The 461,373-nt window shown below is 57.5% G+C and carries 433 protein-coding genes, 3 tRNA genes, 5 pseudogenes, 2 riboswitches and 1 other annotated feature (1 of these 444 only partly in view); of the genes and pseudogenes, 177 read left to right on the forward strand and 264 right to left on the reverse strand.

The annotated features are described in order from the left end of the window. Positions 1-136: 136 nt before the first annotated feature. Positions 137-964, reverse strand: a complete 828-nt coding sequence (locus tag B30_RS00005) for a DUF6473 family protein (RefSeq protein WP_009569898.1) — start codon at positions 962-964, stop codon at positions 137-139. 187 nt (positions 965-1,151) lie between these two features. On the opposite strand from B30_RS00005, the gene B30_RS00010 reads away from it, so the two are divergent. Next, on the forward strand, positions 1,152-2,027 hold the full coding sequence (locus B30_RS00010) for a 3-hydroxybutyryl-CoA dehydrogenase (protein ID WP_009569899.1): 876 nt from the start codon (positions 1,152-1,154) through the stop codon (positions 2,025-2,027). Positions 2,028-2,093: 66 nt separating this feature from the next. Here B30_RS00010 and B30_RS00015 read toward each other — a convergent pair whose 3' ends face one another. The 7 genes from B30_RS00015 to B30_RS00045 form a co-directional block, all read right to left on the reverse strand. Further along, positions 2,094-2,999: a lysophospholipid acyltransferase family protein gene (locus tag B30_RS00015; RefSeq protein WP_009569900.1), complete on the reverse strand. Its 906-nt coding sequence runs from the start codon at positions 2,997-2,999 to the stop codon at positions 2,094-2,096. Continuing rightward, on the reverse strand, positions 3,000-3,275 hold the full coding sequence (locus B30_RS00020; protein WP_009569901.1) for an HPr family phosphocarrier protein: 276 nt from the start codon (positions 3,273-3,275) through the stop codon (positions 3,000-3,002). Between the two features lie 30 nt (positions 3,276-3,305). After that, positions 3,306-3,695: a PTS sugar transporter subunit IIA gene (locus tag B30_RS00025; RefSeq protein ID WP_009569902.1), complete on the reverse strand. Its 390-nt coding sequence runs from the start codon at positions 3,693-3,695 to the stop codon at positions 3,306-3,308. Between the two features lie 14 nt (positions 3,696-3,709). Then, positions 3,710-4,621 carry an RNase adapter RapZ gene (gene rapZ / locus B30_RS00030; protein WP_009569903.1) on the reverse strand — a complete coding sequence of 304 codons (912 nt, stop codon included), beginning with the start codon at positions 4,619-4,621 and terminating at the stop codon, positions 3,710-3,712. Then, positions 4,612-5,004 carry an HPr kinase/phosphorylase gene (locus B30_RS00035; protein WP_303704807.1) on the reverse strand — a complete coding sequence of 131 codons (393 nt, stop codon included), beginning with the start codon at positions 5,002-5,004 and terminating at the stop codon, positions 4,612-4,614. Before B30_RS00035 ends, rapZ begins: the two co-directional genes overlap by 10 nt. Before the next feature lie 101 nt (positions 5,005-5,105). Then, positions 5,106-6,836 (reverse strand): sensor histidine kinase, encoded by a 1,731-nt coding sequence (locus B30_RS00040; protein ID WP_009569905.1) that lies wholly within the window; start codon positions 6,834-6,836, stop codon positions 5,106-5,108. After that, the gene (locus tag B30_RS00045) at positions 6,836-7,537 is read right to left on the reverse strand and encodes a response regulator transcription factor (protein ID WP_009569906.1); all 702 of its coding nucleotides are present in this window, start codon (positions 7,535-7,537) and stop codon (positions 6,836-6,838) included. The genes B30_RS00040 and B30_RS00045 overlap by 1 nt, the downstream gene beginning before the upstream one ends. 378 nt (positions 7,538-7,915) lie before the next feature. Between B30_RS00045 and B30_RS00050 the strand changes: the two genes are divergently transcribed. After that, complete coding sequence (locus tag B30_RS00050) at positions 7,916-9,514, forward strand: phosphoenolpyruvate carboxykinase (protein ID WP_009569907.1); 1,599 nt, start codon at positions 7,916-7,918, stop codon at positions 9,512-9,514. 108 nt (positions 9,515-9,622) lie between these two features. Next, positions 9,623-9,937 (forward strand): c-type cytochrome, encoded by a 315-nt coding sequence (locus B30_RS00055; protein ID WP_157789766.1) that lies wholly within the window; start codon positions 9,623-9,625, stop codon positions 9,935-9,937. A 9-nt stretch (positions 9,938-9,946) separates the two neighbouring features. Here the strand turns inward: B30_RS00055 and B30_RS00060 are convergent, their stop codons facing one another. Then, positions 9,947-10,720: a sulfite exporter TauE/SafE family protein gene (locus tag B30_RS00060; protein ID WP_009569909.1), complete on the reverse strand. Its 774-nt coding sequence runs from the start codon at positions 10,718-10,720 to the stop codon at positions 9,947-9,949. A gap of 207 nt (positions 10,721-10,927) precedes the next feature. On the opposite strand from B30_RS00060, the gene B30_RS00065 reads away from it, so the two are divergent. Beyond that, the gene (locus B30_RS00065) at positions 10,928-12,601 is read left to right on the forward strand and encodes an acyl-CoA dehydrogenase family protein (protein ID WP_009569910.1); all 1,674 of its coding nucleotides are present in this window, start codon (positions 10,928-10,930) and stop codon (positions 12,599-12,601) included. A gap of 18 nt (positions 12,602-12,619) precedes the next feature. On the opposite strand, the gene recO is transcribed toward B30_RS00065, so the two are convergent. The 13 genes from recO to folK all read right to left on the reverse strand — a co-directional run bounded on the left by recO (position 12,620) and on the right by folK (position 22,511). Beyond that, positions 12,620-13,366 (reverse strand): DNA repair protein RecO, encoded by a 747-nt coding sequence (gene recO, locus B30_RS00070; RefSeq protein WP_009569911.1) that lies wholly within the window; start codon positions 13,364-13,366, stop codon positions 12,620-12,622. Positions 13,367-13,458: 92 nt separating this feature from the next. Continuing rightward, a complete protein-coding gene (locus B30_RS00075; RefSeq protein WP_009569912.1) occupies positions 13,459-13,791 on the reverse strand; it encodes a DUF1491 family protein in 333 nt (110 codons plus the stop codon). Continuing rightward, positions 13,791-14,714, reverse strand: coding sequence for a GTPase Era (gene era / locus B30_RS00080; protein WP_009569913.1), 924 nt, complete (start codon positions 14,712-14,714; stop codon positions 13,791-13,793). Before era ends, B30_RS00075 begins: the two co-directional genes overlap by 1 nt. 1 nt (position 14,715) lies before the next feature. Continuing rightward, positions 14,716-15,399 carry a ribonuclease III gene (rnc, locus tag B30_RS00085; protein ID WP_009569914.1) on the reverse strand — a complete coding sequence of 228 codons (684 nt, stop codon included), beginning with the start codon at positions 15,397-15,399 and terminating at the stop codon, positions 14,716-14,718. Then, positions 15,396-16,172 carry a signal peptidase I gene (gene lepB / locus B30_RS00090; protein WP_009569915.1) on the reverse strand — a complete coding sequence of 259 codons (777 nt, stop codon included), beginning with the start codon at positions 16,170-16,172 and terminating at the stop codon, positions 15,396-15,398. Before lepB ends, rnc begins: the two co-directional genes overlap by 4 nt. A 138-nt stretch (positions 16,173-16,310) precedes the next feature. Continuing rightward, positions 16,311-16,715, reverse strand: a complete 405-nt coding sequence (acpS, locus tag B30_RS00095) for a holo-ACP synthase (protein ID WP_009569916.1) — start codon at positions 16,713-16,715, stop codon at positions 16,311-16,313. Further along, complete coding sequence (locus B30_RS00100; protein ID WP_009569917.1) at positions 16,712-17,176, reverse strand: hypothetical protein; 465 nt, start codon at positions 17,174-17,176, stop codon at positions 16,712-16,714. The genes acpS and B30_RS00100 overlap by 4 nt, the downstream gene beginning before the upstream one ends. A 1-nt stretch (position 17,177) precedes the next feature. Then, positions 17,178-17,801, reverse strand: a complete 624-nt coding sequence (locus B30_RS00105) for a LysE family translocator (protein ID WP_009569918.1) — start codon at positions 17,799-17,801, stop codon at positions 17,178-17,180. Further along, positions 17,798-18,559: a pyridoxine 5'-phosphate synthase gene (locus tag B30_RS00110; RefSeq protein ID WP_009569919.1), complete on the reverse strand. Its 762-nt coding sequence runs from the start codon at positions 18,557-18,559 to the stop codon at positions 17,798-17,800. Before B30_RS00110 ends, B30_RS00105 begins: the two co-directional genes overlap by 4 nt. 99 nt (positions 18,560-18,658) lie before the next feature. After that, entirely contained in the window at positions 18,659-19,315 is a 657-nt protein-coding gene (locus B30_RS00115) for a DUF2062 domain-containing protein (RefSeq protein WP_009569920.1), read from the reverse strand. 24 nt (positions 19,316-19,339) lie between these two features. Next, on the reverse strand, positions 19,340-21,457 hold the full coding sequence (locus tag B30_RS00120; RefSeq protein ID WP_009569922.1) for a RelA/SpoT family protein: 2,118 nt from the start codon (positions 21,455-21,457) through the stop codon (positions 19,340-19,342). 39 nt (positions 21,458-21,496) lie between these two features. Continuing rightward, on the reverse strand, positions 21,497-21,850 hold the full coding sequence (rpoZ, locus tag B30_RS00125; protein ID WP_009569925.1) for a DNA-directed RNA polymerase subunit omega: 354 nt from the start codon (positions 21,848-21,850) through the stop codon (positions 21,497-21,499). Between the two features lie 82 nt (positions 21,851-21,932). Next, positions 21,933-22,511, reverse strand: coding sequence for a 2-amino-4-hydroxy-6-hydroxymethyldihydropteridine diphosphokinase (gene folK / locus B30_RS00130; protein WP_040401756.1), 579 nt, complete (start codon positions 22,509-22,511; stop codon positions 21,933-21,935). A 168-nt stretch (positions 22,512-22,679) separates the two neighbouring features. On the opposite strand from folK, the gene B30_RS00135 reads away from it, so the two are divergent. The 5 genes from B30_RS00135 to B30_RS00155 all read left to right on the forward strand — a co-directional run bounded on the left by B30_RS00135 (position 22,680) and on the right by B30_RS00155 (position 26,098). After that, complete coding sequence (locus B30_RS00135) at positions 22,680-23,240, forward strand: LabA-like NYN domain-containing protein (RefSeq protein WP_009569928.1); 561 nt, start codon at positions 22,680-22,682, stop codon at positions 23,238-23,240. Between the two features lie 142 nt (positions 23,241-23,382). Next, positions 23,383-24,333 (forward strand): 4-hydroxy-3-methylbut-2-enyl diphosphate reductase, encoded by a 951-nt coding sequence (ispH, locus tag B30_RS00140; RefSeq protein ID WP_009569929.1) that lies wholly within the window; start codon positions 23,383-23,385, stop codon positions 24,331-24,333. Continuing rightward, positions 24,330-24,941, forward strand: coding sequence for a LysE family translocator (locus B30_RS00145; RefSeq protein ID WP_009569930.1), 612 nt, complete (start codon positions 24,330-24,332; stop codon positions 24,939-24,941). Before ispH ends, B30_RS00145 begins: the two co-directional genes overlap by 4 nt. Positions 24,942-25,016: 75 nt before the next feature. After that, complete coding sequence (gene rnhA / locus B30_RS00150; RefSeq protein ID WP_009569931.1) at positions 25,017-25,478, forward strand: ribonuclease HI; 462 nt, start codon at positions 25,017-25,019, stop codon at positions 25,476-25,478. Continuing rightward, entirely contained in the window at positions 25,475-26,098 is a 624-nt protein-coding gene (locus tag B30_RS00155) for a trimeric intracellular cation channel family protein (RefSeq protein ID WP_009569932.1), read from the forward strand. The genes rnhA and B30_RS00155 overlap by 4 nt, the downstream gene beginning before the upstream one ends. On the opposite strand, the gene B30_RS22075 is transcribed toward B30_RS00155, so the two are convergent. The 6 genes from B30_RS22075 to def (B30_RS00180) are packed head-to-tail and all read right to left on the reverse strand — an operon-like array spanning position 26,095 to position 28,908. Beyond that, positions 26,095-26,232 carry a hypothetical protein gene (locus B30_RS22075; protein WP_157789767.1) on the reverse strand — a complete coding sequence of 46 codons (138 nt, stop codon included), beginning with the start codon at positions 26,230-26,232 and terminating at the stop codon, positions 26,095-26,097. The two genes, B30_RS00155 and B30_RS22075, sit on opposite strands and share 4 nt — an antisense overlap. 9 nt (positions 26,233-26,241) lie before the next feature. Further along, positions 26,242-26,484 carry a hypothetical protein gene (locus B30_RS00160; protein ID WP_009569933.1) on the reverse strand — a complete coding sequence of 81 codons (243 nt, stop codon included), beginning with the start codon at positions 26,482-26,484 and terminating at the stop codon, positions 26,242-26,244. A 9-nt stretch (positions 26,485-26,493) separates the two neighbouring features. After that, positions 26,494-27,399, reverse strand: a complete 906-nt coding sequence (gene fmt, locus B30_RS00165) for a methionyl-tRNA formyltransferase (RefSeq protein ID WP_009569934.1) — start codon at positions 27,397-27,399, stop codon at positions 26,494-26,496. Next, a complete protein-coding gene (gene def, locus B30_RS00170; protein WP_009569935.1) occupies positions 27,396-27,899 on the reverse strand; it encodes a peptide deformylase in 504 nt (167 codons plus the stop codon). The genes fmt and def (B30_RS00170) overlap by 4 nt, the downstream gene beginning before the upstream one ends. Continuing rightward, on the reverse strand, positions 27,896-28,387 hold the full coding sequence (def, locus tag B30_RS00175) for a peptide deformylase (RefSeq protein WP_009569936.1): 492 nt from the start codon (positions 28,385-28,387) through the stop codon (positions 27,896-27,898). The genes def (B30_RS00170) and def (B30_RS00175) overlap by 4 nt, the downstream gene beginning before the upstream one ends. Then, a complete protein-coding gene (gene def / locus B30_RS00180) occupies positions 28,387-28,908 on the reverse strand; it encodes a peptide deformylase (protein WP_040401757.1) in 522 nt (173 codons plus the stop codon). Before def (B30_RS00180) ends, def (B30_RS00175) begins: the two co-directional genes overlap by 1 nt. 135 nt (positions 28,909-29,043) lie before the next feature. On the opposite strand from def (B30_RS00180), the gene B30_RS00185 reads away from it, so the two are divergent. Continuing rightward, positions 29,044-30,222 (forward strand): MalY/PatB family protein, encoded by a 1,179-nt coding sequence (locus B30_RS00185; RefSeq protein WP_009569938.1) that lies wholly within the window; start codon positions 29,044-29,046, stop codon positions 30,220-30,222. Here B30_RS00185 and B30_RS00190 read toward each other — a convergent pair. The 8 genes from B30_RS00190 to B30_RS00225 all read right to left on the reverse strand — a co-directional run bounded on the left by B30_RS00190 (position 30,216) and on the right by B30_RS00225 (position 37,361). Beyond that, a complete protein-coding gene (locus tag B30_RS00190) occupies positions 30,216-30,569 on the reverse strand; it encodes a hypothetical protein (protein ID WP_009569939.1) in 354 nt (117 codons plus the stop codon). The genes B30_RS00185 and B30_RS00190 overlap by 7 nt on opposite strands. Positions 30,570-30,694: 125 nt before the next feature. Continuing rightward, on the reverse strand, positions 30,695-31,462 hold the full coding sequence (gene cobM, locus B30_RS00195) for a precorrin-4 C(11)-methyltransferase (protein ID WP_009569940.1): 768 nt from the start codon (positions 31,460-31,462) through the stop codon (positions 30,695-30,697). Continuing rightward, positions 31,459-33,273, reverse strand: a complete 1,815-nt coding sequence (cobJ, locus tag B30_RS00200) for a precorrin-3B C(17)-methyltransferase (RefSeq protein ID WP_009569941.1) — start codon at positions 33,271-33,273, stop codon at positions 31,459-31,461. The genes cobM and cobJ overlap by 4 nt, the downstream gene beginning before the upstream one ends. Next, positions 33,264-33,980: a precorrin-2 C(20)-methyltransferase gene (gene cobI, locus B30_RS00205; RefSeq protein ID WP_009569942.1), complete on the reverse strand. Its 717-nt coding sequence runs from the start codon at positions 33,978-33,980 to the stop codon at positions 33,264-33,266. Before cobI ends, cobJ begins: the two co-directional genes overlap by 10 nt. Further along, positions 33,977-35,191, reverse strand: a complete 1,215-nt coding sequence (locus B30_RS00210) for a bifunctional cobalt-precorrin-7 (C(5))-methyltransferase/cobalt-precorrin-6B (C(15))-methyltransferase (protein WP_009569943.1) — start codon at positions 35,189-35,191, stop codon at positions 33,977-33,979. The genes cobI and B30_RS00210 overlap by 4 nt, the downstream gene beginning before the upstream one ends. After that, the gene (locus tag B30_RS00215) at positions 35,188-35,826 is read right to left on the reverse strand and encodes a precorrin-8X methylmutase (protein ID WP_009569944.1); all 639 of its coding nucleotides are present in this window, start codon (positions 35,824-35,826) and stop codon (positions 35,188-35,190) included. The genes B30_RS00210 and B30_RS00215 overlap by 4 nt, the downstream gene beginning before the upstream one ends. A gap of 5 nt (positions 35,827-35,831) precedes the next feature. Beyond that, positions 35,832-37,139 (reverse strand): sirohydrochlorin chelatase, encoded by a 1,308-nt coding sequence (locus tag B30_RS00220; protein ID WP_009569945.1) that lies wholly within the window; start codon positions 37,137-37,139, stop codon positions 35,832-35,834. A gap of 6 nt (positions 37,140-37,145) precedes the next feature. Then, positions 37,146-37,361, reverse strand: a complete 216-nt coding sequence (locus B30_RS00225; protein WP_009569946.1) for a DUF6732 family protein — start codon at positions 37,359-37,361, stop codon at positions 37,146-37,148. A gap of 297 nt (positions 37,362-37,658) precedes the next feature. Here B30_RS00225 and B30_RS00230 point away from each other — a divergent pair, with 297 nt between their 5' ends. After that, positions 37,659-38,633, forward strand: coding sequence for a glutathione S-transferase family protein (locus B30_RS00230; protein WP_009569947.1), 975 nt, complete (start codon positions 37,659-37,661; stop codon positions 38,631-38,633). 21 nt (positions 38,634-38,654) lie between these two features. On the opposite strand, the gene B30_RS00235 is transcribed toward B30_RS00230, so the two are convergent. After that, positions 38,655-39,020, reverse strand: coding sequence for a response regulator transcription factor (locus tag B30_RS00235; protein ID WP_009569948.1), 366 nt, complete (start codon positions 39,018-39,020; stop codon positions 38,655-38,657). A gap of 184 nt (positions 39,021-39,204) precedes the next feature. On the opposite strand from B30_RS00235, the gene B30_RS00240 reads away from it, so the two are divergent. The 4 genes from B30_RS00240 to B30_RS00255 all read left to right on the forward strand — a co-directional run bounded on the left by B30_RS00240 (position 39,205) and on the right by B30_RS00255 (position 42,689). Further along, a complete protein-coding gene (locus B30_RS00240; protein WP_009569949.1) occupies positions 39,205-39,600 on the forward strand; it encodes a DUF1636 family protein in 396 nt (131 codons plus the stop codon). Next, positions 39,597-40,532 carry a threonine-phosphate decarboxylase gene (locus B30_RS00245; protein WP_009569950.1) on the forward strand — a complete coding sequence of 312 codons (936 nt, stop codon included), beginning with the start codon at positions 39,597-39,599 and terminating at the stop codon, positions 40,530-40,532. Before B30_RS00240 ends, B30_RS00245 begins: the two co-directional genes overlap by 4 nt. After that, positions 40,529-41,434, forward strand: coding sequence for an adenosylcobinamide-phosphate synthase CbiB (cbiB, locus tag B30_RS00250; protein ID WP_009569951.1), 906 nt, complete (start codon positions 40,529-40,531; stop codon positions 41,432-41,434). Before B30_RS00245 ends, cbiB begins: the two co-directional genes overlap by 4 nt. Positions 41,435-41,525: 91 nt before the next feature. After that, the gene (locus B30_RS00255) at positions 41,526-42,689 is read left to right on the forward strand and encodes a lytic murein transglycosylase (RefSeq protein WP_051130575.1); all 1,164 of its coding nucleotides are present in this window, start codon (positions 41,526-41,528) and stop codon (positions 42,687-42,689) included. A gap of 41 nt (positions 42,690-42,730) precedes the next feature. Here the strand turns inward: B30_RS00255 and smc are convergent, their stop codons facing one another. Continuing rightward, a complete protein-coding gene (smc, locus tag B30_RS00260) occupies positions 42,731-46,186 on the reverse strand; it encodes a chromosome segregation protein SMC (protein ID WP_009569953.1) in 3,456 nt (1,151 codons plus the stop codon). Between the two features lie 199 nt (positions 46,187-46,385). Then, positions 46,386-46,608, forward strand: a riboswitch (cobalamin riboswitch). A gap of 35 nt (positions 46,609-46,643) precedes the next feature. On the opposite strand from smc, the gene B30_RS00265 reads away from it, so the two are divergent. Together B30_RS00265 and cobW are read left to right on the forward strand one after the other, a co-directional pair. Further along, complete coding sequence (locus B30_RS00265) at positions 46,644-47,318, forward strand: energy-coupling factor ABC transporter permease (RefSeq protein ID WP_009569954.1); 675 nt, start codon at positions 46,644-46,646, stop codon at positions 47,316-47,318. 77 nt (positions 47,319-47,395) lie between these two features. Beyond that, the gene (gene cobW, locus B30_RS00270) at positions 47,396-48,445 is read left to right on the forward strand and encodes a cobalamin biosynthesis protein CobW (protein ID WP_009569955.1); all 1,050 of its coding nucleotides are present in this window, start codon (positions 47,396-47,398) and stop codon (positions 48,443-48,445) included. 19 nt (positions 48,446-48,464) lie between these two features. Here cobW and B30_RS22290 read toward each other — a convergent pair whose 3' ends face one another. Beyond that, the gene (locus tag B30_RS22290) at positions 48,465-48,632 is read right to left on the reverse strand and encodes a hypothetical protein (protein WP_009569956.1); all 168 of its coding nucleotides are present in this window, start codon (positions 48,630-48,632) and stop codon (positions 48,465-48,467) included. A gap of 69 nt (positions 48,633-48,701) precedes the next feature. Here B30_RS22290 and cobN point away from each other — a divergent pair, with 69 nt between their 5' ends. Together cobN and B30_RS00285 are read left to right on the forward strand one after the other, a co-directional pair. Beyond that, positions 48,702-52,379, forward strand: a complete 3,678-nt coding sequence (cobN, locus tag B30_RS00280; RefSeq protein ID WP_009569957.1) for a cobaltochelatase subunit CobN — start codon at positions 48,702-48,704, stop codon at positions 52,377-52,379. Further along, positions 52,376-52,855 carry a GNAT family N-acetyltransferase gene (locus tag B30_RS00285; RefSeq protein ID WP_009569958.1) on the forward strand — a complete coding sequence of 160 codons (480 nt, stop codon included), beginning with the start codon at positions 52,376-52,378 and terminating at the stop codon, positions 52,853-52,855. Before cobN ends, B30_RS00285 begins: the two co-directional genes overlap by 4 nt. Here the strand turns inward: B30_RS00285 and B30_RS00290 are convergent. Further along, on the reverse strand, positions 52,833-53,228 hold the full coding sequence (locus tag B30_RS00290) for a hypothetical protein (protein WP_009569959.1): 396 nt from the start codon (positions 53,226-53,228) through the stop codon (positions 52,833-52,835). The two genes, B30_RS00285 and B30_RS00290, sit on opposite strands and share 23 nt — an antisense overlap. A gap of 53 nt (positions 53,229-53,281) precedes the next feature. Continuing rightward, positions 53,282-54,130, reverse strand: coding sequence for an MOSC domain-containing protein (locus B30_RS00295; RefSeq protein WP_009569960.1), 849 nt, complete (start codon positions 54,128-54,130; stop codon positions 53,282-53,284). A gap of 345 nt (positions 54,131-54,475) precedes the next feature. On the opposite strand from B30_RS00295, the gene B30_RS00300 reads away from it, so the two are divergent. Genes B30_RS00300 through cobO form a run of 3 tightly spaced genes read left to right on the forward strand, consistent with a single transcriptional unit; the run spans position 54,476 to position 56,178 of the window. Then, positions 54,476-54,838, forward strand: a complete 363-nt coding sequence (locus B30_RS00300; protein ID WP_009569961.1) for a CidA/LrgA family protein — start codon at positions 54,476-54,478, stop codon at positions 54,836-54,838. After that, complete coding sequence (locus B30_RS00305; protein WP_009569962.1) at positions 54,835-55,551, forward strand: LrgB family protein; 717 nt, start codon at positions 54,835-54,837, stop codon at positions 55,549-55,551. The genes B30_RS00300 and B30_RS00305 overlap by 4 nt, the downstream gene beginning before the upstream one ends. Positions 55,552-55,563: 12 nt before the next feature. Further along, the gene (gene cobO, locus B30_RS00310) at positions 55,564-56,178 is read left to right on the forward strand and encodes a cob(I)yrinic acid a,c-diamide adenosyltransferase (RefSeq protein WP_009569963.1); all 615 of its coding nucleotides are present in this window, start codon (positions 55,564-55,566) and stop codon (positions 56,176-56,178) included. 55 nt (positions 56,179-56,233) lie between these two features. Here cobO and B30_RS00315 read toward each other — a convergent pair whose 3' ends face one another. After that, entirely contained in the window at positions 56,234-57,274 is a 1,041-nt protein-coding gene (locus B30_RS00315) for an NAD(P)/FAD-dependent oxidoreductase (protein ID WP_040401719.1), read from the reverse strand. Between the two features lie 76 nt (positions 57,275-57,350). On the opposite strand from B30_RS00315, the gene mnmD reads away from it, so the two are divergent. Next, on the forward strand, positions 57,351-58,016 hold the full coding sequence (mnmD, locus tag B30_RS00320) for a tRNA (5-methylaminomethyl-2-thiouridine)(34)-methyltransferase MnmD (RefSeq protein ID WP_009569965.1): 666 nt from the start codon (positions 57,351-57,353) through the stop codon (positions 58,014-58,016). After that, the gene (locus tag B30_RS00325; protein ID WP_009569966.1) at positions 58,013-58,903 is read left to right on the forward strand and encodes a DMT family transporter; all 891 of its coding nucleotides are present in this window, start codon (positions 58,013-58,015) and stop codon (positions 58,901-58,903) included. The genes mnmD and B30_RS00325 overlap by 4 nt, the downstream gene beginning before the upstream one ends. A 6-nt stretch (positions 58,904-58,909) precedes the next feature. On the opposite strand, the gene B30_RS00330 is transcribed toward B30_RS00325, so the two are convergent. Continuing rightward, on the reverse strand, positions 58,910-60,850 hold the full coding sequence (locus B30_RS00330; protein WP_009569967.1) for a lytic transglycosylase domain-containing protein: 1,941 nt from the start codon (positions 60,848-60,850) through the stop codon (positions 58,910-58,912). A gap of 170 nt (positions 60,851-61,020) precedes the next feature. Between B30_RS00330 and dapA (B30_RS00335) the strand changes: the two genes are divergently transcribed. Then, positions 61,021-61,893: a 4-hydroxy-tetrahydrodipicolinate synthase gene (dapA, locus tag B30_RS00335; protein WP_009569968.1), complete on the forward strand. Its 873-nt coding sequence runs from the start codon at positions 61,021-61,023 to the stop codon at positions 61,891-61,893. Between the two features lie 51 nt (positions 61,894-61,944). Here the strand turns inward: dapA (B30_RS00335) and B30_RS00340 are convergent, their stop codons facing one another. Continuing rightward, positions 61,945-62,385, reverse strand: coding sequence for an ion channel (locus tag B30_RS00340; RefSeq protein WP_009569969.1), 441 nt, complete (start codon positions 62,383-62,385; stop codon positions 61,945-61,947). Between the two features lie 105 nt (positions 62,386-62,490). Here B30_RS00340 and smpB point away from each other — a divergent pair, with 105 nt between their 5' ends. From smpB to B30_RS00365, 5 genes are all read left to right on the forward strand, one after another. Beyond that, positions 62,491-62,973 (forward strand): SsrA-binding protein SmpB, encoded by a 483-nt coding sequence (smpB, locus tag B30_RS00345; protein ID WP_009569970.1) that lies wholly within the window; start codon positions 62,491-62,493, stop codon positions 62,971-62,973. 150 nt (positions 62,974-63,123) lie between these two features. Further along, the gene (locus B30_RS00350) at positions 63,124-63,414 is read left to right on the forward strand and encodes a hypothetical protein (RefSeq protein ID WP_009569971.1); all 291 of its coding nucleotides are present in this window, start codon (positions 63,124-63,126) and stop codon (positions 63,412-63,414) included. A gap of 223 nt (positions 63,415-63,637) precedes the next feature. Next, positions 63,638-64,492: a 3-mercaptopyruvate sulfurtransferase gene (gene sseA, locus B30_RS00355; RefSeq protein WP_009569972.1), complete on the forward strand. Its 855-nt coding sequence runs from the start codon at positions 63,638-63,640 to the stop codon at positions 64,490-64,492. Next, entirely contained in the window at positions 64,492-65,676 is a 1,185-nt protein-coding gene (locus B30_RS00360) for an amino acid aminotransferase (protein ID WP_009569973.1), read from the forward strand. The genes sseA and B30_RS00360 overlap by 1 nt, the downstream gene beginning before the upstream one ends. A 177-nt stretch (positions 65,677-65,853) precedes the next feature. Next, on the forward strand, positions 65,854-66,234 hold the full coding sequence (locus B30_RS00365) for a rhodanese-like domain-containing protein (protein ID WP_009569974.1): 381 nt from the start codon (positions 65,854-65,856) through the stop codon (positions 66,232-66,234). Positions 66,235-66,285: 51 nt separating this feature from the next. Here the strand turns inward: B30_RS00365 and B30_RS00370 are convergent, their stop codons facing one another. The 3 genes from B30_RS00370 to B30_RS00380 form a co-directional block, all read right to left on the reverse strand. Then, positions 66,286-66,993, reverse strand: a complete 708-nt coding sequence (locus B30_RS00370; RefSeq protein ID WP_157789768.1) for a hypothetical protein — start codon at positions 66,991-66,993, stop codon at positions 66,286-66,288. A gap of 210 nt (positions 66,994-67,203) precedes the next feature. After that, on the reverse strand, positions 67,204-68,532 hold the full coding sequence (gene amt, locus B30_RS00375) for an ammonium transporter (RefSeq protein ID WP_009569976.1): 1,329 nt from the start codon (positions 68,530-68,532) through the stop codon (positions 67,204-67,206). 35 nt (positions 68,533-68,567) lie between these two features. Further along, positions 68,568-68,906 (reverse strand): P-II family nitrogen regulator, encoded by a 339-nt coding sequence (locus B30_RS00380; protein ID WP_009569977.1) that lies wholly within the window; start codon positions 68,904-68,906, stop codon positions 68,568-68,570. 272 nt (positions 68,907-69,178) lie between these two features. Between B30_RS00380 and B30_RS00385 the strand changes: the two genes are divergently transcribed. Beyond that, positions 69,179-71,392, forward strand: a complete 2,214-nt coding sequence (locus tag B30_RS00385) for a transglycosylase domain-containing protein (RefSeq protein ID WP_009569978.1) — start codon at positions 69,179-69,181, stop codon at positions 71,390-71,392. Between the two features lie 63 nt (positions 71,393-71,455). On the opposite strand, the gene B30_RS00390 is transcribed toward B30_RS00385, so the two are convergent. Together B30_RS00390 and B30_RS00395 are read right to left on the reverse strand one after the other, a co-directional pair. Beyond that, on the reverse strand, positions 71,456-72,052 hold the full coding sequence (locus B30_RS00390; protein WP_009569979.1) for an MlaC/ttg2D family ABC transporter substrate-binding protein: 597 nt from the start codon (positions 72,050-72,052) through the stop codon (positions 71,456-71,458). Continuing rightward, complete coding sequence (locus tag B30_RS00395) at positions 72,045-72,806, reverse strand: MlaA family lipoprotein (RefSeq protein ID WP_009569980.1); 762 nt, start codon at positions 72,804-72,806, stop codon at positions 72,045-72,047. Before B30_RS00395 ends, B30_RS00390 begins: the two co-directional genes overlap by 8 nt. A gap of 189 nt (positions 72,807-72,995) precedes the next feature. Here B30_RS00395 and B30_RS00400 point away from each other — a divergent pair, with 189 nt between their 5' ends. The 7 genes from B30_RS00400 (at position 72,996) to B30_RS00430 (ending at position 79,711) form a co-directional block, all read left to right on the forward strand. Then, a complete protein-coding gene (locus B30_RS00400) occupies positions 72,996-74,735 on the forward strand; it encodes a type I secretion system permease/ATPase (RefSeq protein WP_009569981.1) in 1,740 nt (579 codons plus the stop codon). Continuing rightward, positions 74,732-76,039: an HlyD family type I secretion periplasmic adaptor subunit gene (locus B30_RS00405; RefSeq protein WP_009569982.1), complete on the forward strand. Its 1,308-nt coding sequence runs from the start codon at positions 74,732-74,734 to the stop codon at positions 76,037-76,039. Before B30_RS00400 ends, B30_RS00405 begins: the two co-directional genes overlap by 4 nt. Positions 76,040-76,125: 86 nt before the next feature. After that, positions 76,126-76,590 carry a RidA family protein gene (locus B30_RS00410; protein ID WP_009569983.1) on the forward strand — a complete coding sequence of 155 codons (465 nt, stop codon included), beginning with the start codon at positions 76,126-76,128 and terminating at the stop codon, positions 76,588-76,590. Next, a complete protein-coding gene (locus B30_RS00415) occupies positions 76,590-77,348 on the forward strand; it encodes a glycerophosphodiester phosphodiesterase family protein (RefSeq protein ID WP_009569984.1) in 759 nt (252 codons plus the stop codon). Before B30_RS00410 ends, B30_RS00415 begins: the two co-directional genes overlap by 1 nt. 48 nt (positions 77,349-77,396) lie before the next feature. Beyond that, entirely contained in the window at positions 77,397-78,575 is a 1,179-nt protein-coding gene (locus tag B30_RS00420) for a GNAT family N-acetyltransferase (RefSeq protein ID WP_009569985.1), read from the forward strand. Further along, a complete protein-coding gene (locus B30_RS00425) occupies positions 78,568-78,870 on the forward strand; it encodes a 4a-hydroxytetrahydrobiopterin dehydratase (RefSeq protein ID WP_009569986.1) in 303 nt (100 codons plus the stop codon). The genes B30_RS00420 and B30_RS00425 overlap by 8 nt, the downstream gene beginning before the upstream one ends. Then, a complete protein-coding gene (locus B30_RS00430; protein ID WP_009569987.1) occupies positions 78,863-79,711 on the forward strand; it encodes a mechanosensitive ion channel family protein in 849 nt (282 codons plus the stop codon). The genes B30_RS00425 and B30_RS00430 overlap by 8 nt, the downstream gene beginning before the upstream one ends. A gap of 39 nt (positions 79,712-79,750) precedes the next feature. Here the strand turns inward: B30_RS00430 and B30_RS00435 are convergent, their stop codons facing one another. Next, on the reverse strand, positions 79,751-80,239 hold the full coding sequence (locus B30_RS00435; protein WP_009569988.1) for a peroxiredoxin: 489 nt from the start codon (positions 80,237-80,239) through the stop codon (positions 79,751-79,753). Positions 80,240-80,328: 89 nt separating this feature from the next. On the opposite strand from B30_RS00435, the gene B30_RS00440 reads away from it, so the two are divergent. The 3 genes from B30_RS00440 to B30_RS00450 are packed head-to-tail and all read left to right on the forward strand — an operon-like array spanning position 80,329 to position 82,738. After that, a complete protein-coding gene (locus B30_RS00440) occupies positions 80,329-81,534 on the forward strand; it encodes an NAD(P)/FAD-dependent oxidoreductase (protein ID WP_009569989.1) in 1,206 nt (401 codons plus the stop codon). Next, positions 81,534-82,094 (forward strand): 16S rRNA (guanine(966)-N(2))-methyltransferase RsmD, encoded by a 561-nt coding sequence (gene rsmD, locus B30_RS00445; protein WP_009569990.1) that lies wholly within the window; start codon positions 81,534-81,536, stop codon positions 82,092-82,094. The genes B30_RS00440 and rsmD overlap by 1 nt, the downstream gene beginning before the upstream one ends. Next, positions 82,091-82,738, forward strand: coding sequence for an HAD family hydrolase (locus tag B30_RS00450; RefSeq protein WP_009569991.1), 648 nt, complete (start codon positions 82,091-82,093; stop codon positions 82,736-82,738). Before rsmD ends, B30_RS00450 begins: the two co-directional genes overlap by 4 nt. 66 nt (positions 82,739-82,804) lie before the next feature. Here the strand turns inward: B30_RS00450 and B30_RS00455 are convergent, their stop codons facing one another. From B30_RS00455 to sfsA, 3 genes are all read right to left on the reverse strand, one after another. Further along, the gene (locus B30_RS00455) at positions 82,805-83,890 is read right to left on the reverse strand and encodes a TRAP transporter substrate-binding protein (protein ID WP_009569992.1); all 1,086 of its coding nucleotides are present in this window, start codon (positions 83,888-83,890) and stop codon (positions 82,805-82,807) included. Positions 83,891-84,069: 179 nt separating this feature from the next. Further along, positions 84,070-84,918 carry a type I methionyl aminopeptidase gene (map, locus tag B30_RS00460; RefSeq protein WP_009569993.1) on the reverse strand — a complete coding sequence of 283 codons (849 nt, stop codon included), beginning with the start codon at positions 84,916-84,918 and terminating at the stop codon, positions 84,070-84,072. A gap of 74 nt (positions 84,919-84,992) precedes the next feature. Further along, on the reverse strand, positions 84,993-85,679 hold the full coding sequence (gene sfsA, locus B30_RS00465) for a DNA/RNA nuclease SfsA (RefSeq protein ID WP_009569994.1): 687 nt from the start codon (positions 85,677-85,679) through the stop codon (positions 84,993-84,995). A 46-nt stretch (positions 85,680-85,725) separates the two neighbouring features. On the opposite strand from sfsA, the gene B30_RS00470 reads away from it, so the two are divergent. From B30_RS00470 to B30_RS00480, 3 genes are read left to right on the forward strand one after another with little or no spacing between them, the layout of a single operon-like run. Continuing rightward, positions 85,726-86,460: a competence/damage-inducible protein A gene (locus B30_RS00470; protein ID WP_009569995.1), complete on the forward strand. Its 735-nt coding sequence runs from the start codon at positions 85,726-85,728 to the stop codon at positions 86,458-86,460. After that, complete coding sequence (locus B30_RS00475; protein WP_009569996.1) at positions 86,453-87,184, forward strand: GNAT family N-acetyltransferase; 732 nt, start codon at positions 86,453-86,455, stop codon at positions 87,182-87,184. The genes B30_RS00470 and B30_RS00475 overlap by 8 nt, the downstream gene beginning before the upstream one ends. Beyond that, positions 87,184-88,137 (forward strand): OmpA family protein, encoded by a 954-nt coding sequence (locus B30_RS00480; RefSeq protein WP_009569997.1) that lies wholly within the window; start codon positions 87,184-87,186, stop codon positions 88,135-88,137. The genes B30_RS00475 and B30_RS00480 overlap by 1 nt, the downstream gene beginning before the upstream one ends. 43 nt (positions 88,138-88,180) lie before the next feature. Here the strand turns inward: B30_RS00480 and B30_RS00485 are convergent, their stop codons facing one another. The 5 genes from B30_RS00485 to B30_RS00505 all read right to left on the reverse strand — a co-directional run bounded on the left by B30_RS00485 (position 88,181) and on the right by B30_RS00505 (position 93,368). Next, on the reverse strand, positions 88,181-89,086 hold the full coding sequence (locus B30_RS00485; RefSeq protein ID WP_009569998.1) for a LysR family transcriptional regulator: 906 nt from the start codon (positions 89,084-89,086) through the stop codon (positions 88,181-88,183). Positions 89,087-89,288: 202 nt separating this feature from the next. Beyond that, positions 89,289-91,313: an NADPH-dependent 2,4-dienoyl-CoA reductase gene (locus B30_RS00490; protein WP_009569999.1), complete on the reverse strand. Its 2,025-nt coding sequence runs from the start codon at positions 91,311-91,313 to the stop codon at positions 89,289-89,291. Positions 91,314-91,401: 88 nt separating this feature from the next. Continuing rightward, a complete protein-coding gene (locus B30_RS00495; RefSeq protein ID WP_009570000.1) occupies positions 91,402-91,788 on the reverse strand; it encodes a hypothetical protein in 387 nt (128 codons plus the stop codon). Positions 91,789-91,799: 11 nt separating this feature from the next. After that, entirely contained in the window at positions 91,800-92,573 is a 774-nt protein-coding gene (locus B30_RS00500; RefSeq protein WP_009570001.1) for a DUF6478 family protein, read from the reverse strand. 153 nt (positions 92,574-92,726) lie between these two features. Next, positions 92,727-93,368 (reverse strand): hypothetical protein, encoded by a 642-nt coding sequence (locus tag B30_RS00505; RefSeq protein WP_009570002.1) that lies wholly within the window; start codon positions 93,366-93,368, stop codon positions 92,727-92,729. 198 nt (positions 93,369-93,566) lie between these two features. Between B30_RS00505 and B30_RS21215 the strand changes: the two genes are divergently transcribed. The 4 genes from B30_RS21215 (at position 93,567) to B30_RS00525 (ending at position 97,883) form a co-directional block, all read left to right on the forward strand. Continuing rightward, positions 93,567-94,469 (forward strand): CPBP family intramembrane glutamic endopeptidase, encoded by a 903-nt coding sequence (locus tag B30_RS21215; RefSeq protein WP_157789769.1) that lies wholly within the window; start codon positions 93,567-93,569, stop codon positions 94,467-94,469. Positions 94,470-94,532: 63 nt separating this feature from the next. Then, positions 94,533-95,498: an acetyl-CoA carboxylase, carboxyltransferase subunit beta gene (gene accD / locus B30_RS00515; protein WP_009570004.1), complete on the forward strand. Its 966-nt coding sequence runs from the start codon at positions 94,533-94,535 to the stop codon at positions 95,496-95,498. Positions 95,499-95,533: 35 nt separating this feature from the next. Continuing rightward, entirely contained in the window at positions 95,534-96,769 is a 1,236-nt protein-coding gene (locus B30_RS00520; RefSeq protein WP_051130576.1) for a bifunctional folylpolyglutamate synthase/dihydrofolate synthase, read from the forward strand. Between the two features lie 82 nt (positions 96,770-96,851). Beyond that, complete coding sequence (locus B30_RS00525) at positions 96,852-97,883, forward strand: LLM class flavin-dependent oxidoreductase (protein ID WP_009570006.1); 1,032 nt, start codon at positions 96,852-96,854, stop codon at positions 97,881-97,883. A gap of 1 nt (position 97,884) precedes the next feature. Here B30_RS00525 and zapE read toward each other — a convergent pair whose 3' ends face one another. Then, positions 97,885-98,976 (reverse strand): cell division protein ZapE, encoded by a 1,092-nt coding sequence (gene zapE / locus B30_RS00530; protein ID WP_040401720.1) that lies wholly within the window; start codon positions 98,974-98,976, stop codon positions 97,885-97,887. 112 nt (positions 98,977-99,088) lie between these two features. Here zapE and B30_RS00535 point away from each other — a divergent pair, with 112 nt between their 5' ends. Beyond that, positions 99,089-100,342, forward strand: coding sequence for an MFS transporter (locus tag B30_RS00535; protein WP_009570010.1), 1,254 nt, complete (start codon positions 99,089-99,091; stop codon positions 100,340-100,342). On the opposite strand, the gene B30_RS00540 is transcribed toward B30_RS00535, so the two are convergent. The 3 genes from B30_RS00540 to mbfA are packed head-to-tail and all read right to left on the reverse strand — an operon-like array spanning position 100,339 to position 102,443. After that, a complete protein-coding gene (locus tag B30_RS00540; protein ID WP_009570012.1) occupies positions 100,339-100,971 on the reverse strand; it encodes an HAD family hydrolase in 633 nt (210 codons plus the stop codon). The genes B30_RS00535 and B30_RS00540 overlap by 4 nt on opposite strands. After that, on the reverse strand, positions 100,968-101,426 hold the full coding sequence (locus B30_RS00545) for a YaiI/YqxD family protein (protein WP_009570013.1): 459 nt from the start codon (positions 101,424-101,426) through the stop codon (positions 100,968-100,970). Before B30_RS00545 ends, B30_RS00540 begins: the two co-directional genes overlap by 4 nt. 39 nt (positions 101,427-101,465) lie before the next feature. After that, positions 101,466-102,443 carry an iron exporter MbfA gene (gene mbfA / locus B30_RS00550; RefSeq protein ID WP_009570014.1) on the reverse strand — a complete coding sequence of 326 codons (978 nt, stop codon included), beginning with the start codon at positions 102,441-102,443 and terminating at the stop codon, positions 101,466-101,468. Between the two features lie 354 nt (positions 102,444-102,797). On the opposite strand from mbfA, the gene B30_RS00555 reads away from it, so the two are divergent. The 3 genes from B30_RS00555 to B30_RS00565 all read left to right on the forward strand — a co-directional run bounded on the left by B30_RS00555 (position 102,798) and on the right by B30_RS00565 (position 104,361). Beyond that, positions 102,798-103,421, forward strand: coding sequence for a TetR/AcrR family transcriptional regulator (locus B30_RS00555; protein WP_009570015.1), 624 nt, complete (start codon positions 102,798-102,800; stop codon positions 103,419-103,421). A gap of 92 nt (positions 103,422-103,513) precedes the next feature. Next, positions 103,514-103,711: an I78 family peptidase inhibitor gene (locus tag B30_RS00560; protein ID WP_081583657.1), complete on the forward strand. Its 198-nt coding sequence runs from the start codon at positions 103,514-103,516 to the stop codon at positions 103,709-103,711. Between the two features lie 308 nt (positions 103,712-104,019). Beyond that, positions 104,020-104,361 carry a DUF2794 domain-containing protein gene (locus tag B30_RS00565; RefSeq protein WP_009570017.1) on the forward strand — a complete coding sequence of 114 codons (342 nt, stop codon included), beginning with the start codon at positions 104,020-104,022 and terminating at the stop codon, positions 104,359-104,361. Between the two features lie 7 nt (positions 104,362-104,368). On the opposite strand, the gene B30_RS00570 is transcribed toward B30_RS00565, so the two are convergent. From B30_RS00570 to B30_RS00580, 3 genes are all read right to left on the reverse strand, one after another. Then, the gene (locus B30_RS00570) at positions 104,369-105,181 is read right to left on the reverse strand and encodes a C40 family peptidase (RefSeq protein WP_009570018.1); all 813 of its coding nucleotides are present in this window, start codon (positions 105,179-105,181) and stop codon (positions 104,369-104,371) included. Further along, a complete protein-coding gene (locus tag B30_RS00575) occupies positions 105,178-106,560 on the reverse strand; it encodes a leucyl aminopeptidase family protein (RefSeq protein WP_009570019.1) in 1,383 nt (460 codons plus the stop codon). The genes B30_RS00570 and B30_RS00575 overlap by 4 nt, the downstream gene beginning before the upstream one ends. A 134-nt stretch (positions 106,561-106,694) precedes the next feature. Further along, entirely contained in the window at positions 106,695-107,087 is a 393-nt protein-coding gene (locus tag B30_RS00580) for a hypothetical protein (protein ID WP_009570020.1), read from the reverse strand. A gap of 152 nt (positions 107,088-107,239) precedes the next feature. On the opposite strand from B30_RS00580, the gene B30_RS00585 reads away from it, so the two are divergent. Next, entirely contained in the window at positions 107,240-107,887 is a 648-nt protein-coding gene (locus tag B30_RS00585) for a carbonic anhydrase (RefSeq protein ID WP_009570021.1), read from the forward strand. Between the two features lie 5 nt (positions 107,888-107,892). Here the strand turns inward: B30_RS00585 and B30_RS00590 are convergent, their stop codons facing one another. The 7 genes from B30_RS00590 to B30_RS00620 form a co-directional block, all read right to left on the reverse strand. Next, the gene (locus B30_RS00590; RefSeq protein ID WP_009570022.1) at positions 107,893-108,195 is read right to left on the reverse strand and encodes a hypothetical protein; all 303 of its coding nucleotides are present in this window, start codon (positions 108,193-108,195) and stop codon (positions 107,893-107,895) included. 35 nt (positions 108,196-108,230) lie between these two features. After that, positions 108,231-108,446, reverse strand: a complete 216-nt coding sequence (locus tag B30_RS00595) for a hypothetical protein (protein ID WP_009570023.1) — start codon at positions 108,444-108,446, stop codon at positions 108,231-108,233. Positions 108,447-108,830: 384 nt separating this feature from the next. Further along, positions 108,831-110,495 carry a DUF4139 domain-containing protein gene (locus tag B30_RS00600; RefSeq protein WP_009570024.1) on the reverse strand — a complete coding sequence of 555 codons (1,665 nt, stop codon included), beginning with the start codon at positions 110,493-110,495 and terminating at the stop codon, positions 108,831-108,833. Positions 110,496-110,618: 123 nt separating this feature from the next. Then, positions 110,619-110,819 (reverse strand): hypothetical protein, encoded by a 201-nt coding sequence (locus B30_RS00605; protein ID WP_009570025.1) that lies wholly within the window; start codon positions 110,817-110,819, stop codon positions 110,619-110,621. Between the two features lie 357 nt (positions 110,820-111,176). Next, on the reverse strand, positions 111,177-112,199 hold the full coding sequence (locus B30_RS00610; RefSeq protein ID WP_009570026.1) for an aspartate-semialdehyde dehydrogenase: 1,023 nt from the start codon (positions 112,197-112,199) through the stop codon (positions 111,177-111,179). Between the two features lie 72 nt (positions 112,200-112,271). Continuing rightward, positions 112,272-113,408, reverse strand: coding sequence for a capsular polysaccharide export protein, LipB/KpsS family (locus B30_RS00615; RefSeq protein ID WP_009570027.1), 1,137 nt, complete (start codon positions 113,406-113,408; stop codon positions 112,272-112,274). An 86-nt stretch (positions 113,409-113,494) separates the two neighbouring features. Then, entirely contained in the window at positions 113,495-114,685 is a 1,191-nt protein-coding gene (locus B30_RS00620; protein WP_009570028.1) for an MFS transporter, read from the reverse strand. Between the two features lie 357 nt (positions 114,686-115,042). Between B30_RS00620 and B30_RS00625 the strand changes: the two genes are divergently transcribed. Next, positions 115,043-115,240 carry a hypothetical protein gene (locus B30_RS00625; RefSeq protein WP_009570029.1) on the forward strand — a complete coding sequence of 66 codons (198 nt, stop codon included), beginning with the start codon at positions 115,043-115,045 and terminating at the stop codon, positions 115,238-115,240. 89 nt (positions 115,241-115,329) lie between these two features. Here B30_RS00625 and B30_RS00630 read toward each other — a convergent pair whose 3' ends face one another. From B30_RS00630 to B30_RS00670, 9 genes are all read right to left on the reverse strand, one after another. Then, positions 115,330-116,022, reverse strand: a complete 693-nt coding sequence (locus tag B30_RS00630) for a YjbF family lipoprotein (RefSeq protein ID WP_198430586.1) — start codon at positions 116,020-116,022, stop codon at positions 115,330-115,332. Between the two features lie 11 nt (positions 116,023-116,033). Further along, the gene (locus B30_RS00635) at positions 116,034-118,121 is read right to left on the reverse strand and encodes a YjbH domain-containing protein (protein ID WP_040401769.1); all 2,088 of its coding nucleotides are present in this window, start codon (positions 118,119-118,121) and stop codon (positions 116,034-116,036) included. 186 nt (positions 118,122-118,307) lie between these two features. After that, positions 118,308-120,164, reverse strand: a complete 1,857-nt coding sequence (locus B30_RS00640; protein WP_009570032.1) for a polysaccharide biosynthesis protein — start codon at positions 120,162-120,164, stop codon at positions 118,308-118,310. Between the two features lie 172 nt (positions 120,165-120,336). After that, positions 120,337-120,948, reverse strand: coding sequence for a sugar transferase (locus B30_RS00645; RefSeq protein WP_009570033.1), 612 nt, complete (start codon positions 120,946-120,948; stop codon positions 120,337-120,339). Further along, positions 120,945-121,841, reverse strand: a complete 897-nt coding sequence (locus tag B30_RS00650; protein ID WP_009570034.1) for an NAD-dependent epimerase/dehydratase family protein — start codon at positions 121,839-121,841, stop codon at positions 120,945-120,947. Before B30_RS00650 ends, B30_RS00645 begins: the two co-directional genes overlap by 4 nt. Before the next feature lie 82 nt (positions 121,842-121,923). Beyond that, positions 121,924-123,891: a MacB family efflux pump subunit gene (locus B30_RS00655; RefSeq protein WP_009570035.1), complete on the reverse strand. Its 1,968-nt coding sequence runs from the start codon at positions 123,889-123,891 to the stop codon at positions 121,924-121,926. A 1-nt stretch (position 123,892) separates the two neighbouring features. Further along, positions 123,893-125,059, reverse strand: coding sequence for an efflux RND transporter periplasmic adaptor subunit (locus B30_RS00660; protein WP_009570036.1), 1,167 nt, complete (start codon positions 125,057-125,059; stop codon positions 123,893-123,895). 161 nt (positions 125,060-125,220) lie between these two features. Further along, on the reverse strand, positions 125,221-127,137 hold the full coding sequence (locus B30_RS00665; RefSeq protein WP_009570037.1) for an elongation factor G: 1,917 nt from the start codon (positions 127,135-127,137) through the stop codon (positions 125,221-125,223). 132 nt (positions 127,138-127,269) lie between these two features. Then, positions 127,270-128,166: a LysR family transcriptional regulator gene (locus B30_RS00670; protein ID WP_009570038.1), complete on the reverse strand. Its 897-nt coding sequence runs from the start codon at positions 128,164-128,166 to the stop codon at positions 127,270-127,272. Positions 128,167-128,306: 140 nt separating this feature from the next. Here B30_RS00670 and ygiD point away from each other — a divergent pair, with 140 nt between their 5' ends. After that, complete coding sequence (gene ygiD / locus B30_RS00675; RefSeq protein ID WP_009570039.1) at positions 128,307-129,125, forward strand: 4,5-DOPA dioxygenase extradiol; 819 nt, start codon at positions 128,307-128,309, stop codon at positions 129,123-129,125. A gap of 6 nt (positions 129,126-129,131) precedes the next feature. On the opposite strand, the gene B30_RS00680 is transcribed toward ygiD, so the two are convergent. The 4 genes from B30_RS00680 to B30_RS00695 form a co-directional block, all read right to left on the reverse strand. Further along, complete coding sequence (locus B30_RS00680) at positions 129,132-130,019, reverse strand: transglutaminase family protein (RefSeq protein ID WP_009570040.1); 888 nt, start codon at positions 130,017-130,019, stop codon at positions 129,132-129,134. A 3-nt stretch (positions 130,020-130,022) separates the two neighbouring features. After that, the gene (locus B30_RS00685) at positions 130,023-132,446 is read right to left on the reverse strand and encodes a circularly permuted type 2 ATP-grasp protein (protein WP_009570041.1); all 2,424 of its coding nucleotides are present in this window, start codon (positions 132,444-132,446) and stop codon (positions 130,023-130,025) included. Positions 132,447-132,530: 84 nt separating this feature from the next. Then, on the reverse strand, positions 132,531-135,974 hold the full coding sequence (locus B30_RS00690) for a transglutaminase family protein (RefSeq protein WP_009570042.1): 3,444 nt from the start codon (positions 135,972-135,974) through the stop codon (positions 132,531-132,533). A gap of 147 nt (positions 135,975-136,121) precedes the next feature. Next, positions 136,122-137,411, reverse strand: a complete 1,290-nt coding sequence (locus B30_RS00695; protein WP_009570043.1) for an Nramp family divalent metal transporter — start codon at positions 137,409-137,411, stop codon at positions 136,122-136,124. Between the two features lie 187 nt (positions 137,412-137,598). Between B30_RS00695 and mntR the strand changes: the two genes are divergently transcribed. Next, the gene (gene mntR / locus B30_RS00700; protein WP_009570044.1) at positions 137,599-138,057 is read left to right on the forward strand and encodes a manganese-binding transcriptional regulator MntR; all 459 of its coding nucleotides are present in this window, start codon (positions 137,599-137,601) and stop codon (positions 138,055-138,057) included. A gap of 76 nt (positions 138,058-138,133) precedes the next feature. On the opposite strand, the gene B30_RS00705 is transcribed toward mntR, so the two are convergent. The 5 genes from B30_RS00705 to B30_RS00725 form a co-directional block, all read right to left on the reverse strand. Beyond that, positions 138,134-139,051 (reverse strand): LysR family transcriptional regulator, encoded by a 918-nt coding sequence (locus tag B30_RS00705; protein WP_009570045.1) that lies wholly within the window; start codon positions 139,049-139,051, stop codon positions 138,134-138,136. Positions 139,052-139,081: 30 nt separating this feature from the next. Next, on the reverse strand, positions 139,082-140,179 hold the full coding sequence (locus tag B30_RS00710) for a saccharopine dehydrogenase family protein (RefSeq protein ID WP_081583640.1): 1,098 nt from the start codon (positions 140,177-140,179) through the stop codon (positions 139,082-139,084). Then, on the reverse strand, positions 140,176-140,934 hold the full coding sequence (locus tag B30_RS00715) for an amino acid ABC transporter ATP-binding protein (protein ID WP_009570047.1): 759 nt from the start codon (positions 140,932-140,934) through the stop codon (positions 140,176-140,178). Before B30_RS00715 ends, B30_RS00710 begins: the two co-directional genes overlap by 4 nt. Before the next feature lie 20 nt (positions 140,935-140,954). Further along, positions 140,955-141,617, reverse strand: a complete 663-nt coding sequence (locus B30_RS00720; protein WP_009570048.1) for an amino acid ABC transporter permease — start codon at positions 141,615-141,617, stop codon at positions 140,955-140,957. 69 nt (positions 141,618-141,686) lie between these two features. Continuing rightward, positions 141,687-142,520, reverse strand: a complete 834-nt coding sequence (locus B30_RS00725; protein WP_009570049.1) for a transporter substrate-binding domain-containing protein — start codon at positions 142,518-142,520, stop codon at positions 141,687-141,689. A 276-nt stretch (positions 142,521-142,796) separates the two neighbouring features. Between B30_RS00725 and B30_RS00730 the strand changes: the two genes are divergently transcribed. Genes B30_RS00730 through dapA (B30_RS00755) form a run of 6 tightly spaced genes read left to right on the forward strand, consistent with a single transcriptional unit; the run spans position 142,797 to position 148,538 of the window. Beyond that, positions 142,797-143,957, forward strand: a complete 1,161-nt coding sequence (locus B30_RS00730) for an NAD(P)/FAD-dependent oxidoreductase (protein WP_009570050.1) — start codon at positions 142,797-142,799, stop codon at positions 143,955-143,957. After that, positions 143,954-144,229 (forward strand): 2Fe-2S iron-sulfur cluster-binding protein, encoded by a 276-nt coding sequence (locus B30_RS00735; protein ID WP_009570051.1) that lies wholly within the window; start codon positions 143,954-143,956, stop codon positions 144,227-144,229. The genes B30_RS00730 and B30_RS00735 overlap by 4 nt, the downstream gene beginning before the upstream one ends. Beyond that, entirely contained in the window at positions 144,222-145,529 is a 1,308-nt protein-coding gene (locus B30_RS00740; RefSeq protein WP_009570052.1) for an FAD-dependent oxidoreductase, read from the forward strand. The genes B30_RS00735 and B30_RS00740 overlap by 8 nt, the downstream gene beginning before the upstream one ends. Further along, the gene (locus B30_RS00745; protein ID WP_009570053.1) at positions 145,529-146,923 is read left to right on the forward strand and encodes an aldehyde dehydrogenase family protein; all 1,395 of its coding nucleotides are present in this window, start codon (positions 145,529-145,531) and stop codon (positions 146,921-146,923) included. Before B30_RS00740 ends, B30_RS00745 begins: the two co-directional genes overlap by 1 nt. A gap of 8 nt (positions 146,924-146,931) precedes the next feature. Further along, positions 146,932-147,618: a dihydrodipicolinate reductase C-terminal domain-containing protein gene (locus tag B30_RS00750; RefSeq protein ID WP_009570054.1), complete on the forward strand. Its 687-nt coding sequence runs from the start codon at positions 146,932-146,934 to the stop codon at positions 147,616-147,618. 11 nt (positions 147,619-147,629) lie between these two features. After that, on the forward strand, positions 147,630-148,538 hold the full coding sequence (dapA, locus tag B30_RS00755; RefSeq protein WP_040401777.1) for a 4-hydroxy-tetrahydrodipicolinate synthase: 909 nt from the start codon (positions 147,630-147,632) through the stop codon (positions 148,536-148,538). Between the two features lie 182 nt (positions 148,539-148,720). On the opposite strand, the gene B30_RS00760 is transcribed toward dapA (B30_RS00755), so the two are convergent. From B30_RS00760 to B30_RS00770, 3 genes are all read right to left on the reverse strand, one after another. Further along, a complete protein-coding gene (locus B30_RS00760; RefSeq protein ID WP_009570056.1) occupies positions 148,721-150,262 on the reverse strand; it encodes a tripartite tricarboxylate transporter permease in 1,542 nt (513 codons plus the stop codon). 12 nt (positions 150,263-150,274) lie between these two features. After that, positions 150,275-150,706 carry a tripartite tricarboxylate transporter TctB family protein gene (locus B30_RS00765; protein ID WP_009570057.1) on the reverse strand — a complete coding sequence of 144 codons (432 nt, stop codon included), beginning with the start codon at positions 150,704-150,706 and terminating at the stop codon, positions 150,275-150,277. 99 nt (positions 150,707-150,805) lie between these two features. Continuing rightward, a complete protein-coding gene (locus B30_RS00770) occupies positions 150,806-151,795 on the reverse strand; it encodes a Bug family tripartite tricarboxylate transporter substrate binding protein (protein WP_009570058.1) in 990 nt (329 codons plus the stop codon). Positions 151,796-151,976: 181 nt separating this feature from the next. Here B30_RS00770 and B30_RS00775 point away from each other — a divergent pair, with 181 nt between their 5' ends. The 3 genes from B30_RS00775 to B30_RS00785 are packed head-to-tail and all read left to right on the forward strand — an operon-like array spanning position 151,977 to position 155,105. Continuing rightward, positions 151,977-152,648, forward strand: a complete 672-nt coding sequence (locus B30_RS00775) for a response regulator transcription factor (protein WP_009570059.1) — start codon at positions 151,977-151,979, stop codon at positions 152,646-152,648. Next, positions 152,641-154,044: a sensor histidine kinase gene (locus B30_RS00780; protein ID WP_232616880.1), complete on the forward strand. Its 1,404-nt coding sequence runs from the start codon at positions 152,641-152,643 to the stop codon at positions 154,042-154,044. The genes B30_RS00775 and B30_RS00780 overlap by 8 nt, the downstream gene beginning before the upstream one ends. Beyond that, positions 154,041-155,105 carry an ABC transporter substrate-binding protein gene (locus tag B30_RS00785; RefSeq protein WP_232616881.1) on the forward strand — a complete coding sequence of 355 codons (1,065 nt, stop codon included), beginning with the start codon at positions 154,041-154,043 and terminating at the stop codon, positions 155,103-155,105. Before B30_RS00780 ends, B30_RS00785 begins: the two co-directional genes overlap by 4 nt. A 28-nt stretch (positions 155,106-155,133) precedes the next feature. Here B30_RS00785 and B30_RS00790 read toward each other — a convergent pair whose 3' ends face one another. Beyond that, a complete protein-coding gene (locus B30_RS00790) occupies positions 155,134-156,030 on the reverse strand; it encodes a LysR family transcriptional regulator (RefSeq protein WP_009570062.1) in 897 nt (298 codons plus the stop codon). 94 nt (positions 156,031-156,124) lie between these two features. On the opposite strand from B30_RS00790, the gene B30_RS00795 reads away from it, so the two are divergent. Together B30_RS00795 and B30_RS00800 are read left to right on the forward strand one after the other, a co-directional pair. Further along, the gene (locus B30_RS00795; protein ID WP_009570063.1) at positions 156,125-156,862 is read left to right on the forward strand and encodes an SDR family oxidoreductase; all 738 of its coding nucleotides are present in this window, start codon (positions 156,125-156,127) and stop codon (positions 156,860-156,862) included. A gap of 26 nt (positions 156,863-156,888) precedes the next feature. Then, a complete protein-coding gene (locus B30_RS00800; RefSeq protein WP_009570064.1) occupies positions 156,889-157,101 on the forward strand; it encodes a tautomerase family protein in 213 nt (70 codons plus the stop codon). A 110-nt stretch (positions 157,102-157,211) separates the two neighbouring features. On the opposite strand, the gene B30_RS00805 is transcribed toward B30_RS00800, so the two are convergent. The 8 genes from B30_RS00805 to B30_RS00840 are packed head-to-tail and all read right to left on the reverse strand — an operon-like array spanning position 157,212 to position 164,038. Next, on the reverse strand, positions 157,212-157,877 hold the full coding sequence (locus tag B30_RS00805; RefSeq protein WP_009570065.1) for an NnrU family protein: 666 nt from the start codon (positions 157,875-157,877) through the stop codon (positions 157,212-157,214). 13 nt (positions 157,878-157,890) lie between these two features. After that, the gene (locus B30_RS00810) at positions 157,891-159,087 is read right to left on the reverse strand and encodes an NnrS family protein (RefSeq protein WP_009570066.1); all 1,197 of its coding nucleotides are present in this window, start codon (positions 159,085-159,087) and stop codon (positions 157,891-157,893) included. 13 nt (positions 159,088-159,100) lie between these two features. Next, entirely contained in the window at positions 159,101-159,337 is a 237-nt protein-coding gene (locus tag B30_RS00815; RefSeq protein WP_009570067.1) for a hypothetical protein, read from the reverse strand. Beyond that, the gene (locus B30_RS00820; protein ID WP_009570068.1) at positions 159,334-159,507 is read right to left on the reverse strand and encodes a hypothetical protein; all 174 of its coding nucleotides are present in this window, start codon (positions 159,505-159,507) and stop codon (positions 159,334-159,336) included. Before B30_RS00820 ends, B30_RS00815 begins: the two co-directional genes overlap by 4 nt. A 1-nt stretch (position 159,508) precedes the next feature. Beyond that, positions 159,509-161,404 carry a nitric oxide reductase activation protein NorD gene (locus B30_RS00825; protein WP_009570069.1) on the reverse strand — a complete coding sequence of 632 codons (1,896 nt, stop codon included), beginning with the start codon at positions 161,402-161,404 and terminating at the stop codon, positions 159,509-159,511. 10 nt (positions 161,405-161,414) lie between these two features. Continuing rightward, positions 161,415-162,227 (reverse strand): CbbQ/NirQ/NorQ/GpvN family protein, encoded by an 813-nt coding sequence (locus B30_RS00830; RefSeq protein ID WP_009570070.1) that lies wholly within the window; start codon positions 162,225-162,227, stop codon positions 161,415-161,417. Then, positions 162,224-163,573, reverse strand: a complete 1,350-nt coding sequence (locus B30_RS00835; RefSeq protein ID WP_009570071.1) for a cbb3-type cytochrome c oxidase subunit I — start codon at positions 163,571-163,573, stop codon at positions 162,224-162,226. The genes B30_RS00830 and B30_RS00835 overlap by 4 nt, the downstream gene beginning before the upstream one ends. Positions 163,574-163,585: 12 nt before the next feature. Beyond that, positions 163,586-164,038: a c-type cytochrome gene (locus B30_RS00840; RefSeq protein ID WP_009570072.1), complete on the reverse strand. Its 453-nt coding sequence runs from the start codon at positions 164,036-164,038 to the stop codon at positions 163,586-163,588. Positions 164,039-164,162: 124 nt separating this feature from the next. Here B30_RS00840 and B30_RS21610 point away from each other — a divergent pair, with 124 nt between their 5' ends. After that, on the forward strand, positions 164,163-164,420 hold the full coding sequence (locus tag B30_RS21610; RefSeq protein ID WP_081583642.1) for a DUF1858 domain-containing protein: 258 nt from the start codon (positions 164,163-164,165) through the stop codon (positions 164,418-164,420). On the opposite strand, the gene B30_RS00845 is transcribed toward B30_RS21610, so the two are convergent. Beyond that, complete coding sequence (locus B30_RS00845; protein WP_009570073.1) at positions 164,362-165,084, reverse strand: Crp/Fnr family transcriptional regulator; 723 nt, start codon at positions 165,082-165,084, stop codon at positions 164,362-164,364. The two genes, B30_RS21610 and B30_RS00845, sit on opposite strands and share 59 nt — an antisense overlap. A gap of 145 nt (positions 165,085-165,229) precedes the next feature. Here B30_RS00845 and B30_RS00850 point away from each other — a divergent pair, with 145 nt between their 5' ends. The 5 genes from B30_RS00850 to B30_RS00870 all read left to right on the forward strand — a co-directional run bounded on the left by B30_RS00850 (position 165,230) and on the right by B30_RS00870 (position 169,548). Beyond that, the gene (locus B30_RS00850) at positions 165,230-165,658 is read left to right on the forward strand and encodes a pseudoazurin (protein ID WP_009570074.1); all 429 of its coding nucleotides are present in this window, start codon (positions 165,230-165,232) and stop codon (positions 165,656-165,658) included. Positions 165,659-165,728: 70 nt separating this feature from the next. Continuing rightward, positions 165,729-166,949 carry a copper-containing nitrite reductase gene (gene nirK, locus B30_RS00855; RefSeq protein ID WP_009570075.1) on the forward strand — a complete coding sequence of 407 codons (1,221 nt, stop codon included), beginning with the start codon at positions 165,729-165,731 and terminating at the stop codon, positions 166,947-166,949. A gap of 14 nt (positions 166,950-166,963) precedes the next feature. After that, positions 166,964-167,725, forward strand: coding sequence for a formylglycine-generating enzyme family protein (locus tag B30_RS00860; protein WP_009570076.1), 762 nt, complete (start codon positions 166,964-166,966; stop codon positions 167,723-167,725). A 549-nt stretch (positions 167,726-168,274) separates the two neighbouring features. Beyond that, a complete protein-coding gene (locus B30_RS00865; protein WP_009570077.1) occupies positions 168,275-169,222 on the forward strand; it encodes a DnaJ C-terminal domain-containing protein in 948 nt (315 codons plus the stop codon). Then, positions 169,219-169,548: a hypothetical protein gene (locus B30_RS00870; RefSeq protein ID WP_009570078.1), complete on the forward strand. Its 330-nt coding sequence runs from the start codon at positions 169,219-169,221 to the stop codon at positions 169,546-169,548. Before B30_RS00865 ends, B30_RS00870 begins: the two co-directional genes overlap by 4 nt. A gap of 5 nt (positions 169,549-169,553) precedes the next feature. On the opposite strand, the gene B30_RS00875 is transcribed toward B30_RS00870, so the two are convergent. The 10 genes from B30_RS00875 to chvE all read right to left on the reverse strand — a co-directional run bounded on the left by B30_RS00875 (position 169,554) and on the right by chvE (position 181,027). Next, a complete protein-coding gene (locus B30_RS00875; RefSeq protein ID WP_009570079.1) occupies positions 169,554-170,402 on the reverse strand; it encodes an SMP-30/gluconolactonase/LRE family protein in 849 nt (282 codons plus the stop codon). Next, a complete protein-coding gene (locus B30_RS00880; protein WP_009570080.1) occupies positions 170,399-171,007 on the reverse strand; it encodes a 2-dehydro-3-deoxy-6-phosphogalactonate aldolase in 609 nt (202 codons plus the stop codon). The genes B30_RS00875 and B30_RS00880 overlap by 4 nt, the downstream gene beginning before the upstream one ends. 9 nt (positions 171,008-171,016) lie before the next feature. Further along, positions 171,017-171,940 carry a 2-dehydro-3-deoxygalactonokinase gene (locus B30_RS00885; protein WP_009570081.1) on the reverse strand — a complete coding sequence of 308 codons (924 nt, stop codon included), beginning with the start codon at positions 171,938-171,940 and terminating at the stop codon, positions 171,017-171,019. Next, complete coding sequence (locus B30_RS00890) at positions 171,937-173,454, reverse strand: aldehyde dehydrogenase (NADP(+)) (protein ID WP_009570082.1); 1,518 nt, start codon at positions 173,452-173,454, stop codon at positions 171,937-171,939. Before B30_RS00890 ends, B30_RS00885 begins: the two co-directional genes overlap by 4 nt. A gap of 16 nt (positions 173,455-173,470) precedes the next feature. After that, entirely contained in the window at positions 173,471-174,388 is a 918-nt protein-coding gene (locus B30_RS00895; RefSeq protein WP_009570083.1) for a dihydrodipicolinate synthase family protein, read from the reverse strand. Positions 174,389-174,406: 18 nt separating this feature from the next. Next, the gene (locus B30_RS00900; RefSeq protein ID WP_009570084.1) at positions 174,407-175,336 is read right to left on the reverse strand and encodes a Gfo/Idh/MocA family protein; all 930 of its coding nucleotides are present in this window, start codon (positions 175,334-175,336) and stop codon (positions 174,407-174,409) included. Next, positions 175,336-177,081, reverse strand: a complete 1,746-nt coding sequence (gene araD / locus B30_RS00905) for an L-arabinonate dehydratase (protein ID WP_009570085.1) — start codon at positions 177,079-177,081, stop codon at positions 175,336-175,338. The genes B30_RS00900 and araD overlap by 1 nt, the downstream gene beginning before the upstream one ends. 24 nt (positions 177,082-177,105) lie before the next feature. After that, on the reverse strand, positions 177,106-178,317 hold the full coding sequence (gene mmsB / locus B30_RS00910; RefSeq protein WP_009570086.1) for a multiple monosaccharide ABC transporter permease: 1,212 nt from the start codon (positions 178,315-178,317) through the stop codon (positions 177,106-177,108). Positions 178,318-178,329: 12 nt separating this feature from the next. Beyond that, positions 178,330-179,847: a multiple monosaccharide ABC transporter ATP-binding protein gene (mmsA, locus tag B30_RS00915; protein WP_009570087.1), complete on the reverse strand. Its 1,518-nt coding sequence runs from the start codon at positions 179,845-179,847 to the stop codon at positions 178,330-178,332. Positions 179,848-179,974: 127 nt separating this feature from the next. Next, positions 179,975-181,027: a multiple monosaccharide ABC transporter substrate-binding protein gene (chvE, locus tag B30_RS00920; protein ID WP_009570088.1), complete on the reverse strand. Its 1,053-nt coding sequence runs from the start codon at positions 181,025-181,027 to the stop codon at positions 179,975-179,977. Positions 181,028-181,188: 161 nt separating this feature from the next. On the opposite strand from chvE, the gene B30_RS00925 reads away from it, so the two are divergent. Further along, the gene (locus tag B30_RS00925) at positions 181,189-182,106 is read left to right on the forward strand and encodes a LysR family transcriptional regulator (protein ID WP_009570089.1); all 918 of its coding nucleotides are present in this window, start codon (positions 181,189-181,191) and stop codon (positions 182,104-182,106) included. Between the two features lie 256 nt (positions 182,107-182,362). Here the strand turns inward: B30_RS00925 and B30_RS00930 are convergent, their stop codons facing one another. From B30_RS00930 to B30_RS00950, 5 genes are all read right to left on the reverse strand, one after another. Next, positions 182,363-183,004, reverse strand: a complete 642-nt coding sequence (locus B30_RS00930) for a queuosine precursor transporter (protein ID WP_009570090.1) — start codon at positions 183,002-183,004, stop codon at positions 182,363-182,365. Between the two features lie 95 nt (positions 183,005-183,099). After that, a complete protein-coding gene (locus tag B30_RS00935) occupies positions 183,100-183,981 on the reverse strand; it encodes an esterase-like activity of phytase family protein (RefSeq protein WP_009570091.1) in 882 nt (293 codons plus the stop codon). Further along, complete coding sequence (gene mepA / locus B30_RS00940) at positions 183,954-184,862, reverse strand: penicillin-insensitive murein endopeptidase (RefSeq protein ID WP_009570092.1); 909 nt, start codon at positions 184,860-184,862, stop codon at positions 183,954-183,956. The genes B30_RS00935 and mepA overlap by 28 nt, the downstream gene beginning before the upstream one ends. Beyond that, positions 184,859-186,247: an MFS transporter gene (locus B30_RS00945; protein WP_009570093.1), complete on the reverse strand. Its 1,389-nt coding sequence runs from the start codon at positions 186,245-186,247 to the stop codon at positions 184,859-184,861. Before B30_RS00945 ends, mepA begins: the two co-directional genes overlap by 4 nt. A gap of 69 nt (positions 186,248-186,316) precedes the next feature. Continuing rightward, positions 186,317-186,919 (reverse strand): acyl-CoA thioesterase, encoded by a 603-nt coding sequence (locus B30_RS00950; RefSeq protein ID WP_009570094.1) that lies wholly within the window; start codon positions 186,917-186,919, stop codon positions 186,317-186,319. Positions 186,920-186,988: 69 nt separating this feature from the next. On the opposite strand from B30_RS00950, the gene B30_RS00955 reads away from it, so the two are divergent. Next, positions 186,989-187,276 carry a YggT family protein gene (locus tag B30_RS00955; RefSeq protein WP_009570095.1) on the forward strand — a complete coding sequence of 96 codons (288 nt, stop codon included), beginning with the start codon at positions 186,989-186,991 and terminating at the stop codon, positions 187,274-187,276. 106 nt (positions 187,277-187,382) lie between these two features. Next, on the forward strand, positions 187,383-189,449 hold the full coding sequence (recQ, locus tag B30_RS00960) for a DNA helicase RecQ (protein ID WP_009570096.1): 2,067 nt from the start codon (positions 187,383-187,385) through the stop codon (positions 189,447-189,449). A 4-nt stretch (positions 189,450-189,453) separates the two neighbouring features. Here the strand turns inward: recQ and B30_RS00965 are convergent, their stop codons facing one another. The 4 genes from B30_RS00965 to B30_RS00980 form a co-directional block, all read right to left on the reverse strand. After that, positions 189,454-191,637 carry an ATP-binding protein gene (locus B30_RS00965; protein WP_009570097.1) on the reverse strand — a complete coding sequence of 728 codons (2,184 nt, stop codon included), beginning with the start codon at positions 191,635-191,637 and terminating at the stop codon, positions 189,454-189,456. A gap of 205 nt (positions 191,638-191,842) precedes the next feature. After that, positions 191,843-192,586 (reverse strand): metallophosphoesterase family protein, encoded by a 744-nt coding sequence (locus B30_RS00970; protein WP_009570098.1) that lies wholly within the window; start codon positions 192,584-192,586, stop codon positions 191,843-191,845. An 87-nt stretch (positions 192,587-192,673) separates the two neighbouring features. Then, the gene (gene serA / locus B30_RS00975) at positions 192,674-194,266 is read right to left on the reverse strand and encodes a phosphoglycerate dehydrogenase (protein ID WP_009570099.1); all 1,593 of its coding nucleotides are present in this window, start codon (positions 194,264-194,266) and stop codon (positions 192,674-192,676) included. 74 nt (positions 194,267-194,340) lie between these two features. Then, the gene (locus tag B30_RS00980) at positions 194,341-195,483 is read right to left on the reverse strand and encodes a phosphoserine transaminase (protein WP_009570100.1); all 1,143 of its coding nucleotides are present in this window, start codon (positions 195,481-195,483) and stop codon (positions 194,341-194,343) included. A 255-nt stretch (positions 195,484-195,738) separates the two neighbouring features. Here B30_RS00980 and serB point away from each other — a divergent pair, with 255 nt between their 5' ends. Together serB and B30_RS00990 are read left to right on the forward strand one after the other, a co-directional pair. After that, entirely contained in the window at positions 195,739-196,632 is an 894-nt protein-coding gene (gene serB / locus B30_RS00985; RefSeq protein ID WP_009570101.1) for a phosphoserine phosphatase SerB, read from the forward strand. Continuing rightward, on the forward strand, positions 196,625-197,383 hold the full coding sequence (locus B30_RS00990; protein WP_009570102.1) for a TSUP family transporter: 759 nt from the start codon (positions 196,625-196,627) through the stop codon (positions 197,381-197,383). Before serB ends, B30_RS00990 begins: the two co-directional genes overlap by 8 nt. On the opposite strand, the gene B30_RS00995 is transcribed toward B30_RS00990, so the two are convergent. Beyond that, complete coding sequence (locus B30_RS00995) at positions 197,380-198,390, reverse strand: asparaginase (RefSeq protein WP_009570103.1); 1,011 nt, start codon at positions 198,388-198,390, stop codon at positions 197,380-197,382. The genes B30_RS00990 and B30_RS00995 overlap by 4 nt on opposite strands. A 179-nt stretch (positions 198,391-198,569) precedes the next feature. On the opposite strand from B30_RS00995, the gene B30_RS01000 reads away from it, so the two are divergent. The 4 genes from B30_RS01000 (at position 198,570) to B30_RS01015 (ending at position 201,172) form a co-directional block, all read left to right on the forward strand. Next, on the forward strand, positions 198,570-199,109 hold the full coding sequence (locus tag B30_RS01000) for an invasion associated locus B family protein (protein WP_009570104.1): 540 nt from the start codon (positions 198,570-198,572) through the stop codon (positions 199,107-199,109). A 121-nt stretch (positions 199,110-199,230) separates the two neighbouring features. After that, positions 199,231-200,409 (forward strand): 23S rRNA (adenine(2503)-C(2))-methyltransferase RlmN, encoded by a 1,179-nt coding sequence (gene rlmN, locus B30_RS01005; protein ID WP_009570105.1) that lies wholly within the window; start codon positions 199,231-199,233, stop codon positions 200,407-200,409. Between the two features lie 86 nt (positions 200,410-200,495). Continuing rightward, on the forward strand, positions 200,496-200,927 hold the full coding sequence (locus tag B30_RS01010) for a hypothetical protein (protein WP_009570106.1): 432 nt from the start codon (positions 200,496-200,498) through the stop codon (positions 200,925-200,927). A 26-nt stretch (positions 200,928-200,953) separates the two neighbouring features. Then, complete coding sequence (locus B30_RS01015; RefSeq protein WP_009570107.1) at positions 200,954-201,172, forward strand: hypothetical protein; 219 nt, start codon at positions 200,954-200,956, stop codon at positions 201,170-201,172. Between the two features lie 2 nt (positions 201,173-201,174). Here the strand turns inward: B30_RS01015 and B30_RS01020 are convergent, their stop codons facing one another. Then, entirely contained in the window at positions 201,175-202,035 is an 861-nt protein-coding gene (locus B30_RS01020) for a TIGR00730 family Rossman fold protein (protein WP_009570109.1), read from the reverse strand. A 123-nt stretch (positions 202,036-202,158) separates the two neighbouring features. Between B30_RS01020 and dapD the strand changes: the two genes are divergently transcribed. From dapD to B30_RS01040, 4 genes are all read left to right on the forward strand, one after another. Further along, positions 202,159-202,986 (forward strand): 2,3,4,5-tetrahydropyridine-2,6-dicarboxylate N-succinyltransferase, encoded by an 828-nt coding sequence (gene dapD / locus B30_RS01025; RefSeq protein WP_009570111.1) that lies wholly within the window; start codon positions 202,159-202,161, stop codon positions 202,984-202,986. A gap of 90 nt (positions 202,987-203,076) precedes the next feature. Next, on the forward strand, positions 203,077-203,319 hold the full coding sequence (locus tag B30_RS01030; RefSeq protein WP_009570113.1) for a GlsB/YeaQ/YmgE family stress response membrane protein: 243 nt from the start codon (positions 203,077-203,079) through the stop codon (positions 203,317-203,319). A 95-nt stretch (positions 203,320-203,414) separates the two neighbouring features. Continuing rightward, a complete protein-coding gene (locus B30_RS01035) occupies positions 203,415-203,765 on the forward strand; it encodes a hypothetical protein (RefSeq protein ID WP_009570114.1) in 351 nt (116 codons plus the stop codon). A gap of 3 nt (positions 203,766-203,768) precedes the next feature. Then, the gene (locus B30_RS01040; RefSeq protein ID WP_009570115.1) at positions 203,769-204,776 is read left to right on the forward strand and encodes a TIGR00341 family protein; all 1,008 of its coding nucleotides are present in this window, start codon (positions 203,769-203,771) and stop codon (positions 204,774-204,776) included. Positions 204,777-204,788: 12 nt separating this feature from the next. Here the strand turns inward: B30_RS01040 and B30_RS01045 are convergent, their stop codons facing one another. Beyond that, positions 204,789-205,841, reverse strand: a complete 1,053-nt coding sequence (locus B30_RS01045) for a transporter substrate-binding domain-containing protein (protein WP_009570116.1) — start codon at positions 205,839-205,841, stop codon at positions 204,789-204,791. A gap of 59 nt (positions 205,842-205,900) precedes the next feature. Next, positions 205,901-206,899, reverse strand: a complete 999-nt coding sequence (locus tag B30_RS01050) for a Hint domain-containing protein (protein ID WP_152002603.1) — start codon at positions 206,897-206,899, stop codon at positions 205,901-205,903. A 427-nt stretch (positions 206,900-207,326) separates the two neighbouring features. On the opposite strand from B30_RS01050, the gene dapE reads away from it, so the two are divergent. The 5 genes from dapE to B30_RS01075 all read left to right on the forward strand — a co-directional run bounded on the left by dapE (position 207,327) and on the right by B30_RS01075 (position 213,185). After that, positions 207,327-208,484: a succinyl-diaminopimelate desuccinylase gene (gene dapE / locus B30_RS01055; protein WP_009570118.1), complete on the forward strand. Its 1,158-nt coding sequence runs from the start codon at positions 207,327-207,329 to the stop codon at positions 208,482-208,484. Then, the gene (locus B30_RS01060; RefSeq protein WP_009570119.1) at positions 208,481-208,906 is read left to right on the forward strand and encodes a GNAT family N-acetyltransferase; all 426 of its coding nucleotides are present in this window, start codon (positions 208,481-208,483) and stop codon (positions 208,904-208,906) included. The genes dapE and B30_RS01060 overlap by 4 nt, the downstream gene beginning before the upstream one ends. A 17-nt stretch (positions 208,907-208,923) precedes the next feature. After that, positions 208,924-209,493 (forward strand): TIGR04282 family arsenosugar biosynthesis glycosyltransferase, encoded by a 570-nt coding sequence (locus B30_RS01065; RefSeq protein ID WP_009570120.1) that lies wholly within the window; start codon positions 208,924-208,926, stop codon positions 209,491-209,493. Positions 209,494-209,567: 74 nt separating this feature from the next. After that, the gene (rnr, locus tag B30_RS01070; protein ID WP_009570121.1) at positions 209,568-211,823 is read left to right on the forward strand and encodes a ribonuclease R; all 2,256 of its coding nucleotides are present in this window, start codon (positions 209,568-209,570) and stop codon (positions 211,821-211,823) included. A 99-nt stretch (positions 211,824-211,922) separates the two neighbouring features. Further along, entirely contained in the window at positions 211,923-213,185 is a 1,263-nt protein-coding gene (locus tag B30_RS01075; RefSeq protein WP_009570122.1) for a lytic murein transglycosylase, read from the forward strand. Positions 213,186-213,192: 7 nt separating this feature from the next. On the opposite strand, the gene B30_RS01080 is transcribed toward B30_RS01075, so the two are convergent. From B30_RS01080 to B30_RS01110, 7 genes are all read right to left on the reverse strand, one after another. Next, positions 213,193-213,672: an RNA pyrophosphohydrolase gene (locus tag B30_RS01080; protein WP_009570123.1), complete on the reverse strand. Its 480-nt coding sequence runs from the start codon at positions 213,670-213,672 to the stop codon at positions 213,193-213,195. A gap of 49 nt (positions 213,673-213,721) precedes the next feature. Next, positions 213,722-215,047: a S41 family peptidase gene (locus B30_RS01085; RefSeq protein ID WP_009570124.1), complete on the reverse strand. Its 1,326-nt coding sequence runs from the start codon at positions 215,045-215,047 to the stop codon at positions 213,722-213,724. A gap of 42 nt (positions 215,048-215,089) precedes the next feature. After that, entirely contained in the window at positions 215,090-216,223 is a 1,134-nt protein-coding gene (locus tag B30_RS01090; RefSeq protein ID WP_009570125.1) for a murein hydrolase activator EnvC family protein, read from the reverse strand. Next, positions 216,220-217,746, reverse strand: a complete 1,527-nt coding sequence (gpmI, locus tag B30_RS01095; RefSeq protein ID WP_009570126.1) for a 2,3-bisphosphoglycerate-independent phosphoglycerate mutase — start codon at positions 217,744-217,746, stop codon at positions 216,220-216,222. Before gpmI ends, B30_RS01090 begins: the two co-directional genes overlap by 4 nt. 103 nt (positions 217,747-217,849) lie before the next feature. After that, a complete protein-coding gene (gene rlmH / locus B30_RS01100; RefSeq protein WP_009570127.1) occupies positions 217,850-218,320 on the reverse strand; it encodes a 23S rRNA (pseudouridine(1915)-N(3))-methyltransferase RlmH in 471 nt (156 codons plus the stop codon). After that, positions 218,320-218,709, reverse strand: coding sequence for a ribosome silencing factor (rsfS, locus tag B30_RS01105; RefSeq protein WP_009570128.1), 390 nt, complete (start codon positions 218,707-218,709; stop codon positions 218,320-218,322). Before rsfS ends, rlmH begins: the two co-directional genes overlap by 1 nt. Positions 218,710-218,861: 152 nt before the next feature. Next, complete coding sequence (locus tag B30_RS01110) at positions 218,862-220,178, reverse strand: mechanosensitive ion channel family protein (RefSeq protein WP_009570129.1); 1,317 nt, start codon at positions 220,176-220,178, stop codon at positions 218,862-218,864. Between the two features lie 279 nt (positions 220,179-220,457). Here B30_RS01110 and leuC point away from each other — a divergent pair, with 279 nt between their 5' ends. The 4 genes from leuC (at position 220,458) to B30_RS01130 (ending at position 224,679) form a co-directional block, all read left to right on the forward strand. Beyond that, positions 220,458-221,867: a 3-isopropylmalate dehydratase large subunit gene (gene leuC / locus B30_RS01115; protein ID WP_009570130.1), complete on the forward strand. Its 1,410-nt coding sequence runs from the start codon at positions 220,458-220,460 to the stop codon at positions 221,865-221,867. Between the two features lie 18 nt (positions 221,868-221,885). Next, a complete protein-coding gene (locus tag B30_RS21220) occupies positions 221,886-223,424 on the forward strand; it encodes a sialate O-acetylesterase (protein ID WP_009570131.1) in 1,539 nt (512 codons plus the stop codon). 14 nt (positions 223,425-223,438) lie between these two features. Next, complete coding sequence (gene leuD, locus B30_RS01125; protein ID WP_009570132.1) at positions 223,439-224,044, forward strand: 3-isopropylmalate dehydratase small subunit; 606 nt, start codon at positions 223,439-223,441, stop codon at positions 224,042-224,044. Between the two features lie 116 nt (positions 224,045-224,160). Then, the gene (locus tag B30_RS01130) at positions 224,161-224,679 is read left to right on the forward strand and encodes an HdeD family acid-resistance protein (RefSeq protein ID WP_009570133.1); all 519 of its coding nucleotides are present in this window, start codon (positions 224,161-224,163) and stop codon (positions 224,677-224,679) included. Between the two features lie 40 nt (positions 224,680-224,719). Here B30_RS01130 and B30_RS01135 read toward each other — a convergent pair whose 3' ends face one another. From B30_RS01135 to B30_RS01145, 3 genes are all read right to left on the reverse strand, one after another. After that, complete coding sequence (locus tag B30_RS01135) at positions 224,720-224,959, reverse strand: calcium-binding EF-hand (RefSeq protein WP_009570134.1); 240 nt, start codon at positions 224,957-224,959, stop codon at positions 224,720-224,722. 289 nt (positions 224,960-225,248) lie between these two features. Then, positions 225,249-225,905, reverse strand: coding sequence for a 3-oxoacid CoA-transferase subunit B (locus B30_RS01140; protein WP_009570135.1), 657 nt, complete (start codon positions 225,903-225,905; stop codon positions 225,249-225,251). A gap of 11 nt (positions 225,906-225,916) precedes the next feature. Beyond that, the gene (locus tag B30_RS01145) at positions 225,917-226,570 is read right to left on the reverse strand and encodes a CoA transferase subunit A (RefSeq protein ID WP_009570136.1); all 654 of its coding nucleotides are present in this window, start codon (positions 226,568-226,570) and stop codon (positions 225,917-225,919) included. A 363-nt stretch (positions 226,571-226,933) separates the two neighbouring features. Here B30_RS01145 and B30_RS01150 point away from each other — a divergent pair, with 363 nt between their 5' ends. The 4 genes from B30_RS01150 (at position 226,934) to B30_RS01165 (ending at position 231,026) form a co-directional block, all read left to right on the forward strand. Then, on the forward strand, positions 226,934-227,770 hold the full coding sequence (locus B30_RS01150; protein WP_040401788.1) for a hypothetical protein: 837 nt from the start codon (positions 226,934-226,936) through the stop codon (positions 227,768-227,770). Beyond that, positions 227,767-228,819 (forward strand): endonuclease/exonuclease/phosphatase family protein, encoded by a 1,053-nt coding sequence (locus tag B30_RS01155; RefSeq protein WP_009570138.1) that lies wholly within the window; start codon positions 227,767-227,769, stop codon positions 228,817-228,819. Before B30_RS01150 ends, B30_RS01155 begins: the two co-directional genes overlap by 4 nt. 58 nt (positions 228,820-228,877) lie before the next feature. Beyond that, on the forward strand, positions 228,878-229,981 hold the full coding sequence (gene leuB / locus B30_RS01160; RefSeq protein ID WP_009570139.1) for a 3-isopropylmalate dehydrogenase: 1,104 nt from the start codon (positions 228,878-228,880) through the stop codon (positions 229,979-229,981). A gap of 223 nt (positions 229,982-230,204) precedes the next feature. Continuing rightward, a complete protein-coding gene (locus B30_RS01165) occupies positions 230,205-231,026 on the forward strand; it encodes a DUF2167 domain-containing protein (protein ID WP_157789771.1) in 822 nt (273 codons plus the stop codon). A 32-nt stretch (positions 231,027-231,058) separates the two neighbouring features. On the opposite strand, the gene B30_RS01170 is transcribed toward B30_RS01165, so the two are convergent. Beyond that, positions 231,059-231,343 carry a hypothetical protein gene (locus B30_RS01170; protein ID WP_009570141.1) on the reverse strand — a complete coding sequence of 95 codons (285 nt, stop codon included), beginning with the start codon at positions 231,341-231,343 and terminating at the stop codon, positions 231,059-231,061. 102 nt (positions 231,344-231,445) lie between these two features. Here B30_RS01170 and B30_RS01175 point away from each other — a divergent pair, with 102 nt between their 5' ends. The 3 genes from B30_RS01175 (at position 231,446) to arfB (ending at position 233,293) form a co-directional block, all read left to right on the forward strand. Further along, a complete protein-coding gene (locus B30_RS01175) occupies positions 231,446-232,390 on the forward strand; it encodes a DMT family transporter (protein WP_040401790.1) in 945 nt (314 codons plus the stop codon). Between the two features lie 48 nt (positions 232,391-232,438). Further along, positions 232,439-232,515, forward strand: a tRNA-Pro gene (locus tag B30_RS01180). Positions 232,516-232,876: 361 nt separating this feature from the next. Further along, the gene (arfB, locus tag B30_RS01185; RefSeq protein WP_009570143.1) at positions 232,877-233,293 is read left to right on the forward strand and encodes an alternative ribosome rescue aminoacyl-tRNA hydrolase ArfB; all 417 of its coding nucleotides are present in this window, start codon (positions 232,877-232,879) and stop codon (positions 233,291-233,293) included. 1 nt (position 233,294) lies between these two features. Here arfB and B30_RS01190 read toward each other — a convergent pair whose 3' ends face one another. Beyond that, a complete protein-coding gene (locus B30_RS01190; protein WP_009570144.1) occupies positions 233,295-234,170 on the reverse strand; it encodes an alpha/beta hydrolase in 876 nt (291 codons plus the stop codon). 140 nt (positions 234,171-234,310) lie between these two features. After that, complete coding sequence (pncB, locus tag B30_RS01195) at positions 234,311-235,603, reverse strand: nicotinate phosphoribosyltransferase (protein ID WP_009570145.1); 1,293 nt, start codon at positions 235,601-235,603, stop codon at positions 234,311-234,313. A gap of 135 nt (positions 235,604-235,738) precedes the next feature. Between pncB and B30_RS21225 the strand changes: the two genes are divergently transcribed. Then, a complete protein-coding gene (locus tag B30_RS21225) occupies positions 235,739-236,296 on the forward strand; it encodes a hypothetical protein (protein WP_009570146.1) in 558 nt (185 codons plus the stop codon). Here B30_RS21225 and B30_RS01205 read toward each other — a convergent pair whose 3' ends face one another. Together B30_RS01205 and pncA are read right to left on the reverse strand one after the other, a co-directional pair. Beyond that, positions 236,297-237,568 (reverse strand): SulP family inorganic anion transporter, encoded by a 1,272-nt coding sequence (locus tag B30_RS01205; protein ID WP_009570147.1) that lies wholly within the window; start codon positions 237,566-237,568, stop codon positions 236,297-236,299. 3 nt (positions 237,569-237,571) lie between these two features. Next, the gene (pncA, locus tag B30_RS01210; protein WP_009570148.1) at positions 237,572-238,171 is read right to left on the reverse strand and encodes a bifunctional nicotinamidase/pyrazinamidase; all 600 of its coding nucleotides are present in this window, start codon (positions 238,169-238,171) and stop codon (positions 237,572-237,574) included. Positions 238,172-238,588: 417 nt separating this feature from the next. Here pncA and trhO point away from each other — a divergent pair, with 417 nt between their 5' ends. Next, positions 238,589-239,500 (forward strand): oxygen-dependent tRNA uridine(34) hydroxylase TrhO, encoded by a 912-nt coding sequence (gene trhO, locus B30_RS01215; protein ID WP_009570149.1) that lies wholly within the window; start codon positions 238,589-238,591, stop codon positions 239,498-239,500. Between the two features lie 16 nt (positions 239,501-239,516). On the opposite strand, the gene B30_RS01220 is transcribed toward trhO, so the two are convergent. Both B30_RS01220 and B30_RS01225 read right to left on the reverse strand, forming a co-directional pair. Beyond that, a complete protein-coding gene (locus B30_RS01220) occupies positions 239,517-240,170 on the reverse strand; it encodes an ABC transporter ATP-binding protein (protein WP_009570150.1) in 654 nt (217 codons plus the stop codon). 2 nt (positions 240,171-240,172) lie between these two features. Beyond that, positions 240,173-241,222, reverse strand: a complete 1,050-nt coding sequence (locus B30_RS01225) for a sugar transporter (protein WP_152002579.1) — start codon at positions 241,220-241,222, stop codon at positions 240,173-240,175. Positions 241,223-241,541: 319 nt separating this feature from the next. Between B30_RS01225 and B30_RS01230 the strand changes: the two genes are divergently transcribed. The 6 genes from B30_RS01230 (at position 241,542) to B30_RS01255 (ending at position 252,234) form a co-directional block, all read left to right on the forward strand. Then, positions 241,542-242,369: an ABC transporter permease gene (locus B30_RS01230; RefSeq protein ID WP_009570152.1), complete on the forward strand. Its 828-nt coding sequence runs from the start codon at positions 241,542-241,544 to the stop codon at positions 242,367-242,369. Positions 242,370-242,436: 67 nt separating this feature from the next. Continuing rightward, positions 242,437-244,662, forward strand: coding sequence for a glycoside hydrolase family 99-like domain-containing protein (locus B30_RS01235; protein ID WP_040401725.1), 2,226 nt, complete (start codon positions 242,437-242,439; stop codon positions 244,660-244,662). Positions 244,663-244,665: 3 nt separating this feature from the next. Then, positions 244,666-245,676: a hypothetical protein gene (locus B30_RS01240; RefSeq protein WP_009570154.1), complete on the forward strand. Its 1,011-nt coding sequence runs from the start codon at positions 244,666-244,668 to the stop codon at positions 245,674-245,676. Next, a complete protein-coding gene (locus B30_RS01245; RefSeq protein WP_009570155.1) occupies positions 245,676-246,674 on the forward strand; it encodes a hypothetical protein in 999 nt (332 codons plus the stop codon). Before B30_RS01240 ends, B30_RS01245 begins: the two co-directional genes overlap by 1 nt. Before the next feature lie 131 nt (positions 246,675-246,805). Then, the gene (locus B30_RS01250; protein ID WP_009570156.1) at positions 246,806-249,508 is read left to right on the forward strand and encodes a calcium-binding protein; all 2,703 of its coding nucleotides are present in this window, start codon (positions 246,806-246,808) and stop codon (positions 249,506-249,508) included. A 92-nt stretch (positions 249,509-249,600) separates the two neighbouring features. Further along, positions 249,601-252,234, forward strand: coding sequence for a S8 family serine peptidase (locus tag B30_RS01255; RefSeq protein WP_009570157.1), 2,634 nt, complete (start codon positions 249,601-249,603; stop codon positions 252,232-252,234). On the opposite strand, the gene B30_RS01260 is transcribed toward B30_RS01255, so the two are convergent. The 17 genes from B30_RS01260 to B30_RS01340 form a co-directional block, all read right to left on the reverse strand. Beyond that, complete coding sequence (locus tag B30_RS01260) at positions 252,227-253,369, reverse strand: glycosyltransferase (RefSeq protein ID WP_009570158.1); 1,143 nt, start codon at positions 253,367-253,369, stop codon at positions 252,227-252,229. The two genes, B30_RS01255 and B30_RS01260, sit on opposite strands and share 8 nt — an antisense overlap. Next, complete coding sequence (locus B30_RS01265; RefSeq protein ID WP_009570159.1) at positions 253,362-254,273, reverse strand: glycosyltransferase; 912 nt, start codon at positions 254,271-254,273, stop codon at positions 253,362-253,364. The genes B30_RS01260 and B30_RS01265 overlap by 8 nt, the downstream gene beginning before the upstream one ends. 69 nt (positions 254,274-254,342) lie before the next feature. Next, positions 254,343-256,781, reverse strand: a complete 2,439-nt coding sequence (gene gyrB, locus B30_RS01270) for a DNA topoisomerase (ATP-hydrolyzing) subunit B (RefSeq protein ID WP_009570160.1) — start codon at positions 256,779-256,781, stop codon at positions 254,343-254,345. An 89-nt stretch (positions 256,782-256,870) separates the two neighbouring features. Then, positions 256,871-257,491 (reverse strand): LysE family translocator, encoded by a 621-nt coding sequence (locus B30_RS01275; protein ID WP_009570161.1) that lies wholly within the window; start codon positions 257,489-257,491, stop codon positions 256,871-256,873. Further along, on the reverse strand, positions 257,488-258,597 hold the full coding sequence (gene recF / locus B30_RS01280; protein ID WP_009570162.1) for a DNA replication/repair protein RecF: 1,110 nt from the start codon (positions 258,595-258,597) through the stop codon (positions 257,488-257,490). Before recF ends, B30_RS01275 begins: the two co-directional genes overlap by 4 nt. A 34-nt stretch (positions 258,598-258,631) precedes the next feature. After that, positions 258,632-259,750, reverse strand: coding sequence for a DNA polymerase III subunit beta (dnaN, locus tag B30_RS01285; protein ID WP_009570163.1), 1,119 nt, complete (start codon positions 259,748-259,750; stop codon positions 258,632-258,634). 195 nt (positions 259,751-259,945) lie between these two features. Beyond that, entirely contained in the window at positions 259,946-261,301 is a 1,356-nt protein-coding gene (gene dnaA, locus B30_RS01290) for a chromosomal replication initiator protein DnaA (protein WP_009570164.1), read from the reverse strand. A gap of 854 nt (positions 261,302-262,155) precedes the next feature. Beyond that, positions 262,156-263,928, reverse strand: coding sequence for a thiamine pyrophosphate-binding protein (locus B30_RS01295; protein ID WP_009570165.1), 1,773 nt, complete (start codon positions 263,926-263,928; stop codon positions 262,156-262,158). An 84-nt stretch (positions 263,929-264,012) separates the two neighbouring features. Then, on the reverse strand, positions 264,013-265,563 hold the full coding sequence (locus B30_RS01300; protein WP_081583645.1) for an FGGY-family carbohydrate kinase: 1,551 nt from the start codon (positions 265,561-265,563) through the stop codon (positions 264,013-264,015). A gap of 1 nt (position 265,564) precedes the next feature. Beyond that, entirely contained in the window at positions 265,565-266,572 is a 1,008-nt protein-coding gene (locus tag B30_RS01305; RefSeq protein WP_009570167.1) for an ABC transporter permease, read from the reverse strand. After that, positions 266,569-267,585 (reverse strand): ABC transporter permease, encoded by a 1,017-nt coding sequence (locus tag B30_RS01310; protein ID WP_081583646.1) that lies wholly within the window; start codon positions 267,583-267,585, stop codon positions 266,569-266,571. Before B30_RS01310 ends, B30_RS01305 begins: the two co-directional genes overlap by 4 nt. Next, positions 267,582-269,099, reverse strand: a complete 1,518-nt coding sequence (locus B30_RS01315) for a sugar ABC transporter ATP-binding protein (protein WP_009570169.1) — start codon at positions 269,097-269,099, stop codon at positions 267,582-267,584. Before B30_RS01315 ends, B30_RS01310 begins: the two co-directional genes overlap by 4 nt. A gap of 75 nt (positions 269,100-269,174) precedes the next feature. Continuing rightward, positions 269,175-270,185, reverse strand: a complete 1,011-nt coding sequence (locus tag B30_RS01320; RefSeq protein WP_009570170.1) for a sugar ABC transporter substrate-binding protein — start codon at positions 270,183-270,185, stop codon at positions 269,175-269,177. Positions 270,186-270,271: 86 nt separating this feature from the next. Continuing rightward, a complete protein-coding gene (gene xylB, locus B30_RS01325; RefSeq protein WP_040401726.1) occupies positions 270,272-271,717 on the reverse strand; it encodes a xylulokinase in 1,446 nt (481 codons plus the stop codon). Positions 271,718-271,807: 90 nt separating this feature from the next. After that, positions 271,808-273,355 carry a glycerol-3-phosphate dehydrogenase gene (gene glpD / locus B30_RS01330; RefSeq protein ID WP_009570172.1) on the reverse strand — a complete coding sequence of 516 codons (1,548 nt, stop codon included), beginning with the start codon at positions 273,353-273,355 and terminating at the stop codon, positions 271,808-271,810. Continuing rightward, positions 273,348-274,172 (reverse strand): HAD-IIB family hydrolase, encoded by an 825-nt coding sequence (locus B30_RS01335; protein ID WP_009570173.1) that lies wholly within the window; start codon positions 274,170-274,172, stop codon positions 273,348-273,350. The genes glpD and B30_RS01335 overlap by 8 nt, the downstream gene beginning before the upstream one ends. Beyond that, entirely contained in the window at positions 274,172-275,512 is a 1,341-nt protein-coding gene (locus tag B30_RS01340) for a sn-glycerol-1-phosphate dehydrogenase (RefSeq protein WP_009570174.1), read from the reverse strand. The genes B30_RS01335 and B30_RS01340 overlap by 1 nt, the downstream gene beginning before the upstream one ends. A 172-nt stretch (positions 275,513-275,684) precedes the next feature. Here B30_RS01340 and B30_RS01345 point away from each other — a divergent pair, with 172 nt between their 5' ends. Continuing rightward, positions 275,685-276,695 (forward strand): sugar-binding transcriptional regulator, encoded by a 1,011-nt coding sequence (locus B30_RS01345; RefSeq protein ID WP_009570175.1) that lies wholly within the window; start codon positions 275,685-275,687, stop codon positions 276,693-276,695. 18 nt (positions 276,696-276,713) lie between these two features. On the opposite strand, the gene B30_RS01350 is transcribed toward B30_RS01345, so the two are convergent. The 13 genes from B30_RS01350 to B30_RS01395 form a co-directional block, all read right to left on the reverse strand. Then, positions 276,714-277,373, reverse strand: a complete 660-nt coding sequence (locus tag B30_RS01350; protein ID WP_009570176.1) for a YjbF family lipoprotein — start codon at positions 277,371-277,373, stop codon at positions 276,714-276,716. Then, positions 277,370-279,490, reverse strand: a complete 2,121-nt coding sequence (locus B30_RS01355; protein WP_232616882.1) for a YjbH domain-containing protein — start codon at positions 279,488-279,490, stop codon at positions 277,370-277,372. Before B30_RS01355 ends, B30_RS01350 begins: the two co-directional genes overlap by 4 nt. Before the next feature lie 166 nt (positions 279,491-279,656). Next, the gene (locus B30_RS01360; protein ID WP_157789772.1) at positions 279,657-280,850 is read right to left on the reverse strand and encodes a glycosyltransferase; all 1,194 of its coding nucleotides are present in this window, start codon (positions 280,848-280,850) and stop codon (positions 279,657-279,659) included. A 2-nt stretch (positions 280,851-280,852) separates the two neighbouring features. Further along, on the reverse strand, positions 280,853-281,989 hold the full coding sequence (locus tag B30_RS21230; RefSeq protein WP_157789773.1) for a glycosyltransferase: 1,137 nt from the start codon (positions 281,987-281,989) through the stop codon (positions 280,853-280,855). Then, positions 281,986-283,254, reverse strand: a complete 1,269-nt coding sequence (locus B30_RS01370; RefSeq protein WP_009570181.1) for a hypothetical protein — start codon at positions 283,252-283,254, stop codon at positions 281,986-281,988. The genes B30_RS21230 and B30_RS01370 overlap by 4 nt, the downstream gene beginning before the upstream one ends. 46 nt (positions 283,255-283,300) lie before the next feature. Further along, entirely contained in the window at positions 283,301-284,293 is a 993-nt protein-coding gene (locus B30_RS21615; protein ID WP_081583648.1) for a sulfotransferase, read from the reverse strand. Then, entirely contained in the window at positions 284,290-285,591 is a 1,302-nt protein-coding gene (locus tag B30_RS01380; RefSeq protein ID WP_009570183.1) for an oligosaccharide flippase family protein, read from the reverse strand. Before B30_RS01380 ends, B30_RS21615 begins: the two co-directional genes overlap by 4 nt. Before the next feature lie 158 nt (positions 285,592-285,749). Next, positions 285,750-286,409, reverse strand: coding sequence for a hypothetical protein (locus B30_RS01385; RefSeq protein WP_009570184.1), 660 nt, complete (start codon positions 286,407-286,409; stop codon positions 285,750-285,752). Between the two features lie 32 nt (positions 286,410-286,441). Beyond that, the gene (locus B30_RS22080; protein ID WP_157789774.1) at positions 286,442-287,395 is read right to left on the reverse strand and encodes a hypothetical protein; all 954 of its coding nucleotides are present in this window, start codon (positions 287,393-287,395) and stop codon (positions 286,442-286,444) included. Further along, positions 287,395-287,664, reverse strand: coding sequence for a spike base protein, RCAP_Rcc01079 family (locus B30_RS22700; protein ID WP_420042211.1), 270 nt, complete (start codon positions 287,662-287,664; stop codon positions 287,395-287,397). The genes B30_RS22080 and B30_RS22700 overlap by 1 nt, the downstream gene beginning before the upstream one ends. 157 nt (positions 287,665-287,821) lie before the next feature. Then, positions 287,822-288,364 (reverse strand): acyltransferase, encoded by a 543-nt coding sequence (locus tag B30_RS21620; protein WP_081583649.1) that lies wholly within the window; start codon positions 288,362-288,364, stop codon positions 287,822-287,824. 3 nt (positions 288,365-288,367) lie between these two features. Then, the gene (gene gmd / locus B30_RS01390; protein WP_009570187.1) at positions 288,368-289,486 is read right to left on the reverse strand and encodes a GDP-mannose 4,6-dehydratase; all 1,119 of its coding nucleotides are present in this window, start codon (positions 289,484-289,486) and stop codon (positions 288,368-288,370) included. Positions 289,487-289,490: 4 nt separating this feature from the next. Next, entirely contained in the window at positions 289,491-290,774 is a 1,284-nt protein-coding gene (locus tag B30_RS01395; protein ID WP_009570188.1) for a WcaI family glycosyltransferase, read from the reverse strand. Between the two features lie 263 nt (positions 290,775-291,037). Here B30_RS01395 and fcl point away from each other — a divergent pair, with 263 nt between their 5' ends. Further along, positions 291,038-292,018: a GDP-L-fucose synthase gene (gene fcl, locus B30_RS01400; protein WP_009570189.1), complete on the forward strand. Its 981-nt coding sequence runs from the start codon at positions 291,038-291,040 to the stop codon at positions 292,016-292,018. Between the two features lie 51 nt (positions 292,019-292,069). Here the strand turns inward: fcl and B30_RS01405 are convergent, their stop codons facing one another. Next, complete coding sequence (locus B30_RS01405; protein ID WP_009570190.1) at positions 292,070-293,527, reverse strand: mannose-1-phosphate guanylyltransferase/mannose-6-phosphate isomerase; 1,458 nt, start codon at positions 293,525-293,527, stop codon at positions 292,070-292,072. Between the two features lie 394 nt (positions 293,528-293,921). Between B30_RS01405 and B30_RS01410 the strand changes: the two genes are divergently transcribed. From B30_RS01410 to B30_RS01450, 10 genes are all read left to right on the forward strand, one after another. Beyond that, complete coding sequence (locus B30_RS01410) at positions 293,922-295,310, forward strand: phosphomannomutase (RefSeq protein WP_009570191.1); 1,389 nt, start codon at positions 293,922-293,924, stop codon at positions 295,308-295,310. 125 nt (positions 295,311-295,435) lie between these two features. Continuing rightward, positions 295,436-297,526, forward strand: a complete 2,091-nt coding sequence (locus tag B30_RS01415) for a GumC family protein (RefSeq protein WP_009570192.1) — start codon at positions 295,436-295,438, stop codon at positions 297,524-297,526. 351 nt (positions 297,527-297,877) lie between these two features. Then, entirely contained in the window at positions 297,878-299,032 is a 1,155-nt protein-coding gene (locus B30_RS01420; RefSeq protein ID WP_009570193.1) for a polysaccharide biosynthesis/export family protein, read from the forward strand. Positions 299,033-299,236: 204 nt separating this feature from the next. Further along, positions 299,237-299,509, forward strand: a complete 273-nt coding sequence (locus B30_RS01425; protein WP_009570194.1) for a hypothetical protein — start codon at positions 299,237-299,239, stop codon at positions 299,507-299,509. 196 nt (positions 299,510-299,705) lie between these two features. Continuing rightward, positions 299,706-300,221 (forward strand): hypothetical protein, encoded by a 516-nt coding sequence (locus B30_RS22085; RefSeq protein ID WP_009570195.1) that lies wholly within the window; start codon positions 299,706-299,708, stop codon positions 300,219-300,221. 350 nt (positions 300,222-300,571) lie between these two features. Next, complete coding sequence (rfbC, locus tag B30_RS01430; protein WP_009570196.1) at positions 300,572-301,135, forward strand: dTDP-4-dehydrorhamnose 3,5-epimerase; 564 nt, start codon at positions 300,572-300,574, stop codon at positions 301,133-301,135. After that, on the forward strand, positions 301,132-302,181 hold the full coding sequence (rfbB, locus tag B30_RS01435) for a dTDP-glucose 4,6-dehydratase (RefSeq protein WP_009570197.1): 1,050 nt from the start codon (positions 301,132-301,134) through the stop codon (positions 302,179-302,181). Before rfbC ends, rfbB begins: the two co-directional genes overlap by 4 nt. Further along, positions 302,178-303,032, forward strand: coding sequence for a dTDP-4-dehydrorhamnose reductase (rfbD, locus tag B30_RS01440; protein WP_009570198.1), 855 nt, complete (start codon positions 302,178-302,180; stop codon positions 303,030-303,032). Before rfbB ends, rfbD begins: the two co-directional genes overlap by 4 nt. Next, a complete protein-coding gene (gene rfbA / locus B30_RS01445) occupies positions 303,025-303,930 on the forward strand; it encodes a glucose-1-phosphate thymidylyltransferase RfbA (protein WP_009570199.1) in 906 nt (301 codons plus the stop codon). The genes rfbD and rfbA overlap by 8 nt, the downstream gene beginning before the upstream one ends. A 130-nt stretch (positions 303,931-304,060) precedes the next feature. Next, positions 304,061-304,615: a carboxymuconolactone decarboxylase family protein gene (locus B30_RS01450; protein WP_009570200.1), complete on the forward strand. Its 555-nt coding sequence runs from the start codon at positions 304,061-304,063 to the stop codon at positions 304,613-304,615. A gap of 10 nt (positions 304,616-304,625) precedes the next feature. On the opposite strand, the gene B30_RS01455 is transcribed toward B30_RS01450, so the two are convergent. From B30_RS01455 to B30_RS01485, 7 genes are all read right to left on the reverse strand, one after another. Next, positions 304,626-305,423 carry a DNA-binding transcriptional regulator gene (locus B30_RS01455; protein ID WP_009570201.1) on the reverse strand — a complete coding sequence of 266 codons (798 nt, stop codon included), beginning with the start codon at positions 305,421-305,423 and terminating at the stop codon, positions 304,626-304,628. 38 nt (positions 305,424-305,461) lie between these two features. After that, positions 305,462-306,304 carry a fumarylacetoacetate hydrolase family protein gene (locus B30_RS01460; RefSeq protein WP_009570202.1) on the reverse strand — a complete coding sequence of 281 codons (843 nt, stop codon included), beginning with the start codon at positions 306,302-306,304 and terminating at the stop codon, positions 305,462-305,464. A gap of 4 nt (positions 306,305-306,308) precedes the next feature. Continuing rightward, positions 306,309-307,802 (reverse strand): bifunctional 3-(3-hydroxy-phenyl)propionate/3-hydroxycinnamic acid hydroxylase MhpA, encoded by a 1,494-nt coding sequence (gene mhpA / locus B30_RS01465; RefSeq protein WP_009570203.1) that lies wholly within the window; start codon positions 307,800-307,802, stop codon positions 306,309-306,311. A 2-nt stretch (positions 307,803-307,804) separates the two neighbouring features. Next, on the reverse strand, positions 307,805-308,785 hold the full coding sequence (locus B30_RS01470; protein WP_040401809.1) for a VOC family protein: 981 nt from the start codon (positions 308,783-308,785) through the stop codon (positions 307,805-307,807). A 106-nt stretch (positions 308,786-308,891) separates the two neighbouring features. Then, on the reverse strand, positions 308,892-309,902 hold the full coding sequence (locus tag B30_RS01475; RefSeq protein WP_009570205.1) for a TRAP transporter substrate-binding protein: 1,011 nt from the start codon (positions 309,900-309,902) through the stop codon (positions 308,892-308,894). A 21-nt stretch (positions 309,903-309,923) separates the two neighbouring features. Further along, the gene (locus B30_RS01480) at positions 309,924-311,225 is read right to left on the reverse strand and encodes a TRAP transporter large permease (protein WP_009570206.1); all 1,302 of its coding nucleotides are present in this window, start codon (positions 311,223-311,225) and stop codon (positions 309,924-309,926) included. After that, the gene (locus B30_RS01485) at positions 311,225-311,710 is read right to left on the reverse strand and encodes a TRAP transporter small permease (RefSeq protein ID WP_009570207.1); all 486 of its coding nucleotides are present in this window, start codon (positions 311,708-311,710) and stop codon (positions 311,225-311,227) included. Before B30_RS01485 ends, B30_RS01480 begins: the two co-directional genes overlap by 1 nt. A gap of 291 nt (positions 311,711-312,001) precedes the next feature. Here B30_RS01485 and B30_RS01490 point away from each other — a divergent pair, with 291 nt between their 5' ends. Beyond that, positions 312,002-313,279 (forward strand): ABC transporter substrate-binding protein, encoded by a 1,278-nt coding sequence (locus B30_RS01490; RefSeq protein ID WP_009570208.1) that lies wholly within the window; start codon positions 312,002-312,004, stop codon positions 313,277-313,279. 59 nt (positions 313,280-313,338) lie between these two features. Here the strand turns inward: B30_RS01490 and B30_RS01495 are convergent, their stop codons facing one another. From B30_RS01495 to B30_RS01515, 5 genes are all read right to left on the reverse strand, one after another. After that, positions 313,339-314,277 (reverse strand): LysR family transcriptional regulator, encoded by a 939-nt coding sequence (locus B30_RS01495; protein ID WP_009570209.1) that lies wholly within the window; start codon positions 314,275-314,277, stop codon positions 313,339-313,341. Continuing rightward, the gene (locus B30_RS01500; RefSeq protein WP_009570210.1) at positions 314,278-315,114 is read right to left on the reverse strand and encodes an alpha/beta fold hydrolase; all 837 of its coding nucleotides are present in this window, start codon (positions 315,112-315,114) and stop codon (positions 314,278-314,280) included. Further along, a complete protein-coding gene (locus B30_RS01505) occupies positions 315,114-315,503 on the reverse strand; it encodes a hypothetical protein (protein WP_009570211.1) in 390 nt (129 codons plus the stop codon). The genes B30_RS01500 and B30_RS01505 overlap by 1 nt, the downstream gene beginning before the upstream one ends. A gap of 11 nt (positions 315,504-315,514) precedes the next feature. Continuing rightward, positions 315,515-316,669: a muconate/chloromuconate family cycloisomerase gene (locus B30_RS01510; protein ID WP_009570212.1), complete on the reverse strand. Its 1,155-nt coding sequence runs from the start codon at positions 316,667-316,669 to the stop codon at positions 315,515-315,517. A gap of 106 nt (positions 316,670-316,775) precedes the next feature. Next, positions 316,776-317,645, reverse strand: a complete 870-nt coding sequence (locus B30_RS01515) for a dioxygenase family protein (RefSeq protein WP_009570213.1) — start codon at positions 317,643-317,645, stop codon at positions 316,776-316,778. 203 nt (positions 317,646-317,848) lie between these two features. On the opposite strand from B30_RS01515, the gene B30_RS01520 reads away from it, so the two are divergent. Genes B30_RS01520 through B30_RS01535 form a run of 4 tightly spaced genes read left to right on the forward strand, consistent with a single transcriptional unit; the run spans position 317,849 to position 321,185 of the window. Beyond that, positions 317,849-318,577, forward strand: a complete 729-nt coding sequence (locus B30_RS01520; protein WP_009570215.1) for an ABC transporter ATP-binding protein — start codon at positions 317,849-317,851, stop codon at positions 318,575-318,577. After that, positions 318,564-319,319, forward strand: coding sequence for an ABC transporter ATP-binding protein (locus B30_RS01525; protein WP_009570217.1), 756 nt, complete (start codon positions 318,564-318,566; stop codon positions 319,317-319,319). Before B30_RS01520 ends, B30_RS01525 begins: the two co-directional genes overlap by 14 nt. Then, entirely contained in the window at positions 319,319-320,185 is an 867-nt protein-coding gene (locus B30_RS01530) for a branched-chain amino acid ABC transporter permease (RefSeq protein WP_009570218.1), read from the forward strand. Before B30_RS01525 ends, B30_RS01530 begins: the two co-directional genes overlap by 1 nt. Positions 320,186-320,189: 4 nt before the next feature. Further along, the gene (locus B30_RS01535) at positions 320,190-321,185 is read left to right on the forward strand and encodes a branched-chain amino acid ABC transporter permease (protein WP_009570219.1); all 996 of its coding nucleotides are present in this window, start codon (positions 320,190-320,192) and stop codon (positions 321,183-321,185) included. A 37-nt stretch (positions 321,186-321,222) separates the two neighbouring features. On the opposite strand, the gene B30_RS01540 is transcribed toward B30_RS01535, so the two are convergent. The 4 genes from B30_RS01540 to B30_RS01555 form a co-directional block, all read right to left on the reverse strand. After that, complete coding sequence (locus tag B30_RS01540; protein ID WP_009570220.1) at positions 321,223-322,281, reverse strand: ABC transporter ATP-binding protein; 1,059 nt, start codon at positions 322,279-322,281, stop codon at positions 321,223-321,225. Continuing rightward, on the reverse strand, positions 322,278-323,105 hold the full coding sequence (locus tag B30_RS01545) for an ABC transporter permease (RefSeq protein ID WP_009570221.1): 828 nt from the start codon (positions 323,103-323,105) through the stop codon (positions 322,278-322,280). Before B30_RS01545 ends, B30_RS01540 begins: the two co-directional genes overlap by 4 nt. Beyond that, positions 323,102-324,028 carry an ABC transporter permease gene (locus tag B30_RS01550; RefSeq protein WP_009570222.1) on the reverse strand — a complete coding sequence of 309 codons (927 nt, stop codon included), beginning with the start codon at positions 324,026-324,028 and terminating at the stop codon, positions 323,102-323,104. The genes B30_RS01545 and B30_RS01550 overlap by 4 nt, the downstream gene beginning before the upstream one ends. Positions 324,029-324,097: 69 nt before the next feature. Then, complete coding sequence (locus tag B30_RS01555) at positions 324,098-325,195, reverse strand: ABC transporter substrate-binding protein (RefSeq protein ID WP_009570223.1); 1,098 nt, start codon at positions 325,193-325,195, stop codon at positions 324,098-324,100. A gap of 237 nt (positions 325,196-325,432) precedes the next feature. Here B30_RS01555 and B30_RS01560 point away from each other — a divergent pair, with 237 nt between their 5' ends. The 4 genes from B30_RS01560 to B30_RS01575 all read left to right on the forward strand — a co-directional run bounded on the left by B30_RS01560 (position 325,433) and on the right by B30_RS01575 (position 331,062). Next, on the forward strand, positions 325,433-327,154 hold the full coding sequence (locus B30_RS01560) for a sigma-54-dependent Fis family transcriptional regulator (protein WP_040401815.1): 1,722 nt from the start codon (positions 325,433-325,435) through the stop codon (positions 327,152-327,154). Between the two features lie 141 nt (positions 327,155-327,295). Then, on the forward strand, positions 327,296-329,095 hold the full coding sequence (locus B30_RS01565) for an NAD(P)/FAD-dependent oxidoreductase (RefSeq protein WP_009570225.1): 1,800 nt from the start codon (positions 327,296-327,298) through the stop codon (positions 329,093-329,095). A 104-nt stretch (positions 329,096-329,199) separates the two neighbouring features. Further along, positions 329,200-329,979 carry an acetoin reductase gene (locus tag B30_RS01570; RefSeq protein WP_009570226.1) on the forward strand — a complete coding sequence of 260 codons (780 nt, stop codon included), beginning with the start codon at positions 329,200-329,202 and terminating at the stop codon, positions 329,977-329,979. 30 nt (positions 329,980-330,009) lie between these two features. Next, a complete protein-coding gene (locus B30_RS01575; protein WP_009570227.1) occupies positions 330,010-331,062 on the forward strand; it encodes a 2,3-butanediol dehydrogenase in 1,053 nt (350 codons plus the stop codon). Positions 331,063-331,099: 37 nt separating this feature from the next. Here the strand turns inward: B30_RS01575 and B30_RS01580 are convergent, their stop codons facing one another. From B30_RS01580 to B30_RS01660, 17 genes are all read right to left on the reverse strand, one after another. Continuing rightward, the gene (locus B30_RS01580) at positions 331,100-332,053 is read right to left on the reverse strand and encodes a sugar-binding transcriptional regulator (protein WP_009570228.1); all 954 of its coding nucleotides are present in this window, start codon (positions 332,051-332,053) and stop codon (positions 331,100-331,102) included. 38 nt (positions 332,054-332,091) lie between these two features. Continuing rightward, entirely contained in the window at positions 332,092-333,096 is a 1,005-nt protein-coding gene (locus B30_RS01585; protein ID WP_009570229.1) for a hypothetical protein, read from the reverse strand. Between the two features lie 4 nt (positions 333,097-333,100). Continuing rightward, on the reverse strand, positions 333,101-334,180 hold the full coding sequence (locus B30_RS01590) for an ABC transporter ATP-binding protein (protein WP_009570230.1): 1,080 nt from the start codon (positions 334,178-334,180) through the stop codon (positions 333,101-333,103). 9 nt (positions 334,181-334,189) lie between these two features. After that, complete coding sequence (locus B30_RS01595; RefSeq protein WP_009570231.1) at positions 334,190-335,005, reverse strand: carbohydrate ABC transporter permease; 816 nt, start codon at positions 335,003-335,005, stop codon at positions 334,190-334,192. After that, positions 334,993-335,865 carry a carbohydrate ABC transporter permease gene (locus B30_RS01600; RefSeq protein WP_009570232.1) on the reverse strand — a complete coding sequence of 291 codons (873 nt, stop codon included), beginning with the start codon at positions 335,863-335,865 and terminating at the stop codon, positions 334,993-334,995. Before B30_RS01600 ends, B30_RS01595 begins: the two co-directional genes overlap by 13 nt. 123 nt (positions 335,866-335,988) lie before the next feature. Next, positions 335,989-337,266 carry an ABC transporter substrate-binding protein gene (locus B30_RS01605; protein ID WP_009570233.1) on the reverse strand — a complete coding sequence of 426 codons (1,278 nt, stop codon included), beginning with the start codon at positions 337,264-337,266 and terminating at the stop codon, positions 335,989-335,991. Between the two features lie 42 nt (positions 337,267-337,308). After that, positions 337,309-338,793 carry an FGGY-family carbohydrate kinase gene (locus B30_RS01610; RefSeq protein ID WP_009570234.1) on the reverse strand — a complete coding sequence of 495 codons (1,485 nt, stop codon included), beginning with the start codon at positions 338,791-338,793 and terminating at the stop codon, positions 337,309-337,311. Next, positions 338,790-340,409, reverse strand: a complete 1,620-nt coding sequence (locus B30_RS01615) for a glycerol-3-phosphate dehydrogenase/oxidase (RefSeq protein ID WP_009570235.1) — start codon at positions 340,407-340,409, stop codon at positions 338,790-338,792. Before B30_RS01615 ends, B30_RS01610 begins: the two co-directional genes overlap by 4 nt. A gap of 404 nt (positions 340,410-340,813) precedes the next feature. Then, complete coding sequence (locus B30_RS01620) at positions 340,814-341,587, reverse strand: metallophosphoesterase family protein (RefSeq protein ID WP_009570236.1); 774 nt, start codon at positions 341,585-341,587, stop codon at positions 340,814-340,816. 233 nt (positions 341,588-341,820) lie between these two features. After that, the gene (locus B30_RS01625; RefSeq protein ID WP_009570237.1) at positions 341,821-343,614 is read right to left on the reverse strand and encodes a thiamine pyrophosphate-binding protein; all 1,794 of its coding nucleotides are present in this window, start codon (positions 343,612-343,614) and stop codon (positions 341,821-341,823) included. A 92-nt stretch (positions 343,615-343,706) separates the two neighbouring features. Continuing rightward, on the reverse strand, positions 343,707-345,431 hold the full coding sequence (locus B30_RS01630) for an ABC transporter substrate-binding protein (protein ID WP_009570238.1): 1,725 nt from the start codon (positions 345,429-345,431) through the stop codon (positions 343,707-343,709). A gap of 73 nt (positions 345,432-345,504) precedes the next feature. Then, complete coding sequence (locus B30_RS01635; RefSeq protein WP_040401816.1) at positions 345,505-345,786, reverse strand: DUF2160 domain-containing protein; 282 nt, start codon at positions 345,784-345,786, stop codon at positions 345,505-345,507. Positions 345,787-345,905: 119 nt separating this feature from the next. After that, positions 345,906-346,685 carry a carbohydrate ABC transporter permease gene (locus B30_RS01640; RefSeq protein WP_085952010.1) on the reverse strand — a complete coding sequence of 260 codons (780 nt, stop codon included), beginning with the start codon at positions 346,683-346,685 and terminating at the stop codon, positions 345,906-345,908. A gap of 86 nt (positions 346,686-346,771) precedes the next feature. Beyond that, positions 346,772-347,653: a carbohydrate ABC transporter permease gene (locus B30_RS01645; RefSeq protein WP_009570241.1), complete on the reverse strand. Its 882-nt coding sequence runs from the start codon at positions 347,651-347,653 to the stop codon at positions 346,772-346,774. Continuing rightward, positions 347,653-348,747 carry an ABC transporter ATP-binding protein gene (locus tag B30_RS01650; protein ID WP_009570242.1) on the reverse strand — a complete coding sequence of 365 codons (1,095 nt, stop codon included), beginning with the start codon at positions 348,745-348,747 and terminating at the stop codon, positions 347,653-347,655. Before B30_RS01650 ends, B30_RS01645 begins: the two co-directional genes overlap by 1 nt. Positions 348,748-348,759: 12 nt before the next feature. Then, positions 348,760-349,845 carry an ABC transporter ATP-binding protein gene (locus B30_RS01655; RefSeq protein WP_009570243.1) on the reverse strand — a complete coding sequence of 362 codons (1,086 nt, stop codon included), beginning with the start codon at positions 349,843-349,845 and terminating at the stop codon, positions 348,760-348,762. Next, a complete protein-coding gene (locus B30_RS01660) occupies positions 349,838-351,376 on the reverse strand; it encodes an FGGY-family carbohydrate kinase (RefSeq protein ID WP_009570244.1) in 1,539 nt (512 codons plus the stop codon). Before B30_RS01660 ends, B30_RS01655 begins: the two co-directional genes overlap by 8 nt. 254 nt (positions 351,377-351,630) lie before the next feature. On the opposite strand from B30_RS01660, the gene B30_RS01665 reads away from it, so the two are divergent. Together B30_RS01665 and B30_RS01670 are read left to right on the forward strand one after the other, a co-directional pair. Beyond that, a complete protein-coding gene (locus B30_RS01665) occupies positions 351,631-353,334 on the forward strand; it encodes a glycerol-3-phosphate dehydrogenase/oxidase (protein WP_009570245.1) in 1,704 nt (567 codons plus the stop codon). A 21-nt stretch (positions 353,335-353,355) separates the two neighbouring features. Further along, complete coding sequence (locus B30_RS01670; RefSeq protein ID WP_420042212.1) at positions 353,356-354,138, forward strand: GntR family transcriptional regulator; 783 nt, start codon at positions 353,356-353,358, stop codon at positions 354,136-354,138. A 322-nt stretch (positions 354,139-354,460) separates the two neighbouring features. Here the strand turns inward: B30_RS01670 and B30_RS22450 are convergent. From B30_RS22450 to B30_RS01680, 3 genes and pseudogenes are all read right to left on the reverse strand, one after another. Further along, a pseudogene (locus B30_RS22450) lies at positions 354,461-354,577 on the reverse strand (IS481 family transposase); the annotation flags it as partial. Between the two features lie 130 nt (positions 354,578-354,707). Beyond that, on the reverse strand, positions 354,708-354,962 hold the full coding sequence (locus tag B30_RS22705; protein ID WP_420042213.1) for a hypothetical protein: 255 nt from the start codon (positions 354,960-354,962) through the stop codon (positions 354,708-354,710). Between the two features lie 752 nt (positions 354,963-355,714). Beyond that, on the reverse strand, positions 355,715-356,653 hold the full coding sequence (locus B30_RS01680; RefSeq protein ID WP_009570248.1) for a helix-turn-helix domain-containing protein: 939 nt from the start codon (positions 356,651-356,653) through the stop codon (positions 355,715-355,717). Between the two features lie 204 nt (positions 356,654-356,857). On the opposite strand from B30_RS01680, the gene B30_RS01685 reads away from it, so the two are divergent. From B30_RS01685 to B30_RS01710, 6 genes are read left to right on the forward strand one after another with little or no spacing between them, the layout of a single operon-like run. Continuing rightward, positions 356,858-358,024: an amine dehydrogenase large subunit gene (locus B30_RS01685; protein ID WP_157789775.1), complete on the forward strand. Its 1,167-nt coding sequence runs from the start codon at positions 356,858-356,860 to the stop codon at positions 358,022-358,024. A gap of 5 nt (positions 358,025-358,029) precedes the next feature. Beyond that, positions 358,030-358,557, forward strand: a complete 528-nt coding sequence (locus B30_RS01690; protein WP_009570250.1) for a MauE/DoxX family redox-associated membrane protein — start codon at positions 358,030-358,032, stop codon at positions 358,555-358,557. A gap of 28 nt (positions 358,558-358,585) precedes the next feature. Beyond that, on the forward strand, positions 358,586-359,191 hold the full coding sequence (locus B30_RS01695) for a methylamine utilization protein MauD (protein ID WP_009570251.1): 606 nt from the start codon (positions 358,586-358,588) through the stop codon (positions 359,189-359,191). 26 nt (positions 359,192-359,217) lie between these two features. After that, positions 359,218-359,757, forward strand: coding sequence for a methylamine dehydrogenase light chain (locus B30_RS01700; protein WP_009570252.1), 540 nt, complete (start codon positions 359,218-359,220; stop codon positions 359,755-359,757). Next, a complete protein-coding gene (locus B30_RS01705) occupies positions 359,754-360,209 on the forward strand; it encodes a cytochrome c (RefSeq protein ID WP_009570253.1) in 456 nt (151 codons plus the stop codon). The genes B30_RS01700 and B30_RS01705 overlap by 4 nt, the downstream gene beginning before the upstream one ends. Then, positions 360,206-360,679, forward strand: coding sequence for a c-type cytochrome (locus B30_RS01710; RefSeq protein ID WP_009570254.1), 474 nt, complete (start codon positions 360,206-360,208; stop codon positions 360,677-360,679). Before B30_RS01705 ends, B30_RS01710 begins: the two co-directional genes overlap by 4 nt. A gap of 160 nt (positions 360,680-360,839) precedes the next feature. Here the strand turns inward: B30_RS01710 and B30_RS22295 are convergent, their stop codons facing one another. Beyond that, positions 360,840-361,022 (reverse strand): hypothetical protein, encoded by a 183-nt coding sequence (locus B30_RS22295; protein WP_009570255.1) that lies wholly within the window; start codon positions 361,020-361,022, stop codon positions 360,840-360,842. Positions 361,023-361,184: 162 nt separating this feature from the next. Here B30_RS22295 and B30_RS22710 point away from each other — a divergent pair. Then, positions 361,185-361,290, forward strand: a pseudogene (locus tag B30_RS22710) (IS3 family transposase); the annotation flags it as partial. Positions 361,291-361,331: 41 nt separating this feature from the next. Here the strand turns inward: B30_RS22710 and B30_RS01720 are convergent. Then, positions 361,332-361,664 carry a hypothetical protein gene (locus B30_RS01720; RefSeq protein ID WP_009570256.1) on the reverse strand — a complete coding sequence of 111 codons (333 nt, stop codon included), beginning with the start codon at positions 361,662-361,664 and terminating at the stop codon, positions 361,332-361,334. Between the two features lie 226 nt (positions 361,665-361,890). Here B30_RS01720 and B30_RS01725 point away from each other — a divergent pair, with 226 nt between their 5' ends. After that, on the forward strand, positions 361,891-363,042 hold the full coding sequence (locus B30_RS01725) for a polysaccharide deacetylase family protein (protein ID WP_009570257.1): 1,152 nt from the start codon (positions 361,891-361,893) through the stop codon (positions 363,040-363,042). Between the two features lie 45 nt (positions 363,043-363,087). Here B30_RS01725 and ftsH read toward each other — a convergent pair whose 3' ends face one another. The 3 genes from ftsH to B30_RS22460 are packed head-to-tail and all read right to left on the reverse strand — an operon-like array spanning position 363,088 to position 366,874. Continuing rightward, positions 363,088-365,025 (reverse strand): ATP-dependent zinc metalloprotease FtsH, encoded by a 1,938-nt coding sequence (gene ftsH / locus B30_RS01730; protein ID WP_232616883.1) that lies wholly within the window; start codon positions 365,023-365,025, stop codon positions 363,088-363,090. Beyond that, positions 365,022-366,077 (reverse strand): hypothetical protein, encoded by a 1,056-nt coding sequence (locus B30_RS01735; RefSeq protein ID WP_009570259.1) that lies wholly within the window; start codon positions 366,075-366,077, stop codon positions 365,022-365,024. The genes ftsH and B30_RS01735 overlap by 4 nt, the downstream gene beginning before the upstream one ends. Positions 366,078-366,088: 11 nt before the next feature. Next, a complete protein-coding gene (locus B30_RS22460) occupies positions 366,089-366,874 on the reverse strand; it encodes a DUF2267 domain-containing protein (RefSeq protein WP_009570260.1) in 786 nt (261 codons plus the stop codon). Between the two features lie 148 nt (positions 366,875-367,022). On the opposite strand from B30_RS22460, the gene B30_RS01745 reads away from it, so the two are divergent. From B30_RS01745 to B30_RS01755, 3 genes are all read left to right on the forward strand, one after another. Further along, a complete protein-coding gene (locus B30_RS01745; RefSeq protein ID WP_009570261.1) occupies positions 367,023-367,442 on the forward strand; it encodes a CBS domain-containing protein in 420 nt (139 codons plus the stop codon). A 62-nt stretch (positions 367,443-367,504) separates the two neighbouring features. Continuing rightward, positions 367,505-367,783 carry a glycine zipper 2TM domain-containing protein gene (locus B30_RS01750; RefSeq protein ID WP_009570262.1) on the forward strand — a complete coding sequence of 93 codons (279 nt, stop codon included), beginning with the start codon at positions 367,505-367,507 and terminating at the stop codon, positions 367,781-367,783. Positions 367,784-367,806: 23 nt separating this feature from the next. After that, entirely contained in the window at positions 367,807-368,229 is a 423-nt protein-coding gene (locus tag B30_RS01755) for an HPF/RaiA family ribosome-associated protein (protein WP_009570263.1), read from the forward strand. 196 nt (positions 368,230-368,425) lie between these two features. On the opposite strand, the gene B30_RS01760 is transcribed toward B30_RS01755, so the two are convergent. Beyond that, a complete protein-coding gene (locus tag B30_RS01760) occupies positions 368,426-369,196 on the reverse strand; it encodes a Crp/Fnr family transcriptional regulator (RefSeq protein WP_009570264.1) in 771 nt (256 codons plus the stop codon). A gap of 212 nt (positions 369,197-369,408) precedes the next feature. Here B30_RS01760 and B30_RS01765 point away from each other — a divergent pair, with 212 nt between their 5' ends. The 3 genes from B30_RS01765 to B30_RS01775 are packed head-to-tail and all read left to right on the forward strand — an operon-like array spanning position 369,409 to position 371,325. Continuing rightward, the gene (locus B30_RS01765; RefSeq protein ID WP_009570265.1) at positions 369,409-369,861 is read left to right on the forward strand and encodes a host attachment protein; all 453 of its coding nucleotides are present in this window, start codon (positions 369,409-369,411) and stop codon (positions 369,859-369,861) included. Positions 369,862-369,863: 2 nt separating this feature from the next. Continuing rightward, on the forward strand, positions 369,864-370,826 hold the full coding sequence (locus B30_RS01770) for a Crp/Fnr family transcriptional regulator (RefSeq protein ID WP_009570266.1): 963 nt from the start codon (positions 369,864-369,866) through the stop codon (positions 370,824-370,826). A gap of 46 nt (positions 370,827-370,872) precedes the next feature. Beyond that, positions 370,873-371,325 carry an Hsp20/alpha crystallin family protein gene (locus B30_RS01775; RefSeq protein ID WP_009570267.1) on the forward strand — a complete coding sequence of 151 codons (453 nt, stop codon included), beginning with the start codon at positions 370,873-370,875 and terminating at the stop codon, positions 371,323-371,325. A 545-nt stretch (positions 371,326-371,870) separates the two neighbouring features. On the opposite strand, the gene B30_RS01780 is transcribed toward B30_RS01775, so the two are convergent. The 7 genes from B30_RS01780 to B30_RS01810 all read right to left on the reverse strand — a co-directional run bounded on the left by B30_RS01780 (position 371,871) and on the right by B30_RS01810 (position 386,390). Further along, positions 371,871-372,386, reverse strand: a complete 516-nt coding sequence (locus B30_RS01780) for a hydrolase (protein ID WP_009570268.1) — start codon at positions 372,384-372,386, stop codon at positions 371,871-371,873. 79 nt (positions 372,387-372,465) lie between these two features. Continuing rightward, positions 372,466-380,736 carry a GH36-type glycosyl hydrolase domain-containing protein gene (locus B30_RS01785; protein ID WP_009570269.1) on the reverse strand — a complete coding sequence of 2,757 codons (8,271 nt, stop codon included), beginning with the start codon at positions 380,734-380,736 and terminating at the stop codon, positions 372,466-372,468. 119 nt (positions 380,737-380,855) lie between these two features. Next, positions 380,856-381,872, reverse strand: a complete 1,017-nt coding sequence (locus B30_RS01790) for a universal stress protein (RefSeq protein WP_009570270.1) — start codon at positions 381,870-381,872, stop codon at positions 380,856-380,858. A 582-nt stretch (positions 381,873-382,454) separates the two neighbouring features. After that, positions 382,455-384,458, reverse strand: coding sequence for a protein-L-isoaspartate(D-aspartate) O-methyltransferase (locus B30_RS01795; RefSeq protein ID WP_009570271.1), 2,004 nt, complete (start codon positions 384,456-384,458; stop codon positions 382,455-382,457). Positions 384,459-384,995: 537 nt separating this feature from the next. Then, positions 384,996-385,643 (reverse strand): BON domain-containing protein, encoded by a 648-nt coding sequence (locus B30_RS01800; RefSeq protein ID WP_009570272.1) that lies wholly within the window; start codon positions 385,641-385,643, stop codon positions 384,996-384,998. A gap of 177 nt (positions 385,644-385,820) precedes the next feature. Continuing rightward, positions 385,821-386,057 (reverse strand): hypothetical protein, encoded by a 237-nt coding sequence (locus B30_RS22300; RefSeq protein WP_009570273.1) that lies wholly within the window; start codon positions 386,055-386,057, stop codon positions 385,821-385,823. Between the two features lie 69 nt (positions 386,058-386,126). Next, the gene (locus B30_RS01810; protein WP_009570274.1) at positions 386,127-386,390 is read right to left on the reverse strand and encodes a hypothetical protein; all 264 of its coding nucleotides are present in this window, start codon (positions 386,388-386,390) and stop codon (positions 386,127-386,129) included. Positions 386,391-386,596: 206 nt separating this feature from the next. Between B30_RS01810 and B30_RS01815 the strand changes: the two genes are divergently transcribed. Next, on the forward strand, positions 386,597-386,839 hold the full coding sequence (locus B30_RS01815; RefSeq protein WP_009570275.1) for a transketolase-like TK C-terminal-containing protein: 243 nt from the start codon (positions 386,597-386,599) through the stop codon (positions 386,837-386,839). 184 nt (positions 386,840-387,023) lie between these two features. Here B30_RS01815 and B30_RS01820 read toward each other — a convergent pair whose 3' ends face one another. The 3 genes from B30_RS01820 to B30_RS01830 are packed head-to-tail and all read right to left on the reverse strand — an operon-like array spanning position 387,024 to position 388,601. After that, on the reverse strand, positions 387,024-387,824 hold the full coding sequence (locus B30_RS01820; protein ID WP_009570276.1) for a serine/threonine protein kinase: 801 nt from the start codon (positions 387,822-387,824) through the stop codon (positions 387,024-387,026). Continuing rightward, a complete protein-coding gene (locus B30_RS01825) occupies positions 387,821-388,237 on the reverse strand; it encodes a carboxymuconolactone decarboxylase family protein (RefSeq protein ID WP_040401728.1) in 417 nt (138 codons plus the stop codon). Before B30_RS01825 ends, B30_RS01820 begins: the two co-directional genes overlap by 4 nt. Beyond that, complete coding sequence (locus B30_RS01830) at positions 388,179-388,601, reverse strand: MerR family transcriptional regulator (protein ID WP_009570278.1); 423 nt, start codon at positions 388,599-388,601, stop codon at positions 388,179-388,181. Before B30_RS01830 ends, B30_RS01825 begins: the two co-directional genes overlap by 59 nt. A 703-nt stretch (positions 388,602-389,304) precedes the next feature. Here B30_RS01830 and B30_RS01840 point away from each other — a divergent pair. Beyond that, a pseudogene (locus B30_RS01840) lies at positions 389,305-390,592 on the forward strand (IS3 family transposase). After that, positions 389,569-389,685: a sequence feature (AL1L pseudoknot), on the forward strand. It overlaps the preceding pseudogene by 117 nt. A gap of 298 nt (positions 390,593-390,890) precedes the next feature. Here B30_RS01840 and B30_RS01845 read toward each other — a convergent pair. Further along, positions 390,891-391,166 (reverse strand): annotated as a pseudogene (locus tag B30_RS01845) (Tn3 family transposase); the annotation flags it as partial. Positions 391,167-391,296: 130 nt separating this feature from the next. Beyond that, a complete protein-coding gene (locus B30_RS01850; RefSeq protein WP_009570281.1) occupies positions 391,297-392,265 on the reverse strand; it encodes a LytTR family DNA-binding domain-containing protein in 969 nt (322 codons plus the stop codon). 524 nt (positions 392,266-392,789) lie between these two features. Between B30_RS01850 and B30_RS01855 the strand changes: the two genes are divergently transcribed. Next, on the forward strand, positions 392,790-395,660 hold the full coding sequence (locus tag B30_RS01855; protein WP_009570282.1) for a Hint domain-containing protein: 2,871 nt from the start codon (positions 392,790-392,792) through the stop codon (positions 395,658-395,660). Between the two features lie 204 nt (positions 395,661-395,864). On the opposite strand, the pseudogene B30_RS22715 reads toward B30_RS01855, so the two are convergent. Both B30_RS22715 and B30_RS01860 read right to left on the reverse strand, forming a co-directional pair. Next, positions 395,865-395,939, reverse strand: a pseudogene (locus B30_RS22715) (IS6 family transposase); the annotation flags it as partial. Between the two features lie 126 nt (positions 395,940-396,065). After that, a tRNA-Lys gene (locus B30_RS01860) sits at positions 396,066-396,141 on the reverse strand. Between the two features lie 113 nt (positions 396,142-396,254). Between B30_RS01860 and dapF the strand changes: the two genes are divergently transcribed. The 6 genes from dapF (at position 396,255) to B30_RS01890 (ending at position 401,935) form a co-directional block, all read left to right on the forward strand. Next, complete coding sequence (dapF, locus tag B30_RS01865) at positions 396,255-397,088, forward strand: diaminopimelate epimerase (RefSeq protein WP_009570283.1); 834 nt, start codon at positions 396,255-396,257, stop codon at positions 397,086-397,088. Further along, a complete protein-coding gene (mtaB, locus tag B30_RS01870; protein WP_009570284.1) occupies positions 397,088-398,350 on the forward strand; it encodes a tRNA (N(6)-L-threonylcarbamoyladenosine(37)-C(2))-methylthiotransferase MtaB in 1,263 nt (420 codons plus the stop codon). Before dapF ends, mtaB begins: the two co-directional genes overlap by 1 nt. A gap of 12 nt (positions 398,351-398,362) precedes the next feature. Then, positions 398,363-398,989 (forward strand): glutathione S-transferase, encoded by a 627-nt coding sequence (locus B30_RS01875; RefSeq protein WP_009570285.1) that lies wholly within the window; start codon positions 398,363-398,365, stop codon positions 398,987-398,989. 221 nt (positions 398,990-399,210) lie between these two features. Then, positions 399,211-399,774 carry a ubiquinol-cytochrome c reductase iron-sulfur subunit gene (gene petA / locus B30_RS01880; protein WP_009570286.1) on the forward strand — a complete coding sequence of 188 codons (564 nt, stop codon included), beginning with the start codon at positions 399,211-399,213 and terminating at the stop codon, positions 399,772-399,774. An 11-nt stretch (positions 399,775-399,785) separates the two neighbouring features. After that, positions 399,786-401,099, forward strand: coding sequence for a cytochrome b (gene petB, locus B30_RS01885; RefSeq protein WP_009570287.1), 1,314 nt, complete (start codon positions 399,786-399,788; stop codon positions 401,097-401,099). A gap of 17 nt (positions 401,100-401,116) precedes the next feature. After that, entirely contained in the window at positions 401,117-401,935 is an 819-nt protein-coding gene (locus tag B30_RS01890) for a cytochrome c1 (protein WP_009570288.1), read from the forward strand. 50 nt (positions 401,936-401,985) lie between these two features. On the opposite strand, the gene B30_RS01895 is transcribed toward B30_RS01890, so the two are convergent. From B30_RS01895 to thiB, 3 genes are read right to left on the reverse strand one after another with little or no spacing between them, the layout of a single operon-like run. Next, entirely contained in the window at positions 401,986-402,681 is a 696-nt protein-coding gene (locus B30_RS01895; protein ID WP_009570289.1) for a thiamine ABC transporter ATP-binding protein, read from the reverse strand. Beyond that, on the reverse strand, positions 402,674-404,218 hold the full coding sequence (locus tag B30_RS01900) for a thiamine/thiamine pyrophosphate ABC transporter permease ThiP (protein ID WP_009570290.1): 1,545 nt from the start codon (positions 404,216-404,218) through the stop codon (positions 402,674-402,676). The genes B30_RS01895 and B30_RS01900 overlap by 8 nt, the downstream gene beginning before the upstream one ends. Continuing rightward, entirely contained in the window at positions 404,194-405,168 is a 975-nt protein-coding gene (gene thiB, locus B30_RS01905; protein WP_009570291.1) for a thiamine ABC transporter substrate binding subunit, read from the reverse strand. Before thiB ends, B30_RS01900 begins: the two co-directional genes overlap by 25 nt. Before the next feature lie 43 nt (positions 405,169-405,211). After that, a riboswitch (TPP riboswitch) is annotated at positions 405,212-405,316 on the reverse strand. Positions 405,317-405,473: 157 nt separating this feature from the next. On the opposite strand from thiB, the gene aroC reads away from it, so the two are divergent. After that, on the forward strand, positions 405,474-406,580 hold the full coding sequence (aroC, locus tag B30_RS01910) for a chorismate synthase (protein WP_009570292.1): 1,107 nt from the start codon (positions 405,474-405,476) through the stop codon (positions 406,578-406,580). A gap of 8 nt (positions 406,581-406,588) precedes the next feature. Here aroC and B30_RS01915 read toward each other — a convergent pair whose 3' ends face one another. The 3 genes from B30_RS01915 to B30_RS01925 all read right to left on the reverse strand — a co-directional run bounded on the left by B30_RS01915 (position 406,589) and on the right by B30_RS01925 (position 409,423). Further along, positions 406,589-407,449, reverse strand: a complete 861-nt coding sequence (locus B30_RS01915) for a DMT family transporter (protein ID WP_040401729.1) — start codon at positions 407,447-407,449, stop codon at positions 406,589-406,591. A gap of 69 nt (positions 407,450-407,518) precedes the next feature. After that, the gene (locus B30_RS01920; protein ID WP_009570294.1) at positions 407,519-407,806 is read right to left on the reverse strand and encodes an HU family DNA-binding protein; all 288 of its coding nucleotides are present in this window, start codon (positions 407,804-407,806) and stop codon (positions 407,519-407,521) included. Positions 407,807-407,938: 132 nt separating this feature from the next. Next, the gene (locus B30_RS01925) at positions 407,939-409,423 is read right to left on the reverse strand and encodes an AMP nucleosidase (RefSeq protein ID WP_009570295.1); all 1,485 of its coding nucleotides are present in this window, start codon (positions 409,421-409,423) and stop codon (positions 407,939-407,941) included. A gap of 155 nt (positions 409,424-409,578) precedes the next feature. On the opposite strand from B30_RS01925, the gene B30_RS01930 reads away from it, so the two are divergent. Continuing rightward, a complete protein-coding gene (locus B30_RS01930; RefSeq protein ID WP_009570296.1) occupies positions 409,579-410,445 on the forward strand; it encodes an SDR family oxidoreductase in 867 nt (288 codons plus the stop codon). Here B30_RS01930 and B30_RS01935 read toward each other — a convergent pair. The 6 genes from B30_RS01935 to B30_RS01960 all read right to left on the reverse strand — a co-directional run bounded on the left by B30_RS01935 (position 410,439) and on the right by B30_RS01960 (position 416,093). Then, positions 410,439-411,632, reverse strand: coding sequence for an MFS transporter (locus B30_RS01935; RefSeq protein WP_009570297.1), 1,194 nt, complete (start codon positions 411,630-411,632; stop codon positions 410,439-410,441). The genes B30_RS01930 and B30_RS01935 overlap by 7 nt on opposite strands. Positions 411,633-411,748: 116 nt before the next feature. Further along, positions 411,749-413,677 carry a 1-deoxy-D-xylulose-5-phosphate synthase gene (gene dxs / locus B30_RS01940; protein ID WP_009570298.1) on the reverse strand — a complete coding sequence of 643 codons (1,929 nt, stop codon included), beginning with the start codon at positions 413,675-413,677 and terminating at the stop codon, positions 411,749-411,751. A 14-nt stretch (positions 413,678-413,691) separates the two neighbouring features. Beyond that, complete coding sequence (locus B30_RS01945) at positions 413,692-414,558, reverse strand: polyprenyl synthetase family protein (protein ID WP_009570299.1); 867 nt, start codon at positions 414,556-414,558, stop codon at positions 413,692-413,694. After that, a complete protein-coding gene (locus B30_RS01950) occupies positions 414,558-414,800 on the reverse strand; it encodes an exodeoxyribonuclease VII small subunit (RefSeq protein ID WP_040401827.1) in 243 nt (80 codons plus the stop codon). Before B30_RS01950 ends, B30_RS01945 begins: the two co-directional genes overlap by 1 nt. A gap of 79 nt (positions 414,801-414,879) precedes the next feature. Then, on the reverse strand, positions 414,880-415,578 hold the full coding sequence (locus B30_RS01955; RefSeq protein WP_009570301.1) for a response regulator: 699 nt from the start codon (positions 415,576-415,578) through the stop codon (positions 414,880-414,882). Beyond that, positions 415,575-416,093 (reverse strand): MarR family winged helix-turn-helix transcriptional regulator, encoded by a 519-nt coding sequence (locus B30_RS01960; protein ID WP_009570302.1) that lies wholly within the window; start codon positions 416,091-416,093, stop codon positions 415,575-415,577. Before B30_RS01960 ends, B30_RS01955 begins: the two co-directional genes overlap by 4 nt. Positions 416,094-416,265: 172 nt before the next feature. On the opposite strand from B30_RS01960, the gene B30_RS01965 reads away from it, so the two are divergent. Beyond that, positions 416,266-417,135, forward strand: a complete 870-nt coding sequence (locus B30_RS01965; protein ID WP_009570303.1) for a branched-chain amino acid aminotransferase — start codon at positions 416,266-416,268, stop codon at positions 417,133-417,135. A gap of 63 nt (positions 417,136-417,198) precedes the next feature. Further along, on the forward strand, positions 417,199-417,696 hold the full coding sequence (locus tag B30_RS01970; protein WP_009570304.1) for a hypothetical protein: 498 nt from the start codon (positions 417,199-417,201) through the stop codon (positions 417,694-417,696). On the opposite strand, the gene B30_RS01975 is transcribed toward B30_RS01970, so the two are convergent. The 6 genes from B30_RS01975 to B30_RS02000 form a co-directional block, all read right to left on the reverse strand. Then, on the reverse strand, positions 417,693-418,610 hold the full coding sequence (locus tag B30_RS01975) for a DMT family transporter (protein ID WP_009570305.1): 918 nt from the start codon (positions 418,608-418,610) through the stop codon (positions 417,693-417,695). The genes B30_RS01970 and B30_RS01975 overlap by 4 nt on opposite strands. Before the next feature lie 39 nt (positions 418,611-418,649). Then, a complete protein-coding gene (gene queG, locus B30_RS01980; RefSeq protein ID WP_009570306.1) occupies positions 418,650-419,690 on the reverse strand; it encodes a tRNA epoxyqueuosine(34) reductase QueG in 1,041 nt (346 codons plus the stop codon). 39 nt (positions 419,691-419,729) lie between these two features. After that, entirely contained in the window at positions 419,730-420,395 is a 666-nt protein-coding gene (fzlA, locus tag B30_RS01985) for an FtsZ-binding protein FzlA (protein ID WP_009570307.1), read from the reverse strand. A gap of 48 nt (positions 420,396-420,443) precedes the next feature. Beyond that, a complete protein-coding gene (gene mtgA / locus B30_RS01990) occupies positions 420,444-421,172 on the reverse strand; it encodes a monofunctional biosynthetic peptidoglycan transglycosylase (RefSeq protein WP_009570308.1) in 729 nt (242 codons plus the stop codon). A 103-nt stretch (positions 421,173-421,275) separates the two neighbouring features. Continuing rightward, positions 421,276-425,811: a glutamate synthase large subunit gene (gltB, locus tag B30_RS01995; RefSeq protein WP_009570309.1), complete on the reverse strand. Its 4,536-nt coding sequence runs from the start codon at positions 425,809-425,811 to the stop codon at positions 421,276-421,278. Positions 425,812-425,866: 55 nt separating this feature from the next. Next, positions 425,867-427,300: an NAD(P)-dependent oxidoreductase gene (locus B30_RS02000; RefSeq protein ID WP_009570310.1), complete on the reverse strand. Its 1,434-nt coding sequence runs from the start codon at positions 427,298-427,300 to the stop codon at positions 425,867-425,869. A 229-nt stretch (positions 427,301-427,529) separates the two neighbouring features. On the opposite strand from B30_RS02000, the gene B30_RS02005 reads away from it, so the two are divergent. Further along, complete coding sequence (locus B30_RS02005) at positions 427,530-428,336, forward strand: undecaprenyl-diphosphate phosphatase (RefSeq protein WP_009570311.1); 807 nt, start codon at positions 427,530-427,532, stop codon at positions 428,334-428,336. A gap of 50 nt (positions 428,337-428,386) precedes the next feature. On the opposite strand, the gene B30_RS02010 is transcribed toward B30_RS02005, so the two are convergent. Continuing rightward, complete coding sequence (locus tag B30_RS02010; RefSeq protein WP_009570312.1) at positions 428,387-429,370, reverse strand: complex I NDUFA9 subunit family protein; 984 nt, start codon at positions 429,368-429,370, stop codon at positions 428,387-428,389. Positions 429,371-429,511: 141 nt separating this feature from the next. On the opposite strand from B30_RS02010, the gene B30_RS02015 reads away from it, so the two are divergent. The 8 genes from B30_RS02015 (at position 429,512) to B30_RS02050 (ending at position 434,581) form a co-directional block, all read left to right on the forward strand. Beyond that, positions 429,512-429,598: transfer RNA gene (locus B30_RS02015), tRNA-Leu, on the forward strand. A gap of 182 nt (positions 429,599-429,780) precedes the next feature. Beyond that, positions 429,781-430,392, forward strand: a complete 612-nt coding sequence (locus B30_RS02020; protein WP_009570313.1) for a ribonuclease D — start codon at positions 429,781-429,783, stop codon at positions 430,390-430,392. 35 nt (positions 430,393-430,427) lie between these two features. Beyond that, positions 430,428-431,390: a KpsF/GutQ family sugar-phosphate isomerase gene (locus tag B30_RS02025; RefSeq protein ID WP_009570314.1), complete on the forward strand. Its 963-nt coding sequence runs from the start codon at positions 430,428-430,430 to the stop codon at positions 431,388-431,390. A gap of 9 nt (positions 431,391-431,399) precedes the next feature. Continuing rightward, complete coding sequence (gene lptC, locus B30_RS02030; RefSeq protein ID WP_009570315.1) at positions 431,400-431,999, forward strand: LPS export ABC transporter periplasmic protein LptC; 600 nt, start codon at positions 431,400-431,402, stop codon at positions 431,997-431,999. Positions 432,000-432,016: 17 nt separating this feature from the next. Further along, entirely contained in the window at positions 432,017-432,520 is a 504-nt protein-coding gene (gene lptA / locus B30_RS02035; protein ID WP_009570316.1) for a lipopolysaccharide transport periplasmic protein LptA, read from the forward strand. Beyond that, complete coding sequence (lptB, locus tag B30_RS02040) at positions 432,520-433,251, forward strand: LPS export ABC transporter ATP-binding protein (RefSeq protein ID WP_009570317.1); 732 nt, start codon at positions 432,520-432,522, stop codon at positions 433,249-433,251. The genes lptA and lptB overlap by 1 nt, the downstream gene beginning before the upstream one ends. Before the next feature lie 246 nt (positions 433,252-433,497). Continuing rightward, positions 433,498-434,073, forward strand: a complete 576-nt coding sequence (gene hpf / locus B30_RS02045) for a ribosome hibernation-promoting factor, HPF/YfiA family (RefSeq protein WP_009570318.1) — start codon at positions 433,498-433,500, stop codon at positions 434,071-434,073. A gap of 43 nt (positions 434,074-434,116) precedes the next feature. Beyond that, positions 434,117-434,581 (forward strand): PTS sugar transporter subunit IIA, encoded by a 465-nt coding sequence (locus B30_RS02050; RefSeq protein WP_009570319.1) that lies wholly within the window; start codon positions 434,117-434,119, stop codon positions 434,579-434,581. A gap of 138 nt (positions 434,582-434,719) precedes the next feature. Here the strand turns inward: B30_RS02050 and B30_RS02055 are convergent, their stop codons facing one another. The 8 genes from B30_RS02055 to cysQ form a co-directional block, all read right to left on the reverse strand. After that, entirely contained in the window at positions 434,720-436,150 is a 1,431-nt protein-coding gene (locus B30_RS02055; protein WP_009570320.1) for a hypothetical protein, read from the reverse strand. A gap of 3 nt (positions 436,151-436,153) precedes the next feature. After that, positions 436,154-437,851, reverse strand: a complete 1,698-nt coding sequence (locus B30_RS02060; RefSeq protein ID WP_009570321.1) for a DUF5927 domain-containing protein — start codon at positions 437,849-437,851, stop codon at positions 436,154-436,156. Next, positions 437,848-438,834 carry a glycosyltransferase family 2 protein gene (locus tag B30_RS02065; protein WP_040401829.1) on the reverse strand — a complete coding sequence of 329 codons (987 nt, stop codon included), beginning with the start codon at positions 438,832-438,834 and terminating at the stop codon, positions 437,848-437,850. The genes B30_RS02060 and B30_RS02065 overlap by 4 nt, the downstream gene beginning before the upstream one ends. A 238-nt stretch (positions 438,835-439,072) precedes the next feature. Further along, positions 439,073-440,089: a glycosyltransferase family 2 protein gene (locus tag B30_RS02070; protein WP_009570323.1), complete on the reverse strand. Its 1,017-nt coding sequence runs from the start codon at positions 440,087-440,089 to the stop codon at positions 439,073-439,075. Between the two features lie 33 nt (positions 440,090-440,122). After that, positions 440,123-441,109, reverse strand: a complete 987-nt coding sequence (gene galE, locus B30_RS02075; protein ID WP_009570324.1) for a UDP-glucose 4-epimerase GalE — start codon at positions 441,107-441,109, stop codon at positions 440,123-440,125. Between the two features lie 9 nt (positions 441,110-441,118). Next, positions 441,119-442,015 carry a UTP--glucose-1-phosphate uridylyltransferase gene (locus B30_RS02080; protein WP_009570325.1) on the reverse strand — a complete coding sequence of 299 codons (897 nt, stop codon included), beginning with the start codon at positions 442,013-442,015 and terminating at the stop codon, positions 441,119-441,121. Between the two features lie 187 nt (positions 442,016-442,202). After that, complete coding sequence (locus B30_RS02085) at positions 442,203-443,003, reverse strand: 3-deoxy-manno-octulosonate cytidylyltransferase (protein ID WP_009570326.1); 801 nt, start codon at positions 443,001-443,003, stop codon at positions 442,203-442,205. Further along, positions 443,003-443,800, reverse strand: a complete 798-nt coding sequence (gene cysQ / locus B30_RS02090; protein ID WP_009570327.1) for a 3'(2'),5'-bisphosphate nucleotidase CysQ — start codon at positions 443,798-443,800, stop codon at positions 443,003-443,005. The genes B30_RS02085 and cysQ overlap by 1 nt, the downstream gene beginning before the upstream one ends. A 132-nt stretch (positions 443,801-443,932) precedes the next feature. Here cysQ and B30_RS02095 point away from each other — a divergent pair, with 132 nt between their 5' ends. Further along, positions 443,933-444,751, forward strand: a complete 819-nt coding sequence (locus B30_RS02095; protein ID WP_009570328.1) for an ABC transporter permease — start codon at positions 443,933-443,935, stop codon at positions 444,749-444,751. Positions 444,752-444,757: 6 nt separating this feature from the next. Here B30_RS02095 and B30_RS02100 read toward each other — a convergent pair whose 3' ends face one another. Then, on the reverse strand, positions 444,758-445,369 hold the full coding sequence (locus B30_RS02100) for an alpha-ketoglutarate-dependent dioxygenase AlkB family protein (protein WP_009570329.1): 612 nt from the start codon (positions 445,367-445,369) through the stop codon (positions 444,758-444,760). A 212-nt stretch (positions 445,370-445,581) separates the two neighbouring features. Between B30_RS02100 and dnaK the strand changes: the two genes are divergently transcribed. The 3 genes from dnaK to radC all read left to right on the forward strand — a co-directional run bounded on the left by dnaK (position 445,582) and on the right by radC (position 449,596). Further along, the gene (dnaK, locus tag B30_RS02105) at positions 445,582-447,501 is read left to right on the forward strand and encodes a molecular chaperone DnaK (RefSeq protein ID WP_009570331.1); all 1,920 of its coding nucleotides are present in this window, start codon (positions 445,582-445,584) and stop codon (positions 447,499-447,501) included. Between the two features lie 82 nt (positions 447,502-447,583). Then, positions 447,584-448,741, forward strand: a complete 1,158-nt coding sequence (gene dnaJ / locus B30_RS02110) for a molecular chaperone DnaJ (RefSeq protein WP_009570332.1) — start codon at positions 447,584-447,586, stop codon at positions 448,739-448,741. A gap of 87 nt (positions 448,742-448,828) precedes the next feature. Beyond that, the gene (gene radC / locus B30_RS02115; protein WP_009570333.1) at positions 448,829-449,596 is read left to right on the forward strand and encodes a RadC family protein; all 768 of its coding nucleotides are present in this window, start codon (positions 448,829-448,831) and stop codon (positions 449,594-449,596) included. Positions 449,597-449,600: 4 nt separating this feature from the next. On the opposite strand, the gene B30_RS02120 is transcribed toward radC, so the two are convergent. From B30_RS02120 to secA, 3 genes are all read right to left on the reverse strand, one after another. Continuing rightward, positions 449,601-451,169 carry a phosphate ABC transporter substrate-binding/OmpA family protein gene (locus tag B30_RS02120; protein ID WP_009570334.1) on the reverse strand — a complete coding sequence of 523 codons (1,569 nt, stop codon included), beginning with the start codon at positions 451,167-451,169 and terminating at the stop codon, positions 449,601-449,603. A 33-nt stretch (positions 451,170-451,202) separates the two neighbouring features. After that, entirely contained in the window at positions 451,203-452,171 is a 969-nt protein-coding gene (locus B30_RS02125) for a hypothetical protein (protein ID WP_009570336.1), read from the reverse strand. 134 nt (positions 452,172-452,305) lie between these two features. After that, positions 452,306-455,008 (reverse strand): preprotein translocase subunit SecA, encoded by a 2,703-nt coding sequence (gene secA / locus B30_RS02130; RefSeq protein WP_009570338.1) that lies wholly within the window; start codon positions 455,006-455,008, stop codon positions 452,306-452,308. Between the two features lie 179 nt (positions 455,009-455,187). On the opposite strand from secA, the gene B30_RS02135 reads away from it, so the two are divergent. The 4 genes from B30_RS02135 to B30_RS22305 all read left to right on the forward strand — a co-directional run bounded on the left by B30_RS02135 (position 455,188) and on the right by B30_RS22305 (position 457,997). Next, positions 455,188-456,030, forward strand: a complete 843-nt coding sequence (locus tag B30_RS02135; RefSeq protein ID WP_009570340.1) for a peptidylprolyl isomerase — start codon at positions 455,188-455,190, stop codon at positions 456,028-456,030. Positions 456,031-456,057: 27 nt separating this feature from the next. Beyond that, positions 456,058-457,305: a bifunctional glutamate N-acetyltransferase/amino-acid acetyltransferase ArgJ gene (gene argJ, locus B30_RS02140; protein ID WP_009570342.1), complete on the forward strand. Its 1,248-nt coding sequence runs from the start codon at positions 456,058-456,060 to the stop codon at positions 457,303-457,305. Next, the gene (mutT, locus tag B30_RS02145; protein WP_009570344.1) at positions 457,302-457,700 is read left to right on the forward strand and encodes an 8-oxo-dGTP diphosphatase MutT; all 399 of its coding nucleotides are present in this window, start codon (positions 457,302-457,304) and stop codon (positions 457,698-457,700) included. The genes argJ and mutT overlap by 4 nt, the downstream gene beginning before the upstream one ends. Positions 457,701-457,856: 156 nt before the next feature. Further along, positions 457,857-457,997, forward strand: a complete 141-nt coding sequence (locus tag B30_RS22305) for a hypothetical protein (RefSeq protein WP_009570345.1) — start codon at positions 457,857-457,859, stop codon at positions 457,995-457,997. A gap of 75 nt (positions 457,998-458,072) precedes the next feature. On the opposite strand, the gene infB is transcribed toward B30_RS22305, so the two are convergent. The 3 genes in view from infB to nusA are tightly spaced (at most 26 nt apart) and all read right to left on the reverse strand, a layout consistent with a single transcriptional unit that may run on beyond the window. Continuing rightward, a complete protein-coding gene (infB, locus tag B30_RS02155; protein WP_009570347.1) occupies positions 458,073-460,595 on the reverse strand; it encodes a translation initiation factor IF-2 in 2,523 nt (840 codons plus the stop codon). Next, on the reverse strand, positions 460,592-461,224 hold the full coding sequence (locus tag B30_RS02160; protein ID WP_040401731.1) for an RNA-binding protein: 633 nt from the start codon (positions 461,222-461,224) through the stop codon (positions 460,592-460,594). Before B30_RS02160 ends, infB begins: the two co-directional genes overlap by 4 nt. 26 nt (positions 461,225-461,250) lie before the next feature. Beyond that, positions 461,251-461,373, reverse strand: the final stretch of a protein-coding gene (gene nusA / locus B30_RS02165; protein WP_009570351.1) for a transcription termination factor NusA. The gene runs 1,485 nt beyond the window's last position; only the last 123 of its 1,608 coding nucleotides appear in the window; its start codon lies beyond the right edge, outside the window — the gene reads right to left on this strand; the stop codon is at positions 461,251-461,253.

Consider the following 461,373-nt stretch of genomic DNA (forward strand, 5'->3'; position numbering starts at 1 on the left):
CCGACTTCGGCCTCGTCGCCGATTTGTTCACAGCCGTGCCCGAATTGACCGGGAAACTCTGAGCTCACGCTCTCAAGGACAAAAGGCCCGCCAACCGGTGGGCCTTTTTATGGGTATCAAACGCATTTTCGATGCTTCAAAGATAACGCGCAATCGCTTCCTGAACGGCAGTCGCGGCTTTGGAATGGGCAACCGGGCCCAGCATTTCGCGGGCAGCGGGAGCATCAAGGTCGGAATAGGCCATCAAGTCGTAGCCCTGCTCAACCTCTGCACGGGTCGCCACCACCTCAACAATATCTTTGACCAGAGGACGAATATCCTCAAGCATATCTCGATTAACGAAAAGCGGATCGCCACTGATTTTGGCGCAGGCCTCCTCATCATCGGGAGAATGATCCGACAGCCACAACAGCACCAAATCGCCCCGAAGTTTCTGCGCCATCGTCCGCATCCGCGCCAACCACGCGTCGCGCAACTCCTGTCGCACCATATCAAACTTCTGCTCAGACACCGCTTCCAGAGTCTGAAGCAGATGGCGGGTAAAGTTGAAATCGGTGAAATCAATTTCGCGATAGATCGTTTTCAACAGGGTCGAGGCGCGCAAAAAACGATCATTGCGGCGTGCATGAACCGCATAGAATCGGTTCGACATATTTTGTGCGCCCGCGATTTGAACCACTGTGGCTTTCGCATGATGGCACAGGTCCAGAACCGTCTCATCATTCAGGAACACATCGACGCCAGCGTTAACGCAGCCCAGATTGACAGTTTCGACCCCAAGCCCGGATTCAACAAGATCCGGGAAGGGAAACTCAACATATTTGCCATAGGTTTCGGTTCCGCCTAGGAAGGCAACATAGGCCTCCTCAAGGTCCTTTGGCGGGCCGCGGAACAGAAGTTTCGATTTGCCATAGCGGCACGGATAGTAATTGAGGGAGCCTTCGCCCCTATTTTGGTAAGCCATGTGTCCACCCACTGGTTTGTTATTTCACCCACAGAGCAGAGTCGCAGATACAAGTTGCGAAATCGCTAAACCGCCAATTCAACGCAAATTTTATGGGAAGGCGCCGTCACCTTGCCCCTTGAACCAGCGCGCTGCGCATGCGTAAACTTTGGCACACAGACTGGCGACACATCCTAAAGGTAACAAAATGGACATCCAAAACATAGGCATCGTCGGTGCGGGACAAATGGGCAATGGCATCGCACATGTGTTCTCGCTGGCGGGCTATGACGTGTTGCTCAACGACATTTCTCAGGACGCTCTGAATCAGGCGATTGTCACCATCTCGCACAATCTTGAGAGGCAAGTGTCACGCGGCAAAATTGAGCAATCTGAAATGGATGCTGCGCTGTCTCGAATCTCTACGACGCTCAAACTTGAAGATCTTGGGGTCAGTGACTTGGTGATTGAAGCGGCGACTGAGCGCGAAGATGTGAAGAATGCAATTTTCGAACGACTTTTGCCCCATCTCAAACCCGAAACCATTCTGACCTCGAATACCTCTTCCATTTCGATCACCCGCTTGGCCTCACGCACGGATCGACCGGAAAAATTCATGGGCTTCCATTTCATGAATCCGGTGCCTGTGATGAAACTGGTCGAACTGATCCGCGGCATCGCGACGGATGAGCCCACCTATCATGCGCTATTGAAAGTGGTCGAATCGCTTGGGAAAACCGCCGCCAGTGCCGAAGATTTTCCCGCGTTTATCGTCAATCGCATCCTGATGCCGATGATCAACGAGGCGGTTTATACGCTCTATGAAGGCGTTGGATCGGTCAAATCCATTGATGAGTCGATGAAACTCGGGGCAAACCATCCGATGGGGCCCTTGGAATTGGCTGACTTTATCGGACTGGACACCTGCCTCGCGATCATGAACGTGCTGCATGATGGTCTGGCCGATACGAAATACCGCCCCTGCCCGCTTTTGACAAAATATGTCGAAGCCGGATGGCTGGGCCGCAAAACCCAGCGCGGGTTTTATGATTATCGTGGCGAGACGCCGGTTCCGACCCGATAAACATCACATAACGACATAGAAAAGGGGCCGCGATGGCCCCTTCTTCATATGTGTTCCGGGTTTGGTTCAGTCCGTGCGACCGCCAAGCGCAAGAGTATGTGTGCGCATCCACGCCATGAATTCGCGGGTCTTTTTCTGCCAATCGTTCAAATCATCCGGGCTTAATGGATCGCCGATAATGGGCGATTGCGGTTTGTTGAGTGCATGGACGATTTCATGCAGCAAAAGCCCCTGACGGATGGTCGCAGAAATTTTATCGGCAATTTGATACAACCGCGTGTTCCGCCCAGGAAAATAGATTGGCAACACCGTCGCCCCCGATTTCAACACCATCTTGGCGGTGAACGGGTTCCATTCTTTTTCCTTCACCGGGCCAAACCATGTTTCAGACGACGCCACGGCCCCCGCCGGAAACAGGATGATCACCCCGCCCGCCTTCAATGTATCCATCGCCTCATTGCGCATGAGGATGGATTTACGGTGACTGTCCTCTTCATGCGGAAACGGCACCGGCAACATGAACGGATCAATCTCGCGAATGCCGGTCAAAAGTGAGCGCGTCAGGATTTTGTAATCCGTACGTACCTTGCCGATCAACTCCGCCATCACCAAACCATCGACCAAACCATGCGGATGATTTGCCACCACCACAAGCGGACCCGTGGCGGGTATTTTGGATATCTGCTCCTCGGGGGTGGTGACGTCAATTCCCATCACCTCAAGGGCTTGACTAAAGAATGGCTGCCCCATGGGTGTGCCCATACGTTCGAACCGACGGATGCGACGCAACAAGGGCAGCTTGCCGGTGATCCATTCAATGGAGCGGATGACCACCACCTTTGAGGGATCCGAATAGGTTCCCGCATATGACAGACGCCGACCGTCATACTTGATGAAATCCGCGTCGCCGGGCTTTGGCACATGGGGCTCGGTCACCTGGGTCTCGGTCGCTTGGTCTTGCGGGTGAGCCACTTACATATCCTCGCCAAATCGGTCCTTGATCAGGGCCTCCAACGCATCTGCCAAGGCATCAGCATCGGGTCCCCTCGTTGACACGTCAATAGTGGTTCCTTTGGAGGCTGCCAACATCAAAAGCCCCATGATACTATCACCCGAGGTGCTCATCCCGTCTTTGAACACCTCTGCACTGGCGTCAAATTCTTCTACCGTCTCGACAAATTTCGCCGAAGCACGCGCATGAAGACCCTTCACATTGATGATCTCATGCGTTCTCGTCGTCGATGTCATGCCGTTTTCCTGTCGTTTTTCTTATCGTTATCAGCCAAGCACGTCGAAACTGTCGATGTACTTTCGGCCCGCCTCTAAGGCATTTTTAACCGCTTCGCTGACCGTTTTGTGACGAGATTTTGCCAGCTTGATCAACATGGGCAGGTTCGCGCCGTAAATGATTTTACGATTGTCATGATGGCACGCCATCAACGACAGGTTGGACGGACTGCCGCCAAACATATCTGTTACGACCACCACACCATCTCCGGTGTCGACATCATCAGCCGCGCCGCAGATTTCCTTTTGCTTGGCCGATCGGTCATGATCCGGCTCAATGGAAATTGCCTCAACGCCCGTTTGCTTGCCCACCACATGTTCGACGGCTGCAAGGTATTCCTTGGCCAATCCACCATGCGCGACAATGACGATTCCGATCACGCGAGATTCCCCGATCACAGGCCGCTATGGCGGCGTTCCAATTCCCGATGCCTAATTGACACCTGCCAATCATGTTCTGCAAGGGCTTTGGATAGAATTTCAGCAAGCGTCACCGATCTGTGCTGTCCTCCGGTACAGCCAAACGCGATGGAGAGGTGTTTTTTGCCCTCTTCGCGGTAGGCCGGCAACAAAAGTAAGGTCAATTCCAACACTTTCTCGAAAAATGCCGCAAATCGCGGGTCTCGCTGCACATAGTCTTGGACCTTTGCGTCCATGCCATTCAGCGCGCGCAGCTCTGGCTCCCAATAAGGATTGGCCAAAAAGCGCACATCAAACACCATATCGACGCCCCGCGGCATCCCGCGCTTGTAGGAAAAACTCTGCACCGTCAGGGCCATATCGGCCTGATGCCCCTCCGCGAACCAGCGTTCAATCTCGTCGCGCAACTGATGCGGCGTCATCTCAGACGTATCAATCAGAATATCCGCCCGCGCGCGGATCGGGGCCAAAAGATCAATTTCGCGCGCCACGCCGTCCTGCACTGTTTCTGCCGGGGCAAGCGGGTGACGACGACGAGTCTCGGAATAACGCCGGATCAGCACCTCAGGCGAACTGTCGAGATAAAGCACCTCAGCGTCATGATCCGGGTTGCGGGTCAATTCGTCGATCACCTCGATGAGCGCATTCACCGAAAAGTCGCGATTACGCACATCCAAGCCAAGCGCCAAGGGCCGCGTCAGCCCATGCGTTTGCAACAGCCGGGGCAGGATCGACATCGGCAGGTTGTCAATGACCTCATAGCCAAGGTCCTCAAGCGCATTGATCGCGGTTGAGCGCCCAGCCCCCGAAGGCCCCGTGATCAAGACCACGCGGCGTTGGGATTTCGACTGTGACAAAGGGCTGTCGTCAGAACTCGTCACGCGCATCGGCCTCCTTTGAGCCATTGGACCAAAGCCGGGGCAAAGTGGCGGCCTTCGACCTTGAAAAGCAGGGGAATCGGGACCCCGATTAAGACCCGTTCTCGTGGTAGGGGCAAGCGCTCCATTTCGACCTGTGACAGATCGGCAATGCCACAAATGCGCGCGGCGGGAATCGTCTGAGCCGCAAGCAAGCCCACCCCTCGTGCTTCGATCATCCCACGGATCGGCGCCGGGGACGTCGCGATCAGGCCCCCGTCCGATTTGGTCAAGATGGTGCGATCGTCAGACACAAGAGTGGCGCCATAAGCCATGATCTCTAGGGCCAATGTGGACTTGCCACTGCCAGAAGGGCCCAGGATCAACAGGCCTCTGGTGTCCCCATAAGCCACGCAACTGGCATGCAGGTTCAGGGGCGCGACCTCTGAGGCGGCGCAAAAAAGGCCGGTGCTGTCCTGCGCCGGCCTTTGATCTTTGTCTGTCTGGTGGCCGCTCACACCGGCAAGCCCACAACAAAGCGGGCACCCAGCGGATCGGATGTGATATCAGCATCGGTTGGGCGAATGTTTTCGGCCCAGATCACACCGCCATGAGCCTCGACGATCTGTTTTGAAATGGCAAGACCAAGCCCGGAGTTGTTGCCAAACTGACCTGCGGGGCGCTCTGAGTAAAAGCGTTTGAACACTTTGGACAGCGCCTGATCGGGAATGCCGGGACCGGTGTCTTCGACCACAATCAAAACGCGGCTGTCACGTTTACGCACCCAAACACGGATCGCATCGCCATCTTCACAGAATGACACAGCGTTGGTGATCAGATTGACAAAGACCTGTGCCAAACGCGCCTCAAGACCGGAAATGACAATCGGTTTGTCGGGCATATCGGCGATGAATTCGATGCCTTTGTCCTGCGCCTCTTGCGACAGGTACTCAATCAAATTGGTAAGCATTTTAATGAGGTTGAATTCCTCTTCTTCCTCTTTCACCAACTCACTGTCGAGGCGGGACGCATTGGAAATATCAGAGACAAGACGGTCCAGACGGCGCACATCATGTTCGATCACATCGAGCAATTTGATCCGATGCTCTTCTTTCTTGATCATCCGCAGTGACCCAACGGCAGAGCGCAGACTGGCCAGCGGGTTCTTGATTTCATGCGCCACGTCAGCCGCGAATTGTTCGTTGGCATCAATCCGGTCATAAAGCGCCGACACCATCCCGCGCAGAGCAGACGACAGACGCCCGATCTCATCAGGGCGACCGGAGAGATCGGGGATGCGTACACGACCCGGAGCCACTTTGCGACTGTTTTTGTCGCGTCCGATTTCAGCGGCAGCGGCCAGATCGGCCAAAGGATTGGCGATGGTCGAGGCCAAAACAAGGCTCAGGCCGATGGACACAAGGATCGCGATGACAAAAACTTGAAGGATTTGTTCGCGCTCAACCCGGACAAGTTCATCAATTTCGCCTTCGCCCGAGGCAAGCCCAACCACGCCCAGCGTACGCGTCTGCCCCTCCAGGTCGATGGTGATCGGCGCGGCGACAACAAAGAGGGCCGAGCCATTTGCATCATTGCCGGTTTTAACGTGGATTTCATTTTGCAAAGCGCCAGACACAAGCGGCGAGACATGCGCGGCGGCATCCTTGGGATCGCCGGTCTCTTTGGATTTTGTGAGAGTGATCATCGACCACACCCCGGTCAAAAAATCCGAAATCATTGTCGAACGCCCATCCCGGCGCAACCCGGCCACATTGGCGGGGCGCACACGCGGCATCCCTTCGGTAGAGGCAATCAGAGCCCCTTCGGCGTCGTAGATAAAGACATTTTCGCGCAGCGGGATTTCAAGCACATTCAGTACGGATTGTGCATCAGAGGTTCCGTCGGTCGCATCCAACACACCATCAACACCTGCCGTCACTTCCAACATGTCAGCGATCAGGACCGCCTCTGTCACCATGGCCATTTCACGTTGGGTCACAAGACTGTCGCGAAACGGATTGAGATAGAGAATACCCGCCACCATCAAAATGATGGCCACGAGGTTGAAGGTTATGATCTTTTGCGCCAGAGGAGAGCGATTGATCGCGATAAAGCGGCGGCGCTCCCGTTTGGCGCGCAAATCCGCATCCGAAATGCGCGGCGCAATCCAGTCATCCCCGAGAACGACGTCTGCGTCATCAGACGGGCGCTTTCCCGAGAGGTCCATGCGCGAAGAAAGGGCCATTATTCCTCGTTGTACCTATAACCGATACCGTAAAGCGTTTCGATGGCGGAAAATTCATTGTCAACGGTACGCATTTTCTTACGCAGGCGTTTGATGTGGCTGTCAATGGTGCGGTCATCGACGTAGACCTGATCATCATAGGCCACATCCATCAACTGATCGCGCGATTTCACAAAACCGGGACGTTGAGCAAGCGCTTGCAACAACAAGAATTCCGTCACCGTCAGCGTGACATCGCGGCCTTTCCAAGACACGGAATGGCGCAGCGGATCCATTTCCAATTCACCGCGCACAATCACCTTGGTCTCCTCGGCGTCACCGACTTCACCGCCTTCAATCACTTCCTGACGACGCAAAAGCGCGCGGATGCGTTCAACCAAAAGGCGCTGGGAAAACGGTTTTTTGACGTAATCGTCCGCGCCCATGCGAAGGCCCAGCACCTCGTCAATCTCATCATCTTTCGAGGTGAGGAAAATCACCGGCATATTGGTTTTTTGCCGCACACGCTGCAACAGGTCCATCCCATCCATACGCGGCATCTTGATGTCAAAAACAGCCATATCGGGGAGACGTTTGTTGAACGCGTCCAAGGCCGATTGCCCGTCATTATATGTTTCCACCTCAAACCCTTCTGCCTCAAGGGTCATGGAGACGGAAGTGAGGATATTCCGGTCGTCGTCAACCAATGCGATGCGGGACATGTTCCGTTTCCTTCAACTGCTCAACTGGTTCATTTTTTTTAGCATAATCCGCGTTTCGCCAGGCCAAATCAAGCGAAACCGCGAATCACATGCATCAGCTATGACAATCCAAAACGAAAAGATTCAAGGAATGGCTAATTTGTCTCACCTTCTTGCGACAACGCCTTAAGTCTGGCCGTTTCACATTCTGCACTTCGGCTTGTTTACGCTAACTCCAACATGGTTGCGCTAACTCTTGATCTGGGTCCTGTTTACGGACGCGACGAGCATGCTATAGCACGGTCGTCGGACGAGAGGGACTGTCCGGCCGCGAATGGCCCTTTCGCGAGAATTTATGTTTCAGAGACGCCGTCAAGGACACGGCAGGGAGTTTGCACTATGACAACCGGACGCGTGAACCCGGCTTTCACACTTGACGACCAAGGCATCACAGGGCTTGGCCATGTCTATTACAACCTTCTTGAGCCTGCGCTCATCGAAGAAGCCCTGAAACGCGAAGAAGGTACGCTTGGCAAAGGCGGGACGTTCCTTGTGACCACAGGCAAACACACTGGCCGGTCCCCAAAAGACAAATTCGTTGTGCGCACCCCCTCCGTGGAAGACACGATCTGGTGGGAAAACAACCAGCCGATGGACCCGGCCAAATTTGATGTTCTTTACGCCGATATGCTTGAGCATATGAAAGGCAAAGATTTTTTCGTTGAAGACCTTTATGGCGGTGCCGACGCGGCCCACCGTCTTGACGTGCGCATGGTCACCGAGTTGGCATGGCACGGTTTGTTTATCCGCACCATGTTGCGCCGTCCTGAGTTGAAAGAACTCGACGATTTCACCGCAGATTTCACCATCATCAACTGCCCGAGCTTCAAAGCCGACCCAGAGCGTCACGGCTGTCGTTCGGAAACCGTTGTCGCCCTGAACTTTGACAAAAAGATCATCCTGATCGGCAACACCGAATATGCGGGCGAGAACAAAAAAGGCGTGTTCACGCTTTTGAACTACATTTTGCCGGGCAAAGGCGTGATGGCGATGCATTGCTCCGCCAACCACGCGCCGAACAATCCGGTCGACACCGCGATCTTCTTTGGTCTGTCGGGCACCGGCAAAACCACGCTTTCCGCCGATCCGTCGCGCGTCCTTATTGGCGATGACGAACATGGCTGGTCCGAGCGCGGCACCTTTAACTTTGAAGGCGGGTGTTACGCGAAAACGATCAATCTCTCGGCCGAAGCCGAGCCGGAGATCTACGCGACCACGACCAAATTCGGCACCGTCATCGAAAACATGGTCTATGACGCGCACACCAAAGAGCTTGATTTCGAAGACAACAGCCTGACCGACAACATGCGCTGTGCTTACCCGTTGGAATATATCTCCAACGCATCGCCGACCTCGCTCGGTGGTCATCCGAAAAACATCATCATGCTGACCTGTGACGCCTATGGCATCTTGCCGCCAATCGCGCGCCTCACCCCGGCACAGGCGATGTATCACTTCCTCTCCGGCTTCACCTCGAAGACACCGGGCACCGAAGTGGGCGTGACCGAACCGCTCCCGACCTTCTCCACCTGTTTCGGTGCACCGTTCATGCCGCGTCGCCCGGAAGCCTATGGCAACCTGTTGCGCGAAAAAATCGCGAAACATGGCGCGACCTGTTGGTTGGTCAACACCGGCTGGACCGGCGGCGCCTTTGGCACTGGCTCGCGTATGCCAATCAAAGCCACGCGCAACCTGTTGCACTCCGCGCTGGAAGGCACGTTGGCCGAGGTCGAATTCCGCAAGGACGAGAACTTTGGCTTTGAGGTTCCGGTCTCTGTTCCGGGTGTGCCGGACGTTCTTTTGGACCCGCGCCGCACTTGGGCCGACAAAGACGCCTTTGATGCACAGGCTGAGAAACTGGTCAAAATGTTCTCCGCGAACTTTGAACAGTACCTACCCTACATTGACGAAGATGTGAAAGCGGCCGCCATCGGCTAAGCCCCTTCTCTTTATCTTTGAGCACAGCGCGCCCCAAGCCTTATGGTTTGGGGCGTTTTCTTTTCGTTGTTGTCACTCGGGTTTTACGCGGAGCTGAGACAAGGGATCATGCGCCTTTTATCCCATCTTGCCCTGTGTGTGGCCACCTTACTCGCTCTGCCCTGTTGGGCCGATGATCAGGGCCAGGCGCAATTTGTCGATCATTGCGCCGCCTGTCATGGCCTACATGCGCTTGGGGGCAACGGACCGGACATTCAGGGGACGACTCTGAACGATGTCGTGATCTCCACCCGCGGGATGGATCAAATGCCAGCGATTGACCTGAGCGATGCGGAGCGCCAGGCCATTGCCGCCTACCTCATGTCACTTGCGCCCGAGATCGCCGCGCAAAAACTACGGTTTGAAGCCCAGATCACCCGTTAAAACGGAGTGTTAAAAAAGCCCGCGCCGTACCAAATTGGCTCCGGCGACGAGCAAGACAAACAGGGTGGCGCGTTTGAATTTCTTTTGATCCAAACGGTCCTGAACCTGTTGGCCGATCACCATCCCCAACAGTGCCGGGATTAAGAGCGCCAAAGATAGCGGCAGCGTTTGCGCATTGAGCACACCAGAGCGCAGATGGGCCGCAAACAACATCAAAGCCCCCGCGCCAAAGATCACGCCGGTGATTTTGATCTGCATTTTTTTCGGCGTATCGACGGCGGTGAGATAGGCCACCGTCAGCGGCCCCCAAATCCCCGCAACCCCGCCGATCATCCCCGAAAGCGCACCAAGGCCGAGATCGTAAAAGGCCCGGTGATGGTCCGGAATATGCAGCGCCCGCCCAATCAAAAGGTAGCTCGCCAAGACGATCACAATGATCCCAAGCGTCAAAAATACCACCGATTGCGGCAAGATCACCACAAGCTGCGCCGACAAAAGGATCATCACCAAAAGCGCTGCGATATAGAGTTTATAGACCTTCGCCGCCTGCACCGCCTCGGACACGCCGCCACGCAGCGATTGCCAGATGTTCGACACCACGGTCGACAGAATCAGTCCCGCCAGCGCCAGTTCAGGCGAAAGGAATGACCCCAGCCCCGAAACCATGATCATCGGCATGGCAAAGCCGGTTGCACCTTTGACGAAACCCGCAAGCAGGGCAATGGCAAGGGAAACCGCCATTTGCGGCAAGGTAAGCAGAGAGAGAAGCGCGTTGAAATCCATGGGTTTGTCATAGGGCCTGTGATCCCCGTGAGACCAGAGAATTCGCGCCTATCCGATGCGGCCAGTCTAAAACTTTCTCAGGGCCACGGGGGCATTCGGCTTGCCTGCGACACTTTTGATCCTAAATGACATCTAATGCAAAATAATATTGCGCTGCAACTGCGAAGGGATTAGACAGTCCCATGACCCTGAGAAGGAGAGATTCCCATGGCCCTTGATCAACAGGAGATGACCATGTCGAACCCCATTTTGCCCGATCTTCTGGCTTTGACCGGTGCCGCAGTGGCCCCTGCTGAGGCCCTTTTGGATCGCGCCCGCGCATCCTTGCGCACCGAATTTTTGGACGGAGATCGCATCTCTGGCACCAAACTTGAGGCCAATCAAACGGCGGCTCATGGCCTTGCTTGGCTTGCGACCTATGTCGAGGCGCTGCGTCAAATGCAAAAATGGGCCTTGGCTCTGACGGATGACGGTAAATTTGGCGAGATGGAACAACTGATCCATCAGATCGCCTTTGGCGAATACCTCAACCAAATCTACGGCGGCATCCCGATGAACCAAGGCGAGGTCTGCCGCTTGGCCGATCTGGGTCTTGGCCTCGCGCAGCCGAGCCACAAAGATGTCGTCAAACTCATGCTGGAGGGCAACACCGTTGCCGCGCGTTCCCGTCTTGTCGCTTTGATGCGCGACAATTATGGTCACGCCACTTTTGGCGCCTCTGGCCTTGATGACGAGCTGGAAATGGTGCGCGAACAGTTCCGCCGCTTTGCCGACGAAAAAGTCGTGCCCTTTGCCCATGAATGGCACCTCAAAGACGAATTGATCCCGATGGAGATCATCGAAGAGCTGGCCGAACTTGGCGTCTTTGGCCTGACCATCCCCGAGGAATACGGCGGCTTTGGCTTTCCGAAAGCGGCGATGGTGGTGGTCTCCGAGGAGCTGTCGCGTGGCTATATCGGCGTCGGCTCTTTGGGCACACGCTCCGAGATCGCGGCTGAATTGATCCTCAGCGGCGGCACCGAAGAGCAAAAACAAAATTGGTTGCCAAAACTCTCCTCCGCCGAAATCCTGCCGACCGCCGTGTTCACCGAACCGAACACCGGCTCGGACCTTGGCTCCCTGCGCACCCGTGCGGTGAAAGAGGGCGAAACCTATACGGTCACTGGCAACAAGACCTGGATCACCCACGCCGCGCGCACCCATGTGATGACGCTTTTGGCGCGCACCGATCCGAACACCACGGATTACAAAGGCCTGTCGATGTTCCTGGCGGAGAAAACGCCGGGCACGGATGAGGCCCCCTTCCCGACCCCCGGCATGACCGGCGGCGAGATCGAAGTCTTGGGCTATCGCGGCATGAAGGAATACGAGCTGGCCTTTGACGGGTTCAAAGTGAAGGCCGAAAACCTTTTGGGCGGCGAAGAAGGCAAAGGCTTTAAACAGCTGATGGAGACCTTTGAGTCTGCCCGCATCCAAACCGCCGCGCGTGCCATTGGTGTGGCGCAAAATGCGCTCGAAGTTGGGATGCAATACGCCGAGGACCGCAAGCAATTCGGCAAGTCCCTGATCGAATTCCCCCGCGTCTCCGGCAAGTTGGCGATGATGGCGGTCGAGATCATGGTCGCGCGTCAGCTCACCTATTTCTCCGCCTGGGAAAAAGATCACGGCCATCGTTGCGATGTTGAGGCTGGCATGGCGAAACTCTTGGGCGCGCGTGTCGCCTGGGCCGCCGCCGACAATGCCTTGCAAATCCACGGCGGCAACGGCTTTGCGCTTGAGTATCAAATTTCCCGCATCTTGTGCGACGCGCGCATTCTCAACATCTTTGAGGGTGCCGGGGAAATCCAAGCGCAGGTGATTGCACGCCGCATTTTGGGCTAAGCCCAGCGTGAAACAGCTTTAAAAAGGCGGTGCCTCCTGCGCCGCCTTTTTTGCAATCCGATCCAAAAACCGATCCCGCGCGGCGGGCATCGGTCGATCGGACAGCTCCGCCGCGATCCGGTTCAGAAAATGTCCGGTCGTGGTCAACCCTTGCGAAATTTCCGTGAAATTCAACGAGGATTGCCCCAACAAACATTGCGGCAACGGCAACATCCGGTCCGCCCACTCCCCCGCCCCCAAACGTGACACAGCGCGGCCAGATTTGGGTGAGACATAAATCAGATCCTCATGCGATCCCGTCACCGCACAGGCCGAGAGATCAAGGCCAAACCCTAGCTCTTCCAACAGTGACACCTCCCAATGCAGATAGGCCAAAGGCCACATCGGGTCCGTGCCGAGACGGTCCAAAAGCCGCATACTGTCGATGTAAAGATAGCCATGCGCCTCGCGTTCCGGCAAAACAAACGCCAACATCGCGGTGACCGCGTTGAGGGCTGCAAGCGCCAAAGGATCGTCCATCACGGCGGCGGCACGTCCCTTGACGGGTTCAAAGGTGAACGCACCCAGATGGTCCTCAAGCCGCGCTTTCCACGTCACGCTGACCTGCCCGCCGGGCTGCAGATGCGGCGTCATTTTGCGCGAAATGCCACCGCGCACGACCCCCGCTTGGCGACCGTGGTTCTCAGTGAACACCTCGACGATCACGGAGGTCTCGCCATGCTTGCGCACCGCCAAAACCGCCCCTTCATCGCGCCATTCAATCATGCGCGCGCCCCTGCTTCTTCTTGGTAAAAATACTCATGAAACCCTGCCCCGCAACATAGGCCGCGTCAATCAGACAGGCTCATCCTTGAGGCTCAATCGCTCAAACCGGGCTCGTCCAAAAGTGTGCGTCCCAGACGGTCCTCGACCTCGATGATCCAAAGGTCGGGGTCAAAACTGCGTTGTTTCATCAACGCCGCATCGACATCGCGTTCGTCGCCCTCGGACAGGACCGCCCAATCGCGGCGGTCCTCCATCAGGTTAAACTCGCGCTGAAACGCTTTGGCTTTGCCATCCAGCGTATTGAGCTTGATCATCACGGCCCCTGCGGTCAGGTCGCCCTTTTTCACCACAAACACCGGAATGTCGGCCAGGCGCAACCGCGTCAAATAGGCCGAAACCCAGACATCTGCGGTCAGTCGCGCCATCAGTTTCCGTCTTTGAAATCAAGACCCATCTCGCCGTAGCGTTCGGCCTCTTCCAACCAGTTCGGTCGCACTTTGACCTGCAAAAACAGGTGCACAGGCCGACCCAAAAACTCGGCCAACTCTTCCCGTGACGCGCGTGAAATCCGTTTGATCGTCTCACCCCGGTGGCCCAAAATAATGCCCTTGTGACCATCGCGGGACACATAGACGATCTGATCGACGCGCGCCGATCCGTCTTTGCGCTCTTCCCAAGCTTCGGTCTCGACCGTGAGCTGGTAGGGCAATTCCTGATGCAGATTCAACGTCAGTTTTTCGCGGGTGATTTCCGCCGCGATCATCCGCATCGGCAGATCGGCAATCTGATCTTCGGGGTAAAGCCATGGGCCGACGGGCAATTCTTTGGCCAACCATTTGCGCAGATCGTCAACACCCCGGCCCTTTTCGGCAGAGATCATAAAGGTCTCTACAAAATTGCGGCGTTCGTTCAAAACCTTGGTCATATCCAACAGCTTTTCGACCGGCACCATGTCGATCTTATTGATCGCCAAAGCGATCTTGCGCGGCGGGCCTTTGTATTGAGCGTCTTGTTCGTCAAGTGCGGCAAGGATAGCCTCGACGCCCTCGGTCAGGCCACGATGGGCCTCAACCAGCAACACAACCACATCGGCGTCCGCAGCCCCACCCCATGCGGCGGTGACCATGGCGCGGTCCAGACGGCGCTTGGGTTTAAAAATACCCGGCGTGTCGACGAAAACAATTTGCGCATCCCCCTCAATCGCCACGCCGCGAATGCGGGCACGAGTGGTTTGCACTTTGTGGGTGACGATGGACACTTTGGCCCCAACCATGCGGTTGAGAAGGGTCGATTTTCCGGCGTTCGGTTCGCCGATCAGAGCCACAAAGCCAGAACGTGTCTCAGCCATGTTATTTGGCCTCCAGTTTGGTCAAAAGCGCCTTGGCGACCGCTTGTTCGGCCTGACGTTTGGACGTTGCCTCGGATTGCGCCGTCTCACCGCTTTCCAGTGTCACTTCGATGGTGAACACGGGTGCATGATCAGGGCCTTTGCGAGAAATTTCGGTATATTTTGGCGGCTTCTGACCCCGCGCCTGGGCCCATTCCTGCAGCGCGGTCTTGGCGTCGCGCGCATCATGTTCAACCATATCGATCCGCGTGCTCCACAGCCGTCGCACAAGCGTCTTGGCCGCGGCAAAGCCACCATCACGATAGACGGCGGCAATCACTGCTTCCATCGCATCGGCCAAAAGTGCCTCTTTGCGGCGTCCGCCAGACATCATCTCGGACCGGCCCAGTTTGAGCACAGCCCCAAGATCAATCTCGCGCGCGACGTCGGCACAGGTTTCTTTGCGCACCAGTGCGTTGAAACGCGGTGCAAGTTGACCTTCGGACGCTTTGCGGTCGACCTCAAACAGTGCCTCCGCCATCACCAGCCCAAGCACCCGGTCGCCCAAAAATTCAAGCCGTTGGTTGTCGGGGCGGGTGACGGAAGAAATCGAACTGTGGGTCACGGCACGCATCAAAAGCTCGGGCTGAGAAAACTCATAGCCGAGGCGCTGTTGAAACGCTTGGAGTTCGGTCGAAATCTTCACTGAAGCCCCTTAAAGAAACGATCTTTGCGCCATGTCCAAAAATACACAAGGTGCTTGCCAGCCGAGGAAAAGATCACCCGATCCACCCGACCGAGCAGATATTCCGCAGGTACAAAACCCACACCCGATGGCTGTGCAATCCGGCTGTCGACGGAGTTGTCGCGGTTGTCACCCATAAAGAAATACTGACCTTCTGGAACCGTGTAGACCTTGGTGTTGTCCACGCCCGTGACGGCGGCATTGAGCACCGAATGCTGACGCCCGCCGGGCAGAGTTTCGATGAATTTCTCTTTGACGCAGTCGCCGCCAAGCCCCGGCGCCGGGTTGGCACAGCGCGGCGGGTTGCCTGCGGCACCTTGCGGCTCAAAGGTCTCGACAAACACACCATCGGGCGTTTGTACGGCCTCTTCGCCATTGATAAAGACCACACCGTCTTTCAGTTGAACCTGATCGCCGGGCAGGCCGATCAGACGTTTGACATAGGTGACATGTTTGGTCGGGTGTTCAAACACCACAATATCCCCGCGCTCCGGTTCGGTGAACAGGATGCGCCCGGACACCGGGCACATAAAAGCCATCGGACAGGACCATTTCGAATACCCATAGCTCATCTTATTGACGAACAAGAAATCGCCGATCAGCAACGTGTCTTTCATCGAACTGGAGGGGATGAAAAACGGCTGAAAAAAGAAAGTCCGAAAAATCCCCGCGATCAAAAGGGCGTAGACGATGGTTTTGATGGTTTCGACCACACTGTCTTTGGTGCTGCTCATCTGAATTCAGGTCCTTTGGGGGCGTTGGCGGGGATTTGGATACCGGTCCCCGGCTACATGGAAGGCGGCGCGATTGGAGTCAAGGCAAAGCCCCGTGAAACCCCCGCAATGAGTGGGATTTCGCGGCTTTTGAGACGCTCACAGCGCGGTCGGGCGCGCCTCGATCACCACAAAGGCCTGCGCCCAGGGGTGATCGTCGGTCAGCGTGACATGGATGATCGCCTCATGCCCTGGCGGGGTCATTGCCTCCAACCGCTCTTTGGCCCATCCGGTGACCTCCATCACCGGCTGGCCGGAGGCGAGGTTTTTGACCGCCATGTCTTTCCACGAAATTCCCATGGCAAGCCCCGTCCCCAAGGCTTTGGAACAGGCTTCTTTGGCGGCCCAGCGTTTGGCATAGGTGCCCGCAACGTCGCGACGACGTTCGGCTTTGTGTTGCTCCGCCTCCGTAAACACACGCTGTTTGAAACGATCTCCAAAGCGCGCCAAAGTGCCGGAAATACGATCAATATTGGCAAGGTCCGTACCGATGCCAAGGATCATTTGGGAGCCTCAAACAATGTCGCGATCTCGCCCGTGGCCTGATTCAGCGCAAAACTCAGGCGACCCATTTTGGCCGGGCCGTCCTTGGGATCATACAGGCGCGCGGGCATCATGAACAACAGCCCCGTTGAAGGCTCATAATCGGCCTCAAGGGCCGCAAAATCTAATGCTTCAAACCCGGAGCCTGCCGCATCTGCGGAAATGATCCGGCACTGCCGCCCGCCGACCTCGTCAAAGGGCGGCGACAGGACCAAAACGTGAAAGGCCGCAGCGGCGGGTTCAATCGTATCCAAAAGCGCCAGCCGCACCACACCATTGGCAAAGGTCCGGGTGTTTTCATCCCATGGCTCGACCACAGACGCCGCCGAGGCACGCCAGTCACAGGGCGTGACCTCCTGTGCCTGAGCCGTGAGCGGTAAGGTGGCGATGAAAAGCGCGAAGACCCCTCGAAGACCCATCATATCATACCACTTTCGCTGTCAAAACTTTGAGGGCGGCAAAGCCGAAAAGAGCCGCAAACGCCCCCTCAAACACACGATGAAGGCGCAAATAGCCCCGCGCGATGAAGCGGGTCGAAAACGCAAAGGCCATCGTGGACATGACCGTGAACGACACCGCCAGACAGGATGCGCCGACTTGCAAAAGCGCGATGGGTTCTGCGCCTTCGGGGATCACCACCGCGAACAACGCGCCCCAAAACAGGATCGCTTTCGGGTTCATGACGTGGATGGTCAGGCCTTTGAGAAAGGACACGCGCAGTGGCTCGTTGACGGCGCGCACCTTGGCTTCTCCCTTTGCCATCGCGGCCCGCGCCGATTTGATGGCAAGCACCAAAAGATATCCGGCTCCAATATAGCGCAGCGCGTCGAGCACCCAGGCATGGGCCATCATCGCGGCGCCAAGGCCAAAGCCCGCAAGCAGGGCCCAAAACACCGATCCGCACCACACGCCGGTGGACACGGCAAACCCATTGGCGCGCCCACCACCCATGGCGGCCCCGACGATGGCCAAGATCGCCGGACCCGGAGAGCCAACGGCAATCGCCCAGCCCAGCAAAATCGGCCAGAGGTCAGAAAACGGGATCACGCAGATGCCTCAGCACGCGCCGCATCCATCAGCCGCCGCATCTCGGCAATCGCCGGTTTGATACCGCGAAAAATCGCCTCGCCGATAAGGAAATGACCGATGTTCAGTTCAACAATCTGTGGCAAAGCGGCAATCGGAGCAACGGTGTCATAAGTCAAACCGTGGCCCGCATGGACTTCCAGACCCAAATCCGTCGCAAACGCGGCCATCTCGGTGAGGCGTTTCAGTTCCTCGTCACGCGCCGCAAAATCGCCCTCGGCGTGGAAATCGCAATAGGCCCCGGTGTGCAGTTCGACCACGGCGGCCCCGATCCGATGCGCAGCTTCGATTTGGCGTTTGTCCGCCGCGATAAAGATCGACACACGACAGCCCGCCTCCCGCAAAGGCGCAATGAAATGCGCCAGTTTGTTCTCTTCGCGCGCGACTTCAAGCCCGCCTTCGGTGGTCCGTTCTTCACGCTTTTCGGGCACGATACAGACCGCATGTGGTTTATGGCGCAGTGCAATGGATTGCATCTCATCGGTCGCGGCCATTTCGAAATTCAGTGGCACAGAGAGCGCGGCAACAAGGCGTTCGATGTCATCGTCTGTGATATGACGGCGGTCTTCGCGCAGATGCGCCGTGATCCCGTCGGCGCCCGCCTCTTCGGCCAATTTAGCCGCTCGGATCGGGTCCGGGTAAGCCGAGCCACGCGCATTGCGCACGGTGGCAACGTGGTCGATGTTCATCCCAAGACGCAGCACGCTTGTCGCAGTCATATTCAGTGTCCTTGACGCTTTATTCGGTTTGCGGCCGACAATACCGCGCCTGCGTCGAAAGAAAACCGCGAATTCTTGATCCGACCGATCACATCCTGTTCACACCTGATTGGGCGGAACCTTTTTGGCGGCGGCTTTTTTGCGACGGAGTTCCTCAAGCTTGGCTTTCAAGCGCCCGCGGCGGCTTTTCTGATACGCGGCAATCATTGGCAAAGTGACGTAATAGGCCGCCAAGCCCGCGACGATCCCCGGCAAAATCCCCCCGACCAGATAGGGCAGGAAAATCTCGTGAAAAAACCGGATGAGCGCATCCCAATTGGTGTCACGCTCTGTGAACAATGCCAAAAAGTTTTGCCAGAAATCATCAGCAGCATCAAAGAACTTGCCCACCAATGAGCGCTCTGCCTCATGATTAAACCGCGTGCCCAAAATGAAATGCCCCATCTTCATCGAGATCACGCCAATCGGAACATAGGTCAACGGATTGCCGACAAAAGTGGCAAGCAAGGCAGCAATCACATTGCCACGGGTGAGTTTGGCAATGGCGTAGGCAATGAAAAAGTGAAATCCAAACAAAGGGGTGAACACGGTAAACACCCCCGCAAACACGCCACGCGCGATTTTATGCGGCGTGTCTGGCAGGCGGTGCAGACGATGTTGAAGATAGCGCGCCGCGCGCGACCAACCACCTTTCGGCCAGATCACCTGCGACAGCCATTTCAATGGCGTCAGTTTTTCCCGGCGCTTGAAGACCACATCATCCCCCGTGGATCTCGTGTTTTAGGGCTTTCTGGTCAAATCCCTGTACCGCCGAACGCGCGCGACGTCGCTTTCGGCCTCAAGTGCAAGCATAACAGCATGAAGATGTTCTACATCTCGCAGATCGACATCTACAATCAAACGGTAAAAGTCCGGTTTGCGATCAACAAATTGCAAATCAGAGATATTGGCCTTTTGTTCGGCGATTAAGGTACAAATTCTGCCCAAAACGCCCGTGTCATTCGAAATCGTGATGTCGAGCGACACTGTATGTTCGGCGGCGTGAGGGCCAGCGTGCCATTGCAAATCCACCCAACGCCCGGTTTCCGCCTCAAGCTCCTCAAGAGCCGGACAATCAATCGCGTGAATCACCACGCCCTTGCCGCGATAGGTGATGCCAACAATGCGCTCACCGGGCACCGGTTGGCAGCATCGCGCACGATTGTAGCTTTCGCCCTCGGACAAGCCCAGAACCGCGCGTTTGGAATCAATCGCGCCGCTGGTGCGCACCAATTCCGGATAAACAGCGCGAACCACATCGGAGGCGGCCAATTCGGCCGAGCCCAGCCGCGCCAATAGTTCTTGGGCGCTCACCAGAGACATTTGTTTGGCCGCCGTCGCCAATGCCTTTTCCGAGGATTTTTTGCCGACATGATCGAAAGCGACGCGCGCCAATTCCCGGCCCAGTTTGATAAACCGCTCGCGATCCTCTTCGCGCAGGGATTTGCGGATCGCGGCCTTGGCGCGTCCGGTCACAACGATGTCGATCCACGTCGCTTGTGGGCGCTGCCCTTCGGCAGTGAGAATTTCGACCGACTGGCCGTTTTTCAACCGGGTCCAAAGCGGCACACGGATGCCGTCCACTTTAGCGCCAACGCAGCTGTTCCCGATCCGGGTGTGGATCGCATAGGCATAATCCAAAGGCGTTGCGCCTTTCGGCAAGGACACAACCTCGCCTTTGGGCGTAAAGGTGAACACCTTGTCCGAGTACATTTCGAGTTTGACGTGTTCGAGAAACTCGGAATGATCCTCAGCGTTTTCAAACCGTTCGGTGAGCTGCGCCAGCCATTTGGCCGGATCAACCGCAAACGGGTTCTTGGCGCGCACACCGTCGCGATATGACCAATGCGCCGCCACGCCAGACTCAGCCACTTCGTGCATTTGCCGGGTGCGAATTTGCACCTCGACCCGCTTGCCATCGCGGCCCGACACGGTGGTGTGGATCGACCGATAACCGTTGGATTTCGGCTGCGAGATATAGTCTTTGAATCGGGTCGGCACGGCGCGCCAGCGTTGGTGGATCACCCCCAAAACGCGGTAGCAATCGCCCTCGGAGCGGGTGATGACACGAAAGCCGTAAATGTCTGACAGACGGGAGAAACTTTGTTGTTTCTCCTCCATTTTACGCCAGATCGAATAGGGTTTTTTGGCGCGACCAAACACATCCGCCTCAATGCCCTCTTTTTCAAGTTCGGCGCGAATGTCGTTGGTGATCTTATGGATCACATCACCGGTCTCGCGTTGCAACGTGATAAAGCGACGGATGATCGAATTGCGCGCCTCGGGATTGATCACCCGAAAACTGAGATCTTCCAATTCTTCGCGCATCCATTGCATGCCCATCCGACCGGCAAGCGGCGCAAAGATGTCCATGGTTTCGCGCGCTTTTTGCAGCTGCTTTTCCGGGCGCATGGACTTGATCGTACGCATGTTGTGCAGACGGTCGGCGAGTTTGACCAAAATGACGCGCAAGTCTTTCGACATCGCCATAAACAGTTTACGAAAGTTTTCCGCCTGTTTGGTCTCGGAACTCGACAGTTGCAGATTGGTGAGCTTCGTCACCCCATCGACCAGCTCGGCCACATCGGTGCCGAATTTGCGCTCGACCTCGCTATAGGTCGATTTCGTGTCCTCGATCGTGTCATGCAACAGGGCGGTGATGATAGTGGCATCATCAAGCGCCTGTTCGGTCAGGATCGCGGCAACGGCAACGGGATGAGTGAAATACGGCTCGCCCGAGCGGCGAAACTGCCCCTCGTGCATCTCCCGCCCGTAGGCATAAGCCTCGCGGATGAGATTGGCGTTTGTCTTTGGGTTGTAGTTGCGGACCAGGGCGATCAGGTCTTCGACGTCGATCATTTCGGTCCGCAAACTCCTTTGAGGGGCGCCATGGCGCCCTTAGTTTTGGCCCTGAGCTTCCATCAAGGCGCGCAGGAGTTTCTCTTCGGACATGTCGTCTTCGACCGGCTTGTCCTGTTCCTGGCCCATGAGCAGAGCCATTTGATCGTCTTCCGGCTCGTCGACCTCGATCTGGGTCTGTTGGCTTTCGATCATCCGCTCGCGCAGCGCGTCGGCGGACTGAGTTTCCTCAGCAATCTCACGCAAAGCCACAACCGGATTCTTGTCGTTGTCACGATCCACGGTCAGTGCAGAGCCCGCCGCAACCTCACGCGCACGGTGAGCCGCAAGCATCACAAGCTCGAAACGGTTCGGGACTTTGTCGACGCAATCTTCAACTGTGACGCGGGCCATGTGGATCTCCAATCGTTGGACGGATGGGGTACAAAGGCCCTATTTAGGCGCAAGGCGTCCCATTGACAAGCGCCCTCTCCCCTTAATTCACGGGGATTTCAAGACCCGATTGCGCTTTTATCTCGGATTTATCCACATCAGGCAGGGCGTCGACCATCTCTTGTACGGTTTTGCCAAGCAACGGATGAACCCAATCAGGTGCCAGATCGGCAAAGGGAATCAGCATAAATGCCCGATCTTGGATACGCGGGTGCGGCAGGATCAATGTCTCAGGCGCTTGTGTGGTCTGCGCGCTCATCGGCAAATCCATCCAGGCCTGGACAGTTTTTGCATTGGGGCGCACTTCGCCCTCCATCGCCATCAGATCAAGATCAATCGACCGCCCCGCCCAGCGCGTTTTGCGCACCCGGCCATGCCGGGCCTCGATATCATGCAACAGGCTCAATACCGCTTCGGGGGTTAGCTCAGTCTCGACTTCAACCGCGAAATTGATATAGGCTGGACCAGCACCAACAGGAAAACACGGCGTTTCAAAAACACGACTCGCCCTCCTGACAGTCACCCCCATGTCGCGCAGGTCCTGCACCGCCGCGAACAGCGTTTCGACCGGTTCGCCCGTTTCCGTGGGCAAATTGGCCCCAAATGCAACCCATGCGCGCATTTTCGCGCATTTTTCATCAACGCCTCGCGACACGATCGCCTCCACCCTATATTTTTAGACAAGTTCATATTTGATGCGTTTCGTACTACTGACAGCTCCAGAAAGCCACGAACACTTGGTCACCCATTCGGGAAGGCCCAACAAAAAACAACCCAAAAGGACCTTTTGATGTTTTACAAAGATGAACGGCTTGCCTTGTTCATCGATGGATCGAACCTCTATGCGGCCGCCAAGTCGCTGGGTTTCGATATCGATTACAAACTTCTCCGACAGGAATTCATGCGCCGCGGCAAACTTTTGCGTGCGTTTTATTACACCGCCCTGCTCGAAAACGATGAATATTCTCCGATCCGCCCGCTGGTTGATTGGCTGAATTACAACGGCTTCACGATGGTGACCAAACCCGCCAAGGAATTCACCGATTCCATGGGTCGCCGCAAGATCAAGGGCAATATGGACATCGAATTGACCGTTGATGCCATGGAACTTGCGCCCCGGATTGATCACATTGTGATTTTCTCCGGCGATGGCGATTTCCGCCCGCTGGTCGAAAGCCTGCAACGTCAAGGCGTGCGCGTCTCCGTGGTCTCGACCATTCGCTCGCAACCACCGATGATTGCCGACGAACTGCGCCGTCAGGCCGATAATTTCATCGAACTTGAAGAGCTGCGCAATGTGATCGGTCGCCCCGCACGCGAGCCGCGCGAAGACGATGCCTTCGACGAATAAGCCTGCTGATTACAGCATCACACGGATCATGGCCCGGACAGATGTTCGGGCCATTTTTGTTGAGACAATCGGCAACTGAGCGCCCCGAAACATTGCACCCGCACCCATTTCGCCCTACCTCTTGTGACAACAGGAGCGCGCCATGACCAAACCCTCTTTGACCCTTTACCTTGCAGCCCCCCGCGGCTTTTGCGCCGGTGTAGATCGCGCCATCAAGATCGTTGAACTGGCGATTGAAAAATGGGGCGCGCCCGTCTATGTGCGCCACGAGATCGTTCACAACAAATTCGTCGTGGATAGCCTGCGCGACAAAGGAGCCGTGTTTGTCGAAGAGTTGGACGATTGCCCCGATGATCGCCCGGTGATTTTTTCGGCCCATGGTGTGCCGAAAGCCGTGCCCGCCGAGGCCGCCAAACGCGAGATGGTCTATGTCGATGCCACCTGTCCGCTGGTGTCCAAAGTGCATATCGAGGCCGAGCGTCATTTCGAGGCCGGACTTCAGATGGTGATGATTGGCCACGCGGGTCATCCGGAAACCATCGGCACCATGGGGCAATTGCCCGTGGGCGAGGTGCTTTTGGTCGAAACGCCGGGGGATGTCGCCGGGCTTTCTGTGCGTGATCCTGAAAAACTGGCCTTTATCACCCAGACCACATTGTCGGTCGATGACACTGTGGATGTGATCGCCGCCCTGCGCGCGCGGTTTCCGAACATCATCGGCCCGCACAAAGAAGACATCTGCTACGCCACAACCAACCGGCAAGCGGCGGTCAAAGCCATCTCATCACATATAGACGCTCTTTTGGTCATTGGTGCGCCTAATAGTTCAAATAGCAAACGTTTGGTCGAAGTCGGATCGGCCAATGGCTGTGCCTATTCTCAGCTTGTCCAACGTGCCACCGAGATTGATTGGCGCGCCTTGGCAGGTATCCAATCCGTCGGCATCACCGCCGGTGCCTCCGCGCCTGAGCTATTGGTCAATGAGGTGATCGACGCCTTCAAAGCCCGCTATGATGTCACCGTCGAATTGGTCGAAACCGCGCAGGAAAACGTCGAATTCAAAGTGCCGCGTATTTTAAGGGAACCCGCATGAGCCTCGAATTTCTTCTGACCGCATGTATCGTCTGTCTGGCTCCGGGGATTGGGGTCATCTTTACCCTGTCCACCACATTGGGGCGCGGTCTCATCGCTGGGCTTTGGGCCATTGTCGGGTGCACCCTTGCCACCGTGTTACATCTTGGCTTTGCAATGGCCGGACTCGCGGCGGTGTTGCAAACTTCCGCTGTGTTGTTTGCGGCGATCAAATACGCTGGTGTGGCCTATCTGCTCTACATGGCTTGGGGCACATTGAAAGGCAGTGGCTCCCTTGCTATCTCGCCCGAACACCGGGTCCAATCGCCTTTTGCCCTGATCAAACGTGGGATTTTTCTGAACCTGCTCAACCCGAAACTGCCGATGTTTTTCGTCGCCTTTCTGCCGCAGTTTATTCCGGCAAACGCCGCTCATCCGACGGCGCTTTTGGTCCAACTGGGTCTCGGCTTTGTCGCGATGACATTTTCCGTATTCGTTTTATACGCACTCGCCGCAGGCTGGCTGCGTGCGCGCGTGGTTGAAAGCGAACCCGCCATGACATGGATGCGCCGAGCCTTTGCCGCCTCTTTCGCAGGGCTTGGGCTTAAACTGGCGCTTGAGCGAGCATGATCCCACCTCGCTGCGCGTGTGGTGTCGAACAAAAGCTTGACGCCAGCCCCTTACTCTTTATCAGGCGCTCCTATCATGGCTAGATTTTATGCATATACTGACGGGGCCTGCTCCGGAAATCCCGGTCCAGGCGGCTGGGGTGCTTTGCTTTTGGCGAAAGAGGGCGACACCGTTCTCAAGGAGCGCGCATTGTGCGGCGGCGAAGCGGATACAACCAACAACCGGATGGAGCTTTTGGCCGCCATCACCGCTTTGGAAACACTCGAACGCCCTTCCGAGATCACCGTCATCACCGATTCTGCCTATGTCAAAAATGGCGTAACGGGTTGGATTCATGGCTGGAAGCGCAACGGTTGGAAAACCGCAAACAAAAAGCCGGTGAAAAACGTCGATCTGTGGCAGCGCATTGATGAGGCGCAAAAGCGGCACAACGTGATCTGGGAATGGGTCAAAGGCCACGCGGGCCATCCCGAAAATGAACGCGCGGACGAATTGGCCCGCACCGGGATGGCCCCGTTTAAGAAAGCCGCGACATGAGCGTGCTCTCGGCGCTCGATTATACTGCTGTGATCGTTTTTGCGATTTCTGGCGCTTTGGCCGCCTCTCGCGCCCAGCTCGACATCGTCGGCTTTGCCTTTGTCGCCTGTTTGACGGCGGTCGGCGGCGGCACAATCCGCGATGTGCTGCTCAATCGCGATGCGGTCTTTTGGATCTCCGATCCAACCTACATCCTGATCGCGACATTGATCGCCACCATTGTGTTTTTCACCGCGCATCTGTTTGAAAGCCGTCTCAAAGCCCTGATGTGGGCGGATGCGATTGCCCTTGGCGTCGCCGTCGCGGCGGGGGCGGGTGTGGCGCTCAAACTGGGCCAACCGCCGGTGATCATTGCGCTGATGGGCGTGGCAACCGGGTGTTTTGGCGGTTTGATGCGCGATGTGGTCTGTAACGAAGTGCCGTTGATTTTGACCCAAGGCGAACTTTACGCCTCAGCGGCTTTGGCTGGGGCGATCGCGATGATCACCGCATCTTATTTGGATTTTACGCCAATTTATTCCTATATTTCATGTGCCGTTTTGACGTTCGGCCTGCGCGCCGGGAGTCTGATCTTTGGCTGGTCTCTGCCCGTTTACAAGTCGCGCCCGCCGCGTTTCTAAACCTTGATGTACCACGTTGCCGCAATGCCGATGCAGCAGACGACAAACCACCCGCCGGGGCGGAACATCAGCCAAAGACAGAGGCCAAACAACAGCCGAACCACCATTCCCGGAAGTGCCAAAAGCCCAAACATGCAACCCTCCTAACGTCGCTTGCGCCAATGGGTCGGCACAATGATCAGCGCGCCGAGTGAGGAGACGATGGCATTCACACCAGGCGGGTTCAACCCGATGCCGAACATCAGTTTGAGGAAATAGGCCAAAAACGCGCCACCAATGCAGATGATGATCGAAGGCAAATAGCCATTACTGGTAAATCCTGTTTTTTCAACGGCATAACCAACGATACCGGCGATAAACACTGTGCCGATCAGAACTGGAAACATCGGGTGACCTCACGCAAAACGGCTGCCTTTGGGGACATCCATCCCCTTTAGAATTTCGCTGACAGCCATAGCACGTTTTCCCTCGCGCTGCGCGGTGAGAATTTCGACGCTGCCGTCACCACAGGCAATGGTAAACGTGCCCATCACCTCACCGGGTTGACCCGCCCCATCGACCAGACGCGAGGAAAGAAATTTGATCCGCTCGCCTTGGTAGTCCGCCCAAGCGCCGGGAAAGGGCGACAGCCCGCGAATTTGGCGGTCAATCTCGGTGGCCGAACGAGTCCAGTCTATTTTAGCCTCGGATTTGTCGATCTTTTTGGCGTAGGTCACGCCCTCTTCTGGCTGCGGCACTGCGGTCAAATCGGCCAGCGTTGACAGCGCCTCAACAATCGCAGCCGCGCCCATTTTCGAGAGACGATCATGCAAACTCGCCGTGGTATCCTCCGCCGAGATCAAAGTTTCACGGCGCAAGAGCACGGGGCCGGTGTCGAGTCCTGCCTCCATCTGCATGATGCACACGCCAGTCTCGGCATCGCCTTCCAAAATTGCGCGGTGGATCGGCGCGGCCCCGCGCCACCGCGGCAGGAGCGAGGCGTGGATATTCAGGCAGCCCAGTTTCGGCGCGTCCAAAATGCTCTGCGGCAGCAACAGCCCATAAGCCACGACCACGGCAACCTCGGCATTGAGCGCGACAAATTCGGCGACGTCTTCGGGGTTTTTGAAATTAACCGGATGACGGACCGGCAGGCCCATCGCTTCGGCGCGGGCCTGAACCGGGGTTGGCCGATCCTTCTTGCCCCGCCCCGCCGGACGCGGAGGCTGGCAATAGACGCACGCAATCTCATGACCTGCGTCCACAAGCGCCTCAAGCACTGGCACCGAAAACTCCGGCGACCCCATAAAGATCACCCTCATTTCATCGCCCCCGCTTTTTTCGCCTTTTTCAAAAACATCTGACGTTTCACCGGTTTGAGATGATCGAAATACATTTTGCCGTTCAGGTGGTCGATCTGATGCTGCACCGAGGTGGCCCAAAGATGCACAAAATCGCGCTCCTCGATCTCTCCCGCCTCATTAAGAAACTGCACTGTAACCGCCCGCGGGCGAGTGATGACAGCAGACATGCCCGGCAGGTTGGGCGAGGCTTCTTCGTGATCACGCGGCTGTACCGAGGCATGGAGCACCTTGGGGTTGGCCATGCGCACAGCCTTGCCGCGCTCATCCGAACAATCGACCACAGCGAGTTGCATCATCACACCGATTTGCGGTCCGGCAAGCCCGTATCCCGGCATCGCATCCATGGTCTCAATCATGTCGTCCCAGATCGCGCGGATCTCGTCGGTGATTTCGGTCACAGACGGCACCACGGTTTTCAGGCGCTTGTCGGGATAGGGGATAAACGGGCGCTGAGTCATTGATATGCGGCCTCCAAATGGGCGCGGGCTTTGGCATCGAGGCGGTCAAAATGCACGCGGCCATTGAGGTGATCGAATTCGTGTTGGGCGATGCGGGCCTCTGCCCCGTCCATCTCGCGGACATGTGTCTCGCCGTCCAAATCCACCCAACGGATCGTGATTCGAGTGGGTCGGGTCACGGGCGCTTCCACACCGGGAATGGACAGGCAGACCTCATCCATTTCGACGCGCTCATCAGAGTGAGACAGGATTTCGGGATTGATCATCACGAGGGGCGATTTGACCCCCTCTTTCCACGTCGCATCCATGACAAACAACCGCAGCATCGCGCCGACTTGCGGCCCCGCCAAACCGCGTCCCGGAGCGGCATACATGGTGTCAAACATATCCGCGACCAGCTTGCGAATCGTGTCCGTGATCTGATCCACCGGGGCACAGAGCGTACTCAGCCGTGCATCCGGCCAAAGCAAAATCTCCAAAACGGCCATCAGGCCCGCGTCCGATCACGTTTGAGTTTTTGCATTTTGCGGGTGATCATCTGGCGCTTGAGCGGCTTGAGATAATCAATGAACAAAATACCGTCGAGGTGGTCGATTTCATGCTGCACACAGGTGGCCCACAGCGCATCGAATTCCTCTTCATGCGCTTTGCCTTCGACATCAAGCCAACTCACCCGCACCATTTTGGGCCGTTCCACATCGGCATATTGACCGGGGATCGACAGGCAGCCCTCTTCATAGACGTTCTTCTCGTCGCTCGACCAGGTCACCGCCGGATTCACCATAACCATCGGTTCCGGTGTGCCACTGGCCTCTTTGACGCAATCCATCACCAACATGCGCTTGGTCAAACCAACCTGTGGCGCGGCAAGGCCAATACCCGGCGCCTCATACATGGTCTGTAACATATCGTCGGCAAACCGAGCCAAGTCGCGGTCGAACTCGGTCACAGGGTCACAAACCTTTTTCAGGCGCGGGTCGGGGTGGATGAGGATCGGTTTCAGGGTCATGAATATGCATTTAGTCAAACCGCGCCCCCCGCGCAACTCCCCGCCATCAAAGAGCGCAACGCCCTTGATCAAGAATTGTGGTTTCCCTTCCCCACTCGTGCTGATTACCCTGACCGCAACAAATGAGGAGCCCCCATGACCCAGCCATTTTTTGATGACGTGATCCCCCGTTTTGGCACCCATTGTTCGAAATGGGACATGATGGAGCCGCTCTACGGTGTGCCGAAAGAAGACGGGATTGCGATGTGGGTGGCCGACATGGATTTCCGCCCGCCCGCCTGTGTACAAAAGGCGGTGGAAAAAATGGCCGCCCATGGCATTTACGGCTATTTCGGTGATGACAGCGACTACCGCGCTGCCATTGGGTGGTGGATGAAAAACCGCCATGGCTGGGACATTGAGCCCAATTGGATTTTTACCACCCATGGTTTGGTCAATGGCACCGGGCTTTGCGTTGATACCTTCACCCAACCCGGCGATGGTGTGGTCTTGATGACGCCCGTGTATCACGCCTTTGCCCGCGTGATCAAAGCCGCCGGACGCGAGGTTGTTGAATGTGAATTGGCGCTGAATGAGGGCCGCTATACCCTCGATTTCGACGCTTGGGATGCGCAGATGACGGGTCGCGAGACCATGTTGGTGTTGTGCTCACCGCACAATCCGGGCGGTCGTGTTTGGACCCGCGCCGAGTTGGAAGGAGTCGCAGAGTTTTGCAAACGCCATGATTTGATCCTTGTCTCAGACGAGATTCACCACGATCTGGTCATGCCCGGCCAGACGCATACGCCGATGGCGTTGATCAACGGGATTTCGGATCGTTTGGTGATGATGACGGCGACGACCAAGACGTTTAACATCGCGGGCACGCATTCGGGCAATGTGATCATCCCCGATCCCACCTTGCGCGCGCGCTTTGCGGCCCGCATGACCGGGCTTGGCATTTCACCCAACTCTTTTGGCTTGGAAATGGCCACCGCCGCCTATTCGCCCGAAGGGGCGGCGTGGGTTGACGCGCTGGTGGATTATTTGGACGGCAACCGTGCGATCTTCGATGCAGCTCTCGCCACGATCCCCGGTCTGGCCTCGATGCCACTCGAAGCAACCTATCTGGCTTGGGTGGATTTTTCCGGCACCGGCATGAGCCGCGAAGAGTTCACCGCGCGGGTCGAAAAATCCGCCCGCATTGCGCCCAACCATGGCCCAACCTTTGGCAAAGGCGGTGAAACCTTTCTACGCTTCAATTTGGCCACGCCGCGCAGCATTGTCGAAACCGCCTGTGCCCGTTTGACCGAGGCCTTCAGCGATCTTCAGTGAAAATTCGGCAAAAGCGCGACCGGGGCGTCATCGGCCCGGTCGTAATCCAAAGGCGGCTTGTCGGTCGCAGGTGTCGCGCGTTTAAAATCAAAACTCATCTCTTGACCGTCTTCCTGTGCGGCCACGATCAGTGCCTGATAGAGGTGCTTTGTACCGTCATACACGTCCACAAGCCCCCGCAAATGCGTGGAATTTTCACGATCTAGCGCAAACCCCGTTTCCCAAGAGCGCAGGATCGGATAACTCGCGTCCCCCACACGCACGCGCAAACGAGAGCGGCGTTTCAGCTTGGCCTTGCGCGCCTGCTCTAAGCCTTCAAGGACTTCTTTGGGCAGAAAATCAGACATCTCGGGCCTCCCAGGCATTTCACCGATTGAGTGATATGCCAATGATGGCCCAAGTTTGGTTTCGGTCAAGTTAACCGTAACGACAGGTTTCACCCCGTCCCCAAGAGTCACCCGATTGCCGCAGTTTACCCCGTCACCTTCGGGCGCAGCACATGCGGCATTTTCGGATCATAGAGCGCACTGTCTTTGAAATCCGCGACCTCGCCCAAGGCGGGCCCAACAAGGATCAAGGCGGTTCGGGTGATTTTCGCGTCGCGCGCTTTTTCTCGAATGTCGCTCAACGTGCCACGGATCAACATCTGATCCGGCCAGCCGACACGATACGCTACGGCAACGGGGCAATCCGCGCCGTAATAGGGCACCAATTGCCGTTCGATTTCACGCAGGTTGCGAATGCCCAGATGGATCGCCAAGGTTGCCCCGGTTTTGGCGAAATTCTCAAGCGTTTCACCCTTAGGCATTGACGTGGATTTCATCGACACGCGGGTCAGGATGATGCTTTGCGCGATCTCCGGTATGGTCAATTCCTGCCCCAAAGCGGCGGCGGCGGCGGCATAGGCGGGCACGCCGGGGATGATCTCATAGTCAATCCCATCGGCGCGCAGACGTCGAATTTGCTCGGCAATCGCGCCGTACAAAGAAGGATCTCCACTGTGCACACGGGCAACATTAAATCCATTTTCATGTGCCATTTTGATTTCCGCATGGGTGTCATCCAGCGTCATCGGTGCCGTATCCAAAATCCGCGCCCCCTCGGGGGCGCAGGCTACGACCTCCGCCGGAACCAAAGAGCCCGCATACAAACAAACCGGACATTCACCGATGATCCGCTCGGCCTTTTTGGTCAAAAGCTCTGGGTCACCCGGCCCCGCGCCAATAAAGAAAACAGTCATGCGAGGTCTCCATCAATTTTGCGCGCATAGCCACGCGGCGTATACATCCGCGGGCCTTCGCCAAGCTGGGCAAGGCGGGAATTGGACGAGCCAATGAGTACGACGGTCAGCATATCGACCTCATCCACCTTCAAGTCCTCCAAACGACGATAACGGACATATTCCGTCGGCCGCCCAAGGTTCGACGCCAACATCACCGGCGTGTCTGCCGGGCGATGCTGGAGCAAAATATCCCGCGCCTCGGCCAAAAGCGTGCGGCGTTTTTTCGATACCGGATTGTAGAAGGCGATGACAAAATCGCCCTCTGCCGCCGCCTTGAGGCGGCGAACAATATCCGCCCGTGGGGTCAAAAGATCCGACAGAGAGATGGCGCAGAAATCATGCCCCAAAGGTGCCCCCGCACGCGCAGCGGCCCCTTGCAGCGCCGAAACACCCGGCGAACAAATCACCTCAACGCGGTGAGCGGCGTCCGATACGCCATGGTCTTGCGGGTCGCGATCCAACAGCTCAAACACCAGTGCGCCCATGGCATAAATGCCCGCATCTCCCGAACACACCAGCGCAACATTTTTGCCCTTGGCGGCCTGTTCCAACGCATAGCGACACCGATCCTCTTCGCCACCCAGCGGGAAATCGGAACGGATCTTGCCAACCGCCAACGGCCCCAAAAGATCAATATAGAGGCCATATCCAACAAGTTCTTCGGCCTCTGCGACAAGTTTGGACACTTCCGGCGTGCGCCATGCCGCCTGCCCCGGACCGATCCCAACCACGGACAAACGTCCACGCGGACGGCCATTGAGCGCGGTGATCACGTCCGTCGAGACCGCCAAGGACGCAGTGGCCATCGCGCTTTTGATCTTCGGCTCGGCCAAACTAACTTTCGCGCCACCACAGGCCAGAGCGGCGTTTTCGGCCACGCCATGGGTGCCAATTTCCGCAAACACCACCTCAGAACTGGTGGCGCATCGCGGCGTCTCGGCCTCAAGCTCAAGCGCCGTGAACAGGCGCAGCGGAACATCATAGGATGCAGCCAAGGCCAAGATCGCCGGTTCGTCCGCCTTCAAATCCACGGTCGCAATCGCCGCCAATGCCTTCGGCGAGATATTGGCCTTTTGCAACAGCGCGCCAACCAGATCGGCAAGCTCCTCAGGTGGGCAATTGCGCGAACAACCAACGCCCAAAACGTAGCGCTGCGGGTGATACACAAGCGTTGTATTGCCGGGCGCAGATACATCCTGCACGGTACAGATCAACTCGGCCCCCTCAGCCTGCGAAACATCCGCCAGCCATATAGCTGTCTCCGCCTCATCGCCCGTCACCGTCGCCCCCCCATGGGCCAACATTGCGGCCATGGTCGATTTGGCATTTTCTGGATTGCCCAAGCGCCACCCAAGCGGCGGTTCGTCCAAAGCGATGCCCATCGACACGTCGCCCGCCGTCGTGATCGCCGCTTTGGCACCCAGCACCTGCGCGATCTCCAAGGCCAGCCGATTGGCCCCGCGATGCCCACCCAAAAGCGGCACAACGACTGATCCGTCATCGGAGACCGAAATCACCGGTGGTTCGGTCTTTTTATTTGAGAGCAGGGGGGCCACGGCGCGGATCAGGATGCCCGAGGCACACACACCAATCACCGGAACGCCTGCCGCAAACAAGGTGCGCACATGGTCTAACGCATTGGCAAATCTGATCTTTGCCTCTGTGCGCCCCTCGCGTCCGTGGAGTTCAAAACCAAAGGCAACGGCAATGCGGGCGGCGGTCTTTTCGCCGGATGCGTTGAGTGCGATGACAACCGGGCTCACAGCCATGGATCGGCCCCTTTCACGATGAGGATCATAGAAAAATACGGCGCCTTTTCAGGCGCTTGTGACAGTGGCAGAACCACCTCATGAGGCGTTGAGGCCCGTTCGATATAGACAGCTTCCTCAGTCAGGCCCGCCGTCTCAATCGCCGCGCGCACGCGGGCAAAATGGCGGCCGAGTTTCATCACCACAAGAGTGTCAGCGCCGTGCAGCACATCCATCGGATGTCCGCCCTCCATGCGTGCGACAAGTTCCGGCGCAGGCAGGATGGTGACCACCTCATTGCGCGCCGCCATCGGCACTCCCGCCACTGCGGCACAGGTGGTCACAGAGGTCACGCCAGGCACCACCTCAACCGCATAGTCGCGTTTGAGGCGGGCGAAAAGATACATGAACGAACCGTAGAAAAACGGATCCCCCTCACACAAAACAACCACATCCTCGCCCGCATCCAATGCAGATCGGATCGCATTCGCGCCGATGTCATAAGCGGCCTGTGCGGGGGCGCGGTCCACCGTCATCGGCACATCCATGACAATCTCGCGTGTGCCCTTGGGAATATATGCCGCCGCAATCGAGCGGGCAAAAGACTCACCACCTGCTAGGGTCGGATAGGCGATCACTTTGGCCTCGCCAATCAGGCGGGCGGCTTTGAGCGTCATCAACTCCGGGTCGCCGGGGCCAAGGCCGATGCCATAAACTGTCCCGCTCATGGGGCGCATCCTCCTTTGGTCAGGCTCCATTGGGTCACCGGCATGAACGGCTTCCAGCCCGAAAGAGAACCCACAGGTTTAGCGCGCGCCACCGCCATGCGGCTCAGATCGCCACCAAATTCGCTGCGCAGCGCAATCAACAGGGCCTCACCTTCCAGCGTCACCGCATTGGCAACCAGTCGTCCAAATGGGGCGAGGGCCTTCCATGCGGCCTCAAACACCTCACGCGTCAAGCCGCCGCCGATGAACACCGCATCGGGCGGTGGCAGATCGGCAAGGCCTTCGGGCGCTGTGGCGTCAATCAGTTTGAGACCCGGCGTGCCTAGGGCCAGCGCGTTTTGCACCGCCAAGGCGCGGCGATCGGCGCGGCATTCGATCCCGATGGCACGGGCATCCCGCGCCGCGCGCATCCACTCAATCGCGACCGAGCCAGAGCCACATCCGATGTCCCATAGCAACGCACCGCGTCTTGGCGCGAGTTTGGCCAGAGTGACGACACGGACCTCTTGCTTGGTCATATTTCCGTCAGAGACAAAGGCGCTGTCAGGCAAGCCGAAGCGCGGCAAAGGCGCTGCAGTCTCCTCGGCGATGCACTCGACCGCAAGTGTGTGAAAGTCAGGCACATCATGGGGCCAGCTTGAGGCCATGCCATCAAAGCGGACCTCGTCTGTGCCTCCCATATGCGCCAAAACACTCAAACGCGAAGGGCCAAATCCACGATCCCTCAAAATAGAAGATATTTCTCGCGGTGAATCGTGGCCTTGTGTCAAAATAAGCATTTTTTGACCGGGCCTTAGAAAGGGGATGATTTGCTCTGCCGGGCGTCCGTGCACGGTCAATGTTTCCACATTCGCAAGCGACCAGCCCATACGCGCCGCAGCGAGTTGAAAGGCCGAAAGTTGTGGGTGGTACAAGATTTCAGCCGGGTCAATGTCTCGCCCGATGCGCGCACCGACCGAATACCAAAGCGGATCGCCCGTCGCGAACACCACCACGCGACGCCCCCGTAGATCGCGCAACTCGTCAATCAGGGCGTTGAACGGTGAAGGCCACGCCCGGCGTTCACCTTTGAGTGAAGGGGTGAGCGCATGGTGACGCGCCGCGCCAAAAATCACCTCGGCATCCGCAAGTACGCTACGCGTGGCGGCGCTCAGGCTCTCCAATCCATCGTCGCCGATACCGATGATGTGAAGCCATTTCGACATGCTCATTCGCCGATCTCCGGCAATCCCACAGCCAGTGCATTCACCGCCGCCGAAGCGATAGCCGAACCACCGCGACGCCCCCGCAACGCGACAAAATCGCACCCCCTCGGGTTACCCGCCAATTCGGCTTTAGATTCCGCCGCACCGACAAACCCCACCGGAAATCCAAGGATGACGGCGGGTTTGGGCGCGCCTTGGTCGATCAACTCCAACAAGTGAAACAGCGCGGTCGGGGCATTGCCAATGGCAACAACGGCCCCGTCCAAATACGGTTCCCACAGCTCAACAGCAGCGGCAGAGCGGGTGTTGCCGATCTCTTTGGCACGTTCTGGCGTGCGTGGATCATTGAGGGTGACGATCACCTGATTTTCGGCGGGAAGGTAGCGACGGATGATGCCCGCGCCGACCATTTCGCAATCGCACAGGATCGGCGCACCCGCTTTCAGTGCCGCATGGCCAACCGCATAGGCATCGGGTGAAAAAGCCAAGCGATCCGCCACCTCAACCATGCCGCAGGCGTGGATCAGGCGGATCGCAAGGCGTTCCATTCCGGCGTCAAACCGATCCAACCGTGCTTCTTTGCGCACGGTGGCAAAGCTTTGCGCATAGATCGACTGCGGGTCTTTGTCATAGGGGCGCACCGGGATCAGACCTTAGACTTGCGCGCGGATTCGGGTCCGTGCGGGTGCTTGGCATGAGGGTATTCCGGGTGGACGTGATCATGGGAGTGGCCATGGTCATGATGGTCATGATGATGATCGTGGTCATGGCCGTGGATATGGCTGTGTGCATGACCGTGGCTATGGTCATGATCATGGGTGTGGCCATGAGTGTGATTGTGATGATGGTGCACATGCGCGGTTTTTTCCAACCGACAAAGCCCCGTACAGAACGTATCGCAAAGCGCACAATCGGCCACGTTTGAACCGGGGGCAGAGGCGCCTTGGCCTTCGACATGGTGGTGGTGGCTTTCTTGCACCGCACCGACCTCGGCCTCAAACCCAAGCACCTGTGTGCGGTATTTGCACAGCACACAAGTCGGCGGCGGCACATCGCCAAAAGCCGGATGGCCCTTGCCGTTTTCACGCGCCGCGGCGCGCTCTTTTGGGGTGATTTGACGGGCCTGTTGACCTTCGATCGCAAGCACTTGGGTGCGATAGGCACAGATGCCACAGTTCGGGATCGGCACGTCGCCGTCCTGTTCCAATACCCGTTCCGCAAAGGTTTGCAGCACTTTCGGGTGATCATTCAGATAGCCGGCTTTAACGAATTGAATGTCGGCATGCTCAGCCGCAACTTGGTCGGTGAAACCGTAAATCCGGTCGATCAGGATACCGGTGAAGAGGAAATACGGAAACACGATGACGCGTTTGTAGCCGAGTTTCGACACATGTTGCAGGCAGGGTTCGACAAGCGGAAACGTAACACCGGAATAGCCGACCTCGCACCAGCCAAAACCCATGCCCTCCCACAACATCCGCGCGATTTTCGAGACGTTGCCATTGGCGTCTGGATCAGACGCGCCGCGCCCGATGACGACCAAGGCGGTCTCATGCAGCGGCAATTCACCCAACTCTGCATTGGCCCGGTCCACTGCTTCGCGTACCCGCGCACCGGCGGCGGCGATCATCTTGGGATCAACGCCCAATTCGCGACCATAGCTGACGGTCATGCCATGTTTGGCGGCATAGGTGTTGAGCACGGTCGGGATGTCATTTTTCGCATGCATCGCGGCAAACAACATGCCCGGAACGGCCAAAATACGCTCGCAGCCAGCCTCACGCAGACGGTCCAAACCATCACGGATCACCGGATTGGCGAACTCAAGATAGCCGTAATCCACCATCCAATCCGCGGGCAACAGGGCGGGAAGTTTCTCTGCCAAAACGGCAAATTCGTCCACGGCGGCCTGGCTGCGCGAGCCATGGCCACAAATCATCACACCAGTTTTCATCTTAAATTATGCCTCCTGCGGCTCAGCCTCATGGTCGGGGTCTGCCGCCTCTGGCTCTTGTTTTTTGCCTTTGATAGCCCCCCAAATGGCGGTCGCAATCGCGCCGCCAATCAAAACACCCGCAAGCCAATGGTTGTGACCTGCGGCCTCGGCGATATGGCCTGGATGGGCCAGCGCAGGGGCGGCAAAAAATGTAAGCGTGAGCGTCATAGCGCGAAACATGTCATATCCTTGTCGTTATGCCCGAATGGGGCGGTCGTGGTTCAAGGAGGCTGGGACACTTGACGATGCTGCGCGCAATCCCCGGTTTGGGTCGATCCGCCACTGCCAACCTCTCTGGCCCCGTATCGGGGCGTCGTCATAGGTCTCATCTATAGGCCGAGGGCACAGAGCGCGCAAATGCTTTAGCGCCAACGGGTTGGGACAAATGTGCACAATCGCACCATTCCTGCGCTCTCACACCTGTTTGCGCGCGAACCTGGAGTGTTTAGGGTGCACAGGGAACATGAGGAGGCCCCTATGGGACATTTAAAAGACGGTATCTGGCATGACGAATGGTACGACACATCGAAGTCAGGCGGCCGGTTTGAACGCAGCTCAGCGGGCTTTCGCAACTGGATCACGCCCGATGGCGCGGCGGGACCCTCCGGCAAGGGTGGGTTTGAGGCCGAGGCCGGGCGCTATCACCTCTATGTCTCTTATGCTTGTCCGTGGGCCCATCGCACTCTGATTTTTCGGGCGTTAAAAGGCCTCGAAGAGCTGATTTCCGTCTCCGTTGTTCACCCCGATATGCTGAGCGATGGCTGGACCTTTGCGCAGGATTTCCCCGGCACCACGGGGGACGCCCTCTTTGGCAAGCCTTTCCTGCGCGATATTTATACCGAAGCCGACCCCGGCCTGTCGGGGCGCGTTACTGTGCCGATTCTCTGGGACAAAAAACGGGACACGATTGTCTCAAACGAATCCTCTGAAATCATCCGCATGTTCAATTCGGCCTTTGATGCGATCACTGGAAACACCCATGATTTCTGGCCCCTCGCCCTGCGTGACGAGATCGAAACGGTAAATGCCCGCATCTATGACACGATCAACAATGGCGTCTATAAGGCCGGGTTTGCCACCACGCAAAAGGCCTATGACGCCGCCATTGCGCCGCTGTTCGACAGTCTCGATTGGCTCGAAACCCATCTCTCGGAGAATCGCTATCTCATGGGAGAGCAGGTGACCGAAGCGGATTGGCGATTGTTCACCACCCTCATCCGGTTTGACAAGGTCTACCACGGCCACTTCAAATGCAACAAACGCATGGTAAAAGACTACCCCGCCGTTTGGGCCTACACACGCGCGCTTTATCAATGGCCGGGGGTGCGCGAGACGGTGAATTTCGATCATATCGTGCGTCACTATTACTATAGCCACGATACGATCAACCCGCATCGGATTGTGCCGGTCACACCGGATTTGGATTTTGATGCGCCGCATGGGCGGGGCTGAGACGTCGTTGAAAACCGCGCCTTACGAGGCCGCTTTGCCGTAATGCTCGACCATGGCCGACAGATCCTCTGGGTCCACCTGTTTGGTGACAAAGGCACAAGCGTTGGCCGCGTGTTGAAAGATGGAACCGTCCGAGAAAAAACTGGCGTTGGTGGTAAATATCACCCGCGCGCTGGGGCAACGATAATTGGCATAATCTGCGATGGCAAAAGCGGAGCCATTCTCCAGAACCAAATCCAGAACAATCAGATCCGGGGCCTCTTGTTGCATGTGCGCAATCGCTGCGTCCTGCCCCGACACCAAAACCACCTTCATGCCCTGACGCTCAAGATGGCGCATCCAGATCCGCCCTAGGTCCGGGTTACTTTCAACAATCAATACCCGCATACTCTTCCTAAATCGTGACCACCAACTGAGCGCGTTTCGCACTGGCTACCCGACGTTAAACCTTGTGTAAGACACCCTTACGAACCCTTAAGATCAGGGTCAATCAAAGCCGCCGAAATAAGGGCGTGGGAAAAAGCTAAGATTTTAACTTGCACTCCGCCCGCGCTAAGGCAAAACAGAGCACATGACACATAAAGCCCCCACCTGGATCACCATCTGCGAAACCTGCAAATTGCCCGATTGGGCAGAGCGTGGGATGGATAAGACCGATGGCGAAATTCTGGCCGAAGCGATTGAACAGCGCGCCGCGGCCACCGGGATCAAAACCCGCCGCGTGGCCTGTACGATGGGCTGTGAACGCGCCTGTAACATCATCGTTCAGGGCGCGGGAAAAATCGGCTATTCCCTTGGAAAGTTTGACGGAAATGACGCGGACGCGGAGGCTATCGTAAGCTACGCCACACAACATGCCGCCTCTCCGTCTGGGCAGGTCCCGTTCCGCGACTGGCCGCAAGGCGTCAAGGGTCATTTCGTCTCCCGCCACTTGCCACCCCCCACCGATCCCGCCGAGGGCGCATGAGCCGGCACCGGGATCATGGTGGCGGTCTAGATGCCGCCGTGGCGCGGTTCGGCGGCGAGAAATCCGACTGGATCGACCTCTCCACCGGCATCAACCCAACTGCCTATTTGATAGGCGAAATGCCACCCAGTGCTTGGGAAACCTTGCCCGATGCCGCAGCCCAGGATTCGTTGATCCAAGCGGCGCGTGCCTATTGGAACGTCCCGCGCGGGGCCTCCATTTTGGCCGCACCCGGCGCCTCCGCCCTCATCGCCCGCTTGCCTGCGCTCTGGCCCAAAGCCCGCGTCGAGATCAGAACGCCAACCTATAACGAACATGCCGCCGCCTTTGAGGCACATGGCTGGACGTTGGACGGCACTGACCCGTCTGTTCAGGTCGCCGTTCATCCCAACAACCCGGACGGGCGGCTTTGGCGTGCGGATGAATTGACCGCGCCAATCACGATCATCGACGAAAGTTTTTGCGATGTGATGCCAGAGAAGAGCCATATTGAGCGCGTCACCGATGGGCGCACGATTGTACTCAAAAGTTTTGGCAAATTCTGGGGGCTGGCCGGTCTGCGGCTTGGCTTTGCCATTGGTGCGCCGGAGTGGATCAATCGCCTTTCGACCCTCACCGGCCCTTGGGCGGTTTCCGGCCCGGCGCTTGCGATTGGCACAAGGGCACTGAATGACCCGGATTGGGCGTTGCAGACACGGATCAATTTGGCACAGTCTTCGGCAAGAATGGACGATCTCATGCAAAATAAAGGCGCTAAATTGATTGGTGGGACAGATCTATTCCGTCTCTATGAGGTCGACAATGCCCGTGCCTTTCAGGATCATTTGGCCAAAGGTCGGGTTTGGTCGCGCATCTTTCCCTATTCCGACACTTGGGTCCGCCTCGGTCTGCCCGCCCCGGACCGTTGGGATCAATTTGAGGCCGCACTGTGACCACGGCTTTTGCGCTGTCTCTGGCTATGATCCTTGATGCGCTTATGGGCGAACCGAAATGGCTTTGGGACCGCCTGCCCCATCCTGCGGTGTTGATTGGCCGCCTCATTGGTTGGGCAGATCGGCGGATGAACCATGGGGATCGACGCAAGGCCAAAGGCGTGGCTTTGCTTCTTTCTTTGGTGGTGGGCAGTGGGGTTCTTGGTCTCATTCTGGACCAAATCCCCTTTGTAGACATCCTCTTGGGCGCAATTCTTTTGGCCCATAAATCATTAATCCAACATGTCAAAGCGGTGGCGCGCGCGCTTGACACCTCACTTGAGGCTGGTCGCGCGTCTGTGGCGATGATCGTTGGGCGCGACACAACCGACATGGACACACCCGCCGTGTCCCGCGCCGCCATCGAATCCGCCGCTGAAAATTTCTCAGACGGTGTGATCGCCCCCGCGTTTTGGTTTTTACTGCTCGGCCTACCCGGCATCCTGATCTACAAAGCCGTCAACACCGCCGACAGCATGATCGGCTATCGCACCGATCGGCATCGCGATTTCGGCTGGGCCTCGGCCCGGTGTGACGATCTTCTAAACCTGATCCCAGCGCGGCTCACCGCTGTGTTGCTGTTCCCATGGGGCAAGCCTTTGTCGCTTTGGCGGAGCATTACCACGGAGGCGCGTCGCCATCGCTCGCCCAATGCCGGTTGGCCCGAAGCCGCCCTGTCGCGCAGTCTGGGCGTGGCGCTTTCCGGTCCGCGCGCCTATCACGGCGAGATGCGTGACTACCCGTGGGTCAATCCAGACGGGCGCCCCAACGCCACTCCGCGCGACATCGACATGGCCTGCGCCCGTCTTTGGACCGCTTGGGCCTTTACTCTCGTCTGCGTCATCACGCTGTCATTTGCGTAACTTGCGCCTGATCGCTATCGTGGCGCACAACTCAATGTAAAAGGTAAACCCATGCGTTTTCTGAGCCTTGCTCTTGCCCTGGTGTTGCGCTGTGCATAGAAGTTCTCTTCGGCCTCTGCCGGCGGGATGTTTCCGATGGGTCCCCTGCGGCGGGTCATTTCCCTCCTTTGTCGGTAAAATAAAATCCGAAGCCCTGTCCAAAGGCTATGACAAAGCCACGGTGGATCGGTTTTTCGCCTCCGCCCAGCAGACCCAATCGGTGCTCAAAGCCGACCGTGCACAGGGGTTTTTCCAAAAGCCGTTCATCGACTTTTCCCGCGCCGTGATCAGCCAAAACCGCATCGACAATGGCCGCAAATATTCGCAGCAATACAATGCCACCTTTGACCGCATCGCCCGCGACTACGGCGTCTCACGCGGCGTACTTTTGGCATTTTGGGCGCTGGAAACCGACTTTGGCCAGGTGCAGGGCGATTTTAACACGCTGAATGCGCTGATGACTTTGGGGCACGATTGTCGTCGTCCCGAATTGTTCCAACCGCAAATTCTGGCCGCACTTGAGCTTTACAAACATGGCGATTTCGACCCGACCACGACCAAAGGTGCCTGGGCCGGCGAAATCGGCATGGTGCAAATGTTGCCGAAAGACATCCTGCAAAACGGTGTAGATGGCGATGGCGATGGCCATGTCCGCCTGAAAACCTCGGCTCCTGATGCGTTGATGTCGGGTGCGAAAATGCTCAAACATTTGGGCTGGCGGGCGAATGAGCCGTGGCTGCAAGAGATTATTGTACCTGCCGATCTCGATTGGTCCAAAACCGGGCTCAACCACAAAATGACCGTGGCGCAATGGGCAAAGCTCGGCGTCAAGCCACGCGCTGGATCGCTCGGGCCCTCATCGCTTCAGGCCTCCGTGCTTTTGCCAATGGGTCGTAAAGGTCCGGCGTTTCTCGCCTATCCGAATTTCGAGGTCTATTTTGAGTGGAACAAGAGCTTTGTCTATGTGACCACTGCGGCCTATTTTGCCGCCCGCCTCGAAGGCGCACCAGTCTACAATGCGGGATCGCCTGAGACCGGATTATCCGATGGGCAAATGAAGCAGCTGCAACAAAAACTGCAAAGCCGGGGCCATGACGTGGGCGGCGTCGATGGCATTTTGGGTGAAAAGACCCGCGAGGCCGTACAGAAGGAGCAAGTGCGCCTTGGGATGCCCGCCGATGCTTGGCCGACGCCCGCGCTGCTGGGCAAGCTCTGATCATATAAACATCGAAAAATTGGCTTTGGTCGCCATAAATATCAAGCGACCAAAGCTTCTGCCTTTTTCAAATCCACCGACACAAGCTGGCTCACACCCTGTTCTTGCATGGTCACACCAAACAGACGATCCATCCGCGCCATTGTGACGGCGTGGTGGGTGATGACCAAAAACCGCGTGTCGGTGCGTTGGGTCATCTCGTCCAACATATCGCAAAACCGCGTGACGTTCGCATCGTCCAAAGGCGCATCGACCTCGTCCAACACACAGATCGGGGCCGGGTTGGCCATGAACACCGCAAAGATCAGCGCGAGGGCCGTAAGCGTCTGTTCCCCACCTGACAGAAGCGACAAGGTCGACAATTTCTTACCCGGCGGCTGGCACATGATCTCCAGCCCGGCCTCCAGCGGATCGTCGCTTTCCACCATCATCAACTTGGCTTCCCCACCGCCAAACAGATGGGTGAACAACATCGAAAAATTCTCGTTCACCTGTTCAAACGCGGTCAAAAGACGTTCGCGGCCTTCGCGGTTCAGCGAGGCAATCCCCGCGCGCAGGGTCTTGATCGCCTCTTCTAAATCTTGCTTTTCACTCACCAAACTGTCGTGCTCTTCGCGCACCTCCAAAGCGTCCTCTTCGGCCCGCAGGTTCACCGCCCCAAGGCTTTCGCGCAGACGTTTGAGACGGTTCACATCGACCTCGATTGCCTCATGCGGCGGGATCGTGTCGGGATCGACGTCCAGCTCCTCAAGCAGCGCAACGGGTGTGCTGTCCAACTCCTCGCGGATGCGTTCGACCGCCGCATCAACCATCTCGCGCGCGGCATCCCGACGCGCCTCGGAGGCCGCGCGGATTTCTCGCGCTTCCGAGGCCACGCGTTCCGCATCGCGTTCGGTTGTCACCGCATCGCGCAGCGCGGTTTCGCCGGACGCCAGAGCATCAGAAGCCTGCTGCCGACGGCTCTCGGCCTCGGCAATTTGTTCCAAAAGCGCCTCGCGTTTCTCAGCGATGTCCTCGGGTTGCGCCGATGCCTCAAACAGTTCCTCCTCAGAGGTCTCCTTGCGCGCCTGAAGCTCCGCCACCCGTTTCCCCGCGGTTTCAAGACGGTGCCGCCAACCAGACAACTCCTTGGTCACCTCTTGCGAGCGCCGGGTGCGCGCCTCGCCTTCTCGGCGAATCTCGTCATGTGACGAGCGTTTCGTCATCATGGTGATCCGCGCCGCTTCAACCGCGAGTTTGACCTCTTCGATATCTGAGCGCGCCGCACTCAGGTCCGGCAATTCCGACACGGTCTTTTCCGCCTCGCGCAACCGGACCTCTGCGCCGCGCGCATCCTCTTCGTGGCGGGACACGGCCAGCCCGAGGTTCTCGACCTTGCCCTCGGCCAAGGTGCGGTCATTTTCGGCACGAGACAGCGCGCGTGCGGCTTCTGACAGGGCGCGATCAGCGGCCCGGCGGGCTTCACGGGCGGCGTGGTCGGCCTCGCTCAACCGTGTCAATTCCGCCTTCAAATGCTCATGCGCCTGCCGCGCACCTGCCGCCTTGGCTTCGGCCGCCACGAGGTCCTGTTTGAACCCTTCCAATCGGTTGAGCTGTTGCAGGCGCAGAGCCGCCGTTGAGGGTGCATCCTCGGCCCCGGCACGATAGCCGTCCCAACGCCACATATCGCCCTCGACCGACACCAACCGTTGCCCCGGCTCCAAATCGGCCTGAAGACGCGGACCATCTTCGGCGCGCACAAGCCCGATCTGCGACAAGCGCCGCGCCAAAACCGCAGGGGCGGTGACATAGTCACTCAGCGGCTCCACGCCGTAGGGCAGGTCTTGTTCGTCCGCATAGTCTGGCAAAGTGACCCAACCGGAGGCTTGATAGGCCTCAATCGCGGGTTGGCGCAAATCATCCGACAGGGCGGCACCCAGCGCCTTTTCATAGCCAGAAGTCACGCGAATCAGATCAAGCACCTGCGTCCCCGCAGTCTGATCACGATCGAGCATCCGCCCCAAAGCCAGAACTTCGGCCTTGAGGGCACCCACCTCGCCTTCCGCCTCGGACCGCGCCGCACGCGCCGAGGATTCACGGGTCTGCGCTTCGGTCCGCGCCTCATCCGCCTCAATCAACGCCGCCTCGGTGTATTCCGCCCGCTCGCTGGCCTCGGCTTGTGCCTCCTCAGCCGTAGCCAACGCATCCGCTGAACGAAACAGCGTCGATTTCGCGTCTTCAACAGCCGCTTTGGCCCGGTCCGCATCGCCACGCGCCCGTTCCAAGGTCTTGCGATTGTCCTCGACCAAACGGTTTGCGGATTGATGACGCGCGGCCAGCCGGGCGACATCTTCGGTCATTTCGGTCAGCGTGGTTTCACGATCCGCCAGGATTTGACTGGCCTCGGACGCCTCCGCACTCGATTGTGTCAGACGAGGACCATGCCCCTCGGAGGCCTTGATCAGTTCCTTTTGCTCCCATTCAAGCCGCGCAATGGTTTCAACCGCATCGCGGTTGAGTTGCTCTTCGCGGGCCATGTCGGCGACCAATTGATCAATCCGGCGGGCCAGAGTTTCGATCATATCGCGGGCGCGTTTTTCCTCATCGGCCAGTTGATCGCGCGACACGGTGAGCCGCTGCAATACGGCACTGGCGATAGCCTCTTCTTCGCGAAGCGGCGGCAGGGCCAACTCTCTGGATTCGCGCTGTTTTCCGGCATCACGCGCGAGGCGTTCGGCCTCAGACGCCTGTTTGAGACGGATGCGCAACACATCCTCGGCCTCAACGCGGGCGTGGTCGGCATCGCGCCACCGGCGATAGTACAAAAGCCCCTCGGCCTGACGCAACTCAATACCGATCTCACGATAGCGCGCCGCCTGTCGCGCCTGACGCGCCAGTGAGGCCAATTGCGCCGCAAGCTGTTCAATCACATCATCGACGCGGGCCAAATTGGTTTCCGCGCCTTTGAGCTTCAACTCGGCCTCATGGCGCCGCTGATAGAGGCCGGAAATCCCCGCCGCTTCCTCAAGGATGCGCCGTCGCGAGGTTGGTTTGGCGTTGATCAATTCGGAAATCTGACCCTGACGCACCAGCGCCGGAGAATGCGCGCCGGTGGAGGCATCGGCGAACAACATCGACACATCGCGCGCCCGCACGTCCTTGGTGTTGACCTTATAGGCGGACCCTGCGTCGCGGGTGATCCGGCGAATGATTTCAACCGTGTCGCTCTCATTAAATCCAGAGGGGGCGAGGCGATCCGAGTTGTCGATCATCAACATGACTTCGGCGAAATTGCGCGCCGGGCGAGAGGCCGCGCCGGCAAAAATCACGTCTTCCATCCCCGCCCCGCGCATCGCCTTGGGACGGGTTTCCCCCATGACCCAGCGCAGCGCCTCAAGCAGATTGGATTTGCCACAACCATTCGGCCCGACAACCCCCGTCAGCCCATCCGCGATCACAAGATCGGTGGGGTCAACAAAACTTTTAAAGCCGTTGAGACGCAGGCGGGTGAAACGCAAATGGGGCCTCGGAGTTGATTCCTTTGTGGATAAAACTGTTTGGGACTGCGACGGATGTGTCAACCGGGTGACACCGACATCTGGGCGAAACACCCAAGTTATCCACAAAATATTGCGGTTTGGTGCTCACCTTCTCTGCGCATAGCCATAGAAAGTCTATGCAGAAGGTTAAAGCACTTGACCCAACACAAGCCAATGCGCCAAATAGGGGCGTTATGGTTCCCCATCACGACGCCAAGCGTTTAGGGGAGAAATGGGAATGTGGTGCGCGAGACCCAAATCGGGGCGCAAAACCACAGCCGCCCCCGCGACTGTAAGCGGTGAGTGCCCGTCGACATGCCACTGGAACACCCTGTTCTGGGAAGGTGACGAAGGCGCTTTGACCCGCGAGCCAGGAAACCTGCCGTGACCTCATACCAACCCGCCGTCGGGGATGACGGCCTAGGAGGACTTGTCGATGCATATCGAACCCGGAATCGTCACTGGCGCAAAAATTGCGCTGTCTTATGCCACTGCCGCTGGTGCTGGCCTCTACACTCTCAAACAATCCATCACCGCATTGAGCGAAAAAGGCGTGGCCTCTTTTGCGGCCCGCGCAGCGCTCTCAACAGCGGCTGTATTTACCTTTTTCCAAGTGCTGCCGCATCACGCGGTTGGCGTGTCTGAGGTCCATTTGATCCTCGGCTCCACGCTGTTCTTGCTGTTCGGTGCGGCCCCTGCCGCGCTTGGTTTGGCCCTTGGCCTTTTGGCGCAGGGCCTGTTCTTTGCCCCCTTCGATCTGCCGCAATACGGCATGAATGTCACCACCCTGCTCGTACCGCTCTTTGGCATCAAAGCCGTCGCAGAGCGCATTATCGCACCGGGCACCGCCTATGCCGATATCAGCTACAAGCAAGCCCTCGCACTCTCAACCACCTATCAAGCCGGGATCGTGGCATGGGTTGGTTTCTGGGCATTTTACGGCCAAGGGGTCTCCGCCACCACACTGGCCTCCGTCGGCACATTCGGTGCGGCTTACATGACCGTCATCTTGATCGAACCGTTGGTGGATTTGGCCGTTTTGGCCGGGGCAAAAACGATCAAAGGTCTGGGTAACTCCGGCCTCGTGTCGCCGCGCACCTTGGCCGCCTGAGACCGCTCATTTCAATGATTTCGCGCCGGGGCTCGGGACATCCTGTGGCCCCGGCGTTTTCATAAAGGACATCTAAAATGGCTGCGAAAATTCCAGCAACGGTTGTGACCGGCTTTCTTGGCGCGGGCAAAACCACTCTCATTCGTCACATGTTGGCCAACGCGGGTGGCAAACGCATCGCTTTGATTATCAACGAATTTGGTGATCTGGGCGTCGACGGTGACATCCTCAAAGGCTGTGGCGACGAGACCTGCACCGAGGACGACATCATGGAGCTTTCGAATGGCTGCATCTGCTGCACGGTCGCGGAGGATTTCATCCCGACGATGCAAAAACTATTGGAACGGGACAATAAACCCGACCATATCGTGATTGAAACATCCGGCCTCGCCCTGCCGCAACCTTTGGTGCGCGCGTTCAATTGGCCGGAGATTTCGACCAAAGTCACCGTCGATGGTGTGATCACCGTGGTGGATGGCAAGGCGGTTGATGAGGGCCGGTTCGCCCATAATGTCGCCGCCGTTGATGCCCAGCGCAAACTCGACGAAAACCTAGATCACGAAACCCCGCTCTCTGAGCTGTTCGAAGATCAAATCGCCTGTGCCGATATGATCGTAGTGAACAAAGCCGACCTTTTGGGCGAAGATCACGCCGACGCTTTGGTTGCCAAACTCAAAGGCGAGGCACGCGGCGGTGTTCAGGTTGTGCGCGCAAGCATGGGCGTGTTGCCGATTGATGTTTTGCTGGGTCAGGGAATCGGATCAGAGGGCGATATGGACGCACGCGGCGAGGTGCATCATCATCACCACGATGATGAGGACGACGATCACCACCATCATGATCATGACGAGTTTGAAAGCTTTGTCGTCACGCGCGGCGAGATCAAAGACCCCAAGGCCTTTGCCCGTCAAATCGCCGAGGTGATCCGCGCCCATGACATCCTGCGCCTCAAGGGATTCGTGGCGGTCGAGGGCAAACCGATGCGCCTCACCGTTCAGGCCGTTGGCCCCCGCGTCGATCACTATTTCGACCAACCCTTTGGCACCGCGCCGCGGGATACGCGGCTGGTCGTCATTGGCGAAGCGGGCCTTGATCGCCTGTCAATCGAGACCGCGCTGAGTGCCTAAATGATAAGAGAAAAGCGGCTTACTTGTCGCTTTTCTTTGCCTCAGCCGCCGCTTTCATCCGGGCCAAAAGCTCCGCCTTGGGCGTCTTTGTCCCATAGGGGTTTTTCGATGTCCCCTTGGCGTTATGTTCATCATGCTTCGGTGCGTTCTTGCCACGTTTTGGGGCGCCCATTTTACCATAATCCATTGAGGGGTCTCCTGAGAGTTTCCCCGCTCATGACGCAAGACGCGCGGTAAGACAAGGAAAGAGAAAGCGATGCACCTGCTCGCGGCCACCCCCGGCTCCATTGATGATGGCAAAGACGCGGTCGATCTGGGGCAAACCCCCGCCGATCTGGTGGTGATTTCCGCCGCAGATACCGAGCTTGCCCTGCTCTCAGAGGCACGCAGTACAATGGCTGCGCCCCCCGCGATGCGCTTGGCTTCGATGTTACATCTGCGTCACCCGATGTCGGTCGACATGCATCTGGATGACTGCGCCACCAAATCCAAACTGGTGATTGCACGGGTGCTCGGCGGATCGGGTTATTGGAAATACGGCTTGGAGCAATATGCCGCGCGGCTCTATGAGGCGGGCGTGCCTTTCGTCGCCCTGCCCGGTGATGACAAACCGGATGCGGAATTGGCCGCCTTGTCGACGATCCCGACAGAGGATTACCACCAACTTTGGGCCTATCTGACCGAAGGTGGCGCGGAAAATGCGGTGGCGTTCTTGACCTACGCGCGTGCCTTGGTCGACGGTGGCGACAGGCCCGGCCCCGCCAGACCGCTGTTGCGGGCAGGACTCTATTGGCCTGGCAATGGGATAGCTGACCTAGATCAGATAAAATCGCAGTGGCAAGAGGGTGCGCCCGTGGTACCGCTGATCTTTTATCGTGCTCTGGTACAGGGAGCGGGGCTTGCGCCGATAAACCGCTTGGTGAAGTCGCTGTTGCGCCAGGGGTTGAACCCGATGCCGATCTTTGTCGCCTCACTGAAAGATCCAATTTCTGCCGCCACATTAGAAGCGCTGTTTTTAGATGCGCCACCGGATGTCATTCTCAATTGCACCGCGTTTGCCGTCGGCACTCCCGAGGGCGGCGGCCCGGACAATCCCCTCGCCGCCCCCTTTGCCAATCAGGCCCCGGTGTTCCAAGTCGTGCTTGCGGGCTCATCGCATGAGGCATGGGACGAGGGCACAACCGGTTTGTCGGCCCGCGACATTGCGATGAACGTCGCCCTGCCCGAAATTGATGGTCGCATTCTGTCGCGCGCCATCTCATTCAAAGGGGAGGCCTATTTTGACGCCGCCACCGAATGCACCATCGCCACCTATCATGCGGACGGATCGCGCATTGCTTTTGTTGCGGAACTGGCCGCCCGCTGGGCCCATCTGCGCCGCGCCGACAAGGCAGACCGCAAACTGGCGCTGATCCTCGCCAACTATCCAAATAAGGATGGGCGTTTGGCCAATGGTGTTGGCCTCGACACACCCGCCGCCACGGTGAACACCCTCAAAGCGCTCTCCAGTCAGGGCTACTCAGTCGAGGGCGTACCGGATGACAGCGATGCCTTGATGCAGGCGATTTTGTCAGGTCCAACCAATTGGCTGACAGATCGCTCCATACGTGAGGGCGGTGTGCGCTTGTCACTCGATGCGTATAAAAGCGCATATAATTCTATCCCTTACGAGGCCCGGCAAGAGATTGAAGCGCGTTGGGGTCCCCCCGAAGACGATCCGTTTGTGGGGCAAGATGGCTTTGCGCTTTCTGTGCTACGTTATGGCAACGCGGTCGTCGGAATCCAGCCCGCGCGCGGGTATAACATTGACCCGACCGAGACCTATCACGCCCCTGACCTTGTGCCGCCACACAATTATCTGGCCTTCTACTTTTGGCTCCGTTTTGAATTTGGCGCCGACGCGTTGGTCCATATGGGCAAACATGGCAATCTCGAATGGCTGCCCGGCAAGGCGCTTGCGCTCTCGGAGACCTGTTATCCCGAGGTCATCATGGGACCGATGCCGCATCTTTATCCGTTTATCGTCAACGATCCGGGCGAGGGCACACAGGCCAAACGCCGCGCCCAAGCGGTGATCTTGGATCACCTCACCCCGCCTTTGACCCGTGCCGAAACCTACGGCCCACTGCGTGATCTTGAGGCTCTGGTGGACGAGTATTTCGAAGCCGCGGGCGTCGATCCGCGCCGCATCGCCAGCCTACGAAAAGAAATTTTGAGCCTCTCCTCCGTAACCGGACTGGACCACGACGTCGGCATGACCGGACGCGATGAGGACGGCGATCTGGCGAAACTTGATGCCTACCTGTGTGAACTGAAAGAAGCGCAAATCCGCGATGGGTTGCACATCTTTGGCACCGCTCCCGAAGGCCGTTTGGCGCGGGATTTGGGTCTGGCTTTGGTGCGTGTGCCTCGGGGCAACGGCACGGGGGCTGATGCCTCCTTTGTGCGGGCTTTGGCTCTGGATTTGGGCCTTAACTTTGATCCGCTCGACTGTGACATGGCCGCACCATGGGAGGGGCCGAAACCCAATTGCCTGACTAAAGTCAGCAATTCAAATTGGCGCAGTCATGGCGACACCGTTGAGCGATTGGAGCTGTTGTGTGCAACCCTTTTAGATGAGCAAGCTGACGCCCCCGGCCCTGCCTCAGCTTTGGTGTTGGCGCATCTGCGCGATACCGTTTTGCCCACGGTGACGGCCTGTGGCCCCGCCGAGATGTCCGCGCTTTTAACCGGTCTTGACGGTCGGTTTATTCCCCCCGGCCCCTCAGGTGCCCCCACACGCGGGCGGTTGGATGTTCTGCCCACCGGGCGCAACTTTTTCTCTGTCGATGCCCGCGCCGTGCCAACACAGACCGCATGGCAACTCGGGTGGAAATCGGCCAATCTTTTGATTGAACGGCATTTGCAGGACCAAGGCGACTGGCCGCGCGCGATGTTGGTCACTGCTTGGGGCACCGCCAATATGCGCACGGGCGGAGACGACATTGCGCAGGCTTTGGCGCTGATGGGGGTCAAGCCGACATGGGATGCGATGTCGCGCCGCGTCACCGGGTTTGAAATCCTACCGGCTTCGGTTTTGGGCCGTCCGCGCGTGGATGTGACGCTCAGGGTTTCCGGCTTTTTCCGCGATGCCTTTCCGCAACTGATCGCGCTGGTCGATAGTGCTGCGCGCGCGGTTCAGGCCTTGGACGAATCTGATGCGGACAATCCCGCCGCAGCGCGGGCGCGCAGGGGCGCAAGCACGGCGCGGGTGTTTGGATCAAAACCCGGTGCTTACGGCGCAGGACTTCAGGCAATGATCGACGAGAGGATTTGGGACAACCGATCCGATCTGGCCGATGCCTATTTGGAATGGGGCGGCTATACCTATGGCGCGGGACAAGAGGGCGTGAAGGATCGCGCCGGATTTGCCGCACGCCTGTCCGAAGTCGAAGCCATCGTGCAAAACCAAGACAACCGCGAGCACGACCTGTTGGACAGTGACGATTACTACCAATTTGAGGGTGGTGCAGCGGCAGCGGTCGCGACATTACAGGGGCAAGATCGACCGATCTATCACAACGACCATTCCCGCCCCGAACGCCCGGTGATCCGCACATTGGACGAAGAAATCGGCCGGGTGATCCGCTCGCGCGTGGTCAATCCGAAATGGATCGACGGGGTCAAACGCCATGGCTACAAGGGCGCCTTTGAAATCGCCGCCACGGTCGATTACCTCTTTGCCTTTTCGGCCACGACCCATGCGGTCAAGGACCACCATTTCGATCACGTATACGGCGCCTTCATTGAGGATAACGTGACCCGCACATTTATTGCGGATCACAACGCGCCTGCGCTCAAAGAGATCGCAGAGCGGCTTTTGGAGGCCATAGAACGTGGGCTTTGGCAGCCTCGATCCAATTCAGCCCGCGCACTGTTGGAGGGACTCGCATGATCCCGGAACGGATTTTGGCACATGATCCCCGACTTCCGGAGGTTTTGCGGCTGATCCAAACGGAATTTGCCGATATGGATGGGCGGGTTGATCCCCCGTCCTCGATGCATCGCCTCACGTTGGGCTCGATTGCGCAAGAGGCCGAGATGCATGAAATCTGGGCCATGGGCTCGCCGCCCGTTGCCTGTGTGATCCTGACGCCAAAGCCCGGGCGGCTGTATATCGGCAAGCTTGCGGTGGCAAAGTCTCAGCGTGGACAGGGGCTTGCCCGTGATCTCATGCATCATGCCGAAGTGCGGGCTTTGGACTTGGGGTTTGCGGTTTTGGAGCTTCAGACGCGGGTGGAATTGGTCGAAAACCACGCCACCTTCCGCGCCTTGGGCTTTGAGGAGTGTGGGCGTACGGCACATGTCGGATATGATCGACCCACCTCGATCACGTTCCAAAAACGCCTCAGCGCCACCGCCAAGGTTTGATGTTACAGGTCCCCGCGACCCACTCTTTGGCCGCAGTCCCTGTGCTACACTCCAACTGCCCCTTGGACATGGCCTGATCCCCCACAAACGTTCCCTTTTTGAGGGCACAGCCCGTCACCAGAACCGCAGCTTCTTCCATTTCCAACAGAATTTGCAGGCGTGAAGGCGGCGGGAACACCATGTTCACCCGATGTACCTCGACACAATTTCGGGTCTCTTCGGTGTAGACGCGGTAGGTATTTCCGCCCAGTTCGACGGAGGAAAACCCTGCGCGGGAGTAGCCCAAGGCTGGGCTGTCGGCGACACATGCGGGGAAGATCAAAAACGGCAGAAGGGTGAGGACGTGTTTCATCCGCCCAGATTGGCCGGACATGGTTAACAGAGCGTTAAACGTCCCTATCAAACGCAATCACACAGCATAGAGAGCTAAAACGACTGCGTGTCGCCTCGTTTGGGGTCCAAAAGGTTCGAGGGGCCAGATTCCAGCACTTCAACCTCATCCCCAAGCACAATGCTGCCCGGCTCTTCGACCACAAGATTTTGACCAAAGATAATTTTTCCGGTCACTGCCCGGTGAATACGGCGCAGCGTTGCCAACGGTTCGTTGCGATGGGTCTGCTCGCCGGTGCTTGGGTCCTGCGTGACCATGACACACCGCTCACAGGGCTTGACCACACGGAAAATCGTCGACCCGATGCGGATCACTTTCCATGTGTCTTCGGACCACGGTTCAATATCGCCACCGACAACAACATTTGGGCGAAAACGGCGCATTTCGACGGGGGTTTCAAGCTCCGCATTGAGTTCGGCCAGCGAGGCTTGCGTGGTCAAAAGCACGGGAAACCCGTCAGACAGTGCCGTGAAATGATCACCCGGCGCATAGGCGCGATCCACGACACGCTGTGCCGTGTCAGGAAAATAGACCAGCCTCACTTCGCGTTCGAGCGCGGAGGAGAGGAAATGCGAAGCGTAGTTGCCAGCATCCTCAACCCCATCAATCCCGGTCGAAAACACTTTGACCTTACAGGGCGCGCCGGACGGAATCGGAATATCAAAACGGTCACTTTCAAAGGAGATCGAAATTCCATGTGGCGTGGTCACCGCGCTCAAATGCGCCAACCGTGGCAACTCCCGGCGGGTCGCAACCACGCCATTGGCATAAACCACAGCCCAGCGCCGGTCGCCTTCAACCCCCAAACCACGCACCTCAGCCGCGGCCATATCTGTGCCGCTGACGCTTTTGACAGGGTAGGTTGTGATGCGTGCAAGTTTCATTGGCTCCTCGGTCGCCGGTTCAAGATTGGCCCACTCATAAGTGATTCGTCCACGAAAGAGCAGTTGGCTCAAAAGACAGGCGCGCGCATGCTATTTGGCTGCGCCATGCGCCCCCGACTCAACTGTAAATCGCTCCCCTTAACCCTACGCCAATTTGGCTGCGCACAAAACGCTCCGCGACCAAAACCTGCGCAATTCGTATTCTCCGCCCTCCTAAAGTACACGTTCTTAGGGAGCGGCCTTTTTCTTGCGTCCGGCGTCTTGCATCCGGCCATCCCCGCTTGCAGCCCTTAGCCCGCGCTGCGATGATGCCCTTTGACGCGAAAGCAAAACAAAGGGCGCGACATGATCCTACATTTCGGACTGTTTTTGGGCTTTCAGCTTGTCGGAGAAACAATCGCACGGATTTTTGCATTGCGCTTACCCGGCCCAGTGATTGGCATGATCCTTTTGGCGGTTCTGCTTTTGACGCGCCCCAAAATCGGCACAGCCATTGAGAAAACCGCGACCGGATTTTTATCGCATCTGTCCTTGCTTTATGTGCCTGCGGGCGTCGGCATCGTGCAATATCTTGATCAAGTGTCTGAAATCGGCCTGCCTTTGGCCGTGGCTCTTGTCGGCTCGACTGTTCTGGCCATTGCTGCGGGTGCTCTGACATTCAAATACGTCAACCGCCTGCTGGGTGTCGCCGATGAGACGCCGCTATGACCGACATTCTCGACATTTGGAGCTATCTGGCCGAGGGGCAATTGCTTTGGCTCACGCTGACGCTTATGGCCTATTTGGTGGGTGATGGCTGTTTTCGCCTTGCCGGGCGCAAACCCTTTGTGAACCCGGTGTTGATCGCGATGATCCTGTTAACCGTGCTGTTGAAGGTCACCGGCACCTCGTATGCGATCTATTTTGAAGGCGCGCAATTCGTCCATTTCATGCTCGGCCCGGCCACCGTCGCCCTTGCCGTGCCGCTGTGGTCCAATTGGCAAAAGGTCAAAAACGCTGCCGTGCCGATGATCGCAGCCCTTCTCGTGGGAGCCTTTGTCGCCATGGGGTCGGCTGTGGCAATCGGCGCCGCCTGTGGGCTACGCGGCGATGTGCTTTTGTCGCTGGTGCCCAAATCCGCCACCTCCCCGGTCGCCATTGGCGTGGCCGAGGCCATCGGCGGCTTGCCAACCCTCACCGTCGCCTTGGTGCTGATCACTGGGGTGATCGGCGCGGTGGTGACAACACCTTTGCTCAACACCATCGGCGTACGCGACTACCGCGCGCGCGGGTTTGCCACAGGGGTAGCCGCCCATGGCATCGGCACCGCGCGGGCCTTTCAGGTCCACGGCACCGCAGGGGCGTTTGCCGGGATCGGCATGGTCCTAAACGCCATTCTCACAGCGCTTCTTGCGCCGCTTTTTGTCCAACTCTTTATGTAAATGGAGGTCCCTATGGTTGACCAATCCGACAGTGAACGCCACGCCAGCAAAATGGCCAAGAAAAAGGCCGCGCGCGATAAAATCATGGCCACCAAGACCGATCAAAAGGGCCTGATCATCATCCATACGGGCAAGGGCAAAGGCAAATCCTCAGCCGCCTTCGGGATGATTTTCCGCTGTATCGCCCATGACATGAAATCCGCCGTGGTACAGTTCATCAAAGGGGGGATGGACTGCGGCGAACGCGATCTGATCACCGCCAAATTCGCCGATCTGTGCGAGTTTTATACGATGGGCGAGGGCTTTACCTGGGAAACCCAAAACAAAGAGCGCGACATCGAAATGGCGCAGGCCGCTTGGGAAAAGGCCAAAGAATTGATCCGCAATCCCGAGAATAAAATGGTGCTTTTGGATGAGATCAACATCGCGCTGCGCTATGATTATATCGACGTCAACGATGTGGTGGCATTTCTGAGCACCGAAAAACCGCCGCTCACCCATGTCGTTCTGACAGGACGAAATGCCAAAGACGAACTCATCGAAATAGCCGATCTGGTGACTGAAATGGAGCTGGTGAAACACCCGTTCCGCTCTGGCATCAAAGCCCAAATTGGCGTGGAATATTAAACTCGATGGCCCTCACGTTTCTCGGCATCTGATGCACGACCAGAGGGCCGTGGCGTCAAAGTGAGGCTTCGACCTTAAACTCATCTGGGATCGTATCGCGCCCCTCCAGCACAAGATCCATCAGCACTTTGGCCGCCATTGGCGCCATGCCAAAGCCGATTTTAAAGCCGCCATTGGCGATGAAATGGCCGGGGCGATCGGGCCAGGCCCCCAACATCGGCGCGCGCGATTTGGCACGGGGCCGCACCCCGGCCCACCGTCGGAGTTCACGCCCCTCGCGCAGGGCCGGGATCAACGCTCGCGCCCGCTCTAACAATGCATCTGCCTGTTCATCGGTCTGGTCAGAACTGTCAAAAATCCGCTCCGAGGTCGATCCAATCGCCGTCGTGCCGTCTGCGTGCGGGATCACATGCAGGCTTTCCCCATAAAGCTGCGGCGCATCGTTCAGAGCCAAATCCAGCAGGATCGCCTGTCCTTTGACCCCATTGCCAACCTCACGCCCAAAGGCCGCGTTCAAATCCTTCAGCCCCCACCAGCCGCTGGCATGGACTACAGCGCCCTCAACCGTACCCTCGCGCACAACCTCTCCGCCCAGCGCCGTGATCGCCGCCGCCAGCGCCGCGCAAGCGCGCCACGGGTTCAGCCGCGCGGAGAGGGTGTCGTGGATCAGATAGCCAGTGGGGCTGATCGGGGCCCAATATCCGGTCTCGCCTTGGCTGATGACCTGCCACAGGGCCTTGCCTTGCCACAGCGTTTTTGCCTGTTCCGCGCGCTCATGGGCGAGGCTCAATTGACGTGCATCCGCGATGGCCTGAACCCGCCCCATCGAACCATACCCCGACGAGACACCGCCAATGTCTTCGACCTCCGTCCAATGGGTCCGCGCCATGATCAGGCTTTGAAATTGAAACTCTTTTTTCGCATTCCAGCGCTCCGGCGTATGCGGGGCCAACGCGCCGACAACACCACCGGAGGAGCCAAACCCAACGCCGTTGGGATCAATCACCCGCACCTTTGCACCACGCTTCGCCGCTTCATAGGCGCAGGACAGGCCAAAGGCCCCGGCCCCGTAAATGGTGATCTCTGCTGTGCCCATGTGCGCAATTATCCATTGTACTCGCGCGCGCCGATCTTCATGGTCGCGCGTAATCAATCCTTTCATAAGCCATCCCATGACTGACCACCAGACAGCCCAAATCGAATGGCGCGACGGAACCATTCCCGTCTCGACCCGCTTTGACGATCCGTATTTCTCGCTCGCTTCCGGGCTTGAGGAAACGCGGCATGTGTTCCTGGCGGGCAATGACTTGCCAGCACGACTGTGCGATGGGTTTCATGTGGCGGAGTTGGGCTTTGGCACCGGATTGAATATGCTCGCCTTAGCGCTGATTTGGAACGGGCCGGGCGTGGTGCGGTTTACCTCCTTTGAGGCCTTTCCGATGGACAGCGCCGACATTGCCACGGCACTCAATGCCTTTCCCGAAGCCCGCGCCATCGCCGATCCGTTCCTGATGGCATGGGGCACAGGCGCGCGGCAGTTTCGGTTGGGCCAGATCGAGGTAGACGTCAAAATCGGCGATGCCCGCGACACGCTGCGCGCATGGGACGGATGGGCCGACGCGTGGTTTTTGGACGGGTTTTCACCCGCGAAAAACCCCGAACTTTGGGGCGAAGACATCATGACCGACGTCGGTCGTCACACCGCGCCAAACGGCACATTCGCGACCTATACGGCGGCCGGGCATGTGCGGCAAAAACTCACCGATGCCGGGTTCACCGTATCGCGTGTTCCCGGCCATGGCCGCAAACGTCATATGAGCATCGGGGTAAAATCATGAGCATCACCAAATCAGAGACCAACCCCCGCCTTGGCGTCTTGCTCATGGTGCTCACCATGTTCATTTTCGCCATGCAGGACGGTATTTCCCGTCACCTCGCTGGCGAATACAATGTCTATATGGTCCTGATGATCCGCTACTGGGTCTTCGCGGGCTTTGTGATCTTGTGGTCGATGCGTGCGCAGGGCGGCTTGCGCCGGGCCATGCGCAGCGCCCAGCCCAAATTGCAATTCTTTCGCGGCGCGATCTTGGCCGTTGAGGTCATCATCATGGTGATCGGCTTTGTCAAACTTGGCCTGGTGGAAAGCCATGCAATGTTTGCCTCTTACCCGCTGATCATCACCGCCCTGTCTGCTCCGATCCTGGGCGAAAAGGTCGGTTGGCGGCGTTGGCTTTTGGTGCTGATCGGCTTTGTCGGCGTGTTGATCATCCTCAATCCCGGCGGCGGCGTCATGTCCCCCGCTGCAATCTTCCCACTTGCCTCTGCGGTCTTGTTTGCGCTCTACGGCCTGCTCAACCGCTATGTCGCGCGCAAAGACCCCTCGTCGGTGACCTTCTTTTACACCGGGATCGCAGGGGCGGTGGTCACGACCTTGATCGGCATGTGGCATTGGGAGGCGATGACCTTGACCGATTGGGCGTGGATGGGATTGCTCTGCGCGACCTCGACCACGGGGCATTATTTGTTGATCCGCGCCTATGAGCTGTCCGAGGCCTCAGCGATCCAACCGCTGGCCTATTTCCAACTGGCGTTTGCGTCCATTTTGGGAGTGGTGGTGTTTGGCGACGCGGTGCGGATCAATGTCGCGGTGGGGGCCAGCCTTGTGGTCGCCGCCGGGATATTCACCTTTTTGCGCAGTCAAATGAAGAGCCGCAACCGCGCTTGAGTCGCTTTACCTTGACGCCAAATCTTTGGACAGGGTGATTGGCCCGGTCTCACCATGCAAACGCGCCCGGTAAACAGGCAGGCTTTCCGCCACCCGCATCACGTAATTCTGCGTCTCTCGAAAGGGGAGATGTTCGATCCAATCCACCGGATCGACCTTGCCCCCACGCGGATCACCAAACCGCGTGATCCAATCGCGCGCGCGCGACGGACCGGCGTTATATCCAACCGCGATGAGTGGAATGTTATGGCCGAATTCCTCTTCGAGCTGTGCCAGATAGGCCGAGCCAAGCCGCGCATTGAGGATCGGATCATCAAGCTGGGCTTCTTCAAAGCCCGTAATGCCCAATTTCTCCGCCATAGCCGCCCCGGTACGCGGCATCAATTGCATCAGCCCACGCGCGCCCACACCGGAGCGCGCTTTCGGATAAAATTCGCTTTCACGCCGGGCAATTGCCATGGCCAGCTCCGGCTCCACCGGTAAATCTGCCTGTGCCATGGCATGAAGCGGATAATAGGCCCGGTTCAACACAATGCCCTGATCGGCGGCAAATTTCGCCACCAACACCGCCAAGTAAGGATCAAGATCCAGCGCCATGTCGCCCAGCTGGCCCAATTCCTGCGGAGAAAGGCTTTCGCCCAAATGGCGCAGGAATCGCGCGGCCAAGGGCGCATCCCCGGCCTCATCCAACAACACGGCGGCTTTGAGCACCGAAGAGCCCATAAACGCCGCCTGTTTGTAATCGGCAAAACGCAGCTCCCCGGTCAGGGCCGGATCAAGGCTTCGGCCAATTTTCTCCGCCGACAACAGGCCGTAAAACGCGGTCTGAAACTGCGCACCAAAGGCATAGGCAGCGGCGGCATCATCTGCGGCCCCCATCGCCTCCAAGGCGCGGCCTTCCCAATAGCCCGCCCGCCCCAAAGAGATCGGCGTGCTCACAGACACCCGGAAACGGTTGAAATGATCGAGCGCCAGCGCCGGGTCATCCAGATAGCGCAGAGCGATATAGCCCGACAGCCATTCGAGATCGGCGTAATGGTCCTCCTCTGCGCTCAGCCCATGGCGGGAGGCGGCAGCATAGGCGATTTGCGCCTTGCCGTCGCGCATCATTTGCCGCGCCAAAGTGCGGCGACGATTGCCCCAGTCTTCGGGATTGCCCAAACCTTCGCGCCCGGTGGAACGTTGTAGCAAAAGCGTCATCGCATCCTCATTACGACCACGCCGCACGCGCCATTCAAACCGCGCATGGGCCAAAACCGGATGGTCGGCCAGCGCACCGGGCACCTCGGCCAGCGCTGCATCCACGCCCGCCTCATCACGCATCAATTTGCGTGTGGCGGCGATCAATTTGTCCCATCCGGTCGGCAAACGCGGGATCATCCGGGCGGCATCGTCAAACCGCTCGGCCCATAACAACATCTCGGTGCGTGCAACATGGTGCGGTGCCAAAATTGAGGCATAGCGCGCCGCCAACCCCTCTTCGGATTTGGCATCCATCGGCAATGTGTTCCACACCAGAACCGTTTGCGCCTGTGCATCGGCATTCATGCCACGGGCCTCATAGGCCGAAATCATCCGCACCGCGCCCACGCCTGTTTGCGGCGGATAAGCATTAAGATAATCTAAAACCGCACTTGGCTCGGCATCTGCCGGGATCGTCGCCTCGCCTTTTTCGGCCAAAAGCGGCAGACCCGGCCAATCGGGGTTGCGCTTTAAAAAGCTCTGATACTCGGCGAAACTCCCCCGCCCTGCGCGCAACCGGTTCCATTCAATGATGTCTACCCCAACGCCCTGCGCCTCGCTTTTGGCCAGATTCCAATCGCCGGACCACTGCGCCTCATAGGCGCGCACCAACGCGTCCGATTGCGGTGAGGCATCGGAGGGGAGGGCAAAAAATAAAGATATTCCAAAGGCGTAAACAGCCTTTGCCGGGAGGAAACGGTGCATGATATGGTCTAAGTCTTTTGAGGCTGCTCGGGCTTTTGCCTATAGCTTAACAACCGCACAATCCGCAGCAATACTGATTCTTGGCATTGGCTGCGAACACGGCTAGTTTCCGCCGGACAATTCACGGGCGACTCACGCCCAATTTATCCAAAGACGAAAAGGAGCGTTCGATGTTCAAAGGATCCATTCCTGCACTGGTGACGCCGTTTAAAGACGGCAAACTGGATGTCGAGACGCTCAAGACCCTCGTTGAGTGGCATATCGAACAGGGGTCAAACGGGCTTGTTCCAGTGGGCACCACGGGCGAATCCCCGACGCTGAGCCATGACGAACACAAACGCGTGATCGAGATCGTGGTGGAAACCGCTGCGGGCCGCATTCCGGTGATTGCGGGCGCGGGGTCGAACAACACAGTCGAGGGCATCGGTTTTATCGAACATGCCGCCAAAGTGGGGGCCGACGCCGCCCTCGTGGTCACGCCCTATTATAACAAACCGACGCAAAGAGGCCTGATCGCGCATTTCACCGCCATGCACGATGCCGCCGATCTGCCCATCGTGATTTACAATATTCCGGGCCGCTCGGTGATCGACATGACGCCTGCGACCATGGGCGAATTGGCAAAATTGCCGCGTATCATCGGCGTCAAGGATGCCACCGGCGATCTGTCACGCGTGCCAAAAACCCGCCTGGCCTGTGGCACCGATTTTGTTCAGCTCTCCGGCGAAGATGCCACCGCGCTTGGCTTTAACGCCCATGGCGGCGTCGGCTGTATTTCCGTGACCGCCAACGTTGCGCCGAAACTTTGCGCCCAGATGCAGGCGGCCACTTTGGCCGGCGATTACGCCACGGCTTTGGAGATCACCGACACGTTGATGCCATTGCATATCGCGATCTTTGCCGAACCCGGCGTGGTCGGCGCAAAATATGCCCTGTCACTTTTGGGCCTGTGCTCAGACGAGGTGCGTTTGCCGCTGACCCCGCTTTATGAGGACACAAAAGACCTGATCAAAGAGGCGATGGAACACGCTGGTTTGCTCTAACCATCCTCACATTCTCACAACAAAAGGGGCCTTTCGAGGCCCCTTTTTGCATCAAATTCGATGGCGGCTTTCCAATTGGTTGCGCCGCACATGGCGCAGCACCTCCATCAACAGCGCCGTCATCATCCCGATGTTCAACAACCCGTTGGTCGCCGCCATTCCGGACAAAAGCCGCCATTCCTCCGGCAACAAAAGATCGCCAAAGCCCAGCGTGGTGAAGGCCACGAGCGAGAAATACAGCGCCTCTTCGAAATGGGCAAACAGGCCGATCATGCGAAAGGCAATCGCCCAAATCCACACGCCCGCCGTGATCATCCACAACACCGCGACCACCGCCGCCATCAGCACCAGCGCCAATTTCGGTCCATGCGGTTCGCGGGTCAGCCAATTATGCGCCCGTTGTAGTACCAGTTCGAGCAGCAAGAACCCCAAGGCGGCAACAAAAACCGACAGGACGATCAGGCCCGTGCCTACGAAAATCTGAAGAAACATCTGTGCTCCAAGCCGAATTCATACCGAATTTCGGCGAACTTGGCAGAATTGAGCCACGCAGGCCAGTGGACAGATCGCCTCTGAGTGCTTATCTGACGCTCTACCATGGCCAATAAAAAACAAACACCCGAAGAAAAGAACTACAAGGTCATCGCCGAAAATCGGCGGGCCCGCTATGACTATGCCATCGAGAATGACATAGAATGCGGCATTGTATTGACTGGTTCCGAGGTCAAATCCATGCGGACCGGCCAAACCAACATCGCCGAAAGCTACGCCTCGGTCGATGATGGCGAGCTTTGGCTGACCAATTCCTACATCGCGCCCTATCAACAGGCGATGTTCCCGCATGAAGAACGCCGCAAGCGCAAACTTTTGGTTTCGAAACGCGAATTGGCACGCCTTTGGCAGGCCACAGGGCGGCAGGGCATGACGCTTGTCCCTTTGGTGATGTATTTCAACCATAAGGGCCGTGTTAAAATCAAACTCGGCATCGCCAAGGGCAAAAAGAACCACGACAAACGCGCCACCGAAGCGGAGCGCGATTGGGGTCGGCAAAAACAGCGGTTGCTGCGTCACGGCGATTGATCCACCGACCTGCCTGCGCGCGCTGACGTAGCGTTCTGGCGGGAAAATCTCCAAAAATCTCCCCTGAAAGGCCCCGCCTCGGCCTGCCATATTATCGTCCACAACGAACAGATTTGCGCGGTGCCGGTCTGACAAAAGGACGTTTTGAATATGGAACAGCTCATTATGTCGCTCGTGGCAGGGGCCGTTGGCGGCAACGTCGGGGGCGCTGCTCTTAAAAACCTGAGCTTGGGCACTTTGGGCAATTCCTTGGCTGGGATCGTCGGCGGTGGCCTTGGCGGTCAACTCCTTGCCATGCTTGGCGCAGGTGGCATGGGGGACGTGGTTGCAGGGGCTTCCGGCCTTGATATCGGCGCGCTGGTGCAACAAGCCGCAGGCGGTGGTGTCGGTGGCGTCATCGTGATGGCCATCGTGGGGCTGATCAAAAACAAGATGGCCTAAAACGAGGTCGCGTTGGCACGAGTCATCCAGTGTTACGGGTTTTCTATCGGTACGAGTGTCTCTGGTTTCAAGTGTCGTGCAGTTATGAGTATCAGGTCAAACTGACCTTGGGGGCCTTGTGCCCCCTTTTTTTATGTCCACATGCGGACCAGCCGGGTACATCGCTTGCATGGTCCCAACTGGGCCTGTATGGCAGAAGACGTCACCCCAAAAAGGTCGCACCATGCCCGACAGTGATCCAAAAACCCTAGTTTCCACAGAGTGGCTTGCCGAGCATCTTAAGGCGCCCGAACTTCGTCTTATTGACGCAAGCTGGTACATGCCCGCCGATAATCGCGATTGCCGGTCCGAATATGAGGCCGAGCACATCCCCGGCGCCCGGTTTGTCGATGTCGATGAGGTCGCGGACCTGCGCTCTGATCTGCCGCATATGCTACCGCCCGTTGAAAAATTCATGTCCCGGATGCGCGAGCTTGGCATCGGTGATGGTCATCAGGTTGTGGTTTATGACACCGCAGGCGTGTTTTCCGCGCCGCGCGTGTGGTGGATGTTCAAATATTTCGGCCAAGACAATGTGGCCGTGCTTGATGGCGGGTTGCCGAAATGGAAGGCCGAGGGCCATCCCGTGACGGCCGAGCCGCCGACCATCCGCGACCGCCATATGATCACCGAGATTCGACCCGAACTGCTGCGCGACGTGACACAGGTCGCGGCCTCCTCGAAGCTGGGCGATTACACGATCATTGATGCGCGCTCTGCCGCACGGTTCAAAGGCGAGGCCCCTGAGCCCCGGCCCGGTCTGCGCTCCGGCCATATTCCGAATTCCCGCAACGTGCCCTTTCAGGAGCTTTTGACCCCGCAGGGCACGTTGAAATCCACGGACGATCTTCGTGCGGTGTTCATGGGCGCGGGGGTCGATCTTGCTAAACCGGCGATCACCACCTGTGGGTCGGGGATAACCGCCGCCATTTTGGGCCTCGCGCTCACCCGTCTTGGGGCGACTTTCTCGCTTTATGACGGCTCTTGGGCAGAATGGGGCATGTACGGCGACCTGCGTGTCGCAACTGGAGAAGCGTAATGCTGAGCACTCTGAAACCGCAACCTGCGGATAAAATCCTCGAACTGATGGCGCTGTATCGCGACGATCCGCGCGACACTAAAATCGACCTTGGCGTTGGCATTTATAAAAACGCCGATGGCGAAACCCCGGTGATGCGGGCGATCAAAGCCGCCGAAAAGCAGCTTTGGGACGTCGAGACCACCAAAAAATACACCGCCCTGTCTGGCGATCCGGCCTTTGGTGCGGCGATGAAAACGCTGGTTTTGGCGGACAGCGTCGATCACGCCCGCGTCGGCGCGATTGCGACGCCGGGCGGCACCGGCGCGATCCGCCAAGCGTTTGAATTGGCGAAACTGGTGAACCCGGATGTGACCATCTGGACCTCGAACCCGACCTGGCCGAACCATGTGTCGATCATCAAATTCATGGGGCTGACCAACAAGTCCTACGCCTATTTCGACGAGGCCAATTGCACCGTCGATTTCGACGCGATGATGGAGAGCCTCAAAGAGGTGAAATCCGGCGACGTGGTGTTGTTGCATGGCTGCTGTCACAACCCAACCGGCGCCAATTTGACGCTCGAACAATTCGATCTGGTGGCCGACTTGATCCTTGAGAAAGGCGCGATGGCGCTGGTCGATATTGCTTACCAAGGCTTTGGCGACGGTCTTGAAGAAGACGCCGCAGCGACCCGTCTTTTGGCCGCAAAACTGCCGGAAATGCTGATCGCGTCGAGCTGTTCGAAAAACTTCGGGATTTACCGCGAGCGCACCGGCTGTCTCATGGCAATCTCCGAGAAGGCCGAACAGACCGCCGTGACCCAAGGCACGTTGAACTTTCTCAACCGTCAAAACTATTCCTTCCCGCCCGATCACGGCGCGCGGTTGGTGACGATGATCTTGGGTGATGCGGCGTTGAAAGCCGATTGGATGGCGGAACTTGAAGAGGTCCGTTTGGGCATGTTGGGGCTGCGCACGCAACTCGCCGATGAACTGCGCCGTCTGACCAATTCGGATCGGTTCGACTTCATCGCCAAACACCGCGGCATGTTCTCCCGCATCGGGGCGACACCCGAAGAGGTTTTGAAACTGCGCGAAGACTACGGCATCTACATGGTCGGGGATTCGCGTTTGAACATCGCCGGGTTGAACGCCGAAACGGTGCCGATTCTGGCGGCGGCTGTGGCGAAGATCTGCAAATAATCCGCGGGCCTGATCGCGATACGACATCCAAGAGCGCGCCTGCGGGGGCGCTCTTTTTTTCGTGGGTCGGCCCCGCAGAGCCGATTGCGAACTGTCACACTGGACACACTTTCAAAGATCATAATCACACCTATCTATATACCAGACTGTTCAATTCTCCCTTCCAAAGGACTCAGCATGAAAACCGAAACTGTAGACGGCGTGGCTTTTGAAACTTGGACCGTGGAGGAGGTGCAAAAGGCCTTTGACGCCAATGACATCGTCCTGATCGACGTGCGCACACCGCAAGAATATATGTTTGAGCATATCGAAGGCGCGCTGTTGTTTCCGATGTCGTTTTTCGCCGCCGACAAACTCCCGAGCCAAGACGGCAAACGGATCGTGTTCCATTGTGGCTCCGGCGTGCGCTCGGCGCGTGTCGCTACGGCCTGCGCCAAGGCGGGGATCACGCCGATCGCACATATGGAAGGTGGCTTTGGCGGCTGGAAGGCTGCGGGCAAGGCCTATATGGGCACCGACATGGCCTCTGGCGCACCAATGAGAGTTGCGGCGAAGTAACTGCACCTTTGAACGAGTGCATGGGGCATCCTGCGGGGTGCCCTTTTGTGTTTAACCGGCGAAAATGCGCGCCATTTCGCGGTCAAATTCGGCCCAGCTCATTGTCGCCTTATTGCCCGCATAGCCATGGTAATGAGATTTTCCCGTCGAGGTCGGCAGCCCGGCCCAGATTTTGGCCAGATTGTTCATAAATTCGCGTCGTGGGATTTGCCCCCGCCTCGCCTCATAAAGCCCCGCCTCCCTCAACAACATGTCGGACAAACGATCCTGAACGGCGGGGGTAAAGACCACCTCCGGCCCCAAATCCAATTCGGTGACGAGGCGGGCCAGTGTTTTTGGAATAAATTGATAGCGACCAATGGCATGGGGCTGACCCGGCGTGGCATCAATCCATGCGAAAATCTCGCCGAGAGTCATCTGGGTTGGGCGTTTGCGCGGCAGGACCTTGGCCGCATGTTGGATCGCGTCATAGCCATCCCGCCGCGATTCGGCGCGGCCAATCACATTGCGGATCACCGCAAGATATCCGGATTCATCGTTGGGCACAGAGATCGACGGCGTGGCGGGCAGGCGTGGCGGGGCGGGATCAAACAGGCTCCCGGACACACGCCCGACAAAGAGGCTTGGCCCGAAGGCGGGGTCTTGGCCAAGAGAGACGGGCAGCAGCGACTGTGGAGTCACTCCGATCAAAGGCGCGCGATCCGCAAACAGAGATTGAGGCTCCGCATGGCCACCCGCCCCAAAGGGCGCAAGCATCATCACAGACATCACAAAACGGGGCACAAAACGCCAAACGCAATTCTTGCGAAACATATCATCCTCATCGGCTGGCCTCCTTTGAGAAGGCCCGACAAGGGATAGGGAAAACTGGTTTAGATTCGGTTTAGACGCACCAAAGCGGGCACCAAAACAAGAAAAGGCCCCGGCACTTTCGCGCCGGGGCCAATCTGTTTGATCTGTTAAAGGCGATTAGCCTTTGTAGAACTCGGGGTAGGCTTCCATGCCAAGCTCAGCTTTGTCGAGGCCAGTGATCTCGGCTTCTTCGGAGACGCGGATGCCGCCGAAAGCTTTGAGCACGAGCCAGAGCACCAGGGAGACCACGAAGGTGAAGGCGCCGATGGACACGATACCGACAAGCTGAGTGCCAAAGGAGGTGTCAGCGTTGGTCAACGGAACCGCGATGGTGCCCCAGATACCGCAGAGCAGGTGAACCGGGATGGCGCCAACAACGTCATCGATTTTCAGCTTGTCGAGGAACGGCACAGCGAAGACCACGATGATACCGCCGATGCCACCGATGATCAGGGACATGAAAAGCGACGGAGCAAGCGGTTCAGCGGTGATGGACACAAGGCCAGCCAGCGCACCGTTGAGCACCATGGTGAGGTCGATTTTGCCGTAGATGATTTGCGTCAAGATCAGTGCCGCGATGGAACCCGCAGCAGCGGCCATGTTGGTGTTCACAAAGATACGGCCAACGTCGGTGATGTCGCCAACAGTACCAGCAGCAAGCTGCGAGCCACCGTTAAAGCCGAACCAACCGAGCCACAGGATGAACGTCCCCAAGGTGGCGAGTGCCAGATTGGACCCCGGGAACGCAGTGACTTTGCCGTCTTTGTATTTGCCGATACGCGGGCCAAGGACCAACGCGCCAGCCAAAGCAGCCCAGCCACCAGCAGAGTGTACCAAGGTGGACCCAGCGAAGTCGGAGAAACCCATTTCGGAGAGGAACCCGCCGCCCCACTGCCAGGAAGCTTCGATCGGGTAGAAGAAACCGGTCAGAACGACAACAAAGATAAAGAACGGCCAGATTTTGATGCGCTCAGCCAAAGTACCGGACACGATGGACGCGGTGGTCGCACAGAACATCAACTGAAAGAAAAAGTCAGATGCGACAGAGGCATAGCCCAAATCGGCATCTGCCACAGCCAAGCCAACCGGCTCCATTGTGGCGCTGCCAACAGCACCGAGGAAACCCGGAATGATCCAGGCGTCGCCCGGATACATCAGCGAATAGCCGATGAGCCAGTACATGACGGCCGCGATGGAAAACAACACAACGTTTTTCAACAACTGCGTGGTCACGTTTTTGGAGCGCACGAGGCCCGCCTCCAACATCGCAAAACCCGCAGCCATCCACATGACGAGGAAACCGCCAATGAGGAACAGCAGCGTGGTCATGATGTACGGGCCGATTTCGTCAAAGCCAGGTACCGCCACTTCGGCATCCTGCGCAAAAGCCACAAGCGGAAGCAAAGTCGCCACCGCAGAGGCCGGAATGAGTTTGGTGAGTTTCATGTGTTTCAAGTCCCTTTCGTCTCGGGTAGCGCGACTTAGATCGCGTCGTCGTTGGTTTCGCCGGTACGGACGCGTGTTGCGCCTTCCACGTCGAGAACAAAAATCTTGCCATCGCCGATCTTGTCGGTTTTGGCAGTGGATGCGATGGTTTCGACAACCTGCTCGGCCATGGCATCACCCACGACGATCTCAAGTTTCACCTTCGGCACAAAATTCACGGCATATTCTGCGCCGCGATAGATTTCGGTGTGACCAGACTGCGAGCCGAAGCCTTTGATCTCGGTCACCATCATGCCCCGAACGCCAATACCCGTCAGCGCTTCACGGACTTCTTCAAGCTTAAACGGCTTGATTGCAGCAATAATGAGTTTCACGTTTTTCCCCTTCCGTTTGAGCGGGTGGCCTCCTCTGCAGGGAGGGCCACGCATGAAGCAAAACGACGTTAGGAGGCCCTTCACAAGGAAAGGCATCGTTGGCACTGCGTGTTTTCAGGGCACCTCTGCACAAAAATTATACATTTTGTGCGACGAGACCATTTTTTAGGCAGAAAATAAAGCCATCGCAGCGACTCGTTTCCCCTCAACATTCCGGCAAGCTCTCTGTAAGCTGATCCCTAATCAAAAACGGCAATGATCGAGCAAAGCCCATGACCGAACCCAGACGGGGCAAGAGTAAACTTGTCGCGGAGCGCCGCTATCCTGCGAAAAAGCAGGCCCCAAAGGCACAGGCAAAAAAGACTGCGCCTCAAAAGGCCAAAGCGTCTAAATCCGCAAGATCGCGCAGACCGGCCCGAACCCCCTCCTCCTCTTTGTTCATGCGGCTGTTTGGATGGGTGTTCCGTCTGATTTGGATCGTGACATCGCGGGTGGCGCTGATCGGCGCGCTCGTGCTTGGGATCGCGGTGTTTTACATCTACACAACCCTGCCGCCATTTTCTGATCTCTTGGACGGGCGCGCGCGCGGCTCGGTCACGCTTTTGGACCGCAATGGCTCGGTCTTTGCCTGGCGCGGCGAACAATTCGGCGGCCAGATCACCACCGACACGGTGTCGCCCGCTCTCAAAAACGCCATTAAGGTGTCGCCCCATCTCAAAAACGCCATTATCGCCACTGAGGACCGCAGATTTTACAAGCATTTCGGCGTCTCCCCGCGCGGGATTGCCTCGGCGATCAAGATCAACCTGTCCGAAAACCGTAGCGCCTTGTCCGGCCACGGCGGCTCAACGCTGACGCAACAGACAGCCAAACTGCTCTGCCTCGGCGTGCCGTTCGATCCGGCGAAATGGAAAAACCAAACCGAATACGAAGCGGATTGTCGTCAGGGGTCTTTAACGCGCAAGATCAAAGAGGCTGTCTATGCACTTGCGATGGAAGTGCGCTATTCCAAAGATGACATCCTCTCTATCTACATGAACCGTGCCTATTTGGGCGCGGGAGCCAACGGGTTCGAAGCCGCAGCACAACGGTATTTTGGCAAATCCGCAGCCGAGGTGAACATTGCAGAATCCGCCATGCTGGCAGGGCTTTTGACGGCACCGTCCCGCTATGCACCCACCAGCAATTTAGAACGGTCTCAGGATCGCGCGGGCATCGTGTTGTTGCTGATGAACCAACAGGGCTACATCACCGATGACGAACGCGCCTATGCCAAGGCCCATCCTGCCGAGCTGTCTGACACCGCCGAAAAACGCGCGGGCGGATATTTTGCCGATTGGGTGATGGGGGCGGGCCCGGACTTTTTGACCCGCGACACCACAGAAGACGTGGTGATCGACACCACGCTCGACCAACGCATCCAAACAGCGGCGGAAGACGCGCTGACTTGGGTGTTTGAAAACAAGGTGCGCGAAGGCTCCAAAGCCCAAGCCGCGATTGTCGTCATGTCCGCAGACGGAGCCGTGCGCGCCATGGTGGGCGGACGCAAACTCAAGGTCTCGGGCGCGTTTAACCGCGCGACACAGGCCAAACGCCAACCCGGCTCCTCGTTCAAACCCTTCGTCTATGCCACGGCGCTGGACATGGGATGGTCCTACGACAGCCCAATCGTCGACGAGCCTCTCACACTCAACATCCCCGGTTCCGGGCCTTGGTCGCCGCAGAACTATGACCGCAAATTCCACGGCACCGTGACGCTGACCGACGCGCTGCGCCACAGCTACAACATCCCGGCGGTGAAACTCGCGATGGATGCGGGATTGGAAAACGTGCGCACCGTGGCCGAAATGTTCGGCATCGAAAGCGATCTGGCGCAAGGCCCCGCCTTGGCGCTTGGCGTGTCGGAAACCACGCTTTTGGAAATGACGGGGGCCTATGCCGGGATCCTCAACGGCGGCTCGTCTGTGTCGCCCTATGGCCTCAAATCCCTGCGCCTGAAAGGCGACAACACGCCATTGATGGGACAGGATGGCGGTCTTGGCGAGCGGGTGATCACCCCCGAATCGGCACAGGAGCTGATCTACATGATGTATAACGCGGTCCAATCCGGCACTGGCGCACGCGCACAAATTCCGGGTGTCGAAGTGGCGGGCAAAACCGGCACGACACAGGCGGCGCGCGATGCATGGTTTATGGGCTTTACTGCCGATTATGTCGCGGGGGTCTGGATGGGCTATGATGACAACGCGCCTTTGACCGGGGTCACAGGCGGCGGTCTTCCGGCCGAAATCTGGCAAAAGACGATGGAAAAGGTGCAGGAAGGGCTTGAACCGAAACCCCTGCCGATGATCCGCCCCGCCGCCCCGCCCAGGGTCAATCCGCAGTTTCCGGGCAACACGACGTCGTCCAACAGCCGCTCTGGCGACAAGGCCGACAATGTGTTGCTTGATCTGCTGGGGGCGATCTTTGGGGGCGGGAATAACTAAAGCGTTTCGAAATAAGCAAAGCGCGCCAAACAGGGCGCGCTTTTCAGAGTGAGTTGAGGCGCTTTAGGCCAAAGAGGCCGTCAGCTTGTCAATATTGCCACCGACCTTATCAAGCATCGCCCCAATTTCCGCGCGTTCAGATTTCAACAAAGAAATCCCTTCGATGGTCAGATCGATGAATTTGCCGGATTTATCGGCCACAATAAAGGAAATCGCAAAGGGCGGCTCGCCTTTCAAAATCGCGGTGCAGCGCACGTCATAGATCGAATTGATCTTTTGCGTGGTGTTGACCTCGATCTTGCCACCAATGAATTCACGGAAGCGCGAGCCATATTTGCGGGCGATATAGGTTTGAAACGCTTTGGTGAACGCCGCCATTTGCGCCGCAGATGCCGAGCGCGCCGGCGGGCCGACCACCGAGCGCGAGATGTTTGGCATATCGGCATAGCGCACCAAAGTGCGTTCGAAATCAACATACATCGCCGCCTCGGATTTGCCCGAGTTGATAATGGCGTTGATGTCGCTCACGACCTTGTCGATCAGCGCCTCTGCCTGACTTTCTGAGAAGGCAAACCCGGCCGTTGGAAAAGCGGCAACGGCCGCCATAGAGGTTATAAGCGCCCGGCGGGACAGCCCAAAGTTACGCGCGAAGTTACTCATAGAAATCCTCATAAATGTCGTAGGGTGTGGCCTGACCTTCGGCGCTATCGCTTGCTCCGATCGGAGTCCCAAGCGCGTAGTGGCGATTGTCGAGATAGGTCAGGCGCATCTGTGCATAGCCATCGGCGCTGTCATACACGAGGGACTCGTAAAGGTCCGAATAACGATAGCGTGTATCGGCCAGTTTCGCGACTTTCAGCCCGGTTTTATAGCTGCTTTCAGGTGTGCCAAACACATGCCCAATCGGGTCCAGCGCGATATCGACAACCAAACCCAAAGCGTCGCGTTCGGTCGACGGACCATAGACCGGGAGCACAACATAAGCCCCCTCGCCCACACCCCAGCGATGCAGGGTTTCGCCAAAATCACTGTCGCGCGGTTCAAGCCCCATACTGGTCGCCGGATCAAACAGACCCGCGATCCCTACGGTTGCGTTGACCAAAAAGCGCGCCGTATTGTGAACGGCATCGCCCAATTGCACCTGCAACACGTCGTTGACCACCGTGCCCGGAATTGACAGCGTGTCAGACACATTCGCCAAGCCTTTGCGCAACGGGTCTGGCACCACTGTGCCATAGGCCGTTGAAACCGGTTTGATCACCGCACGGTCCAACGCCACGTTGGTGTCATGCCAACTGCGGTTGGTTTCCTCATAGGGATCATTGATCCCGCCCGTGCTGTTTGGGGCGGAACACCCGGCCAAAAAGGCAACAATCAAAACGGGTGACAGACGGAATAAGTTGAATTTTATCATGGATTGATCTGGTGACAGCCCCAAATGAGAACGCTATACCCGCCACATAATCGTCTTGCGGCGAAAGCCCAATGTTAACACTGTTTGTGTTATCGAGATGTGACAAAGATTCAACAGGTGGTGGCGCCAGACCGGCGATAAAGCACTCAAAATCGGCAGATTGACGTAAATTGAGCAAATGACTCCCCTATGACGCAAGACCAAACCCGCCAAGGCCAACATGAACTCGCCTCGGTCCGCCGCCGCTCCCGGGGTCTCTTTTGGGCCACAGGGGTGTTTTCCGTCTGCGTCAACCTGTTGATGCTCACCGGCCCGTTGTTCATGCTCCAAGTCTATGACCGCGTTTTGGGCTCGGGCTCTGAGGCCACGTTGGTCGCGCTTTTCGTCATTGTCGCCTTTCTCTATCTGATGATGGGCCTGCTTGATGGCATTCGCGGCCGCGTCCTGTCGCGGATTGCCGCGCGGTTCCAATCTGATCTCGAAACCCGAGTGTTTCATGCCGCGATGTCGCGCACCGCTCGCAAGCCGCGTGACAAAAGCCAATCGCGCGCCATGGACAATCTCGCGGCCCTGCGCCGCTTTTTCGGCTCGCCCGCGTTTTCTGCCCTCTACGATCTGCCATTCACCCCGGTGTTTCTTTTTGGCATCGGGTTGTTTCACCCCTACCTCGGCATGTTGGCCGTCGGCGGCGGCGCGGTTTTGGTCGCTCTCGCCTTACTGCATCGCGCCATTGCCAAACCGGCACAGGGCGCTGCCCTTCAGTCCGAAACAGAGGCCGCACAAATGGCCAGCCGGATGACCACCGCCGCCGAAGCCCTTCAGGCACTGGGGATGCAAGAGGCCGCCTATCGCCGCTGGATGCGGGCGCGTGGTGCCGCTCTGGCCCGCTCTGTGACCAGCGAAGATACCACCCATGGGTTTACCGCCGCCTCCCGCGCGCTACGGCTGTTTTTACAATCGGCCATGCTGGCGCTTGGCGCGTGGCTTGTGCTGCAAAAAGACGTGTCTTCGGGCGCGATGATCGCCAGTTCGATCTTGTTGGGACGCGCGTTGCAACCGATCGACATTTTGATCGGCCAATGGAATCTCGTGCAACATGCCCAACGTGCTTGGGCTGATCTCTCTGAACTGTTGGGCGCCTACCCGCCCCTGCCCGAGCGCACAGAATTGCCCCGCCCCATGGCCGCGTTGACGGTGCAAAACCTCACCATCGTACCGCCGGGCCAAACCCAAGCCTCGCTGCGGAGCATCAGTTTTGGCCTTTTGCCCGGCGAAGCCCTTGGCGTGATTGGGCCTTCGGGGGCAGGCAAATCGACCCTTGCGCGCGCGTTGACGGGGGTCTGGCCCCCCAACACCGGATCGCTGCGTCTGGATGGCGCGAAACTGTCGCATTATGCGCCTGAGGTTCTCGGCTCCTACATCGGCTACTTGCCGCAACAGGTGCAATTGTTCGACGGCACCATCGCGGAAAACATCGCCAAACTCGCCCTCAGCCCGGATGCGGAGGCCGTGGTGCTCGCCGCCCAAAAAGCCGACGCGCATAATTTGATCCTATCGCTGCCTGAGGGTTATGACACGCAAGTCGCCTCTGCTGGCGGGCTGTTGTCGGGTGGCCAGTTGCAACGCATCGGCTTGGCACGGGCCTTTTACGGCAATCCGGTGATCGTGATCCTGGATGAACCCAACTCGAACCTCGACAATGATGGCTCTTTGGCGCTCAACGCAGCAATCCGCCGCCACAAGGCCGAAGGCGGAGCCGTGTTGATCATGGCCCACCGCCCCTCGGCCATTCAGGAATGTGAAAAGCTTTTGGTGCTCGATGGCGGGTTGCGCCGCGCCTTTGGACCGCGTGACGCGGTGCTCACCGAAATGGTCAAAAACTCCAAAGACATCCTGCGCAAAAACGCTGGCCAAGGGGGCATTCAATGACACCGCCCGATCAAAAATGGTCTGCCCGCCGCGCGGTCTGGATCGGTCTGTTTTTTGTTGCCCTGCTGATCGGCGGCTTTGGCGGGTGGACGTTTCTGGCGCGGATTGATGGGGCGGTGGTCGCCGCCGGTCAGGTTCAGGTCGAACAAAACCGTCAAGCTGTGGCGCACCGCGATGGCGGCGAAGTGGCCGCCGTGCATGTTACAGAAGGCACGCAAGTAGCGGCGGGCGATCTATTGCTCGAACTGTCCTCCGATGAATATGTCAACGAAATCGCCGTGCTCGAAACCCAACTTTTTGAATTGTTGACCCGCAACGCCCGCCTCGAAGCGGAGCGCGACGGGGCCACTGAGATCGCCCTCTCTAAGGCGCTCATCGCCCGTATGGAAACCGACCCACAGGTCGCGCGCGCCGTGGAAGGTCAACGGGATTTGTTCGCCGCGCGCCAACTCACGGCGCGGGCCGAGGTCAGTCAGCTTGACAAAAAGCGCAGCCTGATCGAGGTCCAAATCCGCGGCTTGGAGGCGCAAAAATCGGCCCTCTCCGAAGAGGCCGCGTTGCTGCAAGAGGACCTGACCGCACAGGCCGATTTGCTCACCCGCGGTCTGACCCAACAAAGCCGGGTGATCGCCCTGCGCCGCGACACGGTGCAATTGGCCGCCGACATCGGCGAACTGGAAACCGCACAGGCGCAAGCGCAGGTCCAAATCACCGAAATTGACCTGCAAATTCTCAAGGCGGGTTCCGATCGGCGGGAGGCCGCCATCACCGAGTTGCGCGACATTCAGGCCTCTGTTGGGCGGTTGCGCGAACAGGTGCGCGGCCTGACGTCCAAGCTTGACCGGCTTGACCTGCGCGCGCCCGTCTCTGGTGTGGTCTATGGGCTCAAAGTCTTTGGTCCCGGCGCCGTGGTGTCGCCCGCGACCCCCGTGCTTTATATCGTGCCGCAAGACCGCCCACTCATCATCACCGCCAAAATCAGCCCGATGCATGTGGATCGGGTCTATCCCGGCCAACCCGTGCGCCTGCGGTTTTCAACCTTTGATCGCCGTACCACGCCCGAACTACTGGGCACGGTCACACGCGTGTCACCCGATGCCTTTATCGACGAGGCGACCCGCGCCAGCTACTACAGCGTCGACATCAATATCACGGAGGAGGAGCGCGCCCGACTGCCGAAAGGCTCGGTCCTTATTCCCGGCATGCCGGTGGAAGCCTATATGTCCACTGGCGAACGGTCGCCTTTGGCCTATCTGACCAAACCACTGGCCGATTATTTCATCCGTGCGTTCCGCGAAGATTGAGCGTACCAAGACCAAAATTCGACCTCCCCAAGTCGACCCAAACATGTCGCCTCTAAAATGCGACACTGACACAAAGGAAGCCTTCTATGTCCATCGACCTCATGGCCAAACTTGCCGACCTCGACCTGACTCTGCCCGATGCCCCTGCACCTGCTGCCAACTACGTGCCCTATGTGCAAAGCGGTGCACAGTTGTTTATCTCCGGCCAGATTTCCAATGGGCCGGACGGGTTGATCCTTGGAAAATTGGGCGCGGACATGACCACGGCGGAGGGCGCGGCCGCGGCTCAGACCTGTGCTTTGGCGCTTTTGGCCCAAGCCAATGCCGCCGTCGGCGGGGATTTTTCCAAAATCAAACGGCTGGTGAAACTCGTGGGCTTCGTCAATTCGACACCTGAGTTCACCGAGCAACCTAAAGTCGTCAACGGTGCCTCCGATCTTATGGTCGCTGTCTTGGGCGAGGCGGGTCGCCATGCCCGCTCCGCCGTCTCCGCCGCCAGTCTGCCTTTGGGCGTCGCGGTTGAGATCGAGGCCATTTTCGAGCTGAATTGATGCCAGACCTGCCAGCCGCCTTTTTGGGCGCTCCGATCGCTCACCGCGCCCTGCATGATGGCAACATCACCCGCGCCGAAAACAATTTTGCCGCGATTGACGCCGCCATCGCGGGCGGGTTTGCCATAGAGATTGACCTGCAACTGTCCGCCGACGGGGTGGCCATGGTGTTTCACGACTATGCCTTGAGCCGGTTGACGCTGGACGCGGGGGCTTTTGCGCTACGCAAGGCGGATGACCTGGCGAATGTGCGGTTCAAGACCGGGGAAATTGGCATTCCGCCTCTGGCCCGCGTTTTGGAACATGTCGCCGGGCGGGTGCCGCTTTTGATTGAGGTAAAGGATCAGGACGGGGCGATGGGGCCGAACGTTGGCGCGCTTGAACGCGCCGCCACCGCCGCCCTATCCACCTATGACGGCCCGGTCGCCTTGATGTCCTTTAACCCGCATTCCGTGGCCGCATTGGCCGAAGTCTGCCCGCATCTGCCGCGCGGCCTGACCACCTGTGACTGGACCAATGGTGAAGCCGGTATGATCCCATCGGCGTTGCGTCCAGCCCTGCGCGGAATTGTTGATTTTGACCGGGTGGGGGCGTCTTTCATATCGCATCAATGGTCCGACCTGACCGCACCGCGCGTACGTGAACTGAAAACAGCGGGCGCGCATATCCTGTGCTGGACGATCAAATCGCCCGAAGAAGAGGCGCAAGCCCGGCAGATCGCAGATAATATCACCTTTGAAGGCTATGTTCCGACTTGACGCATCGCGGCTAAGCCCCAGTTCTATAGCGATGTTGGAGAGCCGGGCGTGACAGATCAGATCGAGATCAACGTGAGCACGACGATCACTGAGATCGCACGTGAAGATTGGGATGCCTGTGCCAATCCATCGGACGAGCGACCCGATGATCCTTTTGTCACCCATCGGTTTCTTTTGGCCCTGGAACGCTCCGGCTCTGTTGGTCCGGGCACGGGGTGGTTTCCGCGTTATCTGATTGCCAAAGCGGCAGGTGACGTGATCGCCGTGGCACCGATCTATGCCAAGACTCACAGTCAGGGCGAATATGTGTTTGATCACGCCTGGGCGCAGGCCTATGAGCGCGCCGGTGGCGACTATTATCCCAAACTGCAAATCGCGGTGCCCTTTACCCCGGTCACTGGCCGGCGGCTTTTGACCCGTCCGGGGTTTGAGGAGATCGGCCAAGCGGCGCTGGTCCAAGGCGCTGTCGAAGTCGCGGCGCAAAACCAACTCTCGTCAGTGCACATCACCTTTTGTACCGAAGGCGAGGTTGAAGCGGGCAAAGCCATGGGCCTGATGCATCGCACCGGGCAACAGTTTCATTGGGACAATGCCGGATATACCGATTTTGACGCCTTCTTGGACGCGCTGTCCTCGCGCAAGCGCAAAAACATCCGCAAGGAACGGGCGCAGGCGCAGGGCTTTGGCGGCGAGATTGTGCAACTGACCGGCGACCAGATTGAGCCACACCATTGGGACGCGTTTTGGACCTTTTATCAGGACACGGGCGCGCGCAAATGGGGCTCACCCTATCTGACCCGCGCCTTTTTTGACCATATACACACCACCATGCGTGACGATGTTTTGATGGTTTTGGCTCTGGCTCAGGGGCGGCCCATCGCAGGCGCGCTGAATTTCATTGGCAAAGATCGCCTCTATGGTCGCTACTGGGGCTGCACAGAACATCACCCCTGCCTGCATTTCGAGATTTGCTATTATCAGGCCATCGACTACGCCATCGCCCATGGCCTGTCGCGGGTCGAGGCGGGGGCGCAGGGCGAACATAAGCTGGCGCGCGGGTATCTCCCCAACACCACCCATTCGCTGCATTGGATAGCTGATCCGGGCTTTGCCCGCGCGGTTGACGATTACCTTGTAGCCGAACGAGCCGCGGTAGACGAGGAAACCGAATTTCTCACCTCATACGGTCCATTTAAACGCACAGACAGAGAGGACGATCATGACTGAACTGCTCTCAGACGCATCCCGCACCGAGGCCCTTGCGCCGCTTTTGGCCACAGGATGGGCCGAGACCGAAGGCGGCACTGCGATTTCAAAACGCTTCACCTTCGTCAATTTCATCGAAGCGTTCGGTTTTATGACCCGCGTCGCGTTGATTGCGGAAAAAATGGATCACCACCCGGAATGGACCAATGTCTATCGCTCGGTCGAGGTGATCCTGTCCACCCATGACGCAGGTGGATTGACCGAGAAAGACATCAAACTCGCAAGAAAAATGGACAAGGTGGCCGCAGATGATTGAACAGATTTTGAACTATCCAATTTATAATGGACAGACGGTCGGGGACTATCTGTCGCTTGAGTTTCTGCTTGGGGTTGGCGGGTCCATCCTTGGTGCGTTGTTTCTTTTGGCCATTGGTATGCTCATTGCCGGATGGGTCGCGCGGCGCATTCGCGGTATCGGGTCCAAGTATCAGAAACTCGACAACACTCTGTTCAATTTCCTCGGAAATATCGCCCGCTACGTCATTCTGGCCTTTACCGCGCTGATCGTTCTCAACACCTTTGGCGTCCAAACCACCTCCATCGTCGCCGTCATCGGTGCCGCGGGTCTGGCCATTGGTTTGGCGTTGCAGGGCACCCTGTCGAATGTTGCCGCCGGTGTGATGATCATCCTGTTTCGCCCGTTTAAAATCGGCGATTTTGTTGATGTTGCGGGCAAAATGGGCACTGTCAAAGACATCTCGCTGAACTTTACTGAACTGGCCGATCTGTCCAACGTTCAGGTCATCGTCCCCAACTCTCAGGTCTGGGGCAACATCATCACCAACTTTTCCACCAACCAAACCCGGCGCGCCGAATGGACGTTTGGGGTGGGTTACGGCGCCAATCTCAAAACCGCCGAAGAGGTCATTCGCAAAGTGATCATGTCCGATCCGCGCTCAATGCCCGAGCCTGAGCCGTTTATTCAGGTCAACAATCTGGGCGATTTCTCGGTCGATTTTCTGGTCCGTGTGTGGGTGAAATCCAGTGATTTCTTTCAATATCAGGCCGACATGAAACGTCAGGTGAAAGAAGCGCTGGATGAGGCGGGCGTGGACATTCCTTTCCCGACGCGCACTTTGGTCAACGCCGCCGAATAAATAAAACGCCCGGGGAAATGCATCCCCGGGCGTCTTTTGTTAGATCGCTTCCAAAAGCGATTCACCGGCCGAAATCGTGCAATTCCCCGGGCTTTCCTCGACTTGCAGCACTTTCACCACACCGTCTTCTGCATACAGCGCAAAGCGTTTCGAACGTCCGAACAGGCCCGCAGGCGGAGCGGTGAAATCAAGACCCAATGCCTTGATAAACGTACCCTCTGCATCCCCCAACATTGACAACCCGGCCTCATCCGCGCCGGTGTCCTTGGCCCATGCGCCCATCACAAACGGGTCGTTCACGGACACACAGATCACCTCATCCACACCCTTGGCCGCGAAGGCGTCTTTGGTGCGGATGAAACTTGGGACATGAGCGGTGGTGCACACACCCGTATAAGCGCCCGGCAGGCCGAAAAGCACCACGTTGCGGCCTTTGAATTTGGCGGCCAGATCGACGGAGGCCGGTCCTTCTGCCCCCAACTCAAGCACGGTTCCGTCTGGAAGCGTGTCTCCAACAGAAATTGTCATTCTTGATCCTCTTCGCGTTGTCATTTGATCTCTTCACGATATAGGGTCAGGGCGTTTTCAGACCAGTCGAAAGCGCAAAAGGAGCACGCATGAGCCATTTTATCGTCGTCGGCGCCGGACAGGCCGGGCAAAGCATCGTCACCACCCTACGCGGTCAGGGATTTGACGGTAAAATTACGTTGATCGGCGACGAACCCGTGCCCCCCTATCAGCGTCCGCCGCTGTCAAAGGCCTACCTCTTGGGCGATATGGATTTGGATCGTTTGTATCTGCGCCCGCTGAGTTACTATGCCGATGAGACCATTGATTTGCGCATGGGTGCGTCCGTCACCGCCCTCGATCCGGCGGCGAAAACCATCACTGTCGATGGCGAACACCTCTCCTATGACAAGCTCGCACTGGCCACCGGCTCCGCACCGCGGGTTTTGCCCGCCTCCATCGGCGGGACATTGCAAGGCGTCTACACCATGCGCACGCTGGCCGATGCCGATGCGATTGAACCCGAGTTCAAAGAGGGCGCGTCGGTGTTGATCGTGGGCGGTGGGTACATCGGGCTTGAGGCCGCAGCCGTCGCGGCGAAAAAGGGGCTGAAGGTCACACTCGTGGAAATGTCCGACCGGATTTTGCAACGCGTTGCCTCGAAAGAGACCTCCGATTATTTCCGCGCTCTACATCAAAGCCATGGCGTTGACCTACGCGAAGGTGTGGGCCTCGAAACCCTTGTCGGTGACACCCGCGTGAACGCCGCGAAATTGACCGATGGCACCACGCTGGACGTGGATTTTGTCATTGTCGGCGTCGGCATCACCCCCAATACGCAACTGGCGGAGCTGGCTGGGCTGGTGCTGGACAACGGCATCATGACGGACCGCCATAGCTGCACCTCCAACCCGGATATTTTCGCCGCGGGCGATTGCGCCTCCTTTCCACATATGGGCCATCAGATGCGGCTTGAAAGCGTGGGCAACGCGATTGATCAAGGCGCTGTTGTGGCCAAAAACATGTTGGGCCAAGCGGTGGACTACACGCCGAAACCGTGGTTCTGGTCGGATCAATTTGATGTCAAACTGCAAATCGCCGGGCTGTCCACCGGCCATGATCAGGTGGTGATCCGCGAAACAGAAACCACGCGCTCGCATTGGTACTACAAAGAGGGTGCGTTGATTGCGATTGATGCGATGAACGATCCGCGCGGCTATATGGTGGCCAAGCGGCTGATCGAGGCGGGCAAATCTGCCGATCCGGCTTTGGTGGCTGATCCTGCAACTGACCTCAAAGCGCTGATGCGCAGCTGATGCGGATCATCGCAGGAGAGTTTCGTGGGCTGACATTGGCCGCCGTTGGCAAAGGCGATGTGGGTGCGCATTTGCGACCCACAACGGACCGGGTGCGCGAAAGTCTTTTTAACGTGCTGATGGGCGGAAAATACGATGATCCCATTGTGGAAGCGCGGGTGCTTGATCTGTTTGCGGGCACCGGGGCTTTGGGACTTGAGGCGCTGTCACGCGGGGCGGACCATGTGACTTTTGTCGATGACGGACGCAAAGCGCAGAGCCTTGTGATGCAAAACATCACCCTGTGCAAAGCCACAGATCGCACCACGCTGATGCGGGTGGACGCCACACGTTTGCCCGCCAATCCAGATGCGCCCTATGATCTGATCTTTCTCGATCCGCCCTATGGCAAGGCTCTGGGCGAAAAGGCCATGGCCGCCGCGATCACCGGAGGCTGGCTCACGCCACGCGCCTTGATTGTGTGGGAAGACAGTGCGGACATCATCATCCCAGAGGCGCTGACCCTTTTGGATCAGCGCAAATATGGCGAGACCAAAATCAACATCCTGGAGCCAAAATGATCCCGAACCTTGTAATTTTCGACTGTGACGGTGTGATCGTTGACAGCGAGCCGCCGCTTTTGGACTTTTTGCGCGATGAGTTCGCCCGCTATGGGCTCGACATCACCTTGCATGAGTTGGAAACCAAATATGTTGGCGGTACGATGAAAACCGTGGCCGAACGCGCCCGCGCCGCAGGGGCCACGCTGCCCCCGCATTGGGAAACCGAGGTCTATCCCCGAATTTATGACATGTTGTCCACTGGCGTGCCACTCATCCCCGGCATCGAAGCCGCCTTTGACGCGCTTGATCAGGCGGCCATCCCCTATTGCGTCGGCTCCAACGGTCCGATGGAAAAGATGGACGTCACTTTGGGCGCGCATCCGGCGGTGTTTGCCCGCCTCAAGGGGCGCATTCATTCGGCTCACACTCATGGTGTCGCCAAACCCGAGCCAGGCCTGTTTTTGATCGCCGCAGAGACTATGGGTGTTGCGCCGGAGGCCTGTGTGGTTGTGGACGATAGCCCGTCGGGCTGCATTGCCGCACGTCGGGCAGGAATGCGGTGTTTCGGCTTTGATCCGCACCGCGATGGCGCGCGGTTGGTCTCTGAGGGGGCCGAACACCTTTCAGATATGCACGATCTGCCACGCCGCCTCGGCTTGTGACCCATGCAAACATGAAAGGGCCGCCCCAAAAGGCAGCCCAGTTTATTCTAATCCCGAAGGGTCAGATCATTTCTCAATGACGTGATAGGAGGCCCCAAAAGTGTCAATCCATGGGTGTTGGGTCGAAGCTGCGGCCATATCGGCGCGCGCATCTTCTACCAGTTTTGCCCCATCGTAGCCTTTGCCATCCATTTCGGTGATCCACTCGGCAATCACCTCATCCCCCAAGACTTTGATCTTGTCGGTCTCATCCTTGCTCATCACCTCGATCGAATTGCCTGACGCGACCATGACGTTGACGCCATCTTCATCGCCCTGATCATAGGCAGCACCCGCCCATTCTGAGGCCATCAGACCCGAATTGTTGTCGATCACGGCCTTCAGATCATCGGGCAGGCTGTCGTATTTCGCCTTGTTCATCGCCCAGATGAAATAAAGATTGTAAAATGACTGATGCCCGTCGACGTCGGTGTGACTGTCGGTCAACTCATCAAGCTTGAGCGAAGGCGCCATTTCATAGGTGATCACACCGCCGTCCAAAACGCCTTTGGCCAAGGCTTCGGGAAAAGCCGGAACCGGCATACCTACGGGTGTTGCGCCCAGTTTTTCCAGCAAAAGCGTTGAGGTCCGTGTCGGCGCGCGCAGTTTGAGGCCTTTGAAATCCTCAACCGTTGCAACCGACCCGCCCTTTTTGTGAATCAAGCCTTCGCCATGCATATGTGCCGCGAGGACATGCACGTCTTTGAAATCATCCATCAGGTGCTGTTGCGTGAAATTCCACGCCGCAATCGACGCCAATTCACCGGATTTCTCGGTCATGAACGGCAATTCCAACGCCTCGGCTTCCGGGAAACGCCCAGGTTGATAGCCCGGAATCACCCAGCCGCCATCAATCGCGCCATCGCGGATCAGGTCATATTGGTCCGGTGCTTTACCGCCCAATTGCATCAACGGATAGATCTCGATCTTGATGCGGCCTTCGGATTCTGTTTCGATTTTCTTGGCCCAAGGTTCCATGAAATACATCGGTGACCCGGAGTTTGGTGACACGAAATGCTGAAAGCGGAGCGTCACCTCCTGCGCAAGGGCAGATGTGGTGCTTACGGCTGTCACAAGAGCCGCGGCGGCGGCGGTTTTAAACAGGTGTTTCACGGGCAGTCCTCCTTATGGGCTGTCTCATGCGGACCTTTCGCGGTCCGCGCCCAGTTGACGTAGGGTCTTGCTAGTACTGCTGCAAGTCATTCGCAACAGGAGGATGCGAAGATTTCTCTGACTCTTTGGTCAGGCGATTGAAGTCAAACACTATTCTTGAAAAACAGCTCTTTGCCGCCTTAGCCGCCAAAGCTCGGATAAAACAAACCCGCCGGGGAAAGCGTGAAAATCTCACATCCGGTTGCCGTCACCCCGATGGAGTGTTCGAACTGCGCAGAGAGTTTCTTATCCTTGGTGATGGCTGTCCAATCATCCGCAAGGACCTTGGTTTCCGGACGACCGAGATTGATCATCGGCTCAATGGTAAAGAACATGCCCTCTTCGAGCACCGGGGCGCTGTCGCCCGGACGACGCACAGGGACATAGTGCAGCACATTTGGCGGCGCATGAAACACCCGTCCCAAGCCATGCCCGCAAAAATCGCGCACCACCGACATGCGGTTCTTATGGGCGTGCTCCTGAATGGCACCTGCAATGTCGTCAAACGTGTTGCCCGGCTTCACTTGTTCGATCCCAAACATCAGACAGTCATGGGTGACCTGCACCAAACGCTCGGCAAATTTCTTGGGCTGACCGGCGAAATACATCCGGCTTGAATCGCCAAACCAACCGTCTTTGATCACCGTCACATCAATATTGACGATGTCCCCATCGACCAGCTTGTCGTCCTTATGGCCGGGAATTTTCGCCCCCGGAATCCCGTGACACACCACATAGTTCACCGAAATACAGGAGGCGTGTTTATAGCCTTTATAGTCGATGGTCGCGGACACGGTGCCAAGCTCGACCACCCGGCGGGTGATAAACGCGTCGATCTCCTCGGTGGTTGCACCGGGCACGACAAGTGGGCCGACCTCATCAAGGATTTGCGCGGCAATTTTGCCCGCCGCGTGCATGCCAGCAAAATCGGCATCCTCATAAATCCGAATTCCGTCTTTGGTGATGCGGCCGCGATGCGTCTCGTCCAAGGGTCTACTCCATCTCTTTGCCGCACTGATATAAGGGGTTCAGCCGCGAAGGGCCAGTGCTTCGAACGGAGTTCTTATGCAAAGCGGCCCGCGTCAAAACGCACCTGTTCGGGCGTGATGGTGACCGAATGGACGCGAATATAGACGCCCGCTGCGCGCGCCTCTGCCTCGGCTTTGGCATAGGTCGGGTCGATATCGCCTGCGGGAGCGAAGCGATTGCAATCATCGCGCGACACCAGATAAAGCATCACCGCCCGGTCGCCCTCGGCCACACGAGCCGCCAATTCACCAAGATGCTTGGCCCCGCGCGCAGTTTTCGCATCCGGAAACTCGGCCAAGCCGGTATCGCGCGATAAGGTGACGGATTTAACCTCGATCCAAATCCTATTCTGATTTTGTACAACCATGAAATCAGCGCGCGAATTGACACCGTATTTGACCTCCGCGTGGACCTCACCGATCAAATCCGGGATCAACCCCGCGCGCAAAGTCTCGCCTACGACCTTATTGGCAACGCCCGTGTCGACCACCACCATCGCTCCCGCAAGCTCGACAATCCGCAGGCCGTATTTGAGCTTTTTCTTCGGGTCGTCATTGGGTTCGACCCAAACCCGTGTACCCGGATCAGACAGGCCCATCATCGAGCCTGGATTGGGGCAATGCGCCGTCACCTCGCGCCCGTCGGGCAGACGAATATCCGCCAGGAAGCGTTTATACCGACGTAAAAGTGTCGCGGGGATCAGTTCGGTTTGAAAGCGCATGAACACAGGACTATACCCTTAGCAACAGCCGCTCAAGGAGGTCCTGATGCCCAACCCAACCGCCGCGATTCTGATCATCGGGGATGAAATCCTGTCGGGGCGCACCCGCGACGCCAATATGTACCTGCTTGCGGGCGAATTGACCCGCATCGGCATTGATTTGAAGGAAGTGCGGGTGATTTCCGATGATCGCAATGCGATTGTAACCACGGTGCGGGCGCTCTCAGACGCTTACGATCATGTCTTTACCTCAGGCGGCATCGGCCCGACCCATGATGACATCACCGCCGATTGTGTCGCCGAGGCCTTTGGTCGTTCGATCGGTGTGCGCGACGATGCCCGTGCGCTTTTGGGCGCGCATTACGAGGCGCGTGGGGTTGAGTTCAACGAAGCGCGGATGCGGATGGCGCGGATTCCAGAGGGCGCGACTTTGATCGAAAACCCGGTCTCCATTGCGCCGGGATTCAGTCTTGAGAACACCCATGTCATGGCCGGAGTGCCCAACGTGTTTGCCGCCATGGTCGCCTCGATCCTGCCGACGCTCACGGGTGGCAAGCCGTTGCTGTCGCAGACCTATCGCATCAATCGCCCGGAAAGCACCGTGGCCGAACCTTTGGGGATATTGGCACAAAAATACCCCGCTCTGTCGATGGGCTCTTATCCGTTTGCCAATAATGGCGCTTTTGGCACCAATATCGTCATTCGCGGCCAAGACGGGGCAAAGGTTGATGCCGCCATTCTGGAACTTGCGGCCCTGTTTCCTGCGCATGAAAATGGCTGAGCCTGCCTGTCCCGACGACTATATCACGGCGTTCGAGGCAACATGGCCCGCGCTCAGGCGCGACCCCGTCGGCCCGTTCATCTATCGCGACGGCGCGGGGGGTGGCAGCCGTACCTCGGCGGCCACGCTTGCCGGGGATGTTTCCGCGGACGCGCTGGATCAGATCGAAGCCCGCTTTGCCGCGGATGCCCGCCCCGCGTTGTTTCAAATCCGCACGGGTGAGGCCGCGTTTGACGCGCTGCTCGCAGAGCGCGGCTACACAATGTTTGATCCAACCCTCTGCCTCGCCGCTCCGATTGAGACCTTTGCGCCCTCTGATCCCAAATGCAGCTATGTGTCCTGGCCGCCGGTCTCGATTCAGCGCGAAATTTGGGCCGAGGGCGGCATTGGTCCGGCGCGGCTTGCGGTCATGGATCGGGCCTGCGCGCCAAAAACCTCCCTGCTAGGCCGCATCAAAGATCGCCCTGCCGGGGTAGGATTTGTCGCGTTGTCTGGGTCCATCGCCGTGCTTCACGCGCTTGAAATCACACCGGCCGAGCGCCGCAAAGGCATGGCCCGCATCTTGGTGAGACTGGCCGCCGCTTGGGCCCGCACCCAAGGTGCCACCGCGCTTGCCCTGCAAGTTACGCGCGCCAACACCGCCGCTCTTGCGCTTTATTCTTCGCTTGGACTGCGTGAAATCGGCCAGTACCACTATAGAACCAAACCGATGACCGAGGCCTGATGATCTTACCTTTCCCACGCATGCTTTTGCTGTCTTTGAGCGTCGTACTTTCTGTCGAGGCCAATGGCGCGTGCGCACTTGATCTCGACTTGCCGGGGGCTTCGGTTGAAACCGCCTCACGCGACGATTCCCTATCGGCCCAGCCGTTTCCGTCCAGCGCCTATCAAGGTGACGCCACACAGATGGTCATGGCCGAAGGCGCAGTGATACACCATGCCTACCGTCTGCCCGGCACAAGTTTGACGGCGTTTCAATTGATCCAACCTCTGCGCAAACAATTGGAAGCCGCCGGATTTCACATCGCTTTTGCCTGTGCCGATAGCCTGTGTGGTGGCTTTGATTTTCGCTACCTGCTGGATCTTTTGCCGGAACCGGCCATGCATGTGGATCTGGGAAATTTCCAATATCTCCTGGCCCAACACCCAGACGGGCGCACCATCGCCATTGTCACAAGCCGCGCGACCAGCGCCGGGTTTGTGCATATCAGCACGGTGACGCCAAGCGATACACCAGACGTCGAGTTGATTGCCCCCTCGTCCGGCCCCGAGACCCCCGCAGGCACTCTGCCGCCCAACCGCAATGTGATTGCCACACTTGAGGCGCGGGGTCGGGTGGTTTTGGATGATCTGTCGTTTGAAACCGGAGCGACCGAGCTTGGGGCGGGGCCTTTTGCCTCTCTCACACAGATCGCAGCCTATTTGACCACCCATCCTTTGACGAAAATCGTTTTGGTCGGCCACACTGACACCGTTGGCGGATTGGCCAACAACACTGCCCTGTCGCGCAAGCGCGCGGAGGCAGTGCGGGCGCGGCTGATATCGGCCCATGGCGTGTCTCCGGATCAGGTCAGCGCCGAAGGCATCGGCTATCTCGCGCCACGGGTATCAAACGCGACCGCCGAGGGCCGCGAGACAAACAGAAGGGTCGAAGCGGTGATCGCCTCGACCCAGTAATGGCTTTCGCCTTCTCTCCACGAGAATTCGTTTGGGTGTCACATCACCACTTGTCAGGTCCTTTGTCGGCAAAGGAATGCACAAGGAAATCAATGAATGCGCGTACTTTCGGCTGGGTAAAGCGGCCCGGCGGATAGACCGCATAGATGCCTTGAGTCTCTGACGGAAGGTCCGGGATCGCCTCTTCGATCAGGCCCGCTTCCATTGCATCCGCGTAAAGGAAGGACGGCAGATAGGCGATGCCAAGGCCCGAAATACAAGCGTTGAGCAGCGACTGACCATCATTCACCGTCAACCAGCCAGCGGTGCGGATTTGCCGCTTTTCACCAGAGGGCGCGGTCAGTTTCCACACCGCCCCGTTGGATTGGTTGGAATAATGCAAAAGCTTGTGATCATTCAGATCGTCGATCTTTTCGGGCCGACCGTATTTTTCAAAATAGGCCGGGGCGCCGACCATGCGTTTGGTGGTCTCGGTCAATTTACGGGCGCGCAGGGTGCTGTCTTCCAACTCGCCAATGCGCACGGCCATGTCAAAGCCTTCGGAAATCAACTCCACATAGCGATTGTTCAGCACCATATTGACGGTGATGTCAGGGAATTCGGACAAAAACTCGCCCAACACAGGCGAGAGATGATTGACGCCAAAATCGGTTGCCACCGAGATGCGCAACAGCCCGGAAGGCGCGCTTTGCATGGAGGTGACCAGCGCGTCCGCCTCGCCCGCATCGTTCAAAACCCGGCGGGCGCGGTCATAATAGGCCAATCCGATCTCTGTCGGACTGACCCGGCGGGTTGTGCGGTTGAGCAACCGTGCGCCCAAACGCGCCTCAAGGGCAGATACATGTTTGGAAACGGCGGATTTGGAAATCCCCATCTTCTTTGCTGCATCCGTGAAACCGCCCTGGTCCACAACGGTGGCAAAGGCTTCCATTTCCGTCAGTCGATCCATGTCTGTCTTACCTACAATCTTGACCCTACAAGCCACATCAATGACGGTCAATTCGGGCAAGAATGGGGAAGATGGGAGACAATAGCGTGGTGTTTCAAGGATCGTTCTGCGTCAGGAAACTCAGAAACAATCCCAAAACGGCATTTTTACCCCACCGAAAGCGCGCCTCCGGCGGGAGTGTTTGGGCGAGGAAGACACCGCGTCAGAGCGTGGCGGCAAGCCGCGCGCCCTGATCAATCGCGCGTTTGGCATCAAGCTCCGCAGCCACATCTGCGCCGCCGATGACATGACAGGCCACGCCTTGTGCCGCCAGCGCATCGGCCAAGCTGCGCTCGGACAGTTGCCCGGCACACAAAACAATGGTGTCCGCCTCGATCAATTGCCGCTCATCGGCCTTGGTGACCCAAAGCCCCTCGGGCGTGATTTCGTCATAAGACACGCCGCCGATCATCTTCACACCCTTCATCGCCAGAGTGGCGCGGTGAATCCAGCCGGTGGTTTTACCCAGCCGCTTGCCGGGTTTCTCGGCCTTGCGTTGCAACAAAGTGACCTGGCGCAGCGGCGCTTCGGGCTTTGGTCCCTCGGATGAAAGACCGCCGCGATCAAGGGTGGGATCGGTAATGCCCCATTCTTCTTTCCACTCTTTGAGGTTCAAGGTAGGGCTATCGCCTGTGGTCAGGAATTCAGCCACATCAAAGCCAATGCCCCCAGCGCCAATCACGGCCACACGCGGGCCGACCGCGACTCTGCCCCGCAGCACGTCGATATAAGAGACCACCGAATTATGTTCCTTTTGACAGGGGATCTCGGGATCACGCGGGCGCACGCCGGTGGCGATGATGACCTCGTCAAAACCCGCGAGCGTCTCAACCGTGGCTTCCGTGTTCAGACGCGTGGTGATGGTGGAGCGGGCGACCATGGTTGTGAACCACTCGACCAGCCCGTGAAATTCCTCTTTGCCCGGCACCTGACGTGCCATGTTGAGTTGACCGCCCAGCGCATCGGCTTTGTCAAACAGCGTGACCGCATGACCGCGCTCGGAGGCGACCATGGCCGCCATCAGACCAGCAGGCCCAGCGCCCACGACGGCCACGGTTTTGGGCCTCTCGGCGGGGAGATAGGTCAGTTCGGTCTCATGACAGGCGCGCGGGTTGACCAAACAAGAGGTGAGCTTTCCAGCGAAAGTATGATCCAAACAGGCTTGATTACAGGCGATACAGGGCGCGATCTCATCCGCTTTGCCCATTGCCGCTTTATTGACAAACTCAGCATCGGCGAGGAAAGGCCGGGCCATCGACACCATATCGGCGCAGCCCTCGGCCAAAACATCCTCGGCCACTTGTGGATGGTTGATGCGGTTGGAGGTGATCACCGGGATCGACACCTCACCCATCATCCGTTTTGTCACCGAGGCAAAGGCCGCGCGCGGCACAGAGGTTGCAATCGTCGGCACACGCGCCTCGTGCCAGCCGATGCCGGTGTTGAGGATCGTCGCCCCCGCCGCCTCGACCGCTTTCGCCAACAGGACGACCTCATCCCAAGTCGAACCGTTCGGCACCAGATCAATCATCGAGATGCGATAGATCACGATGAACTCCGGCCCAACAGCGGCGCGCACACGTTTCACCACCTCGATGGCAAAGCGCATCCGGTTTTCATAGGAGCCGCCCCACGCGTCTTCGCGTTTGTTGGTATGGGTGACCAAAAATTGATTGATCAGGTAGCCTTCGGACCCCATCACCTCGACACCATCATAGCCGGCCTCTTTGGCGCGCAGGGCAGCGGTGGCATAATCCGCGATTTGTTTTTCGATGCCCGCCGCGTCCAATTCGGTCGGTTTGAACGGCGAAATCGGGGATTTGATCGCGGAGGGGGCGACGCAGTTTGGCCCGTAGGCATAGCGCCCGGCGTTCAAAATCTGCATCGCGATCTTGCCGCCCTCAGCATGAACGCGGTCGGTGACGCGACGGTGATTGGCAATATCTTGATCGGAGAACAGCCCAGCAGCCCCAGGGAACACCCCGCCTTCGGCATTCGGCGCCATGCCGCCGGTGACAATGATCCCGGCACCGCCCTTGGCGCGCGCCGCGTAAAATTCGGACACAGCCGCCCAATCGCCGCGCTCTTCCAACCCGGTGTGCATCGACCCCATCAGGGTCCGATTGCGCAGGCTGGTAAAGCCGAGGTCAAGCGGTTCAAGCAGATGCGGATACAGTTCATGCGTCATATGAGGGCCTCCCTTGCCCGCGCCAAAATGCGCTGAGCCGTGAGAGATGTCACTCGAAACGCGGCGTCAGGGCCACAAATGCGCGGCCTCAGTTTGCACCGACCTCAAGACAATGCCGCCGAAATGCCCGTTTGAGCATGTCCAATTCCTGACGCAGCAAGTCCATTTCGGCACGGATATCATCGGCCAGGCCATCGCCCGCGATCAGGGCAAAAGAGCCAAGCACCTGTCCGCTGTCCCGATCTGTGAAGACAAAGGTCTGCACCCCGTCACTGATCACTTCGGAGGGCACAGCAAAGCGGAAAAACCAAACCCCGGCACGGTCCGGGTCCTCGGACAGGGTGTGCCCCGGCAATGGTTGATCGAGATAGCTCACCTCAATCTCCGGCAGCCGTTCAATCGCATCGGGCACACGCAATTCGCCCTCCCAAATCCCCGCCTGAAGCCGCGTTTTGACCAATGTCACCTTGTCCATCTTGCTCTCCGTCAAAGTTCCGCGCGCGGACGGCGCGACAGAGTCAGGTCCCGCAGGACGATTTGGTTCATTTCGGGGCCTTCAAAGATCAAGTCGATCCAGAGTTTTTCAACCCGTTTTTCGTTCAGCTTGGTGTAAGCCAGATCAAAATCGACAAAGCCTTCGTCGGAATGCAACGGCAATTCGCGCACCAATTGTTCGAGGTTCGGACCGTGTTTCACATTCAGCCGGGCGAAAATTTCAATTGGCTTTTCAAGGTCCACCGCGAAATCCAGCCGCAACACGTGGCGCAAGCTCAACCCATGACAGACCTCATCCGGGATATTGACCGACAAGGACAAAAAAGAGCCGTCAAAGCGAAACACATCGAGGCGCAGACCAAAGGGAGCCAGGTCTGCTTCTGAACTGTTACGGACCTGGCGGTAGGTCAGTTCAGAGATTTGGCAATCGTGAAACAAGGTCGCCTCGGACCCGATGGATGTTTTCGAAGGCACCGCAGAGGCCCCTTGTGGCGCAATTGGACCGCGCCATAATTCGGGTCGATACGACCATTCGGTGTAAAGCGGCAATTGCATCGCATTCGATCCGATCAGCGGCAATGCCAAACGGCCTTCTGCAATGAAAAGGAATTGGTCCAACTCCCATCGCAGACTACGGGCCTGAGCACGCAACCACCGCAGTGTCGCAAGATCAAGCCCTTCGGCTGTGCGGACACGGCGCGCCCAACGCGCTATCGACGCTTTGTTGAGACGTTTTTCAAACAGTTTCCTGACCCGACCGCTCATACTCTTAAGAAACCTTTCTGTGCACCTGCCTTAGCCCATGACGTTCTTTGACGTGCCTTTGACTTTGGCCAATTATGACCGACACAGGTTTCATCTCAACAAACGCCCAATAAATCCAGTGTTTGGTTCCATTTTGGCAATAATTTTCGCCCATTACGTCGGGTTTTTACGCGCCAAAACCCCCGCGAACTGTTTCAAGGCGGTTTTTAATCCGCCAGACGACATTGGAGCCTGAGAGAACGGCGTTGCCGTCGCGGTCATCAACCGCCCCCCTGAGACAAAGAAGGCCCGCCAATATTCATCATCAAGCCCATTGATCATAGGCGCAGAGCTATCACGGGCATGGACAAAGACGGTGCCGCCTTCGATCGCACTGCCCAAAAGTGTGACCGTTGCCATGTTCCCAGACCGCGACAGGGCGGTGCGGCCAGCGTCGGAGGCAAAAAAGGCCTGAACGCCCGCTGCATCAAAGGCCGCCACGTCTGTCAACGGGCCAGAAACAGACAGAGTTAAAACCGCCGTGCTGGCTGTGCGCCCAAGATTGGAGCCGCCGCTCAGACCGGTGCAACTGCTCAAAAGCACGAAACTTCCGCCTTGCTCGTCTTTCACCGAGCCGGGGTCGATGCAAAATCCTGTTGGTCCGGCCACGGTCAGACCGCTACTGGACAGGCGGATCTCTTTCGGCGCGGCCTGTGTGGGTGTCACGGGTGTCGGCACCGCCATCTGACAGGCCGACAGGGCCAAAACCAGACTGAGGATAAAGCCGCTCCAAAGCCCCTGTTTGTATCGGCTCATATGATGCCTTACCTTTACCAAAATCCCGAAAATCCAATTGACTGTCGCGTCGCAACCGCACTTGGCATACAAGGGATGTCGCCCTGCCTGCAAGCCATCCTTACACGGCTTGGCGGCACTACGCCGAGCGGCTTTCGGACCACCACAGGCCGTGCTATCGGTTTGGTCAAGCAACGCGCCGAACTCAGAAAGAACACCATGATCCCGCCCCGCCCTCATCCCTATGATGCGATCCTGCGGTCTGCGGCGCGCCGCCCCGAGCTTTGGCGCATCGCGGTTCAGATCTTGGCCGCTTTGGCGCTTGGAGCCTTGGTCACACCTGTGCTCTACGGGCTGATCGGGCGGATGGCGCCCGCGTTGATGCCCGTTCATTTTGGTCCGAGCGGGATCGTCATTGGGGCGACGCCCGGCGGGATGTTTGTGTTGCTGGCGGGCTATGCGGTGCTTTTGGTCGGCAGTGTTGTTTTGGCCCGCCGCTTGCACAACCGGAGCCTGCGCGAGATCACCGGACCGGCGAACGTGATGCGCAGGCAATTTTTCGCAACCCTCAAATGGGTCGCGCTCCTGAGCTTTGTCGCCATGCTCCTGCCGTGGGACAGCACCGATTCCGCGCTGTCAGAAAACCTCAATCTTGGGATGTGGCTGTTTTGGATGCCCTTCGCGCTTTTGGGCCTGATGATCCAAATCACCGCCGAAGAGGTGTTTTTTCGCGGCTATCTGCAAAGCCAACTGATCGCCTCGACCAAATCCTACACGCTGGGGGTATTGGCCGCCTCCGTTTTGTTCGGACTGGGCCATCTCAGCGGCGCGGTCGAAGGAACGGCGGCGATATTCCCGGTTGTCTGGGCGATGTTGTTTGGGCTTTTGGCGGGCGATCTGACCGCGCGTTCGGGCACAATTGGTCCGGCTTGCGCATTACACCTGATGAACAATGCCACCGCCATGGTGATCGCCCCGCAGCAAGACATCATGTCTGGCTTTGGTCGCATGGTCCAAACGCTTGATCTCACCGACGCCTATAGCGACCCAAAAGTGATTGCCTTTCAAACGCTGCTTTTGTTGGCAACATGGCTGACCGCAAGGCTTGCGATCAGGCGTTGATTGCAATTCTTCTCCCATGGCCTTATCTGAGGGCCAGTAATGTTACGTCCAAAGGCTCCCCGTATGAACTGGATTTCCAACTACGTCCGTCCAAAGATCAATTCGCTGTTTTCCAAACACGATACCCCGGACAACCTTTGGACCAAATGTCCAGAATGCAACACCATGCTGTTCCATCGCGAATTGGCAGACAATCTCAATGTCTGCACCAATTGCGATCACCACATGCATATCACGCCGCGCGCGCGCTTTTCGGCGCTGTTTGATGGCGGGGTGTTTTCTGAGATCAAGGTTCCCGAACCGATTGAAGATCCTTTGAAATTCCGCGACCAAAAACGCTATCCCGAGCGGATGAAAGCGGCACAGCGCTCCACCGGCGAAAAAGAAGCCATGTTGGTGGCTGAGGGCGAGATGGGGCGCACACCGATCGTGGCCGCCGCACAGGATTTTTCGTTCATGGCGGGTTCCATGGGCATGTATGTCGGCAATGCTTTCATCGCCGGCGTTGAACGCGCCATCGCACTCAAACGCCCGTTCGTGATGTTTTCCGCCGCCGGCGGCGCCCGGATGCAAGAGGGGATTCTCTCCCTCATGCAAATGCCGCGCACCACCGTGGCGGTCGAGATGCTCAAAGAGGCTGGCCTGCCCTATATCGTTGTGCTCACCCATCCGACCACCGGCGGCGTCACCGCCTCCTACGCCATGCTGGGCGACGTGCAAATCGCCGAACCCAATGCATTGATTTGTTTCGCGGGTCCGCGTGTGATCGAACAGACGATTCGTGAAAAACTGCCCGAAGGCTTTCAGCGCGCCGAATACCTGTTGGATCACGGCATGTTGGACCGGGTGACCCACCGGAGTCAGATGAAATCCGAATTGGTCACGATCCTGCGCATGTTGGGACAAATGACCCCGGCCGTTGCGGGTGATCTTCCGGCACCCACACCCGAGGTCAAACCTCTTGAGGCCGCAAAAGCCCCCGAGGGTGCAAAGCCCAAAACGACCCCTGCCAAGGACGCGCAAAAGTGACATCCTCCTCGTCGGACATCATCCTTGATCGGTTGATGTCGCTTCACCCCAAGATCATTGATCTTGTGCTGGACCGTGTCTGGCGTTTGCTGGACGCCTTGGATCACCCCGAACGCGATCTGCCCCCGGTGATTCACATCGCGGGCACCAACGGCAAAGGCTCGACCCAGGCGATGATCCGTGCCGGGCTTGAGGCCGCCGACAAATCGGTTCACGCCTATACTTCGCCGCATCTGGCACGGTTTCACGAGCGCATTCGTTTGGCGGGCACGTTTATTTCCGAACCCGCGCTGATGCAGGTGTTGGAAGAATGCGAGATTGCCAACGGCGGCGCGCCGATCACCTATTTCGAAATCACCACCGTTGCGGGCATCCTCGCCATGGCGCGCACCCCTGCGGATTATACTTTGCTTGAGGTGGGCCTTGGCGGGCGGTTGGATGCGACCAATGTGGTCGAGTCCCCGGCCTTGACCATCATCACCCCGATCTCGATTGATCACACTCAATATCTGGGCGAAACTCTGGCCGAGATTGCGACGGAAAAAGCCGGGATCATCAAACGCGGTGTGCCCTGTATCGTTGGCCCGCAACCCGACGAGGCGATGGAGGTCATCGAAGCCCGCGCCGCCCGTCTTGGCGCGCCGCTTTTGGCCTATGGTCAACACTGGCATGTTTGGGAAGAACGCGGTCGCCTGATTTATCAGGACGAACACGGGTTGCGTGACCTGCCGCTGCCGCGTCTGATCGGCCATCACCAAGTCATCAACGCGGGCGCTGCCATTGCCGCGCTGCGCCATCTTGGCTTTGACGATGCCGCCTTTGAGGCCGCTTTAACGGACGCCTATTGGCCCGCCCGGATGCAACGCCTTGCCACCGGACCGCTGAATGATGCCGCCCCGAAAGCCGAGCTTTGGCTTGATGGCGGCCATAATCCGGCTGCGGGGATCGCCTTGGCCGAGGCTCTGGACCGTTTGCCAAACCGTCCAACCTATATGGTCTGCGGCATGCTGAACACCAAAGACGTGGGAGGCTATCTCGAACCGCTCGCGCGCCATGCCGAACGGCTTTATGCGGTGTCGATTCCCGACGCCCAAGCCACCCTGCCCGCCTCCGCCACCGCCGAAACGGCGCGCGAAGTTGGGATGGAGGCCCTCGAAGCCCAAAGTGTTTTGGCCGCAGTGCAAGAGATCGTCAGCACCGCCCCCGAAGCGCGTATATTGATCTGTGGCTCGCTCTATCTGGCCGGGCATATCCTGCAAGACAACGCGTGATCTGAACAGTCTCTGTGCGCTCGCGCATGTAGGCGCACGGCGGATTTGGCAGTATCTCTAGGCCAAGCACAGGAGATGCATCATGTCTTTGGAATTCGGAATCGACACGTTTGGTGATGTCACATGGGACGATCAGGGCCGCGATCTGTCGCACGGCCAAGTGATCCGCAACGTCATTGAAGAGGCCAAACTGGCCGATGCGGTTGGCCTCGATATTTTCGGTCTGGGCGAACATCACCGCGACGATTTTGCGGTCTCCGCCCCGGACACGATCTTGGCCGCCATCGCCGCCGTGACCTCAAAGATCAAACTCACCTCTGCAGTTACCGTGTTGTCCTCGGACGATCCGATCCGGGTGTTTCAACGGTTTTCCACGATCCAAGCCATTTCAAATGGCCGCGCCGAAGTCACGCTTGGACGCGGCTCATTTACCGAATCTTTCCCGCTCTTTGGCTTTGATCTCTCCGATTATGAGATGTTGTTTGAGGAAAAATTTGAGATTTTTTCCAAACTGACCAGTGAGGAGAAAATCAGTTGGTCGGGCCGTCATCGCACCCCGCTCAAATCGCAAACGGTCTATCCGCGCCCTGAAAAGCCGATCCCGGTCTGGGTCGGTGTTGGCGGCACCCCCGAATCCGTAGTGCGTGCGGCCACCAATAACATGTCGATGTCTTTGGCCATCATCGGCGGCCCACCCGCCCGTTTTGCCCCCTACGCCGGGTTGTACCGCGAAGTGCGCGAAAAAATGGATGCGGCACCCTTGCCCATTGGCTGTCATTCGCCGGGCCATATTGCCGCCACCGACCAAGAGGCACGGGATCGGTTTTTCGACGGCTACCGCGTGATGCATCAACGCATCGGGCGCACACGCGGCTGGCCGCCGCTGACCCGTGACGCATTTGAACACGAGGTTGAAAACGGCGCGCTGTACGTTGGCTCGCCCGACACGGTGGCGCGCAAAATTGCCGCCACGGTTCAGGCGCTCGATGTCCAGCGGTTTGATCTCAAATATTCCGCTGGCCCGGTCAGCCATGAGGTGTTGATGGACAATATTCGGCTCTATGGCGAAGAGGTTGTGCCGCGGGTGCGCGCGCTTTTGGGCCTCACAGCCTAAGTCACGCGCCGTCTTCGGCCTCGCCCCAGCTCGCGTCCTGCATCTCGCGCAGGCGCGACGCGGTGCGTTCAAATTCAAACGCCCCAGCGCCTTCGACATACAGGCTCTCGGGCTCATCCACCGCACTACACACCAGCCGCACCTTAGCCTCATAAAGCGCGTCAATTAGGGTCACGAACCGTTTGGCCTCGTTGAAGTTGCTCCGGGTCAGGCGCGGAATGTCTTCCAAGATCAGCAGCTTAACAGCGCCCGCGATGACAAGATAATCGCCGGGGCCAAACATCTGACCACAGAGATCCCAAAAGCTCGCCCGCGCAATGCCGTTGTGAAACCTGGGCAAGACGACATCGCGGCCTTTGACCTTGAGCGTCAGCGACTCGGTCGCACCGCCGGTCAAATCCGTCCAAATATCCTCAATCGCTGCCCGTGCCTCTGCGTCCACCGGCTGAAAATACACCGGCGTTCCGGTCAAACGGCCTTGGCGATAATCCACCGGAGAATGCAGATGATGCACCTCCAGCCGTTCTTTCAAAATGGCGATGAAGGGCAAAAACAGCTGGCGGTTGAGCCCGTCTTTGTAGAGATCATCTGGCACCCGGTTCGAGGTGGTCACGACGGTGACGCCCTTGGCAAACAGCCCCTCAAACAACCGCCCCACGATCATCGCGTCGGCGATGTCGGTGATTTGCATCTCATCAAAGCACAAGAGTTTGATTTCGCTGGCGATCTCTTCGATCACGGGGGCTATGGCATCCGGTGTTCCGGCCTTGCGCGCCGTGTTGATGCCGTCTTGGACCTCTTGCATGAAAGCATGAAAATGCACGCGGCGCGCCGGCACCGGGGCATGGTCATAAAACAGATCCATCAACATGGATTTGCCGCGCCCCACACCGCCCCAAAGGTAGAGCCCCGTGATGGGTTCGGGTTTCTTGCGCCCGCCGATCAGGGACAAAAGCCCTTTTTTCCCGGTCGGTTGGCTGGCCAGTTGCGCCCGCACCCGTTCCAGCATCGGCAGCACAGATTCCTGCGCCGCATCCGCGCGCAGCGTGCCCTCGGCCACGCGGGCCGCATAAATATTCATAAGCGTATCCATGCCCTCCCCATACTGCGTCCCGGATCATAAGAAAAGATGATGCGTTTCATGCCAATCATTCAATTGACCTGTGCCCGGATTTTGCCGAAAGCTGACGCAAAGGAGACCAAAGATGTCCACCGCACGCACACCACTTCTCACCCCCGTCCTTTTGGCTGGGTGTATCGTCATCATCGTCAGCTTCGCGATCCGAGCCTCCTTTGGTGTGTTTCAGATCCCGATTGCCACCGAGTTCAACTGGCCCCGGTCGGAATTTTCCTTGGCCATTGCGTTGCAAAACCTGTTTTGGGGCATCGGACAGCCAATTTTCGGCGCTTTGGCCGAACGAATTGGCGATCGAAAAGCCATCATCCTTGGCGCCTTGACCTATGCTGCGGGGCTTGTGCTGTCGTCATTCGCGGTCACACCTGAGGCACATCAGCTCTACGAAGTGCTTGTCGGGTTTGGCATCGCGGGCACAGGGTTTGGCGTGATCCTGGCGGTCGTGGGCCGGGCGTCTTCGGATGAAAACCGGTCGATGTCCTTGGCCATTGCCACGGCGGCGGGGTCCGCCGGACAGGTGTTTGGCGCGCCTTTGGCGGAATGGCTTTTGGGCATGATGGCATGGCAGAACGTATTCATCCTCTTCGCCGCTGCAATCTTACTCACGCTCTTGGCGCTGCCCCTGATGCGCTCGCCACACATGGCAAGCAAAGCCGAATTGGAAGAGAGCCTTGGCGCGATCCTTGGCAAAGCCTTTCGCGACCCAAGCTACACGTTGATCTTTTTGGGCTTCTTCTCCTGTGGCTATCAGCTTGCCTTTATCACCGCGCATTTCCCTGCGCTGGTGACCGAGATGTGCGGCGCGATTGACCCGTCAGGCACGCTCGCATCTCTGGGCGTAACCTCTACCTCGGCTTTGGGCGCTGTGTCGATCTCGCTCATCGGCTTGGCCAATATCTGTGGCACACTGTTCGCTGGATACCTCGGCAAACGCTATTCAAAAAAGTATTTGCTGACCGGGATTTACATTGGCCGGACCTTGGCCGCTGCCGCCTTTATTGCCTTCCCGATCACGCCAACATCCGTGTTGGTCTTCTCTGTCGTCATGGGCGCGCTGTGGTTGGCCACGGTACCTCTGACCTCCGGCCTTGTCGCCCATATTTACGGGCTGCGTTACATGGGAACGCTCTACGGCATCGTGTTCTTTTCTCACCAACTCGGCGCGTTTCTTGGTGTTTGGCTGGGCGGACGGCTTTATGACGTCTACGGCAATTACACCGCCGTCTGGTGGGTTGGCGTTGGTATCGGGGCGTTTTCCGCCATCGTGCATTTGCCGATCAAAGAGGTGCCTCTGGGCAAACGCGTGGCAAACGCTTTGGCTTAAAACCCTGCGGCGCTGAGGTCTTTCGCCGTCAAAAGCCCCTCAGACACAACACGATCGGCCCAGCCCCTTGGCCCGTCAAACAGATGCGTCTGCCAGCCTCGGCTGGCGGCCATATCAAGGTTTTCAAGGCGGTCGTCGGTGAACAAAAGCGCCTTTGGTGCGATGTGGCAGTCCGCTTCGACCATCTCGAAGATCAAAGAATGCGGTTTGACACAGCCCATGCGGCCAGAGACGTAACGGCGGTCAAACTCCATCAAAAACGGGTATTTCGTTTCGGCAAATTCGAAACTTTCAATGCCAAAATTGGTCAGAGCAAAAACCGGAATGCCCTTGGCCCGCAAAGCGCGTAAAATCGCGACAGAGCCGGGAATGGCGGGAGCGGCCATCTTGATCCAGTCGAAATACCACATCAGGATTTCGTCTTTGAATTCAGGGTAGTGATCCGCCGTTGCCGCAATCGTTTCGCGAAAATTTGCGCCCTGATCGACACGATCGTTCATCGCGTGCAAATCAACGGTTTCAAACATCTCGCGACGGCGCGCTTCGCCGATCACCGCGTCGTAATGGCGCTCCGGCTGCCATTCGATCAACACGTTGCCAATGTCAAAAATCACCGCGTCTATGGTCATAGGGCATCCCTTTTTGCGCCTTGCACCGCGCGTTCCAAAGCATCCAAAAACCGCGAACGATCCGCCTTTGAAAATGGTTTTCCGCCGCCTTGGCGGAACGGGTCCGCCGCGCGCAAATCATACATCAAATCGCGGGTCGCCAACGCGTTGCCTATGTTCGCGGGCGTAAACGCCTCGCCGTCATGTTTGATCACCCGCGCACCCGCTTCGACCGCTTTGGCCGCCAAGGGAATGTCACCCGTGACCACCACATCACCGACACGCGCACGCTCCGCAATCCACATGTCAGCCACATCCGGGCCATCGGGAACGATGACCAACTCGACATAGGGATTGGGCGAGGGCCGCAGCCCGCCGTTGCAGACAAAGAGACAGGGAATTTGGTGCCGGGTGGCGACTTTTTCGGCCTCGGCTTTGACTGGACAGGCATCGGCATCAATGTAGATTTTGGTCACAGATGCCTCCGAGGCGCTGGCTTACAGGTCAAATCTGCATCAACCGCCGCCGATCAATGCCCCCGCAGCGAACACCAGCGCGCCGCCAAGCACAACCTGAAAAGCCGCCCGCAAGAAGGGTGTTTCCATGAATTTGTTTTGAATCCACGCAATGGCCCACAGCTCGATAAAGACCACGATGAAGGCGATGATCGTTGCAGTCCAGAAGTCGGTGATCAGATAGGGCAGCGCGTGCCCCAAACCGCCGACCATCGTCATGATGCCCGAGGCAAAGCCGCGTTTGATCGGAGAGCCACGTCCCGAGATCACGCCATCGTCATGCGCGGCCTCGGTGAAGCCCATGGAAATCCCTGCGCCCACAGAGGCGGCAAGGCCGACAAGAAAGGTGGTGTGGGTGTTTTGGGTGGCAAAGGCGGTGGCGAAAATCGGCGCAAGGGTCGAGACCGAGCCATCCATGAGGCCCGCGAGGCCGGGTTGCACCCATGTCAGCACGAATTGACGATGCGCGGCCTTGTCTTCGGCCTCGCGCTCGTCTCCATCGAGGAACTCTTTCTCCAATTCCCCGGCTTTTTTGTCGTGCCCGGCCTCCGCGGCGGCCAGATGTCCCAAAAGTGCGCGGGTGTCGGCATCTGTGGTGCGCGCGGCGGCTTTGAGGTAAAATTCTTCGGCGCCACGTTCCATCGCCTGCGCTTCGGACCGCATCCGCTCAAGCCCGAGATTTTCGATCAACCACACCGGATTGCGCGCATAATAGCCCGAAACATGCTCGCGCCGGATCAACGGAATAACAGTCCCGAACCGTCTTTTATGCAGTTCAATCAAAGAGGTGCGGTGGCCGTCTTCCTCTTTTGCCATCGCCTCGAACACAGCCGCACTGCTGGGGAATTCTTCGCGTAAACGTTCGGCATACATGCGATAAATCTGCGCATCATCTTCCTCGGAAGAGATCGCAAGTGCGAGGATTTCCTGTTCCGTCAGATCAGAAAAGCGGCGGCGATTGGCAAAACCGGGGATCATTTGGGCCTCTCTTTTAGAATGGTTCTAAATTATGAAATTCACCGATGGTTCGCAAGCATCAATTTACTCTAGAGCGTTCGGCCATAAACCCGTGATTCAGGTTTATGGCGGAACCTGTTAAACTAAACTGTTGAGTTCAGAAATGCTTGCTCAACTGCACCGATCCGTTTAAATATTGATGTGGTCCGTGTGTTGTACGGCCTTCGATCGACATCCCTGTCGAGCACTGGGCAGGCCATAGGGCCTGCCTTTTTTCTGTATCACTCCAGAACACGAAAGGGCAGTTTGTTTTCTTATTTCGTGATTCAGAAAACCCAAAAACCGCTCTACTATAACCAGACACGGAGGGGACCCATGAGCGATACACATCCCGCGATAAAAAAGGGACGCAAATTCGATCAGGTTGTCGAAGGCGCGCGCATTGTGTTTCTACGCGACGGATTCGAGGGCGCATCAGTTGATGACATCGCCCGCGAGGCTGGCGTGTCCAAAGCCACGCTCTATAGTTATTTCCCTGACAAACGCGTGTTGTTTTTAGAAATCGCAGCCCAAGAAACCAGACGGCAGGCCGACGCGTTTGAAGAGCGCATGGACGAAAACCTTTCGCCTGACGCGCTTTTACCAAATGTCGGCCGCAAAATCCTTGATTTCATCCTCTCGGATTTTGGTCAGGCGGTGTTTCGCATTGCGGTGTCGGAAAGTGACCGCTTCCCCGAATTGGGTCGCAAATATTATGAAAGCGGCCCGGCCTTGGTGACCAAGCGCTTGTCGCAATATCTTGCAAGCTGCACCGCACGCGGCGAATTGGCGATTGACGACATCGAACTGGCCGCCGAGCAATTTGCCGAATTGTGCAAGGTCCGCGTCCAATCCATGCGTCTGTTTCAGGCCTGTTGCGACATCGACGATTCTGAAAAGCAAAAGGTCATCGACGGCGCAGTTCACATGTTTTTATGTTGCTATGGAGTACGCAAATGATCCGCCCCACAGTTGTTGCCCTCATCCTCGGTGCCTGCGCCCTGATCGGATGCAAAGAAGAGACACAAGAGCCCAATGGAGGTCCGGAACCTATGACTGCGACAGAATGCGCTTTAGAGCTACTTACCCCCTTGATCGGACAGGACAAATCCGCGCTTGACGCGTTTGATCTTCCCGAAGGCACCCGCATCATCCCTCCAGGGCGCATGGTGACAATGGATTTCCGCCCGGAGCGCACGAATATTGATTTGGATGCGACGGGCCAGATCATCCGCATTTGGTGCGGCTAAACGCAACACATCAGCCAACACAACGCCCCCTAAAGGAAAAGCCGAGACAGCAAGCTGCCTCGGCCTTACAAGTTGGTTTTGAGCGAGATCCCCGGAGTCACGAACTGGGTGGGGGCTGTTAAACCGTAACACCGGGGCAAAGCGTTCTCGCTCTGCCTAACGTTTTGCCCCAACACCTTGGCCAAAAAAGGGGTGAAACAAGAAAAGTCGCAGACCATTTCATGGCCGCAATAAGGCGACCGGGGGTGGCAGTCGATTGTGAAATGAGTTTCCTTGATTTCTGACAGATTTATGACCAAGCTTAGAACATGAATGCACCAACTCCCTTTCCCGGCCCCGCACCTCAACACGACAGGGTCGCCTTTGATCGCCAGGAACTTGGCACGATCCTGGGACTGTATGGCCGGATGGTGGCCGCGGGCGAATGGCGCGATTATGGCATGTCGTTTCTCAAAGATGTCGCCGTATTTTCCGTGTTTCGACGCACCGCCGAACATCCGATCTACCGGATTGAGAAACGTCCAAAACTGCGCGGCAAACAAGGGATGTATTCGGTCATCGGCATGGATGGCCAGATTCTCAAACGTGGCGGCGATCTGCGCGCCGTGCTGCGGATTTTGGACCGCAAACTGATCCGCGCGGTCGAATAGGCCCGCCTTACATCCGCCGATGCGCAGTGACCGGCCCATCGCCCTGCGCCTCGATCCGTGCAATTGCCCGCAAGATCGGCTCATAGGCCACAGCCATGTGATGGGCGTTGGCGTGAATCAGAACCTCGTCATCGACGCAAAGCGCCACATGGCCCTTCCAAAACAAAAGGTCGCCGCGCCTGTAGGGCGCTGAGGCGGGGGCGCCCATACTCATTTGCATATCGCTGTCACCCGGGCAGTCCAGGCCACAGGCCAAAAACGCCGCCTGAACGAGGCCCGAACAATCAATGCCAAAGGCGGAATTGCCGCCCCAAAGGTAAGGCGTGCCAAAGAACAGTTGCGCGACTGTGATCGGATCGGAAAACGGCCGCTCAATCGGACGAATGTGCGGTTTCGGAACAAAAAACCCGCCCTCGATCTCCATAAATTTGCGCCGCTCATCCACCACCCGGATACGTGCGCCGAAAGACAGGCTTGCCACCACTTCGGATTTGAAATCATCGGTGGGATAAAGATGGGTAGCGCGCACGGAAATCAGGTGGGTTGGCGTCATATTCGGCCCAAGATCGGCCTCAGCCACATAGCCCACATAGCCATCGCGCCGCGCGACGCCAAAGGCCCATCCGTCTCGGCGCTCCAGCACGTCAAACCCGTCGCCCCACAACACTTGTCGATCCCGCACACCGTCGGGTGCGGCGCGCAAATCGGCAACAGGGACGCGGACGCTGGCGGGCTTTGCAAGCACTTCGCTCTGGCCTTGGCGGGCATATCCCGCAAGCGCCACTCGGGTATTGGCCGGAGTCAGGCGGCGATCCGTCATAGCGACAAAAGCTCCGGCAAAGCGGCCAAAAGCGCGCGTGCCCCTTGGCCAACGCCGCCTTTGGGACGCGCTGGCGCAGCCGTCGGGTTCCACCCATAGATGTCAAAATGCATATACCGCGGAGACTCGGTCACGAAACGCCGCAAAAACAGCGCAGCAGTGATCGACCCCGCCATGCCACCCGAGGGGGCGTTGTCGAGATCGGCAATCCCCGGCTCGATCATGCTCTCGTAAGGCTCCCAATAGGGCAGTTGCCAGACCGGATCGGCCACCTTGGCCGCCGCGGCTGACAGCACCAAGGCATCCTTCGGATCAGTGGCAAAAAACGGCGCGAGATCCGGCCCAACGGCCACGCGCGCCGCTCCCGTGAGGGTCGCCATCGAGATCAACAAATCCGGCGGGGTTTCATCCGCAAGCGCCAGAGCATCGGCCAAAACCAAACGCCCCTCGGCATCGGTATTGTTGATTTCAACCGTCAATCCTTTGCGCGAGGTCAACACGTCTTGTGGCCGGAAGGCGTTGCCCGACACCGCGTTTTCCACCGCCGGGATCAACACCCGCAGTCGCAGCGGCACATCCAGCGCCATGATCATTTTAGCCAGCCCCAAAACGGTCGCCGCCCCACCCATGTCCTTTTTCATCAAGCCCATGGAAGCGCCGGGTTTGAGGTTCAACCCGCCAGTGTCAAAACACACGCCTTTGCCCACCAGTGTCAACGTCGGCCCTGCCTTGCCCCAGCGCATGTCGATCAAGGCAGGGGCGCGCGGCGAGGCACGGCCCACGGCGTGAATCATCGGGAAGTTTTGCTCCAACAAAGCCTCACCTGACGTTATAGAAATCTCTGCACCATGCGCATGCGCCAAGCTGCGCGCCGCCTGTTCCAACTCGGCCGGGCCCATGTCATTTGAGGGCGTGTTGATCAGATCACGGGTCAGCGCCTCGCCCGCAGCAATGGCTTCGATCCGACCGACATCGATGCTCTCAGGAGCCACAAGATGGACGGAGGATTTTGACTTTTTAACATATGTATCAAAAACATATCCGGACAGAAGCCACGCCAAAAGCTGCTCCTCCAATGCCTCGCCCGTCAGCGTCGTGTGCAAGGCATAGGTGCCGTCCGGCAATTTCGCACGCACCGCGCCAAAGCCAAACCGGTCCCGCGCCCGCGTTTTTTCGGTGCCAAACCCGGCGACAACCGCCGCAATTTTCCCGTCTGCCGGAATCACGCAGACAGTGCCCAATGCGGCGGAAAACCCATTGGCTTTGAGCCAGAGCTTATCGTCGTCGGATCGGGTGGCGAGGAAACCGTCCAGATCGTCAGCGCCGATCAGGAACAAAGGAACAGCGGACTCTGTGGGTGAGACAAAAGAAAGTGGCATCGGACGGGCCTTTCATTGGCGTTGCGCCAAGACTAACCGATCCGATGCCACCTGCAAGCTGGTTCGCGGGACGGCTGTCCGGCGCACCAAAGTCTTTTCTGTCGCCTCTTTTGATCCGCGATTGTCGGAACGGGTCAGAGCGATGCGCCCTGAAGGTCCCATACCGCCAAAAGGGAATTTTCCCCGATCCGCATCAACCGCTCCACACAAGCGGCCAAGGCCGTTCCGTCATCGGACAGCGCCAATTCATTCACGTCACTTGCGACGCGTGCGAAACTGACCATCCCGATCTGTTCGGAAATTGCGACCATCGAGCGTGCTGCTCGCTGTAAGTCTTCGAACTGGCTCTTTCTATAGCTGCTCTCGACTTTGGCCAATCTGACCGCCAGTTCTTCCATGGCGCGCGACACGACACCATCGGCCCCTGACGCGCCAAGTTGACCATAAAGTTGATCCAAACGGTCTCGATCAACGTGCACAGCCCCATCGGGCCGTAGCTTTACCACCACCATTTTAGTACCCCACATATTTGAGCGCCCCCACGCGCCGTGATCTGACTTTGGCTCAAGACCCTCAAGAAAAGGTTTAGTCCCAAGCTGATTTTCCCTCGAATTCCTCGAAAACTCTCATTACATTCGCGCAAACTGGCTATCGACATCCCCAAGAGAGCTTCTCCGCGATGAAATATGCAAAACCCCTCCCAAGCTATATGGTTCAACGGTATCAAGGATGGAAAGCGACCACGTTTGCCGAGAACAAATCCTGGTATCGCCGTCTGGCCGAAGACGGTCAGCGTCCGCGCGCGTTCATCATTTCCTGCTGTGATTCGCGGGTTCATGTGACATCCATTTTTGGCGCGGATCAGGGCGAATTTTTCATCCACCGCAACATCGCCAATCTTGTCCCACCCTTTGCCGACGATGGCGACCATCACGGCACATCGGCGGCGGTTGAATATGCCGTCACCGCGCTCAAAGTGGCGCATATCGTGGTTTTGGGCCATTCCAATTGCGGTGGCGTTCAGGGCTGTTACGACATGTGTTCGGGCGATGCGCCTGAGCTTGAAGAAAAGTCTTCGTTTATCGGCCGCTGGATGGACATCTTGCGTCCCGGATATGAGCGCGTCCTCGACAAACCGGAAGGCGAACGCAAGCGGGCATTGGAAAAAGAATCCATCCTTGTGTCGCTTGAAAACCTGATGACGTTCCCCTTTGTCCAAGCCGCCGTCGAAGCCGGTGATCTGACACTTCATGGGCTTTGGACCGACATTGGTGAGGGCGATTTGCATCAGTACGACCCCGAGACCAACAGCTTCTCGCCAATCTGATCCGCTTAAGCCACCAACCGCAGAACGGTTTCAATCGTATCGTCGTTGAGCGCAAGCGCATTGGTCAAAAGATAGGGCGCATCGCCACTGTTTCCGGCCTGCGCTGTCCCAATTACTGCGCCGGTTTCAACAGAACTGGAGCGTACGAACATGGGTTTGCTCATTTGTGTGAGCGTCTGACGGATGACCGGACGCTTACTCAGGTCCAGTGCCTCAATCTCTTCGGGAAAGAACATAACGGCCCCGCTTTGATGCAAGTTCAGAGCGATGGTGCGACCTTGGCGGGCTTTGTCGAAATAACTGGTCATGGCGTTTCCTTTTTCACAGTGGCAGTCGGTTTGGATCAGGCGACAAGCGCAATACGCGCGCCTTGGTCCGGGCGAAAATCGGGGGTTTCGTGACATCCGCCCAAAAGCACAACATTGGAACGGCGTGCATCACGGGTCAGATTATGGTTCGCCGGGCGGCATGTCGCCTCAAACTCCTGCACATCCCAGCTGAAAGACATCGCGCCGTATACGGTGCCAGATTGGCCGGTTGTTTTCATCAGCATGATCATCGTTCCATCCTTTCGGTCCGTGCCCCCGGCCCCCTTGAGATAAAGGGACCACAGAGCGCGGTTTGACGGTAGGAAAGCATGGAAACAATTTGAGATATTTGCTGATTTTCGGCGAAGCAGAAAAACAATAGCCCTGTGTTATCAAACACCTAAACCAGAGTTAAAGCTCTGTTTGAAAAGTTAAAATTTGGTGCAACCCCCAAAAGAGGGTTAATTTCGCCAAAGGTCCATGACGCGCGTCGGGCGAAGGTCGGGCAAGCCCGCGGCAGCTTCATGGCGGCTTTGTGACGTCCTCTGTTTCTCTCCACTTTCGAACGAATCGCCGGCCCAGCGCGGACGGCGCGCAACAGTGCGCCGCCCGCATAGTATGCGTTCAGCCCTGAATCATTCCAGTGCCATCCCCTCGGGCCAGCGCAGGCTTTCCCGCAAAGTGATGTCTTGGGTCTTGCCCGCATCCAGATCGAAATGCCACGCCATCACACCGCGCTTGTCGTCCAGATTGGTCATATCCGGCATCGGCGTGGCCGACCAATCGACCTTAAGGTCTTCTTGCTCCGACACGGACACCCGGTCGATCACCTCTATCGGCCAGGTCTTCGCCGTCAGGTTTTCCACGGAAATCCGCACCTCAGACGACATTTCATTCGATTTCGAAATCACGCCCCGATCGCCTTCGTTTTTCGCCAGCACCGTTCGGGTCACGCGGATGCCATCGACCACACCAAAGGCCAGATCGACCTCGGCCCCGTCCACAACCGTGTCCAAACGGGTCTCGCCAAGGCTCACCCCGTCGCGGATCAGCCGCACAGAGCCGGGCACCAACATTTCGCTCGTGTCATTGGTGAAATGTGCCATGAGATAACCAGTGTCTTCAAAAAGCGGCACAGCCCGCACCATGATCTCCGGCGACAGGGCCACTTCGGAGAGGGCGAATTCGCTCATTCCCTCATCGGAATAGAGCGTTGTCGGCGTCGGATAGCTATAGGTCAGGCTCAACCCGGTAAGAGTGGCGGTGGCCATTTGTTTGTCCATCGCCATGGGCGCCGCCATCACCGATTCGGCATAGCCCGCCATGCCTGCGTCCGCGCTGCGCATCAATTCCTGAACCGGCTGTGGCTCATAAATGCGGCGCACCCAGGGGTAGACCTCATTTGGATCGCTGCGTCGCGCCGGATTGTCGGTGGCAAAGCGCAACATCACGTTCTGCCAGTTCTCGCCCGTCTCCTGAGTCGCCTGCACCGCGCGGGTAAGGTCCAACGTGCCTGTTTCTGTGTTCAGCCGCGCCGTATACATCGGCCGCCAATAGGCATCGTCCACACTATAGCTGAAATCCACCGTCACATCGCCCGCCTCGGCGACATCCAGCGCGAGGGTGATCGACAGGCGGTCACCCCCAGACGGGGCAAGACGGTCCAAGGCGGCTTTGGCGCGGGTGATATTGTCCTTGAGGGCCTCAAGGTCTCGGTCTGCGGCCTCGGCGCGGGCGGTCGCATCAGCCATGGCAAGACGGGCGGACAAGGAGTGTTCGCGGATCATGTCAGCCGTGGCGGCCATCGTGTCGACAGACGTGGCCTCCCCTGCCGACAGGCGACCCAAATAGGCCAATGTGTCCTCGGCGGCGGCGACCTCTAGGCGTACTGCGGCGGCTTTACGGGTCTCGTCGCGCAGCTGCGCCTCAAGCGCGTCCAATGCGGCTTTCGCGGCCTTGGCCTCTGGTGTGCGGTAGCGCTCCGCATTGCCAATGGTGGCTGTGCGTGCATAGGTGACCGGACCCAACGCGGCACCCGTTACCGTGCTTTGCAGACTGGCAATGATCCCGTCGACCGAGCTTGCAGGAATGTCGGTAAAGGTCACCTCATGCTGGCCCGCGGGAAGGCTGATCTGGCCCTCTCGGGTCACGGTGGCGCTTTGCGGGTAAAGCGTCACTTCGGTGACATCCGACTGGGCGGAAAAACTATCGGCCAAGCTCATACCGGGCACAGTCATCGCGCAGATCACAAGCGCGGATGTGGTCCAAATGGATTGTTTGGCAATGGGGTTTGAAAACATCGTTTCCTCCTGTTCGATCGGAGGAGAAGGTCCAATGGCACTGCGTGAGACGCAAGTCATATTCCCGCGACAGAGGAGCTTTTGCGCCGCTCCCGGCAAAAGCCCGCCGACGGAGATGCCTTGTTAAGCCACGGTTTTATTATAGCCCTCACCCGCAATGCCGCCGAATTTGTCCCCAAAGGTGCGGCATAACTCCTCGCGCGTCAGGCGGGGCTCGGTGTTCACGATTTCCTCGGCCCAATCGCCCATCCGATCTTCGGCGTCACATTTAGGCGCGCAAGGATCGTGCCGGATGGCGCTGAGATTGATCTTCACTCGAAACATAAATGACCTCCCTCTCTATGTGGCGGTGTCTTCAGTCAATCAGAACATAACAGCGCCACAATTTCTCCGCGCTGATAAATAAACTTTAAAGTTAATGCGGCCTCTAGGAGGAATTTTCAAAACTCCCCTTTTATTTCAATGACATAAATAGATAAAAACTTGAATTTATTGCTCTGTGAGCGCTCTGAGTTTTCGATCTTTTGGGCGCAAAGATGGCAAAACTGGTCCCTAAATCCAATAAAAAGACGGCAATGCTGTCCGCGCAGCGTCGAATCGGCAACAAAAAGGGCGCCCGCAAGCGCCCTTTCTTTAAGACTTTAGTAACCAAAGATCAGAGGCTCTTTTGGCCTCCTACCCTTAGCCTTTTTTCAAAACCCGACGGCCCAGAAGCTCGGCGATCTGAACCGCGTTCAGAGCCGCGCCTTTACGCAGGTTGTCGGAGACGCACCACAGGTTGAGACCATTCTCGATGCTCACGTCCTGACGGATGCGCGAGATAAAGGTGGCGTAATCGCCAACGCATTCAACCGGCGTGACATAGCCGCCATCTTCGCGCTTATCGACCACCAAGATCCCCGGCGCAACGCGCAGGATTTCGCGGGCTTCATCTTCGTCCAGAAACTCTTCGGTCTCGATGTTGATCGATTCAGAATGGCCGACAAACACCGGCACACGCACACAGGTCGCGGTGACTTTGATCGACGTGTCCAAAATCTTTTTGGTCTCGGCGATCATTTTCCATTCTTCTTTGGTGTCGCCGGAATCCATGAACACATCAATATGCGGGATCACGTTAAAGGCGATCTGCTTGGTGAATTTCGCCGCGGCGCGTTCCTGACCTGGGACATACATGCCCTTGGTCTGATCCCACAACTCATCAATCCCGGCTTTGCCCGCGCCAGATACCGATTGATAGGTCGACACAACAACGCGTTTGATTTTGGCACGGTCATGCAGCGGCTTCAAAGCCACAACCATCTGCGCGGTCGAACAGTTCGGGTTGGCAATGATGTTTTTCTTCGCATACCCCATCACGGCGTCCGGGTTCACTTCCGGCACGATCAACGGCACATCGGCATCGTAGCGATAGAGCGACGAGTTGTCGATCACCACACAGCCCGCTTTCGCGGCTTTCGGCGCGTAGATTTTGGTCGCATCCGAGCCTACGGCAAACAACGCCATGTCCCAGCCGGTGAAGTCAAAGGTGTCAAGATCTTGGGTCTTGAGGGTCTTGTCGCCAAAGCTCACTTCGGTGCCGAGAGATTTGCGCGATGCAAGAACCGCAATCTCATCCACAGGAAACTCGCGCTCGGCGAGGATGTTCAGCATTTCGCGGCCCACGTTGCCCGTGGCGCCTGCGACGACGACTTTATAGCCCATTTGGCACTCCTCATCAGTCCAGGTTGACTGGCGCGGAGCCTTACGCGAAAGGGCGTTTGGAGGAAAGAGGGTTTAGTGCCCTACGGCGGTCTTTGCCGCCTTTATCCGCTGTACTGCGGCGTTTTGGTCAATCTCGATGGTGCCATCAGGGCTTTCCGATACATGCGGGAAATGCACCTGATCAAGATAATTCATGAAAGCGGCCCGCAAGACCGGATCAAAGGCGAGCGATTCCGCCTCCGCCATCGCCGCATGGAGTGCCGTTTGGTCCCCGGCCACACGCACCAAACCGGGCAGCGCAAAAAACGCCTCGCCCAAAACAATCACTGGTGTGTCGTAGAAAAACGATTGCAGCCCGACCGAGGAGTTGATGGTAACCACGCCACGGCTGGCGCGGACTTGGGCGAAAGTGTCGGTTTGGTTGTCGATGCGCAGACGTCCTTGAGCAATAGACATGGCGCGGGTCAGCGGTTCCGCCAAAGAGGTCTTGGCGGAGGGGTGTTCTTTGATCCGAATATGCCAACCCTCTGGCAGGGCCTCGGAGGCCTCGGCCAGCGCTGCGATCATCCCTGCAACGGAGCCGGTCCAGCCGCCAAACATGGTGATTTGGCTGTCATTGGGCACTTGCAACGGCACGAAAAGAAACGGCTCATCGGACAGATCGGCCTCCACCTGCCTCACATCGGCGCGCCGCGACAGCCGCGCGGTGAGGTTTGCCCCCATCGCCCGCCACGCGTCGCCCTGACGATCCGCGCGTCCTGCCGCCCATGCGGTGAAAAACCCCGGATCGCGCGGCACAGAACTCAGCGCATTGACGCCTTTGGGATCAAGTTGCATCCGACCGGGAAAGGGCGCGAGTTCACCATAAAGCCGCGGCACCCCTGCATCGCGCGCCCCTTCCATGAACACACGGCGAGAGCCGGTGATGCCATTCCAACACATCGCGATCCTGTCCGGGTGGCGGGTGAAATAGCGGCGCGCGCCGTTGTATTGCGCCCAGATCAGGCGAAATTTCAACATCCGCACCAGCGCGCTTTTGGGCTGGCGTTTGGCCACGGCCATCGCCGCCTTGGCACGCGCGTCACTTTCGGGAAAGCCGTGAAACGACAGCGGGATCAGCGGCAAGCCTTTGCCGCCCCCTGCCGCCTTGGCGACCGAGGCAAAGAAGCTGTCCTTTTTGGTCGACCAGCCTTTGAGATATGCGATCATCGCGCGGATGCCTCCTGATCAAGCCCCGGTGCCACAGGTGTTCACCCCAAATGTCTTAGGACAGGCGCCGCCCTGTCACAAGCCAGCTATCGGGGATCGCGCGCGCCAAAAGCATAGACCACAAGGCCAAGCACCAGCGTGATAGAGAAGAAGCCAAAGACAACACTATAGGACGTCACCATGGCGCTCTCGGCCCCCATCTGCGCGGCAAACAAGCGCGCGGAGACAATCTGTGACAGGCCCACGCCACCGATGGAGAACAGGTTGATCAACGTCACCCCGCGCCCGACCAGTTCCGGCGGCAAAAGCGTGCGACCGTGGTTCATGATCTGCGGATAGTTGGACGAGAAAAATCCAACCAGCGCAAACAAGACAATGGCCGCCGTCACCTTGGCATCGCCAAAGCCCCGCCATAACATCGCCAAGGGCACTAACGTCAGCGCGGCACTGCCGCCGACGATCCATTTGTGGCTTTTGATCAGGCGATCAACCGGACCAAAGGCAAGGCTGCCAATGATCATCGCAAACGCCATGACCAGCGTCCCCGTTCCGACCTGCGCTGAGCTCAACCCATGCACATCGGACAAATAACCGCCAATCCAACTGCCGCGCAACCCGCCCCCGGGCGCGTAAGCGACCAAAGCAATCAACAAGATCGGGTAGAGTGCGCGCAGTTTCAACAAATCGCGCATCCCTTTGCGCGGCCCTTCCGCAGTGTGAGCAAGCCGGGGCGGATCCTCGACAAAACGATAAAGCGCACCGGCAATCAATAGCGTCAGAGCGGCCAAAGCCAGCAATGTCCCGCGCCAACCCAACAGCTCCATCGACCATGTCAAAGGGGTGGCGGCAGCAACATTGCCCAACGACCCAATGCCAAGCACAAGCCCGGTCAGCGTGCCGAAACGTGCAGGCGGCGCGGTACGGGCGATGATGTAAAGCGAAGTCATCAACACCGGAGAGCAACCGATGCCGATCAACATCATTGCGACGTTGACTCCTAAAGGCCCCTGCGCCATCGCAAACACGATCGCCCCCAAGCCACCGCCAAACGACAAAAGCACCATCGCCGTGGCTTTGGGGGAATGATGGTCCAACAACCAGCCCACGGGGATTTGCATAGCGGCAAAGGTCAAAAACCACAGCCCCAAAGCCATGGACGTGTCCTCAGGCCCCAACCCGATTTCGGATTTGAGAATGGGCCCGAACACCGCAAGGCAAGCCCGATAAAATTGACTCAGCCCATAGGCCAGCACAAGCCAGACAATGCCTTTGACCATGATCCCCTCCCAGAGATTGGCGCGCCAAACCGAGAGGTTTCGGTCTATTCGTTCCCATTTAAGCGTGTTGCATTTGACCGGAACCAGATCACATGCAAAACGCCCGTAACATTGATGCTACGCGGTCCTTTTGCAAGCCTCCTGACCCCAGAAACACGCAAAAGGCTTTAGTGTATGTTTTTATTAAATTCTTCTCTTAAAATCAGTAAGTGAGTTGAATACGACACGATGTAGATTTTTTTCGCCGAAAACAGACTGGCCGCATAGTTTGTGGTTTCCCGCTTAAGGTGAGTATGCAAAATTCGATTTGAACTTGGCTTTGGATGCTGAGTGATTTGTTGTAACGGAGATACCAATATGAAAAAAGTTACCCTCGCCTCTATGCTTGTTGTCGCAACAGCATCCGCTTCCTTTGCCGGTGGCTATTCTGAGCCCGAAATGGCCCCCACCGTGATTGTTGAGGAAAGCTCCAGCTCTTCCAATGGTTCCATGGGTGGTAACGCTCTTTTGCTTCTGCTCGGCGCTGCTGCGCTCGCAGTTGCTCTCGACTCCTAAGTCGACCTGTTTTCGAATTTTAAAACGGCGGTCATTTGGCCGCCGTTTTTCTTTCTCAAATTCAAATGTCTTGAGCGCCAATGACGCGCTCACCTCAGACGGCGAAACACCAATTGGCCAATCTCGGCACTGGCCCATTGCACCGATTGCACCATCCGGCCTCCCGCATCAATCCAATAGGTGTTGGTGAAAGAAAATTCCCCGGTCGCGGTCTGACAGGTCTCGCGCATGATCCTTGCAGAGGTCGAAATCTCACCAGATGTCACCGATTGAGTTTCACCCGGCGTGATTGCACAGGTTAGCGCCAAACGCGTCGTGCGCTCCAACCCATCCAGAAACCGATAGGTTTTCGTCACCGTCCCGGCCTGTTTTGTGGTGATCAGCCGCACAGCCCCGCCGTCTTCCACAGACATCAAGTCATTGCCAAAGCCACGGGTGGCCGTCAGCATTCCCCGATCAAGGCTTGTGGTTTTTCGATCGGCCCCCACCCAAGTGATCACCGAACCGTTTTGGCCATAGATCGAGGTCACCGCATAGGCGCTCGTTTTTTCTTGCATCACAAATTGCAGCGGGACCCCTGGGATTTCTCTCATGGTGGTCTCAATCGACACGCGCGGATCAACCGGGGGCGCGGCTTTACCCTTGCCGCCCAGCTTCCCCACAGCCATGGACGAGAGATCTTTGATCGTTGCGCTGGCCCGTTTGGCGGACTGATCATTGCCACAGCCCATCAGGCCAAACGACAAACCGAGCGCCGCCAAAGCCACGGCAAGACGCGTCATCTTGTGCTGTTTCATCTCCAATACCGCCCCCAACGGTCTTCGATCTCTGGTTGTTGGGTGCCGCGGATACGCTCATACAACCGTCCCTGCACATTCAGGCGCGCGCCGCCATCACGGGTGAGCGATTGCAACAGGAAATCATTACGTTCGGTGGTCGGCGTTCCGGCGAACCAATCAGAGGGCATGGAAATCCGAATGCCTTTGTCAAAAGAGCCTTCGCCAAATTCATCAAAGGGCACATCGGTCAAGGTCGCATAGGCGCCAACCCGCCAACCATTGTTGAATTCGCGATCCACAGAGAACGTCGCGCCCCAGTCGCCGGCAAGATAGCGACCCACATCCACTTGACCATGGAAACCGTTGCCCATGTCGTAGTAGCCGGAGACGTGCCCCGTCACGATATCATAGTCGCCGAAGCCAAACAGATCATCAAAATCGCGTTTGAGCGCATAGTTGACCTCGGCGCCAAGGGCCAGGCGGCTGGCGGATTTTTTCCAAAGCACTTCACCGGACACACCGCCATACATCCGTTCAAGATAGCCGACAGATGCGCGGGTAAAGATGTTTTCAGCCGGATGACCATACCAGTTGGCCGTCAGGTTTTCGAGTTGTACCTGATTGGAATAATAGGGTGCCTCAGAACGCACAGGCGGCAGGGTGGTGTCATCGACGCTGACATCCTCATCGGCAATATTGCCACTGAGACGGACCGAGGTTGACGCCCGCAAAGACAGGCCCGGCATCAGTTCGTAATTGACCTTGCCACGCAATCCGATGTCAGCACGCAATGGGCTTTCGGGGTCAAAGACGGAGGCTGTCAGATAGGGTGACACAGACCAGTGCAGGCGCGGATAGACATCGTCAAGCCGCACCAAAGGATCGGAGGGCAAAGCGCGGGGATCGGCAAATTGCGTCACGGCCAGCATCTGGCCAGCCGGCTCGAATTCAAGCCGCTCGACACCGGTGCGCGGGACGATGGTGGACTGTGTCGGCACGCCCTCAACCACCTCGGTCATCACAAAGGTTTCGACCGACGGCGGGAAGGCCCGCGACATCAGGCGCGACAGGCGACCCAGCGCCTCGGCGCGTGCGGCAAAGCGGGTGTTGTTAAACCGCACTTCGGCGCGGGTCGCGGTCAAAGACATGGCTTCGAGTTCAAGCCCCTCTTTGGCCATCGCGCGCGCCAAGGCTTTGCGAATTGCGGGGGCGTCCGTGCCATCCTCAATCCATGCGCCAGACCACCCCAACGCATCGGCAGAGCGGCTCGGGCGCTGCATCACCGGGATCGGCGCGGGTTCAAGCCCGCCTTTCACCGCCGGGGTTTTCGGGTTGAGAAATCCGGTGATCCCAAACCCGAACATGTCGCCATAGAGATAAGAGGCGGTGGCGGTGATATGGGGGGTAATGTGATAGCTCAGACCGACATTGAAAGGCGAATTATGCGTGACGATGCCACGCTCCGTTTCGGCCAGATAGGCATCAGACGAATATTCCGCCAAAACGGTCAACTTGTCATTGAGATCGTAACTCAACCCGCCAAACGCCCCGACAGGTCCGCGAAACCATTGATCATAATTGAGCGTGCCACCGGTGTCCCGAAGGTCGCCATCCCGATTGCCGATGGAAAAGCCAAGATCGTTTTGCGTCGCCAAACGGCCCCAACCAAGCCCCCCGGTCACGCGCAGGCGCTCACCGACGGATTTGGTGGCCACTATATATTCACTGCCCAAAAGGCTTGTGCCCATGAGATCGCGCAGACCGAGGGACACGGCGGGGCGATAAGTCCCCTCGTCAAAAAGCTGATAGCTGAGATCAAAGGTCCGGTCCCAATAGACGTCGAATTCGTCGGTCAGATTTTCCGTGCCGCTGTAGCTGAGGCTGCCAGACAGGCGCGGCAGGATTTGAAAGGCCAAGGTGGTACGGCGCACGGGACCAAAACGCGTATGCGACAGGCTCAGTTGCCCATCCGGTGCCGCCTCTGCCGTGGGCATATCCAACAGACCTGCGGAGCCATAAAGGCCGAAACGTGAGGTGTGCAATTCCTCGGCCATCATCGGTGTGCTTGACAGCGCCACGCCTCCGACCGCGGCCCAAAGCAAAGCTTTGCCGCCTTGACGTTCAGCTCTCGCCCGTCGTCCCTGCATCGTCCTGTGACCCACTTTATTCCCCGAAATTTTACGTACCATATCAGAATTTAACCTGTGGCCTAGCCCGTATGCGGCCCGAACGCTGCACCATGATATGGGGCGCTTTTGCCCCCCTTTTTGAGCCATCTCTGCGGTGTTTCAAGCCTTGAGTGGAATTTGCTCGGACTGGTAGCCATCCACCCGCTCCATCGCCACCTTGCGCAATTTTTGCGGGTTCGCCGTGTCGATGGCCACCTGAACTTCGCGCAACATTCCCGCGATTTGAATCTCGCTCAGCCGCGCCTCCTCGGCGCGCAAGATTTTCGGATGCGGCGTTTTACACAGGCTGTCCTCATCGACAAACAGCTCTTCAAATAGCTTTTCACCGGGGCGCAGGCCCGTGATTTTGATCTCAATGTCACCCTCGCCCGTCACCGGATCCTTGACCCGGCGCCCGGACAGGCGGATCAGTTTGCGGGCAATATTGATGATTTTTTGCGGTTTCCCCATGTCCAATACGAACACATCGCCGCCTTCGGCATAGGCCCCGGCCAAAAGCACAAGACGCGCGGCCTCAGAGACTGTCATGAAATACCGGTTCATCTCTGGATGGGTGACGGTCACCGGTCCGCCCGCTTCGATTTGCGCCTGAAACAGCGGCAACACCGAGCCGGACGACCCCAAGACATTGCCAAAGCGCACCATGGCAAATTTGGTGTCCGGTGCGCGGGTTTGCACATCCTGAACGATCAATTCCGCCAAACGCTTTGTCGCCCCCATCACGCTGGTCGGGCGGACTGCCTTATCGGTTGACACAAGGATAAAACGCTCAATGCCCGCAGAAACGGCGGCATCGGCCAAAATTTTCGTGCCCAGAATATTGTTGCGCGCGCCCTCAAGCTCATTGCCCTCGACCAAAGGCACATGCTTGTAGGCGGCAGCGTGAAGGATGATTTCCACCTTCTCCTCGGCCATCACCTGACGCAAGCGCATGGGATCGGTGACCGAGCCAAGCCGGGAACAAATCTCGACCGCGCATGATTGGGTACGCTTGGCCAGATCGAGGTCTGCCATATAGAGATTGTATTCGCTTTGCTCGAACAACACGATTTTGGCTGGGCGACAGGCGATCAACTGACGGCACAATTCAGAGCCAATAGACCCGCCTGCCCCGGTGACCATCACCACACGCCCGGCATAGCTCTTGGCCACCTCAGGGGTCTCAAGATCAACTTTGTCGCGCCCCAGGATGTCATGCGGATCAACCGTGCGCAATTTTTCATTGCCGCGATCCGCCAGCAAATCAATGAAGGATGGCAAAATCTGCACGTCAATATCGGCGCGAAGACACATATCGACAATCGCCTTCTGCCGCGCCTTGGCGCTATCGGGCAAAGCGATGATCAGCTTTGAGATGGATTGGCGAAACATATCGGCGATTAAATCTTTTGGCGAGCACACAGGTATGCCGCCGATTTCCATCCCATGCATGGTGGGATTGTCGTCAAAAAATGCAACCGGGCGCATGTCCGACGATTGGCTCAACGCCGAGGCCAATTGCACCCCGGCGGGTCCGGCACCAAACACGGCGACCGTTTGGCGTTTGTGCAAATGTTCCCGAAGGTGGCCGAACACAGACACTGCAATGGCACGGGTTCCGACCATGCCAGCAAAAGAAAACACGCCAAAAGTCAGCGTGTTGGCCAACATATGCGGCACACCGAGGCCAAGAGAGACAATCATCAGGCTCAGCATGATCGCGAGGTTGGCCTTGGCGATATTAAGCACATCGCCAGAGTTCAGCATCACGAGTTTAATCCGTTGAAGACGAAACCCCGTGATCATGGCCAGCCCAAACAGACCCACCACAAGGTAAAGCCAAAACATGCCCGGATAGGACGCAGGAAAATCCGCGCCAAAGAGCAAGATATGTGTCATCGTGAGTGCCGCGAATAAGACCCCGACGTCGTTTGCCATCAAAACAGCGCGCACAACATGCACAGGCAGGGAGGTCATACCAACGATTAAAACTCTTCTGTACACTCGGTTACTCGCTCAAAAAGTGTATTTTCCCTTTCTTCCTTGCAAAAAGCATGGGCTTGGGAAAGGGCGTATGTGTATTAAAACCGAAACTGTGTAAAAAAGTACCAGATTGATCAGCGAAGGACCGCCGAGGGACCGCCGGACCTCATCGTCTCTGCAGAACGGCAGCGCAGGTCATGGCCAATATCTTGACGTCGAAACAGACAGTTGCATGTCTTTGATAGATCAGATCCAAACACGCCTTTCGGGGCACGCACCGGCGGGCATAGACATCATCCGTTTGCTCAAAACTGACGCATTTGGACAAAAGGCGTTCTTCATGGGCGTGGAAATACAAACTCGCCAAACCCGTCACGCCGGGGCGGTTTTTCAGGACATCCGCATAGAGATCGGGAAACCGCTCGACATAGGCTCTAAGCGGCGGGCGCGGACCGACAAAGGACATATCCCCGCGCAGAATGTTCCAAAGCTGCGGCAGTTCATCCAACCGGGTTTTCCTCAGAAAACGCCCAATTCTTGTCACCCGCGTGGACTTATCGCCACCGGACACGCCGCTGTCATTTTGCGCCACGGTCATGGTGCGGAATTTGATCAGTTGAAAGCCGGTGTCTGCGGTTTTCATCCGCTCGGAGGTGTAGAAAATCGGCGCCCCGTCCCGAAACAGGATCAACAGCGCCACGATGGCAAAGACGGGCCATAGCAGAGCCGCCAGAACAAGCGCAAAGACGATATCAAAGAGTCGTTTTCGACCTGTCATAATACGCCTCGCAGCCGCTGCCATTCGGCAACAATATCTGCCGCAGTGTCGCCCACCGGGACCTGCGGGCAGATGTCAAAAAGAACAGTACAGTTCAACGCGATGTTTTGATGTCCCGAGGCGGATACGGGTACGGCCGTCCATGGCTCTTCCGCCGCTTCCAAGAGCGCATTCATCGACACTGGGTGACGCGCCCCTAGGTTGAGTACAGACGGCAAGGGTTGATCCGTTACGATCAGCGCACAAAGCAGACGAAACAGGCTCAGAGGTCCGATATAAGACCGGCGCGGACCTTCGCCATCGGGGAACATATCCAGCCGCAACGGCGCATCGCCTGATGCCCGCGCCATGGCATTGCCCAAAAGCATATCCGCCCCCGCGACATTGCCAATGCGCAGGCAACAGATCTCAAGCCCCAATGCATCCGCTCGCCGGGCGCACAGTGCCTCCATCTCCATCTTCGCCGCGCCATAGGCGTTGAGCGGGTGGAGCGTATCGGTTTCGACAAAAGGACACCCCATCCCCGCGCCATAGACGGCAGAAGAGGACGCCACGATGAGTTTTGAAATCCCCGCTGACTGAGCCGCAGAGATCGCCGCGTCCACGATCTCGACGTTGGCTTTCATCTCAGCCGGATCGTCTTTGCGCCCGGTTTGGGACACGCCGGCAAAGACCAAAAGCGCATCCAGCCCGCCCCGGCGCGCGGCTTCATGGATCAGAGGCTGCGGGTCCGTGAGGTCAGGCCAGTGAAAACCGGTCTTCGGGTCAGGCGGGGGTGCGCGAAATTGCCATGTGATCTTTATATGCTCCGCAGGTTCCGCCCGTGATGCCGCACGCAACAGCGCGCCGATCCGCCCGGAGGCCCCGATGACTGCGGCGCGGTGGTTTGACATGCTCGCGTGGTGTCCTGTTCACATCTTTGAACGCCATGCTACCGAGCCGCGCGCCAAGGTGCCAGTCCCGAAAACCACCCTTTCACTCCCGGCTCAGCGCGACAACAGGATCGAGGCGCGCCGCATTGCGTGCCGGAAGAAAGCCAAAGGTGATCCCGATCAAGGTCGAGGACAGGAATGCGACGACAACGGCCGCGACCGAGAAACTCAATCGCACACTGTCCACAAAGCGTTCCACCAGAACCCCGCCAATCAACGCCGCCGCAATCCCAATCACCCCACCGACGAGACAGACCATCACGGCCTCCAGCAAAAACTGGCTGACAATATCGGAGCGCCGCGCCCCGATGGCGATGCGCACGCCGATCTCTTTGGTCCGTTCAGTCACAGAGACCAACATGATGTTCATCACGCCAATCCCGCCGACGATCAGTGAAATCACCGCAATCATCGCCACAAGATAGGTCAGTGTTTCGGTCGTTGAAGTGATGGTTTCACGGATCGTGTCCGTGTTGGTCAAAAAGAAATCCTTGGAACCGTGGCGCGCGGTCAAAAGTGCGGAAATCTGGGCTTCGGCCTCGGCCATATCGAAATCGTCAACCACCCGAATGCCAATGCTATCGAGGTTGTTTTGTCCCGACACCCGCGCCATCGCCGTGGTGTAGGGCACCCAGACATTGAGCGAAGACGGACCAAACGTGGCTCCTGTCGAACGCACCACGCCGATCACCCGGACCGGCACATGGCCTAATATCAATACCTGCCCCAAAGGATCGACCCCTGTGTCAAAAAACGTGCCTTGCGTGTCCTCATCAATCACCGCGACCTGCGTGTAACTCGTGACATCGCTGTCACTGAACACGGTGCCAGAGACGGTCTCATAGGCGTGGACCTGAAAGTAATCGCCACTCACCCCGCTGATCGTCGCGGAGGCTTCGGTGTTGCGATAGATCACCGAGGCCTGTGTGGACACGGCGGGAGACACGCTGTCGGCGAAAGGCATCAAGGACAGGGCATCGGCATCTGAGGGCATCAGCGTTTCGATCCGCCCGGAATCCCGCGCGCCAAAGCCCGAGCCAGCGCGCACCGAAATCGTGTTGGTGCCCAGAGAGCTGATACTTTCGAGCACCTTTTCCTGCGTGCCATTGCCAAGCGCCACGACCAGCACCACGGAGGCGATACCGATAATGATGCCGAGCATGGTCAGAAAAGAGCGGGTGCGATGCGCCAACATCGCCTTGAGCGAAATATTGAACGCCTCCCCCAACCTCTGCACCGCCGCGCCGATATGGGCGCTGGCGGGCGGGATTTGCGCCTTATAGGCGGTCTTGTTTTCGGGGTCTTTGCCGTCTTGCCGCTGATCCGAAATGATCCGTCCATCGCTGATCTCGATGATCCGATGGGCATGTTTGGCCACATTCGGGTCGTGTGTGACCATGGCGATGGTGTGGCCCCTGGCGTTGAGATCCAGCAAAAGCTCAATCAGGTCATCACCGCTTTTGGTGTCCAATGCGCCAGTCGGTTCATCGGCCAGGATCACCTCGCCCCCATTCATCAGGGCACGCGCCACAGAGACGCGTTGCTGCTGGCCGCCGGACAGTTCGGTAGGGCGATGATCAAAACGCGTCTCCAAGCCCAATTGGGTCAACAGCTCTTTGGCGTGTTCTCGCCGCGCGGTGCGCCCGACCCCGGCATAAATCGCGGGCACCTCGACATTCCCGACCGCATCCAGATCGGACAGCAATTGATAGCGTTGGAAAATAAAGCCGAAATGTTCGCGCCGCAGCCGCGACAATTCGTCAGGATCAAGATCTTCCACATCCTTGCCATCAAACATATATGTCCCGGCACTGGCCCGATCGAGACAGCCGAGGATGTTCATCAGGGTCGATTTACCTGAGCCCGAGGTGCCGATAATGGCCACCATTTCGCCGGGGTAAATGTCGATATCCACGTCGCGCAACACGGTGATGACCTCTTCCCCTGCGGGAAAACTGCGGGTCAGACCGCGCGCGGAAATAAGCGGGTTGGGCCTTATGGCATCGGTCATGTCAGAACCCCATTCCCGGACCCATGCGTCCAGAACTGCCTGTGGGTGCCGCAACGGCTGCCCCGGTCACCACCCAATCGCCCTCGCTCACACCTGAGATGATTTCCGCCGTCACTTTGTCGTTCAGCCCCACCTCAACCGGCTGCATTTTTTCTGCACCGCTGGTGGCGTCATACACCATGACAAACCTCTGCCCCTCTGCATCCGTATTCAAAGCCGCGGCAGGCACGGTCAACACATTCACCGCCTCATCCAAGACCACGGACACCTGTGTCGTCATCCCGATCCGCAACACATGATCCGGGTTATCCACCTCAAGAATGCCATTGTAATAAATCGCCTCATCGGTCGAAATCGTATCGCTGTCCTCGATCTCCGAGGGGGCGGGTTCGATGTCGCGCACGGTGGCGGCAAAGGCGTTGTCGGGTTCTCCAAGAATGGTAAAGCTGACCTTTTGCCCCGCCGCGACATGCACCACATCGGCCTCTGAAATTTCGGCTTTGACGAGCATCTTGTCGAGGTTGGCCAATTTCACCAAGGTCGGAGAGGTCGTGTTGGCATTCACCGTTTGACCTTCATCCACGACCACGGCCACAACCGTGCCGCTGATCGGCGCCGTCACCGTGGTGCGGTCCAGCGCGATTTTCGCGGTCGACACATTGACCTCTGCGCTTGATTTTTGTGCGTCCAACGCCTCAAGCTCGGCCTCATAAACCGCCAGATCGGCAATCGCGCTTTCGACATCTTCTTGCGAGGCGTAGTTTTGTTTGTTCAGCTCATTCAACCGATTCAAGGACAGTTGCGCCTTTTTCAAACTCGCATGTTTCGCCGCAATCTGCGCGTTGATATTGGCCAATTCCGCTTCGGCCTGAAGCACGTCGTTGTGTTGGTCCTGACTGTCGATCTGCGCGATCAAATCACCCGCCGCCACGGTTTGGCCCAAAGCGACGGCCATCGTTTCGATCTGACCCGAGGTGCGCGCACCGACGCTGATCAATTGCTTGGCTTCGATCGTGCCTGAGGCCAGCACAGTCTCGGACACCGATCCCCGCATGACACGCGCCGTTTGCGGCGGGGCTTGGTCGTCCTTGCTCGCATACTGGGTCCAGCCCCAATAGCCCGCTCCACAGAGCAGAATGACAATCAAAAAACGAAGGGAGGGTTTCATATCGAACCTTTCAAATGCCGCAGCGCAGAGAGCTTGAACCTGTAATACGCAGGAGCGTCGGATTTCCGTCGCACATATCTCGCTGAGGGGCCAAATTCAAAAGAGCCGCCAAAGGGGTCTCGGCGGCTCAAATTTTGATTTTGTTGTGAGGGTTAGCTCAATCAGGACGTTGGGACCATCGTCGCGACCGCGCCATGAGCCTCTTCATAATGATCCAGCTCCGTTTCATACCACGCGGTGCCGCGCGACGCGCTGCCCAAGGCCAGAAACAACTCCGCTTCGGATGCCGCAGGCAGCAGGGCAGAAAACACATCCCAACCCGCCACATCGCCTTCGGCCTCAAAGCCCAAAACCTGTCCCTTGAGACCCGTCACCAAAGGCACCAATCCACCGGAAAACGGGCTTGGGACATGAATGCTGATCCGGTGGATCGGCTGCAAGACAATGGGTTTCGCCTCGGCCATCGCCTCGCGCACAGCGCCTTTGGCGGCGGTGCGGAAGGCATGATCAGAGCTGTCCACCGCATGGTGTTTGCCATCTTTGAGCGTGACTTTGATGTCCACCACGGGCCATCCGTTTGGCCCCTCGGCCAGCGCATCGCACACCCCCGCTTCCACCGCCGACATGTAATTGCGCGGCACCGCGCCGCCTTTGACCGTTTCGGCAAAGACAAAACCATCGCCACGCGGCAAGGGTTCGATCTCGATCACCACATCGGCAAATTGACCGGCACCACCGGATTGTTTGCGGTGGCGGTGCTGGGTCTCGACCCGGCGGGTGATGGTTTCAAACAGCGCCGGAGGGATCGCCTCAAGGGTGACCGACACGCCGAAGACCTCGTCGAGTTTGCTCACAACGCGGCGTTGATGAAGCTGGTCTTGGGTCGCTAAAATCACTTTGCCGCTTTGGCTGTCCTGCTCCACGCTCAGCCCCGGATCAATCTCGGCCAGTTTTGCCAAAGCCAAGGACAAGCGCGCGTCATCGCGGTCATTGACGGGTGAGATCAAGCATCTGTGTTTTGGCGCATGTGCCGCGACCCAAACCGGCGCCTCCATCGGCCCACTCGCGCCATAGACCGGCGCGCGCAGGGACAGGTGATCGGTTTTCACCGTCAATGCGAGGGCACCGGGGGCAAGTTGGCTCACCGGGGTTTTGGCATCAATGTCAACGAGGCTGCCGATACTGCCGCCCGCCACTTGCGCGCCCGCCGAAATCTTGGCCCCCACAGGGCGGATCAGCACGGTTTTGCCAAGATGTTTGACCTGATCGGCAAAAATCCCGACCGCCACAGGAGACGTGCCCAACCGTTCTGACAGCACTTCAATCCCCGGCACTTCATGGCGCAGGCTTTTCATCAACCGGGTCAGACCATTGCCCTTTGCAGCCGCCCCCAAAAAGGTCGGGATCAGGTCGTGATGCTGAAGCACTTTGGTCGAGACCTCATAGATCTCGGCACTCATCACCTGTTGGTCCTCGATCAATTCTTCCAACAGCGCATCGTCAAAATCGGCAAGATGTTCGAGCAAATCGGCGCGGGCCTCTTGTTCGCGCGCCCGCATATCTTTCGGCAGTTCCATCAAGGACGAGCGCGCGCCGTCATGGAACGCCCAAGCGCGCTCAGAGATCAGATCCACCACGCCGGTGATTTCACCATTCTCGCGGATCGGCACTTCGCGCAGCACGATGCCATGGGCCGAATAGGCTTGCAGTGCGGCGACCACATCGCTGATGCGGTCGGTTGCGACATCAAGTTTGTTGACGAAAATCAGCGTCGGTAGATTGGCCGCCTCAAGCAGGCGCAAATAAGGCGCGGCCAAAACCGCCGCATCCACATCCGCCGACACGCACAGCACTGCCGCGTCACTGCCCGCCAAGGCCGATCCGGCCAGTGACAGGCCCTCCGCCCCGCCCGGACACTCCAGCACGGCCCAATCTTCATCCAGATAGCGAAACATCGTGACCGCAGCCTCGCCAAACAGGCTCAAAGAGCGGAATGTTCCCGTCTCAAGCCCGGCGAGCGCTTTGGCCAATGTTGATTTGCCTGATTGAGATGGGCCTAAAATGGTGACGGTTTTCATGCGGGAATCCTCCGGGTCATCGTGCTTTACGCTACACGTCAAAAAGCGTGATTGGGGATAAGACTACGCCCCAGCGTAGCGCTCGGCCTTGGTTCAGGTCAAACTGAGACAGAATTGTTGAACGGTCCAGTGTCAGACGATGCCCGCTTGGCGAATGTCCGTACGGGCGAAGTCGATCAAAGCACGCACTTTAAGAGGCAAGGTGCGCCCTTCAAGATAGATCGCGCTGATCGGGTGGCCGGGAGGATCAAACCCGTCCAAAAGCGACACCAAACGCCCGGTCTCAAGATCATCCCCCAAGACAAAGCGCGGGCAAAAGGCGATCCCTTGCCCGGCGACGGCCAAATCCCGCGCCGCGCGCGCGCTGTTGACCATGAACCGGCTGCGCACGGTGACGGCAATCTCTTGTGCACCATCCACAAACACCCAGTGCGCCGGGCGGCGGCGGTTGGTGTCGATGATACAACCGTGATGTGCCAGATCTTTGGGCCGCTTTGGTGCAGGGTGATCCGCGAGATAGGCCGGGGCGGCAACAACGACGCTTTGGATTTCGCCCAGTTTGCGCATCTTTAACGTCGGCTGATCCAGGGTGCCGATCCGAAACGCCAGATCGACCCCTTCGGCGGCCAGATCGACATAGCTGTCGTTGAGCCGCAAGTCGATGGTCAGGTCAGGATGCGGGGCGGCGAAGCGTTGCATCAGGCCCTGCACATAGGTTTCACCAAAGGTCACAGGGGCGGATACCCGCAGCGTACCGGAAAACCCACGACTGTCCTCGGTCACCGCCGAGAGCATCGCATCGAGTTCGTCCAAAAGCGCGGGCGCACGGGCCAAAAGCTCTTCGCCCGCCGAGGTGACCCCAACCTTGCGCGTGGTGCGTTGCAACACCCGCACGCCAAGGCGCTGTTCGAGCTCGGCGACATATTTTGACGTCAACCGATTGGACATGCCAAGCCGGTCCGCCGCCGCAGTAAACGACCCGGTTTGCGCCGTGGCCACAAAGGCTTTGAGCCCGTCAATCAGGTCCATCACGCAACCATTGGGAATGTTTTGTTCCTAGTCATTCCATATATTCGCTATTTCATTCCCTCACATCAAGTACCATCTTTGGCTCAAGCATTGGGACAAAGAGCCCCCAGCACAGCACCAGCCCCGCAAAGGACATCACTATGAGCCTCGCACAAGACCTGCAAAACCTGAAAGACCGTCTCACATCCTCGGATCGGATGCCGGTTGTGTTTTTGGGCCATGGTAGCCCGATGAACGCCATCGAAGACAATGCCTATTCGCGTAGTTGGGCCGAGTTAGGGGCTTCTTTGCCGCGACCACAGGCAATTTTGGTGGTGTCGGCGCATTGGATGACACGGGGGTCAACGCTGGTGGATGTGTCGCGCATGCCGAAGACCATCCATGATTTTTATGGCTTCCCACAGGAGCTGTTTGCCCAACACTACCCCGCCCAAGGCGCACCCGATGTGGCCAATGAGGTCGTCTCTCTTCTCGCCAGCCACCACGCCGAGGGCGATGACACATGGGGCCTGGATCACGGCGCGTGGTCGGTTTTGACATGGCTCTACCCTGAGGCCGATGTCCCGGTGTTTCAGCTGTCGATTGATATGACCAAGGACTTGCCGCATCATCTTGAGATTGGTCAGGCGCTTGCCGATCTGCGCCATCGCGGGGTGTTGATCCTCGGCTCCGGCAATATCGTTCACAACCTGCGCAGGATGAAATATGGCGCGAAACCCTATGACTGGGCGCTGGAGTTTGACGGGATGTTTGCCGAACGCCTTATGGCCCGCGACCATGCCGCACTCTCAGACCGTGAAGGGCTTGGCAGCCTGTTGACACTGGCGCATCCGTCGCTGGATCACTACCTTCCGGCGCTGACCATTGCGGGGGCTTCAGACGCCAAAGATGAGGTGATGTTCATGAACTCCTCCATCGACATCGCCTCGGTGTCGATGCGCAGCTTCGTCTATTATTGACGGCGCTTAGGTGACGTCCTCAAGCGGGATCACATCTACCGCCTGACGGCTTTCCTGCCCGCCTGAGGTCCGCATCACGCCACGCACAGGCGCGACATCACCATAATCGCGCCCGTAGCCCACGGTGATGTAATCCGTACCGGCAAACTGGTCATTGGTCGGGTCGAATTCGATCCAACCAGTCTCCTGACCGACCCAAGCGCGCACCCACGCATGCATCGCATCCGCCCCCTCAAGGCGCGGTTGTCCGGGGGGCGCGAAGGTACGCAAAAACCCCGAGACATAGCCCGCCGGAATGCCGATCCCGCGCAGGGCGGCGATCATCACATGGGCGAAATCCTGACAGACGCCATGACGGTTTTCAAAGGCCTCTTCGGGCGGCGTGTTCACGTCGGTCGCTTCGGGATCAAACGTCATATCGCGGTGCAGCGCCCGGCCCAGCACCTCGACAACCTGCATCGCAGTCATGTCCGGGTCGACAAGATCGCGGGCATAGGCCGTCATCGCGGGCGACGGCGACACCAGCGGCGAGGCGGAGGCAAAGTGATGCGGCGCATCCGGGCCAAGCCCATGCACCGCACTCAGATCCCGTGCGAACTCCGCCAGACGCGGCGAAAAATCAAGTGGCACGATGGTGTCAAACCGCTCCACTTTGGCGGTGAGATTGAGAGACATGGCGTCAATCGGATGGTGCCACGCCACCATGCTCATTGCGTTGCCAAAAAAATCAACGCCATCGCGGCGTTCATCGGGCCGGGGCGTGACCTGAAGCAGGCGTTGCCGGACCTGTTGCACGCCCACAATATTGGAGGGCAACAGCCGCACCAAATTGCGCGCCCGATCCGAGGTGGCCGCATAATTATATTCGATCGTCAGGCTCACGTCATACAACATCGCTTACCTCAAATACGCCGCGGAAATCAGATCGGAAATCCGCGCCAAATCCGCCCTGATGGACATCAGCCGCTCCGGCGTCATCTCGACCGGCATGGCACAAGCAATCCCGGTCTCAAGCGGCAAGATTGTACGCAACAAGTCGGACGGACGACCATGCAAATGGGCGTTGGGCAAAGCCTCGGCATGCTGGCGCAGGGCGCGGATCAAGAACAGCAGCGCACGCGGGTTGTCAGCGTCCAAAGCCAAGAGATCCACCACGGTGTCGCGGCTGGTTTCGACCCGATAGCGGCGCTGATGGGTGATGATCGAATCCCCCACTTCAACTGCCAAATCGAGCGCGCCCTCCGGCGCATCCTCGCCGGTGAACCGCGCCAAAAGCGAGGCCATCGCATCCGAGCGTTCCAAAGCCCGGCCAATGCTCAAAAACCGCCACCCGGCAAATCGGTACATGTTTTCGTGCACGAGTCCGGTGATCCCGGCGATTTTGCGGACCAAAACCGACATCGCCCGCGCGCAATCGTCGCCGGGCTGGACCGTTTTGGTCATCCGCGTGGCGGTTTTCAACAAATCGCTCAGCGCCGAAATGCCATCGGTCGAAAACCGATCGCGCACGTTGAACGCGCAATTGCGCGCCGTGTTGATGCGCGAAATCAACGCCTCGGGCACGGTTTGGGACAGATCAAACCCGTATCCTGCCATATAGCTGCGCAGGGCTTTCAAACGCGGGTCATTGCGATTGTCGGTGGCGGCCAAGCGCAAATGATAGGCCCGGATCAAACGCGCCGCATCTTCGGTGCGCTCCACATAGCGCCCCAGCCAAAACAGGTTGTCAGCGGCGCGCGCCGGGAGAATACCGGGGGCGGCGCGACGGAAATTACCATCGGACGGGACGGCGGATTTTGTGTGCGGCAGAGGCCGATCCGAGACCACCCAAACGTCCGCCACCGATCCGCCGCGCTGCATCGCGAGGGCGGTGACATCTTCACTGCGGCCAATACGAGCATAACCGCCCTTCATGAACTGCCAGCCCTCAGAAGTCCGTGCGGCAAAGATCCGCACGGTCATCGGACGCGGCACAACCCGGCCACTGCCTTCGCCATCCGCCTGCCATGCGGGCGTGGTCGAAAGCGTCACCGCCTCTTGACCCACAAGCCGGTCGCCTTCGCGCTCAAGCCAATCGGAGATCGACCCCATCGCTGTGCCGCGGAATTCCCCGCCCAGCGCCGTTGTCGCCCCAAGATCAAACGGTAGATCCACCGCATCCGCCGGGCTGATCAGCATGTTTTGTGCGTTCTTTTGGACATAGGCCCGCTCCCGCGTCCCGCCACACCACCATGTTGCAATGTTGGGCAGGGCCAAAGGCTGTCCGGTGAGCACCTTTGACATGCGCGGCAAAAACGCCATCATCGCCCGCATCTCAAGCACACCCGAGCCAAGCGCGTTGGCCATGCCAAGGTGCCCGGCCCGAACCGCTTCCATAAGACCCGGCGTGCCGATATGCGAGGTTGGATTGAACTCAATCGGGTCGGCAAAGGCCGCATCAATCCGGCGCCACAACATGCCAAGCGGTTGCAACCCCTCGATCGTGCGCACCATGGCTTGGGCATTTTCGACCACGATGTCTTCGCCCTCAAGCAACATCATCCCAAGGTAGCGCGCGATATAGGTATGTTCGTAATAGGTGTCGTTGGAGGGGCCGGGTGTCAGAATGCCACTGACCCGGTGCGGTTCCCATTGTGGCGAGGCCAGACGTTCCATCGCATTGCGGAAAGTACCGAAAAAGCCCGACAGTTTGTGGATATGCGCCCGCGGAAAGCGTTCGGGGAAAATCCGCCCCGTCGCCATCCGGTTTTCAAGCGCAAATCCCGCCCCCGAGGGCGCCTGTGTCCGGTCGCCCAGAACAAACCATGTGCCGTCCGGCGAACGCCCGATCTCGAAGGCGATGAAATGCAGGTAATGCCCGCCGCGCGGTTCCACCCCCACCATCGGGCGCAGCCAGTGCGGCGAGCGCGCAATCAAGGCCGCTGGCAAGTGATCGTCCGCCACCAAACGGCCCGGACCATAGAGATCGGTCATGACCCGTTCCAAAAGATCGGCGCGCTGCGTCAACCCGGCACAGATCGTGGCCCATTCGTCTTCGTGCAGGATCACCGGGATGTGGCTCAGGGGCCAATCCCGTTCCGCCAGAGGGTCGTTGGAGTATTGGCGGTAAAACACGCCCGCATCGCGCAGATATTGATCGCCGCGCTCAAAGCGTGCTTCAATCTCGGCGGGGGTCAGGCGAGCAAAGCGATCGACAAACCGCCGCCACACCGGGCGCATCTGGCCTTTGGCATCAAACAACTCATCGGCCACGCCCGGGCGTTGCAGATAGGCGGAAAAGAAATCCGACGTCACGTCAGTGGGCCGCGCTGAATTGGGCATGATGTCCCTTGGGTATCCTAACCTTGCCTTTGCCTCTGGGGCGTTTCGCGAGATTAGACTACCGCAAAACGCCCTGAACAAGGCTTAAAGCAGACCGATGGGCCTCCTGAGGTCAAGGGTCAAGGGAAATTCGGGATGCGGGACCTCCGTGACGGGGGTGTATGTGCCCGGCGCATGACCATAGGGTTCAAACCGCGCCAAACGCCGCGCTTCGGCCTCGTTGCCATTGACCGGGAAGGTGTCGTAGCTACGCCCGCCCGGATGCGCGACGTGATAGGTACAGCCCGAAAGCGCCCGCCCCGTCCAATCATCATAGATGTCAAAGGTCAGCGGCACGTTGACCGGCAAGACCGGATGCAGGGCCTCTGGCGGCTGCCAGGCCTTGAAGCGAACGCCACCGACAGAGGTGCCGGAGGTCGCGGTGCGCGCCATCGGCACGGGGCGCTGGTTGCACATGATGCGGTAGCGATCCTGGTGCAACGTGGTCATTTTGACCTGAAGCCGTTCGACCGAACTGTCGGTGTAGCGCACGGTGCCCCCGATCGCCCCCGTTTCGCCCAACACATGCCACGGCTCAAGCGCCTGACGGATTTCAAGATGAACGCCCTCGGCCTCAATCTGACCACAAAACGGAAAGCGGAACTCGGCCTGCGCGACATACCAGTCCGGGTCCAACTCAAACCCGTGCAGTTTGAGATCATTCAGAAGCGACAAAAGATCTTCCCACAGGAAATGCGGCAACATGAACCGATCATGCAGCACCGTACCCCAACGCACGGGTTTGCCCTCAACCGGCGCGTTCCAACAACGCGCAATGATGGCGCGTAACAACACCTGTTGCGCAAGGCTCATGCGCGGATGCGGTGGCATCTCGAAGCCCCGGAATTCGACCAAGCCAAGACGCCCGGTCGGCCCATCTGGGGAGAACAATTTGTCGATACAAATCTCGGCGCGGTGGGTGTTGCCTGTCACGTCGGTCAACATATTGCGCAGCAGACGATCCACCAACCATGCGGGCGGCACCGCGCCCTCGGTCGGAGGCGTGATCTGCGATAGGGCGATTTCAAGTTCATAGAGCGTGTCGTGCCGCGCTTCGTCAATGCGTGGGGCTTGCGAGGTTGGGCCGATGAACAGCCCGGAGAACAGGTAGGACAGCGCCGGGTGACGTTGCCAGATCAGGATCAGGGATTTGAGCAAATCCGGCCGACGCAGGAAGGGCGAATCCGCAGGCGTGGCCCCGCCCACAACAACGTGGTTGCCGCCGCCCGTGCCAGTGTGACGCCCGTCGATCATGAATTTATCCGCGCCCAGACGCGACAACCGCGCCTCGTCATAGATCGCTTCCGTGGTGGCAACACAATCGTCCCAGCTATGCGCCGGGTGAATATTCACCTCAATCACGCCGGGATCGGGGGCGACACGGATCACATTCAAACGCGGGTCTTCGGGCGGGGAATAGCCTTCGACATGGATCGGCAGGCCAAGCTCTTCGGCGGTGTCTTCGGCAGCGGCCAAAAGTTCAAGGTAATCTTCGAGCGCCTCACAGGGCGGCATGAACAGGCACAACCGCCCGTCGCGTGGCTCAATCGCAATCGCGGTGCGCACTTCGCTGGTGGATGGATCAATGCCCTGCGCGATAAGCGCCTGACGTTCGGCCTCTGACGCTTTGGCTTGGCTCACGGGCTGGCTGTGGCCCTCGGATTCCTCAGGCAAAAGATCGGCTTTTTCCTTGGCCTCCTGTGCCGCACGCGCCTCTTCTTCGGCGGCCAATCGGGTGATTTCGTCCTCCACCCGCTTGCGCCGTTCGGACAGCTTTTCGTGAAAATCCGGCAAAGGCCCGTGATCCATCATCGGGTCAGAGGGATAGGAATAGGGGAAACTCGCAGGAGGAATATGCGGCAAAGCGCCCAAAGGCAGGCGGAAGCCCACCGGGCTATCACCGGGCACCAAAAACAAATGCCCGCGCCGGGTTTGCCACAGCTCCGAAATCCAATTTGACCCGGCTTTTGATTGCCAGCGCTGGATCGGCAGGACATAGCCCGAGGGTTCGGTCAACCCACGCTCAAACACCCGCGCATAGCGAGCGCGGTCTTCGGGGTTCTTCAGCTTGCTGTTTTCCGGGTTCACATTGGGCGGCAGCAGGGATTCTTTCAAAATCCATTCCGCCGGGTCCTCATAGGCAGGTTGGGCGTTGACCGGATCGACGCCAAGGTTTTCGGCGAATTTCTTCATAAACGCCCCGGCCTCTGGCGCCCCTGCGGGCACAGGCACATCCTCCTTCGCGATCAGGTCCGGGTTTTTCCAAACCGGTTTACCATCGCGCCGCCAATAGAGCGAAAAGGTCCAACGCGGCAGGCTTTCACCCGGATACCATTTGCCTTGGCCATAATGCAGAAAGCCCCCCGGCGCGAACCGGGTTTGCAGCCGCCGGATCAGCTCATCGGCCAAGGCGCGCTTTTGCGGCCCCACGGCTTCGGTGTTCCATTCCGCGCTTTCAAAATCATCAATCGACACAAAGGTCGGCTCACCGCCCATGGTCAGGCGCACGTCTCCCTCTTTCAGCGCTTTATCGACCTTATGACCCAGCGCGTTGAGCCGATCCCATGCCTCATCCGAGAAAGGTTTGGTGATGCGCGGATGTTCAGAGACACGTTTGACCTCCATTTGGAAATCAAAGCTGACCTCAGGTGCGCCGACCGAGGTGTAGCCACCCGAAATCGGCGCGGCGTTGCGGTAATGCGGAGTGGCGGCCAGCGGGATATGGCTTTCGCCGGTCAAAAGCCCGGAGGTCGGATCGAGCCCGATCCAGCCTGCGCCGGGGATAAACACTTCGCACCAGGCATGAAGATCGGTGAAATCATGATCGGTGCCAGAAGGGCCATCGAGCGCCTCGACATCGGGTTTGAGTTGAATGAGATAGCCTGACACAAAGCGCGCGGCCAAGCCCAGATGGCGCAGCACCTGCACCAACAACCAACTGGAATCGCGACACGAGCCGGAGCGTTTTTCAAGCGTCTCTTCAGGCGTCTGCACCCCCGCTTCCATCCGAATGGTGTAATTCACGAAATTGGCGATCTGGGCGTTCAGCCCGACCAGAAAATCCACCGTCCGCATCTTTTTGAGATCGAGCGTGCCGATGAATTGCGCCAAAAGCGGGCCTTCGGGTTCGGGGGTGCGGTAGATCACAAGATCGTCCCTGAGATCCGCCGGATACTCAAACGGCCACTCTTCGGCCTCTTCTTCGATAAAGAAATCGAACGGGTTATAGACGGTCATATCGGCGACAAGATCGACCTCGATTTTGAATTCCCGCACGGGTTCGGGGAACACAAACCGGGTCTGCCAGTTGCCATAGGGATCTTGTTGGCGATTGACGAAATGATTGGCAGGCGAAACCTTGAGCGAATGCGAAATCACCCGCGTGCGCGAATGTGGCGCGGGACGCAGACGGATGATTTGCGGGCCAAGGTCAACATTGCGATCATATTTATAATGGGTGACGTGATGGATGGATGCATAAATCGCCATGGTGTGTTCGCCCTTCGCCCGAATGCCCGATCCCTATCAGACTATAAGTGCTTCATCCCGGCTTCACGGGCAAAACGCCTTGGGTCGGGATTTGGCGGGGAAAAATAGGGCAAACGATCAATTTTTCAGCAAACACTGCCCACAACGCTATCCTGCAAGAAACGGCATGCTGAGGCCAAAGAACTCCGCCAAAAGCACGAAGTTCAACCCCAGCACCGCAACGGCCCCAACCCCGGCCAAGAGACGCAGCCCCGGATGGATCACAAACTCGCCCATAATTTCACGGCGCGACACGAAAATGATCAGCGCGATCATCGGCACGGGCAGAGCGATGGAGAGCACGACTTGCGACATCACCAAAGCATCAGTGGCATTCACGCCTGCGGCAACAACGGCAAAGGCCGGAACCATGGTCACCAAACGGCGAATCCAAATCGGCACATGAAAATGCAAGAACCCCTGCATGATCATCTGACCCGCCATGGTGCCGACGACCGAGCTTGAAATGCCCGAGGCAATCAAAGAGGCCAAGAACATGCCCGCCGCAGCCGCACCCAAGAGCGGTGTGAGCGTATGGTAGGCGGTTTCGATTTCGGCCACATCCGAATGCCCCAAGTGAAAGGCAGAGGCCGCCATCATCACCATCGCCATATTGACCATGCCCGCCACCGCAAGCGCGACCACGACTTCGGTGTTGGAGAATTTCAAAACCCTGCGCCGCTCGGCGGCATTGCGCACATTGGCACGCGATTGCGTCAGGCCCGAATGCAGGTAGATCGCGTGGGGCATCACAGTGGCCCCGATGATGCCGACCGCAATGGTCAGCGCCGCCGCATCGGGCAATTCCGGCGTGATCATCCCCATGGCCGCCCCGCCCCAATCAATTGGCGCGATGATGATTTCGGCCAGGTAACACAGGCCAATGACACCCACGAGCGCGCCAATGATCAACTCCATCGGACGGAACCCTTTGCCCTCAAAAATCAGGATCGCATAGGTGACGATGGCAGTGATGATCATTCCGACCATCAACGGCAGGTCAAACAGGAGCGCCAGTCCGATGGCACCGCCCAAAAACTCGGCCAAATCGGTCGCCATGGCGGCGACTTCGCTGATCGCCCACATGATCCAAACCACCGGGCGAGGGAAATTGTCCCGTGACAGTTCGGCCAGGTTTTTTCCGGTCACGATGCCCAGCCGCGCTGAGAGTGCCTGAAACAACATCGCGATCAGATTGGCCAAAAGCACAACCCACAACAGCGTATAGCCGTAGCCCGCACCGGCTTGGATGTTCGTGGCGTAATTGCCGGGGTCCATATAGGCTACCGAGGCGATAATGGCAGGCCCGGCAAACAGCAGGCGCGCACGCCAACCGCCACGGTCCCCGGAGAGAACAGAGGCAATGCCTTGTTTTGTGCGATCTGTGAGGGAGGGCATGAACGCGCCTTACAAATAAATGTCACGCCGATTTATAGCCATCGCTATACTTATTGCAACAGTAAATCTGACCTGAATAGCGACACCCTCTGATATAAGCCCGCGTACCTTTGCCACACAATCTAAATGCTGGTGAAAAAGTCATCCCTAGGCTATACAGAATTCCCAACAGAACAGGAGCGCCGTTATGGCCCCATCGCTTTCGACCAATCTTCCGCCAGAACAACAGAGTGCCTCGCAAGCGGATCGCTTCACCCGTGCCCGCGAAGTTCAGGCGGTGGCCCTGTTGGAGGACTATGTCGAAATGATCGGCGATTTGATCGCTGAGCATGGCGAAGCCCGCGTGGCCGATATTGCCGAGCGCATGGGCGTGGCGCAACCCACGGCCACCAAAGCCATCGCCCGGCTGAAACGCGAAGGCTTGGCGACGTCTCGCCCTTATCGCGGGGTGTTTTTGACCGATGACGGCGCGGCCCTGGCGGATCGGGTACGGGCACGGCACCGTACGGTTGTGGCCTTGCTCATTGCCGTGGGTGTGCCTGAAACCACCGCCGAACTTGACGCCGAAGGGATCGAACACCACGTCTCCGAAGGCACTCTGGCAGCGTTTGAGGCGTATCTCGCACAGCAAAATAGGAACAAATAACGCCCAATGGGGTGGGGATATAAGACACATCCATGGCGGCTGCGCGTTGGGTTAAAGCGGCAGGCCGTCTCTTGTGTCAGACCCGAAACCCCATCACGTTGCGACAAATTTCTCGTGTAAAGACAAGCACCGGGTCCTCGGACAAGAAAACCGGCGTGGCAAAATAGACCTTTACGGTCTGCATCTCGTCGAGAATGATCCATTTGACCTTCTCCCCGGCCGCTTCGGCAACCCATTCGGGCACGATGGCATACCCGATCCCGGCCCTGACAAGCTCCATGACGGAGGTCGAGCCAGAGACTGTGGTCATGTTTTGCGGCGCTTTGCCCAGTTTCTTGGTGAGGAAATCAATCCCCCGCGAGCGCAGGGTTTGACCCGGCTCGTAGGTGATAAAATTCTCCTGTTGCAAAGAGGCGAGGTCATTGCTTGAAGCGTAGTCGCGCGCCCAATGTTGCGGATAGACCAAGGCGAGACGGTATTGCCCCAAAAGAACCTGCGAAATACTGGCATCGCCAAAGAACCGTTCACAGACGCAGGCGTCCAGTTCGCCGTTGACCATCATCGACGACAGAACCGTGTCGCGCTCAAAAAAATTCAGCTCCATATCGGGATGGGTTTCTTTCACCTGCCTGACAATTTCGGGAAAGAAAGCATGAAACAGTGCCTGCGGGACACCAAACCGCATCACCGAATGGACATTTCGCAGCAAAAGCGACAGCCGCGCGAAGATCGTGTCAAGTTCCGCCCCCAATGAAGCGTGAAGCGCGCGCCCCGGGGCCGTCAACACAATCTCGCGCGAGCCTTTTTCGGCCTTCACCAACTGCGTGCCATAAAGCTGCTCAAGCCGTCGGACATGATTGGCGGCGGATTGGTAGGAAATATTGAGTTCACGCGCCGCACCGGAAAAAGACCCGATTTTTGCAACCAAATGAAAGGTCTGCAAAAGCGAAATGTCGATTTTTTGAGTCTGCGCGATACGCGGTTTCTCGGACATGATTTGCTCCCCGGTGAGAGCCTTGCGACCCTAGGCGTTGGTGAAGAGGGCCTTTGAAAAGGCAGAGTTCGAAAGGATCTCAAGTGAAAGATCGCCATGGTGCAACAGACCCTTGCGCGGCGCAAGACCACGCACGAGTATGTCCGCCACCGAACAGACATGATACGCCGAAATATGCGCAAGGGCAGACGTCGGAGTCTGCCGCGACAGTGATGACGGTGAGAACAGCCGCGTCTGTGTCCGTTCCTGCGCACCAACGCAGCAGGTCAGATGCACAATCACCCGATCGTCCTCGATCCGTTCAAGCCCGGTCAAAAGCAGGTTGCGCATAAGATAAAGCCGCTTTGACAGGCCCAGATCATCGAGCAGAAAGGAGATGTAATCGAGGTGCCCATGATAGCGCAGCGTCTTAAACGTCAACCCCTTCAAGCGGCCCTCATAGTGCGAGACCAAAGCATCCAATGTGCCCGAAGTGGTAAAGGCTTCAAAGGTCTCTCCGGAAATGGTTACGGTTTCGAGGTTGTCGAGCGGCGCCAAGCCGACCACCTTACCGTCCGCCAGCGCAGCACAGGGCTGGGTATATTCCGCGATCAACGCCTCAATGTCCCACATATTGCCATAGCCGAGACGATTGGTTTTTTTGGCCGGCAAAACACCGACATAGGCGGTGATCTCTGCCTCTGGACCACTGCGAGTCACAAGATCGTCCACCATGAGTGAAATCAGCCCCGGCGCAAGACCGCAGCCCGGCGCGAAGGGCGTTTCCGCCCCTGCGGCGATCTCATACACCGCGCGCAATGCTTTTGGGTCTTCGCACAGGTCCAAATACACGCAACCCGCCGCGCGCGCGGCTTGTGCCGCGCTGGGCACAACGGAGGGCGGCGCAGCGCATATGACTGCCGCCGCCCCCTTGAGAGCCTGCCCCATCCCGTTTAAATCCGTGCCACTGACCTGTGCGGCATTGAGGCCCTCCGCTTGCAAAAGACGCACACGGTCGTAGTCGATGTCCAGCACAAGAGGCGAAAAGGCCCGATCCGCGCCAAACACCCGCGCGATGGCGGTGCCGGAGCGCCCGCCGCCGACAATGACGATTTTGCAGGTTTCAGCGGTCGGCATGGAGCGGGTCATGCGTGAAATCGCTGAAGAAACTGTTGAAGCCGTTCGGATTGGGGGCTGTGCATCACCTCCTGCGGCGGGCCTTGTTCGGCAATCACACCATTGTCGATAAAAATCACCCGGTCCGCGACATCCGCGGCAAAGGCCATTTCATGCGTGACCAACACCATGGTCATCCCGCCTTCGGCCAAATCCCGCACCACCTGCAACACCTCAGACACCAGCTCGGGATCAAGCGCGCTGGTCACCTCGTCAAACAACATCACATCCGGGCGCATCGCCAGAGAGCGCGCAATCGCCACCCGCTGTTTTTGCCCGCCGGAGAGTTTGCTGGGATAATAGTTTTCCTTATCGGCAAGACCGACCTTGGCCAAAAGCGCGCGCGCATGAGCTTCGGCCTCAACTTGGCTCTCTTTTAAAACAACCCTTGGACCCTTGGTGACATTGTCCAAAACGGTCAAATGGGGAAACAGGTTAAAGTGTTGAAAACACATCCCAACCTTGCGCCGCAATGTGCCCGCTCCAAGCGTTCCCGCCTTGTCCTTAAACTCTGGCAACACATGGCTACCGCGAAATTTAAACGATCCCGACGTGGGCACTTCCATCATGTTGAGACAACGGATGAAGGTGGATTTGCCTGATCCCGACGGGCCGATGATGGCAATCACCTCACCCGGCGTGATGTCCAGATCAATACCTTTGAGCACCTCAAGTTCGCCATAGCTCTTTGTCAACGCGCGCACAGAAAGAATAGAAGGCGTGGTCATAACAGGGTCCTTTTTGCGGTTCAGTCGCTGCGCCGCATACGGCGTTCGAAATAATCGGCGAATTGGGTGAGCGGGAAAAGCATGGCGAAATACATGATCGCGGCGATCGAATAGCTTTCGAGCGGGCGGTAGGTTTCGCTATTCACGATGTAAGTCATATAGGTCAGTTCCGCGATGGAAATGGCGTATAGGAGCGATGTGTTTTTGACCTGAATAACCGACTGATTGATGAACGCAGGCAGCATCTTTTTGACCGCTTGCGGCATGATGATATGGCGCATCGCCTGGCCGCCAGACATGCCAACCGCCATCGCCGCTTCGCGCTGACCTTTGTCGATTGCATTGATGCCACCCCGAAAGATTTCACCGTAAAACGACCCGACATAAAGCGAGAGCGTCGCCAGCCCTGCGATCCAGTTCGGTATGCTGATCCCCAGCAACATCGGCAAAGCATAGTAGGCCCACATGATTTGTACGAGCAAAGGCGTGCAGCGAAACACCTCTTGGTAGGTGCGTGCCGCACCGCGCAACAGCCGCCATTTAGACAGTCGGGCAAAGGCGGTCACAAGTCCGATGACGATGCCAAAGCCAATCGAGCCGATGGTGTAAAGGAAAGTGGTGAGCAGCCCGTGCCAAAAGAGATCAAAGGACTGAAAGACCGTGTAGAAGTCCCAGTTATACATGGAGGTCCTCGAATATAGGTAAGGTCGACGCGCCAAAGAGCGCGCCGAGAGTGAGTGGTGAAGACAGGCTTATCCGCCGATGTCGAACCCTTCAGGCAAATCGTCCAGGGTCACATCAAAGGGGGCAAGGCTTTCAACGATCCATGTTTGGTTGTTCCCAACACGGCGGTTGTAATCGGCCCAGGCGGAAATAAAGGCTTTCCACGTTTCATCTGTGTCGTAATTCAAACCGATCACAGAGGGCGACGACAGGGTGGGTTTGGGGACATAAACGGTGCCAAGCGCCGAGTTCTTTTTGGACATGACAACAGAGTTCAACACGGTGTTGATCATCGCGTCCGCTTTGCCCGTGGTGACCGCAATCACCGCCTCATCACGAGATTTGAACCGAAGAACATTTGCGTTCGGAAGATACTGACGCGCGATATTGTCCTGCGCAGAGCCAAGATCAACCGCGATCGTATAGGCCGGATCGTTCAACTCCGCCCACCCCTTGTCGGCAAGCGCCGCATTCGGGGAGATGATCACGAAGCTGTTGTAATAGGTCGGGTCAGAGAATGAAATCGCCATCGCGCGTTTCGGCAAAGCGGTGAGCGCCAAGGCGAGGTCCACTTTGCCCGATTGCACATCAAGGATCGAGTTGCTCCAGCTGCTTTCAACAACTTCCAGCTCCACACCAAGCGTTTCGGCAATATCACGCGCCATAGACACGGCAAAGCCGCGCCATTCGCCGGTGCGCGGATCTTTCGCAAAATACGGGTCTTCGCTGAGAATCCCCGCCATGCGTAACGTACCTCGCTCGCGGATTTCATCAATCTTACTGTCTTGTGCCTGCGCCGAGCCAATCGACACAGCCGTGGCAAGTGCTGCAAGCGTGCCACCAATAAAAGCCTTGAGCTTCATTCTGATCTCCTTGTTGGACAAGGCAGCTTTTGCGCTGCCACTTCGTTTTGAGAAAACGGCGTTCCCGTGCTTCCTTGCTACAAAGCACCCGTTATCGGGGCGTCAGGCAATACAAGATCATCCTGCAAATATACAAAATAATTTACATGTCACAGATCATTATCGCGCACACACAGAATTGTTCCAACTTTTTTTGTATCTTAACCGCATATATTTGCATCGAAATCAGGCCCGTAATTGCCCAACCTTGGATCAAACCAAATTGGAGCAACCTTGGTGCAGCCGACAGACTCATATGACCTCGTGATTGCCGGAGCCGGCATTATCGGCGCCTCCGTGGCATGGCACGCGACCCAACGGGGTCTCCGCGTCGCCGTCATCGACGCAAAAGGCCCGGCGGCCGCAGCCTCAGGCGCGTCGGATGGGGCCGTCTCGGTCGCCTCCAAACGCCCGGGCCTCATGGCCAACCTTGCCGATGCCTCGCTTTGCTATGCGCGAGAGATGGCACAACACAACGGCATTTTAAAAGGCATTTTTCACCCTCGGCCAACGTTTATCTTTGCCCGTTCCGCCCCCGAAAGCGCAGCACTTGATCGTCTGACGCGCATGCTGCACGACCAGTCCCTCTCTGTCACCATCCACCAAGATGGGGCCGCGCAAACCTCGGCCATTTCTGGCCTTGGCAAAGACATCACGCGGGTGATCGAACTGCAAGGTGAGGCGCATATGCTCGGCTATCAAGCCACCCATGCCTATCTTCGCGCTGCCAAATGCGATCTCTTTTGGCCGCGCAGTCTGGAAGCCTATGAGCCGGGTCCCGAGGGTGTGCGGGTTTTCACCTCTGCGGGTGAGATGAATTGCGCACAGCTCGTGATCGCCTCCGGCATCGGCACCATGGGACTCCTCCCAAACGTGCCGATGATCGCGCGCTCCGGTCAGTTGATTGTCTCTGACAGAGGCCCCGCATCTGAACCCAACCTGCCCGGCCCGCTGACCTCTGCCGCGTATCTCCTTGATAAAACGGCAAACGGGCGCGGTGACGCCGGTCTCCCCGTCGTCATCGACCCCCTGCACACAGGGCAGGTGTTGATCGGCTCAACCCGCGAAGATCATGGGACGGAGCGCCAAACAGACATCGCCACCGTGCGCCGCCTGCTGCACAGCGCCGTCGGCTGTCTGCCACGTCTGGCTGAGCGCCGGATCATTCGGGTCTTTGCAGGTGTGCGCAGCGCGTCTCTCGATGGTTTGCCAATTGTCGGTGCCCTGCCGGAAGAGCCGAATGTGGTCTGCGCCACCGGATTTGAAGGCGATGGGATTTGCCTGTCCGCCCTGATCGGTCGCGAGATCGCCGCGCACCTCGCAACCGGGCAATCCAGTCCCGATCTTGCCGCCCTCACCCCCGGACGTTTTTCATCACAAGAGGCGATCCCAGCATGAGCGTCCAAACCATCCTTTGGAACGGCACTCCGATTGCCTTTCTCCCCGGCGATACAATCGCTTCGGCACTGTCGCGGGCCGGGATCACGGAGTTTGGCCTGCGCCAAACCGCGCTGCCCGCCGCGATTTTTTGCGGCATTGGTCAGTGCCAAAATTGCTTGGTCTCGATCGAAGGCATCGGTGTGGCTGAGGCCTGTCTGACCCTCTGCGATGCGGCGCAATCCGTGCGCAGCCTGTCCGATCACCGCCTGACGGAGAGCGCCCATGATTGACACCCGCCCCCTCATCGTCGGTGCAGGCCCCGCCGGGTTGCGTGCCGCCATCACATTGTCCGACGCGGGGCTTCACCCTGTTTTGGTCGACCATGCACCGGGCATCGGTGGGGCCGTTTATGCCAATTTGCGCGCCCAACCAAATCTGACACCGAAACTGACCCGCGAAGCCTGCATCCTGCGTCAGGATTTCGAGCGCGTTCGTCCGCGTGTTGATCTACGCCTGTCGACCGCCTTCGCCGCCTTCGATCAGGCGGGCACAGCCCTACTGACGGGGCAGGCTGGCATGATGTTCAAACCCCGCGCGGTCATTTTCGCCACCGGCGCGCGCGAACGCATTCAGCCCCGTCCGGGTTGGACCCTGGCCGGGGTGAGCAGTGCCGGGGCGCTGCAAATCGCGCTTAAAACCACAGGGACATTGCCTTTGGGGCGTCTTCTGTTGGCTGGCACCGGCCCCCTCCTCTATGCTATCGCAGCTCAAATGGTGGCGGCGGGCCGTGCGCCGGTTGCGGTGATCGAAACCGGGAACCCGCTGCGCCACCCTCTGATGGCTCTGCGTTTGCCCGCCCCTGTTTTGACCGAAGCCGCCCGTTACATGGGGCGACTTCTGCTTGCAGGCGTTCCGATTCTTTCGGGGACGGATTTGACCCGGATTGAGACGCGCAACGGGGCATTGATCGCTCACACCAGCCGTCAGGGTCGCTGGGCCGAAATTGCCGTGGACCACATTGGTTTGCATGACGGGCTGGCACGCAACGACTTTGGCATCAGCGCCGAAATGACGGGGCAAACACCCGTGTTTCAGGCCGGAGATTGCCGATCCGTTCTGGGGCGTTGGGCCGCCGAAGACGACGGCAAACGTGCCGCTGAACAGGTCCTGCACGCCTTGAAGGCGACGCCAGGTCGGGCGGCAATCGCGCCTGACCAGAGATTTGTCAAAACGCAAACCCTGCTCGCCAAACTCTTTGCCCGCGCGCCCTCGCTTGCGGCACCCGATCTCCCGGACGACACCGTCATCTGCCGCTGCGAAAACCGCAGTCTGGGTGATCTGAAACAGGCGCTTCAGGCGGCCTCAGAGCAAACCCAAACGACGGCCCGCACCCTGCGCCTCACCGAACGGTTTGGCATGGGACCCTGTCAAGGCCGTCAATGTCTCGACTGGGTCGCCGCCCTCACTGCCGACACCACCAGCTTTGCCGATCTTCGCGGCAATCGCTGGCCCATCAAACCCGTCCGCGTGCGCGACATTCTTGATGCGCCCGATTTCACCGTGGACCCCTCTCACCAGGACCTCAAATGATGAACGTACAATCTCCCTCCATCGCGACCCTTCAAGAGTTTGAAGTGCGCAACCCCTATGACAACAGCCTCGTCGGCAAGGTGCATGCAACCAGCGCCGAAGAGATCCAGACAATCGTCGCCAACGCCACGAAAGCCGCCGACGCCTTTCGGTTTTCCACCCCGCATGAACGCCGCGCCCTGTTGAACAGGATCGCCGATCTAATGGGACAAGATGCGGAAAACCTGGCGCAGACCGTGTCGCAGGAAATGGGCAAAACCATCACCGAAGCGCGCAATGAAATCCGCCGCGCCCAAAACACGCTGCGCCTGTCGGGCGATGCGGCAACGTTTCTGGATGGCGACGTCTTGCACACCGGGATCGTTGCAGGCGGCCCTGATCGTCAGGCCGTGATCACCTATGAGCCGGTCGGCGTCGTCGCCGCGATCACGCCGTTCAATTACCCGGTGAACTTGTTGTGTCACAAACTCGGCCCAGCGATCGCGGCGGGCAATGCGGTGATCGCCAAACCTTCGCCAAAAGCGCCGCTTGCCGCCCAGATGTTGATGGATCTCTGCGACGAGGCGGGTGCGCCGAAAGACCTGATTCAGATCGTCCATGGTGGCGCAGAGGCCGCGACCGCCTTGGCCAAGGCCCCGATTGACCTGTTGAGTTTCACCGGTGGCCCCGGCGCAGGCCTTGCGCTCAAAAACGCCTCTGGCCTTGTGCGGTGTTTGATGGAATTGGGCGGCAACGATCCGCTGTTTGTCCTGCCTGATGGCGATCTTGAGGCGGCGGCGAAAACCGCAGTGGCACAACGCTATGAGATCGCGGGGCAAAGCTGTGCTGCGGTCAAAAAGCTCTATGTGCATGAGGCGATTGAAGCCGAATTCACCGACCGTCTTTTGGCGCTGGTGGCCAATGTCGGCATGGGCGACCCCTCTGATCCCGCCACCATCATGGGGCCGGTGATTGACGCCGCTTCTGCGATTGAAATCGAAGCTCGGATTGAGGCGGCCGTGGCCGGAGGCGCGCATGTGTTGACCGGTGGGCGGCGTCGGCACACCCATTTCGATCCGGTGGTGATGAGCGGTGTGGACCCGTGCTCCAAACTGATGCGCGAAGAGACCTTTGGTCCGGTAATTTCCATCCGCAGCTTCACCGATTTCTCGGGCGCGATCCGCGAAGTGAACGCGGCGGGATTTGGGCTTCAGGCCGGGGTTTATACCAATGATCATAAGGCGATCAAACTGGCCTCGCGTCAGCTCAAAGTCGGCGGCGTCATGATCAACGAAGGTCCCGATTTCCGGGTCGAACATGTGCCGTTTGGCGGGGTGCGCAAATCCGGCCTTGGCCGCGAAGGGGTCCGCATCGCGCTGCGCGAAATGAGCGAAACCAAGGTTGTGATAGATTGAGGCCGCAGATGACACATATTTCGGTTTTTGGTGCGACAGGTAAAGTGGGGCGCGAGGTCTGCGCCCTGCTGACGGAGACAGACCAGGCCACCCTGGCAGAGGCAATATCGGCCTCTGGCACAGACACCACTTTGACATTGGCCGAAGCCGATTTCACAGGCACGGATGTTGTGATTGATTTTTCCACACCGGATGCGGTCATGACACTTTTGGACCATCTGCAAGGCACCTCTTTGCCAGTGATCATTGGCACCACCGGGTTTTCCGCTGCGCAAACCGCGCGCCTTCACGCCGAAGCGGACCACCGCGCCCTCTTGATCGGTGCCAATTTCACCAAAGGATTTGAAGCCTTCGCCGCCGCAGCCCTTGCTCTGAGCAAAGCCTTGCCAGAGGCCGCGATTACGGTGGGGGAGGTTTATAAAGCCGACAAGAAAATGGCCGCCTCCGGCACCACCAAACGACTGAGTGCCGAGCTTGCTGAGATCACCGGCAAAGAGATCGATCTCGACATTCAGCGCATCGGGGATACGGCTGGTATCACCACCGTTGTTCTGGATTACAAAATCGCCACGCTGCGCCTTGAACTGAATGTGCGCACCCGCGCCGCCTATGCCGCCGGTGCGGTTGAGGCCGCCCTTTGGCTCGTTGGACGCGCCAATGGCCTTTACGCCCCCAAAGATTTGCTTGCATCCTAATGGAGAATCCCATGTCCGATCTGTCTCGCTTTGACGGTGTTTTCACCGCCCTCATCACCCCTTTCACCCAATCCGGCGATATCGACTGGGTCGCTTTTGACAGGTTGATTGACCGCCAACTCGCCGCTGGCATCACCGGCCTTGTGCCCGTTGGCACCACAGGCGAGGCGGCAACCCTTACCTCCGAGGAAGCCGATGCGCTCATCGCGCATACGGTCAAACGCGCCAAGGGCAAAGCCTATGTTTTGGCTGGCACCGGGTCCAACTCCACAGCCAAAACGATAGCCGCGACACAGCGTGCAACCGAGCTTGGCGTCGATGGGGTTTTGGTCGTCACACCTTATTACAACAAGCCCTCACAACAGGGGCTGCTCAACCATTTCTCTGCGGTGGCCGATGCAACCACAGCCGATGTCGTGCTCTATTCTGTGCCCGGCCGGGCGGGGGTTGAGATTGCCCCCGACACCGCCGGTGCCTTGGCCCAGCGTCATCTCAACATCGTTGCAATCAAAGAAGCCGGTGGCGCGCCGTCGCGCGTGACTGATCTGCGCACGGCCGCGCCCGGCCTGGCTATTCACTGTGGCGATGACGGTCTGGCACTGGCGTTTTACGCGCTTGGGTCTTGTGGGCTGACCTCGGTGTTTTCGAACTACGACCCGGAAATCTGTGTTGAGCTGTACAAAGCCTGGCAGGCAGGGGATCGCCTGCGCGCCTTGGACATTCACGAGGCCCTGCGCGACATCGCCGATGCCATGTTTATCGAAAACAGCCCCGCCCCGGTGAAATACGTTCTGTCCAATGCCGGGCTCTATACCGCTTCGGTGCGGATGCCGCTGGCGGAAGTGTCGGCACCATCACGGAGCGTGTTGGATCAACATGTGGTGGACTTCAAAACCCGCCGGGAGGGTCTCGCCCTTTAATCTCGCCCGGAGGACTCCACCCTGGCGGCGTAACCGCCTTGGCCACGCCGGCTGTGTCTTTGGGTTGCCGACCCCGACGCGGACGTGTGCATGGGACGTGACTTCAGCCTTGCGGCAAAACAGAGCCGTGGGGAGAAGCGGGCGTTTGCGACGTGAACACAAACGCCCGCCAGTCTTTTGCTTCAGTCGGCCAAAGAGCCTTCTTCGTCACGCCGGGCGTGCATTTTCGATTTCACCTTGCGGCCAATGATCAGCGGCAAAATGAACCCGACGATAGCGATCAACCAAAGTGTGATCGACAACGGGCTATCGACCAAAGTCAGCCAATTGCCATTGTCGATGGTGATCGCGCGGCGCAGGTTGTTTTCCATCGCATTGCCCAACAAGGTGCCAAGGATGATCGGCACCAGCGGCACATCGAATTTGCGCAAGATCCAGCCCAACATGCCAAAGCCAACCATGACCAAGAGGTCAAAGGACGAACCCGAAATGCCGTAGATGCCAACGAAAGACACCATGGCAACCACCGGCATCAAGATACGCGGCGGCACCATCAACACGCGGGTGAACAGGCCGACCATCGGAATGTTCATCGCCAAGAGCATGAAGTTGGCGATGAACAGCGCCGCGATCAGGCCCCAGACAACATCCGGGTTTTGCGAAAACAACAGCGGTCCCGGCGTGATGTTGAGCGACAACAGCACCGCCAACAACACCGCCGTAGTGCCTGACCCCGGCACACCCAGCGCCAACATCGGCACAAGCGCACCACCGGCGGCGGCATTGTTGCCGGCCTCGGGGGCGGCCACACCGCGCGGATCGCCTTTGCCAAAGGTCTTGCCGTCCTTGTCCACCAACCGCTTTTCAAACGAATAGGCAATAAAGGACCCAAGCGAGGCCCCTGCCCCCGGCAACACCCCCGCCAAGAAGCCCAGGAGCGTGGAACGGATCATTGTCGGCGTGGTTTGTTTGAGCATCGACAAAGGCGGCGTCAGACGCCCGACTTTTATTTTCGATGCCGTGCCTTCTGCGTCACCATGGCGGTGCTCCAAAAAGATGAACACTTCGGAGAGCGCAAACAGGCCAACAATGGCAACGAGGAAATCCAAACCGTCATAGAGGTGCACTTCGCCAAAGGTAAAACGCGGCACGCCGGTTTGGGTGTCAACGCCAATCATTGCAAGGCCAAGACCGAGTGCTGCGGCAAAGGCCGATTTGGCTTGGTTGGTCGAAGACACGCCGCCCAAGGTCATAAAAGCCAAGGCGAACAGTGCGAAATATTCGGCGGGGCCAAACAAGAGCGCGATTTTGACGAGCTGCGGCGCAAGGAAAATCAGGCCCCAAGTGGCAAAAAACGCACCAACAAAAGAGGCAATACCAGAGAGCGACAGCGCCTGCCCCGCCATGCCCTTTTGCGCCATTGGATAGCCGTCGAGACAGGTCATCATCGCCGGTTCATCGCCGGGAATGTTGAGCAGGATGGACGAAATCCGCCCGCCATACATCGCGCCGTAATAGACAGACGTCAGCAAGATCAGCGAGGGCGTGGCCCCAAGACCAAGGGTAAAGGCCAGCGGGATCAAAATCGCCACGCCGTTTGACGGACCGAGGCCCGGAAGCGCGCCCATGATGGTGCCAAGGAAACAGCCCAACAGGGCCAAAAGGATGTTCTGCCACGTCAGTGCAATGGCAAAACCGTCCGCAAGAGACATGAAAGTGTCCATGATGGTGGTCCTTTAAAACCCAAGCGGGCCGCGCGCGAGCGACAGGCCAAGCACAAGGTGAAAGATGACATAAATCCCAACCGAGGTGCCGACACCGGTCAGCACGGTGGCCACCACGCCCGACCCAAGCCGCCATGTCAGATAGGCGGCGGCAAAGGCCGTTGCGATCACGAAACCAAGGACGGGAAGCAGTTCGGCGTAAAGCATCATAACCACAGCCGCCGCGAGAATTTCCGCGAAGCGACCGAGGCTTGGCCACGTCGGCGCGTCGTCGGGCTTAAGCGCGATGGCAATGGAACTGAGGCCGAGAATGGTGGCAATGATCAGCGGAAAGGCTTTGGGACCGACGGCATCAGAGAGGAAACTTTCCTCAATCGCCACGGCAGCAAAGGCAAAGCCGATGGCAAGAAGCAGGCCAACCAAACCAAAAATACGATCACTCATGGGGATCTCCTTTGGAGGATGTGGAAACGGACCGGTGGGGATATGAGCTGGGCGCCGCAACAGATGCGGCGCCCGTCACATCATCACAAACCAAATGGCTTATTTGATGATGCCGATGTCTTTCGAAATCGCCTGAATTTGCGCAACGCTCTCGGAGACGAATGTTTCGAAGGCTGCGCCTTGCAGGTCAAGCGGCGCCATGCCGTTGTTCGCCATGATCTCTTTCCACTCAGGTGTGGCATAGAGATCCGCGATTTTGGACACCCAGGCGTCATAGGCTTCGTCGCTCATCTCGCCCGGTGCATAAAAGCCGCGCCAGTTGGCCCCGATGGCATCCACGCCCTGCTCTTTTGCCGTCGGGAAATCGGCAAATTCGCCACCAAGACGCTCGGGCGACAACACGGCAAGCACACGAATGTCACCGCTGTCGACAAAGCCTTTGGCTTCGGAAATATCGCCGGTGAAGGCCTGAACAGAGCCAGCCAAAAGCTGGGTCACCGCCTCACCGCCACCATCAAACGCGATGTATTTCACGGTGCGCACATCGTCGATACCATAGGCATTGGCCGCGATCAGAACTTTGAGGTGGTCCCAGCCGCCCACGGCGGACCCGCCCGCGACGGAGACAGAGCGCGGATCGGTTTTGATCATCTCAAGCAGAGCCGGAAGATCGGCAATGTCGCTGTCTTTGGCGACGGCGATCACACCGTAGTCTGCACCGATGGAGGCCAACCAACGGACCTGATCCATGGTGTTGCCCGGATACGCGCCCTGCGCCAAACGGGTCGCGGTCGCGGACGAGGCCGCCACGATCAGATCATTGTCATCAGCGCGCTTGTTGACGACTTCGGCATAGGCCACACCACCACCGCCACCGGCGAGGTTCACAACCTGCATGGTTTTATCGAGAAGGCCGAGGTCTTGCAGGGTTTTCCCCACCTGACGACAGGTGAAATCCCAACCGCCACCGGGGTTGGCGGGCGCGATACATTCAGGGTTCTCGGGGGTGAAACCGTCCGCGAAGGCGCCAAAGGTGGATGCGCCAAGCAAAGCTGCGGCAACGGTGAGGCGAGTGGCCTTGATGATCATGTGTATTTTCCTCCACATTCATGTCTGTCGGGCTGTAAGGCCGCCCGAAGTCCAAAAGCCAACGCACCGCAGGTTTGCGGTCTCCTCGCGAATGGCTATGAAGGATGTGTAGACTGCAAAGCTGTCATGAACCTGTCACGGCGGATCACGCGGGCCAGTGAAGCGGGAGGATCAGAGGACCATGCGGATATTGATCGTTGAAGATGCGGCCGATGTGGCCGAAGCCGTGGCCATTCGGCTGGACAAATCCGGCATGGCCTGTGACATCGCCGAGTGTTGTGAGGCAGCGGAAGATTTTCTGGCGGTGCAGCGCTATGATGCGATTGTGCTCGACATCAACCTGCCCGACCGCAACGGCACCGAGCTGTTGCGCGACATGCGCACGCGCGGTGACCGCACGCCGGTGTTGATGCTGACCGCCTTGTTTTCCGTCGATGACCGGGTGTCCGCGCTTGATCTTGGGGCCGATGACTATTTGGTCAAACCCTTTGATCAACGTGAATTGGAAGCCCGCCTTCGTGCCCTTGTGCGGCGCGAAGCGGAGCAAAAATCGGACGCCATCTCTTTGGGACCGCTGACATTTTCGCTCGCAACCCTGAATGCGACACTTGAAGGTGTGCCGCTGAATCTGACCCGACGCGAGGCCACGCTTTTGGGGCTGTTGTTGCGCAATCAAAAGGCCGCGCTGAGTAAGAAACGCCTGTATGATGGGTTGTTCGCCTTTGATGACGCCGATGTGGGATTAAACGCCATCGAACTCTACATCGCGCGGCTGCGCAAAAAGCTCGCGGGCACAAGCGTGAGCATCGAAACCCAACGCGGTGTCGGCTATCGGATTTTCCAAAATGAATAGCCACATGGTTGCGCTGAACGGTCAACGCACACTCCTGTCACGAGTGATGGGCGGGGTCTTGTCGCTTTTGGCCGTAGGGGGCATTTTGGTGACGATCGCCGCCTTTGCCTACGGCAAAAACGCAGCGCGGCAATCCTTTGACCGCATTTTACTGGGTGCGGCCAATGACATTGCGGAATCAATCGACATCGTGAATGGCGCCCCGATTGCAGATATTCCGGTCTCGGCCTTTGGCCTTTTGTCCCTGGCGGCGGATGATCGCATTTTTTATTCAGTGCGTGGCCCGCAGGGCGAGGTTCTGACCGGCTACGCGGGCGCTGTTGCACGCGATTTCACCCATGACACGCTCACCACGCCAGCGTTTTTTGACAGCACACTCCAAGGCGAACGCGCGCGGTTTGTCACCGTGGCCAGGCGGTTCTCGGAACGGGATTTTTCCGGCGCGGTGTTTGTCTTTGTCGGACAGACGTTGCGGGCGCGCAATGCGATGGCGCTGGACCTGACCAAGGGCGCGGTTCTGGTCACGGGGATTGGCGGCATCGCTCTGCTTTTGGGGGCATTTTTAGTGATCCGCTCAGCCATGCGACCGCTTGAACACCTGACCCGAGACCTGTCGCACCGTGACCCCTATGACTTGACGCCGATGGCCGCAGACGGGCCTGCCGAAGTTGCGGTCATGGTCCATGCGATGAACCGGTTTATGCAGCGTCTGGACCGACAAGTCGGCGCGATGAAACATCTGATTTCCGACACCGCGCATCAGTTGCGCACCCCCGTTGCCGCGATCCGGGCGCAGGCGGAATTGGCAATAGAAGACGATCCCGCGCATCGCGCCCATCGACTGGAGCGCTTGGTGCGGCGCACACGCTCTTTGGGCACTTTGTTGGATCAGATGTTGTCGCGCGCCATGGTCATCCACCGCACAGATAACGCCCCGCCCTCCGCCGTGGATTTGCGCGACGTGGCGCTGAAGGTCTTTGAGGACCGCGACCACGAAGTTTTGGCCCCGGAGGCCGAGGTTCGATTAGAGATCGGGGATGTGGCGGTGATCGTGATGGCCGATGAAATTTCATTGAGTGAAGCGGCGAAAAACATGCTGGCGAATGCGCTGCGTCATGGCACATCCCCGATCACCATCGGGGTCTGTGCCGATCGAGGCATAGGCGAGATTTGGGTCCAAGACGCGGGTCCTGGCCCGGCCAACGATGTGATCGACACCATCGGCCAACGGTTTGAACGCTCCGCCGCCTCAAAGGGCAACAGCGCGGGATTGGGCCTCTCGATTGTGCGCGCCGTGGCCGAGGCATTCCAAGGAAAGGTGCATATGGCACGCAATGATCAAGGGTTTCGTGTCAGTCTGGCCTTGCCTGCGGACCATAGCGTGGAGGAGGTATGATGCGATCTCTTTTACGCTTGTGGCGTATGAGTTTGATGGTGCTGTGCCTCATTGCCAACCCGGCGATGAGCCAAGAGGCCAGCCAAAGATTTATCGCCAAAGACGCCACACCAAGCACCGTTCTCCTGGTGCGCTCCACCACCGATATTTCGATTTTTGCCCCTGCTTTGGCGGCCTTTGTCGCGGCCAACCCAAGCGTCGAAATCGCCTATGAACAATGGGGGTCCAACGCGCTTTATGCCAACAGTCTTGGAGCCTGTGAGGGGACAGCCACACCTGCGGATGTGGTGATTTCCTCCGGAGTGCATCAGATGGTGGATTTGGTCAACCGCGCCTGTGCCAGTGCCTATCAGTCTGAATTCACAGCCCAATTGCCCGCCGCGCGTCGGTGGCGCGACGAGCTTTGGGGGATCACCCGCGAAGCCGCTGTGATCATCTACAACACCGATCTGGTCTCTGCTGAGGACGCCCCGCGCACGCGCTTTGCACTGTTGGATTTGATGCGGCGTTCCTCTGCCGACTTTATGGGTAAAATCGCCACCTATGATGTGGAAGCCTCCGGCCTTGGATTTCTCTTTGCCTTTATGGACAGTCAGGAGGCCACAACCTTTGGCGGGCTTTTGGAAGGCTTCGCCCGCGTCGATGCGGTGGCAACCTGTTGTTCGGCGGAGATCATTGAAGGGGTCGACAGTGGCCGATATAAAATCGCCTATAATGTGTTGGGCTCCTATGTGGATACCGTCCCGCATGCGAATTTGGGCGTGATTTACCCCGAAGATTACACGTTGTTTTTGTCGCGCGCTTTTATGATCCCAAAAGGCGCGCATCAAGGTGCTACGGCGGGCGGGTTTTTGGACTTTCTCCTGTCGCCCCGTGGGCGCGCCCTGTTGTCCCAGAGCACGCTCATTCATGACAGCAACAGCGATGAAACCGCCGCAAACGAAAGTGCGACACGCTACATTCCCATTGGGCCGACCTTGCTTGTCGCAATGGATCGACACAGGCGCGCCCGCTTTATCGAAAAATGGCGCGATAGTTTTGGTGTGGATGCGGTGAAATAACCGGGGCGCGCCTCGTCGAGACAGCACCTCATAGGGCCGCGTCCTCAAACACATGAACCACCCAATCCAGAAACACCCGCACTCTGGGGGAGAGTTGGCGGTTCTGGGGGGAGTAGGCGGCGAGGAAAATGGGTGGGGGTGGCGCATTGGTCAGGACTTCCACCAGTCTCCCAGCCTCAAGGTCATCCAGAAAACGATACTTTGGTGCTTGCACGAGGCCGAAGCCTTCCCTTGCCAAGTGATGCACCGTGTCTGCGTCATTGGCCGTCACAGTTGCAGGTAAAGAGACTTCCTCAAAACGCGTCCCGACTTTGAACTCAAGCGGCATCGCCGTTCCCGTTCGCGACGACAAAAACCCCACCATACGATGGCCATCGAGGTCCTTGACGGACTGCGGCGTGCCGTATTTTGCAAGATACTCGGGGCTGGCGCAGGTGATCTCCGGGATGCTGGCGAGTCGCCGCATCATCATGGTGCTGTCCTCCGGTTCTCCGGCGCGGATGACACAGTCGACCCCTTCGCGCACCAGATCGACCAATCGTTCCGTCTGACCAAGTTGCAATGTGATCTTGGGATATCGGGCGAGGAACCCCGACAGGCGCGGCAACAAAAAGACCCGTGTGAGCGTACCAGGAGCATCAATGCGCAAAAGCCCCGAAGGCTCGTGTCCACGCAAGGCGCCTTCTGCCTCCTCCAAATCGGCCAGGATCGACAGGCACCGTTGATAATAGGCCGCCCCATCGGGCGTGGCGGCGATGTGCCGTGTCGTGCGGTCAAGCAAGCGACTTTCCAAATCGCGCTCCAACCGTTGAATGGCTTCGCTGGCGGTTGAGCGCGGAATGTTCAGATCGGCAGCGGCTTTGGTAAAGCTGCCACGCTCCAGAACACGGACAAAAAGGCGCATCGTCGCAAGCCGGTCTATCATTTGTTCGTCATTTCCGAATTATCATTCCAATTTTCGCCGGATTATCTGGAATCTATTCCGGTTTATCTACCGTGACAACAGACCGGAGATCGACATGAAACACCCAACTCAAAACACAATCATCACTGGCGCCAGCAAAGGGATCGGTGCGGCCATCGCACTGCGTCTTGCTCAGGACGGTCATGCTGTTCTGATAAACTATGCGCGTGACAAAGCCGCGGCTCATCGCGTCGTCAAAACGATAAAGGAGGCCGGCGGTCAAGCGATTGCGGTCCAAGGCGATGTCGCAGAGCCATCCTGCATGGCCGAGCTGTTTGACGCTGTTGAACAGACCTTCGGACCCGCCAACGGTCTGATCAACAATGCAGGCATCATGCGCGGCGGCCCGATTGGCGCCGCGACAGATGAGGACTTTGACGCGCAATGCGCCGTCAATTTTGCGGGCGTCTTCAGAGGCATGCGCGAGGCCGCCCATCGCCTGACGGAGGGCGGAACCATTGTCAGCCTGTCCTCCAGCGTCGTTGGCCTCTACCAGCCTAACTACGGCCTCTATGCCGCGACCAAAGCCGCCGTCGAGGCGATGACCCATGTGTTGGCAAAAGAACTTGGCCCGCGTGGGATCACCGTCAACGCCGTCGCGCCCGGCCCGGTGGACACCGAATTTTTCAGGACCGGGAAACCCGATGCCTTGATCGAACACATTAAGGACATGAACCCGTTTGGGCGTCTCGGGACGCCTGACGACATCGCTGCCGCTGTGGCTTTTCTCGCTGGCCCTGATGGCCGCTGGATCAGTGGCCAAACCCTTCGCGCCAATGGCGGCGTGATCTAACCCCCTCCCCTTGAAAGGACAATCAAATGCCATTTGCAAACTACAAATTGCCACAAGACTCCCTCACCACGGCCCAGAAAGAAGACCTGATCCACAAGACAACCGACCTGCTGGTTGGGCTCTTTGGAGAGGTCGTGCGCCCCAACACAATGGTTCTGATCGAAGAGGTCAAGGATGGTGGGTACGGCCGCGCCGACGAAGTGTTTGTGTTGCCGGATGAGTATCGCGCCAAGGGCTAAGTCGCCTTATGCACGGGGCAGCAGTGCAAGCCGCCGCCCCAATGATTTCTGACAATGACCTTTGGTTTCGACACCCATCTTCGTGGTTCGACCAAGGATCACTCAGAGGATCACCAAAGCACAGAAACGCCCGCAAAAAAGCTGTGGCCAGCAATCAGGGCACAATAGGCGGTCAGCGCGTAGACACTCCGCCTGACATCGCCCTTTGCAAAGACCGTCCGCAGGGGCGCGCGTTTCGCAGGGTGCCACAGGGTCTGCCATGTCTGCATCCCCAGTTCTTTTTGCCGCCGCCGATCCAGAAGCCGCATCCCAAGGATGGCAAACCCGCCCAGAGCTCCAAACAGCAACACATGCGCCAAATCGCCATTGGGCAACAGATGCAAACCCGCCCAAAGCAGAAACCCCAACAGGAGCGGATGGCGGTGCACCCGCACGAAACCCGGCCGCGACGGATCAAACGCATCAGTCTTTGCCCCTCCGAAGGAAAAGGGATTTGGACGCCCAAGTGACAGGGCGAATATCATGCAGACCGCCAGCATTCCAATCCGGGTCACAGTCAGAGTGATCGCAGATTGTGGCCACAACAGAACCTGATCGGGCCAGTTGGCCGCGCGGATCAGCAGCAAGAGCATGGCCAGCGACAGAAGCGAGTATAGAATGGTAAAGCCCCGCGCGCCCACCGCCGCCACCGCCCGGCGTTTGACGGCGGGGCGGGTCGGGATCGAATGGCTGAACAAAAACAACGCGAACATCGTCCCATAGGCAACCCAGTTCATGTCACAGACCTCCTCAACGGGACCGTTTCGCAGACCACAGCATCGGGGCATACTGTATGGCAAAGCCCAGAAATGCCATAATCCAAAAGCCGCCCGAAAGCTGATACAGCCCGGTCAGTGGCACAAACCCGGCTAGAAACCGCAGGATTGTGGCGGCAAAGAGCGCGACATAGACCGCCACGGTCCCGGCGCTGGCCTGTAGGTCGCGCCCGGTATGACCCAGCGAGGCACGGCTCATCACCGACAGCGTCATTCCACCAATCACGCCTGCGGTCCACAGGTGCACTGCGGCAGGCCCCGCCAACATCCCCGGCCACAGGATCGAGGCACTGACAGCCAAAGCCCCGAGCGGCAAGCAGAGATAACTCATATGCAAGACAAACAGAATCGGTTCGCGCCGGGTCATCAGCCCTTGCCAACGGCTCAGGCGGATTAGGTGCAACACGCCGATCACGGCAAGGAGAAGCGCGGTGACCACATGCAACGGCGCCGCCCCCCATGCCAAAAGCGCCAAGGCGCTCAGCGCCAATGTGGCTTTGTCAAACCGCTGCATCGGCGGCACCGGACGCGCCGCATGTCCCGCTTTCACCAACCAGTTACGGGTGAAAGACGGGATGATCCGACCGCCAATCAGGGCGACCATCATCAACGCCGAGCCAAGCCCCAGCCGCATCCCGAAGCCCGTCGCCGCATTGCCCCCGCGCCCGGCCTCCAAAAGGAACAGAAGGTCAGAGAGGGTAAACACCATGAGCAGGAGCAACACGGGCAGGTTGCGCCAATTCCGCCCCGCAACGATCTCTCGCAGCAAGAACGCCCCGAGCACCAGTGGAAAGGCAAGGTCGGTGGCGGCCGCATAGCCGAAAGGGATCAGCCCCGAAAACAGCATGGCGATGCGCCCGATACCCCAGAGCGCGAACACCCCGATCAGGGACGTACCGACCACCGGCAGGCGCCCGGTCCAGTTGGGAACAGCCGTCAAAAGGAACCCGGCGATGATCGCACCGAGATAGCCAAACAGGAACGCATGGGCGTGCCAACTCACCGGATCGAGCCGTGACGGCAGGGTGAGCGCCCCGGACAAGACCAATATCCACAGGCACATGGCACAGGCAGCCCAAAGCGATCCAAACAGGAAAAACGGACGAAACCCGTAGGAAAACAGGGCTGGACCCGTCCAACGGCGCATCTGTTCAGTAGAAGAAACGGGCATTCTCACGGTCCTTTCAAGTGTCGGCAACATCCATCAGGCGTCGGATATGACAGGCAAAGGCATAGGTGGCAGGCAGCGCGATGAGCGCGCCAAGCCCCAGCGACACCGAGGTCGTCGCAACCGGCAAGCCAAGCCACGACCCAATGAGCGAGGCGAAAAAGACATTCACCGCAAAAGCGCCCCAACCGAAAGGAAAGAGCAGCACCGCGATGCGTGCCGCGCTCCAGTGCCCCACGCCCTGTCGGGTCATCGCCGCGCCACCACCCGCGCGACCACAATCAGCGCGGCAATCAGTGCCAATGTGGCGAAAAAGAACCAAAGTTCCGCCGTGGCGGATTGCGCCTGTGGGATTGGACGATCGAACGCCTCGGCAAAACCCGATGCGGGAATGACGGCGGTGAGAAGGATTAGAAAACGCATATTAACTCTCCTGTGTGAGGCTGCGGTAAATGTCGGGAAGGGCCCGCAAGAGCCGTTCGGGATGGGGCAAAAGCGTGAACCCGCCCCGGCCAAAAATGCGGGCGAACCAGTCCTGCCCGTCTTCGTCGATGATCACGCCATGCAACGACAGTCCGGCCCGGCGCGCCTCGCGCACCGCCATATGGCTGTCCTCGATGCCGTGCTGGCCTTCGTAGTGATCAAGATCGTTGGGCTTGCCATCGGTCAAAACGATCAACAGCTTGTGGCTGGCGCTTTCTTTCGCCAATTCCGCGCTGACATGACGGATCGCGGCGCCGAGCCGGGTGAAATGGCCGGGTTTGAGCGCGGCGATATTGTCTTGGACAGTGGCGCCCATCGGATCGGCAAAGCCTTTGACCCGCGCGACAAAAACCCGGTCGCGCCGGAGCGAGGAAAACCCCCAGATGCCAAACCGGTCGCCCGCGGCGTCGATCCCGGCACTGAGCGCCGACATGGCCTCACGGGCCACATTGATCACCGAGCTGTCGCCAATCGCGGCCTCTGTCGACCGCGACGTGTCAATCAGAAAGGCGACCGTCAGATCACGGTCAACTTGGCGTGCTTGTTGCCAGATACGATCCGTGCCGCGCCCGCTGGCGAGGATGTCGGTGCGGTTACAAATCACTGCGTCGAGATCCAATTCGCTGCCATCGATTTGACGCGGGCGCAGGATGCGTTTCGGGCGCAGCGCCTCGAATTGCCGCCGCACCGCGCGAATGTGGCGCGGATCGGCGCGAAACCCGTCATTGGGACCAACGGCAACAGGGGCTTCGAGCACCCGGCAATGACCCTCCATATAGCTGCCTGTCCGGTGGTTCCATTCAGGATATACATGTGTGCCCGCGAGCCTCTCGTGTTCGGCATCGACCGGAGAGAGGTCGAGATGCAGCCGAAGCCGGGTCGCCGCCTTGCGATTGTGTTTGCTCAGGGTGATCTGGTCCTGATCCTCCGCTGCCTTGGCGGCGTTCTCTTCGTCGTCATCGTCCACCGAGCGGTTGATATTCATCGACTCGACCCAAGAGAGAATGGATTCAAACCTGTGGATGATAAAACTGTCGCGCCGCCGCGTCTGATCGAGATCGCGACGCTCGCCAAGCTTGCGTTTGGTGCTGGCCGCACCGGAGGCGGCAGTCTTGCTCTGGGCCTGATCCTCGCTCGCACCGCGACCGGATGTCAAACGCTCGAACCGCAGCCAGATCGGCACTGGGGCGAGCGGCATATAGGTGCCCGTTTCACTTGGCGGCACACCGGCGGATGAGACCTCCCCACCCAGCTGATCCCGCAACGCCTGTTCCATCATGGCTTCGGCAGGGGGGCGTGCCAGATTGGTGCGGCGCCCGAGGGACAAAAGCGCAAGGTCGCGGTAAGCCGCGCGCAGACCGGGACAGCGCAGATAGGCGTGATCGCAGGCCTGCGCATTGGCCCGGATTTGCGCGCAATCCATCGCCTGGCCCACAGGTTCCGTAGGCAAATCCGGCATATCTTGACTGCTCACCACCGCCAAAGCGGTGAGCCAAAAATACGCCGCGCGGTTGAGCCGTGCCTCTGGAAACACATCAATGACCGGCGGCAAGCGCAGGCGCTCGCCATCAAAGGCCGCCACATGTTCTGTTTCGCGGGCGGACCCGAGTTTGCGGCGCAACGCCACGCGATGCCGCACCGGCGTTGGGGCGGCTTCGACAAGCTCCACCCCCGCATGGCCACCGAGCGCACGAAACACCACCGTCAGAGAGGGGCGCAGTGAGGAAAGGGTCACGCCCTCCTCAGGGAACCTTGTGTCGGCACCGATGTCTTTGGCCCAATCGTGCCACAGGTTGCCCACCGTCTCTTCCGGTTCCATCAGGTCCATCAAACGCATGGCGCGGCTCCTATCCGTAGATCGTCGAGACCAGATCACGCAGCGCCTGCTGCACATCCGGCTCATCGGTGAGCGGTTCGATGATGGCGACCTGAATCGCCTGATCGACACTCATGTTGCTGGCCATCAGCCGCGCCGCATAGGTCAGAAGCCGGGTGGACACGCCCTCTTCGAGATCCATCCCCGAGAGCGCGCGAATATGCCCCGCGAGCCGCACCAATGGCGCAACGCGCCCGGGTTCCAGCCCGCTTTCGGCACTGACCACCGCGATTTCCACCTCTGGCTCCGGGAAGTCGAAAGAGATCGAAAGGAACCGTTGACGGGTTGAGGGTTTTAAACGCTTGAGCACGTTTTGATAGCCCGGATTGTAGGAGGCAACGAGCATGAAACCCTTTGGTGCGGCAAGCTCTTCCCCCGTGCGGTCGATCATCAGGGTGCGGCGCGAATCCGTCAACGGGTGCAGCACCACGGTTACGTCTTTGCGCGCCTCAACCACCTCGTCGAGGTAACAGATCGCGCCCTCACGCACGGCGCGGGTCAGTGGCCCATCAACCCATTCGGTTTCGCCACCCTTGAGCAGGTAGCGCCCGATCAGATCGGCCGCAGAGAGATCGTCGTGACAGGCCACGGTGTAGACCGGCTTGCCTAGAATTGCGGCCATATATTCGACAAAGCGGGTTTTGCCGCAGCCGGTCGGCCCCTTCAAAAGAAGGGGCAAACCGTTTTCATAGGCCGTTTCGAACAGGCCGCATTCCATACCTGTTGGCTGATAGAACGGCAGATCAACAGAGGCGGAAGGTGAAAGATCAAGCGTCATGGTCATTCTCCTGCGACAGCTTGTGCTGGGCCGGGTTGAATCACTTCACGTTTGCGCGCAACGACGAGCGAGTAGATGAACAGGAGCGCGCCAATGACCACTGCGGCCCCCGCGCCAAAGCGCATCAGGTAGAAGAGCGACAGGCTGTCCTGAACCTCCATGTAGTTTTCGCCCAGTACACGCTGCATATGGGTCTGGATCGTCCCGGCAAAGGTCAGCACGAAGGTCATAAAGGTCATGCCGCCGGTCATCAGCCAGAAGGACGCCATGTTGAGCACCTGGTTATAGGGATCACGTCCGCGCAACATCGGCATGGCGTAGGTGAAGACCGCGAGGTTCAGGGCGACATAGGCGCCGTAGAAGGCGAGGTGGCCATGAGCGGCGGTGATCTGGGTGCCGTGCGAGTAGAAATTCACCCCATGCAGCGTGTGCAGGAAACCCCAGACGCCAGCGCCGAAGAAGGCTACGGTGGAGGACCCGAGCGACCACAAGAGCGCGGCCTTGTTCGGGTGGTTCTTGCGCCCTTTCCAGACCATGACGAAGGCGAAGGACATCATCAGAAAGAAGGGGATGACTTCGAAGGTGGAGAAGATCGACCCGATCCACTGCCAATAGCCCGGCGTGCCGATCCAGTAGAAATGGTGGCCTGTGCCAAGGATACCGGAGAACAGCGCGGTGGCGACGATGACATAGAGCCATTTTTCGACCACTTCGCGGTCTACACCAGTGAGCTTGAGCATCAGATAACCAAGGATCGCGGCCATGACCAGTTCCCAGGTCGCTTCGACCCAGAGGTGAACGACCATCCACCAGTACATCTTGTCGAGGCTGAGGTTCTCGGGGTTGATGAAAGCGAAGACCCAGAGCAGGCACAACAACCACAGCCCCATCAAAAGTACGTTGGTGATCGCGGTTTTGCGCCCGGCGAGAACCGTCATCGAGATGTTGAACAAGAAAATGACGGCTGCGACAAGAATGCCGAATTTCACCCACAAGGGCTGTTCGAGGAACTCGCGACCGCCGTGAATGCCGACAAGATAGGACCCAACCGCGCCCAGCGTGCCAACCATCAAAATGATCAATTGGAGATAGGCGAGTTTGACGGAGAACAGTTCGCGTTCCGACTCTTCGGGAACGAGGAAATAGGCCGCGCCGAAAAAGCCCAGCAACAGCCAGACGATCAGCGCGTTGGTGTGGATCATGCGGATCACGTTGAAAGGCACGATCTCGGACAGGGTGTTGGGCGAAACGTAAATCCAGCCCGCCAAAAGCCCGCCCAGCACCTGAATGCCAAACAGCGCCATGGCGCAGTAGAAATAGGCTTTCGCCACAGATTGGGATTGGTATTTCATGGGTTATTCTCCTTAGCCCGCGTCATTCGGCGGCCAGCCTTGGGTGTCGGTTTGATCGGCCCAGCGCAGGAACTCAGAGAGCGCGCGCATCTCTTCCTCGGTGATCTCGAAATGTGGCATCTGGCGGCGGCCTTCGATGCCCGAAGGCTGCGCCTGCATCCATCCGTCGAGGATTTCATAGGCGGTTTCCGGGTCATCGGCGACACCCCAGCGGGTCATCACATTGCCAATCTCAGGGGCGAAATAGGCGCCTTCGCCATGCAGCGTGTGGCAGTTGATGCAGGAATTTTTTTCCCAGACATGTTTGCCGAGCGCGACCTGTTCGGTCAGCGGCATCCCTGCGGTAGACGTTTTGACGATATGTCGGTGGCTCTGCGCGGTCAGCGCAATGAACACCACAACGAAGAAGATTGATCCTCCGTAAAAGATGTTTCGCGCCCGCGTTTTGGTCAGAATTTCAGCCATGGTGGGCCTCTCTTTGGGTCACTTGATGACCAGAGAGGTAACCGTCCTGAAATGTGCGAAGTTTGCGCTGGCGCAACGTTTCGATACATTCAGCTCTTTAGATTGATCGGTGAAAGGACGCGCCATGCCTCTGACATCCCCGCTCAATGCCGATCTGACCCTGAATGAGCTTATGGAAACATGGCCCGCGACGATTCAGGTTTTCTTACGCCACAAAATGCTCTGTGTTGGCTGTCTCGTCACACCCTTTCACACAGTTGAAGACGCCTGTGCAGAATACCATCTCGATCAGCACGCCTTTGTCGCGGAATTGCATGAGGCGGTTATGTCGGCACCCCACCCCGGCACATCAACACAAGGCGGTGGGGATCGGTCACGGTGATCCGCTTGCGGCGACTTGACACCAACCCCTGTTTTTCCCAGGCACTCAACAAACGCGATACTGTATGTAATGTGGTGGCAGTCATTTCCGAGAGGTCCTGACGGGTGATCGGAAAGTCGATCTCGATGCCGCCTTCAACCTTGCGACCAGTCTGGTTGATCAACCGCAAAAGCGCATTGGCAACACGTTGCTCGACCTGTTGCGTCGCCATCTCAACAATGCGGTTGTTCATTTCGCCAAGGCGCTGTCCCAGCGTCTTGTAAGTCTCGGTGGCGAAACCGTCGTAACGCGCAACGAAATCGTCCCAAACCCGCATGGGCCAACTCAAGATGATCGCTTCAGACGCCGTCACAGAGGTCGCTGGATAGGTGTCACGTCCAATCGCTTTGGCGATGCCAAACAATTGGCCGGACGGAATGTGGAGAGCGATGACCTGCTCTCCGGTCGCGGTGATCCGCATCACCCGAATATAGCCGTCCAGCAACATATAGAAACGCTCCGCCGGGGCACCCTCTTCAAAGACCGCAACGCCCTCGCCGAGGCGGCGGACGCTTGCCATGTCCAGAATCTCACGAATCTGCCGCTTTTCCAACTTTGAGAAGGGCGGCACATGACTGAGCAGGCTTTCATCAAGGCGCGGCAATGTTTTGGCTGTGTCAGACATTGTTCTTTCTAAACACGTTAGAGCGCGGCGTCCAATAGATGCGTATCGCCCGAGAGAAACGATGAGAAGTTTGTGCCACCGCAAACTTCGTCTTGGAGGCGGGTCTATAAATAAGCCGAAAACAAATCAACCGAAAGGACAGACAATGTTTCGTTCCCTGATTTCTGGACTGGCTCTCGCCGCGTTGCTCGGCGGTGCCGCCAGTGCGGAGGTGTTCGAGGTGCATATGCTCAACAAGAGCGACAATGGCACAATGGTTTTCGAACCCGACCTCGTGCAGATCGCGCCCGGTGATACCGTCAAATTCATTCCGACGGACAAAGCCCATAACGCCGAAAGCGTCGATGGTATGATCCCTGCCGGAGCCGAGGCCTTCAAAGGTAAGATCAACCAGGAACTCGACGTGACCTTCGATGCCGAAGGTGTCTATGCCGTCAAATGCAATCCGCATTTCGCAATGGGCATGGTGATGACGATCAAAGTCGGCGATGCCGCCGCCCCAGATGATTTCCTTGCCGGGCGTTTGCCGAAAAAGGCCAAGGAACGCTTTGAGACACAACTCGGCAAACTCTGAACAGTGCCGTGAACAAAATTAAGACCCAACGCACAAGACACAACAATCCATAAAAATCTTGGAGGGTCTCATGACCACTTATATCAACCCCGGCCTCGTGAAAACCAATCGTCGCAATGTGCTGCGCGGCTCTCTTCTTGCCGGTGCCGCGGCCGCTGTTGGCGGTGCCGCACTGGCGACACCGGTGCGCAAATCCGCGCCTCTGGCCGCCCCACGCGCCGCCGCGCCTCGGTTCATTCAGGCCGAAGCTCAGGCTCAGGCCGTCGCGCCGAAAGTGGACCTGTCGGGCTACACCCGCGTGAAACAAGACCTTGTCGCGCCGCCCTTTGCCCCGGTCCACGACCAGGTGGCAACCGGCGGCCCCAAAATCGTCGAAATCACCATGGATACAAAAGAGGTGCTGTTGACGGTGGATGAGGACACGGGTGCCGAAATTTGGGCGCTCACCTACAACGGTTCCGTCCCCGGTCCGCTGGTCATCGTGCATGAGGGTGATTATGTCGAACTGACCCTGCGCAACCCGGTGGATTCGATGATGGAACATAACATCGACTTTCACGCCTCCACAGGCGCCTTGGGCGGCGGCGGGCTGACCCATGTCTTCCCCGGCGAGGAAACCGTGTTGCGTTGGAAAGCCACCAAACCGGGCGTATTCACCTATCACTGCGCACCGGGCGGGGCGATGATCCCCTATCACGTCACCCATGGGATGAACGGTGCGGTGATGGTGTTGCCGCGAGATGGGTTGAAAGACCGCGATGGCAACGCGCTCACATACGACCGCATCGCCTATATCGGCGAACAGGATTTCTACCTGCCACTCGACGAAAATGGCGCGTACAAAACATATGAGACGGCTGGCGAAGACTACGCCGACAGCATTGATGCCATGCGCACACTCACCCCGACCCATTCCGTGTTTAATGGCTCTGTCGGCGCGCTGACAGGTGAGAACGCACTGAAGGCCAAGGTCGGTGAAACGGTCTTGATGATCCACAATCAGGCCAACCGCGACACCCGTCCACACCTCATTGGCGGCCATGGCAACTATGTCTGGGAAGCCGGATCCTTCTCTGACGCCCCGCAAACAGGTCTCGAAAGCTGGTTCATCCGGGGCGGATCAGCCGGGGCCGCGCTCTATACGTTCGAACAGCCGGGGGTTTACGCCTATGTGAACCACAACCTCATCGAGGCGGCTCTTCTTGGTGCCACCGCGCATTTCGTCGTCGAAGGCGAATGGAACAACGCCCTGATGGAACAAGTCGTCGCTCCGAAGAGTATTGAAACTTAAGAGGGACCAAACCTATGACCGTTTCCGTATCTCATGTGATCTTTTCGTCCCTTCTGAAGATCGTGGCAGGTATGGCAACGGTCACGCTCGTCGGGGGCGCGTGGTGGATGCTGCGCGGCCCCGACTTGTCCTATGTGCCCGAGATGGCCGAACATGCAGTCGTGCTGTCCGACGATCACAAGATTTTCGTTCAGAAATTCGAAGTGACTGTGGCCGAATGGAACCAGTGTCACGCCGATGGCGCCTGTGATCTGGAACTGCGTGCCCCTGCACACGAAGACCCCGCGTTCCTTCCAGCCACCGGGCTGAATTTCGTAGACGTCAACCAGTACCTGGACTGGATCAACCGCCATTCGCGTCATCCCTTCAGACTGCCGACGGCAGAGGAATGGGATTTCATGGCCAAAGATGTTTTGCCCGAGGAACCAGATCCGATTTTCACAGATCCCGCATTGAGCTGGGCTTCCAGCTATCTGATCGAGGGCCTCGCGCCGCGGCGTCTGGTGCGACAAGGCAGTTTTTCCGTCAGCCCCGAGGGCATTGTCGATCTTGATGGCTCCGTGTGGGAATGGACCGAAGATTGTTTTGCCGGTGACGGTGGAGGCTCCATCGACCGCGATCGTTGCCCGGCCTTTTTTGCCGGCGGCGAACATGTTGCCGCGATCCCGTTTCTGGTCCGCGACCCGGCCCGCGGCGGCTGCGCTGTCGGCAGCCCGCCTGCCCATCTCGGACTGCGATTGGTGACAAACAAGGACATAAAGGGCGGTGGTGTGTGACGCGGTAAGAAATAGGTCCGGTTGACCGACAAACGGCTTACCATACGCGTTGATCTACGCCAAAAGGCGGCTTCTTGTTTCAACGAGTTGCGCAATCCGAAGTCAATGCTCTGATAAGGCGTATTCAGGCGTATCTCGCGTTACCCCCGATCAGGATGCATTCCTACTCAGGAGACCTAAAAAGCGTCGTCACCACCGCGACCGGCGTGTTCACAATGCCGGGGCTGCGGTTGACAGCTCCGCTATGTCCTTCCAAGGTCAAACCACCGCACAGGCCGTCGAAACGTTTGCCTTTGCCTTTCCCCTTCCTCTCGGTCCAATATTCCCAAAGCTGTTTTCGATGAAAAGTGAAACCAACGCCCCGATGCTACCTTTGTTGCCAACGATTTCGAAGAGTTGACCAAACAATTGACCGTTTTGCGTGAAGACATTGCCGAAGGGTTTGATGACGCACAAAATATGTCGAACGCACAGGTCACAACACAAATGAGTAAGCATTTTTACGGGACTGCACTATCATGACGCCACAAAGATCGATAAGGAATCCAGATGCCCGATGATCCCTACAAAGTGTTAGGTCTCACCAAGTCGGCAACCGCAGATGAGATCAAAAAAGCCTATCGCAAACTGGTGCGCACCAGCCACCCTGATCTGCACCCGGATGATCCCGCTGCGGAAGATCGGTTTAAAGCGATTGGGGCGGCTTATGATCTTTTGAAAAAGCCCGAAACCCGTGCCCGCTATGATGCGGGCGAGATTGATGCACAGGGGGCGGAGCGGCCCCCGCGCCAATATTACCGCGATTTTGCGGACACCTCCGACAATGCCTATCGGCAACGCAGCGGCTTTGGTGCGGACACCGACCCGGCCGATATTTTCGCCGAAATATTGCGCAACCGTGCACGGCAATCCGGCGGCGGCGGGTTTGGCGCTCAAAGGGCATCTGTGCGTGGCGCTGACCTGCGGTATAGTCTTGAGGTGCCATTCCTGGAGGCCGTGCTGGGCACCAAAACGAGGATCACCCTGCCGGACGGTCAGGCCCTTTCGGTGAGTATTCCCAAAGGCACGGCGGATGGCCAAACCCTACGTCTGCGCGGGAAAGGCGCGCCCGGATTTGGGCAAGGCCCCGCCGGAGATGCGTTGATCACCGTGTCCGTGCGCCCGCATCCGGTGTTTCACCGTGACGGAGATGACATCCTTCTGACGCTGCCGATCACCATTGAAGAGGCCATTTTGGGCGGCAAAGTCAGCACGCCGACGATCCACGGACCCGTGGATTTGACCATCCCTCCCGGTAGCAGTTCGGGGCGCATTCTGCGGCTGAGAGGCCGTGGCGTTGAACGCGCCGGGGCCAAAGAAAAAGGCGATCAAAAGGTCGAGCTTAAAATCGTCGTCCCGCCCGAGGTCGATGCCGATTTGCGGGACTTTCTAGCGGCACGGCGCGGCAAAAACACCTTTGATCCTCGTATTGATCTGATGAAGGGGGGCCACTCATGATTGAACATTTTTCTGAAGAGGAGGTGATCACCACAATCACCCGATTGAGCCGGGACCAACTTGTCCGCTTCATCGAGGCCGAGTTTGTGCGACCGGATCGCAGTGAGACGGGCTATGTGTTTCGGCGCATCGACATCGCCCGGTTGGAATTGCTGTGCGATCTGTCGTTTGATTTGGATCTGGATGAGACGGCTCTGGGCGTGGTGATTTCGCTGATTGATCAACTCCATACCGCTCACCAAGAACGCCTTGCCATTGAACGCGCCATTCAGGCGCTGCCGGCGGATGTACATGCGCGGATTTTGGAGAGCTTGAACGCGTCATAAGGCCCTTACAGAAGAATTTGCGGCTCCCGTAGGCCTTTCACACCCGCGTCACAGGCGTAAACCACCCCTTGCGCCGCATCCGGCGTCGGGATGTCTTCGCGCGCGGTGGTCACAAACAGCGTGGTCAAATCCGCGCCGCCAAAGGCCGGACAGGAGCTATGCACCCCACCAACCGATATGGCGCGATCAAACGAGCCATCCGGTAAATACCGCGCCACGCGGCCCGCGCCCCATTGCGCATTCCAAATCCCGCCCTCGGCATCCACCACCGCGCCATCGGGGTTCAATCCCGCGGCGCGCAGGTCAAGAAACACCTCAGATGCGCCTATGGGCCAGCCTGAGGCATCGAGCGCCTGACGGTTGATCTGTCCGGTCTTGGTACAGGCGAAATAGGCGATGCGCCCATCGGGAGCGAAACAGATGGCATTGGGGATGGTCAGCCCGTCAAACAACCGCACAGTCTCGCCTTTGTAATAGCGATAAATCGCCCCCAGACCGGGCTCGGCGCGCTTGCCCATAGTGCCAATCCAAAACCCGCCCTGCCGATCGGCGCGGCCATCGTTCGATCGCATTTCGGAACGATCCGCCTCCAAAGGCGCAACCAAATCGCGCCGTCCGGTTTCAATATCAAACCGCCAAAGACCCGTCTCGGAGGCCGCCAAAAGTGTCTCGTGATCGACCCAACCCGCCGCCGAATGATGCTCGTCAAACTGCCACATCCGCGTGGTCTCGCCCTGACGTGACAACAGGCGGCATGCGATGATGTCGAACCAAAAAAGCTCTTGGCGCAGCGGGTGCCACAGTGGCCCTTCGCCCAAAACACAAGGGCGGGGATCAAAAACCTGCGTGCTCATGGCCTGAACACCGCGTCATAGGCGGCGACAATGCTGCGCGCCTTACCATGGACCGCATCGACACCGTCGCCCGGTTGGTAAATCGCGGACCCGATGCCAAAGCCATCGACACGGGCCGCTGCCCATGCGGCAAAATTATCTGGACCGGCCCCGCCGACGCAAAGCACTTCGGTGCCCGCGGGCAAGACGGCGCGGATCGCTTTCAATCCCTCAGGCCCCAAAAGCGCGCCCGGGAAAAGTTTCAATCCATCCGCTCCGGCTTTGAGTGCCGCAAAGCATTCGGATGGGGTCATCACGCCGGGATAGGACAACATCCCGGCGGCTTTCGTCGCTTGGATCACCTCGGGGTCCATGTTGGGCGACACGACAAGTTGCGCGCCGATGGTTTTGAGCTGCGCCACTTGCGCGACCTCAAGCACGGTCCCCGCGCCGATCACCGCCCGTGCGCCGCAGACCTTGACCATATCGGCAATCGAGGCAAACGGGTTCGGCGAATTGAGCGGCACTTCGATTTTGGTGATGCCCTCAGCGATCAGAGCTTCGGCGATGGGCACAGCGTCTTCGGGGGTGATGCCGCGCAAAATGGCGATGATGTTGCGTGTCATGGGGTGTCCTTAAAGCTCAAATATATGCGGGTAGGCGGCGCGCAATCCGCGCAGGGCGAGATCGCGCCCGTCCTCAATGTGCGGCGTGGGACCGAGTTCGGACAGCGCGCGCGCGTAAAGCGTGGTCAAAGCTCCGGCACCAATCAAAGCCACCTTTTGCCCGCTCCAAAAATCGCGTGTCGCGGCCAGTTCGATGCCAATCAAAAGTCCCGAAAGCCGCGCACGCAACGCCGTGGGGGGCGTGGCATTCACAAGGCTCTCGGCGCGCAGAGCAAACAGCGTGGCAAAGGCAGTCCCCCCTGCGTCCAAAGCGTGGCGCACGCCGTGAATAAACGCGGCCTCATCGAGCGTATCCCCGGCAATGTCGCGGCCAACACTGTGGCGCAACACGGAGTGTTCAGACAAAAGCGCAAACATCTCTCCCGTCATCACCGTGCGAAAGCGGCTCACAGTTCCCTGCGCCAAAGACACCCATTTGCTGTGGGTGCCGGGCAGGCAGAGGGTGCCGTCAAATTCGGGACGAAGGGCCGCGAACCCGGCGATTTGGGTCTCTTCGCCACGCATCACATCCGCAGGGGTGGCTTGGGACAGGCCGGGAAGGATACGCACGGCGATCAAGGGCGATGTGACCAAAGGGGCAACGCCCCCGGCCCCGAGCGCGCTCAAGGTGACCGGGACCGACACATACGGCGCCTCGGCCCAGCCTTGCCGCGCCCCCGCCATGCCACAGATCAGCACAGGGGTCACACGCGCAGGATCAAGCAGCCCGTCGCAAAGGCCCAAGAGTACCGGCTCAAACTGGTCCGGCGTCAACCGCCCCATGCCTTGATCCGAACTCTGCTCGATCTTCACCTGACCTTGGGCGTCTATCGCCCAAAGCCTCAGGTTCGAGGTGCCCCAATCAACGGCAATCCAGTCTGCAAATGGGCTCACCCGATCAGATCTCTCGGCAAGACGGCCTCTGGGATGTTTTGGTAGCTGACTGGGCGTAGGAAGCGGCGGATCGCCAGGGTGCCGACAGAGGTTGCGCCAAAATTGGTCGAAGCCGGATAAGGCCCGCCATGCACCATCGCGTCACAGACTTCGACCCCGGTTGGAAAGCCATTGGCAAGGATGCGCCCGGCTTTGCGTTCGAGGATCGGCAGGAGGCTCTGTGCCAAGTCGGCGTCATCCGCATCCATGTGCAGCGTGCAGGTCAACTGACCCTGTAGCGATTTGGCCACCGCACGCATTTCCTCCACATCCGTCACCCGAACAATCAACCCGAGCGGCCCAAACACTTCTTCGCCCAAAGCCTCATTGGTCAGCCATTCGGCTCCGGTTGTGGCAAAGAGATAGGGGGTGGCGTTGCGCAGGTCGCAGGTTGAGGTCAACACCTCTTGGACACCGCTTGTGGCGGCGATTTTGTCACGGCCAGCGCGGTAGGCTGTGGCGATGCCATCGGTGAGCATGACTTGCGCGCCGGTGGCAGACAGGGCTTTGACCGCGGCGTTCAAGTATGTGTCGGCGTCAGGGCCGTCGATGACGACGGAAATCCCCGGATTGGTGCAAAACTGCCCAGCGCCCATTGTCAGCGATCCGGCCCAGCCTGTGCCAATATCTGCCGCGCGTGCGGACATCGCAGCGGGCAAAAGGAACATCGGATTGACCGAGCCCAATTCGCCAAAGAACGGGATCGGTTCTGGACGCTGGGCGCAGAGATCAAACAAGGCCCGGCCGCCACCCAAGGAGCCGGTAAAGCCCACGGCGCGGACAAGGGGATGCTGCACAAGCGCCACCCCGACATCGCGCGAACCGCCTTGCACCAGCGAGAACACACCGGGATGCACACCGCATGTTTGGATCGCGGCATGGATCGCCTCGGCGATGATTTCGCCGGTGCCGGGATGGGCGTCGTGGCCCTTGACCACAACCGGACAGCCTGCCGCCAGCGCCGAGGCGGTGTCACCGCCTGCGGTCGAAAAGGCCAGCGGGAAATTCGACGCGCCAAACACAGCCACAGGGCCGATCGGGCGCTGCATCATTCGAATGTCGGGGCGTGGAAGCGGCTGACGATCCGGCAGGGCTACGTCATGACGACGGTCCAAATACTCGGCCTTGAGGATATGCGTTGCAAACAAACGCAACTGGCCAGTGGTGCGGCCACGTTCGCCCTGAAGGCGACCTTCGGGCAGGCCGGATTCTTGCGATCCGATCTCGGTGATCGCCTCGGCGCGGGCTTCGATCTCGTCGGCGATGGTGTTTAAAAACGCTGCGCGCTCTTCGCGGGAGCTGTAGCCAAAGGACCAAAACGCCTCTTCGGCGGCCTGCACAGCACGGTCCACCACATCAGGTGTGCCATGTGAAAAAAGATGCGACGGACCGTGAGCCGGGGCGGAGGCGAACGTGTCTTCGCTCGCAACCCAGTCGCCCGCGATCAGGTGTTTGCCGTGTGGTGTGAAGGTCATGGGAGGATGTCCTATCTTATTTGCCCCATTTCAGGGCGATAACGTCAAGGTCACGCGACAGCTGCAACAGCCGATCTTTGGTGCGTGCGCTCATCGGTTGCAACGGGGCGCGGACATAATCGCTTTCGATCACGCCGCCCTCCATCATTACGGTTTTCGCAGCGCGGAGGCCACATTGGCGGTTCTCGTGGTTGATCAACGGCAGGCACAGACGCCATTGTTCCAAAGCTGCGTCGATGTTGCCGGCGCGGTAGTCGATCAGGATGGGGCGGATTTTTTCCGGCTGAAGCGCGGAGGTCATCGTCCCGGTACAACCCGCATCCAAATCGGCCAAAAGCGTGACCGCCTCTTCGCCATCAAAGGGGCCGACGATGTGATCGCCACCGGCCTCGATGAGAGCGGCGAGTTTATCGGCGGCAAAGGGGGTTTCCATCTTGAAATAAGACACGTTTTCGATCTCTTGTGCCATTCGAACCAAGAATGGCACAGACAATGTCACGCCAGACAAGGGCGCGTCTTGCACCATGATCGGGATATTCACCGCGTCGGAGACGGCTTTGAATTGGCCAAAAATGGCGTGTTCGGGCGGGACAAGACCGACGCCATGATAGGGCGGCATCATCATCAACATCGCGGCGCCCACGGCCTGCGCTTCGCGCGCACGCGCGACAACAATCTCATTGGCGAAATGCGAAATGGTCACGATCACCGGAACGCGGCCCGCGACATGTTCCAAACTCACACGGGTCAAAAGCGCACGCTCCTCGTCGGACAACAGGAATTGTTCGGAGTAATTGGCCAGGATACAGATCGCATCGACGCCTTGGTCGATCATACAATCCAACACGCGTTTCATGCCCTCAGAGTCGACTTGACCATCGGCAAAAAACGGCGTGGGGGCAACGGGAAGGATGCCGGTTAAGGGGTGTTTCATAGCGGGAAATCTTTCGTGTCAGTCGTGAAAAGGGTCAACGGCAACCCGGCGACCAAGGGCCAGCGCGTCCGAGACATGCACCATCGGACGCAGGTCCATGTCGATGCCGCCACACGCGATCAAAGCGGCCATATTGGCGTAAAGGCGCGGGTATTCGCCGGAGAGCGGATTGTTGTCGACAAGCGCATCCTCGCGGCCATCAACCATGATCCGCGCGCCGCCATCCAAAAGTGTCAGGGTGCCCTGATCAGTCACCGCCTCGATGGTCCATATTTGATCCCCCACTTGGCGCCAATCAAACGTGGCACTGACCTCGGCACCCCGGGGATGATAAAACGCCAGATTGGCGGCAATCGGGGTTTGACGGTTTTCGGGCACCATCAGTGTGGCGTCACGCAGGTGGATGTCCACGGGCAAGATTTCGGTCACGATGGACAGCGCGTTGATGCCCGGATCAAACACGCCCATGCCGCCCGGCTCCCAAATCCAATCTTGGTTCGGGTGCCAACGGCGCACGTCTTCTTTCCATGTTACTTTCAGGCTTAAAAGCGTTTTGTCCGCCAGCCATGCTTTGGCCACAGCCACCTTATCGGCCTCACGCGAGTGCCATGTGGCATAGAGCGAAAGGCCGTTGTCTTGTGCCAGTTTGGTCAAGGCATGGCATTCGGCCAAGGTCGCGCCGGGGGGCTTTTCCAACATCACATGACGACCGGCCTTGAGCGCCTTGGCGGCGTATTCAAACCGTGGCACGGGAGGCAGGCACAGGGACACCATGGCGATGTCCGGGTGCGTGTTCAGGAGCGTGTCAAAATCGGTGTAGCTGTCAATGCCGTCAAGGGTGCCATGACGGGATAACGTGGCCGCCAGTTCCCATTGATCCGAGGCTGCAATCGAGGGGATGTGTTGGTCCACTGCGATTTTGCCGATCCCTACAAGTGCAAGTTTCATCAGTGCGAATCCTTTCCAACCGCCGAACCACGACAGCCTTTGAGGAAATCCAAATCGGCCCCTGTGTCCGCGCCCTCGACATGGTGTTGGTGCAACCAGGCATAGCCACTGTCGGCCCGCTCATGCTGCGGTTTCCAGTGCGCGAGCCGTTCGGCCAATTCCGCATCCGAGATGTCCAAATGCAACCGACGATTGGCGACGTCCAACTCGATCATATCGCCATTTTGCACCACGGCGAGCGGGCCACCGGCGGCGGCTTCGGGTGAGGTATGCAACACGACGGTGCCATAGGCTGTGCCCGACATCCGTGCGTCAGAGATGCGCACCATATCGGTGATGCCCTTTTTCAGGATCTTCGGCGGCAAGCCCATGTTGCCAACCTCGGCCATGCCGGGATAGCCTTTGGGACCACAGTTTTTCATCACCATGATGCAGGTCTCATCAATATCGAGGTCCGGGTCTTCGATCTTGGCTTTGTAGTCGTCGATGTCTTCGAATACGACCGCACGGCCCTTGTGTTGCAACAAAGCTGGGGTCGCGGCGGAGGGTTTGAGCACAGCACCTTTCGGGGCCAAATTGCCTTTGACCACAACGATGCCGCCGGATTGCGTGAGCGCTTTGTCTGTGGGCAGGATCACGTCGTCATTGTGGTTCACGACATCTTTGACCTCGTCCCACATCGACTGACCGGAGACAGTGATCGCGTCTTTGTGGAGCAACCCGCCCTCGCCCAGACGTTTGAGCACGACAGGCAGACCACCCGCGTAAAAGAACTCTTCCATCAGGTATTTGCCCGAGGGCATCAGGTTCACAATCGTCGGCACATCGCGACCACAGCGGTCCCAATCCTCAAGCGTCAGATCAATGCCCACACGGCCCGCCATGGCCAAGAGGTGGATCACCGCATTGGTCGATCCGCCGATGGCGGCATTGGTACGGATGGCGTTTTCAAACGCCTCTTTGGTCATCACGTCAGAGGGTTTTAAATCGTCCTTGACCATTTGAACGATGCGCCGCCCGGAGAGCTGCGCCATAACGCGGCGGCGGCTGTCCACCGCAGGGATCGCGGCGTTGCCCGACAAAGCCATGCCCAAGGCTTCGGCCATTGACGCCATGGTGGATGCCGTGCCCATGGTGTTACAGGTGCCGGTGGAGCGCGACATCGAGGCCTCGGCTTCCAAGAACTCGTCCTGTGTCATCTCGCCCGCTTTTACCGCCTCGGAGAATTTCCAAAGATGTGTGCCCGACCCGACCCGTTCGTTGCGGTAATAACCATTGAGCATCGGCCCGCCCGTGACCACGATGGCGGGTAAATCGACAGAGGCCGCAGCCATCATCAACGACGGTGTGGTCTTGTCACAGCCGACCAAAAGCACACAGCCGTCCATCGGTTGTCCGCGAATGGTTTCCTCCACCGCCAAAGCGGCCAGATTGCGAAACATCATCGCGGTCGGGCGAAAGGTGTTTTCCGAGGCGGAGAACACGGGGACTTCGACCGGGAAACCTCCGGCCTCCCAAATGCCTGCCTTCACCTTCTCGGCCAGTTCCTTCATGTGGATGCCGTTGCAAGGCGACAGCTCGGACCAAGTGTTGAGGATGCCGATGATCGGGCGCCCGTCGAACAGGTCATGCGGGTAGCCTTGGTTTTTCATCCAGCCGCGATGGTAAATCGTGTCGCGGGAATTGCCGCCGTACCACTCTTGGCTTCTGAGTCTGCGCGGCCATTTTGCAGGAGTAAATGCCATGGGATGGCTCCTTTCCGTCAGGCCTCAGCCTTGTTTGTTTTTGTTGTAAACGTCGAAGAACACGGCCGCGAGCAGCACCAAGCCTTTGATCACCTGTTGGTAATCAATGCCGATGCCCATGATCGACATGCCGTTGTTCATCACGCCCATGATAAAGGCGCCGACCACGGCCCCGATGATTTTGCCCGAACCACCCGACATCGACGCGCCGCCAATGAACACTGCCGCGATCACATCGAGTTCGAGTGAAAACCCCGCCTTGGGCGTCGCCGTGTTCAACCGCGCGGCAAAGACCAACCCGGCCAAAGCGGCCAAAACCCCCATGTTCACAAAGGCCAAAAAGGTCAGGCGTTCGGTTTTGATGCCCGATAGTTTCGCGGCTTTTTCATTGCCGCCCAACGCATAGATGCGGCGACCAATAACGGTGCGTTCGGTGACGAAAGCGTAGATCATGATCAATACGCCCATGGTCACCACCACATTGGGCAGGCCGCGGAAGGTCGAGAGTTTGAACATCAAGAACACGATTGCCGCGCTGACGATCAATGTGCGGGTCCAGAACAGCCCTGCAGGTTCGCTCTCAATGCCATAGTCCATATCGCGTTTGCGCGCCTGCAAACCCATGCGGATGACAGCGGCTGCGGCGGCAAGGCCGAGCGCGAAGGAGAGCACATTGAATTTGCGCGCGTCAAAAAGCATCGCCAGACCTTCGCCCCAGCTTGCCGGAAAAAGCTCCGGCACGAAGCCGGTTGAGATGATTTGAAAGCTCTTGGGGAAGGGACCAACCGATTGGCCTTCCAACAACCATAGCGACAACCCACGAAACACCAACATGCCCGCCAGGGTCACGATGAAGGACGGGATGCGCCAATAGGCCACGAAATAGCCCTGCGCACCGCCAATTGCAGCCCCCGCGATCAAACAGATCGGCACAGTGACCGCCACAGGCATATTGTAGTGAACGATCAACACGGCGGCCAAAGCGCCGACAAATCCCATCACTGAGCCGACGGACAGGTCGATATGACCTGCGACAATGACGATGAGCATCCCCAGCGCCATGATGATCACATAGCTGTTTTGCAGGAACAGGTTGGTGATGTTCACCGGGCGCATCAACGTGCCGCCGGTGACGATTTGAAAAAACACCATGATGGCAATCAGTGCAAACAACAGACCGAAATCGCGCATATGGGCGGCCAAATGTGCCTTAATCCCTTTGGTTTGAGTGTCCATTTCCACGGTCCCTTATTCGTTGACGATGAGCGACATGATGCGCTCCTGGTTGGCCTCATCGGCGGAAAGTTCGCCGACAAAAGCGCCTTCGTTCATGACGTAAATGCGATCACTCATGCCCAAGAGTTCGGGCATCTCGGACGAGATCATCACGACCCCTTTGCCCTGTGCCGAGAGCTCATTGATGATCGCGTAGATTTCATATTTCGCGCCCACGTCGATGCCGCGGGTCGGTTCATCGAGGATCAAAACCTCGGGCGAGGTGTTCAGCCATTTGGCCAAAACCACCTTTTGCTGATTGCCGCCTGACAGGTTGCCCACCTTTTGAAACACCGAGGGCGTGCGGGTGCGCAGCGCCTCGCGGTAGTCTTCGGCCACTTTGGTTTCTGCGTTGGCGTTCAAAACTCCACCTTTGGACACACCTTCAAGATGGGCCAATGTGGTGTTGAATCGAATGGTTTCGTCCAGGATCAACCCAAGGCTTTTGCGGTCCTCGGTGACATAGGCCAAACCCGCCTTGATCGCCCGATCAACACGGGACACATCGGCCTCTTTGCTGTGCAATTTGACTGTGCCGGTGATGCCGCGCCCATAGGAACGGCCAAAAATCGACATCGCCAATTCGGTCCGCCCAGACCCCATCAGCCCGGCGATGCCGACGACTTCGCCGGCGCGGACATTGAACGCGATGTCTTTGATCACCTGACGCTCAGAATGTTCGGGGTGCCAGACGTTCCAGTCCTCAACCTCCATCAACATTTCGCCCGCCCGGCGGGTGCGTGCCGGATAGCGGTCGGACATGTCGCGCCCCACCATGTCGCGCACGATCTGATCTTCGGACAGGCCCGCCTTGGCGTCCAGTGTCGACACCGATCGACCATCGCGGATCACGGTCACCGTGTCGGCGACATAACGCACCTCGCCCAGCTTATGCGATATGATGATGCAGGTGACGCCCTGTGCCTTAAGCTCCAACATCAGGTCCAAAAGTTTGCGCGAGTCGCCCTCTTGCAGCGCCGCTGTCGGCTCGTCGAGGATCAAAAGTTTCACATCCTTGGAGAGCGCCTTGGCGATCTCGACAAGTTGCTGTTTGCCGACACCAAGGCTGTCGATCAGCGTGGTCGGGCTTTCTTTAAGGCCGACTTTTTTCAAAAGCGCGCTGGTTCGCTGGTTGGCCTCATGCCAATTGATCACACCGGCTTTGGCCGTCTCATTGCCGAGGAAAATGTTCTCGGCAATTGACAGTTGCGGCACCAAAGCCAGTTCTTGGTGAATGATGATGATGCCGCGATCTTCGCTGTCGCGGATGCCCTGAAACTGCGCCAAGGCGCCCTCAAAATGAATCTCTCCGTCATAGCTGCCTGCCGGATAGACGCCGGACAGAACCTTCATCAAGGTTGATTTACCGGCGCCGTTTTCGCCGCAAATGGCATGAATTTCGCCGCCTTTTACCGCAAGGTTCACCTGATCAAGCGCTTTCACGCCGGGGAACTCTTTGGTGATGTCTCGCATTTCGAGAAGTGTGGTCATGATGTCCCCTTTGAGCGCCGAGCGCTCCGTCCCACCTTTGTCCGCGCCCACCCCGGTGGGACAAAGGAAACGCGTCGCCCGACCCCGGAAAGGACCCGGACGACGCCGATCTCAAATCAAGTGGAGGTTACTTGATCTGATCCATGCTGTAATACCCGGAGCCGATCAGCACCTCTTCCCAATTGCTGGCGTCAACTGCGACGGGTTCCAACAGGTAGGAGGGGATGACTTTGACGCCGTTGTCGTAGGTGGTGGTGTCGTTGATTTCCGGCTCTGAGCCGCCCAGCACCGCGTTCACCATGCCCACGGTCACTTTTGCAAGCTCGCGTGTGTCTTTGAACACGGTCGAATATTGCTCGCCTGCCAAGATGGATTTGACCGACGGAACTTCTGCGTCCTGACCAGACACGATCGGCATTTTCAAATCGCCGGAGCCGTACCCCACGCCTTTGAGCGAGGACAGAATGCCGATGGAAAGGCCGTCATAGGGCGACAACACGCCGTGGACCTCTTTGTCGGTGTAATTGGCGGACAGGATGTTATCCATCCGGGCCTGCGCGACAGCGCCGTCCCAGCGCAGGGTGCCGACTTTGTCCATGCCCATTTGGCCGGACTGTACGACGACCGTGCCATCGTCAATCAAAGGCTGTAGGATCGACATCGCGCCATTGTAAAAGAAATAGGCGTTGTTGTCGTCCGGCGAGCCGCCGAAGAGCTCGACATTATACGGCCCGTCGCCAAACCGCGCCTTCAGGCCCTCAACGATGGAGGTTGCTTGTTGCACGCCGACCTTGAAGTTGTCGAAGGTGGCATAGTAATCAAGATCGCCCGAGTCGCGGATCAAACGGTCATAGGCGATGACTTTCACGCCAGCCGCCGCCGCATTTTCCAAGGCGTTCGACAAGGTGGTGCCGTCAATTGCCGCAATCACCAACACGTCCACACCTTTGGTGATCATGTTTTCGATCTGCGCCAGTTGGTTCGGAATGTCGTCTTCGGCGTATTGAAGGTCGGCGGTGTAGCCTGCCGCTTCAAGTTCCTTGACCATATTGTCCCCGTCCGCGATCCAACGCGCCGAGGATTTGGTCGGCATGGCGATGCCCACAAGCCCGTCTGCATAGGCTGCCGCCGACAATGCGATTGCCGCAGTGGCTGCGGCAAGAATGGTTTTGAGTTTCATAGTTCCTCCCAATCGGACGCTCCACACGGCCTCCCCGGCCGTCTCCCACGTCCCTTTTCAGGGTTGATCCCCTGGGACGGACCCTAGGCAGGGTTCACATAACTGTAAAATTCTATTATGCGTGTTTTGCATATCATTTAAGTTATGTAAGGCGTATTCCCATGGCCCACCTGCGACAAACCAAAGCAACCCACCTTGGATTGATCCTCAAAATCGCCGAAGTGGGGCAGTTGCAAAAGGCCGCGTCTTCTATGGCGATGTCGCAACCCGCCGCCTCCCGTATCTTGGCAGATATGGAAAAAAACGTGGGTGCGCCGCTGTTTAAGCGGGGACCAAAAGGCATGGAGGTCACGCCGCTTGGCATGGCCTTTGTCCGCCACGCCCGCGTGATCCTCTCGGAACTTGATGGCTTGGACAAAGATGTCCAGCGACTCAAAAACGGACAGGCGGGGGAGGTTCGGATCGGCTCGGTCACCGGGCCTGCGGTCTCGACCCTGATGCCTGCACTGGAGGCAGTGCGCGCGCGATCACCGCATATCGACGTGACCATCGAGGTCGGCCCCTCCGTCGATCTGGTGCGCGGCTTGGATGAGGGTCGATTCGATTTCATCTTTGCCCGAATCCCTGCGACGCAAGACAGCCGGGATTTTCTGGTGCATCCGGCACAGGAGGAAATTGTCCGACTGATCATCCGCGACAGCCACCCTTTGGCGGGCCGCGCCAATGTGCGACTTGAGGATTTGTACGACTATGATTGGGTCATTCAGGAACGCGGTTCTCCCATCCGTCTTGCGGTAGAAGAAGCGTTTCACAGTGCGGGCGAACCCACGCCACCACGCATTATCAACAGTTCGTCTTTGTTGATCGTGTTGGCCATGCTGGACAGTTTGGACGTGATTGCACCGCAGTCCAAAGAGGTCGCGAGCTTGCTCAGCGGTCCCATATTGGGCGGGCATCTGACCACCATTGACCTTGCGGAAAAGATCACCGTTTCGCCCTATTACATCATCCGCAACCGCTTCAAGGAGCTGCCGCAGGCCGCCAAGGATTTCTACGACGAGGTGTTGTTACGCATCTGAATGCGCGGACTTTGGTGGAAAAGCGGCCAAAGGAAAAGGGCTGCCCAGATCAGACAGCCCTTCGAGATCTTCGGAGATGGGCCAGTTAGGAAAGGCCCAATCAGGGGTGTTTAACCCAAAGGACTGCCTCTAGGTCGCGGCCCCCCCGACTGTCTTGACCTCATTCTCCACTATCACTCTAGACACTGGACCACCTCCTTTCGATGAATTGCCGATAGTTGGATGGTGGCACAGATTTGGTATATGGCAAGTAAAATTATACTAAAGGTGCCGTCATCCGCCTAACAATGAGGCGGAAAGGCACAAGAGCGATTAAGGCGAGTGCAAGTTTTACACCCCAATCGGCCACTGCGAGCGACACCCAGAGCGGAACGGCAGGTCCGACCAACAAGAACGGCACAGAGTCCCACGCCCAGGAAATTTCCATGTCCGCGGTTTCACCAAAAAAAACAATGGACTGCGAAAAGGCGAGGGTGAAAAAGATCGTGGTGTCCAAAGCCGATCCGATGAAGGACGAGGCAAACGGTGCTTTCCACCAGACTCCATCCCGCAACTTATTGAAAATAAAGACATCGACAAGCTGAGCGACAAGAAAAGCGGTGGCGGAGCCCACAGCCACACGCAGCGCGACAGCGGCATAGGTATAGCCGTCGCCTTGCAACATGATTTGCGTCCCGATGAGCGAACACAGGATGCCGGTGGCGAAGCCCGCAAAAATCACCTTGCGCGCAGATTGCACGCCATAGACGCGATTGATCACGTCGGTGACGAGAAAGGCGAACGGGTAAGTGAAGGCGCCCCAGGTCAGAAGCCCATCAGCGATGAGGAATTGAACGAGGATATTGGAGGCCACAACAATGGCGGCCATGGCCAGAATGCCAGGAAGGATGCGTTTCATGTTAGATCCGTTTTTTATCGAAGGTGACGGCAACTCGGCCCCGCGATTGCGAGGCGATGGGCGCGTTTAACCCCAGCATAGATGTAATTCAAGCGCTATTTCGGGATCAGGTAATCGACCAATTCGGTGCGCTGGAAGAACCTAAAATTGTCGTCGGAGATCATCGTGAGGTGAATCCCCTCCGCATCGGACCAAACCGAAATGCCCTCAAGATTGTCATGGGTGCCCGTCATCGTGCGCAACAACTCGACCTCATTGGCGGGGCCATTCGGCGTCATGTCGAACCGCCGCACACGGCTTGAAAACCCGATCCCGGTGAACCAACGTTCCAAAAGATAGAGCTTCCCATCCGGGCCAAAATCCATCCCGACAGGCAAGAAATCCGTGCCACTTTGCCGTGGGATCGACCATGGCTGGTCCCAGCCTGTCCCGGCGCGATAACGATAGAGCGGAAAGGGTCGCTCCATCGCCCCGGAGCGTTCCGGTAGCGTAAAAATTGCGCCTGAGGCATCTACGGCAATGGCCTCAAGCGACGAATTGGCCTGCATCTTGGCGAAATCGGGGTGGCCCTTGAGATCCACCGTCTGACCATTTGCCAGTGACAGTTTTGCGACTCGATGTTTGCCTTCAAAGGAGGCATAGGCGGTGCCGTTTGGCGCCAAGGCAAACCCTTCAGAATCGCCCTTGATCACCCCCAAAGCGATACCATCGTTTGATTTAAGGCGTTGAATCGTATCAATCTGAGCTGCGGACACGGCGCCATTCTCAGTTCGGGTCAATGTCCCGGAAAACAGGTTTGCGCGATCTGAGAGCGCGTAAAAGTGACGCCCATCTTCAGAGATATCCAACCCTGAAAACCCACCAAAACGCTCATCCGCGGATGTCCACACAAAGCTGCCCAAGTAGCGCGCGCTTTCGGCCTGTCCTGTGAGCGGGACAAGGCTCGCGATCAGCGCGAGGAGGCTACGGCGGAGCATTGTGCGGGCAGTGTCGCGAGGGTGATTGGCGGTTTCGGTTTCGCAGGCTTGGCATTGGGGTTTGGTGGCGGCGGATTGAGGATGTTGTTCACCCAGTCCTGTGCATCGGCACAGCCATCGCCCGGCGGTGGCGGTGCTTGATCCTCACAGGATTTGTCGCCGTTCGGACAGTTCAGCCGCACGTGGAAATGATAATGGTGGCCAAACCACGGCCGAATTTTACGCAGCCACGCCCGGTCGCCCGTTTCATCCTTACACATCTGAACTTTTGCGCCGGGGAAGACAAAAATCCGCGCCACGCGAGGATCACTTGCCGCCGCTTTCAAAACCTGGTGATGCTGTGGCGTCCAACTGTCGTTGACATAGGCACCAGCGGCACGGCGCATCGAAATCGACGAAATATTTTCGCGTTCCGCCACGGTCAAATCCAACCGTTTCGGAGGCAACATCCAGATGTCAGCGTCCAGCCCGATCTGGTGGCTGGCATGGCCCGAAGACATCGGCCCGCCACGCGGCTGGCTCATGTCACCGACGTAAATGCCGGCCCATCCCGGTTGCACGGCGGCTTTGCGCGACAGATCTTCGAGGAAATCAATCAAAACAGGATGGCCGTAATTGCGGTTGCGCGACAGGCGCATCGCCTGCCATGTCGGCCCGGTTTCGGGCAATTGCGCTGCCCCGCCGATACAGCCCTTGGCGTAGCTGCCAAAGGAGGCGGGCTCTTGTCTTGAGGGGGCCGCTATTGGACCAAAGACCTCTTTGGCGGGCCTGTGATCCGACGAGGACACCGTGACCTTGTGCGCGGGCGCGCGGTCTTTTCCGCCGCCCACACAGGCGACAAGCATCACACAGGCCAACAAGCCAACCCAATTACGCATCATTCTGACACCTTTGTTCCTTTTGACATCCCCTCAGGATGGACCCAAGCTAACAGCACAAGCCCGAGAAGGAAAAGTCCGATCAGCGGCATAATGCCGAGGCGCTGCGATCCGGTGACATCAGACATCACTGCGATCAAGCCAGGTGCCAGAAAAGACGTCGCTTTTCCTGACAATGCGTAAAGTCCGAACGCTTCTGTCATCCGATCCGGGTCGGCCTGACGCACCATCATCGTGCGGCTCGCCGATTGGATCACGCCCGCGACGGCACCCAAGACCGCGCCGCAGATATAAAACGCCACATCCGGCAGTTTGCTTGTGGCATCAACGGCCATGAACAATACGCTGTCTCGGGTGATGGTCAAAATCACCAAACAGGTCGAGACCAGCACAAGGATGCAGAAAACGATCACAGGTTTCGGGCCAAATTTCTGATCGGCAAAGCCACCAAAATAGGTGAAAATCGCCCCAGTGAGCGCCGCCAAAATACCGAACACGCCAATGTCGACCACGCTCCAATTGAGCGCACCAAGGGCGTAAATTCCGCCAAAGGTGAACACGCCGTTCAACGCGTCGCGGTAGAACATCGACGAGATCAGATAGGAGAACAGCGATTTGCGCGAGGGCAAGGACGCGAGCGTGCGACCCAGATCACGAATGCCCTTTGACACGGCGTCGGTGAGCGACAAGCCTTTGATCTTTGGCTCTTTGACCCAAAGGAAAAATGGGATCATCGAGATCCCAAACCAAAGCGCCACGAAAGGGCCGACAAACCGCGTGCCTTCGCGCATCTCTGGATCAAATCCGAACAGGGGCGGGATGCCCAAAAGCGTCACGCCCGTGGCATTTTCGGCAAAGAGCAACAGCATGATCACCAGTGAAATGATCCCGCCGACATAGCCCCAAGCCCAACCGTCGCCCGAGATTTTGCCAATCTCGGCGCGCGTGCCCAAAGCGGGCAACAGTGCATTGGTGAAAATCGTGGTGAATTCGACCCCAATCAGGCCCAACCCAAAGAAAATCAGCACGAGTACCGTGGGGAAATCGCCCGGTGCCGCAAGCCAAAGCCCCGCCGCACCGATCACATAAAGCGCTGAAAACAGTTTGATCCACGGCATCCGACTGCCGCTTTCATCCGCGATAGAGCCGAGCAAAGGCGCGCTGACCGCAATCAACAATCCGGTGACGGTCAAACCATAGCCCCAGATGGATTGCGCCCGTGCCTTGGCCTCCAGCGTTTCCATTCCGCCTGCGGTCAAATAGGCGATCACCTGTTCGGCAAAATAAGGCCCGAAAATAAAGCTGATGATGAGCGTGTGAAAGGGCTGCGTCGCCCAGTCATACATCATCCAGCCCCAGATACGTTTTTTGTGACTTGGTGCGCCCATGGTCCTGCCTTCTCACCTCAGTTGACGCGATAGAACAGGCAAATGCGGGCGTGCGCAACGCCTAAGGCATCAATCGCGCACAGGCGGCCAAGGTCGTGTATTGTCCGCCTCAATCCAATTTTGAACCCACTCGGGTAGGGCTGGGCTTTCGACCTCAGGCTCGATCATTGTCAAAAGGTCGCGCGGCGGTACCATTTTGCGGTTCTTGATCACAGCACCTCGGATCAGAATATGATTACAACAGTCGCCTTTTTGGTCCCACATCGACTGTTCAATATAGAGAAACCTGTCGTCAAACCCCAAAGGCTTGGTCCACATGTCAACCTTTTGAAACGTCGTCACCCGCTTGCGATAGCGCACGGACGCCCCCGCCACAGCCATGCCAAACCCACCGGCTTTGGCGGCCTGTGCGGTGCCATTGCGGATCGACATCGGAATCCGGCCAAGGTCAAAGAGTGTTAAGGTTCTTCCGTTATTCAATTCAAGCCAAAGGTCGATGTCCCAAGGCAGGCAATAGTGATGCGACAGATGTGCGTCGAACAGGCCAAGTTTTGGCGTGTTGCGCACTTTGCGGGCTTGGTGGATCATGCGGACAAATGGATACATGCCCAAACCTTTCGCAGCCGCGGCAAATTCGGTCAAGCCGGGACGTTGCGGCACAGGATGCGGCATCGTCCATCTTGCACGATCGGGACGGAGACCTTAGGTGAGTGAGCGACCTTACTGATTGGACCCCTGCACATGATGTCTCTTTTCCAAATCCTTCTCATGATCCTCGGTATCGTGAAATTCGTCATGATCGTTCAGATCATCATGAGTTGGTTGATCAACTTTCAGGTGCTCAACGTGCGCCAGCCTTTGGTCTATCAAATCTGGGAAGGCCTCTCACGCCTGCTTGAGCCAATCTATCGCCCGATCCGTAAAATCCTGCCGCCGATGAGCGGCCTGGATCTCGCCCCGCTTGTGGCCTTCATTGCCATTTATGCGCTGGAGCGGATCATCTACAACAACGCGGGCATGTTTTACTAAAGCATTTCGTGTCTAGATTTAGACACGACTTAAACACGAAACGCCTTAAGCCCTTGAGCCTCACGCCCGCCCGTGCGATTCTGCCCGCAACAAAGAGCAGGATCACATGGACACCTTACAGGCGGACCCGACGCACACAGGAGCGCACGCGCTTCTCTCTTCCGTGTTTGGATTTGATGCGTTTCGTCCCGGTCAGGAAGAGATCGTTGATGCCGTCATCGCGGGGCGCAATGTCTTGGCGATCATGCCGACGGGTGGCGGCAAATCGCTGTGTTTCCAACTTCCCGCGATGGTGCGTAACGGGCTGACCGTGGTCATTTCGCCCCTGATCGCCTTGATGCGCGACCAGGTTCAGGCTCTCAAGGCGGTGGGGGTTGAGGCGGGAGCGCTCACCTCTGGCAACACCGATGAGGAGACCGATGAGGTCTTTGCCGCCCTATCCGAGAACCGTCTCAAACTCCTGTACATGGCCCCGGAACGTTTGGCCTCTGGTGGCACTTTGCCCCTGCTGCGCCGGGCCAATGTGTCGCTGATTGCGGTGGACGAGGCGCATTGTGTGTCGCAATGGGGCCATGATTTCCGCCCCGATTATTTGCGCATCGGTGATCTGCGCCGCGCGCTTGATGTGCCACTGGCCGCATTTACTGCGACTGCAGACGAAGAAACCCGGGGCGAAATCATCACCCGGCTGTTCGATGGTCAAACGCCCGAGACCTTTTTGCGTGGCTTCGATCGACCAAACATTCACCTCGCCTTCGCGGTCAAGGATCAACCTCGCCGCCAAATCCTTGGCTTTGCCTCTGCGCGCAAGGGCCAATCCGGCATCGTCTATTGCGGCACCCGCGCCAAAACTGAAAGCCTTGCCAAGGCGCTCAGCGATGCCGGTCATCTCGCGCAGGCTTATCATGGCGGCATGGAGCCGGAGCGCCGCCGCGATGTCGAACGTCAGTTTCAACAAGAGGACGAGTTGATCGTCGTCGCCACCGTCGCTTTTGGCATGGGCATCGACAAACCGGATATCCGCTGGGTTGCCCATGCCGATCTGCCGAAGTCGGTCGAAAGCTATTATCAGGAAATCGGGCGTTCGGGCCGCGATGGTGCACCGGCTGAAACCCTGACGCTCTTTGGCCCCGACGACATCCGGTTTCGCCGCACCCAGATTGACGAAAGCCCGGCCCCTTCCGAACGTCGCGCCGCCGATCATGCTCGCTTGAACGCGCTTTTGGGGCTGGCAGAGGCGCAGACTTGTCGGCGTCAAACCTTGTTGTCCTATTTTGGCGAGACCTCCGCGCCCTGCGGAAATTGCGACCTGTGCGACAGTCCGCCGGCGTTGTTTGATGGCACGGTTGCGGTGCGCAAGGCGCTGTCGGCCGTGTTGCGGTGTGACGAAGGCTTTGGCGCAGGGCATTTGATTGACGTGCTGACGGGCACGATGACGGATAAGGTCAGGCAATGGAACCATGACCAATTGTCGGTGTTTGGCGTGGGTAAAGAATATGACAAACGGCAATGGAATGCGGTGTTTCGGCAAATGATGGGGGCCGATCTTGTGCGGCCCAACCCGGATCGGTTCGGCGCGCTGTTCATGACCGAACCCGCGATGCCGATCCTCAAAGGCGAGGCCAGTATCACTCTGCGCCGCGATACATTGGCAAAAGCCCACAAAGGTCCGGTGGCCAAGGCACTGGTGTCGGACGAAGACGCACCACTTTTGTCCGCGCTCAAGGCCAAACGCCGCGCCCTGGCCGAAGAGCAACGTGTGCCTGCCTATGTCGTCTTTGCCGATCGCACCCTGATCGAAATGGCCGAAACCCGACCGCAGAGTCTGGATGACATGGGGCGGATTGGCGGCGTTGGCGCGAAAAAGCTTGAGCGGTACGGCGATGCGTTTCTTTCGGTCATTTTGGGCGCGCCAAGCCCCGATGTGCATCCGTCTCGGCGCAAACTTGCGAGTTCTGGCGGCGGGGATTTGTTTGATCACCTGCAAGAGATTCAACGTCAGCTCGCGCGCGGTGACTGCGGTACGCTCAAACCACTGACGCTTTCACCCGGACAGATTGCCAAAATCGTCCAATTGCGTCCGCGTGATCTTACCGCGATGGCTCGCATCATTGGCGAAAAGCCCGCTGAACGCTTTGGTCCGGCTATGTTGGATGCGATCGCGGCGGCTTAGGGGATTATTCGCCAGCCATGACGGTGCCGCCGGAGGGAACGGCGGCTGTCTCTTCCGGAAGAATCGAACAGCAACCCTTGGGAAGTTCCGTCAGAATACGATCTATAATAGACGCCTTACGCAGAGGCTTTGTCATATAATAATCCAAACCCGCTGCAAGAATGTCTTGCTCATCGCCCGCCATCGCATGCGCTGTCAGGGCCACGATTGGGACATGCGCCCCGGTGTCAATTTCAAACGCGCGGATTTGGCGGGTGGCCTCTTTGCCATCCACCTCTGGCATAGAAATGTCCATAAAGATCAAGTCTGGCTGAAAGCCCTGATACTGTTCCACCGCCTCGCGCCCGTTGTTGGCAAAGCGTAATTCGATGTCGAGGGATTTGAGCATTTTTCCGAAGACCAATTGATTGGTCTTGTTGTCCTCCGCCGCCAAAACCCGCATGCGACGACCGGCTTCGGATGTGGGGGGGCTCGATTCCTCTGGGATGAGAGACGATAAAGTGCGCCACAGGTTTGCCCGCAACAGTGGTTTTTGCAGTGTTGTGGCATCATGCCCGTCCAAAGACCCCGCCGAAACCGGCCCGGAGGTCATCAACAGGATCGGCGCAGTGACCCCGCGTATGCGCAGAGTTTTTATCAGCGTGCCGATGTCGGTGTTCGGCATATTGTTGTCGATCAAAAACACCTGCGCATCCAGTGGTGACGCCAAAAGCGCATCGGCACTTTCAAACGGCGAGACCTCAAACCCCAGCACCGTCAATTGTTTTTCCAAGATCAAGGAATTGGCGTTGATGTGATCCAAAAGAGCGGCTTTGTGCATCCACGAGGGCAGGCGCTGATCGTCGGACTGGGCAATCACGTCCATGGTGATGTGGAAGCCAAAGCAGGAGCCCACGCCCTCTTCGCTATCGACCCAAATCTCGCCGCCCATCAATTGCACAAGCTGACGGGTGATCGCGAGCCCAAGGCCGGTGCCTTCGAATTTGCGATTGCGCTCGTCTTCGACCTGATTGAATTCGCCAAAAATATGCTCGATCATATCAGGGGCAATGCCGATCCCGGTGTCCTCGACAGAGACATGGACGCGCTGACGTTTGCCGTCCTCTTCGGGTAGGCCCACCACCCGGACGATGACGTGACCCGAATGGGTGAATTTCACCGCATTGCCAACAAGATTGGTCAATACCTGACGCATCCGGCCGGGATCACCGATGAAATTGGTCGGCAAGAACATGTCATAGTCGATGATCAGATCGACTTTTTTCTGGGTCGCGTTCGGTTGCAACAGCACCAGTACGTCCTGAATACAGCGTTCAAGATCAAAAGGTTCCGGGTGTAAGGACAGTTTAGAGGCTTCGATTTTCGAATAGTCCAATACGTCGTTGATCAACCCCAAAAGCGCCTCGCCCGAGGATTTGATGGTTTCGACGTAGAGGATTTGTTCTTCGTTCAATTCGGTTTCCGCCAAGAGGTCGGCCATGCCAACCATGCCGTTCATCGGCGTGCGGATTTCGTGGCTCATATTGGCCAGAAACGCGGATTTGGCGCGATTGGCGGCCTCGGCCTTGGACCGCGCCTTTTTGAGCCGCTCCTCATAGCGGATCGTCGAGGTGATGTTGAGGCCCAAGGACACCATGTCGCCGTCCGAAGAGCGGCGGTCGACGAGTTTGACGAATTGGTTGTTCCAAAGTCGCAGAACATGGGGTTCACGCGACGGTGCACGCCAACGCGCCATCGCCCGTTCGATAAAGGCATCGCGGGTCAGATCACCGATATCAATGATGCCCTCTTCAACCGCGAGTTTGAGAATGTCGGGATAGCTGATGCCGGGCTGGATGTCTTCGAGCCCGTCAAACACCCGAAGATAGGCGGGATTGGCGGCGATCATGATGTCAGACGGGTCAAAAACGGCAAACCCATCCTGAATGGTTTCAAGCGAATCCCAAAGGCGGCGCTCGGCGATATGGACGGCCACATTGGCTTTTTCCAAATCCTCTTTGGTGCGGATGTTCTCGCCGCGCAGCACCTCGGTCTCTTCGCGTTTGACGATGATCTCATCGGACAGATGACGGGCGTGTTGCGACAGCTTTCGATTGGCTTCGAAAAGCTCAGCCTGTTTGAGTTCCAGAAGCCGCTCAGCCGCAAGGCGTGCGCGGCGTTCCTGAGAAAACGTTTCAGACAGTGACATGTGGGACCTCTTCACACCCTGCCCGATCCTATGTGACCGGGGCTTTGCGGTAGAATGGTCCAAACAGAGTGAAAAGAGTCTTAATCAATTCGAGAAAATTGACATGAAAAGACCGCACAGAGACGCAAATCCGCGCGATCACACAAGAGATGTCATGCACTGAGGTTGGCAGATTGCCGATGGCAAGACCGTGCGATGTCGTGGCTTATCCGGGCTTGGCATGGGTGAGGGGCTTGCGCCCAGTCTCTGTCACCACCTCTTCATGACCGTTTTCGATCACCAATGTTGTCATCGGGTGGCCGTAGCCCGCGCCGGAATCAATGTCGATTCGGTTGCCAAAATGGGTAGGCTCATCCAAGGCCGTGTGCCCATGTACAACCATCGCCGGCAGCGTCCCGTGATAATCAAGCCAGCCTTCGCGAATCCAGATCAGATCCTCTTCGTCTTGATCCTCAAGTGCCACACCGGGTCGAATGCCCGCATGCACAAAGAGATAATTGCCCCATTGATGGGTCAGCGGCAGGTTTTCGATAAAGTCCAAATGAGCCGCAGGGACGCCCTTATGGGCGCGCATGTGACAGAGTTCAAAGTCACCGTCTTTGGCCTCAACTCCATAAGAGGCCAGTGTCTCCACCCCACCAAGGGCCGGGTGTAGCCAGCTTTTGCCGGATTTGATCTGAGCATCATGAGCGATGCCGTGGCGCACAAAGCGGGTGAACATGCGGTCATGATTGCCGCGAATGGCCAACCATGGCTGACCCGCCGCCATCCCATCCATCAGATATTGGATCACCCCGGCACTGTCCGGGCCGCGATCGACATAATCCCCAAGGTGGATGATCTTCGCATCGGGGTCGCCCACGCGGACCTTATCCGCTTCGATCCGCTTATGGGCAGCCTTGAGCATGTCGAGTTGTCCGTGAATGTCTCCGATGGCGTAGATGCGCATGTCTCTCTCCTGTGCTGCGGCCAAAATAGAAGGGCCGCCGGAAAACTCCAGCGGCCCTTGGTGATCTTTTCGTGACTGTTGCTTTGATTACGCTTTGAAGTGCAGCGGGATCACGCGTTGGAACAATCCGGTGTCTTTCAGCGCGGCTACAGTTTCCGCTTTGATCGGCGTATCAAGGAAGGTCATCGCAATCGCATCACCACCCTCGGAGGCGCGGCCCAGCGTGAAGTTCGCGATGTTTTCGCCATGCTCGGCCAACAATGTCCCGAGTTTGCCCAACACACCCGGCACGTCTTTGTTGGTGGTGTAGAGCATGTGCTCGCCGATCTCGGAATCAATGGTGATGCCTTTGATCTGGATAAAGCGCGGTTTGCCATCGGAGAATACGGTGCCCGCGATGGTGCGATATTTCTCAACCGTTTGGATGTCGAGCTTGATGAAACCATCAAATGTCCCCGACGCATCTTGGGTGGTTTTGGAAATCTGGATGCCGCGCTCTTTGGCGATCAGCGGTGCCGACACCATGTTCACGTCCGGGTTCACCGCTTGCATGATGCCTGCGATCACGGCGGCTTCCAACGCCTTGAGGTTCATCTCGGAGGCCACGCCATCATAGGTGATGTTGATGGTTTCGATGGCTTCTTCGGTGACCTGACCGATGAAAGAGCCAAGGCTTTCGGCCAATTTGACCCAAGGCCCCATGACTTTGGCTTCTTCTGCGGTCATCGACGGCATGTTCAATGCGTTTTCAACCGCGCCGTCCAACAGGTAGTTGGACATTTGTTCGGCCACTTGCAGTGCCACATTTTCTTGGGCTTCCGTGGTGGAGGCGCCAAGGTGCGGGGTGCAGACCACGTTCGGCAGGTTGAACAGCGGATTCTCGGTGGCGGGTTCGACGGCAAACACGTCAAAGGCCGCACCAGCCACATGGCCGGATTTCAGCAATTCGGCCAAAGCCATCTCGTCCACCAAACCACCGCGGGCACAGTTGATGATGCGCACGCCTTTTTTGGTTTTCTCAAGGTTCTCTTTCGAGAGGATGTTGCGGGTGGAATCCGTCAGCGGCACGTGCAGGGTGATGAAATCCGCGCGTTTGAGCAACTCGTCGAGTTCAACTTTCTCAACACCCATCTCAGAGGCGCGCTCTTCGGAGAGGAAGGGGTCATAAGCGACCACTTTCATTTTCAGGCCAAGCGCACGGTTGCACACGATGCCACCAATGTTGCCCGCGCCGATGACGCCAAGGGTTTTCGCGGTCAGTTCGACCCCCATGAATTTCGATTTTTCCCATTTGCCCGCGTGAGTGGAGGCGGAGGCCTCGGGCAATTGACGCGCCACGGCAAACATCATCGCAATCGCGTGTTCTGCGGTGGTGATCATGTTGCCGAACGGCGTGTTCATCACGATCACGCCTTTTTTCGAGGCGGCTTCTTTGTCGACGTTATCTGTGCCGATGCCGGCACGACCGACCACTTTGAGGTTGGTGGCATGTTCCAAAAGGGCGGCGGTCACTTTGGTCGCGGAACGGATCGCGAGACCGTCATATTTGCCGATCACTTCGGCGAGTTTGTCTTTGTCCTTGCCGAGCGCAGGCAAGAAATCCACTTCGATGCCACGGTCACGGAAAATTTGAACAGCGGTTTCAGACAGGCTGTCGGAGACGAGAACTTTGGGGGCCATGATGGGCACTCCTGAGAATTTGGATGGGGTGTCGGGCGTGTTTCGCCCGACTGAATGTTTGAAAATCCGGCGCGTTACTGCGCGTTGATGCACTCTTCAAAGGCCCATTTGAGCCAGAGCGTCAGCGCCTCGATGTCAGAGGATTCAACTGTCGCACCACACCACACACGCAGGCCAGCCGGAGCATCGCGGTACGCGCCGATGTCATAAGCGGCGTTGTAGTCTTCAAGCTTTTTCGCCACTGCTTTTGCAAAAGCCGCACCGTCTTTGATGCGATCGTCGGTGAATTTCAAACACACGGAGGTGTTGGACCGGGTGGTCTCATCCTCGGCCAGGTTGGCAATCCAGTCGTTGCGATCACAGAAGTCCCAAAGCACTTTTGCGTTGGTGGTGGAGCGTTCGATCAGCTTCGGCAGGCCACCGATTTTTTGTGCCCACTCAAGCGCCACAAGGTAATCTTCGACCGCGAGCATGGAGGGCGTGTTGATGGTTTCACCCTTAAAGATGCCGTCGATCAGCTTGCCGCCTTTGGTCATGCGGAAAATCTTCGGCATCGGCCATGCGGGGGTGTAGGTTTCAAGACGTTCCACAGCGCGCGGCGACAGGACGATCATCCCATGAGCCGCTTCGCCGCCCATCACTTTCTGCCAAGAGAAGGTGGTGACGTCGAGTTTGTCCCAAGGCAGATCCATCGCAAAGGCCGCAGAGGTCGCATCACAGATGGTCAGACCGTCACGGTCCGCCGGGATTTTGTCGCCATTGGGGACGCGCACACCGGAGGTGGTGCCGTTCCATGTAAAGACAACGTCGGTGTCGAAATCAATCTCGGCGAAATCGACAATGTGCCCATAGTCGGCGGTTTTCACGTCGGCGTCGATTTTGAGTTGTTTCACAACATCGGTGACCCAGCCAGCGCCAAAGGATTCCCAAGCCACCATCGTGGCTTTGCGTGCACCCAAGAGCGACCACATGGCCATCTCGACGGCGCCAGTGTCAGAGGCCGGAACGATACCGATTTTGTAATCAGCAGGAATGCCCAAAATGTCGCGGGTCGTCTCAATCGCGGCCTTCAGCTTGTCCTTGCCAACGGCGGCACGGTGCGAGCGACCCAGAGGGGCGTCGGCCAGAAGATCGAGAGAAAATGTGGGGATTTTGGCACAGGGGCCAGAGGAAAAACGCGGATTCGCAGGACGCGATTGCGGGTGCTTAGTAGCCATTGCTGGTATCCTTACAGATAAATGCCTCTCGTTGGGGAGAGGTGTCCCGTTGATCGAACTAGAGGCTTTCCGAGCGCGCAGCAATATAGATTCGCAAAAATATGTCGCATTTTTATTCGACATATGTCGCATATGCGCTGGATCGTTTCCGATTGGAAACTTCGAGCCTCGCTTTGAAAACCGCCGAAACCCGACCTCATAGCACTGGCAACGCGACATTTCATTGCGTAAACAGGCGACAAACGGAGGTCTCCCATGTTCACCTGTATCCTGCTTACAAACCCCGCCGTGCCGGCACTCAATCTGACAACCGTCGATGCTTTGCGCTCGGCTTGGGGCGGTGGCGATCTCAAATGGCTCGCACTGGGAGAGGCTGCGGAATTCTCCGTTGAGGCGGTGCCGTCGAATCAATGGGATGTCTGGGACGGGCTGCAAACGCAGGGCATCGACTTGATCGTCATTCCCACCGAAGGGCGGCGTAAGAAAATGCTTTTGGCGGATATGGACAGCACCATGATCCAACAAGAATGCATTGATGAATTGGCCGATGTTGCGGGCGTCGGCGATCACGTCAAAGCCATCACCGCCAAGGCGATGAACGGCGAGTTGGATTTTGAAGGGGCGTTGAAAGAGCGGGTCGGCTTGCTCAAAGGCTTGCCTGAATCCGTCATCCAACGGGTGATCGACGAACGCATCACCTTTATGCCCGGCGGCTGTGCGCTTTTGGCGACGATGAAACGCGATGGGGCCTATTGCGCGCTGGTCTCGGGCGGGTTCACCGCCTTTACGGGCTATGTGTCACAGACCCTTGGGTTTCATGAGAACCGCGCCAACACCTTGTTGATCGAAGACGGCAAACTCACTGGCGCGCCGGGGATGCCGATCCTTGGCCGCGAAGCCAAGGTGCAAGCGCTCAAAGACATCACCGCCCGCCTTGGCCTGGACCATGATGACGTGATGGCCGTGGGCGACGGTGCCAATGATCTGGGCATGTTGGGGCTGGCGGGGGCCGGGGTCGCGCTTCATGCCAAGCCCTCTGTCGCCGCCGAATGTGATATTCGCATCAACCACGGTGATCTGAGCGCGCTGCTTTACATCCAAGGCTATGCCAGATCCGAGTTCGCCCAGGTTGAATGCCGAAATGTTTGAGGTCTCAACCGACCTTCTGTTTCTGTTGATCGCGGCGGCCTTTGCCGCAGGGTTTGTCGATAGTATCGCGGGCGGGGGTGGCTTGATCACCGTGCCCGCTTTGATGCTCGCGGGTCTGCCGCCGATCACCGCCTTGGCCACCAACAAAGTGCAGGGGCTGTTTGGCGCGGGGATGGCCGCGATCACTTACGCGCGGGCGGGACATGTGAATTTAAAACGTCAAATCGGCCCGGCGATATTGTCCTTTGTCGGGGCGTTGATTGGCGCGCTGTTGGCAAGCTCACTGCCGACCGATGTGATCCGTCTGGGCCTGCCGATCTTGTTGATTGCCATTGCGCTGTTCTTTGCCTTCAAGCCGGGATTGAGCGATGTGGACCGGACCCAGCGCATCACGCCCGTGGTCTTTGCCACAACGTTTGTGCCGTTCATCGGATTTTACGATGGCCTGCTTGGTCCCGGCACAGGCGCGTTTTTCATGCTCGGTTTTGTCGGCCTTGCGGGCTATGGCATTTTGAAAGCCACGGCCCACACCAAGCTGTTGAATTTCGCATCAAATATTGGCGGTTTGACCGGGTTTATCCTGGTCGCCAAACCCTTTTGGATGTTGGGTTTGGCGATGGGTGCGGCGCAGATTGCCGGAGCCTATGTGGGATCAACCTTGGCCACGCGCGTGGGGGCAAAGCTGATCAAGCCGGTGTTGGTGATTGCCTCCACCGCCTTGGCGTTGAAACTCATGGCGGACTGGTTTTAAGCCGGAAAACCGGGGGCGGTTTTGATCTCGCCGGTGTTGATCCCGGCAAAGTTTGGCACATCCGGGTTCAGGCGCTTTTTCACCATCGGATCATTGGCATCCAGCGCACCTAGCTTGACCAAAAGCGCGGCAATCGCACATTCGGAGGCGCGTGTGGCCCCGTCGGCGATTTTCAATGCAATGCCCAAGCCTTGTTCCGGCAGAATCGCGGTGAACACGCCCTCTGCCCCGGTCTTGATCGTGACTTTGCCGCTGGCGGCGCGCATCAATTCGGTACAGGCGCGGCCCTCGCCGGCGACCAGATCGGGATGGGTGCGCATTGCCTTGGCCAATCGAAACGCCGCGCGTTCCATCGTGTCGCCCTCTTCGCGCGCACCAGAAAAATATCCCATCGCGCGGCCTAGCCCACGCACGGTGGTGGCGAAGTTCGGCGCAGAGCAGCCATCGATGCCGTACCCCGGCGAGGTCTCGCCCGTCACGGTTTCAAACGCCTCAAGTGCCGCAACCTGTACCGGATGGGAGGGATCAACATAGTCCGGCCCCGCACCCAAATGTTGGGTCAGGGTCAAAAATCCGCAGTGCTTGCCGGAGCAATTGTTGTGCACCTTGCACTTGCCCTCATCCGCTTTGATCTGGGCATGGAGCGTGTCCGTATCCCATGGTCGTTGCGGGCCACAGATCAGGTCGTCTTGGCTCAACCCCAGATCGTCAAGCCAACTCAAAACCCGTGTGGTGTGGATCGGCGCGCCTTGGTGCGAGGCACAGGATAGCGCGAGTTGTTCAACACTCAGACCAAAGGCATCGGCGGCACCGGATGTGACCAAAGGCAGCGCTTGGATCATCTTCACCGAGGAGCGTGGCAGGATCACCGTATCGAGATCGCCCCAACCCTCAATGACGTCGCCTTTTGCGGTGCAAATCACCGCAAACCCGTCATGTCGGCTTTCGCAAATCGGTCCACGCCAGACGTCAACCATCGGATGCGTGGAGGGGCGTTTTTGATCCATTTGCTCTTTCCTTTCACGTTTCAGCGAATTTCCGCCAAGGGGCCTTTCCCAAATCAGCGGATTTACGTTACTGTGCCTTCGGAACATCGAAAAAGGTCTCATCACGCCACGAAACCGCAGCTATAGACAGCGGAGGCGTATCGAAAATGGGCCATGATAGCTAGAGGCAGCGAGATAACATGAGTTTTTCTGTGAAACAGGGCCTTCTTGCGGTGGGGTTTGCTATGGTTGCGAGCCATGCAATCGCGCAGGAAAGCACCAATCAAGTCGGCGCAAACACCGACTGGTACGTCTATGAAGAGGCCGCCCCGTCAAAGACCTGTTGGGCGGTGTCGAAACCGAAAGAAACCGTCAACACCGATAGCGCGGGCCGTTTGAAATCGGTCACCCGCAGTGAGATTCTGTTGTTCGTGACTTACGGTCCAGCCAGCGGCGTCAACGGCCAGGTGTCGTTCCTGGGCGGCTATCCTTTTGCCCCCGGCTCAGAGGTCAGCCTCGACATCGGCGGATCGGATTTCACCCTGTTCACCAAATCCGAGGATGAAACGGCCTGGGCCGTGACCCCGGAAGATGACGCAAAAATCATTGCGGCGATGAAGCGCGGCTCTGCGGCGACCCTGACCGCGCGCTCTGCCCGTGGCACGATCACCAAAGACACGTTCTCGCTATTGGGCTTTACCGCCTCTGTGGAAGAGGCCGCCAAACGCTGCGGCGGCTAATTCCGCTTTTGCCACAAACGAAAGGCCCTGCGAAAACTGCGGGGCCTTTTGCATATGGGTTTCATTGCGGGGCAGAATCCTGTATGAGCCGCGCTTATCCATCACAGAAGAGACCCCGAGCATGCAAACCCGCGCCCCGATCACGCAGGATGTTTTGACCATTCCCCGCAAGGACCCCGCCAGCGACAAGATCAATCTTGTCGGCCTGTCCCGTGAGGACCTGCGCACGGTTTTGATCGAAAACGGCACGCCTGAGAAACAGGCAAAGATGCGTGCGGGACAGATTTGGCAATGGATTTATCAATGGGGTGTGCGCGATTTTACCCAGATGACGAACCTGGGCAAAGCCTACCGCGACGAGCTCGACGCAAAGTTCGAAGCCCGCATCCCCGAGGTGGTCTCCAAGCAGGTCTCCGAGGATGGCACCCGCAAATATCTTGTGCGCATCAATGGCGGGCATGAGGTCGAGGTCGTCTACATCCCTGAAGAGGGCCGTGGCACGCTGTGTATTTCCTCGCAGGTTGGGTGCACGCTGACCTGTTCCTTCTGTCACACCGGCACGCAAAAATTGGTGCGTAATTTGACGGCGGGTGAAATCGTCGGTCAGGTGATGATGGCGCGTGATGATTTGGACGAATGGCCGGAAAAAGGCTCGCGCAAACCGGATGTACGGCTTCTGTCCAACATCGTCTTGATGGGCATGGGCGAGCCACTTTATAATTTTGAGAACGTGCGCGACGCGATGAAAATCGTGATGGATGGCGACGGTATTGCCCTTGGGCGGCGTCGGATCACGCTGTCCACCTCCGGTGTTGTGCCGGAAATTCATCGCACTGCCAAGGAGATCGGTTGTCTGTTGGCCGTGTCCTTCCATGCGACCACGGACGAGACCCGCGGCATGTTGGTGCCGATCAACAAACGCTGGAACATTGAGGCGCTGTTGGATGCGCTGCGCGACTATCCGAAAGTGTCCAATTCCGAACGCATCACCTTTGAATATGTGATGCTCAAAGACGTGAATGACAGCGACGAAGACGCCTATCGTTTGATCAAGCTGCTCGAGGGAATCCCCTCAAAAGTGAACCTCATCCCGTTCAACGAATGGCCCGGCGCGCCCTACAAACGCTCGTCGAACAACCGCATCCACGCCTTTGCCAAAATCCTCCTGGCGGCGGGCTATGCCTCGCCCATTCGCACCCCGCGGGGCGAGGACATCATGGCCGCCTGTGGTCAGCTCAAATCCGCGACCGAGCGCGAACGCAAATCCCGCAAGCAAATCGAGGCCGAAGCCGGAAAGTGAGCCGGTTCCAGCACGGAAACAGTGTGTTCGCGCTCGGCTCTTGAACGGTAACGCGGCTTTAACCATGTCCGGGCACAGTCCCCGGCATGGAATGGATACAGATCAGATTCGATGACAACCTTGGCACCCGCGTTCACCACGCGGCCCTACGTGCCGGTCAACCCATGGGCGCGCATATTCGCGACGTGTTAGACGTTGCGGTGCGCCCCGGCGAAGGGGCATTCGGCTACAAAGGCCCCAAACACCCCCATGCGCTTCAGGCCTATTTGGCTCATGATTTCGCCTATGCCTCTGGCTGGGACGATCTTCAGGAGGTGCTGCGCGCCAAAGGCTATGAATTGGCCGAACGCGGGGGTGGATTGATCCTGCAAACCACCGAAGGCGAACGGCTGTGCAAGGCCTCTCAAATTGGCCAACCTTATTCTGCCCTGATGAAACGATTTGGCGCGCCCTTTACCGGGCACGCGCATACGCACTTGGCTCAACACTCTCTGGGTCAGGCCACCCTGCCCTTTTAACGCGCATGCCGCGAGGAGGTTCCAAAATGGAACAAATCACCCTTTTGCTGTCTGAATCGACGGTTGAAATGCTACATCTTTTGGCCCGCGAAGGCGGTCAAACCATCGGCACCGTGGTGCAGGAAATGGCCCTTGATCGCTACATGCACCGGGCGATGGACGGCGCGATGGATGGCGTTCGGTTTTCCGACAGCGCGACAGAGTATCTTTTGGACGCCGAAATCTCCGTCGCCCAAAAAACCTGAATTCAGCGCCCGTCGATATGATCGCGCGTGCCCTCCATGGGCCACGCATCAATCGCGGCCACGGCCTCTTCTGCGGTTTCGACGAATTTGAACAAATCGAGGTCGGACCGGGCAATCGTTCCGGCCTCGGCCAAGGCCTCCCAGTTGATAATCTTTTCCCAAAAGGCCCGACCAAACAACAAGAACGGCACCCGGCTCATCCGCCCGGTTTGAATAAGCGTCAGGCTTTCAAACATCTCGTCCAGCGTCCCAAACCCGCCCGGAAACACCGCAATCGCTTTTGCGCGCATCAGGAAATGCATTTTGCGGATCGCGAAATAGTGGAAATTGAAACACAGCTCCGGCGTAACATATTCGTTTGGCGCTTGTTCATGCGGGAGCACAACGTTGAGACCGATTGACACCCCGCCCGCGTCCTTGGCACCGCGATTGCCCGCTTCCATCACCCCCGGCCCGCCGCCGGTCACGATCACATTATGGCGATGCCCGTTCACCTTGGCGCGCTCGGTCATCATTCGGGCGAAACTGCGCGCCTCGGCGTAGTATTTCGTCAGCTCGGCCAAGGTTTTGGTCCGGGCCCTGTCCTTTTTGGCAGGCTCGGGAATGCGCGCACCGCCGAACAGCACAATCGTGCTTTCGACGCCATATTCGGCCATCATCAATTCAGGTTTAAGCAGTTCCAACTGAAGCCGCACCGGACGCAATTCATCACGGCACATGAACGTGCCATCGGTAAACGCCAAGGCATAAGACGGCGAACGGGTTTGCGGCGTATCGGGAATATGCCGTGCCGTCTCCATATCCATATGGCTGTCGCGCAACGGATGGCGGCGCGTGGAGGGGGCTTGGGGATGGTCGGTCATGATGTGCAGTGCCTCACAAGTGTTTTGCTTTGCCGCGCTTTGCTGTCGTTCGCGTTGCGCGGGGGGTCTGGACCGACTATAGCCTCTGCCAACAGATATTCCATGTTGATCCGGGAGACCCACATGTCCAATGCACTGCTCGAAGCCGCCATCGAAGCCGCCTGGGAGGCGCGCGACACGATCACCCCCGCCACCACGGGCGAAACCCGCGAGGCGATCGAAGAGACGTTGAACGCGCTCGACAGCGGCACATTGCGCGTGGCTGAAAAGCGCGAGAATGGCGATTGGCACGTCAACCAATGGGCGAAAAAGGCCGTTTTGCTTGGCTTCCGCATCAAGGACATGGAAGAACACGCTGGCGGCCCGCAAGGCTCTGGTTGGTGGGATAAGGTCGACAGCAAATTCAAAGGCTGGGGCGACAATCAATGGAAAGCCGCCGGGTTCCGCGCCGTGCCGAACGCCGTTGTCCGCAAATCTGCCTATATCGCGCCGGGCGTGGTGTTGATGCCGTCTTTCGTCAACCTCGGCGCGCATGTCGGCGAAGGCACGATGGTTGACACATGGGCCACCGTTGGCTCCTGTGCGCAGATCGGCAAACACGTCCACCTCTCCGGCGGTGTCGGCATTGGCGGCGTTTTGGAACCGATGCAGGCTGGTCCGACCATCATCGAAGACAATTGTTTCATCGGAGCGCGTTCTGAAGTTGTCGAAGGCGTGATCGTGCGCGAAGGCTCGGTCTTGGGCATGGGCGTTTTTATCGGCCAATCGACCAAAATCCTCGACCGCGACACCGGCGAAGTCTTCTACGGCGAAGTGCCCCCCTATTCCGTCGTCGTCGCGGGTTCCATGCCGTCGAAAAACGGTGTGCACCTCTATTGCGCGGTCATCGTCAAACGTGTGGATGAGAAAACGCGTTCGAAAACCGGGATCAACGAGTTGCTTCGCGACTGATCTATCCTATATCTATTGAGAGCGGGCGCGCGGAGGGCAACCTTTGCGCGCCCTTTTCATTGCCAAATGTCAGTAAATGTGGAGTGTCTTATGGGACTTGGACTTATCGCGTCTATCATCATCGGCGGCATTGCGGGCTGGATTGCAAGCAACCTGATGAAAGCCAACACAGGCCTTCTGATGAACATCGTGTTGGGGATTGTTGGCGCCTTTGTGTTGAACCTGATCCTGTCGCTTTTGGGGATTTATGCCGCAAATGCTTGGCTACCGCAGCTCGTCGTGAGCGTTCTTGGCGCAAGCCTTTTGATTTGGGTGGCGCGCCAGGTGCGCTGAGCCGCCTGTCATGATCCCGCCTTTGTTTGGCGGGATCACCGCTTGTCAATCCGCTGAGGCTTGACTTTCCCCCGTCGGCTCAGCAAACGGATGGCATGACAAAAGAACCAAAAATCAGCCGCCAAAAGGTCTACACCCTGCTGGTCGAAGTGGGTCGCAAAGACGGCGACGGGTTGCCCATAGGGGCCACTGGCGGCGCGCTTATGATCTATGCGTCCGGTGTGGACGAAGCCGAGGCGGTGCGTGAAAGCGTTGCGATCCTGAAACAGGCCGACCTCGCGCCGCTTGATGTGACGGGCTATGGCACGTTGGAGGAGCGGCTGGCCGAGGGCCACGACATTTCAGACGACGAACGAGAGCTGATGCAGCGGGCCTTGGATGAGAATTCGGTCATCGTGGCGCAACTGACGCCGTTTTTTGAAGGCGATGACGGCGTGAGGCACTAAGCCATGGCGGACCGCCTCGTCCAACTTGTGATTTCAAAACAAGATTTCGAGGATGTCTCTGACTGTCTTGCCGACATGTCGTCCCGCGATTGGTGGCAAGTACCCTGTGGCAGTGAGGACGGGCGGATAACGGTTTTTATTGCTCTGCACAAAGCGGATGCCCAAGAGGTTGTCGACCGTCTGGCCGAGACATTGGACGGTCGCACAGGCTGGCGGCTCTATGCCTTGGCTACGGAATCCAGCCTGCCTGAAAACACCGATGAGGACGAACAGGAACGGATCGCCCAAAAGGAAACAGCGGCGACACGCGAAGACATTTACGCCGACATTCGTGCCGATGCCGCGCTGACCAAAGACTATTTGATCATGTCCGCCCTTGCGACCTGTGTTGCGGCAATTGGGCTCAGATCTGGTCAAGTTGCAGTGGTTATCGGCGCTATGGTGATCGCCCCGCTTTTGGGTCCGATCATCGCCTTTGCCTTTGGCACGGCGCTTGGGAACCTCGCCTTGTTGAAACTCTCGGCGCGCTCTTTGGGCGCTGGGATTTTAGTGTCGGTCCTGGTCGGCGCGGTGATCGGGCAGATGTTTCCTCCGTCTCAGGACACGGGCCTTTTGGATTACTCCGGCGTCCTGTCGCTTCAGACCGTGATCTTGCCCTTGGCCTCAGGGGCGGCAGCCGCGCTTATGGTTGCCTCTGGTAGCACCTCCGCTTTGATTGGCGTCATGGTGGCCGCCGCGCTTTTGCCACCGCTGGCGGGGTTCGGTCTTTTGATCGGGGGGCAAAACTGGGACATGGCCGTACGCGCCCTGGCAAGCGTGGCCGTTAACATCGTCGCCATCAACCTCGCCGCACAGGTGGTTTTTGTCCTCAAAGGCATCCGCCCAAGACGGTGGAAAAGCAAAGCCCACGCCACATCTGTGCGCGTGAGCCTTGCCATCTCTGTTGGGCTGGTCCTGTTGGTGACGCTCGCCTTATGGGGCTTTGGGCATCCCGATTTTTGGCACAATTAAGGCGGTTTGGGTCTATTTCGACCCAAACCACTTGCGATAAATCGCATCATACGTGCCATTTTCCCGCAGTTCCAAAAGGCTCTGATTGATTGGCTCGGCCAGCGCAGACCCCGAGGGCAGCGCAATCCCATAGTTTTCTGGCACAAAGACCTGCCCAATGAGCCGCGCTTTGCCCCGACCCTTTTGGGTCACATAATACGCAAGGATTGGAGCGTCATAAACCACCGCGTCAATCTCGCCCTGTTCGAACGCCTCAATCAACGCCGCAGGATCATGATAAGGCACGAAGCTCAGATCACGCCGAGAGAGGAACTCCGCAGCCGTCGAGCGCTCAACCGTCCCGATGGTTTTGCCATAGAGATCGTTAAGCCCGTTCACATTGGCTTGGATCGCATCCACTGTCAGTGCGGCGGTGATGCGCGCAACAAAAACGGACACCAAAAACAGAGACGAAATCACCAGAAAGACGCCAAACAGACGGCCCATGGGCGAGCGTGGTTGCCGCTCCTCAAACCCACCATTGACGACAAGGTTCAAGGCCCACCAAAAGGCCGGGAACATCGCTTGGCTGGCGGGCATGTCGAAATACTCTTGATGCCGCTTTTCAAAATGCCACATCAACATGCCGCCCCCGAGCAAAAGCGCGAAAGCCCCCGCCAAAGCGATCAAAAGATCTTTTGAGAGGATAACGGCCCAAATGGAACTGCTTTCATTGCCCAGCGGGGTCATGATTTGCAGACCGGCCTGAAAGATCGGTTGGGAAAAATCCATGACCGACTCGCGGCTTGCGGTGATCGAAATATTGGCGATAGCGGCGTCTGCCGTGTTATCCTCAATCGCGCCAAGCATCTCTGTAAAGCTGTCCACCCTCTCGATGGCATAGCTCCAGCCAAGTTCAGTGGCCAATGCGTCCCAAAGCTCCATGGAAAAGCCGGTGTCACGCCCGGCCTCGACCATAGAAAATGGCACGCGCGAGACGGTCATAATTTTAAGGTCTTGTGCCCAGCCCGACATGGGACTGAACAACAGCAAAAGAAACGCCCAAAGGCGGAAAATGTGATTCATAGCATCACCCCCATCCAGATCGCATATGGCATAAGCTTGGCCCCGCTTTCAATCGCGGATCACAGATAGCGATCGGAAAGAAGCGCAAGGGCTTCATGGCGCAACAGGGATGCGGGGTCATGACCGCATCGTTTTGGGATCTGTATCGCGTTGAGATGCGACAGCCGGGTTGGCGCTGGTTGGTGTGGGTCATGGTTCAGGGCCAGGGGCATGACGCGAATGCCGGCGACGTGGTAGGCCTGAAAATCAGCAAGCACGAGGTTGTAGCGTTTCGACACCAATCCGGCCGAAGAGGTCGTGACCGGAAGGAAAGGCGCGATGTGCATCGCTTTGATCGACACGTCTTCGACGCCAAAGAGATAAGCGGTATCGACCCCTTCCGTCAGGATTTCGCAGCGTTGCGAGACGTCGAGGGTTTGGAGCAGGTTTTGAAAGGGTCGGCGCAGGCGGACCAACCCCATGCGTCCGATGTTTGGCAATGTGGTTTCGATCAGGGCCACCAAAGGCGACAGGCCGCCCGAATGGGTGGAAATGAGTGTCCCCGGTGTGAGCGTTTCGATCAAACGGGGCCCGTGCTCGGTATCGACCAGTGCTTTAGCGGCGATACCTTCGGAATAGCCTAGAGGTTCAACATGATCGGAAAAGGCAAAACAGGTCACATCGGAGGTCAGGGACGGTCTGTCGACGGCAAACAATATCCGCGCAAGGTCGTCTTCGTGTAGGGGCACAGGACGGTCGGTGGAGGATTTGGATGTTATGGCGCCAGTCTCAAGATTCTCGGCACCAATCCACGCGCTGTTGGTTTGACAACACCAACTGTAGGTGATGCGAATGGGGGTCTCTTTGCTCCATGCGGATAGATCAAGAGAGAGAACGGAGAGGGTTTGACCCTGTTCGACGGCCACCCAAAGCCGACCATTGGGACCCATCACCATATGAAAACTGCGTCTGAGTTCGGCGTGACGTTCAAAGTCGATCAGATCAAGTGGCTGGCAAAATTGGTCCGGGATCGCAGTCTCAAGGATCACACTGCCGCTGTGCAAGACACGGCGGCCCACGGGCCCACGCGCGGCACCTTGCTGCAATCCAAGTGAGTTGTAAACCGGGTGGCACTTCGTTGCCACTGCCCCAAGCCACGCCATATGATGCCCGCCCCCTCATGACCATGACCTTGTTCAAAGGTCATAATCTGCACAGTGCCGATGACGCAGATCCAACATTTGGGAAACCACACGGAAAACCGCGTTTTATTGACTTGTTAATGGGTGACAGAACCGTTCGGGTTTACCCGCAACTGGGTCTGACGTCTGCCTCACCTTTGTTTTGATCATACTCAAACATGCAATTCGGATTTAGTTAACACTTTTCCGCCCGCTCAAGAATGGCGGTGTGATCTGTTACAACCGCGCAACAATCTTCGGATTGCCCCGCGCGGGCGGGGCGGGTAACTCTTGAGGCCATATTTGGGGACCAAAGGAGACCGCAATGGCGCTCGATACACCGCTCGATCCCGTTCAACTGACAGCCGACTTGATCCGCTGTCCAAGTGTCACACCAGACGAGGCTGGTGCGCTGGCCCTTTTGGAACGCGTGTTAACGAAAGCCGGTTTTGTCTGCGTTCGGGTCGATCGCAATGGCACGCCAAACCTGTTTGCCCGTTGGGGCAAAAAGGCCGCGGCGCGCAGCTTGGGCTTTAATGGCCATACGGATGTTGTCCCCGTCGGCGATCTTGCGGCTTGGACCCATGACCCATTTGGCGGCGAGATCGCAGATGGTCTGCTGTGGGGGCGTGGGGCCACCGATATGAAATCCGGCGTGGCGGCTTTTGTTGCCGCCGCTTGCGACTATGCGACCCAAACCCAGCCGAAAGATGATGCCATCATCATCACCATCACGGGCGATGAAGAGGGCGACGCCACGGATGGCACCATCGCTCTGCTCGATTGGATGGCGCAAAACGGCGAGGCGATGAGTGATTGCCTTGTTGGCGAACCGACCTGTCCGAACACCATGGGCGAGATGATGAAAATCGGACGACGTGGCTCTCTCACCGCCTATTTCACCGCGCGCGGCATTCAGGGTCATGTCGCCTACCCGCATCAGACCCACAATCCGGTCCCGGTTTTGGCGCGGCTGATGGCCGATCTCTCGGCACATACGCTGGATCAGGGCACGGCGCATTTCGACCCAAGCAACCTAGAAGTCACAACCTTTGACACTGGGAATCCGGCAACCAACGTGGTTCCGGCACTCTGTCAGGCCACCGTCAACATCCGCTTTAATGACGCTCACTCAGGCGCGTCTCTGTCTGAGTGGCTGCGCGCCAAAGCCGCGCGCATGGCCAAGGAAACCGGGATCGAAATCGAGGTGCGGTTTTCCATTTCGGGCGAAAGTTTCCTGACACCTCCCGGTGCTTTCGTGAACTTGGTGGCCAGGTCGGTTGAGACGGTCACAGGCCTGCGCCCGGAACTCTCAACCACGGGCGGCACGTCGGATGCGCGGTTTGTCAAAAACCACTGCCCTGTGGTCGAATTTGGCCTCGTCGGCAAGACCATGCATAAAGTCGACGAACAGGTGCCAGTCTCGCAAATCGAAGACCTGAAAAGGGTCTATTCCCGCCTGATTGGGGACTATTTCGCATGAGCATCACCATTTGCAAAACCGATGACATCAAGGCCTGTTTGGCGTTGAGACTGGTGGTTTTTGTTGAGGAACAAAACGTCCCACTTGAAGAAGAAATCGACACATTCGACGATGAGGCGACGCATTTCCTCGCCCAAGACGAGGCGGGTGCCGCCGTGGGCACCGCACGCATCATCGAAGCTGGTGAAATCGGCAAAATAGGCCGGGTTTGTGTCGAAAAATCGCAAAGAGGCGCGGGGCTTGGGGCGGCTCTGATCGAGACGTGTTTGGCCGATCTAAAGACCCGCCCTCATATCAAAACCGCGAAACTCGGCGCGCAAAATCACGCCATCGGGTTTTATGAACGGTTCGGTTTCCGCGTGATTGGCGACGAATATATGGACGGTGGCATCCCACATCACGACATGGTCCTCGCCCTGTGAGGCCACATCTGGTCCTTATGGTTAAGGAACCGCATCCCGGTCGGGTCAAAACCCGGCTGGGCCGTGACATCGGCATGGTGCGCGCGGCATGGTGGTTTCGTCACCAAGCGCTTGGGACCATCCGACGCCTGCGCGATCCTCGTTGGGATATTGTGTTGGCTGTCTCGCCAGATCACGAAGGTCTTTTAAGTCGGGTTTGGCCCGATGATCTTATCAAAATGCCACAAGGTCATGGTGACCTTGGTGCCCGTATGGCGCGCGTGATGCGGGCCTGCGCTCCGCATCCAACCTGTGTCATTGGTGCCGATATTCCGGGTCTTCAAAAAGCCCACATTCGACAGGCTTTTACAGGATTAGGGTCACATTCTGCCGTGATCGGCCCTGCCGCAGATGGGGGATATTGGCTCATCGGGCTGCGTCACCCGGCGCAGCAACCCGCAGGCTTCTTAACCTCAGTGCGCTGGTCCACGCGCTGGGCGCGAGAGGACACACTTGCTTCGGCAAAACAGATGAGTTGGGCCAAGTTAGAGACGCTTTCAGATGTTGATGACCTCTCTGATCTGCGCCGACTGAATGAGCGCGACTGACCGCCCATGATGATTTCATCACATCCGCTGCTTTGTCAGTGGTGAGGCGCAGCGGGCCGTGGTAGATTCGCCCTATGAACAAGATCCCCACCAAAGACGAAATCCTCCAATGGATTTCCGATCACCCGACTGAGAGCGCAAAACGCGATATTGCCAAGGCTTTTGGCATCAAAGGTGCTGCGCGGATTGACCTGAAACGTATCCTCAAAGAACTTGAGGCGGAGGGTCACCTGCAAAAGCGGCACAAGACCTATCGCGACCCGGATAAACTCCCCCCGGTGTCGGTTTTGTCCGTGTTTGCCCCTGACGCTCAGGGCGATTTGTTTGCGCGCCCGCTGGAATGGACCGGCGAAGGTCCCGAGCCCCGGATTTTGATGGTACTGCGTGAAAGCGATGCCGCCTTGGGCGAGGGCGAGCGGATTTTGGCCAAGCTGCAAGAGGTAAAAGGCGAGGATCACCAATATGAGGCCCGCCTGATCCGTAAAATAGGCTCTAATCCACGCAAAATCTTGGGTATCTATCGCAAAGATGCCGAAGGTGGGCGGGTTGTGCCGATCGACAAAGGCAACGACAAAGACTTTCTGGTCCGGTCGGGCAATGACTATGGCGCGCAGGACGGTGAATTGGTTGAGGCCGAGCAAGCCGGGCCAAAGGGCCGTATGGGCTTGCCTCTGGCGCGCATCATCACCCGTCTGGGCGACCCGAGTGCGCCCAAGGCCGTGTCGCTGATCGCGATCCACCAACATGGCATTCCCGATGATTTCCCCGATGATGTGATCGCCGAGGCCGATGCCGCCAAACCAGCGGGTCTCAAGGGCCGCGAGGACCTGCGCGATCTGCCTCTGGTGACCATTGATCCGGCAGATGCGCGCGACCGTGATGATGCGATTTGGGCCGAATTCGACCCTGATCCAGCCAATAAGGGCGGGTTTATCCTTTGGGTCGCGATTGCCGATGTGGCGCATTATGTGACACCCGGTTCCGCGCTTGATCGCGAGGCGTGGAAACGTGGCAACTCGACCTATTTCCCGGATCGGGTTGTGCCGATGTTGCCGGATCGCCTGTCCGGCGATCTGTGTTCGCTGCACGAAGGCGTGCCGCGTGCCTGTTTGGCCGTGCGGATGGTGATTGATTCCGAAGGCAAAAAGAAATCGCATCGCTTCATGCGCGGTCTGATGAAATCGGCCGCCGCCCTGAATTACGCCGAAGTGCAAGCGGCCCGCGATGGGCAACCCAATGAGGCCTGTGCCCCGTTGATGGACACGGTGATCGGGCCGATTTACGAGGCTTACGAGGCCCTCAAACGCGCCCGCCATGACCGTCAGCCGCTGGATTTGGATCTGCCTGAACGCAAAATCGTTTTGAGCGAAGATGGGCGTGTCGCCTCTGTTGCTCTGGCCGAGCGGTTTGATGCGCATCGGCTGATCGAGGAGTTCATGGTGCTGGCCAATGTCTCCGCCGCCGAAGAACTGTTTCATCGCAACCGACCGCTGCTCTACCGTGTGCATGAAGAACCCTCGGGCGAGAAACTTGACGCGCTGCGCGAAGTGGCACAGGCCTCGGGCTTTACGCTGGCCAAGGGACAGGTGATCCACACCTCGCATCTGAACAGGCTTCTGGCTCAGGCCGAAGGCACGGAGCAGGACGAATTGATCAACATTTCGACCCTGCGCTCGATGACCCAAGCCTATTACCACCCGGAGAATTACGGCCATTTCGGTCTCGCCCTGCGCTCATACGCGCATTTCACCTCGCCGATCCGCCGTTATGCCGATCTTGTCGTCCATCGCGGTCTGATTTCAGCCCATGGTTGGGGCAAGGACGGCTTGTCTGCCGATGAGATTGAGCGTTTGGAGGTGACGGCCAAACATATCTCCGAAACCGAACGTCGCTCGATGACGGCGGAGCGCGACACGAATGACCGCTATCTGGCCTCCTATCTGAGCGAACGCATTGGCAATGAGATGACCGGGCATATTTCGGGCATCCAAAAATTTGGCGCTTTCATCAAACTGGATGAAACCGGCGCCGATGGCCTTGTGCCGGTGCGCACGATGGGCGCAGAGTTTTTCCATTACGACCCAGACGAGCAAACGCTGATGGGGGCTGACACCGGCATGAAGATTTCGATTGGTCAAAAGGTCGTTGTGCGTATTGCCGAGGCTGTGCCTGTGACCGGCGGGTTGGAGTTGGAATTGCTGTCAATTGACGGGGCGTTGATGCCGCGCGGACCGCGCCGGGCCAAAGGCCGCGTGGTGTCGCGCAAGTACAATAAAGGTAAGGCCCATAAGGAAAAGATCCGCAAGAAAGTACAGCGGCGGCGGAGCTGAACGACACGGATAGCGGATTATCGCCGCCTCTGCGTTCCCGGCTTCAACCCCGCCAAGGTTTTGGTCTACGGTCGAGTAACTGTTATTGGAGCTGTCAGAATGCGCCCTGTTTTCCTCTCTGTCTTTGGTCTGTTTTTCGGGCTTGGCCTCACCTCCGCCACCGCACAGCCTGCGGGGCACATTGCGGAATTGCCGCATCAATTTAATCGGGAGAGTGCCGTGACCTTGGTCTCATCCACCTCACAAGCCGGGCTGGACGCGTGGATCGCCGGGTTTAAGACCCGTGCCATGCGCGAAGGCATTTCTCAAACCACCTTTGATCGCGCCTTTCGCGGTGTGCGCTATAATGAAGACGTGATCGCCAAGGATCGCAAACAGTCCGAATTCACCAAACAAATCTGGGATTATCTCGACAGCGCCGCCTCCCCCACACGGGTGTCGAACGGTCAGGCGGCGATGCGCAAACATGCGGCGGTTTTGGACGGGGTCGAACGGGTGTATGGCGTCGATAAACATGTGGTTGCGGCAATCTGGGGCGTTGAGAGTGCCTATGGCGCGACCCGCGGTGACACCAATGTGATCGAAGCCATGGCGACGCTGGCCTATGACGGGCGGCGCGGCCGGTTTTTTGAAAGCCAACTTTTGGCGGCTTTGAAAATCCTTCAGTCGGGCGACACCTCGCCCCATAACATGAAGGGAAGCTGGGCCGGTGCTATGGGCCACACCCAGTTTATTCCGACCTCTTTTCTGGCCTTTGCGGTCGATGGCAACGGCGATGGAAAACGCGATATTTGGTCGAATGACCCGACCGATGCGCTGGCCTCCACGGCCGCCTATTTGGCCAAACACGGTTGGAAAAAGGGACAGCCTTGGGGCGTCGAAGTGCGACTTCCGGCTGGATTCGACTATAGTTCTGCGCGCCGCGACACCATGCGTGCGCCGTCAGATTGGGCCTCTTTAGGGGTAATGGGAATCGACGGACGGCCCGTGCCGAACTACGGCAAAGGCTCGATTCTTTTGCCTGCGGGCGCGTCAGGCGCGGCCTTTATGATCTTTGACAACTTCGCGGTGATTGAGCGGTACAACAAGGCGGATGCCTATGTGATCGGCGTTGGCCACCTCTCAGATCGACTGCGGGGTGGCCCGGCGATTCAGGCGTCTTGGCCGCGCGGCTATGCACCGTTGTCGTTTAAAGAAAAGATGCAGATGCAGCGGATTTTGAAGCGCAAAGGCTTCTTGGATGACAAGGTCGATGGCATCATTGGCCCGAACACGATCAATGCGATCCGAGCGTTTCAGAACTCGGTCGGCGTGACCCCGGATGGTTATCCGTCACAGACGCTTTTGAAACTGTTGAAATAAGAGGATCTCAGGCCAAATGGCCTGAGAATTCCGTCACCAAAGCCTGATAAATATCGCGCTTAAACGACACAATATCAGACACCAATCCGGCAGAATCGGTCCATTTCCATTGGCCAAATTCCGGGTGGTCGGTGTCGATATTGATGGCGCTCTCAGCCCCTTTGAAACGCAGCACAAACCAGAGCTGTTTCTGACCGCGATATTTGCCCTTCCAGACCTTGCCCAAAAGGTGATCCGGCAAATCATAGGTCAGCCAATCAGCGGACTGCGCCAGCACCTCGACATGATCTGACTTCACGCCAATTTCTTCCCAAAGCTCGCGTAAAGCGGCCTCTTCCGGCGTTTCACCGGCATCAATTCCGCCTTGCGGCATCTGCCAGGCACCGGGCGTGTCGATGCGCTCACCGACAAAAATCCGGCCCTCGGCGTTCAACAACATGATCCCCACGCAAGGGCGGTAGGGCAAAGTGGATCGGTCTTTGGTCATCAGGTCCTCGCAAGAAAAAAGGGGGCCACGCGGCCCCCTCTCCATAGGATCAATTGCCGATTTTCGACAGGCCTTTCAGCAGGTCGATCGCATAAGCAAGTTGGAAATCCTCATCGCGCAATTTCGCGGACTCTTCGGCGGCGGCGCGTTCTTCTTCGATCTTGCGGCGCTCATCCTCGGTGAAACTGTCGTTGTTGAGCGCCCCGCGCAGATCGGCCTCGGAACGCAACTTCGGCGCATCCGCCGTCTCGTCGGCTTCGGGCAGGCGCGGCGGCTGTGCGACGATGATGTCGGGCGAAATGCCAAGCGCCTGAATCGAGCGACCCGACGGCGTATAGTAACGCGCCGTGGTCAGGCGCATCGCCCCGTCAGAGCGCAGCGGCATGACCGTTTGCACCGAGCCTTTGCCAAAGGATTTCGTCCCGACAACAACCGCGCGATGGTGATCTTGCAGAGCGCCCGAGACGATTTCAGAGGCCGAGGCCGAGCCGCCATTGATCAGCACGACAATCGGTTTGCCCTCGGCCAAATCGCCCGGACGCGCATTGACGCGTTCGCTGTCTTCGGGCGTGCGGCCGCGGGTCGAGACGATTTCACCCTCTTCCAGGAAAGCATCAGAGACCTTGATCGCCTGATCCAACAGCCCGCCGGGGTTGTTGCGCAAATCGACGACGATGCCATCGACATTGGCCATGCCGCCCAGTTCTTCGACACCTTTTTTCAGGCCATCTTCGAGGTTCGGATAGGTTTGTTCGTTGAATGTGGTGACACGCAGCACGATGGTATGATCTTCCACGCGCGAGCGCACGGCGGTCAATTTGATCGTGTCGCGGATGATGGAGATGTCGAAGGGCTCTTCAACCCCCTCGCGCACCACGGTGATGACGATCTCGGAGCCAACCGGCCCGCGCATCAACTCCACGGTTTGATCAAGGGTCATGCCCATCACGCTGCTGCCATCCACGGCGGTGATATAATCGCCGGTTTCGACACCTGCGATATCGGCGGGCGTGCCGTCCATCGGAGCGACGACTTTCACAAAGCCCTCTTCTTGCGTGACCTCAATGCCAAGCCCGCCAAAGGAGCCGGAGGTTTGCACCCGCATATCGGCGGCGTCTTTTGGGGACAGATAGGAGGAATGCGGGTCAAGTGAAGAGAGCATGCCGTCAATGGCCGCCTCGATCAGCTCTTCGGAGTCAACCTCTTCGACATATTGCGCGCGGATGCGTTCAAACACGTCCCCAAAAAGATCAAGCTGCTCGTAGACGTTGCTGGACTTCTCGGCTTCTTGCGCCAAAAGCGGGCCGGCGAATTGCGTCGAGATCAATGTGCCTGCAAGGATACCGGCCACGCCCGCCATCAAATATTTCTTCATTCCTGTTCCTCTCACCCGCCCGCCATGCGGGCCCTTGATCGACTAAAGCGGTGCGTTCGCGAACCATTGTTCCGGGTTCACCGGCTTTCCGCCTTCTCTGACCTCTATATAAAGCGTCTCTGTCAGGCCTGCGCCAGTGCCCTGAGTGGCATTTTCCACAAAGGCGTCCAAATCCGGCGCAGCTCCGCCCATCAGGCCAACGGCTGTGCCAGCAGGGATCACCTCGCCAACTTCACCGTAGACCTCATCAAGCCCTGCCAAAACAAGCAATACGTCATTTCCGGGCTCAAGTATGATCACATTTCCGTAGTCCAGAAACGCGCCCTTGTAGCGGATGGTGGCGGGCCAAGGCGTTGAGACCAAGGACAGCGCCCGCGTGGCCCAAAGCCAGCCCGGACGTGCCACCCCCGCCGCATCGGGTTCTTTATAGCCGCGGATGAAAACGCCGCTGACCGGCATCGGCCACGTGCCCTTTGCCGCATCCAGATCGGGCAAGGGGCTGATCCCATCCACCACATCCATCACGGCAAGGCCGGAGGCAAAGGCCTCAAGTGTCTCGGAACTGTCAATCAGGGTCTTTAAACGATCGGGATCGGCGCTGAACCGACGCGGAAGGTCGGTGCGGTCCGACATCGCCTGAGACAGGTCGGTGCGCGCCTGTTGCGCCTCCTTGAGACCTCGGGCCAGGGTCTCAAGCGCCTCATCTTGCAATTCCCGCAAAATAGAGACCTCTTCGAGTTTGATCCGAAGTGCATCCGCATCCGCCTGCATCGCGGGCGTGATTGCAGAGACCAACATGCCCGCGCGCGCATGACCCAAAGGACCGGTCGGATGCACCAAGGCTTCTGGCGAGGCATCAGGTTTGAGATTGATCAAAATGCCAAGAAGTTGCGCGACTTGGCCGCTTTCATCCTGAAACTCACGGTCCAACTCATCTTCGCGCAGGGACACTTGCCGTAACCCCGCGCGCATCGCCTCTAACCCGTCTTCATAGGCACGCACGACACGGGTCAGGGCCTTGACCCGATCCCCGGCAGATTGCGCCGCCTCCAATTCAGAATGCGCCGCATTGAATTGCGCCACAGCCCCTTCGGCCAGCGCAGCGGGGCTATCCTCCTGCGCCAGTGCAACCCCGGTCAGAAGCGCAAAACAAACTGCGACAGCGCCCAGTCTCATGTGACGATAAGACTTTCACCGGTCATTTCAGCGGGCTGATCGAGCCCCATCAATTCAAGGATCGTTGGTGCCACATCGGCCAAACGCCCGCCCGACCGCAACCGCGCGCCTTTGGGACCCCCGAACAGGATCACGGGAACCGGGTTGGTGGTGTGTGCGGTGTGAGGGCCACCCGTGATCGGATCAATCATGGTTTCACAATTGCCGTGATCCGCGATCACCAACATCGCGCCCCCGACCTTTTCAAGCTCGGCCACAACCTTGCCCAGACCGTCATCCACCGCCTCACAGGCGGCCATTGCGGCCTCCAAAATGCCCGTGTGACCGACCATATCGGGGTTGGCAAAATTGGTGACGATCAGGTCATAGCCCTCATCAATCGCCCAAACGAATTTTTCGGCCACCTCAGGCTCGCTCATCTCGGGTTGCAAATCATAGGTCGCGACTTTTGGCGATTTCGGCATGAACCGATCCTCGCCCACCTCCGGCGTCTCTTTGCCGCCATTGAGGAAAAACGTCACATGCGGATATTTTTCGGTCTCGGCCAAACGGAATTGTTTCAGCCCCTTCTTGGCGACCCATTCGCCCAGCGTGTTGATGATGTCGCTTTTTGGATAGGCGGTGGTCATATAGGCGCCGTGGCTGGCGGAATAGTCGACCATGCCCAAGAATGCCGACAGGCGTGGGCGCGGGCCGGTGTCAAATTCGGCAAACCCCGGTTCGCCAATGGCGCGCAGGATTTCACGGGCGCGGTCGGCACGGAAATTGAGACAGAAAAAGCCATCGCCATCTTTGACGCCCGCGTAATCGCCAATCACTGTGGCTTTGATAAACTCATCATGCTCACCGCGCGCATAAGAGGCGGTGACGGCGTCTGCGGCCGTGGCGGCGGTTTCAACGCCTGTGCCATTGATCATCGCGAAATAGGCCTGAGACACCCGTTCCCACCGATTGTCGCGATCCATCGCGTAATAGCGGCCAATGACCGTGCCGACCGATGCCCCTTTGGGCAGGCGCGCCACAAGATCAGGGAGGAATGTTGCCGAGGATTGCGGCGCAACATCGCGGCCATCGGTGATGGCATGGATGATCACCGGCACGCCATGATCGGTGATCGCCTTGGCGGCGGCCAGCGTGTGTTCGATATGGCCATGCACACCACCGTCCGAGATCACGCCCATCAAATGCGCGGTGCCGCCCGCGGCTTTGACCTTTTCGGCAAAGGCGACAATTTCGGCGTTTTGAAAGAAAGACCCGTCTTCGATCGCCAGATCAATCTGGCCCAAATCCATCGCCACAACCCGGCCTGCGCCGATATTGGTGTGACCGACCTCGGAGTTGCCCATTTGCCCGCTCGGCAGGCCCACATCCGGACCAAATGTGATCAACGTGTCATGCGGACACTCTGCCATCAGCCGATCAAAGGTTGGGGTTTTGGCCAAAACGGGGGCGTTTGCCTCGGGTGTTGGGCCAATCCCCCAGCCATCGAGAATACAAAGAACGACGGGTTTCGGTGTGGCCATGACGGGCTTCCTTCTAAACAGAGCAAAGCAGTTGCACCCTATCTAACGTGCCGTCACCGCTTGTTGAACCACCAAGGGCTTCATTGCAGCAAAAATACTTGGATCATTCGCGATGATAGGGCGATCCGGCGAGAATAGAGGCGGCACGGTAAAGCTGTTCGGTGAGCATGGCGCGGACCAGCATATGCGGCCAGACCATTTTGCCCAAAGAGATCGAGAACTCCGCCTGCGCGCGCAGCGATGGGTCAATCCCGTCGGCTCCGCCAATGACAAAGGCCACATCAGAGCGCCCGGCATCGCGCCAGTTCGCTAATTTATCTGCAAACTCAGGAGAGGAGAGCAGTTTGCCACGCTCATCCATGGTCACGATCACCGCGCCTTTCGGCAAGGCCCGCTCCAAAAGCACGGCTTCCGCTTTCATACCGCCGCCCTTTTTGTCCTCGACCTCTGATAGGGTCAAAGGCCCAAGGCCAAGCGCGCGCCCGGTGCGGTCGAACCGGGTGGTGTAATCTGCAATCAACGCCGCTTCAGGACCGGCACGCAGCCGGCCCACGGCATTGATGTGAACTTTCATCAGCTCTCGATCGGTTTGGACGTCGACGCAGCGCGGGCGTCTTCTGCCGACATCCACATTTTTTCGAGCTGGTAGAACTCACGGACTTCGGGACGGAAAATGTGAACAATCACATCGCCCGCATCAATCAAAACCCAATCGCCCTGATCTTTGCCTTCGATGCGCGAAAACACTTCGTGTTCCATTTTCAGGGCCGCGGAGAGTTTTTCGGCGGTGGCAGAGACCTGACGGGTCGAGCGACCGGAACAGATCACCATATAATCCGCCATCTCAGACTTGCCCTGCAAGCTGATGGTGACGATGTCTTCGGCTTTGTCTTGGTCAAGAAAGTCGGTGATGAAATTCAACAATTTCTGGCCACCAAATTTTTCAGAGGCTGCGCCTGTCATGGGCATCTCCGAATGTGCAGCGTCAAGGGCTGCGGTCTGAGGTAGAGACAGGACATAGTCCTCCTATCAAAGCGCGCCGTCATGCCCCGGCGCTGGGCATATAGTCAATATAGCATCAGTAGAGGTAAATCTCAATGTACCCTGCGCGTCGATCAATCAACCCCCTTTGTGACAAGCTGAGAGCCCTCCAACACCCGCACTTCGCGTTGTGGGAAGGGGATGGAAATGCCATTGGCTTTGAACGCATCCCAGAGCGAAAGATAGACATCGCCGCGCACATTGGTCAGCCCGCCCGTCGGGTCCGTGATCCAAAACCTCAGGATGTAATCCACCGAGTTGTCGCCAAAACCAACGATATGACAGACGGGCGGTTTGGTGGTCAGGACCCGTTTGACGGCTTTGGCGGCCTCAATCGCGATTTGCCGAACTTGGTGCGGATCATCGCCATAAGCGGTGCCAAAATAGATGTCCAAACGGACAAAATCGTTTGTATGCGACCAGTTGACCACCTGCCCGGTGATCAGATCTTCGTTGGGGATCAAAAACTCCTTGCCATCGCGGGTGGTGATCGAGGCATAGCGCGCGCCCAGCGTGTTGATCCACCCAAAGGTATCGCCCAGCGAAATCACGTCGCCGGGTTTGATGGATTTGTCCAAAAGGATGATCACGCCGGACACGAGGTTTGACACAACTTTCTGCAAGCCAAAACCAAGTCCCACACCAATTGCCCCGGACAAGACCGCGAGCCCGGTCAGATCAAAACCGACCGCTTTCAACCCGATGAAAAACGCGGCGCCATAGAGAGCCACCTGAACGCCTTTGATGATCAATTCGCGCATCGAGGGTGAAATGTCTTCGTTGCGCCGAATGCGGGTCGAGGTTTGGCGTGCGGTGATGCGGGCAAAGGAGACCAAAAGACCCGTCACCACCAGGGCTTTCAATAGCGAGAGGGCGGAGAGGCGAAAGTCGCCAAACTCCACCGCGATGCTGTCTAAAAACGATGCCGCCCAGTCCAACCCACCAAAGAAATAGAGCGTCACATAGGCCCATAGCCCCCAGCGTACCGTGCGACGCAAGGATCGGTTGCGGACCAGTTGCACCACAAATTCCACCGCGAACCACGCCGAGACGACCCGCGCGATGATGGCGACCAAATAGGAGCGCGAGGGCCATGTGATTTGGTGCATCACAAGGTAGACGGCCCAGAGGAGCAGCGCCCAAACCAACAAGGGCAGCCGCTTTTCCACCGCCAAAAGCAGCCGCAATTGCCATTTTGGCCGACCTTCCAAGCTGCGCATCCAATTGCGCATCCGGGCGCTGAGAATTCGCCCGATCAAGATCGCGCCAGCGAGCGTCATAAGGGTGATGCCGATCTGATAAAGGTTCCACCGTCTGAGCAGGCCTTGGAGAAACCCCAGGATATCGTCACCGGTTTGGTTCAAAAGCTCTGTGATCTGGGTCGGTTCCACGCGCGGTCCTTTGGTGTTTGCGCCAGCTTGGCACGGCAAAGCGCCAGCGTGCAAGCGCAGCGCACCCGCAACGCGTCAACTCCCTTGCGGGACTCAATGCCAATCTATATGTGAACCGCATGGAACGTATGTTTGAAATCGCTGATCGGGCCTGGTTGCCCTGGCGCTTCTTCGGAGCGATGTGCTCAGTCCTTGCCCGACTTTGATGCGGTCTGGACAGGTGTGTCCGCACGCCACCCATATTCCTAAAATTCACTCACATATCCACGGGAGAGCGAAATGACCGCCCCGAAGACACTCTATGATAAAATCTGGGACGCCCATGTGACCCACGAGGACGCAGATGGCACCTGTTTGCTGTACATCGACCGCCACCTCGTTCACGAAGTGACGTCCCCGCAGGCCTTTGAAGGTCTGCGCATGACCGGTCGCAAAGTCCGTGCGCCGGAAAAAACCATCGCCGTGCCGGATCACAACGTGCCGACCACGTTGGACCGCGTGTCTGGCATCATCGCCAATGAAGAGAGCCGCATCCAACTTGAGGCGCTCGACACCAACGCCAAGGAATTCGGCGTGCATTACTATCCGGTGTCTGACATCCGTCAGGGCATCGTGCACATCGTTGGCCCGGAACAGGGTTGGACCTTGCCCGGCATGACCGTGGTCTGCGGCGACAGCCACACCGCCACTCACGGCGCATTCGGCGCGCTGGCCCATGGTATCGGCACCTCCGAGGTCGAACATGTTCTGGCCACCCAGACGCTGATCCAGCGCAAGGGCAAAAACATGAAGGTCGAAATCACCGGCAAGTTGAAGCCCGGCGTGACCGCGAAAGACATCACTTTGGCGGTGATCGGCGAAACCGGCACCGGCGGCGGCACTGGCTATGTGATTGAGTATTGCGGCGAAGCGATCCGCGATCTGTCGATGGAAGGCCGCATGACCGTCTGTAATATGGCGATTGAGGGCGGCGCACGCGCGGGTCTGATCGCGCCGGATGAAACCACGTTTGACTATGTCAAAGGTCGCCCGCACGCCCCCAAAGGCGCGCAGTGGGAGGCGGCTCTGAATTGGTGGAAAACACTCTACACCGACGAAGGCGCTCATTTTGACAAGGTTGTGACGCTGAAAGGCGAAGACATTCAGCCGGTTGTGACCTGGGGCACCTCGCCCGAAGACGTGCTGCCGATCTCCGCAGTCGTGCCCTCGCCCGACGATTTCACCGGCGGCAAGGTTGATGCGGTCAAACGCGCGCTCGACTACATGGGCATTGAGCCGGGTCAGAAACTGACTGACATCAAAATTGACACCGTGTTCATCGGGTCTTGCACCAATGGCCGGATCGAAGATTTGCGTGCAGCCGCCGCGATCCTCAAGGGCAAAAAGATCAAAGACGGCATGCGGGCGATGATCGTTCCGGGGTCCGGCCTTGTCCGCGCGCAAGCCGAAGAAGAGGGCTTGGCCGACATCTTTATCGAGGCGGGCTTTGAATGGCGTCTGGCCGGGTGTTCCATGTGTTTGGCGATGAACCCGGATCAACTTGCGCCGGGCGAGCGCTGTGCAGCGACCTCGAACCGCAACTTTGAAGGCCGGCAAGGCCGCGGCGGACGCACCCACTTGATGTCCCCGGCCATGGCAGCGGCGGCGGCGCTCACCGGTCATCTGACCGACGTGCGTGAAATGCTCTAAGCAACCTGGGCCACGGGCATGGCGCAACACGCACCTTCTGATCTGATCTTGATGGCTGGCCAAAGCAACATGGCTGGCCACAAGGTTGGTGTGGATGATCTCGCTGAAACCGAGCGGGGCCTGATTGAGGGTGCGCGCATTTGGGCCAATGGGGCTTGGGTGCCTCTGGCGGTCGATGCGGGCTATCAGAAACGGGGGTTTGGTCCCGAACTGAGCTTTGCACGTCAGTGGCAGGTTCAGACTGGACGACCGCTGTCCATCGTCAAACTGGCCAAGGGCGGGTCTTACCTGTCTCGCGGCTGGTCTGCCGAGGGGCGTGGTGGTCCGCTCTACCAGCGTTTGGTGGCTGAGGTGCGCGCCGCAATGGCCACGGGACCAGTGCGGTTGCGGGGTTTGATCTGGATGCAGGGCGAAAGCGATGCCCTGGATCATGAGGACGCACAGGCTTACGGTACGCGGTTCGAAGGTTTTGTCGCACGCTTGCGGCAAGACCTCGGCGTGCCCGATCTGCCGATTGTGGCAGGGCTGATCACGGCTCCGGGCGGTCACGTTGATCTGGTGCGCGACGCAATGGCGTCTGCCGACGTAACGGCGTTCAAAACGGTAGAAACCCGCGATCTTGCGCATCGTTCCGGTGCCGTTCATCTGACGGCCTCTGGACTTGCGGCACTGGGGCAACGCTTTGCCGATGCGCTGTCTTCTTTTGAGGACAGCGCGTTGATCCGGCAATGGCTTTGGACCAGCGACCAGTATCACGCCTGGTATGAGGGCGAGACCCTGACACCGACAGGCGTCGTGGTCTCACTGCCTCATGCGGTGGCTGACGATGGCTTTGCTGAACCTGGCTTTGGCCAAAGGTTCTTTCGCAAACGCGGCACAGCAGCGGTCTATGTCCGCGCGCGGATGTCCAATTGGTTTCAGGATGATGAGGTCTTTGAGATGGCCAAGGCGATCCGTGGCTTTATTCCCAAAGAGACCAAACTCGTCACCTACGGGGCCTCAATGGGCGCTTATGGCGGGCTTTTACTGTCCGGGGCTTTGGCCGCAGATCGGGTTTTGGCCGTGGCGCCGCAATATTCCATCGACCGGGCGACTGTACCTTGGGAAAAACGGTGGAGCAAAGCGGCGAAACGGATCGACGGGTTTGTGCACCGGATGGAGGACCATGTGTCCCCAACGGCGCAAAAGCTTGTGTTCTATGATCCGCTCAATGCGGACCGCAACCAAATCGCTCTGTTTGACACCGACGACACGTGGTCCCTGATCAAAATCCCGCTGGCCTCGCATCAAGTGGCACAGCGGCTTTTGGACAGCAAATCCTTGCCTCTGCTGTTTGAAGGTCTGTTTGACGACGGCCCGCCCGTGAATGACATCCGCAAAGCCGCGCGCGCGCGGCGACGTGACAGCAAAATCTACTGGCTGACCCTGGCCAACAAAAGCGCCGAGCGCCGTCCGGGTCTTGCTCTTTATGCCATTGACCGTTGCCTTGAGGTCGGTGGCCCCAAATGGAAACTCAAAAAATTGCGCGAGACACTGTCCGCGCGTGAAACGACCTGAAAGGATTCGTGGACATGGAAAAATTTGAAAAGATCACGGGCATCGCGGCACCGATGCCGCTTGTGAATATCGACACCGATATGATCATTCCCAAAAACTTTCTCAAAACGATCAAACGCTCTGGTCTGGGTGTGAATCTGTTCGATGAGATGCGCTATGATGACGACCGCAACGAAATCCCCGATTTCGTGCTCAACAAACCGCAATATCGTGAGGCTCAGGTCATCGTTGCCGGTGACAACTTTGGCTGTGGCTCCTCGCGCGAACATGCGCCCTGGGCCTTGGCGGATTTTGGCATCAAATGCATCATCTCGACCTCTTTCGCCGACATTTTTTACAACAACTCTTTCAAAAACGGCATCCTCCCGATTGTGATGCCACAAGAGGTTGTGGACGTGTTGATGTCCGATGCTGAAAAAGGCGCAAACGCACGGATGACCGTCGATCTTGAGGCTCAGACCGTGACCACCTCGGACGGCCAGGAGTTCCCGTTTGAAGTCGATGCGTTCAAAAAGCATTGCCTGTTGGAAGGGCTCGATGACATCGGCCTGACCATGGCGAATGTCAAAGACATCGACGCGTATGAAGTCAAAATGGCGCAGGAACGTCCTTGGGTCTAAGCGCGGCTTAAAGACCATCACGACAGATTTGAAGCGGCGGCCCCTCGGGTCGCCGTTTTAATTTGTCCCTGAGTGTCTATATCTAGGCTAAAATCCGCAACCCCATGGAGGACGCTATGATCAATTGGAAAACTTGGGTCGGTCTTGGTGCTTTGACCTTTCTCTTCGGCGTCTTGGCGCTGGGCAATGCGGTGATCGCCTCGCTGGCCATCACGATCCTTCTTGGCACGCTGTTCGCCATCACAGGTGCGGCGCAACTTTGGGCCGGCTTTTCCGCCGAGGCCGGAGGGCACCGTATCTTCAGCCTGCTTTGGGGGTTGATCAGCCTGATGATCGGGGTGAGTTTCATTGCCAATCCGGTTGAGGGCACCCTGTCTCTGACCATGGTGGTCATGGCCTTTCTTATGGCCTCCGGCGTGATCCGGTTGGTGATGTCATGGCAAATGCGGCAGACGCGGTTCTTTTGGGCCATGCTCTTGTCGGGTGCTGTGACCGTCCTGTTGGCTGGCTATATCTTTGCCAATTTTGCCGCCGTGTCGCTGTCGCTTTTGGGCATCTTGCTTGGCATTGAGCTTTTGGTGAATGGCGCGGGTCTCGTCGGGTTCGGGTTGTTCCTGCGCAGCCATCGCTCCTGACGGAAACGGCGACCCTTACAGGCCGCCGCATCCAGTCCTTTTATTCCATCGGCGGAAGCAGACCCTCGGTTTGCGCCGTGGCCAATTCTTCAATGGACACTTCCCCACTCTCATCCGTGTCGATCGCTGCAAAGGTGTCTTCCGTCATGTCGGGATAGGCCATCAGCATTTCCTCCATGGAATAAGTGCCATTTTCATCGGCATCCATGAGCGTCATCTGCGCGAAAGCCGGGGCTGCGAGCAAAGTCAGTGCGCCAAAAGTCAAAGCGATACGTGTCATGTCATGTGTCCTTTCAGTGTATGGCACCCGCGTCACTTTTGCGGGCAAATTGAAACGGTTTTGAACCGCTGCCCTGAGAGATACGTCTATGTGGAAAGGACGCAAGAGCTTCAAAATATTGAAATATTTTGCGCACAAGCTCGCCATAACCGCGCAACATCTTGCGCATTTTTCGGCAGCTTTTAGCGAATAGGCAGCGTTTGAAGCCGAAAATCGGCGAGATGACGCCAGCATGAGGACGGGGGCAAAAGCCCCCCTTGATAAAATCAATCGATCCTCCAGTCGGCCTTCAACAGCCTACATGCATTTCCGGCACATCTGCGGCGTGAATGAGTCTGGCCTCTGTCATCGCAAGGATCATCTCAAGCGTCACGTTTGGCGCGCGTTCAATCAAATGCAGGCCGTCGTCTTCGGGTTTGAACACGCCAAGCTCGGTGACGATCAAATCGACCCGACGTTGCGAGGTCAGCGGCAGGGTGCATTCACGCAGGATTTTGGCCTCGCCTTTGGCCCGGTGCTGCATCGCAACAATCACCTTTTTCGCGCCTGTCACCAAATCCATCGCCCCGCCCATGCCGGGCGTGTACTGCCCGGGAATGGTCCAGTTGGCGAGATGCCCGGCCTCATCGACCTGAAGCGCGCCAAGCACGGTCAGATCAAGATGCCCACCCCGGATCAAACCAAAGGAAAAAGCGGAATCAATCGTCGATGCGCCCGGCACGAACGACACAAACCTGCCACCCGCATCGGTCAAGTGGCGGTCGCTCATGCCTTCGGGCGGGCGATGGCCCATCCCGACTGCGCCATTTTCGGCCTGAAAGAACACCCCCATGTCTTCGTCAAGATAATCAGACACAAGCGTGGGAATGCCGATGCCGAGGTTCACCAATGTGTTGGGCTCAATCTCCTGCGCCACGCGGCGGGCGATAAGGGCTTTGGGGTCCATGATGTGCCTCCTTACGTCGTGGATCGGATGACATGATCGACGAGAACGCCGGGGGTTTTGACCGCATCGGGCGGGATCACCCCGACGGGCACGATCTCTTCGGGTTCGCAAATCACGGTGCGACCTGCGAGCGCCATGATCGGGTTAAAATTGGTGGCGGTGAGCATATAGGACAGGTTACCAACATAGTCGCAGGAGCGCGCAGCGATCAGGGCAAAATCGGCGGAGAGCGGCAGTTCGAGCAAATACTCTTTGCCATCAACCTCGATGATCTGCTTGCCCTCGGCCACCAATGTACCCACACCCGTCGGTGTCAAAATACCGCCAAGCCCCACACCCGCCGCGCGAATGCGTTCGACCAATGTGCCCTGCGGCACCAATTCCACCTCCAACTCACCCGAAGCATATTGCGCCTGAACGATGGTGTTCAGCCCCATATGGCTACAGATCAGTTTCTTGACGCAATGCGCGGCAAACAGCGGCCCCGGCCCGGAGGTGTCCCGCGCCGTGTCATTTGAAATCAGGGTCAGGTCTTTTTTGCCAGCCTCTGCCAGCGCATGAACGATCCCGTCGGGGACGCCCACGCCCATAAATCCAGACAGCATCACAGAGGCCCCATCCGGGATCAGATCGACCGCGTCATGGAGCGATATGGCAAGATGCATGGTTTCCTCCCTCTCTTTCCATTTTCAACGTGATCAAATCACGGATCGGTGATCATTTCCATGCGCTCGGTCAACATGGTGCAAAAGACCAAGGGCGGTGAAACGATGACTGAGCAGGCACACAGCATATTGTGGAGGCTTCGCTTACCCCCCATAGGCTCGCGAAAAATGATGTAAAATCGCACCGCTTTGTTCACGAAACGGCCCCAATTGCCCCATTAACCTTAACCATTCCTTGCTGGAGCAGATGAAAGAAGGCAAAAGTTGGGCAAGATTGAGGCAGTTGGCCATATTTGGCGGGATCAAAATGGGAAAAGAGAGCGGCATCGTATCGCACTCGACCAGTTTGAAGGGAAATGGGCAGTGATATATCGCATCCTGGGAGCGATTGTGCGTGCGGTGTTGGTGGTCATGCTGATCACAACGCCGTCGATCTTGCTGCCGAATGTATCCGCTGATGGCGCGCAGATCGTTGCCCTCGTGGCGCTGTTCGGCGCGGCTCTGACCTTTTTCGAATATGTCTCCGCCTATCCGGGTCTTGTCGAATTTCGCGATGCACCGCCGTTCAATCGTGTGCGGTTTGGGGCGCTGTTTCTCACCGTCCTGTTGCTCACATTGATTTTTCGTGGAACCGCCGAACCCACAATCGCCACCGATTTCGTGACCTCAGTGGGGGCTTTGATCGGCTATGTGCTCGATTTCCCCTACTCTCCGGTGCGGCTCATGTTGCTTGCCCTGCCCGAAGGCGCGTCTTTGAGCGAGGTTGAGATGATGCGCGAAGCCGCTGGCCTCAGCTATCTCATCTCCTTGGTCGCCTTGTCAGTCTTTGTGATCATTTTGCGGCTTGGCCATTGGCCCTCCAAATCCGGCTCGTTTAATGTCTGGATCAACCTGCCCACCTTCGATCCCACCGCCGGTGGCGACGTGATTGCACGTCTCAAACGCGATGCGCGGATCAACATTGTGATTGGCTTCCTGTTGCCTTTCCTGATCCCAGCCGTGATACAATCGGCCTCGAACCTGTTCGGTGGTTTGAGTGTCACCAACGACCAATCCTTGATCTGGACCGTGGCCGCATGGGCGTTTTTGCCATCCTCTTTGTTCATGCGCGGCATCGCCATGGAGCGTGTGGCCTCGATGATCGCCGAAAAGCGGCGTCAGACCTACGCGCGGGCCGATTTCGAACATCAACTGGTGTGACCTGCCGCCTTTTCCTTGCTCTGTGCCTTGCGGTTTGGCCGCTTGTGGGTCAGGCGCAAGATCGGCTGCGCGTGGCAACATGGACCGTTGAATTGACGCGCAACGGGCCGGGGGTTTTGTTGCGCGACATCCTGAAAGGCGATGACGCGCACATCCTCGCCGCCCAATCTCACATCAAAGCCCTGTCTCCAGATGTCCTGCTGCTCGTTGGGTTTGACACCGACCTTGATGGTCACGCCTTGGCGCAATTCGCCCGCGATCTGGATTATCCGTACCTCTTCACCCGCTCCGGCAATTCCGGCCGGTCAACGGGCATCGACATGGACAAAGACGGACGGTTTGGTGAACCGGAAGATGCGCAATCTTACGGCGAATTCACCGGGCAGGGCGGCATCGCGTTTTTGTCGCGCTTGCCGATTGATGTCGATGGCATCCGCGACTTTTCCGAAATGCTGTGGCGGGATCTACCGCGCGCACGTATCCCTGAGGGCTATTTTGAGCCCAAAGATTTGGACGTTTTGCGCCTCTCGTCTCATGCCCATTGGGACATTCCTGTGGTTTGGAACGACGCGCCGCTGCATCTGTTCACCTATGCCGCCACCTCGCCGGTGTTTGATGGCGAAGATGATCGCAATGGCCGGCGCAATGCCGACGAAACCCGATTTTGGCAATTGTACCTCGATGGCGCGCTGGCTCTGCCGCCACCCGATGCGCCTTTTGTGATCCTTGGCGACAGCAACCTTGATCCCTCAGATGGCGATGGGTTGCGGGTGGATATGGTGGCGCTGCTGTCCGATCCGCGCCTGCAAGACCCAAAACCGCGCTCTGATTTTGGCGCTATGATCGCCACCCCCGATCATCTGGGTGATCCGACCTTGGACACCGCCGATTGGAGTGACCCTGTGCCCGGCAATTTGCGGGTCGATTATGTGCTGCCGTCTAAGGCGCTTCATGTCATCGACGCAGGGGTGGCTTGGGCTCCGGCGGACGGTTTGGAAACCCCGTTTCGGCATGGGCTTGTCTGGGTCGATCTCGCGCGGATTCCTTGACGTCCGCGCAGCGGTCCGTTACGCCGGGTCGACCCTAAAAATAAGGACTCGATGCGATATGAGCACGCCCTCTCTCCTCATTCTGCCCGGCGATGGTATTGGCCCCGAAGTGATGGCCGAAGTCGTCAAAATCATTGACTGGTACGGCGACAAGCGCGGCCTGAACTTTGATGTCTCAATGGACCTCGTGGGGGGCGCGGCCTATGACAAACATGGCGTGCCTTTGGCCGATGAAACCATGGCAAAGGCCCATGAGGTCGATGCCGTCTTGTTGGGCGCCGTGGGTGGTCCGAAATACGATGTGCTTGATTTCTCGGTGAAACCCGAACGCGGGCTGTTGCGGCTGCGCAAGGAATTGGACTTGTTCGCCAATCTGCGCCCGGCACAGTGTTTCGACGCGCTGGCCGATTTCTCGTCGCTGAAAAAAGACATTGTTGCTGGTCTCGACATCATGATCGTGCGCGAATTGACCTCGGGCATCTATTTCGGTGAGCCGCGTGGTATCATCACCGAGGGCAACGAGCGTGTTGGCATCAACACCCAGCGCTACACCGAATCCGAAATCCGCCGCGTGGCGATTGCGGCTTTTGAATTGGCGATGAAGCGGAGCAAGAAATTGTGCTCGATGGAAAAAGCCAATGTGATGGAATCTGGCATTCTGTGGCGTGAAGTCGTCGAAGAGGTGGCCAAAGATTACCCTGAGGTTGCTGTCAGCCACATGTATGCCGACAATGGCGCGATGCAGTTGGTGCGTGCGCCGAAACAGTTCGACGTCATCGTGACCGATAACCTGTTCGGTGACATCCTGTCCGATTGTGCGGCGATGCTCACCGGCTCACTTGGCATGTTGCCCTCCGCCTCCTTGGGGGCTCCGATGGCCAATGGCCGCCCGCGCGCCATGTACGAACCGGTACACGGCTCCGCTCCCGACATCGCCGGTCAAGGCAAGGCCAACCCGATCGCTTGTATCCTCTCCTTCGCCATGGCGCTGCGCTATTCCTTTGACGAGGGCGCTGAGGCCACGCGTTTGGAAACCGCGATTGAAAAAGTACTGGCCGATGGTGTGCGCACCGCGGATCTTTTGGGGGAAGAGGGCGCAACGCCTGTGACCACCTCCGAGATGGGCGACAAGATCATCGAGGCGCTGAACGCGTCGCTTTGAACGATCAAAGAGTTGACGGAGAGGGCGCCCATGTGGCGCCCTTTTTTGTGAAAACGGCCACTCTTTGGCTATGAATTTGAGAAACCCATGTTAGTTTCGCGCCCGAGATCAAATTTTTGTGAGATATATTGTGGGATATTTAGAACGCATTTCCGCCCTCTGCGGCATCCTTTTTCTGTCTTGTTCGATGGCGCAAGCCAAGTCGCTTGAAGATATGTTCCCCATGATTGAGCTCGATGGTTTGACCCAAGAGCAAGAGGACTGGTTGGCGCTGCAAAAGGGGCTGGATTACCAAACAGGCACCATCACGCTACCCGGCTCGCAAGCCGTTTTGGAATTGGGGGACGCGTATTACTACTTCGGCCCAGAAGACTCGAAATATGTGCTTGAGGAGCTTTGGGGCAATCCACCGCGCGACCTGTCCTTGGGGATGGTGTTCCCTGCGGAGTATCTGCCGCTGGAATGGGACGCATGGGGCATGTTGCTCAACTATGACCCGATTGGGTTTGTTTCTGACGAAGATGCGGCCTCTTACAATTACGATGAATTGCTGCGCGATATGCAAAAGGATATGCTTACCGCCAACAAGGAGCGTGAAGAGCTTGGCTATGGTACGGTCGATCTTGTCGGTTGGGCCGAGCCGCCGCATTACGACGCCGAAAGCAAAAAGCTCTATTGGGCGAGAGAATTGTCCTTTGATGGGGTCGAGGATCATACCGTCAATTACGACATTCGCGCACTTGGACGCAAAGGCGTGTTGGTCATGTCGGTGATCGGGTCGATGGATCAAATCGACAGTATCAAAGCGGCTGCCCCTGATCTGATTGCCATGACCCACTTCACAGTTGGCCAGCGCTACGTCGATTTTGATCCTTCCCTCGACACGGTTGCCGCGATTGGGATCGGCGGTTTGATTGCCGGTAAAGTGGCGGCAAAGGCGGGCTTTTTGGCCGCGACTCTTGTGTTTATGAAAAAGGGCTGGGTGCTTTTGTTTCTTGGCTTTGCCGCGCTCAAGAACAAGATCTTCAAACGTAAATCATCGTGAGGTGAAGTGCGCAAAGCGGTACTAGCAGCGCTTTAATCAAACAGATCAAACACATCCTCAGCAGCATCAAACAGCCGATGGGCGATGGATTTTTGTTTTTTCTTTCCCTTCTTTTTGCGCGCCTGCTCAGGAGAGGGCCGTTTTTTCCCACTGACAATAAACGGGTCTTTGACATGATCTGTGTGCAGCGCCTTGAGCCGCGACAAAGGCGCGCCGCAGGCTTTACATTGTAATTCATGCCGGGCACCCTGTCCGAAAGACAGCACGGTTTTAGAGCCGCAGTAACAACAGGTTGCCGATTTATGTGTGCGATACATCTGCCTCATGTGGGGCTGATGTATGCGCGTGACAAGGGTTGCACCCTTGTGTGTTTTGAAATCCGGCCTATTGATAGCGCAAACAGCAAGTGGGATGATCTTATGAATATCACAGGCGCAATTTACGCCCTTGCGGCTTTTGCCATTTTTTCAACCCATGACGTGGTGATCAAATTCCTAGGCGGTGTTTATGCGCCGTTTCAGATCATCTTTTTCTCAACACTGTTCTCTTTTCCGCTGGTGATGTTCATGCTGATCCGCGACCGCACGGAGGGGCATTTGCGCCCGGTGTATCCGTTGTGGACCCTACTTCGGACCATGGCGGCCATGATCAACACCGTCGCTGCCTTTTATGCCTTTTCCGTTTTGCCGCTGGCGCAGGTTTACGCCCTGATCTTTGCCACCCCCCTTGTCATCACCATCCTGTCCATTCCGATCTTGGGTGAAAAAGTGGGATTTCACCGTTGGGCCGCTGTCGTTGCAGGGCTGATCGGAGTGCTGGTCGTGTTGCGCCCCGGAGGAACAGCGTTCACGCTAGGCCATATGGCGGCGCTGTCCTGTGCCTTTTTTGGCGCGTTTGCCTCCATCGTGGTGCGCAAAGTCGGCCGCGAAGAACGTACCGCTGTCTTGATGCTCTACCCTCTGATCGCCAATTTCGTCGTCATGGGGGCGATGATGATCTTTTTCTACAAACCCCTACCGCTTTTGGACCTCGGCGGTGTCGGCATGGTGTCGCTATTGGGCTTCACCGGCGGGGTGATTTTGATCTTGGCGTACCGCGCCTCAGAGGCTGCGGTCGTGGCACCGATGCAGTACTCCCAGATCATCTGGGCAACGATTTTTGGCTATTTTATCTTCGGCGAAACCGTCGATATGCCCACGGTGATCGGCGCCGGGATCATCATCCTGTCTGGTCTTTACATCGTGTTCCGGGAATCGCGGGGCGGGCATTCGGAAAATACGCCCGTGCTCAGAACCCGCTCGCGGGCCTCCTCCGCCGCCTCCTTTCGAATCTCGCCCTTTATTCGCCGTGTAAAACAGCGCTAATTGGCCCTTGCAAATCCGCGCAAGTCGCTATATCCCGCCCGTCACGGTCGGGCTGTAGCGCAGCCTGGTAGCGCACCTGCTTCGGGAGCAGGGGGTCGGAGGTTCGAATCCTCTCAGCCCGACCAATGTAACCTTTGTCGAGTTCACTGAACTCTGCCTTTATGGCACTGAATCTTTCCTTTCTTCACAAGTATTCGCCTCCCGCATGTCTTGCTGACTGAGCTACCCCCCGAAAATCGGACACTGACATAGGCTACGATTTGCAGCCTGCCGACCTTCTACACGAAAAAGAGGGGGATACCGATACACATCAGTTTGACCGGACATTTTTGGGCAGCGCGGATGTCGACTTGCGCGTGTTTGCCCTTTTCGAGAGAAAGCATTGGACAAACGACCCGGCCGAGGTCACCAAATAAACCCCAAGCTCTGCTCGCCCGCGGGCGGCCTTTGGGTTTTGCCACCTTCGCCTCTCACACGGACCCCGCCATGCCCCTGTTTGTCACCGATAAAATCGAAATTGCCGATTGGGAGATCACTGAGCAATTCGTGCGCGCCTCCGGTCCCGGCGGGCAAAATGTGAACAAGGTCTCAACAGCCGTGGAACTACGGTTCGAAGCGGCGCGCTCGCCGTCCTTGCCGGAGCCAGTGAAAAACCGATTGCGGCGCTTGGCGGGGCGGCGCTGGACCAAAGACGGCGCTCTGGTGATGTTCTGCGACGAAACCCGCCACCAAGCCCGCAACCGCGAGATCGTGCGGGAGCGATTGGTGGAGCTGATCAAACAGGCGGCGGAAAAACCGAAGTTCCGGGTCAAGACCAAGCCCACCCGCGGCAGTGTCGAACGACGAATCAAGGCGAAGAAGGTCCGGGGGGAGGTGAAGGCGCTGCGGGGGCGGGTCGACTAGATCACATCTCCCCCAACCAAGTGACAGTCTCCGCCAGCATTTGATCCAATGTACTCGCATCGGTGAAGACGTTAAAGCTGTGGTCCATCGGGTAGATTTTCATCACGGTTTCGCCCGGATGGCAATTCGCGTAGCGCTCACCCATTTGCGGTTGCGGGCCGACGATGGTGTCGTTGGCGCCGACCATCAACAACAATGGCCCGTCGTATCCAGCAACGGCAGCAACGGGGTCGGTGGTGACCAGTTCGTCAAAGAACGGCGCGTTCAGGGAAGTCGTGGCACCCCAAGGCAAGGTGAAGGTAAAGGTTTCGGTCGGATCTTCGGATGCGATGGCGGCGACGACGGCGTCCGTGCCCAAAAGGCCGGAGTAGGTCGGCAGCGGGTCGGCAACCGGGGCCCAGAGGATGAGGCCCTCGGGGTCGGATTTTTCCGCGACATGGGAGGCAACAAGGCCGCCTTGGGACCAGCCAAGGATCACCTGCGGGCGGTCCGGGAATTTGGCATTGAGCCATGCGACAGCGGCGAGGCCATCGGCGATCTGACCGGAGAACGTGGTTTCTTCCCATGTCTTGTCGGTCGATGCGCCTGAGCCCAGAAAGTCGATGCGGAGCGAGGGATAGCCCGCCTCGGCCAGCACGCGCGCGGAGCGGGAGAAGACGCCCTCGTCGGTGCCTGCGACGGGCAGCTCATCGCGCGAGCCGGTAAAGCCATGGAACAGCAGGATAACGGGCGTGTCGGAGGCGCCATCCGCATCGTTCAAAGTCGCGACAACCTTGCCCCCATCAGAGGGCACGGTGACGAGGGTTTCGGTGGCAAAAGCGGAGGTGGCGAGCAGGCAGAGCGCAGAGGAGGTGAGCGCGGGGAGGAGGCGTGTCATGGCGGGAATCCTGAGTTTGTCCGTATGGTCAAAGTCAGGAGAAAACCCGCGCAGGACACAAGAAAAGATGCACAGAGTCAGCGCCTTAAATACCGACTTGACCGAAATTTGTGCGACTGTCCGGGAAGTGGGCAATGGAGTTAGACCACAACCTCCACCGCGTCCTGCTCGCCAACCCCAAACACCCGCTTATACCGCTCAACCTCGGCCTTCGGCCCCATCGCCTTGTTCGGATTGTCCGACAGTTTCACCGTTGGCTGGCCGTTGGCACTGATGGCTTTGCAGACCAAGCTGAACGGCGCGAGTGCGTCGCCTGTGGTCAGGCCTCGGAAGTCGTTGGTCAGCAAAGTGCCCCAACCAAAAGACGTGCGTACACGGCCCGCGAACTGGGTGTGGAGTTCGATGATTTTATCGGTGTCCAAGCCATCAGAAAAGATCACCAGTTTCTTGGTCGGGTCTTCGCCGCGTGCGCGCCACCAGTCAATCGCCACCTCCGCCGCCGTCGCGGGATCGCCGCTGTCGATGCGGATGCCGGTCCAGCCCGCAAGCCAATCGGGCGCGCCATTCAAAAAGCCGCGTGTGCCATAGGTGTCGGGTAGGATGATGCGCAGGTTGCCCTCGTGTTCTTCGTGCCAATCGGCCAGCACCTCATAGGGCGCTTGGCGCAGCTCGGCGTCGGTTTTGGCCAACGCGGAATAGACCATCGGAAGCTCATGGGCATTGGTGCCAACCGCTTCGAGGTCGCGCTTCATCGCGATGTGGCAATTCGAGGTGCCGGTGAATTTGGAGCCGAGACCTTCGAGCATGGCTTGGACGCACCAATCCTGCCAGAGGTAGGAATGACGGCGACGGGTGCCGAAATCGGCGATTTTGAGCCCCTCAAGTGGTTTCAGCCGTTCGATTTTTTCCCACAGTTTGGTCATGCCACGGGCGTAGAGCACCTGAAGCTCGAACTTTTTCATCGGCCCAAGCACAGCCCGCGACCGCAGCTCCATCAGGATCGAGAGCGCCGGAATTTCCCAAAGCATGACCTCGGGCCAGGAGCCTTCAAAGGTCAGTTCATATTGGCCGTCCTTTTTCTCAAGCTGATAAGGCGGAAGGCGCAGGTTTTCGAACCATTCCATGAAATCCGGGCGGAACATCTGGCGTTTGCCATAAAACGTATTGCCGCGCATCCATGTGCTTTCCCCGCGAGACAGGGAGAGGGAGCGGACATGGTCCAACTGTTCGCGCAGTTCGCCCTCATCGACCATCTCCGCCAAGCGGATGGATTTGGAACGGTTGATCAGCGAAAACGTGACCTGGGTGTCGGGTTTGTTGCGAAACACCGACTGACACATCAGGAGTTTGTAAAAATCGGTGTCGATCAGGGAGCGGACAATCGGGTCGATTTTCCATTTGTGATTGTAGACGCGGGTGGCGATATCGACCATGAGCAGGCCCCTTCCTATGACAAAACGGTTAAAGCAGGGCAGAGAGGGGTTTGGCAAGCAGACCCATGGTTTTGTTCGTCATTTGAAAAGATTTGCGTGTTAGGCAGGATTTGAATTGTGACAAAGAGGCAGATGATGAAAGCGATTTTAGCTGGGGTATTTTGGATCTTGGCGGCGGGGTCGGCCATGGCGCAGGGCGATTGGGACTATGGGTCGTGGCGGGTGTCTACATTCGCCGAAAACGTGGGAACGGCAGGGATCGTCGAGGATGTCTACCACTATTGTATCGCCAGCAGTGGCGGCGATGGCGACGCGCGCATTTCGATTGAGTTCATGAGCCATGATGCCGGCCCGCCGACGGTGTATCCTTCCGTGGTGATCGAAGAATACGCCCCACGCGGCTATGACACGCAAATGCAGGACGGCATGACCGGCTACATCATCTTCGACAGCTATGAAACCGCCGCCGCGACGCCTGTCACAAGCTATGATCCTGACGGCTATAAACGCGCGCGGGTGAGTTATGATCAACCCTACAGCCAGTGGATGCTACAAAAGATGCAGGCCAACGGGCGGCTGGATTTGGTGGTTCAGGGGCGACCTGTTGCGGCGTTTCAACTCAACGGGTTTTCGGCAGCCTACCTGAAGGCGGCAGATGTTTGCGGGTTCTCCGGCGTCGGCGTGATCCCGTGATTATCGGTCGCGCGGCGTCCAATCTTCGTCCGTATCGGCCTGTTTGTCACCACGGCGCCTGAGTTTCATCGCCAGCCCAAGCGCGATACCCACACCAATAGCAAGGGTGAGATCGGTGAGCACCGTGAGCAAAAGTGTGATCACCAAAAGCACCTGATCCGAACGAGCCGCGCGTAGATAGCTGCCCCAACGATGCGGCTCAGACATGTTCCACGCGGTCAAAAGCAGCAAACCGGACAGGGCGGGCATGGCAAGAAAGCCTGCCAGCGGGGCCACCAGCATCAAAATCGCGAGAATGGTCAGCGCATGAATGATCCCGGCTACCGGCGTTTTACCCCCCGCGCGCACATTGGTCGCGGTGCGGGCAATGGCCCCTGTCGCAGGTAAACCGCCAAACAGGGAGGAGCCCAGATTGGCCACGCCCTGCGCGAGAAGCTCCGCATTGGACCGGTGTTTGCCAGAAATCATGCGATCCGCAACCATGGCGGACAAAAGCGATTCAACACCTGCCAAAAAGGCGATGATCACCGCCGAGGACAAAAGTTCGCGGATGCGATCAAAGCTGAGATCCGGCAACTGAGGCATCGGCAGACTGCGTGGCAAATCGCCAAACCGCGTTTGAATCGTCGCGACAGGCAGATCGAAGATCGCAACAACGGCAGAGGTGATCGCCACCGCCACGATCAACCCCGGCAATCGCGGCGCAGCGCGGCGGAACAAAACGATCAACACCATCGTGGCCAATCCGATGGCAAAGGCCGCCGGGGTCATGGCGGGCAAAGCGCGCCAGATCGCGGGGATTTTTTCGATGAAATCGGCAGGCATCGCGCCGCTGAGACCCAAAAGATCGGGGATTTGGCTCGTGGCGATGATCACGGCGATGCCGATGGTAAAGCCGTTGATCACCGCTTCGGGCACGTGGCGCACCAGACCGCCCGCATGGAACGCCCCCGCAACCAAAAGGATAATTCCGGCCATGAAGGTCGCGGTGACCAATCCATCATACCCATACGTCGCCACCACCCCGGCAACCACCACGATAAACGCCCCGGTCGGCCCGCCGATCTGAACACGACTACCGCCCAGCGCGGAAATCAAAAACCCCGCGATGATGGCGGTGACGATACCCTCCGCAGGCCCCGCACCTGAGGCGATAGCAATGGCGATGGACAGAGGCAGTGCCACCAAAGCCACGGTGATGCCAGCAAAGACATCGGCTCTAAACTGATCTTTTGTATAGGTTTTGAGAGTGGTGAAAAGTTTCGGGGTCATGGCTCAAACAACCTCAACCCCGGCGGTTTTCATCCCGTCGATTGCGGTTTTCTTTGATCCCTCCATGTCAATCGCGCGACATAAATCCGCACGAACAGCGACTTTAAACCCAAGGCGCGCGGCATCGACGGCGGAGAAATTCACACAGAAATCAAACGCCAGACCGACCAGCGTGAGCGTATCTATTCCACGGGTTTTGAGATAGCCCTCAAGCCCGGTCGGGGTCACATGATCGTTTTCGAAAAAGGCGGAATAGCTGTCAATCGCGGGATTGTACCCCTTGCGAATGATCAGGTCGCCATCAAGTCGCAGCCCCGGATGAAAGGCGGCACCGCCCGTACCCTGAATACAGTGATCCGGCCAGAGCACTTGGGTGCCATAAGGCATCTCGGTGGTGCTAAAGGGCGCTGCCGCATGGGTGCTGGCAAAGGACGAATGCCCGGCGGGATGCCAGTCTTGCGTCAGGACCACGGCAGCGAACTCATCCATCAAAGCATTGACGCCGGGTACGATCTCGTCGCCGCCGGTCACAGCCAGCGCACCACCGGGGCAAAAGTCGTTTTGGATGTCGATGACGATCAAGGCTTCGTTGGCTGGACGCATGGGAGGTCTCCTTTGGCATAGGCCTAGCGCGCGCTGACCGGGCTTGGCAAGCGTCATGGCGATGTGAATCGGGGTCGGTTTTGCCCAAGTGACCGAGGGATTCGTAAATTAGGATCTTTTGGGCTGGATGAGAGACTGATTTCTAGGTGGCAGACGCAATTCTTGCCCCGCGCGCTCAAATGTAATCCGCGACATCCCCGGCTTGGTTTACGCCACGGCGGATAAGGTATCTTTGTCAGAGAGTACCACGTCGGCGAACACCACAGTGCCTTCATAGTCGCGCCGATCGCACCGGAGCCGAGAAACCTTTGGACGCGCTGGCGGACGGGGCCGTAGCGGGATATGTATAAATGATGCGCGCTTTTACCGCTGTGCAAGGTCTTGCCTGCGCCCACAGGCGGGAGTATCGAGCATATTATGTTTACAGTTTGCGCTCTCTATCACTTCGCCCGCTTCGATGACCCCTCCGCTTTGCGGGGGCCGCTTTTGGAGCTATGCCTCTCGGACGGCATCACCGGGTCGCTTTTGCTGGCCCGCGAAGGCATCAATGGCACAGTGGCCGGGCCCACGCCCGCCGCGATTGACCGTTTGGTGGCGCATATCCGCGCCCTGCCCGGCTGTGCCGATTTTGAGTACAAACTCTCGACAGCGGCGGCGCAGCCATTTGGCCGGATGAAGGTCCGGTTGAAAAAAGAGATCGTGACCATGGGGCAACCGGATGTCGATCCGCGCGCGCGGGTTGGGCACTATTGCAACCCGAAAGAGTGGAACGAACTGATCTCAGCCGATGATGTGGCAGTGATCGACACGCGCAATGATTACGAATTTGGGATTGGCACGTTCAAGAACGCGATTGATCCGCAGACCAAGAGCTTTCGCGACTTTCCGCAATGGTGGGAAGAGAACAAAGACCGGTTTCACAACAAACGCATCGCGATGTTTTGCACCGGTGGCATTCGCTGTGAGAAATCGACCAATTTCCTGTTAGGTCAGGGGATTGAGGAGGTCTATCACCTCAAGGGCGGGATTTTGAAATATCTCGAAGAGATGCCCAAAGAGGAAAGCCTTTGGGAGGGCGAATGTTTCGTCTTCGATGGTCGCGTGTCGATTGGACATGGGTTGACCGAGGGACCACATGAGCTTTGCCACGCCTGTCGCCGTCCGATTTTACCCGAAGACAAAGCGCGGCCAGAGTATGAAGAGGGTGTGTCCTGTCATCAATGTGTCGATGAAACGGATGAGGCGCGCAAAGAACGGTTCCGCGAAAGGCAGCACCAAATTGCTTTGGCGAAAGCGCGCGGCGAGCGGCATTTTTCGCGTCAAGCGTGAGTGGCACAGTACGCGTTCATCTGAGCATCATCCGATGAACACGGATGGCGCGGTCGACATCCTCATACCATGTCAGCTTGCCATCCTCTAAAATCGCCGCCGCATTGCAAAGCGATGCGATGAGACCCAGAGAATGGGACACCATCACAGCGCCGGAATTTTTCAAACGATCCCGGATCACCGCCTCACTTTTACGGCGAAAAGACGCATCCCCAACAGAGGTCACTTCGTCGATCAAATAGTGATCGAAATGGATACCCATAGAGGCGCCAAAGGCCAAACGCGCCCGCATACCGGAAGAGTAGCTACGGATCGGTTGATAAAAATGGGCACCGAGTTCGGAGAAGTCTTCTACAAAATCAATAAGTTGCTTTGTATCGACTCCATAAACCCGTGCAATGAACCGCACATTTTGCGCGCCCGTCAGATCGGCATGAAAAGACCCCGCAAAACCGACAGGCCAAGATACCGTTCCGTCAATGTCAATCTGACCGCTGTGAGGCAGGATCGCACCGGCGATCATCCGCAAAAGGGTCGATTTCCCCGCCCCATTGCGCCCTAAAAGCGCGACACAGCGATCTTGGGGGAATTCGACCGTCAGATTGTCGGCCACGACTTTTCTGGCATACCCCAAGGGAAAAGACATCGAGACGTTTTTCAAACGGATCATGTTTAGCGTCGATCTTTTATGGAATAAAAAATCATCGCCCCAAGCGACCAAACCCCGACAAGCAAAAGCGTGGTGAGTGCAAAGATCAGGATGCGCCTTGGATGGGTTGGAGTTTCGGCCAGTGTCGGCGGACTATAGACCACAAGGTATCGACTTTTCCGATCCGCTTCCGTCACAGCCGCATCGTAATTGGCACGGGCCGCAAGGTATCGTGCTTCGGCAAATTCCCGGTCCACCACAAGACCTTCATATTCCGAAACAATCTCCGAATAGGGCGGTCCGCTGCCTTCTACTCCCGCGCCAAGAGAGCTGCGCTCATCCTCAATGCGATTGCGGATGATGCTGATACGCCGATCCGACTGTTCAATCCGAGGGTCCGTGTCGCGCGTTGTCGATTGGCGGATGAGGTCATTGGTGATGATTTCCTCGGCCAATTGCGCATTCAGCGAGTTCAAAAGCCCCATTTGGCCCTGGATTGCCGCTTGCGGATCAATCATCTGATTTTCGACACGAAAGGCCGTCAGCCGGGTGCGTGCACTTCGCAGCTGTTCCGTGGTCACATCAAGGGTTTCGCGGGCAAAACGAATGCTGTCTTCACGGGCGATATTGGACAATTCGTTGATTTTCTGAGAGGACAATTCGAGCACGGCGCGGGCGATATTGAGGCTATCCTCGGCACGGAAACTGCGGATTTCGGCCTCAATCAAACCGGCATTGCCATCAAAGGACACGAGCGTCATCTTGGACCAATAGTCCGCGAGATCCTCGATGGTTGCACCATCATGAAGGCTGAAAACAGGGTCGCGATTGGGCAGAGAATAGATTTCCTTGAGATCCAGTCTCTGATCAATCAAAGAGACAATTTCATGACCTCGCATATATTCATACAGGATATCGCTGTCGCGCGCCCCATTGGAGGACGATCCAATAAGCGAGCCAACAAGGTCAGACACCGGAAGCGACGTCTCCGCGCGCACCGAAAAGCCGACAGTTGTGGAATATTGATCAGACGCGAACACTGCAAGGTAGATGGCGGTCAGAACGGACGGCACAATAACAAAGGCCCCAAAGGTGGCGGCGAGGATATAGTGGCGCGGTCGTAAAAAAGCAGGCTCCGCTTTTGGTAAAGTCTCTACAAGAACGATGGATTCCTTGATATTTGGCTCAGGCGCCGTGTTAGCCTCCGCTGCGGCATTCGCCTGATTTGCTCGCCGTCTGCGCCTTGCTCGTGCCGCCAAATTCACGTGTATTCTCCTTTGAAAGGCTTGCTATACTGCTGTCCCGAAGATAGCTGTGAAGCATGCTTAACCTAGCCAATGCATGGCTTTAAGACCAGCCTGTAAACTTAGTTCGCTACAAAGTAGAGTAAGAATGAGCCAGCTCCCTCCCGAAAGGCTTGCCAGTGGCATCGTGCCACCACAGCGACCCAAAGGGCGAAAGTACAAATTTGGGCGGAGCGTCATCGCCCTTATTCTCAGGGAGGTTGAGACCCGCTATTCGCGTGCGCTGGGTGGGTATCTTTGGGCGTTCTTCGAACCTGTCGCCGGGATTACATTCCTCAGTTTTATCTTTTCGCTGATTGCACACAAACCTGCCTTGGGGTCGAGTTTTCCTCTGTATTATGCATCAGGTTTTTTACCATTTGGCATGTTCATGGCAATTTCAAATGATCTGTCACGCGCGGTACGATTTTCCAAACCGCTGCTGCAATACCCCGCGATTGCGTTTATCGACGCCCTGATCGCGCGGTTGGTGTTGAACCTTGTCACGCAGGGCTTGGTGATGACCTTGGTGTTCATTCTGATCGTGAACATGTTCGATCTTTCGCTGATCGTGAACTGGTCACGGATTTTCTTAGGGGTCGCGATGCTGATCGCCTTAAGCGTGGCGATTGGCGTATTGAATTGCTACATTATCTTGGTCGTGCCTTTGTGGGAACAGATTTGGTCCATCTTGACACGACCTTTGCTGATCATTTCAGGCGTTTTGTTCTTACCGGAAAGTTTTTCTCAACCCACACTTGGCGTTTTGATGCTCAATCCCATTTGTCACTTCGTCGGCGTTTTGAGGTCAGGAATTTATTCAACATATGATGCTTCGGCGTCGTCCCCGTTATACGTTTTTGCCTTGGCTCTTTTTATCGGAACCATCGGCATGATATTGCTCAGCCGCAATTACAAAGCCTTGTTGCTCAAGTGACGAGAGAGCAAACAGAGCGCAGCCAAGTGAGCGGGCAGACAAAAAAAGACCTAGGAGCGAACCGAGTATGAGTGCCACAAGTAGGGCAAAAAATGCCCTAAGATTTTTATTGGCGACCCCAAAAGAACGCCGCTACGCCCGTAAAATCAAAGCCAGCGGGCAGTTTGACAGGGATTTTTACCGCGGCATGGTACCTGGGCTACATTGGCTCTATAAACAAAACCCGGAACGTCACTATGTGATCTTTGGCGAAGCTTTGGATATCCAGCCAAGCGGATCTTTTTCTCCAAGAGCCTATCTCAGACATAACCCCGACGTTGCCGCAGCCGGAATGCGACCGCTGGAACATTATGTCACCCTTGGCATACAAGAAGGGCGCGTGACGCGCGACCTTCCGGGGTTTGATCTTGTAGACGGCGTGGCATTTCCAATTCTACGCGCAGATCCAACACGCAAAAAGGCTCGGTTCGCCATCGTGGTGCATGTCTTTTACGCCGAGCTTTGGGGGGAAATCGCCGCACGGATCAAAGCGCAATCCTTCGAATACGACCTGTATGTCTCTTATATAAAATCCAAGTCCCACAAAACGGACATCAAAGACTTGGTTCTCGGGGATTTCCCAAAGGCCAAAGTCTATGCGATGCCAAACCACGGGCGCGACATCTATCCGTTTTTGCATTTTGTGGCGGCTGGTTTTCTGGATGGCTATGAGGCCGTGTGCAAACTGCACACCAAGAAAAGCCCCCATCGCACAGATGGCGACGTCTGGCGCCAAGCCTTGATCCAAGGCATTTTGGGAGATCCCGACGCCACGATGACAAGGCTTGAAACCTTTTTGACCGCCTGGGACGCCGGGTTTTGGGTGGCCGATGGGCAGCATTACAGCGGCACCGAATGGTGGGGCTCGAATGTGGACACGACCCGCCAACTCCTTGATCGGATCGAAGTGCCTTTGGATGTCTCCTCCCTCGATTTCCCGGCCGGGTCGATGTATTGGCTCAAACCAACGATCCTTGCGATGCTGAAATCCATGCAGCTCACGCAGGATCATTTCCAAATTGAAGATCAACAGCTTGACGGAACGACGGCGCATGCAGTGGAGCGCGCTCTTGGCTATATCTGCAAGGCCGCAGGATTGAAAACCTATCAGACGACCGAGATCGACAGCCTGACACCGAAAGCCAAACCCAAGGCTCCTCAATACGTTACAGCATTTTACCTGCCACAGTTTCACCCAATTGCGGAAAATGACAGATGGTGGGGCAAAGGCTATACCGAATGGACCAGTGTCGTGGCCGCCGAGCCGAATTTTTCCGGCCATGCCCATCCGGTTCTTCCTGCAGATCTTGGGTTTTATGACCTGCGTGTGCCTGAGACGCTAGCGGAACAGGCCAAGATGGCCAAAGCCGCAGGCATCGACGCCTTTTGCGCCTATTATTACTGGTTTGACGGGCAACGGCTTTTGGAAAAGCCGATTGATTTAATGTTGGACCGGCCTGACGTCGAGTTCCCATTTTACCTGTGTTGGGCGAACGAAAGTTGGCGGCGCAATTGGGATGGGTTGAGCGGTGAAATCCTCATGCCACAGACCTATTTTCCGGGGTTTGCCAGTGATCTGGCCCGCGACGTTGCGCGTTACATGCGCGATCCGCGCTACCAACGCCCAGACGGCATACGCCCGCGATTTGTGATTTACCGCCCCGAAGACATGCCCGATCCAGCCGCAGCCGTAGAGCAGATGCGGCAGGTTTGGCGTGACGAAGGCATTGGCGAAGTCGAACTTGGGGCGGTGCTGTTTCACGTAGATGGCGACAGCCCGGTCAAAGACAATCTGTTCGATTTCTGGGTCGAAATGCCGCCGCATGGTCTGGTCAAAAGCAATGCCTATCTGTTTGGCGGCCCCGATGGCAACAAGATGCAAACCTCTGTCATGCAGGGATTTAGCGGGCTGATCTACGACTACGCAAAGGCCGCAGCCTATGCGACCTCATCGACTTACACCAAGCGCCTGCCGAAGACGACGATTGCGGGCATTATGCCGTCTTGGGACAACACCGCCCGGCGTGGAGATAAGGCACATATCGCCTATGGTGCCAATGTGGGCACGTTCAGACGTTGGTTGCACAGCCTGCTCGAAAAGCGGATTGCGGGGTCGTACCGCGAGGAGCTTTGGATCAATGCGTGGAATGAATGGGCGGAGAAAGCGGTGCTTGAACCCACAAAACAAAATGGCGACGCCTATTTGAAGGTTCTGGCCGAGTTTTGCGGCGATAAAACCCAAAAAGAGACGTAAGCCATGCCCAAACTCGTGATCCATATGGGCACACATAAGACGGCCACAACCCACATTCAGGATACACTTTACAAAAACCGCAGGCTGCTTCGCGCACACGGTTTGGTCTATCCAACGCTGGGTCATGAACGCGGGCATCACGGCCTCGCCTCGGGCTGGATTCCGTTGGGTCCGCGTTATTCTTACAAAAACCCCGAACGTCGGCTGCAAACGCTGAACCGGGGGATTTTGCGGCGGATGAAAGCCAGCGACACTGTTTTTATCAGCTCCGAAGAGTTTTCGCGTTGGAACCCGCGCCATGTCGAGATGGCGCAATTGCGCGGCTTGGTTTCGGATTTTGATGAGATCAAAGTGATCTGTGCATTGCGCACGCAAAGCGGATTTATTCAATCGGTGTATCAACAGGTCTCCGACGACCGCAATCCCGGCAACATTGACGCCTATGTTGAAACCGTGGTCGAGCGCGATTTGGTCGAAGGCTTGTTTACAAATTACCATCGGCTTGTGCGCCATATTTCCGATGGCTTTGACCTCAACGAGATCCGTTTGATCAACTATGAACGCGCCTCTGCACAGGAGGGAGGGATTGTCGGCGCCGTGCTGCAAGAAGCCGGCGTCCAGATCGACCCCGAGGCTCTGCAACCCTTTGACGCGCGGCGGCATTCAAATGTATCGCCTGAACCTTTGGCAACATTTGCGGCCAATTTCGTTGCCCACACCCACAAAGCTCCGCAATGGCTTGTGCGGGCTGCGGGAAAAACGGTCATTGAGACATTTGGAGCAGAGACACGCACCACGTTGTTTTCCAAGGCTCAGATTGACACTTTGATTGAGACATATGAACCGAAGAACCGCGCGCTCGAACGATTGATTGCCGCAACCCAACCCAAGTTTCGCATGACCCCGATTGACGCGCCTTTGCAAGGGCGCGCGACGCGCGACCAGATCGACGCAGAGTTTTTTCAGGCCCTGTCCCGCAAGATGATTAAGATAAAACAAGAGGCGCGTGGATAATGGCCAAGGTCGTTTTGCATATCGGCCCGCATAAAACCGGCACGAGCTATATTCAGCGTCGGTTGTTTGCCAACCGGGCTCGTCTCGAACAGGCGGGCCTGTATTACCCCGACATCGGCCCCAATCCGGCCCATCACATTTTAACCGCCAAATGGATTCCGAACCCGGATTTTGACCTCTCTTTGAAAAGCCACGGCGGCATAGACGCGCTTTGGACGAAAATCATCGACACATATGCGCCGAAGGACGGGACGCTTATCCTGTCTGGCGAACCTTTCACGCGGCTTGAACCCGCGCGGGTCGATTTCAAAGAATTGGCGGGGCTTTTGAGCCCGTTCGAGGAGGTTCGCATCGTGTATTACGCGCGCGACCCGATCGCATTGACTCAGTCGATTTGGCAGGAAGTGGCCAAAAGCGGACGTTTTCCCGCGATACAGGGCTTTGTTCAGCGGGCCATTGCGACGGGCTTGGCCTCTGGCGTCCCTGTCGATCACAATCTGGTTTTGGACACTCTGGAAGAGGGTTTTTGCCCCGATCAGATCACCATTTTTGACTATGAGACGGTCAAAGCCCAGCCCGGCGGCATTTTGCAGGCTTTGTTGAATGTGACGGGGTCAGATTTGATGGCAGAGGGCACTTTGAAAGAGACCAAACAGGCCAACACCTCACCTGATCCTTTGGCACAGTTGCTTGCGACAGAATTAACCGCCCCTGCCCGGCCACCACATGCCATCTATGACGCTGCGCGCCGGGCTTTGCTCGATCGGTTTGACAAAGCCCCAACGACGATTTTCACACCCGCGCAGATTGCCACATTGAAGGCGAGTTTTGTCGAAAAAAATCAAAGGTTTGAGAAAAGGGTCCAACAGCACAGCCCAGCGTTTTCAATGTCGCCCAATCGCATTGATCCGCAAACCCATGTGACCCCAAGACAGGTCGGCCCCGGCGTGACCGCCGCCATCGCGCGTCAGATTTACCAGCTTGAACGAATCTCATAACCGCTTTGGCGAACAGGGTATGTGAGAGTTGATTCAATTCTGAAACTCTTGCCGTTTTTATGCCCGATTTGAAAAAGGCCGCCTTAAGCACTTCGCCCGCATTCTGCCCTTGGTGGTAGACGGAGGTGGGCATGGGGTCCCTGTCAATTTTAGAAACGCTCTGGGCTGACGACGCATTTTTCCTTTCACAGGTGACAACGGGCCTGTTGAATGCCAATGGCACGTTCGTGTTTTACGACACAGCCTCGGGCACAAAAGCCTCGACACAGATCATTGGCGGAACCGATCTCAGTTTTTCAACAGAGGCCATAAGTTCAGAAGGCTTTGCCTCGATTTCGATTGAAGGCTCCGATTTTATCATCCCAAAGGCGGAGCTTTTGGCACTTGCTCAGCTCGGTGAGGGCGGTTCACATTGTGTCCAGCTGAACCAATCCACCAGCCACTCAAATCGTGCGGAGATTGCCACGATCGAGATCAACGGCGTGACCCATGTGCTCGCAGCGCTCTCCGAAGGCACTGGCCTCTCTGTCTTTTCAATCAACGCCTCTGCTGTCGCAGGCGACGCACAAACCCTTTACGATGACGACACGACCCATCTGAGTGACATCAGCGCGCTCTGCACCATGACAGTCAATGGCACAGCCTATGTTTTGGCAGCCTCTGCCACCGAACATGGTCTGACTTTGCTTGAGATCGGCGCAGGCGGGGCGCTTACGGAGGTGGACAGCTACAGTGCGAATGAAGGCCTGCCGGTGACAACGCCCACGGGTCTTCGGAGCCTGGACTATGGCGGGAAAACGCTGGTGTTTATGACCGCGGCTGACAGCGGATCTATCACCGTCCTGGAAGTGACAGATACGGGGCAATTGGCGGCCATTGACCAGGTCATCGACACACTGGGCACGCGCTTTGACGGGGCGTCCGCGCTTGATGTCATAGACTATAATGGCACCGCCTATTTGGCTGTTGCTGGCAATGACGGCGGTCTGTCGCTCTTTAAGGTTTTGCCAGACGGGACCCTGGTCCTTTGGAGCAGCGTCATCGACACCTTTGACACGGCCCTTTTGAACGTGTCTTCACTGACTTTTGTCACCACGAACAACGGCTTGGAATTGATCGCCACATCCACCGGCGACACCGGCCTGACCCGGATCGCGGTCGATGTTTCCAATCAAGGCGCGGTTTTGTCGGCGAGCACAGGCACCGCAGATGACGACATCATCATCGCCACAGACACCGGCAGTACCCTATCGGGAAACGGCGGCGCAGATATTCTTGTCGATGGCGCGGGAAGCGATACGATGACCGGGGGAAACGGCGCCGATATTTTTCAGTTTCGGCCCGATGGGGTTACGGATTACGTCACCGATTTCAATTACGCATCCGATACCATTGATCTGTCCCATTTCCCTTTGTCAGGCTCGGCAAACAGTGTCGAAATTGAAATGACAACGACCGGCTTTGTGCTGACATTCGGTGGTGAGCGTATTGTCGTGACCACCTATGACGGGATGCCTGTCCCACTCGCCGCATTTGTGGATACGATTTTGTTTAACGCCGATCACGTCATCATCGGAGAACGGATCGACAATTCTGCCGCGGCGACAATCGAGGGGACAGACGGCAACGACATCATTTCGGGCACCTCCTCCAACGACATTTTGCTTGGCCTTGGGGGCGCGGATGTTTTTGTGGCCTCCAGCGGCGGAGACACCATCAACGGTGGCGATGGCATCGACACGGTTGACTACAGCTTGTCCGCAATCGCGGCCAATATTGATTTGCAATTCAGCGCGCTCAACTCAGGAGCTGCGGCGTCTGACACTCTGGTGTCGATCGAAAATGTGATCGGGACACAGTATGATGACGTGATCAAGGGGGACACCGAGAACAACACACTCTCAGGCTTCGATGGCAATGACAGGCTTGTGGGCCAGGATGGTGATGACATTTTGGTCGGCGGACTGGGCACGGATATTCTGGATGGCGGCGGTGGCTTTGATACGGCCAGCTACAGCGAGTTCGTCACCGACCTGACGCTGAGCCTTTTGAATCCAGACGACAATGTCGGATTGGGCGCTGAAGGGGACAGCTATATTGGCATTGAGAACCTGATCAGCGGGGATGGCAACGACATTGTTTATGGCGATGATGGCGACAATCACCTCTATACACGGCTTGGTCATGACTATGTCGAAGCAGGGGGTGGGGATGACATCGTTATCGCGAGCCATGGCAATGACACTGTCTATGGTGGGGCCGGGAATGACATTATAAACGGCGGCAACGGGAAGGACCGATTGGTCGGCGACAGCGGCAATGATCGTCTTGTTGGTGAGGACGGGGATGACACGCTCCTGAATTTAGAAGGTGTGGGGTGGTTGATTGCCGGGAATGGCGATGACTTTTTGCTGGATGGGTCAGGGAACAGTGTTTTGGCCGGGAACGCAGGACATGACCGCATGAATGGAGGCGGGGGCAATGATCGTATGCTCGGCGATGCGGGCGATGACATCATGTCTGGCGGCAACGGTATTGATCGGATGACGGGCGGCTCAGGGAACGACAGTCTCACCGGGGGAAACGGCGCGGATATTTTTGTGTTCCGTGACGGCAGTGAAATGGACACGATTACGGACTTCGAGATCGGAATTGACCGTCTCTTCATCGACGCCGTTCTGACCGATGGAAATTACGATGCCAACCATACCATCGCGACCTATTGTACGCTCAGCGGCACCGATGCGATTTTCGACTTTGGCGGGGGAGATATCATTGTTTTGAACAATATCAACGATTTGTCATCTTTGGCGGACTCCATTCTCATCACATAAAATCGCGTTAAAATTCATAAATAATGTCTTAATTCAGTTCGTTTTTTATGAAATAACCAAGTGAGCTTGTCTTATTATGAGTAGGGGACCAGATGGTACCGACAGACCCGAAATACAACCTGCAATGGCACTTTGACCTTATTGGCGACATCGAAAAGATTTGGAGCGAATTCAATGGCTCCGGCGTCAACGTGGCCGTGTATGACGATGGTATGGACGTCGATCACCCCGATCTGGTGGGCAATTACGACGCGACACTCGAGTCAAACGTCGCTGGTGTCGATGGCGACTACAACACCAACACGGACTCACATGGCACCGCCGTTGGCGGGATTATTGCCGGTGCAGAAAACGGTTCCTACGGTGTTGGCGTGGCCTTTGGGAGCGAACTGACAAGCGTCGATTTTCTCAATGATGGCCAGGACCTGTTGCTCAATGGGATGTCCGGGATCACTGCGTTCAAAAACCTGATGAACGAAATGGCGAAATTCGACATCATCAACAACTCATGGGGGTCTACCCCCATGTATGATTCAATCTATAATTCCATTTCAAGCACCTCAAGCGGTAACGCCTCCATCTATCAGGACGGGGTGGTCTATGCGACGACCAACGGGCGTGGCGGGCTTGGCTCGATCATCGTCAAAGCTGCCGGGAACGAGGCAAACAACTCTTATTATCAGGACTACGGTGTCTACGGCAACGCACAGGGTGACGAACTCAATTCCGCGTTTGAGATCATTTTGGTCGCGGCAACGGATAAAAATGGCGATGCCGCATCTTATTCAAACTTTGGCGCGAACGTTTTGGTGACGGCACCCGCTGCATCCGAGACCACGGACATCGTCGGCACGGGCGGCTATTCCGACACAGCATGGGCCACCAATTTTGGCGGAACCTCCGCGGCGACTCCTGTGGTGAGCGGTGTGACCGCGCTGATGTTGGATGCCAATGAAAACCTCGGCTGGCGCGATGTCCGCATGATCCTTGCCATGTCCGCCTCCTTGACTGGCAGCAATATTGGCTCAAGCGCGACCGGGTATGAGGTTGCGCAGTGGGGCATCAATGACGCGACCAATTGGAACGGCGGCGGCAACAGCTTTCACCTGAATTATGGCTACGGGATGGTGGACGCTTACGCCGCCGTGCGTATGGCCGAAGTTTGGCTCGACCTTTACGACACAGCCAAGACAACGGCCAATATCGACTCTGTCACCCTGACCAACAACACCAACCAGCGGATTAGTAACTCAACTGGCGCCATATCCACGGTGACCTGCAACACCGATATCGCGCTGGAACATGTCAATGTGACGATCAGCACGGATCACTATTACATGGAGGATCTCACCATCTATCTGGTGGGACCGGATGGCACCTATATTCCCCTTTTGGACCAAGAGGGCGGGTCGGCAGATTTGGGCACTTGGACCTTTGGTGTCGCCGCCGTCATGGGCATGTCGTCGGTTGGAACATGGTCCGTTGTGGTGGCAGACAATTTCTCCGGTGACAGTGATTATTACTACATCGACTATATCACGATTGAATTCCAGGGCGCTGAGGCCACGGCAAATTCTGTCTACACCTACACAGACGACTTTTTAACGATGCTGGCGCTGGAAAGCAGCCGCGGCACTTTGGCCGACACGGACGGGGGCACAGACTGGATCAACATGGCGGCAATCACCGGCGATGTTCTGGCCAATCTCACCTCCTCTGTGCAAGTCGACAATGCCACTTGGGTGACACTCAACGGCTCGGTCGAGAATATCGTGACCGGCGATGGCGACGATGTTTTGTACGGCAACAGCGGCGCAAATATTCTTCAGGGGATGCGCGGAAACGACGTTTTGGTTGGTGGCGACGGGGCCGACATTTTGCGTGGCGGGGCTGGCACTGATTCAGCCTCATATTCCAACGCGTCCGGGATCGTGATCGCTGACCTCATCAATGGCGGTTCCGGCACCGGCGATTCTGCGGGGGATACCTACTCTTCCATCGAGAACCTCACCGGCTCCGCATACAACGATGACCTGCGCGGCACCCATGGCAACAACATCCTCTCAGGCGGGGCTGGCAATGACTTTATGATGGGCCGAAACGGCGACGATATTTTGATCGGCGGCGGTGGCAATGACACCCTGACCGGGGGTGACAATTTTGACGTGCTCAACGGCGGCATTGGCCATGATCGCCTCAATGGCGAGGCTGGTGGTGACCGGATGCTGGGAGACGCTGGTGACGACGTGCTCTATGACATTTACGGCAACAACCAAATGTTTGGTGGCTCCGGCAATGACACCTTGCTTGATGGCAGCGGCAGCGGCGTCCTCTTTGGCAACACGGGTGCTGACCGATTGATTGGCAACAGCGGCAATGATCGTATGTATGGCGATCAGGGCAATGACACTCTGAGCGCCGGGAACGGCAATGATACCGTTGTTGGTGGCGCTGGGAACGACTACATGCTCGGCGGCAATGGCGCGGATAAGTTCGTGTTTTATGAAAACGACGGCGCTGACCGCATTGCAGATTACGAAATCGGCGTGGACCGCCTTTTCATCGACGGCACCATTGCAGGCACCGACATCAACGCTCTTGTGAGCAATTATGCTGATGTGGTGGATGGCAATATCGTCTTTGACTTCGGCGACGGCAATACGATCTCTCTGTTGGGCGTCACCGATATTGGCCGCATCGCCAATGACATTCTGATCATCACCTAAGTGGGCGATTCAGAATATCACGCACCATTTGGCGGGCCTGTTGGGTCCACAACTCCGGGCTAAAACTGGACCGCCAAGCGGTGTGCGATGTCACACGGTAGTCCGGCGCTCGAGTGAGGCGGGTATAAAGCTGATCCAGTCTGAGAGCCGCCTCTGACGGCCGCCCCAAAGGCAAAGCTGCGGCAAAGGGATGCGCCTTGAGAAACACTTGGTTTGCGGGAATGTCGCTCAGGGCCAGGGCAAGACCGCATTCAAACGCCTCATGTACGCCGATCGACATACCCTCATAGCGCGATGTCAAAAGATACAAATCCGCGTCACTCAAAGCGGACGCAACATCGCGGGTCGGGCCATGAAAGCGGACTCGATCTAACAGTGGCCCCAGAACGGCGCGAAATCTTTTGATCAGAGCTTCGGATTGTGTGCCCGCGCCCCACAGATCAAGCCGCCAAGGGATTGTGACACGCGCAAGAATATGCGCGGCTTCGATCAGATTTTTTTGATAGCTCGCGCGTGTGGTCATCACGATGCGTAGCGGCCCGGTGAGTGTCTGACTGGGTGCTGTGTGAGCCAAACCCATATGCGACACTGTGCCAAGGGTCTGAAAATCATGGCGCCCGACCATGGAGGGCGGCAAAGCGGCGCAGTAGAACTGCACATCTTCTTGGGTCAGCAGGTGAATATGATGCGGGCGCGTATGGCGCAGGTGGCGCATCTCGATGAATTTTGACATGGCTTTCAGGGGTGGTCGGTGACCGGGGCCAAAGGGCAGCCCATGCAAACTGACGGCGAGGCGTGAAAAACTTGGCGTGGTTTCCGAAAAAAGATCACGGCACAGATGAACGGCCATGCGCGCGTGAGCCCAGACCAAGGATGGCTTTTCGCTCAAAATAACCTGTTCAAGACGGCTGCGGGCACGGCGTTGATGAAAAGGATTGAGGGTGGTCGCCAAACCATCCACTGCGATGTGACGCGCCCCCGTCGCCAATCGGCCATAGCCCCCCTGATCCGGTTCGGACACAACAACACTTTCGATGTCATCGCCTGCGGCTTCGGTCACCGCCTTGATAAAGGTTGGAACGCCGGAGGGCACACCAGAACCACCAACGAACAGGATTTTCGGACGATCACGCATAGTCACAGACCACAGCCGTGAGGAATGTCAGATGCGACAGCGTGCCTTGCCGCCGCACGGGCAGACGCCGCATAGCACGCAGGCGCGAAAGCGGCCCTTTCGCCCGGCGCGCCGCACAAAAGCAATCCAAGAGGGTTTGGTTTTCTGGCGTCAGCCGATCATAAACCGCGCGCAATGCCGCCGTTTGTTGATCAATACGCGCCCGATAAAGTCCTTTGGTTACGGCCAGTTTGTTGGTCAGCCAGGTCAGACCATGTTCCCCCGCGCCAAGAATGTTTTGGCTGTGCTGGCGATACTGCACAACGGGTTCGGGGTCATAAATCACGGTGCCGCCAACCCCGCTAATCAATTGATACAGCCACCAATCATGCGCAAAAACACCCGATGCAAGTGGTGCTGTGCGGCGGGCGAGATCAAGGGCGGCGCGGTTCAAAACGATGGTATTCCCCGGCGCGATGTTTTCGATCAGGGCATTGGCGAAAGACGGCGGGCGCTTATAGAGCAATGTATCGCCCACAATGCCCCTTTCGGTCAAAACATGCCGCCGCGCGCAATACAGCGCGGGCCGATCACCAAAGTCACGCAGCGCATCAACGGCGCGGGCCAATTTGTCACGGTTCCAGATGTCATCTTGATCTGAAAACGCCCCGGCCTCGCAGTCAGCGGGGAGATCGCGCAGACCCATTAGAAAATTGACCACAAACCCCGCAGGCTCGGCACAGCGATAGGAAATGCGTGGATCGTTCTGAGTTGACGATTGCGCCAACGCACTCGTTTCGGTTTTCGGGCCATCGTCGCGGATCACCATCACCCAATTGGTGTGGCTTTGATCCTGAATCGAGCGGATTTGATCCGTGATCCAAAGGGGGCTGTCATGCAGTCCAAGAACGATCCCGACTTTCACCCCAGCCTCCCTCCTCTCACATGCCGCGTAGAATGCTCGGGCCACGCAATCGCTTGCGGGGCCCAAAGGTTACGCGTCGAGGTTTTCGACGTTGAGCGCATTGTCTTGAATGAACTCGCGACGCGGCTCGACAACATCGCCCATCAGCTTGGTAAAGATGTCATCGGCTTCGGCGAGGTCTTCGATTTTGACCTGCAACAAGGTGCGAGCCTCAGGATCAAGCGTGGTTTCCCAAAGCTGATCCGGGTTCATCTCACCCAGACCTTTGTAGCGCTGAAGCGACAGGCCCTTTTCGCCTTCTTCAAGGATGGCGTTCAACAACTCGATCGGACCGTGAATCAACGTTTCGCGATCCTTGCGCACGAGGCGCGAGGGGTCTTTGAACACGCCGTTGGTCGCCGCGACCTCTTGGTTGATCCGGCGGGCTTCGCCCCCGCGCAGGATCGCGCCATCCAGGGTGCGCACCTCTTCGACACCACGCAGAACGCGGGTCAAACGGATGCCGACATCCTGGGTCGGGCGACCGGTCCAGCCGCGTTCAAACTCACGCGCGATCATATCCAAACGCCGTGCCACCATATCGGCAGTGCCCGACAGATCGGCGTCCACACGCCCCGGCTCAAACGCCCCGGCAAGGGCGGCTTGTTCGATGATGTGGCGTGGGTAATGCGTTGGGAAGGCTTCCAAAATCCGCTTGAACGTACGCGCGCCTTCGACCACGCGGGCCAAATCCGCCCCGGCAATCTCTTCGCCGGACTTGAGCCGCAACACCGCCCCATCGACACCTTGCTGGATCAGATATTCTTCCATCGCCGCTTGGTCTTTGAGGTACACCTCGGACTTGCCGCGCGCGACTTTGTAGAGCGGTGGCTGGGCGATAAACAGGTGCCCGGCCTCGATCAGCTGCGGCATTTGGCGGAAGAAGAAGGTCAACAACAGCGTCCGAATGTGGGCGCCATCAACGTCCGCATCGGTCATGATGACGATTTTGTGGTAGCGCAGTTTTTCGAGTTTGAACTCATCGCGCCCGATGCCCGTCCCCAGCGCCATAACAAGGTTACCAATCTCTTGGCTGCCCAGCATCCGGTCAAACCGCGCACGCTCGACGTTGAGGATTTTACCTTTGAGCGGCAGGATCGCCTGTGTCCGACGGTCCCGGCCCGTTTGGGCGGACCCCCCAGCGGAATCCCCCTCGACGAGGAAGACTTCGGTCTGGGACGGGTCCTTTTCCGAGCAATCCTTGAGTTTGCCGGCCAAAAAGTTCACATCAAGCGCCGATTTGCGCCGGGTGAGATCACGCGCCTTACGCGCCGCCTCGCGGGCCTGTGCGGCCTCGACGATCTTGCTGACGATGACCTTGGCCTCACGCGGGTTTTCATCCAGCCACTCGGTGAGTTTTTCGCTTACAAGATTTTCAACCGCAGGACGTACCTCAGAGGACACCAACTTGTCTTTGGTCTGCGACGAGAATTTCGGATCGGGCACTTTCACCGACAAAACACAGGTCAGGCCTTCGCGCGCGTCATCGCCGGTAAAAGTGATCTTTTCGCGTTTGGCGATGCCGGAATCAGCGGCGTATTTGGTCAACGTCCGGGTCAGTGCGCCGCGAAAGCCCGCCAAATGGGTGCCGCCGTCGCGTTGCGGGATGTTGTTGGTAAAGGGTAGCACGTTTTCATGGTAGCTGTCGTTCCACCACATCGCGACCTCAACGCCAATGTCATCCCGTTCGCCGGTGACGAAAATCGGTTCCGGCATCATCCCGGTTTTGTGACGGTCAAGATATTTGACGAACTCTTTGACGCCGCCCTCATAGAACAGCTCGGTTTTGAGCGGATCGGCAGGACGGTGATCTTCAAGAATGATCCGCACACCGGAGTTCAAAAACGCCAATTCGCGCAGACGTTTTTCCAGCGTCTCAAAGGAGTAATCGAGGTTGGAGAATGTGCCAACCTCGGGGTCGAGCGTCTTGGCGGAGGCCATGAACCGCACTTCGGTGCCGGTTTCATCGCCCGCATCGCCGATCACCTTGAGGTGCTCAACGGTATCGCCACGCTCAAACCGCGCTTGGTGGATTTTACCATTGCGCCAGACTTTGAGTTCAAGCCAGTCGGACAATGCGTTTACAACCGACACGCCCACGCCGTGCAGACCGCCGGAGACCTTGTAGGAGTTGCTGTCGAATTTACCGCCCGCGTGCAGTTGGGTCATGATGACCTCGGCGGCCGAGACGCCCTCTTCGTGGTGCATGTCGGTGGGAATGCCACGACCGTTGTCACGCACCGAAACCGAGCTGTCTTTGTGGATGATGACGGTCACATAATCGGCATGACCGGCCAGAGCCTCGTCAATCCCGTTGTCCACCACCTCATAGACCATGTGATGCAGACCGGAGCCATCGTCTGTGTCGCCAATATACATACCGGGACGTTTGCGAACGGCTTCTAAGCCCCTGAGAACCTTGATGGAATCTGCACCATATTCGGAGGGATCGTGTGGCGTATCGGACATGCGGAGTACCTTGTTATTTCTTGCGCTTTTTATACGCGACCGCAGGCGGGATGTCACGCAAATGACACGAGAAAAGGACGGTTTGCGGATCAGACGAAAGGGATCACCAATGCGACGAAAATCAACAGGCTTCCAGCGCCGATATTCATCCGCCTGAGCGCGCGCGGAGAGGTCATAATCCTGCGCACAGCACCGACAGAAGCCCCCAAAATCAGGTTGCCGACCAGCGGGATCAGTGCCGAGACCCCACAGATCGCCACGATGTCGGGCATTGTCAAAGTGGACAGGTCAAAAAAGCCCGGCAGAAAGCCCATGTAGAATAAGATTGCTTTGGGATTGCCGATAATGCAAATCAGCCCCGCGACAAATCCGGCCCACATGCCGGGGCGCGTGAGGCGGCTGTCGGCGGCGATTTGTTTGTCGGCATGGCGGATCAACATCGCCCCCATGAACAGGAACATCGCCACCGCGACCCATCTGAGCACGGTCAAAAAGCCGCTAAATTCAGATACGATCCAGGACACACCAAGGATCGCCAAAAGCGACCACAACACATCGCCAATCACCACGCCCAACGCCAAGGGCCATGCCGCGTTAAACCCGCCCGACAGCGCGCGCGCCAACATCGCCAACCACACCGGGCCGGGGGTCAAAAACAACACCAAAAGGGCAAAGGCATAGAGGCCAAGATCGCCAAATGCGATGGTCATAGGATTTCTTTCAAAAGGGACGATCCGCCCTCCTCAGAGACCTCATAGCGGGCGGCACGCCCGTCGAGTTCTGCGAAAAGTTCGGGACCAGTTCCGGTCATAAATGCCTGAGCGCCCAGCGCGCCGATTTCATGATAGAGCGCGGCGCGGCGGTTGGCGTCAAGATGGGCAGCGACCTCGTCGAGCAGAAAGATCGGCGCGGCACCAAAGTCCTCGGCCAAGGCACGGCCATTGGCGAGGATCAGTGAGATCAACAGCGCCTTTTGCTCCCCGGTCGAACATTGATCGGCGGCCACATCTTTGGCCGTATAGACCGCCGTCAAATCCGCGCGGTGCGGCCCGATCAGCGTGCGCCCGGCGTGCATGTCGCGGGGGCGAGTGTCGGCATAAGCGGCGAGCAAATCATCCCGTTCCACCGGCAAAGGCAGATCATCGGAGGCTTTCAGCGTCAAATGCGCTGCAGGAAAGGCGGTTTCGGCCCCGTCTTGCGCCCGCGCCAAACGTTCAAGCGCGTTCAGGCGATTGGTCATGATCACCGCGCCCTGATCGGCCATTTGCGCCTCAAGCGCGTCATACCAATGGGCATCGCGCACCATGTCTTTGAGCAGACGATTGCGATCCCGCATCGCCTTTTCATAGGCCAAAACCGCCTCTGCATGGCGTGGTTCAAACGACATCACCATCCGGTCCAAAAACCGCCGCCGCCCCTCAGGCGCTTCGATCCAAAGCCGGTCCATCGCCGGGATCAGCCAGACCACACGGGCGATCCGGCCCAACGCCACCTGTGGTGCTGATTTGCCGTCGACCCGCACGGTGCGCGCAGAGCCCGGTTCGGCCCATGTTTCCAGCTCATGCATTTGATGCAGTGAGACAAGATCGGCGCGGATTTTCCAACCCACCCCGACCGATTTGTGCCCGATCTCATCAGGCGCGGCCCGGCGCAGGCCCCGTCCCGGCGAAAGCAAAGACACTGCCTCTAAAATGTTGGTTTTGCCTGCGCCATTGGCACCATAAATCGCAACAGGCCGCCCGTCCAATTCAAGACGTGCGGCCCGATGAGAGCGAAAATGCGACAGGCTCAGCTCTTCGATGTAGAGACGGCCCATTGCTGCTCACTTGTGTTTTAGGTGGTTGAACGGCTCAAACCCGCATCGGCATGACGACATAGACGGCGGAGGTATCATTGCCTTCGCGCATCAGGGTCGGGTCGCCCGAGGAGTTGAACAAAAACACGGCATTCTCGCGGTCCACTTGCGAGGCGATTTCGAGCAAGTATTTGGCATTAAATCCAATTTCCAGACGCTCATCATTGTAGGCCACGGCCAATTCTTCCTCGGCGGCACCCGAATCCGGGGCGTTCACAGAAAGGATCAGCTTGTCTTCTTCGAGGGTCAATTTGACCGCGCGCGAGCGCTCGGAGGACACGGTGGCCACACGGTCGACCGCCTTGGCAAAATCCGCCGCATCGACTTCGAGTTTGCGGGTATTTCCAACCGGGATCACACGGGTGTAATCCGGGAAGGTGCCGTCGATCACCTTAGAGGTCAGGGTGATTTCCGGGGTGGCAAAACGCACTTTCGCTTCGGACACGGAGACCGCGATGGTCATATCGTCGTCATCCAACAGCTTGCGCAATTCGCCCACGGTTTTGCGCGGCACAATCACGCCGGGCATCTCGGCGGCCCCATCAGGGAGCACCGCGTCGATGCGCGCCAAACGGTGACCGTCCGTCGCCACACAGCGCAGCGATTTGCCATTTTCACTATCCGCAATATGCATGAACACGCCGTTCAGGTAATAGCGGGTTTCTTCGGTCGAGATGGCGAATTTCGATTTATCAAACAGGCGGCGCAACACCGGGGCCGGGATCGCGAAATTGCTGTCATATTCCGAGGAGGCCATCATCGGGAAATCTTCTTTGGGCAAGGTCGCCAGAGAGAAGTTCGACCGACCCGCCTCAACCGTCAAACGGCCATTGGTGCCATCATCGGTGAGCTGAACCATCGCGCCATCGGGCAATTTGCGCACAATCTCGTGGAGCATGACGGCGGAGACGGTCGTGGCCCCGGCGCGCTCGACCATGGCGGCGCATTTGTCCACCACTTCGATGTCAAGATCCGTGGCGCGGAAGGAGACCATGTCGCCCTCAGCCTCGATCAACACGTTGGCGAGGATCGGAATGGTGTTCCGACGCTCAACGACGGATTGCGCTTGGCCGACGGCTTTCAAAAGCGTGCCGCGTTCGATGCTGATTTTCATGCCACCCTCATAGAATTCATAAGCCGGGGTGTTGAGCCTAAACCATTCATCCCCGGGCGCAAGATATTGTTTAACGGGACTGTGTTGTTTTGGAACCTAAGCGTCAAGGGCCGCGCGCATCGCCACAGACATTTGTCGCGGCGATGCAGCGGATTGGGCTCAGATTTCACCATATTCCCCTAAGGTGAGGCCCCATCAGGCCTCAAGCGCTCGACGCAGCATTTCGACATCATCCGCGATTTGGCTGTCGGTGCCTTTGAGTTCTTCGATCCGACGCACCCCATGCATGACGGTGGTGTGGTCACGTCCGCCAAAACGACGACCGATTTCCGGCAAGGACCGCGAGGTCAGTTGCTTGGCCAGATACATCGCGACCTGACGCGGACGGGCAATCGAACGCACCCGTTTGGGACCGATCATGTCGGACAGGCGAATGGCGTAATGTTCCGAGACTTTGCGCTGAATTTCCTCAACCGTGACCTTCCGATCCGATTGTTTGAGGATGTCGGCGAGGCATTCCTGGGTCAGATCAAGGGTGATCTCGCGGCCCACCAAAGAGGCGAAGGCGAAGAGGCGCATCAAAGCCCCCTCCAGCACACGCACGTTGGTCGAAATACGATGGGCCAAGAATTCCAACACGCCATCAGCAAACTGAAGGCCCGAATATTGCGCGCGGTAGGCTTCGGCTTTGGTTTGAAGAATACCGAGACGCAGTTCGTAATCGGTCGGGTGCAGATCGACCACAAGGCCGCATTGCAGACGCGATTTGATCCGGTCTTCGAGGTTCTTGATCTCCCCCGGCGCGCGGTCGGCGGAGATGATGATCTGTTTGCCCTGATCGACCAATGCGTTGAACGTATGGAAAAACTCTTCTTGGGTGCTGTCTTTGCCGGCGATGAATTGCACGTCATCGACCATCAACACATCGACCGAACGAAAAATTTGCTTGAAGTCAATCATCTGACGATCGCGCAGCGCTTGCACGAAGCGGTACATGAATTGTTCGGCGGAAAGATAGAGGACGCGCAGCTCCGGATTGCGGGTGCGGGTCTCATGGGCAATGGCGTGCATCAAATGGGTCTTGCCCAGGCCAACACCGCCGTAAAGGAACAAGGGGTTAAAGGTCACCGGGCCACCTTCGGCCACGCGACGCGCGGCGGCATGGGCCAATTCGTTGGGTTTACCCACCACGAAATTGTCGAATGTGAACCGTGCATCAAGCGGCGCACCGGGCAATTCGGCGGGCTCGACCGGGGCCACAACGGGTGCGGCGGCGGGCTTTGGCTCTGATGTTGCAGGCTGCGGCTGATGCGCCGCAACTTTAAATTCAACACGGGACGCGGGGGCATTTGCGGCCTTGAGATGTGTCAGAATGGTATCGGCAAAATTGCGGGACACCCAGTTGGCCATAAAGCTGGTCGGCACGGAAAAGACCGCAACACCGTTGTCCACTTTTGTCAGTTCGAGCGGCTCGATCCAGTTTGCAAAATTGTTCCGCCCTACGGACTCGAGCAATTGTTGTTTAACACGTCCCCACGTATCGTTTTTCATTTTTATGTTCGACCCATTATCGTTGTTTATGCAATGCCGGATTTTCCGACATCGGGCGCAGGCAGCAGACTGCCTGAACCGTGGCTCTTGCGCCTCGGATCGTCTCGATATTCATGGGACCAGCATACAAAGGCCGTTCATACGACTCCCTCACAAAGTCGCATGTTTCCGGCACCAGTGCCCATGTTTGTCGCGCCTAACCTGTACAAACCCATAGAAAACAGGGGCCTCACACCCTGCTAAACAGAATTTGCACACGACAGGCGCGGGTTGTTTGGACACATCAAAACCGACAAACGCCAAAGCGTTATCGGCCTAGATAGCCTTTGGCCTGAGTACCCCTACCCAGACGAAAAGCCTCAACGGCGTGCAAGCGGATCAAATTCTAATCCCGGACGGGCAAATGTAGCTGTCCGTTTGCCTTGCACGATTCCTGAATGTCCCCCAAGACGACGTGAATCGCAGGGGCAAGCTAGCAACCTGTGGAGCACCCGCGCAATCGAACTTCGCGCTTGACTCTGTCTTTCCTCAAACCGAATCCAAAAAGGCCTTTTGTCACCACAGCCTGCGTGATGAAATTGTCTCAGGTTTGCGTATTTGACGACCGGATACAGTTTGTCCCGTTGCGCCCTGTAAGCGAGATTTGGCAGACGCTGCGGCTGCGAAAGATTCGCTGCATGGCAAAAATGTTTCGGCAAAAAATATGCTGTAAAAATACGCAGATCACGCGACCGTGGCGATGGTCGAATACAATATGGCCGCACCTGATGGGCGGAGCCAAAATGACCGGACGCGCGGTATGCGCATCCGGCCTTTTGCAGAAACGATCAGGGGCACCAAGGTGGCCCGAACCATTACAGATCCGGCGAAACCTTCCAGTCGCGCAAGCGATAGACGGTGCCCGGACGCGGGAACGGCGTATCCGATTTCTCACGCAGGCGGCGTTTGAACGAATGGATCGGGGTTGCCCGATCATCAATGCGCACCTCGACCACCGAAGGTCCGTCATGGGCAAAAGCACGATCCAAAGCCGGGCCGATCTCGTCAGGTTTTTCAACGTAAATGCCCAAAAGCCCAAGCGCCGCCGCTGCGCCCGCGTAGCCCGGAACTGAGCTTTGACTTTCCAGATCAACCGACTGGACGTTGTTGAAATACAGCTCCTGCCAGAGTTGAATCCAGCCCAATTTACCGTTGTTGATCACCACGTTGACGACCTTTTGGTCATATTGGCACATGGTCGCCAATTCGCCGATCGTGTAGGAAAACGCGCCATCGCCCGCGACGGTCACAATCCGCGCATTTGGCCGCACGGCTGCCGCGCCAATCGCCCCCGGCACGGCATAGCCCAATCCCCCCTGCCCGCGCGCAAACAGGAACTGACGCCCCGGTTTTTTCACCGGAATATAGCCGGAAATCCAACCCGCCGAAAACGAGGCGTCGGAGACCACAATGTCATCCTCTTCAAGCCGTTTGGCGATCTCATTCATGATCCGGGGCGGTTGGATCGGCAGCATATCAGAGGCGATTTCAGCGGCTTTGTCGGTGTCACAGGCCGCTTTGACCTCGGAAATCCGAGCAAGCCAATCGTTGTGCTCGGGAATATCCCCCAAAGCGGTGCCAAGCGCCAAAACGGTCTCGCGCACATCGCCCATCAGCGCCACGGTCGGTCGGAACGTCCGGCCATGTTCGAGCGGATCGAAATCAATGGTGATGGTCGCTTGTTCCGGCAGCGGCAAAGACCAGTTCATGCCCGTGTTTTGGCTGACTTTCGAACCGCACCAAACCACCAAATCGGCCTCTTTGATCAGTTCAATGGCCGCTTTCGACCCCAGGGGGTTGAGCACCCCCGCCGCATAATCGCGCGTTTCCGGCACCGATCCTTTGCCCGAGAGGCTTGTCACCACAAGGCCATTAAACTTGTCGGCAAATTCCGTGACGATCTCGGCCGCACCCGAGCCATGCACACCGCCACCACAGACCAGAGCCGGACGTTTGGCCCGTTTGATCAGCGCGGCTGCGGCGGCAATCTCGCCTGCGGGCGCACAGCTGCGCATATAGGGCATCTGGACCGAACGATCATCGACCTTGATTTTCAACAGGTCTTCGTCCCAGTCCGCATCGAAAATATCATGCGGAATAATCAACGCCACGGGACCGGGGCGCGGCGAGGTGGCCACCCGAAATGCGGTACGGATCAATTCCGGCAGGGCCGCAACCGAGGGCACCAAATAAGCCTCTTTCGAGCAGCTTTTGAAAAAGCTGAGCTGATCAAAACCTTGGCTGGCAATGCCTTTTTCTTTCAGCGGCAACCAATCGAGCGGCAGCTCGCCAATGATCCCGATCATCGGGATCGAGGCGTTGAGCGCCTCCAAGAAACCTGCGGGAAGCAGGTTCGCACCCGGTCCCACCGTCACGTCACAAATGCCGGGCTTGCCGGTCAGACGCGCATAGGCATCGGCGGCATAGGCGGCGTTGCGTTCGTCGCGCATCAGAATATGGCGGATACGATCGTTGCGGCGTGAAATGCCATCATGGAGCGCAGTGGTCTGTCCGCCGGGCATCCCGTAGACATATTCGACCCCGTATTGTGCGAGCATTTCAGCAATGAGGTCTCCGATATGAGCCATGATTTTTCCTTTCATTGGCAGTAGGATTCCGGGCCACAGCCAAGGGCTGCAACCGAAAGTCGATAAAAATGAGACGTTTAGACGTTAATGCGCGGCTGGGCTGGCCCGGCTTCGCGCGGCTTGGCGGTGCATCAAGGGCCGCAGTGCCGCATGGGTTTCAAGATAGAGTTCCATCTGTGAACTGAGCTGCGCATGGCGCGCGGGATCAGGATGAATTTCGGAGCGAATACGTACCATCGCATCGGCGGCCTGTTCCAGCGACGGATACAGCCCCGCGCCGACCGCCGCCGTGATCGCAGCACCAAAAGCGGTGGCCTCGCCCACATCGGGAATGCGCAGGGTGACGCCGGTGGCATCCGCGTGCATCTGCGCCCAAAACGGCGAGCGCAACACACCCCCGGCCAATGTCATGGTTTTGACCTCCAGCCCCCGCGCCTGTAGGCGGCCCAGAATATTGGCCGTGCCAAGCGCCACAGATTCCATCAACGCACGGGTGATGTCTGCGCGGCCATGTTTGAGCGTCAGCCCCCAGATCGCGCCTTGCAGATCGTAATCGGTGAAAGGGTTGCGATTGCCCTGCCAGAAATCCAGCACGACCAAACCATTGGCGCCGGGCGGGGCGGCTTCGGCTTGGGCCAACATCTCTTCATAGCCATTGTCGCCCTCATGCAGCAGATCATGCCACCACCGTAAAATCCCACCCGAGGACACTTGCCCGCCCTCCATGACAAACGCGCCTTGGCTGACGCAATCGGGATGCGGGCCAAACAGGCCTTCGATCTCGACATCTTCGGCCACCACCGGCAACACCAGATGCGAGGTGCCGGTGATCAGCGCGGTTTCGCCAGGGCGCAGGGTGTTCAGTCCGACCATGGCGACATAGGCGTCCGTGCCCCCGGCCACGACCAGCGTTTTGGGTGACAGTCCCATCTGCGCGGCCGCCTGCGCTGTGATCGGACCAATCGGATCGCCCAAGGCGGGCATGTCTTTGGGAAAGCGCTCGGTGATGCCCGCAAGCCCAATCGCGTCGAGAAAATCAACCGGCCAGCCGCCCGCACGCGGATTGTAAAACCAGCGATTGATGGTGTGGTTCTGACCCAGGGTCAGCGTCCCCGACAGACAAAGCGCCATGTAATCCGTCATTTCGACGAACCAACGGGTGGCCGAATAGGCCTCTGGCGCATTGTCTTTGAGCCACATGATTTTCGGCAAAGCGGTTTCGGCAGAGACCCCCGCGCGTGATCGGCGCAGGGCCGGGTGTCCGGTATGCTCGATCCGGTGGGCTTGCGGCGAGGCGCGGTTGTCCATCCACAAAATTGCATCGGACACAGGCGTCAAATCGGCATCCAAAGACACCAAAGTGCTTGAGGTGCCATCAGCACAGATCGCCGCAATGCGCGCGGGATCAATGCTGGCCTCCGCAATGGCCCCACGCACCGCCTCACAGGCTGCGCGCCACCATGCATCCGGGCTTTGCGTCGCCCAACCCGCATGGGGGTAGTGGGTGGGATAGGGGCTATCGACGATGGCAAGCACATCGCCCGCCACCGTGGCAATCAGCGCCCGCGCCCCGCCGGTGCCACAGTCGAGCCCGAGGATCAGATCTTGGGTCGCATTGGTCATATCAGGGGTCATATCACTGCCCCGCCGTCCGCGCGCCGTGATGGCTTGCTGCAATTGTGGCCACGATCAACCCGGTCAAAAGCAGGCCGCCTTGGATGATCTGACGTTGGAAATCCGGCAATCCCAGCAAGGTCGCCCCACTGAACAACACGCCGATAAACAGCGTGGCGGTGAGCGTACCCAAGATATTGGGCTTGCCCACCCGCACCATCATGCCACCCAACAGGACCACGGTCAGCCCGTTGATCAGAAAAGGCCCGCCGATCATCGGCTGGCCCGAAGACAGGCTTGAGGCAAGCAAAATTCCCGCAAGGGCAGAGCTTACACCCGAGAGCACAAAGAGGACGACGGTGAGTTTCACCACGGGCACACCAACGGCGCGCACAGCCGCTTCGTTTTGCCCCAATGCGTAGATATAGCGCCCAAAGCTCAGCCGTTCTTGCACGAACCATGCCACGGCGGCGATCAAAAGCACCGGCACCACGATCATCGGCACCGCACCGCCCAATGCGGGTTGCAACAGCGGTTCAAGCGGCCCCGGATCGGCGATGCGGATCACCGTACCCTTGCCCAGAGCCGCCGCGATGGAGGCGCATATTCCGGCGGTGGAAATGGTCACGATCAGCGCGGGCAAGCGCATCGAGGCCACCAACCAGCCGTTGATCAGCCCGACCAAAGCTCCCGCCAAAAGCGCCACCACGATGGCCCCGCCCCAGCTCCACCCCTGCGCCAAAGCATAGGCACAGATCATGTTTGAAAGCGCTGCGACCTGCATGAAACTGACGTCAATCTTGCCCGAGGCAATCACCCATGTCAGCCCCAGCACCATCACCACCATGATGGAAAAGGATTTGAGCACGGTGGCGATATTGACCGCATCCAAAAGCTGTGGACGTTGACTGGCGATCCCCAGGGTGACAACGATCACCGCCACGACCAGCCACAGATCGGTTGTGAGCCGCGCGATCTTACGCCCACGCGGACGGCTTTGTGCGAATTTTACTGTTGAGGTCATGGTCATGCGTCGCTCCCTTTTGCGGTGGGTTTTGTGGGTTTTTGCGGCCAAAAGAGGAACCGAAGCGCCTCCAATGTGCCACGCGCACCGTCAGAGAAGGCCAGCACACCGATCAACAAGATCAAACTGACCACGCCGTCGCTGTAGTAATAAGGCAGACCCATCAAGGCGAAGCCGTCGAGCAGCATTGTAATCAACAAGATCCCCCCAAAGCTCGCGATCACGGAGGTGCCGCCCATGATGGCCGCGCCCAAAAACACCCCGGCATAGGCGGGCATCATCAAATTGGCGCCTTTGTTGGTTTCGGCTGTGCCGGATTCGGCGAGGATCAGAAGGACGGCCAGCACGGTACACATGGCGCAAAGCACATAGGCCAAGGCGACAAAGCGGCGCGTGGCAATGCCGGAAAAATGCGCTGCCATCGGGTTTTCTCCCGTCGCGTAAAATGCAAGCCCGGTGCGGGTGCGGCTGAGTACAAACCACGCCAGCGCGTAGATCGCCACCAAAAGCCACATCGACACCCCCAGCCCCATGAGCTTGGCATCATTTAGATCGGTGATACCGCTGGTGAAGAAGTTTTGAAAAATCGAACGCCCGCCAGTGTAGATAAAGGCCAACCCTGTGCCGATGGAGCCCACCGCAATGGTGGTCACAATATCGGGCAGACCAAAGCGACTGATCGCGATACCGGAAATCCCCCCGATCACAGCGCCCAGCGCCAGCCCGGCGAGGATCACCGACCAGAGCGGCCATCCGGCAGCAATCAGCGCGCCCATCGACATGGCACAAAAGGCCGCGACACCCGCAATCGACAGGTCAAATTTACGCACGATCACCACGAAGGTCAGCCCAAGCGCGGCCAAGCCATTGGCGGCCATATGTCGGGCGATGCCATTGAGGCTGACGTAGCTGAGAAAGCGCGGCTCAAGCGCGCCAAAAATCGCGGCCACAATCAGGACCAGTGCGACAAACCCCAACCCTCGCGTCGAATGACGCATACGGTCTTTCCAAGTTCTCATAGCGATCCCTTCCCCATAATCCCGGCCATCAACAAATCATCGCGCGAAAACACGCCGCTCTCGGGTTCGACGTGTCGGCCCTTGTGCAACGCGATGGTCCGGTCCGCCACGCCATGCACCTCGTCACAATCGCTCGACACAACAATCACCGCCGCGCGCTCTGACAAGTCGCGCATCAGACCGTAAATTTTGGCGCGTGCGCCGATGTCGACGCCAACGGTGGGTTCGACGAAAATGTAAATATCCGCCTCGCTATAAAGCCCTTTGGCCAAAACGATTTTTTGTTGGTTGCCGCCGGAAAAGCCCGACGCGGGCGTGTTCAGATGCGGCGGATGCAGCGCGACCTGATCGGTCAAACGCTGAATATCACTGCGCAATTGGCGACTCTTCAGACCCCAACGCCCGCCCGCCGCACGGCGCAGGTTGGCCATCGGCACGTTGAACAGGGAATGTCGGCTCAACGCCAAGCCTTCGGTTCTACGATCCCCCGGCACGAGGAAAATCCCGGCATCCAACGCCTCACGCGGCTTGCGCAGGCTGACGGGCCTGCCGTGAATGAGGATCTCGCCCTGATCCGGGGGATCGACGCCAAAGATCGACTTGGCCAATTCGTCACAGCCGGAGCCGACCAGGCCGAAAAGCCCCAAAATCTCGCCGCGATGGGCCGTAAAAGACACGTTCTCAAAGCCATGCGTCAGGCTCAGATCCCGCACCTCCAAAAAGACATCGCCGCGCGCGTCTGGATCGGCTTTTTTGGGGAAAATATCGCCCACCGCCTCGCCCAGCATCAAATCGGCCAAGGACACGCCAGAGCTGCGGGCTTCGTCCACGCTCATCCGTGCGACACAGGCACCGCCACGAAAGACCGAAAAACTGTCGGCAATGGCAAAGACTTCTTCGAGTTGATGGGTGATATAGATGATCGCGATGCCCTGCGCACGCAACTGGTTCATCAGGGCAAACAGGTCTTCGCGCTCAACATCGGTCAGCGTCGAGGTCGGTTCGTCCAAAATGAGCACGCGGATGCCATCGACGGCGATGGCTTGCAGGATCGCGACGGCTTCGCGTTCGACGGCGGACATTTGACCCACCTCCTGGCTCAGATCAATCGGCACCGCAAAGCGTGCCAAAAGCGCATCGGCGCGCGCCTCAAGTGCTTCGCGATCAATCCGGCCCATCAAACTGCGGGAGGCGGTTTCACGACCCAGGAAAATATTGTCGAGGCCACTCATATCCGGCACCAGTTCCGGGTGCTGTTGAACGGTGGCAATCCCGGCGCGGATCGCATCTTCTGGGGCGCGAAAATGAACATCCTCACCGCCAATGCGGATCGTGCCGCTGTCCTTCTGGAGCGCGCCAGACAGAATTTTGATAAAGGTCGATTTGCCCGCACCGTTGATGCCCAAAAGCGCGTGCACCTCTCCGGGTTCAAGGCGGAAATCAACGTTGCGCAGGGCCTGAACGGGGCCAAAACGCTTACAGACATCCGAGGCGATTAGAACGGGCGCACCCATGATCTCAACTCCTGTGATAAGCGGAAAATTGAGGGGAGGGCAAAACCATCGGCCCTCCCCCCGGATGAAATGGTCTTAGAGCGCGCGGCTCCAGCCCATTTTTTCCGCTTCGCCCGGAACATCGAAATTGTCCGGGATCCCATCTTGCAGCATGTCTTTGGTGACCGCGTAGGTCGGGGTCGAGATCAGGCGCGGCGTGTTGCGCCCGGCCAAAAGTTCATGGGCGTAGAACACATCGAGATAGGCCATCTCATAAAAGCTCTGCGCCATGGATAGTTTCAAAGGCGTGTCAGCCGCGATGTAGTTGAATGCCTGAGAGCCGCCATCAATCCCCGTCAGGATCAGATCATTGCGCCCAGCAGCGCGCGCCGCCAAAGTGCCCTCAACAGCCGCGCCATCCCAAGCACACCAGATCGCATCGACATCCGGATGGGAGGTGAGGATGTTATCCACGGCCTGACGCGGCGAGACATTGCCCGCCAAGGCAAAGGCCCATTCGGTGACGATTTCGACCTCTGGATAGCGACGCAAGGTCCATTCCATCCCCAGGGTGCGCTGATCCCAGCTTTCGTTTTGCGGCAGCATGACACGGGCAATTTTGCCTTTGCCGTTCAGGGCTTTACAGATGTATTCACAAGAATACTGGCCCATGCCAAAGTTGTTCGACATGGCCGTTGTGGTGACGATGGCGCCGGGCACGGCGCTGTCGGCACAAAACACCGGAATACCTGCGGCAATGGCGCGCTCAACCGCGGGGGCGATGGCGACAGCATCAGCGGGGGTGATAAACAGCGCCTCGGGCTTTGTCGCGACAAGCGAGTCGATCTGATCGGACTGGACGCGCGCATCAAAGCCCGCATCGGTCATGGTCAATTCACCGCCAAGTTCCGCCACAGCCGCGTTAAAGCCGTCCTGCAAGTGACGACCAGAGTCATATGTGGTCCAGCCAAGCGATGCCGCGAATTTGCGACCAGCCGCCTGAGCGCGCATCTCTTTTGGCCAAAGGGCAACACTGGCCGCGACCGCCGCCGTCCCAGCCATGAACATTCGGCGGTTCAATCCGCCTTGGGTCATTTCCTCAGTCATTGTTCTTTCCTCCACTGTTTTACCGCCCTGTTTGGGTCGGCTTTTGTTGCCCCATGGCCCCCTCCTCAGGGTGCATGGGCCAGATTTCAGCAGCTCGCGACCGCGCCCTTCCAGCGATCAAAAGCCTCCGTGTAACTGTCCAGATGCGCAGGCTCAGGCCCGATGGAACCCTTCAGATCGGGACGACGCAGCACCGAGGCCGGTACCGCATTGGTCGCCGCGATCATACCCAACCGGGCCGCGCCATAGGCCGCGCCAAGCGCGCTGCCGCGCGGGATGTCCAACTCAAGGTCAAGCGTATTGGCCAACATCGACAACCACAGGTCCGATTGCGACCCGCCGCCAATGGCCAGCAACCGACGCAACTCGGTCCCACTGGCGCGGAACGCATCGGCGCATTCGCGGATGGCAAAGGCCACGCCCTGCATCACCGCCTGTGTCATCGCCGCATCATCATGTTGATGCGCCAGCCCAAAGAACCCGCCGCGGATTTTGGCATCCGAGCGCGGCGACCAGCAGCCATCGAGAAAGGGCACAAAGGTCAGATCCGTGGCCGGGCGTGGCGTATGGCCCAAGGCTTGGACCAATTCTGCCGGGCTGGCTTTGAGCCGGGCGGACAGCCAGGTCAAGCAAGAGGTGGCCGAAAGCACCACCGACATTTGATGCCAACGATCGGGCACAGCATGGCACAGCGATTCAATCGCGTGATCTCCGGCCAATCTCGGGGTGTCATTGGCGACAAACAGCACGCCGGATGTGCCCAGGGACACGGTGCCATCGCCGTCCTCGATTACGCCGGTGCCACAGGCGCCGCAGGCATTGTCACCACCGCCCCCCGCCACAACCGGGCAGCGCACCATGCCCCAACGCGCCGCAAGTTCAGAGCGCAACCGCCCGGACACGGCAGTGCCTTCAACCAGTCGCGGCATCTGGCTTTGATCCAAACCACAGGCCGATAGCATTGTGTCCGACCAATCGCGTCTGTGCAGATCAACCCACATCGTGCCGCTCGCATCGGCCAGATCGCTAACCTTTTCACCCGTGAGCAACAAGCGAACATAATCTTTCGGCAACAACACGGTGCGGATGGCGTTATAGGTCTCCGGCTCGTGACGACGCAGCCACAGCAGTTTGGTCGCGGTCACACCCGGCGTCGGCTTGCGTCCAACATGATGCATCAAATCGGGCACCGCCTCTGACAGCTCCTCGCATTCAGGCGTGCTGCGCGTGTCGTTCCACAGGATCGCCGGGCGCAGCGGTTTGTCTGCGTCATCCAAAACGGTGGCGCCATACATCTGACCCGACAGGCCGATGCCTTCGACCGCCGCCATGGCTGTGCCATGATTGGCGCGCAACGCATCAAGAGCCTCACCCACTGCGTCCCACCATAAGGCGGGGTCTTGTTCAGACCATCCAGGGCGTGCGCGCGTCACCTCAAGCGGTCGCGAGGATGCCTCGGCAACCAGCTGTTGATCCGCATCCATCAGGATACACTTTACCCCGGACGTTCCGAGATCTATGCCCAGAAACATCGGCTTCTCCTCCCTAATTTCACCGCCTTCTCAAACGGCTGTGCGTGCGACCTCTGCGCCACGGGCTCCTCTTCCCGTGTGAGCCTGAACTCAGGCGCTTTGTCGCGTCGTCTGTGACCCTTCCATGTAGTGTTCAATGGCGTCAATTTGCGACGGGCTTAACCGCAGCCCTAACTTGCTGCGATGAAACAGAATATCCTGCGCCGTATTGGCCCATTCGCGCTGGCGCATGTAGTCGATTTCACGCGCGGTCAGTCCGGCGCCAAAATCAATCCCTAGGTCAGACCGCTTTTTGGCCATCCCAAGCATGTTCGGCGCGCGGGTGCCGTAAAAGCGAACCAAGCGGCGCGCTTCGCTTATTGAGAGAAAGCCATAGCGAGACTGTAGTTTTCTGACCTCCGCCTCGAATGTCCCGGGATCGAACTCCCCGCCCGGCAATGATGTCGTTCCGGTCCAGCCAGACACAAGTTTTGCGCCGTTTTGCGGGGCCTTCAAACAGGTCTCGATACTTTCCATGGCTGATTCTGCAAGCCGTCTATACGTCGTGATTTTGCCGCCAAAGACCGACAGGATCGGGGCTTTTTCACTCTCATCGACTTCCAAAACGTAATCACGCGTCGCCTTTTGCGCGTCTGAACTGCCGTCATCATAGAGCGGGCGCACGCCGCTATAGGTCCAGACCACATCGCTGACCGACACCGGGCGTTTGAAATACCCGGACACCAGTTTGCACAGATATGAAATCTCTTCCGGTGAGGCGGCCACATCGGCGGGATCACCGGGGTAGTCGCGATCGGTGGTGCCGATCAACGTGAATTTATCCTCATAGGGGATGGTGAACACGATCCGCCCGTCATCATTTTGAAAGATGAAACAGCGGTCGTGATCATAGAGTTTCGGAACCACGATATGCGAGCCCTGGACCTGACGCACCCGGCCTTTTGGCGGGCGCTGTGCAACGGTGCGCGCCACGTCATTGGCCCATGGTCCGGCGGCATTGATCACCATACGCGCACGAATCACCTCATCGCGCCCCGTGTCCAGATTGCGGGTGGTCACGGTCCAGCCGCCGTCGGGATGGGGGTTGGCGCTTGTGCAGCGGTGGCGGGCACGGATGGTAGCACCGCGTTCCTCGGCATCAATCGCATTGAGAATGACCAAACGGTTGTCCTCGACCCAGCAGTCCGAATATTCGAACCCGAGTTTCAAATCCGCCCGCAGGCCCGCGCCAATCGGCCCGGTTTTCAAATTGACCCGCGTGGTGCCCGGCAAGAGTTTGCGCCCGCCCAAATGATCATAAATGAACAAGCCAAGGCGCAAGAGCCACGCCGGACGCATCCCTTTGGAATGCGGCAAGACAAAGCGCAGCGGGCGCACGATATGGGGTGCGATGTTCCACAGGACTTCGCGTTCGATCAGTGCCTCACGCACCAGCCGGAATTCGTAATGCTCCAAATAGCGCAAGCCGCCGTGCAACAGCTTGGTTGAGGAGGACGAGGTGGCCCCGCCCATATCGCCCTGTTCGCACAGATAGGTGGAATAACCCCGCCCGACCGCATCGCGCGCAATGCCACAGCCGTTGATGCCGCCGCCGATGATGGCAAGATCGTAAAGGTGATCAGACGCGCGATCAGACATGAGCCGCCTCCCGCGCCGGGACGGGGTGCGCGCTCAGAATGCGTTCTGCAATCTCGACAAAGCCTGCTCCGCCCTCGGACGGGGCGACAAAGGCCGGGGGGGCAAAGCTGCCCGGTTCAAAATCGCGTACATTGGCCACACCGCAGGAATTTGGGAAAAACTCAAACATCGGCCCGTCATTCGGGCTATCACCGGCAAAGATAATCCGCGCACGATCCGCATCCAGATCCATCCCAAGGATGTCCTTGGCAAAGATGCGGCTCATCGACAGTTTGTCATAATTGCCAAACCAGCCGTTCACATGGATTGAGGACAGTTTGGCGACCGCGCCGGCCTCTTTGAACATATCAAGGATCAGTTGCACCTGATCTTCGGGCAGCGCGGGTACATCTTCGCAGAAATCAATCGCCAGATCGGCTTCGCGGTACAGTTGGTCCGAGGCGATCCCGGCACCGGGCACTTTTGCCAAAATGTCCTGACGCAACACGTCGAGGCGGAATCGGTTTTTACGCCGCTCTTCTGCGGTGGCAAAAAACTTTTGCCGCATCACCCGCTTTTCGCGGTCATAGGAGAAATAGAACGCACCGTTTTCGCCCACGATCCCGGCCACGGGCCAAAGCCGCGCGATCATATCGCACCACCCGGCGGGGCGTCCGGTGATCGGCACCACGGCAAGCCCCGCATCGGCCAACCGTTCCAAAGCGGCATAGGCGGCGGCGGGCAATTGGCCGTCCGTCGTCAGCGTGTCGTCAATGTCGGTCAAAACCGCCACACAATTGGCCAGTCGGCCGTCGTCAAGTTCACTCAGCGGACGCATCAGACCCACTCCTCAATAAAACTGTCCAGAATGCCCATGTCATCGGCGAGATCGAGCATGGAGTAGCGGTCGCGCATCTCGCGGCAATGGCGCAAGGCGTCGATATAAAGGCCGCGTTCAAGGCCGATTTCGTCATAGGTGGCGCCGCCGCCAGAGGCGCGCAGATGTCGCGCCATGTTGTCCGGGGCCAGCATCATCGCGCGCAATGTTGTGCGCAGCTCAGGCCAGATTTCGGCCAATTGACGGTTGAAGACCTCTGTGGCTTGTGCATCCATCGCTTTGGCGCGAGAGGCCTTGAGGCAATCCTCAACGGCCGCTGCCGGGTAGCGCGCGCGGATCGCGACCTCATCGGGTTGCCAGCCGCGAATGCGCGGGGCCTCCTCCAGTGAGAGAATGTGATCTTGCAGCCGTGCCATGGTGATGGAGGCCACGCCGACCTGTTGGCCATGAACGGTGCCGGGGTGGCGGTCACCGGCAAAGCTGTCGATCCAATGGGAAATCTGATGTTCGCCCATCGAACCGGGGTGGCTCATGCCAACCACGGCGATGCCAAGCCCACCAAGGGTCAAAAGCCGTTGCAGATAGCCAATCGCATCATGCTCGCCCAGCCCCAAATCGGCGGAACGGCGCAGCACTTCGGCCTCATCGTCTTCTTGCAAAAGATAGGGCGCGGTCGCGTAGCGCGTGCCCAGCATCACATGGGAAAAATACCAATCGACCTGCGCCGTGGGCCGACACAAGGAGTCGCCCAAGCCCGCGCCGATCAAATATTGCGGCGCCTTTGAGGACACGTCGATGTCGATAAAAACGCCCTTGGCCGCATGCGCTTTTTGGGTGGTTTTGAGACCGGACTCGAGGGTGATCGACGCGGTCGATGAGGTGTAGCCATTCATCGAAGGTGCCGTGCCAAAGACACTATAGGCGCGCCCGTCGAGATAGGTGGCGTATTTGCACAGATCGTTGATCGTACCAGACCCGACCGCAATCAACGCGTCATGATTACGGGTCAGTTTTTGCAGATCGCGCACCTGCCCTTCGTCGGCATGTGGATGATCTAAAACGATGATCTCTGCCTTACCCTGCATGTTGCGCGCAATGTCTGCGCCCATCACTTCGACCGTGTCCGCATCACACACCACCGCATAGCTTTGCGCCGGCATCACCGCATTCACCATGTCGCGGGCGGCGTCGGCAAAGCCGTCTCCGATCTCGATGTGGTTGAAAGTAACATCAACGGCCAGCCCCGTATCGGGATCGCACCACCTGCCCTGAGTGACCTCGGTGATGAGGGCATTCCAGCCAGGTGTCGCGCGCTCTTTGATTGAAAGCGGCATGGTCATTTGCTCCTCCCTCGCAAGTTTCTCACTTGATTTGAAAGTTGCCAGATAGTTATGGCATATGTCAATAACATTATTCAGATCAGCGTGACATATGCCAAATCGCTTGATTTCCAGTGGTTTCAGGTTGATTGTCAGGCTGGATTTCGTAAAAGCACTATTTTAAGGAGAGCACATGCCGGGCAAACGCGACAAAGCCGACGACGACTCACGCCACGCCACACGGCGCGCCGTGCCATCTCGGTTTGGCATGGATGAAGTGCTTTGGGCGGCGTGGCTCTATTATGAAGAGGGTCAAAAGCAGGACAAAATCGCCGACCAGTTGGGGATTTCACGCGCCTCTGTGTTTAACCTGCTGCAAAAGGCGCGCGATGAGGGGATCGTCAATATCTCCATCGACCCCTCGCGCATCGCGCGGGCGGATGTAGCGCTTGAACTCTGTGAATTGAGCGGCTTGTCGGAATGCTATGTGCTACCCACGCCGCAAGACCCCGCCACATTGGCCAATGAAATAAGCCATCTGGGAGCGCGGGTCCTAGAAGCGCGACTACATGCCGATGATACGATTGGTGTCGCGTGGGGGCGCACGGTGCTGTCGCTGTCAAAGCACCTCACAAGTATGCGCCATCCCAATATCACAGTCGCACAAATCACTGGCAGTGCAGTTGCGACGTTTGATTTTTCACCGGTTCTCTGCACCACAAATATCGCAGATCGCCTCTCTGCGCGCTGTGTGAACCTTCACGCACCGGGGGTTGTGTCTACGGCTCAGGTCAAAGACATTTTGTTGAACGAGCCCGAAATCCGCAATCACTTTACCCTGTTGCAACAGTGCACAAAGACCATCTTTGGCGTCACCCAACTGGATGGCGAAACACTCTTGGAGCAAAGCGGTTTCATGTCCGATGCCGCCTTACAGGTCTACCGCGATCTTGGCGCTGTGGGCTTTGCTGCCGGGTATTTCTTTGATGCTGAGGGGCAAATCGTGCGCAGTGAATTCGACGAGCGCCATATCACGATGGCGCTGGATGATTTGCTCAACGTACCCGAACGCATTTGCATTGGCGGCGCGCCGCAAAAAGTTGGCGCGATTTATGGGATGTTGCAGGCTCGCATAGCCAATGTACTGGTCACGGATGAGACCACAGCGCAAAGCCTGATTGACCACTATAAGCAGCGCACCTGAGGTCAAGAACTGCGTTCGTTACCGTGGGATCGCGCGCAAGGCGAGAGTGCCAACCGTTTCACTGATCCATTGGCGCGACTGGACGAGGTTTCGACTGCCCCGTTCGACCCAGAAAAGATTGCGGAAGCGGATTTGGCCATTGCGGCAGGTTTCGTAAAAGAGATCTGTGTCGGCGGTATAGGGTCCCAGATCGACATTGACTTGCCTTTGACGTTCAACTTCGCAGCGGAAGGCCAGAGTTTCGGCCTGGCTTTCGCCATTGAGCAATGTGACAAAACGTTCGGTAATCCCTTTGCGCCCGGCTTTCAGGGCAGCAAGAGTCTGTGAGGGATCGCCCGCAAGCTGATCTCCTCCCATGCCGCGGGTGGCAATGATCATGCCATTCTTCATGCCAAGCGATAGCTTGTCGAGGGAAATCCAGGTTTCCTCACCTTTGGCATTCGTGGTTTGACGCACAAAGACTGTGTAGGCTTTGTCTTTCGCTTCAAGCGACACGAGATAAGCGGGGGCGCCCGCCTGTTGGTAGGCGAGGAAAGTGGGATCGGGTTCTGCCTCGTCAGATTTGTTGACGAGGCCTTCCAGCATATTGGGTCTGTTGGGATCAGAGGAACAGGCGCTCAAACCAGCAAGGAGCGCGAACATGAAACCAAGTGGGCGCAAGACGGTCATATAGGTCATCTCCAGAATTTCCCCCAACGGTCTTCCAACTCGTTTGTATGGCTGTTTCTCACAACATCATAAAGCCGGTTGCGCACATCAAGCCGCGCGCCACCATCACGGACGACAGGGCGAATGGTCGTTCCATAGCCGCCTTGGGTCGCGGCCCCGGTCAGCCAATCAACCGGAACGGAGAAGCGAATGCCTTTGTCAAAGGAGCCTTCACCGAAGTCTTCGAAGGACACATCGGTGAGCGTAAAAAACGCCCCGACTCGGAATCCGTTGTCGAACTCGCGGTCCACAGAGAAGGTCGCGCCATAGTCGCCCGCAAGATAGCGCCCGACATCAAGTTGTCCGAGATAGCCACGGCCAAAATCGTAATAGGCAGAGGCGTGACCTGTCACAATGTCATAGTCTTGAAAGCCAAACATTTGGTCGAAATCACGTTTTTTAACGTAGTTGAGTTCGGCACCAAGGGCCAGCGGACCATTGACAGGTTTCCAAAGCACTTCGCCGGAGACACCCCCGTACATTGTCTCAAGATACCCAACGGTGGCACGGCCATACAAATTTTTACCGGGACGAAAGAAATACTCAGCCGTCAGATATTTGATCTCCAAATCCGATTGCTTGGCATATTCCGCGCTGTCGGTGCGAACATGTGGCAAGACGGAATTTGAGGGGCGTGTGCTGGTATCAAGGTTTCCAGCGACCGGCTGACGCACCGCCGCCGAAAAGACAAGCCCGCGCGCGGGTTCTAACGAGGCCGCAGCTTGGACGCCAAAGTCGGCGCGCACGGGGTTGTCCGGGTCAAAAAGAGAGGGATCAAGGTAGGGCGTGATCCGCCAGTTGAATTTGGGGTAAATGCCCGCAATCGGGGCCGCTTCACTGTGGGCGGCATCTTCAAAATCCGCGCGGGCAAAGCTGCGCCAGCTTCCGTCCAGATCGTATTCAAGCGATTCGAGATCGCTGCGGCGCAGGGTTGTGCGTGAGGTTGTGACTCCATTTGCCATCGCTTCCAAACGGAACGTGGTGATGTCAGCCGGCAATTGGTTTGCCAAAACACGCGCGGCCCGGCCAAGCGCTTGTGCTTCTGCCGGGTAGCGACCATTGACGAAACGCACAGTGGCTGTGTCGCCCTCGATTGTGATGCCTTCAAGCGTGAGGCCCTGATCTTTGAGAGCCATGGACAGAGAGCTGTCTTTTTGGCGGACACTGTTCGCATCCCATGACAACGCCGCTTGGGTTTGGCGTGGCATAAGCGTTGGCGGGGCCTCTTCGATGCCGCTGGGAAACTTGGGTTTTTGCGGGGTGATCGGAATAGACCCCATGATACCGATTTCTGAGCCATGAAGGGCATAAACGGATACTTCTCCGCCGTTTTTAAACCCATAGCTTAAAGATGCGTTGAAAGGTGTTTTGTGATCGAAGCCCATACGGCTTTCCTCTGCCTTGTAAGCGTCAGAGGAATATTCAGCTTTGAAAGTCAGGCGGTCGTTTATTTGATAGGCGATGCCTCCAAAGAAGGCCGCATCGCCACGGAACCATTGATCCGTTTCCAGTCTACCCACTTCATTAACACCATTGGGGCCACTGCCGCGTTCTTCAAAATCATCAGAGACGATAGATAAGGGGTTTGAAAAACCACCATATGAGCCAAGTCTACCCCATCCGATACCCCCAGTAAGGGAAGCACGACCATCAAAGATATGCTTTGTTGCTGAAATATATTCAGATCCATAAATGCCGGTGCCGCCAAAATCACGGAGGCCAACTACAACAGACGGGCGCTTTTCTGTTTCCGTTAGGAGTAAATAGCCAAAATCAAAGCTGCGGTCATAACGATTGATAATTTCTGTACCTACGATATCAAAATCGTCTAAAATAGAATAACGGAAACTCCCAAATATTCTAGGCGTGAGCTGAAATGACGATGAATATCTTCGAGCTGTGCCATAGCCTGCGTATGTAAACTGAAGGGTGCCATCGGGGAAAACTTCACCAGTAGGTATGTCGATCAAGCCTGGCGTGCCAAAGGTTGACATTGACAAGTTGATCTCAGCATCTTGTGCCAATATGGGGAGGGAGCTTAATGCAGTGTAGGCTAATAATCCTACGAAAAACCGTTTAGATATCATTATCATCCCACACCACTTGAAAGCCCCCTGTTCACTTTATGCGACAGAGCACACATCTGCATTGTCGAAAATGATATACTATAGGTGCATATGCTTCTATTATAGATTTAAGGATCTGGTCTGACTGTTGCAAAATTATAGACGTGTCGGGTGCAAAGACGAAAATTTAATCATTGTAATGCTTTATGGCCGCCTCGGCCAGATGTAGCAAAATTATGGCACGCGTATTCCAGTCGTATTCCGTTTCTGCTTTTTGTCGCGCGGCATACGTCATGTCTTCTAAGCGTTCAACGTCTCCGATCAACTGATGAACTATTTCAATTGCTTTCTCCATGGTGGGGGCGTCTTGATATTCCAATCCGGGCGTCAACTCCGTGCCCTGCATGGCATGGGCGAAAGCAACGATTGCCAGATCTGAAAAAATATAGTCCAATGTCTTGAGTTTAAATCCTCCACCCATTTCTTCCAAAACAAGGGCAACACGTGCATCTTTAACAACATCGGATAAATGTTCGAAAGGACACATGAATTCGACTTCTGGATACCGAGCACTTAAACGCTTAACCACTTTAGGTGGGGCCTTACCAGCGATGCGAAGGCGAAAAGGCAGTAAACTAATTCCAGCAGTATATTTTTCGTAAGCCGCTAAAATCATTTCCAAGTTTGAAATTTTCGCATTCCACTCGAAAGAACCAACCAAGACAGCTATTTTATTTCGGCGATCATGGGCATGTGGTTTTTCGAGGCCTGAATGCGCGTACCCCGGCTTTAAAACTTTAGACGGAACAGCGCAGCCAAGCTCTTTATAACGATCTTGGTCTTCGCGAGATATCGTCGTCAGGCCTTGAATCTGTTTTAAAAGGCCCAACTCCATTTTGCGGTATTTTGCTGCATCCAGCATTTGCACCCAACGCAAAACCCGCTTTTTTGACGCCGCAGCAATTTGCGGCCTGATATCGGCATCAACATTGTGGGAAATATAGATTGAGGGAAGATTGTGTTTGTCGACAATTGGCTTTGCCTTGGCTGTCACCGCTTCATTTAACAAAACAATGTCAAAATCGTTCTCTTTCAATAATACGTCCAGTGCTTTTATCCCATCCGGGGATAGTGCTCGTTCCGCAGCCCGAGGATAGCGACTTGTAAGCGATCTAAAATCTGCTGTTCGTCCCTTAGTTTCTTTTTGCCCAAGCCAACGTGCATTTGATTTCGTTACAGTGTCAGGCATACCACTGCCACAAAATACGGTAACTTGGACTTCCTCTACTGCACTTAGGCTTTCAATTATTCCAGCTGTGTATTGAAGGTCACCAGCGTGGCTCGGATAAGGGTATACTCGGGTTATAAATAATATGCGCATCGTCATACTCCCAAAACCGTATCTAGAATTTTCCCCGTAAAGGCGTTCGAAGTATGTGAAGCTTCAAATGCCGGATCAGATATCGAAGGAACCCACTCTGAAATTGCGCGTGATAGCACTTGGGGGTTGGTGCAATCTACCGCTAAGCCAAGCTTGTAACGGTCAACTTGAAACCCGATTAAACCTGTATTTTGTGCGATCAGTGGACGCTTTCCAGCCACAGCCCAATGCAAAACACCAGAAGATCCAACATGATTTTGATAGGGAGCAAGTATGATCGCCGCGTGCTGAACTTCACATGCAAGTTCCTCATCTGTCACAAAGCGGTCTTCAATTTCAATGATCGCATTCGTTTCAGTACGCAAAGTGGCGAGCTTTTCCATAAAGCGTGCACGCTCATCTGCGCCAAGGCGCCCGACAAATCGTAGTATAAATTTATTGCGACCATCTTCGCCGAGTAGTTTCCAAGCATCTAATGTCTGAAAAATACCTTTCCGTTCCGTGAGCGCGCCAAAAACCAAAACGATTTTTCGCCCATTTTCTCGAATTTCTGGCTCCATACTGATCAAGTCAAAGTTTGGTGCCGGGTCCGCAACAAATTCCAGTGCCTTGGTTGTTTGCCCTGCGCGACTGGTCGGCGCTACCTCATCCAACGTCAACAGCGCCCCGCGGCAGACTCGGCGCGCCAAAGCATATGTAACCCAGCGCCTAACACTGTCCAAAGAGCCCCCTAAAGAGCCGGGCAAACCAAAGTGGTTTGGTGGGCGAAATATAATGCCTGACACGCGCTGACCATACGGCAAAGGCGTGGGGTCCATCGCTGCAGCAACAACAGCATGGTCAAAAAATGGCAAAAAGACGGGGCCTTGCTCTGCTGCCTGTCGCGCTGCACGCCATTGCGCGCGCCCTCTGGAAAACAATGAGCCAGATGTCATCTCTGCATGCTGTTCCGTTGGGATAATTTCAAGTGATGCACCAATCTCTTTGGTAAACGCATCTAACCTCTTCGCCATTTCCGGGCCTACAATCGCTCGAACAGTTTGAAAGCGCTCGTCCTTGACCGCTGCCCCCAAAACCATCTTGGCCCAAAACGTACAGTGCCCTTCGGTGAGAGGTTCTAAGTAGGTGAATGTGGTCAATTTATCTTACGCTCCTGAAAATTGTGAATCCCCAACTCACTTTGTGTTGCCTGTTGAAGAGATTGAGTGTGTTTCAAGTGCCAGAAACCTGCCAAAACCATTACAAAATAACCCCAGAAAAACGGCGTGTGTATGTCGGCAACGCTAAAAGAGTGAATGATAATAAAAAGTATAACGAATAAAAAATGTGCCTTAGAAACCATGCTAACGAGTTTCAAAATGAAGAACCAAATTAGGACGGTCCCCACAATACCGTATTGCCAAAACATTGAGAAAAACACATTACCAGCCAAGACAGAATGACTCTTTTCCGTTAAAACAAAAAGAGGGGTTGCTGATCCTCGTATTTGGTTAATCAAGTGAAAAATATCTTCCTCTACTCCGACCCCAAAGCCGAGAAAAGGGCGCTCAGCTAACGATTTAACCGCCATAAACGCAGGTTCCACGATGCGGATATAGGCGCTAGCTTCTATCGGCGTACCATCAAACCCTAATCGTGTAATCATTTGAAGGGCAACAACGAAAAGGCCGGCACCTATTCCTGAAACTGCGACAGTTTTTAAAAGCAGGCCATTTGTTCTTAGGCGTTGTCTTTGGAACACGAGCAGAGATACGGTAACGGCGATGCCTGGAGCAGCCGTGACGCTTGGCTCCAGCACGACGAAGGCGACGCTCCAAATCAATATTAGAGATTTATTAAAATTTTCCGTGCTCGTTGTCACGGCAACGACAAGAAGCATACCAAAGAATTTTGCAACATGGGACGGTTCACTTGCGAAGAGTTTTGGACGAATGAATCCGTAGTTTGTCATATCTCGCAAATCATTACCGTAGACCAATTCAGATGAATACAGTAACCCGCGAACGAAATCACTTACTGGTTTTAAAGGCCCAACTCTCTCTAAAAACAAACCAACTAAAATTAGCCAAATCAATAGTTTAGACCATTTATGGATTGTACGAGGCGGAAAATTTAACACTAAAAGCAAGAAGCCCGTCGATGCTGAGACTGTAAGGAAGAAGAGTGTTAAAGATACAAACTGCGGGCCTATTTCTGTCGCTCCACCCCGCAACAAGACGTTAAAAATGAAAAGTGCAAGTAAAACGCCGCAAAAAGAAAGTAGCCAAAAAAACAGTTTTTGGCTTTTAAGATAGAGAACTAACGAAACAAGCCCGGGAAGTAAGTACACACCAAATGGAATGCCAAGCGGAGCAAGAGTGTAAAGCCCGAAAAGGCTCATTGTGAGTAGTACCGTTTTCATCATACCGTGATTTCTTTTCACTCCACTTTTCATCCATAGTAAATAGACGTTAGCGATCTACGTTTGGGCTGAATTGAGGCATTATTTCAAATGCAGAATAGGGGCAGTTTTGGAAAGCCCTCAGAATTTCCTCTACGGCATCTTTATCCCGGTTGCTGATTGTATTTTGCCAACGCCCCACCAGTGCGGAGGAATCTCCGCTTTTGATCGCATCACGTCCAGATTTATCACTCAAACGTTTTACTGAATGAGACGACTGTTGGAGCATTGCGATCATCTTGGGTGTTACGGGAATATCGCAGAGCGTGGCAAGTTCTTGAATGGTCGCTTTTGGGTCTATCACTAAGTCTTCATAGAATATGCACGGGACCGCCCCAGACAGAGCATGAAATAGCGGGAGGTTTTCAAGGCACCAGCCAAGAACATAACGTTGAAGCTTTGACCCTTGTGCAACAGTTTGGTCCAGCATAGCATTTTGTGCATCAGAAAGAATTTTTGTGCGTATAGCATGATGTTGTGAGAATTGAGAAAGTCTATCTCCCCATCCATTTCGCATGCAAGACAGAGCTTGTGGGATTGGATGCCTGAAATACAGGATAGTTTGTAAGCCCCAGCGCTGTAAATGTGGCAACAAATAATGAGCATCTGTGGTCTTTAGGACAAGCCGATCTGTTTTGAACCAATAGTCATCGCGCCAAAATCGCCATGGTTCTTGAATGTGAAGGTCGCCGGATTGGATTGCTCGCACATAGGCTTCAAGAGCTAAGAGTTCACTCTCTTCGGGGGCGACAAAAATTCCACCTGAAGGATAGGGCATGTGCCGCATTTGCGTCTTGGTTGCTGTATAAATCGAGAACGGTTGATCAACAGATTTAACGCGAGGGTGATGTGCCAAAATTTGCATCAGCAGGGTAGACCCAGAGCGTCTAGAACCAATGAGTGCAATATCTTTGGGTTCATCTTGTTGTTGATGTGTATTCAAACTCTCCCAAAGGAATTGGCGAAACGCATCTTTCAAAAGGGGTCGAAATTGATTGCTCATTTATGGACCTTCTCTTTTTGAACGATGGCATTCTTTGAAAGAGCAAATATGACAAGTGGGCCGAATAAAACGGCGTTCAGCCCAGTTACAAGCAATAGCGCTTTCGCGGGGGGTTGTGTTGAAATTTGGTTCATAATGATGAGGTTAAAGAGGGTAAAGGTTGCAAAAAATGCAAATAGTCGCCCCCATCGAAGATCACTTAAAACGCGGCGTAAGAAATTGTGTTCTCCTGCCCCATAGATACAAGCGCCCACGCTGCGCACAGCCTGTGAAAGTGCAAACAGGATAGAACATTCAAGAATACCACCACCCAAGCTCACCAGAACCGTTACACATATCAGCATGGCGATAAGTGTTGCGATTCCCAATCGACCCAATGCATGAACACGTCCCGTTGCCTGTGCGACCCAGTAAAAAGGCGTACTGAGCGCAGTAAAAACCATTGAGCCTGAAAAAATCTGTGTCGCTAAAATCAACTGACTGGGAGTCTCACCTAGCCAAGCAACAAGAATGAGATCGGTATAGAGCAATAGAAAGAGTGAGGCTGGTGTCACCAGCATGACTTGGCTTACAAATCCATTTCGCACGAGGCGGATAGCGGCAGCTTCATCCCCAGCCTGAAGAAAACTTGACACACCAGGAAGCAAAGTCCGCAATGCTTGGCTAAAAGCTTGATTGATAGCAACTGGGATTCGTAAGGCTACAGAAAAAATGCCAACTGCGGCAGGGCCAAGCAAGGCGCCGATCAGCACTTGCGACAGCGGCTGAAACCCGCGCTGGGATAGGTTTTCTAAACCAAAACCCGACGTCAAGATCTTTAAAGCACCGAGCTTTGAGGTGCGTCCTTTCCACTCAAACTCCCTTCGTACAATTACATAAATAAGAGCGAATTCAGCGACGCCTCCGGCCAGAAGTGCAGAACCAAATATGAACCATGCAACTGCCGTATTATCTTTGATACAGATAATAACAATCGTGGTTTGAACAACAACTCTAAGAACCGTTTTGAAGTTAAACCAGTGTTGTTGATGCTGACCCATACGAATTGCAATCAACCAATTTGACATCAGTTGCGGTAATGCAGAAACTGCAGCAAGCCCAATACCCAATGCGGCCGTCATATTGAATTGCCAGGCAGCAAGTGCGAAAAGCAATCCAAGCAGCCCTAGGGATATCGTCAAGCGAGATAACCGGCGCAATATGGGCGCAGTGTCTTGCACCCCAACTTGCGATATTCGGAGTGTTAGAGCGGATGTCAGGCCAAAATCAAGCACCAATACGTTCATATTGACAGCCATCAACAAAGACCATTGCCCCACAAGATCAATCCCACCCAACCGCGCGAGACTTCCAAGCAGTACAATGTTGATGCCAGTATTAGATGCAAATGAGAGCAAAACAGCAACACGTGCTATGCGTAAATTTTGCTCACTTGATACTATTCTGCTTGGGGACTTCACTTAAAATAGGCTTCATTTTCATGTGAACTGATAAAGCAGTCGGGCAAACTCCTTAATCTTTCGTCAATAGGATCAAAAATGTGCTTGAGCGCACTTGTTACCTCTGAATCATAATCGTCTACTTTTCGCGCACGTTCTTTGGGAAGCACAACTTTCATGTTTAAAAAATCACTTAGTCTTTCTGAGTTTTCCCACAGTGTTTCAAATCGTAAACAAAGGGTAGGGATGGTTTCAGTGACGGCCCAAGAGTGGATTTGTTTTTCAAAGTTCAGAACGTCTGATTTAAATAAGTCTTCATACTTTCCTTCAGAACGTAGATTGACGAAATGCTCTTCAACCCATTCTTGACCAAAGCGCTCCTTCGCCGAATGCACCGACTTCGCAGCGTCCAAAGTTGAGCCAAACAGAAATATGGCTTTCCCACCATTGACCACCAACCGCTCAGGATAGTCATGCGTTTTATACACTGTTCCACGGATCAAAGGTTTATTGCTAAGGTTCCAACACTGATCAGCAGTTAGCCTGTGGCCCCAGAAAAGATTTCGAAGAGGACTGCGTGCAATCACCGCTTCCACAACAGCATCATAAACCAAAGTACTTCCGGAACGCCCCATACTTGCTATCACAATCGGCTCAATGCCTTGATTGGAACTCATCCGCTGAAGAGCTCTTTTCGTCTGCTGTCGTATCACGGTTCAATCTCCATTTTAAGACTACACAAAAATAGCCTTACTTTTTCAATTATCTTATTTTCTGGAGCGATTGTTAGCAAACCTGTTGATGCCTGATTACTTAAAATTTGGCTGTTTCCATCAGTAAAATTAACCAACACGTTATAATTTCCTGGGGCCACAGCCAGTTCGAGCGTTTCTTGTGCACGCTGCGTAGCAATACCAGTGGATGGAATAATAGAAGACGAGTCATTTTGATTTTCTTCGAGTTGTATCAGGCTTGCCCAGACTTGATTCCCTGCCGGAACATCAATCCATAAGACATCATTAAGGTTGTATGCTCCTCCATTTTTTTGCACCTTTGAACGCAAAAAACGAGTATACGCACTCGCGGACAAAGGTGGGTCTGTTGGCAAGACGCCTATGGCTGGATATGCACCATATCCCGTGCGAACAGTAACCTGGCCCGTAGCCTTCAAATAAGCGGATGCGACCCATGCCGATTGGGTGCTGTCGAATGTTTGCTGTAAGGCTAAGCGCGCGTTGGACGTTCCTGACGTGTTATCTAAGTGATACGCCATTCCGTTGGTCAAGGATGCAATGCCTGCGGCACTTTGCATAGCAAAGTCATCAACTATGCTTAAGACAGCACTGGCCGCTCCTGTTTTGTAGACGCCTGATAACGTTTGTGGAGCACTTGGCGCACTGCTAATGTTGGATGATGCGGTTTCCAAAAGCAGACCACGCTCAGGTCCGCTGCCGTAAAGTCGCGCTTCATTCACAGACACTTCAGTCAGGATGCCAGTTTCTGTCGACACAACAGCAGAGGTGGCGCGAGAAACATTCCAGCTCGAAGTATAAAAGTCGTTCGAAAAGTCCCATACCTCTAATGGAACGCCATATTGCGTGGAGGCATAGGCCTTTAGCTGTGCATTACCCCAAACGGTGGCGTGAAGAAGCGCGAGAGTCATTACCAAGCCACCATGATATCTGTTGCCGTCGTACCTGTGGCGTGAATGCGACAAATCTCAAGGGGATGCCACCCGGCTTGAAGTGAAGGCGTTGCCACAGTCTCACCACCAAGCGTGGTGACACGAAGAGTCCCCGCGACGCCGACATAAATCATCTGAGGCACGTGTCCCAAGTCAGTGGTGTCATCGGGAGTCACAATTGCGAGATGTGTCGGTGAACCGATACGCTGAACACTACGGCCTTGAAATTGGTTCTCTGAAGTCATCATGATAGCCCTTGTATGCTTGGAATAACGATGCTCGCAAACTAGCTATAGCCTCTCAAAGAACAGTAAATTCGGCGGCCCCTCTACTGCAAACCCGCGCAACACTGATCACGATTGTTAAGCGCAACGTTGCTATCAATGCCCCCCCCGTCACTTGTATTCAGATGAACGGAATAGGAGCGGCTCCGGGTTGATAGTTAAAGTCATGCCGTGTCCTTTCGCCGATCCGCTTTGCCGGTATTCCAGCATATACGCCATATGGATCAGTCGATTTTGTTACGACGGAATGTGCTGCAACAACACAGCCCTCCGCGATAGTAACCCCAGGCAACACTGTAACTCTTGGTCCAATCCAGCACCAATCACAAACCTCAATCGGCGCAAAGATCGTTGCAAAGCTTGCATCTTGATAGTCATGTTGGGCGGTCCAAAAAGCAGCCTCTGACGAAACATTTACATTTCGGCCAAATCTTAGCCCGCCACGACCATCCAATTCACATCCATTACCAATTGACGTACCGGCTCCAATTTTAATCTTGCGACTGCCGCGCATCCGCGCTCCGCGATAGAGAGTTGCATGTTTCCCGATCGAAACCCGGGAAACATTTTTATATAAAAAATTCCGTATTGTATGAGACGGCAAAGACCCGATGAACTCAGTTAAAAGAAGGTATGCACCATAAGCTAAAGCCTTTACCGCCATCGCCTAACCCTCAACACTAATGGGCAATTCCAGACCATGTTCTTTCAAAAGCGCAGTACGTCTGGCTGATTTGAGGTCTTCCATCACCATCTCTGCACACATTTCTTTCGCAGTAATTTCTGGCGTCCAACCCAGCACTTTTTTGGCTTTACTCGGATCACCCAATAGCGTCTCCACTTCGGCGGGACGGAAATAACGCGGATCAATTCGCATCACGACATCGCCAACTTTGAGCGCAAGGGCCTTGTCTCCTTCAATAGATGTAATTGTTGCGATTTCATCGACACCTGTTCCGGTGAACTCAAGCTCGATACCAAGTTCGCGGGCAGACCATGTGATAAACTCACGCACAGAATACTGAACACCTGTGGCGATTACGAAGTCTTCGGGCGTGTCTTGTTGCAACATCATCCACTGCATCCGCACGTAGTCTTTGGCGTGACCCCAATCGCGCAGACTGTCGATGTTACCCATGTAGAGGCACTTCTCAAGTCCCATAGCCATGTTGGCTAGACCGCGGGTAATTTTGCGAGTTACAAAGGTTTCGCCCCGGCGTGGGCTCTCGTGGTTGAACAGGATGCCGTTGCAGGCATACATGCCATAGCTTTCACGGTAGTTCACCGCGATCCAATAGGCGTAAAGTTTGGCCACAGCATAGGGCGAACGCGGGTGGAACGGGGTTGTCTCTTTTTGCGGAATCTCTTGCACCAAACCGTAAAGCTCAGAGGTCGAGGCCTGATAGAACTTGGTCTTTTTCTCAAGACCAAGGAAGCGGATGGCCTCCAGAAGCCGCAGCGTGCCCATAGCATCGACATCGGCAGTATATTCAGGAGCCTCAAAAGACACAGCAACGTGCGACTGGGCGCCAAGGTTATACACCTCATCCGGCTCAATATCGCGCAACAGGCGCGTCAGGTTGGAACTGTCGGAGAGATCACCGTAGTGCAGTTTGAAACGTGCATTGTCTGTGTGTGGGTCTTCGTAAATGTGATCCACACGCTGCGTGTTAAACAAAGACGCACGGCGTTTAATCCCGTGGACCTCATAGCCCTTTTCCAAAAGAAACTCCGCGAGATACGAACCATCTTGTCCCGTCACCCCCGTAATCAGTGCCTTTTTCATGTCTTCACCCTTTAACTGATGTGCTTTGATCGCGTTCGCGAACCTTAGGTGCCAATTGGCACAGTTTTGTTTCAAGTTTACAGATGATTCTATCCATATCCCAGTTAGCATTCGCGCTGAGGCGAGCTTGTTTACCAAAGGCCGCACGCTGCTCCGAATCATCCAAAAGCGCTTCAATAGTGGATGCAAAAGCTGCAACATCCCCAGGAGGCGTGACAATGCCACTGCCTTTAAGTTCTTGGGCCAAAGCGGTGTCTGGCCCAGCCGTCGCTATGACTGGACGCCCGGAAGCAAGCATGTTGGTCAATTTGGATGGCAGAACAAGCTCTGCAACACCCGCAATTTGTGGCAGCAAATGCACATCAGCCATGCCAAGCGCATCGCTCAGTTTTTCAAGCGGTTGCAAAGGTAAGAACTGGATATTGTTCAACCCTTCCGCCGCATCTTTGAGTGTCGAAAGAAACGACCCTTCACCGCATATCACGAAGGTCAGATCATCGCGGTGCTGCAACAAGCGCGCAGCTGCAGGGATGATTTCCAGCCCCTGCTTGGCCGCCACATTGCCGGAATAATACGCAACATATTTTGTTGTGATCCCAAGCTCTTCGCGCATAGGAGACACCCCTTCGACCACAGTGACCCGGGACAGGTTCGCCCAATTGCGAAGCTCGTATATTTTCGCTTGAGGTACACCTTTTTCATGCAACTTATCGAGCATCGGCTGTGAGATTGAACTGATTATATCGAAGCGGCCAAGCATCCAGCGCTCAAAGGCAAGTGCCATCCGTCCCAAACGACTTTCAGAACCAATTGCGCCCGTGGCAAATGCAGCTTCGACCTCGAAATCCTGCACGTGGAGCCAAAGCTTGGCTCCAGTTAAACGCGCGGTGGCCCAGCCACTGATCGCAGACACAAGGGAGGGCGCGACCACAAAGACCACATCAGGCCTCTTACGCACCGCATCTCCAAGCAAACGCGGCAGGGCGGTCAGAGCAAAGCTTGCATAATGAATCATTCGGGATTTTGCAGTCGGAATTTGGGGGACATAAAGCGGACAATGAATAACCTTTGCTCCGCTATCGGTCATGATCGTCCGATAGCGGAATTGCGGCCAGCCTTCACCCAGTTTCCATTGAGGATAGTAGGGATGGGCGCATACAACTACCACGTCATGGCCACGGGCAGAAAACTCATCTGCTAGTCCGGTTGAGTAGACCGCGATGCCAATTTTTTCAGGGGCGTAATTCAGCCCAAGAATTTGTATCTTCACTTTAACCTCTTCCGCCATACGCCCTACTCTTAGGCTTCGGCAACGTCTTGGGCAGTTCCTCAAAACGCACTCACATCGTTGCCAGAGACCTAAATGAAAACACCGCTATCCGCAAACTTTCGCTGCTAAAACTGCCCGATACTTAGCCGCTGCCTTCAAAAGTGTCACAAATAGATCAGAGAGTATCACAATTACTCAAATCAAGGCTGCGGCACGGTTTGCTTTGAGTCGCGCTACGTGACACATAACAACAGTAGGAAGAAATTGGTGTGAGGTATGACATGGAAAAGAAAATTTACGTTGCCGGGCATCGCGGGATGGTTGGCGGGGCAATTCTGCGCAAACTTGAAGACCGCCGTGCCACAGGTAAAAACTTGATACTTCTTACACGGTCGTCCTCGGAACTGGATTTAACAAACCAGCAGGCCGTTCAGGCATTCATGCATGACGAAAAACCAGATGAAGTCATCCTTGCCGCAGCCAAAGTCGGAGGGATTATCGCCAACAACAGCTATCCAGCCCAGTTCATTTATGAAAACCTGATGATCGAGTGCAATGTGATCAATGCCGCTTATGAGGCAGGCGTCAAAAAACTGCTGCAACTCGGGTCCTCTTGCATCTATCCCAAAATGGCCGAACAACCGATGAGAGAAGAAGCCCTTTTGACGGGCACTCTTGAGCCGACAAACGAACCTTACGCTATTGCCAAGATTGCCGGAATCAAGCTGTGCGAAAGCTACAACCGGCAATACGGTGTGGATTATCGCTCTGTCATGCCCACAAACCTCTACGGGCCAGGGGATAATTTCCATCCTCAAAACTCCCATGTCCTGCCTGCTCTGATTCGTCGTTTTCACGAAGCGGTCGAAAACAATACAAAGGTAGTGACCATTTGGGGGTCAGGCAATCCGATGCGCGAGTTTCTCCATGTTGACGACATGGCGGAGGCGTCGCTTTTTGTGCTGGATCTGGATGACACAACCTATCAAAGCGAAACTCAGCCAATGCTGAGTCACATCAACGTGGGGTCTGGTACCGATGTCACCATCCGTGAATTGGCCGAGATCGTTGCTGAGGTCACGGGATATAAGGGCAAGCTCGCATTTGATGCAACCAAGCCAGATGGCGCACCACGCAAGCTGATGAATGTCAGCCGTCTTGCTCGGCTGGGCTGGACTGCATCCATTCCGTTGCAAGAGGGCGTCCGGGAGACTTATGCTTGGTTCCTTGAGAAGGGGCTGGCAGGGCTACGGTCGAAGTGAGACCGCGCCCTTCCACTTTCCAGATTTGGGGAGTGTTGCAATGAATGCAACTTATCCCTTAGCCCCTTGGCCGCGCGAATAGACATCCTCGTAGCGGATGATGTCATCTTCGCCGACATAGGAACCGGTTTGCACTTCAATCAGCACCATCGGCACTTTGCCGGGGTTTTCCATCCGGTGGACCGCGCCAAGCGGGATGTAGACGGATTGATTCTCTGTCACGAGTTTAACCTCGTCATCCACCGTTACACGCGCCGTGCCTTCAACCACGATCCAATGCTCGGAGCGGTGGAAATGGCTTTGCAGGCTGAGCGCCGCGCCCGGATGCACATGGATGCGTTTCACTTGGAATCGCCCGCCAACAACAAGGCTCTCAAACCAGCCCCAAGGCCGGTGATCTTTTGGGAACATCGTGGCTTGCGCAGCACCTTTGGCTTTGAGGGCCGCCACGGCTTTTTTGACGTCCTGTGCGCATGACATATCTGCCACCAACACGGCATCATTCATGGCAATGGCCATCACATTCTTAAGGCCGATCCCAACGATTTCGAGGTGTTCACTGTCAGAGCGCAACAGGCTGTTTTCACAATCAATCGCGGTGGCTTCGCCAGAGGTCACAACACCGTTCGCATCCGGGCCCAATTCACGCCACACCGCATCCCAGCCGCCAAGATCGGACCAACCGCCGTCAAACGGCACAACTGCCAAATTGGCGGCGCGTTCCATCACCGCATAGTCGATAGAAATATCTTCGGCCTGTGCCCAAGCCTCCGCATCCAAACGCAAGAAACCAAGATCCACCTGAGCGGTTTCGACAGCCGCGGCCACAGGAGCGGTCAAACCGGGTGCGTGCTCCGCAAAAGCTGCGATGATATCTTTGGCTTTGAACAGGAAAATCCCCGCGTTCCACATAAACGTACCTGCGATCACCATTTCGGCGGCGCGCTCCGCATCTGGTTTCTCAACAAACTGTTTGAGATCAATCGCAGTGCCAGAATCATCCGGCTGAGTAGTCAGTTCGAGATAGCCATAGGCGGTCTCAGCATGGGTTGGCTTGATGCCAAAGGTCACAAGCTTGCCATTCTCTACTGCGGCAAGACCTTTCTCAACAGCCGCATGAAACGCCGCCGTATCCGGCACGACATGATCAGAGGGCGCAACAAGCATGATCGCCTCAGGATGCGTCGCTGACACATGCAAAGCCGCCGCAAGAATCGCCGGAGCCGTGTTGCGCCCTTCGGGCTCAATCAGGATGGCACCAGGATCAATGCCGATGGCTGACAATTGTTCCGTAACGATAAACCGAAAATCAGAGCCCGTCAGAACCACAGGAGCTGCAAATTTAAGCTGATCCGTGCCGCCACTGAGACGTTTGGCCGATGCCTGAAACAAGGTTTGTTCATCCACCAAAGGGACGAATTGTTTGGGATAGCTTTTGCGCGACAAAGGCCACAGGCGGGTGCCAGAGCCACCACACAAAATAACGGGCGTGATACATGCAGAGGTCATGATGTAGATCTGTCCTGTCGTTGGGTCATCTCGAATGTCTCATCTATCAGTATTCACCCTATGTGACACCTAGGTTTATGAAAAAAGGGGGAATAGCCTAAATTTTAGCCGCTCCATTCCACTTAATGTCAAAAGCCACATAAACTCGCCAAATTATCTCAAACCGACTAAAAAACACACGTTTTCAGGTGCTGAAATTTATACCACCCCCCTAAAAGCGGGCCTTCACATGAATTAAATCGTCTTCTGATTGCATTGAGTCGTTCGACAAAATGCACGCTCTGTCCAACAGAGGTGGCTTTCATCGCCGCGAGCCGTTTTAAGTGTTTTTGAACCGACGCCATTAATGCTAAGACCACCTAGGTTACAAATATCTGATGGAAGGCTCTCCAACATGGCTCCCTCTTTTGGCACCAGCGGTTTGCGCGGCCTTGTAAGTGAACTTAGCGAAGAGGTCGTCTCAGATTATGTGCACGCATTTTTGACGACCGTACCCGAATGTGACACCCTCTACGTCGGCCGAGATTTGCGCCCCTCTTCTCCAGACATCGCAGAGATTATTTGTCGTGTGGCACAGGGTGCTGGTCTCAATGTTGTGGAGTGTGGCGCTCTCGGTACACCAGCCCTGGCTTTGGCATCAATGAAGGCAGGGGCAGCGGCGATCATGGTCACTGGTAGCCACATTCCCGCAGATCGCAACGGGTTGAAATTCTATGTGCCTCAGGGCGAAATTTCGAAAGCCGACGAAGCGAGAATCGGAGAAGCCTATGGCGCGCGTCGCCGTCGAACCGGAACGACGGGCAGCTTGGTGTCTTTGCCGGAGGCCGAATCCTTATATGTGAAACGCTATGTGGATGCCTTCGGGCCCGGAGCGCTCGACGGTCTTCGCATCGGTGTCTATCGCCATTCCTCGGTGGCCCGCGATACAATGGAACAGATTTTGACTGAATTGGGGGCGCAGGTTGTGCCTTTGGCGCATTCCGACACATTCATTCCCGTCGATACAGAAGCCGTCGACACAGAAACTCGTGCGAATCTGATTGCATGGAGCCAAGAGCACGCCCTCGACGCTGTAGCCTCGACTGATGGCGACGCCGACCGTCCGTTGCTGACAGATGCGGCAGGCAAAGTTATCCCCGGAGATGTGCTTGGGGTTTTGACCGCTCGCGTGTTGGATGCCAAAATGGTGGTCACGCCAGTCTCTTCAAATGACATGGTGCGCCGATGCCCAGAGTTTGACCATGTGAGCCTCACCCGAATCGGGTCACCCTTCGTCATTGCAGAAATGGAACAGGCCAGCGCCGATGCGCGCTGTATTGGGTTTGAGGCGAATGGCGGGTTCTTGCTGGGCTTTGACGCAACAATCGTGGGCCCTCTTGCCGCGTTGCCCACGCGGGATTGCATGTTGCCCATCCTTGCGCCTCTCTATGCCGCCAAACAACAAAACGCTTCCTTGGCCGCTCTGGTCTCTGCCCTGCCTCAGTGCTTCACGGCTGCCGACCGGCTTCAGGAAATTGATCGCGCCAAAGCGGCCCTCTTTCTGACCGGCCTGATTGACGACACTGCAAATCGCGCACAGTTTTTTGCCCCCTTCGGATCTCTTTCCGACATCGATTTGACGGATGGCCTACGTGTCGATTTCGAAAGTGGGGATGTGGTGCATTTACGCCCCTCAGGCAACGCACCAGAGTTTCGAATCTATGCGCAATCCAGTTCTGAACTCCGTGCAAAAGATCTTACCGCACAAGTGCGCCATGCCGTCGCTGTTGAACTGGCCAGTTGAATGGCGACGGCAATGCGCCTGCAGCGAAAGAAACACATCATCGACATTTTCTACCGCAGGCCAATGGATATCCATCCGCAATCACACTACAGACAACGCAACCCTTTTAATGAGTTGAGAAGCCCGTGTCGCAAAACAATAAGCCCCTGAACACTGCCGCAACCGATGAAGATGTCATTGATCTTGGAGCGCTGTTTGGCGTCCTTTGGCGCAAAAAACTATGGATTCTGGCGAGTATTTTTGTTTTTGCCTGTCTGGGCGCCTTCTATGCCTTGGGTGTTGTTACCCCGAAATATCGCGCCACATCTGTGATTTTGTTGGATACCTCGGGTCAACAATTGCTTGATCTCAGTGCGGTTCTGCCCAGCCTTGGGACAGATTCCGAAGCAATCAACACCGAAGTGGAAGTCCTGAAAAGCCGTAGATTGCTTGAGCGCGTTGTGTCGGTTGCACATTTGACGGAAGATCCCGAGTTTAATGCGGCACTGCGCCCCTTGAGCCTGAAAGACACATTGAAGAACGCCTTGACGGGGGCAGAACCAAAAGACGCCTCAGACCAAGAACAGATAACCGCTGCGATCAACGCCGTTCTGGAGCGCATATCCGTGCGCAATATCCCCAACACCTATATCTTGCAGGTGACCATGGAGACCGAAGACGCACAAAAATCTGCAACTCTCGCCGACACCATCGCCGAACAGTATATTCTGTACCAAATGGACGTTAAATTTGAAGCCACGCGAGAGGCCTCGGAATGGCTCACCTCGCGTGTGGCCGATCTCAAACTGGAACTGGAACAAGCCGAGGCTCGCGTTGCGGAGTTTTCGACCAATTCTGAAGCGGTAAGTATCGAAAGTGTTCAGGCGCTTGATCGTCAACTCAAAGAGCTCCGTGATCGGCTGACAACCACCCGCGCCACATTCAACGAAGCCGAGCTTCAGTTGGCAAATCTTGTCGCTCTCGAAAGCGCCTCTGCTCAGGAAAAGGCAGAGAAGGCTGGCGATGCGCGACTGACCACCCTGTTGCGCGAAAACGGTGCCGGTGCCGAGTTTGATGCGCGGTTCGAACAACTTCTGTCCCGTGCCAAGACGCAAGTTCAAAGGACAGAGGCTCAGGTCCAGTCGCTTGCGTCCAGTATCGAAACACGCGAAGCCGAAATCGCGAAGCAAAGTGATGAAATCATCCAACTTCAGCAATTGTCGCGCGAAGCCGAAGCCAGTCGGTTGCTCTATGAATATTTTCTCGGGCGCCTGAAAGAAACCTCGGCGCAAGAGGGCATTCAACAAGCCGACAGCCGGATTTTGTCCAACGCGGTTTTGCCCGACTCCCCATCGGAACCGCGCAAGTCGCTTATCCTGGCCATGTCAATGATCCTTGGGGCGATGGCTGGCAGCGGCGGGGCTTTGCTGTGGGAAATGCGGCAAAACGGCTATCGCCAAGCCTCCGATCTGGAAGCTGACACCGGGTTGTCTGTGATGGGGCAAATTCCGCTCTTACCAACGGATAACCGCCGCCAAGGACTTGAATATCTGGCGGAAAAGCCGACTTCCGCCGCGGCCGAAGCCGTTCGCAACCTGCGCACCTCGGTGTTGTTATCTGGCCTCGACAAAGCGCCACAGGTGATCATGTCGACCTCCTCTTTGCCGGGGGAAGGCAAAACCACAGTGTCTTTTGCCTTGGCCCAAAACCTGGTTGGGTTGGGGAAAAAAGTGCTCTTGGTTGAAGGGGACATCCGCCGCCTCGTCTTTAGTCAATATCTCGACGTCAAAGACGCCAAGGGGTTGATGAGCGTCCTGGCCGGTGACGTTTCTTTGGAAGATGCCGTCATCCATGACTCTGTGCTCGGGGCAGATATTCTTGTAAGCGAACCAAGCAATGTGAACGCCGCCGACATCTTGTCTTCGCGGCGCTTCATCGAGTTTCTGGAAGCGGCCCGAACTGCCTATGACTTCGTGATCATTGACACGCCCCCTGTGCTTGTCGTCCCCGACGCGCGGGTGGTGGCACAACAGGTGGACGTCGTTCTGTTCACCGTACATTGGGATAGAACAACGAAGTCCCAAGTGCGCGATGCTCTTCGTATGTTTGAAACTGTCGGCGTCACCATCAGCGGCATTGTGCTCAACCAAATCGACCCAAAAGGGATGAAGCGGTATGGCTATGGGGATTCATATGGGGCCTATGGGTCCTACGGGAACAAATATTACACGAACTAATCGCCCAAACCGGGCGAAATCGGCTTGTATCTTTCGGGTGAGGCGTGAAAGCCTCGGTTGCGGGAGATCGGCAAAACAGAATGGTTTTAAGGGCTGTTTTTCGCTATGACGAACCAAAGTCCTATGGGTTTTAGACAAGGAATGACTCCATTGCGTATAGCTGTTGCTCTTCTTATGGCACTTTCACTTTCGTCGTGTGGTGCTGTTTATCACAGCCAACGGGTTGTCTCCGGGACAACAGACGACGCAAAGGTACGCGTGGTACCGGTCACGTCACAAAGCGTCCTTGTCGCGAATCGGTCTTCCTATACACCACGCGACATTCCTGCAGTCTTTCGCAGCACGGCAGGTATGGGTGGCGGCCTCAGGGGCACGGGGGCGATCCCCGAGCCGTCCTACACCGCTCAGACCCGTCCGAATGTACTCGAAACCCGGTTGCCACCAGAAAGACAGCCACAACCTTATAAGATCGGCGTTGGCGATGTCGTGCTTCTCGCAACCCCTGCAGGATCTTCAGTCGAACAGCTTTCGGGTCTTTTGGCCGCGCAAAACAGCCGCCAAGGCTACACTGTGCAAGACGATGGCAGCATCGCAATCCCGGATGTCGGACGCGTTGCCATTGCAGGCCTGACACTTGAAGAAGCCGAAGCGACATTGTTCCAAAGCTTGGTCTCTGCGCAGATCGAGCCGACCTTCAGCCTTGAGATTTCTCAATTCAACTCCAAAAAAGTCTCTATTGGCGGTGCCGTCCCCAAACCCGGCGTGGTGCCCATCACGCTCACCCCGCTCTACCTTGACGAAGCTTTGGCAGGCGTGGGCGGCACAACGGCCGCAAACATGGATTACACGTCCGTGCGCCTCTACCGCGACGGCACCATCTACCAAATTCCGCTCGAAGCGCTTTATTCAAACAACAGCCTGCAGAAAATTCCGCTCATGTCGGGCGACAGTATCTTTGTCGATGACACCTACCAACTTGATCAGGCGTCAGCCTATTTCACTCAGCAAATTCAACTGGCCTCCTATCGCCAGGACGCACGCACTGCAGCCCTTTCGCAACTGCAAACCGAGGTGTCTCTGCGCCGTGCCATGCTTGAGGAAGCCCGTTCAAATTATCGGGCTCAGGTCGAATTCGACGCCACAGATCGTGATTATGTCTATCTGGCCGGCGAGGTCAAAAAACAGGGCCGCTTCCCACTTCCGTTGGCTCGCAAAGCCAGTCTGGCCGATGCCATTTATGAAGGCGCGACCGGCCTCGCGACGACAACAGCAGATCCGCGACACATTTATGTTCTGCGCGGTTCGGAAGATCCGATGGAGTTCGATGCGCTCACCGCCTGGCAACTGGACACAAGCAATGTGGCGACACTCACCTTGGCCACCCGATTCGAATTGCGCCCAAATGACATTGTCTTTGTCGCTGAACAGCCGATTGCCCGCTGGAACCGGGTGATCAACCAAATCACACCGTCCATTCTCAGCATCAGCGCCAACGCAGTCCAATAAGACACGTCCTTGACGCATTATTATTCAGCGGCACACATCCCGCTTTGCGCAAATCTTAGCGCAAAGCGGGATGTGAACGCAAAAAGTGGAGGTTTCAGGCATTTCCCCATATAATCAGGGGCAAAAATAGGTTATGTAGAACCTAAGCCTGTAACACGCGTTTCTTTTGTTTAAAGAGGCGCAAATCTAGATAGCGAGTCACTCATGCCCAAATTTGCCCTTCTTTTGCTCTCCGCCTTTGCGCTCACTGCAACTGCAGCCGCTGCCGAAGTCACAACCGCAACTGATACTGAAATCAATTGCGAAGACGAGGCCAACAAAGACAACGAAGCTTGCTTGGCGCTGCCTGGCGCAGATGATGCGACCAACTTCTTGCCTGGCATCGCCCCCGCTCTTTTTGCCGGCGGTGTTGCAGCTGCGAGCTTGGCTGGTGGGAGCACCACCTCGACGACATCAACCACCTCCACAACAAACTAAGCTGTGCCGCAACTGCGGCATAAGCTCTAGATCATCAAAAGGCACCAACTTTGGTGCCTTTTTTTATTGATCGTCGGACAACGCGCCCGCAGCGTTCAACCCTTTTTTAGGCTTTGCCTGCTTTACTCCACAGTGAGCCGATGGGGATCGGTGTGCTGGGGTGAGAACACCCCGTCTTATCACGTGGGGTGATTTCATGTTTTTCAAACAAACCAAACGTGCGCATTTTGCGCGCGCTCCTAAACTATTTGCCTTTGGCGTTTCGGCACTAAGCGCAACTCTTTTGATGGCATCCATGACAACAGCCGCCCATGCTGCGCGGCCAAACTCTCAAGTACCGGGGGCAACAATCGTCATCACCGGCGACCCAGGGGGGAGTGTCCGTGAACGATACAATGAGATTCGACAGATCAATCAGTTGGGTCAAAAAGTGGAAATCCGCCGCGGAAACTGTATGTCGAGCTGTACTATGTTTTTGGGAGCGAACGATGTGTGTGTCTCCCCTCAAGCGGTTTTGGGATTTCACGGCCCCTCAAACCACGGTGCAAAACTTGCGCCTGACAAGTTTGAAAAGTGGTCTCGGGTGATTGCGTCCCACTATCCGGAGGCAATTCGAAACTGGTATATGACAAACGCGCGTTTTAAAATTTACTCTGCCACACGTTTGTCGGGCGCCGAGTTGATCCGCCTCGGCGTTCGGCCCTGTCCGTAGACACACCAAATCCCGTGCGGGCCGATTAAGCGAGCGAAAGTCTGCCGCCGGGCCAAGGCGATGCTCTTGTTCTGTCATAGGGTGAGACAAAAGCGTTGAGACGTCCTTTCAAACTCTCATCCTCTGCTTCTTTGCAACGCTCTGTTGGCGGTATTTTCGCCGCGAATCTCCGATGACGGTCTCCGAAAGCTGGGGCATAGCCCCATTCGAAACACGCGTTCCGATCAAATTCAAATTTGCGTCCCCTTTTCCGAGGCCCAATCAGGCCATATTTACGCATTCCATCTGACCCCATAATTGGCTACCTATGGTTGCATACAAACCATCAGGTCCAACAATAGAATAATGACATGATCGAGCCCACGACCTTGCAGGATGTCCTGCGCATTACACCGCCTCGTTTTGGGGATCACCGCGGATTTTTTTCGGAAAGTTGGAACAAGAAACGCTTGGCCGATGCTGGGCTCATCCTACCCGAATTTGTGCAGGACAATCATTCCCTCTCGCGCGACGTCGGGACCGTGCGCGGCCTGCATTTTCAATCGCCGCCGCATGCACAAGGCAAGTTGGTGCGCTGTGGACGTGGTCGGATTTTTGATGTTGCGGTCGATGTCCGCAAAGGCTCGCCGAGCTATGGCCATTGGTATGGCGAGGAATTGTCTTTCGACAATGGCGTGCAACTATGGATCCCGGCGGGCTTTCTCCATGGGTTCATGACTTTGGAGCCGGACAGCGAGATTGTGTACAAATGCACCGACCACTATTCGCCCGACTGCGATGGCGCGGTGAAATGGGACAGCTGTGGGATTTCCTGGCCGATTGAGGAAATCACCCCTGTCATCTCCGAGAAAGATGATCAGGCGCAGAGTTTCGATAGGTTTGAAACGCCATTCGTATATGAGGCCACAGCATGAAAATTTTGATCACAGGCGGCGCCGGGTTCATCGGCTCTGCCGTTGTGCGTTTGGCCATTGCCCGCGGGTATGAGGTGGTCAATGTCGATGCGCTGACCTATGCGGCCTGTCTCGACAATGTGGCTTCTGTCTCAGACAGCCCCCTCTACGCGTTTGAGCAAGTCGATATTCGAAATCGCGCTGGATTAGACACTGTTTTTGCCACGCACAAACCCGATGTGGTGATGCATTTGGCCGCCGAAAGCCATGTCGACCGCTCGATCGACGGGCCGGGTGATTTCATCGAAACCAACATCTCCGGCACCTTCAACATGCTTGAGGCGGCGCGCAAATATTGGGTAGAGGCGGGCAAACCGGAGGGCTTTCGGTTCCACCATATCTCCACCGACGAAGTCTTTGGCTCTCTCCCAAATGATCCGTCCGTGATGTTCACCGAAGAAACCCCCTACGACCCGCGTTCGCCCTATTCCGCCTCGAAAGCCAGTTCGGATCATCTGGTACGCGCATGGCACGAAACCTACGGGCTGCCGGTGGTTTTGACGAATTGCTCAAACAATTATGGCCCATTCCACTTCCCGGAAAAACTGGTCCCGGTGATCATCCTCAACGCTCTCGCTGGCAAAGATCTTCCGATTTATGGCGATGGCTCGAACATCCGCGATTGGCTTTATGTGGAAGACCACGCCGATGCGCTGTTGCTGGTCGTTGAAAAAGGCGCGTTGGGCCGCAGCTACAATGTTGGCGGTGAGAATGAGCGCAGCAACCTTGAACTGGTCAAAAGCCTTTGCACCATTCTGGACGAAAAACGACCCAAATCCAGCGGAAGCTATGCCGATCAGATCACCTTTGTGACCGACCGTCCCGGCCATGACGCGCGTTATGCGATTGATCCCTCCCGCATTCGCACCGAGCTTGGCTGGCGCCCCTCCGTGACCATCGACGAAGGTTTGGCCCTGACCGTGGAATGGTATCTGGCGAATGAAAGCTGGTGGCGGGCGTTGCAAAACCGGCATGGCGTTGGCGAACGGCTTGGGGTGACCGCATGATCCTTGTTTTTGGAAAAACGGGTCAGGTCGCTACGGAACTGCAGGCACTGTTGCCGGACGCCATGTTTTTGGGACGCGATGAGGCAGACCTGAGCAATCCTGCCCTCTGCGCTCAAAAGATCGCCCTCCTCAAACCGGGTGCCGTGATCAATGCCGCCGCCTACACGGCCGTGGATAAGGCCGAGACGGACGAAGAGACCGTCGCTTTGGTCAATGGCGCGGCACCAACGGAAATGGCCAAAGCCTGTGCCGCGCTCGACATTCCCTTTGTCCATATTTCCACCGATTATGTGTTTGATGGGTCCGGCGAGACACCGTTTACGCCCGATCATCCAACTGCCCCTTTGGGCGCCTATGGCCGCACCAAACTTTTGGGTGAAAATGGCATTCGCGCGGCGGGTGGCACATGCGCAATCTTGCGCACATCATGGGTGTTCTCCAGCCATGGCAACAACTTTGTGAAAACCATGCTCCGGCTTGGCGCAGAGCGCGACAAACTCACCATTGTCGCGGATCAAATCGGTGGGCCGACCCCGGCCCGTGCCATCGCTCAGGCCTGTGTCGAAATCGCCAATCGGCTTAAAACAGAGCCGAACACAGCCGGAACCTATCATTTCTCTGGCGCGCCGGATGTAAGTTGGGCCGATTTCGCCCGTGCGATTTTTGCCGAGGCCGGGATCACATGTGCGGTCGAAGACATCCCCTCTTCGGCCTATCCAACCCCGGCCCAAAGGCCGGGAAACAGCCGGATGGACTGTCGCTCTTTGAAGACGGCTTACGGGCTGGGTCGTCCGGATTGGCGCGCCGCCGTGCGCACCACAATTAACGAGGTAAACGAGTCTCATGAGTAAACGTAAAGGCATCATTCTTGCGGGCGGATCGGGCACGCGCCTGTATCCCTTGACCATGGCCATCTCAAAACAACTGATGCCTATCTATGACAAACCGATGATCTATTACCCGCTGTCCGTGTTGATGCTGGCAGGCATTCAAGAGATCGCGATCATCACCACGCCCCACGATCAGGATCAATTCAAACGCCTTTTGGGGGATGGATCTCAGTGGGGCCTGTCCTTCACCTATATCGAACAGCCCTCTCCCGATGGTCTGGCCCAGGCCTTTACCTTGTCCGAGGATTTTCTTGATGGCGCGCCCTCGGCGCTGGTTTTAGGCGACAATATTTTCTTTGGTCATGGGCTTCCGGAAATGCTTGAGGCGGCCGATCGTAAGGAGATTGGCGGAACTGTGTTCGGCTATCATGTGGCCGATCCCGAACGCTACGGCGTGGTCAAATTCCGTGACGACGGCACCGTCGAGCAGATCATTGAAAAGCCGGCTGTCCCGCCGTCTCATTATGCGGTGACCGGGCTCTATTTCCTCGACGGTGACGCCCCACGTCGCGCAAAGGAGATCAAGCCCTCTGAGCGCGGCGAGCTTGAAATCGTCACGTTGCTGGAAACCTATCTCGCAGATGGGACATTGAATGTTGAGCCTATGGGCCGGGGCTATGCCTGGTTAGACACCGGCACGCACGGCTCTTTGTTGGATGCAGGCAATTTCGTGCGCACACTTGCAAAGCGGCAAGGGATGCAATCCGGCTGTCCCGAAGAAATCGCCTATACGCAAGGCTGGATCAGCAATGACACAATGCGCAAACATGCCGAAATGTTCAAAAAAACCGAGTACGGGAAATATCTTGCCTCGCTTTTGAGAGAAAAGGGGTTGGTGGAACATTTTAGCGTGTCTTGAAACAACACGCACGCGCCTCACACAAGACTTGCAACACTGTCCATCAATCATGCCGAGCAAACGCGGTGATTGCCTTTGGATGCCGTCCACGTCTTTATGGCGCAAATTTATGGCGCAAACGGAGCCACTCATGACCAATCCCCAAAAGACCATATCCGATCAGGTCGCGCCGCTCACGGATGCGCAATGGCCCAATGACATCGCCGATTTGCGGGGCGGTTTCGCTGGCGCACTCAATGTCTATCGCACGATGGCACATCACCCGGCCTTGGTGCGCGCTTGGGCACCTTTGCGGCAGCATATCGTCAAAGACACAGCGCTTGGGGTTGAGCGCTCCGAGGTGGTGATTTTGCGCACCGGTGTGCGGCTTGGGTCGGCCTATGAATGGGCGCATCATGTGTCGCGGGCGCGCGCCCTTGGGTTTTCTGACGAGAGGATTTTGGCGATCAAAGCCATGCCCGAGGGCGAAGACGGGATGATCGTGCGCGCCGTCGATGCACTGTTGGACGATCACCGTCTCCCCACCCCGCTTGAGCGGGAATTGGCAAAGTGTCTTGGCCGAGAAGCGGTGTTCGATTTGATCGCGACTGTGGGGTTTTATTCCGTTCTTGGGTCGATCTTGATGACCTATGAGACACCGATTGACGACGACATCGCCGACCAGATGGCGCGAAACCCGCTTTAGGGCTGGGCATTCAATCCGGCAAAGACCCGGCGATTTTATCGGCAAGCTCCGTCAAAGCTCCGGTAAAGGTTTCAAGTGCCTTACCGGTGCTCATGGCGCTGCGAATCCAGATGATGGAGACACAGCCCAAAACATTTCCACCCGACCTGACGGGAACCGCAAGCGATGCTGTTTGGGCGCGAAATTCGCCGCTGTCGCGAATGGCGATGCCACGCGCGCGGGTCTGTTCAAACAATTGGCCCAACCAGCGCTGTTCCAAAAACGGAACATCCTCGGGATCATTGAGCCGACGCAGGTGCTCCAGGATCACCCCCCGTTCCTCATCCGAACAAAAACTCAGATAGGCCCGCCCCGCAGAGGTGCGCAACACCGGCAGTTTATATCCCGTCATGCCTCTGTCGATCGACAGGGGAGACCGGCCATGGGTGGTTTCCTGAATCACCATCGCCGCATTGTTGTAAATGGTCAGATCGAGCGGCCAGACAAGCCGTTGGCCATATTGCGCAAACAAAGGCCCCGCCGCCTGTGACAGCTCAGAGGTCAGCGCATAGCCATCTCCCAAAGCGGCGGCAAACCGCGTCACACGTACGTAATTCGAGGTGGCGGAAAAGGCGACGTAGCCCAGTTCCTCCAGCGTCTCCAAAAGCCGGTACACGGTCGGACGCGGCAAATTCAGCGCTTTGGCAATTTCACCGGGGCGGGTTTCGCCCATCCGGTTCACATAGCGCAAAATGGCAAGCCCGCGCGCAAGGGCGCGCACGGACCCACCAGAAGCGGTCGCAGGTGTGTCGGAACCAGAGGCAATCATCGGTTTAGACTGTCACACTCCGCCCCCGCGCGTAAGCCTTAGACTTCGGCTTTGACCGGGTTTGACAAAATGCCGACGCCCGACACTTCGACCTCACAAAGATCGCCGTCTTTCATGAACAAGGGTGGCGTGCGACGCGCGCCAACCCCACCCGGCGTGCCGGACACAATCACGTCGCCGGGCAACAGCGGCAGGATGGTCGAACAATAGGCAATCAAACGCGGGATCGAACAGACCAGCATATCCAGCGTTGTGTCTTGCACCGTTTCGCCATTCAACCGGGTTTGGAGCCGCATTTTGGTGTGATCTTCGATCTCATCCGCCGTCACCATCCAAGGGCCAAAACCACCCGTCCCGGCAAATGTTTTGCCCGGCATGAATTGATGCGTGTGTTTTTGCCAATCACGCACGGACCCGTCGTTGTAACAAGCATAGCCCGCGACATAACCCATCGCATCCGCTTCTGAAATGCGACGGCCCTCTTTGCCGATGATCACGGCGACCTCGCCCTCATAGTCGAATTTATCCGATTCAAGCGGTTTGATCAGCGGCGCATTATGCCCGATCTGCGAGCCCTGATAGCGCGCGAACAACACCGGGTTCGGGGTCTCTTCGCGGCCCGTTTCCTCGATATGGGCGTGATAGTTCAGGCCGACACAGATGATTTTGTCCGGGTTCGGAATGACCGGTTCGTGGGTCACATCGTCAAAACCATAATCCGCCTCGGCAGAGACCAAGGCTGCGGCGGCAGCCATGTCGCCTGTGGCCAAAAAATCGCGCAGCGTCGGCGCGTCAAAGCGTTTGCCGAGATCGACGATGCCAGCCTCATTGACGAGACCATATGAGGACGTGCCGTCCTTGGTAAAAGAGCAAAGTTTCATTGTATCAGACCCGTTCAGGTTGTTGCGTTTCAATTGGATTTGGGAGCACGAGGGTCAAAAGCGCCGCAAGCTCCTCTTTGGTATTGGCCCCGCCCAGCGTATAACGGTCGGGACGCAAAACAGTGGCGCGGGCACCAAGGCGCGCGAGGTGATCGGCGGCGTTTGATGTGTTCGTGGTGACCAAGGCGACACCATCGGGCAGGCTCAAACCCTGCGCTAAATCCGCCTCAGAGACGACGACAAACTGATGGCGATAGACATCATCCATCAGCCGCCCGTCGGTCAGGCGCGGCTGACCAAACAGACGCCCCGCGAGATCGCCGACACCGATCCCCTCGCCCAAAGGCGGCGCGATGCTTTCCATCCGTGCGGAGCCATCGGTGCTTGGCAAAGCGGCGCGCAGCGCCGCTTCGGTGCCCGCAGTGTTGATCAAGCCACCCAACCGCACGGCGGTTTGGATATATTCGCGGGCATTGGGTTTGCGCTCGCTCTCGTAGCTGTCCAGCAATGCCTCTGCGGCTTTGCCCGTCACCTTGCCCTTACAAATCAACGCCAATTTCCAATAGAGATTGGCAACGTCGCGGGTGCCCGCACACATGCCCTGTCCCATGAACGGCGGGGTTTGGTGACAGGCATCACCGGCCAACAAAAGCCGCCCCTTGCGCCACTCATTGGCAACGAGAGAGTGGAACACATAGACCGCTGTGCGCTCCAAATCGGCCTCATCTGGTGTCAACCAATCGGCGAGCAACTCCCACACCCGTTCCGGTTTGGAAATCTCATTTGTATCCTCATCGGGCTTGACCGTGATCTCCCACCGCCGCCGCATCCCCGGCACCCGCACATAGGTGGCGGGGCGGTCGGGGCGGCAATATTGGATCGAATGGTCGCCGAGCTCGGGCTTGTCCTGTTTCAGGATCGCATCGACCACCAGCCAGCGTTCGTGAAAGCCGTAATCTTCCATCCCGGTTTCGATATAGCGCCGCACCAGCGAGCGCGCGCCGTCACAGCCGACAACATAGCTTGCGGTGACGCGCTCGACCTTGCCACAGGACATGTCTTCGAACCGCAGCTCGACCACATCGCCTTGATCATCAATGTTGAACACATCGCAGCGGGTGCGAATGGTGACCTCTTTGCGGGCGGTCAGGTTGGTTCGCAGCACCTCTTCGAGATCGGGCTGGTGAAAGCGGAAATTCGAGCGCCAGCCTTGCGGCCCTTCGCCCTGTGGGCGCGGCCAGTCCAGCAACAGTTTGCCGTCAGCATCGACAAATTGCATCCCCGGATGCAGCGCCGTTTTGGGTTCCATCTCGTCGGCGATGCCAATCCACTGAAACACCCGCATCACTTCGGCGTCAAAATGCACCGCGCGTGGCAGGTGATAGGCCGCGCTTTCGCGATCCAAAACCAGCGTTTTTACCCCGCATTGACCCAAAAGATGAGCCAAAGTTGCGCCCGCAGGGCCATAGCCCACGATGGCGACATCATAGTGTTCCATAGTTATTTTCCCTGTTTGGTCAGTTCGCCGAAAAGCCATGGGCAATCGGCCACGGGTGGCGCACGCCGCCCCCGTGCGGCGGCATCCAGACGCATATCGCGCAGGCGTTTGCGCCCAGTGTCTTCGGTGAGATAAAGTCGTTCATGGCCCCAGAAGCTCGGCCCATCATGGGTCTCATGCGGCTCCCATGTCTCGGGCTCAATCAACCGGCCGCCCCAGCCGTTTTCGACGAAAAAACCGGACGGCGAATGGGCGTAATAGGAGGTCATGTAATCATTGGTGTGACGGCCCAGCGTATAGGCGACGCGGCCCTCCTCCATCTGCGCCAAATCATAGCCTTGGCCCAGATCATCAAGGTTTTGGAATTCGACCATGAAGTGGTGAAAGCCAAGCTGCCCCGAGCCGACCATGGCAAAGGAATGGTGACGATTGTTGAGGTGGAAAAAGTACAGCCCGTAGGGTTCCAACCCGTAGTCCGAGACGTGAAAGTCCAACAGATCGCGATAAAACGGCATCATCACGTCGATGTCTTTGACGTGAAGCACAGCGTGCCCCATGCCCAAAGGCCCGGTCATGAAACCATCAATCGGCCGCCCCGGCACAAACGGATCGGTGGCGATCATCGGTTTGTAAAACAGCTCAACCCGGTTGCCACCCGGATCTTTGAACCAAATCATATCTTCGACAAACCGGCGATCCGCGAGTTCTTTGGTGGCCATCGCGACGGCCACGCCAGCGGCATCAAGACGGGCGGCATAGGCTTGCAAATCTTCACAGGCCGCGACCTCAAAGCCCAGAAACGCCAGTGTTTCACCGGGTTCGTCAGAGACCAAAAGCCGCTGGACCTTGTCATCCATGCGAAACGCCAGCGCCTTGCCGCCACGGTCGATCTTTTGCATGCCCAGCAGTTTGCCGGCAAAATCTCCCCAGTCGTCGAGCTTGTCAGAGCGCACACCGAGATAGCCCAGAGCAATGATTGCCATGGTGTTCTCCATCATTTGTTCAGGAATACCTCATTTTATAGGCCAAATGGCCCAATCCCGAGGCGTCATCTCCGCCCGTCCGCACTGTGGACAGACGGAGAGAAGATCAGCGCGCAGAAACCTCGCGCGCGCGGGTCAGCACAGCTTCGGCTGCTGCCGGATCGGCCTGCTCGGCCACCCATTTGGCCGGAGCTTCCGCCAATGCCGCATCCCATGCCGCATGACCTGCTTCATCGAGTTCGACAAAGGTCACCTCGCCCGCCGCGCGAAACGCCGCTTCGACCTCGGCATCGGTTTGATCGACAACGGAGGCGATCCATTCGGCCGTGGCCCGACCGGACATCTCATCCAACACGGCTTTGTCCGCCTCCGACAGGCCCTCATAGGTGCGTTTGTTCATCAAAACGGCCATGGGCGAGGAGATGAAACGCGCAGTGGTGATATAGGGTGCGACTTCGTTGAGGCGGAAGGTGCGATAGGCGTCCATCACCCAAACCGCACCCGAGACCACACCGCGTTCAAGGTTTTCATAGACCTGTGGTGCTGGAATAGACACGCCTGACGCGCCCAGAAGATCAAACAGGGTCGAGCCAAATTTCGACGGGGTGCGCAGTTTCAAACCGTTGAGATCGGCAGGCGTGGCGGCGGCGGCGTCCGTCATGAAAAAGCGGTAGCCCGGCGTGGTGAACAGGGCGATCACTTTGTAATCGGCATATTCCGCGCTCAACGCACCGTCTTCGTCCAGCGCATTGAGGATCGCGGTGCCCTGCGCCGATGTTGCCACCAGACCCGGCACTTCGACCACACCTGACATCGGGAATAGACCCGGCGTATAGGTCGGCACAACCAGCGCCACATCGGCCACACCCGCTTTGACCAATTCCGCCTGTGCGGGCGGTGCGCCAAGGATGGAGCCAGGGTAGAGTTTAAAGGACGCGCCTTTGGACAGCTTCGGGTTGACCTCGTCGATCCAAGCTTGCAGCACTTTCGACGAATAGAACCCCTGTGCAGGCTCAAAAGACGACACGCGCATTTCGCGCGCCTCTGCCATAGACGCGGCAAAAGACAGGCCTAGGGCAAGCGCCACAGTGGTGGCTTTGAGTAGAGTTTTGATCATAGTTTCCTCCCGTTTTTCTGATCAGATCGCATGGTAGGGCAGCCAAATGACAAGCGCGGGCAGAGCAATAATGATCCCCACGCGAATGAAATCGGCTATGACAAAAGGGGCCGCCCCTTTCCAAAGCTCAGTGAGCTTGACGTCCGGTGCGACGGTTTTAAGGACAAAAAGGTTCATGCCGACGGGCGGGGTAATTAGTCCCATTTCCACCACCATCACGGCAAAAATCCCGAACCACACAAGGTCGATCCCCGCCGCCTGCGCCACCGGCACGAACAGTGGCACGGTGAGCAACAGCATCGCCAGGCTGTCCATCAACGTGCCCAAGACCAGATAGATCGCCAGCATCAACAAGATCACCAATAGCGGTTGGTCCAGGATGCCGGAAAACAACCCGGTGAGGGAAAATGGCAGGCCAGAGAGAGCCAGGAAAAAGTTAAACAAGTTCGCGCCGATCAACACCAGATAGAGCGCACCACAAGTCATCGCCGTGTCCATGATCGCGGACATGAAACCTTCAAAGGACAAACGCCGCGCCAGCAAACCATAGGCCAAAACCACGGCGGCCCCGATGGCGGCGGTTTCATTGGCGGTGAACACGCCGGAATAAAGCCCACCCATGATCAGGCCAAAAATACCGACCGGGGGCAGCAATTCCTTAATCGCGCTGCGCCGTTCCGGACCTTCGGCTCGCACCCGCTGTGGTGCCACAGACCACCCCATCCAGATCGGCACCCAGATCGCCAGACAGTACAGTAGAACAGCCAAAAAGATCGGTCCGGCCGTGGCCAAAAGCAGGTCACGAATGGATTGCTCGGCAATAAAGGCATAGATCACCAGGACCGTTGACGGCGGGATCAGAATACCAAGCGTGCCTCCCGCAGCCACCGACCCGGCGGAGAGCGAGCGCGAATACCCGGCGGCTTTCATTTCCGGCAAGGCAATCCGGCCCATGGTGGCGGTGGTGGCCAAGGACGACCCGGAGATCATCCCAAACCCCGCCGACGCGCCAATCGTTGCCAGTGCCAAGCCGCCACGACGGTGTCCGATCAGCACAGACATGGATTGATAGAGCTTGGTCGAAAGCCCGCTGCGCGCGGCCAAATTGCCCATCATCACAAACAGCGGCAACATGGTCAGCGTGTAGTTGGTCAGACTGTCCCATGTCGTTGTCGCGCCAATCGCCATGGCACCGGGCAAGCCGATGATCATGGCCGATCCCAACACACCGACAAGACCAAGGGCGACAGCAACCGGCACTTCGAGAAAGATCATCACGATCGCGGCAAAGAACCCCATGCCACCCAAAAGCATCCCACTCATCACCAATCCTTCTCATTTTTCACGGAGAACCAAACCGCCGCCAGCGCGGCGACAAGAGCGGCCAAGAGGGTGAGCGTCACCACCATCAGCGCCATCGACACCGGCACGCCCAAATCGGCGGTGGTTTCGGGTGAGCCCAGTTTGGACAGGGTGTTTTCGGCCAAAATCCAAAACAAAAGCCCGGCAAAGATCAGCGACGCGATACTGCCGACAACGCCCAAAGGCCGGGTGAACCGGTTTGGCGACAGTTCGGACAACAGCTTGGCCGTCACATGGGTCCGTTTCGCGTAACAGACCGGCATCGACAGCAGCGCACCCAAACCAATGGACAGGGATGTCAGTTCAATGGCGGCAGGCACATTCATACCCGCAACCGCCCGCAAAATCACATCCGTCACGGTCACCCCAGCTCCAAACAGAAAGCAGGATGCAGCGGCAGCCAAGAAGGTATTTGATATGCGCTTTTTATATTTTCCGTTGATCATGCCGCGCGCCCTTCAGAGCTTTTATGCGCAGCTAAAACCCGCCCCCCGCGCTGTCGCGCAAAGGGAAACCTGTGCGTTTCCATGGCGTTCCTCCCAACGCTAAGTCATCAAAAACTATATGGCGCGCGGATGTGGGAAAACAGGCTCACCGAAGAGGTGTCCGCCAAGCGGACAGATCCAAGCCAACTCAAACAAGGGCCTGTCACCGCCCGTATCATCCAATACTGGCCACAGCATAGGCACATCGCACGCCACGGGGGATACTCCAACCACTCTATGGGAGGAGAAAAAATGAAACCTACACCAGTGAACCGCCGTGGCTTTTTGCGCGGCGTGGGGGCGGTGGCCTCCGGTGCCGCGCTGTCGCAATTTCCCTTGCCTGCACTCGCCAAAACCAAAACCATCAAACTTGGTCTTGTTCAGCCCGTGACCGGACCGCTCGCGATTTTTGCCGAGCCAACGCAATTTGTGATCGACGCCGTGCGCGCCCAAATCGGCGACAGCGTGATGATCCAAGGCACCAAACATCCGGTCGAAATCATCCTGAAAGACAGTCAATCCAACTCCAACCGCGCCTCTTCCGTTGCTCAGGAATTGATCCTCAACGATGAGGTGGACATGCTCTTGGCCACATCGACGCCGGACACGACCAACCCGGTGGCGGATCAGGCCGAGTTGAACGGTGTGCCTTGCATTAGCAATGACACGCCATGGCAGCCGCATTTCTTTGGCCGTCAGGGCGATCCGGCCAAGGGGTTTGATTACACGTTCCACTATTTCTGGGGCCTTGAAGACGTGATCGGCACGTTCATGTCGCAATGGGATCAAGTCGCCACCAATAAGGTGGTCGGTGCACTTTGGCCCAATGACCCAGACGGCAATGCCTGGGGCGACCCTGCGGTTGGCTTCCCCAAACCGATGGTGGACAAAGGCTATTCCTTGGTCGACACTGGTCGGTTTCAGTCCATGACCGACGATTTCTCGGCACAGATTTCGGCCTTCAAAGCCGCGGGGGTCGAGATCGTCACCGGCGTCGTGATCCCGCCAGATTTCACCACGTTCCTCAGTCAATCGGCTCAGCAAGGCTTTGCGCCCAAGGTCATCAATGTCGCCAAGGCCAGCGAATTTCCTCAGGCCATGGCCGCCCTTGGCCCCCGCGCAGACGGGCTTTCGGTCGAAGTGTGGTGGTCGCCACATCACCCGTTCAACTCTTCGCTGACCGGGCAAAGTTCGGCCGATCTTGCCAGCGCTTATGAGGCCGAGACCGGCAACCTCTGGACCATGCCGCTTGGTTTTAAACACTCGCTGTTTGAAGTGGCTTTGGATGCGCTATCCCGGACCGAGGACCCCACCGACCCCGACAGCATCGCCACGGCGATCCGTGCCACCTCTCTGAACACGATCACCGGCACGATCAACTTTGGTGCGGGCCCTGTGCCGAACATTGCCAAAACGCCGCTGGTCGGCGGCCAATGGTCGGTGCGCGATGGCAAACCGGTGCTCGACATCGTCGACAACACCAACACACCGGACATCCCGCTGAGTGCGCAAATGCGTCCGATCGGCTAAAGACAAGGGGCCTCCCCGTTTAAAGCGTGACGCTTTAGTGAGGCCCTTTTGTCATCAAATCAGGTGCGCTTTCGTGTGTATTTTTCAATGATGTCAAAGAATTGGAGCACCTGCGGCTTGCGATTGTCGCGCCGGGCATGCACCGTCAAAGAGGTGCCGGGATTGTTGCCCTCATAAGAGCGATACAACACCCCCGCACGTGGCGAATTTGACACCGATTTGGGCACCATCGCCAAGCCGACCCCAACTGAGACAAGCGAAATGGCGGTTTGGTAATCTTGGGCAAAGATCTGATCCGCAGGTGTAAAGCCTTCGCCCTCACAGACTTTCAAAATATGATCGGCAAACGACGGGCGCGGGCGTCGCGGGTAGAGTACAAAGGTCTCTTTATCCAAATCCGCCAGCTTGATCGGCAGGCTCTGACCGGCCAGAGCCGAGTTGTCGGGCAGGGCAAGAATGAGAGGCTCGTGATGCAAGGCCATGGAGCGGAATTCATCGCCTTGAAGGCTTGGCCGCGCCACCGCGATGTCGATGTCGCGCTGGATCAGACCGCGTTCCAATTCGGCGTTGTTCATCGAACTGAGTGACAGATCGACATGCGGATAATGCGAGCGATAGGATTTGATCAACGACGGCAAAACCCCATGGGTCGCAGAGCCAACAAAGGCCACGCGCAACCGCCCCGCACCACCGCGCCCGATGAGTTCCACTTCACGGTAGGCGCTGTCGAGATCGTCCAAAATATCGCGCGCCCGATCCAACAAAACCGCACCCGCCTCGGTGAGCCGGATTTGGCTTCGGGCGCGATCAAACAATTGCGCGCCGATCTCTTTTTCAAGCGTCGCGATTTGGCGCGACAAGGGTGGCTGGGCCATTTCCAAACGCGCCGCCGCGCGGCCAAAATGCAATTCCTCGGCCACGGCAATAAAATATTTCAGACGTTTGAATTCCAAAGTGGCCCTCCCCAGCCCCTTTTTCATCACCCGGTTTTTACGCATTCACCCCATTTTTGCGAGGGCATCGACAAAATAGGGCCGGAATACATCGGGGTTCTCGCTCATCGGAAAATGCCCGATCCCATCCATCACCACAAGGCTGGCACCGGGAATGGCATCGGCGGTGCGTTTGGCGTCCTCCGGGGTACAGGTCATATCATATGTGCCCACCATGAGATGCACAGGGCGCGCGCCTGTGTCAATGCGGCCAAGTTGCCCGATGAGACTGTCGTCTTGGGTATAAAAACTCAAATCCCCACGAAATACGCCGGGGCCAGATTGCATAAACATCCATTGGGTGTTCCAACGCTCGGACTCGGGGGATTGCGGCGCGATATTGGCGCTGACCAAAGCCGCACCCATTTCGCCGCCATGGGCATCCGGGCGGTGGAACCAGTCGATGTCATACCACGCGGGCTGAAAATCCGAAGCCTCGATGGCAATAAAACCTTTGAACGGATCCGGCGTCTTGAGTGCCAGTTGCAGCGCGATCCGTCCGCCCATGGAACATCCGGCATAGATCGGATTCTCCAGAGTGAGCGCCTCGACCAGTTTGAGCACCGTTTCCATGTAAGCTTCGGTGGTCAAAAGGTATTCTTCCTCATGAAACCCCTTAGGCGGCAAAGATTTGCCATGCCACGGCATGTCCGGTGCGATGAAACGATAGGCTTTGGTCAACTCCGGATCGTTCAGGATATGCCGCCACTGGCGGCTGTCTGCGCCCGCCGTGTGGAAACACAGGACCGGCTGCCCACTGCCCGCTTCTTCAAAATAAATGCGGTTTTTGCGGCCTTGGACCTCAATCGTCACATAGCGGCCAATGATCTGTTCAAGCGCCATTATGCCGCCTCCTTTTGACGGCCCAGCGCCATGAATTCTTTGAAAAACCTCAGGTTTTTGACAAGGGCAAGAATGTCGCCATCAATCCGCCCACGACCGGTTTTGACAAAACCGAAAATGTCGTGAAACCGTGGCGCTGGCATGGGGTGCCAAAAGGCATCCAGCGCCTCACCATCCACACGCAAGGCAAACCGCCACGGGATTTTACTGCTCGGGCCTTCTTCGACCCGCTCGAGCAGGCCGCGATGAAAGTACAGATAGATCTGCTGATCATCGACCTCGATCAAAACCGTCTCGGAAAACAACTGCCCGAGGCGTTTGAGATGCGGCTTTTGCGTGAGCGCCGTGCCCATCTCTTCAAAACGGGCGCGCAGAGATGCGGTTTGCATGGGAACTTCCTTTAGTCTTTGCGGGCATAACGATTGATACAGTCTGGGTCAGGCGTGACCCCAAGTCCCGGACCTGTCGGCAGATGCACTTCAAAATTCTCATAGCGCAGCCCGTCGGAACACAGATCCTCGACCAGAATTTTCGGACCAAAATGTTCGGTGCCCCAGTCCAAATTCGGCAAGGTGGCGAAAGCGTGCAAATGCCCCGAAGCACCCAAGGAGCTTTCCAAAAGACACCCGCCATAAAGCTGAACACCCGCCGCCTGCGCGATGCCCGCGACCTGTTTCAATTGATGCACCCCACCGTGTTTACACAGTTTGAGTGACAGGACTGAGCCCGCACCTGAGCCACAGCCGTCCATGGCTTCGCCAAGGGTGGACACGCCCTCGTCCAGCATGATCGGGATCGGAGACCGCGTGGCAATGCGCGCCATGGCAGGCATTTGGGCGGCGGGAAGCGGTTGTTCGATCAAACTCACCCCAAGGTCCACAAGATGTGGCACATAACGGATAAAATCGGCCTCCGACCAGCCTTGATTCACATCCGCGATCATATCCGTGCCCTCGGGCAATGCCACTTTCAAGGCGGTCAGACGCGCCAGATCGGTCAACGGGTCAGCAAAGCCGAGTTTGATTTTAAAGCGGTTGAACCACCCCTTTTCGATCATGCCCTTGGCCTCTTCGACCTCCTGGCCCGCGTCGCCAGACGCCAAGGCCCAAATGGCGGAAAAAGACGCGCGCTGCGCCCCGCCCAAAAGCACATGGGCGGGCACGTTCAGCGTTTTCCCAACGGCGTCCAACATGGCCATGTCGAGAGCGGATTTGGCAGTGTAATTGCGCTTGGCGGCCTGCGCCATTTTGGTGGCAGCGGCCTCAAGGAAACAGGCGGGATGACCGATCAGCGCGGGCGCGAGGTAGGTGTCGATATTGACCTTCATCGCCTCAACACTTTCCTCGGCCCAGCGCGGCCCGCCCAGGGTGGAGCCCTCTCCAAAACCGACAACACCATTCTCCAACACAACCTCAACAAAAATATAGCCTTGGTGGCTCAAAGAGGTGTTCGAAAGCTTATGTTTGCGCCGGGTCGGGGCCTCGATAATGCGTGCAGAGACCGAACGGATCGCCGTCGCTTGGGCCAGATCCATCGTCGCAGCGTCGTCAGACATGCGAGTCATTGTGGGCATTGCAGAGAAGGGGGTATTCATATCATTTCCGACGCCAGAAAGGGGGTGGAGCGACAGGACGCTGCGCTCCACCCTGTCAATGTTGTGCTTACTCTGCGGCAACAGCGCCGAGTTTGGCATTGTTGCGGATCACGAAATTGAACTCCATCGCGAGGTCCGTATCGGCCCCCTCAGGCGCTTTTTCCAAACGCCCCACGAGGTCTTCTTTCACGGCAAACACAGAGTCATTGTCGAGGTATTCCGTCTCGCTGTCGTAGATTTGCGAGATGAGGGTTTTGTAGCCTTCTTTCATGATCATGAAATGGACATGACCGGGACGCCACGGGTGGTGCCCCATGTAGTTGAGCAACTCGCCCGCTGCCCCGTCATAGGGGATCGGGTAAGGCGCGGGGCGATAGCACACGAGATCATATTCGCCATTTTCATCGGTTTCAAACCGACCGCGGAAGTTCATGTCCGGCTGTTCCGGGTCCTGAAGGTCATAGAGGCCGTTCGGAGCATCATGCCATACATCAAGGATCACATTGGGCACAGGTGCGCCATCGGTGTCGCGAATGGTCCCCGTGATGCGCAAGGTTTCGGTGCCCGGATATTCTTTTTGAATGATCGACGCGCCTTTCGGCAGAACTGGTGAATTTTCGCGGTAGAACGGCCCAAGCACGGTGGTAATCGTTTCGCCATGGGTCGGCTTTTTGTCGAGCATGTCGACAAGCACTTCAACGCCGATGATGTCAGAAATCAGGATGAATTCGTTGCGCGCTTCATTGGAAATGTGACCGGCGCGGACGAACCATTTCATCGCCTCAAGCCATTCATCATAGCTCAGATCGACCTCTTTGCAGAAGGCGTGGATGTGCTTGATGGCCGCCGACATGATTTCCCGATTGCGTGCAGGGATATCCCCGCTCATCGCGTTGATGACGGCATCCGTGACGTTTTCCAGTGTGATATTGCGCATAACCTACTCCTCCGTGTAATGGCAATTCTTGCGGCGAAACTCGCCCTTGAACAGGTTTCAATCAATGCCTGTGCTGGTATCCGCCAATACCAACAGAGTATCATCAGAAAAAATATGCGCCTTTAAAGGTATTGAAGAACACCTCATGCGGCATTGGCACCTGCCCTCCTCCTTGCCACCCTTCCACAAAAGGGGAGGACACCTTGACACAGATCGTTACGCTGAAGGGCGTGTCGAAATCTTTCGGCGCGCTTACGGTCACCGATGCTGTCGATCTTGCCGTGGAGAGCGGCGAGGCGCTTGGCATCATTGGGCCGAACGGAGCCGGAAAATCGACCTTGTTCAATTTGATTGGCGGTGCGCTCCAACCGTCTGAGGGGCGGATTTATTGGCAAGACCGCGACATCACCGACCTGCCCGCAGCCCAGCGCTGTCGTCTTGGCATCGGGCGCTCGTTTCAAATCCCACATCCCTTTGTCGGAATGACGGTCTATGAAAACCTTCTGACAGCGGCGATTTTTGGCGGCGATGCGCAGAGCGCTCCGCAGACCTGTCGCAGGGTTTTGGAACTGACCGGATTGATGCCAAAAGCCAATCTTCAGGCCGGGAGTCTGGGGCTTTTGGAGCGCAAAAGACTTGAAATGGCGCGCGCTTTGGCCACTTCACCCAAGGTCCTTTTGCTGGATGAGATCGCAGGCGGGTTGACGGAAGCCGAGTGTCACGCATTGGTCGCCACCATACGCGACATCCACGCCAGCGGCATGGCTGTCATTTGGATCGAACATGTGGTTCACGCGCTTTTGGCCGTGGTCGAGCGCTTGGTCGTGATTGATCGCGGCGCTTTGGTCGCGCAGGGCGATCCCAAAGCGGTGATGGCCGACCCGATGGTGCAACAACTGTATTTGGGGATTGATGCCGATGACGCCGCATAACGCTTTTCTCGAAATCCGGAATCTCACCGCGTTCTATGGCGATTTCCAAGCGCTGTTTGGCATTGATCTGACTATGGATGAGGGCGACACGATGGCGGTGATCGGGGCCAACGGGGCCGGTAAATCCACCATGCTGCGCACGCTCACCGGGCTTTTGCCCTCGAAAGGCCAGAACATCCGCTTTGCAGGCGCGGCCATCGCCGGCCAGCCCGCGCATCTGATTCACAAGGCCGGCATCGCCATGGTGCCCGAGGGACGGCGGTTGTTTCCCTCTTTGACGGTCGAAGAAAATCTGAGCATCGGGGCAAGTGGCAAACGCAAAGGCCCGTGGTCACTTGCGGCGATCTATGAGTTGTTTCCCGACCTGCATGACAGACGCCACCATGGCGGAACCGCGCTTTCAGGTGGTCAGCAACAGATGGTCGCGATTGGTCGGGCCCTGATGTCCAACCCGAGGTTGCTTTTATGTGATGAAATCAGTCTGGGCCTGTCGCCAAAGGTGATCAAAGACATTTACACCGCCGTGCCGCTCATCCGTGCGCGGGGCACGTCGATGTTGGTGATCGAACAGGACATCGCCCAAGCCATGGCCGTGGCCACCCGCGTGATCTGTCTGCAAGAGGGCCGCGTGTCGCTGTCTGGGCGCCCCGAGGACCTCAGCCGCGCGGAGATCACCCGCGCCTATTTCGGATTTGAAGCCGACGAACCGGACACCAATGAACCGGCACGGGAGATGCTCTGATGGAATGGGTCAATGTACTGATTCAAGGCGTGCTTTTGGGCGGTCTTTACGCGCTGTTCGCGGCCGGATTATCGCTGATGTTCGGCGTCATGCGCTTTGTGAACATCGCCCATGGCGATTTCATCGTGTTGGCGGCCTATCTGATGTTGTCCTTTGTAACCTTTATGGGATGGCATCCGGCGCTTGGCATTGTGGCGGTGGTTTTGGTGATGGGAACGATCGGCTATCTGGGGCAACGCATTTTGCTAAACCGGGTGTTGGGCAAGGATATTCTGCCGCCGATTCTGGTCACCTTTGGTCTGTCGATCATCTTGCAAAACGGCATGATGGAAGTGTTCTCCGCCGACAGTCGCCGCGTTTCAAGCGGTGCGTTGGATGTCGCGTCCATTTCCCTGCCGGGAGATTTGGCGATTGGCGCCATGCCTTTGCTGATGTTCGTGGTCGCGCTTGGTGTTTTGGCAGGTCTGCATGTTTTGTTTTTCCACACTGCGCTGGGTCGCCTGTTGCGCGCCACGTCAGATGATGCGGAAATGGTGCCGCTTATGGGGGGCAACAAAGCCCATGTCTTTGCCTTGGCCACGATGATTGCCTCCGGCGTTGTCGCGGTGGCGGGGATCATGTTGGCGATGAAGACCAACTTTGACCCGAGTGCAGGCCCGTCGCGGCTTTTGTTTGCCTTTGAGGCGGTGATCATCGGCGGGCTCGGCTCGCTCTGGGGCACCTTGGCTGGCGGGGTCGTTTTGGGTGTGGCACAGGTCGTCGGCGCACAAATTGATGCGGGATTTCAAATCCTCGCAGGCCATCTGGTTTTCCTCTTGATTCTGGTCGTTCGGCCACAGGGCCTGTTCGCCCGCATGAAAGGATGATCCCATGACAACCGCACCTCTGACCCGCCGCAAAGCCCCCGTCTCGCTCATCGCCATTTTTGTGACCATCGTCCTTTTGGCCGCCGCCCCGTTTTGGGCCTCACGCGGCACGCTCAATATGTTGATGGAAGCGCTGGCGTTTTTGGCGCTTGCACAGATGTGGAACCTTTTGGCGGGATACACAGGGTTGATCTCGGTGGGGCAACAGGCTTGGGTCGGTCTTGGCGGCTATCTGTTCTTCGCGCTCGCCATGTTCTCCGGGCTGCCTTTGCTGATCGCCCTGCCCGTCGCCGCCCTCCTGTCGGGCCTCATCGCCTTTCCCATCGGCTGGATCGCCTTTCGCCTACAAGGCGCCTATTTCGCCATTGGCACATGGGTCATCGCCGAGGTGTTTCGCCTGATTGCAGCGCAGTTTTCGGCGCTTGGCGGCGGTTCGGGCATCTCGTTGTCGATTGATGTGGTCAAATCTCTCGCCACCTCGCGCGGCGCACGCGACATGGTGATGTATTACATCGCTTTTGGCCTTGGGATTGGATCGGTGATGATCGTCTGGCTGATGCTGCGCTCCAAATGGGGCCTCGCCTTTACCGCCATCCGCGATTCTGAACCGGCCTCTGAAAGCATCGGCATCCGCATTCGGCGGGTCAAATTCATGGTCTATGTCGCCACAGCCGCAAGCACAGCCCTAACCGGCGGGTTCATCTTTTTGCAAAAACTGCGGATCACCCCGGACGCTGCGTTTTCGGTCAACGAATGGTCCGCTTTCATCATCTTTATCGTGGTGATCGGCGGGATTGGCTCCATCGAAGGACCTATTTTGGGGGTCATTCTGTTCTTTACGCTGCGCAGCTTTGCCGCAGATTGGGGCAGCTGGTATCTGATCACTCTGGGCGCACTGGCGATTGGGGTGATGCTGGTGGATCGTCAGGGAATGTGGAGCATTCTTAAAAGCCGCGGCGTCCCGGTTCTGTTCAAAACAACACGCTGGTTTGAGCCCTGAAGACGCGCCTGAACGGGTCGCGCCCCCTCTGATGCCCTCACATCACGCTCGGCAGGACCAAAACATCGCCACGTGTGAACCAAACCTCGGCCATATCCCCCGCCACCGGCAGGGTCGCATCGGCCCGGTTGAACATGTCGACGCTGACCTGCTGGCCTGCGACTTCGATCTGGGCACGGATCACGGAGCCCAAAAAGGTGCTGTGCAACACGCGCCCCGGCAGGGACAGATCATCCCCCGGACGTGGGCGCAGTGACAACGCCTCTGGCCGCAACGCGACGGTGATCGGCGCACCGGGCGTCAGGTCCGTGTGACGCGGATCGTGGATGTTTTGCCCGGCAAAAAAGATCGACTGAGGGCTCTCGACCCGCGCTTCAAACGTGTTCAGCTTGCCGACAAAATCCGCCACGAACCGTGTCGTGGGCCGGTTATAAATCTGCGCAGGCGTGCCGATCTGATCCGCACGACCCTTGTGCATCACGACTACCCGATCAGAGATCGACAACGCCTCTTCCTGATCATGGGTCACAAAAACGGTGGTGATCCCCAGTTCTTGTTGGATGCGCCGAATGTCATCACGCAGCGAGGTGCGGATTTGCGCGTCAAGGGCGGAGAGGGGTTCGTCCAGCAACAAAAGATTCGGACGCGGCGCAAGAGCGCGCGCGAGGGCAACGCGCTGTTGCTGACCACCCGACATTTGGTAGGGGTAACGATCGGCCAGTGAGCCAAGCGAGATCAGATCGAGCATCTCGGCCACGCGTGTGTCGATCTCGGCGCGTGGCATCCCCGCGATCTTCAGCCCAAAGGCCACGTTGTCACGCACCGACATATTGGGAAACAGGGCGTAGGCCTGAAACACCATACCGATCTTTCGACGGCTTGCAGGCAAGGCGGTGACATCAGTCCCGCCCACGTGGATGCTGCCGCTGCTTGGGGTCTCGAAACCCGCGATCATCCGCAGCACGGTGGTTTTGCCACAGCCCGATGGCCCGAGAAAGGACACGAATTCGCCCGGAGCGACATTGAGGTCAAAATCGCGCACGACCGTGTTGGGGCCAAAGGATTTGGTGATGTTTTTCAGGGTGAGAAAGCTCATGACTTGGCCTTTGTGACAGAACGGGGAGCGCGCCATGGCAACAGGCGCTGACCAGGTTTGCGGGTGGCGAAGGCTTCCATCAGAACCATGCAGATCCATGTGAATGCAAATGCCATGATCGCCAAAGCAGCCGGTTGATAAGCGAAATCCTGTCCCATCTGCACGAGGTAGGGACCGAAGGCCGGACGGTTGAGCAGGCTGGTGATGACGAATTCGCCCAGCGAGATCGAGAAGGTCAGAAAGGCCCCCGACATGATGGCAGAACGAATATTGGGGAAGATGACAAAAACGATAGTGCGCAGGCGCGACGCGCCAAGGCTTTCGGCCGCTTCGGTCAAAGTGGCGATGTCGATGGCTGCCATGCCATTGTCGACAGCGCGATACATATACGGCACCGACAATACGACATAACCGATGACCAAGAGCACATTGGTGCCCGCCTCGGTCATGGTCAACGGCAGGATGGAGCTTGATCCATACAGTCGCACATAGCCAAAAACCAACACGACGGGTGGGATAATCAGCGGCATCAGGCTTAGAAATTCGATCACTGGCCGCGCTCGTGGCACGCGCAGGCGCACCCAGTAGGCGGTCGGCACCACGATCAAAACGCCCATGAGGATCGCCATCAAAGAGGCGGTGGCCGAAAAGCCAAGAACCCCGAGAAAAACATCGCTGTCAAACACCGAACGGTAGGCCTCAAAAGACAGCTCGCCGCGCTTCATCCGTAGGGAAAAGTTGAACGTCGCGATCAAGGGCACGATGAAAAAGGCCGCGCCGATCAGAGCGATCAGGGCCGACAGGATGGGGAAGCGACGGCTCATTTCTGCCACCGTTCCGCGCGACGGCGCAGGATGAAATAGAGCGTATTGGACAGGCCCATGATGAGGATCATACCCACGGCAAGCGCATACCCGAGGTTGGGGTTATACAACACGTTGCCGCGGATTTGCTGGAACAGCACAATCGGCACCACCGGGTAATTGGCCGAGGTCAGTGCATAGATCGTGGCCAGTGTCCCAAAGGCATTGGCAAAGAGCAACAGGAAACACCCCAGCACCGAGGGTGCCAACAGAGGCAGGGCGACGCGGGCGACATATTGCATGCGAGAGGCCCCAAGGCTTTCGGCAGCTTCGCGCCATTCGGGGCGCAGCCCTTCAAGCGCAGGCGTGATCATCAAGACCATCAGCGGCAGTTGGAAATAGAGATAGGTGAGCGTCAGACCCCAAAAGGAAAACAGGCTGAACCCGGCGGCATAGATATTGATGCCCAACACATCGCGCAGCACCAAGGTCACCAAACCAAGCCGCCCCAGCGTGGCGATAAAGGCAAAGGCCAGAGGCACACCGGCAAAATTCGAGGCAACGCCAGAAAAGGTCATAAACGCACGTCGGACCCAAGAGGGCAACCCGCCCAGCAACAAGGCATAGCCAAGGATAAGCCCGAACACCGTCCCCATGGCGGCTGAGGCAAAGCTGAGCTTGAGCGAGAGACCATAGGACCCGGCAATCTCGGGCGCAGAAAGCGATAACATCGTTTCAAAGGAATACCGACCATCAGGCGTCTGAAACGCGCCATTGACCAGATAGAAGACCGGCAGGATCAGGAACAACAGGGCAAAGCCCAGAAACGGCACAAGACCCAGCCACGACAGATTGCGCCGCGTGGGTTTGCGCGGGGGTGTCGGGGGGGTGGCCTGTGGAACCGTTTCAGATTGGCTGATCGAAGGGGGAGCGGTGTGGATCAAAGGATATTCCGTCAAACACGTTGGGGGCGGCAGGCCGAAACCTGCCGCCTGGAAGCACGCGGATTGGCGTCAGTTGACGCCCATTTCCTTGCCCCAATTGTCAGCAATGGCGGACTTTGCGGCAGCCTGCTCGTCGAGCGTCGGGAACACAGCCTTGGCGTAGTTTTCAGCCGGCGGCAGCTTATCCATCAGGTCCTGCGGGATCACCCCACGCGCCGCCATGTCGTTGAAACGGATCGGGTGGCAATAGCCTTTGAGCCAAAGGGTCTGACCCTCGTCGGAGTAGATGTATTCCATCCAAAGTTTGGCGGCATTTGGGTGTGGTGCATAGGCGGAAATCGCCTGAACATAGACACCGGCAACCACGGCATCGGAGGGCACGACAACCTCGACCGGCGGATTACCCGCCAAAGTGTCGCGCATCGCGAGCAGGTTGTAATCCCAATCGAAATAGATCGGGGTGGTGCCCTGTGCGAGGTTCTGCGAATTGCCATTGACCGGAACGTAGTTGCCGTTTTCTTTCAGGTCTTTGAAATAGGTGATGCCCGCATTCAGCGCGTCCCCACCGGCGGCGGCACCCTGTGCAACACCTGCGGCATAGACCGTCATCATTGTGCTGTTCCCGGTGCGCGGATCGCCCGGAATGGCGATGGAATTGGCATAGGCGCTGTCCATCAGATCGGCAAAGCTTGTGGGAGCGTAGGGAATGATGTCTTTGTTCACACCAAAGGCCAACACGCCGTAATAATCGCCGTACCAATACCCTTCGGCATCTTTGGCGTCATCGGGAATGCTGTCCCAAACGGACACTTTATAAGGCTGGATCAGGCCTTGGTCTTTTGCAGCGGGACCGAAGGACAGGCCCACGTCGATGACATCAGGTGCTTGCGGACCGGTGTTGCCCATGTTGGCTTTGATCGCCTCAAGTTCGTCGGCAGACCCTGCGTTGGGGTTCAGTTCGTTGACGTCGAGACCGTATTTCGCCTTGAAGCCTGCGATCACGTCGCCATACCCACACCAGTTGTGGGGCAATGCGATGGTGGTCAAAGTGCCTTCGGCCTTGGCAGCGTCAATCAGCTCTTGGGTCGGTTCGGCGTGGGCCGCAGTCATGGATAGGACTGAAACGCTGGCCAGCAATGGCAGTGCAAAACGCGTAAGGGATGTCATCTTAATCTCCGTATGGTGGGCACGCATGCCCCCGTGGACGAAAGGTCCACAGCGCGCGCACAGTGCACCCGACAGATTTCAAAAACTTAATATATTCACGACAGATTTGTGACCGTGTGGTGGTTTGATGGCTGCTATGATCCAATAACCATCACGAAGCTGTGCAATGGGTCCCACCAAAGTCTCCTCCCCAAAAGTGAAACACCCGTGTTACGCTTGGCGCAGGAGGACAACGCTTTGAGCGATCGCCAACATATCGAGGAAATCGAACAAGTGCTGGAAGGCACACAGACCGGTCGCGACACCTTCGTGTCCGCATCTTGGCGGCGTTGCGTTGAGTTGTACGGCATGGACCCGCTGCGGAACGATCCGGCGCATATTGTTACCGAGGCGGAGCTACGCGATCACCGCAAACAGGCGGAGTGGATGATCGCCGCCGCGCGCACCGGGTTACAAAGCCTGTTTCGTCAGGTGGCCGGACAAAATTACGTCCTTATCCTGACCGATGCACAGGGTGTCTGCGTCGATTTTTTCGGGGACGAATTGTTTGCAGACGAACTGCGCGGCGCGGGGCTTTATCTTGGTTCGAACTGGGCTGAAGAACTGGCTGGGACCTGTGGCGTTGGCGCCTGTATTTTTACGCAGGAACCCGTAACGGTGCATCAGGACGATCATTTCGGCAATGCTCATACCACGCTCTCTTGCACCGCTGCACCGATCTTTGACAGCCTTGGACAACTCACCGCCGTTTTGGATATTTCACTGCTGCGATCACCGACTACGAAAAGCAGTCAGAACCTTGCCATGAGCCTTGTGACCACCGCCGCGCGGCGGGTGGAGATGGCCAACCTCATGGCCGAGAGCCGTCAGGATTGGGTATTGCGCTTCTCATCCAGCCCGGAGTTTCTGGATGTTGATCCAGAGGTCGCGGTGCGGCTGGATGGCTCTGGACAGATCATCGGCTATACGCGCGGCGCACGCCGGTTGTTCCCCGAGGGCGCACCCATTCTGGGTCAACGGATCGACGCGGCATTGAATCTGTCCGTCGATGATCTTCCCGATCTGATGCGTGACCGACCGACCGAAGAGCGGATTATCGAACTACGTGACGGCGGCGCACTTTTTGGTCATGCTATCGCGCCGCAAGCCCCGCGGACATTGCGGGCTGCACCCCGCCGTGGTGGGGTTTTGGCCGGGTTGGCCGGCAGCGACCCCATCATAGCGCGACTGCTGACACAGGCCGAAAAACTGGCGCGGACTTCCGTGCCTTTGTTGATCTGCGGCGACACAGGAACAGGCAAAAACAAGCTGGCGCGGGCCATTCATATGGTGAGTCAGGTGAACGGATTTGTCCCTCTGGATTGTGCTGGGCTCACGCCCATGGCACTCCAAACGGCCTGCGGCGAGGTGGTCGGCCCGACAACGCTTTTGCTGCGCGGCATCGACGCGCTCACCCCAGAGACCGCCGCCGCGCTCACCGTGCTTTTGGATCAAAGACCCGATCTGCGCCCCCTCTCCACAACCTGTCTTGCGCCGAGGCAGATGAACCTGTCCCGCCCGCTGTTTCACCGTTTGGCAGGCAGCACCCTGACCCTTCCGCCGCTGCGCCAGCGACAGGATCTTGGCTGGCTGATAGACCGGATGCTGCGACGTCGGTCCCCCGAAACCATCCGCTTGTCGCCCTCCGCGCGGGCCGATCTGATGGGACGGTCGTGGCCGGGAAATCTGCGCGAACTGGAACAGGTGCTCGATGTGGCAATCGCGCTCTGTGAAGGACCGGTGATCGACCTGCCCGACCTACCACCTCCCGTTGAAGCGCATCAACCGGCCGAAGAAACGCTGGAGCAGGTCTTGGACGCCTGTGACTGGAATATGGCACGGGCCTCGCGACGATTGGGCGTCAATCGCTCGACCGTTTTGCGGCGAATTCGCAAAGCCGGATTGCGCCCGCCCGGCTAAGGTGTTGCGCGCTGTTGCGCGTGCAACATGCCGCAACGCAGCGCCTGTTTTTTGGTCGTAGTCGGAACGATTGAGCATAGCCCACGCCAAAGCCCTCCTGAAATACTCCTCTCACAAGAAACGCACTTAGGAGGAGAAGTGATGCTTGATTCAACCGTGACGACCCGCACGCAGGACGTGCTGGACCGCTTGAATGCCGCTTTGGAGGAAGGCGACATCAAAGGGGCCACGGCACTTTTTACCACCGACAGCTATTGGCGCGATTTGGTCGCTGTGACCTGGAACCTTAAAACGGTCGAAGGTCAGGACGCTGTGGGGGAAATGTTGCTTCACCAATTGGATAAAACCCAGCCCAACACGTTCCGTCTACAAGACGGTGAACTCCCGGTCGAGGAGGACGGGGTGACGACAGCTTGGGTGACATTCGAGACCAAGGCCGGACGGGGCTGGGGCCTGATGCGGTTGAAAGACGACAGGATTTGGACCCTGCTGACCGCCTTGCAAGAACTCAAAGGCTTTGAGGAAAACCGCGGCAAAGCCCGCCCGATGGGGGCGGAACACGGCGCGCAGAAAAACCGCCTGAGCTGGAAAGAGCGGCGCGAGACGGAGGAGGCCTCGCTTGGCTATGACACCCAACCCTACACGGTGATCATCGGTGGGGGACAGGGCGGCATCGCCTTGGGCGCGCGCCTGCGCCAACTTGGTGTGCCGACCATCGTTTTGGACAAACACGACCGCCCCGGCGATCAATGGCGCTCGCGCTACAAATCGCTCTGCCTGCATGATCCGATCTGGTACGACCACCTGCCTTACATCAAATTCCCCGACAACTGGCCGGTGTTCACGCCGAAAGACAAGGTCGGTGATTGGCTTGAGATGTACACGAAAGTCATGGAGATCAACTATTGGACCCGCTCCGAAGTGGTCAAAGCCGCCTATGACGAGAGCGCCGGAACATGGACGGTCGAGGTCAATCGTGATGGCGAAACCGTCATCTTGAACCCGACACAGCTTGTGCTGGCCACTGGCATGTCGGGAAAGCCCAATGTGCCAAACTTCCCCGGCATGGACAGCTTTAAAGGCGAAATTCAGCATTCGTCCCAACACAAAGGCCCGGATGAGTGGACCGGCAAAAAGGTCGTCGTGGTCGGGTCCAACAACTCCGCCCATGACATTTGTGCCGCGCTTTGGGAGGCCGAGGCCGATGTCACAATGGTGCAGCGGTCCTCGACCCATATCGTGCGTTCCGACAGTTTGATGGAGATCGGCCTTGGTGGCCTCTATTCCGAAGAGGCCCTGGCCAACGGCGTCACCACCGAGAAGGCGGATATGATTTTCGCCTCCCTGCCCTACAAGATCATGCATGAATTCCAAATCCCGCTCTATGACCAGATGCGCGAGCGCGATGCCGAGTTCTACGCCGGGCTGGAGAAGGCAGGATTTCAACTGGATTGGGGCGATGATGGCTCTGGTCTGTTCCTGAAATATCTGCGGCGCGGGTCGGGCTATTACATCGATGTGGGCGCCAGCCAGCTCATCATCGACGGCGAGGTCAAGCTCGTCCAGGGTCAGGTCGATCACTTCGAAGAAAACGCCGTGGTGCTGAGCGATGGCACCCGGCTTGAGGCCGATCTTGTGGTCATGGCCACGGGCTTTGGTTCGATGAATGGCTGGGCCGCCGATCTGATCAGCCAAGAAGTGGCCGATAAGGTTGGCAAGGTCTGGGGCCTTGGGTCCGATACCACCAAAGACCCCGGTCCGTGGGAGGGTGAACAGCGCAACATGTGGAAGCCGACACAACAGGAGAACCTGTGGTTCCATGGCGGCAACCTGCACCAATCGCGGCACTATTCGCTGTATCTCGCGCTGCAATTGAAGGCGCGGATGGAGGGCCTTGAGACCCCGGTCTACGGCCTTCAGCCGGTGCATCACCTGTCGTGATGATGGCCCTTTGTTTTGCATCCCTCCCATGATGCAAACCGCGCGTACCCGTCCCTCCCCCGTAACGGGTGCGCGCCCAAACTTTCAAACGCATGAGGTGCACTATGACTCTCAACGGTAAAACTGCGCTCGTCACAGGTGGCGCGCGCGGCATCGGATTTGGCATCGCGCAACGGCTTGCCGCCGATGGGGCTGCGATCGCATTGGTCGATCTGAACGCCGCCGATCTCTCCGAGGCCCAAAGCCAGCTCTCCAAGAGCGGTGCAAAGGTCATCACCATCACCGCCGATGTCACCGACCGCCAACAGGTCATTGACGCCATCGACAGCACCGTCGATCAGCTCGGCGGCTTTGACATCATGATCAACAACGCTGGCATCGCACAGGTCCAACCCATTTCTGAGATCACCGAAGCCGAGATGGACAAGATCCACGCCGTCAACGTCAAAGGCGTGCTCTGGGGCATTCAGGCCGCCGCCGCCCGGTTCAAAAAGGATGGCACAAAAGGCAAGATCATCTCCGCCTCCTCCATCGCCGGACACGACGGCTTTCCGATGCTCGGGGCCTATTGTTCGACCAAATTCGCGGTGCGGGCCCTGACACAGGTCGCGGCGAAAGAATTCGCCCCCGACGGCATCACGGTCAACGCCTACTGCCCCGGTGTCGTGGGCACCGATATGTGGACCGAAATCGACGCACGGTTCTCCGATCTCACGGGCGCGAAAAAGGGTGCGACGTTTGACAAATTTGTCGGCTCCATCGCGCTTGGCCGCGCGCAAACCGCCGAAGACGTGGCCAGCCTCGTCTCGTATCTCGCGGGGCCGGACAGCGACTATATGACCGGTCAGGCGATCCTCATCGACGGTGGCATGGTCTATCGCTGACGCCACCACATTCAAAGAAAAGGACATATTATGAAAGCAGCACGTTGGTATGGCGTGAAAGACATCCGGGTCGAAGAGGTGGCAGAGCCAGCCACCGGCCCCGGTGACGTCAAGGTCAAGGTCGCTTGGACCGGCATCTGCGGCAGTGATCTACATGAATATCTCGCCGGGCCGATCTTTGTTCCCGTCGGCGAAGACCACCCGCTCAGCCACGATCAGGCCCCGATCACGATGGGTCATGAATACAGTGGCGTGGTGACCGAGGTTGGTGAAAATGTCACCCATGTGGTCAAAGGCGACCCTGTGGCCATCGAACCGATTTTTGCCTGTGGCGACTGTCCCGCCTGTTTGGAAGGCAAATACAATCTCTGCGACAGCTTGGGCTTTGTTGGCCTCTCCGGCGGTCACGGCGGGTTTGCCGCCTATTCCGTGGTGCCTGCGCGGATGGTTCACAAGATGCCCGACGCTCTGTCGATGGAACAGGGCGCGTTGGTTGAACCGGCCGCCGTGGCGCTGCATGCCGTGCGCATGTCGAAAATCAAGGCCGGGGATACGGCAGCGGTGTTTGGCGCGGGGCCGATTGGGTTGCTCGTCGTCGAAGCGCTGCGCGTGGCGGGGGCGGCCCAAATCCATGTGGTTGAACCCTCAGACGTGCGTCGCCAAAAGGCGCTGGACCTCGGCGCAACCTCAGCCATCGACCCGACGTCGACGGATGCGGTCGCAGCCATCCGCGCGGCGACGGGCGGGGTTCATGTCGCGTTTGAAGTGACGGGCGTGCCGCAGGTTTTGCCACAATGCATCGATGCCACACGCCACGAAGGACAGACCTTGATTGTCTCGATCTGGGAAAAGGAGGCGGCGTTTCACCCCAACACCGTCGTACTCAAAGAGCGGCAACTGCTTGGCACCATCGCGTACCGCAATGTCTACCCGGCGGTGATGGAACTGATGACCCAAGGCTATTTCAACGCCGGGAAACTTGTCACCAAGCGCATCGCGATTGATGACATCGTGCCGGAAGGATTTGAGGCGCTCGTGGCCGAAAAATCCCACGTCAAGATCCTTGTCAAAGCCCCCGAGTGATCAAACGGGCGCGGGCATTCTTGCTCGCGCCCGTTCCTCATGCACTCGGCACATCGTTCACAAGCGCCTCAGCCAGTGCCAGATCCAGCACCGCATGGGTCACATAGCCCCCACGTAGCGCGGCATGCGTAGCGGCATGTTTGTTCAATCCGTTGACCACCAAAAGCCCTGACATATTACGCAACGCCTCCTGATCCGCGCCAATCATCCGCCGGTCCAGATCGCCCAGAACCGGCGCGCCCTCCGCGTCGATGAACCGCCCCGCAATGATCCCAACCGCGCCTTTGGCAACATAGTCGGCGATGTCGGTCTTTGTGGCGATGTTGAACTGCACCACATGGGTGTCTTCGGTGCAGGGGCTGAGCGAGTAAATCGCTTTGTTACAGTCTTTCAGGTGGGTCAGTTGTTCGGCGATGATCGGCTCGGCGCGCAGCCTTTCGGCCAATCCAGCCTCCGAACAGACCGCCGGCGCATTCAGGTTGATACATTGCGCCGAAAGCCGTCGTGCGATCTCTGTGGTACAGCTTTCGCAGGTCGGCAAAAGCGGATTGGCCAAGGAGCCAATAAGTTGACGCACCACCAGATTTTGGATCGGCCACCATGGCACCCGCTCGGACACGAAGGACACGGTCTGGCCCCAACTCACTCCAAGCGTATCGCCCGGCGCGACAAAATCCGGCAAAAACTGCGCCGCCGCTTCGCAGACCTGCTGCACCGTCTCGGCTGCGTTGATCTCTTCGGGCACCACGAAGGCACTCTCAAGACCAAATTTTTCACACAGAGCATCGGCCAATTCGTTGACCCGAAAATGCATCCCGGAAATTTTCACCCCCACGATCTGCCGCTCCCGCGCCAGCCGTAGATAGGTCACGACCGTGGGCCGCGACAGGTTCATTTTCTTGGCGATTTCGCCCTGATTGAACCCTTTGATATAATAAAGCCACGCCGTTTCTGCGACGGTGCGATCAGAGGGATGATTGGCGCGGGCCATGGGGGCGTGCTCCTGCGAAAATTGCGGATCGGCGCAAATTAGACGGACAGAACGGCGGCGTCAAAGCGCAACACATCCGCCGTGATTTGAATGTCGTCAGCCAAGGGGCGATCCGGTCGCAACCTCAGCGTTTCCAAATCGCCGTGATAGCCTTTGACCGCCTCTTCGGGCGAGACTTCGCCATCGGCCACCACGCGCATCCACTGGATCAGGCGACATTGATCCTCGGCTTGATTGATCTTGCGTCCAAACAGCGCCAATCGCGCGCCAAAACGTTCGGATTGTGCAATCAATTCAAAGGTATCGCGATGGGTCGCGCCCGCCCCGCCCAACACACCGACCACCATCGAAGGATCATGCGCGGCCAGCTCTTCCATCGCTTTCGGGCCATTATAGGCCACCTTCAAAAACTCGGGGCGCTCCGTCGAAGTCAGGCTCGACATCAAACGAATGATGCAATCGGTGACATAGGCCCCCACTTCGGCCGCGCCCACCGCACCCGGCACATTGGGATTAAACACCTCAAGAAAATGCGCCACACCCGCCGCACGGGCCTCCCGGCGAAAGGCGGCATAGGCCTCCAAGGCGCGCGCATCCGCCTCGGTGTCATTGTTGAAGGTCAGCGAATAAAGGCACAAATTCGCCGGGACAAAGGCCAGATCGGCCCCCCGGTATGGGCGTGACGGCGTTTGGGCATAGCCTGCATGGCGCACATTGGCCCAGACACAGGTGGTTTCATTGGCCCGAAACGCCGGTTGAATGGCCCGCCCGTCAAAGGCACCACTGGTGGCCAAAATGTCCATGTTTCCGGCGGAGGTCAGCATGATATCGACCACATCCTGATCAATCACCTTGCGGATTTGATCGAGGAATTCAGGCCGGGTGCGTGCTCCAACGATCTTGCCGCGTGCATCGCGGCGCGGCCCGGTGGCGGGCACCCCGCCGGTGACATCGGCATCCTTGGCATCCGCGATCATGTAATCGCCTTTGCGGCCCATGCCCGCGCGCAGGCGGGCCAATTTTTCACTATAGCGTGTCGTCATGTGATCAGTCCTTGCGCAGGCTGCGACCCGTTTTCGGGTCAAAAACGTGGATATGTTCCGGGCGAATGGTGAAATGAACGGTGTCGCCGATTGACAGATCGCGGAACCCCTGGGTGACAAAGGAAATTTCGGCCCCGTCCACCTCGGTGATCACCTGACCTTCGGCGCCCATATTTTCGACCAAAACCACCTCGCCGGTGAGCGCATTGGCACTGCCCGGCGCGCAAAGATCCATACGCGCGGGGCGCAGGCCCAATTCGACCTCCTGGCCTGGGTTCAGGCTGGGAAACTCCGCCTCGGACAGCTGTAATTTGATGCTACCAGAACGTGCAATCAGCCCCGCCTCCAACGTTGCGGTGACAAAATTCATTGCCGGCGTGCCGATAAAATCCGCGACAAAGCGCGACGCGGGCCGTTCAAAAATCTCGTCCGGGGTGCCCATTTGTTCGATCATCCCATCGCGCATCAACACGATGCGGTCGGCGATGGTCATCGCCTCAAGCTGATCATGGGTGACGAAAATCGTTGTGGTTTTGAGCTTGAGGTGCATCCGGCGAATTTCGGTCCGCAGTTTCTCACGCAGCTTGGCGTCGAGATTGGACAGAGGTTCGTCAAACAAAAACACTTTGGGCGTTTTGATCATGGCGCGGGCCATGGCGACCCGTTGTTGTTGCCCGCCCGATAGGTTTTTAGGCCGCCGGTCCAAGAACTGTTCAAGCCCCAAAACCTCCGCCACCTGTTTGAGACGCGGCGCGATCTCGGCCTTGGACACGCCCTGACGACGCAGGCCAAAAGTGATGTTGTCGGCTACGCTCATATGCGGATAAAGCGCGTAGCTTTGAAACACCATTGCCACGCCGCGCTCGCCCGGAGGCAGGTCGGTGACATCGGTGCCACCGATTTCAATGCGCCCGCCGGAGACCTCTTCTAACCCCGCAATCATCCGCAACATGGTGGATTTGCCACAACCCGATGGGCCGAGAAACACCACGAATTCATGGTTCGGGATATCGAGGTTGAGACCGCTGATGACGGGATGAGCGCCATAGGATTTTACGATGTCGGTACAGTGGATATGTGCCATTGAAGTGTCCTATTTCGGGCCGCTGCGGACCATGGTGTTGAGCAGACCCATGAGCAGGCCGATGAATACGAGGGGAGGCAAAACAAGAAGAACGGTCGCGGCGTTGATCACGCCCCACGGAACTTCTTTGCCAAGCGATGTGATCGAGGCGGCCACCACCGGAAGCGTGGCGTTTTGCGCGGCCAAGGTGAGCGCCAGCAACAGTTCATTCCAAACCAGCACAAAGGTGAACACCAGCGCGCCAAACAACGACGGCGCGGCCAGCGGCAAGGAAAAGCGCCAAAACACTTCGGCCGGACCGCAGCCTTCCATGGCGGCGGCTTCTTCGATGTCATGCGGCACGCGTTCAAAGGCGGGCACGGCCAGCCAGATCACGGTCGAGATCGTGGTGATCAGATAGACCAGGATCAAGCCAAACAGCGTGTCGTAGATACCAAGGTCAAGATAGATCACGATGAACGGGATCGCGATGGCGACGGGTGGCATGAAGCGCAATGAGAGCACAAAGAACTGCACATCATCGCCCCAGCGCCGGGCATGGCGCGCCAAAGTATGCGCCGCCGGAATACCAAGCACCGCACCAACCAACACAGAGGCCGAAACCACAATCACCGAATGCAGAAGCCCATCCCGAATGGTCGGGTTGCGCAGGATGGTGGCGAAATTGTCCAAGGTCGGTTCAAAGATCAGCTTTGGCACCGGGGTGACGATGTCGCGCAACTCTTTGAACGCCCCCAAAACGGTCCACAGGATCGGCCCCAAGGCAACGATAATCAACAGCCCAAGTAGGGCCCGCGTCAGAGTGGTGGAAATCAGTTTGCCCATTTTTTCCCCGCTTTCCAGATGATGGTGAAGGCCACTGTCGTCACGATCAGCAACAGGATGGACATGGCCGAGGCATAGGAAATCCGACCGCCCATATTGATCCCCATTTGATAGGCATAAAGGTCCAGCGTCTCGGTCGCCGTGCCGGGTCCGCCGCCTGTCATCACAAAGATCAAATCAAAGGAGCGCAGGCTTTCGACCGCTTTCACAAGCGCCAAACTGATCAGCGGACCTTTGAGCATCGGCAGAGTGATATAGGCATGGATTTCCCAAGTGCGCGCATTGTCGAGCTTGGCGGCCTCAATCGGATCGCGCGGCAGAGTTTCCATCAGTTTGAGCAGGATGACGGTGAAAAACAGCCCCCATTGCCAGATATCGACGATGGCCACAGAGACGAGCGCCAAGGACGGATCGGCCAGGAATTCCACCGGCCCAATGCCCACCAGACTCAACAGATAATTGATCGCCCCCAAGGACGGGGAATAGAGGAAGCGCCAGATGAACGCCGCCGCCACGCGCGGCAAAAGCACCGGCACAAGGAAAGCAAAGCTGATCAAATTGCGCCAAAGCGGCTTTTTCACCGTCTCAAAAATCAACACCGCCAAAAGCACGGCCACAACCAATGTGCCGGTCACTGTCACCAGTTCCCAAATCGCTGAGATTTCCAGCGCGTTGAAAAACCGATGATCGCGCAACAGGCGCAAAAAGTTATAGGCGCCGACAAAGTCGTAATCGGGCGAGCGCAACGTCCGGTTCATAAGCGCGAACCACACCGCCCCGGCAATCGAGACCACTGCCAGCGTGGCCAAAAGGCCGATGGCGGGCACGAGCGACAGGATGACGAACCTTTTTCGGGTCATGACATGTCCTTTAGAGCGTTTCGCGCGTTGCGACATTGATCCGTATCTCAGGGTCAGGTCGAAACGCTTTTGGAGATAAGGAAGCCGCCGCACAGATCGGGTGTGCGGCGACAACAGACGGCGTTACTTGACGCGCATCAGGCTTTCCTCGGCGAAAAACGCAGCTTCATCCAAGGCCGCCTGAACATCGTCACGGGTGCCCGCAAAGAGTTCCTCAAGCGTCAGGCCAAGCGTGTCGCCAATTTCCGGCCACACCGGGCTTGCCATGATCAACAGGCTGGTTTTCGGGCCTGTGTCCAACAGCGCATCAATGTATTCTTGCGGCACGAGCGCTTTGAACCCATCGCTTTGCAGGGTGGACACACGGCCAATGTCGGAGGCAATCCCGGCGGCAAGCCGGTTTTGTTCCATCTCTTTCGAGGTGGCCCAGCCGACAAAATCACCCGCGATTGTTTTGGCACAGTCTTCCGCAGCGCCGGATTTCGACACGGCCCAGCCATGCGACCAACCGGCCGACGGCAGCGGGTCAGGCGGCGGGGCGTAGCCGACTTTGCCGACGATGGACGACTTTTCCTGGTCTTCCATCCAAGGACCAAACACATCGGATTCGATCAAAATCGCCACCTGACCGCCGCGGAATGCCTCAACGGAATCGGACCAGTTGAACGTCGCCACGCCGGGAGGCGAGGACTGCATCATGTCCATGTAAACTTCGGTCGCTTTCACACCCGCCTCAGAGTTGAACGCAGGCATATCACCGTCAAGCCACTCGCCACCTTCGGCGCGGAAAAACGGCGTCCAGCGCCAAACGTTCATGCCAGAACCGCGTTGCCCGCGTGCTGACCAACCGTAGACACCGCCCTCGGGATCGTTGAGCGCCTTGACCGCCGCAACCAGCTCATCAAGCGTTTTTGGCACGGCAATGCCTTTGGCTTCCAACAGGTCTTTGCGGTACATCATAACGTCGCCGCCACCCACGAAAGGCGCGAAATATTGCACGCCGTCGACCGTGGCGACATTGCTCAGATCGGTGCGAAAATCGGCCAAATCGTAGCTTTCGGGCACCACATCGGCGAGCGGATAAATCCAATCGGCGGAGACATATTCGGCCAAATTGGCCTCGTCGATATAGACCACCTGATAGGAGCCTGCGCCAGTGGAGGCATCAAGACGCGCTTTGGCGCGCCGCTCGTTTTCCCCCAACATGGTGATTTTGACCTCAGTGCCCCATTTGTCATTGAATTCAGACAGATGTGCATCAAGTGCCGTGACCGCAGGCATACCCTGAGCAATCACATTGAGCGCTGGCAATGTGCCTTTACAGGCCATACCATCCTGCGCGTAGCCTTGCGTGGCCAGCGCACAGAGCGCCGTTCCAAACAAAAGATGTGTCTTTCGCATTTTCTTTCCTCCCTGGTGTTTCTTTTGAACGTCTGACCCGGTTTACGGGTTCTCCTCCTCCAACAGCGCCGCCAGCCCGTGATCGAGCCTGCAAAAACTGTGAAACCTCTTCTCGTAAAACGCCCCCAATGCCGGATCGGGTCGGTGCGTGCGCGCCACGCCGGTCATCTGCGCCGTGGCCTCGGCCAGATCGGCATAGGCACCGCAGGCGACAGCGGCACAGATCGCCGCGCCCAATGCGCCCACCTCAGAGGCGCGCACCGCCTCCACATTGCGTTGACACACATCGGCAAAGACTTGGGCCCAAACCGGCGATTTCGACGCCCCGCCCGCCAGACGGATCGTCTCTGGAAACGGCTGACCCGCCACGGCAACGGCATCCTCCGCGTGACGCCGCGCCTGAAACACCACCCCTTCAAAGATCGCCCGTAGCATTGTCCCCAAATCATCGCTCGCGCCCAGATCGACAAAGGTCCCACGACGCGGGTCGGGGCCAAACACATAGGGCAAAAACTGACAACGCCGGGTTTCGACCAGGCTATTGGCAACCAATGTATTGGCCTCGGTCACGGACACGCGCCCTCCCATGGCATGGTCCAAGAACCAACCCAGATTTGCGGCGGAACAGGGGCTGCCTTCGGCAATCAATCGACGATCCCCACCGCGATAGAGCATATTCAGGATCGGCGCGGCCGTGCCTTTGGGCGGACCGCTTTCCAGACTGTTGATCGACCAAGTTCCTGCAATCATTGTCAAAACCGGCGCATCCACGGCCCCTGCCCCCAAAGAGCTGGCGGCCACATCCATCATCGACCCGGCCACAGGCGTGCCCTCGGGCAACCCGGTTTCCTCAGCGGCCCGACGCGACACCCGCCCGGCCACGCCATCGCTGGCCACAATGGGGGGCAAAAGATGCGTATGCGGCGCAAGCCCGAGCGCTTCAAAGACAGGCTGCGCATAGGTCCCCGCAGCCACGTCCATCAACCCGCCACCACTGGCGTCTGTTGGATCGGTCAAGGCCTCCCCGGTCAGGCGGAACCGGATCACATCTTTACACGCCAAAGCCCAGCGGGTGCGCGCCATGACCTCGGGTTCGGTCCGCGCCAAATACGCCAGTTGCATTAGGGTTTGACCGCCCCACACCCTGTGCCCGGTCTGCGCCGAAATCTCAGCGGCGCGGCCAGAGGCGATCAGCTCCTCCACCAAAGGCTGCGCACGGTGATCGACAGACACGATGCCCGGACGTGTGCCGTGCCCCTCGTCGTCCAAGAGGAAAATACCGTTGCCAAATCCGGTACAGCCGACGGCAAGAATTTCGCGTCCGGCGCACTGCGCCGTAAGACGACGCAGCGCCGAGGTGGTGCCCGCCCAAAAGGCCTCGACGTCGCGCTCGACCCGCCCATCCGGGTGGTGATCGGTCGGCACATCCGCGGTTTCGATGGCAATCTCGGCGCCCATCAGATCATAGGCGACAACTTTAACCGCCGTGCCGCCCGCGTCGATTGAAATGAGAATTTCACCGCTCATGCGACATCCTCCTGAAGCTGGGCGCGTGTGCCCATCAGGCGCGGGTCCTCCAACACGGCTGTGATTTCCAGCGCCAAGTCTTTCGGGTCGCATCCCGCTTCCTGTGCCAAAATTTCTGCGAGGCCATAGAGCGTCTCGCGCTGCAGCCCATGACCGAGGCTCAGTTGGGTCCGCCGCAACACCAAATCTTCGATGCAACAGGCGGCGCGGGCGCGAATGGCCCAGATAATTTCACCCCGGCAATAGTGGGGCGCCCCGGCCAAAGGTGTGCTTCCCGGTCCCATACAAAGCGGCGCGACCTCCTGGGCCAAAGCGCCATAGCGGGCGATCAAACGTGTGGCGATCTCCCTTGGAACGGTCAGAGCATCGCGCACAAAAGGTGCAGCACCAGGATAGGTGCGCTGCGCGGTGGACATGATGCGGGTCCGGCCAAGACGTTTCAACACGCGATCTGCGGCCTCTTCGCCAAAGGCGCGAAAGGTCGTCCATTTGCCACCCACAAGCGACAAAACCGGAGCCGCACAGCCGGGAAAACGATCCTCTTCAAGCGCATGATCACGCGCCGCACTGGTGGCCGATCCGCCACCATCGCGCAGCGGACGAATGCCGGTTGTCATCGACACGATATGGCTCCGATCCACCGAAATATCGGTGAAAAGCCCGTCAATCGCACGCAAGAGATAGGCGATTTCAGTCTCTGAAATACCGCGATCCTCCGCGTCCTTGGTTTCCACTTCGGTGGTCCCGACAAGGATATTTTCGCCCACAGGAAGGGTGATAATCATCCGCCCGGTGCCATCGTCAAAATAAAAGGCGCGCCCGGCCATGCGCTGATGCAATGCAGTATGATCCAACACCAAATGCGCGCCTTTGACGCCGCGCAGATACTGTGTCTTGCCACCAAGTTTGGCGTTCACATCGTCGATCCACGCGCCGGTGGCGTTGACGATCACCTTCGGCGTGAGGCGGTAGTGCGTGGCGTCAAACCGATCCGTGACAACAATCGCGTCACCGTCTTTATGCCAGTTCACATGGTTGAGCGCCGCAACCCGTGGCCCCTGCCCCATCGCCTCGTCCAACATTTCAAACATCAACCCTTCAGGCTGGGTGATCTGACCGTCAAAATAGGCCGCCACGGCACGGGTTTGGGGGCGCAGGCCTTTCGGGAAATGGGCGCGGCGCAACACTGTTTTATGATTTGGCAGCGGGTGCTCGCGGCGGCCGAAGGCTTCGTAAAGCCGCAACGCACCCTCCAGAGCCGCCAAGGAGAGCGGCCCACCAAAGCGGGTAAAGCCCAAAAACCGCAGCACAGCGCGGGCGAAGCCACCCAAAAGATGCTCAAGCGGCACAACAATTTCCAACGGCTTCACAAGATGCCCGGCATGGGCGATCAGGCGATTTCGCTCGCGCGCCGATTCCGCCACGAGCCGAAATTCGCGCCCCTCCAGATAGCGTAGCCCACCATGCGCCATGCGGCTTGATGCGCTGCTCGCGCCCTGACAGAAATCATACGTATCTATCAGCACACAGGACACCCCGTTGAGCGCCAAATCGCGCAGCGTGGCCACACCGTTTACTCCGCCGCCAAGAATCAAAACATCCGACTCCTGCAACATAGCAAGCCGCTCCTTGCTGGTGGAACGCAAGGGTGGGGGAGGAGTGTATGTGGCGCTATTATGTTTCATGAGGAGAGAACAGCCTATTTTTTATTTTTTGTAAATACCACTTTACAAAAAATAAACAAAATACTGCGCAGTGCATTGCTGAAACACCGGGCATCAAAAAGACATCGACAGTTCAATCCGCGATCAGTTAAAGATACATTTTCTCAATAAATCAAATGCTTAAAATGACCACATGCGCACTCACATCCCGTGATACGGATGCTCAGAGGCAATTCAGCGGGCGAGCACATCAATCGGCATCAAAGACCGAGACACATCGCTTGACCCCACCTGAAAGCGTTTCAGGTTTACGCCGAGTCTCAACGGAAAGATCAAAAGCGTACCGCCGGGCTTGGTTATCCGCGTGTTTGCAGGAACTCGGTAGTGCTTTTGGTGATGTGCACCGCCGTCAAGCGCCCTGTGGCATAGGCGCCTGTGTCGATTGAAATCACGCCATTGCTCTCTTTCGGCATGTCGACAATGGTGTGGCCGTGCACGACCCAAAGCCCATCTTGGCGCGGGACCTGCCCAAACCGCACATGACCCCATCTGAGGGTTTGCGTTCTTTGGTCCGTTATCGGCTTGGCCGGATCGGCGCCGGCGTGAACCACGGCGACATTCCCACTTTGAAACAGGCCCGGACGTTCATTGAGCCAGGCCTCCAAACCCTCCGGCAGAAGCTCCAAAAGCTGATCTCTGGCCTGCCGCAAAGCCTCAGGGGCATTGTGTTCACTCAGGCGAAACGCGCCGTAGCTGGCCATAGTCTGCAAGCCACCGTGCCGCATCCATCGGTTGCCAGCGCCTTCTGGGTCCTGCAAAAAGGACAGCATCATTTCTTCGTGGTTGCCCATGATGAAAACCGTGTTTGGGCGGGCCACTTCAAGGGCGCGCAACCGCTCCAAAACCTCGGCGCTCTGCTCCCCCCGATCCACGAAATCACCGACAAACACCCAACGGGCGGAGGGTGTTTTTTCCATCAGCATGTCGATCATGGCATCTAGGCATTTCAACTGACCATGAATGTCCCCGACAACCACAAGACTTTCCTCCGGCGTCGGCGGAAGACCGTCAAAGCGGTGAACGGGCGGCACATCCACCGACCGGCGGCGAGGAAACAAACGCTTAAACATCAGCTGACCCTTTTACTGGTGGCGAGGACAAATCGCAGACCCAAAGGCGCGACCTGGTCAGAGGTTTAGCGTGTTTTCAATCCGATTTCCAACGCCCGCCACCCCAAAAAATCTCACGATCGCGCCAGAAAGACCCGCAGATGCGCGATCAGATCTGGAAGGCCGTGTTTGCAGGTGCAACACCCATAGGGCGGAGGAGATCCCCCGCCCTTTGCCCCCATAGCGGAACGTCCTTACAGATCTGGAGAGACCTTCCATTCGCGTAGCTTGTAGACCGTACCGGGCCGCGGACGCGGCTTGTCTTCGGGTTCACGCATACGGCGCTTGAAGGAATGGATCGGTGTGGCACGATCATCGATGCGCACCTCGACAACCGAAGGCCCGTCATGGGCAAAGGCCTCGTCCAGCGCCTTGCCGATGTCGTCAGGCTTTTCGACATAGATGCCTTTCAACCCAAGGCCTGCTGCCGCTGCCGCGTATCCGGGAACGTAATCCTGCTTTTCCAAGGCGCAGGACTGCGGGTTCTTGAAAAAGATTTCCTGCCACAGCTTAATCCAGCCCAATGTGCCATTGTTGATGACGATGTTCACGATCGGCATGTTGTACTGCGCCTGCGTGGCCAGTTCGCCAATGGTGTAGGAAAATGCACCGTCACCCGCCAGTGTCACAACGCGCCCGCCCTCTTCGATGACCGACGCAACGCCGATGGCACCGGGAACCGAATAGCCAAGCCCCCCCTGGCCGCGGGCAAAGACGAATTTTCGCCCGGTTTGGCGGGCAGGCAGATAGCCGGAAATCCACCCGGCGGAGAAGGACGCGTCCGAGACCACGATGTCCTTTTCACCCAAGCGTTTGTCGAGTTCGGCCATGACGCGCGGCGGCAAAACCGGAATTTGATCCGATGCCATTTCAACCGCCTTGACCTTATCGCACTCGGCCTTGACCTCGGCGATGCGGGCCATCCATTCCGGGTTGGCGTCCGCGCGGCTTTCGCCAAGGGCGGCATCCAGCGCCTGAACCATGCTGCGCACATCGCCCAAAAGCGGCACCGTGGGCCGGAACGTGCGGCCATGTTCAAGCGGATCGAAGTCGATGGTGATGGTGGCCTGTTCCGGTGTCGGCAAAGACCAGTTCATGCCGGTGTTCTGGCTCACCTTGGACCCGCACCAGATCACCAGATCCGCCTCAGGCACCAGATCAATCGCCGCCTTGGACCCAAGCGGATTGAGCACGCCCGCCACATAGTCGCGGGTTTCGGGCACCGACCCTTTGCCGGACAGGCTGGTGACCACCAACGCGCCCAAACGGTCAGCGAATGCTGTCACCTCGTCGCAGGCATTGGCGCCATGCACACCGCCGCCACAGACCAATACAGGCCGCTTGGCCTTTTTGATCAGCTCAATCGCCTTGTCGATTTCACTGGGGGGCGCAACTGAGCGCAGGTAGGGCGTGCGCACGCTGCGATCATCGACATTGGTCAGCAGAGTTTCCATGTCCCAATCCGCATCAAAGATGTCATGTGGGATGATAAGCGCCACAGGACCGGGACGCGGAGCGGTGGCGATACGCAACGAGGTGCGGATCAGTTCCGGCAAGGCGGCGATAGAAGGCACCAGAAATGCTTCTTTCGAACAGGTCTTGAAGAAAGAGAGCTGATCGTAGCCCTGGCTGGCGATGCCCTTTTCCTTGAGCGGCAACCAGTCCAGCGGCAATTCCCCAATGATGCCCAGCATCGGGATAGAGGCGTTCAGCGCCTCAAGAAATCCAGCGGGCAACAGATTGGAACCGGGGCCGACGGTCACGTCACACACGCCGGGCTTGCCGGTGATCCGGGCATAGCCGTCGGCGGCATAGGCGGCGTTGCGTTCGTCGCGCATCAGGATGTGTTTTATCCGGTCTTGGCGTCGGGAAATTCCGTCATGCAGGGCCGTCGTTTGCCCGCCCGGCATACCGAAAACATATTCGACGCCGGACTTAGCAAGCATTTCAGCCACGAGGTCGCCGATATGGGGCTTGGGATCAGTCATATGAGTTTCTCCAAAAGGTTCCGGTGCCACAGCGGCCAACCGGGTTTCAGGGTGGACCGACCCGGCGGCGCATAACCGCCGGGTCGCAGAGGTTATTTGCTCCAGGATTTGATCATCTCGTCATAGGCGACGGTCTTGGGTTCCTGACGCTCGTTTGCGAGTTTGGGCTTGGGTGCGCCCGGCTGTGCCAGCCAATACTCAGCACCTTGTTCGGGGTTCATCTTGGGACCGATGTCGCCCTGAATGCCCGCCCGTTCGATACGGGTCATGACCGATTCCATATCGCTGCAAAGACCGTCGAGGGCCGCTTGCGTGGATTTGGAGCCGGACATGGCGTCACCGATGTTCTGCCACCACAGCTGTGCCAACTTGGGATAGTCAGGCACGTTGGTGCCAGTCGGCGACCACTGGATGCGGGCCGGCGAACGGTAGAATTCCACCAGACCGCCAAGTTTGGGCGCGCGATCGGTGAAGCTCTGGTGCTGGATTGTGGATTCGCGGATAAAGGTCAGCCCTTCATGCGCTTTTTTCACATCCACGGTTTTCGAGGTGACAAACTGCGCATAGAGCCACGCGGCCTTGGCGCGATCCACAGGGGTGGATTTCATCAAAGTCCAGGACCCCACGTCCTGATAGCCGACCTTCATGCCGTCTTCCCAGTAGGCACCGTGTGGCGAGGGAGCCATACGCCATTTCGGCGTGCCATCCTCGTTCATCACGGGCAGGTCGGGTAGAACCGTCGCCGCAGTAAAAGCGGTGTACCAGAACATTTGCTGCGCCACATTGCCCTGCGCCGGGACCGGACCCGCCTCAGAGAATGTCATGCCTTGGGCTGAGGGCGGCGAGTAGTCCTTGAGCCACTTGATCGCCTTGTCCACGGCATAGACGGCCGCCGGGGAGTTCGTCGCCCCGCCGCGTGTCATACAGGCGCCGACGGGCTGGGACTGGTCATTCACACGAATGCCCCATTCGTCGACCGGCAAACCATTGGGTTCACCCACATCGCCCATACCCGCCATGGACATCCACGCATCGGTGTAGCGCCAGCCGAGGCTCGGGTCTTTCTTGCCGTAATCCATATTGCCAAAGACTTCGCCTTCGACACCCATATGGCTCAGATCGCGGCCAGTGAAGAATTCGGCGATGTCCTCATAGGCGGCCCAATTGACCGGAACACCCAGATCGTAGCCGTATTTCGCTTTGAAATCGGCCTTGTTCTTGTCGTCGTTGAACCAATCGTAGCGGAACCAGTACAGGTTCGCGAACTGTTGGTCAGGCAATTGATAGAGTTCCCCATCGGGGCCGGTGGTGAACTGAGTCCCGATGAAATCGGCCAGATCAAGACCAGGGTTGGTCACATCCTTGCCCTCATTCGCCATCCAGTCGGTCAGGCTGCGCGCCTGTTGATAGCGCCAGTGCGTCCCGATCAGATCGGAGTCATTGATATAGGCGTCATAGATGTTTTCGCCCGACTGCATCTGGGTTTGCAGCTTTTCAACCACATCGCCTTCACCGATCAGATCATGGGTGATCTGGATGCCGGTGATCTTGGTGAACGCATCGGCCAGCACCTTGGATTCATAGCTGTGGGTGTCGATGGTTTCCGACACGACCTTGATGTCCATGCCGGCAAAAGGGGCGGCGGCGTCGATGAACCACTGCATCTCTTGTTCTTGTTCGGCGCGGCTGAGACTGGACAGATCACCAATCTCGGCGTCAAGGAAAGCCTTTGCCGCCTCCATGTCGGCGAAGGACGGGCTTGCAAAACACGCCAGCGCCGCGACCACCGCCGTGGTGGATTTAAAGTTGAATTTCATTTTCTTCCTCCCTGAAGATTTCTAGTTTGGCGGCATTGCCCACACGCGGCGCGCAACACCCGTTCAGGCCGGATCAAAGCCAGCGGAACACCGCAAAGGCGTAGATCAGGCAGGGGACAATTGCGCCCCACTGAGCAGCGTCGCTCAGTCCCAGCCAGGCCAGATTGATAAAGGCCGAGCCAAGCAAAGTGATGAAAAGCCGGTCGCCGCGCGTCGTTTCGATCCGCAGCGCGCCAAGGCGTGGCGTTTCAGGAAACCGAACCGCCAAAACCGTGAACAGGATGAGCAAGCAGGCGATCGTCCAAAAGAACAGGGCTACGGGGAACGACCAGGCCATCCAGCCGCCCGCAATCATTTGCCCGGTCCAATCCAGTGCGCCATTCCTGCGCGGCACCGACAGGATCAGCGCCCCTAGGGCCCCGCCCATGACAACGGTCAGAATGGTATAAATCGTGATCCAACGGGTCGTGCGCATCACACCCTCCCCAGGGCAAAGCCCTTTGCGATGTAGTTGCGGACAAACCAGATCACCAAAGCGCCCGGAATGATGGTGAGAACCCCGGCGGCGGCCAGCACACCATAGTCAAGACCGGTGGCCGAGGACGTGCGCGTCATGGCGACGCCGATGGTTTTGACGTGGACCGAGGTCAGCGTGCGGCTGATCAAAAGATCGACCCAAGAAAACATGAAACAAAAGAACGCGGCGACGCCGATCCCGCTGGCAATCAAGGGCATGAAGATCTTGAGGAAAAAGCCGCCAAAGCTGTGACCGTCGATATAGGCGGTTTCGTCCACTTCCTTGGGCACACCCCGCATGAAGCCTTCAAGAATCCAGACCGCGAGCGGGACGTTGAACAGGCAATGCGCCAGCGCCACCGCGATATGCGTGTCAAACAGGCCGACACTGGAATAGAGTTGGAAGAACGGCAAGGCAAACACGGCAGCTGGGGCCATACGGTTGGTCAAGAGCCAAAAGAACAGGTGCTTGTCGCCCATGAAGCTGTAGCGGCTGAACGCATAGGCCGCAGGCAGCGCCACCGTCACCGAAATCAGCGTGTTCAAAACCACGTAGATCAGCGAATTGACGTAGCCCATGTACCACGTGCTGTCGGAGAAGATGACAGCGTAGTTGTGCCAGGTGAAGTCTTGCGGCAACAGGGATACGCCCGACAGGATCTCGGCATTGGTCTTGAAGCTCATGTTGACCAGCCAGTAGATCGGCACCAGCAGGAACAGGATGTAAAGGATCAGCATCCCGCGCGACACGTTCTTGTGCAGTCTCGCATGATCGCGCGGCCGGCGCGCACGGGGCACCACGGTTAAGGTCGGGTCAATAGCGGTCATTCCGGCACCTCTTCTTTTTCTTGGTCGAGATTTGTCATGACGGTGTAGAACACCCATGAAATCAAAAGGATCACGAGGAAATACATCAGGCTGAAGGCGGCGGCTGGACCGAGGTCGAACTGACCAATTGCCATCTTCACCAGATCGACGGACAGGAATGTCGTGGTCGAACCGGGGCCACCGCCGGTGACGACGAAAGGCTCGGTGTAGATCATGAAACTGTCCATGAAGCGCAGCAGCACGGCGATCAGCAACACCCCCTGCATCTTCGGCAGTTCGATGTAACGGAACACGGCCCAGCGGCTGGCCTGATCAATTCGACCCGCTTGGTAATAGGCCTCGGGAATGGATTGCAGACCAGCATAGCACAGCAGCGTGACAAGCGAGGTCCAGTGCCAGACATCCATCACGATCAGCGTCGCCCAGGCGTCGATTGCATCGCGGCCAAGGTTGAAATCGACGCCAAGCGCAGCCAGCGTCGAGCCAAGCAAACCGATGTCGATGCGAGTGAACAATTGCCAGATCGTGCCCACCACGTTCCACGGGATCAGCAAGGGCAGCGCCAACAAAACCAAGGTCAGGCTGGCCCAGACGCCGCGTTTCGGCAAGGTCAGAGCAATGGCAATGCCCAGCGGAATTTCAATCGCCAGGATGATTGCCGAAAAGATAAGCTGACGTTGCAGGGCATCGTGCATCCGTTCCGAGCGGATCACGTCGCGGAACCATTCCAGACCCACCCAGAAAAACGCGTTGTTGCCGAAAGTGTCGTTGAAGGCATAGTTCACCACCGTCATCAGTGGCAGGATCGCCGAAAATCCGACAAGCAGCAGCACTGGAAGCACCAGAAACCATGCCTTGTTGTTCTGTGTCTTGAGCATTACGAGCCACTCCTGTCTTTGGGATGTTCCGGGGCCATGCGCCAATCGTCGGCAAAGACGCCGATCTTTTCCGGCTGGAATATGAGGCGACAACTGTCTGCGGGTAGCTCGGCGCCTTCGGGCAGAACAACGGCCACGGGCGCTCCGGCCACCTCGGCGCGCAAAATGCGGTGACGGCCCACATCATCGACGCGCAGAATGGTGGCGGGCAGTCCGCCGGTTCTGCTGACCGTCACATGTTCAGGACGAATGCCGATCTGCGTGCGCCCCGTCAGGGGGCCAAACGTACCCCCCAGCGGCACTTTATGTTCGCCGATCCGTGCGACATCACTGTCGATGACGGCATCCAATAGGTTCATCCCCGGCGAGCCGATGAAATACCCTACAAATGTGTGCGCAGGCCGTTCGAACAGTTCCTCGGGCGTCCCCACCTGAACGATACGTCCGTCATGCATGACCACCACTTTATCGGCAAAGGTCAGCGCCTCGGTCTGATCGTGGGTGACGTAGATCATCGTGTGACCAAAGTCCTGATGCAGCTTTTTCAACTGCGTGCGCAGTTCCCATTTCAGATGCGGGTCGATCACGGTCAGAGGTTCATCGAACAGGATCGCATTCACATCCTCACGGACCATGCCGCGCCCGAGGCTGATCTTTTGCTTGGCATCCGCCGTTAGGCCACGCGCCTTGCGCGACAGCGTGTCCTCCATGCCGATCATCTGTGCCACCTGATCGACGCGCGACTGAATATAGTCCTTTTTCATGCCGCGATTGCGCAGCGGAAAGGCAAGGTTTTCGCGCACGGTCATGGTGTCGTAGACCACTGGGAACTGGAACACCTGCGCGATATTGCGTTCTGCCGTTGGCGCGTCTGTCACATCGCCATCCCCGAACAGAATGCGCCCCTGGCTGGGCCGCCGCAGGCCAGAAATGAGGTTGAGAAGTGTGGATTTCCCACACCCAGACGCCCCCAAAAGCGCATAGGCACCGCCATCGTCCCAAGTCAGGTCAATGGTCTTGAGCGCGTAGTCCTGTTCGCCCCGAGGGTAGGGAAAGTAGGTGTGCGCCAGATTGGAAAGGGTAATTTTTGCCATGATGTCAGAACCTCAGGCTGCTGCGGCATAGGCGGCCTGAACCGCCAATTGCCCATGGGTGTCGAACAGGTGGAAATGCGCGGTGCTGAGCCACAGGCTGACGTCCGTCCCATCGGTTAGATGATGAATTCCGTGGACCAGTGCGACCCAGCGTGACGTACCTTGGCGCACATGCAAAAACGTCTCTGATCCGGTGATCTCGGATGCGACAAGCTGGCATTTCAGTTCCAGCGCCGGGCCGTTCGGTTTTTCGAACCGCAGGTGGTTGGCGCGGAACCCGGCAACGTAGTCTCCGTCCCTGATCGCTGACAGATTGCCACCTGCCGCGACCTTGGCTCCGACCTCGAATGTCAGCGTATCGCCCGCCTTGGTGCAGGCGCTGAAATTCATCGGAGGGTCACTGAAAACGCGGGCTGTGGTGGTGTCGATCGGGTGGCGATAGACCTCTGTCGCCGGGCCGAACTGGGTCACGCGGCCTTCCCAAAGACAGGCGGTGTTGCCGCCCAAAAGCAAGGCCTCTTCCGGTTCGGTCGTGGCGTAAACAAAGATCGCGCCAGACTCGCGAAAGATCCGCGGAATCTCGTCGCGCAATTCTTCGCGCAGCTTGTAGTCAAGGTTGGCCAGTGGTTCATCCAAAAGCACCAGCCCGGCATCCTTGACCAAGGCGCGGGCCAGAGCACAGCGTTGTTGTTGTCCGCCCGACAACTCCAGAGGCATTCGGTCAAGCAGCGGCGTCAATTGCAGCATCGCGGCAGTCTCGCGCACGCGCCTGTCAATCTCGCTACGATCACGACCCGCCAACCGTAAGGGCGAGGCGATATTGTCGTACACGTTCATGGACGGGTAGTTGATGAACTGCTGATAGACCATCGCGATGCGCCGATCCTGTACCCGTTGGCCGGTCACATCCTTGCCGTTCCAAAACACCTTTCCTGTACTCGGGCGGTCCAGACCCGCCATCAGGCGCATCAGACTGGTTTTGCCCGCCGACGTTGGTCCAAGAAGGACGTTCATTGTGCCTTTTTGAAAGGTCACATCGGTTGCGTTGATATGGGGCTTTCCGGCAACGATTTTGCTCACCCCCTGAAGTTCAAGCATGAAAGGTCTCCGTATCAGCGACCAACGGGGCCACCGGGATTGCGGCCATTGCGCGTGTCATCGCTACGAACCGTGGGAATTTTGCGATATGGGCGACGTGACGATCTGTGTTGCAGTCGTGGCGGCGTGCGATGCCGGTCATCGCTGCGACCGCATCGGCCAAGGAGGGATAGGCGCCGATGGCCGACGCCGCGCAAATGGCCACACCAAGCGCACCGAATTCCGATCCTTTGGGCACTTCGATCGGCAACCCCAGAATGTCAGAGAAAAGTTTGGACCAATACGGGCTGCGGGTTGCGCCGCCCGTCAGACGGATCAGATCGACGGGGGCGGCATCGTCGCCTGACAGCACCTTGTCGATGTCCAACTTGTGGGCAAAAACGATGCCCTCGAAGATCGCGATGGCCATGTCGTCAAAGTCCGATTGCGCCGTCATGCCCAACAATCCCGCCGGTGCGCCGTTTGGGCCGCCGAACAGAAAAGGAAAGAACAAAGCCGGGCCGGGCTTTCCCAAACGCCGTGCAAGGGCTTCGTTCAGGCGCTCGTAGATGTCGGAAAACCCTTCGTCCGGAAGAGGCTGTCCATGGGCCAGAACGGTTTTGACGACCCATTCAAGATTGCTGGCCGAGGTCGGAGAGCCTTCGACCGCCATATATCCGCCAAGGGGGTAGGGAAATTGCAACATCGGCACATAACTGCGCCGTGGTGTTGTGTTGAGCGTGGCCGCGATGCTGAATGTGCCCGCAATGACGCTCATTTGTCCGGGCTGCGTGATATGCGAGGCCAGTGCGGCCGCGCTCATATCTACCGTGCCGCGCACAACCGGCGTTCCTTCTTGAAGACCCGTCAGCGCCGCAGCCTTTGCCGTGACGCGGCCCACAACCTCATCCGAGGGGCCAAGGTCTGGAAGCTTGTCGCGCAGGTGGGACAGGCCCAGAAGCTCGAAAAGCGCATCGCAATAAGTGTCGGTTTCCGGGTCCAGCAATCCGGCTGACCCGGCATCCGTCAGATCGGTCGACATGTCCCCGCACAGTTGAGCACGCAGGAAATCTTTGCAGAAGGACACGCGATGCGTCCGGTCAAACACGTCTGGCTCATTGCGGACCAGCCATGCCAGCAAAACGAATGTCTGACCGGGCCAGAGGTGTTGGCCGATCAATGCCTCGACCTGATCCGCAATGCCATTGCTCTGCCATTCGGTGATGATGTCGATGGTGCGCGCGTCCGTTGACATAATCCCGTGCCGCACCGGATGCCCGTCGCGGTCCATCAGGTATAGGCCTCCACCATACCCGGCCACGGACACCGCTTCGATGTCTGACGGCGAAACGCCGCTGCATTCTATCACCTGGCGTACGGCCAAGGTCGCAGCCTTCCACATCACATCCGGGTCCCGTTCGGTCCAGCCGGGGTGGGGGGCCTGCATTACGTTCCGGCTATGCGCGCAGGCGATTTCGGCACCGTCCAGATCAAACAGCGCGGCCTTCGTCATTGTGCCACCGGCATCAATGCCGATTACATACTGTCCCATAGTCTCCTCCCTTGGCGGGTGTCACTCCTCAACAACGCACCGCCAACTTGTCATTACATGATTAACAATAGGGGGCAAAAATTGGCTGTCAATTGCCCTTGTGTTCGACAAGAAGGGAGACAAAGGTCGTATATAATACCCTTTTTGCGTTGTATTTGCACAATTGACGCGCGGTCAGGCGGGCTATATTCACTTGTTATTACATGCTATGCCTGTTGAGGCGTGTAGCAAGGCAATGCGAGAAGGAGAGGCGGATGCGCAGACGAGAAGAGATGATTGAAAGGCTTCGCACCGAAGCGTTGCCTGACATTCTGATCATTGGCGGGGGAATCAACGGCGTCGGGACTTTCCGAGATCTGGCGGCGCAGAACGTCCCCGCACTTCTGGTCGAGGCGGGGGATTTTTCATCCGGTACCAGCGCCGCGCCCTCGCGCCTTATCCATGGCGGCCTACGTTATCTGGAAACGGGCGAGGCCGCGCTGGTGCGTGAATCCCTGACCGAACGCAATCTGTTGCTGAAAAACGCGTGTCATATCGTGCAACCTCTGCCGGTCTGGGTGCCCTTGCGAAGTTGGCTTGGCGGCACGTTCGGGGCGATCGCCCGTTTTCTGAAACTGACACGGACACCGGGCCGCAAGGGTGCGATCCCCGTCAAACTTGGCCTGATGCTATATGATGCCTTTGGCCGCACACAACAGACCATGCCCGACCACCGTTTGTTGACCAGACGACAGGCCCGCGCCGAAATGCCGGTGCTTGCGCCGGACATTCGTGCCGTGGCTGAGTATTACGATGCGCGCATCACCCATCCCGAACGACTTGTAATGGAACTTGTGGCCGATGCCGAAGCCGAGTGCCCCGAAAGCCTCGCGGTTCCCTACCTCAAGGCCATCGGTCAGGAAAACGGTCGTGTCACCCTGCGCGATATGGCGAGTGGTGAAACCTTTGATGTCGCGCCGCGCCTAGTCATCAACGCCTCTGGCGCATGGGTGGACGAGGTGCAATCCGGCCTTGGGTTTTCCGGTCGCTTGATGGGCGGCACCCGCGGGTCGCATTTGGTGCTGAAGCAGCCCGTTTTGGCGCAGAAGATGAACGGCAAGATGCTCTATTTCGAAACCGACGACCATCGCGCCTGTCTGATCTACCCGATGGGCGAGGATCGGGTGTTCCTTGGTACCACGGACATCCGCAGCGACGATCCGGGCGACAACATTTGTACCGATGCCGAAATTGACTACCTGTTCAAGGTGTTGCGCCCGATTATGCCCAATGAGGACCTGCGGCGCGAGGACATCATTTTCACCATTGCGGGTGTGCGCCCCCTGCCCCTGCAAGAGACCGGGGTCACAGGTGCAATCAGCCGCGACCACCGGCTGGATAGCTTTCCCGCAACGGCGGATCGCCCGTTTGAAACACTGACCCTGGTCGGCGGAAAATGGACGACCTATCGCGCCTTTGCCGAGCAGGTCAGCGATGTCGTCCTGCAGCGACAGAACCTGCCGCGTCAGGCCAGCACCGCAGATCGCGCGATTGGCGGGGCCGCCGGGTATCCCTTTGAGGCTGCCGATCGTCTGGCATGGGCCAATCGTCTGGCCAGAGACACGGGCCTGACGCCTGAGCGGTGCGCCATGCTGGCGCAGCGCTATGGCGCGCGGGCAAGAGCCGTTGCAGAAGCAGAATGCTTGGACCCCCGTCAGTTCGTGTCTATCCGCGATTACAGCCCGGCGGAAATTTCCCTGATCTGCACGCAAGAGCGCGTCACACGCCTTGAGGATATTGTGCTGCGCCGGACGTTGATGGGGTTCGAAGGGGCCCTGAACGAGAACGGAATAAACGAACTGGCAGAGGTGGCTGCCGCGGCTCTGGGGTGGACGGATGACCACCGCACCACAGAGATCGAGCAAACCACTCAACTGTTGCGGGATCGCCACCGCGCCACTATACGAGGTTCGCTGTGACCTGATGATCAATGGAGGCATGTGCCTTTGCCCGATAGCAAGACCGAGACATTGCAAGGTAGAATTGACCGCATCGAACGCGGCACTGCCATGCCGCTTTGGTCTCAGGTCAAGGCCACACTGACGACACTGATCCGTGAGGACGGCCTGAAGGAACATGACCGCCTGCCTTCGGAGAACGAGCTGTGCAAGTCCTTTGGCGTGTCTCGCACGGTCATCCGCGAAGCCCTTTCACAGATGGTGAACGAAGGTCTGATTTATCGCCTTCAGGGCAAGGGGGCCTTTGTGCGTGGTCGCCGCGATGAACAGAATTTCGTCGGAACCACCATGGGGTTCAGCGGCGAGATGGCGGAAAAGAAACAGGACGTCACCCGTAGGATATTGCGCCAGGAAGTCACCCACCCAACACCCCGGATCAGCCGGATGTTGCGGATCGACCCCACCCACCCGATCGTGGTGGTAGATCGCGTCATGTCGGTCGAATCCGTACCGCGCATGATCGTCAGGTGGGCAATGCTGCAGGAATCCGTTCCGGGGCTGGAACGAATTCAGCTTGAAAACCGGTCTTTGTACGACACGATCAACCGGCAGTTCGGAGTCCGTCTCGTGCGTGCGGACCGCTGGATTGAGGCCGTATCCCTATCGGTGGCAGACGCCGAATTGCTGGGGGTCGAGGCTGGCAAGGCGGCGCTTAAGGTCGAATCCGTCTGTGTGAACGAAGACGGGCACCCGATCGAATATTATGTGGCAACCTTCCTGACGGACCGATCCCGCCTTCACTTGTCGGTGTCTTCGGTCGGCTAAAAGTCAGAGGTGCTTTGCCCCTGCCAGCAGAACGGACACATCGGCAATCTTGCCGGGCGTTGTGATCTGAGAAATGCCCTACCCATGGGTGACGTCGAATGTCAGGTCCGCATCCATCAACCTATCAGCGCCACTTGTCCCAAATCGCATTGGCCCCGGCATCGCTTGCGCCCCTGCACAGACTGCGATGCCTACCGGCGTGACGCTTTTCGGCGATTTACACGGTGTTCATCGAGGAAACCTGATCCTGACTGTTCAGTCCCGGCATTTGTGGGGCAGATTTAGAATGAAACGATCTGGCTCTGAAGCCCAGATCTTGCGGATGTGTTCGCATCTGACCATGACCGACATAATAAATTCGCGTCACTGTCGCCTCCTGGATCGTGCGGTTCATTTGTTCGATCTGGCCATTGGTCCACGGATGGTTTGACCTGATCAGGGGCGGTGTCTGATTTTACTTGCCTCGCGGATCATGCCAAACCGCGTCGGACGTGAATATGCTGTACCCCGGTTTTCGAACGGATCATGGAGCGTTTAGGCAGTAAAGAAGTGAGGTGCCCCCTAGTTTCCTAGACGCCTGCCTCGTTCATTCTCTGGTGTTTGATTTCATGGTCAACGGGCGACGGCATACCATTGTTCGTGTGCTTGCGGTCTGGGTTATAGAATATCTCGATGTCGTCAAACACGTCCTGCCTTTTGGCATCACGCGTGATGTATCTGCGTCGCCTGAAGGCTGCAATATGCTGAATCAAGGCGACTTTCCCTCGGACTTGATCCAGCGCGTCACGAAGATCTGCAGGTGCGTTGATGATCAGCGCCTTCAAAGTCACCATCTCCTGTGAACGTGATTTAACAGCTGTATCGCGTGCAATCTTCAAATATCTGATTGGGTCGCGCTGTTACTTGTCCAGAGAGAACGGACCCTGCCGTGCCTTTTGCATCCAAGACGTCTGTTTTGCATGGCACGTATCGCTACTGACGATTTGGCCGCGTGACCTCAACCACATTGTGGCCTTGAGCCAACAAAGACCCTGAAAGCCCCGGACCCAGGAGCCAGTCCCTTCGAGTCCAAATGCCAAAACCTTCCCAAAGAGCACGACCAACGCGCCAACTCCAAATAGCCCTTCGGATTGGTCGGAATGGACAGCGCCGCCAAGCAGGCGCCTTGCATATCGATCGCAACAGCCACATGCTGTGCCTTATGCGTGTCGATGCCGATAATAACCGGATTTGCGCTCTTCTGGATTTGCGCTCTTTATGATGCCCTCTCTGCCAAGAATGCCCGGGCATCAATCTGAGAGGTCAGGACTGTGATCGGGCTTCCCCGCCGGGCTCCTGTGAGGTCACTCGCCCGTTTCCGGGGCGGCTTGACGGTCGGCACATCAACGCAATGACCCACGGTCGTCCGCCGTGAGGCGGAGCGGCGGCAGGACAATCTTGTCGAGCATCTTGAGGCGTTGCCCTCCCCGTGCAGGGCGCGCTCGATCAGATCCTCTGGCATTTCGGCAGTGATGCCGTGACCAAAACCGTCAGGGCAATGTGTTCACATGGGTCACTTCTCAGCGGAATCAACAGATCAGTAGGCCCGAAGCCGTTCAACACGTTTGGTGGAGGGCAGGTCTCCGTAAATTTTTCTATAGTAGGTCGAGAAGCGGCCCAGATGCCCGAAACCGCTTGCCAGGGCCAATTGCGTCGTCGTGATCGTGCCACCCGACAACAACCTGTGTCCGATATCAAGCTTTCGTGCAATGAGCCACTCGCGCGGCGTCATCGACAGAAGTTCAGCAAAAGCGTTGCGCAAGGTGAGCTGATTGATAGCCAGCCCTTCGCATAGCGATTGGATGGTGATGTCCTCAGGCTCATTTTCAACAAAGAAGCTCTCGGCGCGCAACAGTATATCCGCGGCGGAAGTTCGGTCGCCTAAGAGGCGGCATTCGTTTTGTTTGAATTGATCGACCAAGTACTGCACCTTATCCATGAGTATTTCTACAATCTCCTGCTGCAGGATCGCCGGCGCGATCCGCATGGTCGTGGGCGCCGATTGCAGGATTTGCTCGAAGTAGCGTGAAATATCCAGAATCTGCCTGCTGGACGGGCATGTGACAATGGCTGCCCTCCTGAACAGCCCCGGTGGGAGATCAACGGCCGTCTCGTCGACCTCGATCATCATGCCTCTTTCGGGAAGCGAGGCGTTGCTGTGGCAGAGGATCTCACTCCCCCCGCGCTGCAACATCAGACAATCAGCGACGGCCATGCCATTGAAGCCAAGCTTCTGGTTCGAGGCGACAAAGGCGATGATGATCTTGCCGGGAGGTGGAGCACTCCATTGCAACATGCCGATGCTGCTGCGTTCTTCGGAAATGGTGACCGGCCCAAGGCTGACCTGCGCCACGCTGCCCTCAAAACTGCCGCCGTGGGTGCGCATGTAGCGCTGTTCCCAGCCCGGAAGCCCCGCTTCCTGTTCTGTCGCATCGAAAAAGGTTCTGACGGAATAGGTCAGGCAAGGCGCGGTCATTGCATTCATCCAATTTGGTAGAGCTGCGTTACCGTTGTTTGGGCGGTGCAGCTCAGCAAGATTGGACACCGCACAACAGGCCCGGAATATGGCCCCCTTTGCAAACTGCACAAAACGCAGGCGAAATTTACGGGAAAATCTGGCTTTCGCCGCGCTGCAGTGAAGATGCAAGGTCGAGCAACATTGATCTGCATGGAGATCTCAATGACTCAAAAACTTGCCTTTGGGCTTTTGCTGTTCACCAGCCTCGTTTCCCGCGCCGCCCTGGCCCAGGACGAGCCCAGCCATCCGCCCTTTGAATTCGAAACCCCGACCGCGCTCGCGGCCATCGCGCCCGGCCCGAATGTCTTTGTGAACAGCCAAGGCTGGGACAAGGCCAGCGCGATCAAGGTCTATGGGGCCGATGATCTGGCCTTTAAAGGCACGATGGCGGCGGGCCTTCAGGCCCATTCGGCGATCTCGCGCGATGGGCAGACCGCCTATTACGCCTCGAACTTTCAGGCCCGGATGGTGCGCGGTCCGCGCACGGATGTGCTGACCGTGTTCGATATTCCAACGCTCAGCGTGCGCGAGGAAATTGTTCTGCCCACGCAGATCGCACAATATACCACCAATCAGTCGCTGACGCGGCTGAGCGCGGACGAACGCTTTTTGTTCATCCAGAATTCGACCCCGGCGACATCGGTGACGGTGGTGGATCTGGCCGCCTCCAGTTTTGCGGTCGAGGTGCCGACGCCAGGTTGCTTTGGCATCTATCCGACATTGGCGGGGTCCGGCTTTTCAACCATTTGTGCCGATGGCGCGTTCATGAGTGTGACGCTGGACGAGACAGGCAAGACCTTTACCACAAGCCGTGGCACCCCCGTTTTCGACCCAAACGAAGACCCCCTTTATCTGACCTTCGACCGCTACGAAGGGGACCTATATTTCATCACCTACAGCGGCGCGATCGTGCATCTGTCAGATGAGGGCGGCACGGTAAAACTGGTCGAGACCATCCCCTCGTTCGGTGCCGATCTGAACTGGGCCCCCGGCGGTTACAACCCCTTCACGATCAATGAGGCGCATGGCGTCCTGTTCATGGCGATGAAGGAAATCGAAGAGCCGGGCGCGCATTATCACGCCTCGTCCGAGATCTGGGCCTATGACCTGAAGGCGCGCAAGCTTCTGTTCCGCTCACAGGGCAAGGGATTGTCGTCGGTTTTCGTCTCTGACGCCGAGACGCCGTTACTGTATTCGCTGAGCCTTCAAGAGGATGAGATCGTTCTCTACGAGGCTATCCCCGAAGCACAATTCGCACTGCGCCGCAAGGCGGCAACCACCGGCACGGGCTTCGCGGCAGTGATCGACATGGCGCCGGGGGCCGAGTGAGACACATGGAACAGTCTTTCTCACTGCTTGGCATGGCGGGGGCGACAAGCATTGCCCTGATCTTCGCCCGCGCGGCCTTTCACAAACTGACCGAGTTCACCGAGTTCACGGGCTTTGTCGCCGATTACCGCATCCTGCCCGCGGCACTGGTCGGTCCTGCCGCCGCCGCATTGGTGCTGACCGAGGTGGCGGTGGTGATCGGAACGGTGACGCCGGGCGTCATGGCCCCTGCGCTTGCGCTGGGGGCGGGGTTGTTCCTGCTTTACGCGCTGGCGATGGGCATCAATGTCCTTCGGGGTCGCACCACGGTGGAATGCGGCTGCGGAGGCGCGGCGCAACCACTTGGCGCGCCGCTGGTGCTGCGCAACATCGTTCTGGCAGTGATCGCGGGGCTTTCGGCGGTCGCACCAGTGGCCTCACGCGCACCCGGTGCCGCGCTTGCCGCGATCGCGGTGGGTGCGATGCTGACCCTCACCTTCCTTATCGTCGATCGCATCCTGTCCAACGCCGCGCTTGCGCAGCGTACGATCTGATGCTGCAACCATCTGAAAAGAGAATAAAATGACTGCACTCGTCTTTTTGAATGTGGCCATGTTCGTCATGATCCTCGGCCTCGCTTTCGGCCTGCTCGCCATGGGGCGGCAAATCGGCATCCTGTTCGAACGGGTCGCCCCGATGGGGGCTTTGGTGAACGATGCCGGCCCACAGGTCGGCATGGCATCGCCGCAATTCACCCTTGAAAGCCGCACGGGCGGCATGGTCACCATCGGCCCGCGTGCCGACAGAAGTACGCTCGTCTTCTTCCTGTCGCCGACCTGCCCGGTCTGCAAGAAGCTGCTGCCGATCGTCAATCACATCCGCAAGGCCGAAGGGGCGTGGCTTGAGGTGGTGCTGGCCTCGGATGGCGGCGATCTGGCGCAGCATGACAGGTTCATCACATCGGCCAAGCTGCAGGACTATCCCTATGTGGTTTCGACCGAACTGGGGCTGGGCTACCGGGTGGCGCGACTGCCCTATGCCGTGCTGCTGGATCAGCACGGGGTGATCCGCGCCAAGGGCCTGATCAACAGCCGCGAACAGTTCGACAGCCTGTTCAATGCGCTCGATCTCAAGACCCCCTCGATCCAGTCCTACCTGTCCACCCAAGATGTGCAGCCCGCACATTGATCGTCATCACGCAAAGGAGACACCCTGTGAAAAACCTTATCTCCCAATTCTCCGGCTGGCTCGACACGCGGGTCGAGATTACGTCACGCGGGATCGCCCATCGAGCCGGACGTCGGTCATTTCTCAGCCGCGCCGGGTGGGCATTGGTCGGTGGCACCGTTTTGCCGATGCTGCCCTTTGATACGTTCGGCGGCGCCGCCATGGCGCGCGGCTTCGGCGAGCCCGAGGAATTGCCCGAGGACTGTGAATACTGGCGCTATTGTTCGCTGCACGGCGGGCTGTGCAGCCATTGCGGCGGCACCGTCACGCAATGCCCACCCGGATCTACCCCGTCCAAGGTTGCCTGGGTCGGCACCTGTCGCAACCCCAATGACAACAAGGATTATCTGGTCAGCTACAACGACTGCTGCGGCACCGGCGGCTGTGAGACCGACGGCTGCTCGCGTCAGGAAGGCGATATGCCGGGGTATCGTATGGGCCTTGCCTCGGAATCAAGCTGGTGTCTGGCAAATACCGACAACAGCATTCATTGTACGCTGGCCATTGTGGTGGGGCTTGCAGAATGATCAACGACGTCAGGGCAATGTTCGTCGTCTGCCTGAGCGCGCTTGCGGTTTCCGCCAGCGCACAGGACCAAAACGCGGGGGCAGCTCTCTTCGATACAAACTGCGCAGCCTGCCATCAGAAGGCAGGCGTCGGCGCCCCCGGACTGGCTCCTCCTCTGGCTCATCGCGAGCTCTTCGCGCGCCTTGGCGAAGAGGCTCCCATCTATCTAAGCGGTGTACTGCTTTCGGGGCTGACCGGGCGCATTACCGCAAACGACATGGAATATGTTGGTCTTGTCATGCCATCGCATGTCTGGCTGACCGACGCAGAAGTCCTCGCCATCACGAATTACGTTCTGGGCGACCTAAACGATATAAACCCAAAGCTGTCTCCTGAGGAACTGGGGACCTTACGCGAAGCGCCGCCCGACCACGCGGCCTTAATCAAGATAAGAGAGAGGGTGGCACAATGAAGTTCAGATCGTTCTTTTTGTGCGGTCTTCTGACCATTCTGCCCGGTATCATCCTTGCCGACATCGACAAAACCATGCCGGGACCGCAACGTGGCACTGCCACCAACTATGTCCTGAAGTGCATTGGCTGCCACATGGCCGATGGCAGGGGCCTGCCACAGGCGGGGATTCCAGATTTCGTGGATTCGATCGGATATTTCGCCGGCTCACCTGAGGGGCGGGCCTATCTGGTCAACGTCCCGAACGTGCGCGGCGATGGTCTGTCGGATGCCGATACAGCGGCGCTGCTGAACTTCATCATTGATGTCTGGGCCGGTCAATCCAAGCCAGCGGACTTTGTCCCTTTCGATGCGGACGAGCTCGTACAATTACGGCAGAAGACGACGAGTAATGTGGTTGATATCCGTCGCGATGTGGTGGAGCATCTTGCCACAGAGGGATACACACCGTCGGCCTACCCTTGGCCCTGACAGGGTGAGCCCTCTGCGCTGCATAAATGGTCCATTTTGTTGATTGCCACTCAGAACTGACGCACGTGCAAGCTTGCCCCGGCTGAATACGCTGGGGAGTATCGGAGGGTTTTGTTGCAGTTTTTCACACGGCTTGCGAGTAGCTTCGCTTCGGACAGAATTATGCTGCGAGCTGGGCGAATTGCCGAAAAGCGGCCAGCTCGCGCCGCACAGACAACATGAAATCAAGGGTTTGGCCACCACAATCCACAGCGCGTGCAATGTTTGCCATCGGCGCACCACGTGTCCATCCCCTCCAAATCGGCGATGTCTTTTGCGCGTCCATCGGTAGCGGCTTGGCCATCAACACAGTCCCTTAAATCCAAAGTTCTACACTGTGTCGCAGTGACCGGCTGAAGCCGGTCACTATTATTCGCACGGCTATCAGAAGATCCTGCGCGAACACGGCTTTCAGGTTGCGATAAGCAGCAAGGGAAATTGCCATGATTGCGAATATGGTATTGTGGCTCGAGGGCCATCTGCGAATACATCAACGGCGTCTATAATCCGCGCCGCCGTCACTTGGCATTGGGCTGGAAAGCCCCGTCGCTTTCGAACGGAAAATGGCCTAAACGAGCCACTAGGCCGACACAAAACGCGACAGGTCCAATTCTCAAATTGTCCCGTCAAAGAGCTTCGCCCGCACCAGCTTTGCGACGTCGCGGAGGCTGGGGGAGCGGTCCGATCGCTTGCTGCCCTCCGACAAGCGCTTGATCCTGCGCAGCGAGGTTCCGAAGTATTGGGCAATCTCGTCGTCGCTCAGTCCAAGATCGTGAAAGGTTTCAACCGTCCGTTCGGGATACGGGCCGAGCAGATCGTCGGCAGCGTTTCGGTAATCCTGATATTCGGCTCCCTGCATTGGGTAAAGATGCCAAGGTGTGCTCTCAGGCGCGAGGACCAGTTGCTCGTCCGCCTTAGGTGTTGCACCGTCATCGAATCTCGTCATCGCGTTGCCTCCTCTGAAAGCGGAATCCGGTGGAGTATGGAATTTCGTAGATTCGCGACATTGTCAGCCGTCAACTGGGATGGATTCCCGCCCAGTTGACCTTGCTGCATTGGCAAAATTCCACGCATCCGATGCACCAATGGCCAACGGATGATCCCCGTCAATGAAACCTCCCTGCAATGGCCACAGCCTCGGAAACGAACGTAACACAAAACAAGGTGTTTGCATGAAACCGACAAGCCGGATTCTGGCGTCATTGGCCGTCGCGAGTAGTCTGTTGGCCACAGGATTGGCCGCTGATGAGATCACACCGATCAACGGGTTGGTCTACTTGATCAACACCGATACCGAGGAACCCATCGATGGCTTGCTGCGGTGGGAACTGGAGCTTCGCGAGCGCGGGTTGACCGCGATGGTCAAGGCCTCAAACCCCGTGCTGGAAGCCTATCCAGAGATATTTCGCCGCCTGGCCGCTACAGGGCACGAAATCATTGGTGGGTATTCCGGCATCTGTTGGGACAAGCCTTACGAGGAACAGCGTGCGGCCATGCACGAGGTCAAGTCCTACATGGAAGACCTGACTGGTCACCCAATGCGGATCTTCGCCTGTTCCTATTCCTCGTATGACGAGAACACCCTGCGCGCGGCCGAGGATCTGGGCGTTCCCTACGTTCTGGCGCGTGGCACCGAGGATGTCCGCGCTGTGATCTATCGGCCCGAGGAATATGATGTCGGCCTGATAGAAGTGTCGAACGTGGCGTTCGGAGAACTCGGTCGCGGATCGCTCTGCGACATCAGTCTGTTTTCGCGTGGCGCGACCGAAGCCGATTTCGCACAGGTCTTTGCCGAAAGTATCGCCAGGCATCCCGATAGCATGATCCTGGTCTCGCACCCGCATATTGGCGGCACCAAGGCCGGCTACTGGGAGGTCTACGAGGCGGCGCTCGCTGAACCGGGACTTGCCTGGCGACCCTTCGATGCCTGGGTGAAGGCGGTGACCGTCATCAAGCGGCCCCTTGCCCGGATTCCGGAAAACCGCGATCTGCAATACCTTGAGCCGCAGCCAGCGGTTCCGCTTGAGGAAATCGCGGATTTGCCCGAGGTCGGAGACAAGCTCGTGATGTTTCACAATGGTGAAGGCCCGATGTGCCGCGAGGCTGCTGCGTTTATTGCCAGTCTCGATTATCCGGTCGAGGAGCATCTGGTGGGCGAGCGCAATTTCCTGCCCATGCTGGAGACCTACCGGTCGAGATATGCAGCAAGCGAGGGTGTCTCGGAGCGGTTCGAGCTTTTTCCGCTCATCTTCATCGAGGGTCGGGCATTTTCAGGATTTGACGACGTCGTTCGTTCTGCCATCGAGGCGGAGGTGGCGGATTAGGGGCCGGAACATCCGACTGGTTAGGATGGTGCCGCTGTGCCCTGTTCACGTCGCGATTCCGGTGTCGTCGTTCTTGTGCGGCAGCGGCGTGACCACGGATACGACCGGTTTCAGACAGGTCTCGATTTCCTTGAAATCAAGCACCTCCTTGCGTTCCAACGCGTCAATCAGCGCATGGACCTCTTTTTCGTGACGCGAGATGATGCCGATCGCCTCTGCCTCGGCGTCTTTGAGAAGCGTCGTCACGGCGTTGTCCACCCGGGCGGCGGTTTCGTCGGCATGTTCGCGCGGCTGGGCCATCGACTGACCAAGGAAGGGATGATCCTCGCGCTGGCGCAGATCCACCGGGCCTATGTCCTCGCTCATGCCCCAACGGGCGACCATCGAGCGGGCCAGTTCAGTGGCGCGTTTGATGTCGTCGTCGGCGCCGGAGCTGACGCTCCCGAGCAGGTGTTTTTCGGCCGCGCGCCCGGCCAGCAGGATGGTCAACTGGCTGTGAAGGTAATCCTCGGGCAGGGTGTGATGCTCCTCGCGCTCGAGCATATGCGTACCACCCAGGCTGCGCCCGCGCGGGATGATCGTCACCTTGTAGAGCGGGTCGGCTCCCGGCGTGAAAAATGCCGCCGCTGTATGACCAGCCTCATGCACGGCCAGGCGGTGTTTTTCCTCGGGCTGAATTGCCAGCGTGCGCACGGTGCCCATCATCACCTTGTCGCGGGCCTCCTGAAGATCGGCCTCGGTGATAGACCCGGCGCTGCGTCGGGCTGCCTGGATCGCGGCCTCGTTCAGCAGATTTTTCAGATCGGCGCCTGAAAAGCCCGGGGTGCCACCCGCGATTGCATCCAGATCCGAGGGATCGGTAAGCGGCAGCGCCTTGGCATGAATGTCGAGGATTGCCCGCCGAGCCCGCCGGTCGGGAAGGTTGAGCATGACGTGCCGGTCAAAGCGCCCGGGGCGCAGAAGAGCAGGGTCAAGCACGTCGGGCCGATTGGTCGCAGCCAACACCACGACGGCCTCCTTGCCCTCGAACCCGTCAAGCTCTGCAAGGATCTGGTTCAGCGTCTGTTCGCGCTCATCGTGGCCGCCGCCAAGCCCGGTGCCCCGGGTGCGGCCGATACTGTCCAACTCGTCGATGAAGATGACCGCCGGGGCAGCCTTGCGTGCGGCCTCGAACATCTTGCGCACACGGCCCGCACCGACACCGACGAAAACCTCGATGAACTCGGAGCCCGATGTCGAAAAGAACGGAACATCGGCCTCACCCGCCAGCGCTTTTGCCAGAAGTGTCTTACCGGTGCCGGGTGGGCCCATCAAAAGCACCCCGTGTGGCACTTCGGCGCCCACGCGTTGGAAACGTTCGGGTTCGCGCAGGAACTCGACCAGTTCGGCCACCTCCTTTTTGGCCTGATCCTGACCTGCTACGTCGGCGAAGGTCGTCCGGGTTCCGCTTTCGCTGGGCCTGGAAAACCGTCCGCTGAACAGACCACCCAGTCCGCCCGCACCAAATCCGCCTCCCGTCTGACCCAGCATCCGCCGCTGGAACCAGAAATAGACCGCAAGAATCAGGATCCACGGCAGGATATAGCTGAGAACCGACACGCCGCGGGGCTCCTTGGCGGTGATCTCGACGCCATGCGCTTCCAGCAGCGGCAGAAGCTCCGGATCACCCTGCGATGGCGTGACCGCGCGGAAACGCGGCGTCGCGGCGGCAACGTCATCCTTGCCCGAGACCGTGATCGCGTTTTCCTCCAAAAGGCCCTGCCCGACCTCTCCCTTTCGGATCATCCGTTTGATCTCACTGTAGGAAACGACCTGAACGCTTGAATCAATATTGGTGAAAGACGAAACTACATAAGCCGTAAAAAGTAGCGCCCAGAACATGATGGTTATCCATGGCTTCCGGGAATCGTCATTTGGAGGATCGTTTGGCATTCTCTGTCTTTCCTTGGTGCCGCCGATGTCGCGGCAATGATGGTCGGTCAATCGGCCCCGAGACTCTCTATCAGTTCCGCCGCCACGCCCTGATAGAGCCTTGCCCGGGCCGGCCACTTGGCCGGCGTGCGGACCTCCACATCACGCAGGTGGTTGATGGCCAACCGTGCGCGGGTCAGGCAGGTGACAACGCCATAGGTGGTCAGCAAGGTGCGACTTGGGGGCGGGATTGTCTGCGACAATCGGAACAACATGACGGCCCGAATCCATGCCGCACCTGCTGAGGCACATTCGATCCCCAGCTCGTTGAATTCAAAGAATGGGTCGGCAAGCCGGACATCGTGATCGAACTCCACGCGGTCGAAGACCACCGGCGGGTCGGTCAGACAGACATGTTCGGGCCGCAGGTCGCCGTGGCCTTCGCTCAAGAGCCCCTGACAAGCCCGCGCGATGATTTCCCCGCGGCAGGATTCCAGCGCCGGGAGCGCGAAATCCAGCACCTCCTCGCGCAGCGCGTTGCCCATATGGTGCCGCATTTCGCGCAGATGGGCCGCGTTGGTCCGACTATCGCGCATAAGACGATGGTAAAACCGGTGGCCCATGTCAGCGGTCCTGTGTTGCTTGCGATAGAACGAAACCAGAAGGTCGCTCAGGCTGACGATTTCCGAAAGTCGCGGGACCGGACCGGCCTTCAATCGGAGATCCAGCATCGAGGTTGCAGGAAGCCGCACCATTTCAACCAGCCAGTCGACAACGCGCCCTTCCCCGCCCAAAGCCAATCCGCCGTCAGGCTGCTGCACAAGGGGCATGACGCCGCGATAGACCGACCCGGCCAATTCCCGGTTCAGTCGGACTTCCTCACGGCACAGATGGGCCCGCGCCGCCAGAGTGCGCTGGTCAATATGCAGGAGCCGCACCGGTTTCTTGAGCTTCCACACCCGATTCCGGGTGAGAAAGACATAAGACGCATGGGTTTCAATACATTCCGGTGGCGGCTCACCTGACCAAGGCGACCCGGTCCTAAGGAATGCAAACTTGTCCCTCAGCGACACGTCAACAGGTTCGCATTCCGTTTGAACGAGGGTGCTGACGGGCAAAGACATGCGATCTACGCCTATTCCCAAAGCTCCTGAACTGGTTTGCGCATGGCGTGCTTGACCTGCTCGAATTCGCCCCAGGAGACATGTCGGCGTAAAAGGTCGATGACCGCCGCCACGGCCCGATCCGGTTCATCCAAAGGCTCCTTCTGAAACCGCGACGCAACCCGCGCGATCAAGTCACTTTTACCGCGTGGTTTGGCCGGGGTTTTCGAAGGATTCCAGCCTTCGAAATATACGCCGCGTACCAGCACCGGAAGCTGCGCTGCTAAATCTGCGGCTTCATCAACCGTCAGAAAATCACGAATGGCGTGCAACGTCTCGTGCAAAAGCATGTATGCCCGTGGCTTTGGGAACTCGAGATCATCGCAGAGTTCATTCAGCCATTCGGCAAAAACCTGCGGGGCATGATCGAGTGTGGCGATACCGGTTATGGTCATGAAACACCTGTCGCTTGAATATCGTTGGATTACATGATGGGCGGCAATCCCCAGCAGCGCATTGATGGCCGTCAATGCCGCGACCTGACCAGCCCGCAATGAAGGGGCATGCTTTTCTTTGCACTCAACGGATTCGACAGGCTGCCCGTATCGGGGGCTTGAAATCGCCCGCCACAAGGAGCGCGAATTCGACGGTGGGGAGCCGCTGGTGGGTGTCCGTGGCCCGATGACGTCGAAGGGCATGCCATCGCGACGCATGATCTGCTCACGGATGCGGCGGTCTCGGCCTTCTCCCGGACCACTCTGCGCGACACCATCTCCCAAACCGACAGCGTTGCTGTTGTTGCGGCAATCAATGGTCACGTCGACGACCGGATGCGCATCCTGACCTGTGCCTCCTGATTGCCGATGTGATCAAGAGAATGCACCATCCGCTTGACGGCAGTCAATGAAACCGGCGCGCCATGACCCCTATCATGTGTCCAAAGCGAAGCTGAAAGGAGTCTCTCAAATGGAAATTACCGCGGCAATGCACCAACAGGTCGATTGGGCCAGCGCCGACATGCCCGTCAGCGAGATGGCGAAGATGATGCGAAAGGATGACATCGGCGCGATTCCGGTCGGCAAGGATGACAAGCTGATCGGCATGGTCACCGACCGTGATATCGCGCTCCGGGTGGTGGCGGAGGGACGCGATCCGGCAAAGACAACCGCCGAGGAGATCATGACCAAGGGCATCGTCTATTGCCGGACGACCGAGACGGTGGAAGACGCCGTCCATCTCATGGACCAGAAGAAGATCCGCCGTCTTCCGGTCATCGACGATAACAAGCGGCTGGTGGGCATGCTGAGCCTAGGCGACATTTCCCACGCGGTCGGCAGGGAATTGTCCGGCGAGCTTCTGCATGCCCTGGCGGATCATCACAAGTGACCAAAGGCACACAAGCGGTGTCTGAGGGTTTATGCAGGACCAGATAATATGAGGAAAAGTCTATGACGTATTACTATGCAAATGTGTTGGCCGTCGCAGGTCTCCTTGCACTGACAGGTTGCGAAAACCTCACTTCAGAACAGCGGACGGTGGTCGGCGTCACGTCCGGTGCCGCCGCTGGTCTGATTACAGCCGAGGCGTTCGATGCCGATGACAACTGGCGTCTTATCGCCGCGCTCGCCGGGGCGGCGGCCGGTACGCTTGTCGCACAAAATTCAGCGACCGATGATTGCGCCTATGCCCGCGGCGACGGAACCTATTTCACCGCGCCATGCCCATAGGGACCAGAACGAGGACTGATCGAATGCAGATCGAACCGATCATCTCTTATCACAATGTCGACCACTCACTGGCGGTCGAGAATCTCGTGCTCCGACGCGTCAGGATGCTGGAACGGCGCGAGGACCGGATCACCGGATGCGAGGTGACGATGGCGGCGCCGCAGGAAAGGAAACGGCACGGGCGCGTCTTCAAGGTTCGGCTCAACCTGCATCTGCCCGGTCCTGATGTGTCGATTTCCCGCGAAATCGCCCAAGGCAGCGCGCAGAACGATTTGATCCTCGCCGTGAATCGCGCGTTCACCGCCGCCGAGAGGGCATTGAGGTCGCGCAAAAAGAAGATGGGCGGCATCGAGGTAAAGCATCACCCGCCCGTGCTACACGGCGAAATCGCCGAACTGGAGCCTGAACTTGGATATGGCTGGGTTCAGGCCAATGATGGCCGCTAGGTATATGCCCAGCGCGACAGCCTGACCTCTGACGACTGGGAGCGTCTGGACAAAGGCACCCGGTTCCGCGAAGTGCAGGGTGACAAGGGGATTTACGCCGTGTCGGTGCCGATTGCGGATTGAGGGAAATCAGCGGTGGGGGAAACCCGGAACACCCGAAAATCCACCGCGATCCGGGCCGACTTCTCGACATCGGTCAGGGTTCGGTACGATGGTTCTTCAAAAGTTTCTGAAGGATGGCAATGGCTTCGATTTCGTCTTCGTCGGCCGCTAACGCCAAGGCTTTCATGTCCCGGATCAAAATGCGGTCAGGTTCGAGTATGTCGATAACCCCTCGGTCGCTGAGCGAATGCAGGGAGCGAGAGATCGATTCCGGCCGTGTGCCCAACAGATGGGCCAGATCACCCCGGCTGATCGGAATCTTGACTTCGACACCTTCCGGTCTGGGCTGCAAAATATGGTCGATACCACGAAAGCGCGAACACATCAGCAACAGGAAACCGGCAATGCGGCCGACGATCTTCTGGTTTGAAAGAATGATCAACCACTCTCGCGCCCGGTCCAATTCGTTGGCGGCATTCAACAGCACCGCGGGTTCAAGGTCCGGCGATTGCGTCAGCAGGGCCTCGAATTCCGCCCGGGGAAACGCGCAGATTTCCGTGTCGGTCGCTGCCTCGATGGAAAACTCTGCTATGCCGTCGAAAACCCTTCCAAAAAAGTCCCCCTGGACAAGAAGCCCGACGATCTGTGCCCTTCCATCGGCCAATGTCTTTTCCATCCGCAAAACACCGGACAGAACGCAGCCGATGAAATAGGATCTCTCCTGCGCATGAACGACGGTTTGATTGGCGCGATAGCTTTTCACACGGCACATCACCTCGAGCGCGTCCCATGTTTCGGGGCGAAGCTGAGAAAACGGTGTCGACTTGACTAAACTCAGGCGTGTCTCTTTGCGATGCTCTTCCACTATATCTACGCACCTTCGATTGTCTGACCATGCTATCGCATTGTGCCGCTTTCGTGTCGATCAACAGTTTGTGAGCAGTATCATCATTGCGCTACCATTGCCACCAGCGGCAAACCGCTGAGCCGGGGGCGGCATTGACATGTATCAATGACCCTCCGGTGCCAATCAGTTTTCATCTCAAGTGTGCAAGGTGTTTAAAGTGGGGGGAGGAGATGCGTCACAAAACATGGGCTTTGGTGAGCGATGGCGTTCGTGCCCGCATTCTGCGGGATCTCGAAGATGGCGCTGCGCAGGACCCGATAGAATTCATCAGCCAGGCAAAATCAATCCATCTGCGCGATCATCTCTCGGACAAGCCGGGCCGCAGCGTCGCATCGGGTGCCGGCGGGCGGCGCTCTGCCATGGAACCCGGATCCGACCCGGTCCTGCGCGACATGCAGGATTTTGCCCAGGAAACCCTCAGCGTTCTGGAAGACCACTTTCGTAAGGGGCATCTGACCCGGCTGGCGATTTTCGCCGCACCAAAGATGCTTGGGGTCCTGCGCCGCGAAATACCCGCGTCTCTGAACAGTGCCGTGATCCTCGAACGCGATCTCAATCTCGTCAATCTGTCCGAGGTGGATCTGCGCGACGCCGTGATCCAGGCGCTTGGTAAGGAGTCATAGACATGATTCAGACTGCGCGTGATTTGGACATGAGTGTGCCTTGGCCCCGAACCGATCTCCACGCAGCTTTTGCAGCGTGTCGCGGATGCAAGTTACGGGGCTCTCAACTCTGCCGCATCGTCAAGGATGAGCCTGTTTTCGACATTCATCCGCCAATCATCCGCCATTTCAGCCGCGGAAAACGAATTTTCGAACAAGATAGAAGCAGCGGCTTTCTCGGGGTTGTCCGACGCGGTTACGCACGAAGATCAGTGATAAAGGTGAGCGGCAAACGCATCCTGGTGGGTCTGGCGATGCCCGGAGATATCGTTGGAGGACTTCCCGGTCAGGAGCGCGACTATGATTTCGAGGCCGCCACCGACATCGAAATCTGCTGTTACGACAGAGCGACGGTCAAGCGGCAACTGGAAATCAATCAACGCTTCCGCAGGCTGATGCTGCGGGAGATAGACCATCAGCACCATAGCCTTCTCGGCCTGCTCTGGCGCAATGGCACATTGAACAGCCGCGAGCGGATCATCGCCTTCCTCGTCAAGGCGGCCGAGTTCATGCCGAGCGAGCCGCTCCCCGACGGGAGTCTCGTCGTGAGCATGGAAATCGATCGGGGCGACTGGGCCGACCTGACCAACACCGCGGTCGAGACGATCTGCCGGACATTGCGGTATCTCGAAGAAAAAGATCTGGTGACCAGCCTTACTCCATACCGGTTCCTGATCCGAGATCTCGGCTTGCTCGCGAGCATTGCGGGCGTGGAGCCACCCGCACGTTGCGTGGGAGAGAATGGTCGATCAAAGCGGATGGAAAGCCGCTTCGGGTTACTGAAATCTGACGACAGGATGACCGCCGTCAATGCACTGCAGCGCGGTGCAAATAGACTCAACGCTGTCATGAAACCTGTGGCCGTGCAGAAGGGCGGCCTTGCCAGAAGGAGACCTGAGGATGCCCAAGAAGAAGTCCGAAATTGAAGTTCGCAGAGAGACGCCGCCAGCCGCCGCTTAAGGGTGGCCATCCATGCTTTCGCTCAGAAACGAGATCGACCGATTGTTCGACGATTTCGGCGCAGGACTCTGGCGGCAACCGCTGTCGCGCCGGGTACATTCGTTGTTCCCCGCAAGTTCCGAATGGGTGCTACAGCCAGCGACGGAACTCGTGGAATGTGACAGTGAATACCGGATCACGACCGAACTGCCCGGCATGGCCGCCGAGGATATCGACATCAAGATGAGCGATGGAACGATTACCATTCGCGGTGAAAAATCGGAGGAGAAGAAAGAGGAGAAGGAGGACTACCTCGTCAGTGAACGCCACTATGGGGAATTCCAGCGCACCCTGTCCCTGCCCTCCGGCGTCGACGCCGAGGCCGTTTCTACAGATTTCGCCAACGGCGTGTTGACCGTGACGTTACCGAAGACCCCGGAAGCGAAACAGAAGGAACGCAAGGTGGAGGTGAAATCCGCCGCCTGAGCCGACGACGCAGTCGAAATCCCTGCACCTCCATCGGGTGGAGGCGCAGCCTTGCCCCTGACCTGTCCCTCAACGGCCTGCTGCCGGGGTTTCTTTCTTGATCGCCGCCTTGCGGATCTGGTGGATCTGGTCAAAGGCCATGGTTACGAATTCAGCCGTGGCCGAGCCGGGGTTTTGTGCCGCAGGGGCATTCAAAACGGCGGTACCACCAGATTTTCATCCCCATCCAATAGCCAACTCAAATCAGGGAAAAGCCGGACGCATGCCGGCGGCCAACGTCTCGAACGTCAACGATCAACCCGGCAGAACATGCTCTCGTTGCGGTGGGCATGACTTCGTCGCATGCGAAACCACAACATCAATCTGAAGCGGGAAAAGCCTTATGCCATACAACGGATACCCGCCTTGCATTAACCCTGAAACAGCTCGGCATGAGGTTTTGAACGGAGCATGACCGAGCGCAAGATCGCGGTGTCGATGATTGCCTTCCCGGTGTCCTCCTTCTAGGGCGCGTAAATCCGGTTCCCACTTTTGCGCGACGTGCTCTAAGCGACGTAGGTTTCCGCCACTCCGACGACGTAGTTCTTGCCATAGGCTTTCGCGCAACGCGGGCAGGTGGTGTAGAAGAAATAGATATCGCCCGACGTTCCGCCGCGCTTGCGGATCAGTTCCTGCATCTCCCGATACCAGTTGCGGGCCTCACGATAGGGTCCCTCAAAGACCTTGGTGACGAAGTCCCCGGACAGCGTTGTCATTTCTTCGTTTTCGACCGGCTTGCCGACGGAAAAGTAGTGCTCGCTGGCCCAAGGCGAAGTGTCCCGGGTCAAAACGATGCAGTCGTCCGAATCGAACGCCCCGGCATCCTCGATGTGGCCTTGCACACGGGAAAACACCCGGCCCATATTCAACGGCACATGCATGGCTGACATCGTCACTGCCCGCACCATGGGTTTGTCGCGGAAATGCAAATCCTGCCCGTCCCATCCCTCCGGATTGAACTTCGGACAACACCCTGTGGTGTTGATCGACATGTCGTAGTGTGGCAATTCGTTGATCCGCATCGGCCTTTCTCCTTCATCATCTTTTGCTTCAGAATAGACAGATCGGCACATCCGGCATTGATGGCACGCAAGCGGGCGTTCATGATCTCGCGTTGGCCTGTCGCCCACGCTCGGTGCTGCCACGGCGGACTTGCACGCGAACCAGGCGGGTCGATCCGTCGGTTGGAAACTCAACGATCGTGCCGTCTTCACCGCTCCCGTCCTGTGCCTTGGCGACACTTCCATCGCTGCAATCGACTTGCAGCACTTCTATTGAAATGGATCCGGCCTGTCCCCGCACCGTCGCGCGATAACCGGTCCAGTCCGCAGGAAGGCAGGGGGCGGTGCGCAAGGCGCCAGCCCGCAGTTCCAGTCCAAGGATTCCTTCGACCGCCAGGCGCCACGCCCAGGCCGCGGCACCGGTATACCAGGTCCATCCGGCCCGGCCTTCGAACGGGGGCGTACCACCGACATCCGCCGGAATGACGTAGGGCTCACCCCGGTAGGCGCGCATGTCCTCAGGGTGCGCGCTGCGGCGCGCGGGGTTGATCAGGTCGAATATCCGGTACGCCTCATCGCCGTCCCCGAGCCGCGCAAAGGCCAGCCCAAGCCACGTGGCCGCGTGGGTATACTGGCCGCCGTTCTCGCGAACACCCGGCGGGTAGGCGCGAATGTAACCGGGATCGCGTAATGTCTTGTCGAAGGCCGGTGTCAAAAGCCGGACAAGCCGGTGTGCAGGATCAATCAAATGGGTGGCGGCTGAGCGGAGTGCCTGTTCGGCGCGTGCCCGGTTTGGAGCACCTGCCAGAACTGCCCAGGACTGGGCGATGCTGTCGATCCGACACTCGTCATTCTGCGCCGATCCCCATGGGACACCGTCATCGTCAAAGGCGCGTAGATACCATTCGCCGTCCCAGGCGCAGGTTTCCGCAGCCTGTCGCAGTTCCTCCGCGCGCTTGCGCCAGAACCCCGCCTCATCCACCCGGCCGGACAGATCGGCCAGATCCGCACAGGCATCGCCGCAATGCGCCGCGAACCATGCCAGCCAGACACTTTCACCGCGTCCGTGACAGCCAACCCGGTCCATGCCGTCGTTCCAATCTCCGCTTCCGATCAATGGCAGACCGTGCGCCCCCCTGGTTGCGCCGCGCTGCATCGCACGAAGGCAGTGATCAAACAGCGTGGAGGATTGTCCGATCTCGAACGCGGCATAACGGTCCTCCTCGTCCTCGGCCAACGGCGGGGCGGAAAGAAAGGGCACCTCCTCCTTCAGGATGGAGATGTCGCCGGTCGCGCGGACATAGGCATGGGTCGCGTAGACCAGCCAGAGCATGTCGTCCGAACACCGGGTCCTGACACCGCGGTCCTCTGGTGGATGCCACCAGTGCAACACATCGCCCTCTTCAAATTGATGGCGCGCACAATCGAGGATATGGGCGCGCACGCGATGCGGCTCGGACAGAAGGAACGCCATCATGTCCTGCAACTGATCGCGGAACCCGAGTCCGCCGCTGGCCTGCTGGAACCCGGCACGTGCGAGGATGCGGGAGGCGAAGGACTGGTAGGGCAGCCAGCGGTTCACCATCAGGTCGAAGGCCCCATCCGGTGTCTCGACCTGGATCGCCCCAAGACGGTGCTGCCAGACATCCGACACAGCCTGAGTGGCCGCAGCCGCCTTTTTCGGTGAAGCGAATGTCTTGGCGAGTGTTTCGATCTCGGCCATGCTGGTGGCAGCCCCGAGCACGAAGACCACCTTTTCCACAGCACCTGGCGCGATATCGAGGTGCACTTGGTAGGCCGCGCAGGCGTCCTCCACCGAATCTGTTCGCCCCCAGGGGCTCCAGCGCCGCAGACCTTCAGGCATTGCAGTGCCGCCGGGGCCCAGGAATGCCTCACGGTCGCACGTCATCGCATGTGCCTGTCGACTGGCGGTCAGGAACGCGATCTGACCGGCAAATGCCGGTGACCAGCTGCTTTGCGCAATCAGCGCCCGCGCAGTGCCGTGAAAGCCTGTCCTGACATGCGGCTTGGCGATCGACGGCGTCGCCCCGAGTTGCCAGTCTGCATAACAGGTCGCAGTGATGCGCCGCGGGCGGGCGGTGGTGTTCGTCAACTCCAAGCTGAACAGCTTGACCGGCGCATCCTGTGGCACCGAAATCGAAAGCCGCTGCCCAAGTCCCTGCGATGATCGCTCCCAAACCGTCTCGCCTGCCCGGTACATGATGCGGCATTGTGCCGGATCGCCCGTTGGCAACGGTGTGACCGTCCAGACCCGCGCTGTTTCCTCGTCTCGCAGATAGATCGCTTCGCCTTGCATGTCCGCGACCGGATCGTTTGACCATGGCGTCAGGCGGAATTCTCCGCTGTTGAGACTCCAGGTGAAACCCAGCCCGGATTCCGTGACGATCGTGCCGAACCTGTCGTTGGCAATGACATTGCACCACGGCACCGGGGTGGTTAAACCCGGCTCGGTCTGTATGAGATAATCCCCATTGTCGGGGATAAAGCCCCCAAGGCCGTTGTCACAGATCAGGTCCTCGGGCCGTTCCAGTGGCTTGAACGCCTCGGTCACCGGTCGGCCGCCGGGGTCGAAGACCGGTGGTTTGACGTAGTTTTCCTGCCTTGTCGGCAGCGCCGCATCCAGCGTCGGCGCGGCACCATCAAGCGTCACCCGCGCAAGGGTCTCAAGAGCGCGCACTTGGGATGGAGAGATTCGGTCAACGCTGTGCAGATGAATTCCGCCGTCGCCGCCAAGCCCCTCGGCAAGCCCGGCATCGCGCAAAGCGTCGCGCAGCCTTGCGGCGATCGGCGCTTCGTAGCTTGAGGCCTTTGTGCCAAGAATCACAAGATCGGAGCGCAGGCCATTTCGTCTGAGCCAGCGCTGCGCGCGCACGATGGAGGGGAGCAGATCGGCACCGTCAGCGTCCGCGACTTGAACGAGTATGATCGGGTGATCGCCGGAAACGCCAAGCCCCCAAAGGTCAGGCTGTCCCGGCCCCGCGGTCTCTCCGTCAGCGGCAGTCCGTGCCGCTGACCTGAGCAGGCGGGTGGCGAGGCGCTGTGAACCGGCCATATCCGATGGTGTCAGGCCGACACGATTTGCCTCATCTGCGGCAGATCGGGCTGCATCCTCAAAGGCCCAGTCCAGTGCGGCGACGGTCGCGTAGCGTTCTGCGGTGTCGATTGCCGCCTGCCGCGACCCCGCCGCAATTGTGAGATATGCAAATGTCGCACGCTGTCCCGGCGCAAGACTGACTCGCGCCCGCAGCGCGGCAACCGGATCGAGGGTCCAACCTGCCGCCCCCGTCATTTTCGCGTTTGCGGCGTCGAGATACGTTCCGTGGCGACCGATCAGCGCCCGCCTGTCCGTTTCGGCGCCAACAGGGACCACGTCCCGATCCTCACATAAAAGCCGGTGCAGCATCACCGGAGGCGCATCTTCGGGCCGACGTGGACGCCGGGTGAAAAGCAAAGCATTCATTTCCGGCAAGATCTCGCTCCTGACAAAGAGCTTGCTGAAGGCAGGATGGCGTTCATGCGCCGCATGCGGTGCAAGAACCGGTTCAGCATAGGTTGTAACGTCGACCACGCGGCGCCGGTCGTCATGATTGACCAGCGTAACGCGCCGAATCTCCACGTCATCGGCTGCAGCGACGCAAATCTCCTGCGTTGCGGCGATGTTATGGTGCTGCAGGTGGAAGGTCGCTTTCTCGGCGTGAAATATCACATCCACCCAGTGTTCGGGCGTGCGCCGGAATTCCCATATCTCGTCATCCTCGGCATCGCGCAGCAAAAGCCGCGCCGCGCCGTTGTCGACAACCTGATCACAGGCCCAACTGGTCAGCGACTGCCCGTGCCGCCAGATACTCGCCGTTGCCGCGCTCGACAGCCAGACCGAGAGACTACCGTTCCCGAGTGTATGGACCTGCGGCGCATCCGTGTCCTCGGCGGGCCAGCCGTGCAGCGGGCGAACACGTCGTTCAACCTGCTCACGAAGCGTCGACCCTGCGTCCGGCAACGGCTCTGGGATATACTCCCACGGCACCCGTTCATGCATCAGCAGATCGATGGCTGAAATGCGCGGGTCCCGGTTGAAGCGACGCACGAAAACGCTGTCGTTGAGCGCGTTGCCAATGGCGGACAAAAGCATGCCCTGATGGTGTGCCATATAGGTGAAAACCGGCACATGGGCGCCGGTTTCAGGTAACCGCGAAGGTGTGAAGTCAACTGCATCATAGAACCCGTAGCGCCCCCGGATGCCAAGCGCGTCGAGCCAGCGCAGATTGCTCACGGCGGCCCCCGGTCGGACTGACAGCGCGAGCGCACTGGCGTAAGGGGCAACCACATAATCCTCCGCAAGCCCCTGGCGCAGGCCAAGCCCGGCCACGCCGAACGCGCGGTATTGGTAGTTCTGTGCCATGTCCCGTGCGGCGAATGCGGCTTCCGACACGCCCCAAGGCAAACCGAGCCTGTCCCCGTAGCGACGCTGAATATCGACGGCGGCCTGCTCGCTCTGGCCAAGCAACTGACCCGGCGCACTGCGGATCAGAAGCGCCGGCATCAGGAACTCGAACATCGACCCGTTCCATGACAGGACCGTCAGGGGGCCGGAGGACCGCGAGATCGGCCGCCCCAGGTGGAACCAGTGTTCTGCCGGAACATCGCCCTTGGCAATGGCGATGTAGCTGGCCAGCCGCGCCTCGGACGCGAGCAGATCGTAGCGATGATCATCCATCCGGTCGAAACTGAGATTGTATCCGATAAAGAACGTCCGGGTTTCGCGGTCGTAGAGGAACGAGAAATCCATTCCCATCGCGAGCGTGTCGGCCTTCTCAGCAAGGGCCAACAGGTTGTCGCGCAAAGCCACCCCTGCAGTCTGTCCAGCGGAAATGGCGGTCCGTAGCTCCGCGCCTTTGACGCCGGTTTTCGTGTGGCTTTCAATACGATCCTGCATGCATTCGAACACCTCATCAAGCTGCCCGAGCGGCAGGTTCAGGCACAGCCTTTTGGCCATCTCGGCGGCGCGGTCATCGACCTCCATCCAACCGTCGATCGCCAGCCACGGGCAAAGGGCATCGAGATCACGCAGGAAACTTGCCGCGTGATGGCGGCAGCGCTCGAACCAGAAATGCAATTCGCCCGGATCGGCACCGGGCGTGGCGTCCAGGGCATTCAGAATAGCCCCGGATAGCTTGGGCAAGTCTTCTTCGAGACTCCGACAGAGGGCACTACGCCAGCCAGCCGGATCACCCCGAGCCGCTTCGGCACTGTCGCTGAGGGTGCGGATCAGCCCGCGTATCACTTGCGAATGCTCGGTCGGCAGGTCTCCGGTGGCCTCTGTCAACACGCCAAGCGTGTCGATGAACCCGTCCCAGAGTGCCCGCGACAGCGCCGGGCCATTCGCGGCCTCGACGAGGCTTTCGCGCAGGGTCAGAAGTGCCACCGCTAGGTTGCCACTGTCCACCGTCGAGACATAGCGAGGCTCCAGCGACAGAAGGGCGCGCGTATCGAACCAGTTCACGAGATGCCCTTGGTTGCGCTCAATCCGCAACAATGCCTCAAGCGCATACTCTGTCCGCTGTGCGAGGTCGCGCAGCCCGATATGTCCGAGATCAAGTGCCGTGATGGACGACAGAAATTGCATCCCGACATTCGTGGGCGATGATCGGTGGGCGATTTTCGCCTCGGGATCGGTCTGGTAGTTGTCGGGCGCAAGCCAGTTGTCCTCGGGGCCGGCGAAAGTCTCGAAATAAGCCCATGTGCGCCGCGCGATGTGGCGGAGCCACCTACGGTCTATGTCCGAAAGGCTGTCCTTCGCGGGCTGCCATGGCCGGCAAATCAGGTACGCGATTTCTGGCGACAGAATCCAGAGCACCAACAGCGGCAGTGCTCCGGGCAAGGCGGCAGGAGCCAGAACGGCCAGTGTGGTCGTGATGGTGAGACCAAGCAGAGGTGCGCCCGCCATGTCGATCCAGAAGCGGGCGCGCGTATCGGCCCCGGTCGCGGCAATCTGGGCGGCTGTCGACCATTCCAGCATGTTGCGCCGCGACACGGTGAGCCGCCACAGAGCACGTCCGATGGCGTCGAGGCAGATCACGGCCTCGTTCGCCATGAATGCGATTTCCAGAAGCCACCGGCCAGCGTGGTCGCGCAATTGTCGCCAGCGGTCCTGCACGGTACCGCGGCGACGCCCGCGCGAGATACCCGTGACGATATAGGTCACCAGATAGGTGCCGGGGGCCGCCACGGTCAGAAGGGCCCAAACCAGCGCCGCCTCAGGTATCACGAGCCATCCGCAAAGAGCCAGCAGCACAAGGCACGGAGCGATCAGACTCCGGCGGAGATTATCAATGATCTTCCAACGATCGAGTGCAGATAGAGGATTGCGCAACCGATCGCCGCTGCGCCCCGGCACCTGTCGGCCAAGCCAAGGCAACAATTGCCAGTCCCCACGAATCCAGCGGTGCATACGGCGTGCGAAATCCGGATAGCGCGCCGGAAATCCTTCGTAGAGCACGATATCGGATGCCAGAGCCGCCCGCCCGTGGAGCCCCTCGAACAGGTCGTGGCTGACCAGCGCGTTTTCCGGAACCCGGTTCCCAAGGCTGCGCCGAAAGGCCATTGCGTCATAGCCCCCCTTTCCGGTGAAAATCCCTTCGCCGAAAAGGTCCTGGTAAACGTCGGATACTGCGCGGCTGTAAATATCGATGGCAGTGTCGCCGGTGTAGAGCCGGGTGAACGGCGAAACGGCCCCCGCTTGCGGGGATATCTCGATTCTGGGCTGGATGACCGTGTAGCCCGCGATAACACGCTCTCCCTCCGCGTCGAATTCAGCGCGGTTGAGCGGATGGGCAAGCGTGCCAAGAAGGCTGTGCACCGCGCCCGGGGGCGCAATCGTGTCGGCATCGAGCGTCACGATAAACCGCGCGGCGCGCAATCCTTCGACATCCCCCTCGGTCAGGGGGAAGGCATCCCCTGACCCGTCATGCAGGAAGTCGTTGAGCGCCTCGATCTTGCCGCGTTTGCGTTCCCAACCCATCCAGATGCCGTCCACCTCGTTCCATCTGCGGCGGCGATGGAGCAGGACGAAGGGCGCGGAGGGCGCGTATCGACGGTTCAACTTGCGAATTCCGTTGATAAGCGCGGCCTCAAGCGCTTGGTCCTCGTCCGTCACTTGTTGCGCGGCATCGGCAGGGTCGCTCAAAAGCGCGTAGTGCATCCGCCGATCCGGGTTTGTCAGCATATGACGTTCAAGCTGCGCAAGAACGGGAGCAACCTCGTCGGGACTTCGGAAAATGGCCGGGACGATGACGGCCGCCTCAACGCCTTCGGGTAGTCCCTTTCGGAAATCCATCTTGGGCAGAACCCTGGGCGGCACGATCTGCGTGACGAGCCAATTGGTCACCGTCATCGCAATGATCAAAGCCGGCATGGTCAGCAGCAGACCACCAAGCGCAAGCGCAACGCCACTTGCATCCCTATCGATGAGCAGCGCCAGCGGGACGGCAAGCGCCAATGCGGCAACTCCGACAAGGCCCGTAACGTAGACCCATCCCGGTCGGCGGAGCGCCAGACGGCGCAAGGCTTCGGCGTGCTTGCTGCGGTAGCCCGTCAGAGCCTCGAACTCACCACGACCGCCATCGACCAGCCACCATCCGACATGGCTCTGGCGCGGTGATCCAATATGTCCGCGCGACATGCGAACCGCCTCGCGCGCGATGTTCGGCTCCGACTGTCCGGTCCCTTCGGCGAGGTCCTCGATCGCCTGCCGATACCGGTCTCGTGTGTCAAAATCTATCTCGGGGTATAGCCCGTCAGGTGACCTGCGCAGGATTGCCTCGACATGGCTTGTCGCTTCGACAAATGCTTTCCAGTCGATCCGCTCAATTGCGGCAAGCGCCACGATCGCCCGCGACAGGGCGTCGGTGGAATCCCGGTCTTGCCAGTTCCCGGGCCTCTCCAACCCTTGAAAGGGTGGCGCGAGATCCGGGACAAGACAACAGAAGGTCGTCACGATTTCTTCAAGCGCCACGAGCCGAAGCATCGCGGGGACTGCCCAAAGTTCGGCGAGGGAGAACCCTTCCCTGCCTTGGAACTCATTCACGAAAGCTGTGACGGTGGCTGCGTCGATTTGCGCATGCCTTTCATCAATGTAGCTGCGTGCCGCGAGAAGCACGCGCGGGCTCCCCCGCGCTTCAGGCCACGCGGATCGGGCAAGGCGTCGATAGAAAGCCGGGGGCATATCCTCGCGCACCTGACGTACCGCCCGACGCACATGATACTCGTTGTCAAGCAGCCACTCTGCCGCCTTCGAGACTTCGGGCGGTGGCGCGCGGCAGATGCGCCGCGCCTCATCCAGCCACGCGGACATCCTGTCGAGGTGCTTCCATACCGGTACGGCCCTTGGAAGACCAGGATGCACGCAATTGTGCTGTCCTTGGTCTTCGGACGCAGCGGCGACCGGTTCCTGCAGCTGCGAGGAGGGCACCGTCATGGATCTTGCCGCAAAGCGGTAGGCCATCTTGGTGCGGTACCGCCAGCGCGATGATTGCCCAACTCTGCGTTCCGGATCAGCAGGATCGGGGTCACAGCACGAGAGAGAAGATACTCCGCCGTGCTCCCGATGGGCAGATCGGGATCGTTTCCCAGCCCGCGGGCCGAAAGCACGACGAGTTCGCCCCGTTCCTCGCAAATAGCCTTCATCAAAGCCCTGCGTGGCTCATCGCCACTGAGCCGACGGACGCGGTTGCCATGCCTGTGGACCGGGAGCAATCGACGCAAACGCTGAAGCCGATCTTCGACCGTATGTGCCGCCTCTTCCTTAAGTTCGCGCCAGAGCGCCTCATCTCCCTGTCCCGTTCGTCCCGTGCCGAACGCGCCAACATGCGAAACAGCATGAAGGATGACGAGTTCTGCCGCGCGGGCCCGCGCAATCGCGGCGGCGAAGCGAAGCGCGGCTTCCGAAGGCGCCGAACCGTCCATTGGGACTATGATACGGCGGATTTTGGGAGGCTCGCCTGCAATCTCGCCCGGAACAATCAGAACCGATCCCTGAAAAACCTCCGCAAGATGCCTGGCCGTCCCTCCGAGGCCCCATCGGCTCGGGGGGCTGAAAGTTCCCGTGCCCAAGACCAGAAGATCCACATCGCGTCGAAGCGCCTCGTCATGGATGCACCGCGCGGCCGAACCGCAGGCCACGACCGCACATATGTCGGTGGTTGCCCCGGTCGTGTCGGACATCCGCAGGAGATCGGCAGTCTCAACTCGTCTGGTCAATTCCCAGTCGACGGGATCGGCGCACCTAATCGTGGACGGCCCGGCGGGCACGACTCGCATGGCCGTCAGGTCAGCCCCCGTCTGGTTTGCCAGCAATACAGCTTGTTCCAATATGCGCACGGCATCAGGGGACCGGTCGAGGCAAGCCATCACATGGCGAAACAGGCGAGCGTCGCTCTCCCGTTCATCTGGCCTGTCCTCGGTGGCCGGTCCGGAATGAATATCAGGCATGGCTCCCCCCCCCCGTCCATGAGACACTTCGTTAGTACTTGAAGCATGGGCCTAAATGCTATCGGCAAAGGCGTGGCGCTCATTGACGGCGCGCAATTCGCTCGCCTTGTGCCTAACACCGCCATGACGCGGCCAAAGAAATCTGACGTCATTGACATCTGTCGATGACGCGGTTTGGACTGTGTTCAGAATGACACGGATAGTGAGTGCAGACGTTGCTGTCGTGTTTTGCCCGAATGCATTGTCGAGTCAGATTATTTCAGTGGCGCTCAGATACTCGGTGTGCGTCTTGGAGCGCGGTTCGTGAACGCTGGAGCGGCCGTAAGAGGTATCCGATCTGGCAAAATGTCGGCCATTGACCGCCATCATCGACAGTACGATTTCGCGGCACCAGATTGGCCCGAGGGTCGCCGCACCGTCATGGCCGAACGCACGAGGTCGCTGGCCGGGCTGCGTGTCGTCCGTGGTGGTGAGGACGAATGCAGACGGCACTACGCGACGTCCCCGACCGGCGGCGATGCTGCTGTAAAGAACACGCCACCCCTTGAAACGGGGTAACGTTTTCAGCGGGCAGGGTTCTGTTCATGTCCCAAAGGGATAGGTATCGGGCAGGCCCCGAATCTGTCCCGTCGTCAGCGGCATCACCGCGCTGGTTTTGTCGACCCAGATATATTCGTCGAACTGGCGGGGAAGCTCGGCTTCGAAATAGTGGCTGGCAAGCTCGGTCTCGGGGCGATAGATTACCCCGATCGCCCGCTCCAACCTCGGCTTCGACAATTCCGTCGCGACGTCCAGTTCGTGTCCCGCCCGCAGCGGCAGGATAAGTCCCGGCAGGCCGGAAAGGTGGAATTGCCGCTCATAGCTTTGCAGGTGGGATGGCCTGACCTGCTTGACCTCCATGGGACCGTTCCAGTCGCTGGCCGCGGCGACCGTACCACGATCTGTACCCATCCCGATCCGGTAGCTTTCGTTGCCGAACCCGCGCGCACAAAGCTCGCCCAGGTTGCGCTCCCCCCGACGTGACATTTCGGTCGCCCGGGCATCGCCGATATGGGAATTATGTGCCCAGACCACCGCGCGTGAACCTTCTCCGTGGAATTTCATGACGTTCAGAAGGGTTTCGAACATGTGATCGTCGCGCAGGTTCCAAGAAGCGCGCGAGCCGTAATACATGATCCGGTAATATTTCTCGGCATTGGCCACCAGTGCCGCGTTTTGCGCCGCGTCCAGAAATCTCTCGCCATCGCTCAGCGCATATTCCTGACGTTTTCGCATCAGATCAATGAGCATCGCGGTCACATCGTCCTCGCAGTTGCGATAAGCCCCTGTGAGGGCCGCGTGACCGTAAGCCGCCGGATCGGCCTCCCACGGGCTGAGGCATCCATAACGGTGGCGGGCGATCCGGGCGAGATCGGGGTCAACATCTTCCAGATAGTCGATGATCGCCAGCGTTGAGTTGAACAGGCTGTAGAGGTCCAGACCGTAGAAGCCGACGCGGGTCAGCGGAGCACGCGGCGCATTCCAATCGTGCAGCCAATCGGTAAAGGCACGGACCTCCTCATTGCGCCACATCCATGTGGGGAAACGGGCGAATGCTTGCCACTCCGACGGCGGCATCTCGCGGTGGCGCACATAGTGATCGATGCGGGCGGCGTCGGGCCAGTCGGCCTCGGCGGCAACAATGGTGAAGCCCTTTTCCTCGATCAGTCTTTTCGTGATGAGCGCGCGCATGCGGTAGAACTCGGACGTGCCGTGGCTTGCCTCGCCAATCAGAACGACGCGGGCATCGCCGATGCGATCCATCATCATGTCGAGCGGTGCATTCTCCACATCCTCGAATGGCTCGGCGAAGGTGCGAATGAGCCTCGGCAATGCCTCGGACTGGCGTGGACGGTGCTGGATCAGGCGCGGAGGTGCTGTTTGCGTGTCCTCCGGCTCGCCTTCCCAGCCCTGTTCGCCGATCAGGGGCACGAAGCGCACATCGGCCAGATCCTCGCGGTCGAACTGCCCCTTGTCGTGCCGCGTGACGCGGACCAATTCCTGGGCACGCGGGTCGCTGCCCACGGGCACCACCATCCGCCCGCCTCTGGCCAATTGGGACTTGAGCGTTTCGGGCACGAAGGGTGCTCCGGCCGATACAAGGATAGCATCGAACGGCGCCTCGTCTTCCCAGCCCCTGGTGCCGTCACCATGAAAGACGTGAACATTTGTATAACCAGCGTCCTGCAGCGCCGTCGACGCCTTCGCGGCCAGCGTTCCATGGCGTTCGATGGTATATACCTCGCTCGCAATTTCGGCCAGAACAGCGGCGGCATAGCCCGAACCCGCGCCGATCTCGAGCACCTTTTCGCCCCCCTTGAGTGCCAGGGCCTCGATCATGTAGGCCACGATATAGGGTTGCGAAATGGTCTGACCGGCGTCGATGGGCAGGGGACGGTCCCAATAAGCCTGACCTTTCAGGCGGTCCGGCACGAAACGTTCGCGCGGCACTCGCGCCATCGCATCCAGAACCAGCGGATCGCGCACCCCGCGCGCCTTGATCTGACGTTCGACCATTTCCTTGCGAAGATCATTATAGCCAGACATGTCAGGTCTCCTCTCAGGCCCTCCTGTGACTGGAGAATTTCCGCTATACCGGTCCAAGCGTATCCTTGATCACTCCACCGCAGCTTCCGGGCAGAGCCTCAGGTGGCGGTGCAGGTGGCAATTCGCTGGGCGGTTCGGGATACTCCTTCGGTGAAGGTTCTGGCATCTCCTTTGGCGGTGTCACCGGTTCTTCTGATGGCACCGGTTCAGAAGGTTCACCACCTACCACGAGCGTTGCGTCCTTTTGTTCAGCGCTTTCCAGTTGTATCACCACGACGGATATTTCTCTTTGTCACTTTCATTACATACCTGCATCACGTGCGCACCCTCACCATCTACGGCAATCAACGGATCCACCCTGCTCTCCTTACGAGCGGCTCTCCAACCAAGCACATATCGAAACAGGCGTCCCCCGCCCAATCCTCGTACATCGGTTGAACGCATGAACTGGACCCAAGACCTGAGTGGGGGGTGAACTGATTGCAAGGTCTGGACGGTCCGTCGCCTCGCCGCGCCGTCCGGTTTGAAATCTGGCGGTCACATCACCGCCAGATGATCAATGACGTTCGTCACCCCGGGAGCCGCCCACGCCGCGCGCTCCGCACTCCTGCGTTCGCCCAGATAACGGACTTTCCCCTCAAGCGTCACGGTCCCATCATGAACCGCCACGCGGATTCCTGTGGCATCGAGTTCCGCATCGCGCACGAGGGTCTTCTTGATCCGCTCCGATACGTCCGAAGCCTTTACCGCAGGTCGAACCTTGAGATGGTTATTGATGCCGATGACGCCCGTCAACCGACCGATAGCCCGTACCGCAGCATCAGCCTGATATCGCCATTCCACATCGCCCTCCAAGGTGACCCGGCCCTTGGCGACGGTGGCATGAATTTTGTCTTCCGGCACCGATATGTTCCAATTCAGCAAATTGGCGACGCGTTTCGCGATCTCATCGTCGGCTGTGATATGGGCACCAATTGGTCGAACCTCAAGTTCGTCGGCGATCGCACGGACACCCACGACGTTTTCAACGATGTCCAGCGTTGTGAGCTTGTCGCTGTAGCTGCAGACATGCCCTGTCAGCGTCACGACGCCCTGATCGACTGCCACGCCAATGTCGGCAGCATCAATGCTTGGCTCGAAATCAAGCTCGTCGATGATATCCTGTCGTAGTTGCTTGTCAGTCATTTCTTCCTCCACTTTGCAAACCACATTGGGGATGATATCTACGCGTATCCCTATTGGCATTGACGGCTCGCAACGACCGTTCCGAAAGGCGCTGGACGAGGGCCCGACTTCTCCGGGCCAGCGTGTTCTCGAGGCCAGAACACGCGCCGATTATCCTGCGTAGCAGCTCATTCCATCTTAGGCATGGATTTCTCCCGAAATCAGGAACTCGCCCATTTTCTTTGATCGGACGATGTTGTTGTACGCCACATCCGATACCGCCGCTGCCCGGTCACCTCGTGGATCAGACCCCGCGTTTCCATCCACGCAAGGTTGCGCTGGATGGCGGAAACGAGTGGCCAATCGTTCAGCACCGCGCACAAGCGTCGGTTCCAACACCTCAACCTTGGTCAGGTCGATGAGGTAAACGGCCATGAATCCGTTCTTGCAGGGGCACGCACCTGTCTCAATCAGGATGCCTTCCTTAAGGAACTCGCGGACGATTCACTTGACTGTGGTCTCGCCCAACTCAGTGTGTCGCTGTATCGTGCCCTTATCCATGATCCGCAGCTCGATGTCATCGAGAAGGTCGAGGGGAGTGTCGATGCCCTTCTCATCGCGCATGACATCGAAGGAATAATCGTCGATGGCGTTGCGCATGTTGTTCTGCGCCATCTCGTTTTGCCAGATATCGACGATGTGGTGATCCTTGACGATCCCGATGATCGACTGCGCGACATCAGCTGTCACCGTATTCGACCACAGCATTTATCTTGAGACACCTTTGGAGGTTCTTGAAGAGCGTCTTGTTCAAAGATGGCTGGACAATGACCACACGCCCGAAGACGCCCATGCGCGGGCACTCTCGAACGACATTCCCAATGCCAAACGCGTTACGAAAAACACGGACGGCGCCGACCAAATAATCAGGCAAGAGAAACCGAAACTGACATGACCAGTCCAACAATCAAGGAATGAGCGAACGTTACGTCGTCCACGAATCTGACGGTTCACGGGACATCACGTTTGTCGCCACGGGCCCCGAGGTCGCTCTCGCAATTGAGGCTGCGAAATTGCTGCAGGATCGGAATATTAACGTGACCGTTGTCTCAATGTCGTGCTGGAACCTGTTTGACCAGCAGCCCTACAACCACCGCGCCGAGACACTTGGCAAGGGCCCGCAAATTGCCATCGAAGCCGCCGGCCCCTTCGACTAGGAGCGATATGTTGGTGCAAGTGAGAATGCTGTTGGGGTCAACAATCTTGGCGCATCAGCGAGCTCCGAAGAACTTTATGAGCAATTCGGGCTTACTCCAGAGAAAATAGTAGAGCGGGTCAGGATTAAATTGAACCTTCCCACAGTCGCAACACTTTAATCTTTTTTGAAGGATGGAGTGTTGATCATGAGGGAAGCGGAATACGAAATACGGCTCTCTCGCCCCACGTTGCTGTCAGCAGAGCGCTCTGATCCGGCGTGATGACAAGGCCGACAGGACTTGAAAATCCATCCGCAACAGCCCTTGAACCACCATCCATCAGGATTTCACGCACAGTCGTTCCGCCATAGTCGACAACAAAAACGCGACCGGTCTGTGTTATTGTGATCCCCGGTCCCGGAGTATTGAACTCCCCACCTGCTTCGACCCTGGTTCCATCCGGACGCAGGATCGTGACACCGCCACCGATATTTGAAACGACAAAGCCACCATCAGGGGTTTGAACAGCACCTACGGGCGTGTTCAGGCCCTTGATGACAGAAGTAAGCGCGCCGTTTTCGACCGTCAGAATCTCATTGCTTCGTCGGTTCGCAACCATGAGCCGCCCCGCGCGGTCAAAACTCAGACCAGCAGGCGTTGCCAGCCCGGTCACATAGGTACTGCGCTCACCTTCGGGCGTGAATCGCCAAATCAGATCGCTCGAATAGGAGGCGACAAAGATCGCCCCGTCTGGCGCGATGGCAAGGCCGGACGGGCCGGAAAGCCCCTCTGCAAAAGTTGTGCGCGCGCCATCTGGTGCGAAACGACTGATGCGCCCTGCGCCCCACTCGGCCACGAACAGGTTGCCTCGCGCGTCGAAGTCCATGCCGACGGCGGAGTTCACCTTGTCAAACAGAGGTTGTGGGGTGGCGGCGCTCGCCCTGCCAGAAAAGGCGAAGGACAGCGCTATCGCTTGGGCAAGAACGGTGCGGCGGTTCGGTTTCATGTTCGTTCCTCCGCTTGTTCTGACGCTCGTGCGGCAAACACCTCTTTCGCCGCAAACAGCCCGTTCAGCGCGGCCGGAAAGCCAGCATAAACCGCCATCTGCATCAGGATTTCAGTGATCTCTTCTTGCGAAATCCCTACGTTCAAGCCCGCTTCGAGATGCACTTTGAGCTGTGGCTGGGCGGTTCCCATTGCGGCCAGCGCCGAGATGGTTGCAACCTCCCGGTCGCGCAGCGAAAGCCCAGGGCGGGAATAGATATCACCGAAAGGAAATTCGAACAGGTAGGTGGCGAAATCCGGTGCGATATCGGCCAACGCGTCGATCACGTTCTGTCCGGCTTGACCGTCGATGGTTTCAAGAGCGCGCTGCCCGCGCTCCAATCTGGTTTCTTCGGATTTGAGTTGAATTGTCATGGTTTTGCGTCCTTTTCTCGGCTTCGACATAGGTGTCGATTTTGGTGTCGAGGACGAGAAGGGAGGCTTCCAATTCGGCTAAATGCTCACGCACCCGCTCGCGATGCAGTTCCAATAGCTTACGTCGCTGAGGTCCAGTTTGATCCCCCTGCGCGCGAAGTTCGGCATAGAGCAGCATTTCACGTATCGGCATACCGGTGGTTTTCAGGCGTTTGAGAAAACCAATCCAAACGAGGATGGCTTCGTCATAATCGCGCTGTCCGCCAGCATCACGATCAGCAAAAGGTAAAAGCCCGATCCGCTCATAATAGCGGATCGTATGAGCCGATAGCCCCGTGCGTTTTGCGAGTTCGCTGATCTTCATGGCACTCTGATTCTCATCCAGACGCCTCCAAGGCTAGGGGTTTGAGCGCACTCTAAGTCAAGGTATTTTCTGACATCGCAATTGGTAGAATGGGCACTTTCCTGCCGTTAGATGCTCCATCTTCGAACGGCCGCTTTTGCGGAGCTCCCAATATGCACAACGAGGTTTGGTAGGCACAGGCGAGCGCAGTGGTATACCGCGATATTGACATATCCCTATCGCCCAGTCACTCAACACAGGCCCGCCGGAAACCCCACAATCACTCGATACTTGTCGTCTCACTCATGTGGATTTTCCGGCTTCCTTTGCACATCCGGCCCCGCCTGACATCGCCCCCCCAATAAGGCAGGGGAAGGCGGGGCCGGTAGCGAGCTATGACCGAAAAGCCGTCTCACGAATTGCCGCGCTGGTGATCCGCACTTTCAGGCGCTTCTGTTTCCTCTGCCCGCGGAGCTCCCTCCGCCTCGGGCAGTTCTGCCAGCTCATCCAGAAAGCCCTGCATCTTCCATTTCGCCAAAGGCGTCCTGAATCTGGTCGATGATGCTTTTTCCGGAGTTCACGACCGTTTCCTCTCCGTTTGCTTAGAATTTGGGGCCATAGTCGGACAGGGATCGCTCCTGGGCACGGGCTTTGCGCAACCAGGCGGCACGCTCATCCTCTGAGCACCGCACCCGCAAAACCAGTCCGCGCACGTGCGGTCCGGATGGTGTTCGAGCATCAAGGCTCATGCGAAACGCAGGCGGGCGCGATCGCGGCCATTGCACCCAAGATTGGCTGTATCCCCAAACTCTGCGCGAATGGGTCAAGCAGGCCGAGAAAGTCAGCGGCATGCGCGATGGCGTGACCACTGAGGAGCGGGACCGGATCAAGGCCCTGGAACGTGAGGTCCGGGAGCTGCGCCAGGCGAACGAGATACTCCGCAAGGCGTCAGCGTTGACCTTGTCACTCGGACCGGTAGCATTTCGGCGGCCAACTTTGCGCAGGCGGAACTTGATCGCCCACGGAAGCGATGATCGCCTTCATTGAAGATCAGCGCATTGTTTACGGCGTCGAGTCAATTTGCAGGGTTTTGCCGATTGCGCCGTCAACGTTTTATCACCGCCTCACATGTCGCGCTGATCCTTCCAAAGCATCGGTGCGACAGCAGCGGGATGCGGAATTGCGGCCACGGATCAAAAGGGTTTGGGATGAAAACTATCAGGTCTATGGCGTCCGCAAGGCGTGGCACCAGATGAAGCGCGAGCGCTTTGACGTGGCCCGCTGCACGGTTGCACGCTTGATGAAGCAGATCGGCATCCGTGGAGCTGTGCGCGGCAAGGTGGTCAAAACAACGGTTCCAGACACGTCAGCGCCTTGTCCGCGTGACAAGGTGAACCGTCAGTTCCGGGTGCCTGCGCCGAACCTGCTGTGGGTCAGTGATTTTACTTACGTGTCAACCTGGCAGGGCGTCCGGCATGGTCCTCGGACCGATGGCGGCCTCATGCCGAACTCTATGTGGCCGCTCGACCATTGTTCTGGAGCCAATGGCGAACAAGGTCTCGCTCATCGACACATTCGCCGATCGCATCGTGGGATGGCGGGTCTCGCGGTCAGCCAAAACTGACTTTGTTCTCGATGCTCTTGAGCAGACCCTGCACGATCGACGGCCCGTCCAAAAGAGCGGATTGGTCCACCACTCGGATCGCGGCGGGCAATATTTGTCCATGCGATACACCGAGCGCTTGGCCGAATCGGGCATCGAACCATCGGTCGGCAGCGTCGGTGACTCATATGACAACGCACTCGCGGAAACTATAAACGGCCTCTACAAAACCGAGCTGGTTCACCGCCAGGGCCCGTGGCGCAACATGCCGGATCTGGAAATGGCAACCCTCGGCAGGGTCGACTGGTTCAACAACCGGCGCCTGCTTGGACCCATCGGAAACATCCCGCCGGCAGAGTCAGAAGAGAACTTCTATGCACAGCGCGACGTGCTCGATATGGTCGCGTGAAGTGAAGCCATAGGTCTCCGATGAAACCGGGGCGTTTCAGAAACGACCGCAGCGCTGCAAATTTTGCAAAACGAAGCTGACCGGTTGAAATCGCTAAATGCTAAGTTTTCTTTGGGGGCTGCTGCGGATGCGGGAGGGCATCAGGCCAAAGTTGCTTAGGGGATGTGGCGTGGAAATGCCCCCCACGTCTGCTTTGAGGACGCGGGAGTACGGCTTTCACTCCTTAGACTACCGGCAGTTCCGGGGTCAGTTGCGGAATCCTGCGCTAAGGGGTTTTAGGGGTGATTTTAGGCCATCTCTACTCGCCTGTGATCAGAATATGCGCCCATCCAAGCGGAGAGACATGTGAGAGCAGGTCTTCTGGGTCGTCAAGTCCAGCCCGTCTGCGATTGGCAATGATTTTGCCGAGCTGTTTCGTATTCCAATAAATGATGATTGTGGCCAATAGATTGAGTCCCGCCAGGCGGTCATCTTGTGCTCGGCTGGATCGATCCCTGATTTCGCCTTGGCAACCAATCCGCAGGGCGTTTTTCAAAGCGTGGTGCGCTTCACCATTGTTAAGGCCGATCTGGGCGCCCGGGCTCTTCGTTGTCTTTCTCATAGTCCACTCCTCGGTGGCTACGATGAGCAACAAACCCTCTCTTAGCAAATCGCCCTATTTGGTCCCATAAACGCTGACGTTAGACAATCGCAGAGAACCGAAGCTAGGATACCAGACGGACCTCGGGCAGGTGTTGCTCCATAGTTTCGCTGACTTGCGTTTGACGCGGGCGCGCGACCTTGATGGTCGTATCGTCGCGCAGGGTGAGAAAGAGCTCGCCCTTCTCGCGGCGGGCTCCGACAACCTGCGTGAAGGCAACCCAAAGCGAACGGTTCACCAGCACGCCGATATCGGGATCTATGCTTTCAATTACGGAGCAGAAGGGCCCTTGAACGAAATGGCTGTCCTCCTCGGCAAAGATGGTGACATAGTTTCCGTCCGCCTGCACCAAGCGCAAGGAGCACATGGGCACGCTCACCTCGCGCCACACAAACATATGCGACGCTTCTTCTTCGGGTTCAGTCTCCTTTGGAAGCATGTCGTGGGATGGGCTGGAGCCATCGCGCGCAACTGCCTTCTCATCCGGTGCGAAAACACGAGGAGCCTCATCCTCGATCCCCAGTGTTTTGAAGTGACCAGCGTCGGGCTCTTTTGAGCGGATTTCCCGCAAGATCGTTGGCATAAGAAAGCGAACGGAGAAGGCCAGAGAAAGTTCAGCCAGAAGAAGGTTCCAAAAGAACAACAAGACGGCTCGTATCAGAGCATCCGCGTAATACACGGAGTACAAAGCCGAGTAGACCTCGGTCAGGAGCAACTGAGGGATGAGGATTGCGATCGCCATAATTGCCGTAAAATGCACGCGAACGCGGGGTTTCCCTTTTGCCACCAGAGCGACGAGCCAGAACTGTCCGAGAAATAGCGCAACGCTGAGAATGGGTTGCAGGAGCTGAAAGGCGATGTCGCCAAGACTAAACCGCCGCAGGAAGAGGGCGGGTTCGACGACGATCGGCAAGGTGACGACGCAAATCAACACAACGATGAAACGATGGCGCAATATTTGCGATATTTCGCCTAGGCGCAGCAACAATGGAGCGCAACTCATCATCTCGATTTGCAGTTCGACATTCCGCATCTGGATTCATTTCCCGTAGTTAGTATTCCCTTATACCAACCGGTATCGAGTTCGCCGTGTTCGTGCTGCACGCTGAGCATAGGTAAAATCGAGATTGGCCGCAACACACTACAGCCACTTGGGTTTCCACTCAGCCAAGGCCTGTAAGTTGTGGTTTTCCGGAGCATATTGGGGGTTTGCGGAGCAATCCGGGACACCCTGCAATGGCGGTTCTGATCGGCCGCCCCCCCTTTTGGTGATCTGAAAGGGTTCATACCGTTCGTCTGGCTATGGGGGCTGAGGGCGACGGGAAAGGTCGGGAAGAGACTGTAACTGGCTGTCGACTTAAGTCGTGTGGGTAGTAAGGCCGAGTAGAGGCGAGCTTCGCGTTTCCGTCGTGTGCGGGCGCAGAGGCCCAATCCTTTGCGGCCTGGCGTTTCCGGTGTTGCCGAAACACGCACCCAACCTCTGATCCATCGGCTTGCCACAATCTGCCGCCGACTTTTTGTCGATTCTCGGCGCGCTGCCACGCATGAGGACAAGAGATGACCAACTACTACATTGTTTCCAGTAATCCCGAGGTTCATGACGATGGAAACGTCAACAACTACACGCAGGTTCAGGCGGGTGCACTGACGCCACAAGAGGGGGACGCCTACTATCTGGACGGGAACCTGAGCAGTTCGCTGTGGTTTTACGGGTCGGCCAGTTTTACCGTCAACATCGAGCAGTCTCTGGTCACGAATAACCTTGTCGGCGGCGCCACGATGTGGATCCAAGGGACCACGAATGCCACTGTCAATATCGGCGCGGGCGTGGATGCCGATTACCTCAACATCTCTTCATCCGGCGACACGCTGACCATCAACGTCGATGATGGGGCCACGCTAGGTGCGATCACCGCGCCGCTGACCGATCAGATGACGATTGTCGCAGGCAACGATGTCACGATGAACGGTGCACTGATCGGCTCGAACGGAGACTCGACCGTAACCTTCGGTTCGGGCGCAACATTCAATTCGACGGTCAACTTCGACGGCTGGGGCACGCTTTCTGAAACCGGAAGCCAGACCTTCTCGGTGGGCGACAACGCCGTATTTGAGTACGGCGTGTCGATGGACGGCAGCTATACCCACAACAGCTTCTCCGCTGGTGTAAACAGCACCATCGGCGACGATATTGTGATGAACGGCAGCGGCTATATTAATCTCACGGACGATACGTCAGGGTATTCCGGCTCGGTCACCGTTGGTGACGGTAGCACCGTTCAGGGCAATGTTTACATGGGGGGCAGCTATGGCGACATGACTGTTGCCGTCGGCAACGACGTTTCGGTCGGGGACATCGCGGTCGGCGGTTCCTTCAACGATATCGACATCACGGTGGGGGATCGCGTCGACACCGGCTACATCGGTATGGGCGGGTCAGACATCAACGGGCGTATCCTTGTGGGCAGCGAAGGTAATGTCAGTGCGATTTACGCCGGGGGCTCGTCCTCGGATATCTGCGTGGGGGTGGGCGACAATACGAACATCGATCTGTCCATTGCCATGGGTGGCTCGAACGACTCTTATGCCCTGTCGCTGGGCGATGGGGTGAGCATCGGTCTCGACCTCTCGATGGGCGGTTCGAACAACGTCCAGAACGTGGTGATGGGCGATGATGTCTCGGTGGGCACCTATGTTTTCATGGGTGGCGTGGACAACACCAACCACGTTGAAATCGGCAACAATTTCACTCTGGGCAGCCACTGGACCGGCTCGATTTCGGGCTCGGACTATCTGGAGATCGGCGACAACTGGGATATCGGCACGGGCATCTATCTTCAGGGCGGGGACGACACGCTGATTCTGGGAACGGTGGCCGATGGCGTAACTGCCTATATCGACGGCGGCCTCGGAACCGATGCACTGTCGCTGCGCGTCGCGGCGGGCGATACGGGCTTTGTCTCCGCCGCCACGGAGGCTGGCTGGACCTATGACAGCGACACCGGCACTTGGTCCTCGAACGGTAACGACCTGACCTATAACGGCGTCACCTACACCAGTTTTGAAACCGCCGCCGTGGTGGATGAAGACTGGGAACTGGTCTGCCCCGTGGCCAATAACATTGTCGATGGCACGGCGGGCGATGACGTCATGGATATCGGTTACACCGATGCGCAGGGCGACCAGATCGACGGTACTGACGGAGACACAGATGTGATCTTCGGCTACGCTGGCGATGACACGATCAATGGTGGCGCCGGCAACGACACGATTCATGGCGGCCTCGACAATGACACCATTACCGGCGGCGCGGGCGACGATTCCGTGACGGGCGGCGCGGGTTCCGACACGCTTGCGGGGGGCGTGGGGGCCGATGTGCTGGACGGCGGTTCGGGCGATGATAGCCTCGATGGCGGCGAAGGCGATGACGAGCTTCTGGGCGGTCTGGGTGCCGATACGCTGATCGGCGGCGCCGGGGCCGATACCCTGACGGGAGGCGATGGCGCTGACCTGTTTATTGTCGATGACGGTGGTGACACGATCACCGATTTTGATGCGACTTCGGGCATCGGCGACGATGACGAAAGCGACAACGATGTCGTCGATCTTTCGACCTTTTACAACGAGACCACGCTCGCAGAATGGAACGCGGCGAACCCGACGCAAACCTATGCCTCGCCGCTGGGGTGGCTGCGCGCCGACCAGGGCGATGGCGTGCTTGATGCGGCGAGTGGGCTGGAGCTTTACAGCCCTGATGGCAACCCTGTCACGTCCGCAGATTTGAATGCCGAAAACACTCGGGTGATCTGCTTTGCCCGCGGCACGCGAATTATGACCCCCCGCGGCGAGGTTGAAATCCAGAACCTCAAGGTGGGCGACAATGTGCTAACGCTCGACAACGGATTCAAACCGATCCGCTGGATCGGCCACCGCAGACTGGGTGCCGAGGCGCTGGATGCCATGCCGAAGCTACGCCCGATCCGCATTAGGGCCGGCGCTCTGGACACCGACCTGCCGGTGCGCGACCTCGTGGTTTCGCCACAGCACAGGGTGCTGTTCCGCTCGCCCCATGCCGAACTGATGTTCGGCACCCATGAGGTGCTATTGGCGGCGCGGCAGTTGCTTGGCCTCGAAGGGGTCTGCGTGGAGCGCGAGGCGCGGGAGGTGGAATACTGGCACTTCCTCTTCAATCGACACGAGATCGTCTTCGCCGAAGGCGCGGCGTCGGAATCGCTCTACACCGGGGTCGAGGCGCTCAAATCGCTCAACCCGGAGGCGCGGGAAGAAATCTTTGCGCTGTTCCCGGAACTAGGCGCCGACGAGGCAACCCGCAAGCCCGATCTGGCGCGGCCCGTGGTCAACGGGGTGGTGGCGCGGCTGCTAGTTTCCGTGAACGGAAGCGGGCAGACCGCCAACATTCTGCACTGAGGCAGGCACGCATACCTCCCGTGTACCATCGGGAGGCAGGTCCGGGACCCCCCCCTCAGTCGCGGACCAGGGGGTATCGGCGGCGGCACCGATACCCCTCTAAGTTCCGTCTGGCCCGCCACGAGCGCGGGCCGGACACCTTTGTCACGATGGGTGTTGTCACATTAACTCGCCCAGTCCGCAAGATTGGGTGCTGATAGGACATCAAGCGACGTTTGCCGCGGATTTCCACGCCTCGAAAGCTTCGAGCCGATGGTAGCAGATGGTCAAGTGAAGTCTGCAAATCTCTCAAAATTTCAGCCAATACCGCTACGCCGGAAAAGCAAAAGCGCCAATCGACGTGTCGATAGGCGCCTAACTTCTGTCGAAAGCGACAAACTTACTGTCGTTCGTCAATGATGAAAGTGGTGAGCCGGTCGGGATCCGAACCCGAGACCTACTGATTAAAAGTCAGTTGCTCTACCAACTGAGCTACCGGCCCACTCTCTTTGCCTTTCGGCTGTGCCGGGGGAACTACAGTTGCAGCGCGGGGGCGTCAAGCAGAAATCAGAGATTTTCTTGGAAAAGCTTCGAACAAGGTTTATATGCCCGCACATGCAACATGAGCACCCCCCTTCCCGCCTCCCCTTTCTGAAAATGCACGGGCTTGGCAATGACTTCGTGATCTTTGATTCTCGGGGCAGCGCTGCTGTGGTCACGCCGGAGCTTGCGCGCGCCATTGGCGATCGCAACCGGGGCGTGGGATTTGATCAACTGGCAGAGATCAGATCGTCGGACATGGCGGATATTGATCTCGACTTTTGGAACTCTGACGGCTCGCGCGCAGGTGCCTGTGGCAATGCCACGCGCTGTGTCGGGCGGTTGATCTTGGATGAGACCGGCAAAGACGAGGTCACGATTCGCACCGAACGCGGGATTTTGATCGCTCGGCGTGCGGGCGATGAGGTGTCGGTCAACATGGGTCATCCGCAACTGATGTGGGATGAGGTGCCTCTTTCGCGCCCGGTGGATGTGGAGCATCTGCCACTCGATGGCGATCCTGTCGCTGTCGGCATGGGCAACCCTCATGTGGTGTTCTTTGTGCCAAATGCCGAGGAAACCGATGTCGCCGGATGGGGCCGCAAGGTCGAATTCGACCCGTTGTTCCCGCAACGCACCAATGTGGAATTTGCCGAAGTGCGCGCGCGAAATGAAATCAGGATGCGGGTCTGGGAGCGCGGCACGGGAATCACGCTGGCCTGTGGGTCGGGCGCCTGCGCCACGGCCGTTGCCGCGAACCTACGCGGCCTCACCGATAAAAAGGTGCGGATGGAGGTCGATGGCGGCTGGCTGACGCTCGATTGGCGTGAGGATGGTGTTTGGATGACCGGACCGACACAATTGGTGTTCAAAGCAGAATTTGATGCCTCCTTTCTGGAGCGTGTCTGATGTCCACAAAACCGCCTGTATTCGCGACACTCGGCTGTCGCCTCAACGCCTATGAAACCGAAGCGATGAAAGACCTCGCCGCGAAAGCGGGGGTTGAAAACGCCGTGGTGATCAACACTTGCGCCGTGACAGCAGAAGCCGTGCGCAAAGCCCGGCAAGAGATTCGCAAACTCAGACGCGACAATCCCGAGGCCAAAATCATCGTCACGGGCTGTGCCGCCCAGACGGAACCAGAGACCTTTACCAAAATGGCCGAGGTCGATTTGGTCATCGGCAATACGGAAAAGATGCAGCCGGAAACATGGTCTCGCATGGGCCCGGATTTCATTGGCCGGACCGAGCGCGTTCAAGTCGATGACATCATGTCGGTGACGGAAACTGCCGGACATTTGATCGACGGTTTCGGCACCCGCTCTCGCGCCTATGTTCAGGTGCAAAATGGCTGTGATCACCGCTGCACCTTTTGCATCATCCCCTATGGTCGCGGCAATTCCCGCTCTGTGCCCGCCGGGGTCGTGGTCGATCAGATCAAACGACTGGTGGACAAAGGCTATAATGAGGTGGTGCTGACCGGGGTCGATCTGACCTCCTGGGGGGCAGATTTACCGGCAGAACCGCATCTCGGCGATCTGGTGATGCGGATTTTAAAACTGGTGCCGGACCTGCCGCGCCTGCGGATCAGCTCGATCGATTCCATCGAGGCCGACGAGATGCTGATGCAGGCGATTGCAACCGAGCCGCGTTTGATGCCGCATTTGCACCTGTCGCTTCAGCATGGTGATGACCTGATTCTCAAACGTATGGCTCGCCGCCATTTGCGCGACGATGCGATCCGGTTTTGCGAAGAGGCCCGCAAACTGCGCCCGGATATGACCTTTGGCGCCGATATCATCGCCGGATTTCCGACCGAAACCGAGGCGCATTTTGAGAATTCGCTGAAATTGGTGAGCGAATGCGATCTCACTTGGTTGCATGTCTTTCCATATTCCAAACGCGAAGGCACCCCGGCCGCGAAGATTCCCAATCAGGTGAACGGGACTGTCATCAAAGCCCGCGCCGCACGGTTGCGGGAGGCCGGAGATGTTCAGGTGCAACGCCACCTTGAGGCGCAAATTGGGCGGGACCACATCATTCTCATGGAAAACCCACATATGGGTCGCACCGAACAATTCACCGAAGTCACCTTTGCCACAGCGCAAACCGAAGGCGCGATTGTCAAAGCCAAGATACTTGGCCTCAAAGGCACGCAGCTCTTAGCCTAGGGGAATGCGAACATGAGGCCGATCCTGTATTCCTTCCGCCGCTGTCCCTATGCCATGCGTGCACGTCTTGCGATTTTAAGTGCCGGGATTGAGGTCGAACTGCGTGAGATCCTGTTGCGCGATAAGCCGCAAGAGATGTTGGCCGCCTCACCCAAAGGCACGGTGCCCGTGTTGATCATTGACGATCGCGTGATCGACGAAAGCCGCGACATTATGGACTGGGCCTTGGCACAAAATGACCCTGAGGGGCTTTTGGATATGCCGCCAAAAAGGCGGGATTGGATCGCTACCATCGAAGGCCCGTTCAAATTCGCGCTGGATCGCTACAAATACGCCCCGCGCTATAACGGCGCTGATCCAGTGACCGAACGCGACACGGCGGCACAGATTTTGCAGCGCGTAGAGGCCCAACTCCAAGTGACCCCTTGGCTCTATGGGAACCAACCGAGCTTTGCCGATCTGGCCACGATCACCTTTGTGCGGCAATACGCGAATGTGGATCGCGCATGGTTTGACGCGCAGGACTGGCCGGGGGTGCGCGGATGGCTTGACCGCTTTCTCGCATCAGATCGCTTTGCAACCATCATGACGCGGTATCCCAAATGGGAAACCTTAGCGATTCCGGTGGTTTTTCCTTAAGTTATGGCATTTTCGGTTTCGTTAGCGGTCACAGATCATGCGAAACCCAAAATGTCGTTCCTCTTGCGCCACACCGCGACAGATCGCGCGCCTTTGCGCCCCATTGTATGCTGGACGTGAGCGCATCGCCTCGCTAAAAGCGGCCCGGAAGGGCTGCATCCAATTGCGGCCTCTCATGCATTCGCCGGACGGACCCGGCTTGAGACAATGGAGATTTGCTCGTGTCCCATGTAGAAGAACACGAAGGCACCCGCCGCGATTTCCTGTACTACGCCACTGGTGGCGCAGGTGCAGTCGCCGCAGGCGCCGCCGTCTGGCCGCTGGTCAATCAAATGAACCCCTCTGCCGATGTTCAGGCGCTGTCGTCGATCCGTGTTGACATCAGCGGCGTCGAAGTTGGCACACAGCTGACCGTCAAATGGCGCGGCAAGCCGGTGTTCATCCGCCGCCGCACCCAAGACGAGATCGACATGGGCCGCGCAGTTGAGCTGAGCGATCTTGTTGATCCAAAAGCTGAAAACGCCAACATCGCCGCTGACGCAACCGCCATCGACGAAAACCGCACGCTTGATGAAGCGGGTGAATGGTTGGTGATGATGGGTGTTTGCACCCACCTTGGCTGTGTGCCTCTGGGCGATGGCGCCGGTGATTTCGGTGGCTGGTTCTGCCCCTGTCACGGGTCGCATTACGACACCGCTGGCCGTATCCGCAAAGGTCCGGCTCCGCGCAACCTCGATATTCCTGTCGCTGCTTTTGATGGCGACACCGAAATCGTTCTGGGCTGAGGGAGGAACTTATGTCTGGTATTCCGCACGACCATTATGAGCCCAAAACGGGCTTCACCAAGGCGGTCGAGTCCCGCCTTCCGATCATCGGCCTGATCCACGGCACCTTGATGATCCCGACCCCGAAAAACCTGAACTGGATGTGGATCTGGGGCATCGTGCTCGCGTTCTGCCTTGGGCTTCAGATCGTCACCGGCATTGTTTTGGTGATGCATTACACGCCGCATGTCGATATGGCCTTTGCCTCTGTCGAACATATCATGCGTGACGTGAACGGCGGTCATATGCTGCGCTACTTGCACGCCAACGGTGCGTCGATGTTCTTCTTTGCCGTGTATCTGCACATTTTCCGCGGTCTCTACTACGGGTCTTACAAAGCCCCACGTGAGATCACTTGGATCATCGGCATGATCATCTACCTGTTGATGATGGCGACCGGCTTTATGGGTTACGTTTTGCCTTGGGGTCAAATGTCCTTCTGGGGCGCCACCGTGATCACCGGCCTGTTTGGCGCGATCCCCTTTGTGGGCGAACCGATCCAAACCTGGCTCTTGGGTGGGCCGGCTGTGGACAACGCCACGCTGAACCGCTTCTTCTCGCTGCACTATTTGCTGCCCTTCGTGATTGCGGGCCTTGTGATCGTTCACATCTGGGCCTTCCACACCACCGGCAACAACAACCCGACGGGTGTTGAAGTGCGCCGCACCTCGAAAGCCGAAGCCAAGAAAGACACCCTGCCCTTCTGGCCGTATTTCGTGATCAAAGACCTCTTCGCGCTCGGCGTGGTTTTGGTCGTGTTCTTCGCGGTTGTTGGCTTTATGCCGAACTTCCTCGGCCACCCGGACAACTACCTCGAAGCAAACCCGCTTTCGACGCCTGCGCATATTGTGCCGGAATGGTACTTCCTGCCGTTCTACGCCATCCTGCGTGCCTTCACCGCCGATGTTTGGGCCGTGCAAGCGGTCTCCTTCATCACCGGCGGCATCGTTGATGCGAAATTCTTCGGCGTCTTGGCCATGTTTGGTGCGATCATCGCCATGGCGCTTGTGCCTTGGCTCGACACATCGTCGGTGCGTTCGGGCAAATACCGCCCGATGTTCAAATGGTGGTTTGCGCTGTTGGCTGTCGATTTCGTTGTGCTGATGTGGGTGGGCGCCATGCCGACCGATGGGATTTACCCGTATATCTCGCTGATCGGTGCAACCTATTGGTTCGCCTACTTCTTCGTCATCCTCCCGCTCTTGGGTGTGATCGAGAAACCGCTGCCGACTCCGGCCACGATCGAAGAAGACTTTGCCGCCCATTACCCGGGCGCGGCCGAGTGAGAAAGGAAACAGGGACGATGATGAAGAAACTTACCCTCTCCGCCCTCACCGCGCTGGCTTTGTCCACCGGTGGGGCGATCGCCGCAGGCGAAGGCGGACATGTCCATGATGTGGATTTCTCCTTCGAAGGACCGTTCGGTAAATTTGACCAGATGCAGCTTCAGCGCGGTCTGCAAGTTTACACCGAGGTCTGTTCGGCGTGTCACGGCATGAAATTCGTGCCGATCCGTACGCTGGCCGACGAAGGTGGCCCGGCACTCCCCGAAGATCAGGTCCGCGCTTATGCGGCCCAGTTGTCGGTGAATGACGAAGCCTCCAACATGCAGCTTTTCGACTATAACGAAGGTGCTGCGCGCCCGTTGACCGCGAACGACCACTTCCCGGCCAACAATTCGCAAAACGCACCTGACCTGTCCTTGATGGCAAAGGCGCGTGCGGGGTTTCACGGTCCTTACGGCACTGGCATCAACCAGTTCCTCAAAGGCATTGGTGGCCCGGAGCACATCGTCTCCATCCTGACCGGCTACACCGGTGAGGAAAAGGTCGAAGCTGGCACCACCTATTACGAAAACACCGCGTTCTCGACCGGTTGGATCGCCATGGCTCCGCCCCTTTACGGGGAAGACGTCGAATATGCTGATGGTCACTCCAATGAGCTGCACCATGAAGCCGAAGACGTGGCTGCCTTTTTGATGTGGGCCGCTGAGCCGAAGATGATGGCACGCAAGCGGGCCGGCTTTATGGCCGTGACCTTCTTGGTGCTGCTGACCTCTTTGCTCTACCTGACCAACAAAAAACTCTGGGCGCCGCATAAAGGCAAAAAGACGTCGCTTTAAGCGACCGAAGAGTTAGAAATGAGAAAGCGCCCCAATTTGGGGCGCTTTTTTCATGTGCCGATGTAATCCAAAAGTCCCTGTGGCGGGTCCGCTTTCATCTCTGCCCATGGCCGTGGCGGTTGACAGGTCCCGCCCTCCACCCAAATCACCAGATCCGCGAAACGGTCCACATCCGACACATCATGGGTGACCATCAACATCGTCGCCCCTAAGCGCTCCGACACCTCTTTCGCCAGATCAATCATCTCATGCCGCATCGCCGGACCAAGCGCCGAAAACGGCTCATCCAACAGGATCAACGGCTTTTGCTGCACAAGGACGCGCGCCAAAGCCACGCGGCTTTGCTGTCCGCCCGAAAGCGCACCCGGGCGCCGGGTTTCTAAACCCTCAAGTCCCACGGCCCGCAGCGCCTCGGATACTGCGCTCTGCTCAGATTTGGACAGGCGCAAACTTGGCCTAAGCCCAAGCCCGACATTCTGCGCCGCGGTCATATGAGCAAAAAGCGTGTTGTCCTGAAACAGGTGTGAAATCGGGCGTTCAAAAGGCGCGGATAGGCCAAAGGGCTTGCCCCGCCAAAGAATGTCGCCGTCATCAGGGGTCTCAAATCCCCCGATGAGCGACAGAAGCGTCGATTTTCCCGCCCCTGAAGGTCCAATCACCGCCACCCGCGCGCCTTTTGGCACTTGGAAATCAGCGGTGAGAGTAAAATCGCCCTGCGTTAGGCGCAGATTTCGGAACTCAAGCACGGCGTCTCCCCCAGAAATCGAAGATGTAAAACAAAGCCAAACTCAGCCCAAGAAGCAGTAAAGACGCCCCCATCGCCTGATCCACCCGGTAAGACCCCATCAAGCGGTAGATTTGCAGCGGGAGTGTTGCGGAGTCAGGGCGCGCAAAAAGGGCGATCACGCCAAGATCCCCCATCGACAGCGCCGCAGCCAACCCGGCCGAAAAGCCCACAGGCCCGCGCAACCTGGGCCACAGAACAAGCCGCACGCGGGTCCATCCCATCAGCCCAAGACTGTCGGACAAGCGCCCATAAGTTCGCTCCGTTGTCGCCAAAGCGGGCCCAATCGCGCGCAAAATAAACGGCAAGGACATCACCGCATTGACCAAAGCAGTGATGAACAAAGCCCAATCCGCCGGATCGGCCACAGCAAAAAGCACTATGTAAAGCCCTGTGCCCATGACCAGCGGCGAGGCTGCAATGGCCGTCATGCCGATGCCTTCCAACCACCGCCAGCGCAGTGCCGAGAGACTAAGCGACAGGGACAAGATGATCGCCAATGCGGCCGATCCAAGAGCGGTCACAAGGGAACGCGCGGCCGCAGACCAAACGGAGATGGGCAGATCAAACACCCCATATGCGCCACGCAGGACGATGGCCAGAAGCGGCAGGAGCAAGAAGAGACTGACCATCATGATCCAAAACAAATCCACCCCCCGTGCGCTCAACTTATGAACATCGAACCGCTGCACAGGGCGATCCAACCCAGCCCCTCCCACCTGGGGAACCCGAAATTTCAGCGATACAAAGGCAGCAACCGCACAGATCACCACTTGGATCAGCGCCAAAAGTGAGGCTTTACCGAGGTTGAAATCATAGCGAAACGCCTCGTAGATTGCGAGTTCAACGGTGGTGGCTTTCGGTCCGCCACCAAAAGTCAGAGCGACGGCAAAAGAGGTGGTGCAAATCAGAAAAATGACAGCAAACGCGCCGGGCATGATCTCTTTGAGCATCGGTCCTTCGATGTGGCGAAACATGTCGCGCGGAGAGAAATTAAGCGACGCCGCAAGGCGGAACCTCTCGGACGGGATGGCGCCCCAACCCTGAAGCAACAACCGCGTTGCAAGCGGCAGATTAAAGAACACATGCGCAAGGATCACACCATGGAAACCGTAGATCGAAATCGGCTCTAATCCAGCCCAATTGAGCGCGATCGAGACAAATCCCGTTTTGCCGAACACCGCAGTCAAGCCGAGGATGGCGACAATCGTCGGCAGGATAAATGGCGCACCCAAAAGGGTGATCAAAAGACGACGCCCATAAAAATCACGCCGCGCCAAACCGCGTGCGACGGGAACCGCCAAGATCACCGACAGGCCCGCAGAGATCAGCGCCTGAACAACGGTGAACCGCACCGCCATCCAGTCAAATTTAGACAGGGTTGAAAAGCTTTCAGCCCGAAGCGCGACAACGCCCAGAGTGCCAAGGCTCAAGGCTGCGACCAAAGCCGCAGCGATGAGCCCCGGCCAAAGCCTTATTGCGAAAACGCGGTGCGCCATTCGGCAATCGCCTCGTCCCGCAACGCATCCGCTTCGTCTTCATTCAGGAAAATGGCCTTTTCCGGATAGTTCAATTCGGAGAACGCATCCGGCCATTGATCGCGTGGCAAAGCGGCAGGATAGGACCAGTTCGCCGTCGGAATGATGTTTTGGAACGTCGGAGAGAGGATAAAGGCCATGAACGCATCCGCAAGCTCCGGTTGATCGGTGCCTTTCAGCTTTGCGGCGAGTTCGACCATGAAATAGTGGCCTTCGTCAAACAGTGCGGCGGACTTGGTGGCATCCTCTTCAGCGATGATGTGGTAGGCGGGTGAGGTCGTGTAGGAGAGTACCATGTCCACCTCACCATCGGTAAACAGGCCGTAGGCTTCGGACCAGCCCTTGGTCACTGTGGTGACTTTCGGTGCCAATTTTGCCCATTCCGCTTCGGCGTCGTCCCCGAATACCTCCTTGCCCCACAACACCAAAGCCAGCCCCGAGATCGACGTGCGCGGGTCTTGGATTGCGATGGACCAATTCTCATCTGAATTCACCAAGTCATGGAAGGACGTCGGCGGATTTTTGATTTTGGTGTTGTCATAGACAAAGGCCGTGTAGCTCCAGTTGAATGGCAAAAACGTGTCGTCCGTCCACTCAAGCGGCAGGGTCAACGGCGACAGGTCCAGCCCGTGCGGCGCGAAAAGCCCGGTTTCACGGGCTTTCTTGGTCACATCGGAATTGAAACCGATGGCCACATCCGCCTTGGTCCGCTCGCCTTCCAACAGAATCCGAGGCAGCAAATCACCCGTGACATATTCAATCTCACAGTCGCATTCGGCCTCAAACGCCGCTTTGATCGCCGGGCCAGGCCCCCACTCAGAGGCAAAATAGTCGGGGGCATAGATGGTCAAAGGGTCTGCGTGAGCCGCCGAGGCCGCAACCAGTGCCGCAAGTGTAAATCCATATTTCATGGCTCGCTCCATTCAAAAATGGGCGAAGAAAAAGGTGGCGAATGGTGATCGCTGATACCTTCCCTCCGCCGGTGTTAGCCGGTTCAGGTTCAACGGGTCCGCTTTCGCATCTCAGCCGTGTTGCACACGGGCACCCCGAGGTGTCGGTCACGCTATTGCCCCTTTGAGAGAAGTTCAAGCCCCTCCGACATTGCGGGAGAGACAGGTTGGTTCAGGATGCGCTTTATGTGCGCCACAGAATGATTTCCCTTGATTGCTCAAGGATGTGACATCGGGTAAAGCAGGGGAAACCTGAGGAGCACCCGATGAGCATGAACACATTCGGACATCTGTTTCGTTTCACAACATGGGGCGAAAGCCATGGTCCGGCGCTTGGCGCGACAGTGGACGGCTGTCCTCCAGGTATCGCCATCAATGAGGACATGCTTCAGGTCTGGCTTGATAAACGCAAGCCGGGAACATCGAAATACACCACTCAGCGGCGCGAACCGGACCAAGTGGAAATCCTGTCTGGGGTGTTTGAGGGTAAGACCACGGGCACACCGATCCAATTGATGATCCGCAACACCGATCAACGCTCAAAGGATTATGGTGAGATCGCGCAAGCCTTTCGTCCGGGCCATGCCGATATCACCTATTTCCAAAAATATGGCATCCGCGATTATCGCGGGGGCGGTCGCTCCAGTGCGCGCGAAACCGCGGCGCGTGTCGCCGCTGGCGGTATTGCACGCGCGGTTTTGGCCGAATTGGTGCCGGGCCTTGAGATCAAGGGCTACATGACCCAGATCGGCCCGCATGGGATCGAAGGAGAACGCGATTTCTCTGAGATCGACAACAACCCGTTTTGGGTGCCCTCCGCCAAAACGGCCGAAACATGGGCCACTTATCTTGATGGTGTTCGCAAAAGCGGGTCCTCGATTGGAGCCATCATCGAGGTGGTCGCAAAAGGCGCGCCCGCCGGGCTTGGCGCACCGATTTACGCCAAGTTAGACACGGATTTGGCCGCAGCGATGATGTCGATCAACGCAGTGAAAGGTGTCGAAATTGGCGAAGGGATGAATGCCGCCTGTCTGTCTGGTGAAGAGAACGCCGATGAGATGCGGATGGGGCCAAATGGGCCTGAGTTTGGGTCTAATCACGCGGGCGGTATTCTTGGCGGGATTTCGACCGGGCAAGACCTTGTTGTGCGGTTTGCGGTGAAACCTACGTCCTCGATCCTCACCTCGCGCAAAACGATCAATCAGGCGGGCGAAAACACCGACCTGATCACCAAGGGGCGTCATGACCCCTGTGTCGGCATCCGCGCTGTACCTGTGGGCGAAGCAATGATGGCTTGCGTGATTTTGGATCACCTGCTGCTGCATCGTGGTCAAGTTGGCGAAGGGTTGCGAGGTAGATTTGGGGCCGAATAAGACCCCAATCATGCCTTAGACATCTGAACCGCTAAAATGCCCGCCATGATGGTCAAAACGCCGTAAATGTCCCATTGGCTGACATGTTCGCCCAGCAACAGCGCCGCGATCGCGACGCCAAAAAACGGGTTGAGAAAGTGGAAGGCTGCGGATTTGACGGTTCCAATGCGCTCAACCAGTTTGAACCAAATCCAAGTGGCCATGAGCCCCGGAACGAAGGTTGTATAGAGCATCGCCCAGACCAATTTGGCGGACATGGTGAGCTCATATGTGTCAATCGCCGGGGATAGCACAGCAAGCACCATCGATCCGATCAGACTTTGCACACCAACCACCATCAAAACATTGCCTCCGGCATTCGTCGACCGCACAGCCAGCGTCGCAATCGCAAGCGCGACAGTGCCGACACTACACATGGCAATCCCCACAAGATCACTGCCACTCGACAAGCGCGTGCTCATGATGATCAACACCCCCATGAACCCCAACACGAGGCCAAAGATCGCCATAGGTTTAGGAGTTTCGCGCAGGATTAGGGTTGAAAGCAAAGCCACGACAAGCGGCATGGATGAGGCAAGAACCGCCGCAAGGGAGGCCTCAACCGTCCGCATCGCCAAAAAATACAGGCCCAGATAGGCAACGTTTTGGCACAGACCAAAGAGGACGATGCTTTTCCATTGTGTACGGGTAAAATTCCACGATTGACCAAGCAGTTTGGCCAGCGCCACCCCCGCCAAACCAGAAAGGGCAAACCGCACAGACAAGGCCGCAAGCGCTGGCGCATCTGCAACGATAATCCGAGCCGATGTGAAGGCCGAGGACCACATCAGCACGAAGGCCAACCCCATTACGATCGCTCTGATATCCATATCATGCCCCCAAACGAAGAAGGGCCGCGACTGTGCGCGACCCCTCCCAGAAATAACTCAATCGACCGATTAGCCGTTTACGCTGTCTTTCAACGCTTTGGCGATGGTCATTTTCACAACCTTGTCGGCGTCTTTCGGCATCTGGTCACCCGTTTGCGGGTTGCGGACCATGCGTGCAGGACGTTCACGGCAATAAATTTTGCCAACACCCGGAAGGGTCACAGCGCCACCGCCGGAAACTTCTTTGGTGATGAGCGCAGTGATTGCATCAAGAGCAGCCCCTGCAGATTTTTTGTCGGAGCCCATCTCTTCGGCGAGAGCAGCAACGAGTTGGGTCTTGGTCATCGGTTTCGACATGTCTGTATCTCCTCGTAGTCCCCCATGCAGTAGAGGGTTATTGCGCATTTCTAAGCGAATATTGAGGGGCCGCACAACGCCTAGTGTAACAGAGCGGTATGTTTTCGCGCATTTTGGGTGAAAAAACCTCCCTTAAAGGAAAGCGGTCTCCTCAAATGACCGCAATTTGCGGCTGTGAATGCGCTCGATCGGCATTTCACGGAGGATTTCCATCGAACGAATGCCGATCAAAAGATGCCTCGCAACCTGTGATTTGTAGAAATCAGAGGCCATACCGGGTAACTTTAGCTCACCATGAAGCGGCTTATCAGACACGCAAAGCAACGTGCCATAGGGCACCCGGAACCGGAATCCGTTGGCGGCAATGGTGGCAGATTCCATATCAAGGGCGATGGCCCGCGACTGACTGAGACGCTGAACCGGTCCGGATTGATCGCGCAATTCCCAGTTGCGGTTGTCAATCGTCGCCACCGTGCCGGTGCGCATGATCCGCTTTAACTCGTAGCCCTCCAATTTGGTCACCTGTTCGACAGCGGTTTCCAAAGAGGTCTGAATTTCCGCCAAGGCTGGGATCGGCACCCAGACCGGCAGGTCCGCATCCAGCACATGATCTTCACGCAGATAGGCGTGCGCCAAAACGAAATCACCCAGCCGCTGAGAATTGCGAAGACCGGCGCAATGTCCGACCATGATCCAGGCATGAGGCCGCAGCACCGCGATATGATCGGTTGCGGTTTTGGCATTCGACGGACCCACGCCGATATTGACCAAAGTGATCCCCGACCCATCCGCACGCTTCAAATGATAGGTCGGCATTTGCGGCGTTTTGGTCGTGGGCGGAATCTCCGTCTCGGCATCAAAAATCTCGACATTCCCGGTTGAGACGAAACTTGTGTAACCGCTGTTCGGATCGGCCAGGACCTGACGGGCATAGGCCTCAAATTCCGAGACATAGAATTGATAGTTGGTGAACAACACATGGTTCTGAAAATGGCTCGCATCCGTCGCAGTATAATGGGACAGACGGGCCAGTGAGTAATCAATCCGCTGCGCCGTAAAGGGCGCAAGCGCGGCCGAGCCGTCCTCATGCAGAAAGCCAAACCCGTTGACGATATCGTCATGGGTGGTGGTCAAATCCGGCACATCAAATACATCGCGCAGCGGGTAGGACATGACTCCCTCTTGCGGGACGGTCACGGATTCGTCGTTGGCGACAGCAAAATGCACCGGCATCGGCGTGTCAGAGATGCCAATTTCGACGCTCACACCATGATTGCGCACGATCTGTTTGATTTGTTGGGTGAGGTAATTGCGAAACAAATCCGGGCGCGTGATCGTTGTGGAATACATCCCCGGCTTGGCGACATGCCCAAACGACAAGCGGCTGTCCATTGCGGCATAGGAGGTCGTCACAACGCGGATTTCGGGATAAAAGGCCCGGTAGCGCGCGGTGGGTGCCTGCCCGCTGGCCACTTGGGAGAACTTTTCCGCTAAAAACGATGTGGCCTCGAAATAGAGTTCTTCGAGGAAAGCGACCGCTGCCGCCGGATCGGTAAAATTGCGCGGCGCGATTAAGGGCGGTGTCTCAAGGGCGAGGCTTTTGCTTGTCGTATTCACTCTTATATCCTCTTACGGTAAGACGGTCCCTCATTACTCTTGGGGTCCGTTTTGTCGAATGCTGAGAAATCAGCCTTGCTGTCCAATTGAGACCAAGTGGGCGACGGGCGCAAGGCCCAGAGATGTGACCTGAGATCAGACACGAGAGGCCAACAATGATCCAACCGCACCTGTTTTCCTTCGGCCATGGCTATAGCGCCCAGGCTCTTGCGCGCCGTCTTTTGTCCCAAGGCTGGGCAATCACAGGTACAACCCGTAGCGCAGACAGAGCACAAGAATTTGACAGCGCAGGCGTGACCCCACTGGTGCTCGGACAAGACCCGATTTCGTCACAACTGTCCCAAGCCACACATCTTTTGGTATCCGCCGCGCCCGGCCCTGACGGTGACCCGATGTTGCACCATTATCGAGAAGCCTTGGTGGAAGCTGCACCACATTTGACGTGGGTTGGGTATCTGTCGACCACCGGCGTTTACGGTGATCACGGGGGGAATTGGGTGACAGAGGACACGGCCCTCACCCCCGCCACAAAACGCGGGATCGCTCGGGTCGAAGCCGAGGCCGCTTGGCAGTCTTTTGCGCGGGATTTGGGTCTTAATCTGTCGATTTTCCGCCTTGCTGGCATTTATGGCCCCGGACGTGGTCCGTTTGCCAAAGTCCGCTCCGGCACAGCGCGTCGGATCATCAAACAAGGCCAAATTTTTTCACGCATCCATGTGGAAGACATCGCTCAAGTGCTTGAGGCCGCGATTCATCGACCCGAACTTAGCGGAATTTACAATGTCTGCGATGATCTGCCCATGCCACCAGAAGATGTGATCGGCTATGCAGCCGAACTTTTGGGTCTGCCTTTGCCACCACAAGAAGATTTTGAAACCGCCGACATGACGCCGATGGCCCGTAGCTTTTATGCCGAGAGCAAAAAAGTCAGCAATGAAAAGATGAAGCGAGATTTGGACGTGAAACTGATCTATCCCGATTACAAAACGGGTCTAAAGGCGCTTTTGGCGCAGGATCAGTGACTGTTTTGCCAGTTCCGGCGATGGTCGAACACCGTCACCGCATAAAGGATGACGCCTGCAAATGTAAGCACGGCACCGACATAGCCTGACGAGGGAAACCCATAGCCTTTGGCAATAAAGAGGGAGGCTGCGAAAGGCCCCAGAGCATTGGCAGCATTAAAAGCCGCGTGATGCAAAGACGCAGCAAGCGATTGCGCGTCGCGTGCCACATCCATCAATCGGGTCTGGAGCAGGATCGGATACCCGTTCGCGATGCCCAAGGCGAGCACCAGAACCGCCATCGCATAGGCCCGATCAGCGATCATCGGATAGATCAACAGCAACGCGATGTTGATGAACAAGGTGGCAAAGACCGAGACATTGAGCGCTCGATCTGCCGCCCACCCGGCCAAAAGCGCGCCAATTGTCATCCCTGCACCCATCAGAGCGAGATAGAGTGGAATGCTGCCCTCGGTGACATGGGTCACGTCGATAAGCGTTGAGGTCAGATAGGTATAAAAGGCAAAAAAGCCACCAAATCCAATGGCTCCGCTCAACAGCGTCAAAAGTACCTGGCGGTTCTTAAGTGCGTCCAGCTCACTCAACGCACTGGAGCCCGTGCCAATCTCAGTTTTCGGAGCAAAGATCAGGATCATCAGCGCCGTAATCGCAGCTAAAACCCCGACCAAAGCAAAGGCCCAACGCCAGCCCACCGTTTGCCCCAACACATTCGCGACGGGCACACCGACAACCGTCGCCACGGTCAGCCCTAACATAAGCCGTGCCACCGCCTTGCCGCGATTTTTCGACCCCGCCAAGGACGCCGCCATAAGAGCCGCAACACCGAAATAGGCCCCATGCGGCACACCGCTGAGAAACCGCGCGACCAACATCATCGGATAATTGGCGGCAAGCGCAGACAAAATATGCGTCAGACAAAAGGCCACCATAAGACCGATGAGCAAAAGCCGCCGCTCAATCCGCGCTGCGGCCACAGCGATCAAAGGCGCGCCAACGACCACGCCCAATGCATAGGCCGAAATCAACCGGCTTGCCGTGGCTTCCGTTATGTCCAACCCCTCTGCCATGAAAGGCAAAAGGCTCATCGAAGCAAATTCGGTTGTTCCAATCGCAAACCCACCCATCGCGAGCGCAAAAAGGACGATCCCCGGGTGCGTAGCAGAGGGGGCGAAGGAGGCGGTTGCCATTGTGGTGAGTCCTGAACAGAGTGCGCATCACACTTCCCCTATTCAGCCCCGCGGTTCAACAAGAAGGGCGCGATGCTTTGCTCATAGCCGCCTTGCAAATCTGGCAAAGCCACCCCCTAGGCGCGTTTGCTCGACAGATCGGTCACACCAAGAGCGGACAGCACTTTGGCCTCAATGTCCGGCGTGTTGAGACCTGCCATGGCATACATCGCCTCAGGGCTTGCCTGATCAATGAATGTGTCCGGTAAGGTCATCGAGCGGAATTTGAGGCCGCGATCAAACAGACCCTCATTTGCCAGAAAATCGGCCACATGTGACCCAAATCCACCGACAGCGCCTTCTTCAATGGTGATCAGGGCCTCATGGTTTGCGACCAGATCACGGATCAAATCATGATCGAGAGGCTTGGCAAAACGCGCGTCGGCAACGGTACAGGAAATGCCCTTGGCTGCGAGGTTTTCCGCCGCTTTTAGGCTGGATTCGAGACGTGTTCCAAAGGACAAAAGCGCCACGCGCGTGCCCTCAACCACAACACGACCTTTGCCAATCTCAAGCGGCACACCGCGTTCAGGCATCTGCACGCCCACGCCTTCGCCACGCGGATAGCGAAAGGCGATGGGACCGTCATCATGCGCGGCAGCAGTGGCAACCATATGGACAAGCTCCGCCTCATCGGCGGCCGCCATCACCACCATGCCGGGCAGGTTGGCGAGAAACGCCACGTCAAAAGATCCCGCATGGGTTGCCCCATCGGCGCCAACAAGTCCCGCGCGATCAATCGCAAAGCGCACAGGCAGCCGCTGAATGGCTACATCGTGGACGACCTGATCATAGCCACGCTGAAGGAAGGTCGAATACATCGTGCAAAACGGCTTCATTCCGCCCGCAGCCAGACCGGCGCAAAACGTCACGCCATGCTGTTCGGCGATGCCCACATCAAAACAGCGAGTCGGGAATCGTTCGGCAAAGAGATTAAGCCCTGTGCCATCCGGCATGGCCGCCGTCACGGCGACGATTTTATCGTCGAACCCGGCCTCTTGGATCAGCGCTTTGGCAAACACAGAAGTGTAAGACGGCGCGTTGGATTTGGCCTTTTTCTGCTCTCCCGTGACCATGTCGAATTTGCCAGTGGCATGACCTTTGTCGGGCCGCCCCTCGGCCGGGGCATAGCCTTTGCCTTTTTGAGTGATTGCATGAATCAAGATCGGTCCAGTGGCACGCGCTTTCACGGTGCGCAAGACAGAGAGGAGTTGATCCAAATCGTGGCCATCAATCGGCCCGACATAAGAAAATCCCAGCTCTTCAAACAAGGTGCCACCGACAGTCATGCCCTTGAGCATTTCCTTGGCGCGTTTGGCCCCCTCTTGGAACGGATGCGGCAAAAGCGATACGGCCCCTTTGGCTGCGGCCTTGAGCTCTTGAAACGGTGCGCCCGCATAGAGACGGGTCAGGTAGGACGACAGCGCACCCGTGGGCGGCGCAATCGACATTTCATTGTCGTTGAGGATCACGATCAACCGTTTGCCCAAATGGCCCGCGTTGTTCATGGCCTCAAAAGCCATACCAGCGGACATCGAGCCGTCTCCGATCACCGCAATCGCATCACCGATGCCATTCTCGGGCGCGCCGCCCAGATCCCGCGCCACGGCAAAGCCCAAAGCGGCAGAAATCGAGGTCGAGCTATGCGCCGCACCAAAGGGGTCATAGGGGCTTTCCGAGCGCTTGGTGAAACCGGACAGGCCACCTTCGGTCCGTAAAGTACGGATACGATCACGACGCCCGGTGAGGATTTTATGCGGGTAGCATTGGTGCGAGACATCCCAAATCAGGCGATCTTTTGGTGCATCAAATACCGCATGAAGCGCCACGGTCAACTCGACCACGCCCAGCCCAGCACCCAAATGCCCACCCGTCACGGAGACGGCGGAAATGGTCTCCTGCCGCAACTCATGCGCCAGGCGCTTTAGCTCCGGATCTGAGAGGGCCTTGAGATCGGCCGGGACATGAACACGGTCTAGGGTCGGTGTGGCTGGACGGTCAGACATAGCGTCTCGCTTTCTCAGGTTTCCCGCGAAATAACGAAGCGGGCAAGGTCTCGCAAGGGTTCGGCGCGGCTTCCATAGGGACTCAACGCCGCACAGGCTTGTTCCACTAAGCGTTCGGCACGGGCTTTGGCCTCCTCAAGACCAAGCAGCGACACGAATGTGGCTTTGCCAGCCTCGGCATCTTTGCCCACGGCTTTGCCGGTTTTGGCAACATCGCCCTCTATATCTAGGATGTCATCATGGATTTGAAAGGCAAGTCCCAGCGCCGATGCATAGGCACGCAGTGGCGTAGGATCGGCCCCCCCAAGGATGGCCCCGGCGCAAGCGGACCACTCAATCAGCGCACCAGTTTTATGGCCCTGAAGCTCGGTGATCTGCGCCAGATCGAGCGGTGTTTCTGAGGTCTCAGCCGCGATGTCTTGGGCTTGGCCCAAAACCATGCCTTGCACGCCTGAAGATTTGGCCAAAGAGGCGATCAATTCGACCCGAACTTGGCTCGAAACGACCATTTCAGGCCGAGTCAACAACTCGAACGCAAGAGTCTGAAGCGCATCGCCAACCAGCACAGCCGTCGCCTCGTCCCATCGTTTATGCACCGTTGGCTGACCCCGGCGCAGGTCATCATCGTCCATACAAGGCAGATCATCATGCACAAGACTATAGGCGTGGAGCGCCTCAATCGCGGCGGCGGCCCAAACGGAGTGCTCAGCCGATACCCCATGAAGGGTCGCGCCCTCCATAACCAAAAATGCCCGCAACCGCTTGCCACCGTTTAAGGCATAGCGCATCCCCTCCTCGACCGGCATGGACCCAAGCGGGGCCAAAGCCGTCTCAAGACAGGCCGCAACAGCCGCTTTGCAGCGTGCGAGATCGTCTTGCATCAGAGGCCTTCGACTTTCGTGGTGCCAGCGGCGGTGCCATCAGGACCAACAGTGATCTTTTCGACCTTTTCCTCGGCTTCTTTCAGCTTGGTCTCGCAATGCGCTTTCAAAGCAGCACCGCGCTCATAGAGTTTGATGCTGTCTTCCAACGCAACATCACCATGTTCCAGCTTGCCGACAACCTGATCAAGTTCGGCCATAGCGGATTCAAAGGACATCTCGGATACTGGCGTTTCACTCATTTGATGTGCTCCCGATTGCTTTGTGACCTGCATATAGGGAAACCGCCCCAATTGACCAGTTCCCGTTTGGCTTTTGGCCTTATTCCGGGGTCAGCATATAGCCCGATCCGCGCACAGTTTGAAGGTAACGCGGTTGGCGTGGATCGTCTTCGATTTTACGGCGAAGACGGGTGATTTGCACATCAACGGCGCGCTCTTGCGCTTGCCCACCATCGCGCCCAAGCCGTTCAACCAAATCATTGCGCGTAACGGGTTCAGCGGGGGCCGCGGCAAAAATCCGCATGAGTTGAGATTCGGTCGCGGTCAAACGCACGATCTGATCCCCTTCCCAAAGCTCCCCGCGCTCCACATCATAGCGAAACCGGCCCAAATGAATATATTTCGGCGCTGTTTCAATCTCTTCGATCTGAGGCATCCGACGCAGAACCGCATTGATCCGCAACAGCAGTTCTTTCGGCTCAAATGGCTTTGGCAAATAATCATCCGCGCCCGCTTCAAGCCCGGCAATGCGGTCTTCGGTTTCACCTTTTGCGGTCAAAAGCATGATCGGCGTGGCGATTTTACTGCGCAGATCGCGGGTCAGACTGATCCCGTCTTCGCCGGGCATCATCACATCCAAAACGATCAAATCGAATTCAAGCCCAGCAAGCAATCGCCGCGCATGAGCAGCATCGCGCGCGGCGGTCACGCAAAAGCCATGACGGATCAGAAACTTTTGCAAAAGCCCCCGGATTCGCTCGTCGTCGTCCACGATCAAAAGGTGAATTTCACCACTCACCCTTTGTCCTCCTTCGTTGCCATGGCATTAAAATATGCGGCCTGATCTGGGTCCATCATTGCCTCAAGTACGCGCCTAAAGCCAGCAACGGCTTCGTGTCCCGCCTCGCGGTAGGCCACGCGCATCCGGGCGCGCTGCGCTTCTGACAGCTCCGCCTCCAACGCCCTGCCGCTGTCCGACAGGTAGAGATGACGTTCACGTTTGTCCTGAACCCCCACCCGGCTTTCGACCAAACCGTCCTCAATCAACGCCCGCAGAACACGGTTCAAAGATTGTTTGGTCACCCCAAGAATGCCAAGCAAGTTGTTCACATTGGTCCCTGGCGCGCGGCTGATAAAATGGATCGCCCGATGATGGGCACGACCATAGCCGTATTTCTCCAAAATGCGATCCGGGTCGGCGGTAAAGCCACGATAGGCAAAGAACATGGCTTCGATCCCTTTTCGAAGCTGCTCATCTGTCAGAAACAAAAGGGCTTGTCCGCCCTTTGTCCCGCCTGCTTTGCCGTCCGCCATGTCATGCCCCGTTCAAAAATTGCGTATTTTGAAGTCACTTTAAGTCAGTGTTGTTGACATTCCAAGTTTGAATTGATAGCGAAACCGGGATTTCGCGCAACAATAAGTCTTCAAAGAGACCTTATTGCGCAACTATCGTGAACTCAAGCGGCGGATAAAAGGGAGGCACCTCATGGCAGGAAGCTACGAAGACCGGGACGGCAAAATCTGGATGGACGGTGGACTGGTCGATTGGCGAGATGCCAAGGTCCATATTCTGACCCATGCGATGCATTATGCCTCGTCCGTATTCGAGGGTGAGCGCTGCTATAATGGCAAGATCTTCAAATCCGTCGAACATTCCGAGCGTCTTCTGCGCTCCGGCGCGCTGCTTGATATGCCGATCCCCTACACCGTCGAAGAGATTGAGGCGGCGAAATATGCTGTGCTTGAGGCCAATGGTTGGGACGACGCCTATGTCCGTGTGATCGCATGGCGCGGTGCCGGCGAAGACATGGGCGTGGCGTCGAACAAGAACCCCGTGCGCATGGCGGTCGCGGCTTGGGAATGGGGCGCGTATTACGGTGACGCGAAAATGAAGGGCGCAAAACTCGACATCGCAAAATGGAAACGCCCCTCGCCCGAAACCATCCCCACCGCCGCAAAAGCCGCAGGCCTTTACATGATCTGCACCATGTCCAAACACGCTGCCGAAGCCAAAGGCTGTTCTGACGCACTGTTTATGGATTATCGCGGCTATGTGGCCGAGGCGACTGGCGCGAACATCTTTTTCGTCAAAAACGGCGAAGTTCACACGCCAATCCCCGACGCAATCCTCAATGGTATCACCCGCCAGACCGTGATCGAGATGCTCAAACAAAAAGGCATCACTGTGCATGAGCGTCGCATCCTGCCCGAAGAACTCGAAGGGTTTGAACAATGCTGGCTGACCGGGACCGCAGCGGAGGTCACACCTGTCGGTCAGATCGGGGGCTACACATTCGAAGTGGGCGCTTTGACCCGCGACATCGCGGAAAGCTACGAAACGCTGGTCCGCAGCTAAATTTAACCAAGAAATAAGGCCTTTCTGCCAATCTGTCTCTGAACGGATTGGCGGGAGGCGCTTGTGCTCAAAAAAGACACCATTGTTATTCTTTTGATCACGGTGTTCATCGTGACTCCGGCCATTCTTGCGCTTGGGGCCTATTTTGTGACGAAAAACCCGTCACTGCGCCCTCTTGGCATCACGGTCGAACGCCTGTCAGAAGCGGGTCAGCTTGAAAACAAAGGCCTGATCATCGCAGTGATCGACATCGGGACTGAGGCCGAAGGCACCACCAGCAAACAGTCCTATAAGCAAGCGATCGAAACCACCTTTGATCGGCTTGAAACCGAAGCGAGTGTCAAATTTCGCTCTGTCCCTGGAAGTTCTCAAACAACGATCACCTATATTGTCGGCGAAAGTCGAATTGGGCCCTTTCCCGTCGAACGCGCAGCCGAGGGTGTTCTTGCCGCCGCGCAAGCGGAACGAATGATCGTCGCCCAGAGGCGCTCGGTGGCAAAGGAGCAAGAGCGGCGTGCGTCCATGACAAAAAGTGCATTTTGGCAAAAGATATTTGATTAAAATGTATCCGTTTTGCGCCGCCGATCGGCGCTCAGCCCAAGTGCGCGCTCCCGCAAAATAATCGCAATCCCGGCAGAGATCACAATACTCGCGCCGATCATCATCGGCAGCGTCGGCACCTCACCAAAAACCGTATAGCCGATGATCAAGGCAAACAGCATTGACGCATAGTCAAATGGTGCCAAAAGAGATGCATCGGCGTAGCGGTAGCAGGAAGTCAAAAACACTTGCGCAACGCCACCAATCAAGCCGCCAAGAATAAGAAATATAAAGATGGTCGGGCTGGGCATCACCCACTCGGAAAAGGGAATGGTCAACAGGCCTGCTACGGTACAGGACATTGAGAACCAAAAGACAATCGACGTCGTTGTCTCACTGCGCACCATGTTGCGCACATGCAGTTGCACAATTGCCGCAAGACAGGCCCCACCAAGGGCTACCATCGCCCCCAATTGCTCAAGCGGGTCGGGCATACCTTGCAAAACGGTAATGCGCGGCAAAAGGACGACAATGACCCCAACAAGCCCGGCCAGCACAGCGGAAAATCGGAACAACCGGACGTTTTCCCCCGCAAACATCGCGGCAAAAATCACCAAAAGCAGCGGTGAGGCGTAACCAATGGCCGTTGCCTCGGGCAGCGGCAACAAGGCCAAAGCATAGAAATTCAAAAACATCGCGCTTGCGCCGATCATCCCGCGCCAGACATGCCCCATCGGAGATTTCACCCGAAGTCCGGCGGAGAATTCATGTCGCTGTGCAAGCCAGATAAAAATAATCGGCAAAGCAAAGAACGACCTGAAAAACACCGCCTCGCCCGGCGGCACCTCATCACTCGCGGCTTTGATCAGCGCGGCCATGATGACAAAGCAAAACACCGAAGCGAGTTTGAGGGCTATGCCTCGAAAGGGGGTCATATGAACGATTCCGCGCGCTGATCAGACAGCTAAAGGATTTCACGCACAGCCAAGCCGCGCAACGGCCCATTGTGCGGCATCGCGCACGGTGGCATCGGCATCTTCGCACAACAGACGCGCGATGGGTTCAAGATCAGCCGCACCCGAATTACCAATCGCGTAAAGCACATTGCGCACAAAGCGGTCGCGCCCAATCCGCTTGATCGGAGAGCCGGAAAACTTTGCACGGAACGTCGCGTCGTCCAGCAGCGCCAGATCACGCAAAGGCGGCGCAATGAGATCATCCCGCGCCGCATAACGAAGCTCCTTCGCTGTGGCCGCGAACTTGTTCCACGGACAGGCAGCAAGACAATCGTCACAGCCATAAATCCGGTTGCCCATTTTTTCTCGCAGCTCAAGGTCAACCGGCCCGTGATGTTCAATCGTCAGATACGAAATGCACCGCCGTGCATCGAGTTGAAAGGGCGCAGGAAACGCTTGCGTCGGACAGGCATCCAAACAGGCACGACAAGACCCGCAATGGTCTTTTTCTGCTGGATCAGGATCGAAATTATGGGTTGTGAAAATCGCACCGAGAAAGAACCAACTGCCCAAATCCCGCGCCAAAAGATTGGTGTGTTTGCCTTGCCATCCAAGCCCCGCCTTGGCGGCAAGAGGCTTTTCCATCACCGGAGCGGTGTCGACGAAAACCTTGATCTCCGTCCCCTCACCCGCCTGCTCTATCAGCCATCGCCCCAGCCGTTTAAGCCGCTTTTTGACCATATCGTGATAATCACGGTTGCGGGCGTAGACGGAAATTGCGCCGGATTCGGGTCTATTGATCGCAACCATCGGATCATCGTCAGGGGTGTAAACCTCGGCCAACATGATCACCGATTTTGCCTCAGGCCAAAGGGCGGTCGGGTCACCACGCCACGCCATGCGCTCTTCCATCCAACCCATTTGGCCATGATGACCGGCATCAACAAAGGCTTTCAGCCGATCCATGGCATCGGGCAAATCGGGTCGGGCAAACCCCACCTTGGAAAACCCCTCATCCAAGGCGCGGGCACGTACTGTTTCTTTGTCTAATCCAGCCAAATCGCGCCCCTTTAGGGTCTGTTTCCCTTAAATCGAACCTCAGAAGTCAAGGTCTGCGTAATGGGATGGCGGCGGGAAACCGGGAACTTGGTCCGCCAAAAGCGACCGAAAGGCAGGACGCGATTTGATCTTCGCGTACCAATCCTTGACCACCTCATGCCGGTTCCAATCGACATCGGAAATATAGTCCAACGACGACAAATGCGCCGCCGCCGCGAAGTCGGCAAGTGTCATCGCATCACCGGCAAGCCAACGCCGACGTTCCAACAACCACGCCATGTAATCCAGATGATATTTGACCGCCTTCGCCCCAGATTTCACATTGGCAGAGACCGGATAGCCGCCCTTCATCAACTTGCGATTGACCCGCTCGTACAAAAGATTCGCGGTCACCTCACTGTGAAACTTATCGTCGAACCATGCCACCAGCCGCCGCACCTCATAGCGACCATCAATGTCTTTGGGCATCAAGGGCGGCGCTGGATAGCGCTCTTCGAGATATTCGCAAATCGGTGTGCTTTCAGCGAGATGCATATCGTCAATCCGCAACACCGGAACCTTGCCAGCGGGATTTCGACGCATGAAATCGGGATCGCGTTCCCAATAGCGCTCCTCGACCAGTTCAACCTCAAGCCTTTTCTCCGCCAGGCAGAGACGCACCTTGCGGCAAAACGGGGAAAGGGGGACGTGAAAAAGTCGGATCATATTCGCTACTCTTGTTTTTCTTCTACTTGCCGCGATTGTGCCGTCAGTTCAATGGTCGAAACAAGATGCACGACCATCACGGGATATTGTCGCGGCGCCATCGACGATCTGGGCGGCTCTCCGCCGAACAAATGGGCCAGGATTTCCGGCATCCCGGTCTTTGGGTGCGGGTAAAACGGCGGCGAGTTGGGCCGTCTGTTGCGCCGTGAGGGCCTCTGGTCCGACGCCAAAATAATGCCGCGCCGCAGCCTCAGCCCCGAAGACACCCGCATCAAATTCAGCGACATTGAGGTAGACCTCAAGGATGCGCCTCTTGCTCCATGTCAGTTCAACAATTGGCGTGATGAGCGCTTCAAGCGCTTTACGGGACCAATTCCGCCCGTGCCACAAAAAGCTATTTTTGACCACTTGCTGCGTGATCGTCGAGGCCCCACGTTGCCCACCCGCGTCGATCGCCGCACGAATGGCAGTCAAGTCAAACCCCCAATGGGTACAAAAATTAGCGTCCTCGGCGGCCACAACAGAGCGCGCAAGCGCCGGGGATATGCGCTCGATGGGGGTCCATTGATAGTCCACAGCTCCGCCCTGGCGGCCAGATTCGGCCATCATATAGGGTGTGGTCGGGACGGGAAGGACGGAATAGGCCAGAATCCACAGCACCCCCAACCCTACGAACACCGCGACCAATCGCAACACCCGCCGACGAATGCGCCGAAACAGACCGGGAGCGGGGGCGGTCGTTTTTTTGCTCGATTTTTTCTGTGTCTTGCGTGCCATGCGGACGAGGAACCACGTGGGCCGCATTAAGGTCAAGTGGTCGGATCGACAAAACGAAAAAAGCCCCCGAAATCGGGGGCTTTTCGCTAAGTTCGGGTCACTTTCACTCGGCGGGGATCGCACCTTTTTCAATGGCCAGCGGCACCGGTAGGTGGATCAACATCTCTTTCGGGCAAATCTGAAGGAAATACCCTTTTTGTTCATCCCAATGGAGCAAGATGTCCTTGGCTTTCACCGATCCGGTTTCTGCGGCGTGGCGTTCAACCAAGCCTCTGAGCTGAGTTTCCCAATGATCGACAGTGACCGGACAGGTGACCAGCGTCTCCATATTGATCAGATCGAGCGCAAGCCCGTCCGGGTCATAGAGATAAGCCATGCCGCCGGTCATACCGGCGCCAAAGTTTGCGCCAATGGAGCCGAGAATCACGGCCAAACCACCGGTCATATATTCACACCCGTTGGAGCCGCAGCCTTCGATCACCGCCGTGGCACCAGAGTTGCGCACAGCAAAACGTTCGCCCGCGCGCCCCGCCGCAAAGAGATAACCGTCGGTTGCGCCGTAAAGAACGGTGTTGCCAATGATCGTGTTCTCAGAAGCGACAAGCGGCGAATGCATCGGCGGACGAACCACGACCGTGCCTCCCGACAAACCCTTGCCGACATAGTCGTTGGCGTCACCCGACACCTCGATTTTCAGACCAGGTGCCGCAAAAGCACCAAGGGACTGACCGGCAGACCCGGTGAGTTTCACCGTCAAATGGTCTGGCTGAAGCGCATTGCGCATGCCGAATTTCGACACGATATGCGACGAGGTGCGTGTGCCGATGGTGCGGTGCGTGTTTTGCACCGCGTAAGACAGCTGCATCTTTTCGCCATCATTCAAGAAACGCGCCGCGTCGGAGACGATTTGCGCATCAAGCGTATCGGGCACCGCATTGCGCGGTTTGGAGCGATCGTAGACGATTTTGTCCGCGCCATCGACGGAGATCAAAAGCGGGTTCAGATCGAGATCGTCAAGATGCGCCGCCCCCCGCGAGACCTGCGTCAACAGATCCGCACGGCCGATCACCTCATCCAGAGAACGCGCGCCAAGAGACGCCAGCAATTCACGCACCTCCTGGGCATAGAAGGTGATGAGGTTCACAACCTTATCGGCATTGCCCGTGAACTTGGCGCGCAGCGCTTCGTCCTGGGTACAGACGCCCACCGGACAGGTGTTCGACTGACACTGGCGGACCATGATACAGCCCATCGCGATCAATGCGGCGGTGCCGATCCCATATTCCTCGGCGCCAAGCATCGCGGCCATGACAATGTCACGCCCCGTCCGCAAACCGCCATCGGTGCGTAGCGTCACACGTTCGCGCAGATTGTTCATCGCCAAGACCTGATGCGCCTCGGTGAGGCCCATTTCCCACGGCAGACCCGCGAATTTGATCGAGGTCGCAGGCGAGGCACCCGTACCACCGTTGTGACCGGAGATCAGGATGATGTCGGCTTTCGCTTTCGCCACACCGGCGGCAATCGTGCCCACGCCAGAAGAGGCCACAAGTTTGACCGTCACTTTACAGCGCGGGTTGACCTGTTTGAGGTCATAGATGAGCTGTGCGAGGTCTTCGATCGAGTAGATGTCGTGGTGCGGCGGCGGCGAGATCAGCGTCACGCCTTTGGTTGAATGGCGCAGTTTGGCGATCAGGTCGGTAACCTTCATACCGGGCAACTGACCGCCTTCACCGGGCTTCGCACCCTGAGCGACTTTGATCTCAAGCTCTTCGCAGGCCAACAGGTATTCGACCGTGACGCCAAAGCGCCCCGAAGCCACTTGTTTGATCTTTGCAGAGGCATTGTCCCCATTGGGTTCCGGCGTGAAATCATCCGGGGATTCGCCACCCTCACCTGAGTCGGATTTCGCGCCGATCCGGTTCATCGCGATGGAAAGCGTGCGGTGTGCCTCAGGAGACAAAGCCCCCAAAGACATGCCCGGAGTCACAAAGCGTTTGCGGATCGAGGTGATCGACTCGACCTCTTCGATCGGAACGGGTTTGCCCAGCGGTTTGAAATCCAACAGATCGCGCAGGTGAATCGGCGGATTGGACTGCATTTTTGCGGAATATTGTTTCCACATTTCATAGGAGGCACGGTCACAGGCCGATTGCAGCATATGCATCGACTGCGCTTCCCACGCATGGGTCTCGCCCGATTTACGCGCTTTGTAAAAGCCACCGATCGGAAGCGTGTTGCCGCCCAGCCAGCCCTGTTTGTGAACCGCCAAAAGTTTCTTTTGGATACCGCCGATGCCGATGCCGGAAATCCGGCTGTGCATGCCTGGGAAAAACTCGGCGCACAGGGCACGAGACAGGCCCACGGCCTCAAAGTTCAAACCGCCGCGATAGGAGGAAATCACCGAAATCCCCATCTTGGCCATGATTTTCAACAGACCCGCGTCCACAGCGGCACGATAACGCAAGACAGCCTCGGACAAGGTGCAATCCAACAAACCACGCTCAATACGGTCGGACAGGCTGTCCTCCGCCAGATAGGCGTTCACGATGGTCGCGCCGCAACCGATCAACACCGCAAAATAATGCGGGTCGATACATTCGGCGGAACGCACACCCAGCGAACAGAAGGTCCGCAGGCCCTTACGCGTCAACCAGCTATGCACAGCCGAGGTCGCAAGGATCATCGGCATGGCGACGTTTTTCTCGTCCTGTCCTTGATCCGTCAAAATGATGTGACCACCGCCGGAGCGCACGGCCTCTTCGGCCTCGGCACGAATCCGATCCAACCCATCGCGCAGCGCGTTCGGGCCGCCATCCACTGGGAAAGTACAGTCAATTTCCGTCATCGGCGCGTTGAAATGATCTTTCAGCGCATCGAATTGTGCGTTGCCAACGAACGGACTGTCCAACACAAGAATCTCGGTCTGTGAGCTGTCTTCATCCAGGACGTTTTTCAAGTTTCCGAACCGGGTTTTGAGCGACATGACGCGGAACTCGCGCAAGCTGTCGATCGGCGGGTTGGTAACCTGAGAAAAGTTCTGTCGGAAGAAATGCGACAGCGGACGGTATTTGGTCGACAGCACGGCAGAGGGCGTGTCATCCCCCATCGACGCCAAAGCCTCTTTGCCATCTTCGGCCATCGGCGCGAGAATTTGTTCCAGTTCTTCAATCGTGTACCCGGCTGCAATCTGACGCTTTTTCAGCTCGGCACCGGTGTAGTAAGCAGTCTCGGTAATGCCAGACAGTTCGTCTTCGAGATCGTTGATCTTGCCAACCCAGTCGCCAAACGGACGGGCATTGGCCAAGCGATCCTTGATCTCAACATCGTGGTACAATTTGCCCTCGGCCATATCGACGGCCAACAATTGCCCCGGCCCAAGCGCGCCTTTCTCGACCACGGTGGCCTCATCGGTCGGCACCATACCGACCTCGGAACCCGCGATCACAAGGCCATCCCCGGTCACGACATAGCGCATCGGACGCAGCCCGTTGCGGTCAAGACCGGCACACACCCAGCGGCCATCGGTCATCGCCAAAGCGGCCGGACCATCCCAAGGCTCCATCACGGAGTTCACATAGGAATACATGTCGCGCCATGCCTGCGGCAGTTCTTCGGCGTTTTTCGACCACGCTTCAGGCACCAACATGGTCTTCGCCATAGGCGCCGAGCGGCCCGCACGCACCAACACTTCGAACACCGCGTCGAGGGCGGCGGAATCGGAAGCGCCTTGCGGGATGATCGGCTTGATGTCCTCGGCCATGTCGCCAAACGTCGTCGAGGCCATGCGGATTTCGTGCGACTTCATCCAGTTGGTGTTGCCGTTGATCGTGTTGATCTCACCGTTATGCGCCAACATGCGGAACGGCTGGGCTAACCACCACTGCGGGAACGTGTTGGTGGAATAGCGTTGGTGATAAATCGCAAAGGCCGATTCAAAACGTTCGTCCATCAGGTCCGGGTAAAACACCGCAACCTGTTCGGCCAACATCATGCCTTTGTAGATGATCGAGCGGCAGGACAGCGAACAGATGTAGAGGCTGCTAACACCTGCGGCTTGGGCGGCTTTTTCAATCCGACGGCGGATCACATAAAGCTCACGCTCAAATGTCTCTTCATCCACACCTTTGGTGTTGGAAATGAGGATTTGTTCGATCTCGGGCCGCGTCGCATTGGCCTTTTCGCCCAAACATTCGGTGTTCACCGGAACGTGCCGCCAGCCGTAAATGTAATAGCCCATGCGGAGCACTTCGCTCTCGACGATGGTCCGACAGGTTTCCTGAGCACCAAAATCCGTGCGCGGCAAAAACACTTGGCCGACGGCCAAGAGTTCGCCATCGCGCGCTTCGTGGCCAGTGCGGCGGATTTGGTCACCAAAGAAGTGATGCGGGATCTGAACGTGAATGCCCGCGCCATCGCCGGTTTTCCCATCGGCGTCTACGGCGCCGCGGTGCCAGATCGCTTTGAGCGCGGTGATGCCGTTTTCCACAACCTTGCGGGATTTTGAGCCATCAATCGACACCACAAGACCCACGCCACAAGAGGAGTGTTCATCCTCTTCGCGGAACAGGGAATGCTCTGTCATCCATTGGCGCTTGGCGTCTTCGCGGGCGGCCCAGTCTTGGTCAAACTTCGTCATGTCGGATACCTTTCGGATAAAGGCGGGAGGGCGGACCCTCCTGAAAAAACTAGGATTATTCAGCAGCCACAGAGACGGATTGGTCGATATACTCGATCATCGCATCCGCCGCTTCGCGCCCATCACGGATCGCCCACACCACAAGGGAAGCGCCGCGTTGAATGTCACCACAGGCATAAACACCCGGAAGCGAGGTCACATGGGATTTAAAATCCGCCATGACGGTGCCCCAGCGCGTGACATCAAGACCCTCAACACCCCAAAGCGTGGGAAGATCTTCGGGTTCGAAACCAAGCGCTTTGATCACCAGATCGGCGTCTTCGACGTAATCCGCACCCTCAATCACCTCGGGCGATTGACGACCAGAGGCGTCGGGTTGGCCGAGGCGCATTTTCTGAACCATGACGCCCGAAACCGGATCGCCCGCAAAACCTTTCGGCGCAGAGAGCCAGACGAATTCGACGCCTTCTTCTTCGGCGTTTTGGGTTTCACGCTGCGAACCGGGCATGTTGGCGCGGTCACGACGATAGAGACATTTCACCGAAGTGGCCCCTTGGCGGATCGCGGTGCGGACACAGTCCATCGCGGTATCACCGCCACCGATCACAACAACCTTTTTGTCCGCCGCATTCAATTCACCGCTTAGATAATCCTCAACCTCATCGCCAAAGGACACTTTGTTAGAGGCGGTCAGATAATCAAGCGCACGCACGATGCCGGCGGAACCAGACCCAGGACCTTTGAGATCGCGGGATTTGTAGACGCCGGTTGCGATCAGCACGGCATCATGCTTGCCACGGATTGCATCAAAGGAAATGTCTTCGCCGACGTTGCAATTCAGCACGAATTCAACACCGCTGTCTTCGAGCTGTTTCACCCGACGCAGCACGATGTCTTTTTCAAGTTTGAAGCCAGGGATGCCGTACATCATCAAACCGCCAGCGCGATCGGAGCGTTCGTAGACCGTCACCTTAAGACCTGCCCGGCGCAAACGATCCGCGGCCGCAAGACCACCGGGGCCAGAGCCGATGATGCCGACGCTCTCCTCGCGCTCCACAGTGGGGGCGATCATTTCGACCCAACCGTTTTCCCAAGCTGTATCGGTGATGTATTTCTCAACCGAGCCGATGGTCACAGTGCCATGGCCGGATTGTTCGATCACACAATTGCCCTCGCACAACCGGTCCTGCGGACAAATGCGACCACAAATTTCCGGGAAGGTGTTGGTGGCCTGAGACAGTTCATAAGCCTCTTTCAACCGCCCCGTTGCGGTCAGGCGCAACCAATCCGGGATGTTGTTGTGAAGCGGGCAATGGCTTTGGCAATACGGCACACCGCATTGCGAACAGCGCGACGCCTGTTCTTCGGCCTTGGCCTCCACGTACTCGCCGTAGATTTCAAGGAAATCGTCTTTACGATCCTCCGCGTCCCGCTTGGATGGCATATCCCTGCCTACGGTCACGAATTTGAGCATCGGCTCTTTCGCCATGACACCACATCTCCGAATAGGTTGGTTGTGAGTTTGTGCCTAAATACGCGCAGTCGGAAAAAAAGAAAAGTCAGAAGTGCTGTCTTATTTTCTTTTCTTTTGGCCCGATCGGTCAAATTCGCGCGGAAAAATGATGTATTTAGGTAATACATACTGACTTATATTCAACCTTCTTATTGATAACAAATGGGTTTACGCTGCCTTAAATCTTTCCAAAGGCGCACCTCCCATGTCTCTCTTTTACCTCCTCATTCTTGCGATTGTTCAAGGCATTACCGAATTCTTGCCGATTTCATCCTCCGGCCACCTGATTCTCCTGCCCCACCTGCTCGGCGCACAGGACCAAGGTCAGGCGATTGATGTCGCGGTTCACGTTGGCACACTTGGGGCGGTGATCGTCTATTTTTGGCGCGATGTACGCGAAGGCCTTTTGGGCATTCCCAGACTTGCAACCGGGCGCATCGACACCCCCGGATCGAAACTCGCCTTTCTCCTGCTCATCGCAACCATCCCTGTCGTCCTTCTTGGCCTTGTCCTGAAAATCACCGGTCTGTCGGATCTGATGCGCTCCACCGCAGTGATCGGCTGGGCCATGCTGGTCTTTGGCATCGTGCTCTACTGGTTCGATCAAAAAGGCGCTGAAGAGAAAGTGGCGCGGGACTGGTCGATCAAAGACGCCGTGAAACTTGGCCTTTGGCAAGCGGTCGCCTTGATCCCCGGCACATCACGCTCCGGCATCACCATCACAGGCGCACGCGCCATGGGGTACAAACGCGAAGATGCCGCAAGAATTTCGATGCTGATGTCGATCCCAACGATCATAGCCTCCGGCATCTTGTTGGGCGCGGAAGTTGTCGGCCAAGCGGATTGGGCGATGATGAAAGACGCGGCCATTGGTGCAGTCTTTGCCTTTGGCGCCGCCATCCTCGCCCTGTCTCTGATGATGAAGCTTTTGAAATCCGTCAGCTTTACACCCTATGTGATCTATCGCGTGATCCTGGGTGTGGTGCTTTTGGTGGTCTCTTACAGCTCATGAAAACGCGCGCCCGAATGAGCGCGCGTTTCAAGCCTTGCGGTTCTGATCGCTCAGATATTCATGTTCTTTGCGCTTTCGCGGATCGCGTCATACTGACCCGACGGGCGATAAACCCACATGTAATCCGGCAAAACAGCCTGAAGCGCGGTTGGCGCCATGCCGAGATCAGCAAAGGTTTTTGCCCCCTCTGACACCACATTATCAACCCGAAGGTTCGCCACCTGATCGCGGGTCAAAATGCCATTGTGGAACAGGCCGCCCGTCATGGATTGCAGCAAGGACAGCACACCGCCCATGATATTGCCGACCCAGAACGGCAGATTCAGGACCAAACGGTTGCGATGAAGCACGACAAGCATTTCGCCCATCAGCCCTTTGAGTGTGTCCACATCCGGGCCACCAAGTTCGTAAACGCCAGCATCCGCCTGACCCAAAACCGCTTTCACTGCGGCTTGCGCCACATCGTCCACATAGACCGGCTGAAATTTCGTGTTGCCGCCAACCAAGGGCAAAACAACGCTTTTCTCGGCCATTTTGCCGAAGCGGTTAAAGAACTCATCCTCCGTGCCAAAGATCACCGAAGGGCGCAGGATCACAGCTTTCGGGAAGGCAGCAAGAACCTTGGCCTCGCCTTCCGCTTTGGTGCGGGAATAGACGCTGTCCGATTGCATGTCGGCCCCAATGGCGGACACATGAACCAACTGTTCCACAGCTTGCTCGGCAGCAATGCGCGCGATGCGTCCCGCGCCATCGGTCTGAATCGCCGCAAAAGAATTTTTGCCGCGCTCGGTCAAAACACCAACACAGTTCACAACCGCGTCCGCCCCGGCCATGGCCGCACGCACAGAAGCGTCATCACGAATGTTGCAAAAGATCGGTTCGACCTGACCTACAGCGCCGTAAGGTTTTACATAAAGCGACTCGTTGGGGCGACGAACCGCGACACGCACACGCCAGCCCTCCTTTGCCATACGACGGGCGATATACCGCCCGACAAAGCCAGCGCCGCCATAGATGGTGACCAGTTTCGTCATCTGCATCTCCAATGCCAATTACCGCTTTTCTTTAGCTTTTAGAGCGGAAATGAACAAGACGCTATTGCTGTTCCACAAATCCTTTAAAATCGTCGTTGACAGTGCCCTTCAGGCCCATTACATCGCGGCTCTACGACACCTGCCCAGGTGGCGGAATTGGTAGACGCGCTAGCTTCAGGTGCTAGTATTGGCAACGATGTGGAGGTTCGAGTCCTCTCCTGGGCACCACCACTTTCCGATGGGAAAGTGTCGATCTAACTCAAAATCAACTCGGTACTGGCCGGATCATCCAAACTTCTTTGGCCGGACCAAACCACTTTCCCGACATCAAAGAGTGCGATCTCTTGCCCCGGATGGGCAGAATGCGTATTGACAGGCGACAGCCAGATTTAGCGCAAAGGCCCCTCTCCATGGCGAATTTCCTTTATAAAAATGACCTCCCCGATGATCTCGATCTTGGTCCGATTGTCGCCATTGATTGTGAAACCATGGGGCTGAACCCACATCGGGATCGTTTGTGCCTTGTGCAAATGTCCGGCGGGGACGGCAATGCGCATTTGGTTCAGGTTGCGCGCGGCCAAACCGAGGCCCCCAACCTGTGCAAAATGTTGGCCGACCCCAATGTGTTAAAGCTGTTCCATTTCGGCCGTTTCGATATCGCCGCGATGTATCACGCCTTTGGCACCGTGACCGAACCGGTCTATTGCACCAAAATCGCCTCCAAGCTCGTTCGCACCTTCACCGATCGGCATGGGTTGAAAAACCTGCTTGAACAGCTTTTGAAGGTCGATATTTCCAAATATCAGCAAATGAGCGATTGGGGGGCCGAAGACCTCACAAATGCGCAGCTCGACTATGCCGCCTCCGACGTCTTGCACCTGCACCAACTGCGTGAAAAGCTCAACGTGATGCTGGAACGCGAAGGCCGGATGGAGATCGCTCAGGCCTGTTTCGACTTCTTGCCAACGCGGGCCAAATTGGATCTCGAAGGCTGGCCCGAGATCGACATTTTCACCCACTGATCTGCTCTTGCCCATCTGCCACTGAGGAGGTCGCCATGACCCAATCGGACGCCTTTATCGCCACCGCCCAGCGCGTGATCCGCCTCGAAGCCGAGGCGCTGACCCAATTGGCCGAGGGCATCGGTGCAAATTTTGCCGAAGCTGTCGGGCTTATCCTCGCCGCCAAAGGGCGTACGATTGTCACAGGCATGGGCAAATCCGGCCATATCGCCCGCAAAATTGCCGCCACTCTGGCCTCCACGGGCACGCCTTCGCATTTCGTCCATCCCGCCGAAGCCAGCCATGGCGATCTTGGCATGATCGGCAGCGACGATGTCTGTCTGGTTCTGTCCAACTCCGGCGAAACGCCTGAACTTGCCGATCTCATCACTTACACCCGCCGGTTCAAAATTCCGATGATCGGCGTCGCCTCGAACCCGGACAGCTCGCTGATCCGCGCCTGTGATGTGGCGCTGGTCCTGCCGAAAATGCCCGAAGCCTGTGGTCACGGCATCGTACCAACGACCTCGACCACAATGACACTGGCACTCGGCGACGCTATTGCCGTTGCTCTGATGGAGCAACATGCTTTCACTGCCGACAACTTCCGGGTCTTGCATCCCGGTGGCAAACTGGGTGCACGCCTGACCAAGGTCCGCGCGTTGATGCATGAAGACATGCCCTTGGTGACAGCCGAGACGCCAATGCGGGATACGCTTGCAGAGATTTCCGCAAAGGGTTTTGGCGTTGTCGGCGTGGTTGACGCCCAAGGCCATCTGACGGGCATCATCACAGACGGCGATTTGCGCCGCAACATCGACGGACTGCTTGATAAAACCGCAGGCGACATCATGACCGCCGCGCCGATGACCATTTCCCCCGACGCCTTGGCCGAAAAAGCCGTGGCGCGAATGGATGAGCGGGCGATCACCTGTCTTTTTGTGCGGGATCCTGCCGAAGATGGCCGTCCTTGCGGGATTTTGAAAATACAGGACTGTCTTCGCGCTGGCGTCGTGTAAGACAGCCCTATGGCGCGGTTTGACAACAGCTATTCTCGTTTCGTGGCGCTCGCAAAGATCGTCCTCCCCCTGGCCAGCCTTGTGGTATTGGCCACGCTGTTTTTGTTTGCACGCGGGCGCGAGTTCGAAATGTCCATTCCCTATGCGCAAGTCGATTTAGAAACACTGGCGCGCGAACAACGTGTGGATGGTCCGGCCTATGCGACAGTGACCAAAGATGGTGCGCAGTTGGAATTGTCTGCCGATCAAGTTCGCCCAGACCTGTCCACTCAGGACGTGGTAAATTCTTCCGCCATCCGTGGTGCCCTGCGCATTCCCGGCAATGGCTCCGTTACACTTCAGGCCAACGACGGCGTGATTGACGGGCCTGGCAAAATTGCTGAACTGTCAGGTCAGGTGCAAATCAAAACATCAACGGGCTACACGATCCACTCTGATCGGATCGCGACGATGCTTGATGTCTCCAACATCGAAAGCCCCGGCACGGTTACAGCCGACGGACCAACCGGGCATCTGACCGCCGGGGCCATGCAAATCTCACATGATGAGGGGACGGACACCTACCTTCTGGTTTTCAAGGACGGTGTAAAGCTGGTATATCAACCGTGAATTTAAAGGAAAAAACCGTGCGCATCATTCAAACCCTGTCCCTGAGAGTCGCGCTGATCATTGCATTGGCATTTCAAAGCCTGCCCGTGATGGCTCAAAGCGCGCAGATTGCGTTCGGCGGATTAAAGCACGACAGTTCGCGGCCCGTCGAAGTGACCTCCGACCAATTGAGCGTCGATCAAGCAACCGGAAAGGCACTTTTCGCCGGCAATGTCGTGATCGGCCAAGGCACGCTGCGACTGACGGCGCAAACAGTTGAGGTTGTTTATGCCAAAACCGGCGGCACAATCGCCCGGCTTTTGGCCTCTGGCGGTGTGACGATCACCAATGCGGGCGAAACGGCAGAAGCCGCACAGGCCGAATATGACCTCGAATCATCAACTGTTCTGCTCACGGGCAACGTGCTTTTGACCCAAGCGGGCAGCGCCCTTTCGGGCGAACGCATGCTGATTGATCTCAACACTGGCACCGGCCGCATGGACGGACGCGTGAAAACCATACTCCAGCCTGGGAATAAGTGATGTCCGACACAACCGGGCTAAAGGTCCGCAACCTGCGCAAAGGCTATCGCAAACGCACCGTGATCCGCGATGTGTCGCTTGATCTTGGCCGTGGGGAGGTCGTGGCACTACTGGGTCCCAACGGGTCAGGCAAAACCACCTGTTTCTATTCTATCGCAGGTCTTGTAATGCCGGAAGCTGGAGAGATCACGGTCGATGGCCGCAACATCACGCTTTTGCCGATGTACCGTCGCGCCAAAATGGGCATTGGATATTTGCCGCAAGAGGCCTCGATTTTTCGCGGTCTTTGTGTTGAGGACAATATCCTCGCGATCCTCGAAGTCTCCGAATCCGACCCCCTCGTGCGGCGCGAAAAACTTGAGGAACTGCTGTCCGAATTCTCGATCTCTCACCTGCGGCGCGCGCCCGCCTTGTCGCTCTCCGGGGGCGAGCGGCGCCGCGTCGAAATCGCGCGCTGTCTGGCCTCTGACCCCTCCTATGTGCTTTTGGATGAACCCTTTGCCGGCGTTGATCCTATCGCGGTGGCGGAAATTCGCGGACTTGTGTCCGATCTCAAGAATCGTGGCATTGGCGTGTTGATTACCGATCATAACGTTCAGGAAACGTTAGGAATTATTGATCGAGCCTATATTTTGCATGATGGTCAGGTGTTGATGTCCGGCACCACCGAAGACATCGTTGCGGATGAAACTGTACGCCGTGTTTACCTTGGCGACAATTTCCGGATCTGAACGCGGGTTTCGATTGACATTGACCTAGATTCTGCCGCCAAATGTAACCGATGCATGACGCGCGTTTCACAGTCTGCGCCACGGCAAATCAAAGCCTCAGGGCGCCAAAGCACCACCCCGACACACCGTCAGGGTCCTATGGCGAACGCATGCATTCAATTCCCGCTTTATACAAGAACCCAAGGCCCTGTCAGACGCCAGAGGAGGCGTCGAGCATATAGGTCCCAAAGAAAGAAGGAGGTATCAATGCGGTACCAAATCAGCGGAAAACAAATCGACATCGGCACAGCCCTTCAAACGCATGTGAAGACGGAGCTGGGCACCGTTCTTGATAAATACGCACAGCGTCCGACTGACGCGAATGTCGTGTTTTCAAAAACTGGGGCAGAATTCAATTGCGAGGCCGTGGTTCACCTGTCCAGCGGCCTGACCGCACAGGCCAGTGCGCATGCTCATGAAATCTACGCAGCCTTTGATGAATGCGCAGAAAAAATGGACAAACAACTGCGCCGTTATAAGCGCCGTTTGAAAGATCACCACAAGGATCGCTCCGAGCCGGTTGAACTCTTCGGCGCTTCCCAGTATATCCTCGCCGCGTCTGACCATGATGAGGATCAGGAACCTGAAAGCCTTCAGCCGATGATCATCGCTGAAATGGAGGCAAAGATTCCGACCCTGACGGTTGGCGAAGCAGTGATGCAAATGGAATTGGCTGGTGCTCCTGTTCTTGTGTTCCACAAGGATGGGAAAACCGGAGTAAACGTGGTCTACCGCCGTGCCGATGGCAACATCGGTTGGGTTGACCCTAACAACGCGACATAACAAAACTGACCCGCCTCGACGGGTCGGGGCGGGTACATTTCATATGGATATATCTAAGATCTTGAATCCGCAGGCCATCAAATTGGTCGGAAAGATGACGAGCAAGAAACGTCTCTTTCAGGATCTCGGGGAGATCGCTGCAAGTGCCTATGGCCTGTCGCTCAATGACACGGTGGATGCCTTGCAAGACCGCGAAAGCCTTGGCCCAACAGGTGTGGGGCATGGCGTTGCTTTGCCTCATGCGCGCATTGAGGGGTTGGACCGTGTGGTCGGGGCGTTTATGCGCCTCGAAAACCCGATGGATTTCGATGCCGTGGACCGGCAGCCCGTCGACCTGATTTTCGCCCTTTTTGCCCCGGCGGAATCCGGTGTGGATCACCTCAAAGCACTGGCGCTTGTGTCGCGTACAATGCGCGATGGGGACATCTGCGCCAAACTGCGCGCCAATGGCGAGGCCACGACCCTTCATGCCATTTTGACTGAAGGGCCAAAAACCAAAGCCGCTTAAAATCGGCCTGTGGCGTTTCAGACCTGCCACAGGTCATTTCGAAATTGGGCCCTCTCAACCAAATTTCAAAACGCGTTCAAGGGCCAAAACCATCCGCACGTCACCCCAAGTTTTGCGGCCCCTGTGTCGCGAAACACTTTAGGTTTGTGACCAAGGTTTAAAGCCAAACATCATGTAATCGCGCTGGTAGGCCGCCCGAACGGCGTCCTCGACCTCTTCGTCGTAGATATCTGCAAGCGTGTAGGGACTATCGTCCCGCTGTGCGGGAACGGCAATCGCAGACACTCCAACACTCGCCCCTAGGCGATCAAGATCCTCGGTCAGGCTTTCCTCTCGTATGATGACGTCAGGCAGAGAGAAATCCGCAAAACCTTTGATCACTTCGGATTGTGACGCCCATGTCCCATCCACCCGTATGGAGGTTTGGCCGTTGAGATTGCCTTTGACGAAGTCCGCGAATTTCAGAAACGCTTCGCGGTGCTGGTCGCGACCATAGGATGCGTCCGGCTGACCCACTGGGATGGGTAACTTATAAATGTCACGCAATACCTCGCGGATTTCTACGTAGGTCAGCGCACTGATATTCAAAATATATCGGCAAAACGTCCGATGTAGCCGCAAGGCCGGATGTGTAATCACCGTAAAGCTGCGATGCCCTTTGTTTTGCCGCTTCCACTGACGGAGCGTCTTTTGGGTAAACTCTTGGGTCAAAGCCGCTGGGTCGATCCTATCCAGACCGGCCAGCCACGCCTGCACCGCTTGCTCCGGGCCACTGCGCACCGGCATATAAAGCAAAGGTACCGATTGACCGGCCAGATAGGTCGGCACCCCAGGACCGCGACGCGGTTCGAAATTTGGCGTGTTGGACAGGTTGAAGTGGTCGACGCTGGACAGGTTGGCCACCATCTCCGCGTAGTTCACAACCTTATCCTCAAGACGCGACGGGTTTTGAACCTTGGTCTTTTGCGTGGTCTTGCCCCGCTCCTCACTCACACCAAGGAAACGTGCCAACCCGTTGAGGACTTCAATGTCCTGAATGTCGTCATAATTGATATAAAACGCAGTCTGGCCAGAGGTTTGCAGCGCGCGCTGAAGCGAAAGCTGAAACCCCTTGAGTTCATCCAAAAGCCCTGAGAATTCACGTTTATCAAAAACTATCTTGGCCGATTTAGCATCCTTCAAATCGCCAAGCCGCCATTGTCCGGTCTTGTCCGCGATCTTGCGCGACACATAGCTGTCCAGCGGGTTGCGGGTGAGGATGATCTTGGCGCATTTCGAATCCTTCAGGACATGTGCCAGAATGCGCGGGTCGTGATCGTGGAAAAACCGAAATCCAGCCAACCCCTTGGTTGCGTCCCGCATTTTATGCAGCAAAAGCGTCGGGTCCGCTTCGCGCATGATCAGGCTTACGCCCAGCATTTCTTTCTGTTTCGACTTGCCGATAAAGGCCGGATTGAACGCCTCGCCCCAACATGTCAGCCCAGGATAAGAATTGACGTTTTCTTCGAGAAAATTTGACCCGGTGCGCATTTCTGCGAAAATTACGAAATAGTCGTACTGATGAGACATGCGCTACTTTACCAAATAGGGCCGTTTGCTATCGCGGGGGCGGGCATCGGGCGCGTTGCCCATGGGAAAATCGCCCATGAGGTGGGGCTTCATCCCCTGATTTTTCAGATTTTGCAGGAACTGGCCAAAGCCTGTCAAATCCCGCATCTTGGGGGCTTCGGTCAACCGGCGGACATTGCGCGGACCGATCTCATCAATGATCGCCTGCAAAGGCTCCATACGGCTTTCGATAAAATCCGCCATGGTCCAAATCCGCACGCGCGCTTTGACATGTTGGGACCGCAGGATGGCGATATGCTCCGCCTCGATCCGTTGTAACCGCGCGGCCTCCCGGCGAATATCAGAGAAATTGCGATTTGAACGGAACAGGGTCACAGCCCAAGCCCCGGTGATCACCGAAATCTGAGCGTTTGGATCAGTGGCGATGAGCCAGTTGATCTCTTGATTGTCGCGGGGGCCAAACATGAAACACTGCCGCTCGCCCCGAGTGTTCCAGATGAGGGACGTGAGAAAGCCGCAGGGGTTATAATCCCTCAAGGCCGCATGGTTCGAAAGCGCGCCAGAGAACACCTTTTGACCGCCGGCGAACTCAACACCCTCAGGATCAAAAAGATGACCATGCACCCGCGCACCGACCGCACGCGCCAGCCATTCATCAAAATCCTCGAACAGATCAGAGAAGCCCTCAAACACGGAATAGGGCGCACTGGTTTTGTCGTGACCCTGACCATGCCCCGGCATCCGGCTTTGCATATATAGCCCCTCGCGCCCCATCGTCCGACGCTCCACAGCCTTTGAAAAGATGCGGTCGATTTTGCCCGGATTGGGCTCGGCCCCCTTCATCGGGTTGCTGTCAGAGTTCAAAAACGTTGTGTACAAACGATCCGCCTGCGGCCAGATTTTGCGCGCCACAAAGCAATCCGAGCGCCGCAGAAGTTGCAGGTGATCATCATAGAAAATATGCGGTTTGCCCTGATAGTCGAATTTTGACAGGGTCAGAGACCGGCTTTCGATATTGTTGGAATAGAGCCGCACCAAGGTTTGGTAATAGCTTTCATCCGGAATCCAGACCTTTTTGAAATAGCTGTCATAGGCCTTGCGATCCGGGTCTTCGAGAATGGCAGAGAGGGTTTGACGCGTCAGGCACCACCATTGCGAGCCAAGATGCGGAACCAAACCGTCCGGAATTTTGCGTTTATACCGGATTTTGCGTTGAAGCGTGACGTAGCGATCAAACAACCACCGCCGCTTTTTCCACGAAAACGGGAACCGGAGCGTAAAGCGTTCGGCGTCCAGCCCGCCCACAGTCCAAGGCACATCCTCGGTTGTGACGCTTTCGATAAAATTCGTCATCGGCCGCGCCGCAAGATATTGTTTCAAATCCTCTACGGGCCGCAGCGGCAAACAGGAGCCGGACGACAGGTAGACATGGCGCACATTGCGAAACCGGTCGAGCATCAGCTCTGAGGCGGCTTGTGAGGCGGCGACGAGCGACCAGGTTCCCCAATCGCACGCATGGCGTTTACTAAAAATCACCGTGTCGAGATCAGAGAGACTATCGACAAAGGGTTGATAGACATCCTTTTTCACCCGGCGATCCACATGGATCACAACCGGGCAGCCATGGCTTGCCCAATGACGCGCAACCTGTTCGGCGCGATCAAGGGCGGTATGAACAAGCATTACAAACCCGACCGTCATGCCCAGTTGCCCTTGGACATAAGACCGAGAATCTCAAGTTGCCGCCAATTGATGTATTTTTCAGACCAGTTACACCACAAGTCAGGATCATCTTTGATCCGGCTCATGTAGGCAAGATATTCGCGACTTCCGGCATAATGCTGACGGCGCTTCAATTCCTCTTCGGTCTTTTGCACGAATGTATTGAGAAACTTGGCGTGTAACAGCACGCCAGAGGCCATTTCACCGCCATTGCTGTCGTAGACTTTATTCAGGCGTTTCGGCAAAAGCATATGAGTCGAATGCAGATACACATAGCTGCGATCCCATTTGACCAATGGAATTTTGTTCAAAGATGGCGCGTTGAACGGGTCGTTGTGGAAAAAAAGCCGCGCGCGCGGGCCGCCCTGAATCCACAGGTTTTCATACTCCCAGTTGGTTGAAAGCATGTAGTTTCCGCTGTCAAACCATTCGGCAATCTCAAACGGATTTTGGCCCTCAATATAGGGCTGCGCATCGACCGGTCCTTTGGGGTACATGTCAATCAACATGGCCGAAAAACTGCGCAGGCCGGAATTATCGAGCCAATCCGTCAAGGCCGGGATCGGACGGGTGTCGCAAAAGGGAAAGGCGAAAAACTCGTCCACATCAACGGTCAGCGTCCAATGTCCGTGGCAATATTTGCGTGCGAGCGCATTCATCCAATGCACGCCAAACAGCGACTTTCGATAACTTGCCGTGGTGTGCCAGATCGACACATCCCCTTGGCCGATCAGAAATTCCCGCGAGCCATCATCACTGTCATTATCGACAAAAAGGAAATGGGACACGCCCATGTCCCTGTAATATTTCATAAAATACGGCAAGCGGATGCGTTCGTTGCGCAGCGTACAGACCAGAAGGACGTCATTTTTTTTGATCCGGTCGGTGTGATTTTGCAGACAAGTCAACTCTCGGCTTTTCCGATATGCTCGGATAAGCCGATGCTTGCGCCGAAGTCTCAGGCGATATTGCCGTAGCCGACTCACTTCAGCCCTTTTCCATTTCGCTCAGGGTTTCTCTTGTACCTCAGCTATCACACAAACTTTAAGACCCGCCTCACCCACCCACATTTTAAAGGTGCTTTGGATTGTTTTCTTATGTTTCTGTAATGCGTCTTTTCCTATTTTAAATAGGGGTTTATTCAGTTTTCGTAAACAACACATTGTAAATTTTGAAACAATTATTGGCGCACCCTCTGACCTAACGCCACGCGCCGCGTGTCAAAATTCCATCCTCTTCAAGGCGCTGCCATCCATGATACCGGACACCATCCTCAGACCAAAGAGTGGGGTCTCTTGCAACGGCCGCATAATAGTCATCATATTTATGGGGGTTTAAGTGATACTCACGGAGCAGGTTGTCTTGCCGCGCCTTTTCCATCATGTCCGGTAGAAACTTGCTATGAAGCAAAGCCCCTGTCGGCAAATTCAGACGTGCGTCAAATCCACAGTTTAGTTCGCGTGGCAGAACCACATGGGTCGAACTCACATAAGCAAATCGCCCATGCCATTTGACCAAGGGGGTCTTGTGCAGATGTGGAGCGATGTTCGGCTGATCTTTAAAAAAGACCCGCGCACGTGGCCCCCCTCGTATGGAAATATCATTGTATTTCGATTGCATTTCCCAAATATAGTTATGAACATCATAATAAGGCAAAGCATCCCAGACTGGCTGCCCCTCCTTATAACTGACCGCGCTGATGGGACCGTCTCCATACAGATCCAACATCATCGCGGAAAACACCCGACAGCGTCGAGTGTCGAGCCAGGCGGTCAGATCATGTAGGGTTCGCGTTTCATTGAAGGGGATTATCAACGCCTCATCAGCGTCCAAAGTAAGGCACCAATGATCGTGACCGTAACGCATCAAAAGACTGTTGATCCAATCCATTCCGAACCGCGCGTCACGGTAGCTTTGATCTGTTCTCCATAATGAAACATCCGGTTGACCGAGCAGATAGTCTGATGTTCCATCAGTGCTGCCATTATCAATGATCAGAAAATGCAAAACGCCCAAGGCACGGTGGTGATCGAGAAAATAGGGAAGCCGCAGCCTCTCATTGCGCACAGTCGCAAAGGCAAGGATATCACCCTTGCGGATTTTGGCCGTGCGCAGTTGCACGGCTTCCAATTCGCGGCGTTTGATCCATGCCCGAGCAAGAAGATACCGGCGCTTGTGTCGTAGCCGGTATTTCCTCCAAAGATCGTAAACTGGCATTCAAACTCCCCACTGAAAAATCCACATTGTGGATCATTTTTCGTAGTGGCCAGTTTGATGCCATTTCCACGCATGATCAATCATCGTGGCAAGATTAGAGCGCTCAGGGGCCCATCCAAGCTCCTTGATCGCACGCGCCGAGCCAGAGACAAGTTTGGTACAATCGCCAGGACGGCGATCCCCCTCGACGATGGGCACATCTTTGTTGGTCACAGCGCGGGAATGATCCACGACGTCACGCACCGAAAATCCCACACCTGTGCCCAGATTGAACACCCGGCTGCCTTTGCCGTTTTCAAGCCATTTGAGACCCAAAACATGGGCATCGACCAGATCACAGACATGGACATAATCGCGGATACAGGTGCCATCCGGCGTGTCATAATCCGTGCCGAAAATCGTCAAAGCGGCGCGTTTGCCCGCGATCGCATCCAACATCAGCGGGATGAGATGGGTTTCCGGCTGATGGAACTCGCCCACCTCGCCGTCGGGATCACAGCCTGCCACGTTGAAGTAGCGGAAAATCACATGGTTAAGGTCGTAGGCCGCGCCAAAGTTTTCCAGAATGTCTTCGATCGCGCGCTTGGACGCCCCGTAGGAGTTGATCGGGAGCTGTACAGAGTCCTCATCCAACACCACGTTGTCCTGATCGCCATAGGTGGCACAGGTGGAGGAAAACACAAAATGCGGACACCCGGCCGCCACCGCCGCTTCGACCAACGTCAAAGAGCCGATGACGTTGTTACGCCAGTATTTCCCCGGATCTGACATGCTTTCGCCCACCTGGGAAAAAGCGGCGAAATGCATCACGGCGACGGGTTTATATTTGGCAAAGACCTCGTCAAGGCGGGCACGATCCAAAAGATCACCCTTCTCAAATGGGCCAAATTTCACCGCATCTTCCCAACCCGTCGACAGGTTGTCAAAAGTCACAGGCTGATAGCCCGCGGCCCGCAGCGCCTTACACGCATGCGAGCCGATATAGCCGGCTCCGCCGGTTACAATAACGGATTTGGTCATGGATGGACCTTACTGTGCAGCAGTGCGCATGGAGGACAGGGTATCAAGATACTCCTGAAGCTCATCACGCAACTCAGGACGCGACAGGCCGAAAGAAATCGTCGCCTGAAGGAAGCCCGCCTTGGACCCGCAATCAAACCGCTGGCCCGCGAAGCGATAGCCGTACACGCCGCGATCCGTGTCGATCTCGTCGGCAATCGCATCGGTCAGCTGAATTTCACCGCCGGCGCCCGCTTTCATCTGGTTGAGGTTTTTCATCACATTGGGCGAAAGAATATAACGACCGATCACCGCAAGGTTGGACGGTTCTGTGCCGGGCGCAGGTTTTTCGACCATGCCTTTGGCCGAAACATAGGCCCCCATGTCCTCTTTGATGTCGAGCACACCGTAGGAGGACACTTTGTCATCGGGGACTTCCATGGCCGCAACCATAGAGCCGCCAATTTCTTCATAGGCTTCGACCATCTGTTGCAAACACGGCTTATCCGCCGCAATCACGTCATCCGGCAGAATCACAGCAAAGGGTTCTTTCGGGTCCAAAAGACGGCGCGCGCACCATACAGCGTGACCAAGGCCCAGCGCTTTGTGCTGGCGGATATAGGCAATCGCACCACTGTCCATATTGGTCATTTTCAGGGTTTCCAGAAGCCCATCTTTGCCCTTTTTGCGCAGCTCTTGTTCAAGGACGGGAGAATGATCAAAGTAGTCCTCAAGCGCGCCCTTTCCGCGCGAGGTGACAAAGATGAACTCCTTAATTCCGGCCGCCCGCGCTTCATCAATGGCGTATTGAATCAAGGGACGATCGACAAGCGTCATGATTTCCTTCGGAATGGATTTGGTCGCAGGTAAAAACCGCGTCCCCAAACCCGCCACGGGAAAGATCGCTTTCGTCACTTTACGTGTCATCTTTACTCCTCTGGGCTCGCACCATTGAGCCCTTAAATTGAACTTTGCCAAAGCGACCTTAATGTTTTCCGGTCATAAGGTCAGCACTGGTCTTTAGCTTTCGCAGTTTATTGCCACAGTTTTACTACTGTGCCTTGTTAGCACACAGATACAGATCAAAAAACGATCATATGGCGCATAAATTCCCCTAAGACGCGCCCATCTCAGACAGCATTGCCTCAAGACGCGGAACGTCTTCGGGGTTGTTCAACTCCCAAAATTGCCGCCCACGAGATTCGACCTCGACACACAGAACGGGCCGCTCTTGTTCCAAGAAGCGGAGTTGCTCCAAACCTTCGAGGCTTTCCAAGGGGCCCGTCGGCCATTTGGGATAAGCTGCCAATGCGGAGGGGCGATAGGCGTAGACGCCAACATGGTGAAACACCGGCGTTTCTTCGTCATCCGCGTAGGTTTTAGAGGTATAGGGAATCACCTCTTTTGAAAAATAGAGACCCTTGTGATCACTCCCAAACACGGCCGTCGTTCCGCCCACGCGTCCCGCCCGCCGGTCCTCAAGAAACCCGTTCAAAGCCCGGCCATCACAGCGCAACACCGGAGTGGCAACCTCCGCTGTCGGGTGCGCCCGCAAACCCGCCACGAGGTCTTCGACAAACCAGGCGGGGGTCAGCGGCGCATCGCCCTGAAGATTGACCACAATGTCATAACCGCCACCGAGATTTTCCAAGGCCTCGGCACAGCGTTCAGTGCCATTGGCGCAGGCCTCTGAGGTCATCACAACCTCCGCCCCAAAGGCTTCGGCGGCCGTGCGAATGCGGTCATCATCCGTTGCAACAACAACCCGGTCCACACCGGACACCGCAATTGCGGCATCCCAACTGCGCCGGATGAGGGATTTCGCCTCCCCCGTGGCCCCGGTCAACTCAACAAGCGGTTTGCCCGGATAGCGCGTTGACGCGTACCGGGCGGGAATCACAATCAGAACGGACATCAGGCGTCTTTCAGCTCAACACCGGGAGCATAGGCAATGAAGAACGGATTGGCGTAATCTTCTTTGCCATAGGTCAGAGGCGTGTGATCATCAAAGCGCACCACATCGCCACCGGCCCCAAGCAAAACCGCATGTCCGGCAGCCGTATCCCATTCCATCGTACGTCCAACGCGCGGATAAAGATCGGCCTCTCCCGTTGCCACAAGACAGAATTTAAGCGACGAACCCGCAGATTTGCTGTCTTTCGCTTTGTATTTGGCAAGGTAATCTTCGGTTGCCTGATCACGGTGCGATTTCGAGGCCACGATCATCAAGGCGTCATTGTCCGGCGTCGACACGGACATCTTTTTCATTTCACCCGGTGCCGAGGCTTCAAACGGGCCAATTTCCTCATAGGACTGCCCGCTTGCATCGGTGATAAACAGGCGATCCTTGGCAGGCGCGTAAACCACACCGCGCAGCGGCACACCCTTCTCGACATAAGCAATGTTCACGGTGAAATCGCCACGACGCTGTACAAATTCTTTAGTGCCATCAAGCGGGTCAACGATAAGGAACGTATCCGATTTCAACTGATGTGAGGCAGATTGTTCTTCGGTGATCAGGGTCACATCGGGGAAAGCGGCCCGCAACCCTGCGGAAATCAATGCATCCGCAGCTTCGTCGGCTTCGGTCACCGGGCTTTCGTCCGATTTTGTTTTCACTTCAAAATCATCGGCATTGTAAATCTCAAGAATCTTCTCACCAGCTTCGATTGCCAGACTGCGCATGAGGGGGATAAGTTTTTCGAAATCCAAGGGTTTGCTCCTGATTTATGTCACATGTGTTTTCATTGAAAGAAAACCTCAACAACCTTATGCTATGTCGGCATGGGAACAACAAGAAATCCCGAAGAAACAGGCGCGATTAACCTACAGGACACATGAACGATGTTTCATTACGCAAAAAGCCGAAGCGGGTTCTCAGCCGCGCTGACGATCCTGAGGCTTATTTTCGTGAACACCGTGCGTCATGTCCGAAAATCACACGGAAACCCGCTTCTGGGTCTGATTTCGAATATGACACAGGCGATGATTCTCGTGTTTGTTTTTACCTTTATGTACAGCATTCTCGGTATCCGTGGCGTCGCGATCAGAGGAGATTTTATGCTATTCATCATGTCCGGGATTTTCCTGTTTCTGACGCATAACAAAGCCATTGGCGCGGTTGCCGGTGCGGAAAATTCCACCTCGCCGATGATGCAACACGCGCCGATGAACACCGCCATTTCCATCGCCTCCGCCGCTCTCAGTACCCTTTACATCCAGGTCCTATCAGTCGCGGTGATCCTCATCGTCTATTCCTTGGGCTGGGGAGAGGTGCATTTTCAGGATGCCGCTGGCGCTTTTGGGATGTTGCTTATGGCCTGGGCCTCCGGATCCGCCATCGGCACTGTGGTTTTGGCTGCCAAACCCTGGGCCCCGCGCATGGTGGGCATCGTGCAAACAGTCTACACCCGCGCCAATATGTTTACCTCCGGCAAGATGTTCGTCGCCAATCAAACACCGGGCTACATGCTTGCCTTTTTTTCGTGGAACCCGCTGTTTCACACCATTGACCAGGCCCGCGGCTTTACCTTCGTCAATTACAACCCGCATTACAGTTCGGTCCTTTACCCAGCTGTCTTTTCAATGATCTTTGTCACCATCGGGCTGCTTGCCGAATTTTTCACCCGCAAACGCGTGTCGCTGAGCTGGGGCGCGCGGTGATCGCGGTCACGTCACAACGCGCAATGTCAGATTGAGACGACCCCCATCACGCAAAAGCGTGCTGGTGCCAGTCTTGATCCGATCAATGCCGTGATACAACAGGCGCGCTTCACCGTTCATGACCACCACATCGCCGGACTGCAACCAAACGCTTTCCGTTTTGCCACCACGGGTCGCCTGACCAACCCGAAACAGCGCCTCATCCCCCAGGGAAATCGACACAACAGGTTGGCCAAAATCCATCTCATCGCGATCCTGATGCATCCCCATTTTCGCACCTTCGCCGTAAAAATTGACCAAACAGCACTCAGGCGACCGCTCTGTGCCCGCAACCTGCTCCCAAATGGTGAGAACCCGTTTCGGAATGGGCGGCCAGTTTTGCCCATTCGGATGCCGATCGGCATAGCGATACCCCGCTTTATCCGAGACCCAGCCAAACCGCCCCGCAGAGGTCATACGCACAGACATCGGCTTTCCATAAGGCGTCATCGGCGAAAAGAGCGGCGCGCGCCGCGTCACCTCGCGCAGATCTTCAATGATTGCCTTTTGATCCTCTGTCGCAATAAGCCCCTTATAAATGCGCATCCCACGCAGACTTAATGCCTTTGGTCGATCCATTTTCCCCCTCCTTTGTCATTTTCCTCTGAAATGACTCCATTTTTCCTGTCCCTGAGCGCCTCGCACAACTTGCAGGGGGCCAAACGCCTCCTTATATACGCCGAGAAGCAATGATCGGTTCGGATATTCTGATCGGTCAAGATCACTGGGATCAACGGCGGGTGCCAAAATGGGCCCCTCGTTTTAACATCGCCTAAGAGAGGATTTTGAGCATGGCCAAAGTCATCGGTATCGACCTCGGGACCACCAACTCCTGCGTTGCCATCATGGATGGTTCGCAACCCCGGGTTATTGAAAATGCTGAAGGTGCACGTACCACGCCTTCGATCGTCGGCTTTACCGACAATGAACGCCTCGTTGGTCAAGCGGCCAAACGTCAGGCTGTGACCAACCCTGAGAACACAGTGTTCGCCGTCAAACGTTTGATCGGTCGTCGCGTCGGTGACGCCGAAGTGGAAAAGGACAAGAGCCTCGTTCCCTACAGCATCGTCGATGGCGGCAATGGTGACGCTTGGGTTGAAGTGCGTGGCGACAAATATTCGCCTTCGCAAATCTCCGCCTTTATTCTCGGCAAGATGAAAGAAACCGCCGAGTCCTATCTCGGCGAAGAAGTGACCCAGGCCGTCATCACGGTTCCGGCTTACTTTAACGACGCCCAACGCCAAGCCACCAAAGACGCCGGTAAGATTGCTGGCCTCGAAGTGCTGCGGATCATCAACGAGCCGACAGCTGCGGCTTTGGCCTATGGCCTCGACAAATCCGAAACCAAAACCATCGCGGTCTATGACCTTGGCGGCGGGACATTCGACGTGACCATCCTCGAACTCGGTGATGGCGTGTTTGAAGTGCAGGCCACCAACGGCGACACGTTCCTTGGTGGTGAAGATTTCGACATGCGCATCGTGAACTACCTCGCGGGTGAGTTCAAAAAAGAGCATGGCGTCGATCTGACCAAAGACAAAATGGCCCTTCAGCGCCTCAAAGAAGCGGCTGAAAAAGCCAAGATCGAACTGTCGTCCTCCAGCCAGACCGAGATCAACCAGCCGTTCATTTCCATGGACCCGTCCTCCGGCACGCCGCTTCACCTCGTGGTCAAACTGACCCGTGCGAAGCTGGAAAGCCTTGTGAACGACCTGATCAAAAACTCGATCAAACCGTGTCAGGCTGCTCTCAAAGATGCCGGTCTCTCCACCTCTGACATCGACGAAGTCGTGTTGGTTGGCGGGATGACCCGTATGCCGAAAGTCATCGAAGAGGTGACCAAATTCTTCGGCAAAGAGCCGCACAAAGGTGTGAACCCGGACGAAGTGGTTGCCATGGGCGCCGCCATTCAGGCCGGCGTATTGCAAGGTGACGTGAAAGACGTGTTGCTGCTTGATGTGACCCCGCTGTCCATTGGCATCGAAACGCTGGGTGGCGTGTTCACCCGTCTGATCGACCGCAACACCACGATCCCGACCAAAAAGTCGCAAATCTTCTCCACCGCCGAGGACAACCAGTCCGCCGTGACACTTCGCGTGTTCCAAGGTGAACGCGAGATGGCCGCCGACAACAAAATGCTGGGCCAATTCAACCTCGAAGGCATCCCGCCCGCACCGCGCGGCATGCCGCAGATCGAAGTGACCTTTGACATCAACGCCGACGGTATCGTCGAGGTGGGCGCCAAAGACAAAGGCACCGGCAAAGAGCAAAAGATCACGATCCAAGCCTCTGGTGGCCTCTCCGATGAGGACATCGAGAAAATGGTCAAAGACGCCGAGGCAAATGCCGACGCCGATAAGGCCCGCAAAGCATTGGTCGAAGCGAAAAACCAAGCCGAAAGCCTCATTCACTCGACTGAAAAGGCGATCGAAGAGCACAACGACAAGGTTGATCCGACCACCGTTGAAGCCATCGAACTTGCGATTGCTGCGCTCAAAGATCAGCTTGAAACCGAAGACCCGGATAAAATCCGTTCGGGCATTCAAAACGTGACTGACGCTGCCATGAAGCTCGGTGAGGCCATTTATAAGGCTGAACAGAGCAAAGCGGGCCAAGGCGACGATGTCGATATGGATGACGGTCCGTCGTCTGTTGATGATGACATCGTTGATGCCGATTTCGAAGATCTCGGCGGCGACAAGCGCTCCTAACGCGTATCAGGGACCGATTGGCCGGTTCGAACCATCGAACCGGCCTCTCCCGTTTTAGGGCGTTCCCGAAAGGACCAAATCCATGGCAAAACGCGATTTCTATGAGGTGCTTGGCGTCAACAAAGGCGCGGATGCTGGGGAATTGAAAAAAGCCTATCGCAAAAAAGCGATGGAATTTCACCCCGACCGCAACAAAGACAACCCCGAGGCAGAGGCCAAGTTCAAAGAAGCGAACGAAGCCTACGACACGCTCAAAGACCCCGATAAAAAGGCCGCCTATGACCGGTTTGGTCATGCCGCTTTTGAACAGGGTGGCATGGGCGGTGGCGGGCGTGCTGGCGGTGGCTTTGGTGGCGGTCATGGCGATTTCTCGTCGGCCTTCTCCGACGTGTTCGATGACCTGTTTGGCGATTTCATGGGCGGTCAACGCGGCGGTCAGCGGTCGCGTGCGCAACGCGGTGCAGACCTACGCTACGACATGCGTATCACCTTAGAGGAGGCCTATAAGGGCGCGCAAAAGACCATCACTGTCCCGACCTCCGTTGCCTGCACGGGCTGCAGCGGCACAGGCGCTGCGAACGGTGCCGAACCGCAAACCTGTCCGTCTTGTTCGGGCATGGGCAAGGTCCGCGCGCAACAGGGCTTTTTCACCGTTGAACGCACCTGTCCGGCCTGTGGTGGTCTGGGGCAGACGATCAAAGACCCCTGCCCCGATTGTCGTGGTGCTGGGCGCATTGAAAAAGAGCGCTCTCTGTCTGTGAACATTCCCGCAGGTGTCGAAACAGGCACGCGCATTCGCCTAGCTGGCGAAGGCGAGGCAGGGCTTCGTGGCGGTCCCACGGGTGATCTCTACATTTTCATCGAGGTGCGGTCGCACAATCTGTTTGAGCGCGACGGCGTGCATTTGCATTGCTCTGTCCCCGTATCTATGGCCACGGCGGCGCTTGGTGGTGACATTGAAGTTCCGACCATTGATGGCGGGCGTTCTCGCGTGAAAATCCCCGCAGGGAGCCAATCTGGTCGCCAAATGCGCCTACGCGCCAAAGGCATGCCTGCGCTGCGGGGAGGTGGTCAGGGTGACATGTTCATCGAGCTTTCGGTGGAAACGCCCGTCAATTTGACCTCGAAACAAAAAGAGTTGCTTCAGGAGTTTGAAAAGCTCGGTGAAGACCACAACAACCCGGAAAGTTCTAGCTTTTTCAAAAAGGTAAAGACTTTTTGGGATGGAATGAAAAGCTAAAACCTTTGGCTGGCGGCGTATATATCTATGCCGCCGGTTAAAAGCCGTTAACTACTTTTTTAGCGAATCGTGGGATGGATTCACTCCATGACCACAACACCGCACCCCTCCGCGTTTCGCGAAATGCCCGACTGGCTCTTCGATCTCGAAGAAGCCCGTCCCGTTGTCCTCCCCTCGCGTCCGCCAAGCTACCTGCGCAATCATAAAAAGCACCTTCAGGATCGCTTCTTTGATGGCGGCGCGCAGGCGATGCCGGATTATGAGCTTTTGGAACTCATCCTTTACCGCGCTCTTCCGCGTGCGGATGTAAAACCGATTGCGGCAACGCTGATCGAGAGTTTCGGCGATTTCAACCGCGTTATCTCCGCACCCATTTCCCGACTTTTGGAGATTGAGGGCGTCGATCTTGCCGTCGCCCAAGAGCTGAAAATCGTCGAGGCGGCGGCGCATCGTCTTGCCCGCGCCCGTGTCATGCAACGCCCGGTGATTTCAAGCTGGGATGCGGTTTTGGACTATTGCCACACCACCATGGCACATCGGGAAACCGAACAGTTTCGCGTGCTGTATCTGGATCGGAAAAACATCCTCATCGCCGATGAAGAACAGGCACGCGGTACGGTGGATCATGTGCCGGTCTACCCGCGTGAGGTGGTTAAAAGGGCGCTTGAACTCAATGCCTCTGCCCTCATTCTCGTCCACAACCATCCCTCTGGCGACCCGACGCCATCAGACGCAGACATCACCATGACCAACCAAATCCGCGATGCCGCAGAGGCGCTCGATATTCAGCTCCACGATCACCTGATCATTGGAAAATCGACTGAGCTGAGTTTTCGTGGGTCAGGCTATCTCTGAGTTATTATAATTCTCTGAGCCAAATTTCCACCCGACGATTAAGTGACCGACCCCAAGCAACGTCATCGCAGGCAAGCGGCATGACTTCGCCATAGCCTTGGACGCTCAATCGTAGCCGATCTGGTTCAAAGGCTTCGCCAAGCGCACGACGCACGGCCAACAGCACAGCATTGGCGCGCCGCTCCGAGAGTGCGCGGTTGACTGGCGCGGCACCTTCGCCGTCGGAAAATCCCGCGAACATCAATTCTTTGCCGTCATAGACCCCCGCCTCAATCAGTTCCGCAAGCAAATGCACGTTTGACCGCGATTGCGCATCGAGACCGATGGCACCCCCTTCAAAGCGAAACCCCAAAGTCAGCCGTTTGGCCCCTTGCAGGGCCGCGGTCACATCTTGGAGATCATCGAGCGAGATTTCGTCTCCGGCATGGGTGATTGCATTGGCAAATCGGCGGCCCTGATCGCGGAACGACAGGTGGTCCACCCCTTGATCCACAAAAGCCGTGCGTGCAACGACAACCTGCGCTGCGGGCGATACAGCAAATTCAAGAAACTCTCGCGCCAATTTCGGCAAACGCCGCGCGGGTGTGTAGAGAAAGACGGGACGGGTCAGCGGATAGTCTTCGGTTTTGATGTCCGGCGCGATGGCTTGCGCTTCAAATCCACAAGCCCCCGTCAGCCCAAGCGGCTTAACCGACCCACCCGCCGACATCCGCCCCAATCCGATGGCATATGGGTCATGCTCAACCGCAGCACTCAAAGCGGTGTAGCTGTCATGTACGATCAACTCATCTGTCGCAGATGCCCCTTTGGCAAGAATCATCCGGCGAAATTCACTGCCCTCTCGCAAATCGTCACGCATCACATGGCGCGACACGGGAGCATCAGCGCCACCAACTTCGCTCCAATTTGTGACCGACCCGGTATAAATATTGGACAGATCGGTGAGCGACAGCCCCTCAAGCAAGTTTGAACGCGACACGACAGGCACCAAAGCATCCAAACCAATCACGCGCGCGCGCAGGGGATCGGACAGATCGCCAACACCCGCCTCCTGCGCCAACGACCGCTCCATGGGAGACACTTTGCGCAACGACACAACAACATCGGTATTCTCGGAAACGAGATCCGCGAAACCTTCACCGCTTGAGGTCGGTGCGATCAGAAATTCGCCAACGACCAGTTTGCTCTCAGCGTCCAAAAGCAAAAGCGCCGTTTGACCATCGACCCCCGGCTCTTCCTCGACCACATAGCCATTGCGCAGGGCGAACGCCGTAATCAAAGCAGGAACCAGGCCCGCCGCGCCGGTGGGATCGCCAGACAGACGAATTTGGGCGTAATTCCCATCAAGTACAGGACAGCCCGGCCCCTCACATTGCACGCCTGTACCGTCGACTGTCAGAACACCCAAATCCGTATCGACGCGGTAGAATTCCCCATCGAAACTCAGAAACGTGCCTGAGATTGAAATTGTCCCATCGCGTGACAGAAGGTTTACGTCTTGGGCTTGCGCCATGAGAGGCAAGAACAAGGAAAGGGTCAATGCGACGATTTTCGCCGCACTTTGACTGGACATGAGCGCTTAGCCTCGCATGAAAACCGGGGGCAATCAGTTGCTGGCGATTTTCAACTCTGGGACGATATTTTTCAACTGGATAAAGTCGCCAATCGCATGGCAATCCGGCATATCGACAAAAAAGCTCTGGCCTTTCGTTGGGGCAAAGGGCGCAATCTCAAATATCTTACCACCAATTTGGCGACCACAGGTGGCGTCTGTCACTTCAACTTCGACCACCAATGCGACATGGGTCTCGGTTTCCGCCCAATCAACAGGAAAAGAATAGATCTGAGAATGAGCAGCCTGTGGCGCAACTTCGGAGCCTAATTCAATCATATAGCCGGAATGAGACGTTCTGGCGCGTGTGGGTTCCGAGGGCGCTTCGCTCCAAATATGACCCACAGCGCCAAACTCTGCTCCGTTTTCAAAAGCGTGCAACTGGAGATGAGCCTCGCCAATCCATTGCAAAACGACGCGGGAATAGGTGTCGATGGTGAAGACGTCCAAGCTGGTTTCAACCTGCGCGCCGGACGCAAGCGTCGCCTCAAAGAGCGCAGATTTTTCTAGGGCGGGCACAGTCAGAAAGAGCTCGCCACTGGCATCCAGAAGAGCGGAAAACTGTAGACCCGCATGAGCGAAGGTGACGGTTTGATCCGCAGCACAGGGGGCGGCCATAGTGAGTCCGACCATCGCATCCGCCATTGAAACGGCCTTTAAGCTGACGGGGCACATGATGTCGTCCGAGACCTGCAAAGCATCAGAGATCGCAGCAGGAGACAGATGATTTTGCTCCAGGGCAGCCACGCGCAGCAGAGGGGATTCTTGTATAAGGGTTGGAGGTTTGACGACGAGCGCCGCGGGAGGAAGCGGTACACTCGACGCCAAAGACAGCGTTTGCCCAAGATTTTCATCCGTGGGATCAATGCGCGCCGCAATGGCACCGCCTTGCATGACATATCCAATCGCAAAAGCGGCGAGCAGCGTGCCTACAGCAGTTAAAATTTTACCCTTAGGGAGCATTACATTCTCCACCAAACCCTTGACCATTTATTAAGGATGTAGCGGAGAAATCTGATTTTTCTGAGGTCCCATTGCGGCAAGAAAAAGCCCGCCTCCGGTGATCGAAAGCGGGCTAACCGTTGTCAGTGAGTGATTTAAACAGCGCCGTGGCAGTGTTTGAATTTTTTCCCGGAGCCACAGGGGCAGAGATCATTGCGGCCTGGATTGCCCCAGGTTGTTACATCCGCCTCATCAAAACCGGGCGCAGCATCAAGGCTTAAATCAGCGTCTTGATCCGGGGCAACCGGTTGAGCACCCGCCGTCGCGGCGGCTTGCTGTTCCATAAGCTGTTGCAACATCGCGTTGCGCTCTTCTTCGGTCATCGGGCGCACACGCGACAGTTTTTGGGTCACTTCCGTGCGCAAGCTGTCGAGCATGGTTTCGAAAAGCTGGAAGCTTTCGTTTTTATACTCGTTGAGCGGATCACGTTGTGCATAGCCGCGGAAGCCAACAACAGAACGCAGATGTTCGAGCGTCATAAGATGCTCGCGCCATTTGGCGTCGATGGTGTTCAGCAGGAATTGCTTTTCGATCTGGCGCATTTGGTCGTCGCCAAAGGCCGCCGCTTTTTCCGCCATCATCGCATCGGACTGTTCAGCAATGCGATCAATGATTGCCTCATCATCGACGCCCTCTTCGTCCGCCCAATCTTGCACCGGGAGGCCCATGTTGAGAGTCTCAGCAATAGATTCCTGCAGTTTTGGAACATCCCATTGATCGGGATAGGATTTCGGTGGAATGGCCTCCGCGACCAGTTCTTCGATCACCTCGTGGCGCATATCCGCCACGATTTCATTCACATCGGCGGCTTCCATGATGCCGCGACGCTGGGAAAACACCACCTTGCGCTGATCGTTCATCACGTCGTCGAATTTCAAAAGCTGTTTGCGGATGTCAAAGTTACGGCCTTCGACCTTCGCCTGTGCTTTGGCGAGGGATTTGTTGACCCAAGGGTGCACAATCGCCTCACCCTCTTTCATCCCCAAGGACGACAGCATTTTATCGAGACGATCAGAGCCGAAAATCCGCATCAGGTCATCTTCGAGAGACAAGAAGAACAACGACCGACCCGGATCGCCCTGACGGCCAGAACGGCCCCGCAACTGGTTGTCGATACGGCGGCTCTCGTGACGCTCAGTGGCCAAAACATAGAGCCCGCCCGCCTCAAGAACACGTTGCTCTTCGGCGGCGTGTTCTGCTTCAATCTGAGCGCGGATGGTGTCGGGATGAGCCTCTGGATTGGCGGCAAGCGCCTCCATCACCTTCATCTCAACGTTACCGCCGAGTTTGATGTCGGTCCCACGCCCGGCCATATTGGTCGCGATTGTCACCGCGCCGTATTTGCCAGCGTCCCCCACGATCTGTGCTTCTTGCTCGTGATGACGGGCGTTGAGCACATTGTGGACAATACCTTCTTTGGTCAAAAGTTTTGACAAATCCTCAGACTTATCAATCGAGGTGGTGCCAACAAGAACCGGCTGACCTTTTTCATGCGCTTCGCGGATGGACTCGACCACGGCGGCCAGTTTTTCCGCCTCCGTGCGATAGACCCGATCATGCTCATCAAGACGTTGAATCGGACGGTTGGTCGGCACTTCGACCACCCCAAGTTTGTAAATCTCCATGAACTCTTCGGCCTCGGTGGCCGCCGTCCCGGTCATGCCGGACAGTTTGTCATAGAGCCGGAAGTAGTTCTGGAACGTCACCGATGCCATGGTGATGTTCTCGGGCTTGATCTCGACGCCCTCCTTCGCCTCGATCGCCTGATGGAGACCCTCCGACAGACGACGGCCCGACATCATACGCCCGGTGAATTCGTCGATCAACGCGACCTCACCATTGCGCACAATGTAGTGAACGCCGTTCTGAAACAGCTTATGCGCCCGCAAACCTTGGTTTACATGATGCACGATTGTGGTGCTTTCGGGATCGTAAAGCGTTTGACCCTCGGCCAAAAGACCGGCCTGATGCAGGCGCTGTTCGAGGAATTCGTTGCCCTCTTCGGTAAAGGTCACCTGACGAGTTTTCTCATCCAGCTCGAAATGCGCGTCGGTCAATTCCGGGATCAATTTGTCGATGGTCAGGTACAGCTCAGACCGGTCATCAGAGGGGCCAGAAATGATCAAAGGTGTGCGCGCCTCGTCGATCAGGATCGAGTCGACCTCATCGACGATGGCAAAATGATGCCCGCGCTGAACCATTTCACCCAGTTCGGATTTCATATTGTCGCGCAGGTAATCAAACCCAAGCTCGTTGTTCGTGGCATAGGTCACATCACAGGCATAGGCCGCGCGTTTCTCATCTTCGGGCTGCTGGCTATAGATCGAGGCGCAGGTCATCCCCAGCGCTTCAAACACATTCGCCATCCATTCAGAATCGCGTTTGGCCAAGTATTCGTTGACGGTCACGACGTGAACACCCTGACCGGACAGCGCATTGAGATAACAGGGGAAGGTCGCCACAAGCGTCTTACCTTCGCCGGTTTTCATCTCGGCAATGTTGCCTTCGTGGAGGAAAATCCCGCCCATCAACTGCGTGTCAAAAGCGCGCAGACCAAGCGCGCGCCGCGCCGCTTCGCGACAGTTGGCAAAGGCCTCCGGCAAGAGCGCATCAAGGCTTTCGCCTTCGGCCACCCGCTTTCTAAATTCTTCGGTTTTTGCGATCAAACCGGCGTCATCGAGCTTTTCAAACTCTGGTTCCAGCGCGTTGATTTTAGCCACGAGAGGGCGGGTCGCCTTGATCTTGCGATCGTTAGGAGTCCCAAAAACCTTTTTCGCGAGTGTACCGATGCCCAGCATATTCTCTCCGCTCGATGCGTCCTGACAGGATCGTGTGAGAGGAGGGATTGCCCCAGTGCCATTCACCCCATAGAAACAGGCGGAAGGCTCCTCTTCAGTGACCTAAGGCGATGTAAGGGGCCACATCAACAGTGTCAACGTCGCGCCCCGATATGGGGACGACAGGAAGGATTTTCTCGATGAAATACCGCATTTCTGGTGCCACAGCTCTCATTTCCGCCGCGTTTTTTGCCATGAGCCCGCTTCATGCCGAAGATGTGACAGCTCAGACTGTGGTCGCTACGATCAATGGCGCGGAGATCACAGTTGGTCATCTCATCGCCGCACGCCAAAGTCTTCCGCCGCAATATCAAAGCCTGACCGACGAACAGCTTTACGATGGAATCCTCAATCAGATCGTCCAGCAGGAGATTCTCAAACAATCCGCAGGCGAGATTGGTGAGGCGCTGAAATACCAGATCGAGAATGAAGAACGCGTCGTGATTGCCGGCTCCATGCTTGAAACCATCGCGAAAGAGGCGGTGAATGACGCCTCCCTCAAAGCCGCCTATGACGCCAAATTCGCCGAATTTGAGCCAGGTCGCGAATATCACGCCGCGCATATTTTGGTAGAGACCGAGGATGAGGCAAAAGCGCTTGAGGCCGATCTGGAGGCTGGTGCAGATTTTACCGATCTCGCCCGCGAAAAATCGACGGGTCCGTCGGGTCCGAACGGTGGTGATCTGGGCTGGTTCGGCCTCGGCATGATGGTGCCTGAATTTGAACAGGTCGTCGTGGACATGGAAGAAGGCACTGTCTCCGCGCCGGTTCAGACCCAATTTGGCTGGCATGTGATCAAACTGATGGAAACGCGCCTGTCAGAGGTCCCGCCCCTGGCCGACGTGCAGGATGAATTGGCCGCAGAAATCCAAGACAAAGCCATTCAGGACAAAATCGCCTCCCTCGAATCGGACGGCGCAGTTGAGCGCGTTGACGGCATTGATCCCTCCGTGTTGCGGATGGATGATCTGCTCGCCAACTAAGATCGTTTTGTAGCAAGGACGCCGACCATGGCCAAAATCGAACATGTTTCCCCGCTCGCGCCCAAATCAGGCTTTCCCGAGTTGCCTGTCATCGAAGGGGTGCGTTTTGCCGCCTTGGAGGCGGGCGTGCGCTACTCTGGCCGCGTTGATGTGATGCTGGCGGAACTGTGCGAAGGAACAGCCATGGCCGGCGTTTTCACCCGTTCCTCGACACGCTCCGCTGCCGTGCTGGACTGTCAGGACAAGATTGGCCTCGATGGTTCGGGCAAAGCCGCCATTTTGGTCAACTCCGGCAATTCCAATGCCTTTACCGGCAAAAACGGCATGGATGCGGTGCAAAAGATCACCAAAGCGGTGGCAGACACCATGGGCATTGACCAAACCCGCGTCTTTACCTCCTCCACCGGTGTCATCGGCGAGCCCCTGAAATGGGAGCGGATCACCGCCAAAATCGCCGATCTCGACGCCGCGTTGGATGAGGCAGGCATCAGCATGGCCGCCCGCGCGATCATGACCACGGACACCTTTGCCAAAGGCGCCACACGGACGGTTCAGCTTGATGGTGCGACCGTCAAAATCGCCGGAATCGCCAAAGGCTCCGGCATGATTGCGCCCGACATGGCGACGATGCTGTCCTATATCTTCACCGACGCAAACATCTCGCGCAATGTGCTGCAACAATGTATCTGGCTCGACAATGCCAAGACATTTAACTGCGTCACGGTGGACGGCGACACCTCCACCTCCGACACGGTGCTTCTGGCCGCGACAGGTAAGGCGGATATGGCACCTATCACCGATTTCGCCGATCCGCGTGTTCATGCCTTCCGCGAAGGGCTTCATGCGGTGATGAAAGACCTCGCCATTCAAATCGCCCGTGACGGCGAAGGCGCGACCAAGCTGATCGAGGTTCAGGTCACCGGCGCAAATGCCAACGGCCCTGCACACCGCGTGGCGATGTCGATTGCCAATTCGCCTTTGGTCAAAACCGCTGTGGCCGGCCAAGATCCGAACTGGGGTCGCATTGTCATGGCTGTCGGGAAATCCGGCGAACGGGCCGAACGGGACCGCCTCAAGATTTGGTTTGGCGACATTCTTGTCGCTGAAGATGGCTGGGTCTCGCCCTCCTATTCTGAAGAGGCAGGCGCGGCCTACATGAAGAACGACGAGATTGTGATCCGTGTCGATCTTGGCCTCGACAATGGCACGGCCACCGTATGGTCTTGCGATTTGACCCACGGCTACATCACCATCAACGCAGATTATCGCTCGTGAAACTGGTTTTCGTTTCGGCAGTTGCCTTGATCGACGTCGAGGGGCGCGTGCTTTTGGCACAGCGCCCCGAAGGCAAATCCATGGCGGGTCTTTGGGAGTTCCCCGGTGGTAAAGTTGAGCCCGGTGAAACACCCGAAGCCGCGCTTGTACGTGAGTTGCATGAGGAACTTGGTATTGAGACGTGGAACTCCTGCCTCGCTCCATTGACCTTTGCGTCGCATAGCTACGACGACTTTCACCTGATGATGCCGCTGTTTGCCTGTCGCAAATGGAACGGTATTCCCCATCCGCGTGAGGGGCAGGTATTAAAATGGGTCAAGGTCTCTGAATTGCGTGACTACCCAATGCCCCCGGCAGACATCCCACTGATTCCCATGCTTCGCGACCTTTTGTGAAATGCTGCAAAGCAGAAACGGAATATTCTGTGGTTATTGCCTTCATTTGCACAACATTTGTGCTCAAATGACAGATTTGTCTTAAATTTGTGAATGATTTTTAAATATTTATAGGCTAATTTGTTTCTAACGTCATTTCAGTTGGGGGCAAACAAGATGATGCGTTCTATCTCTGTCGGGAAATACATTTCCGTCCAAGGTCTGTTTGTTGGTGAAACCGCCGATGGCAACATCCAGGTTCGTGTTGGTGACAAAACCTTCGAGGGCAAACCTGTTTCCGTCAAAAAAGTCGCCTGATTAGAAATCAGCGTGCAGAATGAAGAAAAGGCGAGCCGTTTGGCTCGCCTTTTTATTTTGATATATTGGTCGAAGTTACTCGAGATTCCGCTGAACTTCTTCACGTTCAAAAATCTCGATGACATCGTTCGGACGGATGTCTTCGTAATTCTCAAAAGCCATACCACATTCTTGACCGGACTGGACCTCTTTGACCTCATCCTTGAAGCGCTTGAGCGTCTTGAGCGTCCCTTCGTGCATGACAACATCATCACGCAGCAAACGCACACCCGCAGAGCGACGTGCAACGCCTTCGGTGACAAGGCACCCTGCAACTTTACCGACACCAGATACCTTAAAGACCTCTTTGATCTGGGCGTAACCAATAAAGTTCTCGCGAATCTCAGCAGAAAGAAGGCCAGAAGCCGCCGCTTTCACGTCATCCACAAGATCGTAAATCACCGAGTAATACCGGATTTCCACGCCTTTTTGGTTTGCAGAGTTGCGTGCCGGAGCGTTCGCACGGACGTTAAAACCAATGACTGGAGCACCAGATGCCTCAGCAAGGCCGATGTCGGATTCGGTGATCGCACCCACGCCGTAGTGGAGAACGCGCACACGCACCTCGTCGTTGCCGATTTTTTCCATCGCCTGAACGATTGCTTCGGCCGAGCCCTGCACATCCGCTTTGACCAAGATAGGCAACTCGGACACGGTTTCATCGGCTTTCGCTTTCGCCAAAAGCTGATCCAACGTTGTCGCAGCACCCGCCGCAGCACGTTTGTTTTTGGCTGCATGTTCGCGATATTCTGCGATTTCACGCGCCTGTGCTTCGGTGTCGACCACGTTCAAAACGTCACCGGCCTCGGGCGTGCCATTGAGACCAAGCACCTCAACAGGAACAGACGGACCAGCCTCATCCACACGCTCGCCTTTGTCGTTTACAAGCGCGCGGACTTTACCCCATTGCTCGCCCACAACAAAAATGTCGCCACGTTTCAGAGTACCCTTTTGCACAAGCACCGTCGCCACCGGACCACGGCCCACATCAAGCTGAGCCTCAATCACGGCACCTTCGGCGGCACGATCAGGGTTGGCTTTCAGTTCAAGGATCTCTGCCTGAAGCGCGATGGCTTCGAGGAGTTGATCAAGCCCTTTGCCCGTTTTCGCGGAAACTTCCACGTCCTGCACGTCGCCGGACATGGCTTCTACAACAACTTCGTGCTGCAAAAGCGCGGTCCGTACCCGGTTCGGATCGGCATCCGGTTTGTCGCATTTGTTGATCGCCACAATCATCGGAACGCCTGCCGCTTTGGCATGGGCGATCGCTTCGATCGTTTGCGGCATGACCGAGTCGTCAGCCGCCACAACAAGAATGACGATATCCGTCACCTGCGCACCACGGGCACGCATCGAGGTAAAGGCCGCGTGACCCGGCGTATCCAGGAAGCTGAGAACAGCGCCCGAATCGGTGGTCACCTGATAGGCGCCGATGTGTTGGGTGATGCCACCCGCCTCACCAGAAGTCACATTCGCATGGCGGATCGCATCAAGCAGGGAGGTTTTCCCGTGGTCAACGTGACCCATGATGGTGACAACCGGCGGACGCGGTTTGAGATCTTCGGGTTTTTCTTCAACCTGTTGGATCACATCCTCAACGTCAGCATCAGACACGCGCAAAATGCGGTGGCCAAATTCTTCGACGATCAATTCAGCCGTATCGGCATCAATAGATTGGTTCTGTGTGACCATCATACCCATGTTCATGAGCGCTTTGACCACATCAGCCACACGTTCGGCCATACGGTTGGCAAGCTCGGACACCACAATGGCTTCCGGGACACGCACATCACGCACAACCTTTTCACGTTGCTCGTTGCCCATAGCCTTCTGACGCATACGCTCTTGTTTGCGCTTCATCGACGCCATGGAGCGATGGCGATTGCCTTCGCCGCCCGTCAACGCTTGGTTCACGGTCAGTTTGCCAGAGCGACGGTTGTCCGCCACTTTGTTGCGGTTGTTGCGATCTGTCTCTTCACGCTCACGCGCGCGCGGCGCTGGCGTGACAGGGCGTCCGCCACGGTCCATTTGCTTTTGCAAAGCAACCTGAGCCGCAGCCGGGTCATCATCAACCTTGGGCGCAGCCACAGCCGCCGGCTTTTTCGCCTGAACCTCGCGCTTCTTGGCGTCTTCCGCCTCTTTCTTGGCCCGAGCTTCTTCTTCTTCCTTGGCTTTGAGCGCGGCTTCACGCTCCGCTTCTTCGCGTGCCTTTTCTTCAATCTCACGGCGGCGGCGCTCGCGCTCTTCTTCGCGCGCCTTCTCTTCTTCCGCACGGTTTTTAGCATCCTGAACTTCGGCAGATTTTGCCGCAGCCAGTGCCTTCATCCGACGTTCCATTTCCGCATCGGAAATGCCCGCGGGACGTTTTGATGGATCCCCGTAGTGGGCTTTTCCGGCACCCGACGCAGACGGTTTCGCGGACCCGGCTTTGGGCACCACGACTCGTTTACGCTTGGTCTCGACCACAACACTCTTCGTGCGCCCGTGGGAAAAGCTCTGTTTCACCGATCCGGGGCCGCCCCGAAGGCCGAGGGGTTTCTTGCCGTCTGTATCGCTCATTTCGTCGTCTTACCCTTCCCGGCGGAGCCCTCTCCACCGATTGTCTCGCGCACGCCCATCAGGCGTGTGGCTTCCTCTACAACACGTTTGCTGAGTCCGCCACCTGCGAGCGCGCCATGTATCACACTTTCGCGTCCAAAAGCCAAACCCAATTCGGAACTCGTCAGATGACCGAACCAACGGCCGCCCTCCGGCGTCCAAAGTTTGCCTTTGCCACGTTCTGATCCGTCAGAGGCCTGAAGCAAAATTTTTGCCCGCCCATCTGCCAACCAGCCCTTAACTTTTTCGAACCCACACACTGCATCTCCGGCTTTACGGGCCAAGGAGATTAAATGCACAACGCGATCCGTCAAACCCGCCTCAAGCAGGTCAACAAACCCGTCCGGGATCGTCAAATCCATCCGCGCCGCCTTGGAAAAGAGACGCTTTTTGAGCGCCTCTTCCAAAACATCGCGCTCTGCCGAGACATAAATCCCGCGACCGGGAAGTTTCTCTGACAGATCCGGAACGAGGAGCCCGTCCGGACTAACAACAAACCGAATGAGACCACGCTTCGGCTGCGCTTCGCGCGTCACTATGCAACTGCGCTCGCTCTCATCCCGGTTTTTCGTTTGCCCACCTCGGGTCATATAGCACCTCGTCGCAAAGCCTCAAATCAGGCTTCGCTTTCCTCTTCGACTTCACCGTCCTCATCGGACACAAGATCGGACGGATCGACCCAGCCAAGCTGAATGCGCGCCGTCATCACCAGTTTTTGTGCTTCTTCCAGGGACATGTC

Source organism: Celeribacter baekdonensis B30 (assembly GCF_000299875.1).
GTDB lineage: Bacteria > Pseudomonadota > Alphaproteobacteria > Rhodobacterales > Rhodobacteraceae > Celeribacter > Celeribacter baekdonensis_A.

Coding starts and splice junctions, on each gene's coding strand:
- B30_RS00005 (WP_009569898.1), bottom strand. CDS start 964: ATGGCTTACCAAAATAGGGGCGAAGGCTCCCTCAATTACTATCCGTGC.
- B30_RS00010 (WP_009569899.1), top strand. CDS start 1,152: ATGGACATCCAAAACATAGGCATCGTCGGTGCGGGACAAATGGGCAAT.
- B30_RS00020 (WP_009569901.1), bottom strand. CDS start 3,275: ATGACATCGACGACGAGAACGCATGAGATCATCAATGTGAAGGGTCTT.
- rapZ (WP_009569903.1), bottom strand. CDS start 4,621: ATGCGCGTGACGAGTTCTGACGACAGCCCTTTGTCACAGTCGAAATCC.
- B30_RS00040 (WP_009569905.1), bottom strand. CDS start 6,836: ATGGCCCTTTCTTCGCGCATGGACCTCTCGGGAAAGCGCCCGTCTGAT.
- B30_RS00045 (WP_009569906.1), bottom strand. CDS start 7,537: ATGTCCCGCATCGCATTGGTTGACGACGACCGGAATATCCTCACTTCC.
- B30_RS00050 (WP_009569907.1), top strand. CDS start 7,916: ATGACAACCGGACGCGTGAACCCGGCTTTCACACTTGACGACCAAGGC.
- B30_RS00055 (WP_157789766.1), top strand. CDS start 9,623: ATGCGCCTTTTATCCCATCTTGCCCTGTGTGTGGCCACCTTACTCGCT.
- B30_RS00060 (WP_009569909.1), bottom strand. CDS start 10,720: ATGGATTTCAACGCGCTTCTCTCTCTGCTTACCTTGCCGCAAATGGCG.
- B30_RS00065 (WP_009569910.1), top strand. CDS start 10,928: ATGGCCCTTGATCAACAGGAGATGACCATGTCGAACCCCATTTTGCCC.
- recO (WP_009569911.1), bottom strand. CDS start 13,366: ATGATTGAATGGCGCGATGAAGGGGCGGTTTTGGCGGTGCGCAAGCAT.
- B30_RS00075 (WP_009569912.1), bottom strand. CDS start 13,791: ATGGCGCGACTGACCGCAGATGTCTGGGTTTCGGCCTATTTGACGCGG.
- era (WP_009569913.1), bottom strand. CDS start 14,714: ATGGCTGAGACACGTTCTGGCTTTGTGGCTCTGATCGGCGAACCGAAC.
- lepB (WP_009569915.1), bottom strand. CDS start 16,172: ATGAGCAGCACCAAAGACAGTGTGGTCGAAACCATCAAAACCATCGTC.
- acpS (WP_009569916.1), bottom strand. CDS start 16,715: ATGATCCTTGGCATCGGTACGGACCTTGCCAATATTGATCGTATTTCC.
- B30_RS00100 (WP_009569917.1), bottom strand. CDS start 17,176: ATGATGGGTCTTCGAGGGGTCTTCGCGCTTTTCATCGCCACCTTACCG.
- B30_RS00110 (WP_009569919.1), bottom strand. CDS start 18,559: ATGACTGCGACAAGCGTGCTGCGTCTTGGGATGAACATCGACCACGTT.
- B30_RS00120 (WP_009569922.1), bottom strand. CDS start 21,457: ATGATCGACGTCGAAGACCTGATCGCCCTGGTCCGCAACTACAACCCA.
- rpoZ (WP_009569925.1), bottom strand. CDS start 21,850: ATGGCCCGCGTCACAGTTGAAGATTGCGTCGACAAAGTCCCGAACCGT.
- folK (WP_040401756.1), bottom strand. CDS start 22,511: ATGCGCGCATGGGTTGCATTTGGGGCCAATTTGCCCACGGAAACGGGC.
- B30_RS00135 (WP_009569928.1), top strand. CDS start 22,680: ATGTTTTACAAAGATGAACGGCTTGCCTTGTTCATCGATGGATCGAAC.
- ispH (WP_009569929.1), top strand. CDS start 23,383: ATGACCAAACCCTCTTTGACCCTTTACCTTGCAGCCCCCCGCGGCTTT.
- B30_RS00145 (WP_009569930.1), top strand. CDS start 24,330: ATGAGCCTCGAATTTCTTCTGACCGCATGTATCGTCTGTCTGGCTCCG.
- rnhA (WP_009569931.1), top strand. CDS start 25,017: ATGGCTAGATTTTATGCATATACTGACGGGGCCTGCTCCGGAAATCCC.
- B30_RS00155 (WP_009569932.1), top strand. CDS start 25,475: ATGAGCGTGCTCTCGGCGCTCGATTATACTGCTGTGATCGTTTTTGCG.
- B30_RS22075 (WP_157789767.1), bottom strand. CDS start 26,232: ATGTTTGGGCTTTTGGCACTTCCGGGAATGGTGGTTCGGCTGTTGTTT.
- B30_RS00160 (WP_009569933.1), bottom strand. CDS start 26,484: ATGTTTCCAGTTCTGATCGGCACAGTGTTTATCGCCGGTATCGTTGGT.
- fmt (WP_009569934.1), bottom strand. CDS start 27,399: ATGAGGGTGATCTTTATGGGGTCGCCGGAGTTTTCGGTGCCAGTGCTT.
- def (WP_009569935.1), bottom strand. CDS start 27,899: ATGACTCAGCGCCCGTTTATCCCCTATCCCGACAAGCGCCTGAAAACC.
- def (WP_009569936.1), bottom strand. CDS start 28,387: ATGGCCGTTTTGGAGATTTTGCTTTGGCCGGATGCACGGCTGAGTACG.
- def (WP_040401757.1), bottom strand. CDS start 28,908: ATGACCCTGAAACCGATCCTCATCCACCCCGACCCGCGCCTGAAAAAG.
- B30_RS00185 (WP_009569938.1), top strand. CDS start 29,044: ATGACCCAGCCATTTTTTGATGACGTGATCCCCCGTTTTGGCACCCAT.
- B30_RS00190 (WP_009569939.1), bottom strand. CDS start 30,569: ATGTCTGATTTTCTGCCCAAAGAAGTCCTTGAAGGCTTAGAGCAGGCG.
- cobM (WP_009569940.1), bottom strand. CDS start 31,462: ATGACTGTTTTCTTTATTGGCGCGGGGCCGGGTGACCCAGAGCTTTTG.
- cobJ (WP_009569941.1), bottom strand. CDS start 33,273: ATGGCTGTGAGCCCGGTTGTCATCGCACTCAACGCATCCGGCGAAAAG.
- cobI (WP_009569942.1), bottom strand. CDS start 33,980: ATGAGCGGGACAGTTTATGGCATCGGCCTTGGCCCCGGCGACCCGGAG.
- B30_RS00210 (WP_009569943.1), bottom strand. CDS start 35,191: ATGAGCATGTCGAAATGGCTTCACATCATCGGTATCGGCGACGATGGA.
- B30_RS00220 (WP_009569945.1), bottom strand. CDS start 37,139: ATGAAAACTGGTGTGATGATTTGTGGCCATGGCTCGCGCAGCCAGGCC.
- B30_RS00225 (WP_009569946.1), bottom strand. CDS start 37,361: ATGTTTCGCGCTATGACGCTCACGCTTACATTTTTTGCCGCCCCTGCG.
- B30_RS00230 (WP_009569947.1), top strand. CDS start 37,659: ATGGGACATTTAAAAGACGGTATCTGGCATGACGAATGGTACGACACA.
- B30_RS00235 (WP_009569948.1), bottom strand. CDS start 39,020: ATGCGGGTATTGATTGTTGAAAGTAACCCGGACCTAGGGCGGATCTGG.
- B30_RS00240 (WP_009569949.1), top strand. CDS start 39,205: ATGACACATAAAGCCCCCACCTGGATCACCATCTGCGAAACCTGCAAA.
- B30_RS00245 (WP_009569950.1), top strand. CDS start 39,597: ATGAGCCGGCACCGGGATCATGGTGGCGGTCTAGATGCCGCCGTGGCG.
- B30_RS00265 (WP_009569954.1), top strand. CDS start 46,644: ATGCATATCGAACCCGGAATCGTCACTGGCGCAAAAATTGCGCTGTCT.
- cobW (WP_009569955.1), top strand. CDS start 47,396: ATGGCTGCGAAAATTCCAGCAACGGTTGTGACCGGCTTTCTTGGCGCG.
- B30_RS22290 (WP_009569956.1), bottom strand. CDS start 48,632: ATGGATTATGGTAAAATGGGCGCCCCAAAACGTGGCAAGAACGCACCG.
- cobN (WP_009569957.1), top strand. CDS start 48,702: ATGCACCTGCTCGCGGCCACCCCCGGCTCCATTGATGATGGCAAAGAC.
- B30_RS00285 (WP_009569958.1), top strand. CDS start 52,376: ATGATCCCGGAACGGATTTTGGCACATGATCCCCGACTTCCGGAGGTT.
- B30_RS00290 (WP_009569959.1), bottom strand. CDS start 53,228: ATGTCCGGCCAATCTGGGCGGATGAAACACGTCCTCACCCTTCTGCCG.
- B30_RS00295 (WP_009569960.1), bottom strand. CDS start 54,130: ATGAAACTTGCACGCATCACAACCTACCCTGTCAAAAGCGTCAGCGGC.
- B30_RS00300 (WP_009569961.1), top strand. CDS start 54,476: ATGATCCTACATTTCGGACTGTTTTTGGGCTTTCAGCTTGTCGGAGAA.
- B30_RS00305 (WP_009569962.1), top strand. CDS start 54,835: ATGACCGACATTCTCGACATTTGGAGCTATCTGGCCGAGGGGCAATTG.
- cobO (WP_009569963.1), top strand. CDS start 55,564: ATGGTTGACCAATCCGACAGTGAACGCCACGCCAGCAAAATGGCCAAG.
- B30_RS00315 (WP_040401719.1), bottom strand. CDS start 57,274: ATGGGCACAGCAGAGATCACCATTTACGGGGCCGGGGCCTTTGGCCTG.
- mnmD (WP_009569965.1), top strand. CDS start 57,351: ATGACTGACCACCAGACAGCCCAAATCGAATGGCGCGACGGAACCATT.
- B30_RS00325 (WP_009569966.1), top strand. CDS start 58,013: ATGAGCATCACCAAATCAGAGACCAACCCCCGCCTTGGCGTCTTGCTC.
- B30_RS00330 (WP_009569967.1), bottom strand. CDS start 60,850: ATGCACCGTTTCCTCCCGGCAAAGGCTGTTTACGCCTTTGGAATATCT.
- dapA (WP_009569968.1), top strand. CDS start 61,021: ATGTTCAAAGGATCCATTCCTGCACTGGTGACGCCGTTTAAAGACGGC.
- B30_RS00340 (WP_009569969.1), bottom strand. CDS start 62,385: ATGTTTCTTCAGATTTTCGTAGGCACGGGCCTGATCGTCCTGTCGGTT.
- smpB (WP_009569970.1), top strand. CDS start 62,491: ATGGCCAATAAAAAACAAACACCCGAAGAAAAGAACTACAAGGTCATC.
- B30_RS00350 (WP_009569971.1), top strand. CDS start 63,124: ATGGAACAGCTCATTATGTCGCTCGTGGCAGGGGCCGTTGGCGGCAAC.
- sseA (WP_009569972.1), top strand. CDS start 63,638: ATGCCCGACAGTGATCCAAAAACCCTAGTTTCCACAGAGTGGCTTGCC.
- B30_RS00360 (WP_009569973.1), top strand. CDS start 64,492: ATGCTGAGCACTCTGAAACCGCAACCTGCGGATAAAATCCTCGAACTG.
- B30_RS00365 (WP_009569974.1), top strand. CDS start 65,854: ATGAAAACCGAAACTGTAGACGGCGTGGCTTTTGAAACTTGGACCGTG.
- B30_RS00370 (WP_157789768.1), bottom strand. CDS start 66,993: ATGATGCTTGCGCCCTTTGGGGCGGGTGGCCATGCGGAGCCTCAATCT.
- amt (WP_009569976.1), bottom strand. CDS start 68,532: ATGAAACTCACCAAACTCATTCCGGCCTCTGCGGTGGCGACTTTGCTT.
- B30_RS00385 (WP_009569978.1), top strand. CDS start 69,179: ATGACCGAACCCAGACGGGGCAAGAGTAAACTTGTCGCGGAGCGCCGC.
- B30_RS00390 (WP_009569979.1), bottom strand. CDS start 72,052: ATGAGTAACTTCGCGCGTAACTTTGGGCTGTCCCGCCGGGCGCTTATA.
- B30_RS00395 (WP_009569980.1), bottom strand. CDS start 72,806: ATGATAAAATTCAACTTATTCCGTCTGTCACCCGTTTTGATTGTTGCC.
- B30_RS00400 (WP_009569981.1), top strand. CDS start 72,996: ATGACGCAAGACCAAACCCGCCAAGGCCAACATGAACTCGCCTCGGTC.
- B30_RS00405 (WP_009569982.1), top strand. CDS start 74,732: ATGACACCGCCCGATCAAAAATGGTCTGCCCGCCGCGCGGTCTGGATC.
- B30_RS00410 (WP_009569983.1), top strand. CDS start 76,126: ATGTCCATCGACCTCATGGCCAAACTTGCCGACCTCGACCTGACTCTG.
- B30_RS00415 (WP_009569984.1), top strand. CDS start 76,590: ATGCCAGACCTGCCAGCCGCCTTTTTGGGCGCTCCGATCGCTCACCGC.
- B30_RS00425 (WP_009569986.1), top strand. CDS start 78,568: ATGACTGAACTGCTCTCAGACGCATCCCGCACCGAGGCCCTTGCGCCG.
- B30_RS00430 (WP_009569987.1), top strand. CDS start 78,863: ATGATTGAACAGATTTTGAACTATCCAATTTATAATGGACAGACGGTC.
- B30_RS00435 (WP_009569988.1), bottom strand. CDS start 80,239: ATGACAATTTCTGTTGGAGACACGCTTCCAGACGGAACCGTGCTTGAG.
- B30_RS00440 (WP_009569989.1), top strand. CDS start 80,329: ATGAGCCATTTTATCGTCGTCGGCGCCGGACAGGCCGGGCAAAGCATC.
- rsmD (WP_009569990.1), top strand. CDS start 81,534: ATGCGGATCATCGCAGGAGAGTTTCGTGGGCTGACATTGGCCGCCGTT.
- B30_RS00450 (WP_009569991.1), top strand. CDS start 82,091: ATGATCCCGAACCTTGTAATTTTCGACTGTGACGGTGTGATCGTTGAC.
- sfsA (WP_009569994.1), bottom strand. CDS start 85,679: ATGCGCTTTCAAACCGAACTGATCCCCGCGACACTTTTACGTCGGTAT.
- B30_RS00470 (WP_009569995.1), top strand. CDS start 85,726: ATGCCCAACCCAACCGCCGCGATTCTGATCATCGGGGATGAAATCCTG.
- B30_RS00475 (WP_009569996.1), top strand. CDS start 86,453: ATGGCTGAGCCTGCCTGTCCCGACGACTATATCACGGCGTTCGAGGCA.
- B30_RS00480 (WP_009569997.1), top strand. CDS start 87,184: ATGATCTTACCTTTCCCACGCATGCTTTTGCTGTCTTTGAGCGTCGTA.
- B30_RS00485 (WP_009569998.1), bottom strand. CDS start 89,086: ATGGATCGACTGACGGAAATGGAAGCCTTTGCCACCGTTGTGGACCAG.
- B30_RS00490 (WP_009569999.1), bottom strand. CDS start 91,313: ATGACGCATGAACTGTATCCGCATCTGCTTGAACCGCTTGACCTCGGC.
- B30_RS00495 (WP_009570000.1), bottom strand. CDS start 91,788: ATGGACAAGGTGACATTGGTCAAAACGCGGCTTCAGGCGGGGATTTGG.
- B30_RS00500 (WP_009570001.1), bottom strand. CDS start 92,573: ATGAGCGGTCGGGTCAGGAAACTGTTTGAAAAACGTCTCAACAAAGCG.
- B30_RS00505 (WP_009570002.1), bottom strand. CDS start 93,368: ATGAGCCGATACAAACAGGGGCTTTGGAGCGGCTTTATCCTCAGTCTG.
- B30_RS21215 (WP_157789769.1), top strand. CDS start 93,567: ATGATCCCGCCCCGCCCTCATCCCTATGATGCGATCCTGCGGTCTGCG.
- accD (WP_009570004.1), top strand. CDS start 94,533: ATGAACTGGATTTCCAACTACGTCCGTCCAAAGATCAATTCGCTGTTT.
- B30_RS00520 (WP_051130576.1), top strand. CDS start 95,534: ATGTCGCTTCACCCCAAGATCATTGATCTTGTGCTGGACCGTGTCTGG.
- B30_RS00525 (WP_009570006.1), top strand. CDS start 96,852: ATGTCTTTGGAATTCGGAATCGACACGTTTGGTGATGTCACATGGGAC.
- zapE (WP_040401720.1), bottom strand. CDS start 98,976: ATGGATACGCTTATGAATATTTATGCGGCCCGCGTGGCCGAGGGCACG.
- B30_RS00535 (WP_009570010.1), top strand. CDS start 99,089: ATGTCCACCGCACGCACACCACTTCTCACCCCCGTCCTTTTGGCTGGG.
- B30_RS00540 (WP_009570012.1), bottom strand. CDS start 100,971: ATGACCATAGACGCGGTGATTTTTGACATTGGCAACGTGTTGATCGAA.
- mbfA (WP_009570014.1), bottom strand. CDS start 102,443: ATGATCCCCGGTTTTGCCAATCGCCGCCGCTTTTCTGATCTGACGGAA.
- B30_RS00555 (WP_009570015.1), top strand. CDS start 102,798: ATGAGCGATACACATCCCGCGATAAAAAAGGGACGCAAATTCGATCAG.
- B30_RS00560 (WP_081583657.1), top strand. CDS start 103,514: ATGACTGCGACAGAATGCGCTTTAGAGCTACTTACCCCCTTGATCGGA.
- B30_RS00565 (WP_009570017.1), top strand. CDS start 104,020: ATGAATGCACCAACTCCCTTTCCCGGCCCCGCACCTCAACACGACAGG.
- B30_RS00570 (WP_009570018.1), bottom strand. CDS start 105,181: ATGACGGATCGCCGCCTGACTCCGGCCAATACCCGAGTGGCGCTTGCG.
- B30_RS00575 (WP_009570019.1), bottom strand. CDS start 106,560: ATGCCACTTTCTTTTGTCTCACCCACAGAGTCCGCTGTTCCTTTGTTC.
- B30_RS00580 (WP_009570020.1), bottom strand. CDS start 107,087: ATGTGGGGTACTAAAATGGTGGTGGTAAAGCTACGGCCCGATGGGGCT.
- B30_RS00585 (WP_009570021.1), top strand. CDS start 107,240: ATGAAATATGCAAAACCCCTCCCAAGCTATATGGTTCAACGGTATCAA.
- B30_RS00590 (WP_009570022.1), bottom strand. CDS start 108,195: ATGACCAGTTATTTCGACAAAGCCCGCCAAGGTCGCACCATCGCTCTG.
- B30_RS00595 (WP_009570023.1), bottom strand. CDS start 108,446: ATGATCATGCTGATGAAAACAACCGGCCAATCTGGCACCGTATACGGC.
- B30_RS00600 (WP_009570024.1), bottom strand. CDS start 110,495: ATGTTTTCAAACCCCATTGCCAAACAATCCATTTGGACCACATCCGCG.
- B30_RS00605 (WP_009570025.1), bottom strand. CDS start 110,819: ATGTTTCGAGTGAAGATCAATCTCAGCGCCATCCGGCACGATCCTTGC.
- B30_RS00610 (WP_009570026.1), bottom strand. CDS start 112,199: ATGGGCTATAAAGTCGTCGTCGCAGGCGCCACGGGCAACGTGGGCCGC.
- B30_RS00615 (WP_009570027.1), bottom strand. CDS start 113,408: ATGATCGCATATCTCAAAGGCTGGTCGACCAAAAAGGACAGCTTCTTT.
- B30_RS00620 (WP_009570028.1), bottom strand. CDS start 114,685: ATGGTCAAAGGCATTGTCTGGCTTGTGCTGGCCTATGGGCTGAGTCAA.
- B30_RS00625 (WP_009570029.1), top strand. CDS start 115,043: ATGAAAAAAGTTACCCTCGCCTCTATGCTTGTTGTCGCAACAGCATCC.
- B30_RS00630 (WP_198430586.1), bottom strand. CDS start 116,022: ATGACGCGTCTTGCCGTGGCTTTGGCGGCGCTCGGTTTGTCGTTTGGC.
- B30_RS00640 (WP_009570032.1), bottom strand. CDS start 120,164: ATGACCTCCCTGCCTGTGCATGTTGTGCGCGCTGTTTTGATGGCAAAC.
- B30_RS00645 (WP_009570033.1), bottom strand. CDS start 120,948: ATGACAGGTCGAAAACGACTCTTTGATATCGTCTTTGCGCTTGTTCTG.
- B30_RS00650 (WP_009570034.1), bottom strand. CDS start 121,841: ATGTCAAACCACCGCGCCGCAGTCATCGGGGCCTCCGGGCGGATCGGC.
- B30_RS00655 (WP_009570035.1), bottom strand. CDS start 123,891: ATGACCGATGCCATAAGGCCCAACCCGCTTATTTCCGCGCGCGGTCTG.
- B30_RS00660 (WP_009570036.1), bottom strand. CDS start 125,059: ATGAAACCCTCCCTTCGTTTTTTGATTGTCATTCTGCTCTGTGGAGCG.
- B30_RS00665 (WP_009570037.1), bottom strand. CDS start 127,137: ATGAAAACCGTCACCATTTTAGGCCCATCTCAATCAGGCAAATCAACA.
- B30_RS00670 (WP_009570038.1), bottom strand. CDS start 128,166: ATGGACCTGATTGACGGGCTCAAAGCCTTTGTGGCCACGGCGCAAACC.
- ygiD (WP_009570039.1), top strand. CDS start 128,307: ATGAGCCTCGCACAAGACCTGCAAAACCTGAAAGACCGTCTCACATCC.
- B30_RS00680 (WP_009570040.1), bottom strand. CDS start 130,019: ATGTTGTATGACGTGAGCCTGACGATCGAATATAATTATGCGGCCACC.
- B30_RS00685 (WP_009570041.1), bottom strand. CDS start 132,446: ATGCCCAATTCAGCGCGGCCCACTGACGTGACGTCGGATTTCTTTTCC.
- B30_RS00690 (WP_009570042.1), bottom strand. CDS start 135,974: ATGGCGATTTATGCATCCATCCATCACGTCACCCATTATAAATATGAT.
- B30_RS00695 (WP_009570043.1), bottom strand. CDS start 137,411: ATGCCCTCCCTCACAGATCGCACAAAACAAGGCATTGCCTCTGTTCTC.
- mntR (WP_009570044.1), top strand. CDS start 137,599: ATGGCCCCATCGCTTTCGACCAATCTTCCGCCAGAACAACAGAGTGCC.
- B30_RS00705 (WP_009570045.1), bottom strand. CDS start 139,051: ATGTCCGAGAAACCGCGTATCGCGCAGACTCAAAAAATCGACATTTCG.
- B30_RS00710 (WP_081583640.1), bottom strand. CDS start 140,179: ATGACCCGCTCCATGCCGACCGCTGAAACCTGCAAAATCGTCATTGTC.
- B30_RS00715 (WP_009570047.1), bottom strand. CDS start 140,934: ATGACCACGCCTTCTATTCTTTCTGTGCGCGCGTTGACAAAGAGCTAT.
- B30_RS00720 (WP_009570048.1), bottom strand. CDS start 141,617: ATGTATAACTGGGACTTCTACACGGTCTTTCAGTCCTTTGATCTCTTT.
- B30_RS00725 (WP_009570049.1), bottom strand. CDS start 142,520: ATGAAGCTCAAGGCTTTTATTGGTGGCACGCTTGCAGCACTTGCCACG.
- B30_RS00735 (WP_009570051.1), top strand. CDS start 143,954: ATGAGCGTCCAAACCATCCTTTGGAACGGCACTCCGATTGCCTTTCTC.
- B30_RS00740 (WP_009570052.1), top strand. CDS start 144,222: ATGATTGACACCCGCCCCCTCATCGTCGGTGCAGGCCCCGCCGGGTTG.
- B30_RS00745 (WP_009570053.1), top strand. CDS start 145,529: ATGAACGTACAATCTCCCTCCATCGCGACCCTTCAAGAGTTTGAAGTG.
- B30_RS00750 (WP_009570054.1), top strand. CDS start 146,932: ATGACACATATTTCGGTTTTTGGTGCGACAGGTAAAGTGGGGCGCGAG.
- dapA (WP_040401777.1), top strand. CDS start 147,630: ATGTCCGATCTGTCTCGCTTTGACGGTGTTTTCACCGCCCTCATCACC.
- B30_RS00760 (WP_009570056.1), bottom strand. CDS start 150,262: ATGGACACTTTCATGTCTCTTGCGGACGGTTTTGCCATTGCACTGACG.
- B30_RS00765 (WP_009570057.1), bottom strand. CDS start 150,706: ATGAGTGATCGTATTTTTGGTTTGGTTGGCCTGCTTCTTGCCATCGGC.
- B30_RS00770 (WP_009570058.1), bottom strand. CDS start 151,795: ATGATCATCAAGGCCACTCGCCTCACCGTTGCCGCAGCTTTGCTTGGC.
- B30_RS00775 (WP_009570059.1), top strand. CDS start 151,977: ATGCGGATATTGATCGTTGAAGATGCGGCCGATGTGGCCGAAGCCGTG.
- B30_RS00780 (WP_232616880.1), top strand. CDS start 152,641: ATGAATAGCCACATGGTTGCGCTGAACGGTCAACGCACACTCCTGTCA.
- B30_RS00785 (WP_232616881.1), top strand. CDS start 154,041: ATGATGCGATCTCTTTTACGCTTGTGGCGTATGAGTTTGATGGTGCTG.
- B30_RS00790 (WP_009570062.1), bottom strand. CDS start 156,030: ATGATAGACCGGCTTGCGACGATGCGCCTTTTTGTCCGTGTTCTGGAG.
- B30_RS00795 (WP_009570063.1), top strand. CDS start 156,125: ATGAAACACCCAACTCAAAACACAATCATCACTGGCGCCAGCAAAGGG.
- B30_RS00800 (WP_009570064.1), top strand. CDS start 156,889: ATGCCATTTGCAAACTACAAATTGCCACAAGACTCCCTCACCACGGCC.
- B30_RS00805 (WP_009570065.1), bottom strand. CDS start 157,877: ATGAACTGGGTTGCCTATGGGACGATGTTCGCGTTGTTTTTGTTCAGC.
- B30_RS00810 (WP_009570066.1), bottom strand. CDS start 159,087: ATGCCCGTTTCTTCTACTGAACAGATGCGCCGTTGGACGGGTCCAGCC.
- B30_RS00815 (WP_009570067.1), bottom strand. CDS start 159,337: ATGACCCGACAGGGCGTGGGGCACTGGAGCGCGGCACGCATCGCGGTG.
- B30_RS00820 (WP_009570068.1), bottom strand. CDS start 159,507: ATGCGTTTTCTAATCCTTCTCACCGCCGTCATTCCCGCATCGGGTTTT.
- B30_RS00825 (WP_009570069.1), bottom strand. CDS start 161,404: ATGCGTTTGATGGACCTGATGGAACCGGAAGAGACGGTGGGCAACCTG.
- B30_RS00830 (WP_009570070.1), bottom strand. CDS start 162,227: ATGACCATGACGCTTGATCTTTCACCTTCCGCCTCTGTTGATCTGCCG.
- B30_RS00835 (WP_009570071.1), bottom strand. CDS start 163,573: ATGAAATACCAATCCCAATCTGTGGCGAAAGCCTATTTCTACTGCGCC.
- B30_RS00840 (WP_009570072.1), bottom strand. CDS start 164,038: ATGGCTGAAATTCTGACCAAAACGCGGGCGCGAAACATCTTTTACGGA.
- B30_RS21610 (WP_081583642.1), top strand. CDS start 164,163: ATGCCTCTGACATCCCCGCTCAATGCCGATCTGACCCTGAATGAGCTT.
- B30_RS00845 (WP_009570073.1), bottom strand. CDS start 165,084: ATGTCTGACACAGCCAAAACATTGCCGCGCCTTGATGAAAGCCTGCTC.
- B30_RS00850 (WP_009570074.1), top strand. CDS start 165,230: ATGTTTCGTTCCCTGATTTCTGGACTGGCTCTCGCCGCGTTGCTCGGC.
- nirK (WP_009570075.1), top strand. CDS start 165,729: ATGACCACTTATATCAACCCCGGCCTCGTGAAAACCAATCGTCGCAAT.
- B30_RS00860 (WP_009570076.1), top strand. CDS start 166,964: ATGACCGTTTCCGTATCTCATGTGATCTTTTCGTCCCTTCTGAAGATC.
- B30_RS00865 (WP_009570077.1), top strand. CDS start 168,275: ATGCCCGATGATCCCTACAAAGTGTTAGGTCTCACCAAGTCGGCAACC.
- B30_RS00870 (WP_009570078.1), top strand. CDS start 169,219: ATGATTGAACATTTTTCTGAAGAGGAGGTGATCACCACAATCACCCGA.
- B30_RS00875 (WP_009570079.1), bottom strand. CDS start 170,402: ATGAGCACGCAGGTTTTTGATCCCCGCCCTTGTGTTTTGGGCGAAGGG.
- B30_RS00880 (WP_009570080.1), bottom strand. CDS start 171,007: ATGACACGCAACATCATCGCCATTTTGCGCGGCATCACCCCCGAAGAC.
- B30_RS00890 (WP_009570082.1), bottom strand. CDS start 173,454: ATGACCTTCACACCACACGGCAAACACCTGATCGCGGGCGACTGGGTT.
- B30_RS00895 (WP_009570083.1), bottom strand. CDS start 174,388: ATGAAACACCCCTTAACCGGCATCCTTCCCGTTGCCCCCACGCCGTTT.
- B30_RS00900 (WP_009570084.1), bottom strand. CDS start 175,336: ATGAAACTTGCACTTGTAGGGATCGGCAAAATCGCAGTGGACCAACAC.
- araD (WP_009570085.1), bottom strand. CDS start 177,081: ATGGCATTTACTCCTGCAAAATGGCCGCGCAGACTCAGAAGCCAAGAG.
- mmsB (WP_009570086.1), bottom strand. CDS start 178,317: ATGGACACTCAAACCAAAGGGATTAAGGCACATTTGGCCGCCCATATG.
- mmsA (WP_009570087.1), bottom strand. CDS start 179,847: ATGACCACACTTCTCGAAATGCGAGACATCACCAAAGAGTTCCCCGGC.
- chvE (WP_009570088.1), bottom strand. CDS start 181,027: ATGAAACTCAAAACCATTCTTGCCGCAGCCACTGCGGCAATCGCATTG.
- B30_RS00925 (WP_009570089.1), top strand. CDS start 181,189: ATGGCCCACCTGCGACAAACCAAAGCAACCCACCTTGGATTGATCCTC.
- B30_RS00930 (WP_009570090.1), bottom strand. CDS start 183,004: ATGAAACGCATCCTTCCTGGCATTCTGGCCATGGCCGCCATTGTTGTG.
- B30_RS00935 (WP_009570091.1), bottom strand. CDS start 183,981: ATGCTCCGCCGTAGCCTCCTCGCGCTGATCGCGAGCCTTGTCCCGCTC.
- mepA (WP_009570092.1), bottom strand. CDS start 184,862: ATGATGCGTAATTGGGTTGGCTTGTTGGCCTGTGTGATGCTTGTCGCC.
- B30_RS00945 (WP_009570093.1), bottom strand. CDS start 186,247: ATGGGCGCACCAAGTCACAAAAAACGTATCTGGGGCTGGATGATGTAT.
- B30_RS00950 (WP_009570094.1), bottom strand. CDS start 186,919: ATGCCGCATCCTGTGCCGCAACGTCCCGGCTTGACCGAATTTGCCGCG.
- B30_RS00955 (WP_009570095.1), top strand. CDS start 186,989: ATGATGTCTCTTTTCCAAATCCTTCTCATGATCCTCGGTATCGTGAAA.
- recQ (WP_009570096.1), top strand. CDS start 187,383: ATGGACACCTTACAGGCGGACCCGACGCACACAGGAGCGCACGCGCTT.
- B30_RS00965 (WP_009570097.1), bottom strand. CDS start 191,637: ATGTCACTGTCTGAAACGTTTTCTCAGGAACGCCGCGCACGCCTTGCG.
- B30_RS00970 (WP_009570098.1), bottom strand. CDS start 192,586: ATGCGCATCTACGCCATCGGAGACATTCACGGACAACTCGACATGCTC.
- serA (WP_009570099.1), bottom strand. CDS start 194,266: ATGGCCCCCAAAGTTCTCGTCTCCGACAGCCTGTCTGAAACCGCTGTT.
- B30_RS00980 (WP_009570100.1), bottom strand. CDS start 195,483: ATGGCTACTAAGCACCCGCAATCGCGTCCTGCGAATCCGCGTTTTTCC.
- serB (WP_009570101.1), top strand. CDS start 195,739: ATGTTCACCTGTATCCTGCTTACAAACCCCGCCGTGCCGGCACTCAAT.
- B30_RS00990 (WP_009570102.1), top strand. CDS start 196,625: ATGTTTGAGGTCTCAACCGACCTTCTGTTTCTGTTGATCGCGGCGGCC.
- B30_RS00995 (WP_009570103.1), bottom strand. CDS start 198,390: ATGGATCAAAAACGCCCCTCCACGCATCCGATGGTTGACGTCTGGCGT.
- B30_RS01000 (WP_009570104.1), top strand. CDS start 198,570: ATGAGTTTTTCTGTGAAACAGGGCCTTCTTGCGGTGGGGTTTGCTATG.
- rlmN (WP_009570105.1), top strand. CDS start 199,231: ATGCAAACCCGCGCCCCGATCACGCAGGATGTTTTGACCATTCCCCGC.
- B30_RS01010 (WP_009570106.1), top strand. CDS start 200,496: ATGGAATGGATACAGATCAGATTCGATGACAACCTTGGCACCCGCGTT.
- B30_RS01015 (WP_009570107.1), top strand. CDS start 200,954: ATGGAACAAATCACCCTTTTGCTGTCTGAATCGACGGTTGAAATGCTA.
- B30_RS01020 (WP_009570109.1), bottom strand. CDS start 202,035: ATGACCGACCATCCCCAAGCCCCCTCCACGCGCCGCCATCCGTTGCGC.
- dapD (WP_009570111.1), top strand. CDS start 202,159: ATGTCCAATGCACTGCTCGAAGCCGCCATCGAAGCCGCCTGGGAGGCG.
- B30_RS01030 (WP_009570113.1), top strand. CDS start 203,077: ATGGGACTTGGACTTATCGCGTCTATCATCATCGGCGGCATTGCGGGC.
- B30_RS01035 (WP_009570114.1), top strand. CDS start 203,415: ATGACAAAAGAACCAAAAATCAGCCGCCAAAAGGTCTACACCCTGCTG.
- B30_RS01040 (WP_009570115.1), top strand. CDS start 203,769: ATGGCGGACCGCCTCGTCCAACTTGTGATTTCAAAACAAGATTTCGAG.
- B30_RS01045 (WP_009570116.1), bottom strand. CDS start 205,841: ATGAATCACATTTTCCGCCTTTGGGCGTTTCTTTTGCTGTTGTTCAGT.
- dapE (WP_009570118.1), top strand. CDS start 207,327: ATGGCGCTCGATACACCGCTCGATCCCGTTCAACTGACAGCCGACTTG.
- B30_RS01060 (WP_009570119.1), top strand. CDS start 208,481: ATGAGCATCACCATTTGCAAAACCGATGACATCAAGGCCTGTTTGGCG.
- B30_RS01065 (WP_009570120.1), top strand. CDS start 208,924: ATGGTTAAGGAACCGCATCCCGGTCGGGTCAAAACCCGGCTGGGCCGT.
- rnr (WP_009570121.1), top strand. CDS start 209,568: ATGAACAAGATCCCCACCAAAGACGAAATCCTCCAATGGATTTCCGAT.
- B30_RS01075 (WP_009570122.1), top strand. CDS start 211,923: ATGCGCCCTGTTTTCCTCTCTGTCTTTGGTCTGTTTTTCGGGCTTGGC.
- B30_RS01080 (WP_009570123.1), bottom strand. CDS start 213,672: ATGACCAAAGACCGATCCACTTTGCCCTACCGCCCTTGCGTGGGGATC.
- B30_RS01085 (WP_009570124.1), bottom strand. CDS start 215,047: ATGAAGAAATATTTGATGGCGGGCGTGGCCGGTATCCTTGCAGGCACA.
- B30_RS01090 (WP_009570125.1), bottom strand. CDS start 216,223: ATGAGACTGGGCGCTGTCGCAGTTTGTTTTGCGCTTCTGACCGGGGTT.
- gpmI (WP_009570126.1), bottom strand. CDS start 217,746: ATGGCCACACCGAAACCCGTCGTTCTTTGTATTCTCGATGGCTGGGGG.
- rlmH (WP_009570127.1), bottom strand. CDS start 218,320: ATGAAAGTTCACATCAATGCCGTGGGCCGGCTGCGTGCCGGTCCTGAA.
- rsfS (WP_009570128.1), bottom strand. CDS start 218,709: ATGACAGGCGCAGCCTCTGAAAAATTTGGTGGCCAGAAATTGTTGAAT.
- leuC (WP_009570130.1), top strand. CDS start 220,458: ATGACCGCCCCGAAGACACTCTATGATAAAATCTGGGACGCCCATGTG.
- B30_RS21220 (WP_009570131.1), top strand. CDS start 221,886: ATGGCGCAACACGCACCTTCTGATCTGATCTTGATGGCTGGCCAAAGC.
- leuD (WP_009570132.1), top strand. CDS start 223,439: ATGGAAAAATTTGAAAAGATCACGGGCATCGCGGCACCGATGCCGCTT.
- B30_RS01130 (WP_009570133.1), top strand. CDS start 224,161: ATGATCAATTGGAAAACTTGGGTCGGTCTTGGTGCTTTGACCTTTCTC.
- B30_RS01135 (WP_009570134.1), bottom strand. CDS start 224,959: ATGACACGTATCGCTTTGACTTTTGGCGCACTGACTTTGCTCGCAGCC.
- B30_RS01140 (WP_009570135.1), bottom strand. CDS start 225,905: ATGGACCCCAAAGCCCTTATCGCCCGCCGCGTGGCGCAGGAGATTGAG.
- B30_RS01145 (WP_009570136.1), bottom strand. CDS start 226,570: ATGCATCTTGCCATATCGCTCCATGACGCGGTCGATCTGATCCCGGAT.
- leuB (WP_009570139.1), top strand. CDS start 228,878: ATGAGCACGCCCTCTCTCCTCATTCTGCCCGGCGATGGTATTGGCCCC.
- B30_RS01165 (WP_157789771.1), top strand. CDS start 230,205: ATGATTGAGCTCGATGGTTTGACCCAAGAGCAAGAGGACTGGTTGGCG.
- B30_RS01170 (WP_009570141.1), bottom strand. CDS start 231,343: ATGTATCGCACACATAAATCGGCAACCTGTTGTTACTGCGGCTCTAAA.
- B30_RS01175 (WP_040401790.1), top strand. CDS start 231,446: ATGAATATCACAGGCGCAATTTACGCCCTTGCGGCTTTTGCCATTTTT.
- arfB (WP_009570143.1), top strand. CDS start 232,877: ATGCCCCTGTTTGTCACCGATAAAATCGAAATTGCCGATTGGGAGATC.
- B30_RS01190 (WP_009570144.1), bottom strand. CDS start 234,170: ATGACACGCCTCCTCCCCGCGCTCACCTCCTCTGCGCTCTGCCTGCTC.
- pncB (WP_009570145.1), bottom strand. CDS start 235,603: ATGGTCGATATCGCCACCCGCGTCTACAATCACAAATGGAAAATCGAC.
- B30_RS21225 (WP_009570146.1), top strand. CDS start 235,739: ATGAAAGCGATTTTAGCTGGGGTATTTTGGATCTTGGCGGCGGGGTCG.
- B30_RS01205 (WP_009570147.1), bottom strand. CDS start 237,568: ATGACCCCGAAACTTTTCACCACTCTCAAAACCTATACAAAAGATCAG.
- pncA (WP_009570148.1), bottom strand. CDS start 238,171: ATGCGTCCAGCCAACGAAGCCTTGATCGTCATCGACATCCAAAACGAC.
- trhO (WP_009570149.1), top strand. CDS start 238,589: ATGTTTACAGTTTGCGCTCTCTATCACTTCGCCCGCTTCGATGACCCC.
- B30_RS01220 (WP_009570150.1), bottom strand. CDS start 240,170: ATGATCCGTTTGAAAAACGTCTCGATGTCTTTTCCCTTGGGGTATGCC.
- B30_RS01230 (WP_009570152.1), top strand. CDS start 241,542: ATGAGCCAGCTCCCTCCCGAAAGGCTTGCCAGTGGCATCGTGCCACCA.
- B30_RS01235 (WP_040401725.1), top strand. CDS start 242,437: ATGAGTGCCACAAGTAGGGCAAAAAATGCCCTAAGATTTTTATTGGCG.
- B30_RS01240 (WP_009570154.1), top strand. CDS start 244,666: ATGCCCAAACTCGTGATCCATATGGGCACACATAAGACGGCCACAACC.
- B30_RS01245 (WP_009570155.1), top strand. CDS start 245,676: ATGGCCAAGGTCGTTTTGCATATCGGCCCGCATAAAACCGGCACGAGC.
- B30_RS01250 (WP_009570156.1), top strand. CDS start 246,806: ATGGGGTCCCTGTCAATTTTAGAAACGCTCTGGGCTGACGACGCATTT.
- B30_RS01255 (WP_009570157.1), top strand. CDS start 249,601: ATGGTACCGACAGACCCGAAATACAACCTGCAATGGCACTTTGACCTT.
- B30_RS01260 (WP_009570158.1), bottom strand. CDS start 253,369: ATGCGTGATCGTCCGAAAATCCTGTTCGTTGGTGGTTCTGGTGTGCCC.
- gyrB (WP_009570160.1), bottom strand. CDS start 256,781: ATGTCCGATACGCCACACGATCCCTCCGAATATGGTGCAGATTCCATC.
- B30_RS01275 (WP_009570161.1), bottom strand. CDS start 257,491: ATGACCATCGCATTTGGCGATCTTGGCCTCTATGCCTTTGCCCTTTTG.
- recF (WP_009570162.1), bottom strand. CDS start 258,597: ATGGGCCGTCTCTACATCGAAGAGCTGAGCCTGTCGCATTTTCGCTCT.
- dnaN (WP_009570163.1), bottom strand. CDS start 259,750: ATGAAAATCAGCATCGAACGCGGCACGCTTTTGAAAGCCGTCGGCCAA.
- dnaA (WP_009570164.1), bottom strand. CDS start 261,301: ATGAAAAACGATACGTGGGGACGTGTTAAACAACAATTGCTCGAGTCC.
- B30_RS01295 (WP_009570165.1), bottom strand. CDS start 263,928: ATGGCTCATATCGGAGACCTCATTGCTGAAATGCTCGCACAATACGGG.
- B30_RS01300 (WP_081583645.1), bottom strand. CDS start 265,563: ATGACCCCTGATATGACCAATGCGACCCAAGATCTGATCCTCGGGCTC.
- B30_RS01305 (WP_009570167.1), bottom strand. CDS start 266,572: ATGACCATGACCTCAACAGTAAAATTCGCACAAAGCCGTCCGCGTGGG.
- B30_RS01310 (WP_081583646.1), bottom strand. CDS start 267,585: ATGAGAACTTGGAAAGACCGTATGCGTCATTCGACGCGAGGGTTGGGG.
- B30_RS01315 (WP_009570169.1), bottom strand. CDS start 269,099: ATGGGTGCGCCCGTTCTAATCGCCTCGGATGTCTGTAAGCGTTTTGGC.
- B30_RS01320 (WP_009570170.1), bottom strand. CDS start 270,185: ATGACTGAGGAAATGACCCAAGGCGGATTGAACCGCCGAATGTTCATG.
- xylB (WP_040401726.1), bottom strand. CDS start 271,717: ATGTTTCTGGGCATAGATCTCGGAACGTCCGGGGTAAAGTGTATCCTG.
- glpD (WP_009570172.1), bottom strand. CDS start 273,355: ATGTCTGATCGCGCGTCTGATCACCTTTACGATCTTGCCATCATCGGC.
- B30_RS01335 (WP_009570173.1), bottom strand. CDS start 274,172: ATGCGTCCGCTGAGTGAACTTGACGACGGCCGACTGGCCAATTGTGTG.
- B30_RS01340 (WP_009570174.1), bottom strand. CDS start 275,512: ATGACCATGCCGCTTTCAATCAAAGAGCGCGCGACACCTGGCTGGAAT.
- B30_RS01345 (WP_009570175.1), top strand. CDS start 275,685: ATGCCGGGCAAACGCGACAAAGCCGACGACGACTCACGCCACGCCACA.
- B30_RS01350 (WP_009570176.1), bottom strand. CDS start 277,373: ATGACCTATATGACCGTCTTGCGCCCACTTGGTTTCATGTTCGCGCTC.
- B30_RS01355 (WP_232616882.1), bottom strand. CDS start 279,490: ATGATATCTAAACGGTTTTTCGTAGGATTATTAGCCTACACTGCATTA.
- B30_RS01360 (WP_157789772.1), bottom strand. CDS start 280,850: ATGCGCATATTATTTATAACCCGAGTATACCCTTATCCGAGCCACGCT.
- B30_RS01370 (WP_009570181.1), bottom strand. CDS start 283,254: ATGATGAAAACGGTACTACTCACAATGAGCCTTTTCGGGCTTTACACT.
- B30_RS21615 (WP_081583648.1), bottom strand. CDS start 284,293: ATGAGCAATCAATTTCGACCCCTTTTGAAAGATGCGTTTCGCCAATTC.
- B30_RS01380 (WP_009570183.1), bottom strand. CDS start 285,591: ATGGCTGTCAATATGAACGTATTGGTGCTTGATTTTGGCCTGACATCC.
- B30_RS01385 (WP_009570184.1), bottom strand. CDS start 286,409: ATGAGTTCCAATCAAGGCATTGAGCCGATTGTGATAGCAAGTATGGGG.
- B30_RS22080 (WP_157789774.1), bottom strand. CDS start 287,395: ATGACTCTCGCGCTTCTTCACGCCACCGTTTGGGGTAATGCACAGCTA.
- B30_RS22700 (WP_420042211.1), bottom strand. CDS start 287,664: ATGATGACTTCAGAGAACCAATTTCAAGGCCGTAGTGTTCAGCGTATC.
- B30_RS21620 (WP_081583649.1), bottom strand. CDS start 288,364: ATGGCGGTAAAGGCTTTAGCTTATGGTGCATACCTTCTTTTAACTGAG.
- gmd (WP_009570187.1), bottom strand. CDS start 289,486: ATGAAAAAGGCACTGATTACGGGGGTGACGGGACAAGATGGTTCGTAT.
- B30_RS01395 (WP_009570188.1), bottom strand. CDS start 290,774: ATGGCGGAAGAGGTTAAAGTGAAGATACAAATTCTTGGGCTGAATTAC.
- fcl (WP_009570189.1), top strand. CDS start 291,038: ATGGAAAAGAAAATTTACGTTGCCGGGCATCGCGGGATGGTTGGCGGG.
- B30_RS01405 (WP_009570190.1), bottom strand. CDS start 293,527: ATGACCTCTGCATGTATCACGCCCGTTATTTTGTGTGGTGGCTCTGGC.
- B30_RS01410 (WP_009570191.1), top strand. CDS start 293,922: ATGGCTCCCTCTTTTGGCACCAGCGGTTTGCGCGGCCTTGTAAGTGAA.
- B30_RS01420 (WP_009570193.1), top strand. CDS start 297,878: ATGGGTGGCGGCCTCAGGGGCACGGGGGCGATCCCCGAGCCGTCCTAC.
- B30_RS01425 (WP_009570194.1), top strand. CDS start 299,237: ATGCCCAAATTTGCCCTTCTTTTGCTCTCCGCCTTTGCGCTCACTGCA.
- B30_RS22085 (WP_009570195.1), top strand. CDS start 299,706: ATGTTTTTCAAACAAACCAAACGTGCGCATTTTGCGCGCGCTCCTAAA.
- rfbC (WP_009570196.1), top strand. CDS start 300,572: ATGATCGAGCCCACGACCTTGCAGGATGTCCTGCGCATTACACCGCCT.
- rfbB (WP_009570197.1), top strand. CDS start 301,132: ATGAAAATTTTGATCACAGGCGGCGCCGGGTTCATCGGCTCTGCCGTT.
- rfbD (WP_009570198.1), top strand. CDS start 302,178: ATGATCCTTGTTTTTGGAAAAACGGGTCAGGTCGCTACGGAACTGCAG.
- rfbA (WP_009570199.1), top strand. CDS start 303,025: ATGAGTAAACGTAAAGGCATCATTCTTGCGGGCGGATCGGGCACGCGC.
- B30_RS01450 (WP_009570200.1), top strand. CDS start 304,061: ATGACCAATCCCCAAAAGACCATATCCGATCAGGTCGCGCCGCTCACG.
- B30_RS01455 (WP_009570201.1), bottom strand. CDS start 305,423: ATGATTGCCTCTGGTTCCGACACACCTGCGACCGCTTCTGGTGGGTCC.
- B30_RS01460 (WP_009570202.1), bottom strand. CDS start 306,304: ATGAAACTTTGCTCTTTTACCAAGGACGGCACGTCCTCATATGGTCTC.
- mhpA (WP_009570203.1), bottom strand. CDS start 307,802: ATGGAACACTATGATGTCGCCATCGTGGGCTATGGCCCTGCGGGCGCA.
- B30_RS01470 (WP_040401809.1), bottom strand. CDS start 308,785: ATGGCAATCATTGCTCTGGGCTATCTCGGTGTGCGCTCTGACAAGCTC.
- B30_RS01475 (WP_009570205.1), bottom strand. CDS start 309,902: ATGATCAAAACTCTACTCAAAGCCACCACTGTGGCGCTTGCCCTAGGC.
- B30_RS01480 (WP_009570206.1), bottom strand. CDS start 311,225: ATGAGTGGGATGCTTTTGGGTGGCATGGGGTTCTTTGCCGCGATCGTG.
- B30_RS01485 (WP_009570207.1), bottom strand. CDS start 311,710: ATGATCAACGGAAAATATAAAAAGCGCATATCAAATACCTTCTTGGCT.
- B30_RS01490 (WP_009570208.1), top strand. CDS start 312,002: ATGAAACCTACACCAGTGAACCGCCGTGGCTTTTTGCGCGGCGTGGGG.
- B30_RS01495 (WP_009570209.1), bottom strand. CDS start 314,277: ATGCGTAAAAACCGGGTGATGAAAAAGGGGCTGGGGAGGGCCACTTTG.
- B30_RS01500 (WP_009570210.1), bottom strand. CDS start 315,114: ATGGCGCTTGAACAGATCATTGGCCGCTATGTGACGATTGAGGTCCAA.
- B30_RS01505 (WP_009570211.1), bottom strand. CDS start 315,503: ATGCAAACCGCATCTCTGCGCGCCCGTTTTGAAGAGATGGGCACGGCG.
- B30_RS01510 (WP_009570212.1), bottom strand. CDS start 316,669: ATGTCTGACGACGCTGCGACGATGGATCTGGCCCAAGCGACGGCGATC.
- B30_RS01515 (WP_009570213.1), bottom strand. CDS start 317,645: ATGCGCAATATCACACTGGAAAACGTCACGGATGCCGTCATCAACGCG.
- B30_RS01525 (WP_009570217.1), top strand. CDS start 318,564: ATGACGCCGCATAACGCTTTTCTCGAAATCCGGAATCTCACCGCGTTC.
- B30_RS01530 (WP_009570218.1), top strand. CDS start 319,319: ATGGAATGGGTCAATGTACTGATTCAAGGCGTGCTTTTGGGCGGTCTT.
- B30_RS01535 (WP_009570219.1), top strand. CDS start 320,190: ATGACAACCGCACCTCTGACCCGCCGCAAAGCCCCCGTCTCGCTCATC.
- B30_RS01540 (WP_009570220.1), bottom strand. CDS start 322,281: ATGAGCTTTCTCACCCTGAAAAACATCACCAAATCCTTTGGCCCCAAC.
- B30_RS01545 (WP_009570221.1), bottom strand. CDS start 323,105: ATGAGCCGTCGCTTCCCCATCCTGTCGGCCCTGATCGCTCTGATCGGC.
- B30_RS01555 (WP_009570223.1), bottom strand. CDS start 325,195: ATGACATCCCTTACGCGTTTTGCACTGCCATTGCTGGCCAGCGTTTCA.
- B30_RS01565 (WP_009570225.1), top strand. CDS start 327,296: ATGCTTGATTCAACCGTGACGACCCGCACGCAGGACGTGCTGGACCGC.
- B30_RS01570 (WP_009570226.1), top strand. CDS start 329,200: ATGACTCTCAACGGTAAAACTGCGCTCGTCACAGGTGGCGCGCGCGGC.
- B30_RS01575 (WP_009570227.1), top strand. CDS start 330,010: ATGAAAGCAGCACGTTGGTATGGCGTGAAAGACATCCGGGTCGAAGAG.
- B30_RS01580 (WP_009570228.1), bottom strand. CDS start 332,053: ATGGCCCGCGCCAATCATCCCTCTGATCGCACCGTCGCAGAAACGGCG.
- B30_RS01585 (WP_009570229.1), bottom strand. CDS start 333,096: ATGACGACACGCTATAGTGAAAAATTGGCCCGCCTGCGCGCGGGCATG.
- B30_RS01590 (WP_009570230.1), bottom strand. CDS start 334,180: ATGGCACATATCCACTGTACCGACATCGTAAAATCCTATGGCGCTCAT.
- B30_RS01595 (WP_009570231.1), bottom strand. CDS start 335,005: ATGGGCAAACTGATTTCCACCACTCTGACGCGGGCCCTACTTGGGCTG.
- B30_RS01600 (WP_009570232.1), bottom strand. CDS start 335,865: ATGACCCGAAAAAGGTTCGTCATCCTGTCGCTCGTGCCCGCCATCGGC.
- B30_RS01605 (WP_009570233.1), bottom strand. CDS start 337,266: ATGCGAAAGACACATCTTTTGTTTGGAACGGCGCTCTGTGCGCTGGCC.
- B30_RS01610 (WP_009570234.1), bottom strand. CDS start 338,793: ATGAGCGGTGAAATTCTCATTTCAATCGACGCGGGCGGCACGGCGGTT.
- B30_RS01615 (WP_009570235.1), bottom strand. CDS start 340,409: ATGTTGCAGGAGTCGGATGTTTTGATTCTTGGCGGCGGAGTAAACGGT.
- B30_RS01620 (WP_009570236.1), bottom strand. CDS start 341,587: ATGTTTAAGCGTTTGTTTCCTCGCCGCCGGTCGGTGGATGTGCCGCCC.
- B30_RS01625 (WP_009570237.1), bottom strand. CDS start 343,614: ATGACTGATCCCAAGCCCCATATCGGCGACCTCGTGGCTGAAATGCTT.
- B30_RS01630 (WP_009570238.1), bottom strand. CDS start 345,431: ATGAAATTCAACTTTAAATCCACCACGGCGGTGGTCGCGGCGCTGGCG.
- B30_RS01635 (WP_040401816.1), bottom strand. CDS start 345,786: ATGATTGCGGGCGGCTGGATGGCCTGGTCGTTCCCCGTAGCCCTGTTC.
- B30_RS01640 (WP_085952010.1), bottom strand. CDS start 346,685: ATGCTGATCCTTTACATCCTGTTCCTGCTGGTGCCGATCTACTGGCTG.
- B30_RS01645 (WP_009570241.1), bottom strand. CDS start 347,653: ATGCTCAAGACACAGAACAACAAGGCATGGTTTCTGGTGCTTCCAGTG.
- B30_RS01650 (WP_009570242.1), bottom strand. CDS start 348,747: ATGGCAAAAATTACCCTTTCCAATCTGGCGCACACCTACTTTCCCTAC.
- B30_RS01655 (WP_009570243.1), bottom strand. CDS start 349,845: ATGCTTGAACTTCAGGGGGTGAGCAAAATCGTTGCCGGAAAGCCCCAT.
- B30_RS01660 (WP_009570244.1), bottom strand. CDS start 351,376: ATGGGACAGTATGTAATCGGCATTGATGCCGGTGGCACAATGACGAAG.
- B30_RS01665 (WP_009570245.1), top strand. CDS start 351,631: ATGCGCAGACGAGAAGAGATGATTGAAAGGCTTCGCACCGAAGCGTTG.
- B30_RS01680 (WP_009570248.1), bottom strand. CDS start 356,653: ATGACCGCGCCTTGCCTGACCTATTCCGTCAGAACCTTTTTCGATGCG.
- B30_RS01685 (WP_157789775.1), top strand. CDS start 356,858: ATGACTCAAAAACTTGCCTTTGGGCTTTTGCTGTTCACCAGCCTCGTT.
- B30_RS01690 (WP_009570250.1), top strand. CDS start 358,030: ATGGAACAGTCTTTCTCACTGCTTGGCATGGCGGGGGCGACAAGCATT.
- B30_RS01695 (WP_009570251.1), top strand. CDS start 358,586: ATGACTGCACTCGTCTTTTTGAATGTGGCCATGTTCGTCATGATCCTC.
- B30_RS01705 (WP_009570253.1), top strand. CDS start 359,754: ATGATCAACGACGTCAGGGCAATGTTCGTCGTCTGCCTGAGCGCGCTT.
- B30_RS01710 (WP_009570254.1), top strand. CDS start 360,206: ATGAAGTTCAGATCGTTCTTTTTGTGCGGTCTTCTGACCATTCTGCCC.
- B30_RS22295 (WP_009570255.1), bottom strand. CDS start 361,022: ATGGCCAAGCCGCTACCGATGGACGCGCAAAAGACATCGCCGATTTGG.
- B30_RS01720 (WP_009570256.1), bottom strand. CDS start 361,664: ATGACGAGATTCGATGACGGTGCAACACCTAAGGCGGACGAGCAACTG.
- B30_RS01725 (WP_009570257.1), top strand. CDS start 361,891: ATGAAACCGACAAGCCGGATTCTGGCGTCATTGGCCGTCGCGAGTAGT.
- B30_RS01735 (WP_009570259.1), bottom strand. CDS start 366,077: ATGTCTTTGCCCGTCAGCACCCTCGTTCAAACGGAATGCGAACCTGTT.
- B30_RS01745 (WP_009570261.1), top strand. CDS start 367,023: ATGGAAATTACCGCGGCAATGCACCAACAGGTCGATTGGGCCAGCGCC.
- B30_RS01750 (WP_009570262.1), top strand. CDS start 367,505: ATGACGTATTACTATGCAAATGTGTTGGCCGTCGCAGGTCTCCTTGCA.
- B30_RS01755 (WP_009570263.1), top strand. CDS start 367,807: ATGCAGATCGAACCGATCATCTCTTATCACAATGTCGACCACTCACTG.
- B30_RS01765 (WP_009570265.1), top strand. CDS start 369,409: ATGCGTCACAAAACATGGGCTTTGGTGAGCGATGGCGTTCGTGCCCGC.
- B30_RS01770 (WP_009570266.1), top strand. CDS start 369,864: ATGATTCAGACTGCGCGTGATTTGGACATGAGTGTGCCTTGGCCCCGA.
- B30_RS01775 (WP_009570267.1), top strand. CDS start 370,873: ATGCTTTCGCTCAGAAACGAGATCGACCGATTGTTCGACGATTTCGGC.
- B30_RS01780 (WP_009570268.1), bottom strand. CDS start 372,386: ATGCGGATCAACGAATTGCCACACTACGACATGTCGATCAACACCACA.
- B30_RS01785 (WP_009570269.1), bottom strand. CDS start 380,736: ATGTCCGCGTGGCTGGATGAGGCGCGGCGCATCTGCCGCGCGCCACCG.
- B30_RS01790 (WP_009570270.1), bottom strand. CDS start 381,872: ATGCCTGATATTCATTCCGGACCGGCCACCGAGGACAGGCCAGATGAA.
- B30_RS01795 (WP_009570271.1), bottom strand. CDS start 384,458: ATGTCTGGCTATAATGATCTTCGCAAGGAAATGGTCGAACGTCAGATC.
- B30_RS01800 (WP_009570272.1), bottom strand. CDS start 385,643: ATGACTGACAAGCAACTACGACAGGATATCATCGACGAGCTTGATTTC.
- B30_RS22300 (WP_009570273.1), bottom strand. CDS start 386,057: ATGGCCGTTTACCTCATCGACCTGACCAAGGTTGAGGTGTTGGAACCG.
- B30_RS01810 (WP_009570274.1), bottom strand. CDS start 386,390: ATGCTGTGGTCGAATACGGTGACAGCTGATGTCGCGCAGTCGATCATC.
- B30_RS01815 (WP_009570275.1), top strand. CDS start 386,597: ATGAGCGAACGTTACGTCGTCCACGAATCTGACGGTTCACGGGACATC.
- B30_RS01820 (WP_009570276.1), bottom strand. CDS start 387,824: ATGAAACCGAACCGCCGCACCGTTCTTGCCCAAGCGATAGCGCTGTCC.
- B30_RS01825 (WP_040401728.1), bottom strand. CDS start 388,237: ATGACAATTCAACTCAAATCCGAAGAAACCAGATTGGAGCGCGGGCAG.
- B30_RS01830 (WP_009570278.1), bottom strand. CDS start 388,601: ATGAAGATCAGCGAACTCGCAAAACGCACGGGGCTATCGGCTCATACG.
- B30_RS01850 (WP_009570281.1), bottom strand. CDS start 392,265: ATGCGGAATGTCGAACTGCAAATCGAGATGATGAGTTGCGCTCCATTG.
- B30_RS01855 (WP_009570282.1), top strand. CDS start 392,790: ATGACCAACTACTACATTGTTTCCAGTAATCCCGAGGTTCATGACGAT.
- dapF (WP_009570283.1), top strand. CDS start 396,255: ATGCAACATGAGCACCCCCCTTCCCGCCTCCCCTTTCTGAAAATGCAC.
- mtaB (WP_009570284.1), top strand. CDS start 397,088: ATGTCCACAAAACCGCCTGTATTCGCGACACTCGGCTGTCGCCTCAAC.
- B30_RS01875 (WP_009570285.1), top strand. CDS start 398,363: ATGAGGCCGATCCTGTATTCCTTCCGCCGCTGTCCCTATGCCATGCGT.
- petB (WP_009570287.1), top strand. CDS start 399,786: ATGTCTGGTATTCCGCACGACCATTATGAGCCCAAAACGGGCTTCACC.
- B30_RS01890 (WP_009570288.1), top strand. CDS start 401,117: ATGATGAAGAAACTTACCCTCTCCGCCCTCACCGCGCTGGCTTTGTCC.
- B30_RS01900 (WP_009570290.1), bottom strand. CDS start 404,218: ATGGCGCACCGCGTTTTCGCAATAAGGCTTTGGCCGGGGCTCATCGCT.
- thiB (WP_009570291.1), bottom strand. CDS start 405,168: ATGAAATATGGATTTACACTTGCGGCACTGGTTGCGGCCTCGGCGGCT.
- aroC (WP_009570292.1), top strand. CDS start 405,474: ATGAGCATGAACACATTCGGACATCTGTTTCGTTTCACAACATGGGGC.
- B30_RS01915 (WP_040401729.1), bottom strand. CDS start 407,449: ATGGATATCAGAGCGATCGTAATGGGGTTGGCCTTCGTGCTGATGTGG.
- B30_RS01920 (WP_009570294.1), bottom strand. CDS start 407,806: ATGTCGAAACCGATGACCAAGACCCAACTCGTTGCTGCTCTCGCCGAA.
- B30_RS01930 (WP_009570296.1), top strand. CDS start 409,579: ATGATCCAACCGCACCTGTTTTCCTTCGGCCATGGCTATAGCGCCCAG.
- B30_RS01935 (WP_009570297.1), bottom strand. CDS start 411,632: ATGGCAACCGCCTCCTTCGCCCCCTCTGCTACGCACCCGGGGATCGTC.
- dxs (WP_009570298.1), bottom strand. CDS start 413,677: ATGTCTGACCGTCCAGCCACACCGACCCTAGACCGTGTTCATGTCCCG.
- B30_RS01945 (WP_009570299.1), bottom strand. CDS start 414,558: ATGCAAGACGATCTCGCACGCTGCAAAGCGGCTGTTGCGGCCTGTCTT.
- B30_RS01950 (WP_040401827.1), bottom strand. CDS start 414,800: ATGAGTGAAACGCCAGTATCCGAGATGTCCTTTGAATCCGCTATGGCC.
- B30_RS01960 (WP_009570302.1), bottom strand. CDS start 416,093: ATGGCGGACGGCAAAGCAGGCGGGACAAAGGGCGGACAAGCCCTTTTG.
- B30_RS01965 (WP_009570303.1), top strand. CDS start 416,266: ATGGCAGGAAGCTACGAAGACCGGGACGGCAAAATCTGGATGGACGGT.
- B30_RS01975 (WP_009570305.1), bottom strand. CDS start 418,610: ATGACCCCCTTTCGAGGCATAGCCCTCAAACTCGCTTCGGTGTTTTGC.
- fzlA (WP_009570307.1), bottom strand. CDS start 420,395: ATGATCCGACTTTTTCACGTCCCCCTTTCCCCGTTTTGCCGCAAGGTG.
- mtgA (WP_009570308.1), bottom strand. CDS start 421,172: ATGGCACGCAAGACACAGAAAAAATCGAGCAAAAAAACGACCGCCCCC.
- gltB (WP_009570309.1), bottom strand. CDS start 425,811: ATGACGAAGTTTGACCAAGACTGGGCCGCCCGCGAAGACGCCAAGCGC.
- B30_RS02000 (WP_009570310.1), bottom strand. CDS start 427,300: ATGGCGAAAGAGCCGATGCTCAAATTCGTGACCGTAGGCAGGGATATG.
- B30_RS02005 (WP_009570311.1), top strand. CDS start 427,530: ATGTCTCTCTTTTACCTCCTCATTCTTGCGATTGTTCAAGGCATTACC.
- B30_RS02010 (WP_009570312.1), bottom strand. CDS start 429,370: ATGACGAAACTGGTCACCATCTATGGCGGCGCTGGCTTTGTCGGGCGG.
- B30_RS02020 (WP_009570313.1), top strand. CDS start 429,781: ATGGCGAATTTCCTTTATAAAAATGACCTCCCCGATGATCTCGATCTT.
- B30_RS02025 (WP_009570314.1), top strand. CDS start 430,428: ATGACCCAATCGGACGCCTTTATCGCCACCGCCCAGCGCGTGATCCGC.
- lptC (WP_009570315.1), top strand. CDS start 431,400: ATGGCGCGGTTTGACAACAGCTATTCTCGTTTCGTGGCGCTCGCAAAG.
- lptB (WP_009570317.1), top strand. CDS start 432,520: ATGTCCGACACAACCGGGCTAAAGGTCCGCAACCTGCGCAAAGGCTAT.
- hpf (WP_009570318.1), top strand. CDS start 433,498: ATGCGGTACCAAATCAGCGGAAAACAAATCGACATCGGCACAGCCCTT.
- B30_RS02050 (WP_009570319.1), top strand. CDS start 434,117: ATGGATATATCTAAGATCTTGAATCCGCAGGCCATCAAATTGGTCGGA.
- B30_RS02055 (WP_009570320.1), bottom strand. CDS start 436,150: ATGTCTCATCAGTACGACTATTTCGTAATTTTCGCAGAAATGCGCACC.
- B30_RS02060 (WP_009570321.1), bottom strand. CDS start 437,851: ATGACGGTCGGGTTTGTAATGCTTGTTCATACCGCCCTTGATCGCGCC.
- B30_RS02070 (WP_009570323.1), bottom strand. CDS start 440,089: ATGCCAGTTTACGATCTTTGGAGGAAATACCGGCTACGACACAAGCGC.
- galE (WP_009570324.1), bottom strand. CDS start 441,109: ATGACCAAATCCGTTATTGTAACCGGCGGAGCCGGCTATATCGGCTCG.
- B30_RS02080 (WP_009570325.1), bottom strand. CDS start 442,015: ATGACACGTAAAGTGACGAAAGCGATCTTTCCCGTGGCGGGTTTGGGG.
- B30_RS02085 (WP_009570326.1), bottom strand. CDS start 443,003: ATGTCCGTTCTGATTGTGATTCCCGCCCGGTACGCGTCAACGCGCTAT.
- B30_RS02095 (WP_009570328.1), top strand. CDS start 443,933: ATGTTTCATTACGCAAAAAGCCGAAGCGGGTTCTCAGCCGCGCTGACG.
- B30_RS02100 (WP_009570329.1), bottom strand. CDS start 445,369: ATGGATCGACCAAAGGCATTAAGTCTGCGTGGGATGCGCATTTATAAG.
- dnaK (WP_009570331.1), top strand. CDS start 445,582: ATGGCCAAAGTCATCGGTATCGACCTCGGGACCACCAACTCCTGCGTT.
- dnaJ (WP_009570332.1), top strand. CDS start 447,584: ATGGCAAAACGCGATTTCTATGAGGTGCTTGGCGTCAACAAAGGCGCG.
- radC (WP_009570333.1), top strand. CDS start 448,829: ATGACCACAACACCGCACCCCTCCGCGTTTCGCGAAATGCCCGACTGG.
- B30_RS02120 (WP_009570334.1), bottom strand. CDS start 451,169: ATGTCCAGTCAAAGTGCGGCGAAAATCGTCGCATTGACCCTTTCCTTG.
- B30_RS02125 (WP_009570336.1), bottom strand. CDS start 452,171: ATGCTCCCTAAGGGTAAAATTTTAACTGCTGTAGGCACGCTGCTCGCC.
- secA (WP_009570338.1), bottom strand. CDS start 455,008: ATGCTGGGCATCGGTACACTCGCGAAAAAGGTTTTTGGGACTCCTAAC.
- B30_RS02135 (WP_009570340.1), top strand. CDS start 455,188: ATGAAATACCGCATTTCTGGTGCCACAGCTCTCATTTCCGCCGCGTTT.
- argJ (WP_009570342.1), top strand. CDS start 456,058: ATGGCCAAAATCGAACATGTTTCCCCGCTCGCGCCCAAATCAGGCTTT.
- B30_RS22305 (WP_009570345.1), top strand. CDS start 457,857: ATGATGCGTTCTATCTCTGTCGGGAAATACATTTCCGTCCAAGGTCTG.
- infB (WP_009570347.1), bottom strand. CDS start 460,595: ATGAGCGATACAGACGGCAAGAAACCCCTCGGCCTTCGGGGCGGCCCC.
- B30_RS02160 (WP_040401731.1), bottom strand. CDS start 461,224: ATGACCCGAGGTGGGCAAACGAAAAACCGGGATGAGAGCGAGCGCAGT.